Origin of the sequence: Pseudomonas mandelii (assembly GCF_900106065.1) — a bacterium.
Taxonomy (GTDB): domain Bacteria; phylum Pseudomonadota; class Gammaproteobacteria; order Pseudomonadales; family Pseudomonadaceae; genus Aquipseudomonas; species Aquipseudomonas mandelii.
Genome location: NZ_LT629796.1, coordinates 3,292,278 through 3,753,650, shown reverse-complemented (window position 1 = coordinate 3,753,650; position 461,373 = coordinate 3,292,278). Strand labels below are relative to the sequence as shown.

Here is a 461,373-nt window from a genome sequence, read left to right as displayed (position 1 = left end):
ATCGCCAAATCGGTGATCCTGCCAACGTACACCCGCTGGGTTGAAGCCGACCGCCAATTGGCCGTCAGCGCCCTCGCCTACTGCGAAGGCAAGGAAAACCTCGACACCGCCCGCGCCGACTTCCTGCACGCGCAGAAAGCCTGGGCCGAGCTGCAACCGCTGCTGATCGGGCCGCTGGCCGAAGGCAATCGCGCCTGGCAGGTGCAGTTCTGGCCGGACAAGAAAAACCTGGTCGGCCGTCAGGTCGAGCAATTGGTCACCGCGCAGCCGCAGATCGATGCCGCCGCCCTGGCCAAATCCAGCGTCGTGGTTCAAGGCCTCTCGGCCTATGAATACATCCTGTTCGACAGCAAGCCGGACGTGGCCAACGACGCGCAAAAAGCCAAGTACTGCCCACTGTTGAAGGCGATTGGCGAGCGTCAGAAACTGCTGGCCGAAGAGATTCTGCAAAGCTGGAATAACACCGACGGCATGCTCGCGCAGATGAGCAAGTTCCCGAACCAGCGCTACGCCGACTCCCACGAAGCCATCGCCGACCTGCTGCGCGTCCAGGTCACCGCCCTCGACACCTTGAAGAAAAAACTCGGTACGCCGATGGGCCGCCAGAGCAAGGGCGTGCCGCAACCGTTCCAAGCCGATGCCTGGCGCAGCCAGTCGTCCCTGGCCGGCCTTGAAGCCAGTCTCGCCGCCGCCAAAACCGTGTGGGAAGGCGTCGACAACAAAGGCCTGCGCGGCCTGTTGCCGAGTGAGCAAAAACCGTTGGCCGACAAGATCGACGCCGCTTACGCCGCGTCCCTGAAACTGTTCGCCAGCAACCAGCGTTCGCTGACCGAGATGCTCAACGACGATGCCGGCCGCCAGCAACTCAACGATCTCTACGACAGCCTCAACGTCGTCCATCGCCTGCACGAAGGCGAACTGGCCAAGGCGCTGGGCATCCAACTGGGCTTCAACGCCAACGACGGTGACTGATGAGGGCAAGTGCCATGCTGCGACGTCAGGCTCTGACTTTAGGTAGTTTGCTGCTGGGAGCAGTGACACTGGGCGGCTGGACGCTGTTCAAACAAAAGGACAAGAGCCCGCTGCTGCTTTCGGCGCGGGACGATGGCGACGGCAAGCATTACGCCGTCGGTTATCGGCTGGACGGCACCCGGGTGTTCGCCACCCAGGTCGGGCAGCGTTGCCACGACATCATCAACCACCCGACGCTGTCGATTGCGCTGTTCGTCGCACGACGTCCGGGCACCGAAAGCTATCTGATCGACCTGCGCGACGGCGCGCTGCTGCAAACCGTGGCCTCGCTGCCCAACCGGCACTTCTACGGGCACGCGGTGATTCACAAGAGCGGCGACTGGCTGTACGCCACCGAAAACGACACCTCCGATCCGGGTCGCGGACTGTTGGGGGTGTATAAGTTCGAAGGTGAACGGCTGGTGCACAGCGGCGAGATTTCCACCCATGGCATCGGCCCCCATCAGGTGTCGTGGATGCCAGACGGCGAGACGCTGGTGGTGGCCAACGGCGGCATTCGCACCGAGGCTGAAAGCCGGGTCGAGATGAACCTCAACGCCATGGAGCCGAGCCTGGTATTGATGCAACGCGACGGCACCCTGCTGAGCAAGGAAACCCTCGCCCAGCAAATGAATAGCGTGCGTCACCTGGGGATCGCCAGCGATGGCACCATCGTCGCCGGCCAGCAATTCATGGGGCCGTCCCACGAGTCCTCAGAGTTGCTGGCGATCAAGCGTCCGGGCCAACCGTTCGTGGCGTTTGCGGTGCCTGAACATCAGTTGCAGGCGATGGGGCATTACACCGCCAGCGTGGCGGTCCACAGTGACTTGCGATTGGTCGCGTTGACTGCGCCGCGCGGCAACCGCTTTTTCATCTGGGACCTGGACAGCGGTGAAGTGCGCCTGGATGCGCCGCTTCCCGATTGCGCCGGGGTTGGCGCCGTGGCCGACGGGTTTGTCGTGACCTCGGGTCAGGGCCGCTGCCGGTATTACGATTGCCGTCAGACAACGCTGGTTGCAAAACCATTGGAGCTTCCGGCGGGGCTTTGGGATAACCACCTTCACCTCATCTGAGCCCGTTTCCTGTGGCGAGGGAGCTTGCTCCCGCTGGGCTGCGAAGCGGCCCCAAAATGGGACTGCTGCGCAGTCCAGCGGGAGCAAGCTCCCTCGCCACAGGTTATTCATCGTTCGTTAGTCCCCTTGAGTGACAGGCGCTCGAAGGCCTCGCCTGTAATTTCTTCCAGTTGGAATCACCCTGCGACTCAGATAATGTGCCCCACTGTCTCACCTGATTTTCTCCAAGGAAGTGGAAATATGCTGCGTCGCCGCATGCTGATCATGTTGGGTGTTGTTCTGCTGATCGTGCTGATCCTGGCCGGTTATAAAGCCTTCTCCATCTACACGATGATTCAAGGCTTTTCCGCGCCGAAACCGCCGATCAGTGTCGCCGCGACCACTGCCGTGGAACGTCCGTGGCAAGCTCGCCTGCCAAGCGTCGGCACCCTCAAGGCGCTGCAAGGCGTGGACCTGAGCCTGGAGACCGACGGCACCGTCATCGATTTGCAGTTCGAGTCAGGCCAGAAGGTCAAGGCCGGCCAACCGCTGCTTCTGCTTGATAGCGTGGTAGAAACCGCCCTGCTCGAAACCGCTCAAGCCGACCTGGGGTTGGCGCAGCTCGATTACGGTCGCGGCAGCCAATTGGTCGGCAGCCAGGCCATTTCCAAAGGCGAGTTTGACCGGCTCTCGGCGATATTGAAAAAGAGCCGGGCCACGGTGAATCAGCTCAAGGCGGCGCTGGCCAAAAAACGGCTGCTCGCGCCGTTCAGCGGGACCATCGGTATTCGTCAGGTGGACATCGGTGACTATCTCGCCAGCGGCACCATGATCGCCACCCTGCAAGATCTCAGCAGCCTATACGTCGACTTTTTCGTGCCCGAGCAGTCGGTGCCGAAGATCGGCGTCGGCCAGTCGGTGCAGATCATTGTCTCGGCCTACCCGACACAGACCTTCCCCGGCATCATCAGCGCGATCAACCCGAAAGTCGAAAACAGCACCCGCAATGTTCAGGTCCGCGCGACGCTGGCCAACCCCGACGGCAATCTGCTGCCGGGCATGTACGCCAGCCTGCAGGTGATGCTGCCCGACCCGCAGCCGCGCATCGTCGTGCCGCAAAGCGCGATCACGTACACGCTGTACGGCAACTCGCTCTACGTCGTCGCGCAGAAAAAAGCCGAAGACGGCAGCCTCGAAAAAGACGACAAGGGCCAGCCGATCCTGATCGCCGAACGGCGTTTCATCGAAACCGGCGAGCGTCGCGACGGGCTGGTGGTGATTACCAAAGGCTTGCAGAACGGCGAAAAAGTGGTCACGGCCGGTCAGATCAAACTGGACAACGGCGCACACATTGCCATCAGCGACGACAAGACCCTGACCGATAAGAACAGTCAGCCACGTACTGACTGATCAAGGAATCCTCATGGCTTTTACCGATCCGTTCATCCGCCGCCCGGTGCTCGCCACCGTGGTCAGCCTGTTGATTGTGCTGCTGGGCTTCCAGGCCTGGAGCAAGCTGCCGCTGCGCCAATACCCGCAAATGGAAAACGCCCTGATCACGGTCACCACGGCGTACCCCGGGGCCAACGCCGAAACCATCCAGGGCTACATCACCCAACCGATGCAGCAAAGCCTGGCCAGCGCCGAGGGCATCGACTACATGACCTCGGTCAGTCGCCAGAACTTCTCGGTGATCTCGATCTACGCGCGCATCGGCTCCAACAGCGACCGCCTGTTCACCGAGCTGCTGGCCAAGGCCAACGAGGTGAAGAACCGGCTGCCCCAGGACGCCGAAGACCCGGTGCTGAGCAAGGAAGCCGCCGACGCCTCGGCCCTCATGTACATCAGTTTCTTCAGCAAGGAGCTGAGCAACCCGCAGATTACCGATTACCTGTCGCGGGTCATCCAGCCAAAACTGGCGACTCTGCCGGGCATGGCCGAAGCCGAGATTCTCGGCAACCAGGTGTTCGCCATGCGCCTGTGGCTGGACCCGGTGAAGCTGGCCGGTTTCGGCCTGGCCGCCAGCGACGTGACCAACGCGGTGCGCCAGTACAACTTCCTCTCTGCGGCCGGTGAAGTGAAAGGCGAGTACGTCGTCACCAGCATCAATGCCAACACCGAACTCAAGTCCGCTGAAGCGTTCGCTGCGATTCCGCTCAAGGTCGAGGGTGACAGCCGGGTGCTGCTCAGCGATGTGGCGCGGGTCGAGATGGGCGCGGAAAACTACGACTCGATCAGTTCGTTCGGTGGCACTCCTTCGGTGTACATCGGCATCAAGGCCACGCCGGGCGCCAACCCGCTGGACGTGATCAAGGAAGTGCGCAAGATCATGCCGGAGCTGGAAGCCCAGTTGCCGCCGAACCTCAAGGGGGAAATCGCCTACGACGCCACGCTGTTCATCCAGGCCTCAATCGATGAAGTGGTGAAAACCCTCTTCGAAGCCGTGCTGATCGTGATCGTGGTGGTGTTTCTGTTTCTCGGGGCGCTGCGTTCGGTGGTGATCCCGGTGGTCACCATTCCGCTGTCGATGATCGGCGTGATGTTCTTCATGCAGATGATGGGCTACTCGATCAACCTGCTGACACTGCTGGCGATGGTGCTGGCGATCGGGTTGGTGGTGGACGATGCCATTGTGGTGGTGGAGAACATTCACCGACACATCGAGGAAGGCAAGAAGCCACTGGATGCGGCCATCGAAGGCGCCCGGGAAATCGCCATGCCGGTGGTCTCGATGACCATCACCCTGGCGGCTGTCTATGCGCCCATCGGTTTTCTGACCGGTCTCACGGGGGCGCTGTTCAAGGAGTTCGCCCTGACGCTGGCCGGTGCGGTGGTGATTTCCGGCGTGGTCGCGTTGACCCTGTCGCCGATGATGTGTGCCTTGCTCCTGCGCCACGACGAAAATCCCAGCGGCCTCGCGCACCGCCTGGACCTGATTTTTGAAGGCCTCAAGCGCCGATACCAAAGCATGCTCCACGGCACCCTCAACACCCGGCCGGTGGTCCTGGTGTTTGCGGTGATTGTGCTGTGCCTGATTCCGGTGCTGCTCAAGTTCACCAAGTCGGAACTGGCGCCCGACGAAGATCAGGGCATCATTTTCATGCTGGCCAACGCCCCGCAACCGGCCAACCTCGATTACCTGAACACTTACACTGACGAATTCATCACGATCTTCAAGGAGTTTCCCGAGTACTACTCTTCGTTCCAGATCAATGGATTCAACGGCGTGCAATCGGGGATTGGCGGTTTCCTGCTCAAACCGTGGAATGAACGCGACCGCACGCAGATGGCCATCCTGCCCGAGGTCCAGCGCAAACTGGAGGGCATTGCCGGACTGCAGGTCTTCGGCTTCAACCTGCCCTCGTTGCCCGGCACGGGTGAAGGGTTGCCGTTTCAGTTCGTCATCAACACGGCCAACGATTACGAAGCGCTGCTGCAAGTGATGGACCGGGTGAAAAAACGGGCGATGGAGTCCGGCAAGTTCGCCTTTGTCGATGTCGACCTGGCCTTCGACAAACCCGAAGTCGTCGTGGACATCGATCGCGCCAAGGCCGCGCAGATGGGCGTGTCCATGCAGGACCTGGGCGGAACACTGGCCACATTGCTGGGACAGGCGGAAATCAACCGCTTCACCATTGAGGGTCGTAGCTACAAGGTCATCGCTCAGGTCGAACGACCGTTCCGCGACAACCCGGACTGGTTGAACAACTACTACGTGAAAAACAACCAAGGCCAACTGCTGGCCCTGTCGACCCTGATCACCGTCAGCGATCGGGCGCGTCCACGGCAGTTGAACCAGTTCCAGCAGCTCAACTCGGCCATCCTGTCAGGTGTGCCGCTGGTCAGCATGGGCGAAGCCATCGATGTCGTGCGCCAGATTACGCTGGAAGAAGCGCCGGCCGGTTTTGCCATGGATTACGCCGGCGCCTCGCGCCAATATGTCCAGGAAGGCAGCGCGCTGTGGGTGACCTTCGCCCTGGCGCTGGCGATCATTTTCCTGGTCCTCGCGGCCCAGTTCGAGAGCTTCCGTGACCCGCTGGTGATTCTGGTGACAGTGCCGCTGTCGATCTGTGGCGCGTTGATTCCACTGTTCCTGGGTTGGTCGAGCATGAACATTTATACCCAAGTGGGCCTGGTGACCTTGATCGGCCTGATCACCAAGCACGGGATCCTGATCGTCGAGTTCGCCAACCAGCTGCGCAGAGAGAAAGGCCTGACACCTCGCGAAGCTGTGGAAGAAGCTGCTGCAATCCGGCTGCGCCCGGTGTTGATGACCACGGCGGCGATGGTATTCGGCATGGTGCCATTGATCATCGCCACGGGCGCGGGCGCGGTCAGCCGGTTTGATATCGGCATGGTGATCGCAACCGGAATGTCGATCGGCACGTTATTTACGCTGTTCGTGTTGCCGTGCATCTACACCCTGCTGGCCAAACCCGACGCAAAAGAACACTGATAATCCATGTGGGAGCGAGCCTGCTCGCGATGGCGGTGTGTCAGGCACCTCAATGTTGACTATGCCGCCGTCATCGCGAGCAGGCTCCATCCCACCTTGGGCCATGCACGGCTTGAAATTCGGCACAAAAAAAGGCCTCGCATTGGCGAGGCCTTTTATTTTGGCTTCAATCTGTTCAACTCTGCGGCCTCATTCCTTGAGAAAGTCCGAACATGAACAGCAATAAATCATGATCGGGTTGAGATGCCACAGATGCCTTGGCAACCCGTGGCAACGGACAGTGCGCGTCACCGTTCACTGAACTGAGAACTTGCGTGCGGGGCTGCTCCCACGCCGCCACCGCCAATGAAGCAACTGCCAAGGCTCCTATCAGAAACACACCTCGTGCAATTTCTAGTTTCATTGCTATAAACCTTTGATAGCGCTGCCAAACGCCGTCTCATAAAAGTAGACGAGTTTGCGCCAGTCCGCCGTGCTGAACGACGAGTGGCGACGCAGCTGCTTCATGTCGTGAGCCGCCGCCCGATAGGCGGTCAAGCGCTGCCGGCATTTCTCCAGGTCGATCAAGGCGATTTCGACCTTGGCCGACTCGCCTTCACCGGTCACCCGTACGAATACGTGCTTGATGTAAATGCAACTGTGCTGCCAACGGCCCTTGTGCATGCGGGCCAGGTTTTCGGCCAGGTCCTTCAAGACTCGGTCATGCACCGCCTCGCCGTGACGCTCGCGACCGCCGCCGGCGTACCAGTGTTCGATTTCCTCGAAGCCGTCCAGCGACTTGGTCACCAGCAATGCGCGCCATTTGTGCACGGGGTCGCGCTGTGCGCCGCAGAAAACGATTTCCGGAACTCCCACCCCAAGCGCGCGCAGGCCAATGAGCGCATCACGCTCGCGCAACACGGTCGGACGACCGAAGGGGTGCAACCAGCTGCGATAGATATGCCCGGTCTGTCGCTTGGCGTAGAGCAGCTGACCATCGTTGCCCATGACCCGCTGCACGCCACTTTCTCCACCGCGACGGACGTTAGGTTCTTCTACCCATTCACCGCGCTGATTCCAGAAATAGTCGAAGCGGTCCTGAGAGGCGACGTCCGTCTCTGCTGCACATTGCACTGCCATCCTGTTACCTCTTGCGTAATACGTAAACTCGCCACATGGCATAGAGCGGTAAAAAGTCCAATCGTTCCTGAATACGGAACCCCGCTTGTTCAAACTCTTTTTCTACCGTGGCCGCCGGTAACACAAACCGGTTTTGGTAACCTTCCTGCCCACGCCGTTTCTCTGAGCGCTTGCGTTTCCAGGCCTTGAAATTGCCGTCCACCCACAACGAAAGGATCACGCTGTCACGCGTGACTCGTTCAAATTCGCGCAGAATGGCCAGTCGATGCTCGGCTTCACCGATGTGATGCAGCAAACGCATGCAGAAAATGCTGTCGACAGCGTTGTCGGGCAAAGCAATGTCGAATGCGGAAGTGTGCAAGGGTTGTACCCGTTTCACCACGTCAGCCGGTTGCGCCTGGGTTGCAATCTTCAACATTGACTCGGAGTTGTCGGCCCCGATGATCGCTCGATTGGCTTTCTCCGCCAGCATTGGCCAAAAACGCCCTGCCCCGCACGGCAAATCGAGGACCAGCCCTGGCTCACCGACCAGCTTCAGCGCCTTTCGCGCCAACTGCACGTCACGCCAGTGGGATAGCTTACGACCAAGACCATCCTGGTGCTTCTGCAAATACCTTTGTGCATGTTGATCGTCGTACTTCTCGGAAAAATCGAGTTTGATCGGGCCGTCCATCATTAAGGTCTCCTGAACTTCTGATGACGCCCACCTTAGGTAGCGTAGTGTCGGTGTCAGGTCATACCTTTGTGAAAAAATTGTTAAGGAAATGTTGAATCATTACAAGATTTTTCAAGTTGACCACCATGGCTCGGAGCCCCGACTGCTCAAGCAACCGCTAGCTTTGGCTCAATTGCACCTGAAAACGACAGCCATTAGGTTCCATATTGGTCAAGCTGACGCTCCAGCCCTGGTTCTCGCAAATCCGCTGCACCAGCGATAACCCCAGTCCCAGGCCTTCGCCGCGCTTTTCACTGCCGCGAACGAAAGGTTCGAACATTGCCTCGCGTTTTTCCTCGGGAATGCCCACACCGCTGTCCTCGACCGTGAAACCTGTGGCCGTGAGGGTCAAACGGATGAACCCGCGCTCGGTGTAATGCAGCGCGTTACGCAACAGGTTGCCCATGACGGCGTGCAAGAGGGTTGCGTTGTAACAGGTGTCCAGTGGATTACCCGGTTCGAAGATCAGGCTCAGCCCCTTGGCTTCAATCGGCTCGCGCCACTGGTTGAGCAGCCCGTCGGCGACCTGGCTCAACGTCTGCTGCGGCGACATGCTCGCGTCTTCTCGCTGGGCCCGGGCCAACATCAGGAACGTTTGCACCAGCTCGCGCATCTCGGCGCACGCGCGGGCAATTCGCTCGACCTGCGCATGACCGCGCTGGTCGATACCGGGGTTTTCCAACAGCAGCTCACAGGAACTGGCAAGTACCATCAAAGGCGTGCGCAGTTCGTGGCTGACGTCACTGGTAAACAATCGCTCACGGGTCAATGCCTGGCGCAGCCGACCAAGGGTGGCGTCGAAGGCAACCGCGAGCTCGCCCACTTCGTCAGCGGCATAATCGGGTGCCAAGGGTGGCGCCAGCCCCAGCAATTGATCGCGATGACGCACCTGGCGGGCGAGTCGCACCACCGGCGCCATCACTTTGCGCGCCAGGACCCAACCGAGAAAGACTGCCAGCGCCAGGCTCAGTACGAAGCCCACCAGCACCACGGCAAACAGCACTCGCTCACGCTCTTCGAAATCGCTTTGATCCTGCAGCAGTACGTAATGCCGGCCATCGACCACTTCAACCATCGCGTGATACGACAGCTGCTCGCGAAAGACCTCGTGGAAACCGGGCTCCAGATGCCGTAAATCCTTGGGCAACTCGAAGTCCCCCGGCCCACCGCTGAAATAGAACAGCTGGTCCGGCTCGGGGCGATGGCTCCAGTCAGAGACGCTGTCCATCAGCAGGAGCCGTTGAAGATCGCCACCCAGCCCGGCTGAAATCAACTTTTCTTCCACCAGGTGCACGGTCGCCACAATGCCCATGGCGAAGGCGCCTGCCACCAATGCACTCATCAGCGCAAAGGCGATGATGATCCGTTGAGCGAGGCTCTGCTTAAACTCCATCGCGACTCTCGGCCAAGCGATAACCCACACCGTGCACGGTTTGCAGCAAGGGCTTGGCGAAGGGCTTGTCGATCACCTGGCGCAGTTGATGGACGTGGCTGCGCAGGCTGTCGCTGTCCGGGCAGTCATCACCCCAGAGGGCTTCTTCGAGAATTTCGCGGCGCAGAACATGCGGGCTTTTCTGCATCAGCACGGCCAGCAACTTGAGGCCGACCGGGTTGAGCTTGAGCAGGCGACCTTCGCGGGTCACCTCCAGGGTATCGAGGTCGTAGCTCAGATCACCCACCTGCAAGGCGCGTCGACCGCCACCCTGGGCACGACGCATGACCGCTTCGATACGCGCCGCCAGTTCGGACAGGGCGAACGGTTTGATCAGGTAGTCATCGGCACCGGACTTGAAGCCTTGCAGCCGGTCATCCAGCTGATCGCGCGCGGTGAGCATGATCACCGGCGTGTCGCGGCGGGCGTCTTCGCGCAGGCGTTTGCACAGCGTATAGCCGTCAATGCCGGGCAGCATGATGTCGAGCACGATCAAGTCATAGTGCTCGGTGGCCGCCAGGTGCAGGCCTGACAAACCGTCCTGCGCGCAATCCACGGTGTAGCCTTTGAGCCCCAGGTAATCGGCCAGATTGGCCAGGATATCGCGGTTGTCTTCAACCAATAGAATTCGCATGGGCACCTCCTCCGCACACAGTAACGGCCGTCATGGCCCGCGCAGCTTAAGGCCAAGTGTGGCTCAGGGCTAGGACTGCGTGCAGTTGTCAATCCGATAGAAAAACCGATGAAGGCTTAACAAGTTTTTCACTATCGATTCACACGCCAATGACAGCGCCGGGCTCAGACTCCGCGCGGATGCGCACTTCATACCCCTTCACCGACCAAGGAACTGCCATGGCTTCGACCGCTGCCCGCCCCGCTTCCAGACCGCTCAACTTTTGGGTGTGTCTGGGTGTGCCCGCTATCACAGCGATCAGTTTGGTGCTGCTTGAGCTGACGTCTCTGGACATGAACCTGGCCAAACTGTTCTACGACCCGGTCGCCGGGGAATTCATCGGACGCCACAGTTACTTCCTTGAAGACATCCTGCATGACCGAGCCAAGCAATTGGTCATCGCCTTTTCGGTGTTTGCGATCATCGGCTTTATCGGCTCGTTTTTCATCGCCAGGCTCAAGCCGTTCAAACGCGAACTGGGTTGCCTGGTGATGTCGCTGGCGCTGGCGACCTCGTTCGTGACCCCAGTGAAAGCGGTGACGGCTGTGCAATGCCCGTGGAGCCTCGAGCAATTCGGCGGCCACGAAACCTACAGCGAACTGCTCAGCCCGCGTCCGCAAACCGACAAGCCTGGGCGTTGCTGGCCTGGGGGTCATGCGGCGACGGGGTTTACCTTGTTCGCGCTGTTTTTTGTGTTGCGTGACCGTCGCCCGCGTCTGGCGCGCCAGGCCTTTGTGTTTGCGTTTGCACTGGGGACGGTGTTTTCGGTGAGCCGGATGATGCAGGGGGCGCACTTCTTTTCGCATAACGTGTGGACGGCGATTTTCTGCTGGCTGATCTGTCTGGGGTCTTACTACTACATCCTGTATCGACCGGCGTCCAAGGCTGAGAAAGCGTCCGAAGCACAACCGGTTAGCGTATGAACTGACGCCTTCGCGGGCAAGCCTCGCTCCTACAGGGATTTCGCTGGACCTGTAGGAGCGAGGCTTGCCCGCGAAGAAGCCCTTAAAAACCACACAACTTTATGCCGGGCAATAAAAAACCCCGCCGGTTCATCACCGGCGGGGTTTTCATGTACGGGGTAAGGCTGGCTTACATCATGCCGCCCATGCCACCCATACCGCCCATGTCTGGCATGCCGCCACCCGCTGGGCCGTCTTCCTTGATCTCGGCGATCATGGCTTCGGTAGTGATCATCAGGCTGGCAATCGACGAAGCCGCTTGCAGAGCCGAACGAGTCACTTTAGCCGGGTCCAGGATACCCATTTCGATCATGTCGCCGTATTCGCCGGTCGCAGCGTTGTAACCGTAGTTACCCGAACCTTGCTTGACCTTGTCGACCACAACGCTTGGCTCGTCGCCGGAGTTGGCAACGATCTGGCGCAGTGGCGCTTCTACAGCGCGACGCAGCAACTGGATGCCAACGTTCTGGTCATCGTTGTCGCCTTTGAGCTCGGAGATTGCCTGCAGAGCGCGAACCAGTGCCACGCCGCCGCCAGGTACCACGCCTTCTTCAACGGCTGCACGGGTAGCGTGCAGGGCGTCTTCAACGCGGGCTTTCTTCTCTTTCATTTCAACTTCGGAACCAGCGCCAACCTTGATCACTGCAACGCCGCCGGACAGCTTGGCCAGACGCTCTTGCAGTTTTTCACGGTCGTAGTCGGACGAAGTGTCAGCCACTTGCTGACGGATCTGCAGAACGCGAGCCTGGATGTCAGCTTCAACGCCGGCGCCGTCGATCACGGTGGTGTTTTCTTTGGACAGGATCACGCGCTTGGCATTACCCAGGTGTTCCAGGGTAGTGCTTTCCAGGCTCAGGCCGATCTCTTCGGAGATAACGGTACCGCCAGTCAGAACAGCGATGTCCTGCAGCATGGCCTTGCGACGGTCGCCGAAGCCTGGAGCCTTGACGGCTGCAACTTTGACAATGCCACGCATGTTGTTCACAACCAGAGTCGCCAGGGCTTCGCCTTCAACGTCTTCGGCCACGATCAGCAGTGGACGGCCGGCTTTGGCAACGGCTTCCAGGACTGGCAGCATTTCGCGGATGTTGGAGATCTTTTTGTCGACCAGCAGGATCAGCGGACCGTCCAGCTCGGCAGTCATGGTCTCTGGCTTGTTGACGAAGTACGGGGACAGGTAGCCACGGTCGAACTGCATGCCTTCAACAACCGACAGTTCGTTTTCCAGGCCCGAGCCTTCTTCAACGGTGATCACGCCTTCTTTACCGACTTTTTCCATGGCTTCGGCAATGATGTCGCCGATGGAGCTGTCGGAGTTGGCCGAGATGGTGCCGACCTGAGCGATGGCCTTGGTGTCAGCGCAAGGCTTGGACAGGGCTTTCAGCTCTTTGACGATAGCGATGGTCGCTTTGTCGATGCCGCGTTTCAGGTCCATCGGGTTCATGCCGGCAGCGACGGCTTTCAGGCCTTCGTTGACGATAGACTGAGCCAGAACGGTAGCGGTGGTGGTGCCGTCGCCTGCGTCATCGTTGGCACGGGAGGCAACGTCTTTGACCAGCTGCGCGCCCATGTTTTCGAAGCGATCTTTCAGCTCGATTTCTTTGGCAACGGACACGCCGTCCTTGGTGATGGTCGGAGCGCCGAAGCTCTTCTCGATGATCACGTTACGGCCTTTAGGGCCCAGGGTCGCTTTTACTGCGTCAGCCAGGACGTTGACACCGGCGAGCATTTTCTTGCGGGCGGAATCGCCGAATTTAACTTCTTTAGCAGCCATGATCGATATTCCTTAAATACTTTGTAGTAACGGGAAAATGAGCGGGGAATCAGCCTTCGACAACAGCGAGGATTTCGCTCTCGCCGATGACCAGCAGGTCTTCGCCGTCAACTTTCACAGTGTTGCTGCCGGAGTAAGGGCCGAACACAACCTTGTCACCCACTTTCACGGACAGCGCACGCACTTCACCGTTGTCCAGGACTTTGCCCGGGCCTACAGCGAGGACTTCGCCCTGGTTTGGCTTTTCAGCAGCCGAACCTGGCAGGACGATACCGCCAGCGGTTTTCTTTTCTTCTTCGCTGCGACGGACGACGACGCGGTCATGCAGAGGACGAAGCTTCATTGTCGATCTCTCCTAATTGTGGTTTTCATCGGCCGGTGTATTCCCGGCGGGTTTAACAAATCCGGCGGTGCCGGGTGCGGTTCGTCAAGCGAACCGCGGAAGTCTGTCTGGCGTGATCGCCAGAAACCTTGCGGTGACCGTTACATAAGGGCGCATAAGCTTATTACAAGGGCGGGGATCGAAATTTTTTTGCATCAATGCCCCGAAAACGAACACGGCACCCGAAGGTGCCGTGCAGCTGAAACGCTTTACTTGGAATCGCGGTGTTCGAACTCGCCTTCGATTACGTTCGGCTCGCGGCCCAGCGGCTGCTGCGGAGCAGGACCGCCACGTGGTTGAAGATCATCGGCAAACGCCCGCTGGCGGATCGCTGCCTCTTCAGCGCGCTGGCGCATTTTATTGGCCAGCAGTCGACGGGAGATCGGCAGCAGCATGATCAGACCCAGCACGTCCGTGACGAAGCCCGGCAGAATCAACAGACCGCCCGCCAGGGCCAGCATCAAGCCTTCAAGCATGGTCTGGGCCGGCAACTCGCCGCGGTTCAGGCTTTCACGCGCACGCAACGCAGTGGCCAGACCGGCGATGCGCAGCACGAACACGCCGAGCATCGAGCCGAGAATGATCAGCAGCAGGGCCGGGAAAAACCCGATGGCCCCGCTGACCTTGACGAATACGAACAGCTCCAACACCGGAAACAGTACAAAGAGCAATAAAAAAGGGCGCATCAAATGGTTCCTCAACGCAAGAATGCCTTGCCAGTCTTCCCTAGATGACGTCGCCGTTTCGTGAATTCAAGCGTCAGCCACTTCATTTTTCGGCCAATGCTCGGCGTGAGCCAGGAAAACCAAGGCTTCGCGCACTTGTGTCGGCGTATTACAAGTTGCCTGGAACGGCAGCCAGTACAGGGCCTGGCCAATGCGTAGGTGCATGCCTTCGCTGTCGATACCCGCCAGTTGCGCCGGCTCGGTTTTCGGCAGCCCCGCCAAATCGACGTAGTGGGCGATGGCTTTGGCGTGATCGGCGTTCATGTGCTCGACCATGCTCAGTTCGGCTTTGCCGGCGAACGGATTGGCCAGGGTCAGTTGGTCGACCCAGTGAATCGCACCGAAACCGCCGATGTAACGGTGACGTACAGGCTTGAGCACCCAGAAATCGAAATCGTGGGCCTTGTGGTAGCTCTGCGACTCCGGGAAATAGCGGTAGTAACGCTCGGCCGCCGCTTCGATCGCGGCCTCGTCTTCGAGCTTTTCTGCTTCGGCGAGATAAGTCAGGCGACCAACGGCTTGCACATCGTCGGCCTCACGTTCGCCCACAAAAAGCGAGCATTTCGGATCTTTCTGCAGGTTATGGGTGTGCTGGGCGATGCGGCTGATAAGGATCAGCGGCCGGCCCTGCTCGTCCAGGCAATACGGAACCACGGAGCCAAACGGGAAACCGGGCATCGACTTGGAGTGCGTCGACAGCACCCCGCGGTATTCCTTGAGAAGCAATTCTCGGGCATTCTTGGCCGCTTCAACGCTCAATTTATGACTCCTTATATAGAATCCGTCGAAAAAACGGACAGGCGCCTGGGGATAAGTTCCAGTACGCCATCGGGGCAGTTCTCATGTGCAACCAGGCCACATCAGGTGCAGATCGAGAGGCCCTCTAGGAAGGAAACCACTCTGAACCTGCTATTGGGGCATGCGAATGCAACTCACTGACAAAGTAATCATTATCACTGGCGGTTGCCAGGGTTTAGGCCGTTCCATGGCCGAGTATTTCGCGGGTAAAGGCGCGAAGCTGGCGCTGGTGGACCTGAACCAGGAAAAGCTCGACGACACCGTCGCGGCGTGCAAAGCCAAGGGCGCAGAAGCTCGGGCATACCTGTGCAACGTTGCCAACGAAGAGCAAGTGACGCACATGGTCGCCCAGGTGGCCGAAGATTTCGGCGCGATTCATGGATTGATCAACAACGCCGGCATCCTGCGCGACGGCCTGCTGCTGAAGGTCAAGGATGGCGAAATGACCAAGATGAGCCTGGCCCAATGGCAGGCGGTCATCGACGTCAACCTGACCGGCGTGTTCCTGTGCACCCGTGAAGTCGCGGCAAAAATGGTCGAGCTGAACAACAGCGGCGCGATCATCAATATCTCCTCGATCTCCCGCGCCGGCAACGTCGGCCAGACCAACTACTCCGCCGCCAAGGCTGGCGTGGCCGCGGCAACTGTGACCTGGGCCAAGGAACTGGCGCGTTATGGCATTCGCGTGGCTGGCATTGCACCGGGCTTTATCGAAACCGAGATGACGTTGGGCATGAAGCCTGAAGCGCTGGAGAAGATGACGGCCGGGATTCCGCTCAAGCGCATGGGCAAACCGGAAGAGATCGCCCATTCGGCGGCGTACATTTTCGAGAACGACTACTACACCGGCCGGATTCTGGAAATGGATGGCGGGCTGCGGATCTAAGGCCTCATAGATCAATGTGGGCGCTAGCCTGCTAGCGATTGAGCGGGTTCAGCCAACTTATTTGTTGAATGTGAATCCGCTATCGCTAGCAGGCTAGCTCCCACAGTTAGTTGTGTTTCAGGCCATCAATCGTCGCTGATGGTGATGTTCGGCATCGCCGGCGACACCGCTTCCTGCAACACAATTCGCGCGCCGACGTGGCGGGCGAGTTCCTGGTACACCAGGGCAATCGGGCTGTCAGGTTCGGCGATCACCGTAGGCTTGCCGCCATCGGCCTGTTCGCGGATAGCCATTGCCAGCGGCAACGACGCCAGCAGTTCGACGCCATACTGGTTGGCCAGCTTCACCCCTCCGCCCTCACCAAACAGATGCTCGGCATGCCCGCAGTTGGAGCAGATGTGCACGGCCATGTTTTCCACCACACCGAGCACCGGGATGTTGACCTTGCGGAACATCTCCACGCCCTTGCGTGCGTCCAGCAATGCCAGATCTTGCGGCGTGGTAACGATCACCGCGCCAGCCACCGGGACTTTCTGCGCCAGAGTCAGCTGGATATCACCGGTGCCTGGTGGCATGTCGATGACCAGGTAATCCAGATCGCCCCAGGCGGTTTGCGTGACCAGTTGCAACAATGCGCCGGAAACCATCGGCCCACGCCAGACCATCGGCGTGTTGTCGTCGGTCAGGAACGCCATCGACATCACTTCAACGCCATGGGATTCAATCGGCACGAACCATTTCTGATCCTTGACCTTCGGTCGGGTGCCTTCGGGGATGCCAAACATGATGCCCTGGCTCGGACCGTAGATGTCCGCGTCGAGAATCCCGACCTTGGCGCCTTCACGGGCCAGGGCCAGCGCGAGGTTGGCGGCGGTGGTGGACTTGCCCACGCCGCCCTTGCCCGACGCCACGGCGACCACGTTCTTGACGTTGGCCAGGCCCGGGATTTGCGCCTGGGCCTTGTGCGCGGCGATCACGCTGGTGATGTCAACGCGCGCGCTCGTCACGCCGTCGAGGCCTTCGATCGCCATTTGCAACATTTGCGACCAGCCACTCTTGAACAGACCGGCGGCGTAGCCCAGTTCCAGTTGCACGCTGACGCGATCGCCCTGGATGTCGATGCTGCGCACACACCCGGCGCTGACCGGGTCCTGGTTCAGATAAGGGTCGGTGTATTGGCGAAGGACGGCTTCCACCGCTGCGCGATTGACGGCGCTCATGGGCAACTCCGATAGCAAGACTGGAAAATCAGGGGGGTATCCTACGCCGGACATACATTTGTGGCGAGGGAGCTTGCTCCCGCTCGGCTGCGAAGCAGTCGCAATCAGGCAGACGCACTCCTTGCGCCGAAAACGGGTTGGAGGGTTTGGGGCGGCTTCGCCAGCCAGCGGGAGCAAGCTCCCTCGCCACAGAAGCATTTTCACGCTCATACTGCCGGTGCAAAGGTTTGGGCATTCGATGCAACCGGAAACAGGCTGACGGGGTGAAAAATATGCGCCAGCGCTTTATAGTGGCCGACCTCCGTTTCATCAAGTAGCCGAGCCCCATGTCCGAGCCACGCAAGATCCTCGTCACCAGCGCCCTGCCCTATGCCAATGGTTCGATCCATCTTGGCCACATGCTGGAATACATCCAGACCGATATGTGGGTGCGCTTCCAGAAGCACCGCGGCAACCAATGCATTTATGTCTGCGCCGACGACGCCCATGGTTCGGCCATCATGCTGCGCGCGGAAAAGGAAGGCATCACCCCGGAACAACTGATCGCCAACGTCCAGGCTGAACACAGCGCCGACTTTGCCGAGTTCCTGGTGGACTTCGACAACTTCCACTCCACTCACGCCGAAGAAAACCGTGAGCTGTCGAGCCAGATCTACCTGAAGCTGCGCGACGCCGGGCACATCGCCCAGCGCTCGATCACTCAGTACTTCGACCCGGAAAAGAAAATGTTCCTGGCCGACCGCTTCATCAAGGGCAGCTGCCCGAAATGCGGCACTGAAGACCAGTACGGCGACAACTGCGAAAAATGCGGTGCAACCTACGCACCCACCGACCTGAAGGATCCGAAGTCGGCGATCTCTGGTGCCACTCCGGTGCTCAAGGATTCCCAGCACTTCTTCTTCAAGCTGCCGGACTTCCAGGAAATGCTGCAAGCCTGGACCCGCAGCGGCACCCTGCAAGAAGCCGTGGCGAACAAGATCGCCGAATGGCTGGATGCCGGCCTGCAACAGTGGGACATCTCCCGCGATGCGCCGTACTTTGGCTTCGAGATCCCCGACGAGCCAGGCAAATACTTCTACGTCTGGCTGGACGCGCCGATCGGCTATATGGCCAGCTTCAAGAACCTGTGCGCCCGCCGTCCGGAACTGGATTTCGACGCGTTCTGGGGCAAGGACTCCACCGCCGAGCTGTACCACTTCATCGGCAAGGACATCGTCAACTTCCACGCCCTGTTCTGGCCAGCGATGCTCGAAGGCGCCGGTTTCCGCAAGCCGACCGGCATCAACGTGCACGGCTACCTGACCGTCAATGGTCAGAAAATGTCCAAGTCCCGCGGCACTTTTATCAAAGCCCGGACTTACCTGGACCACCTGTCGCCGGAATACCTGCGCTACTACTACGCGGCGAAGCTGAGCCGTGGCGTCGATGACCTGGACTTGAACCTCGAAGACTTCGTGCAGAAGGTCAACTCCGATCTGGTCGGCAAAGTCGTCAACATCGCCAGCCGTTGCGCCGGGTTTATCCACAAGGGTAACGGCGGTGTGCTGGTGGCCGGCAACGCCGCACCGGAACTGACCGAAGCGTTCCTGGCCGCAGCGCCAAGCATTGCCGAGGCCTACGAGGCGCGCGACTTCGCCCGTGCCATGCGCGAGATCATGGGCCTGGCCGACCGTGCCAACGCCTGGATCGCCGACAAGGCACCGTGGTCACTGAACAAACAGGAAGGCAAGCAGGACGAAGTCCAGGCCATCTGCGCCCTGGGCGTGAACCTGTTCCGCCAACTGGTGATCTTCCTCAAACCGGTGCTGCCGCTGCTGGCCGCCGACGCCGAGGCGTTCCTCAACGTCGCGCCGCTGACCTGGAATGACCACGCGACCTTGCTCAGCAACCATCAACTGAACGAGTTCAAGCCGTTGATGACCCGTATCGACCCGGTAAAAGTCCAAGCCATGAGCGACGCCTCGAAAGAAGACCTGACCGCCAGCGCAACCGACACCGGCAATGCCGCGCCTGCCGGCAATGGCGAACTGGCCAAGGATCCGCTGTCGCCCGAAATCGATTTCGACGCCTTCGCCGCGATCGACCTGCGCGTTGCCTTGATCGTCAAGGCTGAACACGTGGAAGGTGCCGACAAGCTGCTGCGCCTGACCCTGGACATCGGTGACGAGCAACGCAACGTGTTCTCCGGGATCAAGAGCGCTTACCCGGATCCGTCCAAGCTCAATGGCCGTCTGACCATGATGATCGCCAACCTCAAGCCACGGAAAATGAAGTTCGGCATCTCCGAAGGCATGGTGATGGCAGCCGGCCCTGGTGGAGAAGAAATCTACCTGCTCAGCCCCGATAGCGGCGCCAAGCCGGGTCAGCGCATCAAGTAAGTTTCTGCGCTAAATCGATCCCACAGTCGTGCCTGGCGCGACTGTGGGATTTTCATATCAGGCCCCACCCTCCGTCCTTCCCGGATAATGCCTAAGCTTTTTAGAACGCTCTGTTAAAAAGCCCTCTTTCTACCGGCACAATCATGACCGAGATGCTGCTTACGCTTATCAGCGCCGCCCTGATCAACAACCTCGTGTTGCACTGGCCGCTGGGCGTCGATCCGCTGCTGGGCAGCGAGCGCGATCAGGTTCATGCATTGGGTATTGCGACGACGTGTCTGATGCTGATGGTCGGCATACTGGGCTACCCGGCTTATCACTGGCTGCTGGTGCCGCTGGAACTGACTTCGCTGCGTCTTTTCGTGTTCCTGCCCTTGAGCGTATTGCTGATCGGCCCGCTGCTGAAAGCGCTTTCCCGGTTACTTCCAAAGCTTGCGTTTGATGGCCTCTGGCCGTTGCTGCTGGGCAACGCGGGTGTGCTGGGGCTGGCATTGCTCAACGCTCAGGACGACAAAGGATTCTTCCACGCCACCGCCCTGTGCCTCGGTGCAGGACTGGGGTTCTGGCTGGTGCTCAGCCTGTTCAGCGACTTGCGCCAGCGCACAATCGAAAATGATATTCCCCTGCCCTTTCGCGGCCTGCCGATCGAACTGATCGGCGCCGGACTGATCGCAGTGGCTTTTCTCGGATTCAGCGGGCTGATCAAAACATGAGTCTGATTCAACGCATCGACGCCCTCTTGCCGCAGACCCAATGCGGCAAGTGCGGCCACCCCGGATGCAAGCCTTACGCCGAAGGCATCGCCAGCGGCGAGCCGATCAACAAGTGCCCGCCAGGGGGCAGCGAAACCATCTCGGCGCTGGCCGAGTTGCTGCAAGTGCCGGTGCTGGAACTGGACGTCAGCCGCGGCTCGGCACCGGCGCAGATCGCTTACATCCGCGAAGCCGAATGCATCGGTTGCACCAAATGTATCCAGGCGTGTCCGGTGGATGCCATCGTCGGTGCCGCCAAATTGATGCACACGGTGATCATCGACGAATGCACCGGTTGCGACCTGTGTGTCGCGCCGTGCCCGGTGGATTGCATCGAAATGCGGCCACTGCCTTTGGCCACGGTGCTGCCGATTGTTGGTGGCCTGGCGTTCAGCCTTGAGGAACAACGGGCGCGCACCGCCAAACGCAATCATGCGCGGCGTCGCTTCGAACAGCGCAACGCCCGTTTGCGCCGCGAGGAAGAGCAGAAACTCGCCGAACGTCAGGCCCGCGCTCAACGCGCCACGCCGCAAAACGAAGTGCCGACGCTCGACCCGGTTCAGGCTGCGCTTGAGCGGGTGCGTGCGCAGAAAGCGGCAAACGCCGATGCGGCGTTGAAAAAAGCCAAGATCGACCTGGCGATGAGTCGTGCGCAACTGAACAAGTCGCTCAAGGCATTCGGGCATCCGCCGACCTTCGAGCAGCAGTCGCAATTGATCGTGCTGCAACAGCAATTCGAGATGGCAGAGCAAGCCTTGGCCAAGCTGGAAAGCAGCGCGCCGCCCATCCCCGCACCGGCACCCGCCGCGCCAGCGAAGGATGCCGAGCTGAAACGGGCGAAGATCCAGCTGGCCATGCGCCGCGCCGAACTCAACAAGGCGCGAACCGGCGAAGCCGCAGCTGAACAGATTGCAGCGCTGGAACGCGCTGTAATGGACGCCGAGCGTCAGGTGGATGCCTATGTCGCCCCTTGAATCGGTGGACGAACGCCTTCAGCAGGCCATGAAGCTGGTGTTGCTGGCCACGGTGCCGGGCATGCTGGCGTTGTTCTGGTTGTATGGCTGGGGCGTGTTGATCAACCTGATTTTGACGGCTGTTACCGCATTGGCGGTTGAAGCTGCGGTGCTGCACCTGCGCAAGCAATCGATCAAGCCAACGCTGAGCGACGGCAGCGCGCTCGTCAGCGCGACGTTGCTGGCCTTGGCCTTGCCGCCTTATTGCCCGTGGTGGCTGACGGTCAGTGCGGCGGCATTCGCCCTGCTCGGTAAACACCTTTATGGCGGGGTTGGCAAAAATCCGTTCAACCCGGCGATGCTTGGTTTTGCCCTGGTGCTGGTGACCTTTCCCCAACAGATGACCCTCTGGCCATCGGCCCACGGCATGAGTCTGCTCGGTGGCTTGCAACAGGTCTTCGGCTTCGGTCAGGCGCCAGATGCCTGGGCCCAGGCCACGGCGCTGGACAGCCTGCGAATCAACAAAAGCCTGACCATGGATGAACTCTTCGCGAGCAATCCGGCGTTCGGCCATTTCGGCGGACACGGTGTGGAATGGGTCAACCTGGCCTTTCTCGCTGGCGGCGCGTTTCTTCTGCAACGGCGGGTGTTCACCTGGCATGCACCGGTCGGCATGCTTGCCAGTCTGTTCATCATCAGCCTGCTGTGCTGGAACGGTTCGGGCTCCGACTCCCATGGCTCGCCGCTGTTTCACTTGCTCACCGGCGCGACCATGCTGGGCGCGTTTTTTATTGCCACCGAGCCGGTGTCCGGCGCGAAGAGCCCCGGTGCCCGATTGTTGTTCGGTGCCGGCGTGGGAATACTTACTTACCTGATTCGTACTTGGGGCGGATACCCCGACGGTGTAGCGTTTGCCGTGTTGTTGATGAACCTTGGCGTCCCGGCGCTGGAGCGGTTAGTCGCGTCCAGGCAGGAGCAGATGGCCCCATGAACCGAGCGACGAGCGTTGTGATGCTGGTGCTGCTGGCCGGGTTGGGAATTGGCGTGACGTACGTCGTGCAGCACGCTAGCGAACCGCGCATCAGTGCGCAACAGCGCTTGATCGACAGCCGCAACCTGCTGGACCTGCTACCGCCAGACAGCTACGACAATCAGCCGTTGGACCAGCCACTCGCCCTCGAAAACATCCGGCTGTCCAACAGCACGCTGCTGGGCGGCTATTTGGCGACCAAGGCCAGCCAACCGAGCGCGGTGTTGCTGCGCAGCCAGACCTTGGGCTACGAGGGCTCCATCGAGCTGCTGATCGCCATCGGCGCCAGCGGCAAGTTGCTGGGGGTCAAGACCCTCAAGCAATCGGAAACCCCAGCCCTGGGCGGCAAGATCGCCGACTGGCCCAATACCTGGCTTCAGGTGTTTACTGGCAAGTCGCGAAACGCCCCCGGCGACACCGGCTGGGCCTTGAGAAAAGACCAGGGTCAATTCGATCAGATAGCGGGCGCGACCATTACTTCACGGGCGGTAATCAGCGCCGTTCATGACGCGTTGCGTTTCTTCGACGAACACCCGCAACAGCTAATCGGGAGCAGTGCGCATGAATAAGACATCGACACTGCGCAACTCTCTGATGCTTGCGCCTCTGATCGGAGCTACGCAGGCCTGGCCGACCGCTCTCGGCCTGTGGCTGATGTTCTTCGTAGTGATCAATGCATATGAACTCAGCATGGCCGCCTTGCGATCACGGCTGATCCCGTCCACCCGCTTGCTTGCCAGCATCCTGTTGGCCGCCACGTTGACCAGTTGCGCGGAACTGGCCGGGCAGGTCGGGTCACTTCAATGGCATCAGCACGCGGGGATCTATGCAGGATTGATCGCCTTGCAATGTGTGGTGCTGGAGCACAATGGTTTTTTCCAGGAACCGCGGCTTGATCGCCTGCGTTTGTGTGGCCTGTTTGGCGCGCTATTGGTGGGGCTAGGCCTGCTGCGCGAGGTTATCGGTAACGGCGGTCTGCACCTGGCCACGCTGGTCCCTGGCGGATTCATTCTCTTGGGACTGCTGATCGCCGCCTGGCAGGCCTGGCACCGACCGACTCCCTCACACTGACCGACATCGAGGAAACGCACTGTCCATGAATGCCGCAAAACGTCTGGAAATTTTCCGCAGGTTTCACGAAGACAACCCGGAACCGAAGACCGAACTGGCCTATTCCTCGCCGTTCGAATTGCTGATTGCGGTCATTCTGTCCGCCCAGTCGACCGATGTTGGTGTGAACAAGGCCACCGCCAGACTCTATCCGGTGGCCAACACGCCGGCGGCGATCTATGCCTTGGGCGTCGAAGGGCTGTCGGAATACATCAAGACCATCGGCCTGTTCAACAGCAAAGCGAAAAACGTGATCGAAACCTGTCGTTTGCTGGTTGAGCGCCATGGTGGCGAGGTTCCGCAAACCCGAGAGGAACTGGAGGCGCTGCCTGGCGTCGGCCGCAAGACCGCCAACGTGGTGCTCAATACCGCTTTCCGGCAACTGACTATGGCCGTGGACACCCACATTTTCCGAGTCAGCAACCGCACGGGCATTGCTCCGGGCAAAAACGTGGTCGAGGTGGAGATGAAGCTGATGAAGTTTGTCCCCAAGCAATACCTGCTCGATTCACACCACTGGCTGATCCTTCATGGACGCTACGTTTGCCTGGCCCGCAAGCCTCGTTGCGGGAGCTGCCGGATCGAAGACCTGTGCGAATACAAGCAAAAGACCTCGGACGATTGAGGCAGTATTAGTTTTATTGATCCATCGATTGAAAAAATCTTTTTTACCCGCCGGGAGTTTGTCGATATAAGGAGCGCCAAAGGCAGTCTTAGCCTGGAGTTAACCTTATGAGCACTGGCAAAGAGCAATTGGACGTAGAAGACGACTTCACACCTGTTGAGACCGATGACGCTGAACCGGTGGTTGAAGTGGCGAAGACCAACCTGAGCAAACGCCGCACCATTGACAATCTGCTGGAGGAGCGTCGACTGCAAAAGCAGTTGGCCGATTACGATTTTGACCTTTGACACCTGAAAGCCTCCCGAAACGGAGGCTTTTTACTGGGTGCTGCCCGCCCCCCGATGAACGCCCTTTCATCACGCCTCGTCAATCGCCAGTGCGCTCATACCAGTCCATTACGTTGAGCGAGTTCGATCAGATCAACCAATGAGCGAGCATTGAGCTTCAACAACAGGCGTGTCTTGTAAGTACTGACCGTTTTATTGCTGAGGAACATGCCATCGGCAATCTCCTTGTTTGTCTTTCCTCGAGCCAACTGTTGCAACACCATCATTTCGCGCCCGGACAGGCGATCCACCATATCGGCTTCACTGGCATTCCCGAGACTGGAACGAACGGTATGCAGCGCTTGATTCGGAAAGTAGCTGTAGCCCGAAAGCACGGCCTTTATCGCACTGAGCAATTCAGTGAGATCCTGTTGTTTGCAGACATACCCGGCGGCCCCCGACTGCATGCAACGCATGGAAAAATGTCCGGGGGCCTGAGAGGTCAGGATCAGCACTTTAAGAGGCATCGCTGTTGTGGTCAGACGCGCAATGACTTCCAGCCCGTCCAGCTTCGGTATCCCAATATCCAGAATGACAATATCCGGCATAAGTTCGCGGGCAAGTTGTAACGCATCCACACCGTTATCTGTTTCTGCAATGACTTCGTAGCCATGACGTTCCATCAGCATACGTACCGCAAGACGAATGACGGGGTGATCATCCACGATCAGCACTTTATTCATGGGCAAGTCCAATTTCGCTGTTCGAATTTTTAGAGCCCGCACAATAGCCTAGTCGTTTCATCCGTGGCATGCCGCCCCCCTCGGCCACCCGCAGCGAAAGACATTCCCTACAAACAAGCAGGACATGTCTTACAAAAATCAGACGAATACTGTGTGTCTTAAATTTTATCGCCCCGGCGGCACGGTGCTTTCAAAATTGTTTTTGTATCGATTTACATCAGGAAATCAAAGAAACCAGAGGTTGACCGAAGGATCCGACAGACGCTGACGATTGAGCTACGCTAAAAAACAACCGATATTTTCAGGCGAACATTCACACTCGCTCGTTAAAAATCAAGACGTGACCACTAATCAACTTACAACAACCCTTACACCAGGCAACACTTCAGAAACAGCAATAAACGCCACACTTACCAAAACAACAATAACAAAAATACCCGAGGCGCAAATAATACAGCTACTATGACTCCCGTTAACAAACCCACTAAAAGGACACCCCCAAAACAGCAGACCGCCTTCCCGACTCCGACAACTTACCAACACCCGAAACCTCTCCATAAATTGATCGAGAACAGACAATCTTCCATGAGCAAACAACATGAACAAACTCAAAATAAGAATTTCCAACCCCATGACAATCATTGCAATATTTGCAACACTGTCTGAAACTTCGGCTGCTATCTCTCTTCCATTTCTCGACAATAAGGAACGAGAGATCTATATCTGGTTCCTTATCAGCTTTCCCTTTTATTTGCTCTTCCTATTCTTCGCCACACTCAACTTCAACTATCGATCGCTTTACGCGCCCTCTGATTTTGAGAAAGGCAAGCATTTCATCAAGGCCATGACCGATGCCGATCACGCGCAAGTCAATACACCCGAGCATTTGATTGAGCACCCCTTACGCTCATCGGTGTTGCTAAAGGATCTGCACATCGTCGATGCACGATGGATGAGCAACAAAATGGACTTCAACACTTTGATGGAAAAGATCCAGCAACCACAGGAAAACCCTGCGCGCGTGATCGTGTTCCTAACCTGTACTGATTCAGAGGCGTTACTGAAGGAAGGCGCACACAAGCATTCGAAACAAACAAAGAAACGCAACAGCACTACGTTCTGGGTTGCCTACAATTTGAGCTCACATGGCATGACGACGATGGCTTGAACGCCAATAGCAGAAGACCGATTGCGACGGGCAGTCGGAGAGTAAAGCAGACGAAAGCTTATTTGTAACAACAACAAGAAAGTTGATACATGATACCCGGCAGGAAAAATCCCTCTTTCAGAAATGTGGCCTTGTCACTGACAAGGCCACATTTCCATTACCGTCGTTGCAGCTTCAAAGATCTCAGAAAAGCTTCCGGCCTTTGTTCGCAGCAATGCGCATGCGCAAGGCGTTGAGCTTGATGAAGCCCGCTGCGTCGGCCTGGTTATAGGCGCCGCCGTCTTCTTCGAAGGTCGCGATGTTGGCATCGAACAACGATTCGTCGGACTTGCGACCGGTGACGATCACATTGCCCTTGTACAGCTTCAGGCGCACAACGCCGTTCACGTGTGCCTGGGACGCATCGATCATCTGCTGCAGCATCAGACGCTCAGGGCTCCACCAGTAACCGGTGTAGATCAGGCTGGCGTATTTAGGCATCAGCTCGTCTTTGAGGTGAGCCACTTCGCGGTCCAGAGTGATCGATTCGATCGCACGGTGAGCGCGCAGCATGATGGTGCCGCCAGGAGTTTCGTAGCAACCACGGGACTTCATGCCCACGTAACGGTTCTCGACGATGTCGAGACGGCCGATACCGTGTTCGCCACCGATACGGTTCAGGGTCGCCAGCACGGTGGCCGGGGTCATTTCGACGCCGTCCAGTGCCACGATGTCGCCGTTGCGGTAGGTCAGTTCCAGGTACTGCGCCTTGTCTGGAGCCTTCTCCGGGGAGACGGTCCATTTCCACATGTCTTCTTCGTGCTCGGTCCAGGTGTCTTCCAGCACGCCGCCTTCATAGGAAATGTGCAGCAGGTTGGCATCCATCGAGTACGGGGACTTTTTCTTGCCGTGACGCTCGATCGGGATATTGTGCTTTTCAGCATAATCCATCAGCTTTTCACGGGAGAGCAGGTCCCATTCGCGCCAAGGGGCGATCACTTTCACGCCAGGCTTCAGTGCGTAGGCGCCCAGTTCGAAACGAACCTGGTCGTTACCCTTGCCGGTGGCGCCGTGGGAAATGGCGTCAGCGCCGGTTTCGTTGGCGATTTCGATCAGGCGTTTGGCGATCAACGGGCGAGCGATGGAAGTACCCAGCAGGTACTCGCCTTCGTAAACGGTGTTGGCGCGGAACATCGGGAAAACGAAATCGCGCACGAATTCTTCGCGCAGATCGTCGATGTAGATCTCTTTCACGCCCATGGCCTGAGCCTTGGCGCGTGCAGGTTCAACCTCTTCGCCCTGACCCAGGTCAGCGGTAAAGGTCACCACTTCACAGTTATAAGTATCCTGCAGCCACTTGAGGATCACCGAAGTGTCCAGGCCGCCGGAATACGCCAGAACGACCTTGTTTACGTCCGCCATGCCATCACTCCACGGGGTTCTACGGAAAGCCGTGAAGTCTACCGGTCATACGGAATAATTTACAGAGGCGCGACAGCTTATGACGACGAAGCGACAGATTCTGTCGAGCGAGCGACGAATTCAGCAAACTCAGGATGTCGCCGAAGAGCTTCCCGGCGTCGTGGTTTGAGGCGCGACTTTCTCGGTCGGTGCCACCCGCTCCAGGCGCACCGCGACCCGGCGATTCTTCGCGCGGTTGGCGGCGCTGGTGTTCGGCGCCACAGGGTAGCGCTCACCGTGGAAACGCAGGGTGATCTGCGATTCCTGGATGCCATTGGCCTTGAAATAGTCCATCACCGCCAACGCCCGGCGGCGTGACAGCTCGCGGTTGGTCAGGCGATTGCCGCTGTTGTCGGAGTGCCCGTCGAGTTCGATGTGATTGACCGTCGGATCCGCTTTCATGAACTCCAGCATCACCTGCAACTGCGCCTTGGCTTGCGAATCAAGATCAACGCCTTCACCCGGGAAACCGATCTCGGACTGTTTGACCTGCTCGAAATTCTTCGGCAGCAGTTTCGCCACGCAACCCTGGTATTCGTTGAAGGCCTTGCTGAACTTGACCGGCAACAGGCGCACTTCAGAGACGCGGCCATCACCAGAGGAATGCCGGATGACCGGACTGCGGCCGTCCATCAACCCGCTGATCAGGCGACCGGCCTGAACTTGCGAACTGTTGAACAACACGTTGCCGCTGCCGATTCTCACCGATCCCAGATTGATGTCGCCACGTCCCGGTTGCCACGGCGCAGCCGCCGCCAGCAGGGTTGCTGAACCGCCACCGATCATCGCGTTGTAGGCTTTCAGACGAAACGTCGCCTGCTCGCCGGCGCGGCGCACGAATTCACCCGAACCGAAATCGGTAATCGGTTGAGTCAGGCGGCATTCGAACTTGTCACCTTCGACCGTCCACTCGATGCTCTCCAGACGTGTCTGGAAAGTGAGCGCCATCGCAGGGAGGCTGGCAAACACACTGAGCAAGGCTAAATAACGCTGGCGCACGGGAGGCTCCACTGGCTTCTACAACAAAAAGACCGACACACATATTTACGGCATACCTGTTGGATATCGGAAGCTTCCTGCAAAACTTGATAGCGAGTGCCTGAGAGAGTCTTTTCCGGTAGCATTCCCCAGAGTTTGACCCGCCTGGAATCCCCTCATGTCCGACCGCCTGACCCTGCTGCGTCCCGACGACTGGCATATTCATCTTCGCGATGGTGCTGTGTTGACCAATACCGTTGCGGATGTCGCGCGCACCTTTGGTCGCGCCATCATCATGCCCAACCTGGTACCTCCGGTGCGTAACGCCGCTGAAGCCGACGGCTATCGCCAGCGGATTCTCGCTGCACGTCCGGCCGGCAGTCGTTTCGAACCGTTGATGGTGCTGTACCTGACAGACCGCACCCAGCCCGACGAAATTCGCGAGGCCAAGGCCAGCGGTTTCGTTTACGCCGCCAAGCTGTACCCGGCCGGCGCGACCACCAACTCGGACTCGGGTGTCACCAGTATCGACAAGATCTTCCCTGCACTTGAGGCCATGGCCGACGTCGGGATGCCCTTGCTGATTCACGGTGAAGTCACCCGCGGCGATGTCGATGTGTTCGACCGCGAAAAAATCTTCATCGATGAGCATATGCGTCGTGTGGTCGAGCGTTTCCCGACGCTCAAAGTGGTGTTTGAACACATCACCACCGCGGACGCCGTGCAGTTCGTCAACGAGGCTTCGGCCAACGTTGGCGCGACCATCACCGTGCATCACCTGCTGTACAACCGCAATCACATGCTGGTGGGCGGGATTCGGCCACACTTCTATTGCCTGCCGATCCTCAAGCGCAACACCCACCAGGAAGCCCTGCTCGACGCCGCCACCAGCGGCAGCAACAAGTTCTTCCTCGGCACCGACTCGGCGCCTCACGCCCAGCACGCCAAAGAAGCGGCCTGCGGCTGTGCCGGTTGCTACACCGCTTATGCGGCGATCGAGATGTACGCCGAAGCCTTTGAACAACGCAACGCGCTGGACAAGCTTGAAGCCTTCGCCAGCCTCAACGGCCCGCGCTTCTATGGCCTGCCGGTGAACACCGATCGCATCACCCTGGTCCGCGATGAGTGGACCGCCCCAACCAGCCTGCCATTTGGCGAGCTGACCGTAATCCCGCTGCGCGCCGGTGAAAAACTGCGCTGGCGCCTGCTGGAGGAACACGCGTGAGTGAAGACCATTTCGACGACGAACAGGACGGTCAAGGCGGCGGAGGTGGTTCGCGCCACCCCATGGCTGAGCGCTTCCGTGGATACCTGCCAGTTGTTGTCGACGTTGAAACCGGTGGTTTCAACTCTGCCACTGACGCCCTGCTGGAAATCGCCGCGACCACGATCGCCATGGATGAAAAAGGCTTTGTGTATCCCGATCACACCTATTTCTTCCGCGTCGAACCTTTTGAAGGCGCGAACATTGAAGCCGCGGCGCTGGAATTCACCGGGATCAAACTCGATCACCCGCTGCGTATGGCGGTGAGCGAAGAAACGGCCCTGACCGATATCTTCCGTGGTATCCGCAAGGCCCTGAAAGCCAACGGCTGCAAACGGGCAATTCTGGTTGGGCACAACAGCAGCTTTGACCTGGGTTTCCTCAACGCCGCTGTCGCACGCCTGGACATGAAACGTAACCCGTTTCACCCATTCTCCAGTTTCGATACCGCGACCCTCGCTGGCCTGGCTTACGGTCAAACCGTACTGGCCAAGGCTTGCCAGGCGGCGGACATCGACTTCGACGGTCGTGAGGCTCACTCGGCGCGCTACGACACCGAGAAGACGGCCGAGCTGTTCTGCGGCATCGTCAATCGCTGGAAACAAATGGGCGGCTGGGAAGACTTCAACGACTGATCCCGGTCGCTGAATTTCTCCCAACCATAAAAAAACCGGCCTCAGTGGCCGGTTTTTTTATGCCTCGAACGTGCCTTACAGCGCAGCAGCGTTCTCGGTCAGGTAAGCCGCGACGCCTTCGGTCGAAGCCGTCATGCCTTTGTCGCCTTTTTTCCAGTTGGCAGGGCAGACTTCGCCGTGCTCTTCGTGGAATTGCAGCGCGTCGACCAGACGGATCAGCTCTTCCATGTTACGGCCCAGCGGCAGGTCGTTGATGATCTGCGAACGGACAACGCCTTTGTCGTCGATCAGGAACGCGCCACGGAAAGCCACGCCGCCTTCGGACTCAACGTCGTAGGCCTTGGCGATTTCGTGCTTCATGTCGGCAGCCATGGTGTAACGAACCTGGCCGATACCGCCATTGTTCACCGGGGTGTTGCGCCATGCGTTGTGGGTGAAGTGCGAATCGATCGACACCGCGACCACTTCAACGTTGCGCGCCTTGAAGTCAGCCATGCGGTTGTCCAGAGCGATCAGCTCGGACGGGCAAACGAAGGTGAAGTCCAGTGGGTAGAAGAACACCAGGCCGTATTTGCCTTTGATGGCCGAGGACAAGGTGTAGCTGTCAACGATTTCGCCATTGCCGAGGACGGCAGGTACGGTGAAGTCCGGGGCTTGTTTGCCTACGAGTACGCTCATTGAATATCTCCTGGTCTATATATCGTGAAGAACTGGGTTCGTGTCAGCCTGCCACCCTCAGGCGACAGCCCTGTGACACGCCCCCCTTCGCAAGGACCGACCATCATACACGGCGTTTTTGGGCTGTCCTCAACGGTTTTTCAACCGCGCGTCAAATTGGTCGTCGCGACAGGTGATGGCAGAAGCCCGGATGAAAACCGTTCGTCAGTCATACTCGCTTATAACGCGAAGCTTTCAGAAAGCACTTTGACAATCATTCTCGTTAACATTAAGATCCATCGCAACTGAGTCACCACCAGCGACGGTTCTTAGCTTATGTATGTCTGCCTCTGCACTGGCGTCACCGACGGTCAAATCCGCGATGCAATCTATGAAGGTTGCTGCAGCTACAAAGAAGTCCGCCAGGCCACTGGCGTAGCCAGCCAATGCGGTAAATGCGCCTGCCTTGCCAAGGAAGTGGTGCGTGAAACCCTGACCAAATTGCAATCGGCCCAGGCTGCGATTCCTTTCCCTGTAGAATTTACTGCCGCGTAACTACCCTATTCCAAAGAACCGGACTTGATGTCCGGTTTTTTTATGTCTGAAAATCAACTGCTTACGCTCCAGACGCGGAACACAAACATTCTTATTCCGATTAATTTTCATTTAAGTTTCAATAACTTAGGTTTGACACTCTTAGTTGTGCGGCTCAAACTCCGCCTTATTGACAGCTAATACAGGGCAGGACCCCATCATGAAAGGCGACATTACAGTCATCCAGCATCTCAACAAGATCCTTGCCAATGAGCTGGTCGCGATCAATCAATATTTTCTGCATGCGCGCATGTACGAAGATTGGGGTCTGAACAAGCTCGGCAAGCACGAATACCACGAATCCATCGACGAGATGAAACACGCGGACAAGCTGATCAAGCGCATCCTGTTCCTCGAAGGCCTGCCGAACGTCCAGGACCTGGGCAAGCTGCAGATCGGCGAACACACCCAGGAGATGCTCGAATGCGACCTGCGTATTGAGAAAACTGGTCATGCCGACCTCAAGGTTGCCATCGCTCATTGCGAAACCGTGGGTGACTTCGGTAGCCGTGAATTGCTCGAAGATATCCTTGAGTCCGAAGAAGAACACATCGACTGGCTGGAAACTCAACTGGGCCTGATCGATAAAATCGGTCTTGAGAACTATCTGCAATCGCAGATGGGCGAAGAGTAAGTTAGCGCCCGCTAAACTCGAGACAATAAAAAGCCCCGCACTCTTTTATAGAGGCGGGGCTTTTTAATGCCCTTTGTCTCGTCCTGAACAAGGTTTGCACCTGTTTCAGGACGAAACATCTGCAGGAGCGAAGCTTGCTCGCGAAAGCGGTAGTCCAGTCAACTTATGTGCTGAATGTTGTACCGCTTTCGCGAGCAAGCTTCGCGCCTACAGGTACCGGGTCAGGCTTCGGTCTTGTTCGCAGCAGCCGCTTCAACGGCAGCCTTGATCGTGGCCTGCAGCGAACCATCAGCCGACATTTCAGTCATGATGTCGCTACCGCCGACCAGCTCACCACCGACCCACAGTTGCGGGAAGGTTGGCCAGTTGGCGTATTTTGGCAGGTTGGCGCGGATTTCCGGGTTCTGCAGGATGTCCACGTAAGCAAACTTTTCACCACATGCCATCACGGCCTGCGCGGCTTTCGCGGAGAAGCCACACTGCGGGGCATTCGGCGAACCTTTCATGTAAAGCAGAATGGTGTTGTTAGCAATCTGCTCTTTAATCGTTTCGATGATATCCATGGAGCACCTCGGCTGAACTTTCCGACTCAGAGGTCGGCACGGTGGCGCATTGTAACGGAAACCCGAGCGCCATGCTCGGTCTCCCCGACAGACACAATCAAGCCGCCGCCACCGTCACCGGAACACCGTTCAACGCAGCATTCCCCGACAACTCGTCGAGCTGACATTCATCGGTCAGGTCGTTGGCGCTGGAGCCCGGTTGACTACTGGCGATCGTCATCTGCACGCCGGGCCGTGCATGCCCCCAACCGTGAGGAAGACTGACCACGCCTTTCATCATGTCCAGGCTGGCGAGCACTTCCACTTCGATCACACCGACCCGCGAACTGACCCGCACGCGCTGCCCGTCACCGAGTCCACGACTGGCCAGGTCATCCGGGTGCATCAACAATTGATGGCGCGGCTTGCCCTTCACCAGACGGTGATAGTTGTGCATCCACGAGTTGTTGCTGCGCACATGGCGACGACCAATCATCAGCAATTCGTCGGCAGCCGGTGCTTGCAGCGCGGCGAAACGGGCAAGGTCAGCGAGAATCGCAGCCGGCGCGGCCTGGACTCGCTGGTTGGCGGTTTTCAGGCGTGGCGCCAGGTTCGATTTGAGCGCGCCCAGATCGACGCCGTGCGGGTGATCGAACAGCGTCGCCAACGAAAGCTTGTGCGCCGAGGCATCGCCATAAAGCCCCATCCGCAGCCCACGATCGATCATCTGCGCCGGTGCAATGGTCGGTTTCAGCTCCTTGCCGGTCTTCGCCGCAAAAGCCTGGGCCAGGCCGACAAAGATCTCCCAGTCATGCAATGCACCTTCGGGCTTGCCCAGGATCGCCCGGTTGAAACGGGTGACGTTGCGCACCGCGAACATGTTGAACGTGGTGTCGTAGTGATCGTTTTCCAGTGCGGAAGTCGACGGCAGGATCAGGTCGGCATAGCGCGTGGTTTCATTGATGTACAGGTCGATGCTGACCATGAACTCCAGACCGTCCAGCGCCTGTTCCAGTTGCCGGCCATTGGGTGTGGACAGCACCGGATTGCCGGCCACGGTGATCAGCGCACGAACCTGCCCTTCCCCGCCCGTCAGCATCTCTTCCGCCAGGGCCGACACCGGCAACTCACCACCGTACTCGGGACGCCCGGACACCCGGCTCTGCCACAGATTGAAATGCCCACCCGACGTCGAGGCCACCAGATCCACCGCAGGTTCAGTGCACAAGGCACCGCCGACGCGGTCGAGGTTGCCGGTGACCAGGTTGATCAGTTGCACCAGCCAATGACACAGCGTGCCGAAGGCTTGGGTCGAGACGCCCATCCGGCCATAGCAGACCGCTGTCGGCGCCGCCGCGAAATCCCGGGCCAATTGACGAATCTGTTCTGCCGGCACCGCGCACAAGGGGCTCATCGTGTCGGCAGTGAACGTGCTGATCGCCTGACGGACTTCATCCAGACCGTCGACCGGCAAATGGCTGTCGCGGGTCAGACCTTCTGCGAACAAGGTATTGAGCAACCCGAACAACAGCGCCGCATCGCCACCGGGGCGCACGAACAGATGCTGATCGGCTATCGCTGCCGTTTCGCTGCGGCGCGGATCGACCACCACCACTTTGCCGCCCCTGGCCTGAATCGCCTTCAGGCGCTTCTCCACATCCGGCACGGTCATGATGCTGCCGTTGGAGGCCAGGGGATTGCCCCCGAGGATCAACATGAAATCGGTGTTGTCGATGTCCGGAATCGGCAGCAGCAAGCCGTGGCCGTACATCAAATGGCTGGTCAAGTGATGAGGCAACTGATCGACCGAGGTCGCGGAAAACCGGTTGCGGGTTTTCAGCAGGCCCAGGAAATAATTGCTGTGGGTCATCAAGCCATAGTTGTGCACGCTGGGGTTGCCTTGATAAACCGCCACCGCATTCTGCCCGTGATGCTCCTGAATCGCCGCCAGGCGTTCAGCGACCAGGCTGAAAGCGTCTTGCCACTCGATAGGCTGCCATTCGCTGCCCACTCGCAACATCGGCTGACGCAGGCGATCCGGATCGTTCTGGATGTCTTGCAGGGCAACCGCCTTGGGGCAGATGTGCCCACGACTGAACGTATCCAGCGGGTCACCCTTGATTGAGGTGATCTGCACGCCATTGCCTTCGACCTCGGAGGTCTCGATGGTCAGGCCGCAGATGGCTTCACACAGGTGGCAGGCACGGTGATGGAGAGTCTTGGTCATGGCCAGTCTCTGTTTTGTTCTGGGCGGGCAATATCAGCCGCGGGAACAAAACTATGGCGCGTGACCCGCGACTGCGCCAGCGACGTTCGTCTTGTGAATCGACGACCATCAGGCTAGCCGATGGCCGTGCACGATCAATTCGGCGGCAACCTGGGCGGCGGCGCCTGCAACTGGATCTCCTGAATGGTTTCGATCTGTTCCTGGGCGATATGTACGCCGGTGAGCTCGCCGATCAGTCGCCAGTGTTCGTCGAGCCCGGTACTAATGGTTGCCATGCGATCGATCATGCGTCGACCGGCCGCTTTGGTCACTTCGTCTTCACTGCGCATCAATTCGAAGGACATCGACGTCATGGAAGCGGTGAGGTGGGTCAAGGAGCGGGCCGTGAGGCCGAGTAAATCCATTAAAAGCTGTTCTTTCGATTCCATTCCGAAGGCTTCCTGCGTCACTCGTGAGTTAGTTATAACCCAGCACTTTGTATTAGCAAACGTTTCATCCAGAACACGGTGACAACCGGCGCCTTGAACAACAGACAAGACACGAAACGACCTCGTCAAAACCTGCGTTCGACCACACAGACAGGCTCACTGAGGCTGAGAAATCTTCGACGCCTTCTTTTTGAGCGGTGAGGCCAAGGCCGTCCAGATTCCGCCGACCGCCAGCCAAAGCATCACGCCGGACCCGATCAGGATGATAGCTTTCTGGTTTGCCAGGATGCCCAGCTGATGAGGCTCGGCTTGATAGACCTGCAACGCAATATCAATGACGCTCACCACTGTGAACCACGCGACCACCAGGGCAGCTCCATGCTTCAGGTCCGGCGTCGATCGCGCGAGTAGCGAAGCTCCCAGGTAGATTCCAATTGCGACCAATCCCCCCACTACCAAAAACTGGGTCGAATCAATCTGCAATCGCGTCATCCCTGAAATTCTTCACGCCGATAAAAGCGCCGACGATGGCGCCCACCACTGCGCTCGGAACGCCTGGATAAATCGTGCTTGCGATAATCGCGAAGCCCATGACCGTAGAAATGACAGCCATATCGAAGGCCGGCGAAACACGACGAAGGCGCGTCAGACCAGTGTGTCCGGGTTTATTGATCGCCATACAGCGCTCCCTCCCTGGGAGTGTTTGACTTTACGCAGTCGAGAATCCGCAATGAGGCGGATAATACCTGAGCGCAATCCGAAACCCGGCACCTGAAAACGTAACAGCAAACAACTCCGCGAGCTTGTAAGGGGCCCGGAGGGCGCTGTTCAGCGGGTCTTCCATTCTTCGCCGGATATCGAGCCAGATCACGGCAGTTATTGCAATCGAGCTTCGGCACCGTGTACAAATGCTGCTCACAAACTCGCAACGCGGATCGCGTTGTATCGCTTGAAACATGTTGGAAACCGTAAAAAAAGCCTCCTATTGGAAAAACGCGACATTTAATGTCAATATCGCGCCTCCCCCTATTTCGTCGCCCCGTGCGGCTTACGCCGCAGGTCTCGCCCGTTTTTCAGTTAAACAAGGCTTTGAGTATCTGCGGTCTGTTGCAAAAAGGTAGTCAATGATGAGCGCAAGGCACTTTCTCTCCCTGATGGATTGCACGCCCGAAGAGCTGGTCAGCGTGATCCGTCGAGGCGTTGAGCTCAAAGACCTGCGTAACCGCGGCGTGCTGTTCGAGCCTCTGAAAAACCGCGTGCTCGGGATGATTTTCGAGAAGTCCTCGACCCGTACCCGTATTTCGTTCGAAGCCGGCATGATCCAGCTCGGCGGCCAGGCCATCTTCCTGTCGCCGCGCGACACGCAACTGGGCCGTGGCGAGCCGATCGGCGACTGCGCCATCGTGATGTCGAGCATGCTCGACGCCGTGATGATCCGCACCTTTGCCCACAGCACCCTGACCGAATTCGCCGCCAATTCCCGCGTTCCCGTGATCAACGGCCTGTCCGATGACCTGCATCCGTGCCAGTTGCTGGCCGACATGCAGACGTTCCTCGAACATCGCGGCTCGATTCAGGGTAAGACCGTGGCCTGGATCGGCGACGGCAACAACATGTGCAACAGCTATATAGAAGCGGCGATCCAGTTCGACTTCCAGTTGCGCATCGCCTGCCCTGAAGGGTTTGAACCCAACCCGCAGTTCGTGGCCATGGCCGGCGATCGCGTGACCATTGTCCGCGATCCGAAGGATGCCGTGCGCGGCGCCCATCTGGTGAGCACCGATGTCTGGACCTCCATGGGCCAGGAAGAAGAAACCGCCAAGCGCCTGAAGCTGTTCGCGCCGTTCCAGGTGACTCGCGCCCTGCTCGACCTGGCGGCCGAGGATGTGCTGTTCATGCACTGCCTGCCGGCCCACCGTGGCGAGGAAATCAGCCTCGACGTGCTTGATGACAAGCGCTCGGTCGCCTGGGACCAGGCGGAAAACCGCCTTCACGCACAAAAGGCCCTGCTCGAGTTCCTCGTCGAGCCGGCGTATCACCACGCATGAGCCCTCCATTACTGCTTAACCTGCGCAACCTCGCCTGCGGCTATCAAGACCAGCGCGTCGTGCAGAACCTCAACTTGCATTTGAATGCCGGTGACATCGGTTGCCTGCTGGGCTCCTCGGGCTGCGGCAAGACCACCACGCTACGGGCGATTGCCGGTTTCGAACCGGTGCAGGAAGGTGAAATCACCCTCGCAGGCGAGACCATCTCCCGCGCCGGCTTCACCCTTGCCCCGGAGAAACGCCGGATCGGCATGGTGTTCCAGGACTACGCGCTGTTTCCGCATTTGAGCGTGGCCGAGAACATCGCCTTCGGGATCCGCAAGCACCCGCAAAAGGATCGTGTCACCGAAGAGTTGCTGGAGCTGGTCAACCTGAAAAACCTCGGCAAGCGCTTTCCGCACGAGTTGTCCGGTGGTCAGCAGCAGCGTGTCGCACTGGCCCGCGCACTGGCACCGGAACCGCAATTGCTGTTGCTCGACGAACCATTCTCCAACCTCGATGGCGAACTGCGACGCAAGCTCAGCCATGAGGTGCGCGACATTCTCAAAGCCCGTGGCACCAGCGCGATTCTGGTGACCCACGACCAGGAAGAAGCCTTCGCGGTGAGCGATCATGTCGGGGTGTTCAAGGAAGGTCGGCTGGAACAATGGGACACGCCCTACAACCTGTACCACGAGCCACTGACGCCGTTTGTGGCCAGCTTCATTGGCCAGGGTTATTTCATTCGCGGCCAGCTGAGCAGCCCCGAGTCGGTGCAGACCGAATTGGGTGAGTTGCGCGGCAATCGTGCCTACACCTGGCCCGTGGGCGGTGCGGTGGATGTGTTGCTGCGTCCGGACGATATCGTTTATGCACCCGACAGCGGTTTAAAGGCGCGGATTGTCGGTAAGTCGTTCCAGGGAGCCTCGACGTTGTACCGTTTGCAGCTACCGACCGGGGCGCAACTGGAGTCGATTTTCCCGAGCCATGCCGATCATCAAGTCGGTGCCGAAGTGGGTATTCGAGTCGCGGCTGAACACCTGGTGTTGTTCCAGGCATCGGGCAGCACGGCTGCGCAGATTCCAGTGGTAGAGTCCGGTGTCCGCCGCTACAGCACCGCCAGCTAATACACACGGACAAAAAATGTGGGAGCGTGGCTGCTCACTCCCACATCAAGTTTGGGTTAACCGAGAATGAGTGTTCCGCTCGCAACCAGCGTCGCATTCCCGCCAATCTTCACCCGGTCCCCTTCCAGTCGGCAGAACAACGCCCCGCCTCGCTTCGAGCACTGATAAGCGCTGAGACTCGTCTTGCCCAACCGCTTCGACCAATACGGAATCAAGCTGCAATGGGTCGAACCGGTCACCGGGTCTTCATTGATGCCGATTGCCGGGGCAAAGTACCGGGACACGAAATCATGCTGACTCCCCTTGGCGGTGACGATTGCACCCGGCCACGGCAGCTTGGCCAGGGCGATCATGTCTGGCTGGCAGTTGAGCACGGCCTGCTCGGACTCCAACACCACGAACAACTCGTTGGAACCCAGAACATCGACCACTTCGACGCCCAAGGCGCGCTCGACATCCAGGGTCACGCCCACTTCAGATGGCACGATGGCCGGAAAATCCAGCCACAAGCGCCCGTCCTCGCGGCTTACGCTCAACGGGCCGGACTTGCAGATGAAGTCCAGGCGCTCGACCGGCTCCTTATAAATGTCAAATAACACATGCGCACTGGCCAGGGTCGCATGGCCGCACAATGGCACTTCGGTCGTCGGGGTAAACCAGCGAATGTGCCAACCCTGCCCTTCACGCACCACGAAGGCCGTTTCGGCGAGGTTATGTTCGGCGGCAATCTTCTGCATCAACTCATCGGCTAGCCACGCCTCGAGCCGATACACCATGGCCGGGTTACCACTGAACGGACGATCACTGAACGCATCGACTTGATGAAATTCAAGCTGCATAACCTTCTCCCTGATTCAGGCGCGGCCGATATCGGCAAACTTGGCCTGAGTGTGTTCGGCCAGCACCGCCGGCGCCAATTCAACCTCAAGACCGCGCCGGCCGGCGCTGACGAAAATGGTCGCAAAGGGCTGAGCGGAGTTATCGATAAAAGTGCGCAAGCGCTTCTTCTGCCCTAACGGACTGATCCCGCCCAATAGATAACCCGTCGCGCGTTGCGCTGCGGCAGGATCGGCCATTTCGGCTTTTTTCACGCCCGCCGCGTGAGCCAGATGCTTCAAGTCCAAAGTTCCGACGACCGGCACCACCGCTACCAGCAACTCACCTTTCTCACTGGCTGCCAGCAATGTCTTGAACACCTGCGCCGGGTCGAGTCCCAGCTTCTCCGCGGCCTCCAGCCCATAGGACGCAGCCTTTGGATCATGTTCATAACTGTGCACGCGATGTTCGGCTCGAACTTTTTTCAACAAATCCAATGCGGGGGTCATGGCAGCTCCAGAGTGGGCGGCAGTAGAAAAATCCTGCGCTGGATTCTAGGACATTGGTCGGCAAAAGGCTCTATTGCGCCACTGGTTCAGCGGCTTGACGGCACAGGCTGCCGTTCGTCCGTGCCTGGCCGGACGCGTGAACAATACGATCATTCACATGACTAATAGTTGAATTGTGACCGACAGTTCACTTTCGACCTTTGACAGCAGCGTTTCTTGTCTATATTTTTTCGAATCTGAATACTGTACGAATGTGTCATCGCAGCACCCCAGTAGCAGGCCGAGAACAGGATGGGGATTCTGCCTCGGTGGAAAACGCGCTTTGGTCATGATGAAAGAAGCGCCAGACAACAACAAAAACGAGGTTTTCAATGACAACTGCTTTACAACAACCGTCGCTCTCAAGCCAATGCATGGCCGAGTTTCTGGGCACTGCACTGCTTATCTTTTTCGGCACCGGTTGTGTTGCCGCTCTCAAGGTCGCGGGTGCCAGCTTTGGCCTGTGGGAAATCAGCATCATCTGGGGCGTCGGCGTGAGCATGGCGATCTACCTGACCGCCGGGGTTTCCGGGGCTCACCTCAATCCCGCCGTGAGCATCGCACTGAGCATTTTCGCCGACTTCGAAAAACGCAAACTGCCGTTCTATATCCTCGCTCAAATTGCTGGCGCGTTCTGCGGCGCATTTTTGGTCTACACGCTGTACAGCAATCTATTCTTCGATTTCGAACAAACTCACCATATGGTCCGTGGCACCCAGGCGAGCCTCGAATTGGCGTCGGTGTTCTCCACCTTCCCCAACCCGGCCCTGTCCACCGCCCAGGCTTTCCTGGTGGAAGTCATCATCACCGCCATCCTGATGGGCGTGATCATGTCCCTGACCGATGACAACAATGGCCTGCCAAAAGGGCCGCTGGCACCGCTGCTGATTGGCTTGCTGATCGCCGTGATTGGCAGCTCGATGGGCCCGCTGACCGGTTTCGCGATGAACCCGGCGCGTGATTTCGGTCCGAAGCTGATGACTTTCTTCACCGGCTGGGGTGAAATTTCCCTCACCGGCGGCCGCGATATCCCGTATTTCCTGATTCCGATTTTTGCACCGATTGTCGGTGCCTGCCTCGGCGCTGCCGCGTATCGCGGGCTGATTGCCCGTCATCTGCCCAGCGCCACACCTGCTACACAGGACGTAACACCGGCCATTGACGGCAAACCAAGAACTTCTTGATACCGTAGGCGCGTGATCCTGCCCATAAGATCACGCGCCGGACCTCTCTTCCTTTTTTCGTCCAAGGCAATCGACATGACCGACATTCAGAATAAGAACTACATCATTGCCCTCGATCAGGGTACGACCAGCTCCCGCGCGATCATTTTCGACCGCGACGCGAACGTGGTCTGCACCGCCCAGCGCGAATTCGTCCAGCATTACCCGCAAGCCGGTTGGGTCGAACACGACCCGATGGAAATCTTCGCCACCCAAAGCGCCGTGATGGTCGAAGCCCTGGCTCAAGCCGGCCTGCATCACGACCAGGTCGCGGCCATCGGCATCACCAACCAGCGCGAAACCACCGTGGTCTGGGACAAGACCACCGGCCGCCCGATCTACAACGCGATCGTCTGGCAGTGCCGCCGCAGCACCGAGATTTGCCAGCAGCTCAAACGCGACGGCCACGAGCAATACATCAGCGAGACCACCGGCCTGGTCACCGACCCGTACTTCTCCGGCACCAAGCTCAAGTGGATCCTCGACAACGTCGAAGGCAGCCGCGAGCGTGCGCGCAACGGCGAACTGCTGTTCGGGACCGTCGACAGCTGGCTGATCTGGAAATTTACCGGCGGCAAGGTCCACGTCACCGACTACACCAACGCCTCGCGCACCATGCTCTTCAACATCCACACGCTTGAGTGGGACACGAAGATGCTGGAGATACTGGATATTCCGCGCGAGATGCTGCCGGAAGTTAAATCTTCGTCCGAAATCTACGGCCACACCAAAAGCGGCATCGCCATCGGCGGCATCGCTGGCGACCAGCAGGCCGCCCTGTTCGGCCAGATGTGCGTCGAGCCGGGCCAGGCGAAAAACACCTACGGCACCGGCTGCTTCCTGCTGATGAACACGGGCGACAAAGCCGTGAAGTCCAAGCACGGCATGCTCACCACCATCGCCTGCGGCCCACGTGGCGAAGTGGCTTACGCGCTCGAAGGCGCAGTGTTCAACGGTGGTTCGACCGTTCAGTGGTTGCGTGACGAACTGAAGATCATCAACGACGCCCACGACACCGAATACTTCGCCAACAAGGTCAAGGACAGCAACGGCGTGTACCTGGTGCCAGCCTTCACCGGCCTCGGCGCGCCTTACTGGGACCCGTATGCCCGTGGCGCCCTGTTCGGTCTGACCCGCGGCGTGCGTGTGGATCACATTATTCGTGCAGCCCTGGAGTCGATTGCCTACCAGACCCGCGACGTGCTGGACGCCATGCAACAGGATTCCGGCGAACGTCTGAAATCCCTGCGCGTGGACGGCGGCGCGGTTGCGAACAACTTCCTGATGCAGTTCCAGGCCGACATCCTCGGCACTCAGGTCGAGCGTCCGCAAATGCGCGAAACCACTGCACTGGGCGCCGCTTACCTGGCCGGCCTGGCGTGTGGCTTCTGGGGCAGCCTGGATGAGCTACGCGGCAAGGCGGTGATCGAACGCGAATTCGAACCGACCCTGGACGAAACCGCCAAGGAAAAACTCTACGCTGGCTGGAAAAAAGCCGTCAGCCGCACCCGCGACTGGGAACCACATGAAGGCGCTGAATAAGCCAACCTGAGTACTCGTATCGGTATGTAACTGGTAGGGAGCAGATTCCTGCGGCATCATGGGCAAATTTTGCACGGCAGCCAAAGGAAGCCCCATGAATCTGCCTCCCCGTCAGCAGCAAATCCTCGAACTGGTCCGCGAACGCGGCTATGTCAGCATCGAGGAAATGGCTACGCTGTTCGTCGTTACACCGCAAACCATCCGCCGCGATATCAATCAGCTCGCGGAAGCCAATTTGTTGCGTCGCTACCATGGCGGCGCAGCCTACGATTCCAGTGTCGAGAACACCGCCTACGCCATGCGCGCCGACCAGATGCGCGATGAGAAGCAGCGTATCGGTGAAGCCATTGCGGCTCAGATCCCGGATCACGCCTCGCTGTTCATCAATATCGGTACTACCACCGAATCGATTGCCCGGGCGCTGCTCAACCACAACCACTTGAAAATCATCACCAACAACCTGCACGTGGCCTCGATGCTCAGCGCCAAGGACGACTTCGACGTTCTGCTGACGGGCGGCAATGTGCGGCGCGACGGTGGCGTGGTCGGCCAGGCGAGTGTCGATTTCATCAACCAGTTCAAAGTCGACTTTGCCTTGGTCGGCATCAGCGGTATCGATGAAGACGGCAGCCTGCTGGACTTCGATTATCAGGAAGTGCGGGTATCCCAGGCGATCATCGCCAACGCCCGGAAGGTCATTCTGGCGGCCGACTCCAGCAAATTCGGGCGCAACGCCATGATTCGCCTGGGGCCGATCAGCCTGATTGATTGCCTGGTCACCGACCAACAACCTTCGCCGGCGCTGGCGCAACTGCTGAGTCAGCACAAGATTCGGCTGGAAGTCGTTTAACCCTCTCCAAACAGCGCGCTCCCTTGTGGCGAGGGAGCTTGCTCCCGCTGGGCTGCGAAGCAGCCCTGAAACCGGTAATCGTTGTATTTCAGGAAGAGCGTGTCGACTGATTTGCGTCTGCTGAGCAAGCTCCCTCGCCACAAAAGCCTCCACCCCCCTCATTTAATGTTCGTATATTTTCCTTTTTCGGTCCTTCGATCAGTATTTTCAATCGAAGTTGACTGGCTGTGGGCGGCTTTATGGGCTACCATTTTCGCAAATGAACATTAATGTTCGAATTCCAATACAGAAAATCAAAAGAGCCCGAGGCCAGCCGATGCCCACTTCTACCTTGCCTACGCCCCCTCTCGCTGAGGTCTACGACATCGCCGTCATCGGTGGTGGGATCAATGGCGTTGGGATCGCAGCGGATGCCGCCGGTCGCGGCCTTTCGGTGTTCCTTTGCGAAAAAGATGACCTGGCCAGCCACACTTCGTCGGCCAGCAGCAAGCTGATCCACGGCGGCTTGCGCTACCTCGAACATTACGAATTCCGCCTGGTACGCGAAGCCCTCGCCGAACGCGAGGTGCTGCTGGCCAAGGCGCCGCACATCGTCAAGCAAATGCGCTTCGTGTTGCCGCACCGTCCGCACCTGCGTCCAGCCTGGATGATCCGCGCCGGCCTGTTCCTGTATGACAACCTCGGCAAGCGGGAAAAACTCGAAGGCTCGAAAAGCCTGAAGTTCGGTCCGGACAGCCCGCTGAAAAGCGAAATCACCAAAGGCTTCGAATACTCCGATTGCTGGGTCGACGATGCGCGCCTGGTGGTGCTGAACGCCATGGCCGCCCGCGAGAAAGGCGCCCACGTTCACACCCAGACCCGCTGCGTCAGTGCCCGTCGTACCAAGGGCCTGTGGCATCTGCACCTGGAGCGCGCCGACGGCAGCCTGTTTTCGATCCGCGCCAAAGCGCTGGTGAACGCCGCCGGCCCTTGGGTCGCCAAGTTCATTCGTGATGACCTGAAGATGGAATCGCCCTACGGCATTCGCCTGATTCAGGGCAGCCACCTGATCGTGCCGAAACTGTATGAAGGCGAACACGCGCACATTCTGCAAAACGAAGATCAGCGCATCGTCTTCACCATTCCGTACCTCAATCACTTCACCCTGATCGGCACCACCGACCGCGAGTACACCGGCGATCCGGCCAAAGTGGCGATCACCGAAGGCGAAACCGATTACCTGCTGAAAGTGGTCAACGCCCACTTCAAGAAGCAGATCAGCCGCGACGATATCCTGCACAGCTATTCCGGTGTCCGTCCGCTGTGCAACGACGAATCCGACAACCCGTCAGCCGTCACTCGCGACTACACCTTGGCGCTCTCGGGCACTGGCGAAGAAGCGCCGTTGCTGTCGGTGTTCGGCGGCAAGCTGACCACTTACCGCAAACTGGCCGAATCGGCGCTGGCACAATTGGCGCCGTACTTCACGCACATCAAGCCAAGCTGGACTGCCAGCGCCACCCTGCCGGGCGGCGAAGACATGACCACCCCGCAGGCGCTGAGCTCGCTGATTCGCGACAAGTTCGACTGGGTTCCGACTGAAATCTCACGCCGCTGGGCAACCACCTATGGCAGCCGCACCTGGCGCATGATGGAAGGCGTGCAGAACCTCAACGACCTGGGCGACCACATCGGCGGCGGTCTCTACACCCGCGAAGTCGATTACCTGTGCAGCGAAGAGTGGGCAACCACCGCCCATGACATTCTGTGGCGCCGCAGTAAATTGGGCTTGTTCACTACCCCGGCGGAACAGCAGAAACTGGTGGATTACCTGAGCAAGGTCGAGCAGAACCGCAGCAAGATCGAAGCGGCCTGATCGCCATCCGTTTAAATGAAAGCCCCTGAATCCGACGATTCAGGGGCTTTTTTGCAGGCGCTCATTGCGCCAGATGCAGCAACAGGAAATCAATGAACGCCCTCGTTTTGTGGGGCAAATGCGGGCTGTTGGGAAACACCACGTTGACGGACTGCGAGGGCAGCGAATAGTCGGGCAACAGGCGAATCAGCCGCTCGCTGGCGATGTCGTCCTTGACCACCCAGGCGGGCAGCACCGAGACGCCCAGCGACGACAACGTCATGGAGCGAATGGCCGTGGAAGAGTTGGATTCAAACTGATTGATCCCGTTGATCTCGACAGCCCCTGATTGCGGATGACGCAACGTCCACTGGGTCGGTGCCTGCAGGTTGCTGTTGGCGATCCACGGCACCGAGTTCAGGTCCTGAGGCGTTTGCACCGGGTGACGGGCAAGAAACGTCTGCGTAGCCACCAGGACAATTTCATAATCCGCCAGCTTACGGCTCTTGAAAGCCGAGTCTGCCAAGTTGCCCAGACGAATAACCAGGTCTAACTTTTCCGCCACCAGATCATTGAGTGAAGAATTAAAGTCATAGCAAAGTTTTATTTCCGGATAGCGCTCTATAAATTGCGGTATCAACGGAAGGATATAAGCCTCGCCGTATTCTATGGTGGAACTGAACCGCAACTTGCCGGTGACACGGTTATGACCTTTCAATACATTATCGAAGGCACTATCGATGTCCGCGACAATACCTTTGAACGCTTCATAAAAATCCTGACCTATTTCCGTGAGGGAGATATTTCGGGTATTTCGAATCAACAACGTTGCAGACAGCACATCCTCCAGCGCCTTGACATGCAGGCTGGCCATGGCTTTGCTGATGTTCAGGTAATTGGCGGCCTTGGTGTAAGAACCAAAATCGACCACCGCCAGAAATGTCTGTACCCGATTAAGATGAGTGTGCATAGCAATAGAGCTCACTGTTCAATCCCGTCAAACATTGTTTCAAGGATAGTCGTATCGACAGTTCAAGTCCATCGCCCCTATGCTTTGCGACAAAGGGGAAACAACATGACCTATCGCTACAAAGTTGCACTGATATTTCTCATCGGCTTTTTTATAGACTGCATTAACATCTTTATATCGGCGGTCGCACTACCGACTCTATCGGCGGCGCTGCACGTTAGTACTTCAGACGTTGCCTGGGTGGCTAACGCTTATATTCTGGGGCTGACACTGATCATCCCGGTCAGCACCTGGCTGGCCGGTCGTTTTGGCAGTCGGGAAATCCTCACCGCCTCGATGATCCTGTTCACAGCCTCCGTGTGGATGTGCGGGCTGGCCGACAGTTTCAACGAGCTGGTGATCTGGCGCTTCGTCCAGGGGATGGGCGGCGGTCTGTTGATTCCAGTCGGCCAGGCACTGACATTCAACCTGTTCAAGGGTGAGCAGCGGGCGAAAATATCCACGTTGGTCATGGCTGTTGCCCTGATAGCGCCCGCCATTTCACCGACCATCGGCGGCATCATCGTCGACAGCAGTTCCTGGCGCTGGGTGTTCTACAGCAACATCCCGTTCTCGCTGATCGCGGCTTTGCTGTCCTGGTTCTGGATCAACGAAGCGCGGCCGACAAGTTTGCCCCGGCCCGACATCAAGGGTTTGCTGCTGGTCAGCGCCGCACTCGGCAGCCTGTTGATGGGCATGTCGTTGTATGGCGGCGACGCTCCGGCCTGGGTGGCCGCCCTCTTCGTCACGGCCGGCGTTACGTTTGTCCTCCTGTACGGGCTGCACTACCGCCGCTGCAAAAACCCGATCATTGAACTGAGCCTGCTCAAAAGCAAAAAACTCAGCACCTCCATCTTTATCTATTACGCGATTCCCGGTGTGTTCACGGGGGTCAACCTGATGAGCATCTTCTTCCTGCAAAACACCCTGCACTTCAGCGCCCGACTGACAGGGATGTTCATGATCCTCTACGCCATCGGCGCGTTCATCGCGATGCTGATCTGTGGCCGGACCTACAACCGGATGGGCGCCAAGCGGTTGTTTGCCCTCGGCATGCTGTTGCACAGCGCCGGCATCGCCACCCTGTTATTGGTCAACGATCCCTCGGACCTCTGGGTAATAGTCATCGCCTACAGCTTGATGGGGATTGGCGGTGGCATCGGTGCCAACACCGCACAAACCACATCGCTGATGGACTTCGAGGGCAATGACACGCACAAGGCCAGTGTCATCTGGAACATCAACCGACAGATGTCATTCAGCATCGGTGCCGCCCTGTTCCTGATGGTTTTCAACCTGCTCTTGAAGCACTTCGATACCACCCAGGCCTATCACGCGACCTTCGCCATCGCCTCGCTGGTGGGCCTGTTTCCACTCTTTCAACTGAGTCAGTTGAACACTCAAAAGGACTGTCATGCACAACGAAATAGTTGAACTGGCGCACCACAGCGTTCATCACGTGCACGAGTTGATTCAAACCCTGTTCTCCGATGCAAACGGTCAGGGACAGGCCATGCTCGAGCCGCTGATGTCGGCATTCGCCGAGGACTTCAGCATGGTCACCACCTCGGCCGCCATCGTCAGCCGGGCGACGGTCGAACAGATGTTCAAGGGTGCAATCGGCGCCAAGCCAGGTCTGGAGATCATCATCAGCGACCTGCAAACGGTCTGGCAGGAAGGCCACAGCGTGGCGATCCGCTACAAGGAAACCCATCGCCTCGACCAGCGCGAAAGCTCAAGGGTTTCGGTGGCGATCATTGGCCTGCATCACCACAACGCCCAGTGGATCTACCTGCATGAAACGCCGCTAAGCCAGGAAAGCTGATTTTTCGATGATCAGCTGGCAGCCCCAAACACTATTCGGTTTTCCGAACACGACCTGTCGGTCGATTCGGTTAACCGGATTATCCCCCACAAAAAAAGAACGCCATAAATATTTAATCCCTTTATAAATCAATAACTTGATTTAACTCGCCTGGCCTGGCACGAGTCATGCTCTACACTCTTGGACGAATGTCTCTTGTGCACCCACTTCAGGAGCCGTCAGGCATTCGAAGCACAAAAGGGCCGATGAACTGGCTCCATAAAAAAAACAATGTCGAGGAAAATTTGATGCGCATCGTTCCCCATATCCTGGGCGCAGCCATTGCTGCCGCTCTGATTAGCACTCCAGTTTTCGCTGCCGAACTCACCGGCACACTGAAGAAGATCAAAGAGTCCGGTGTGATCACCCTCGGGCATCGTGACGCTTCCATCCCGTTTTCCTATATCGCTGATGCTTCCGGCAAACCGGTCGGCTACTCCCACGATATCCAGCTGAAAATCGTCGAAGCCATCAAGAAAGACCTGGACATGCCCAACCTCCAGGTCAAATACAACCTCGTGACCTCGCAAACCCGTATCCCGCTGGTGCAGAACGGCACCGTGGACGTCGAGTGCGGTTCCACCACCAATAACGTGGAACGTCAGCAGCAAGTTGCCTTTTCCGTCGGCATTTTCGAAATCGGTACGCGTCTTCTCTCCAAGAAAGACTCCGCGTACAAGGACTTCGGCGACCTGAAAGGCAAAAACGTCGTGACTACCGCGGGCACCACGTCCGAGCGCATCCTCAAGTCGATGAACGCCGACAAGCAGATGGGCATGAACGTCATCTCCGCCAAAGACCATGGCGAATCCTTCCAGATGCTGGAAACCGGCCGCGCCGTGGCTTTCATGATGGACGACGCCTTGCTGGCCGGTGAAGCAGCCAAAGCCAAGAAGGCGGATGACTGGGCCGTGACCGGTACTCCACAGTCCTACGAGATCTACGGCTGCATGGTTCGCAAAGGCGACGAGCCGTTCAAGAAGGCGGTGGATGACGCCATCAAGGCAACCTACGCTTCGGGCGAGATCAACAAGATCTACGAAAAATGGTTCATGCAGCCAATCCCGCCTAAAGGCCTGAACCTGAACTTCCCGATGAGCGACGAGCTCAAGGCCCTGATCGCCAATCCGACCGATAAAGCGGCTGACGACAAGCCTGTAGAAAAAAAGTCCTGAATTCTGACTAACCTTATCTCCTGAGAGGGCCACTGCCCTTTCAGGGGATAGTCACTCCCTGCTGGCATTTTTGGAAACACTCGAACCGGTGGCTGTCGAGCCGCTCGTGTGTGCCTGACCATCAGAGTCGGGCGGGAACGGAGCTTCCCCAGGCGGGCACTTGTACATCGAACGATCTGAGGGGAGACCCTAATGAATTACAACTGGGACTGGAGCGTGTTCTTCAAGTCCACCGGCGTGGGCAGTGAGATTTATCTCGACTGGTACCTCTCCGGTTTGGGCTGGACCATTGCCATCGCCGTCGCCGCCTGGATCATCGCGCTGCTGTTGGGCTCGATTCTGGGTGTCATGCGCACCGTGCCGAATCGCATCGTATCGGGCATCGCGACCTGCTACGTCGAACTCTTCCGTAATGTGCCGCTGCTGGTTCAGCTGTTCATCTGGTACTTCCTGGTGCCCGATCTGCTGCCGCAAAACCTGCAGGACTGGTACAAACAGGACCTGAACCCGACCACCTCGGCTTTCCTCAGCGTCGTCGTTTGCCTGGGCCTGTTCACCGCTGCTCGTGTATGCGAACAAGTGCGTACCGGCATCCAGGCGCTGCCTCGTGGCCAGGAAGCCGCCGCTCGCGCCATGGGTTTCAAACTGCCGCAGATCTACTGGAACGTGCTGCTGCCCCAGGCCTACCGGATCATCATTCCGCCGCTGACCTCGGAATTCCTGAACGTGTTCAAGAACTCCTCCGTGGCGTCGCTGATCGGCCTGATGGAGTTGCTCGCGCAGACCAAACAGACCGCCGAGTTCTCCGCCAACCTGTTCGAAGCGTTCACCCTGGCCACCCTGATCTACTTCACCCTGAACATGAGCCTGATGCTGCTGATGCGTGGGGTCGAGAAGAAAGTCGCCGTACCGGGCCTGATCTCCGTAGGGGGTAAATGATGGAATTCGACTTCTCGGGTATCGTTCCGTCCCTGCCGGGCTTGTGGAACGGCATGGTCATGACCCTGCAACTGATGGCGCTGGGCGTCGTCGGCGGGATCATCCTCGGCACCATCCTTGCGCTGTGCCGTCTGTCCCACAGCAAACTGCTGTCGAACCTGGCTGGCGCCTACGTCAACTATTTCCGTTCGATCCCGCTGCTGCTGGTCATCACCTGGTTCTACCTGGCGGTGCCGTTCGTGCTGCGCTGGATCACCGGCGAAGACACCCCGATCGGCGCGTTCGCCTCCTGCATCGTGGCCTTCATGATGTTCGAAGCGGCGTACTTCTGCGAAATCGTCCGGGCCGGCGTGCAGTCGATTCCCAAGGGCCAGATGGGTGCTGCCCAGGCTTTGGGCATGACGTATGGCCAGATGATGCGTTTGATCATCCTGCCGCAAGCGTTCCGCAAGATGACCCCGCTGCTGCTGCAACAGAGCATCATCCTGTTCCAGGACACTTCGCTGGTCTACGCGGTCGGCCTGGTGGACTTCCTCAATGCTTCCCGTGCCAGTGGCGACATCATCGGTCGCTCCAATGAGTTCCTGATCTTTGCAGGTCTCACGTACTTCACAATCAGCTTTGCCGCCTCGCTGCTGGTCAAGCGTCTGCAAAAAAGGTTTGCCGTATGATCTCTATCAAGCAAGTCAACAAGTGGTATGGCGACTTCCAGGTACTGACTGATTGCAGCACCGAGGTCAAAAAAGGCGAAGTGATCGTGGTGTGCGGGCCGTCCGGTTCCGGCAAATCCACCCTGATCAAATGCGTCAACGCCCTGGAACCGTTCCAGAAAGGCGACGTGGTGGTCGATGGCACGTCCATCGCCGACCCGAAGACCAACCTGCCGAAACTGCGTTCGCGCGTCGGCATGGTGTTCCAGCATTTCGAACTGTTCCCGCACCTGACCATCACCGAAAACCTGACCATTGCGCAGATCAAGGTGTTGGGCCGCAGCAAGGAAGAAGCCACCAAGAAAGGCCTGCAACTGCTTGAGCGCGTTGGCCTCTCGGCTCACGCCCACAAGCACCCGGGCCAGCTCTCCGGTGGCCAGCAACAGCGTGTGGCAATTGCCCGTGCGCTGGCGATGGACCCAATCGTCATGCTGTTCGACGAACCGACCTCGGCGCTGGACCCTGAAATGGTCAACGAAGTGCTCGACGTGATGGTGCAACTGGCCCACGAAGGCATGACCATGATGTGCGTGACCCACGAAATGGGCTTTGCCCGCAAAGTGGCGGATCGCGTGATTTTCATGGACCAGGGCAAAATCATCGAAGACTGCAAGAAAGAGGACTTCTTCGGCGATATCACCCACCGCGCCGAGCGTACACAGCACTTCCTTAACAAGATTCTGCAGCACTAAGTTCTACCACCGCCCCCCTGTGGGAGCGAGCCTGCTCGCGAAGACGGCTTAACAGTCAACATCGACATTGGCTGATCCACCGCCTTCGCGAGCAGGCCCGCTCCCACAAGGGTCCGCGGCGATTTACAAGTAAGTGTTGTGGTTGACCCAAGGCATCTGTGATGAAATGCGACCCCACTCTCTATCGCGCTGCGCCGCCATCACTCGCCGTGAAACCCCGTCTGATTCGCCATCTGTTCCTGCCCCCCCTGGTCATCGCCCTGATGATCGGATTGGGTTACCTCGGCTTCTGGGTCAGTGAGCACTACGGGATTCGCAGCCTCAGCGAGAACGGCCAGCGTCAGCTCGAACTGCACGCCCGCGCCGTCGAGAGCGAGATCAGCAAGTACACCTACCTGCCCAGCCTGCTGGAACTTGAATCCAGTGTTTCAAAACTGCTGGCCGACCCGTCACCGGAACACCGGCAGACGGTCAATGATTACCTCGAAGGCCTGAACCGGCGCAGCCGCAGTCGGGCCATCTACGTGATGGACACCACCGGCCGCGTCATGGCCACCAGCAACTGGCGCGATGTCGACAGTTACCTGGGCGAAGACCTGTCCTTTCGCGCCTATTTCCAGAACGCCGTGCGCGGTCAACCGGGGCGCTTCTACGGGATCGGCAGCACCAACGGCGAACCCGGTTACTACCTGGCCCACGGCCTGGAAGAACACGGCAAGATCATCGGCGTCGCGGTGGTCAAAGTCCGCCTGGAAGCCATGGAAGAACGCTGGCAGCGTGCGCGCCTCGAAGCCTTTGTCAGCGACGAGAACGGCATCATCATTCTGTCCAGCGATCCGGCACGACGGCTCAAATCGGTGGTTCCGTTGAGCGAAGAAACCAAGGAAAAACTGGCCCGCAGCCTGCAGTACTACTGGTTCCCGCTGAACGAATTGCAGCCACTGGCCCGGGAAAAACTGGCCGAAGGTGAAGAAAAACTGACCTTCCCCGCCAACAGTGAAGTGGAGTCAGACGAAGAGGACATCAGCTACCTCTCGCAGACCCGCCCCCTGAGCGACACCCCGTGGAACTTCACCCTGCTCACGCCGCTCCAGGATTTGCGCCGTGAAGCGATCAATCAAGGGATTCTGGTGGCAGTGGCGTTTGCCCTGGTGGCGTTCCTGCTGATTGCCTGGAACGAGCGGCGCAAGGTGATCGCCACCCGCCTCGCCGCCCGTGAAGCCCTGCAGCAAGCCAACAATCAACTGGAGCGTCGGATTACCGAACGCACCACGGATCTGCGCGCCAGCAACGAACGCCTCAAGGGGCAGATCCGCGAACGGCGTCAGGCTGAAGAGACGTTGCGCCGCGCCCAGGATGAGCTGGTGCAGGCCGGAAAACTCGCCGCCATCGGCCAGATGTCGACCAGCATCGCCCACGAACTGAACCAGCCGCTGGCGGCGCTGCGCACCTTGTCCGGCAATACCGTGCGCTTTCTCGAACGCGGTCAACTGGACGTGGCCAGCACCAACCTGAAGACCATCAACGAATTGATCGACCGCATGGGCCGGATCACCGCCAGCCTGCGCTCCTTCGCCCGTCGCGGTGACGACAAGGGCCAGGCGTGCCTTGGCAAAGCGGTAGATGCCGCGTTGCAACTGCTGGGAGGTCGCGTGGAAAGTGTCCATCTGCAACTGCATCGTGACTTCAAAGACGTGCAGGTGCAGATCGACCAGACCCGTCTCGAGCAGATCCTGGTCAACCTGATCGGCAATGCCCTCGATGCCATGCAGGCACAACCGTTGCCCGAGTTGTGGCTGGAAGGCGAAGCATTTGATGGCAAATATCGCCTGCGCGTGCGCGACAACGGCCACGGTATCGACGCCGAAGCACGCAAGCATTTGTTCGAACCGTTCTTCACCACCAAACCCGGCGAACAAGGCCTGGGCCTGGGCCTGACACTTTCCGCCAGTCTGGCCGCCGCCACCGGCGGGCACCTGGGTGTCGAACACCCGGCCAGCGGTGGCACCACCTTCGTCCTCAGTTTACCGTTGGTAAGCCCCACTCACGCCGAGCCAATATGAACAACGACCTTAGTGTGCTGATCGTCGAAGACGACCCCCATGTGCTGCTCGGCTGCCAACAGGCGCTGACCCTGGAAGACATTCCCTGCGTGGGCGTGGGCAGCGCCGAAGAAGCGCTGGAGCGGGTTGGCGACAATTTTGCCGGCATCGTCATCAGCGACATCCGTCTGCCGGGCATCGATGGCCTGGAACTGCTGACCCGGCTCAAGGCCCGCGATCGTAGCTTGCCGGTGGTGCTGATCACCGGCCACGGCGACATCTCCATGGCCGTCGGCGCAATGCAGAAAGGCGCCTATGACTTCATGGAGAAACCTTTCTCCCCGGAACGCCTGGTGGACGTCGCCCGCCGCGCGCTGGAGCAACGCAGCCTGGCCCGGGAAGTGTCTTCGTTGCGCCGGCAACTGGCGGAGCGCGATTCCCTCGAAGGTCGGATCATCGGCCGCTCGCCGGCCATGCAGAACCTGCGCGAACTGATCGCCAACGTCGCCGATACCTCGGCCAACGTGCTGATCGAAGGCGAAACCGGCACCGGCAAGGAATTGGTTGCGCGCTGCCTGCACGACTTCAGTCGCCGCCACACCAAGCAATTCGTCGCGCTGAACTGCGGCGGCCTGCCGGAGAACCTGTTCGAAAGCGAGATCTTCGGCCATGAAGCCAACGCGTTCACCGGCGCCGGTAAACGACGGATCGGCAAGATCGAACACGCCGACGGCGGCACGCTGTTCCTGGATGAAGTCGAAAGCATGCCCCTGCCCTTGCAGATCAAACTGCTGCGGGTGTTGCAGGAGCGCACCCTCGAACGCCTGGGTTCGAACCAGAGCGTGGCCGTGGATTGCCGGGTGATTGCCGCGACCAAGTCCGACCTCGACGAGTCGAGCAAGGCCGGCGAGTTTCGTAGCGACCTGTATTACCGCTTGAACGTGGTGACCCTCGAATTGCCGCCGTTGCGCGAACGTCGCGAAGACATCCTGCAACTGTTCGAACACTTCCTGCAGCAGTCGTCCCTGCGCTTCGACCGCGCCGTGCCGGAACTGGACAACCAGACCCTGTCGAACCTGATGAGCCACGACTGGCCGGGCAACGTGCGCGAACTGCGCAACGTCGCCGAGCGTTTTGCCCTTGGCCTGCCGGCCTTCAAGAAATCCGGCACCAGTGGCAGTAATCAGGGTCTGGCCTTCGCCGAAGCAGTGGAAGCGTTCGAACGCAACCTGCTCAGCGACGCCTTGCAACGCAGCGGCGGCAACCTGACCCAGGCCAGCCTGGAACTGGGAATGGCCAAGACCACGCTGTTCGACAAAGTGAAGAAATACGGGCTGAGCCACTGATGGACCTGATCCTCAAAGCAGCGCTGGGGGCGGCGGTGGTCGTCATCCTCGCCGCACTGGCCAAGACCCGAAACTATTACATCGCAGGCCTGGTGCCGCTGTTTCCGACCTTTGCGCTGATTGCGCATTACATCGTCGGCAAGGGGCGTTCGCTGGAGGATTTAAAGACCACCATCGTGTTCGGGATGTGGTCGATCATTCCGTACTTTGTTTACCTGGCGACGTTGTACGTGATGGTCGACCGGATGCGGCTTGAAGCGTCGCTCGCCATCGCGGCAGTGGCGTGGCTGATGGCGGCCACCGTACTCGTCACCGTCTGGGTCCGCCTCCACGCTTGACCATCCCCCCCTGTGGCGAGGGAGCTTGCTCCCGCTGGGTTGCGAAGCAACCCCATTACCTGCAATCGAGTTTCAGCAGAAAAACCTCCTTGACCGCTTAGGGGCTGCTTCGCAGTCCAGCGGGAGCAAGCTCCTCGCCATAATGAATTTCAGTGCAGCAGACGGCTGGCCCGCCCCTTGCATTTACCCCCAAAAGCCCCCTCGGCCGGCGTTCATGATGGATGAAGCCGGTGTCTGGGAGGGTCTGCCAAGGGTGAATTGCGACCTTGAACATTTTAGATCTCGACCACAGCCTGACGGCCCAGGCGCCCATCTCGCGGCTGCTGGAAAGCGGCCGTGCCAAACGCCTCGACTTGCTCGACCTCGGCCCGAAACTGCGGCTGTGGTCCAGCGAACGGACCTGGCGGCGGTTCGCCGAACGCTTGCAGCAACGGCCCCGGCACAGCGGCCCGCAACCGGAAATCTTCTTCGTCGGTTCCGGTGATTACCACCATCTGACCCCGGCATTTCTGACTGATTTGCCCGAGCCGGCAAGCCTGATTCACTTCGACAACCACCCCGACTGGGTCCGCTTCGCCCCCCGTCGGCATTGCGGTTCGTGGGTCAATCAGGCACTGAAACTGCCGAACATCCAGCGCATCGTCACCCTCGGCCCGTGCAGCGACGACCTGCAGAATCCACAGCTCAAGGGCGGCAATGTCCGGGCGCTCAAACGCGGCGTGTTGCAGCTATTTCCGTGGCAGCGCCCGCCCTCGAAAGTGTGGGGCCGGGTCGGTGACGGCGCTGGCCATCGGCAGCAGGAAAACCTGCTGCACTGGCGCAATCTGGCGGAGCTCGACTGGCCGGTGTTTCTCGAACAGATGATCGCCAGCCTGCCCACCCGCGCAGTGTGGATCACCCTCGACAAAGACGTGTTGGCCTGCGAAGACGCGGCGACCAATTGGGACCAGGGCGGCATGCGCTTGAGCCACTTGCTGCAAGCCATCAGAGCCTTGGCGGCCAGCAAGCGAATCCTCGGCATCGACATCTGCGGCGAGTACGCCCGACCGGCCTTCAGCAACGCCCTCAAGCGCTGGGAAGCCAAGTCGGACCAGCCCCCGGCCGAACGCTGGAGCGAAGCGGATCTGCTGCGCAACGCGACGACCAACCAGGCGTTGATCGATCTGTTCGAGGAGTTGTTTCCATGACCTTCACCGTGATTGTGCTGGTGGCGTTTTCCATTGTGCTGGACGTCATCGGCCAGCTCTGTTTCAAGCTCGGCCTGGATCGTTTACCGGCGCTCGAAGGCGGGTTTCGCCTGAATGCGTTCTGGGGCCAGGTATTCAACGCGCCGCTGCTGTGGTGCGGGATCGGCGCCTACGTAATCGAATTTTTCGTCTGGCTCGAAGCCCTGTCCCGGGCGCCGCTGAGCCTGTTGTTTCCAGCGGCGGCGCTGGCGTACTGCGGCGTGGTGCTGGCCGGCAAACTGATCCTCGGCGAGACCGTCAGCCGGCGGCGCTGGCTCGGCACTTTAGTGATTACGGCGGGCGTGATGCTCGTGTGTGTCACCCATGCATGAGGCTCAAGCGATGATCAGGAACAAGACCGACTGGCTGCATGAACGCCTCGGTACGGTGGTGCTGTGGGCGTTGTTGATCGGGTTTGAAAGCGCCGGCCAGATCGCCACCAAGGTCGGTGGAGATCAGCTGGGGCAGATGGATTTCAACCTGCAATGGCTGCTGGCTGTGGCGGTCAATCCCGGGGTGTGGTTTGCGATTGCCTGCTACATCGGCGCGTTTTTCGTGTGGATGCTGATTTTGCGGCGCAGCAGTCTGTCCCTGGCGTTCCCGCTCAGTTCGCTGGTATTTGTCGGGGTGTTGCTCGGTTCGTGGCTGGGGCTGGGCGAGCAGATCAGCGTGCTGCACTGGGTGGGGGTGGCGGTGATCATGGGCGGGATTGCGTTGCTGGCCGAAGGCGAAGAAACCTGAAAATCACCGCAATTCCTGTGGCGAGGGAGCTTGCTCCCGTTCGGCTGCGCAGCAGTCGTAAAACAGGCTGGCGAGGTATTTCTGGAAGGATGACTTGCCAAGTTTGGGGGCCGCTTCGCGACCCAGCGGGAGCAAGCTCCCTCGCCACAAGTGCTTAGTTGAACTTGTAGGCCAGTGCCGCCTGCACTTCCCCTTGGTTGGTCTCACCGAGCTCTTTGACAAGGCTGCTGTCCGCCGCAGAACCCGTCAGGTGAATCCAGCTCGCGCTGGTCAACAACGACCACTGCGGCGCCAGCGGAAACTCGAAACTCTGAGTCAACGCCACATTCTGCAAACCACCGCCCGCGTTGTACGGCCGAATCCCCGAGGCTTGTGACTCATTGGCACTGACGCCGAAGAAAGTCTGACTCTGCCGCGCATCCGCAAAATGCGCGGTCAGACCGGAGCTCCCAATCACCCCGCCACCCAGTGGATAACCCACCTCCCCGCCAACACGCCCCAACACCCCGCCCTGGCCGCCGCGCCCTCCAACCGCTTGCCCGACCGAGGCAAACACCCGCCAGAAATCAGCCGGCGCGTACTGCACAAAACCGCCCACCTCGCCCATGTCCGGCACATCGCGCAACCCCTGCAGTTCGCCGTTGGACGTGCGCCCCGGCAGGTAATTCACGAACGGTCCGGCGCTGAAACCCTTGGTGTTCAACGCGTCCCAGGTCAGCCCGTCGTCCGTACTGAGGCTGACATTGCCCCAATCCAGATCGAGGTAAGGCACCGGCCGGGTTTCGTAGCGGCTACCGGTCGGATCGTGGGGCTGATAGCTGAGGCCAGCCCCCGCCTCACCGGTGATGCCGTTCGCTGAAACGCTGGCCGAAAGGCACGTCAGCGCGGCAAATAGAACAACAGTAATCCTCGACATGAGGCCATTCCTTGAACTGGATGTGCGCGCATCAATCCCCGAATCGCCCCTCTCGCGCAAGCACTCATGTTGTTTGTAGCGACCTACAAAAATTGTAGCTTCACCGCCATCCACACCCGCCTGAACCCCAGCCCCGCTGGGCCAAACCCGGTTGGCACAGTCCCTGCTCTACCCCCTTGGCAAGCGCAAACAGCGCCTCCTGCCAAGATAGGTACAACAGATGATTGACTGGCATATCGTGTGTGATTTCGACGGGACCATCACCCGCACCGACGTGATCGACAGCATCCTCCAACGGTTCGCCGACCCGAGCTGGGAAGCGATCGAAAACGAGTGGCTGGCGGGTGACATCGGTTCCCGTGAATGCCTCAGCCGCCAGCTCTCGCTGGTCAAGGCCACACCGGGCGAACTGCTCGGGTTCTTCGACACCATCGAGATCGACCCGGACTTCCCTGACTTCGTCGACCACGTCATCGGCCTCGGCGCTTCGCTTGAAGTGGTCAGCGACGGCATCGAGCAAGGCATTGCACGGATCCTGGCGCGCCACTACGTCAGCCTTTTGCCGATCCTCGCCAACCGCCTGCGGCAGCTCGACCACCAGAGCTGGCGCATCGACTTCCCTCACGCAAGCGATGCCTGCCGCGCCGCGTCCGGCAACTGTAAATGCAAATCCACCCCCAGCGCCAAACGGGTGCTGGTGATCGGCGACGGGCAGTCCGACATGTGCGTGGCCGCCACCGCCGATTTCGTATTCGCCAAGGATCGCCTGGCCGAGCACTGCGAGCGCAACGGCATCGCCTACGCCCGCTTCGACAGCTTCGCCGATCTGCCTGCGTTGCTCGCCCTGCTGCCAAGCGCCAGCGCCGCCAACGCCACCTCTTTCAACGTAGAAACACAGGAACGCTTCCACCATGTCTGATATTCGAATCGCCACACCTGAAGACCAGGTCCTTCTGGATAAAGAAGCCAAGTACTGCTCCTACGGCGACACCGTTCACTACATCGATCCGCCGCGCATTTTCAGCCGCTGCGAAGGCTCCTACGTCTGGGACACCGAAGACCAGGCCTACCTCGACCTGCAAATGTGGTACTCGGCGGTCAACTTCGGTTATGCCAACCCGCGCCTGAACAATGCGCTGAAACAGCAGATAGACACCCTGCCGCAGATTGCCAGCCAGTACCTGCACAAGGGCAAGATCGAGCTCTCGGAAATGATCGCCGTGGACGCGAAAAAGAAGTTCGGCCTCGACGGCCGGGTGCACTTCAACGTCGGCGGTTCGCAGTCCATCGAGGACTCGCTGAAAGTCGTGCGTAACGCCACCAATGGCAAAAGCCTGATGTTCGCCTTCGAGGGCGGTTACCACGGTCGCACCCTCGGTGCGTCGTCGATCACCTCCAGCTACCGCTATCGCCGCCGCTACGGCCACTTCGGCGAGCGCGCCAATTTCATCCCGTTCCCGTATCACTTCCGGGGCCCGAAAGGCATGACCAAGGAAGAGTACGGCAGCCATTGCGTGCAGCAATTCGCCCGCCTGTTCGAGACCGAATACAACGGCGTCTGGGACCCGAAAGTCGGCCAGAGCGAATACGCCGCGTTCTACGTCGAGCCGATCCAGGGCACCGGCGGTTACGTGATTCCGCCGATGAATTTCTACAGCGAACTCAAGCATGTGCTGGACCAGCACGGCATTTTAATGGTGGTCGATGAAATCCAGATGGGCTTCTGGCGCACCGGCAAGCTGTGGTCGATTGAGCACTTCGATGTCAAACCGGACGTCATCGTCTTCGGTAAAGCCTTGACCAACGGTCTCAACCCATTGGGCGGCATCTGGGCCAGGGAAGAGCTGATCAACCCGAAAATCTTCCCGCCAGGCTCGACCCACTCGACCTTCGCCTCCAATCCGCTGGGCACGGCGGTCGGCCTGGAAATGTTCAAGATGACCAGCGAAGTCGATTACGGCAAGAGGGTCATGAACAAGGGCAAATACTTCCTCGAAGGCTTGAAAGACTTGCAGAAACGCTACCCGATCATCGGCGACGTCGATGGCCTGGGCCTGGCACTGCGTTGTGAAATCTGCGGGCCGGACGGCTTTACGCCGGACAAGGCAACGCTCGACTTCATGGTCGAAGAAGGCATGAAAGGTGACATCGAAATTGACGGCAAACGCCTGGGCCTGATCCTCGATGTGGGCGGTTACTACAAGAACGTGATCACCCTCGCGCCGTCGCTGGAAATCAGCTACCCGGAGATCGACCTCGGCATCGCGCTGCTCGACCGTCTGCTTGATCGGGCGATGAAACGATGAACCCCTCTTTTTCAAGGGCAGACGAGATCGACATGGGCGAAGGCAGCGCCGGTTTCGTTCTCGGCAACGGCGAGGTCGCGGTGTTGTTGATCCACGGCCTCACCGGCACGCCGACCGAATTGCGACGGGTCGCGATGGGCCTGGCCAAGGCCGGCTGCACGGTCTATGTGCCGACCCTGGCCGGCCACTGCGGGGACAACGCCGACCTGCAAGCCACCGGTTGGCACGACTGGTACGAGAGCGCGCGCAACACCTTCGTTGGTGTGCGACGCAAGCATGAGCATGTGTTCGTCGGTGGCTTGTCGATGGGCGCGGTGCTGGCGATGTACCTGGCGGCCGAGCATCCGGGGCAGATCAAAGGCTTGCTGCTGTATTCGACCACCCTGCGCTACGACGGCTGGAACATGCCTTGGGTCGCCAAACTGAGCAGCCTGGTGATGTCGATTCCGTTTGGCGTGCACCTGTGCCGCTTCAACGAAAAATCACCGTTCGGCATCAAGGACGAACGCTTGCGCGCCATTGTCGAACGGCAGATGAAGGCCGGTGAAAGCGCCAATGCCGGATTGCTGACCATGTCCGGCGTGAGTGTCCGGGAACTGCATCGATTGGTGGCCGCGGTGAAAAAGCGCATGCCGCAGATCACCACCCAGGCGCTGGTGCTGCACTCACGGGAAGACGACATCACCAGCCGCTGGAACGCCGACTATGTCGAACGCAAACTCGGCGGCCCGGTAGTGAAAGTCCTGCTCGACGATTGCTATCACATGATCACCGTCGACCTGCAATACCGCCGGGTCGTGGAGCTGAGTGCGGACTTCATCCAGCACCGGTTCATGCAACAAGTCACCGCCCCGCAACCCATGCGCCAGGACTATCGGCAACTGGCCTGAACACATTTGAAGAAGCTACGCATGCCCACCCTGTTACCCACCATGGCAGCCGTCCCCCAACCCCTGTAGGAGCGAGCCTGCTCGCGATGCACTCAAGAGCGCCGCGTTTCTTCTGTAACCCCACGTTATCGTTAACGACCATCGCGAGCAGGCTCGCTCCTACAAGGAAACGATGTGATCACTGCCCTTGCCTATTCAACCATCGAAGCCATCGACCGCAGTGCCTGGAATGCCTGTTTCCCCGGCGAACTGGAGGACTGGGATTATTACCGGGCCGTTGAACAGGCAGGCATTGCGGATTTCCGGTGGCGCTATCTGGCGCTGTACGAAGACGAGGTGTTGGTCGCGGCGGCAGTGGCATTCACCACCGCGTATTCGCTGGACACCACGGTTCAGGGACCGGGTAAACGCGTCACCGAGCAGTTGCGCCGCTGGTGGCCGGGGCTGTTGGACGTCCGCTTGTACGCCCTCGGTTCGCCGGTGGCCGAGCAATGCCATGTGGGGACCGCACGCCAGATCGACCCCGCACGGCGTCCGGCCTTGCTTGAGCAATTGTTAATCCTGGCGCGCAACGACGCCGACCAGGCCGGAATCGGTCTGCTGGCGGTCAAGGACGCGTCCCATCGCGATCCACAGTGGTTGCAGGTGTGCCAGGCGGCCGGTCTGCAAAGCATGCCCGGCCTGCCCAGCGCCGAACTGCCGATCCGTTTTGGCTCCGTGGACGCTTACCTCGGCACGCTCGGCAAATCCACCCGTAAAGACCTGCGCCGCACGTTGCGCGCGCAAGGTCCGCGCATCGAATGGCGGCGCGCTGTGGAAGACCTGCTCCCACACATGATGGCGCTTTACGAAGCCACCCTTTCACGCAGCGACCTGACCTTTGAACGCTTGCCATCGGACTACTTCCGCCAAGTCCTCGAATACCTCGATGAACGCGCCGCGTGCGTGCTGTACTGGGTCGGCGATGAGCTGGTAGCGTTCAACCTCGTGCTGCTGGACGAGCAACGCCTGGTCGACAAATTCTTCGCCCATGACCTGACCCGGACCCGCGAGCACAATCTGTACGTGCGCAGCTGGCTGGCCAATGTCGACTACTGTATTGAACACGGCATCCCGATCTATGCGTGCGGTCAGGCCGGCTATGCCAGTAAGCTGCGCCTGGGTTGCTCGTTCACCGGCAACACCGTGTTTTTCCGCCATCGCAACCGAGTGCTCGACGGTCTGTTGCGACTGGTGAAAATGTTCATTCGACCGGACCGCTCCGACCCTGCCATGGCTGCTGCATTAAGCGAAACTTCATGATCAAAAACCGCCCCGCCACCGCCCGACCTTTCGCCCTCTCCGGATGGAGCCTGCAGCGCAAACTGGTGTTGGCGTTCTGGCTGGTCAGCGTGATTCCGACCATGATCGCCGCAGAACTGGCGGCCACCACCCTGTCGCAGATTTTCGACAGCAACGTGCGGATCTGGCTGCAGGAATCGACCCAGATCGTCGAGGACGAGATCACCGAGATCCGCCGGGATAACGCCCGGGCCGCGCAGTTGTTCCTGCGCTACACCCGCCCGCCGACGGACCGGTTATCGAGCAAACACGACAAACTGACCACCGACATCGCCGATTCCATGGGTATCGACGTGGTGGCGCTGGTGCGCAACAGCGATCACAAAGTGGTGTTCAGCACCGCCGCCGATGACATCGTCCGGCAGATCAGCACCGAGTCCAAGGCGTTGTTGCAGACCCTGCAAGTCGGCGGCATCCCCACCGGCACGGTGGTCTCGACCTTCGAGACCGATCAGGACGGCGTCGACTACAAACTGTTGATCGCCACCTACCTGGACAGCAGTTTCCTCACCAGCGTCGCCGATGTGCACTCCCTCGACCTGCGCCTGTACCTGGCCAAGGCCGATGACTTCTCGGAGATCTTTTCCACCCAGCGCTTCGAAGATCACCCGGCGGCGGTACCGGAAAAAATCGAACAGACCCTGCGCAGCACCAAGCAGCCGATCGAACAATTCACCAATCGCTACAGCGGCATCTACCGGCCGATCCTCAATGAAAGCGGTGAGCTGCAAGGCGTGATTTTCAGCGGTCTGCTGCGCCACACCAGCCTGGTCGGGCTGGTGAACCAGAGCAACCTGTTCATCCTGATTTTCCTGCTCAGCTCGGCGGCGTCCCTGGCGGTCGGCTGGATTGTTTCGCAACGCCTGACCAAGCCGTTGCGCGGGTTGTCCAAAGGCGTGCAAGCGGTGATTGCCGGGGATTACCGCCAACGCCTGGCGGTCACCGGCGGCGACGAACTGGCGGAATTGAGCAGCACCTTCAACCACATGAGCGAACGCCTCGGCGAGTTGCAGCACCTGGAATCGCAACTGCGCCGCCGCGACCGTCTGCATGCCCTGGGTGAAGTCGCCATGGGCCTGGCCCATGAAATCCGCAACCCGCTGGGCATCATCAAGACAGCCACGCAACTGCTGCACCGGCGCGCCGATTTGCCCGAGACCGACAAGCGTCACCTGGAATACGTGGTCAGCGAAGTCAGCCGCATCAACGACCTGATCACCGATTTCCTCGACTTCGCCAAGCCCAGCGCGCCGATGCGTTCGACCCAGGCGGCGCGGCCGCTGGTGGATGACCTGGTCGGCTTCTGCGCCCCGGAGCTGGCCAGCCATAACATCGATGTGCACATCGACGATCAGGCCCCCGGCGCGCCCCTTCATGTCGACGCGCGGCAACTCAAGCAGGCCGGCCTGAACCTGATCGTCAACGCCATCGACGCCATGCCCGACGGTGGACGGCTGACCGTGGCGATCAGCAGCGAATCGCCGTACACCGTAATCAGCATCAGCGACACCGGCCAGGGCATCGAACCGGATATGCTCGAACGGATCTTCACGCCGTTCGTCACCACCAAGGCTTCGGGTACCGGCCTGGGGCTGGCGAAGGTGTTCTCGATCATGGAAGGTCATGACGGGCGCATCGAATGCGTCAGTGAAAAAGATGCCGGGACCACCTTCACGCTGTACATTCCGGCCAACGGTGAAGACTTCGACGAGGGCAGCGATGACACATAACGTACTGGTGGTGGACGACGAGCCCAAGCTCTGCGACTTGCTGGCATCGGCCCTGGGTCAGAACAGCATCCAGGTGTTCACCGCCGGCAACGGCTTGCACGCGCTCAAGGTGCTGGAGTGCGAGGACATTGACCTGGTGATCAGCGACTGGCGCATGCCCGGCATGGACGGCCCGCAGTTGCTGGCGGAAATCAAAAGCCGTTTTCCGCAGCTGCCGGTGATCGTCATGACCGCCTACAGCACGGTGAAAAACGCCGTGCAGTCGATGCGCAACGGCGCCTTCGACTACATCGCCAAGCCGTTCGACATCGACGAACTGGACATCACCGTCAGCAAGGCCCTGCAATTTCGCGACATCCTCAAAGACAACCAGCGCATGCGTGCCGAGCTCGATGAGCATCAGCAGATTGACAGCCTGATCGGCGACAGCCCGAGTTTTCGCCGGGTGCTGCACGCCATCGATTCCGTGCGCGAAAGCAACGCGACGATTCTGCTGACCGGCGAAAGCGGCACCGGCAAGGAAATGGTCGCCCGGGCGATACACAAACACGGTAACCGCGCTGACAAACCGTTTGTGGCGGTGAACTGTGCGGCGATCCCGGAAGGGTTGCTGGAAAGCGAAATGTTCGGTCACCGCAAAGGCGCGTTTACCGGCGCCGTGGCGGATCGCGTCGGGCGCTTCATGCAGGCTGACAAAGGCACGTTGTTCCTTGATGAAATCGGCGAAATGCCGCTGGCCTTGCAGGCGAAAATCCTCCGGGCCTTGCAGGAACGGGTGATCGAGCCGGTGGGCGATCCGCGCGAGCGCAAGGTCGATGTGCGGGTGATTGCCGCGACCAACAAGAACCTGCTGGACGCGGTGGCCAACAGGGAGTTTCGCGAGGACCTTTATTACCGCCTCAATGTGTTCCCGATTCCCTTGCCGGCCCTGCGCGAACGTGTGGAAGACATCGCGCCGCTGGCCAGGCATTTTGCCCACACCCTGGGCGCCACGGCAGGCAAGCGTTTTACCGGATTCAGCGCGGAAGCCTTGCAGGCCATGGCCCATTATTCGTGGCCAGGGAATATTCGTGAGCTGCAGAACTGCGTGGAACGAGCGACGATTGTCGCGTCGGGGGCGGTGATTGAAGAGGAAGATTTGCCGGCGTATCTGTTTGCCTCAAATGCCGGCACCAGCGGTGCGCTGGTCACCGAAGGCAGCGTGCCGGCGGATCTGGAAGCGGCGTTGGCGGAGGTCGAGAAGGCTTACATTCTGGCGGCGCTGGCGCAGAGCAATGGTGTACAGGCTGCGGCGGCGCAGTTGATCGGGATCTCCGAGCGCAGCTTCTGGTATCGCCTGAAGAAACTGGGCATCCACGTCGACAAAATCGTCAGGTAACCGCTCCCCCCTGTGGCGAGGGAGCTTGCTCCCGCTCGGCTGCGCAGCAGTCGTAAATCCAGCGAATGCGGTCAGCCTGGCTACAACGGTGCTGACATTGGGGCCGCTTCGCAGCCCAGCGGGAGCAAGCTCCCTCGCCACAGAAGCACTCCCGGTAATTAGCTCACGGTCCCGCCCTTCGATTCACTCATGATCTGCCGAATCGCCCCGACAAAGGTCTCGACCGGCTGCCCGCCCGTCACCGCGTACTGCCCGTTGAACACCACCGTCGGCACCGAACTCACCCCGCGCGCCAGCCACAACTTCTCTTCTTTGAGCACCTCTGTGGCGAATTCATCGGACGCCAGAATCGCCTCCGCCCGCTGCCGATCCAGCCCCACGCTTTCAGCCATCAGCGCCAACTGCTTGTGATCCGACGGATTGCCGCCCTCAGTGAAATAAGCCTTGAACAGCGCTTCCTTCAGATTGAACTGCAACCCTTCCAACCCCGCCCAAAACAACAACCGATGCGCATCAAAGGTGTTGTAGATGCGGCTGTTGCCATCAGTGCGAAACGCGAACCCGACCTCGGCCCCACGGGCGCGGATCATCTCGCGATTCTTCTGCGACTGCTCCGGGGTCGAGCCGTACTTTTCAGTGATGTGTTCGGTGATGTTCTGCCCTTCCGGCCCCATTTTCGGGTTCAGTTCGAACGGCTGGAAACGGATCTCGGCCTGGACCTCATCGCCCAGCAAATCCAGGGCCCGGGTCAGGCCATACAGACCGACCACGCACCATGGGCAGGACACGTCGCTGACGAAATCGATTTTCAGGGGGGTACTCATCATTCACCTCGCAGGCTTGGATCGCGCGGAAAGCTGGAACAATACACCCGAAGACTGGCGCGCGCAGGTCCCTTGTAGGAGCGAGCCTGCTCGCGATTGCGGTCTGACATTCAACATTGATGTTGACTGATACACCGCCATCGCGAGCAGGCTCACTCCTACAGGGATCGGGGGTGTTTGGGAGGGGGTGTTTAGTTCTGTTTAAGGTTACTTCCTGAAAGCTACAGCGCCTTGCGCCGTCGCCTACAACAACGTCAGAATCCGCTGGCTTGTGCGCCTGGGTGGCCGTCGGTAACTTGGTTCGTGTCACTGATTCCCAGTGATCGGGTTTAGTAGCCCGGCCTTTCCAATCCGGACGTACATGCGACATATAGTCAGGCATTCGCCTGCACTTAATGGTAGCTGTGCGCATGGCGTCCTCGGACGCGCCGGTTTTGGATTGGTGGCCGGTCTACTAACTTGCGCACAGCTGCCACCCTTCCGTTTAGTAGCGAGACAGGTTGCGGCTCTATTAACAGGAGTACCAATCCAATGTTCAAGATCACACCAAATCCCCCGGAATCCGACGACGTTTCCCCCTACGAAACCCCGGACTCCAAAAAACTCAACGAAGCCGCCGACCGCGCCCTCGATTTCTACCTCAAACCGGTCATTCCCAAAGACACCCCACGCAAACCCAGCACCATCTACATCATCGCCCCCGACATCGATCAAGAAACCCTGCTGGCCAACGCCTGCGAATCCCTGGCGTCAGCGAGCGTGATGCTGAGTGATTTCGCCGGGTTGCTGGAAGGCCCGCAGCGCAACACTGTGCTCGGCATTCAGCAGTCCGTCATGCTGGGTGAACTGGCGGTGAACCGGATGCTGGATAACTTCGTTCCACCAAGCGCCGCGACCTGATTGGCTGACAAGGTTCCACTAACGAAGAAGATCCAACTGTGGGAGCGAGCCTGCTCGCGATGGCGGTGTGACATTCAGCATTGATGTTGACTGACACACAGCCATCGCGAGCAGGCTCGCTCCCACATTGGTACTGGGTACTACAGGAGGTTCGGAGTGGGCACCGGATCGATCTGTGCCCAATGCGAAGTGTCTTCGCGGTGGGCCTGCAAATACGGCAAAACCGCCGCCAGCAACGGCGCCTTGAACGCCTCCTGGAACCGATGCGCCAACCCCGGAATCAGCTTCAACTGACTGCCACGAATGTGCGCCGCCAAGTGCACGCCATGCATCACCGGCAACAGCGGATCGGCTGTGCCGTGAACCACCAGCGTCGGCACGCGCAACTGGTTAAGCAGCGCCACACGACTGCGCTCGGCGAGGATCGCCATGATCTGGCGCTTCACGCCCTCCGGGTTGAACGCCCGGTCATAGGACAACGCCGCCTGATGCAGCAACGCTTGCCGATCATCACTGACGGTCGGGCTGCCCAGCGCTGCCAGCAAATCGGCCTGCTGTTCCAGCGCCACTTCGCGATTCGGCGCGCTGCGCCGCGACAACAACTGCACCAACGCCGCACTCGGCGCCGGCAAGCCTTCGGCCCCGGAACTGGTCATGATCAGGGTCAGGCTCTCGACCCGTTGCGGCGCCATCGCCGCCATGTGCTGGGCAATCATCCCGCCCATGCTCGCGCCCAGGACGTGAAACTGCTCAACCTTCAACGCATCCATCAGGCCAAAGGCGTCGTCCGCCATGTCGGTCAAGGTGTACGGCGCCGCCACCGGCAGACCGAGTTTGTAGCGCAGCACTTCGAAGGTCAGGTTGGCGTCGGCGGGCGTTTGCCGCCAGGTCGAGAGGCCGACGTCGCGATTGTCATAACGAATCACCCTAAAACCCTGCTGACACAGCGCGACCACCACCTCGTCAGGCCAGTGAATCAACTGCCCGCCCAGGCCCATCACCAGCAACAACGCCGGGTCGGACGCACGGCCGATGCTCTGGTACGCCAGGCTCACCTGCGCCAGATCGGCCTGTTGGGTGGGAACATTGACATCGCAACGAGACGCCGCCAAAGACGGCAGGCCAAACAACAGCAAGGCCAGAAAAATGAATGCACGCATGAAAAAACACCGAAACGCAGAACCCCAGTAGAGCGCGAGTCTGATGAAGTTTGATCAAGCGCGCTGCCACAGTTACGTGACAGTTTGATGAAGATTGCCGAGCGGTCATTTTCGGGACCGCGTTATCGTTCATCGCGAGCAGGCTCACTCCCACAGGATCGATGTCGTACACAATATTTGTGATCGACCTAGATCCAATGTGGGAGCGAGCCTGCTCGCGATGGCGTCCGAACAGACGCTACATCGGCTAAGCCAACTGACTGCGCAACTGCCTTGCCGCCGCCACCATATTGACCAACGCCGCCTCGGTCTCCGGCCACGCCCGGGTCTTCAGCCCGCAATCCGGGTTCACCCACAACCGCTCGGCCGGAATGCGCTTCACGGCTTTGCTCATCAACTTGACCATCTCGGCCGTGTCCGGCACCCGTGGCGAGTGGATGTCGTAGACGCCCGGCCCGATGTCGTTCGGGTAGTCGAACGCTTCGAAGGCTTCCAGCAATTCCATGTCCGAACGCGAGGTCTCGATGGTGATCACGTCGGCATCCATCGCCGCGATGGACTCGATCACGTCGTTGAATTCGCTGTAGCACATGTGGGTGTGGATCTGGGTTTCGTCCCGCACGCCGGAAGCGCTCAAGCGGAAGGCTTCCACCGCCCAGTCCAGGTATTCCTGCCATTGCGCCCGACGCAGCGGCAAGCCTTCGCGGAACGCGGCTTCGTCGATCTGCACGATCTTGATGCCGGCACTTTCCAGATCGACCACTTCATCACGCAGGGCCAACGCCAACTGCTGCGCCTGGATTTTGCGCGAGACGTCTTCGCGCGGGAACGACCACATCAGCATGGTCACGGGACCGGTGAGCATGCCTTTCATGACCTTGTCGGTCAGGCTTTGCGCATAGGTGATCCAGTCGACGGTCATGGCGTTCGGACGGCTCAGGTCGCCGTAGATGATCGCCGGTTTGACGCAGCGCGAACCGTAGCTCTGCACCCAGCCGAAACGGGTGAACAGGTAGCCGTCCAGTTGCTCGGCGAAGTACTCGACCATGTCGTTGCGCTCGGCTTCACCGTGCACCAGCACGTCCAGGCCCAGGCGTTCCTGGACTTGCACGGCGTGACGGATTTCGCTGTGCATGGCGTCGGTGTAATCGTTGGCCGACAGCTTGCCTTGCTTGAACGCCTGGCGGGCCAGACGGATCGAACCGGTCTGCGGAAACGAGCCGATGGTGGTGGTCGGGAATGCCGGCAGTTTCAGCCGAGCGCGTTGCTGCTCGATGCGCTTGGCGAACGGCGAGTGACGTTGGCTGTCCGCTGCGCTGATCGCATTGATGCGTGCCTGCACGTGGGCTTTATGGATACGCGGCGACTCGGCGCGGCTCGTCTGAATCACTCGGCTCTGGGCCAGAGCCGCTTGTACTTTGGGCGATTGCGGGTCGTTCAGGGCATCGCGCAGTACGGCGATTTCACCGCACTTCTGCACGGCGAAGGCCAGCCAGCTTTTCAGTTCAGGATCGAGTTTGTCTTCCCGTTCCAGGTCCACCGGGCTGTGCAGCAGCGAGCAGGAACTGCTGACCCATAGGTTGTCGCCAAAGCGCTCTTGCGCCGGTTGCAGTTGCGCGAGCACTTGCTCCAGTTCGCAACGCCAGACGTTGCGACCGTTGACCAGGCCCACCGAAAGAATCTTGTAGGTCGGCAGACGGTCCAGCACCTGACCGAGTTGATCCGGCGCCCGCACCGCGTCGATGTGCAGGCCTTGCACCGGCAGGCCGACTGCCAGGCCGAGGTTGTCTTCCAGGCCACTGAAGTAGGTCGCCACGAGCTTTTTCAGCGGCGAGTATTGAAGGATGTGGTAAGCGCGCTCGAAGGCGTTTTTCCAGGCTTGTGGCAGGTCGAGGGTCAGGATCGGTTCGTCGATCTGCACCCATTCCACGCCTTGGGCGGCGAGGCGGCCGAGGATTTCACCGTAGATCGGCAGCAGGCGTTCGAGCAGGTCGAGCTTGTCGAAGTCGTTGCCTTTGGCCTTGCCCAGCCACAGGTACGTCAGCGGGCCGATGATGACGGGTTTGACGTTGTGGCCGAGGGCCTTGGCTTCGTCGACCTCGTCGAACAACTGTTCCCAGCTCAGTTTGAACTGTTGGTCAGCTGTGAATTCCGGGACCAGGTAGTGGTAGTTGGTGTCGAACCACTTGGTCAGCTCCTGGGCATATTGGGCCTGGGTGTGTTCGCCACCGCAGCAGGCCGCCGTGGCGCCTCGGGCCATGGCGAACAGGGTGTCGAGGGTCGGCAGGCCGCGCGCATCCTTGGCGCTGTCGAAACGCTCGGGGATCACGCCGAAGGTCAGGGAATGGGTCAGCACCTGGTCGTACCAGGCGAAGTCGCCGACGGGCAGCAGGTCGATGCCGGCGTCTTTCTGCAACTGCCAGTGGGTGGCGCGCAGTTGGCGGCCGACGCTTTTCAGCGCGTCCTGATCGAGGTCGCCCTTCCAGTAGGATTCGAGGGCTTTTTTCAGTTCGCGGTCAGCACCGATGCGCGGAAAACCAAGTGTGTGGGCCAGAGCCATGGTGAATTTCTCCCTGTAAAAGATGGCGCTATTGTCGACAGCCAACCCAACATGAGACAAACTCAACCTTTTCGTGTTGATCACAAGTTTTCCTCATGGAGCCCCCGGTGCTTGAAATCCGCCACCTGAAGACCCTGCACGCCTTGCGCGAAGCCGACAGCCTGGTCGATGCCGCCGACCGTCTGCACCTGACCCAATCGGCCCTGTCCCACCAGTTCAAGGAACTGGAGGAGCGCATGGGCATGCCGTTGTTCGTGCGCAAGACCAAACCGGTGCGGTTCACCAGCGCCGGGTTGCGCCTGCTGCAACTGGCCGACGCCACCCTGCCGCTGCTGCGCGGTGCCGAACGCGATATCGCGCGGTTGGCGGGCGGCACCGCAGGCCGTTTGCACATGGCAATCGAGTGCCACAGTTGCTTCCAGTGGCTGATGCCGACCATCGATCAGTTCCGCGATGCCTGGCCGGAAGTCGAGCTGGACCTGGCTTCGGGCTTCTCCTTCGCGCCGCTGCCGGCCCTGGCCCGTGGCGATCTGGATTTGGTGGTGACCTCCGATCCGCTGGAACTGGCCGGGATCACCTACGTGCCGCTGTTCACCTATGAAGCGATGCTCGCGGTGGCCAATCAGCACCGTTTGGCGAACAAGGCCTACATCGTGCCGGAAGACCTGCTCACGGAAACGCTGATCACCTACCCGGTGGAACGCGACCGGCTGGACATCTTCACCCGTTTCCTGGAACCGGCCGACATCGAACCGGCGCAGGTCCGCACCTCGGAACTGACGGTGATGATGATGCAGTTGGTCGCCAGCGGACGCGGCGTCTGCGGCATGCCCCATTGGGCGCTGCATGAATACAGCTCGCGGGGTTACGTGAAGGCCAAGCGGCTGGGCGAGAAAGGATTGTTTGCGACGCTGTATGCGGGGATTCGTGCGGACATGCTGGATGCGCCGTACATGCGCGACTTCTTGCTGACGGCCAAGGACACATCGTTCTCGACACTCGACGGCGTCAGCGCAGTCCGCTGACACACCGCAACCGCTGTAGGAGCGAGGCTTGCCCGCGAAAGCGGTGTATCAGCCAAGTAGATATCGACTGTCACGACGCCTTCGCGGGCAAGCCTCGCTCCTACAGGGGTCTGTGGTGGGTTTAGAGCTCGCGCCACATGTGGATTTTGTCGAAGTAGTCTTCGCCGACGCGCACCGCCATGGGTTCGAGGCCGAACTGTACGAAGCCGCAACGCTGGTACAGGTTGAACGCCGCCTCATTGCCGGCGGTGACGGTCAGCTGGATCAGCCGCAGGCCTTTATGGTTCTGCGCTTCATCCAGCGCGGCTTGCACCAGTTGCTGACCCAACCCGCGCTGCCGGACTTTGCCGGACACATACATGCCAAACAGCGTCGCCTTGTGCCGGGCCTTTTCCCGGGGTTCGAAGGCCAGGCCGACGATGCCTGACAACGCGCCGTCCTCGAACGCCCCGAACACCACATCCAGCTTGCTGGTCAGGCGCGACTCCCACCAACTCAGCGGCATTGTTGCGCGTTCGCGCACACTCGAAGTGAAGGCCTGCGGGTGCAGGTCGTAGGCTTCCAGCATCAGCGCCCGATAGTCCAGCGCATGGCTGGCATCCAGTCGTTCAATCCACATGGTCAAGCCGTCCGTCGTTGCTCAAGCATCAGCCGTACCGCCAGCGCGGACAGGACAAACCCCATGAAATAACGCTGCAGCGCCAGCCAGGTCGGGTTGTTGACGAACCACGACGCGATGCCTGCCGCGAAGATCGCGATCAGCAGGTTGACGCAGAAACTGACGCTGATCTGGGTCAGGCCCAGCACGATGCTCTGGGTGAACACCGAGCCATGCTCAGGCGTGATGAACTGTGGAAACACCGACAGGTAAAACACCGCGATCTTCGGGTTCAGCGCGCTGGTGAGAAACCCCATGGTGATCAGTTTTCGCGACGAGTCCGGCGGCAACTGCTGCGCTTCGAAGGGTGAACGTGCGCCGGGTTTGACCGCCTGCCAGGCCAGCCACAACAGATACAGCGCGCCGGCCCATTTCAACACTTCGTAGGCCATCGGCACGGCCAGAAAGACCGCGGTCAAACCGGCCGCAGCGGCGAACAAGTGCACGAAGAATCCCGCCACCACGCCGAGCAACGAAGTCACGCCGGCCTTGCGCCCCTGGCAGATCGAACGGGAGATCAGGTAGATCATGTTCGGCCCCGGCGTCAGCACCATCAGCAACGCGGCAGCGGCGAAAATCAGCAAGTCTTGAAGTGGGATCATGGGGCAGTCCTAGTCCGTGGATGATCAGGCGATTGCAGTCAGCGAAGCTCGATAAAACGGCAGGATCACGTCCCGTGTCAATGGCGCCAACGAGAGATCGCCGTCGGTGGCCGGATCGATCCAGCGCACCTCTTCAATCTCCGCGGCGGGCGAGACGTCTGAATCGATGGTCAGCAGAAAGAGTTCAGCCTGGACGACAAAACCCGGCTCGTTGGCCGCCGGTGCCGAAAAGGGCCCCAGGTAGGTGGCGTGCGCGGGGTCGATGACCAGTCCAAGCTCTTCTTCCAGCTCACGGGCCAGGGCGTGAACCGGTTGTTCATGGGCCTCGATCTTGCCGCCGGGTTGCATGAAGGCTTCGGTGCCGCGTTTGCGGACCAACAGCGTGCGACCGTCAGGGCCGATCAGCAGGGCGGCGGCGATGCGGATGGTGCGGGGGGAAGGGGCGGATGAAAGTGTCATGGATCTGAGTGTGCCTTGAGTGAAAGGCGCAAAGGATCACATGGGTGTCGCGCCGGCGTCACGGGGGAAAATAGCGGTCTAGCCCTTTGTGGGAGCGAGCCTGCTCGCGATAGCGGTCTTTCAGTCGACATCCAGGGTGAATGTCAGGCCGTCTTCGCGAGCAGGCTCGCTCCCACAGGGGTCAGTGTTGAGTCTTCCAAAGGGGGATCAGGGCTGAGCTTGAACCACCAGCGGCGCTTCGAGGATTGCGGCTTCCACTTCCTCCGGCACTTTCACAAAAACGCTGTATTTCGCCCCTTCCATCGCTTCGAACGCGATCAGTTTCTCCACCAGCGGCCCGCTCAGCACCTTCCCCGCATTGAGCAACAGCATGCCGTTATCGGCATTGAGGTTGCGCGCCAGAATCATGCCGGTCGCCAGGTCCCGGGTCGTCAGTACCTTGACCGTCGGATCGGCCAGTGACACATCGCTCTGGTAGGCGGCGCAGACCTGAATGAAGTCCTCCACCAGATCAGGGTCGTAGAGACGACCGGCGTACTGGCGGATATAGACCAGGGCTTCATCGCTGTTCATCTGGCGCTCAAGGATCAGCCCACGCTGCAACTCGATGAAATCCACCGCCAGTTTCAGCCACCGCGCCCCGAGCGGAATCGCCTCGCCCTTGAGCCGGTCGGGGAAACCGGTGCCATCCCAGCGCTCCTGGTGGTGAAGGATCAGGCGCGCCGCATCCTTCATCGGATCGAGGGTCATCAGCAACGATTCGCTCTGCTTCGGATAACCGCGATAGCGTTCCTGATCGTTGTGGTGCAGCAAATCCGCAGGCGCGGTCATCATGCTGTCGGTCCAGCTCAGCTTGCCGATGTTGTAAAGCGCCGCGGCCATGGTCAGGTCGCGGGTACTGCCCTCGTCCACGCCATGGAGTTTGCAGTACACCCGCACCAGTTCGATGATCTGCCGGTTCGTCTGCTTGGCCGGTGGCAAACGCAGGTTGGCCAGCAGCGAGAACACCTCGGTGCCGGTGACATAGCTGTGTTTGAGCTCTTCGTAGGCCAGGTCGAGCATGTCGGCCGTCTGCTGCAGCTCGGCGGTGCGGGACGCGACGTGTTTCTCCAGGGTCGCGTTGAGCAACCTCAATTCTTCGTTTTGCTCCCAGGTCTCCTGCACCAGATGCAGGCGTTCGCGCTCGGAACGCTGGTAGGCGAGGGATTGTCGCAACGTCAGCAGCAATTCCTCATCGTGCCAGGGTTTGCTGATGTATCGGTCAATCTGCCCGTCGTTGATTGCTTTGACGATCATCGTCAGGTCGGCATAACCGGTCAGCAAAATGCGCAGCGTGTCGGGATGGCGCTGGTGAATGTGCGCCAGCAGCGTGGCGCCGTCCATGTTAGGCATGCGCGCATCGCTCATCACCAGGTCGACGGGCTGTTTCGCCATGATATCCAGGGCTTGCTCCCCGCTGGTGGCCAGCAATACTTCGTAGGGCTGGCCGCGCAAGAGCCGGCGCAGACTGTTGAGGATAGACTCCTCGTCGTCGACCAGCAGAATCGTGGGTTTATCGGCAAAAGTAGTGGGGAGTTGCTCTTCCATGGCATTACCTCAAGCAAAACGGGCGTCGTCGCGTCAATCATCAGCCAGAACATTCCGTTTCTGGCGCTGCCTGAGCTACAGGCTAGATGATTTCCAGCAACGCCCCTGGAAATGATTCGTTTCAGGCGACCGGGCGAAGTGCTGCACAGGCGACTATGCTCAGTTCACTCGGATCCACTTTCTGCGCTTGGCCACGTGATCAGGGAAAGGATGCCCCTATGAGCACACCGCACCACCACATTGCCACCGCTCCCGGCGTATGCCTATGAATACGCTGCTGGCACGAACCAACCGTCGGATACTTATCGTCGACGACACCGCGTCTATTCATGCGGACTTCATCAAGATCCTCAGCCCGCCATCGCCCGAAGACGACGACCTGATCAGCGCCGAAAAAGCCCTGTTCGGGACGCAAGCGACGGCAACCCTGCAAAGTTTCATGCTCGATTCGGCGTTTCAGGGGCTGGAAGCACTGGACAAGGTTGAACGAGCGCTGGCCAACGACCTGCCCTATGCGATGGCTTTCATCGACATGCGCATGCCGCCGGGCTGGGACGGCCTGGAAACCATCGAACGGCTGTGGCAGGTCGATCCCAAGCTGCAAGTGGCGCTGTGCACCGCTTATTCCGACTATTCCTGGGAAGACATCGATGAACGCCTGGAACTGGGCGATCGCCTGCTGATCCTGAAAAAACCATTCGATGCCATCGAAATCCGTCAGCTGGCCAGCGCCCTGACCGCCAAATGGCAAATGACCGAAGACGCCGAACTGAAGATGTCGTTGCTGGAACAGGCCGTGGAAGAACGCACCCGGGAGCTGTCCGACGCCAACATCATCGTGCAGAACAGCCCGACCATTCTGTATCGCCTGCGGGGCGAACCGTCGTTTCCGCTGATGTACATCTCCCACAACATCACCAAGTACGGTCATGTCGCGGCGAATCTGGTCGCCTCGGCCAACTGGGCCCGGGAGTTGATCCATCCCGACGACCAGCCGAAAGTCGACACGGCCATGGCCCGAGTGCTGGATCGCCATGCGGGCGGCGCGTCCATCGAGTTTCGGATGCGCACCGGCGACGGTGCCTGGCGCTGGGTCGAAAACCGCTATATTCCGGTGCGAGACGCCGAAGGACGTTTACTGGAAGTCGAAGGCATCATCATCGACGTCACTGAACGCAAGGTCGCCGAGGAGAAAATCGCCCTGCTGGCCCGCACCGACGGGCTGACGGGGCTGGCCAACCGTGCCACCTTGATCGAACGCCTGCATCAGGCCTTCGCCGCTGCGCGCCGGGGTGCAACACCGTTCGCGATGTTCTACCTGGACCTTGACCACTTCAAACGCATCAACGATACCCTCGGTCATCCGGTGGGCGATCTGTTGCTGCAGGAAGTGGCCCGGCGCATCAAAGCCTGTGTGCGCGAAAACGACGTGGTCGCCCGCCTCGGCGGCGACGAGTTCGCCATCCTGCAACTGGACGTCAGCGACCCGACCCAGTCCGCGTCCCTGGCGGCCAAGGTCCGCGATGCACTGGTGCTGCCCTACTCCCTGGACGGCAATGACGTGCGGGTGTCGGTCAGCATCGGCATCAGCAGCTATTCGCCGCGCATCACCAGCGCCGACGGCTTGCTCAGCCAGGCTGACATGGCGCTGTATCGCTCCAAGGAAAAGGGCCGCAATCAGTATCACTTCCACTCCGAGGAGATCAATCAGGAGGTGGTCGAGCGCATGACCATCGCCAGCGAACTGCGCACGGCCATCGACCATGAAGAACTCGAACTCAGATACTGGCCGGAAGTCGACCTGAGCAGCGGCAAGATCCTCGGCATGGAAGCTCAGGTCTGCTGGAACCACCCCGAGCGAGGCCTGCTGGAAGCGTCGGCGTTCCTGCCGGCCGCGGAAAAAACCGGCGCCATCATCCCCCTCGGGCACTGGGTGCTGGATCGCGCCTGCCAGCAAATGCGTCTGTGGCGCGACGAAGGCATGGCGCCCCCGGTGATTGCCATCAAACTGTCCCTGGCCCAACTGAAAAGCGGGCCCGAACTGATCTATGACGTACTGCGCACCACCGCGCGCTGGGAATTGTGCGCCTGGGACCTGCGCTTCGATGTCACCGAAGCCACCCTGGCCCAGACCAAATGGACCCACAACGACGTGCTGCCACGCCTGCGCGAGCTGGGGGTGAAGATCGCCATCGACGACTTCGGCACGGAATACTCCTCGTTCGACTACCTCAAGACCTACCAGGTCAATCACCTGAAACTCGCCCAGGCTTTCATCGACACCGCTGCCCGCGATCCGGCAAGTGCCAACACGTTGCGCGCAATCATCAATTTCGCTCGAGAAGTAGGGATCGGAATCATCGCCGAAGGTGTCGAAACCCAGGAACAGCGTAGTTCGCTGATGGCCACAGGCTCGCCAATGAACGCACAGGGTTACTTTTTCAGTAAAGCGGTCAGCAGCCAACAAGCCGCCCAGTTGCTCAAAGCCGGCAGCATCGTGCCCGCAAGCCACGGACCGATCCTGGACAACCCGCACGCCACGGAGGACAAGTGATGAAAACGTCGTCCGTCCGGACCAACCGGCGCATCCTGATCATCGACGACACGCCTTCGATTCATGAGGATTTTCGCAAGATCCTCGGCCCTGACTCTGAAGATGAGCAGACCCTGGCCGGAACGGAAGAGGCGCTGTTCGGCACGCAACAGCCGGCTCGGCTGACCTTCCAGCTCGATTCCGCCTACCAGGGCCAGGAAGCCCTTGAGCTGGTCCAGCGGGCCCAGGCCGAAGGTCGCCCCTACGCCATGGCGTTCACCGACATGCGCATGCCGCCGGGTTGGGACGGGCTGGAAACCATCGAACAGCTCTGGAAGATCGACCCGCACCTGCAAATCGCGCTGTGCACCGCCTATTCGGATTACAGCTGGGAGGACATGGCTGAACGGCTGGAGTTCGGCGACCAGTTACTGGTGTTGAAAAAACCCTTCGACAGTCTGGAAATCCGCCAGATGGCCAGCGCCCTGACCTGGAAATGGCAGATGACCCAGGACGCGGAGACAAAAGTGCAAAGCCTGGAGCAAACCATCGAGGCGCGGGTCCACGAACTGCTCAAGGTGTCCCACCTGTTGCAATACGACGTACTGACCGAGCTGCCCAACAGCACGTTGCTCGGAGATCGACTGAACCAGTCCCTGGCGTTGTCGCGCCGCCATGACAAGCAGCTGGCGGTGATGTTCCTGGGCCTTGATCGCTTCAAGCGCATCAACAATGCCCTGGGCCATCCGGCCGGTGACGAGATGCTCAAACGGGTCGGGCAAAACCTGGTGTCCACGGTGCGCGAATCCGATTCGGTGTTTCGCTACGGCGCTGATGAGTTCGTGGTGATCCTCGCTGACATCCGCCATCCCCAGCAGACCAAAGGCATCGCCGAAAAACTCTTGAACGCCATTGGCACGACCCAGCACATCGCCGGCCATGACCTGAGCGTAACCGCCAGCCTGGGCATCAGCATCTACCCCGATGATGGCTTCGATGCGATCGCGCTGATCAAGAAAGCCGAAACCGCGATGCGTCACGTCAAGGAAAGCGGCCCCAACGACTTCCGCTTCTTCATTGAAGAAATGAACCAGCGCGCCCGGGACCAGCAGACCATCGAGTCGGGCATTCGCCTGGCATTGGAGCGGGACGAATTTGTCCTGCATTACCAGCCCAAGCTCGACCTGGGCACCGGTGAGGTAGTCGGCGCAGAGGCCTTGATTCGCTGGCAGAAACCGGGACATGGCTGGGTCTACCCGTCGGACTTCATTGGCGTGGCCGAAGACAGCGGCTTGATCGTACCGTTGAGCAAATGGGTGCTGGCCCAGGCCTGTCGGCAAGCCTGCGCCTGGCAGGCGGCGGGGCTGCCGAGGCTGTGCATGTCGGTGAATGTGTCGGCCATCGACTTTCGCCAACGAGGCTTTGTCGAAGGCATTGAACAGGTTCTGAAACAAACCGGTCTGGACCCGTCATTGCTGGAGCTGGAAATCACCGAAGGCGTGCTGATGCAGAACGTCGATGCCACGGTCACCGCCCTGAACCGGATCAAGGCCATGGGGGTGCGGCTGGCCATCGACGACTTCGGCACCGGTTATTCCAGCCTGAGTTACCTGCGGCGTTTTCCCATCGACGTGCTGAAAATCGATCAGTCGTTCATTCGTGGCCTGAGCCGTGACATCAACGACGCAGCGCTGGTCAGCGCCATCATCAGCCTGGGCAAGAGCCTGAAACTGACCATCATCGCCGAAGGGGTGGAAACCCTCGAACAACTGGATTTCCTCAAGGCCCATCAGTGCGAGGAAGGCCAGGGCTACTACTTCAGCAAAGCCGTGGCGCCGGATGACTTCGTGCACTACCTGACGTCGGTGAAATCCCCTCCCCCTGCCGCCACATGACCGATAAGCAGCGACACACGGGCTATCCGCCAAGGAATTACAGGATGTCGCCATTTCTCTACCGCTTGCTCTTGATGCCTCTGCTCGGAGTCTGTCTGACGGCCAGCGGCGCGCCACTGGACGAACCGCTCAAACCGCTGCCGGCCGTGCCGCAGCAAAACCCTCTGCGTGTCGAACTCGGTCGCCAGTTGTTCAACGAGCCACGTTTATCGGTCAACGGCAGCCTCTCGTGTGCCAGTTGCCATCGCCTGGAAAGCGGTGGCGCCGATAACAAGGCGTTTTCCATCGGTTTCAACGGCCAGCCAGTGGCAGTCAATACTCCGAGCGTGTTTAACGCCAGCCTGAACTTCCGGCAATTCTGGAACGGCCGCGCCGACACCCTGGAAACCCAGGTCCACGCCGTGGTGCAAAGCCCCAGTGAGATGGGCAGCAACTGGGAATACGTGGTGCAGACGCTGTCCGCCGACGCCGCTTATCGAACCGCGTTCGGCAACGCCTACCCGGATGGCGTGACCATGATCAATGTGCAAAACGCCCTGGCAACCTACGAGCGCACGTTGATCAGTGCCAACTCGCGTTTCGACCAATACCTGCTGGGCGACACCGACATTCTCACCCGCGAGGAGAAATACGGTTACCAACGCTTCAAGGATTACGGCTGTATCGCCTGCCATCAGGGAATCAATATCGGCGGCAACATGTTCCAGAAATTCGGGGTAATGGGCGATTACTTCAAGACACGAGGCAACCCGACCGACACCGACCTGGGCCGCTACCTGCTGACCAAGGACGAAGAGGACCGCTACGTGTTCAAGGTCCCGAGCCTGAGGAACGTCGCCGTGACCGCGCCGTACTTTCACGACGGCTCGGCCAAAACCCTAGAAGACGCCGTGGAGGTGATGTTCTCATTTCAACTGGGACGCATCCCCTCTGTCGAGGACAAGGTGCTGATCATCAAATTCCTCAAGACCCTGACCGGTGAATGGGAGGGCAAACCATTATGAAAATATCCCGCCGACGCAGTGTGGCACTCCTCGGTATCATGGCCCTGATACTGGCCTCGACACTGCTGTTTCTGTACCTCAAATCCAACTCCAATCAGACGTCGACCTACACCGAATCCCGGGATCTGATTTCCCGGATGAAACAGCTGAATGCGCAGTGGGAAACGGAAATCCTCAAGGCCAGGATTGCGATCAACCACAACTACGATCCGCTGGTCACACCGCTGACCGAGATGACGCTCCTGTGGGAACGGTTCGACACAATGTCGTCGAATCACAGCCGCAACACCTCGCCCGTCTGGTTGACCAGCCATGATGCGTACCTGAGCGCCTTCGAGGAAAAGATCCGGCTGGTTGAGCAGTTCAAGTCTCACAATGCTGTGTTGCGCAACTCACTGGCGTTTCTGCCGACCGCCGAAGACGACATTCAGGAACCCCTCGCCCAGTTGCAGGACGGCGACAAACTGCAACTGCAGAACATCGCCAACGACACCTATGACCTGGTACTCAGCACCATGGAGTTCGCCATGGTTACCTCTGACGACAAGGCCGCCGAAATCCTGGTGGGATTGAGCAAACTGAAAGTGAACAAACTGCGACTGCCGGAGGAGTTCCACAGTCCGCTGGATGTGCTCAATAACCATATTGAGCTCATTCTGCGTGAGCAACCGGTGGTCAACCGCTTGCTGGAAAACATCGAGGCGATTCCCGTGGCCGAGCGGCTGGACGGCATCACCGATCTGCTGAACAACGATCAGCAGCGCACCGATGCGGTCGACCAGCGTTATCACTTTTACATGCTGGTGTTTTCGGTGCTGCTGGTGCTGTTGCTGGTGTACCTGGCGATTCACTTGATGCGCAGTTTCACCGTGATCAATCGCGTCAACAAGGCCCTGAAAACCGCCAATGATGACCTCGAAAAACGGGTCGAAGAACGCACCCGCGAACTCAAGGATACCCAGAGCGAACTGCTGGACACCGCGCGCCAGGCCGGCATGGCGGAAATCGCCACCAATGTGTTGCACAACGTCGGCAACGTACTCAACAGCGTGAACATCTCCGCCGACCTGGTCAGCCGCAAACTGCGCAGCAGCAAGGCCCAGGGGCTGGGCAAAGCGATGCAGCTGATTAACGAGCATCAAGGCGACCTCGGGGCCTTTCTGACCCAGGACGCGAAAGGCAAATTGCTGCCCGGCTATCTGAATCAACTGGTCGACGCCATCGCGCTCGAACAACAAAGCATGACCGACGAACTCGCCCAACTGACCAAAAGCGTCGACCACATCAAGGACATCGTTGCCACCCAGCAGTCCTACGCCGGCGCCAACAGCCTGATGGAACCGCTGCACATCAGTGAACTGCTGGAAGACGCCCTGCGCATGAACTCCGGTGCCCTGACCCGGCACCACGTCACCGTGGTCAAGGAGTACAACGAGGTGCCGCAGGTCATGGGCGACAAACACCGGTTGCTGCTGATCCTGATCAACCTCATCAGCAATGCCAAATACGCCATGTCCGACCTCAGCAATCGTCCGCGACAAATGACCCTGGGGGTGAAAATCGTCGAAGACTCCACCCTGCAAATCAGCGTCAAGGATGATGGCGAAGGCATCGCGCCGGAGAACATGACGCGCATCTTTGCCCACGGTTTTACCACCCGCAAGGAAGGCCACGGTTTTGGTCTGCACAGCTGCGCACTCGCGGCGATAGAAATGAACGGCCATCTCAGCGCCCACAGTGACGGGCCCGGCAAGGGCGCGCAGTTCACCTTGCAGATTCCGCTGAAAACCGTCCCGGAGGAGGCATGAGTGAGCATTCGAACCGACGCATTCTGTTGATCGACGACACACCGTCGATTCATGACGGCTTTCGCAAGATCCTCACCCCGGTTCCGGTGGAGCACCTGGAACTGGACGAGATGGAAGCCACGCTGTTTGGCCGTGAAATCAAAACCACCACGGCCCTGTTCGAACTGGATTCGGCGTATGGCGGCCAGGAAGGCCTGGGCAAACTCACTCAGGCCTTGCAGGAAAGCCGGCCCTACGCCCTCGCGTTCGTCGACATGCGCATGCCTGAAGGCTGGGACGGCGCGCAAACCATCGAACATCTGTGGCAGGAAGATCCGCACCTGCAAGTGGTGGTGTGTACCGCGTATTCCGACTATTCCTGGGATGAGCTGTTGGACCGACTGCAAGCCCATGATCGGTTGCTGATCCTGAAAAAACCGTTCGACAACATCGAAGTCCAGCAGATGGCCAACACCCTGCTGACCAAATGGGAGATGACCGAACGCGCCTCCGTGCAGATGAGCCATCTGGAGCATCTGGTGGACCAGCGCACCACGCAGTTCAAACAGGCCAGCGAGGCGTTGCAGCGGGAAATCGACGAGCGCAAACAGCTTGAATCGCAACTGGTGCAATCGGAAAAACTCGCGTCCCTGGGGCAATTGGCGGCCGGCGTTGCCCATGAAATCAACAACCCCATCGGCTTCATTTCTTCCAACCTTGGCAGTCTTGATGGCTACTTCAAGCAACTGCAAGACATGCTCGACGCCTATCGCGAGGCCGAAGAGGCGATTGCTTCAAATGAGGTGATCGAGCGGCTTGGGCAGTTACGGGAACGCATCGAGCTGGAATTTCTGCGCGAGGACATTCCGTTGCTGATCAAGGAATCCAAGGAGGGCATCAACCGAGTGGGGCAGATCGTCAAGGACCTGAAGGACTTCTCCCGGGTGGATTCCAATCAGGAATGGCAGTGGACCAATCTGCAACAGGGCATCGAATCGACCTTGAACATCGTCGCCAATGAACTCAAGTACAAGGCCGACGTGCTGAAGGAGTATCAGCCATTGCCCGACATCGAGTGCCTGCCATCGCAAATCAACCAAGTGATCATGAACCTGATCGTCAACGCGTCCCAGGCGATGGGCCCACAGCGGGGCACCATCACCCTGCGCACCGGGTTTGAGGGTGAACGGGTGTGGATTGAGGTGGCCGACACCGGCTCCGGTATTGCGCCGGACAGCCTGCAGAAAATCTTTGATCCGTTCTTCACCACCAAACCGGTGGGCCAGGGGACAGGGCTTGGGTTGTCCTTGTCCTATGGCATCGTCAAGAAGCACCGGGGGGATATTTCGGTGCGCAGTGAAGTGGGCGTGGGCAGCACGTTCCGAGTCGAACTGCCCGTGCACCAGACACACTCAGCCACCTGAACACCGTAATAAATGCAGGAGTGAGCCTGCTCGCAATGGCGGTATGTCAGTCGCCCTTGATGTTGACTGACATGGCCCTATCGCGAGCAGGCTCACTCCTACAGGGGGGGGTGCAGCGTCCGAGGTCAGGTGGCTTCCTGGAAATCCATCTCCGGTGGCTGGCGGCGGAAGCCACCGGTCAGCACCGCCAGGTACACCACGCCAATCGCCAGCCAGCTCAGGCCCAGGTAGATCGCCAGGTGATCGAGGCTGACCATCAGCCACAAATCTGCCGCCAGGCCAATGAACGGGAATAACAGGAACAGCACGAACTCGCGCAGCCCTTTCTTTTCCCCTCCTATCCAGTAATGAAAGATCACCGACAAATTCACCAGACTGAACGCCAGGAACGCGCCGAAGTTGATGAACGAAGTCGAGGTGGTGACGTCCAGTTTCAGCGCCAGCAACGCGACCACGGCGCACAACAGGATGCTGTTGACCGGTGTGCCAAAGCGCTCATGCAAGCTGCCGAAAAATGATTTAGGCAGCACGCCGTCGCGGCCCATGGCGAACAACAGACGCGAACCACTGGCCTGAGCCGACAGGCCCGAGGCGAACTGGCCGACGATCAGGCCGATCAGGAAGATCGTCACGAACAGGTCGCCACCGATGTTGCGGGCGATTTCATAAGCGGCCGAGTCGACGCTGTCGAACTGGAACGAGGGATGGGCGATCTGCACGAAGTACGAGACGCTGACGAAGATCAGGCCGCCGATCAGGGTAATCAACATGATCGCCCGCGGGATGGTGCGGCGTGGGTCGCGGGTTTCTTCGGTCAGGGTGCTGACCGCGTCGAACCCGAGGAACGAGTAACAAGCGATGGCCGCGCCACTCATGATCAGCGGCATCTGCATGTCGCCGTTGAAGAACGGCTTGATCGACCACAACGGCGTGCTCGCATCGCCCCCGACGTAGTGGATGCACAGCGCGACGAAGGCGATCAGCACCAGGAACTGCACCAGCATCAGCAAGGCATTGATGCCGTTGGCCAGTTTCAGGCCGACGATGTTGATCGCGCTGGTGATGCCGATGAATGCCAGCACCCAGATCCACTGCGGCACGGCCGGGAACGCGGAATTGAGGTAGGCCGCACCGATCAGCCAGATCGCCATCGGCAGGAACAGATAGTCGAGCAGCACCGCCCAACCGGCGATGAACCCCAGCTTCGGGCTGATGGCCTTGCGTACATAACTGTAGGCGGAACCGGCGACGGGGAATGCCGAGGCCATTCGGCCGTAGCTCATCGCGGTGAAAAACATCGCCACCAACGCCGCCAGATACGCGGCCGGGACCATGCCGGCGGTGGATTGAGCGAGGATGCCAAAGGTGCCGAGCACAATGATCGGCGTCATGTAGGCGATGCCGAACAGCACCACCGAACCCAATGACAGGGTGCGTTGCAAACGAGCCATGAGCGACTACTCCGAATTTATTAGATTTATGGCAGAGCCGAGTTCGGCGCTAAATTTCGGGTGTTTCGTTGTTGTTTTGGGTGATCGGTCAAACAGGTGTGTTGTCTGTCAGGACCTCTTCGCGAGCAGGCTCGCTCCCACAGGGGATCTGCAGTGGACACAAACTCAATGTGGGAGCGAGCCTGCTCGCGAAAGGGCCACTCGGAGCAATGCAACATCCGGATCAGCGCGAAGGAATCAGCAACTCCCGCACACCAGAAGCCTGCTCGACAATCTCACCCGGCAACTTCAGCCGCTGGTCATCCAGATACCGGTAATCCTTGCGTGCCGCCTCCAGCCGGCTGAAATCCAGCTCAACCGCAAACTGCCCTTCATCGCGTCCGGCCTCGAACAACAAGGTGCCGAGCGGATCCACCAGCGCACTGCCACCGGCAAACACCAATCCGTCATCACTCTCTTTGACCCGATTGACCATCAGCGCAAAGGCCTGGTTTTCCTGGGCCCGGGCCATGATCGCGGTGCGATGAGTGGGGCCGTAAGGGTCCATGTTGCCGTTGGTGACGATCAGTAATTCGGCGCCCAGTTGTGCCAGGGCGCGGGCAGTTTCCGGGAATTCGATGTCGTAGCAGATCAGCAGACCGACCCGCACGCCGTTCCACTCGCAAGTGGCGTAACGGTCGCCCGCCTCGAACACGCCGCGATCCGACGCCCACAGGTGCGTCTTGCGGTATTTCAGGGCGATGCCTTCGGGGGTAATCAGCAGCGTGGTGTTGTAGAAGCGGCCGTTGTCGTTCTCGGCCATGCCGATCACCACGGCGATGTTGCGTTCGCGGGCAGCCGCCACGACGGCGCTGACCGTCGGCCCGTCCAGCGGTTCGGCGGTCTGGGCCACGGTGTCGGCAGTCGGAAAGCCCATCAGGTGGGTTTCCGGGAAGACGATCAGTTGCGTATCCGCGTGGCAGGCAGCGATGGCCGCCAAGGCGCGTTCGAGGTTGTACGCTGTGCCGTTGTCACGGCCCGCCAACTGGGCGAGTTCGACTTTCATGGGTATTCCTTGTTTTGGGCCGAGCGGCAGAAAGATTGCCCGGTCTGTGTCTGTGCGCCAGTATGCGCAGCAAGCCACCGGGCGGGGAATCACGCCGCTGGGGTAACCCGATAGGGGTAGAGGCATGACACTTTCGTTAGACGACATCGCGTGGCACCGCTCGGTCGGGCAACTGATCGACGCCCTCGACAAGCCCAACTTCTGGACGCAGCTGGTGCGCCTGCTGGATCAGTACGTGACCTTCGACAGCTGGGTGGCGCTGCTTTTCAGCGCGGACCAGCACCCGCAGGTGTTCGCCGAATGCCCGGGCGAGGACGGCAGCCCTGATCAGCTGTTTCAGGATTACCTGCGCGGGCTCTATCTGCTTGATCCGTTCTACATCGCCTGCCGCGAGCAATCGCGCACCGGCCTCTATCGCCTGTCGGAAGTGGCGCCGGAGCACTTCGAGCTGACCGAGTATTACCAACGATACTTTCGTCTGAATGTGGTGGCCGACGAAATCCAGTTCAATTGCCAACTCGAAGGGGACCGCACGCTGTGCCTGTCATTGGGCAGCAAGCAGCGTTTCAGCGGCCAGCAGATTGCCTTGCTGTCGCTGATCCAGCCTTGGGTGCTCGGCCTGTTGCGCCAGCGCCTGCCCTACGAAATCAACGAGGCCGTGGCCCTCGCGCCAGCACCGATCCAGGGCGATTGGCGCGTGCAGCTGGAAGCCTCGGTGCAACAACTCAAGGGCGCGCAACTGACCGCCCGGGAACTGGATGTCGGGCGCTTGATGCTCAGCGGTTGCTCCAGTAAAGAAATCGCCCGTAAGCTGGAAATCTCTGTTGAAACCGTGAAAGTCCACAAGAAACACATGTACAGCAAGCTGGGGATCAAATCCCAGTCCGAGCTGTTTTCGATATTTCTCCAGGCGCAAAATGCCTGATTGCAACGCGGAGTGCTTTTTACTGTGGGAGCGAGCCTGCTCGCGATTGCGGTCTTTCATTCAGCATTGATGTCGACTGAACCACCGTAATCGCGAGCAGGCTCACTCCCACAGGGATCTGTGTGTATCCATGCACCTGCTGCGTTGAAATTATTGAGTCCGAACCAAGGAACCCGTATGAGCCTGTCACTCCTGAGCCGCTACGCCTTCTTTGCTGCCTGTGTGATTTTCACCCTCGCCAGCTTGCCCTTCCTGGAACACGACTGGCTCTGGCCAATCACCGCCGTGACGGGCGTCCTGAGTCTGGTGGGCCTGTTCGATCTGCTGCAAAGCCCTCACGCGGTGCGGCGCAACTACCCGATCCTGGGCAATATTCGCTATCTGGTGGAGGGCATTCGCCCGGAGATCCGCCAGTACCTGCTCGAATCCGACAGCGACGCCCTGCCCTTCTCCCGGGCCCAGCGCTCGCTGGTCTATTCCCGGGCCAAGAATGAAAGCGCTGACAAACCCTTCGGCACGCTGATCGATGTGTACCAATCGGGTTTCGAATTCATCGGCCACTCGATGCGCCCTGCGCCGTTGAGCGATCCGAGCAATTTCCGCGTCATCGTCGGTGGCCCACAGTGCACCCAGCCGTACTCGGCCTCGGTGTTCAACATCTCGGCCATGAGTTTCGGCTCGCTCAGTGCCAACGCCATTCGCGCGTTGAATCAGGGCGCCAAACTCGGCAACTTCGCCCATGACACCGGCGAAGGCAGCATCAGTGCGTATCACCGGGAAAACGGCGGCGACCTGACCTGGGAACTGGGCAGCGGCTACTTCGGCTGTCGCACTGCCGATGGCCGCTTCGACCCGGAACGCTTCGCCGCCCAGGCGCAAACGCCGCAAGTGCGGATGATCGAAATCAAGATGTCGCAAGGGGCCAAACCCGGGCATGGCGGCATCCTGCCCAAGCACAAAGTCACCAAGGAAATCGCCGAAACCCGCGGCATCCTGATGGGCGAAGATTGCATCTCGCCGTCGCGGCACAGTGCGTTTTCCACGCCGATCGAACTGATGCACTTCATCCAGCAGTTGCGTGAATTGTCCGGCGGCAAACCGGTGGGCTTCAAGTTCTGCCTCGGTCACCCGTGGGAATTCATGGGCATCGCCAAGGCCATGCTGGAAACCGGCATCCTTCCGGACTTCATCGTGGTCGACGGCAAAGAAGGCGGCACCGGCGCCGCGCCCGTAGAGTTCACAGACCACATCGGCGTGCCGATGCGCGAAGGCCTGCTGTTCGTGCACAACACGCTGGTGGGCCTGAACCTGCGGGACAAAATCAAACTCGGTGCCAGCGGCAAGATCGTCAGTGCCTTCGACATCGCCAGCGTCCTGGCCATCGGTGCCGACTGGGCCAACTCGGCGCGTGGCTTCATGTTCGCCATCGGCTGCATCCAGTCGCAAAGCTGCCACACCAACAAATGCCCGACCGGCGTCGCCACTCAAGACACCCTGCGCCAGCGTGCGCTGGTGGTTCCGGACAAAGCCCAGCGGGTCTACAACTTCCACCGCAACACACTCAAGGCCCTGGCGGAAATGCTCGCGGCGGCCGGCCTCGATCATCCGTCACAACTGTCGGCCAAGCATCTGGTACGGCGCATGTCGGCGACCGAGATCAAGTTGTTCTCGCAGTTGCATGTGTTCTTGAAGCCGGGGGAATTGCTCACCGGTGAGGTGAATGGCGAGTTTTACTCGCGGATGTGGCAGATGGCGCGGGCGGACAGTTTTGAGCCTAATGAGGTGGTTGCTGCGTAAATCACACGCTGTCAGCCGCGTCGCTAAAGCGGCTGTCAGCTTCTCCCTACTTTTTCATAGACAAGGAGGATTGGACCGAAATTCAAGTATGACCGAATCACCTTTTTTTGTTTCCTTCAGTAAATCAACGCAGTATTCCTTCATAAACCTTTCGCCAGGAAGTTGTACCTCACGCGTTCCGAGAAAATAAAACACGGCCGGACGATCTGGCGACAGCAAGTCGCTTTCCAGCTGCTTGAAACTTCTGACTGTTGTTGACGAGCCTAATAATCTGAAGTACTGATCAAACTCTATAAACTGGCTTGCATAGAGTGGCTCACGGATCTGCTGTTCGATCACATCCTTAACCAGATCACGCATTTGACTGACGGGCTTTAACTGATTTTCAAGCGTAAATATGGGTCTCTCATGGGTATACAACGGCGTCATCGAAAAACATAACACGACAACTCCAACTGCCACCTGAGCCCATTGATCTTTAAAAAGACTGATGGCAAACGCGAGCACTATCAATAGCGCCGGCAGCAAGATTATCAAGCTTCGCATGGTCAAAACAGGTTGAACATAAAGGGAACGCACATAAGGAATGACGGTACACGTCACGAGCCAGAAAATAATTAGTCGAAGTACTTCACGGTGTCGTTCTGCCTTCATCAGGCACACACTGCCTATCATTAACAGCGCGGCACACATCACAGACAAAGGTAAACTTCCAAAATACAGGTTGAAGAGATCGATAAAAAACCGGTTATTGGGTGGTGGGACCCAAAATCCCTGACGGTGAAAATTTAAATAAACATACGAAACATGCGGTGCGATGCTCAGCAATATAAACAAACCTGCCAAGCCAAAGCGATACAAAAGCCTTTTATCGAATGACGTCTCAACCCATCTTGACAACACCAATAACGCTTGGGCGGTCACCACCAAAAATCCGAAATAGTGCGTATTGACAAGCAGTGCCGCCGATAGCGCATAAATAGCGACGTGACGTCCATCAAGGCCTCCAATCGCCTTGATGAAAGTGACGAACGAAACTGTGGTCAATAAAGCCAACAATTCGTAAGAGCGTGTCTCTTGAGAATACGTAATCAAATAGAAATTAACTGCCACAAGCCAGGCAGCAATCAACCCTACTCGACAATTGAACATTTGCCTTCCAAGAAGGAATGCAACCGGGATCAACAGGATCCCGAAAATAACCGACAGGTACCTTCCAACCATCTCGCCAAAACCAAACAACTTGTAAAAAAACCATAAAAACAACTGATAAAAAGGTGGATGCACGTCCACCAGTGATCGTTGATAGACCTCAAGAAAACTGTTATCGGGATGACTGGTGGCAACACTGAAAACCTCATCAAGCCACAGAGCATCAACCGTAATATTACGCAATCGTAAGTAACCACCAAAAATAATGGCCACTACCAAAATCATGTAAACCGTCAAACTTTCCCTGTTCAATCTAAGCTTCATCCGATAGGCGCCTATTGTTATTGTTGATATTGATTAACACCACACTCCCCAACCCCACCGCAAACCACAACGTCGCCAACCGCAGCAAAACAGTCGCCGCAATCGCATCAGCCACCGCGACATCACTGGACACCAACAACGTCACCATCACCGCTTCGGCACTGCCAAGCCCGCCCGGCATAAAACTCAAGGCGCCAGCCAGCATCGAAACCGCATAAACGAACATCGCGAACGTCAGCGGAACATCGACGCCCATCGCATTCAATATCCAGTAAAACGCCAGCGCTTCGAGGCTCCAGGCCGACAGGCTCAACACCACTGTGCCAATCAAACGCTGAGGGCTGTGGCAACGTTGGGATTGGCGCAGCACGTAAATAACGTTGTGCAACAGCCGAAACATCCATCCGCGTCCCCGGGAAATACGCCGTTCAACAGCGTCAATCAGTTGTTGTCGAGAGACGAGCAACAAACCGCAGGTCACCATCACCAGACAGGCGACAATCATCGAAAGCCACTCGGGATAGCGGCTAAGACCCAGCAAGGCCAATAACACCATGGCCATCAGGTCCGAAAGACGCTCACTGACAAACGCGGCGAAACTGCTGCCGTAAGGAACGTCCCAGCGCTTGAGCAACACCCCGCGCAGAGCTTCGCCGGCTTTGCCCGGTGTGGTCGTCAAGGCAAACCCCGCGAGGTAGATTTTCAGGCCAGGTCGCCACGGCAAAGGATGCCCCAGAGCATTCAGGTAAACCTGCCAACGCAAGAAGCGCAGGCCATAGCTGATCAGGATGAGTGCGGCAATCTGCGCCCCACCGAGCCACCCGACTCGGCTCACGGCACCGCCCACCGCCTGCCATCCGCCCCAAAGGGAAATGCCCAGGTAAGCCAGTGCCGAAAAGGCCACCGAACCGATCAAGACCCGATAGCGCCACCCGGAGAGGAACAGCACCTGGCTCACAGGTTCAACCTCTTAAACAATGGCTGTGGCAATCGGCAAATCAGCCACATGACCCAGGCCCAGAACCCCGGCACATACAGAACCGACACCCGACGCTCGATGCCCCCGACAATGCGCTGTGCGACCACCTCTGGTTGCGCAACCAGCAATGTCGGCAACGCCAGCCCCTGGGTCATCGGTGTATCGACAAAGCCGGGCTTGATGGTCATCACGTGCACACCCAACTTGAACATCTGTGCACGCAAGCCTTCGCAAAAGGTCGAGACGGCCGCCTTGGCTGAACCATACAAGTAGTTGGAAGGACGCCCTCGATCACCCGCGACGGAAGAAATAACTGCCAGAGTACCGCTGCGCTGAACGGCCATTTGCCTGGCCAACACCGTCAATAGCGCAATCACCGAAGTGCCGTTGTTGGCAAACTCCGTCAGTGCCAGTTCGACGTTTTGTTCGCAAGCGGATTGATCCGGCAAGGTACCGTGAGCGATCAGGCAGATGTCGATCGATTGCAAGGCATCCAGACAGCATTCCAGCATGACGGCATGCGCGGCAGTGTCGGTGGCGTCCAACAAATAGGACGTCACCCCCCTCGCGCCTCGAGTCAACAGGTCGGCGCTGGTATGCTGCAGTTTTTGCGGATCGCGCGCGACCAGAAAAAACTCGCCGTGGTCTGCCGCCCAAAGTCGCGCGCAAGCGGTCGCGATGGCTGAAGTAGCCCCCACAATCAGTATTTTTTTCATCGGGTGACTCGCTCCCAAAAGCGAGAAATGAGGGCTGGATCGCGCATCGTCTCCAACTGCTCCCAAGCCGGATAGGCCCGGCGAAAATCGCTGCCGCTCATGTGCGCATCCTTGGCCGGATAGAGCCGGCCACCCGCCTCCCGAACGATGGCATCAAGACGAGGCAGCAGTGTGTTCGTCAGCACGCTGTTCTGTGGAAAATCCAGCGCCAGCGACGTCCCCGGCATCGGAAATGAAAGCAGCCCCGGCGAAACAAAATCGCCACAGCGCTTGAGTACCGCGAGAAAAGATCCCGTGCCGCTGGCGGCAATGGATTTGAGCAACTGAGCCAAGGCGACTTCGGCAACTGATTCAGGCAATACGCACTGAAACTGCTGAAAACCTTTGCGCCCGTAGACTCGATTCCAGCGCTCGATACGATCCAGCGGATAGAAAAACGAACTATACGGAGTGGTTTGGCGTTCTCGCCCCGCCGGCTGCAGATGCCAATAACTGCGATTGAAGATATTCAGAGAAAGCGGGTTGACCAGGGACAATGGCGGCCTGATCGGGATTCGCAACGAGCGGGACGACTCGACTTGGAGCGGCCCCTGTTCGCTATGCGTGCCAACGGTAAAGACACCACGCCCTTGTTCGCGTCCCTTTGCCAGGCAATCGATCCAGGCCACGCTGTACTCGTGCACAGGATCCAGTTCAGCGGACAGCGCGAAAAACTCGCCCAAATGATCAAACCGCATCCGAATCGTATCGATAAGACTGGATTCGATTTTGCGCAGACGGATGCTCACCCAACTGATGATGCCCGTCAGGCCCAATCCGCCGATCGTGGCGGCAAACCACTGCGGGTTTTCCACGGGTGAGCACACCATGGGCGGTTGCGCGGAACGATGCAGGCCAAAGCTCAGCACCGAGGAGGCAAACGTTCCGCGCCTGTGATGATTCTTGCCATGAACGTCATTGGCCAGAGCGCCTCCGAGCGTGACATGGCGCGTCCCCGGCGTGACGTCCAGAAACCACCCACGGGGGATCGACAGTTGCAAAATTTCACCGAGCGTGACCCCCGCTTCGGCACAAATCTCTCCTGTTTGCCAGTCCGCTTCGACAAAACGGTTCAAGGAGCGCAGGTGCAGCACGTGATCGCTGCTGGCCAGGCAGCTGTCACCGTAACTGCGACCATTACCAAACGGCAACGTCGTGCCGTAGGTATCGTTCAACCGTTGCAGGTGTTGTTCCAGATCACTTCGCCATGCGCATGAATGGCCTGTTTGCGGTGCCGAAGGGTAATGCCCCCACGAGGTCAATTGATCATTCATCGTTCGAACCGGCATCGGTAAAAATGGAAACCGCCGCCGAGCAAGCGCGCATACGCCCAAAGCAGCGCTTCATGCCGCTAACCAGAAAATCAGGCCAAACATCGCGCCCATCGCCAGACTCAGGCGATCCCTAAGCGCAAAGATCACAGGGTCGTCGTTCATCCTGCCGCGATGAGTCAGCATCCAGATACGGGTGATCCAGAACAGCAACAATGGACAGGCGAACCAGATCATCCGCGGAAAGGCATAGAGCGCGATTGTGGCGTTGTCATGGATGTACAACGCAAGAACCATCACCGACAGGTATCCCGACGCGGCCCCTAATGAGGAAAGCATCGCCAGGTCGGCAGGATAGTAATCACGGCCACCGGTTTTCCCGGTAATGCCATTACGCAGTGCCGCCTGGAGTTCGGCATAACGCTTGACCAGTGCCAGGCTCAAAAACATGAACATCGAAAACGCCAGCATCCAGACCGTCAGCTCCAGTTCGAGCGCCGCACCGCCGGCAATGATCCGCAGGGTATAAAGCAAGGCCAGAGCAATCACATCCAACGCCATGATCCGTTTCAACACCAGCGAATAGATCAGCGTCAACACGTAGTAAGTGGCCAGTACGGCGGCAAACTGCCGGGGCAGCCACCACCAGGCGCCAGCAAAAGAGATAAACAATAAACAGGGGAATGCGGCCAGGCCGGACTTGATCGACAACCGTCCACTGGCAAAGGGTCGATTGCGTTTGCTCGGATGTCTTCGATCATCCTCCAGGTCCAGCAGGTCATTCAGAACATACACCCCGGAGGCGCATAACCCGAAAAATACGAAAGCCAACAAACTGTGCAAGAGCAGGAGCGGATTGCTGATCTGATGCGCGGCCAGCAGCGGTACAAATATCAGGGCATTTTTCGCCCATTGATGAATGCGAATCGCCTTGTACCAATCCCTGAAATTCGTCGCGCCTGAACGAACCACTTCAACGACGTTGTCCAGACTCTCGATGGCCAGCCCGACGCCTGGCAGAGGATTGACGACATAGGCCCGTTCTGCCGAACGCCATATCGGCAGATCATCAAGAGCATTGCCAACGTAATCAAAACCGCTCTCACCGTACAACGCGACCAGCAAATCACGCTTGTGCGTGCCCGATAGATTGCACTCCAGGCTCGTAGCCAGGACGTCATCAAACACCTTCAAGTGCTCGGCGATACGCATCGCCAGTAAATGATGACTGGCTGTGGCCAACACAATTATCCGCCCTTGCTTGCGCTGCTCCTCGATCATGGCCAGCACTTCAGGATCGAAGGGCAGCAAGGTGACGTCGATATCCGTCGCCTCGGCCAACTGTTCTTTCAAAAACGCTTTGCCGCGACATAGCCAAACCAGAGGTTTCAAGCAGTGCCAGGGATTGCTACGAACAAAAGCCATGGCGCTTTCGAACAGAAGATCGGACCTTAGGAGTGTTCCATCCAGATCGACAACAAACGGTCGGGGCGGCACGGTGAGTCGATTCATTGGGTGCGCCGCGCGCTGAAAACCGTTCACGCTTCGCGCTCGCCATACAGGACAAATCTCGAAAAAAAGAGCCCGCAGATCAGACTCAACAGCGAGAACGACCCTACGGTCACCAGCCCGTGGATTTTCCAGACATCAGCGTAATGTCCGACGACGAAACTCATGCCCCCCATGAAAAACACATACAGCAGATAACGAAGTACCGACGCCCCGGCCTCAAACGTGTAGAGCGCATGCACATAGAATGAGAACGTCGCGGCCACACAAAACGCCGAAAAATTACTGGCAGCCTGACTCAGATCGGCCGCGATGGTGAGTACGTAAAATATCTGCCAATGGATCAACGTATTGGCTACGCCAACAACCGCATACGTGGAGAACTCTTTCCATAAGGCTTTCATGTTCGGTCCTTGAACTGTCGTTGTTTCAGGTGCGGTTCAAACCTAAAGTCGAGTACGGGTGCGCGTCTACTGTAAGAACTAACAGGTAGCGCGGCATTCCAGACCAATGGTCACGGGGTTCACCACTGGAGAGAGCGGACCCGGGCGGGTTCTTTCATGACAATAAAGCCGTAGTCCCCCAGCAGATAAATCCGATAAAACAGACTGTCCACCAGCGGTGGATACCCCTGATAACCCACCAGCGTCGCGTTACGCCGTTCCTTTTCCCTGACCACATTAGTGATACCTGTTTTCGGCAGATTTTCCGCGAGCATGTAGAAATCGATGTTCAACAAGTAATGCAAAACCGGCATCTGCTTGAACGACCCGGCGGCCCCCACCAGCCAGTGATCGGAGTACGTCACCGACATATAAATGCGCTTGGCTTCGCGCAACGCCGGGCGCGAAGCAATGTCGGCACTCAAGGCGTACAGCGCATTCGTCGCGAAGGTTTTTTGTAACGTCAGCCCCCGTCCATACGCGAAGGAAAGCGAAAGCATCGCCAACAATGGAACCAGCAACAGCAGCGGCAGCTTTCCGTGCACCGACGCCAGCGCCAGATGGCTCAGGTAGAACAGCAATACGAGCACGACAGCAAAGCCCATCAAGGTGCGGGCGCCTTCATTGAAGTCGCGGAAAAACAATGAGACGCCCGGCACCAGCACCATCAGGACGGGCAAGATCAACAGGCACAGCAGGCCGATCACGGTTTTGTTCAGCCCAGTACCGGCACGCTCCAGCACGCGCTGTCCCACGCGCACGGCACCGAACAGGGCGCACAGCAACAGCGCGGCGAATACCCAGGCAAAGCCGCCATGGAACAGCAGCACGATTTTTTCCAGCACCCAGCCCGCGCTGGTTTCTATTTGCTGCAACGGCGCCGCTGCCCCGTTCAACAATGAGGTGCGCTTCTGAGTCATGAAGGAAAAGGCGGTGGCGTAATAGATCAACCCTGCCAGACCCACCTGTACAACTTTGCAGCCGATCAATCGCCACCAAGCAGGCCATGCCAATGGGTCGTCCGTGCGCCGCAGCAACTCCATACAACACAGACCGAGAAACACATTAAAGCTGACCTGATAAAGCCCGATGGCCAAGGCGATCAGCGCGGCCGGTATCAGCAGGTGCTGAACGCGAGAAGGGCTTTGGAAGGTAATCGCGTAGATCACCGCCACCAGGCTGAGCGCCATGCTCGGTCCGTCGTATTGGTACGACAGGTTTTGCAGGAAGAACGGGTTGTACCAAAGCGGCAGCACCACCAGGCAATGGGCGAACGTCGGTTCGGGGAAATAGTGAAACGTCAGCCGGGTCAGGGCCCAGCTCATCGCCAGCGTGGCGATCAACAGCGGCAGCGGGAAGATGTTCGGCGCGGCGCCGCTGAAGGTCAGCAGGTTGTAGAACCACTGCGCGAACAGCCGGCCGTCCTCCGCCCAGCCGGTACCCGCGGCCAGGGCACGCCAGTTGTCATCGATGTAGGGATAATCCGCGAGGATCAGCGGCAGGATGTACACCAGCGTCGCGAAAAGAAACAACAACCAGACTTGGCGGCCGGTGAGTTCTTTGTCGAGCCATTCGCTGATCTGCATGCCGGCGCCTCAAGGGAATTCCGCCTTCAATCAATAAAGCTTTGAACCTCGACGGTCGTCAGAGATCGCCGACCTGCGTGTCTTTTAGACAGGCGGTTGTCGCCTCGGCAGTGCACAGAGACACTCCGTAATATCCGCACTTTGCAATTGCCGCCGAATCCCTGCACCCTGCGCGCCGCCAATGTACAGCGCGCAACCTTTTGTGTCGCCGGCGCTCCTACTTCAACCCCCGTTCCAGAGCCCGCAGCCATGACGACTGAACGCGATCACCGGATCGACTTTTTCCGAGGCCTGGCGCTGATCTTCATTTTCTGGGATCACGTGCCCCACAACCCGCTGGGTCAAATCACTCTGCGTAACGTCGGCTTCAGCGATGCCGCCGAAGTCTTCGTATTTCTCGCCGGTTACGCGGCGGTCCTGGCCTACGGCAAGATCCTGGCCCGCGACGGTTACCTGATTGCCTGCGTGAAAATCCTGCGCCGCGCCTGGGTGCTGTATGTGGTGCATATTTTCCTGCTGGCGATGCTGATGGGCATCGTGTTCTTCGCCAACAGCCATGTGGAGACCCGAGATCTGGTGGAGGAGATGGGCATGCACCACTTCATCAGCAATCCGCAGCAAGCCTTGATCGATGAGTTGCTGTTGCGCTTCAAACCGAACCTGATGGACCCATTGCCGCTCTACATCGTGCTACTGGCCGGTTTGCCGCTGGTGCTGCCGATATTTGTGCGCAAACCATGGGTGGTGGTGGCGATGTCGTTTGCGGTGTACCTGACGGTGCCGTTGTTCGGCTGGAATCTGGCGGCCATCAAGGACGGCGTGTGGTACTTCAACCCCGTCGCCTGGCAGCTGTTGTTCGTACTCGGCGGTGCCGCTGCGATTCACACGCAGCGCCCACGCTTGCCCGACAGGCGCCCGTTGCTGCGCCAGCCATTGTTTGTGAGTGCGGCGTTATACGCAGGCGTCGCCGGTGTACTGACCGTATTGTGGCGGTGGCCGCAACTGCATGATGCGATGGTACCGACCAGCCTGAGCAATCTGTTGTACCCGATCAGCAAGACCGACCTGTCGCCGGTGCGACTGCTGCACTTCCTGGCGCTGGCGTATGTCACGGCGAAACTGTTGCCGGACACTGGCTGGACGCAGAACTGGCTGGCCCGGCAATGCAGTCGCATGGGCCGTTATTCGCTGGAAGTGTTCTGCCTCGGGGTGCTGCTCGCGCCGCTGGCAGACATGATCAATGCCCTGACCGACGATGCGTTTGCCATGCAAATCTTCACCGCGCTGGTGGGTGCAGGATTGATGGGGTTGTTGGGGGTTTGGCTGGATTTCAACAAGCGCCTGACCGCACCGATTCAACCGGTCGCCGTCCATTAAGAAACTCCGCGCCTTTGTGGCGAGCCAGCTCGCTCGCCACCGGAGATTTCGTCAGCCAATAAAAAGGCCCCGGCCAATGGACCGGGGCTTTTGCGTTTCAGGCGTTACGACTTACGCAGCCGAACGCACCGCACCTTGCGACACATTGGTCGGTTGCAGCTTGAACACGTAGAACAACACCGTCAGCAGCACCAGGAACGCCGGGCCGACGTACAGCGCCACGCGGGTTTCCGGGAAGTAAGCCATCAGGCCGACCACCAACACCAGGAACGCCAGCGCCAGGTACGAGCTGACCGGGTACAGCCACATCTTGTATTTCAGACCGGCACGTTCGCTGGCACTCAGGCCTTTGCGGAACTTGAGCTGGGCCAGCAGGATCATCACCCAGGTCCAGATCGCGCCGAAAGTGGCAATCGCCGTCACCCAGACGAAGACTTTTTCCGGGACCATGTAGTTGAGCAGCACGCCCAGCAACAGCACGAAGATCGACAACAGCAACGCGCGACGGGGCACGCCGTTGCTCGATGTGGTGGCAAAACCGGCCGGGGCCTGGCCATTCTGCGCCAGGCTGTAAAGCATGCGCCCGGTGCTGAAGATGCCACCATTGCAGGACGACAGCGCCGCGGTGATCACCACGAAGTTGATGATGCCGGCCGCGGTCTTGATCCCCAGGCGTTCGAACGTCATCACGAACGGACTGCCCTGCGTGCCGATTTCGTTCCACGGGTAGATCGACAGGATCACGAACAACGCGCCGACGTAGAACAGCAGAATCCGCCAGAACACCGAGCCGATCGCGTTGGGAATGGTCTTCTGCGGGTTCTTCGCTTCACCGGCGGTCAGGCCGATCATCTCGACACCGAGGTAGGCGAACATCACCATCTGCAGCGACATCAATACGCCTTGCACGCCGTTGGGCATGAAGCCGCCGTGGGCCCAGAGATTGGAAATCCCCAGCGCCACGCCGTCATTGCCGAAACCGAACGCGATCACGCCGATACCGCCGATCACCATCGCAATGATGGTGACGATCTTGATCAGGGCGAACCAGAACTCGAATTCACCGAAGGCTTTCACCGCGATCAGGTTGATCGAACCCATGCTGATCAACGCGGCGAGTGCCCAGATCCAGCGCGGCACATCGGGGAACCAGACGCCCATGTACACCGCCACGGCGGTGATTTCCGCGACACAGGTTACCAGCCACAGGAACCAGTAATTCCAGCCTGTCAGGAAGCCCGCCAAGGGGCCGAGGTAGTCTTGAGCGTAACGGCTGAAGGAGCCGGCGACCGGGTTATGCACGGCCATCTCACCGAGGGCGCGCATGATCACCAGGATCGCCAGACCGCCGATGATGTAGGACAGCATGATGGCGGGGCCGGCCATTTCGATGGCCTTGGCCGAACCGAGGAACAGACCGACGCCGATACACGCTCCGAGCGCCATCAAGCGGATATGCCGTTCGCCGAGTTCGCGTTTAAGCGGGCCGCCCTGAGCGGTCTCGCCATGGGGCAGATGATTGCCGACTGGCATAGGGGTACAACCTCGTCTTGTTATTGGATATGACCACCGAGTAACAAAGCGCTGACCGGTAAGCCATTGCTTCTGAGAAACCGGGCCTGCTTCGTGAGCAAACCCGTCTTGCAGGACAACACCGGCAAGATCAGCGGGGCGTGCAGTATAAAAAGCTTCGTACAGGGTTTTTCACTCTATAAACCACAACATTCAGCCAGAACTCTCGGGAAAAGCCCGGTTAACGGAGGGGCATTACCTGACTTTTGTAGGATCTTTCACCAACTGAAACGCCGCCGAGTATTGCACAGCATTGGTGCATCGTCATGCCCCTGGCCGGGCCTTATTTGCTATTCGACGTGTCTAGGAAGGGCATTTCAGGCAGGCACTAGCCTGTGGAGAGGGAGCTTGCTCCCGCTCGGCTGCGCAGCAGTCGCAAAACCTGTGATCGCGGTTCTGCTGAAAGACCGAGATGGCAAATTCGGGTCTGCTTCGCAGCCCAGCGGGAGCAAGCTCCCTCGCCACAGGGAATGGGGAATATTTGAGATCTGTGCGTCCACAATTTCTTCACCATCGCCAACCACCGACTAAGCTTCAGACAAGTCAGATCAATCTGCGTGAATGGATCAGTCGACTATGGGCGCGTTATGGCAAACCGATACGAGTAAAACTGTGGTCCCGACTGAACGTGTGGATGAAGCGCCTATTCCTGAAAAACCCCCTGGCAGTCGCACAAAGCATGGCTGGGGGGCGTTTTGGTTGTTGCTGGTTATTATCCTGATTGTCCTGGGGCTTGCCGCTGCCAAGGAAATGCGTACCTCGAAGTTTCAATCCCGCGAGGTCAGCAAATTCGCCGCCTCCCTGAGTTACGAAATGAAACCCGGCCCCAGCGACGCTATTCGTTATCCAGGCGCAGGCCCTTTCGACTTGCGTCTGGGCTACAGCTCGCTGGGTGAGTTTCTGCCGCGATTGCTCAAGCGTGACTACGTCATTGCGTCGCAAACCCGCTTCTCTGAAAAGCTGATGAACTACACCGACAAGGGCTTTTTCGTGCCTTACGCGGAGAAAATACAGGCTGGACTGTCGATCACCGATTGCCGTGCGGCGCCGCTGTACCAGTACAAATACCCCCAACAACTGTATTCAAGCTTTGAGTCGATTCCGCCCGTGGTGGTCAGCAGCCTGCTGTTTATTGAAAACCGCTTTTTGCTCGATCCTCGTCAGCCCCTGGCCAACCCCGCCGTGGACTGGCCACGGTTCGGCATGGCGATCTGGTCCCAGGTTGCCAAGCTGCTGCATATACCAGGGCAGTCGGCGGGCGGCAGTACGCTGGCGACGCAACTGGAGAAATACCGGCACTCGCCCGATGGCCTGACGGTGTCAGGCGCGGAAAAGATCCGACAGATGATTTCCGCCACCGTGCGTGCTTATCAAGCGGGGCCGGAAACCTTGCAGGTCCGGCAAAATGTGGTGCGCGATTACCTCAATAGCGTGCCGCTGTCGGCGGTACCGGGACACGGTGAAGTGCATGGCATGGCCGAAGGGTTGCGCGTCTGGTACGGCGCCGACTTCAACAAGGCCAACGAACGGCTGGCCAGCACCGACACGGACCCCAAGAGCATGGCCGAAAAAGGCCTGGCGCTGCGTGAAATGCTCTCGCTGATGATCGCCCAGCGCCGCCCTTCTCATTACCTGACCAAGGGTCATGATGAACTGGCCGACCTCACCGACAGCCACATCCGCCTGCTGGCGGCGAATGGCGTGATCGACGCACCCTTCGCCGCCGCCGCCCTGGCCAGCCAGGTGACCTACCGCGACTGGCAGACCCAGCCGACCATCCAGCCGATTGAAACCAACAAAGGCATCAGCGTGGCGCGCAGCCGTCTGGGCGGGTTGCTCAATCGTCCGCTGTACGATCTCGACCGCCTCGACCTTTCCGCCACCAGCACCCTGCAAGGTGAATTGCAAAGCCAGGCTACCGAGTATCTCAAGCGCCTGGCCGACCCGGCGTTCGCCACACAAATCGGACTGATGGGCGAACGCTTGCTCACCCCCACCAGCACCACTCAGGTGCGCTACAGCTTCACATTGTTTGAGCTGACACCGGACGGCGCGCGTGTGCGGGTACAGACCGACAGCACCGACCAGCCGTTCGACATCAATGAAGGCAGCAAGCTGGAACTGGGCTCTACCGCGAAAATGCGTGTGCTCACCACCTACCTGCAAATCATGGCCGAGCTGCACGATAAATATGCCGAAATGACCGTCCCGGAACTGAAGAAAGTCGACATCCCGGATCAGGATCGCCTGAGTCGCTGGGCCATCGACTACCTGATTGAGAACAAGGACCGCAACCTGCCGGCCATGCTCGGTGCCGCGCTGGATCGTAAATATTCGGCCAGCCCCGGCGAAGCGTTTTTCACCGGCGGCGGGCTGCACACCTTCGTCAACTTCCGCAAGGAAGACAACGGTCGCATTCCGACCCTGCGTGATGCGTTGCGTGAGTCGATCAACCTGCCGTTCATTCGCCTGATGCGTGACCTGGTGCGCTACACCACGTACTCCGGCCCCAACAACAGCGCCGAATTGCTCAAGGACGATCGCGACCCGCGGCGTCAGGAATACCTGGCCAGTTTCGCCGACCGCGAAGGGACTTCGTTCCTGCTCAAGTTCTGGAAGAAATACAAAAACAAGGACACCCAGGCGCGGCTCGACACCTTCCTGGACAGCATGCGTCCGACGCCGATTCGTCTGGCGGCGGTGCACCGCTATTTGCTGCCCCAGGCCAGCCAGGAAAGCTTCAATGCCTTCGTGCGCGCGCACCTCAAAGGCGCCAAGCTCACCGAAAAACTCACCGACGAACGCCTGCAACGGCTCTACGAAAATTACAGCCCCGGCGCCTACGACTTGCCGGATCAGGGTTTCATCGCCAAGGTTCACCCGCTGGACCTGTGGCTCATGGGCTACCTGCTGAACAACCCGGATGCCAAGTGGAGCCAGATCGTCAAAGCCAGCCAGTTCGAGCGTCAGGAAGTCTACAGTTGGCTGTTCAAGAGTCGTCACAAGGGCGCCCGCGACAGCCGTATTCGCACCATGCTGGAAATCGAAGCGTTCCTGGACATTCATCAGCGCTGGCAGAAAGTCGGTTACCCGTTCGATCACCTGGTACCGTCGCTGGCCACCGCCATCGGCAGTTCCGGCGATCGCCCGGCCGCCTTGGGCGAGTTGATCGGCACCATCCTCAACGATGGTGTGCGCATGCCGACATTGCGCATCGACACCCTGCACTTCGCGGCGAACACCCCGTATGAAACCAAACTGATCAATGACCCAGACGCCGGCAAACGAGTGATGCCGTCCGAAGTGGCCACGGCCATGCGTGAGGCGTTGTCGCAGGTTGTGGATGCCGGTACGGCCAAACGGGTGTCCGGCAGTTTCATCACCCCCGATGGCAAACCCCTGGCGATGGGCGGCAAGACCGGGACCGGGGACAACCGCATCGAAGCCATTGGTTCCGGCGGGCGGATCCTGAGTTCGAAGTCGATCAACCGCACCGCCACTTTCGTGTTCTATATCGGTGACAGCCACTTCGGTACGTTGACCGCCTTCGTGCCCGGGCGCACCGCCGAGGCCTTCAAGTTCACCTCGGCGCTGCCCGTGCAAGTGCTCAAAGGCATGGCACCGATTCTCACGCCCTATCTGCAACCGGGTGCGCATACACAATGCCTGCCGGTGGAGGTCGCACGGCGCTGAAAAAAGGCGGTAATTACCTATTTTCGGCATTGGTAATTCCAATGTTTATGGGCGGCTGACACTGATTAAGCAGCGGTAATTCAGGCTTTTACTTTGAGCCTCGGGCGTTAGGCTGGTCATTCCACTTAACGCTCAAGGTTTATTAAAAGCATGACTGACTTACACGGACGTATATCAGCGCGACCGACACGGGGGGCGGATGACAATAAAGGTCGCCACTACGATTTCATCAAAAGCCGTATCCACCCCACGTTCAAGGACGCGTCACTGCGACGGATCCGGGAACTGAGCCTCACGCAAACGGCTTCAGGGTATTGGGTACAGAGCACCAAGGGTTTCGATCACTCCCCGCTACAACACGCCAACCTCGAACTCTGGTCCGCTCAAAACACTGTCGACCGGGTCATGGACAAGGTCCAAGGCGTTTACGAATTCGCCGAACCGTTGCTGACCAGGGCGTTGCTGGAACAATTCGGTGTCGACGTCGATGTAAAGACCACTTACCTGCACCTTTATCTACCCAAACAGCTCCCCTGGTATGCCAGCAATCTCAACGGCGTGGTGACCCGCACCGTTTCGCTGCTGGACGCGGCCTTGCATAACTTCGCGAGCCGCGAAACCTGCGAGGCGGACTCGAACTTCATCAGCCAGCCCGATGCCCGCGGGCATTTCGACACCCTGGCGATCAAACGCAAAATGTCCATCGCCCAGTTCCAGACCCTGTGTCGCACGCTGGACATTGGCGCGCGCTACACGAAATACCTCGAAGAACAATTGCGGCCCAGGGATGGCCTCGCCCAAGTGGTTTTGAAACACAAGATCATCGAGAACGAGAAAGCCGCGTTTAAAGCCGCCGCCAGGCTGGCCGTCCTGAAGGGCGACATCGACGCCGATGCCGGTGACCTGATCCTGATGATGCTCGATGGCCAGCGCAACCTCACCCGCAAAGGCCGAATCATGCAGTTCGCCAAACTGTCCATGCTCGACAGCCTGCTGACCGGCATCGTCTTGATTACGCCGGATCTGAACCGGGTCCATAAGGTAGTGCCGATCTTCGCGTATGTCCCACAAGACCCCGAGCACCCGCTGAAAGAGTACCCCTCGACCCTCGCGCTGATGAAAGAACTGACGCGTCAGCTGCGCGACAACGCTGTCATCTCCTCCACCGGCATGACCTACCAGCAATTCTTCAGCCGGTTCGTCGATCAATCCGATCGGGGGCATTTTTTCGGCGGGCTGCAACAACGCCTGTTCCAAGTGAAATGGCATCGCAAAGAGCCGCTTGACCCGAGGCCGAGCTGGCGCGAAGAGGCTATCACTGCCCCTCGTCTGCAGTTCAACACCGCACCGATCAGCGGCGAACTCTGGCAGTACCTGTTCGAGCAAAAGCTCAACAAGGTCCTCAATGACGCCCGTCACATCGCCGTGTCCACCGCCGATGCCGATACCCATGCACGATGGGCCTGGTGGGAGAACTTCAAGAAAATCGTCTCGGACATCTTCAACATCGCCCTGATGGTCGTCACGCCGTTCGTGCCCGGACTGGGTCAGCTGATGATGGGCTACATGGCTTATCAGATGGCCAGCGACGCCATCGAAGGCCTCGTCGACATGACCCTGGGACTGTGGACTGAAGCCACCGAACACATTGTCGGCCTGGTCACCGATGTTCTTCAGCTGGAAGCGTTCGCCGCCGGTGCGCAGATCGGTGCGCTGGCACGCCTGAAACTGTCGCCGCTGATCGAAGGCATGAAACCGGTCACCCTGCCCAATGGCGAACCCCGGCTGTGGCACCCCGACCTCAAACCTTATGAATGGCCGGATGTGCAGTTATCGCCGGACTCCAGACCTGACGCGCTGGGGCTGCACGCTCACGAGGGCGAGGCGGTTCTGCCGCTGGATGACAAGCACTACGCCGTGCAAAAGGATCCGCAAACCGGCAACTACCGGGTCAAACACCCGCATCGCGACAATGCTTACCTGCCCGAGTTGAAACACAACGGCCTCGGCGCCTGGACCCATGAAGCCGAGCACCCGCGAGCCTGGGATCGTCCGACGTTGATGCGCCGTCTCGGCCACACCGTGGAGGGCTTCAGCGACGCGGAACTCGAAGCCGTTCGCATCGCCAGCGGTACCGACGACGGTGCGCTGCGCCGGATGTACGTCGACAACACGGCCCCGCCACCGTTACTCGATGACAGCCTCACCCGCTTGAACATCCAGCGCCAGACCCGCCAGGCCATCGAGAGGATTCGTTCAGGCCAGCCTCTGGATCCCTCCTCCTACTGGTTTGAACCGCTGGCGACTTACCTGGACGGCTGGCCCGCGGACAAAGCCCTGAAGGTCTACGAAAACGCCGACATGAGCGGCCGGTTCCGCCAGTACGGCAATGCCGATGCGACGGCCGAACAGACCCTGTCCACCAGTTTGTCCAACCTCATGAGCGAGCAATTTGCGCCAGACCTCGTCGAATTTCTCAACGAAGAAGAACTGCACGCCGTGGTCGGTCAGTCCACCGCCCAACGTGAACGGGTGCAAGCCTTGCGCGATCGCCTGGCGGACGAAGCCGATCGGCTGACCCCAGATATCATCAATCAGCTTTACCAAGGAGCCCAGGCTTTCGACGATCCGCCGCTGCGACTCATGCGCCACACCTTTCCCGAGTTACCGTCCCGTGCCGCCGCGACGCTGCTGAACACCACAGACGCTGCCGACCTCAAGCGCATGACCCAAACGCAACGACTGCCCTTGAGCCTCAAGAGCCGCGCCCGTGAGGCGGCCTTCGAAGCCCGGACCAACCACGCCTATGAAGGCTTCCAGGACGGCGCGCAGTGGGTGGCGCAAACCGAAAGCCTGGTGCTGAACGCCTTGAGGATTCATACCGACACGTTCGCGCAATTGCGCATCGAGGTTCGTGAAGGCAACGATGCCGGTCCCTTGCGCAGCCGTGTGGGGGCCGAGGACGCGTCGATGGTCCGGGTGCTGGTCAAGGACGATGGCAACCGGTTCGAAGTCTGGGACGGTGACAACCGAAAACTGCACGACGCCACTGACTTTTACGAAGCCGTTCTCAACGCCCTGCCGAAAAACAAACTGGCGCAGTTGGGTTATCGGCCAGGCCAGGGGGACTTCTTCAAGCAATGGGTGATGGCCAAGACCGAGACACCGGCGCAGCGCCGCACGGCGCTCGCCGCCCCGCCGATCCGTCCGCTGGCTGACCATGAAGACATGATCCTGTTGCGCGGTCCCGGCTTCTCCACCGTCGCCCCCACGCTCACCCAACGGGTGCAGGACATTTACCCTCACTTCAACGACCGCGAGGTCAATACCTTCGTTCGATCCCTCGGTTCGCAGGAGCAAGGGCACCAGACACTGACCCGACTGGACCGCGAACTGGACGACCTGCGAGTGCTGTTGAATCGCTGGCGCTACCAGCAGCCGGATAACTGGGGGCCGGATCAGCGCGGGTTCGTCAACAGTGGCGGGTTGCACATTGCCGACCGCTTTATCGACTGTTTCAAACGCAAGCCCACGGTTTTTGGTGAACGCAGCATCACGGCCGACGGCGGGTATGCGCTGGACCTGTCCACAGAGTTTCAGGTGCTCGACCTCGAACGCTGGTGGAAGGAACTGCCGGATATCAAACACTACCTCGATCAGATCAGCACCTTGAATCTGGACCGCACGACCTTTTCCGAAACCACCTCCGGCCTCTTGGGCGCCTTCCCTCATCTGCGACAACTGAGCGCCCGTAGCTGCGGCCTGACGCGACTTCCCGACACCATCGGCAAGATGCACCACCTGCGCACGTTGCGACTGATGAACAACGACATCACGTTGACCCCCTCCGCTGTCGAGCAACTGCGAAATCTGACCCGCCTGGAAACCCTCAGACTCGATGACAACGCGAAGCTGGGCCTGCTCCCGGACGTCGGACGCATGCCCAGGCTGAGAATCCTGAGCTTGAGCAACACGGGCGCCACCACCTGGCCCGACGGCCTGTTCGGGCCCTCCAACAAACGTCGACCGCGCGGCTTCTTTCTGGATTTGCAGGAGAACCCGATCAAGGTCATTCCGAAAGTCGTGCCCGGCTCGGAAGATGCCTTCCTCCTGGCCCGGACCCGCTTGTACGAAGAGCAGCTCTCGGACGCCAACCTGATCACCTTCAAGGCGTATCGACGGTCAGTCGGCCTCGCGCCCGAGCAGGTCTACATCGACGCGGCGCGTGACGCGATAGAACTGTGGCCGATGCAAGACGATTCGGTCTGGTGGAGTGCCGAGGTCTCAGGGCTGGGGACCTTCCGCGAGGAAGCCTGGCACGAATTGATGACCGAGCCCGGCGCCAAGGATTTCTTTGCATTGATCCAGAAGCAGACCCGTTCGGCCGATTACAAGGCCGGTGGTGAATTGCGCCAACAACTCAGCAGCCGGGTATGGCGCATGATTGAAGCCATCGACCTGGACACCGAGCTGCGCAAGGATCTGTTCGAAATGGCCAGGGCGCCTACCACCTGTGCCGATGCCGGGGCCCAGGTGTTCAACCACATGGGTATCAAGGTGCTCGCCTCCGAAGCCTATGCCTTGTCGACGTCCAACGCCGTGCTTGAAAGCAAACTGGTGAACCTGGCCAGAGGTGCCGCTCGCCTCGCGCGCGTGGATGACATTGCCCGTGCCGATTTCGGCAGCCGCCCGGGCAATCCGGATGAGGTCGAGGTGTACCTTGCCTACGAAACCGGCCTGGCTCAACGCCTCGGTTTACCGTGGCAATCGGAGACGATGCTGTTTCGCACCATCGCCGGTGTGAACACCAAAACCATCGACACCGCCTTCGAGACGGTGATGTCGATGGAGGCCGGCGATGGGTTGGTCAACGACATGATCGAACAGCCGTTCTGGCAGAAATACCTGCAGGACACCTATCCGAACGAGTTCCGGCGCAATACCCGGTTTTACGAAACCAAGAGCGACTTGCTCGATGAGTTACGCGAAGTCCAACACACCTGGGCCAGTTCCAAGGGCCAGCAAATTGCACAACGACGCGCCCTCAAACAGCGTCTGCAAGACCTCGCCCGGCGCCTGAATATCGATGACAGTGTGGTGTTGACGGACCAGGACATGACCGATGAGGTCTACGGCCAATTGCTGCACGACATGGGTTACGAAGAAAAAGAGCTGAGCAGAAAACTCACCCGCGCAGCGCTGCAAAAAGACGCACAGCCGTAATCGGCAACCCCTGATGCATCGGGTGATGTATCAGGGGTCACGCTTAACCCACTTCCGAATCCCAAACCACCGTGACAGTGCCCGAGTACGTTCTGGCGACACCGGGCTTGATCATTTCCTCGACCTCATCCTGCGCAATCTCGAAGTGCAACGTGCCCGGTTTGCGATCGACATAAAAGCGCGGCTGGAACAGCTCGGTACCACTGCCGTCGCGCCGTAACAGCCGACGGCTGACCGGTTGATCGGTGGCATCCACCAAGCCATTGGGCAGGGTCACGCTGACGTCGAGCGGCACGACATGGCCTGAAGCCGGGTCGCGCACCGAGCAGCGGTTGCCATCGGTGCTGTACTGGCAGTCCAGGCTCATCTTGAAGCGACTCGATGAAGACACATTGAACGTCTGATCACGAAACAGCCGTGTGGGCTTGCGCCCTTGGGTCAGCCAAGCTTGCCAGCCGCCCTGCGGCACCAGTTCAACGCGATTGCCACCGGGTGGAATCTCGACCTTGAGAGTGTGCCGAACATCCAGAGAGAAGTTGAGGGTCAGTTGGTTGTCACTGGGGATCATGACATCGCCCATGTCGAAGTCCTGACGCGGACCGACGGTGTACGGCATGGTGCCGGTGTATTTGCCCGTCTTCATGGTCAGGGGGTTAGGCGTGCGCAGCTCATAAGCGAACACGAAGTACAGGTAGCGAAAGGAAAGCGGAATATCGAACTTCGCCGTCTTGCTGCACACGCCCACTCCTCTGGCGACTCGCCAGAAACTGTTGTAGCCCGAGGGCCCTGCCGAGTGCCAACCCACACTTGAACAGGGTATAGGCGCATAGGCCCAACCGCCACCTACCCACAAGTCATCCCACCAACCTCCTCCGGTCAGTTCAGTGACAGGGCGGGGAGTTGCGGCTTCGTGCCCGATCCCGCCGATACGAATGGAAAGCACCTCGGTATCACCCGACTCGTGGGTGACCACCACCTCTCTCCAGTCCGAGGGAACGCGGGCCATTCCTCCTTGCCGCGGGTCCGCATGGTTGGCCAGGATTGGCGCATTCGCCGTGAAGGAAATAGGCGCAATAAGGCTGAACAGCTTATAGGGCGCACAGGCCTGTGGTATCTGCCGGCAAAAACCTTCGGACGGGGTCATGTTGACGAACACGTTATTATTCGGCTTCGAGGAATCCGGCTCGAATACCGCTTCGATGTCCATCACAGCGGCCTGTATGGGCAGGGCAAACACCCCACACAACAGGCTGGCCGATGCAGCCCCCTTCAACGTCCGGGCTGATCGCTTATTCAATAAATTCATCATTTGGGCAACACCGCGTTGAAGACCATGTTGACGCTTCCAAAATAGTTGCCGGGTTTGTAAACCCCATCGGCGGGTGGCACAGGCAGCACTTCCAGTAAAACCCGCTTGCCCTGCGCGGCGTCGACCAGCGAAACCACCTCGCGGCTTTCCCCCTCGCTCAACAACTTTTCGTTGAACAGCACGCGCAATCCAATGTCATGGGCCTGCGTCCCGTTAGACAAGTAAGGCCGGCCCTCAAGGCGGGCTTCGATGGAACCGGCTTCGCTCTTCACATCGAAATACTTGCGCAAGCCGCCCAGGGTCGAGGTCGTCAGATTCCATGGCAATGACTGTTCGCGGTGAATCCAGCCGGGGTCTGCGGGAATGACGTAGAACGCCTGGCTCGGGATCGTCACGAATACTTCAAAGTGCTGCACTTCGCGGGCCGCGAACGCACCATGGCAGGCCATCGCCGACACCATCAGGACCGTCAGTTGTCTGAACATAGTCATCAGCCCTTCACATCGAGTTTCTTGCGGCTCTCGCCTTCAACCAGGGTGAAGCGGTACTCGCGGCCAGCCTGTTTCTCGAACTCGAAATGGCGGCCGGCCAGAACATGATGCTTGGTGGTCGGCTGGCAGTCCTGGTCGTTCTTGACCGAGCAATCCTTGAACTCATCGATCACCACCACGGTGTTGCCGGTATTGCGAATCCGGTACCTGGCCGCCTCGTTTTCGATCACGCTGGCGTAACGCGGGTCCTTGGGGCGAACGAAAAACACCGCGCCATACCCGGCCAGCACCGTGACCCCGGCGGACAGGGCTTTCCTGTACTGCTCACGCTCCTCGCCGGAGACGGCGAATTCGTCTTCCTTCTCGGGCACCACCGGTATGAAACGCACACGGAAATAGCGCTCTTTATCGCGCTCGCCCATGTACAGCAACCGCGTGCCCTGCATGCCACTGGCGGGCACGATCAGTCGCGCCGGGCTGGCCATCAAGCCATCCCGGGAATTGCCCTCGGCATTGGATTTGAGCGGCACCTCCCGCGACTTGCCATCGGCGTCGTAGAGAATTTCAAGGATGTTGACCTTGACGAAGGCGGTGCTGTCGCCGCCGTTATAGACGCGTTTCAAAAAGGTACTTTTGTCGCCGTCCAGGTAGTCGTAGACCGTGCCGATATTGATGTTCGGCCCGGCGTGTGCCGTCTGGGTGAACAAACAAAAACCAATCAGTGCCAACCGACGTTTCATCGTCATTTACCTCATAAAAAAATGCGGGGTGCCGGGCATCAGCCTGCCGTCGGCGTCTCAAGCGTCAGGTCCGCCAGCGTGTCCGGCGTGCAACGCAAATCACCAATCATCAGCACGTTGTTTTCCGTGTGGCCACGGCTCGGGTCGAGGCGGAACTGGCACAGCAACTGGTTGCCGTGGCGCACTTCCAGGGTCGGTGAACCGGCGTTCATTTCCATGGAGAAGAAGCCGTCCACCTCACTGACCCCGCGACTGGCGTGGTTGATGATGTGATGGCCCTTGAGCGGGTTGCCCTGGGGGTCGATCAGGCGACCGAGGACAGTGAGGGTTCGCATCACGCGAATCTGGCGATAATCCACGCCGCCCTTGTTCAGGTGATAACTGGAACGGGCCGGCTGGATGGTCGCGGCAGGCACGTGATTGCCTTCGAAATCGAAACTGACGGAGCTGCTATTGTAAGCCGTGATCGGCACAAAATTGCGTCCGGGCTTGAGGACTGCGCTGCCGCCGCTCAGATCGTCGGCGCGTAAAGTGATGTCGTCGATGTCCGACTCGACATCGATGATCATGCCCGCGCCATTGCGGTGGTATTGGCTGGTCACGATTATCTTTTGCCCGCCGACCGCCACGGTGCTGTCGAGGTTGAGGCCGCCGGTGAGGTCGTTGTTGTAGGACGAGCGCTGGATAAATCCGTCGCCGTTGACCCGGTCCGATTGCATCGTTGCCAGCGCATTCAAACCGAGGCCATAGGTGTCCGTGATGGCCGTGGCGGAAACGCTTTGCAGCAGGTGGTCCTGCAAGTCTTTGCGGTAAGTGATCGAGGCATTGTTATCACGCCCGCCATCGCGATCGGTGCGGGTGCCGATGCTGCCGGAGAGCTGCTCTCCCGGGCCACCCAGCGCCACGCTCACGCTCAGGTCAAGGCCGCGATTTCGATCATTGCCCGAACTGAAGCTGCCCGGCCTGTCGAACAGCGACAGGCGCCAATTGGCGTCGCTGCCGAACAGTTGCGTGCGTTGAGTCCAGCCCAGATCCACGCCGACCCCTTCGGTGTTGCCTTCGCTGTGGGACACCCGGGCATTGACCGAACTTTTGCTGGTGAGGCGATGATTGAGTGACAAGGACGAGTTGCTGGTCTGGCCGATAAATACATTGCGCTGCCGCACGCGCGTGCCGTCGGGCAAGGTGTCGTAGAGCCGGGTGGTGTCGAGCCAGCTGCGGTTATGGCTGGCGACGAGGCTGCCGCTGCCGTAGGAATAAAGCCCCTGCACGTCGAAACCGGTGCCGTAGTCCTGAGTCTTGTAGACGTTGGCGAAGACGCTGGCGTTGTTGACGATGGCCCAATCGACCGACGTGCCGTATTGCAGGGTGTCTTTCACTTGCCGACCCGACAGGCCGAGAATCACCCGCGGGTGCAGCAGGAAGTTGAAGGCGGCGCCAGCGGTCATGTCGCCATCGGCCTGCTCATCCCAGTTGCTGAGCATTTTCGATTCACGCCCGGCAAACAGGTTGTAGCGCCAGCGCTCGTCATGATTGCGCCAGTTGTTGGGTTTGTAGACCAGCTCCTGCGTGCTGGAGGTGATCTGGCCGTCTTCGATCAGCCGCACTTCCACTTCATAGATGCCGCCGGGCAATGGCCGCGTATCGAGGGTCTGCAAACCAGCCGGTATCGCCTGGGTATTGATCAGCAATCCGTCGCGATAGATTTCCACCGAGCCCTGGCGATTGGCCGTGACGTAGATCGGGTAGACCGCCGGTTTCGGGTTATTGATGGCCAGGCTGTCGGAGCTGCCGTACATGACGCCGAGCGCGGTGTCAGGGCTGGCGCCGAAGGAGCGCGGCTGGCGCGTCAGGCCTTCCGAGGTGGGCGTGAACAAGCCCAGGCGCAGGAAGTTGCCTTCCAGTTCGCGCTGGGTAAAGAGCTCATGCACGGCGTGATAGAGCTGATTGTCCACACCGCCCAGGCGGGACAACTGCATGTTCACCGCCTGGGTCCAGTTGCCCAGGCTGCTGCTCGCTTCCAGACCGTATCGACCACCGAGGTCCTGGTTCTGGCCGCCATTGAGGTTCAGCTGGTTGCGCACGATCAACCCGGTGCTGCCGTCTTCGGGCTGGTTGTAATAGCGCTGCACCTGATCATCGTGCTCGGCGTTTTCCGTGAGGATCGACACCAGCGAGTTTTCCAGGCTGTAGTGCACGGCCAGCAGTTGTTCGGGGCAATTGGCCTGGCAGGCGCCCAGCACCACGCCATGTTTGAGGTAGTTGGCCCAGATGTCGCGCTCGCTGGCTTTGATCGTGCTATCGCTGACATCGGTGAATTCAACGAGGGTGATGCGATCGTCGCGGGTCAGCACAACCATCGCCTCACCGAGAAACTGCTGATCAAGTTCCACGCGCACCGCCAGCGGCACATCAAAGAAGTGCTCTTCGAACTCGCTCGGTAATCCCTTGGCTTGCGCAAGCAGACTTCGGGGTGTGTGGCCGTTGTCCGCTGGCGCAGCCAGGGCAGTCGCACAAAAACATAGGGCAAGCGCCGTCGCGATGGGAGTCATCGGGAACATGAACGAAATACTCTGAAGATAAATTCGTTGAAACCCGATCGACAGGCACAACCTCCCTGGCGATCGGTGAACGTTGCCAAGTAAGACAGAACTTACTTACAGCACGCGTTTGCTTCAGATGCGCGGAATGGCATCAAAGATGACGACCGGGTTGGCGGTGTAGATCCCCACCTGGCTGTTGCCCGGCTTCTCTGCGGTAATCACCAGGTCGGCGCGCATGCCGCCGTTGGACTCGGTGTCGCCGACCACTTCCTGAGAATCAGCGGTCAACTCCGTGCCATTGAAGGTATAGGTCAGAGGAATGTTCAAGGCTGGATTACCGTTGAACAGCGGAGTAGGACCGCCCACGACATAAGCGCCGACCGAGCCGTTGGTGTGTTGAATATCATAGGTGCCACGGACTTCCGTCAGGGTGCCGGAGCCGACGAGATACTGCATTTTCTCGTCTTTCCCGAAGTCTTTGTCTACAGGCTGAGCGTGGAAGACCTTGCTCGGAATATCAGCGGTAATGTTGATGGAGGTGCGCGATTCTTCCGCCGCGAACGCCATCGAAGTGCTCAGGGCCAGGAGGGTCATGGGAACGGCGATTGCAAACGTCTTGAACATTATTGAGTACCTGTATTTTTTCAAAGGATTGGGCCGAGGAAAGTCTGGAAAGCCGACATCTCTCCATACGGTGATGGCGATTTCACTTAACTTTCGACGCCGAAGAATGATCGTTCAATCCCTTGAAAAAGTAAGTACGCAACTTCCCAAGAACATGTAGTAACAATGGCGTTCGAACAATAGGAAAAACATTGAAAAAACGCCAACTCGATTGTTTTACCCTCAGAGAAAGACTACACACAGTTCTAATTGAAAAAGCACACAGATACGAACTAGTTGAATTCCGTCAGACGAAGACTACTTATCTTGCGACAGTGGAATAATTATCAATCGATGAACTTTCATGATTAGTTCAATTGCTCTAAAAGAGCAACCGATACCGCATTCCTCATCGCTGATCGCTGATCGCTTCTGGACCTCCAGCGGTGGCCGAGAACGACCGTTGGTCCAGAACGCTTGCGTCTGTCTAAAGATATATCTTAAGTTGTATCTAAACACGACGAGAGAAGACGCAGAAATGAGAGACCATCATTCCCATCGCGACCATAGCGACAGCCGAGACGGCTTCGAGAAACGCCCAGGCCCCGGCCGTGAACGCGGCGGCCGCAGCCCCCGGGTGTTCGCCCCCGGCGACCTGAAACTGCTGCTGTTGGCGTTGATCGCGGAGCAGCCCTGCCACGGCTATGACCTGATCCGCCAGATCGAAAGCATGTTCGACGGCGCCTACTGCCCCAGCCCCGGTGTGATCTACCCGACCCTGACCTTTCTCGAAGAAAGCGCAATGATCCTGGGCGATGCCGAGGGCGGCAAAAAACGCTACACCATCACCGACGCCGGACGTCTGTCATTGACCGAACAGGCTATTGCGCTGGACGGCGTGCGAATGCGCATCGAGGTCAGCAAGCGCTCATTGCGCGGCCATGATCGCCCCGCCGAGATCCACGAGGCGGTGCACAACTTGCGTCACGCCCTGCAAATGCATCACGGCCGCTGGAGCCCGGAAGAAATCCTGCGGGTTCGCGACCTGCTCAACAACACCGCCAAAGCCATCGTCGATGGCCCTGCCGTTCAACCCGTCCAGGAGAAAGCCGAATGACTGAAGTTGTGCACACCATTCACCGTGTCATGCACGAGATCAAACGCCGTCGTCTGCAAGTGCTGCGGGTGGTTGACCTGACCCCGCGGATGCGCCGGATCACCCTGGGCGGCCCGGAGTTGGCCGGCTTCGTCAGCCTGGGCACGGACGACCACGTCAAACTGCTGTTCCCGCAAAACGCGGCCGAACACGCCGCACTGGAAACCCTGGTGCTCGGCGCCGGCAAAGACAACGGGCCGATGCCGGCGATGCGCGACTACACGCCGCGTCGCTACGACCTCGATACCCTGGAACTGGACATCGATTTTGTCCTGCATGGCGACGGCCCCGCCTCGACCTGGGCCGAGCAGGCCACGCCCGGCCAGTTCCTGCACATCGGCGGGCCGCGTGGCTCGATGATCGTGCCGGACATGTTCGACAGCTATTTGCTGATCGGTGACGAAACCGCCCTGCCCGCCATCGCCCGCCGGCTCGAAGGTCTGGCGGCCAATCGTCGTGCGCTGGTAATTGTGGAAGTGGAGAACGGCGCCGAGCAGCAACGCCTGGAAAGCGCCGCGCAGGTCAGTGTGATCTGGGTCTTGCGCGAGGGTGGCAAAGACAACTTGCTGACCACCGTGAAGCAGCTGCAAGTGCCGAGCGGCAACCTGTATGCGTGGGTGGCGACCGAGACCAAGGTGTCACGGCAGATTCGTCGTGTGCTGCTTGATGAGCACGGTTTGAATGAACAATTCGTCAAGGCCGTGGGGTACTGGCGGGCGGAGGGCAGCGACGAGGAATAACTGCAACTCGATAGTGTGGCGAGGGAGCTTGCTCCCGTTCGGCTGCGAAGCAGTCGTAAAATCAGCCTGCGTGGTGACTCAGTTAAAACCCGGTTGCAGGTTTAAGCACTGCTGCGCAGCGCAGCGGGAGCAAGCTCCCTCGCCACAAAAGCCCTTCACATCACCCTCAGTATTCACCGACCGCGCCACCGGTCCAATGCGATCATTATTAGAGCAATCACCACAAACCCCGCCAACAATCCACCCGCATTCAAAAACACCTGTGGATAACCCAAGGTGCCGACGTCAATGAACGGATAGGGATAAACCGCCAACTCATGCCCCCTCAGCAATGAATAGGCGAAATACACCAGCGGATAGATCACCCACAACCCGAGATGCCGCAAGCGCAACGTGCCCTTGGGCACGCACCACCACCAATACGCCAGGAACAGCAGCGGCATGACGTCGTGCATCAACTCATCGGCCAGCAACTGCCAGCCTTCGGGATGCCACAAATGGCGCAACAACAGGCTGTACGCCAGACCGACGACCACGATGCTCACGGCAATGGCGCTACTGACCCACGGCTGCAAAAACCAGCGTCGCGCCGCCGACTCGCGAGAGGTCCACTCACACGTCAGCACCACCGCCACCAACGTATTGGTCAACACCGTGAAATAGCTGAAAAAGCTCAGCAGCCCACCGATCAAGCTCGCTTCCAGTGTCCAGCGCGAGTACAGAATCAGGTACAGCTGAATGGCCAGTCCGGCCCAGCCCAGCACAGCGGCCACCGCCACAAAACGACGCCTCGCGGCAGAACCTGGCGTCGACAGAAAGCCCATGTTCAGAGCGGGCGCTTGGTGCGCATCAGCTTCACGTACAAGCGTTCGACCTTCTCCCGCGCCCATGGGGTTTTACGCAGGAAGGTCAGGCTCGACTTGATGCTCGGGTCACTCTTGAAACAGCGGATATCAATGCGCTCGGCCAGCCCCGACCATTCGTAATGTTCCACCAGGGCGTTGAGGATTTGCTCCAGCGTCACGCCGTGCAGCGGGTTGTTGTTCTGTTCGGTCATGCCGGGCCTTTGAGCGATGAAGGGGATTGGAAGCCGCGCACCTTAGCCGAGGGTGTCGCCGGGTGGAAGCGCTCTGTGCGCTCTCTGGTAAATGTAGGTGAACTTGAACCGATCGCTGTCCGGCACTGTTACCGAATACGAAATAATTCATGTCACGAAAAGCGCTTTCTCTATTTGTAACAGAACATTATCCTTGCGCCCGTCAAGCTGAAACGCTTCATCCAGGCGCGACATAGTGCCGCTTTCAGTTCACCCCCCAGAAAAGATCAAGAATTCCTTCTCTATGCCTGATTTCCCAACTCCGCGAGACAGCGCTGTCTGCATCGCTATTGCCAGTCGAAAAGCCCTGAACCTGATCGGTGGTTTCACTGCTTTTGGCCTGGCTACCTGCACCCAGGCCGCGCCCGCCTTCGATAGCGAATCGCCCTGGATGCTCGGCGACTGGAATGGCACGCGCACCGAACTTTCGGAAAAAGGCTACGACTTCAAAGTCGATTACACCGGCGAAATGGGCAGCAATCTGCACGGCGGCTACGACCACGATCGCACCGCACGCTACAGCGACCAGTTCGGTTTCGGCACGCACCTGGACTTGCAGAAAATCCTCGGCTGGGACGACGCTGAATTTCAGCTGACGATCACCGAGCGCAATGGCAACAACATCAGCAACGACCGGATCAACGATCCGCGTGTCGGCGGTTTCACTTCGGCGCAGGAAGTCTGGGGCCGTGGGCAAACCTGGCGCCTGACGCAGATGTGGTACCAGCAGAAATTTTTCGACCAGAAACTCGACATCAAAGTCGGCCGTTTCGGCGAAGGCGAAGACTTCAACAGCTTCCCGTGCGACTTCCAGAACCTGGCGTTTTGCGGCTCGCAGGTCGGTAACTGGGTCGGCGGCATCTGGTACAACTGGCCCGTCAGCCAGTGGGCAATGCGGGTGAAATATCACCTGACGCCGGAGCTCTACGCGCAAATCGGCGCGTATGAGCAAAACCCGTCGAACCTTGATCGCGGCAACGGCTTCAAGCTCAGCGGCAGCGGCACCCAGGGCGCGATTCTGCCGGTCGAACTGGTGTGGTCACCAACACTCAACGGCCTGCCGGGCGAATACCGCGCCGGTTATTACTACAGCAACGCCAAGGCCACGGATGCCTACAAGGACAGCAATGGTCAGCCGGCAGCCCTGAGCGGCGAGGCTTACCGCAGCGCATCGAGCAAGCACGGCGTGTGGCTGGGTGTGCAGCAGCAGATCACCAGCCGCGCCAGCGACAATTCGCGCGGCCTGAGCGTGTTCGCCAACGGCACGATGCACGACAAGAAGACCAACGCCATCGACAACTATGTCCAGGCCGGCGTCGTCTACAAAGGCCTGTTCGATGCGCGCGCCAAGGACGACATCGGCTTTGCCCTCGCCCGGGTTCACGTCAACCCGGCCTATCGCAAGAACGCCGAAGCGACCAACCAGGCCCGCGTCGTCTATGACTACGACGATCCCTCGTTCCTGCCGCCTCAGGACACCGAATACAGCGCCGAACTCTATTACGGCGTGCACGTCACGAACTGGCTGACCGTGCGCCCGAACCTGCAATACATCCGCCACCCCGGTGGCGTGGACAAGGTCGATGACGCGCTGATTGGCGGGATAAAAATCACCTCGTCCTTTTAAGACACACACAAAACCTGTGGGAGCGAGCCTGCTCGCGAAGGGCCGTCAGCCTGAACATCAATGCCGACTGTCCCATCGCTTTCGCGAGCAGGCTCGCTCCTGCAGGGAACGCACCAACCGAACCTTTTTTATCTGAACCATGCCCGCACAGGATCGTCATCTACAGTGAACTTGCGCGGGACTACTTGAAACGTCACGGAGAACCACACTATGAGCACTGATGGTGCTTTGAGTCGAAGCCGTCTACTGCCGACCCTGCTCGGCATTCTGCTTCTGCTAATGGGCCTGGCCATGCTGGCCGGCGGGATCAAGCTGAGCCTGCTCGGCGGCTCGTTGTATTACCTGCTGGCCGGTATCGGCCTGACGCTGACCGGCGTGCTGCTGATCCTGGCCCGCCGCGCTGCACTGGGCCTCTACGCACTGGTGCTGTTTGCCAGTACCGTGTGGGCCTTGTGGGAAGTCGGCCTCGATTGGTGGCAACTGGTGCCGCGTCTGGCGATGCTGTTTGCGCTGGGCCTCGTCATGTTGCTGCCGTGGTTCCGCCGTCCGTTGCTGATCACCGGCCCTGCGCCGATGGGCACTGGCGCACTGAGCGTGGCAGTGGTACTCGCGGGCGTTGCCGCACTGGCCAGCCAGTTCACCAACCCGGGTGAAATCAAAGGCGAACTGGACCGCGACAGCGTGCCCGGCATGACCAACACCGCCCCGGCCATGCCCGACGGTGACTGGAATTCCTACGGTCGCAGCGCTCATGGTGATCGTTACTCTCCACTGGCGCAGATCACCCCGCAGAACGTGAACAAGCTCGTTCCCGCCTGGACCTATCGCACTGGCGACCTGCCAGGGCCGAACGATCCGGGTGAAACCACCGCCGAAAACACCCCGCTGAAAGTCAACGGCATGCTCTACGTGTGCACGCCGCACAGCCAGGTGATCGCGCTGGATCCCGACACCGGCAAGGAAATCTGGCGTTTCGATCCGAAGCTCTCCACGCAAAACGCGGCGAACTTCAAGGGTTGGGCGCACATGACATGCCGTGGCGTGACCTATCACGATGACGCCGTCTACGCGTCCGAGCAAAGCCCGACCGGCACCGCCAGCCCTGCGCCGGTCAGCACCGTCTGCCCACGCCGGATCTTCCTGCCGACCGCCGACACCCGCCTGATCGCCCTCGACGCCGACACCGGCAAGATGTGCGAAGACTTCGGCGACAAAGGCCAGGTCGACTTGACTGCCAACATCGGCGGCTTCAATGCCGGCGGTTACTACTCCACCTCGCCTCCAGCGGTCACTAAAGACCTGGTGGTGATCGGCGGCCACGTCACCGACAACGTTTCCACCGACGAGCCCAGCGGCGTCATCCGCGCGTTCGACGTGCACACCGGCAAACTGGTGTGGAACTGGGACAGCGGCAACCCGGACGACACCACGCCGATTGCCGAAGGCCAGGTCTACACCCGCAACTCGCCGAACATGTGGTCCATGTTCGCCGTCGACGAAAAACTCGGCATGCTTTACCTGCCGATGGGCAACCAGACCCCGGACCAGTTCGGTGGCGATCGCACCCCTGAGTCGGAACTGCACGCCGCCGGCCTGACCGCCCTCGACATCGCGACCGGCCAGGTGCGCTGGCACATGCAGTTCACCCACCATGACCTGTGGGACATGGACGTCGGTGGCCAGCCTACCCTGATGGACCTGAAAACCGCTGACGGCGTGAAGCCAGCGGTACTCGCTTCGACCAAGCAAGGCAGCATTTACGTGCTGGACCGCAGCACCGGCAAGCCGATTGTGCCGATCAACGAAGTACCGGTGCCCCAAGGCGCTGTCGCTGGTGATCACACCTCGCCGACCCAACCCAAATCCGACCTCAACCTGATGCCGCCGCCGCTGCAAGAGCGCGACATGTGGGGCGTGACCCCGTTCGACCAACTGATCTGCCGGATCGACTTCAAATCCATGCGCTACGACGGCCCGTTCACGCCGCCATCGCTGCAGGGTTCGATCGTTTATCCCGGCAACTTCGGCGTGTTCGACTGGGGCGGCATCGCGGTTGACCCGGTGCGTCAGATCGCTTTCGTGAACCCGAGCTACATGGCGTTCAAATCGAAAATGATCCCGGCTGCCGAAATCGCCGCCCAAGGCCCGCGTAAAAGCGAAACCGAAGGCGTGCAGCCGAACAAAGGCGCGCCTTACGGCGTCGTCCTCGAAGCCCTGCTCTCGCCAATGGGCCTGCCGTGCCAGGCGCCGGCCTGGGGTTATGTGGCCGCGGTCGACCTGACCACCCAAAAAACCATCTGGAAACACAAAAACGGCACCGTGCGCGACAGCTCACCGGTTCCGATCCCGCTGAGCATGGGCGTGCCTAGCCTGGGCGGCACCTTCACCACCGCTGGCGGCGTCGGCTTCCTGAGCGGCACCCTCGACCAGTACCTGCGCGCCTACGACGTGAAAAACGGCAAGCAACTGTGGGAAGGCCGCCTGCCTGCCGGCGCTCAAACCACGCCAATGACCTACACCGGCAAGGACGGTAAGCAATACGTGCTTGTCGTTGCGGGCGGTCATGGGTCGCTGGGCACCAAGCAAGGTGACTATGTGATTGCGTACAAACTGTCCGAATAAGGTTTAGCGGCGGTTAAAGGAAAGGCGACTCCTGCGAGGGGTCGCCTTTTTTTGCATCGCTGCACATCAAAATGTAGGAGTGAGCCTGCTCGCGATAGCGGACTGTCAGCCACCCAGGATGTTGAATGTTAAACAGCTATCGCGAGCAGGCTCGCTCCCACATTGGGTCGTGTCTGGCCTGAATATTTTTTCCAGCGTCCTACAGCCGTTGCTGTTCTGGCGGAGAATTCCGACAAGTTCTGGCGGTTGTTGTGTCAGAAGCCCGTTCGATAGGCTTTCGGGGTCGCTGCAAATTCAGCGGCCGGGTTTGGTCGCCCGGGTTTAGAATGGCGCACTTTTCGTGCTTGCTTCATGGCGAGCTGTGCGTGGGAGGGCTCCGGCCCTGCCGGGTTCCATTCCCTGGTCGACCAACCTGCGTATGGTTCGCCACCCAACTGCTTGGTCGCAGTCGTGGCGAACTTCCAGTCCCCGAATGGAGCTTCACCATGTTCAAAGAAACCCCGAATCCCCCGCAAACCGACGACGTTTCCCCCTACGAATCCCTCGACTCCAAAAAACTCCACGATGCCGCCGAGCGCGCATTGGATCACTACCTCAACCCAGCAGCCCTCAAATCCCCTGCCATCCGCAAACCCAGCACGATGTTTTTGATTGCTCCGGATATCAAGGACGAAGACCTGCTGGCCCACACCTGCGAGTCATTGGCCCAGGCCAGCGTGATGGCGAGCGACTTCGCGGACTATCTGGAAGGCCCGCACCGGCACAAGGCAATGGCGATTCAGCAGATCGTGATGCTGGCCGAACTGGCGGCGAACCGGATGCTCGATAACGTCGCCGTACCCAAACCTGCGCCACACTGCTGATCCCCCGGTGTGAACTGTTTCCCTGTGGGAGCGAGCCTGCTCGCGAAAGCGGTGAGTCAGACGACTTCAATGTCGAATGTTAAACAGCCTTCGCGAGCAGGCTCGCTCCCACATTGGGTCGTGTCGGGCCTGAATTTATTTGCCAGCGTCCTACAGCCGTGACTTTTATGGAGGAGGATTCCGACAAGTTCTGGCGGTTGTCTTGTCGGAAGCCAGGGGGATAGGCTTTCGGAGTCGCTGCACATCAGCGACCGGGCGTCGCGGCCTGAATCAGCTTACTTGGTGCATAATCACCCGCCTCAACCGACCAGCCTTCTGTGCGTGTCGTTTGGTCTTATGGTGGCTGTGCGCGGGATACCCTCGGGTATGCCGGGTTTCCAAGTAGCTCGGTCCGCGAACCTGCGTACAGCTGCCACCTACCATCGCGTCGCGGCGATCAGTGGCGGCTCCATTACTTACTTGGAGCTTCACCATGTTCAAAGAAACCCCGAATCCCCCGCAAAACGACGACGTTTCCCCCTACGAATCCCTCGACTCCAAAAAACTCCACGATGCCGCCGAGCGCGCATTGGATCACTACCTCAACCCAGCAGCCCTCAAATCCCCTGCCATCCGCAAACCCAGCACGATGTTTTTGATTGCTCCGGATATCAAGGACGAAGACCTGCTGGCCCACACCTGCGAGTCATTGGCCCAGGCCAGCGTGATGGCGAGCGACTTCGCGGACTATCTGGAAGGCCCGCACCGGCACAAGGCAATGGCGATTCAGCAGATCGTGATGCTGGCCGAACTGGCGGCGAACCGGATGCTCGATAACGTCGCCGTACCCAAACCTGCGCCACACTGCTGATCCCCCGGTGTGAACTGTTTCCCTGTGGGAGCGAGCCTGCTCGCGAAAGCGGTGAGTCAGACGACTTCAATGTCGAATGTTAAACAGCCTTCGCGAGCAGGCTCGCTCCCACATTGGGTCGTGTCGGGCCTGAATTTATTTGCCAGCGTCCTACAGCCGTGACTTTTATGGAGGATGATTCCGACAAGTTCTGGCGGTTGTCTTGTCGGAAGCCAGGGGGATAGGCTTTCGGAGTCGCTGCACATCAGCGACCAGGCGTCGCGGCCTGAATCAGCTTACTTGGTGCATAATCACCCGCCTCAACCGACCAGCCTTCTGTGCGTGTCGTTTGGTCTTATGGTGGCTGTGCGCGGGATACCCTCGGGTATGCCGGGTTTCCAAGTAGCTCGGTCCGCGAACCTGCGTACAGCTGCCACCTACCATCGCGTCGCGGCGATCAGTGGCGAACCCCGAATCCCCCGCAAAACGACGACGTTTCCCCCTACGAATCCCTCGACTCCAAAAAACTCCACGATGCCGCCGAGCGCGCATTGGATCACTACCTCAACCCAGCAGCCTTCAAATCCCCTGCTACCCGCAAACCCAGCACGATGTTTTTGATTGCCCCGGATATCAAGGACGAAGACCTGCTGGCCCACACCTGCGAGTCATTGGCCCAGGCCAGCGTGATGGCGAGCGACTTCGCGGACTATCTGGAAGGCCCGCACCGGCACAAGGCAATGGCGATTCAGCAGATCGTGATGCTGGCCGAACTGGCGGCGAACCGGATGCTCGATAACGTCGCCATCACAAAACCTGCGCCACACTGCTGATCCCCTGTAGGAGCGAGGCTTGCCCGCGATGGCGGTGTGTCATTCAACATCAATGTCGTCTGACACTCCGCCATCGCGAGCAGGCTCACTCCTACAATGGAATGTGTGTACCTGCAAGAGATTGGTCGGCTGTCAGGCCGCCTTCGCGAGCAGGCTCGCTCCCACATTTGGATTGCGTACATCTGTCAGAGACTGGTCGGCTGTCAGGCCGCCTTCGCGGGCAAGCCTCGCTCCTACAAGAATTCAGCGTACAGCTTTTGATTCTCACCACTCATCAGGCCGAGCGTTAGCTCGCCTGCAGCTCTTGATCTTGATCCACCCGCCCCTTTCGGGAGGCTGAGTGGAGGTGTTCATCCGGGGAGTGGCGCGCAGCGCCGTTCGACGCAGTCGAACACGCTGCATGTAGGTCGTCGCGAAGCAGACCGGAGGGCAGTGTCCCCGGATGGATACCGGAGCGAAGGTACGCCGAGCCTTAGCGAGGGGCCGGACGCTTGGGGCGAGACTTTTTGGTTCCTTTTGTGGCGTTTGACAAAAGGGACTCGCCGTAAGGGCGAAACCATAAGTGGCCGTTGCCGCAGAAACGGATATGTACCCAACCCCCAAGAACATGGTCGGCCCAAAGGCCGCCAAGTCAAAAGCACCTGTCCAAACCCTGAACACACACCCAGAAATATCCTGCCCCATTGAAACCACCCCCCACCTGCCCCATCTAAGACCCATACCCCATTGCGCAGGTGCCCCATGAGCGACCAGCAAGAATTCCCTGAAGACCCGAGCGAATACGCCGACCCAGAGAACGCCGAACACCATTCCACCGGCAAAGGCCTCGCCCTGCCCGGCCAGAACCTGCCGGACAAGGTCTACATCATCCCGATCCACAACCGCCCGTTCTTCCCGGCCCAAGTGCTGCCGGTCATCGTCAATGAAGAACCGTGGGCTGAAACACTGGATCTTGTGAGTAAATCCGATCACCACTCCCTGGCCCTGTTCTACATGGACACGCCCCAGGAAGATCCGCGCCATTTCGACACCTCGGCCCTGCCGCTGTACGGCACTCTGGTCAAGGTGCACCACGCCAGTCGCGAAAACGGCAAACTGCAATTCGTCGCCCAAGGCCTGACCCGCGTGCGCATCCGCACCTGGCTCAAACACCATCGCCCGCCGTATCTGGTGGAAGTCGAATACCCGCACCAGCCCACCGAGCCGACCGACGAGGTCAAGGCCTACGGCATGGCGCTGATCAATGCGATCAAGGAACTGCTGCCACTCAACCCGCTGTACAGCGAAGAGCTGAAAAACTACCTCAACCGCTTCAGCCCCAACGATCCGTCGCCGCTGACCGACTTCGCCGCCGCCCTGACCTCGGCCACCGGCAGCGAGCTGCAAGAAGTGCTCGACTGCGTGCCTATGCTCAAGCGCATGGAAAAAGTCCTGCCGATGCTGCGCAAGGAAGTCGAAGTTGCGCGGCTGCAGAAAGAGATTTCCGCCGAAGTTAACCGCAAGATCGGCGAGCATCAGCGCGAATTCTTCCTCAAGGAACAACTCAAGGTCATCCAGCAAGAGCTGGGGCTGACCAAGGACGACCGCAGCGCCGACATCGAACAGTTCGAGCAGCGTCTGGAAGGCAAGGTGCTGTCGAGCCAAGCGCAGAAACGCATCGAAGAGGAAATGAACAAGCTGTCGATCCTCGAGACCGGTTCGCCGGAATACGCCGTCACCCGCAACTACCTCGACTGGGCGACTTCGGTGCCGTGGGGCGTGTACGGCGAGGACAAACTCGACCTCAAGCACGCGCGCAAGGTGCTGGACAAACACCACGCCGGCCTCGACGACATCAAGGACCGCATCCTCGAATTCCTTGCGGTCGGTGCTTATAAAGGCGAGATCAGCGGTTCCATCGTCTTGCTGGTCGGCCCGCCGGGCGTGGGTAAAACCAGTGTCGGCAAATCCATCGCCGAATCCCTCGGCCGGCCGTTCTACCGCTTCAGCCTCGGCGGCATGCGCGACGAAGCCGAGATCAAGGGCCACCGACGCACCTACATCGGCGCACAACCGGGCAAACTCGTGCAAGCGTTGAAAGACGTCGAAGTGATGAACCCGGTGATCATGCTCGACGAAATCGACAAGATGGGCCAAAGCTACCAGGGCGACCCGGCCTCGGCGCTGCTGGAAACGCTGGACCCGGAACAGAACGTCGAATTTCTCGACCACTATCTCGACCTGCGGATGGACCTGTCGAAAGTGCTGTTCATCTGCACCGCCAACACCCTGGATTCGATTCCCGGCCCATTGCTGGACCGGATGGAAGTGATTCGCCTGTCGGGTTACATCACCGAAGAAAAAATCGCCATCGCCAAGCGTCACCTGTGGCCCAAGCAGCTGGAAAAGGCCGGCGTGTCCAAAGGCAGCTTGAGCATCAGCGACAGCGCGCTCAAAGCCCTGATCGACGGTTATGCCCGTGAAGCCGGGGTGCGCCACTTGGAAAAACAGCTGGGCAAACTGGTGCGCAAAGCCGTGGTGAAGTTGATCGACGAGCCGAAAGCGGTGATCAAAATCGGGCCGAAAGACCTGGAAGCCTCGCTCGGCCATCCGGTGTTCCGCAACGAGCAAGTGCTGTCCGGCACCGGTGTGATCACCGGGCTGGCCTGGACCAGCATGGGCGGCGCAACGTTGCCGATCGAAGCCACGCGCATCCACACGCTCAACCGTGGCTTCAAACTCACCGGGCAACTGGGCGACGTGATGAAAGAGTCGGCGGAAATCGCCTACAGCTATGTCAGCTCGAATCTGAAGTCGTTTGGCGGTGATCCGAAATTCTTCGACGAAGCCTTCGTCCACCTGCACGTCCCGGAAGGCGCCACCCCGAAAGACGGCCCGAGCGCCGGCGTGACCATGGCCAGCGCCCTGCTCTCGCTCGCCCGAAACCAGGCGCCGAAAAAAGGCATCGCCATGACCGGCGAACTCACGCTGACCGGGCATGTACTGCCGATTGGCGGGGTGCGTGAGAAGGTGATTGCGGCGCGGCGCCAGAAAATCTTCGAATTGATCCTGCCGGAGCCGAACCGTGGCAGCTTTGACGAACTGCCGGACTACCTGAAGGAAGGGATTACCGTGCACTTTGCCAAGCGCTTTGCGGATGTGGCGAAGATTTTGTTCTGAATGAATGTTCGCCATCATGCCTGCACTGCAGGTGTGCTGGCGAACCACTCTTATTCCTAATAAAGCTAAGTAACTGTCAGACATGACAGTTACCTCCTATTGAATTGCTCGCCAAACTTCCCACTCGAGAATGGCTCATCATCAAAAGGAATTAGCACATGACAGATAAAATCAGCCCCTCTACCGAAGAACTGTTCGCCTTGGATGGCAACATGAGGTTCATGGGGCCCGGTCGGCTTGAGTTCAGATCGAATGATCTGGAGATTCGACTTTTAATCCTGAACGAAACGACGATTGGTTTTTATCAGAACCGGAACCGTCCTGCCGAAAAGCACCTGTCGTTTACTTTCAGCAAAGACATTAAAAGTGGCACTCACGAACTTGCGCAAGCGGGCCCCTTCCTCGCGGCGAATTTCCATGAAGTGCTTAACAATCAACTGGGCATGCAATCCCCCGAGCATTACAAAGCAACCAAAGGCACGGTAAACCTGGTTCTTTTGGACAGCTCGCCTGATCAAACCAGTCATATTGTCACTGGTTTCAATCTAACTCTGGAATCGTCGACTACCGGTAAAAGCATTGATCTTTCCGGAGAATTTCAAAGCCACATGACTTACACCACGGCGAAATAGGCCTGACTGCACCTCTACGGGCGCTGAACAGGTACCAGAAGATCGCGCCCGTAGTCCCTTCCGTCACAATTTGTCTCATCTTCAGTTATGCTCGCCGTTCGTCGTGAATGCCGGAGCCACTGAACTTATGTCCCCCACTCGCCTGTTTGTCCCCCTCGCCCTCACCTTGCTGGCCGCTTGCGCCACGCAACCGAAACAGAACGTGACCGTGGAAAAACAAGGCGAATGCCCGGTGCAAATGCGCAATGGACAAAACCTCATCCTGACCCTGCCAAGCAACCCGACCACGGGTTATCGCTGGTCGATCCAGGATTCGGCTGGTGGCGTGCTGCATGCGCTCAGCCCCGAGGTGTACAGCAACCCTGAAGACGCCGGGATCGTCGGCAGCGCCGGGATTTCGACCTGGCGCTTCCAGGCATTTGCCACCGGTACAGGCCGCTTGCGCCTGACCTATTCACAGCCATGGGCCCCGGAAGTGCCGGCCGTGAAAACCTTCGATTGCGCGATTGCGGTCAACTGATCGTGGGCTGGCTGATTCTGGCGCTGATGGGCGCAGTGACCTTTCTGTATGGCTTGAGCGTGCACGCTGCGCTGCTGTGCCTGCTGGTCAAACCGTTGCCGGTCTTGGCGCTGCTCGGCTGGCTGCACGACGCACCGCCCACTGAGTATCGGCGCTGGATCAGCCTTGGATTGATTTTGTCCCTGCTCGGCGATGTGTTGCTGGCGTGGCCGGGGGATTTGTTTGTGTTTGGCCTTGGGGCATTTCTGGTCGCCCACCTGGCGTATCTGAAAGCTTACTTGAGCGATTGCCGGCGGTTGGCGTTGTTGCCCTTGGTGATTGCCTTGGGGGTTGGCGCGGTGCTGCTGGGGATTTTGATTTCCCACGGGCTGGGCCCACTGTTGATTCCGGTGATCGTCTACGGTTTGGCCATCAGTGCGATGCTCTGGCGGGCGCTGGCCCGGCTCGGGACCGACGTGCCAAAACGCTCGGCGCTGCTGGCGGCGGGTGGCGCGGTGGCGTTTGTGTTTTCCGATAGCGTGATTGGCATCAGTCGCTTTGCTGTGCCATTCAATGCGGCGCCCTACGTGATCATTCTCAGTTACTGGCTGGGGCAATGGGGGATTGCGGCGTCTGCGTTTGGACCGAAACCGCGTTGAATTCGTCAGACAACCCGCGCATCCCCCCGTCAATTTGGCTAAAATGCCGGCCTTTTCCACCTACGCCGCTGGAACCGCCGTGAGCAAAGAACCCGATCGCCTTTTCGCCCAGCCTTTGGCCCAGGTGCCCGACTTCGCCTTTAACGAGGACGTGGTGCGGGTGTTCCCGGACATGATCAAGCGCTCGGTGCCGGGTTATCCGACCATCGTCGAGAACCTCGGCGTGCTCGCCGCGCAATTCGCCCAGCCCAATAGCGTGCTCTACGACCTCGGCTCGTCCCTGGGCGCCGTGACTCAAGCATTGCGCCGCCACGTGCGCACCGACGGTTGCCGCGTGATCGCTGTGGATAACTCCGCCGCGATGGTCGAGCGCTGCCGTGAATACCTCAACGGTCAAGACTCGATGTTCCAGGAGTTGCTGCCCGTGGAAGTGATCGAAGGTGACATCCTCGCCCTCGAATTCCAGCCCGCCTCGGTGGTGGCACTGAACTTCACCCTGCAATTCATCGCCCCGGACCAGCGCACCGCGTTGCTTTCGCGCATCCGCCAATCGCTGCTGCCTGGCGGTGCGTTGATCCTGTCGGAGAAGCTGCGCTTCAACGACCTCGAAGAACATGCGTTGCTCACTGATTTGCACGTCGCGTTCAAACGCGCCAACGGCTACAGCGAACTGGAAATCGCCCAGAAGCGCAGCGCCATCGAAAACGTCATGAAGCCCGACAGCCTCGAAGAACACCGCGAGCGCCTGTTGGCGGCCGGGTTCTCGAAAGTCGTGCCGTGGTTCCAGTGTCTTAACTTTGCTTCGTTGATTGCCTTGCCATGATTGATCTGTCCCCCCTCGCCCGCCGTCTGGCCGGCACGCCGCTGGCCGAATGGGCCAACACCCTGCAAGCGCAACTCGACAAGAAAATGGAAAAGGGCCACGGCGACCTGGAGCGCTGGCAAAGTGCGCTGGATGCGTTGCCGAAGATTCAGCCGAGTGAAGTCGACTTGTTGAACGGTCTGACACTGGACACCGATTGCGACCCTGAGACCCGCGCGCAAATGCGCACCGCGTTGATGGGGTTGTCGCCATGGCGCAAAGGCCCGTTTGATCTGTTTGGTGTGCACGTCGACACGGAATGGCGTTCGGACTGGAAATGGTCGCGGGTCGCGCCGCACCTGGACCTCAAGGGCAAACGCATCCTCGATGTGGGTTGCGGCAATGGTTATTACATGTGGCGCATGCTCGGTGCTGGCGCCGACAGCGTGATCGGCGTCGACCCGAACTGGCTGTTCTTCTGCCAGTTCCAGGCGGTGCAGCGTTACTTGTCAGAACCCAATGCCTGGCACCTGCCGTTCCCTTTCGAAGACCTGCCACCGAACATGGAAGGCTTCGACACGGTGTTTTCCATGGGCGTGTTCTACCACCGTCGTTCGCCGATCGAGCATTTGCTGGCGCTGAAGGATTGCCTGGTCAAGGGCGGTGAACTGGTGCTGGAGACGTTGGTGATCGAAGGCGATCAACAGCAGGTGCTGGTGCCGGAAGACCGATATGCGCAGATGCGCAACGTGTGGTTCCTGCCGTCGGTGCCGGCGCTGGAGTTGTGGTTGCGACGTGCCGGGTTTACGGATGTTCGCTGCGTTGACGTCAGCGTGACCACGGTCGAGGAACAGCGCGGGACGGAGTGGATGAAGTATCAGTCGCTGAGTGACTTCCTGGATCCGGACGATCACAGCAAAACGATTGAAGGACTGCCGGCGCCGATGCGTGCCGTCATCGTGGCCCGTAAGTAAATCTATCAAACACCGCATAACCCTGTAGGAGTGAGCCTGCTCGCGATGGCGGTCTGACAGTCACATCAATATTGACTGTCAGACCGCCATCGCGAGCAGGCTCACTCCTACATTGGGCTTTGTGTTTATTCAGTAGGCTTTACGCGTCTAGCCTTGAAAAACTCGCTGAGTACCGCCCCGCATTCCTCCGCCAACACCCCGCCTTCAAACAATACCCGGTGGTTCAAGAAGCCCTGGGTAAAAAACTGCCCCTGACTCTGCACAATCCCGGCCTTGGGCTCCAGCGCGCCATACACCACCCGCGCAATCCGTGAATGCACGATCAGCCCTGCGCACATGCTGCACGGTTCAAGGGTTACGTACAGCGTGCTGCCCGGCAGACGATAGTTGCTGGCGGCCAAGGCTGCGGCGCGGATTGCGACCATTTCGGCGTGGGCACTCGGGTCGTTGCCGCTGATCGGGCAATTGAATCCGCGACCGATGATCTCGCCGTTCTGCACCAACACGGCGCCCACGGGCACCTCACCCAGCGCCGCGCCTTGTGCGGCCAAGGCCAGGGCTTCGCGCATGAAGTCGCGGTCACGGCTGCGGTCGATGATCGCGGCGGGACGTATCTGACGCATCAAGCCACCTCGATAGCGGCCATCAGGCCGGTTTCCATGTGATCGATCACATGGCAATGGAACATCCACACGCCGGGGTTATCCGCCACCAGCGCCACTCGTGCGCGCTCGTTCTTGCCCAACAGGTAGGTGTCGGTGAAGTACGGGATCACCTTGTGCCGGTTCGAGGCGATGACTTTGAAGCTCATGCCGTGCAGGTGAATCGGGTGCTGATACTGAGTCATGTTCTTCAATTCGAAAATGTAGCTCTTGCCCTTTTCGAGCTTGGCAATCGGGCGGTCGGCGCAGGTCTTGTCCGTGATGTCCCAGGCCTTGCCGTTAATCTGCCACAGGCTCGGCGGCTTGCCGTTGTCGACGTTGACCGACACCGAGCCCACCCATTCGAAATTGAAGTTGAGTTTCTCGGCATTGGCCAGGTCGGGCTCGGCCACCGGGTTGGCCGGCAGGGCAGCGGGCCATTCGGTGGGTGCATCGGTGTTGGCCACCGAGCGCAACGTGCCCAGGCGAACCGGGCCGTTGCGCAGGGACAGTTCTTCACCGGCGGGCGGCGCCTTGATCGCCAGGCAGATACGCATGCCCGGGCCGAGCCAGTATTCCTTGCCCAGCGGGCGCGGCTCCACCGGATTGCCATCCAGCGCGTAGATCTGCGCTTCGACGCCAGGAATATTGAGGCGATAGGTCAGGGTGTTATCGAGGTTGAGCAGGCGCACGCGGGTGATTTGCCCGGCGGGCAAGTCGATCACCGCTTGCGAGACACCGTTGATGGTCGACAGCCGTCCCGCCGTGCCACCCCGGGCGGCTTCGCGAGGAATGCTGAAGGCCACGAAAGCCCCCTCTTCATCGACGTGCCAGCTCTTGAGGCTCAGGGTTTTTTCGTATTTGAAACCGGTGGGCTCACGCTCTTCGACGATCAGCGGGCCGACGAGGCCGCGGCCGAGCTCTTCGCTGCTGTTCACGTGCGGGTGATACCAGTAACTGCCCGCGTCTGGCACACGGAATTTGTAGTCGAAGTATTCCCCAGGCAGCACCGGCAATTGCGAAACGTACGGGACACCGTCCATTTCCAGCGGCAGGCGGATGCCGTGCCAGTGAATGGTGGTCGCCACCGGCAGATGGTTGATGAAACGCACCCGCAACCATTCACCCTGACGAACCCGCAACTCGGTGCCCGGTGCCGAAGGGCCGAACGCCCAGGCTTCGGTCTTGTGCCCGGCGACCAGTTCGACGTCCAGCGGTGCGGCGATCAGCTCATAGTCATGACCGGCGTCAGCATCAGCCATCTTGCCCAGCCAGTACCGCGACGCGCCCCCCGCTCCGACACCAACGACAACAAGACCGGCCAGGCCACCGAGGATTTGGCGACGGGTAAAGGACATGAACTCAACTACCTCACGTATCAGCGACAGGCCCGAGGGCCTGTAAAAGGCGAATACGATACACCTGCGGATGAGAAACAGTAAGGGCGACCGAGGGCCGCACATCCCCCTGAAGGGAATCGGTTATGGCTGCAGGCCGGTAATCAGATGCACCACCCCGTCATCCAGCATCATGACGCCCGGCACACCTGCCACACTCAATGCCTGCCGATCCATCCGCGCCACATCCCGCAACGCCACCCGGACCCGGGTCAACGCTACAGGCTGCTGAGACTTGAGGTTATCCACGCCACCCAGTGCGTCCACGACATTCGCTGGCAACCCGGACACCGGCTGAACAACTGCCTTCGACTCCTCCGCCACCAGATCCGGCGTCAACGCTTTCCAGAACGCCCGCTGCATTTTCTCGAACATGTTCAGTTCTCCAGAACCAGTGAAGTATCGACCGTGGCCTCGTGATACAGGCGTAATGCCTCGCGTACCTGTCCGGCACTTTCCAGGCCCAGCACTTGCTGGGCGATGGCCTGACAGTCCATCAGGTCCAGCTCACGAACCGCTGCCTTGATCGACGGAATCAACGGCACACTCACCGACAGTTCATCCACCCCCAGCCCCAGCAACAGCGGAACGGCCAGCGTCTCGGAGGCCATCGCGCCACACACACCGACCCATTTGCCGTGGGCGTGCGCGGCCTTTACGGTGCTGGCAATCAAGCGCAGCACCGCAGGATGAAAGCTGTCGGCCTGACTGGCCAGCCGCGGGTGATCGCGGTCCATGGCCAGGGTGTATTGCGTGAGGTCGTTGGTGCCAATGGAAAAGAAATCCACCTCGGGTGCAAACAGGTCCGCCATCAGTGCCGCCGCCGGCACTTCGATCATGATGCCCAGCCTGGGCAGTTCCGTGAGGCCCAAAACCAGCGCCTCTTCTTCGAGCAGTTGCCGAGCGAGGCGCAACTCCGCCAGCTGCGTAACCATCGGCAGCATGATGTGCAGGCGAGCGAGCCCGACACTGCCAAGGATGGCCTTGAACTGATCACGCAACAGCTGCGGGCGCTCCAGGCACAAACGAATCCCGCGCATGCCGAGGAAGGGGTTGGTTTCGCTGTCCATCGGCACGTAGGCCAGCGGTTTGTCACCGCCGACGTCCAGGGTGCGCACCACCAGATTGCGCGTCGGCCCGAGTACTTGGGCGATGGCGTTGTAGGTAGACGCCTGCTCGTCATGGCTCGGCGCATGGTTGCGATCCAGATAGAGAAACTCCGAACGGAGCAAACCGACGCCCTCGCCTCCCAGTGCAACGGCCTGCTCGGCTTCGACCAGCGAAGCGATGTTGGCCGTCACTTCAAAATGGTGACCGTCGCGGGTGCAGGCGGCCAGTGTTGCGTGCGCCAACTCATGCTGCCGGCGTTGCTGTTGAAGCTGGCGCTTGGCTTGCAGCTGTTCGATGGCCTGCAGATCCGGATCCAGCTGCAATTCGCCCTTGTCGGCATCGAGCAACACCTGGGTTCCATTGACCAGCGCCAGCACTTGTACCGACAGTCCGCAGATCGCCGGCAAACCGAACGCCCGGGCGAGGATCGCGACGTGGCTGGTGGCACCGCCACCCACCGTGGCGAAACCCAGTACCTTGCGGGTATCGAGCCCGGCGGTCTGCGACGGCGTCAGTTGTTCGGCGATCAGGATCGCCCCTTCAGGCAGCTCCATCACCTGATCCCGTACGCCGAGGATCTGCTTGAGCACCCGCTGGCTCACATCGGCGAGGTCCGCAGCCCGCTCCGCGAGCAGGGCGTTACCCAGGCTCTTGAACAAGGTGGCTGCTGACTCGGTGGCCGAGCGCCACGCAAACCCGGCGCTTTTGCCTTCATCGATCAGCACGTGAGCCACTTCCAGCAGACCAGGATCTTCGAGCAGCTCCTGATGCGCCTTGAAAATGTCGGCCTGCGCGTCGCTCTTGGCGTTGTCACGCATCTGTTGCAGGGCCACCAGTGCTTCGGCCAGGGCGCGGGACAGATGATCGCGTTCCACCTGCGGCGTTGAGCCGAGTTCATTCACTTCCAGGTTTTGTTCGGCGATCTGTACCACTTGGCCAAACGCCGACCCGGGTGATGCACAAACCCCGCGCAGTACCGTCAGCGATGAAGCCTCGACCGCATTTACCTCAACCTGCACCGGACCCGCGACCACTTCACCGCATCCAGTCAGCAGCAGTTCGGCCAGCGTCTTGATCGCCGCTTCCGCATCCGGACCGGCCGCGCTGACTTGCATGACATCACCGTGCGCCGTCTGCAACGCCATGATCGCCACCAGGGATTTCGCGTTCGCAGTCTCCTGCTTTTTATGCAGGTAGATGCTCGCCGAAAAAGCTTTTGCCGCCTGGGCGAATACCGCGGCTGGACGGGCGTGCAAGCCGTTGAGGTTGGCCAGCGTCACCGGTTTTGAAAACAGCGCTTCTTCCGCTTCGGTTAGCGGCGTATCGCTTGTCTGCTCGACAAGGTTCAGGCTCAGCAGCGGCTGGCCACTGTCTACCAGACCCGTTTCCGGCGCCAGCCAGGTGAACGGTTCTCCACTGACCACCAGCATCAACGTCAGCAGGCTGCGGGCATTCAATGCAACAAAATCGGCATCGAACTCGATCAGCGCCTGCCCAACGTCAACCTGCTGGCCTTCCTCCACCAGCCGCGTAAACCCGTTTCCGGCCAGGTTCACCGTGTCGAGGCCGATGTGCATCAACACCTGCACACCCTTTTCGTCAGTGATGCTGACGGCATGCCCACTGGCCTGCACATTGCTGACAACCCCGGCCAGCGGCGCGCACAAGGTCGTTGAAGTCGGGTCGATGCACAGCCCGTCGCCGATGACCCGGCTGGAAAACACCGGGTCGGGCACGAGGTCCAGCGGCACCAATACGCCTGACAGGGGGGCGTGCAGTTGCAATTGTTGGGGTGTGGCCATGACGTCACCTGCTGTTTTGTTCTTTGAAGTGCCGATGGAGCGCGAGGCTCCGACAGCATCGCTTATTTCCACCAATACTCGACCTGCAATCCGACATTCGCACCGTGCCGCGCCGTGCCGAAGGCGCCGGTATCGGACAACGCCGAGCCCGCCGCCAGTTCATTGGCTGCCCGTTTGGCCGCCTCGTTCCAGCTGGCATAGGTGTAATACAGACGCACTTCGGGCCGCGCCCAGAATTCCGGACCTTTGGGCGACCATGTCGGGGCGAAGGTGAACTTGCTCAGCTTGCGCGCTCCGCCCGCAGCTTCGACCTGATCGTGGCCCAGTTCGGTCACCAGTTTGAACTGCTCGGTGATCGCGTACGCCGGACGAATTCCCAGGGAAATCCAGTTCTGATCGGCCCCGTCCGGGCGAATGTCCTTCTGGTAAACCGCCTCGACTTGTCCGCCAAACCGTGGCGTCACTTGCCAGTCGAAGAACTCCACCACCCGGTAGCTTTTGTTGCTGTCGTCCAGCTTTACGTTGCCGGTATAGCCCAGCCCGGTGCCGGGGCCTTCGCCGTACTGGAAGGCCAGTTTGTTCTTGCCGCCCAGAAAACCTTTTTGCACATGCTGTGCGGTGATTGCCCAGCCGCGGTGTGCGTCGCGGCTGTCGGGTTTGTCGATGTAGCTCAGTCCGAGTTCCAGTTCACCACCGGGGTTGGTGCGGAAACCGGCGACGTTGAAATCGTGACGGTTGACGTAGTCCTTCTGATACAGGTTGTCCTTGCGCGAGAAGGCATAGCTGTATTTCAGATCGCCGATCAGCACATCCTCGATACCACCGCCCGTGGCGCTCTGGTTCCAGTAGTAGAAGTCGGAGATGTGGATGTCGTTTCGCTTGTAGTAACGCCGACCGGCCCAAAGCGAACCGCCGTTGAGGCTCGGCATGTTCGACCACTGCGCGTACAACTGCGGCATGCGCACCGAGCCATTGTCGCCATTGAACGTCAGGTCCTTGTCGTACTGGTTATACAGAGAAGCCATGCCGTCGACGCTCAGCACCGAACCATCGTCCAGGGTGTACAGGTCCTGGCGAAGTTCAAGCTCACCGTACTGCTCACACTCGTTGCCCAAGCGGTATTTGGTCTGCGCGCCGGGCAGTTGGAAACACTGTTGTTTTCCACTGTTGACCGATGTCCCGACGCCGCTGCGCACGTAGCCGCCGAACTCCAGGGCCTGCGCTGACAACGGCAACGCCAGGCATAAGCTCGCGGCAGCAAGGCTGCAATTTAGTGTTGTTTTCAAGAACCACCCCATTATTTTTATTGTGTTGTTCCGCAAATTCGGCGCGCAAAACTCCCCCGCGCAGCGCTCTGCGTGTTTTTTAAAGTCGGTGTTTTTAGTGGTCGATCAGTCGGTCAGGTGCAAAACGAACGACTCATAGGGCCTTAAAAAAATCTGCCGGTTTCGCGGCGGACAGTTCGGGTAATTGCTGATGACCAGGCGTTGAGTCATGGCTTCGCTGATCACGTCATCGGGCAGCTCGACGTCGCACGGCGTGCCATAGAAGTTGTTCAGTACCAGCAAACGCTCGCCTTGACCTTCACGCACATACGCCCAGATTTGCGGGTGCTCCGGCAACAATTGCCGATAGACGCCATCGGAAATCAGCGCTTCGCTACGGCGCAGGGCAATCAACTGACGGTAGTGATGCAGCACGGAGTCCGGGTCGTCGAGCTGGGTGGCGACGTTGATCTGCGTCGCGTTGGCCGGCACGCCAATCCAGGGTTCTGCGGCGCTGAATCCTGCGTTCGGCTCGGTGTTCCAGTGCATCGGCGTACGGCCATTGTCCCGGGATTTCTGCATGATCGCCGCCATGTTGTCGGCATCACTTGCACCAGCCTCCCGCTTGAGGCGAAAGATGTTGAGCGTCTCGACATCGCGGTACTGATCGATGTGATCAAACCCCGGATTGGTCATGCCCAGTTCTTCGCCCTGATACACAAATGGTGTGCCCTGAAGGAAGTGCAGCGCGGTGCCGAGCATCTTCGCCGAGATCACCCGAAACTCGCCGTCGTTGCCGAAACGCGACACCACCCGTGGCTGGTCGTGGTTACACCAGAACAACGCGTTCCAGCCACCGCCGGCCTGCATGCCGGTCTGCCAGTCCGAGAGAATGCGCTTGAGTTCGAGGAAGTCGAAGTCGGCGCGAATCCACTTCTGCAGGTTCGGGTAATCGACCTTCAGGTGATGAAAGTTGAACGTCATCGACAGTTCTTTCGACTCTGGCTTCGAGTAGCGAATGCAGTGTTCCAGGCTGGTGGACGACATCTCGCCGACGTTGATCAGGTCGTGACCTTCGAAGACTTCGCGGTGCATTTGCTGCAAGTATTCATGCACGTTCGGGCCGTCGGTGTAGAAGCGTCGGCCGTCGGTGTTGTCTTCTGGAAAGTCCGAAGGTTTGGAGATCAGGTTGATCACATCCAGACGGAAACCGCCCACGCCTTTATCGCGCCAGAAACGCATCATCTTGAAGACTTCGGCGCGCACCTTCGGGTTGTCCCAATTCAGGTCGGCCTGGGTGTGATCGAACAGGTGCAGGAAGTACTGACCGGTCTGCGCTTCGTATTCCCAGGCCGAACCACCGAACTTGGATTCCCAGTTGTTCGGCTGATCGCGCCAGATGTAAAAGTCGCGGTACGGGTTGTCGAGGCTGCTACGGGCCTGCTGGAACCAGGCGTGTTCGATCGAGGTGTGGTTGACCACGATATCGAGCATCAGCTTGATCCCGCGCTTGCCCGCCTCGGCAATCAGCAACTCACAATCGGCCATGGTCCCGTAGCTCGGGTCGATGGCGTAGTAATCGCTGATGTCGTAACCGTTGTCGCGCTGGGGCGAACGCAGGAACGGCGTGATCCACAGGCAGTCGACACCCAGCCAGTGCAGGTAATCGAGCTTGGCCACGACGCCGAGCAAATCCCCCGTGGGGTTGCCGGCGTGGCTGTGAAAACTCTTCGGGTAGATCTGATAGATCACCGAACGTTGCCAGTCTTGCATGGCGCTATTCCTTCAATAATTTTGTCCAGGCCTTGCTCGGGAATCCGGTCTGTCAGGCAACCCGATACCCTGGCCGGATAATCTTCATGCTCAACCCACAGGTCAGAACAAACGGCACGACCATCGCAATCACCATTCCAATCACAAACATCGGAATGAACTGCGGAATGATCGAGATGAAACCGGGCAAGCCACCCACACCGATGGCCGAGGCCTGGACCTTGTTCAGCGACAGGAAGATGCAACCCAGGGCCGAGCCGCAAAGGGCCGCATAGAACGGAAACTTGTAGCGCAGGTTGACCCCGAACATGGCCGGTTCGGTGATGCCGAAATAGGCGGAAATCGCCGAGGTCGAGGCCATGCTTTTGTCGCGGACACTGCGGGTCATGTAGAACACCGCCAGTGCCGCGCTGCCCTGGGCGAGGTTGGACATGACGATCATCGGCCAGATGAACGTGCCGCCCTGGGTGGAGATCAGTTGCAAGTCGACCGCGAGGAACATGTGGTGCATGCCGGTGATCACCAGCGGCGCGTAGAGCAGCCCGAAAATCGCCCCGCCGACCATCGGCGCGAGGTCAAACAGCATGACCACGCCTTCGGTGATGAGAATCCCAAGATGCCGGGTCACCGGGCCGATCACGGCCAGTGCCAATACACCGGTGACCACGATGGTGGTAATCGGCACCACCAGCAATTGCACGGCGTTCGGCACCCGCGCCCGCAGCCATTTTTCGATGACGCTCATGACATAGGCCGCCAGCAGGATCGGCAGGATTTGGCCCTGGTAACCGACCTTCTCGATCTGGAACAGCCCGAGGATGTCGAAGTACGGCAGGCTTTGCCCGTCCAGCCCGGCCACCGCTTTGCCGTAGTTCCAGGCGTTGAGCAGGTCCGGGTGAACCAGCATCAGGCCGAGCACGATGCCGAGAATTTCGCTGCCACCAAACCGCTTGGCCGCCGACCAGCCCACCAGTGCCGGCAAGAACACAAACGAGGTGTTGGCCATCAGGTTGATCAGGCTCCAGAGCCCGTCGAGTTTCGGGTAGGCATCCAGCAGGGTCTGGCCTTCGAGGAACATCCCCTTGGCGCCGATCAGGTTGTTGATGCCCATCAACAGCCCCGCAATGATCAACGCCGGCAGGATCGGCATGAACACGTCGGAAAACACCCGCACAAGACGCTGCATCGCGTTTATCTTGTCGGCGCTTTTTTGTTTAACGTCGGCGATGGTTGAGGCGGCGAGACCGGTTTGACGGCGCAGTTCGGCGTACACCTTTTCAACCTCGCCGGGGCCGATGACCACCTGGAACAGGCCGCCGGTGAAGAATGAGCCTTTCACCAGGTCAATCTGATTCAGCGTGGCGCTGTCGACCAGGCTCGGGTCCTTGAGGGCCAGGCGCAGGCGTGTGACGCAGTGCGCGGCCTGCTCGAGGTTGTCGCTGCCGCCGAGGCTTTGCAGCAGCTCGCTGGCGATGTTCGGATAGTCGTGGCTCATGCTTTTCTTCCGCTGTAGTTTTTTGTTTTTGGCAGCACGCCGAAGCGAAAAGTACTCGTCTGTACGAGTTAAAGCAACAACTCGTACAGACGAGTTTGATTTTGTTTACTACGACCCCGTCAATCGGCGACTTTTCCTACCTCCCGAAACGATGGAACCCAAAGCCGCATGGACAAACCCCTACCCTGCCCTTAAGGTTCGAAACCTTGAGTACATCGCGGCACAGAGCCATCCCCATGAGTAAATACAACCAGATCTACAGCGATCTGCTTGCCAGCATCACGACCGAACGTCTGGAACGCGGCGCCCGGTTGCCTTCCGAAACCGAATTGATGGACACCTATCAGGCCAGCCGCGGCACCGTGCGCAAGGCCATCGAGCAATTGCAGGAGCGCGGTTTCGCCCAGAAAGTCCACGGTAAAGGCACTTTCGTGTTGTCGACCAACCCGATCGAATTCCAGTTGGGCGGCATCGTCAGCTTCCAGGAGACCTATCCGCGACTGGGCAATGACGTCAGCACCGAGGTGGTCGAATTCACCCAAATCCCCCTCGAAGGCCCGCTGCTCGACCACATCAAGGCTGAAGAAGGCAGCCTGATCACGCGGATCAAGCGCGTGCGGCGGATTGACGGCAAACGCGTGATCCTCGACATCAACCATTTCGTCAGCGACGTGATTCCCGGCCTGAACCGCGACATCGCCGAGCAGTCGATCTACGCCTTCATCGAACAGACCCTGCAGCTGCAAATCGCCTACGCCCAGCGCACCATCGAAGCGGTCCCTCGAAGCAAGGACGACCAACACCACCTGGACCTCGACGGCCAGAGTCATGTGATCGTGGTCAGCAACCAGACGTTCCTGCAGGACGGTCGCCAATTCGAATACACCGAATCACGGCATACCCTCGACAAGTTCTACTTTTCGGATGTGGCACGGCGCTGACCCTACACGGTCACGAAAGGCATGTGGGCATAACTATGTAGTGCACTTGCCTTGAGCAAACGGGTCATCCTCACGGCCCATTTCTCAAGGAGCGAGATCATGCCTGCCGATCAAAGTACTGAAGCGTTACCCAATGCTGCCGACAGGGAGCAGCTGAAAACGATTGCCCCCGTCGTTGTCACAGCCTGTCCGGGGTTGAAGGAAGAAGCCCACGCGGTCGCCAGTGAAATCCTGAAAAAACACGGCATCACCGACAAGGACCCTGACCAGGTCTGGTGGCATCGGTTCGATAACGTCTCGGCCAGCAGCACCAAGGCCTTTCTGAGTTGGGAACACGCCCCCAAACCCTGTGAATCACTGACCCTGACGCAACTGGTGATCCAGGGATATCGCGTGACCGATCAAGACGACGCCCTCGAACTGAACAGTAACGGCGGGTTTTACACTGAAGACGCAAACGCCAGCATTTTCAATGAAACCAACGAGGTGCGGATGTACCCCAGCAAGGTCCTCACAGACCTGTGGGAGATGAACCTCAGTGAACGCTACCTCAATAAGCTGAACGCTTTCTGGACCACGCATTTCGATGACTTCCGGAGCCTGGCCAAATCCAGCTACCTCAGCAAAGCGGTCGAGGCGCGGCAAAACGGTCAGCTGGAAGAGGACGATTTCCAGACCGTCGTAAGGGCCGTTGTCGCTGACGCAGCCTGGCCGATTACCCTGGCGACGCTGCAATCCCAAACCACGGCGCCTGCGGATCTTCGTGTCTGCGCCCTGGATGTCGCAGGGCACGTCGCCACCGATATTCTGCGCATCGTTGACCGCAACGGCCGACAGATCACTTATGTTCCCGGCGCCGCACAGGCCTTCCACGTGCATCCCACACAAACGGACATGCACTGGTGGATGTTGCTGCAAATGAATGAGGCGCAGCCGCGCACCGAGTTCATGACCCATTTCCCGCTGTCGGTTCGCAAAGCAGTCCATGACAACATCACTCCGCTGATGAACCAGCTGGTCGGTACCTGGGGAAAATACGACCATCACTTGATCAATCAGAAAAACATCACCATCAGTGGCGATGCCTTCACCTGGCAGAGCCGGGCAGTCCAGAGCACGATGCTGGAAGAGGCCGACCTGACGCTGGTGACCCACGGACAAATGCGCAAACAGCTCTGGCTGGGTTACCTGAGTGCCGGTCTGCATGTTTTCGGGCCCTTGGCGGTGATGGGCTGGCCAATCGCGCTGCCGGTGATCGGTGCCAGCCTCGCCGCGATGGGCTTGAACATCGACAAGGCGGTGAATGGCAAAACGGCGGCGCAGCGCAAGGCCGGCGTCATTGGCGCGGTGCTCGATGGCATCAATGCGCTGTTCAACATTCCGCTGCTCAAGGAAGTCAACGTATTGGAAGACGTCGGGGCTGCGGCCGAGGCGGCTGAAGCGACCGAGATGGCGGATTTGAACAAGACCCTCAATCCGGAAGAAAGCGTCGTCACGCAAGACCCTCTGGCGCCCGGAGAGTCAGAGGAAGGGCCTGTGCAACCGGGTGTGTTGCCGACCCTGCCCGAGGAAACCGCCGAAGCTTTTGAAGTGCCGGAGCACTACCAAAGCAATGAAATCCTCGAAAACTCCCCGATGGCCACGAGCGGAAAATTCCAGGGTATCTATACGCTGGACTCAAACCCTTCCACCGCCATCATGATGAACGATCAGGCTTATTACGTGCGCTACGAAGCCGACATCAACGGTGGCGGTACGTGGGCGATCATCGACCCCAGTCATCCGCAGGCGTCCACGGGATCGATTCCCGTACGCCTGAATGACGAGGGCGAATGGGAGCTGGCACCCACAGCCGGATTAAAAGGCGGCGGCAAAGGCCTCAGCAAGCCTGCGCCCGTACCCGGTCCTTCCAGGCCGACGACTCACGCCCGGCCAAGGTCTGATTTTTCCAGTCATTTGACGCGATACGATGCACCGAATGGACGTTCGCTGAACTTCCTGGCCCTGGGAAAGCCGGAAACCCATATAAAAGTCGTGGCCATGCCTAACGGGTTCATCAGAGGAGTCTCCCCCTACGAAGAGTATGTCGCTGGCCGTCGAGCGGTGCTGATCAGGGATGCAATCGTATTCCAGACCCCGGAGGACTTTTTTGCCTCGTTGCCCGCCCGGCCGGTGCAGCCCGTGATCACACCCTCCACCACCGTGACGGAACTCATCGAGAACATTTTCAACACTGCGCCCGGCCTTGTCGTCGGTGAAAGTCAGGATCGCATTGCCAGCATGCGGTTCCTGATCGAGAACATGCAGACCCTGGCGAAACAGGGCGTCAAGACGATCTACATGCATCGCCTGCTCAACGACTTCAATCAGGTCGACCTGAACGAGTTCGCCGAAACCGGGGACATGCATGGGATGCTGGAGAAGTACCTGCAGAAACTGCCAGGTGATCCTGCCGGACAGTACACCCCCCTTGAAGTCGTCAAAGCGGCCCAGCAGAACGGCATTCGAATCCAGGCCACCGATTGCCTGGCGAGTTATCGCTACACAGATTCAAACTTCCGTGCCATCTCACGACAATCCGTCAAGACCTACCTCACCCATACCATCATGCAGGCCACTCAAGCCCGCAATGGCGGCGGAAAATGGCTGGCGCTCACCGACCAGGAGAGTACAAACACATTCAGGGGCATGGCCGGCATCAGCGAAACGGAGGGAGGTATCGGTCTACGCATCGAAGAAGTGGGCCCAGACCAGCCTATGCACCTGGGCATCGACCATGGCATCGAGGTCGGCCGTGATGTTTCGGAGGCCGGCGCTCAAATGCGCGGTGATTTCGACACCCTGTATGCCGACATCAGCTTGCAGATGCCGACTCCGGTCATTCAACGATCGTCTGAGCAAATCAATCAGCTGCTGTTCCGCCAGGGCATGTTCACCATTGAAAGGTCGGACGACGCGTTGACGCTGATCCATCGCAGCCGGTCGAATCAGATTGTGCGAACGATGATTGAGCGAACGGCGAATGGGGGCTTTCTGATCAACCGCCCTGCCTGGGCCGCCGTGCATCAGGTCACTTACGCGAATCTGATCAGCCTTGTCCACGCGCTCAATCGCATGGGCCTGATGCTTGAAGGGCGCCTGCCCACTGTAGCGGCCTGATCGCAAAAAGGCCCCGTGAACTCATGCTCACGGGGCCTTTCAGGTGTTACGGGCGATCAGTCAGACCGGGATCATTCCCACTCGATCGTCGCTGGCGGCTTGCTCGACACGTCGTAAGTCACGCGGGAGATGCCTTCGATTTCGTTGATGATCCGGCCGCTGACGGTTTCCAGCAGTTCGTAAGGCAGGTGAGCCCAACGCGCGGTCATGAAGTCGATGGTTTCCACTGCACGCAGGGCCACGACCCAGGCGTAACGACGGCCATCACCAACCACGCCAACCGATTTCACCGGCTGGAACACCACGAAGGCCTGGCTGACTTTGTGGTACCAGTCAGCTTTGCGCAGTTCTTCGATGAAGATGTGGTCGGCGCGACGCAACAGGTCGGCGTATTCCTTCTTCACTTCACCGAGAATGCGCACGCCCAGTCCCGGGCCCGGGAACGGGTGACGGTAGACCATGTCGTACGGCAGGCCGAGTTCCAGGCCCAGACGACGGACTTCGTCCTTGAACAGCTCGCGCAGGGGTTCAACCAGCTTGAGGTTCATTTCTTCCGGCAAGCCACCCACGTTGTGGTGCGACTTGATCACGTGGGCCTTGCCGCTTTTGGCGCCAGCCGACTCGATCACGTCCGGGTAGATGGTGCCTTGAGCGAGGTACTTGATGTTGTCCAGTTTGTTGGACTGGGCATCGAAGACGTCGATGAAGGTACGGCCGATGATCTTGCGCTTCTTCTCCGGGTCGGACTCGCCGGCCAGGTTGTTCAGGAACTGGTCTTCAGCGTTGGCGCGGATCACCTTGACGCCCATGTTCTCGGCGAACATGGCCATCACTTGCTCACCTTCGTGCAGACGCAGCAGGCCGTTGTCGACGAAGACGCAGGTCAGCTGGTCGCCGATGGCTTTGTGCAGCAGCGCGGCAACCACCGAAGAGTCAACGCCGCCGGACAGGCCGAGCAGCACGTTGTCAGTGCCGACCTGGGCGCGGATATTGGCGATGGCGTCTTCCGCAATCTTCGATGGCGTCCACAGGGCTTCACAGCCGCAGATGTCGAGGATGAAGCGCGACAGGATGCGACCGCCCTGCTTGGTGTGGGTCACTTCCGGGTGGAACTGCACGCCGTAGTAGCCACGAGCATCGTCGAACATGCCGGCAATCGGGCAGCTCGGGGTGCTGGCCAGGATGTGGAATTCCTGCGGCATCTTGGTGACCTTGTCACCATGGCTCATCCACACGTCGAGACCGAACAGGCCGTCAGCGTCGATGTGGTCTTCGATGCCGTCGAGCAGGCGGCTCTTGCCGACCACGTCGACACGGGCATAACCGAACTCACGCAGTTCGGAACCTTCAACCTTGCCACCCAGCTGTTCGGCCATGGTCTGCATGCCGTAGCAGATACCGAAGACCGGAACGCCCAGGTCGAACACCGCCTGCGGGCAGCGAGGGCTGTCGGCTTCGTGCACGGACTCGGGGCCGCCGGCGAGAATGACGCCTTTTGGAGCGAATTCGCGAATCGCGTCTTCATCCATATCGAACGGATGCAGTTCGCAGTACACGCCGATTTCGCGCACGCGGCGGGCAATCAGCTGGGTGTACTGGGAACCGAAATCGAGGATCAGGATGCGGTGAGCGTGAATGTCGAGGGCCATGATTCAGTCTCGTCTAGTAATTCAGAAACAGTCGTGATTCAGAAACAACTCGGGGCTGAATAAAACAGCCCCGGTTACTTAACGTTTTGCTTGAAGCCTCAACCTACGCGGTAGTTTGGCGCTTCTTTGGTGATCTGTACGTCGTGGACGTGGGACTCGGCCATGCCAGCGCCGGTGATCCGCACGAACTCAGGCTTGGTGCGCATTTCTTCGATGTCGGCACTGCCGGTGTAACCCATCGAGGAACGCAGGCCGCCCATCAGTTGATGGATGATGGCGCTCAGGCTGCCCTTGTAAGGAACACGCCCTTCGATGCCTTCCGGAACCAGCTTCTCGGCACCCGCAGAGGAGTCCTGGAAGTAACGGTCGGAGGAACCCTGGGCCTGGGACATGGCGCCCAGCGAACCCATGCCACGGTAAGCCTTGTACGAACGACCCTGGAACAGTTCGATCTCGCCCGGGGCTTCTTCAGTACCGGCGAACATCGAGCCCATCATCACGCAGGAAGCACCGGCTACGATGGCCTTGGACAGGTCACCGGAGAAGCGGATGCCGCCGTCGGCGATCAACGGAACGCCAGTGCCTTCAAGGGCAGCGGCGACGTTGGCGATGGCACTGATTTGCGGGACGCCGACACCGGCGACGATACGGGTGGTGCAGATCGAGCCAGGGCCGATACCGACCTTGACCGCATCAGCGCCGGCTTCGGCCAGGGCCTTGGCAGCAGCGCCGGTGGCGATGTTGCCGCCGATGACCTGCACTTCAGGGAAATTCTGTTTGACCCAGCGAACGCGGTCGATCACGCCTTTGGAGTGACCGTGTGCGGTGTCGACCACCACCACGTCAACGCCGGCATTGACCAGGGCAGCGACGCGGTCACCGGTGTCTTTACCGGTACCAACTGCTGCGCCAACACGCAGACGACCTTGATCGTCCTTGCTGGCCAGCGGGTACGCCTTGGCTTTTTCGATGTCGTTGACGGTCATCATGCCTTTGAGGGCAAATTTGTCGTCGACGATCAGCACGCGTTCGATGCGGTGTTTGTGCAACAGCTCACGAACGTCGTTCTTGTCGGCGCCTTCCTTGACCGTGACCAGACGCTCTTTGGGCGTCATCACTTCGCGGACCGTGGCTTCCAGACGATTTTCGAAACGCACGTCACGGGAAGTGACGATGCCGACCAGGTCGCCATTGTGCAAAACCGGAACGCCGGAGATGTTGTGCAGACGGGTCAGTTCGAACAGTTCACGCACCGTGGCTTCAGCCTCGATGGTGATCGGGTCCTTGACCACGCCGGCCTCGTAACGCTTGACCTTGCGCACTTCGGCAGCTTGCTGCTCGATGGTCATGTTCTTGTGGATGATACCGATGCCACCTTCCTGAGCCATGGCGATTGCCAGACGGGCTTCAGTGACGGTGTCCATGGCGGCAGAAACCAGAGGAATATTCAGCTCGATGCCACGGGTAAGGCGGGTCTTGAGACTGACTTCGTTAGGAAGCACCTCGGAATAACCGGGCACTAGGAGAATGTCGTCGAATGTCAGAGCTTCTTGGCTGATACGCAGCATCGCGGGGGCTCCCGAGCGGGAAAATGGAAGCGCGCCATTATAGTCAGACACCCCCTCGTGTTCAATGTAAAACTCTTTCTATTATTAGCATTACTGATATACGGGGATTGTCGCTTCCTACAACTCGACTTTCACCCAACTGACGGGCTGATCCAGCCAATCGGCAAACTCATCGATAAAGCTCTGCTTGAACCCGGCCTCGGCCCAATTGTTAAAGATGAACCCCAGGTTGGAAAAGCCGCATTCCTGCAGGAAAAGAAAGCCGTTGATGTCGTCTTCATGCCCGCACTCCGGGCAGGTGAAGTTATCGGTGCGCCCTGGCATCCACTCCTCCAGGCTTTCGAACAGCGCTTCGCCGACTTCCTTGCGGCACTCGGCGCAACCCGCCTCTTCCAGGAACCCCTTGGCCGGCGTGTAGATGCAGCGCTTGGTGATGATCTCCAGGCCATTGATCGGCTCGCCGAACGGCAGCGCTTGTGGGTGCAACACCACGGCGCGGGCACCGTCGGCGATGGCGTGGCCCATGCGGTTACCGGTACGGCCACACGTGGTCAGCTCTTCCTTGATGATGTTCTTGCGTACCAGCCAGCGCACGACCGCCCGGGCCCGGGGTTCGTGTACCGGCAGTGTGGAGATTTTCGGGACGATGATGCTTTGCGAATTCATGGTGCAAGCCTACTGCGTCAATTGGATGTTTCTGCGGTGTTCTTACTGACGCCTTCGCGGGCAAGCCTCGCTCCTACCGGAAAAGTTTGCGAACGACTGTAGGAGCGAGGCTTGCCCGCGAAGGCATCGGAACGGCCGGCAGCTTAATCCCTGACGAAATCCGGTCAAGTACTCAAATAACGCCCGATCAAGGCAATCCCGCTCGCCAGCACCAACCAGGTCACCAGCCGCACGAACCCCTCGCGGGACAATCTCAGGGTCAATCGCCGCCCGACCCACAGCCCCACGGCCATGGCCGGCAATAGACACAGGGCCAATATTAATAAGGGTAGCTCGGCATAGACACCTGCGACGGCAAACAGGCTCAAGCGCACCACGGTGCTGCAACTGATCAGCGCACTCTGGGTCGCCCGTGCCGCCTCTTTCGGCAACCGGCTGTTCAAATAGATCGCATATAAGAAGCCGCCACTGCCAAACAGCGCCCCGAACAGCCCACCCACAGTGCCCATCGGTACGGCCCAACCGGCGGACAATTGCGTCGGCCGGGTTTTGACCCACAGGCTGTAAATCGCATAGGCGCTGATGAACAGACCCATCAACAGCAATAACACCTCGGATTTGAGGTTCAGCAGAAAGATCACCCCCAACGTGCAGCCCACCGCCATGCAGGGCAGCAGCCGTAGCAACTCGGGCTTTGCCACATCCCGCCGCGAAGGCAGCAGATTGCCAAACGCTGCGACAAAATCCAGCAGCACCAGCAACGGCACGATCTTCGACAGCGGCATGAACAGAATAAGAATCGGCCCCGCCACCAGCGCAGTGCCAAATCCGGCGATACCAAACACGATATAGGCCAGGGCAATGCCCAGCCCGATCACCAGCCAATCCGTGGCGCCGAATGGCCATGGGTTCAACAACTCAAGCACACTCATTCCCTCGTCTTCCCTGAATCCCGGGGCTGACTTTACTCCTTATGGGAGCGCGCAGGCCCGCTCTCACAAGGGATTTGTGCGCACTCATGGAGATTGTTCGACGAATGCCTTTATCATGCGCCCCATGATTAAAGATCCCTTTGCAAGACTCGGCCTGGACCGTGAAGTCCTGACTGTCAGCCAGCTCAACGGCCGCGCGCGGGTGTTGCTCGAAGACGTGTTCAGCAACATCTGGGTCGAAGGCGAAATCTCCAACCTCGCCCGTCCGGCGTCCGGCCACGTGTATTTCACCCTCAAGGACAGCGGCGCCCAGGTTCGTTGCGCGCTGTTTCGGCAGAACGCGGCGCGGGTTCGCCAGGCGCTGAAGGACGGCCTGGCGGTCAAGGTGCGCGGCAAGGTTTCGCTGTTCGAGGGGCGTGGCGACTATCAGCTGATCCTCGACACCGTGGAGCCGGCCGGTGACGGTGCGCTGCGTCTGGCGTTCGATGCACTGAAGGAAAAACTCAGCGCCGAAGGCCTGTTCAGCGCCGAGCGCAAAGTGCCGTTGCCGGCGCATCCGCAGCGCATCGGCATTATCAGTTCGCCGACTGGCGCGGTGATTCGCGACATCATCAGCGTCTTTCGCCGCCGCGCACCGCAGGTTCAACTGACTCTGATCCCGACCGCCGTACAGGGCCGCGAAGCGACTGCGCAAATCGTCCGCGCCCTGAAACTGGCGGACGCTCGCGGTTTTGATGCGCTGATCCTCGCCCGTGGCGGCGGTTCGCTGGAAGACCTCTGGTGTTTCAACGAAGAAGCCGTGGCCCGCGCCGTGGATGCGTGCGTGACGCCGATTGTCAGCGCCGTCGGCCATGAAACCGATGTCTCGATCAGTGACTTCGTCGCCGACGTCCGCGCCCCGACGCCCTCCGCCGCCGCCGAATTGCTCGCGCCGGATTCCAGCGACCTGGTGCGCCGGGTCGAAAGCCTGCACCGGCGCCTGGTGATGCGCATCCGCGACCGCTTGATGCGTGACCGTCTGCGCCTGGAAGGCATGTCTCGCCGCTTGCGCCATCCCGGCGAACGTCTGCGCCAGCAAGCGCAGCGCCTGGACGATCTGGACATGCGCATGCGCCGCGCGTTCGAACGCAGCCTCAATACCCGTCGCGAACGCTTGATTCGTCTGGAAACCCGCCTCGCCGGGCAACACCCGGGACGGCAATTGGCAATGCTTCGTCAGCGCCTCGACAGCTTCGCCGAGCGCCTGCCGCGAGCCATGCGTGAAGGGCTCAAGTCCCGTCGCCTGCAACTGCAAAGTCAGGTGCAGACGCTGCAAGTGGTCAGCCCGCTGGCGACCCTGGCCCGTGGCTACAGCATTCTGCTGGATGAACGCGGCAACGCGATTCGCAGCGCCGAGCAAACCCATACCGGTCAGCGCCTGAAAGCCAAACTGGGCGAAGGCGAGCTGCACGTCCGGGTCGAAGACAATCACCTGACGCCTGTCACCCTTTCTTTACTGGATTGATCCATGCCGCGTTTTTTAGCTCCGCTGCTGTTGCTATGCCTGACCTTCAATGCCCACGCCGACAGCTACATCACCCGCCTGTTGAATAAACCGGTGCCGGGGGGCGTGGCCGTGGTGGACCTGGGTGCTTCTGCACAGGTGCCAAAAGCCAGCTACCAAGGCAAGTCGGTGCTGGTGGTCAAGGAACAGAACAATTGGCTGGCGATTGTCGGCGTGCCATTGACGGTTAAACCGGGCACGCAGCAGGTCAGCAGCGGCGGTCGCACGCTGAGTTTCACGGTCGGCAACAAGAAGTATCCGGAACAGCACATCACCCTGAAGAACACGCAGCAGGTCAATCCGAACCCGGAGAACCTTAAGCGCATCGAAGGTGAACTGGCCGAGCAAATCGCCGCCTACCGCACGTTCAGTCCGAACACCCCGAGCAACCTGCTACTGGACAAACCAGTCAACGGGCCGCTGTCGAGCAAGTTCGGTGTGCGCCGGTTCTTTAATGGCGAAGAGCGCAATCCCCACTCGGGCCTGGATTTCGCCGTGGGCGCAGGCACACCGATCAAGACCCCGGCGGCGGGCAAGGTGATCCTGATCGGCAACTACTTCTTTAATGGCAATACGGTGTTCGTCGACCATGGGCAGGGCTTTATCAGCATGTTCTGCCATATGTCGAAGATTGACGTGAAGGTGGGGCAGCAACTGGCGCGCGGCGGTGTAGTCGGGAAAGTCGGCGCCACCGGGCGGGCGACCGGGCCGCACATGCACTGGAATGTCAGCCTGAATGATGCGCGGGTGGATCCGGCGATTTTTATTGGTGCTTTCCAGCCCTGAATCTTCTTTGAGGCGACTGGCCCATTCGCAATCAGGCTCGCGATAGGGCCATCACTGCCGCCGCTTATTCAGCGTCCAGATCCTCAATACCATGGACCTCCCGGTTCGCCAGACAATTGCTGATCCATGTTTGAGTGTCTTGTGAGAAGCCAGCCAATTCTTCAGCCGTGATCAACTCGCGGGCACACAACGCCAGCAAGTGAGAACTGGCGTCATCGCGTGAGAACCTGAAAGCGCCAAATGCCCAATACAGCTCCTTTTGCCCGGCTTTGAGCAGCTCTTCGCTCGCTTCAATTCGATCATAAGGCGCTTGGCTTCTATCCAGCACCGTGCGCTCGACTTCATCCATGATCCGGATACACATCCGCTCATGGGCCAACGGGCGCAACGCACTGTAAAGCTTCCAATCCGACTCGTTCATCGCTGACTCCTGCATTCCAGTCGTCTGGTTGAGGCTTTAAGAATAGCTGCCGTCGCCAAGACAAGGCTGCCAACTTTCAATTGCGCCCTCTTCAAACCTCGCGCAAACATCAACACAATCACCCGGCCGAACCGCAATAAAATCGCGATAATCTCGACTATTCGAGTATTCCTCTCAATTTTTTTCGACTGCTTGCCATCCTCAATCACGGCGGTTAGGGTTGAAGGCATGAAAACCTCTCACACCCTCATTCAGCTTCGTCAGCACCGCAGCCTGTGCCTCGTCAGTGCACGACTGCCAGGCTGAATCGCGGTGCCTCGCCCCACGCTTTTCCCCAAGAACATTGATCCACCGGCAGGCCGCCTTTTTTCGGCCCACACAATAAGGATTTCCCGATGAGCATGCTCAAAGACCCGTCATCGAAATACCGCGCGTTCCCGACCATCGACATCCCGGACCGTACCTGGCCATCGAAGACCATCACCGCAGCGCCGATCTGGTGCAGTTCCGACCTTCGTGACGGCAACCAGTCGCTGATCGAGCCAATGGACGCGGTCAAGAAGCTGCGTTTCTGGAAGACGTTGGTGCAAGTCGGTGTGAAAGAGATCGAAGCGTCGTTCCCGGCCGCGTCGCAAACCGACTTCGACTTCGTGCGTACCCTGATCGAAGGTAACCACATCCCGGACGACACCACCATCCAGGTGCTGACCCAGGGCCGTGAAGACCTGATCGAGCGTACTTTCGAATCCCTGCGCGGGGCGAAGAAAGCCATCGTTCACTTGTACAACGCGACCTCCCCGTCCTTCCGCCGCATTGTCTTCAACCAGGACAAGGAAGGTGTCAAGGCCATCGCCGTGAACGCCGCCAAGCTGTTCGTCAAATATGCCGCCCAGCAACCGGACACCCAGTGGACCTTCGAATACTCGCCGGAAACCTTCAGCGCGACCGAATTGGAGTTCGCCAAGGAAGTCTGCGACGCGGTCATCGACGTCTGGAACCCGACGCCTGAGCACAAGGTGATCCTCAACCTGCCGGCCACCGTCGAATGCGCGACCCCGAACATCTATGCCGACCAGATCGAATGGTTTGGCCGTCACATCAACCGTCGTGACAGCGTGATCATCAGCCTGCACACCCACAACGACCGTGGTACGGGCGTTGCGGCCACCGAACTGGGCCTTATGGCCGGTGCTGACCGTGTCGAAGGCTGCCTGTTCGGTAACGGCGAGCGTACCGGTAACGTCGACCTCGTGACCGTCGCGTTGAACCTCTACACCCAGGGCATTCACCCTGAGCTGGACTTCTCCGACATCGACGGCGTGCGCAAAGTCGTTGAAGAATGCAACCAGATCCAGGTGCACCCACGTCACCCCTACGTCGGCGACCTGGTTCACACCGCGTTCTCCGGCTCCCACCAGGATGCGATCCGCAAGGGCTTTGCCCAGCAGAAACCGGACGCCTTGTGGGAAGTGCCGTACTTGCCGATCGACCCGGCCGACATCGGCCGCAGCTACGAGGCGGTGATCCGCGTCAACAGCCAGTCGGGCAAGGGCGGTATCGCCTACTTGCTGGAACAGGAATACGGCATCAGCTTGCCGCGTCGCATGCAGATCGAGTTCAGCCAGGTGGTACAGCGTGAAACCGATCGCCTCGGCCTGGAGATGACCGCCCAACAGATCCACGCATTGCTGCACAGCGAGTATTTGCAGGCCAACACCCCGTATGCGCTGGTCAGCCATCGCCTGCAGGAAGAAAACGGTCACAGTGCCGTGGAAGTGGAAGTCTCGGGCAAAGGCCAGGGCGAAACCAACCTGCACTGGCGCGGCAAGGGCAACGGCGCGCTGGAAGCCTTGGTGGCCGGCCTGCCGATCCCGGTGGAAATCATGGACTACAACGAACACGCAATCGGCGCGGGCACCAATGCCAAGGCAGCGGCCTACATTGAACTGCGTGTGAACGGTGAACGTGCGGTGCATGGCGTCGGTATCGATGAAAACATCACCACCGCGAGCTTCAAGGCCCTGTTCAGCGCGCTGAACCGCTCCCTGAGCCAGCCGGAAGCGAAAGCGGCGTAAGCGTTCGCGGCAATGCAAAAGGCCCCGAGGTGAAAACCTCGGGGCCTTTTTGTTTGCCTGGCATTTTTAGGGTGCCTGTCATGGCCTCTTCGCGAGCAGGCTCACTCCCACAGGAGGCTTCGGGTGCACACAAAATCTCTATTCACGCGATCCACTGTGGGATTGAGCCTGCTCGCGATGAGGCCGGCTCAGGCTGCCGAGATATCAGGTGAACTCGAACGTATCAGCATCGAGATTCGCCGGAAACCGTGTGCGATAGGCTTGCAGATCCGCCGCATTCAGCACGACCTGGAACACGCCATCGGCTTCGCCGGCACTGAGCAATGTCTCACCCTGGAAATCCAGCACCTGGCTATCACCGGTGTAAGCAAAGCCTTTGCCGTCGGTACCGATGCGATTGACCGCCGCCACGTAACACAGGTTTTCAATCGCCCGCGCTGGCAGCAAACGGTTCCAATGCTGACGACGCGCGCCGGGCCAGTTGGCGGTGTAGAGCAGCAAGTCAGTGTCTTGTGCATCGCGGCTCCAGACCGGGAAACGCAAGTCATAGCAAATCAGCGGCCGTACACGCCAGCCCTTGAGCTCGAACTGCACCTGGCGCTCACCCGGTGTGTAGTGGTTGTGCTCACCGGCCATGCGGAACAGGTGACGCTTGTCGTAGTGCCAGACCTCCCCGTCCGGCCGCGCCCACAACAATCGATTGCGGTGGCTGCCATCAGCGGCCTGGACGATGACGCTGCCGGTGATCACCGCATCAAGTTTCGCCGCCTGGACACGTAGCCATTTGCTGGTCGGACCGTTTTCCGCTTCGGCGAGGGTCTGCGATTCCATGGAAAAACCGGTGGTGAACATCTCCGGCAGAATGATCAGATCCGCCCCGCGAGCCTGCTCAAGCAATGGCTCGAAATGCTCCAGGTTGGCCTGACGGTCGTGCCAGGCCAGGGTGGTCTGGATCAGCGCGACGTTCAGATTGGGCAGTGCACTCAGATCACGCATAGTTTTGCCGCTGCTTCACGCAACGTCTCCTCGCGTTTGGCGAAGCACAAGCGCACCAGGCGCTGGCCTTCAGGTGGTGTCTGGTAGAACACCGAGATCGGGATGCTCGCCACGCCATGTTCACGGGTCATCCACAGCGCCATTTCGACGTCATTGAGGTCCGGGCGGATCTGCGAATAATCGACCAACTGAAAATACGTGCCGGTCACGCGCTTGAAGCTGAAACGCGACGATGCCAGCAGATCGCAGAACAGATCGCGCTTGGCCTGGTAGAAACCCGGCAGTTCTTCGACGTGTTCAGGATGTTCGGCCATGAAGTCGGCCAAGGCGTATTGCAGCGGGGTCACGCCGCAGAAACTGACGTACTGGTGAACCTTGCGCAGCTCGGCGGTGAGCGCCGGCGGTGCGACCACGTAGCCGGTTTTCCACCCGGTGACGTGATAGGTCTTGCCGAAAGAACTGACCACGAAGGCGCGCTGATACAGCTCTTCGTGATTCAGCACGCTGACGTGAGGCACGCCGTCGAAGACCAGGTGTTCGTAGACTTCGTCACTGACGATGTAGATGTCGCGATCCCGAATCAACGCTGCCAACTGGTCCAGCTCGGCACGGCTGATCAGCGCGCCACTCGGGTTATGCGGAGCGTTCAGCACGATCATCCGCGTGCGCGGCGTAATCGCTTCGGCGAGTTTCTCGAAGTCGATGGAAAAATCATTCAGACCCAGTTGCACATGCACGCATCGCCCACCGGCCAGCTCCACCGACGGCTCGTAGCTGTCGTAGCACGGATCGAACACGATCACTTCATCGCCGCTGTGGATAACCGCTTGAATCGCACAGAAGATCGCTTGAGTGGCACCGGGAGTGACCGTCACTTCATGGTCGGCATCCACGCTGACGCCGTAGGTGCGGGCGATCTTCGCCGAAATCTGCTGACGCAGCGCCGGCAGGCCGGTCATCGGTGAATATTGGTTGTGGCCATTGGCAATGTGCCGACCGACCGCATCGCACAGGGCTTGCGGTGCATCGAAATCAGGAAACCCCTGGGACAGGTTGATCGCCCCGGTTTGCGCCGCGAGCTGAGACATCTGAGTGAAGATAGTGATGCCGACATTCGGCAGCTTACTGGTGATCATCGGTAGCCCCTTGCAGGTGAGCTGCAAGTTTCAAGCTGCAAGCTGCAAGTGGTCAAGCAACAAACCATCAGACACAAAAAAGGGCTCTGACTTGAGCCCTTTTCTGCAGTGACTTGAAGCGTGCAGCTTGATACTTAAAGCTGCTTCTATTTCTTATCGCGGCGCTTTTTGTCGGCCTTTTTGTGGTGCGACATCATGCGACGCTTCTTGTTGACCTGACGGTCGGTCAGCGTGGTCTTTTTGCCTTCGAACGGGTTCTCGCCGCCCTTGAACTCGATGCGGATCGGCGTACCGACCAGCTTCAAGACACGACGGTAAGTGTTTTCCAGATAACGGACGTAAGACTTCGGCACCTTCTCGATCTGGTTACCGTGGATCACGATGATCGGCGGGTTCGCACCACCCAAGTGGGCATAACGCAGCTTGATCCGGCGGTTGTTGACCATCGGCGGCGCGTGCTCGCTGACCGCATCTTCCAGGATCGTGGTCAGGCGGTTGGTTGGCCAGCGGGTAACCGCGGACTTGAACGAGTTCTGTACGGAGGCATAGAGGTTGCCCACGCCCGTACCGTGCAGGGCCGAGATGAAGTGGATGTCGGCGTAGTCGACGAAGAACAGTCGACGTTGCAGCTCGACCTTCACGAAGTCACGCTCGCTCGGCGTCATGCCGTCCCACTTGTTGATCGCGATCACCAGCGCACGACCCGACTCAATGGCGAAGCCCAGCAGGTTGAGATCGTGATCGACCACGCCCTCGCGGGCGTCCATCACAAAGATCACCACGTTGGCGTCTTTGATCGCTTGCAGGGTTTTGACCACGGAGAACTTTTCGACTTCTTCGTGGATCTTGCCGCGCTTGCGCACACCGGCGGTGTCGATCAGCGTGTACTTCTCGTCGTTACGCTCGAACGGGATGTAGATGCTGTCGCGAGTGGTGCCAGGCTCGTCATAGACGATAACCCGGTCTTCACCGAGCATGCGATTGACCAGGGTCGACTTGCCGACGTTCGGGCGGCCGATGATGGCGATCTTGATCCCGTCTTTTTCGCTAGGGCCAGGAATGCGCTTGGCTTCCTCGCCTTCGGCAACGATCTCTTCCTCGCCTTCTTCCTGTTCGTCATCGTCTTTCGGGAAGTCGCTCAGGGCGATTTCCAGCATCTGGGTGATGCCACGACCGTGGGCGCCGGCGATCGGAATCGCGTGGCCCATGCCCAACGGGGCGAACTCGGCGCGGGCCATTTCAGGGTCGATGTTGTCGACCTTGTTGGCAACCACGTAGGAACGCTTGTTACGTTTGCGCAAATGCTCGGCGATCATCTGGTCGGCGGCGGTAAAACCGGCCTTGGCATCTACCAGGAACAGAACGACATCCGCTTCTTCAATGGCCAGCAACGACTGCTCGGCCATTTTTTCGTCCATACCGTGCTCGTCACCGGAGATACCGCCGGTGTCGACCAGAATGTAGGAACGCCCTTGCCACTTGGCCTCACCGTATTGGCGATCACGGGTCAGACCGGACAAGTCGCCGACGATGGCGTCGCGAGTCCTGGTCAGGCGGTTGAACAAGGTGGACTTGCCGACGTTCGGTCGGCCCACCAGGGCGATTACGGGAACCATGCGGCTCTCCACTTCGTTATTTCAGAAAATACAAAAGCCGCTGCGAGGCAGCGGCTGGTGCTCGGGGCAGCGCTTGAAGGCGCTGCGAACCCCGTGGTTACGGGGCTGCCTGGGGTTTAACCCCAAGCATAGTCAAACCTTTACTTAATGGTCAGGGCTTCCAGTTTGCCACTGTTGCCATACACATAAATCGTGTCACCCACCACCAGCGGACGGGCACGCAGGCCGTCGCTGTCGATGCGCTCGCGGCCGACGAAACGACCGTCCACCTGGCTCAGCAGGTGCAGGTAGCCTTCCATATCGCCGACTGCAACGTAGCTGGAGAACACTTCCGGAGCCGACAGTTGACGACGAGCCAGCGAATCGTTGCTCCACAAGGCTGTGGTGGAACGTTCGTCGACGCCTTCAACAGTGCCCGAAGACAGGCTCACGTAAACGCTGCCAAAACCCTGCGCGACGCCGGCATAGCTGGAAGCATCACGCTGCCAGAGCTGACGACCGCTTTGCAGGTCCAGTGCCGCAACGCGACCCTGGTAGCTGGCGACGTACAGCGTTTCGCCGGACAGCAGCAGGCCACCGTCGATATCGACCACACGCTCCAGTTCCGAACGACCTTGTGGAATCGCGACCCGTTGTTCCCACACCGGCACGCCGTTGGAAATATCGAGAGCGACCACTTTACCGGTCGACAGGCCAGCCACCGCGAGGCGGTTGGTGACGATCGGTGCGCTGGTGCCGCGCAAGGTCAGGACCGCAGGCGTGCTGTCATACAGCCAGCGCTGGGTGCCGGTGGCGGCATCCAGACCAATCAGACGGTCGTCCTGAGTCTGAACCACAACCACGTCACCGTTGTTGGCCGGCGGTGCGAGTACTTCGCTGGACACGCGAGCGCGCCATTTCTCTTCACCATTGATCGCATCCAGAGCAACGATTTCGCCCTTGATGGTGCCGAACATGACCAGACCGTAACCCACGCCAACGGCGCCGGAAACAGGCAGTTCAAGGTCCTTCTTCCATTTGACGTCGCCGTTGCTGCGATCCAGCGCCATCACCACACCGGTGACGTCGGCAGCATAGATGGTATCGCCTTCGATCGCCGGAACCAGCATGTTGTAGGTTTCGCCCTGACCGTCACCGATCGAACGACTCCACTGCTTCTGCAGAACCACTTCTTCTTTGAAGTCGGTCAACTCGGCCGGTGGCAATTCTTTTTTGCTGTTGCTGCTGCAACCCGCGGCCAAAATGGCCAGAGCCAGCAATGCTGCATGTTTCCAACGGATCACGTCACGCATCCCCTTTGGCCAGGTCGTCCAGCTTGATTTGTAGGCCACCGACCGCCGCTTCATCCGACAGTGCCGCCTTGGCTTTTTGATACGCCGTGTTTGCTTCGTCGGTACGACCCAACTGCACCAGCAGGTCGCCTTTGAGTTCTTCGCGCGTGGCCAGGAATGCCTTGTCAGCATCGCCTTCGAGCAGCTTCAGGGCCTCATCGACCTTGTTCTGCGCCGCCAGTACCTGCGCCAGACGCTGACGGGCGATTTCGCCCAGCGCCGGGTTGGCCGGTTTTGCCACGATGGCTTTCAGCTCGGTGGCCGCGTCGTCCAGCTTGCCGCTGTCGACCGCGACTTTCGCCACGAACAAGCTGCCGTACTGTGCATAGGCGCTACCGCCGAACTCGCTGTTGAGCTTGCCGGCCAGGTCCGAAACACGGGCGGCATCAGGCTTGCCGTCAGGCGTCAGCGTGGTTTCGAGCAATTGCTGATAGAGAATCGAGGCGCCTTGCGACTGATTGCTCTGATACTTCTGAAAGGCCTGCCAGCCGAACACGATGACCAGCGCCAACAGGCCGCCAGTGACCAGGGGCTTGCCGTTGCGTGTCCACCAGTCCTTCAAATCTGCCAGGTTTTCGTCTTCGGTACTCGACACCCCAATACTCCTTAATCGCTAAATCGGCTGTTTATGACAGCTTCAACCCTGCACGACGCAGGTGGCCAGGTGTGCAGCAAGCGCATCCCAGGCAATGCTTTGTTGTTCGCCCTGGCCACGCAGGGGTTTGAAACCTACCACTTGCTGGGCCATTTCGTCGTCACCGAGGATCAGCGCATACAGCGCACCGCTCTTGTCGGCCTTCTTGAACTGGCTTTTGAAGCTGCCCGCGCCGGCATTGACTTGCAGGCGCAGGTTGGGCAATTGATCACGTACACGTTCACTCAGGGCCAGACCGGCCAGCTCGGCGGCTTCTCCGAAGGCGCAGAGGTAAACGTCGACCTGACGGGAGATCTCTTCCGGAATCTGTTCCAGGGTTTCAAGCAACAGCACCAGGCGCTCGATACCCATGGCGAAACCGACGCCCGGGGTTGGCTTGCCACCCATCTGCTCCACCAGACCGTCGTAACGACCACCGGCACACACGGTGCCCTGGGCGCCCAACTTGTCGGTGACCCATTCGAAAACGGTCTTGCTGTAGTAATCCAGCCCGCGAACCAGCTTCGGGTTGATCACGTAAGGAATGCCGGCGGTGTCCAGGCGAGCCTTCAGGCCCTCGAAGTGCACACGGGATTCTTCGTCCAGGTAGTCGGCCATTTTCGGCGCATCGACCAGCACGGCTTGCGTGTCGGCGTTCTTGGTATCGAGCACCCGCAAAGGGTTGGTTTTCAGACGGCGCTGGCTGTCTTCGTCCAGCTTGTCCAGGCGGGACGAGAGGAACTCGACCAGCGCTTCGCGATAACGAGCACGGGACTCGGCGGTGCCCAGGCTGTTGAGCTCAAGCTTGACCGCATCACGGATGCCCAGCTCGCCCCACAGGCGCCAGGTCAGCACGATCAGCTCGGCGTCGATGTCCGGACCGTCGAGGTTGAAGACCTCGCAACCGATCTGATGGAACTGGCGATAACGGCCTTTTTGAGGACGTTCGTGACGGAACATCGGGCCGATGTACCAAAGTTTCTGCACCTGACCACCGCCGGTGATGCCGTGCTCGAGCACAGCACGCACGCAGGCCGCCGTGCCTTCAGGGCGCAGGGTCAGGGAATCGCCGTTGCGGTCGTCGAAGGTGTACATCTCTTTTTCGACGATGTCGGTCACTTCACCAATGGAGCGCTTGAACAGCTCGGTGAACTCGACGATCGGCATGCGGATCTGCTTGTAACCGTAGTTATCCAGCAGACGCGAGACGGTGCCCTCGAAATGACGCCACAGCGGGGTCTGTTCGGGCAGGATGTCGTTCATGCCACGTATGGCTTGCAGAGACTTGCTCACTATAAATCCTTAAATTCGTTCGATCAGCCGCGGGCGATGACTGCCGCGTCGGCTTCGACCTTTTCGGCCGCTTTCTGGCGGATCAAGCGTTCAAGCTCATCCACCAGATTGTCATTCGTCAGTTTCTGCGACGGCTTGCCGTCGATGTAAATCAGGTTCGGCGTGCCGCCGGTCAAGCCGATATGGGCTTCCTTGGCTTCACCCGGCCCGTTGACCACGCAACCGATGACCGCGACATCCAGCGGCACCAGCAGATCTTCGAGGCGCCCTTCCAGCTCGTTCATGGTTTTGACCACATCGAAATTCTGCCGCGAGCAGCTCGGGCAGGCGATGAAGTTGATGCCACGGGAACGCAGGTGCAGGGACTTGAGAATGTCGTAGCCGACTTTCACTTCCTCGACCGGGTCGGCCGCCAACGAGATGCGAATAGTATCGCCAATCCCTTCGGCGAGCAGCATACCGAGGCCCACGGCGGATTTCACCGTGCCTGAGCGCAAACCACCGGCTTCGGTGATGCCCAGGTGCAGCGGCTGGACGATTTCCTTGGCCAGCAGGCGGTAGGCGGCGACGGCCATGAACACGTCGGAGGCCTTCACGCTGACCTTGAAGTCCTGGAAATTCAGGCGTTCAAGGTGCTCGACGTGACGCAGGGCAGACTCGACCAGCGCCGCCGGGGTCGGCTCGCCGTATTTCTTTTGCAGGTCTTTTTCCAGGGAACCGGCGTTGACGCCGATGCGGATCGGGATCCCGCGATCACGGGCGGCATCGACCACCGCGCGCACGCGGTCTTCACGACCGATGTTGCCCGGATTGATCCGCAGGCAATCAACGCCCAGTTCGGCGACGCGCAGCGCAATCTTGTAGTCGAAGTGGATGTCGGCAACCAACGGCACCTTGACCAATTGCTTGATCTTGCCGAAGGCTTCGGCGGCGTCCATGTCCGGCACGGAAATCCGCACGATATCGACACCAGCGGCTTCCAGACGATTGATCTGGGCCACGGTGGCGGCCACGTCATTGGTGTCGCTGTTCGTCATGCTCTGAACAGCGATGGGCGCATCGCCGCCCACGGGCACGTTACCGACCCAGATCTTGCGGGATTCGCGACGTTTGATTGGAGATTCGCCGTGCATGACTTATTGACCCAACTTCAGGCGAGCAGTCTCGCCACTGGTGAACGGAGCGACATCAACCGCCTGCCCGTTGTAGCTGACCTGCGCGCCACGGGCGAAGCCCAGACGCACGGCAAACGGCGGCTTGCCGCTGACGGAAACACTTTCGCCTTTACGCTTCAGACCGCTCAACAGCACTTTGCCGGTGCCATCGGTCACTTGCGTCCAGCAATCGGCGGTGAACTGCAGTTGAACCTGACCTTGGCCGGCAACCGGAGCTGCCGGTGCTGGAGCGGGGATGGTCGGCGTCACCGAAGCGCTTGCAGGCGGAGTTGATACAACAGGAGCCGTCGGAGCCGGCGCTACGGGAGTCGCGACAACCGGAGCGGTGCTGTGCGCCGGTGCAGCAGGCGCTGGGACAGCGGGTGCAGTCGGCGCGGCGGCAGGCGCAGTGGCTTCAGTCCCGGCCGGTGCTTCAGTGGCGTTTTCGGCTTGCGGCAACGCCAGCGCGGTTGCCCCGTCAACCTGACTTTCCGCGACGGCCTGGTCTTCCGGCTCGTCCAGCGGATGGATCTGGGTGGTGCCATCAGCACCTTCGACTTCGACGTGTTCCGGGCTCGGGGTGATCAGGTCCTTGGTGCGCTGGGAGGTTTGATCCTGCCACCAGACAAAACCACCGCCAATCACTGCGATCAGCAACAGCAGGCTGACAATGCGCAAAATAGTGTGGGAAACCCGAACCGGTTCTTCGATACGCCCCAGGCTGTGGACGTTGCTGCCCTGGGAGTCGGTGCCGGTGGATTGGTCGAACTGCTGGACCAGAACGGTCTGGTCCATGCCCAACAATTTGGCATACGCGCGAATATAACCGCGAGCAAAGGTGTGCCCCGGCAGCTTGTCGAAAGCGCCGGCTTCCAGATTACTCAAGGAATTAACGGTGAGGTTGAGCTTGAGGGCCACTTCAGCCAGCGACCAGCCATTGCTTTCGCGGGCCTGGCGCAAAGTCTCACCGGGGTTAACGCGATTCGCTGCTACAACTTCGGGATGCGCCGCTTTCATCATTGCTCCGACAGGTATTGCTGATATTCCGGCGTACCGGGATAGAGTCGTTTTAGTTGCAGGCCAAAACTGGCGGCCTTGTCGCGATCTTCAAACACTTTTGCCAGCCGAACGCCGAGCAATAGACTACGTGCATTTTGCTCGGTGAGCAGGCTAAAACGATCGTAATAGTCACGCGCGGGCACATAATGCCTGTCTTCGAAGGACAACTCAGCCATTTCCAGCAATGCACGCGGTTGTTGGCGGTTCAAACGCAGGGCTTTTTCCAGTTGCTGCTGGGCCAGATCACGCTGACCCAGCTTCGAAGCGGTCATGCCCAGGTTCTCGAACACCCGCGAACGCTCAGGATACAGGGTATCGGCGGCGGCCTGTTCAAAGCGCTCGTAAGCCTCTTTGTAACGTTTTTCTTCGAAAAGAAAGCTGCCGTAGTTGTTCAGGATTCGAGCATCGTCGGGGCGGGAAGACAGCGCCTTGCGAAAGTGCTGGTCTGCCAGTTCAGGTTCCATTTCAGCCTGAAACACCAACCCAAGCGCCGCATTGGCATCCGGGTCCGAGTCATCCAGATCCAAGGCTTTCTTCAACGGCACTTTCGCCCGTTCGGTCATGCCTTGCTGCAAGTACCCCAAGCCCAGTTGCACATAGGCAGCACGCGCTTCATCGCGACCTTTGCTGGTTTTCATCGGGTTGAAATCGCCCGACAGGACGCAACCAGCACACAGGCTGGCCAACAGCAAAAGCAGCGCAAAGCGCAGGGACATAGAGATCCTCTCTTGATTTATTCCGCAGCGTTTTGAGCCATATCGTTCTCGGCGTTCAACTCACGCACGGCGATATAACGTTCGCTGCGACGGGTGCGATCCAGCACCTGCCCTACCAATTGGCCACACGCGGCATCGATGTCTTCACCGCGGGTGGTGCGCACGGTGACATTGAAGCCGGCATGGTGAAGCTGATCCTGGAAACGGCGAATCGCGTTGTTGCTCGGGCGCTCGTAACCGGAATGCGGGAACGGGTTAAACGGAATCAGGTTGATCTTGCACGGGATATTCTTGAGCAACTCGATCATCTCAACGGCATGTTCAACCTTGTCGTTGATGTCCTTGAGCAAAGTGTACTCGATGGTCAGCACGCGCTTTTCGCCCAGGGACGACATGTAGCGCTGGCACGACTCGAGCAGCATCTTAAGCGGATATTTCTTGTTGATCGGCACCAATTGGTTACGCAATGCGTCGTTTGGTGCGTGCAGCGACAACGCCAGGGAGACGTCAATGTGCTTGGACAGCTCATCGATCATCGGCACCACGCCCGAAGTGGACAGGGTCACGCGGCGCTTGGAGATCCCGTAGCCCAGGTCATCCATCATCAGATGCATGGCGGCCACGACGTTGTCGAAGTTCAGCAGCGGCTCACCCATGCCCATCATCACCACGTTGGTGATGGCACGGTCGGCGGTCGCCGGGATGCTGCCGAACGATTTATTGGCAATCCACACCTGGCCGATGACTTCAGCGGCGGTGAGGTTGCTGTTGAAACCTTGCTTGCCGGTGGAGCAGAAACTGCAATCCAGGGCACAGCCTGCCTGGGACGAAACGCACAAAGTGCCGCGCTTGCCCTGGGGAATGTAAACGGTCTCGACGCAGCTGCCGGACGCCACGCGCACTACCCATTTACGGGTACCGTCGGTGGAGATGTCCTCGCTGACGACTTCAGGACCGCGAACTTCGGCAATAGCCTTGAGCTTGTCGCGCAAGGCCTTGCTGACGTTCGTCATGGCGTCGAAATCATCGACGCCAAGGTGGTGAATCCATTTCATTACCTGACCGGCACGGAAACGCTTCTCCCCGATTGAGTCGAAGAATTTTTCCATTTCCAGCTGAGTCAGACCCAGCAGGTTGGTTTTTACAGTCGATGTAGTCATGGATTCACCTTCACTCATAAGCCAATGCTTAGCGAGTGGTTACTTCAGTAGCTGCGAAGAAGTACGAGATTTCGCGAGCAGCAGCGGCTTCGGAGTCCGAACCGTGTACAGCGTTGGCATCGATGGAGTCAGCGAAGTCAGCACGGATGGTGCCGGCAGCAGCTTCTTTAGGGTTGGTAGCGCCCATCAGCTCACGGTTCAGAGCGATAGCGTTTTCGCCTTCCAGAACCTGAACGACAACTGGACCGGAGATCATGAAAGCAACCAGGTCGCCGAAGAAACCACGAGCGCTGTGCTCAGCGTAGAAGCCTTCAGCTTCGGCTTTGGACAGTTGCTTCATTTTCGAAGCTACAACCTTCAGGCCGGCTTTTTCGAAACGAGTGGTGATCTCGCCGATGACGTTTTTTGCAACAGCGTCAGGCTTGATGATGGAGAAAGTACGTTGAACAGCCATGGTGTAACTCCAGAAACGGTAATTTGCGAAAAATTAAACCCGCGAATTATACGCGGGTTCTTTGGTATTGCCTAACTGCATACGGCGCAGACTCAGTCTGCTTCTTCGATCCAGGCGGCCTGAATGGCTTCAAGTACCTTCTCGCCACCGCGGGTCGGATCATCACGGAACTCCGGCAATGCCAGCACCCATTTGTGCAGATCGACGAAGTTCACATAACGCGGATCCACTTCCGGCCGGGATTCAGCCAGCTGGATCGCGATTTCCAGCACATCAACCCATTTCAGACTCATGACGTTTCCTTGAATCAGTGCGGCGCTTCGGCCGCATGGTTGAGCGAGTACTTCGGAATTTCGACGGTCAGGTCTTCAGTCCCGACTTTTGCCTGACAGGCCAAGCGTGAGTGGGGCTCCAGCCCCCAAGCCTTATCAAGATAGTCTTCTTCCAGCTCATCGGCCTCTTCCAGCGAGTCAAAGCCCTCGCGAATCAGGCAATGGCAGGTGGTGCAGGCGCAGACGCCGCCGCAAGCGCTTTCCATCTCGATATGGTGTTCGTGAGCCAGTTCGAGGATGGAGATGCCGGGTTCAGCCTCCACAACCATGCCGTCCGGGCAAAACTTCTCGTGTGGCAGAAAAATGACCTGCGGCATCGTTATTCCTCAATCTCATTCAAGTTGCGCCCCGCCAGCGCGGCTTTCACCGTTGAGTCCAGGCGGCGGGCAGCAAAAGCGTCGGTCACTTGCGACAGACGCTTGGTCTGCTGCTCGATGGCGAAACCATCGGTACCTTTCATCAGTTCGGTCAGTTCCTGCATCTGCAACTCGATGACCATGCGCTCTTCGGCGTCGAGCAAGCGCTCACCGTCGACATCAAGGGCAGCCTGCACCGCTTCGATCAGGCGCTGGGCGTCGACCTGCTGCTCACGCAACACACGGGCGACCTTGTCGTCGTTGGCGTGCTGGAACGATTCCTTGAGCATTTTGGCGATTTCGCCGTCGGTCAGACCGTAGGAGGGCTTGACCTGAATGCTGGCCTCGACGCCTGAACCCAACTCGCGAGCGGAGACACTGAGCAGACCGTCGGCATCGACCTGGAACGTCACGCGGATTTTCGCGGCACCGGCGACCATGGCCGGAATGCCGCGCAATTCGAAGCGTGCCAGGGAACGGCAGTCGCTGATCAGCTCACGCTCGCCTTGCAGCACGTGAATCGCCATGGCCGACTGGCCGTCTTTGTAAGTCGTGAAGTCCTGGGCGCGGGCAACGGGGATGGTGGTGTTGCGTGGAATCACCTTCTCCATCAGGCCGCCCATGGTTTCCAGCCCCAGGGACAACGGAATGACGTCGAGCAAGAGCAATTCGCCGCCATCGCGCTTGTTGCCAGCCAACGTATCGGCCTGGATCGCAGCCCCAATGGCCACCACTTGATCCGGATCGATTTCAGTCAGCGGCTGGCGACCAAAGGCTTCAGCGACGGCTTCACGAACGCGAGGCACGCGCGTCGAGCCGCCGACCATGACCACAGCGTGCACTTCGTCCAGCTCGATGCCGGAATCACGCACCGCGCGGCGGCAGGCTTTCAGGCTGCGGGCGACCATTGGCTCGATCAGCGCATCGAAGGCTTCGCGGGTCAGTTGCGCTTTCCAGTCGCCGTAAGCGACTTCAACCGTCGAGGCATTGGTCAGGGCTTCTTTGGCCGCACAAGCGGTTTGCAGCAGATGGCGCTGAGCACCCGGGTCGAGGTCGGCGGACAAGCCGGCGCTCTCGATGATCCAGCCAGCGATGGCGTGGTCAAAGTCATCGCCACCCAAGGCGCTATCGCCACCGGTAGCGAGGACTTCGAATACACCGCCCGTCAGGCGCAGGATCGAAATATCAAACGTACCGCCACCCAGGTCGTAAATCGCGACCAGGCCTTCGGCATGCTGATCCAGACCGTAAGCCACAGCGGCTGCGGTCGGTTCATTGAGCAAACGCAGCACGTTCAGACCGGCCAGCTTGGCCGCATCCTTGGTCGCTTGACGCTGAGCATCATCGAAATAGGCCGGAACGGTGATAACCGCGCCCACCAACTCGCCGCCCAATGCCGCTTCAGCACGCTGACGCAGCACCTTGAGGATATCGGCGGAGACTTCGACCGGGCTTTTCGGCCCCTGAATCGTGTCGATGAACGGCATGTGCGACTCGCCACCGACAAAGCGGTATGGCAGTTGGTCGCCCAATTGCTTGACGTCGGACAGACCACGACCCATCAAGCGCTTGACCGACAGCACGGTGTTCAAAGGATCGGTAGCGGCCGCCAGCTTGGCGGACTCGCCGACTTCGACGCGATCGGCGTGGTAGCGCACGGCGGACGGCAGGATGACCTGCCCTTCGGCGTCGGCCAGAGGCTCGGAAAGACCACTGCGCAACGCAGCGACCAGCGAATTGGTAGTGCCCAAGTCGATCCCCACAGCCAGACGACGCTGGTGCGGTTGAGGACTTTGGCCGGGTTCGGCGATCTGCAGTAGGGCCATCGTTATCAGGACTTATCTGTATATCAGGCGTGCGACCGGAGCGGCACTGGGTTAATCGTCGAGGCGCTCTTCTAACTGGCGCACTTCGTAGGTGAGCTTGTCGAGGAACTGCATGCGCCGCATCAGGCGTTCGGCCTGTTCACGTTGCGCTGCATCATCCCAACAGGCTGCGAAGCTTTCGTTCAGTTCATCCTGAGCCGTCTTCAGGCGACGCTTGAACACTGCAACACCCGCCAGGTCGGCGCTGTCTTGCAGGTCTTCGAGCTCTTCACGCAATTCCATCTGCTGCAGAAGGAATTCCGGATCATGCACCGTGACCTCCAGCGGCAGCTCGCCTCCATTCAAAGCGAGCAGGTATCGCGCGCGCTTTGGGGGACTTTTGAGCGTCTGATAGGCCTCGTTGAGGCTCGCGGATTGCTCCAGCGCCAGCCGCTGCTCGCGCTCGGAAGCGTCTGCAAAGCGGTCCGGATGAACACCGCGCGCCAACTCACGATAGCGCGTGGCCAACTGATCGAGATCCAGACGGAAGCTCGGCTGCAGTTCAAATAAAGCGAAATGACAAGGAGTACCCACGAGCAGCCTCAGATGTTGAAGCTTTCGCCGCAGCCACATTCACCGCGCACGTTGGGGTTGTTGAACTTGAAGCCTTCGTTCAACCCTTCCTTGACGAAATCGAGTTCGGTGCCGTCCAGGTAGGCCAGGCTTTTCGGGTCGATGATCACTTTCTCGCCGTGACTTTCGAACACCTGATCCTCTGCAACCACCTCGTCGACAAACTCCAGCACGTAGGCAAGGCCGGAACAACCTGTGGTGCGAACACCCAGGCGAATCCCCTCACCTTTGCCGCGCCCGTTAAGGGAGCGTCGCACGTGTTGAGCAGCCGCTTCTGTCATGCTGATAGCCATCGTTGACTCCTTACTCGTCGCTTAATGCTTAGATCAAGCCTTTCTTCTGCTTGTAGTCGCGAACGGCCGCTTTGATAGCGTCTTCAGCGAGTACGGAGCAGTGAATTTTTACCGGCGGCAGTGCCAGTTCTTCGGCCAGCTGAGTGTTCTTGATGGTCTCTGCTTCATCCAGAGTCTTGCCTTTCATCCACTCGGTCGCCAGGGAGCTGGAGGCGATCGCCGAACCGCAACCATAGGTCTTGAACTTGGCGTCTTCGATGATGCCTTGCTCGTTGACCTTGATCTGCAGACGCATCACATCGCCGCACGCCGGAGCGCCGACCATGCCGGTGCCGACATCAGGGTCTTCCGCGTCCATCTTGCCGACGTTGCGCGGGTTTTCGTAGTGGTCGATGACCTTTTCGCTGTAAGCCATGATTCTTAATCCTCACTCATCAGAGAGTCGCTCTTGAGCCCTGAAAACCTTGGTTTTGCAGGGCCGGTTTGCGGCGACTTGAAATCAGTGTGCCGCCCACTCGATTTTCGAAATGTCGACACCGTCTTTGTACATGTCCCACAGCGGCGACAGGGTGCGCAGCTTGGTAACGGCCTCGCAGACTTTCTGCGCGGCGTAGTCGATTTCTTCTTCGGTGGTGAAACGGCCGAAGGTGAAACGGATCGAGCTATGGGCCAGTTCGTCGTTGCGGCCCAGGGCGCGCAGTACATACGAAGGCTCAAGCGATGCCGAGGTGCAGGCCGAACCGGACGAAACCGCCAGATCCTTGAGCGCCATGATCAGCGACTCGCCTTCAACGTAGTTGAAGCTCAGGTTCAGGTTGTGCGGTACGCGGGCGGTCATGCTGCCGTTGATGTACAGCTCTTCCAGGCCTTCGACCTGCTTGAAGAAACGGTCGCTCAGGGCTTTGATACGGATGTTCTCGGCCGCCATGTCTTCCTTGGCTACGCGGAACGCTTCACCCATGCCGACGATCTGGTGGGTCGCCAGGGTGCCGGAACGCATGCCACGCTCGTGACCGCCGCCGTGCATGGTCGCTTCGATGCGAACACGCGGCTTGCGGCTGACGTACAGCGCGCCGATACCTTTAGGGCCGTAGGTTTTGTGGGCAGAGAACGACATCAGGTCGACTTTCAGCTTCTGCAAGTCAATCTCGACCTTGCCAGTGGACTGAGCGGCGTCGACGTGGAACAGAATTCCCTTGGAGCGGGTCAGTTCGCCGATGGCTGCGATGTCGTTGATGGTGCCGATTTCGTTGTTCACGTGCATGACCGAGACCAGGATGGTGTCGTCGCGCAGGGCGGCTTCGATCATCGCTGGCGTAACCAGGCCGTCAGTCTGAGGCTCGAGGTAGGTCACTTCGAAACCTTCACGCTCCAGTTGGCGCATGGTGTCGAGGACAGCCTTGTGCTCAATCTTGGTGGTGATCAGGTGTTTGCCTTTGGTCGCATAGAAATGCGCCGCACCCTTGATTGCCAGGTTGTCGGACTCGGTGGCACCGGAGGTCCAGACGATTTCACGCGGGTCGGCGTTAACCAGGTCAGCGACCTGACGACGAGCGTTTTCGACGGACTCTTCAGCTTTCCAGCCGAACACGTGGGAACGGGACGCCGGGTTACCGAAGTTTCCGTCGACCAGCAGGCATTCACTCATCTTTTGCGCAACACGCGGATCAACCGGGGTGGTCGCAGAGTAATCAAGGTAAATCGGCAATTTCATGGACTATCTCCTAATCAGGCTGGCTGGCGTACCGCTTTGCTCTCTGGCTGTCATTCGACGGCGGACGCTTCAATCTTGTCCAGGCGTGGCGCCTTGCTGTTGCAACGGCGCTGGTCCTGACGCTGGGCTACTTCTTGCACCTCACGGCGAGTTACAAGGTCAGCCAAGCTGATACCGCTCAGAAATTCGTGAATCTGCAGGCTCAGATCGCACCACAAGTGGTGGGTCAGGCAGGTGTCGCCTTGATGGCAATCACCCTGGCCCTGGCATTTGGTTGCATCGACCGATTCGTTCACCGCATCGATCACCTGGGCGACCTGGATGCCCTGCATGTCGCGGGACAGTTGGTAGCCACCGCCCGGGCCACGAACGCTGGAGACCAGATTGCTGCGGCGCAATTTGGCGAAAAGCTGTTCGAGGTAGGACAGGGAGATGCCTTGGCGCTCGGAGATATCGGCCAGGGACACCGGCCCGTGCTGCGCGTGCAACGCCAGGTCGAGCATGGCGGTTACGGCGTATCGGCCTTTTGTAGTCAGTCGCATGGACAATTACCACGGAGTTCGGAATGGGGCGAGTATGCAATTCCCGAGTATTTAAGTCAACTATAAGACCTAGTACTTTAGTCAGGATTACCCGCAAAAGAGCGCGCGCATCATAGCAAAGGCTGGCCGCGTACAGCCAGCAGTACCGCGATATCGTTCTTCGCGGGCAAGCCTCGCTCCTACAGGGGTCGCGCCAAGGCTTGCCCGCGAAGGGTCGGCGCGATTTAACTGGCCTGGCTCTGATCCTTGTCCTTCACACAGGCAAAGTCTTCTTCGCGCAGCTCAGGCAGATCTTTCGCACAGTAATTACTGCCCAGGTCCTTCAACGCTCCGCACATCCCCTCCAGACGGCCATCGACTGCCTGCAGGTGATCGAGCAATTGGTTAATAGCCCGCGCCACCGGGTCAGGCATGTCTTCGCCAACACCGTAGGCATCGAAACCGATCTTCTCGGCCATGGCCTTGCGCTTGGCGTCCTGCTCTTCATCGGACTTGACGATGATCCGCCCCGGAATCCCGACCACCGTGGCCCCGGCCGGAACCGCCTTGGTCACGACGGCGTTGGAACCGACCTTGGCACCCGCGCCCACCGTGAACGGACCGAGCACCTTGGCGCCCGCCCCGACCACCACGCCATCTTCCAGCGTCGGGTGACGCTTGCCCTTGTTCCAGCTGGTGCCACCCAACGTCACGCCCTGATAAAGGGTGACATCGTTGCCGATCTCGGCGGTCTCGCCAATGACGATGCCCATGCCATGGTCAATAAAGAAGCGACGACCGACCTTGGCGCCGGGATGAATCTCGATCCCGGTCAGCCAGCGACCGAAGTTAGAGACAACCCGCGCCAACCACTTCCAGCCCATACCCCACAGGGCCGATGACAGGCGATGGATCCAGATGGCGTGCATGCCGGGGTAGCAGGTCAGGACTTCAAAGGCGTTGCGCGCTGCCGGGTCACGATGGAAAACACTCTGGATATCTTCACGCAAACGCTCGAACATTTTTAATCCTTCCGCTTTAGAAGCTCGCCACGGGCCGCTTTCTGGGTTTCCGTGAGGATGCCACGCAATATATTCATTTCCGCCCGGCTGACCGAGCTGCGACCGTACAACCGGCGCAGGCGCGCCATCAAGTGCCGTGGTTTTTCCGGATCGAGGAATTCGATGGCCACCAGGGTTTGCTCCAGGTGCTCATAGAATCGCTCCAGCTCATCCATGGTCGCCAGCTCACCACTTTTGGTGGACGCCACCTCATCCTTCTCGACCTTGCTCGGCTGGCCTTGGGCCGCGAGCCAGGACATGCGCACTTCATAACTCAACACCTGCACCGCTGCCCCAAGGTTCAGCGAACTGAACTCAGGGTCTGATGGAATGTGCACGTGATAATGACATCGCTGCAGCTCTTCATTGGTCAGGCCGGAATCTTCACGACCAAAGACCAAGGCAATCTCGGCACCCGATGCCGCTTCCTCGACCACCTTCACACCGCATTCGCGGGGATCGAGCAACGGCCAGGGGATGCGACGGTCACGGGCGCTGGTGCCAAGCACCAGATTGCAGCCGACCAAGGCATCTTCCAAGGTGGCGACGACTTGCGCGTTTTCAAGGATGTCCCCGGCGCCGGAAGCACGGGCATCGGCCTCGTGGTGCGGGAACAACCGCGGTTCGACCAGCACCAGCCGCGACAGGCCCATGTTCTTCATGGCACGCGCAGCCCCGCCGATGTTGCCGGGGTGGCTGGTATTGACCAGGACGACACGAATGTTATGCAGCACGGGAGGCGTTCTCGAACACAAATTTGGGAGCAGAATCTTACAGTTGATCCTACCGTTAAGCTATGAAAGCGAACACCAACCTTCACCTGTAGAAAAGTTCTGATAGAATGCCCGGCTTTCTTTAACAACCTTAGGTGACACATCCATGCAGCCCATGCTGAATATCGCGCTGCGCGCCGCCCGCAGCGCCAGTGAATTGATCTTCCGCTCCATCGAGCGCCTGGATACCATCAAGGTCGACGAAAAAGACGCCAAGGATTATGTATCCGAGGTGGATCGCGCCGCCGAACAGAAAATCATCGACGCGCTGCGCAAGGCCTACCCGAATCACTCGATCCTGGGTGAAGAAACCGGCATGCACGCCGGCACCGGGATCGAAGGCGAAGAATACCTGTGGATCATCGATCCGCTGGACGGCACCACCAACTTCCTGCGCGGCATTCCTCACTTCGCTGTCAGCATCGCCTGCAAATACCGCGGTCGCCTGGAGCACGCTGTTGTTCTGGACCCGGTTCGCCAGGAAGAATTCACCGCCAGCCGTGGTCGCGGCGCTCAACTGAACGGTCGTCGCCTGCGCGTCAGCGGCCGCACCAGCCTGGACGGCGCCCTGCTGGGTACCGGCTTCCCGTTCCGTGACGACCAGATGGACAACCTCGACAACTACCTGGGCATGTTCCGCGCCCTGGTAGGCCAGACCGCCGGCATCCGCCGCGCAGGTTCGGCGAGCCTGGACCTGGCCTACGTGGCTGCCGGTCGTTTTGACGCCTTCTGGGAGTCGGGCCTGTCCGAGTGGGACATGGCGGCAGGCGCCCTGCTGATCCAGGAAGCCGGCGGCTTGGTGAGCGACTTCACCGGTGGCCACGACTTCCTTGAGAAAGGCCATGTCGTTGCAGGCAACACCAAGTGCTTCAAGGCAGTATTGACGGCGATCCAGCCGCACCTGCCGGCCTCGCTGAAACGCTAAGCGAACGCCCACAAAAAAGCACCCTTCGGGGTGCTTTTTTTATGCCCGGGATTTTTACCTGCCGCACCACGGACCCCATGTAGGAGTGAGCCTGCTCGCGATAGCGATGTATCAGTCTCCGCCTGTTTTGACTGATAGATTGCAATCGCGAGCAGGCTCACTCCTACAGGGGATTTGCTGTGTCGCTAAAATCGTGGGCACAAAAAAAGCACCCATCCGGGTGCTTCTTTTTGAATCTGAATTGCAGTTTTTTAGTGAGCCTGTTCGTTCTGCGACAGGACCAGCTTGCCTTCCTTGTCGACCGGAATCTGGTTACCCGGATCACGATCCATCCGCACCTTGCCTTCCTTGCCATCCAGCGAATAACGAACATCGTAGCCTACAACCTTGTCGCTGATGTCATTCACTGTGTTACAGCGAGTCTGAGTCGTGGTGTAGGTGTCACGCTCTTGCATGCCTTCCTGAACCTTGTTGCCCGCATAACCACCACCGACAGCGCCTGCGACCGTGGCAATCTTCTTGCCCGTGCCGCCGCCGATCTGGTTACCCAGCAAACCACCGGCTAATGCACCGACCACCGTACCGGCGATCTGGTGTTGATCTTTCACCGGAGCTTGCCGGGTTACTGCTACATCCTTGCACACTTCACGTGGCGTCTTGATTTGTGTCTTGACCGGTTCAACGGCTAGCACTTGCGCATACTCAGGGCCGCTTTTAACCAGGCTGTAGGTGGCAACAGCACCCCCGGCTGTTACACCGACAGCACCCAATACCGCACCAACCAGCAACGACTTGTTCACATGAACCTCCTGACCATCACATGCGGGCAAAGCCCGCGCTTCTCCCAGCCTTGGAGCATAAAAAAAGGCGCGAGTTCAACTCGCGCCTTTTTGGGCTGACAGCTGGAGGAGCGATGGCCGTTATGGACGGTCGTCGACTTCCTTGTCAGTGGCCGCAGGAGGAATCAGGTCCTCGCTGCTCAGGTTCAGCCAGATCAGCACCACGTTCGCGATGTAGATCGACGAGTAAGTACCCGCCAGAACACCGATAAACAGGGCAATGGAGAAGCCGAACAGGTTGTCGCCACCGAAGAACAGCAGGGCCGCGATCGCCAGCAAGGTGGAGATCGACGTTGCCATGGTGCGCAGCAGGGTTTGCGTGGTCGAGATGTTGATGTTCTCGATCAGGCTGGCCTTGCGCAGTACACGGAAGTTCTCACGAACCCGGTCGAATACCACGATGGTGTCGTTGAGCGAGTAACCAATGATCGCCAGTACCGCCGCCAGCACCGTCAGGTCGAAGGTGATCTGGAAGAACGACAGGATACCGATGGTCACGATCACGTCGTGGATCAGCGAAACGATAGCACCGACCGCGAACTTCCACTGAAAGCGGAAAGCCAGGTAGATCAGGATACCGCCCAGCGCCATCAGCATGCCGAGGCCGCCCTGGTCGCGCAGTTCTTCACCCACCTGCGGGCCGACGAACTCGACGCGCTTGACCGTCGCCGGGTTGTCGCCGCCGACTTTCAGCAGCGCTTCTGCCACTTGATGGCCCAGCTGCGGGTCTTCACCCGGCATACGCACCAGCAAATCGGTAGTCGCACCGAAGCTCTGCACGATTGCCTCGTGATAACCCGAAGTGACCAGCTGCTCACGCACCTTGGTGACATCGGCCGGACGCTCGTAGGTCAGCTCGATGAGCGTACCGCCGGTGAAGTCCAGGCCCCAGTTCATGCCCTTGGTGGCGACGCTGAACAAAGCCAGCACGGTAAGGAACAATGTGACGCCGAACGCAACGTTGCGAACGCCCATGAAGTTGATTGTACGTAACATGGCAGCCCCTTAAATCCACAACTTCTTGAAGTCACGACCGCCGAAGATCAGGTTGACCATCGCGCGGGTCACCATGATGGCCGTGAACATCGAGGTAAAGATCCCGAGGGACATGGTCACTGCGAAGCCTTTGACTGGACCTGTGCCCATCGCAAAGAGAATCCCGCCGACCAGCAACGTTGTCAGGTTGGCGTCGAGAATCGCAGTAAATGCCCGGCCGAAGCCTTCGTTGATTGCCCGTTGTACGGTCATGCCCGCCGCGATCTCTTCACGAATCCGCGAGAAGATCAGAACGTTGGCGTCGACCGCCATACCCATGGTCAATACGATACCGGCGATACCCGGCAGGGTCAGCGTTGCACCCAGCAGCGACATCAAGGCCAGCAGCAGCACCATGTTCACCGACAGTGCGACGGTGGCGATGATGCCGAAGAAGCGGTAGATGGCGATGATGAACAGCGAGACAAACAGCATGCCCCACAGCGATGCATCGATACCTTTGGTGATGTTGTCGGCACCCAGGCTCGGGCCAATGGTGCGTTCTTCAGCGAAGTACATCGGTGCAGCCAGACCACCGGCACGCAACAGCAGCGCCAGTTCGGACGACTCGCCCTGACCGTTCAGGCCAGTGATGCGGAATTGAGCACCCAGCGGCGACTGGATGGTCGCCAGGCTGATGATCTTCTTCTCTTCTTTAAACGTCTGGACCGCAACGTCTTTCTCGACGCCGTTGACCATTTGCTTGGTGTACGTGGTGACCGGGCGCTGTTCGATGAAGATCACCGCCATGCTGCGACCGACGTTGCTGCGAGTCGCACGACTCATCAGCTCGCCACCGTGGCCATCCAGACGGATGTTCACTTCTGGCGTGCCGTGCTCGCCGAAGCCTGCCTTGGCGTCAGTCACCTGGTCACCGGTGATGATCAGGCCACGCTCGATCTGTGCCGGTGGACGATTGCCTTCACGGAACTCGAAGCTTTCGGAAGTGGCTTTCGAAGCGCCCGGCTCAGCCGCCAGACGGAACTCAAGGTTGGCCGTCTTGCCGAGGATACGCTTGGCTTCTGCGGTGTCCTGCACGCCCGGCAGCTCAACCACGATGCGGTTGGCGCCCTGACGTTGAACGATCGGTTCGGCAACACCCAGCTCGTTGACGCGGTTACGTACCGTGGTCAAGTTCTGCTTGATGGAGTATTCACGGATTTCCGCCAGCTTGGCCGGGGTCATCGCCAGACGCAGCACCGCCTGACCATTGAGGTCGGCCGGAACAATGTCGAAATCGTTGAAGTTCTTGCGGATCAGTGCGCGGGCCTGTTCGCGGGAAGCTTCATCAGCGAAGCCCAGCTGAATGGCACCGTTGAGTTGCGGCAGGCTGCGATAGCGCAGTTTCTCTTTACGCAACAGGCTCTTTACATCGCCTTCGTACACTTTCAAGCGTGCGTCGAGGGCTTTGTCCATGTCCACTTCCAGCAGGAAGTGCACACCACCGGACAAGTCCAGACCCAGCTTCATCGGGTGCGCGCCCAGGCTGCGCAGCCATTGCGGGGTGGTTTGTGCCAGGTTCAGCGCGACGACGTAGTCATCACCCAGTGCCTTGCGCACGACGTCTTTGGCCGGCAGCTGGTCTTCAGCCTTGGTCAGACGAATCAGACCGCCCTTGCCATTGGCCGCCAGCGTGGCTGCCTTGACGTTGATCCCGGATTCCTTGAGCGCAACGCTCACACGATCCAGATCAGCCTGAGTGACTTGCAGCGCAGTGCTTGCACCGCTGACCTGAATGGCCGGGTCATCAGGATATAAATTGGGAGCGGAATAAATCAGACCGACCGCCAGCACCGCCAGGATCAGAATGTATTTCCACAGAGGGTATTTGTTCAGCATCACGCCGCCCGCTTATGACGCGGGGCGCCTTGCGCGCCCCGTCGATTGAGTAGAAGTTGAAACTTAGATCGCTTTTAGCGTGCCTTTTGGCAGCGTGGCGGCAATGGCGCCTTTCTGGAACTTCATTTCGACGGTGTCGGAAACTTCCAGAACCACGAAATCATCAGCCACTTTAGTGATCTTGCCGGCGATGCCGCCGGTGGTCACAACTTCGTCGCCTTTCTGCAGGCTGCTCAGCAGGTTCTTCTGCTCTTTGGCGCGCTTGGCCTGTGGACGCCAGATCATCAGGTAGAAGATGACCAGGAAACCGACCAGGAAAATCCACTCAAAGCCGCCGCCCATTGGGCCTGCAGCAGGTGCAGCAGCGTCAGCCATGGCATTAGAGATAAAAAAGCTCATTTAGCACTCCAGTTGCAAATGTTGAATCTTGGGGTCAGAAAACTCAGTCCAAAGGCGGAACAGGTAACCCGCGTTTGGCGTAGAAGGCATCGACAAAGGCGGCCAATGTACCCTGTTGAATAGCCTCGCGCAAACCAGCCATAAGCACTTGATAATGACGCAAGTTATGGATGGTATTGAGCATGCTCCCCAGCATTTCGCCGCACTTGTCCAGGTGATGCAGATAAGCGCGGGAGAAGTTCTGGCAGGTATAGCAATCGCAGGTCGGATCGAGCGGCGAATCATCATGGCGATGGAACGCGTTTCGGATCTTCAGCACGCCTGTATCAATGAACAGATGCCCATTGCGGGCATTACGGGTTGGCATCACGCAATCGAACATGTCCACACCGCGGCGCACACCCTCAACCAGATCTTCCGGTTTGCCAACGCCCATAAGGTAACGAGGTTTGTCAGCCGGCATTTGCCCCGGCAGGTAATCCAGCACCTTGATCATCTCGTGCTTGGGCTCGCCCACCGACAGACCGCCAATGGCCAGGCCATCGAAGCCGATCTTGTCGAGGCCTTCCAGGGAGCGCATGCGCAGATCCTGGTGCATGCCGCCCTGAACGATACCGAACAGCGCCGCCGTGTTGTCGCCATGGGCTTCTTTCGAACGCTTGGCCCAACGCAACGACAGCTCCATGGAAATCCGTGCGACGTCTTCGTCGGCCGGGTACGGCGTGCATTCGTCGAAAATCATCACGATGTCCGAGCCCAGGTCACGCTGAACCTGCATCGACTCTTCCGGGCCCATGAATACTTTGGCGCCGTCGACCGGAGAAGCGAAGGTCACGCCCTCCTCCTTGATCTTGCGCATCGCGCCGAGGCTGAACACCTGGAAACCGCCGGAGTCGGTCAGAATCGGGCCTTTCCACTGCATGAAATCGTGCAGGTCGCCGTGCTTCTTGATCACTTCGGTGCCAGGACGCAGCCACAAGTGGAAGGTGTTGCCCAGAATGATCTCCGCGCCAGTCGCGACGATATCCCGCGGCAGCATGCCCTTGACGGTGCCATACGTGCCCACCGGCATGAACGCCGGGGTCTCGACGGTACCGCGCGGGAAGGTCAAACGACCGCGACGAGCCTTGCCGTCGGTAGCAAGCAACTCAAACGACATACGACTTTGGCGACTCATTCTTTGTCCTCAGGGCCACGTGGTGCGGGGTTACGGGTGATAAACATCGCATCACCGTAGCTGAAAAAGCGGTATTCATGCTCGACAGCCGCTTTATAAGCGGCCATCGCTTCGGGATAACCGGCGAACGCCGAAACCAGCATCAACAGCGTGGATTCGGGCAAATGAAAGTTGGTGACCAGGGCATCGACCACATGAAACGGCCGGCCCGGGTAGATAAAGATATCGGTGTCACCACTGAACGGCTTGAGCACACCATCGCGCGCGGCGCTTTCCAGGGAACGCACGCTGGTGGTCCCCACCGCCACCACACGACCACCGCGAGCGCGGCATGCAGCGACGGCATCGACCACGTCCTGGCCGACTTCCAGCCATTCGCTGTGCATGTGGTGATCTTCGATCTTCTCGACGCGCACCGGCTGGAACGTGCCAGCGCCGACGTGCAAGGTCACGAACGCCGTCTCGACGCCCTTGGCGGCAATCGCCTCCATCAGCGGCTGATCGAAATGCAGCCCCGCCGTCGGCGCCGCCACCGCGCCCAGACGCTCGGCGTACACCGTCTGATAACGCTCGCGGTCCGAACCTTCATCCGGGCGGTCTATATAAGGAGGCAGCGGCATATGCCCGACGCGATCCAGCAGCGGCAACACCTCTTCGGCAAACCCCAGCTCGAACAACGCATCGTGCCGCGCCAGCATCTCGGCCTCGCCACCGCCATCGATCAGGATCTTCGAACCCGGCTTCGGCGACTTGCTGGACCGCACATGCGCCAGCACGCGATGGCTGTCGAGCACACGCTCCACCAGAATTTCCAGCTTGCCGCCGGAAGCCTTCTGGCCAAACAGCCGCGCCGGAATCACCCGGGTATTGTTGAACACCATCAAATCGCCCGGGCGCAAATGCTCGAGCAAATCGGTGAATTGACGGTGTGCCAGGGCGCCGCTGACCCCATCAAGGGTCAACAGGCGACTGTTGCGACGCTCGGCCAAAGGGTGGCGAGCAATCAGCGAATCTGGGAGTTCGAAAGTAAAGTCAGCAACGCGCATGATGGGGTTCGTCTAGCAGGGGCCGGAAGTCTAGCCGAAATAGTGAAAATTCTCTATGTACCTGATTGACCGACGGTAATCTCATCTCTATACTTCGCCGCCATTGAGCCCTGATGGCGGAATTGGTAGACGCGGCGGATTCAAAATCCGTTTTCGAAAGGAGTGGGAGTTCGAGTCTCCCTCGGGGCACCAAAATTAAGAAAGGTCTTGCTTTGCAAGGCCTTTTTTTTCGTCTGTAGAAAAGTGAGCTTGCTTACCGCTGTCGTGTAGTAGCTGCCGAAGGCTGCGAGCTTTTGATCTTCGTATTCTTGGCCGGTACGCCCCCTCTCAAGGATTCACCCCATGGAACTGCTGCTGGAAACCGTCGCCCTGTTCTGCCTCAAGCTTGCTTATGAGCGAGAGGGTGAAAGCCCGATTCTGCGGGATGATCCAATCATGAGTGATTATGAGCGCGAGGTTTTTGGGTTGTTGGTGCGTCGGGGAGATATTGAGGGGATTCAGTTTCGGGTGGCGCGCTGCGTCAGTTTGGCGATGGACGCTATAGGTGGTGTTGATACGCCGCTTGGGCGTGAGCTATATCGGTTGTCTGCTGATTTCAGGAATGCGCGGACGATGGAGCAGTTTGAGGCGCCGGTCATTGGGCTTAGGGATTATTTGAAAGACATTCAGTGAATTACCTGACAAACGTAAACTGGCTTACATCTCTGCACGCGAGTCTGGAGTCTAGCCTCCTCGAAAACTGACGCGTGCGCTTTCTCCACCGATGCCTACCAGAAAAGTGTTGCCTTCCATCACTACATCCCATTTTGATTAGGCCTTTGCTATCATCAAATAAATATGATGAGGAAGTGGGAATTCAAATGCCGACAATAAAATCAGAAAATGTCAAAGCAGCTTGGAAGTACATTTGCCAACTTCGATCACAGACTGAAAAAAATCGAGCCAGCCTAATATTAGGAGCCGGAATCAGCAGAGACTTAAATCTACCGCTTTGGGATAAATTGCTTGACGCAATAAAAACAGAAATAATAATAAAAAACCCCGAAGCGTCTGCGGTTACTGATCAGCCAGGAAAGGCAGCTTTAATACTGTTTGAAATGTTCTCATCTTATCGAAAACTGGAAATCGAGCAGATCCCAGAATATAACAACACCTATCTGATAGAGAAAAAGGTTCTTTCCGACTGGCGCGAAATCATTCACAAATCCCTCTATGCCAATATAACCGAAATTGAAAGAAGAGCAATTATAGAGCAACATCCCTATTTTCGAGAAATGATAGAATTCATAAAAAAATCGGAAATAACAGTAAACTATAACTTCGACGACTTTATAGAATATGGATTAGCCCAACCTGACTGGAACCCTTCTCATCACGAGCGTCCGTATCAAACTATTTGGTCCCATCACTCTCAGTTCACAAAAAACAAATCAGTCATATATCATCCAAATGGTTTTTTGCCTTTTGACAGTAAAAAATTTCAAAGCGAAAATTTGGTTTTTTCCGATGGTTCTTTTGCAGACCAGTTATTAGAAGGACTAACAGGCAACCTTTCAACCCTTCTGCATGTACTTACAAAAAAAACCAGCATTCTAATCAGACACTCCCTCACTGACTCAACACTACTTCACTTACTGCGTAAAGCTACAACCATCAGCCCCGGAAACTACAATTATTTTATTAGATTTACTGCACCGGGGGAACGCATCACAAATAAAAGCTCTATATTCGAAGCCAATTTCAACAACTACAATCTAATCACACTGTTTTTAAACAGTTCTGAAATAAAAGAATTTTTATACGCAATAAATCTCGAAGAGCGCGATTTTATCGAGATGTCTGAAAACCTTGGACTTCCCACCAAGTACATCTACTATTTAGTAGGTTCCATTGGTATAGGTAAATCTACCGCACTAAGCCAATTTGGAAGTTTAACAACGTTGGACGAGTGGTTTGACGAAAGGCCTTCAGACATGGCACTATCACCGCAAGAACTTTCAACGTGCATCACGATCACTATCGACGATTGGACTAACGAGCAGTTCGGAAAGAAAAACAATTATTTGAGAAGCAAACCCGTAGGTGTTTTTTTAGTTGACCGATCTCCATTAGACCCTCTCTCATTCGTTGTAAAAGTAGATGAAAAGGAACGAGCGCGCTCAATGATCGCTAATGGTATCAGCCCTGGACACTCGCAAAGAAGAGTCGAAAAAGGGGAGATAATACACATGCTCGGAGAACCCAAAGAAATCTGGTCAAGATTAATAAATAAACGCAAAGAATATAGCTGGCCCGTAAACAGGGTTGAAGAATTGCAAGAAAAAAGCAAACAGCTATACACCTCCCTCAACCCTAAGTTCATTTACTCAACCCAACGAAAAGAATTTGATGTCATAAGAGATGTTGCCAGAATAATTTTCTCGCAATCATATGAACCCGCCGACCTCGACGCTAAACTGAGTGAGATTGCAGCAAATGAATAGTAAAAAACGTGTATATCTGGCAGCACCACTATTCAATGAAATGGAACTAAACTACAACAAATCGATGGCAAAAAAACTAAGCCAATACTTCGACGTTTTCCTCCCACAAGAGGATGGTTTACTTTTACGCAACCTGATTAAGGCAGGCCTACCACACGAAAGGGCCGAGAGAATGGTATTTGATGCTGACATACAAGCGATGAAAGAGTCAGACATGCTAATTGCGATTCTCAATGGAGCTCATATTGACGAGGGAGTCGCATTTGAGCTTGGATTTTCTCACGCAACAGGTAAACGTTGTATTGGTTTTAAAACAGATATACGTCAAGCCTTACCCACGGGCAACAACCCGATGATACAACAGAGCTGCGAAAGAATCTTTGACTCTGAAGAGACACTTTTCAAATGGCTTACTAAAAACTTTAAACAAGCAGAAATATTTTCTACCGACACCACTGACTAAATCTACATAGAGGAGCGATTCAAATACATTTGAAACATAGACTGCTAACTGCCAAGTATGCGAATTCGCTTTTTTCACATCGAATATCAAATAATAGAAAAAACAAGAAAACGGGATGGAGTTATTTAATATTGACGGAATCTGGACGGAAAATAATAAATCTGAGAATCCTCTACCTGGCTTCCCCATCCCAAGGAAATGCGCTCACGAGGTTCCAACCTCCATACTTGCGATCGCTTTGGGATCGCAGAAAGGGGCGATTTCATAGAAGCTCAACCATATCCTCTGCTCTCCTTCTGCATAGCAAGCAATCCTGTACTCTGGAAAAGTAAACGTGAGGCCGTGTTGCTCTATGTTGAATAGAGAAAAGTTTTCCAAAGTCGGTTCGGTTCCCGTGATTAGCCAGTCTGCCTTGTAGCGACCAGTGTCTACCAGTTTTTGGCGAATGTGGTCAGCTAGATTTGGTAGGCGGGTGATGTCACCAAGCAAATACTCCAAGGTAATTGGGTTGAAGGGCTTCAACAAATAGTTGAGTACTCGTGTACTCCGCCCTCCATGTGCTGCACCTGAGTAATAGTAGTCAATGGTGTACCGGATGCTGATGATCCGATCATCTCGGCGAATAACTTGATAATGACCATCCAACTGGTTTTTTAAATGGGATAGCGGATATTCAGCAGCTTTCGCGTCGGAGTCATTACTCTCCTGGGCTTCTTGGAAGGAAGCGAGAAGCTCACACCCCCAAGCTTCAATGTTTCTTGAGACTATGCGCTCTACCACAGACGGAAAGTCAGGAAAGTCAAATTGAAAAGAAAAACCAGGAGTACCGTGGTTCTCCTCCTTCATTCGACGCCGGAGTTCGATTACATCTGCTTGGAAAGTACCGTTGTCGTGTATGCCGAACTCCTTAGCAAGATTTTCCTTGTAAATCATTAGAGATTTGCGATCAATGTCCCCATTGTGAGCTCGACGATGGCAAATAGGGCAAAGTGCAATGAGATTCAAGTATTCGTGGATTTGGCAGGTTTCCCAAGGCACGATGTGGTGTATATCGAGTTCAGTCTGGTTGCATCGGGGTATAGCACAACGGTGGCCACATTCGACTAAAACCGCGCGCCGGATCTCTGCAGGTATGGCGGGTCTAGCCAAGGGATGCCTCTCTGAAAAAAGCAACGAAACATTGAATTATGGGGAATCGAAGAAAAATACGCCTTCCCTCGGCTGCTGTCGAGATCGGGCGATAGCTATTTAAAAAAGGAGGCAGACTAAGTTTTCTGATGGTACAGATGATGAAAAGGAAAAGAGAGGTCGAGCGATTCCGAAATAGCGGTGGAGTTATTTTCTGCGATACCCGAAGTAGGCGCAGCCGCAGAACTTGAAGGTAGGGCTGCGAAGGTTGCAAGAAGCGGATCTGCACGATACCCTCCCATCGTCGCTGCCAATTCAGCGACCGGGTGTGGAAACCCGTGTAATTCAAGGCGCAACAGCGCCCCAGACACGTCATCAGGCGCTTTTTTTATGCCTGCGGCGTGAGTTATGGCGGCTGTGCGTGGGACGTCTTCGGGCGTGCCGGTTTCCTTGATTCCCGGTTTTCCACCCTGCGCACAGCTGTCACCCATTCGTGTGGAAACGAATGCGGCAGCTTCACATATCAAGGAGTCTGATAATGCGCAGCATCAATCCGTACAAAATTTGGCTTTTCCCTCTACGTGACTCCCAGTTGCGTAACGCTCCACCATCCACCCTCTCCCACCGCCTCTCCATCACCGGAGGTGGCAAATGACCGATCAACCCGAACTCAAAACCATCGGCCTAACCCCCGCCATTTACTGCGCTGATCAACCACTGTTCCACGTCACTCGCGGCGTCCCCCTGGGCGATGCATTAGCCATGGCTTCTGACTTTCTCTTCCTCGCCAAGAAGCTGAACGAAGATGCCGCCTACGCCACAGACACCGACCGCCACTCTTGGGCTGCGCATTATTTGACGGCGATGAGTAAGGCGGTGGTTGATGATGCGGTGAAGGTGCTGACGCGGGATCGGAAGGTTGCGCCGATGTCGAAGCAGGCGGCGGAGGCTGAAGAGTAGCTTCTGGTTTTTAGACGTCAGGCGTAACGCATGTAGGGGCGGGTTTGGTCGCGGGCTGGGGCATTCAGCGGGAATGGTGGTTGCCTTGAGTTTTTCGCGAGCAGGCTCGCTCCCACAAGGGGCGGTTAAGCCAATTTCCATGTTCCAGAAACAAGAAGGCCCGAACGTAATGCCGGACTGAGCCAGCATCAGAGGATCGGGCGCGATTAGGATTGATGCTGTCGACGCCTGATCATCATGTCTACGCCGACGCCACATAAAACACTGGTTTTTTGCCGACACCTAAGCGGGTGGGGGCTGAGGCTGGGAAGTAGTGGCTAGCTTTAAGCGTTGATGGTGGATGGTGGCTGGTCTGGCGCTTTCGCGAGCAGGCTCGCTCCCACTTTGGATGTGTGTTTAGTCAGTTGGGGCCCCGAGTTTTCGGGGCTTTTTCGTGTTGAGGTCAGAGCAAGTGCTGGGAGATCAGTTTTGAGATTTCGACCATGGATGTCCTGCCGGTGAATTCGAATTTCACTTTTCCCAGCGACGAGAAATAAACCTCCAGTTCGGAGTCCAGGTCGAACGTGCCAGAGGTTTCCACCGAGTACGCCACGATGTTTTTGTAGGGTAATGAGGTGAAGTCTTTTTTGCTGCCGGTGAGGCCCTGGACGTTGACGGCGATGATGCGTTTGTTGGTGAACACCACGCCGTCGCGCATGGATTTATAAGCGTCGATGACGTGTTCGCCGTCGATCAAAAGGTCGGAAACGCGTGCGGCGTATTCGTCGTTTTGCTTGAGCTTGAAGAATCCTTTGTTGTTGAAATCAATCATCAGTCTTTCCCTGTTTTCAAATGAACATCGCGAGCAGGGCTTCATAGCGCATTTCCCACTACGCCGCCACGTCCCCTACTCCAGGTGGTCTGTCGCCCGCACCGCATTTTCAATCGCCCGAATGCTGATCGCCGCAAATATTGCCGTCATCAGCACCCCGTTAAACCCCAGCAAAATCGCCAGCACCCGTGAGACGGCCAGTTTCGGGACGAGATCGCCATAACCGATGGTCAGGCCGGTCACGAACGCGAAGTAGATACCGTCAAAAGGACCCCATCCTTCCAGATAGCTGATGATCAGACCGAACAGCACGATCAAAAACAGCAGGATGGAAAAAATCGGCCAGACAACGTGAAAGTAGAACCTGACGGCTTTATAGAATTCTCGACGGACGTGTGCTGCATGAGCGATGTTCATGTTATGGGCCCTTTGGGGGTTTGCCTGACCGGCAATCGAATGCTCGGCGCTTCAACACCCTTCAGCTTGGCACAAGCGAGGTGGATCGCCCGCTCATCGTACTCAAGGCGTATCTGAAAGATATTCGGTAAGCAAACGCTTGGCTTTGTGCTCTTCTAGACTTACTGGAGAGTCGTAGGCAGAACCGAACACGTCGCTTTGGTGCAGTTCGATCAATAGCAGCGTGGCAAGCTGCCCTTTATGCCCAATAGAGGTGCGGCGAAGACCGTATCGGGCACAACAAGATGCCCGCTCAGGGTGCCCTGGCCAACGGCCTGACAATGCCACGATACCGTGACGTGGTGTGAATGCCGCAGCCGACACTTTCGGACGACCGACAACCACCTGGTTTGTCCGTGACCGTGAGGAATGCTGTATGCCTGATGAGATGTTGCAATTGCCTATGGTCAACAGCGTGCTGGAGCGCCACAAAGGCTCTGCGGGTGCACTGTTGCCCATCCTTCATGAGATTCAGGCCGGTATCGGTTACATCCCCGATGCCGCCATCCCCGAGATTGCCCACGCGCTCAACCAGAGTCAGGCCGAGGTTCGCGGGGTGATCAGCTTTTACCATGACTTCCGTACCGCGCCGCCGGCCCGGCATATCCTGCGGTTGTGCCGGGCTGAGTCGTGCAAGAGTCGTGGCGCCGAGCAGCTCGCCGCGCAGTTGCGTGATCGCCTGCAACTGGATGATCACGGCAGCAGCGCCGACGGCAGCATCAGTTTGCGTCCGGTGTATTGCCTCGGTGCCTGCGCCTGTTCGCCGGCGCTGGAGCTGGATGGTCAGGTGCATGCGCGGCTCAGTGCCGAGCGTCTCGATGCTTTGCTCGACGCTTGCCGGGAGGACGCATGAGCCTCTATCTACCCTGTGATTCTCTTGCCCGTGCCGTGGGTGCCGATGCGGTGGCGTCTGCCCTTGCCGGTCAGGACCTGCAACGCACCAGCTCTCGCGGCCTGTATTGGCTGGAACCCTTGCTGGAAGTGGACACCCCGCAAGGCCGAATCGGCTTCGGCCCGCTGACCGCTAGCGATGTGCCGTCGGTGCTCGATGCGCTGCAAGGTGAGCCGTCCTCGCACCCACTGGCCTTGGGCCTGGTGGAAGAATTGCCCTATCTGAAGTCTCAACAACGTTTGCTGTTCGCCCGCGCCGGTATCACTCGGCCGTTGTCGCTGGATGATTACCGGGCCCATGGCGGTTTCGAAGGTTTAACGAGAGCCGTGACCGTTGGCGGTGATCAAACTGCAACGGAAGTGTTCGATTCAGGCCTGCGTGGCCGTGGCGGCGCAGCGTTCCCCGCCGGGATCAAATGGCGCACGGTGCGTGCCACCCAGGCTGTGCAGAAATACATTGTGTGCAACGCCGACGAAGGCGACTCCGGCACTTTCGCCGACCGCATGTTGATGGAAGGCGACCCCTTCCTGCTGATCGAAGGCATGGCCATTGCCGGCATCACCGTCGGCGCCAGCTACGGCTACATCTATGTGCGCTCGGAATACCCACAGGCCATCGCCACGCTGAACGAGGCGCTGGAGATTGCCCGGTCCAACGGTTACCTCGGGGCCAATGTCGGCGGCAGCGGCTTGGCTTTTGATATGGAAGTGCGCGTCGGGGCCGGCGCTTACATCTGCGGTGAGGAAACCGCGTTGCTGGATTCGCTCGAAGGCAAGCGCGGGGTCGTTCGCGCCAAGCCGCCGATTCCCGCGTTGAAGGGCCTGTTCGGCCTGCCGACGCTGGTGCACAACGTGCTGACCCTGGCCTCGGTGCCGCTGATTCTGGCCAAGGGTGCGCAGTTCTATCGCGATTACGGCATGGGCCGTTCCCTAGGCACGATGCCCTTCCAGTTGGCGGGCAATATTCTTCACGGTGGCCTGGTAGAACGGGCCTTTGGCCTGACCCTGCGCGAACTGGTGGAAGACTACGGCGGCGGCACCGCCAGTGGCCGGCCGTTGAAAGCAGCTCAGGTCGGTGGCCCGCTCGGCGCCTGGGTGCCGCCGTCGCAATTCGACACGCCGCTGGATTACGAAGCGTTCGCCGGGATCGGCGCGATGCTCGGTCACGGCGGCGTGGTGGTCGCGGACGACAGCCTGGACATGGCGCAAATGGCGCGTTTCGCCTTGCAGTTCTGCGCTGAGGAATCCTGCGGCAAATGCACGCCGTGCCGTATCGGCTCGACCCGGGGCGTGGAGGTGATCGACCGTCTGTTGGCCGCGCCGGACCAGAGTGGTCGCGATGAGCAGGTCATCATCCTCAAGGACCTGTGCGACACGATGCAATACGGTTCGCTGTGCGCCTTGGGCGGCATGGCCCCCTTTCCGGTGGTCAGCGCCCTCAAGTACTTCCCCGCCGACTTCGGTCTGCAATCTTCGGAGGCCGACCAATGATTACCCTCTTCGACCCGAAAACCGATATTGATCTGGGCACCCCGGCCCGCGACAGCGACGTGCAGATAACCCTGAGCATCGACGGTCGCAGCATCAGCGTGCCCGAAGGCACTTCGGTGATGCGCGCCGCCGCGTTGATGGGCACGACCATTCCGAAACTGTGTGCCACCGACAGCCTGGAAGCCTTCGGCTCTTGCCGCATGTGCCTGGTGGAGATCGACGGCATGCGCGGCTATCCCGCGTCTTGCACCACGCCGGTCACCGAAGGCATGACCGTGCACACCCAGACGCCGAAGCTCGCGACCCTGCGTCGCAATGTCATGGAGTTGTACATCTCCGATCACCCGCTGGACTGCCTGACCTGCTCGGCCAACGGCAACTGCGAGCTGCAAACCGTCGCCGGTCAGGTCGGCCTGCGGGAAGTGCGTTACGGCTATGAAGGCGAGAACCATCTGGCCGACGTGAAGGACACCTCCAACCCCTATTTCGACTACGACCCGAGCAAGTGCATCGTCTGCAACCGCTGCGTGCGTGCCTGCGAAGAAACCCAGGGCACCTTTGCCCTGACGATTACCGGACGCGGTTTTGAATCACGGGTGGCGGCGGCCGGTGGCGATAACTTCCTCGACTCCGAATGCGTGTCCTGCGGCGCCTGTGTGCAGGCCTGCCCTACGGCGACGCTGATGGAAAAAAGCGTGGTCGAACTGGGTCAGCCGGAGCACAGCGTGATCACCACCTGCGCCTATTGCGGCGTGGGCTGCTCGTTCCGCGCCGAGATGAAAGGCGACCAGTTGGTGCGCATGGTTCCGGACAAGAACGGCCAGGCCAACCATGGCCACTCGTGCGTCAAAGGGCGCTTCGCCTGGGGCTACGCCACCCACCCGGATCGCATCACCAAACCGATGATCCGCAAACACATCAACGACCCGTGGCAGGAAGTCAGCTGGGATGAAGCGGTGACTTACGCCGCCAGCGAATTCCGTCGGTTGCAGCAAAAATACGGCCGCGACTCCATTGGTGGCATCACCTCCAGCCGTTGCACCAACGAAGAAACTTACTTGGTGCAAAAACTGGTGCGCGCTGCGTTCGGCAATAACAACGTCGACACCTGTGCGCGGGTCTGCCACTCGCCGACCGGTTATGGGCTGAAACAAACCTTGGGCGAATCCGCCGGGACCCAGAGTTTCGACTCGGTGATGCAGGCCGACGTGATTCTGGTGATGGGCGCCAACCCCAGCGACGCCCACCCGGTGTTCGCCTCCCAACTCAAACGCCGCCTGCGTGAAGGCGCACGGCTGATCGTCATCGACCCACGGCGCATTGATCTGGTGGACGCGGTGCATGCCCGCGCCGAACTGCACTTGGCCCTGCGCCCGGGCACTAACGTCGCCATGCTCAATGCGTTGGCCCACGTCATCGTCACCGAAGGCTTGCTCGATCAGGCCTTTATCGACGCCCGTTGCGAGGGTAGCGATTTCGCTCGCTGGAGCGAGTTCGTCAGCCGCGCGGAACACTCGCCGGAAGTCCTCGGCCCGGTCTGCGGCGTCGCCGCTGCCGATATCCGCGCCGCCGCTCGCCTGTATGCCGGTGCCGGCAATGCGGCGATCTACTACGGCCTGGGCATCACCGAACACAGCCAGGGCAGCACTGCGGTCATGGGCATCGCCAACCTCGCCATGGCCACCGGCAACATCGGCCGCGAAGGCGTGGGCGTGAACCCGCTGCGTGGGCAGAACAACGTTCAGGGCTCCTGCGACATGGGTTCGTTCCCCCACGAATTGCCCGGTTACCGGCACATCTCCAACGAAGTGGTACGGGCGCAGTTCGAACAGGCCTGGAACGTCACTTTGCAACCCGACCCGGGGCTGCGTATCCCGAATATGTTCGAGTCGGCGCTGGCCGGCAGTTTCAAAGGCCTGTATTGCCAAGGCGAAGACATCGCCCAGAGCGACCCGAACACCCAGCACGTCACCGCAGCCTTGTCGGCCATGGAATGCATCGTGGTGCAGGACATTTTCCTCAACGAAACCGCCAGGTTCGCTCATGTATTCCTGCCGGGCAGCTCGTTCCTGGAAAAGGACGGCACCTTCACCAACGCCGAGCGGCGTATCTCGCGGGTGCGCAAGGTCATGGAACCGCTGGGCGGCAAGGCTGACTGGGAAGGCACAGTGGCGCTGGCCAACGCCCTGGGCTACCCGATGAGCTACACGCATCCGTCGCAAATCATGGATGAAATCGCCAGCCTGACGCCGACGTTCACCAACGTCAGTTACGCCGCACTCGACAGCCACGGCAGCCTGCAATGGCCGTGCAACGCCGCGGCGCCAGACGGCACGCCGACCATGCACATCGATCAGTTCGTGCGCGGCAAAGGGCGCTTCATGCTCACCGGGTACGTGCCCACCGAGGAGAAGGTCAACAATCGCTATCCCCTGCTGCTGACCACCGGGCGCATCCTCAGTCAGTACAACGTCGGCGCTCAGACACGGCGAACCGAAAACGTCGCCTGGCACGATGAAGACCGCCTGGAAATCCACCCGACCGACGCCGAGAGCCGAGGCATCAACGAAGGCGACTGGGTCGGCATCGGCAGCCGCGCCGGTCAGACCGTACTGCGTGCGCGGGTCACCGAGCGGGTCGCGCCGGGCGTGGTGTACACGACGTTCCACTTCCCGGAATCGGGGGCCAACGTCATCACCACCGACAACTCCGACTGGGCTACCAACTGTCCGGAGTACAAGGTCACGGCCGTGGAAGTCAGCCGCGTCTACCACCCTTCCGAGTGGCAAAAACGCTATCAGGCCTTCAGTGATGAACAGGACCGTCTGCTCAAGGAACGCCGGCATGCCCGTGGCGCCAAAGCGGAGGTGCGCCGATGAGTACGGAGAACCTGATCAAGATGGTCAACCAGATCGCCCTGTATTTCGCCACCGAACCGGACCAGCAAGCGGCCGTGCTCGGTGTGCGTAATCACCTGCAGATGTACTGGACGCCGGGCATGCGCAAGGAATTGCTGGCCTGGCAGACAGAACATCACGGGGCGGATTTGCACCCGTTGGCGCAGGCGGCGGTCAGTGGCGCGGGGTGGGAGGCTTAGGTTCACACAAGCTCAAGATCGACCGAAAAACCTGTAGGAGTGAGCCTGCTCGCGATGGCGTCAGATCAGTCAGCAACAATGCTGAATGTACTGACGCCATCGCGAGCAGGCTCGCTCCTACAGGGGTTTTGTGAACTGACTGACATCCGGGATGAACCACGGGTTTTTCGGCGCCTTCGATCACTCAGCTCACAGCAAATGATTGGAAATCAAAGTCGATTACTCGAGCGTGGCGCGCTTCACCCAAGTACAGCGTCGAACGCCCTGGATATTCAGTGAGTGACGAAATGTGGGTTAAGCCGTTTTTCCTGCGTGGGCCGTCGTGGTCACCAGAATCCGCGCCCGCTTCGGACGTAATGGCCATAGGACATTATTTCAATTGCGCCCTCCGTACTGCCTCTGCTAGATTTCTCGACAGGCACGAATCTCAAAATAGTCGCCACTGATCCACGCACTTCGTTAAAAAACCACATAAAGGACTAACAATGGCTCGCAACAAAGCAAGGGACGACAAATTTTTCAATTGCGTACAAGAGTTTGAGGACGACTACGTTTCCAGCCACTACGGCACGAACAAGGGAACAGTAAAATCCTTCCTCAAAGACTCATGCAAAACAGGTGTTATCAATTACAGCACCCATGAGTCAGTCTACAAACTGATTGAGGAAAAACTGGGATACCCGGTTCCATCCTCACCAAAATAAACTTGTAGACATTTTAAAAATCGCACCTATAAAAAACCAAACTGCCAGTTTCAGTTCAATCACGTCAAGGATGAAAACAATGAAAAAGTATCTTCTGCTCGCCGGTGTACTTCTCGCAAGCCAAGCGCATAGCGCGCCAAGCTATGTTGTTGACCTTAAACTCATCACACCGAAGCGAACAACTTCAGACCGGATTGACTCTAACGCTCCGTACTATTCAAAAGAAGGTCAGACGCGTAATTACGTAGAACTTGTTTGCGAAGGGAATAAAAAAATCCTGCGTTCCACACCTGTATTTGATGGAACTACCATAGATGGACTATCAAAAGAAAACGAGCTTTCCATTATCATTGAAAGTTCGACCGTGATCGACAAAAGCGAAGAAATCGGCAAAATTAGCAAGTCCCAATGCATCACTATTCGCCCCGACATAAAAACAAATAAGCTCACCGCAAAAATCCCTTTGACGGCTACTGCAGAGTCTAAAAAGATCGATTTAGGCGACGGCTACAGCATCCAGTATGAAGTACATCAAAAACACTAACCCGGGTTGAATAAGCCCCGAGCTTTCGGGGCTTTCAATGCTCAGTGCTTGGCGGGCGAACAACGCGGCAGCCACTGCATCCCCCTCCAACACAGTGGATCGTTTCCGGGGCAGGTCACCAAGGGATGGAATAAATAATGCTGTTCGACTGGCTGGTTATTTACGCTGCGTGGGCGGGAATGTGGGTTTGGGTGGTGCGCGCTCGCGGCACCATGAATGTGTGGCTTGCCAATCTCGCGGGCTTCGTAGGTGGCTGTATCGTCGCAATGATCGTGGAGTACCTGACTCGCGTCGCCAACGGGGATGCCCCACCGAACGCTCCCTATATGTTGTTCTCGATCATGGCCGCGCTTGGCACATTAGTCGGAACATGGATGTGGCTCATCGCAAGGCTTCAACAGCCGGAAAACCTGTTCCTGCGCCATCTGTTCGCTGGGGCAGTCAGTCTCGTCACCGGCTCGATTGCGCTCAATTTGGCGTGGACGCATTTGGTTTCCGGATGATGAAGGCGCTGAAAAAGAAAACGGTATGTACAGCGATCATGCGAGCCAGTGCTGATCGACATTTGATGTTGGCTGATCTGCGCTATCGCGAGCAGGCTCGCTCCTACAGGGGGGGTGTGTAACTGACTGACATCCGGGATGAGCCCCGAGTTTTTCGGGGCCTTCGATCACTCAGCTCAGAGCAAATGCTTGGAAATCAGTTTCGAAATTTCCACCATCGATGTCTTCCCGGTGAACTCGAACTTCACCTTCCCCAGCGACGAAAAATAAATCTCCAACTCCGAATCCAGGTCAAACGTCCCCGACGTTTCCACCGAATACGCCACGATGTTTTTGTACGGCAACGAGGTGAAGTCTTTCTTGCTGCCGGTAAGGCCCTGGACGTTGACCGCGATGATCCGCTTGTTGGTAAACACCACGCCATCGCGCATGGATTTGTAGGAGTCGATCACCTGTTCCCCGTCCAGTAGCAGCGCGGTGACGCGTTCGGCGTATTCGTCGTTTTGCTTGAGTTTGAAGAAGCCTTTGTTGTTGAAATCAATCATCTGTCATTCCCTGTTTTTCAAATGGACACCTGGGCCGGTTACACGGGCAACACCACCAACGCTTCCAACCCGCCCTTCGACCGATTTCGCAGTTTCAATTCCCCGCCATGCTCCAACACTATCGCCCGCGCCGCCGATAATCCCAAGCCCACACCGCCGGTGCTCTTGTTGCGCGATCCTTCCATGCGAAAGAACGGCACAAACACTTGTTCAAGGCTGGCCTGCGGAATACCCGGCCCGCGATCCAGTACTTTGATCCGCACTTCCCCAGCATCAGCAATCAACTCAATTGCCGGCTCACTGCCGTACTTGATCGCGTTATCCAGCAGATTGGTCATCACCCGCTTAAGCCCCAGCGGCCGCCCGAAATACACCCACCGCGTCGGCCCGACGTAGGCGATCTCAACCCCCTGATCCCGGTAATCATCCAGCAACGTTTGCAGCAACTCGGCCAGATCGAACTGGGTCGCCGGTTCAAGCCGCGCATCATCCCGGAAGAATTCCAGCGCCGAGTTGATCATCGCCTGCATTTCATCCACATCACGAAACAGCCGCTGCTGTTGCTCGCTGTCTTCGATGAATTCCCCGCGCAAACGCATCCGCGTCAGGGGCGCGCGCAGGTCGTGGGAGATGGCGGCGAGCATTTGGGTGCGGTCGCGAATGAAGTGTTGCAGTTGGGCCTGCATGGCGTTGAACGCGAGGATCGCCTGGCGGATTTCCTGAGGGCCTAGCGGTTCGATCGGCGGGGCGCGGAAGTCCACGCCGAAACGTCGGGCGCCTTCGGCGAAGTGTTGCAAAGGTGTGGCGAGGCGGCGGGTGGCGATCAGCGCGACCAGGGTGGTGGAGATCAGCACCAGCAGGATGACGATCAGGTAACGCGGCGCTTCGTCCAGGCCCCAGCTGCGCGAAGGGGCGGAGAACATGACCCAGGTCGCGTCCGGCAGCTGGATCAGCAGCGCGTAACGGGCGTCCGCCGAGGGTTCCGTCCAGTCGGCCGGCTCGTAGGTCTGGATTCGCGCGGCGAACTTAAGCAACGGATGCAGGATGGTCGAGCCGATTTCGGAATCCAGGTCCTCCACCGTCGGCAGATTGAGCTCACGTCGATCAAGGTGCCAACTGACGATGAAGCCCTCATCGCTGACGGCGTGCGCCAGTTGGCTGCGCAGCGGCGCCGGGGCGGCCTGGATGATGCGGGTGATGGCGGCCATTTTGTCCAGCAACCCGGTTTCGGTCAGCGGTGGGCGCGCCCACACACCCGCCAGTTGGATAAACAGCCCGTTGAGCGCCAATGAAATCAGCATCGCCAGAATGATGGTCAAGGCGATCCAGCGCGCCACCGTGTCCCGGCGAATCCGCTTCAACCAGCTCATCGCCGGGTCACGCTGGGGGTGAACAGATAACCGCCATTGCGCACCGTGCGAATCATCGCCGGGCGTTTGGTGTCGGATTCGAGCTTGCGTCGCAGGCGGCTGACTTGCACATCGATGCTGCGATCAAACGCGTCATGGCAATGCCCCCGCGCCAGGTCCAGCAACTGCTCGCGGGTGAGGATGCGTTGAGGGTGTTCGACGAAGACCAGCAGCAAGTCGAACTCACCGGCCGACAGCGGGATCATCACGTTGTCCGGCGAGCGCAGTTCACGGCGGGTGACGTCGAGGTGCCAGTCGGCGAAGTCGATCAGCGGCCGTGGGCGCTCCGTCACGACCGGCCGGCGTTCGTCCACGCGCCGCAGCACGGCGCGCACCCGGGCCAGCAGCTCGCGGGCGTCGAAAGGTTTGGTCAGGTAATCATCGGCGCCGAGTTCGAGGCCGACGACCCGGTCGCTGAGTTCGCCCATGGCGGTCAGCATGATCACCGGCATGGCGTAGCGAATCCGCAGTTGCTGACACAGGATCAATCCGCTGTCCCCCGGCAACATCACGTCAAGAATGATCAGGTCCGGTGGCTGGCGCTCGATGGCCGCCCACAGCGACGCGCCGTCGGTGGCGACCTCGACGCTGTAGCCGTGCTGCACGAAGAATTTTTTCAGCAGATCGAGGACTTCAAGGTCGTCGTCCACAATTAAAAGGCTGTTCACCGAAGGTCACTTAAGGGGCGAATGGAGCCGCCATCTAAAACCATTCCCGCCAGCGCGTCATATATTTCAATCCTGCAATAAAGCGTCAGCACCGCAATAAACCAGACATCTTTGTGCAAGGCCTGGGGCTCAGCATCTCGGCGAATTCCTCCCGAGACTTGCGTCCATGTTGCCTTTCAAATGTGCTCCCTGGTTGGTCCGCAACACATCGATGGCCGTGCTGGCCGCCGGGCTGGCGGGTTGCAGCAGCCAACCGCCGGCGTCCGCCACCGTGACGTGTGCCGAAATCAGCTTTTCGGTGTACGACCCGGCGGAACCGTTCAACCGCGGTGTCTTTGCCTTCAATCGGGTGGCCGATGACTATGCCCTGGCGCCGGTCGCCCGTGGCTATCGGTACTTGCCGGACTTTTTCCAGACCGGTGTGCACAACTTTGTCGCGAACTTTGGCGAGCCCAAGGTCTTTATCAACGACCTGCTGCAAGGCAACCCGATGCGCTCGGTCAATACGTTGGGACGTTTCGCGCTCAATACCACCGTGGGCGTGGTGGGCTTGATCGATGTGTCCGGCATGGCCGGCATCCCGCGTCACAAAGCAGATTTCGGCCAGACCTTCGGCGTGTGGGGCATCGGCAACGGTCCGATCGTCGAGCTGCCCTTGTTCGGCACCTCGAACAGCCGCGATGCAGCCGGGCGAGTGCTGAGTTTTGTGGTCGATCCGTTCGGCAGCAACAGCGATACCGTGGACACGCTGTCCACGATCAACACGGTCGGCGGCATCGTCGATGGTCGAGCCGAAGCATTACCGCTGACCGACAGCCTGCAAAAATTGCCGGATTACTACAGCGCCTTGCGCAACGTGGTCGCCGAGCATCGAGCCGCTTATGTGGAGGATGGCAAACAAGGCTCAGCGCAAACAACCCAACCTCAATGCGAAGGAGTACCGACCGATGGTTTCTGAAAGCAATCATTTGACGCTGCAACAGCGAGTGACCCGGCACGACGCGGTTAATGTGCACTGCCGGGAAATCACCCTACGCCTGTCACCGGACTGCCGCCAACTGGTGCTCAGCCGCTACACCGAACACTACGGTCCGGCGGTGGTGCGCTGGATCGAGCGCAGTCATACGGTGTCGCTGAGCGAGCTGTTTCGCTGGCTGGTGGCCAATGGGGAAACCAGTGTCATGAGGGGGGACAGCCTTTCGCTGCCTTGATGAATCGCCCGTCTCACTTCAACACCACGCCACTGATTTGCTATCGTGCACGCCATCGCCCCACCTCAAAGAACAATGGACGCCATTGTTACCAAGGAAGAATGAATGGTTCTCGTCGCAATATTGGTGTTCTTGGCTGCGTCAGCGGGGATCTGGTTCTGGATAGTGAGGAACCGTGGCAGCTTGTATCTGTGGTTCGCCAACCTGGCAGGTGCTCTGGCCAGTTTGATTGTCGCGACGATCGTGCTGATGTTCATGAGCCCCGATGAGACAAAAACACGACCTGCTTACTTTCTCTATACGATCATGGCGACCTTTGGCGTCTTCTTCGGGACATGGCTCTTCACAGTCGCCAGGTTCAAGCAGGATGAGTATCCGGTCGGGCGCCATTTGATAGCCGGAGCTTGCAGCCTGGTGACGGCATTCCTGACGTTTGTAATATGCGCAGTGATCATTGATGGCAAATGAGCACTGCCCGGCTCGGCTTTACAATTTCAGCAGCAAGCCAGTAGCCATCAGATAATCCCGGGCGCTGCCTGCGCTATCATCGCGCGCTCTGTGCACCAAGAGTCTTGAACCTGCATGTCCATGTCTTCGCCATTCCCCGACAGCCATCGCTCTCTGCCACCGGTCCTCGCCGGCCCGCTGTTGCGGCGTCTGGAGCCCACGCGTCTGGTGCTCTGGCTGGTGGGAACCCGAGCCTTGTCGCTGACCTTGCGCCTGCAAGGTGTCGGTGACATTCGCCTCGATGCCGGGCAATGCACGGTCATTCCGGTGGGCAAGCATGCCTTCGTCCACCTGATCGATGTACCACTGGCGACCGCCCTGCCCTGCGACACCCTGATCGACTATGACCTGCTGATAGATGACGCGGCGACCGGTATTGCCGACTGGGCGCCTCATCTGCTGTACGGCGAAGCCCGTTGCCCGAATTTTGTTTTGCGTTCGCGCATTGATCAGTTGATGCACGGTTCCTGCCGTAAACCTCACCACCCGGCAGCCGACGGTTTGCTGTGCGTCGATCGTTTTCTGGCGACAGAACATGCCGCGACGGAGCGCCCGGCCCTGCTGATGATGAGCGGCGATCAGGTGTACGCCGACGATGTCGCCGGTCCGATGTTGCGGGCGATCCATGCGCTGATCACTCAACTGGGGCTGTTCGAAGAACGCCTCGAAGGTGCGGTGGTCAGCGACAGCGCCAAACTCTACGAACACCCTGCCAGTTATTACCATCGTGCGGATTTGTTGCCGGCGCTTGAGAGCAACAAAACCTTGCGCGAGCGATTTTTCGGCGGAGCGCGCAAGCCGATTTTCACCAGCAGCAGCGCCGACAATCACCTGGTGACATTCGCTGAAGTCATGGCCATGTACCTGCTGGTCTGGTCGCCGACTCCCTGGACGCTGATCGCGCCACAACCGCCAGCGCTGACGCCCGAAAGACGCAAGCGTTATGCCCTTGAACAGACGCGTATCGATGACTTCAAGGGGGGCCTGGGGGATGTCGCGCGGGCCATGGCGCATCTGCCGTGCCTGATGATTTTCGACGACCATGACATTACCGATGACTGGAATCTGTCCGCGCAATGGGAGGAAACGGCCTACGGCCATCCGTTCTCCAAGCGCATCATCGGCAACGCGCTGCTCGCCTACATGCTGTGCCAGGGCTGGGGCAACAACCCGGATGCGTTCGGCGACGTGCTGGAAAAAGCCCGATTATTGAGTGCCACGGGGCACGACGATTATCTCGACAGCGACGTCCAGGACGCTCTGATCGATGATCTGCTCGGCTTTCAACACTGGCATTACGTGCTGCCGACCACTCCGGCGCTGGTTGTCATCGACACCCGCACCCGACGCTGGCGCAGCGAGATGAATCTCAAGCAACCCTCGGGTCTGCTGGACTGGGAAGCGCTCAGCGAACTGCAACAGGAACTGCTCGATCACCCGTCGGCGATCATTGTTTCGCCAGCGCCGATCTTCGGCGTCAAACTGATCGAAACCGTGCAACGCGTCTTCAGCTGGTGCGGTTATCCGCTACTGGTCGACGCGGAAAACTGGATGGCCCATCGGGGCGCGGCCCAGGTGATCCTGAACATTTTCCGACACTCGCGCACACCGGGTAACTACGTGGTGCTGTCGGGCGATGTGCATTATTCCTTCGTCTACGAAGTCCTGATCCGACACCGCCAGGCCGGTCCGAGGATCTGGCAGATCACCAGCAGCGGCATCAAAAACGAATTCCCGCCCACGCTGCTCGAATGGTTCGACCGCCTCAACCGCTGGCTCTACTCGCCGCGCTCGCCGCTCAATTGGCTGACCAAACGCCGTCGCATGCGCATCATCCCGCACATCCCTGAACATGCCGAAGCGGGTGAACGGCTGTGGAATTCGGCAGGGATCGGCCAAGTGTTCTTCAATGAAAAGGGACAGCCGCAGGAAATCTTTCAGCACAATTCAAACGGTGCACCGAAGACGCGGATGATTGCGCCTGACAATGACGACTGAACGTGTGAGCCACCATGAACCTCACCCGAACCCTGATCATCGGCAACTCTGGCGCGGGCAAAAGCTGGCTGGCTAAACAACTGGCCGAACACCTGCATGCGCCGTGGACTGATCTTGACCGCGTCCACTGGCTGTCGGATGAAAGCAGCATCGCCCGCCCTCGCTCCGAAGCATTGGGCATGGCGCGCGTGCTGGCCGATGAAGAGCGCTGGGTGATTGAGGGTGTTTACGGCTGGATCGTCAGCGAACTGATCAACCGTGCAACAGCGCTGGTCTGGCTGTGTGTTGACGACGAAAGCTGCGTCGCCAATATTCGTCAGCGAGAAAACCGGCCGGACAACGACGAATTGCTGATCGCGTTGCTGGAATGGGCCGGCAGTTATCGTGTTCGCAAAGACGCCAGCGGGTTTTCCGCACACCGGCAGCTGTTCGAAGGGTTCAGCGGTTCAAAAATCAGACTCAGGGATCGAGGTGAAATCGCGGCCTTCGTGAACACTCTTTCCGACTCGTCACACAGCGTTTGAAAAAGGATTGGTATGTTTGCACGGAGCAAGTTAGTCCCCGAACTGATGGTCACCGACATCAAGAAAAGCCTGCATTTCTGGACCTCGCTAATCGGTTTCAAGATTGCCTACGAGCGCCCTGAAGCGGGTTTCGCCTACCTCGATAACAACGGCGTGCAAATCATGCTGGAGCAATACGCTCCAGACGAAGGCCAGTGGATGACCGGAGCATTGGAAGCGCCGTTTGGCCGGGGCATCAACTTTCAGATCACTGTTGATCTCGTCGAGCCGATACTCCAACGATTGGCCGAAGTTGAATGGCCGCTGTTTCGTCCCTGCGCCGATGTCTGGTATCGCGCTGATGCGGTGGAGGTCGGGCAACGTGAATTTCTGGTTCAGGACCCGGATGGGTATCTGGTTCGGTTGGTGGAGAGTTTGGGGGAGCGGGTGTGTTTGTCCGTAGATCGGATCGCGGGCAAATCGGATTAGGATTACATCGGTCTCGGAAACGTCTTGAAGAAGCTTCGGCGATACTCAGTGCAAGCGTAGACACATCGTCTGCGTAACGACCACTCGGAGGTATCGCCTTGTCAACCTGTACTCATTTCTGTACGTTCTTTGCATCGAGCGAGGACTACAACATGCAAACTATCAACTACACCACCGCACGGGCCCATCTGGCCGAAACCATGGATAGGGTCAATGAAGACCGTGCGCCGTTGCTGGTTACTCGCCAGAAAGGCGAACCCGTAGTGATGATGTCTCTGGCGGAGTACAACGCTCTCGAAGAGACCGCCTATCTGCTGCGCTCCCCCGCCAATGCTGAGCGCCTGATCAAATCGATCAGCAACTTGCGTGCAGGGAAGACCCAATCCAGGCAACTCATCGAAGAATGAATATTGAGTTCACTCCCGAAGGTTGGGACGACTATTTATGGTTCCAACAAAATGACAAGGCCGGACTCAAACGAATCAACCTGCTCATCACAGCTATCCAGCGTGAACCATTCGACGGGCTCGGAAAGCCTGAGCCGCTCAAACACAATTTGAGCGGCTTTTGGTCACGTCGAATTACTGCTGAGCATCGTTTGGTCTACGAGGTCGATGAAGGTGAGATTCGCGTCGTGATGTGTAGATATCACTACTGAACACGATCTCAGGATGTTCTCATCGCCCGACAAACCCCTCTGACAATCATCTCCACTTCCCGCTCATCAATCGTCAGCGGTGGTAGCAGGCGGATGGTCTTGCCCCGTGTCACGTTGATCAGCAAGCCGTGGTCGCGTGCGGCGATCAGGGTCAGGTCGCGGATCGGTTGCTTGAGCTCGATGCCGATCATCAAGCCTTGGCCACGAATCGCCAGGACGTTCGGGTCGTCGGCCAGTTCGGCGCGCAGTCTTGCCAGCAGGCGTTCCCCCTGAAGCCTGGCGTTTTCCAGCAGACCTTGTTCTTCGATGATGTCCAACACCGTGCAGCCGACCCGACACGCCAGCGGATTACCGCCGAAGGTGCTGCCATGGCTGCCGGGGGTGAACAGCTCGGCGGCTTTGCCCCGGGCCAGGCAGGCGCCAATGGGGATACCGTTGCCGAGGCCCTTGGCCAGGGTCATGACGTCCGGGACGATGCCTTCGTGTTGGAAGGCAAACCACTGACCGGTACGACCGATGCCGGTCTGGATTTCGTCGAGCATCATCAGCCAGCCGCGCCGGTTGCACAGTTCGCGCACGGCTTTCAGGTAACCGGCAGGCGCCAGCTGGACGCCGCTTTCACCTTGAATCGGTTCCATCAGAATCGCCACGATGCGCGGGCCATGGGCTTGCCGCACTTTTTCCAGCGCGTTGAGGTCGCCGAAGGGCACTTTGACGAAGTCGCCGGGCAACTCGTTGAACCCCAGGCGCACGGCCGGGCCGTCGCTGGCGGATAAGGTGCCCAGCGTCCGGCCATGGAAGGCGTTTTCCATCACAACCACCAGCGGCTGCTCGACGCCTTTATGCCAGCCATAAAGCCGTGCGAGCTTCAGCGCGGTTTCATTGGCTTCGGCCCCGGAGTTGTTGAAGAACGCCCGCTCCATGCCCGACAACTGCGTCAGTTTCTGCGCCAACCGCTGCTGCCAGTCGATGCTGTAGAGGTTGGAGGTATGCAACAGCAGCCCGGCCTGCTCGCTGATCGCCGACACGATTTTGGGATGAGAGTGGCCGACATTGGTCACCGCCACACCCGCCACCGCATCCAGATACTCACGTCCCGCCTGATCCCAAAGTCGAGTGCCCAGGCCTTTGCTGAAACTCAGGGCCAGGGGTTGGTAAGTGGTCATCAGGCAAGCGGCGGTCATGACATCAAGCTCCATCAATTGTCGGTGTTTTTGCAGTATGGTTAGCCACCTGAGCTGGATAAACGCTGCAACACTTCAATCATCTTAAAGCTGAGCTTGATAATGGATTTATTCCAGGCAATGACGGTTTACGTCAAAGTGGTCGAAGCCGGGAGCATGACGGCCGCCGCACAGCAGTGCGAAATGTCCACCACCATGGTCGGCAATCACCTCCGCGCGCTGGAGCAACGCCTGGGTGTGCGTTTGTTGAACCGGACGACGCGGCGCCAGCGTTTGACGGAGTTCGGCTCCGCCTATTACCAGCGCTGTCTGGAGGTGTTGGGATTGGTGGAGGATTCCGAGCGGCTGGCCGAACAAAGTCAGGACACCCCGAGCGGGACATTGCGCATCACCGCCCCGCTGACCTTCGGCACTGAAAAGCTTGCGCCGGCACTCAGCGAGTTCACCCTGCGTTACCCGCAAGTCAAACTGGACGTGGTGCTCACCAACGGGCGGCCCGACCTTCTCGAAAACGGCCTCGACGTGGCGTTTCGCCTGGGCGCAATCGAACCGTCCAACCTGATCGCCCGCCCGCTCATCGACTACACGCTGACCATGTGCGCCTCGAAGTCTTATCTGGCACGCCGGGGCACACCGGAAAAACCCGAAGACTTGCAACAGCACGACTGCTTGTCCTTTGCCTACCCGGTCGGCGATGACTGGCAATCCGTGGAAAAGCAATGGCGGCTGAGCGGGCCGGAAGGCGAAGTCATGGTGGCCGTCAGAGGACCGATGCTGATCAACAGCTCGGCCGGGCTGCACCAGGCTGCTCGAACCGGGATGGGCATCGTGATGTTGCCCGATGCGCTGGTCGAGCAGGATCTGCTGAGCGGAAACCTGGTAGCACTGATGCAAGACTATCGACTGCCCAGCCGGCCGATGCACCTGGTGTACGCCCAGGATCGCTACCGCTTGCCGAAATTGCGTCGCTTCGTCGACTTCGCCATGCTGATGTGGGCCAAACACTAGCCGGGGCAATACACCATGCACTAATCTCCCGACTGACGGGTCACTTTGATATCAGTGCAAGGAGAGCGGTGATGGGTGAGGCATCAAATATCGAGCCGTTGAAATTCAATGTGTCGGATTTGAACGAGGACATGCTGCACACCATTCTGGAACTGGTCAGTGACGGCATTTGGGACTGGAATGCCAACACCGGGTTCGTCTACCGCAATCCCGGGTGGTACGTGATGCTCGGCTATGCTCCGCACTCCCTGGACAACACCGTGTTTACCTGGGAAAACGTGATGCACCCCGACGATTACCCGCGGGTGATGGCGTTGTTTGATGCGTACCTGAATCAACACACGGCGGGCTATCAAGCCGAGTATCGCTGCCGCAAGCAGGACGGCAGTTATATCTGGATCGAAGATCGCGGCTACGTGCTGGCACGCAATGCCGACGGATCGGTCGCGCGGATGGTCGGTGCGCACCGCAGCATCGAAGACAAGAAACGCCTCTTCGAGGAGATGGAACGGCGCAATCAATCCCTTGAAGCCATCGTCGAAGAACGCACCCGGGAGTTGTCGCGGGTCAATCAGCAGCTGCAAATTCAACTGGAAGAAAATCGCAAACTGGCGGAAACCGATGCGCTGACATCGATCGCCAATCGCTATCGCCTGGAAAAAACCCTGCCTCAGGAATGCGAGCGTGCCCAGCGCTTTCGCCAGCCGCTGTCATTGATCGCCATGGACATTGATGACTTCAAGAACATCAACGATCACTACGGCCATGCCCTGGGAGACGCGGCATTGGTGCAGGTCGTCGAGACCGTGAAACGCTGCGTGCGCTACGGCGATCTACTGGCACGCTGGGGCGGTGACGAGTTCATCCTCATCCTGCCCAATACCTCGCTGGCCGACGCCCGATCCTTCGCCGAAAAAATCCGCCATGGCCTCTCAAGCATGCCGCCTGTGGGCGAGTTCCAGGTGACCATGAGTTTCGGGGTGGTCCAGCGCTTTGAAGAAGAGCAACAGACCGGCCTTCTGGCCAGGGCCGATCAGGCGCTGTATCGGTCGAAAGTGGCGGGCAAGAATGTGATTTCCGGGTGAGCGCCGTCCTGCATGTCCGCGATGTACTGCCCTCGGAAGCGGAATCCGTGCGGCTGTTTCTTGAGCAGAACGGATGGGCCCACCGCTTGGGATCAACTGAACGTTTTGCGCAGTTGATCGCCAGCTCCCAACGTACCGCGCTTGCCGTGAAAGATGCCCAGATCGTCGGGTTTGACCGTGGCATCACCGACAGCCTATCCAATGGTTATCTGTCTATGGTTGTCGTGTCCGGGCAGCATCGACGTGAAGGCGTTGGCCGGGCGCTGGTCGAGCATGTCATGGGCGAGAACACCGACATCACCTGGGTTCTGCGCGCAGGCCGTGAAGGCGCTTCGGAATTTTGCTCGCGCCTGGGTTTTGAACCGTCGAGCATCGCGATGGAGCGCCCGCGCAGTCGATAGCCAAAACGCCCTTCACATCCCCGCCTTCACCAGCACCGGTTTCTCCTGATACCGATCCGGGTACAGCTGCTTCAGCTGCGCGACTTTCGGCAGGTCGTTGATCACGATGTATGGATACGTCGGGTGCTCGGTCAGAAAGTCCTGATGTTCCTCTTCCGCCGGGTAGAAACCGTTGTAGGTTTCCAGCTTGGTGACAATGGGTTTGGTGAACGAATGGGCGGCGTCGAGCTGGGCAATGTAGGCCTGGGCGACGCGCTGCTGTTCCGTGTTCGCCGGGAAAATTGCCGACCGATACTGCGTGCCGCTGTCGGGGCCCTGGCGGTTCAACTCGGTGGGGTTGTGCGCCACTGAGAAATAGATTTGCAGCAAGGTGCCGTAGCTGACCTGCGACGGATCGAAAGTGACTTCGACCGATTCCGCATGACCGGTATCGCCGTCGCTGACACGCTCATACCGGGCGGTGTTGGCTTCACCGCCAGCGTAACCGGAGACGGCTTTTTTCACGCCTTTGACGTGCTGGAACACCCCTTGGACGCCCCAGAAGCAACCGCCGGCGAAGACTGCGGTTTCGCTGTGGGCCTGGGTGGTTTCATCCAGGGCAGGCGGCGGGATAATGACTGCCTCTTCCGCAGCGCCGAAAGAAAACGCCGAGCATTGGCCAATGACGCCTGCAGCCGCCAAACCCAACAAGGTACGGCGCCAGGTAACCGGGATTTTCATGAGTCTGACTCCTGAACAAATGATAGGGCGATCAACCGAACGTAAACGCATACGCCGACACACCCGGATCGAGAAACTCGATGCTGAAAGTGCGGTCCGTCACGCCGCCGTTCTGGCGCACCAATTGATACAACCGTTGCTCGGTAACGCTGCCGCTGCCATCGGGGGCGACGTCAGTACCGTGGGCATCGCCGGGGGCTTTTCCGTCGATCAGCACTTTGAAGCGCACCGGTTTTCCGTCTGCGCCGGGGCCCAGTACCAGGTGCAAATCGCGCGCGTGGAAGCGGTAGACGATTCGGCTGGCCGGCGCGCTTGAAATCGCCCGTTCCGAACCGACGTTCCATTGACCGTCCAGGCCCCAATCGTTGAGTGCCAATTGCGCCGGCGTGCTGTACGCCGACACCTTGTCCGGCACCAGACCGGTTTGCGGTACGAAGTGCTCAGCACGCTGGTAGCCGACATAGGTTTCCGGCGACTGGACTTCATTCATGTCCGGGGCCAGTTGAACCCCGGTGGCATCGGCTGTGATCAGCCCATCGGCAACTTTTGAGGCGCCCGCTTCACGCAGCAACTGCTGGATGACGCGTTCCGATTCGGCGTATTCGCCTTCACCGAAGTGGTGATAACGAATGCGCCCCTGCGCGTCGGCAAAATAGTGAGCCGGCCAGTATTCGTTGTTGAAGGCACGCCAGATCTTGTAGTCATTGTCGATCGCCACCGGGTAGTTGATGCCCAGGTCTTTCATGGCTTTGGTGACATTGCCCACATCCCGCTCGAACGCGAATTCGGGCGCATGAACACCGATCACCACCAGCCCCTGATCGCGGTACTTCTCGGCCCAGGCTTTGACATACGGCAAGGTGCGCAGGCAGTTGATGCAGGAGTAAGTCCAGAAATCCACCAGCACGACCTTGCCCTTCAATGCCTGTGCGGTCAGTGGAGGCGAATTGAGCCATTGCACGGCGCCATCCAGCGGCGGGAGGTTGCCTTCAATCGGCAATGCGCCTGGCGCTTTTGCTGACATTTTCATCGCCCCGCCAGCGGCCATCATCGCCCCGCTGTTGTTCGGTGATTTGCCGGCCAAACGGCCCACCAACGCCTGCTCGAGGCCGCCGGTGGAAGCCGTCGAAACCCGCGCCAGGATGCCAGTGTCCAGCCCTAGGGCAATCGCCGCCACACCGGCCAACATCGCCGCGCCCAAACCTCGACGGACCCATTCACCCGCGCCGATCGAGCGCTTCATCGCCGCGAAGACTTTACCGCCCAGCAACAACGCCACGGCGAGGGAAGTGGCGGCACCCGCGGCGTAAGCCAGCAACAGCAACGTGGTGGCGATGCTTGCCCCTTGCAGCGCCGCCCCGGTCAGCAACAGGCCGAGAATCGGCCCGGCACACGGTGCCCAGAGCAGGCCCGTGGCGACGCCGATCAGGAACGAAGCGCCGGGACGCGGACGAGCATCGGCGCCCGCGGCTTCCGACAGTCGGCTGCCGGCCGCCACCAGTGGGCGCGTCAGGCGCTCGGCCAATCGAGGCAGCAGCAGCGTCAGCCCGAACAGTGCCACGAACAGCAACGCGAGCCAGCGACCGTACTGATTGACTTGCACCACCCAGCCGCCGCCCACCGCCGCCAATGAGGCGACGAGCGCGAAGGTCACCGCCATCCCCGCCAACAGTGGCAAGCCACTTTTCATAAACGGCTGCCCGGTGCGAGCGAAGACAAAGGGCAATACCGGCAGAATGCACGGGCTGACAATCGTCAGCACACCACCGAGATACGCGAGAACCAGAAGCCACATAGCATCGACCTGCAATAAATGAGTGAAAGGAAGTGCCCATGGGTCACGCCGCCCCGGGCTCGAAGGTCATCGCCAGACCGTTCATGCAGTAACGCAGGCCGGTCGGCTTGGGCCCATCGTCGAAGACGTGGCCCAGATGCCCCCCGCAACGCCGGCAGTGGACTTCTTCGCGCAGCACGCCGAAGGAACGGTCCTGACGGGTCGCCACCGCCTTGTCCAGTGGCGCCCAGAAGCTGGGCCAACCGGTGCGGCTGTCAAACTTCGTGTCGGATGAGAACAGCGGCAAATCACACCCGGCACAGGCGAAAATTCCCTCGCGATGCTCGTTGTTCAACGGGCTGCTGTAGGCCCGTTCGGTGCCCTCTTCCCGCAGGATTTCGTACTGCTCGGCACTGAGCATCGCGCGCCATTCGCTGTCACTGTGAGTCACCTCGAACACCTCCGACGCACTGGCCTCGCTGACCAGCGCCGAATGGGCGGCAAATTTTGGCAACACACCGATCACCAGGGCTGCAGCGCCCAGCCCGCCGCTCGCTACAAGAAACTGTCGCCGTGAAAACATGGCCATCTCCAAAATTCCAGGTGCCTGATAGGGAACACAGCCTAGGCTTGGGTTGATCGCCAAATCCTCACGGACAGTTAAACAATTCGTGATAACTCGCCCCGGGGAAAACCCGCACAATGTGCCCATTGCGCTACAAAGGATTGAGCTTTATGGAACAGACCAAACGTGTCCTGGTGGTCGAGGACGACCTGCACATCGCCGACCTTATCTGCCTGCATCTGCGCGATGAGCAGTTCGAGGTGGTGCACTGCGCCGACGGTGATGAGGGTATGCGACTGCTGCAGCAAGGAAGCTGGGATGCACTGATCCTCGACCTGATGTTGCCCGGCGTCGACGGCCTGGAAATCTGCCGTCGGGCGCGGGCCATGGCCCGCTACACACCGATCATCATCACCAGCGCCCGCTCCAGTGAAATGCACCGGATCCTGGGGCTGGAACTCGGGGCCGACGATTACCTGGCCAAGCCTTTTTCAATGCTTGAGCTGGTCGCCCGGGTCAAAGCCCTGCTGCGCCGTGTCGACGCCATGGCCCGCAACCTGAAAATGGACGCCGGCAGCCTGATCACCAACGGCCTGTCCATCGACCCGATCACCCGCGACGTGTCCCTCGACGGTCGTCGCCTGGACCTGACCCCGCGAGAGTTCGACCTGCTGTATTTCTTCGTCCGCCAGCCTGGCAAGGTGTTCTCGAGGATGGACCTGCTCAACGCAGTCTGGGGCTACAGCCACGAAGGCTACGAACACACGGTCAACACCCACATCAATCGTCTGCGGGCCAAGATCGAAGCCGATCCGGCACAACCTGCGCGCATCCTCACGGTATGGGGTCGAGGCTATAAATTCGCGGCCAAGGAGGAGCAGCCATGAGGCTGACCCTGACACAGCGCCTGTCCCTGGTGTTCGCCATTCTGTTGCTGGTGTGCTGTGGCACCTCGGCCTGGATGCAAGTGCGCTCCAACAAAATGCACGAACTGGAGGTGGTTCAAGGGCTGTCGCGTGATCTCGCCCAGCACATCGCCCGCGACACTGTGCTGATGGACACCAATGGCCTGATGCCCAATGCCGTGCGCGAATTGTTCAGCAAACTCATGCTGGTCAATCCGAGTGTCGAGGTCTATCTGCTTGATAACGAGGGGCTCATTGTCGGCAGCGCCGCCCCCGAAGGCCGGATGCGTCGGGATCGGGTCGATCTGGCACCAATCCAGCGCTTGCTCAAGGGCGAGGCGCTGCCGATTCTCGGCGACGACCCGCGCAGCGTCGACGGACGCAAGGTGTTCAGCGCAGCGCCGTTGCAGGTCAACGGCAAGCCGGAAGGTTACCTCTATGTGGTGTTGCTCAGTGAAGAACACGACCGCTTCGCCGAACGCGGTGCCACCAGCGCCGCGCTCAATACGGCGCTGCTGTCTATCGGTCTGGTGGCGTCGTTGTGCCTGATCGCCGGCCTTGCCGCATTTGCCCTGATCACCCGACCGTTGCGTCGATTGACCGATCGAGTCAGCCAGTTCGACATCGACGGAGTCCCCTCCACACCGCCCGCATCGGACCCGGTAGAAAAAGCATCGAGCCACGATGAAATAGCCGTGCTCGACGCCGCTTTCCGCCAGATGCAAACCCGTCTCGGCGAACAATGGCGCTCGCTGACTCGCCAGGATCAGGAACGCCGCGAATTGGTAGCGAACATCTCCCACGACCTGCGCACACCGCTGGCCTCGCTGCACGGTTATCTGGAAACCCTGTCGCTCAAGGACGCCACGCTGTCCCCCGCCGACCGCCGTCGCTATCTGGGCATCGCCCTGGATCAAAGCCGCAAGGTTGGCGGCCTGGCGCAATCGCTGCTGGAACTGGTGCGGCTGGAACACGGTTTCGTGCAACCGGTGCTGGAGCGTTTCTCCCTGACCGATCTTGTGCAGGACATCTTCCAGAAGTTCGAACTCACCGCCGAAGCGCGCCAGATTGAACTCAAGGCCAACTTCGCGCCCAACGTCTCGGCCGTCTGCGCCGACCTGGGGCTGATCGAACGTGTGCTGACCAACCTGTTCGACAATGCCCTGCGCGATACCCCGCAAGGTGGAGAAATCGAACTGAGCCTGCGACCTCAAGGGCCCTTTATCGAAGTCACCGTCAGCGACACCGGCCCCGGCATCGCGCCCGAATTGCGCGAAGGTTTGTTTCTGCGTCCGTTCAACATTGGCGGTGCCCGGCGCGATGGCGGGCTGGGGCTGCGCATCGTGCATCGGATCCTGCAACTGCACGGTCGCGAGATTCAGTTGATCGACGTTCCGGGACGGGGGGCGACTTTCCGTTTCTCCTTGCCAGTGGATGAACAAACAGCCGAAAAATGGGCCGTTCGCTCGATGAACCTGAATTCGCTGGGGAAATAGCCCGGTTTCAGCGGTCACAGCTTTGAACCCGATACCCGATGCTGAGGCGAGAAAACGTTGATGACGGCCACGACGCCCTTGTATATCGGCTGCGCCGGATGGAGCCTGCCCCGTGAGCAATGGAGTGCTTTTCCCGACGAAGGCACTCACCTGCAACGGTACGCGGCACAGCTGATGTGCGCGGAAATCAACAGCTCGTTTTATCGACCACACCGCCCGGCAACCTATGCGCGATGGGCTGAAAGCGTGCCGGAGAATTTCAGGTTTTCAGTCAAAGTCCCCAAGCAGATCACCCACGAGGCTCGCTTGGTGAATGGTGAACAGTTGATCGATGACTTTATTGAGCAATGCATCCACCTGGGCCAGAAGCTTGGCTGCCTGCTGATCCAGCTTCCGCCCTCCTTGCCCTTTGACGTCAACACGGCCGAAACTTTTTTCGCCACCTTTCGTTCGCGCTACACAGGCTTCGCCGTGTTTGAACCCAGGCACGTCAGCTGGCAAACAGCCGAGGCGCAGGCGCTGCTGATGGAGCATCGAATAGGCCAAGTGGCAGCCGATCCTTCGCCACTGCCCAATGGCGATGTACCCGGTGCCTGGCCGGGCATCCGCTACTACCGATTGCACGGGTCGCCGCGAATCTACTATTCAAACTACGAGAAACCATGGCTTGAAGACCTGGCTCGAACGCTACACCCCCAAGCCGACGGCGTTCCCACCTGGTGCATCTTCGACAACACCGCCAGTGGTGCGGCGACCGCCAATGCGCTGGAGCTTCAGCGAATGACATCCCAGCGCCAAAAATGATGACCAACCGCCTGTTCATCCGTGACAACTCGGGTCAGGTCCAATAGATTAGGCGGCCTGAAAAAGCCCTGTGCTTTCTCGCCTAAACCCAAGTTAAAAGAAGTAGTGAAATTTCAATGTCCGATTCCAATACCGCTGAATCCGTAGTCACCTTGTCGTCCAAAGCGGAATACGAAAACTCCATCAATCTTTCACAGCATGTGCCACAGGCCAAGACCATCAGCGAGATGGTCCTGGACGCTTTTCAATCCACCCGGGAAAGCGACCAGATCCGCGAGCTGCGCGCCGCGATTCGCCAGGCGCACGACAGCTTCGACGACGATAAAGCCTATGAACTGATGGGCGAACTCAAACAACTGAAAGACGCTGAAGCGTCCGACATTGCCGCGCTGGAAGACCTGAGCAGCAAATTCCCGATCAGCCGTATTCTTTCCAGCTTCAAGGAAGACCCGGCGTTTCAGGAAATCGTCTATGGCCTGGCGTTGAAGGTGCTGAACCAGACTCACCAGGCCATCAGCAACCCAAGCACGGGCAAGAGCAAAGTGGCTCGCGCCAAGAAAGACCTCGAAGTGTTCACCATCAGCAAGGATGGCGTGAGCGTTACGCTGCCGCTGCGCACTCCACGTGCGAGCCTGAACGTTGATCGCAAAGCGCTGGAGTTCCTCGGTTTCACTTTCGTCGGCGAAGGTGAAGACGCGGCCATTGAAAACGAAACGTTCCTGGACAATACCGGGGCCGAACAAGCGGTCAACCGCAAGAACATCATCACTGCTATTCAACAACAAACCGCGTTCGACGGTTACAGCATCGCTGCGCAGTAACCGATCAACCTGAAAGCTTTCAGTCAGCAAGGAACCTGTGGCGAGGGAGCTTGTCCCGCCGGGCTGCGTAGCGGCCCCAAAAAATGTGGCAACAATGCCGACTCTTGTGAGTGCTACCCACTCAAGCGGGAGCAAGCTCCCTCGCCACAAAAGCAGGTATGCCCGAAAGAATTATCGCGCTGACGGATGCAGGGCCGCGATCATGTCCACTTCAATCGGCGCATTTTTCGGCAGCTGGTAAACACCGACGGTCGTTCGGGTGTGTTTACCGGCCTCACCCAATACATGCGTGAAGACGTCAGACGCTCCATTGGCAACCTCACTGAGGTCCACAAAATCGAACGTGGATTTCACGTAAACCGTGATGCGCAGCAATGCCTTGAGGTTATCCAGTGAGCCGATGGCCTCACGGATCAGGGCAAGCCCGCGTATCGCGCTAATACCCGCAGCCTCTTGGGCATCGGCCAGGTTGAGTTCCAGTCCCACTCGGCCGGGGTATTGAATTTTGCCGTTCATTCGCGGCACCAGCCCGCTGACGTACAGTTCGTCATCGTGCCGGACCACCGGGGCGTAATGCCCGCCCGCAGAATTCTCGTCGTAGATATCAAAGCCAAGTTCTTTCGCCATCGCGAGGAAGCGTTCGTCGCGACTCATTTGATTACTCATTAACCGACCCCCTCTTAATCAATCATGCATACGCGCAGATGATGGTAGAGAGAGATGCGTGTCTTGATCAGGGCAACTTCGTATAAGATCCAACAAACTTTACTGCCAGGGAGACCAGTAAAATGCAGCGCGCCGTCATCGCCGCCATCGAGTTCCAGCCCGGAGTGCCGCTGGTGCAGCAGATCGTCGATCAGCTGTCTTTGGCCATCAACCAGGGTGGCCTGCCGAACGGGGCCAAGTTGCCACCGATTCGCGAGCTGTCCGAGTTGATGAAGGTGGGCAAATCTACCGTGGTCGATGCTCTCGACCGGTTGCGGGCCAAGGGGTTGGTGGTTTCACGCCAGGGTTCGGGGCATTACATTCACCGCCCAAGCATCCAATCCCAGCATGCAACTGGCCCGGACCTGCATCCCCAAGACACACTCAGCCGGGTCCGCCGCGCCTTGCTGCTGAACAACGGCGCGCTGCGCCCCGGCTGCGGATTTCTGCCCGCCTCGTGGCTGCCCGCCGACGAATTGCTCAAAGCCGTGCGCAGCACCCTTCGTGCGACCGCGCTGCGCATGGGCGAGTACGGTGAGGTCGGTGGTTACCTCCCGTTGCGCGAGGCGTTGCGCGTGAAGCTGTCGACCGTCGGCATCGAGGTGCCGGTGGAGCAGATCATCACCACCGCCAATACCGTGCAGGCCATCGACCTGCTGATGCGCCTGTTGATAAAACCCGGCGACACCGTGCTGCTCGACGATCCGTGCTACTTCAACATGCACACCAACCTGGCGCTGCACGGCGCCAAGGTCATCACCATCGCCCGCGATTGCGACGGGCTGGACCTGGAAGCGTTCGAGCAATTACTGATCGCCCATCGCCCAGTGCTGTATATGACCAACAGCACGCTGCACAACCCGACCGGACACTCGTTCTCCGCCGCCCAGGTTTATCGCTTGCTGGAGCTGAGTCACCGTTACGGCGTCCACATCCTCGAAGATGACTTGTATGGCGACATCCAGCAAAGACGCACCCCGCGCCTGGCCGCGAGCGGTCTGGACAATGTCAGTTACGTGTCCGGTTTCTCCAAGACCCTGACCGCCAACAGCCGGGTCAGCTACACCGCGCTATCGCCGCAACTGGCCGCACGCATAATCACCTTGAAAATGGCCTGCGGCGGCGTGACCTCGGAACTGGCGGAGCAGATCACCTGCACCATGCTCAGTAACGGCAGCTACGCCAAACACACCCGGCGCACGGTGGATCGCCTGTATGAATCGAGCAGTCGCGTGACGAGATGGCTGGTAGAGGCGGGATGTTCGGTGTCATCGATAGCGGGTGAAGGGCTGTTCATCTGGACTCGGTTGCCCGAAGGACTGCACGCCGAAACCCTGGCCGGCAAAGGCCTCGAACACGACCTGGTGCTGGCGCCCGGCACCCTGTTGAGCAAGGCCGCCGATGCCAGCAGCTTCCTGCGTTTCAATGTTGCGCATAGCGATAGCCTGCAGGTGCGCGAGCAGTTTTTCCGGCTGCTCGATCGCTGAGTTTTTCTGATGCACCGAGTTGCGGCCATCGCGAGCAGGCTCACTGGGCCCAGCGTCGTGCTCGAAAAAGGCGGCAACGCCGATCCAGTGTGGGAGCGAGCCTGCTCGCGATTGGGGCAACACGGTTCAACAGAAAGCAACCCAACAAAAAGCCCCGCTCTTCTCTCGAAGACGGGGCTTTTCTTTACAGCAGCCGGCGCTTAAGGCGCGTAAGTCAGCAACAACTCACTCGGCACTTTGAAGTCCAGCGACATCATCACGCTCAACGCGGTGATGGTGAAGATCGAGAACACGAACAGCTTGCGTGCCCAGACCGTGTCATCGACTGCCTTGTAGCCGGTCCAGGCCATGTACAACCAGTACATGCCCATGGCCGCGGCGACGGCGAGGTAGCTCATGCCGGCGTAGCCGCTGAAGGTCAGCATCAAGGTCGCCACGAGGAACGCCAGGATGTAGAGCAGGATGTGCCGCTTGGCCACTTGAATCCCGCGCTTCACGGGCAACACCGGAATCGATGCGGCCCGGTAATCGTTGAAGCGGAAGATCGCGATGGCGTAGGAATGCGGCATCTGCCACAGGCTGAACATCACCAGCAACGTCAGTGCGGCCATGTCGAAGTTGTTGGTCACGGCTACGTAGCCAATCACCGGCGGCATCGCACCCGACAGACTGCCCACCAGCGTGCCGTGAACCGACTTGCGCTTGAGGTACAGGCTGTAGAAGCCGACGTAGATGACGAAACCGATCACCGCGAACAGCGCGGCCAACGGGTTCGCCACCTTGTACAACAATGCAACGCCGGCCACACCGAGGACGGTCGCGAAGATCAGCGCCAGTTTCAGGGAGATCAGGCCCTGGACCAGTACGCGGTTCTTGGTGCGCTCCATCTTCAGGTCGATGTCGCGGTCGATGCAGTTGTTGAACACGCAACCGGAAGCCACCACCAGGGAGGTGCCGATCATTGCCGCCAGGAAGATGGCCAGATCGACATGCCCTTGAGAGGCCAGGAAAAATCCGCCTGCCACTGAAAGCACGTTACCGAAAATGATCCCCGGTTTGGTGATTTGGATAAAGTGCTTAAAGGACATCCGGACTTACCTCACTTCGCCATCATGAACGTGTGGATGCTGAACATGATCCACAGCGACAGGCCCACCAGCAGGACAATCACGATCGCGGCGAAAACAAATGCAATCACGTTGTTACGCTGCGCGGCCGAACGGTCCAGGTGCAGGAAGTACACCAGGTGCACCAGCACCTGGATCACGGCGAATGCCAGGACGATCATCAGGGTGATCGACTTCGGCAGCGTCGGGTACATCACCAGCGCAAACGGGATGACGGTCAGGATCACCGACAGGATGAAGCCGATCGCGTAGGACTTGACGCTGCCGTGGCCGGCGTCGTGGCTGTCATGGGAGTGTGTGTTAGCCATTTACATAGTCCCCATCAGGTAAACAACGGTGAATACGCAGATCCACACGACGTCCAGGAAGTGCCAGAACAGGCTCAGGCAGCTCAGGCGGGTCTTGTTGGTCGACGTCAGGCCATGCTTGTTGACCTGATACATCATGATCGCCATCCAGATCAGACCGCTGGTCACGTGCAGACCGTGGGTACCGACCAGGGTGAAGAACCCGGACAGGAAGCCGCTGCGGCTAGGGCCGTAGCCTTCGGCGATCAACACGTGGAACTCGTTGATCTCCATGCCGATGAAGCCGGCACCGAACAGGAAGGTCATGGCCAACCAGCCCAGGACCTGCTTCTTGTTGCCCCGGTAGAACGCCAGCATGGCGAAGCCGTAGGTGATCGAACTGAACAACAGCAGAGCGGTTTCGCCCAGCACGTACGGCAGTTCGAAGATGTCGTGGCCCGACGGGCCACCGGCGACGTTGTTAACCAGTACCGCGTACACCGCGAAGATCGACGCAAACAGAATGCAGTCGGTCATCAGGTAGAGCCAGAAACCGTATACGGTCATCTCGCCCGAGTCGTGGTGATGGTCATCGTGCCCATGTCCATCGACATGGGTGTGTCCAGCATTGGTCACTAAGTTCGACATGGTTTAAGCCTGTTCCAACGAGGTTTCAACACGGGTGGCGGTGGCCGGGATTTTCCCTGCCGCGACCAGACGCTTGTGCTGCTCGGCTTCGATGCGTTCGATCACATCGACCGGCACCATGTAGCCTTGATCGTCACGTGCAGCGTGGATCACGAAGTAGATGACAGTGCCAGCCAGGCTCGCGATTGCCAGCCACCAGATGTGCCAGATCATCGCGAAACCGAACACGGTCAACAACGCGCCCATCACCACGCCAGTGGCGGTGTTGTTCGGCATGTGGATCGGCTCGTACTTGGCCGGAGCGCGGTACGCAGTACCGTTTTCCTTGGCTTCGGTGAACGGGTCGATGCAGTCGGCTTTCGGCAGCACGGCAAAGTTGTAGAACGGTGGTGGCGACGAGGTCGACCATTCCAGAGTGTGGGCATTCCACGGATCACCGTGTTCGCACATGTTCTCTGGCTTGTTGCGGTCACGCACACTGACGTACAGCTGGATCAGTTGGCAGGCGATGCCGACAGCGATCATCACCGCACCGAACATGGCGACATACAGGTACGGCACCCACTCAGGGTTGGTGGTGGCGTTCAGGCGACGGGTCATGCCCATGAAGCCCAGTGCATAGAGCGGCATGAACGCGACGAAGAAGCCGCTGATCCAGAACCAGAACGCTGCCTTGCCCCAGCCTTCGTGCAGCTTGAAGCCGAACGCTTTCGGGAAGTAGAAGGCGAAACCGGCGATGTAGCCGAATACCGCGCCGCCGATGATCACGTTATGGAAGTGCGCGATCACGAACAGGCTGTTGTGCAGTACGAAGTCAGCACCCGGGATGGCCAGCAATACGCCGGTCATGCCGCCGATGGCGAAGGTCACCATGAAGCCCAGGGTCCACAGAACCTGGCTGGTGAAACGCAGACGGCCCTGGTAAATGGTGAACAGCCAGTTGAATAGCTTCACCCCCGTCGGGATCGAAATCAGCATCGTCGCCAGGCCGAAGAAGGCGTTGACGTTGGCACCCGAACCCATGGTGAAGAAGTGGTGCAGCCAAACCATGAAGCCCAGTACCGAGATCGCGCCGGAAGCGTAGATCATCGAGTGGTGGCCAAACAGTTTCTTGCCGGTGAAGGCCGAGATGACTTCCGAGAAAATGCCGAATGCCGGCAGGATCAGGATGTACACCTCAGGGTGACCCCACGCCCAGAACAGGTTGACGTACATCATTGGATTGCCACCAAGTTCATTGGTGAAAATGTGGAAATCCATGTAACGGTCAAGCGTCAGCAGTGCCAGGGTAGCGGTCAGGATCGGGAACGAAGCCACGATCAGGACGTTGGCCCAGGTGCAGGTCCAGGTGAAGATCGGCATGTCCATCAGTTTCATGCCAGGGGTACGCATTTTCAGCACGGTGGCCAGGAAGTTGACCCCCGTCAGCGTTGTCCCCAGACCCGATAGCTGTAGCGCCCAGATGTAGTAATCCATCCCCACGCCCGGACTGTATTGCAGGCCCGACAGCGGCGGATAGGCAACCCAACCGGTCTTGGCGAATTCGCCGACGCCCAGGGACAGGTTGATCAGCACCACGCCGGACACCAGCAGCCAGAAGCTCAGGGAGTTCAGGAACGGGAAGGCAACGTCACGCGCACCGATCTGCAGCGGCACTGCAAGGTTCATCAGGCCGGTGAAGAATGGCATCGCCATGAAGATGATCATGATCACACCGTGGGCGGTGAAGATCTGGTCATAGTGTTCAGGCGGCAGGTAGCCAGGCGAACCCTCGGTGGCCATGGCCAGTTGGGTACGCATCATGATGGCGTCGGCAAAACCGCGCAGCAGCATGACCATGGCGACGATGATGTACATCACGCCGATTTTCTTGTGGTCGACCGACGTCAGCCACTCGGTCCACAAGTAGGTCCACTTCTTGAAGTAGGTGATTGCAGCGAACAGTGCCAGACCACCGAGCGCGATCATGGCGATGGTTATCATCACGATCGGTTCGTGGAACGGGACCGCTTCCCAACTTAATTTACCAAACATCGTTTACTCCTCTGCCCCGGCAGCTGAATGCGAGTTCATGTCCATTCCTTGCGTAGCGGCCACTTCTTTCTCTTTCTTCTCGTGCTTCACCTTAGGACCCGGTTTCATGCCTTCGTACTTGTCGACGATGGTCTGGAACAGGTTCGGCGTCACCGAGGAGTAGAGCTCGACTGGGTTGTTCTGGCTCTGCTTGGCAAGGGCTGCGTACTCAACTTGTTCAAGCTGCTTGGGTGACTTTTTGACTTCACTTACCCAGGCGTCGAAATCTTCCTGGGAAGTTGCGATCGCTTTGAATTTCATACCGGTGAAACCCGCGCCGCTGTAGTTGGCGGAGATACCGTCCATTTCAGCGTTACGGTCAGCGATCAAGTGCAGCTTGGTCTGCATGCCCGCCATCGCGTAGATCTGGCCGCCCAGGCCCGGGATGAAGAACGAGTTCATCACGGCGTCGGAGGTGATCTTGAAGTTGATTGGCGTGTGCGCCGGGAACACGATCTTGTTGACCGTGGCAATGCCTTGTTCCGGGTAGATGAACAGCCACTTCCAGTCCAGCGCGACCACTTCGATGGTCACAGGCTTGACGTCGGATTGAATCGGACGGTACGGGTCCAATTCGTGGGTCGAAATGTAGGTGATGTAACCCAGGGCAACGATGATCAGGACCGGGATGGTCCAGACGGCCACTTCGATTTTGGTCGAGTGAGACCATTTCGGGGTGTAAATGGCGTCCTTGTTAGAGGCACGGTACTTCCAGGCGAACAGGAAGGTCATGACGATAACCGGCACCACGACCAACAGCATCAGCAGCGTGGCGGTGATGATCAGGTTTCGCTGTTCCAGGCCGACCTGGCCCGTGGGATTGAGCAAGGTCATGTTGCAGCCTGACAGCAACAACGTGCCGAGCAGCGGCAATAAGCCTAGTAGTCTGGGGTACCTGTTTTTACTCATCTCACGACCTCTAAAGCAGCTTGCGCAATGCAGTTGGGTTTTGATCGCCAACACTTCACCCTGCCAAGGGTTGGCATTTTTCTTGGATTGAATAAGGGCTGCCCGTCGCGCGTCAGACGCTGTTCGACAAATCCTGGGCTAGCGGTAAGTTCTTATTCGAATTCGTGGTCAAAGGCCTTGTTACAGACCAATTCCATTTGGTGCGGATAGTTGGAAGGCTCCGACACCTGGGAGTCGCACGAAGCGTTCAAGCCCCTCGACGCCCTGTTTTCCTGCTCAAGGTGAGCAGTGCCGGAATTCAGTGCGGGCGATTGTAGATACGTAGCGACTCATAAACCATGTCTCATCCCGAAATAATTTTTATCCATTCCAGCAACAATCATTAACGGATTTTGCAAAAGTGCGGCATCTTATCGAAATTAATTCTCAACAAAAACACCAAAATTTGTAGGTCTACAGGGCGCAGTTCAGACAGCTATCGGGGCTGACGCAGACACTTCGACGGTGCCCTAGCCCCTACAAGACAAGGGCTCTGGCGATTTGCCAGCCGCTGTTAAAACTGTCTGTTTGCGTGCGATGGCCAATAAATCGGCAGACGCCTGAGTAGGCCAATTTTGTTGCCAAGCCATACACCGACTCTGCCCGTTGAAATGCCTTGCGACAGTCACGCTGTGACAACATGTCGCACACGTGTCGCACCCTTTCTTGTCGCACATCACGGACTTTTTATTTGTCCCTTGAAATGCAAAACGCCCCGGCCCTCTTGATGAGGACCGGGGCGTTTTTTCACGTTATCCGCACGAGTGGCGGATGACCTCAGCGCAGTGCTTTGCGGTTACGCGAAGTGAGCAGCGGCACCAGCACCACGATCAGCACGAACGCCACCAGCGCCCACTGCGCCAGCGACAAACCGAGGATCGGCGGGTATGGCGTGGAGCAGAAACCGTCGACCTGAAAGCCCAGCGGGAAAATCTTCGCCAGCGGCAGGCCATCGACAATCGGTTGCAGCACATCGATGCCACAGCTGACCGCCGGGTAGAACTGGGTGTAGACGTGATGCCCGGCCACCGCGACACCGGCCAGTGCGAAAATCACCACCAGGGTTTCAAACACCGTGATGCTACGGCGGGTGCGCATCGCCGCGCCAATGAAGGCAAACAGCGCAATCAGCAACAGCGCGTAACGTTGCAGGATGCACAGCGGGCACGGCGCCTCGCCCAGCACAACTTGCATGTACAGCGCGCCACCGATCAGCGCCAGGCAGATGATGCCCAGCAACACCAGGTAGCGCCGTTCACGTCCCAACCGCATTGTTTCCTCGCTCATCGCGTTTCCCTTTTATGCTCGTGGATCAGCTCGCCGGCGGCTGCGCTTGCAGCTGCTGCATCAGGCTGATGTTGTCTTCGATATGCCAATTGGCCGCGATGCGACCGCTTTTGATCTGATAGATATCGGTTGCCCGGAAGTCTACACGCTGACCCTGACCTTTGAGAGCCTTGAACGGACCAGTGAAGTGACCGCGAAAGTGCAAATGCACTACCACCCGGTCGCCAGCAATGATCATTTGCTCGATCTCGCAGCTCAGGTCCGGCACCGCCGTGCGGAAAAACTTCGACGCCAGCAGCGGCCCGGTCGGCCCCTGGACCCGGCCTTCAGGCGGGGTCATGTCGATGAACTGCTCCGACAAGGCCGCCTTGGCCAACGCCTCCTCCCCGCTGTTCCAGAAACTACCGTAACGACGAGCTGCCAATTCCATCGCATCACGTTGCGCCTTGGGCAGGCTCTGATCGACGATCAAGGTCTGCGGCTGGAGCAAGGCGGATTCGGCGAACGCGAAAGGGCTGGCCAGTAACGCAGCCGATAGAACGAGATGGGAGAAGGTGAAGTGAGTCATGGGGCGATCCTGATCATGTAAACGAACGAGCGCCTATCATCAGCATCGGGGAATAAACGATAAACCGGTTAAGAACGGATTAACTTTTAAGGGATTTTTACGAATCGGGACCGCGGCGCGTCTATCGCGGGCAAGCCCCGCTCCTGCAGGTTTTGTGTTGTTCGCGCGATTGCGCAACGATACAAAACCTGTAGGAGCGGGGCTTGCCCGCGAAGCAGGCGACTCGGTCTCCCGAGTCGCCGCAAACAGTTACTCCAATGCCGAAGCCGGCCCAAAGAACTCGTAACGGCTCTGCTTCTCCGGCACACCCAACGCCTTGAGGTGACGCTTGATTGCCGCCATGAACCCTTTCGGCCCCAGGAAGTAAGCATCCAGATCGCGCTGCTCCGGCAGCCACTCGCCCAGTTGCTCGCGGCTCAACAGCCCGACCGTGTCGGCCGCCGGGCTCACGCCATCATCTTCGGCGTAGCAATAGAAGCGTTTGAGTTGCGGGTGACGCTCGGCCAAGCCATCGATCCAGTCGCGGAATGCATGAACGCTGCCGTTACGCGCGCAGTGGATAAAGTGCACCGGCCGTTCGGTGGCCAGCGCCGCTTCCAGCATCGCCAGCGTTGGGGTGATGCCGACACCACCGCTGATCAGCACCAGCGGTTTGTCACTGGCGGTCAGGGTGAACTCGCCCGATGGCGGGAACAGCTGGATGCTCGAACCAACGTGCAACTGATCGTGCAAGTGGTTGGAGGCGCGGCCACCGGTTTCACGCTTGACGCTGATGCGGTACTGGCCCTTGTTGGCCAACGCCGACAGCGAGTAGTTACGACGGATCTCTTCGCCATCGAGGATCAGTTTCATGCCGATGTACTGGCCCGGTTCCGCTGCCAGAATCGCGCCTTTGTCGGCAGGTTCGAAGTAGAACGAGGTGATTTCCGCGCTTTCCTCGACCTTGGCCGCCACGATGAATTCCCGCGCCCCGCGCCAGCCACCGGGGGCCTGTTCCTTCTGATCGTAAATGCTGGTTTCGGCGCCGATCAGGATGTCGGCCAACTGACCGTAGGCCGCGCCCCAGGCACTCATCACCTCAGGGGTGGCAATTTCTTCGCCCAGCACTTCGGAGATCGCACGCAGCAGGCAAGTGCCGACAATCGGGTAGTGCTCCGGCAGGATTTGCAGGGCCACGTGCTTGTTGATGATCTTGGCGACGAGGTCGCCCAACTGATCGAGCTGGTCGATGTGGCGCGCGTACATCAGAACACCGTTGGCCAGGGCGCGCGGCTGATCACCGCTGGCCTGGTGGGCCTGGTTGAACAGCGGGCGCACTTCCGGGTATTCCGAGAGCATCATGCGGTAGAAGTGAGTGATCAGCGCTTCGCCACCGCTTTCCAGCAACGGCACGGTGGATTTGACGATGGCACGGTCTTGAACGCTAAGCATAAAGTGACTCCTGGGCTACTTTGGATTGCTAACTGATGACCCTAGGGTTATCACTTTCCATGCCAACTATTTAACCCTTTAAAAACAATAACTTATAAACACAGTAGTCATATCGACACACGCTGGCTTATAGTCATCCCGACTACACGGAGTCACTATGACTGCAAAATCCTTGCTTACCGCCCTGCTACCGCTGGTCTCCGACCTGTCCCGCGAACTGCCCGAAGGCGAGCGTTATCGACGCCTGCTCGAAGCCATGCGCGCCCTGCTCCCCTGCGATGCCGCCGCCCTGCTGCGCCTGGATGGCGAGTGGCTGGTGCCGCTGGCCGTCGACGGGTTGAGCACCGACACCCTGGGCCGCCGTTTCAAAGTCAGCGAGCACCCGCGTTTCGAAGCGTTGCTCAGCAGCCACGGCCCGACGCGGTTCGCCGCCGACAGCGACTTGCCGGACCCTTACGACGGTCTGGTCGACGGCCTCGACGAGCATCTGGAAGTTCACGATTGCATGGGCTGCCCGTTATTCATCGACGAGCGTCCCTGGGGCTTGCTGACCCTCGACGCCCTCGACCCGGAAAAATTTGAACCCATCGAACTGGACGCCCTGCAAGCCTTCGCCAGCCTCGCGGCGGCCACCGTCAACGCCGCCGAACGCATCGAACGCCTGGCCAATCGCGCCGAAGACGAGCATCAGCGCGCCGAGGTCTACCGCCAGGCCAGCGGCCAGCAAAACCGCGAGATGATCGGGCAGAGCAAGACGCATAAACGCCTGGTGGAAGAGATCAGCCTGGTGGGCGGCAGCGACCTGACCGTGCTGATCACCGGGGAAACCGGGGTCGGCAAGGAATTGGTCGCGCAGGCGATTCACGCCGCTTCGCCAAGGGCGGACAAACCGATCATCAGCCTCAACTGCGCCGCCCTGCCAGACACCCTGGTGGAGAGCGAATTGTTCGGCCATGTGCGCGGCGCCTTCACCGGCGCCACCAGCGATCGACGCGGCAAGTTCGAACTGGCCAATGGCGGCACGCTGTTTCTTGATGAAGTCGGTGAACTGTCCCTGACCGTGCAGGCCAAGTTGTTGCGGGTGCTGCAAAGCGGTCAATTGCAGCGCCTGGGGTCGGATAAAGAACATCAGGTGGACGTGCGCCTGATCGCAGCGACTAACCGCGACCTGGCCGAAGAAGTGCGCAGCGGCCGCTACCGTGCCGACTTCTATCACCGCTTGAGCGTATACCCGCTGCTGGTACCGGCCCTGCGCGATCGCGGGCGCGATGTGTTGCTGCTCAGCGGTTATTTCCTGGAACAGAACCGCTCGCGGATGGGCCTTAACAGCCTGCGCCTGAACAGCGACGCGCAAGTGGCATTGCTGGCATACGACTGGCCGGGGAATGTGCGGGAGCTGGAGCACTTGATTGGTCGCAGTGCCTTGAAAGCGCTGGGTAACTGCAAGGTACGGCCGAAGATTCTGAGTTTGAGTGCGGCGGATCTGGATTTGCCCAATGGCAGCATCGAAGTGGTCGCCGAGCAACCGGCGGCGGCCCCGATGGCATTGGTGTCGGGGGATTTGCGAGAGGCTACCGAAAATTATCAGCGCCAATTGATCAGCGCTTGCCTGGAACGGCACCACGACAACTGGGCAAGCGCGGCGCGCGAGTTGGGCCTGGATCGGGCGAACCTCGGGCGGATGGCCAAGCGCCTAGGGATGAAATAACCCCCCCACTGTGGCGAGGGAGCTTGCTCCCGCTCGGCTGCGAAGCAGCCGCAAAACCTGAAAATGCGGATATTCTGATAACACACATCACCTGATCGGGAGTGCTTCGCACTCCAGCGGGAGCAAGCTCCCTCGCCACAGGGTTCGCCGTTGGGCCGGGAATGGGTATTTAGCCTAAAGCCTGCCCCCAACAAGTCGATAACCCGGCATCAATAGTTTTTGGCGACTTTTTACTCGCCCATCACCTTTTTCCACAGAAGGTTTTTATGTCCACCACCAAAGCCCGCGCAGACTCACTTTCGCTTCTGCTGTTTACCTTGCGCAGCGGCAAGCTGATGGCAATCAACCTGCTGAAAGTCAGCGAAATCATCCCCTGCCCGCCGCTGACCAAGCTGCCGGAGTCGCACCCACACGTCAAAGGCATTGCCACCCTGCGCGGCGCCTCGTTGTCGGTGATCGACCTCAGCCGCGCCATCGGCGAGCGGCCACTGGAAGACCCGAATGGTGGCTGCCTGATCGTCACCGACGTCAGCCGCTCCAAACAGGGCCTGCACGTTCAGGCCGTGAGCAAGATCGTCCACTGCCTGACCACCGACATCCGCCCGCCGCCCTTCGGCTCCGGCGGTGTGCGCTCATACATCACCGGCGTGACCTCGGTCGACGGCACCCTGGTGCAAGTGCTGGACATCGAAAAGGTCATCCACGGCATCGCCCCGGCGCAGATCGAAATGGCCCCGACCGAACTGAGCATGGAAGACGCCGAAGTGCTGGGTAACGCTCGGATCCTGGTGGTCGACGACAGCCAGGTCGCGCTGCAGCAATCGGTTCACACCTTGCGCAACCTCGGCCTGCAATGCCACACCGCCCGCAGCGCCAAGGAAGCCATCGACTGCCTGCTGGACCTGCAAGGCACGGCGCAGCAGATCAACCTGATCGTCTCGGACATCGAAATGTCGGAGATGGACGGCTACGCCTTCACCCGCACCCTGCGCGAGACGCCGGACTTCTCGCACCTTTATGTGTTGCTGCACACATCGCTGGACAGCGCGATGAACAGTGAGAAAGCGCGTCTGGCCGGGGCCAACGCGGTGCTGACCAAGTTTTCCTCACCAGAACTGACCCGGTGCCTGATCGAAGCGGCGAAGGCCGTCGCCGAACAAGGTCACTGAGTCATGACCGAACGCTTTTGCTTGCTGATGCGGCGCAACCTTGCCGAGACGGTGCCCGCAATCACGTGGCCGGTCGGCATTGAATTGATCGAGTACCGTCCCGAAGTCGCCCAAGCCGTCCATCACGTGATGGAACTGGGTCACCTGGAAGGCGGTGGTCGTGTGCCGGAATTGGCGATCTGGCAGCGACGTTTTGAAACCGATCCTGAATACGACCCCACGCTCTGCTTCATCGCTCAAGATGCCGAAGGGATCGTCGGCGTGGCGCAGTGCTGGACCAGCGCCTACATCAAGAAGTTGATGGTGCACCCACGGGCACAGCGACGCGGGCTTGGCCGCGCATTACTGCTCCACGCGTTCCAGGTGTTTCAGGCCCGCCGGGAAGGTTATGTGGATTTGAAAGTACTGGAAGACAACCTTCGGGCGCAGCGGCTGTATGAAAGCGCCGGAATGTATGTAGTCCGCCGAGAATTGGTCCCAGTCTGATACACCGCCATCGCGAGCAAGCTCGCTCCCACAATGTTTTTTGTCGTACACAACATCGGTGTCTGGTGAAGATCTACTGTGGGAGCGAGCCTGCTCGCGATGGGGCCGACACATTCAACCCAATACCATCAGGCATACTCCCCCCCTCGGCCAACTCAATGCCCAAGGATGCCTGACCCATGAAAACCGCCACCCTGACCTTGCTCTGCCTTACCGCCCTCGCCCCCCAAGCCCACGCCTCCAGTCCCGACGCCTGGGCCGCCTACGACAAAGCCGTGCTCGCCAGCTGCACCAAAGCCAGCGGCCTGAAAAACGCCAAACCCGTCGGCACCGCCGCGCAGTTCGACGACCGGGTCGACTACACCGCGCTCCTGATGCAAGGCCAATACCCGCAAAAACACATGAAAGGCCAGCAAGGCACCGAACTGTGCCTCTACAACAAAAAGAGCAAAACCGCCTACGTGACCGAATGGGACTCCATCCGCCCCACCGCCAAAACCCAGTGACTGGCGCATAACTTGCTTCGACCCGAGCCTTCGCGGTGTCTTTCTGGCGCCGTTCCATGCCCTCGGAAGCGACCGGCCGCTCAATGAATACGACATTTTCCTGCGTAGGTTGCGGCAAATGCTGCAACGACCACCACGTGCCCCTGACCCTGGCCGAAGCCCGCATGTGGGCGGCCGACGGCGGTCAGGTGATCGTGTTGGTGGAAGGTTTCCTCGGCAACGGCCTGGGCCTTCCCGTGCAGCAACGCGAACACGCCGAACGTCGCTCAGCAGTGGTTCGAAGCGGCACGTCCGAGGCTTACGTGGCGATCACTTTTGCCGCCTACAACGTCGGTCCCTGCCGGAATCTTGACGAAGACAACCTCTGCCGAATCTACGAACGCCGCCCGCTGGTGTGCCGCATCTACCCGATGGAAATCAATCCGCACATTGCGCTGAACACCGCAGTGAAAGAATGCCCGCCCGAATCGTGGGAACAGGGGCCGGACTTGATCATCGGGGGTAAGTTGGTGGATCAGGAACTCGCGGGATTGATCCAGCGTTCGCGTCAGGCGGATCGCGATGACATTCAGACCAAGGATGCGATTTGCGGGCTGCTGGGGATTCGGACGACAGCGTTGAAGGGGGATGGATTTACGGCTTATCTGCCGGATATGAAGGCGTTTGCCGCGGTCATCGACCAGGTTGCCGCGCAGCCGCTGGCGGGCTCAGGCAGTGATTGGCAGTTTCATGTGTCAGGGGAAGATATCGCCGTGCAAGTGCAGGCGGCCGGGGCGATGGTGGCGACGGAAGTGCCGGTGAACTATGCGTTTATTTCGTTGCGGGTGGCTTGATTCCAGGGCTGTTCAACCTGTTATGGCCCCTTCGCGAGCAGGCTCGCTCCCACCATTGATCTGCGTCGTACACAAAATCTGTGTCCTGTTGAGATCTACTGTGGGAGCGAGCCTGCTCGCGAAGGCGATTGATCAGGCACTGCAGCGTTTGAAACTCAGCGCTTACCCATCGACCGACGAGTCCCTGGAGGCGCAGCCCCTGGCGTCTTGGTATGGCCATTCTTCGCGCCATTCTTGTACCAAGGCTGGCTGGCATTCTTCGCAGCGGCCAAATCACCCGGTTTGAACGGGAACTTGAACGCCGGGATCGCGGCTTTGGTTTCGCTGTCTGCGCTGGAGTCGACGCTGTCTGGCAGGTCTGCCGGGTCGTCGCTCAAAGCGTCGGCAACCGGCGGTTGTGTCGGGGAAGTCATGAAAGCTCCGGGGTGATGCAAAAAGTCGGGCCCGGTCAGCGAGCCGCGAAAGAGCGGCAGTATACCTGTGTCCAGAGCCGCAAGCTTCACGCCGCAAGCGAGTCCGTCGGGTTTTGTGCCAATCGCGAGCAACCCCCGCACCTGTGGGAGCGAGGCTTGCCCGCGAAGAACGATCACGCGGTCAATCAGACCGAACGCTATCTACCGGGGAACCTCAACCCTATCCAACACCCGATTCACCGCCAACTCCGCCAGCATGATGACCTGCTGAATCGCCATCAGCGTATGCCGCTGCGGCCCCTCCAAACTCGTCGCAAAATCACTGCTCATCACACTCGCTGATGCCAAAGATTCACAGGCATGGGCCAACAGACTTTCAGAATCAACATCAGGATCGACCACAAACATCGTGCTCGGCCGGCGCGGTTTTTCGATGTAGCGCTCGGGGGGATCAAGGTAGTAATCGAGCGCGCGCTTCATGGCTTCGTGGTCTTTGATGAGCGATTCGGCCTGGGTGGTTTCGTCGCGGGGTGTGGTGGTGTTGATGGGTGGATCGGGGATTAACTTATCCATGCAAATTTCCTTTTGATGTTGGAGCCATCAATTTCCGATCTCACTCGGAGCAGAGGTGGCAGCTATGTGCGGTGTGAGATTACCGGCAAAAGGAACCCGGCCAGACCGAAGTCTGCCCGCACACAGCCGCCATAAAAAACTTGCAGGCAGCGGATAAGCTGGCGGCAATTATGGGGGGCCTTGCGCTGGTTTCCAATTGTTCAGCCGGAATCTCACTCCCGGTCGCTGAGTTTTCAGCGACAGCCAAAGGTTAGAGAACACGCTTCCTACCCGGCAACCTGAAAAATGCGTGGGAAAACGCTGTGTTTTTTACACATCTTTCAACACACAAAAATGGATCGCGGACCGTCCCGGGCGGCATTCCCACGCGGGGCGTAGGGAACGATCAATCGGGGGCAGTAGAGAGAAAATGGTCGGCTGGCAGACCGCTATCGCGAGCAGGCTCACTCCTACAGTGGAACGATGCACGTCTGCAAGAAATTGGTCGGCTGGCAGGTCGCCTTCGCGGGCAAGCCTCGCTCCTACAGTGGAACGATGCACGTCTGCAAGAAATTGGTCGGCTGGCAGGCCGCCTTCGCGGGCAAGCCTCGCTCCTACAGTGGAACGATGCACGTCCGCAAGAAATTGGTCGGCTGGCAGGCCGCCTTCGCTGGCAGGCCAGCTCCCACAGGGAATGATCTACATCTGCAAGTGATTGGTCGGCTGTTAGGCCGCCTTCGCGGGCAAGCCTCGCTCCTACAGTGGAATGGGAGTACCTGCAAAATATTGGTCGGCTGGCAGGCCGCCTTCGCGGGCAAGCCTCGCTCCTACAGTGGAACGATGCACGTCTGCAAGAAATTGGTCGGCTGGCAGGCCGCCTTCGCGGGCAAGCCTCGCTCCTACAAGGGGTTCGGTGTACACGCTTCGCTTTTCACCACTCATTAGGCCGAGCGTTAGCTCGCCTGCTTTTGATCTTGATCTGCCCGCCCCTTCGGGAGGCTGAGTGGAGGCGTTCATCTGGGGGTGGGCGCGTAGCGCCGTGCGGCGAAGCCGCACACATCGAGAGGAGGTCGAAGCGAAGCCGACCGGAGGCGATGCCCCCAGATGAATGCCGGAGCGAAGGAACGCCGAGCCCAGGCGAGGGGCCGGACGCTGGGGCGAAGCGTTTTGGTTCCTTTTGGGCGTTTGCAAAAGGGACTCGCTGTAAGAGCGAAACCGCCAGCAGCCGTTACCGCAGGAATGGATATGTACACCATCAACAGGAGCATGGTCGGCTACCAGGCCGCCAAGCCCAAACTGACAGCGCCGTCAGTTAGCAGTCACCTTCCTGACCGCCGAACAGGTTTATAAAGGAAGGTATAAACCCGACCCGACTCCCGACCACCTAGCCCGGCGCCCCCACTCGCATGCGAACCCAGAAAAAAACCGCCTTGATCGCAGGCCTGCTGATCGCCCTGGCAGCGAGTGGCGCGTGGTACGCCACCAAACCCGCCACCGCCAAACTCGCCGCGCCCACAGCGATCCCGGTTCGAGTCATCAGCGTCACCGAAAAAGACGTCCCCCGCTACGTCACCGGCATCGGCTCGGTCCTGTCCCTGCACAGCGTCGTAGTCCGCCCGCAAATCGACGGCATCCTCACCAAAATCCTGGTCAAAGAAGGCCAATTGGTGAAACAAGGCGACCTGCTCGCCACCATCGACGACCGCTCGATCCGCGCCAGCCTCGACCAGGCTCGGGCACAACTCGGCGAAAGCCAGGCGCAACTGCAAGTCGCGCTGGTCAACCTCAAGCGCTACAAACTGCTCAGCGTCGATGACGGCGTATCCAAGCAGACCTACGACCAGCAACAAGCCCTGGTCAACCAGCTCAAAGCCACCGCCCAAGGCAATCAAGCGTCAATCGACGCCGCTCAGGTGCAGCTTTCCTACACCCAGATTCGCTCCCCGGTCACCGGCCGCGTCGGTATTCGCACGGTGGACGAAGGCAACTTCCTGCGCATGACCGACACCCTGGGCCTGTTCACCGTGACCCAGATTGACCCGATCGCCGTCGAGTTTTCCCTGCCGCAACAAATGCTGCCTACCCTGCAAGGCCTGATCGGCGACCCCGAGCGCGCACAAGTGAAGGCCTATATCGGCGCCGACACCGACGGCGAAACCGGCAACCTGCTGGGCGAAGGCCACCTGACCCTGATCGACAACCAGATCAACGCCAACACCGGGACCATCCGCGCCAAGGCGGAATTCACCAATCCCGGGCAGAAGCTCTGGCCTGGCCTGCTGGTGACGGTAAAAATTCAGACAGCCCTGGATAAAGATGCGCTGGTGGTCCCGCCCACTGTCGTACAGCGTGGCCTCGATCAACATTTCGTGTACCGCGTCAACGGCGACAAGGTCGAAACCGTCACCGTACAAATGGTCTACCAAGGCAGCGGCCAGGACATCATCAAAGGCGTAAAACCGGGTGACGTGCTGGTCAGCGACGGCCAGTCGCGGCTCAAACCCGGCTCGACCGTGCAGGTAATGACCGAGCCGCCGCAAGTGGTGCAATCGGAGTCGAAGCCATGAAGGGCCACGGTTCTGTCTCAGCCTGGTGCATCGATCATCCGGTGGCGACGATCCTGCTGACCTTTGCCCTGGTGTTGCTCGGCGTCATCGCCTTCCCGCGCCTGCCGATTGCGCCGCTGCCGGAAGCCGAATTCCCGACCATTCAAGTCGCCGCACAATTGCCCGGCGCCAGCCCCGAAACCATGGCGTCGTCGGTGGCCACGCCGCTTGAAGTGCAGTTCAGCGCCATCCCCGGCGTGACCCAGATGACCTCGAGCAGCGCCTTGGGCTCGACCAACCTGACCCTGCAATTCACCCTCGACAAAAGCATCGACACCGCCGCCCAGGAAGTGCAGGCCGCAATCAACACCGCCGCCGGCAAGCTGCCCAAGGACATGCCGAACCTGCCGACGTGGCGCAAGGTCAACCCGGCCGACAGCCCGGTGCTGATTCTCAGCATCAACTCAACCTTGATGCCCGGCACCGAACTCAGTGACTTGGTGGAAACCCTGCTCTCGCGTCAGATCAGTCAGATCGACGGCGTAGGCCAAATCAACATCACCGGCCAGCAACGTCCGGCAATCCGTGTTCAAGTCTCGGCCGACAAACTCGCGGCCATCGGCCTGACCCTGGCGGACATTCGGCTGGCGATCCAGCAAACCAGCCTCAACCTGGCCAAAGGTGCGTTGTACGGTGAGTCGAGTATCTCGACACTGTCGACCAACGACCAATTGTTCCACCCCGAGGAATACAACCAGCTCATCGTTTCCTACAAGGACGGTGCCCCGGTTCACCTCAAGGATGTCGCTAAAGTCGTCAACGGTTCGGAAAATGCCTACGTTCAGGCGTGGGCCGGTGATCAACCCGGGGTGAACCTGGTGATTTCCCGGCAGCCGGGCGCCAACATCGTCGAAACCGTTGATCGCATCCAGGCCGCCCTGCCCGGCCTCGAAGCCATGCTGCCGGCCTCGGTGCAGGTCAAGGTGCTGGTCGACCGCACCCAGACCATCCGCGCCTCCCTGCATGAAGTGGAAATTACCCTGCTGATCGCGATCATGCTGGTGGTGGCGGTGATGGCGCTGTTCCTGCGCCAATGGTCGGCGACCCTGATTGTGTCCGCCGTACTGGGCGTGTCGCTGGTCGCCAGTTTCGCCCTGATGTACATCATGGGTTTCAGCCTGAACAACCTGACGCTGGTGGCAATCGTGGTGGCCGTGGGGTTTGTGGTCGACGATGCGATTGTGGTGGTGGAGAACATTCACCGCCACCTGGAAGCCGGCGACGGCATGCGCGAGGCGGCGATCAAGGGTGCCGGCGAGATCGGTTTTACCGTGGTTTCGATCAGCTTCTCGCTGGTGGCGGCGTTCATTCCGTTGCTGTTCATGGGTGGCGTGGTCGGGCGGCTGTTCAAGGAATTCGCCCTGACCGCGACTTCGACCATCATGATTTCGGTGGTGGTGTCGCTGACGCTGGCGCCGACCCTGGCCGCGCTGTTCATGCGCGCCCCGGTGCATCACGCCCACAGCAAACCCACGTTTGGCGAACGCTTGCTGACAGGTTATGAAAAACTGCTGCGCCGTGCCCTCGCCCACCAGAGACTGATGATCGGGGTTTTCTTTCTGTCACTGGGCCTGGCGGTGGCCGGTTACATCTTTATTCCCAAGGGGTTCTTCCCGGTGCAGGACACCGGTTTTGTCCTCGGCACCACCGAAGCCGCCGCCGATATTTCCTACGGCGACATGGTGAAAAAACACCTGGCGATGGCCGAAATCGTCGCCGCAGACCCAGCGGTTGCGGCGTTTTCCCACTCGGTCGGGGTCTCGGGCAGTAACCAGACCATCGCCAATGGCCGCTTCTGGATTTCCCTGAAAAAACGCGGCGACCGCGACGTCTCGGCCAGCCAGTTCATCGACCGGATCCGTCCGAAACTGATGAAAGTCCCGGGCATCGTGCTCTATCTGCGCGCCGGCCAGGACATCAACCTCAGCTCCGGCCCGAGTCGCGCCCAGTATCAATACGTGCTCAAGAGCAACGACGGCGCAACGCTCAGCACCTGGACCCAACGCCTGACCGAAAAACTGCGCGCCAACCCGGCGTTCCGCGACATTTCCAACGACCTGCAACTGGGCGGCAGCATCACCCACATCAGCATTGACCGCAGCGCCGCCGCGCGTTTCGGCCTGACCGCCAGTGATGTCGATGAAGCGCTGTACGATGCGTTCGGCCAACGGCAGATCAATGAATTCCAGACCCAGATCAACCAGTACAACGTGATCCTGGAACTGGACACCCAGCAACGCGGCAAGGCCGCAAGCCTCAATTATTTCTACCTGCGCTCGCCGCTGAGCGGGGAAATGGTGCCGTTGTCGGCCCTGGCGACATTCGATGCGCCAACGGTTGGCCCGTTGTCTATTGCTCACGACGGCATGTTCCCGGCCGCCAACTTGTCGTTCAACCTGGCGCCCGGCGTGGCGTTGGGCGATGCGGTGATCATGCTCAATCAGGCCAAGGCCGACATCGGCATGCCGGCCGCCATGAGCGGCAACTTCCAGGGCGCGGCGCAAGCGTTCCAGAGTTCGCTGGCCAGCCAGCCGTGGTTGATCCTGGCGGCGCTGGTGGCGGTGTATATCATTCTCGGCGTGCTCTACGAGAGCTTCGTCCATCCGTTGACCATTATTTCAACGCTGCCATCGGCGGGGCTTGGCGCCGTGATAATGCTGTGGATCTGCGGCCAGGACTTTTCGATCATGGCGCTGATCGGGCTGGTGTTGCTGATCGGCATCGTCAAGAAAAACGGCATCCTGATGATCGACTTCGCTCTCGATGCCCAGCGCAATCGTGGCTTGCCGCCGGAAGAGGCGATTTACCAGGCCTGTATCACGCGGTTCCGGCCGATCATCATGACCACCCTCGCCGCCCTGCTCGGCGCCCTGCCGTTGATGCTCGGCTACGGCACCGGCGCCGAACTGCGCCAGCCATTGGGCATCGCGGTGGTCGGCGGCTTGCTGGTGAGCCAGGCGCTGACGCTGTTTACCACTCCGGTCATATACTTGTGGCTTGAGCGGCTTTTCCATAAGCCCAAACCCGCACCGATGCCGGCGCTGGCAACCACAGACTGAGGCGGGGTCATGCGCGTTCTGATTATCGAAGACGAAGAAAAAACCGCGGACTATCTGCACCGCGGCCTGACGGAACAGGGTTACACCGTGGACTTGGCGCGCGACGGCGTCGAAGGCCTGCACCTGGCGCTGGAAAGCGACTACGCGGTGATCGTCCTCGACGTCATGCTGCCGGGCCTCGACGGCTTCGGCGTATTGCGCGCGCTGCGTGCGCGCAAGCAAACCCCGGTGATCATGCTCACCGCCCGCGAGCGGGTCGAAGACCGCATCAAAGGCTTGCGCGACGGGGCCGACGATTACCTCGGCAAGCCGTTTTCCTTCCTCGAACTGGTGGCGCGCCTGCAAGCGCTGACCCGGCGCAGCGGCGGCCACGAACCCGTGCAAGTGAGCATCGCCGACCTGTGGATCGATTTGATCAGCCGCAAGGCCACCCGCGCCGGCACCCGCCTGGACCTGACCGCCAAGGAGTTCTCGCTGCTCAGCGTTTTGGCCCGTCGGCAAGGTGAAATCCTCTCGAAAACGGCGATTGCCGAGATGGTCTGGGACATCAATTTCGACAGCGACGCGAACGTCGTAGAAGTCGCGATCAAACGCCTGCGGGCCAAGCTCGACGGGCCGTTCGACGAAAAACTGCTGCACACGATCCGGGGCATGGGTTATGTGCTGGAGAGCCGCGGTGTCCAGTAATTCGATTGCCCTGCGCCTGAGCGGGATGTTCACGCTGGTGGCGCTGCTGGTGTTCCTGTTGATCGGCTGGGCCTTGTACCAGCAGGTCGACAAAGGCCTGGGTTTGCTGCCCGAGGCGGAGCTGGACGCGCGTTACAGCGTGCTCGAATCCACCGTCGGGCGATATGGCACGCCGGAGCATTGGGTGAAGATCAACAACAAGCTCAAGTTGCTCGGCGAAGAAGACAAGCGCATCAGTTTCTGGATCATCAGCGGCGACCCTCATTACGAATACGGCAACCTGACACCGCAGATCCGCGCCTTTGCCGAAGGGCCCCTGGGGATGCGCGACATGACGTTGCCGGACCAGCCTTATCCGCTGAAAGTGCTGGTCAGCCAGTTCCCGGCCAAGGATCAACGGCCGCCGCTGCGTTTCATGATCGGTATCGACACCGAGACGTTTTTCCAGACCCAGCATCATCTGCTGATCGCGCTGATCAGCCTGGCAATTATTGGCGTGTTGCTGGCCTCGGCGCTGGGTTATTGGGTGGCGCGAATTGGCCTCAAACCCTTGATCAAGTTGTCGCAGGAAGCCCAACGCCTGGCACCGCCGTTGCGTTCCGGGCGTTTGCGCTTATCGCCGCTGCCGCCGGAGCTCAATCAGTTCGTCAATTCGTTCAACTCCACACTGGAGCGGGTCGAGCAGGCCTATTCGCGGCTTGAGTCGTTCAACGCCGACGTCGCCCACGAACTGCGCTCGCCGCTGACCAACCTGATCGGCCAGACCCAGGTCGCGCTGACCCGTGGACGCTCGGCGGAACACTACTTCGAAGTGCTGCAATCGAACCTCGAAGAGCTGGAACGGCTGCGTTCGATCATCAATGACATGCTATTTCTTGCCAGCGCGGATCAGGGCAGCAAGGCGACCAAACTGACTTCCACCTCGCTGGCCGACGAAGTGGCCACGACTCTGGAATACCTGGATTTCATTCTTGAGGATGCGCAGGTTCAGGTGCAGGTCAGTGGAGATGCGCAGGTGCGGATCGAGATTGCGCATCTGCGCCGGGCGCTGATCAATTTGCTGAGTAACGCGGTGCAACACACCGGGCCCGGGCAGGTGATTGAGGTGCGGATCGAGGTCGAGGAGCACCAGGTGAGCATCGGCGTGGCCAACCCCGGGTCGCCGATTGCCAGCGAGCATTTGCCTCGATTGTTCGAGCGTTTTTATCGCGTCGACGCATCGCGCAGCAACAGCGGGAATAACCATGGGCTGGGGTTGGCGATCGTCAAGGCGATTGCGCTGATGCATGGCGGTGATGTGTTTGTGCGCAGTGATCACGGCATGAACACCTTCGGCATCCACCTCCCGGTCTAGACCCTTCCCTGTGGCGAGCGAGCTTGCTCGCGCTGGGCTGCGTAGCAGCCCCAAATCAGCCACTCAGGTTCCTCAGGAAAATCGGGGGGGTGTTTGCGACTGCTGCGCAGTCGAGCGCGAGCAAGCTCCCTCACCACAAAAGCCATTTCCCGCTGCCGGCTACTGTTGCTTTTAGCGCAACAGTCCTTTCATGAATCCGCTCTTTTTCCCCTGTCCAATCCCCCTTATCTTTGCCGCACCAAACAGCACTTGCCAAGCAAGAAGGTTTTAAAGATGTCCAACACTATGGGTATTGCCAGCGCTTTCGTTTTGTCCTCTTTGTTCCTGTCTCCGTTCGCCGTGGCTGAAGAATCGCCGGCCTTCGTCGCGCACAATGCCGCACGCGCCGCTTCGTATGAAGAGCATCAGGGCGAAATGACAGCCAAGGCTAAAGAGGCTGCGCAAACCCCTCAAGCATCAATGTCTTCAAGCCAACCACGGGTTGAGAAAGACAGCTGATCCGACTCATTTGCTCCTTTTCCCTCGACACTTTTCATCGGCTCTTCCCTTTGAAAAGTTGTCTTCAAAGCCGCTGCTATCAGCGGCTTTTTTTCGTTGTGGTTTAAACGCCGTCCAGTTCGTCTTCACTGACAAGAAACATTTTTCACTTCAAGAGCATGAAGTGTTTAGTTGACCAAGGAGCTTTACCGCAAGTGCGTTTCCCTCTCCGTTTCAACCCGCTGTTCATTGCAATCGCTGCAACGATGACCCCCGCCGCCTACGCCGCCGACGAATCCAGTCAGGAAGGTTTTGTCGAAGGTTCGAGCCTCAACCTTAATGTCCGTAACTACTACATGAACCGCAACCGCCTGCAGCAGACGGACGACAACATCGAGTGGGGTCAGGGTTTCCTCGGTCTCTTTGAATCGGGCTTCACCCAGGGCACCGTCGGGTTCGGCGTTGATGCCCACGCCATGCTGGGGCTCAAGCTCGACGGCGGTGGCGGCACGGATGGCTCGAGCATCCTGCCGATCAGCGATGGCAACGGCAAAGCGCCTGGGTCGTTCTCAACGGCGGGTGGCACGCTCAAAATGCGTGCTTTTGATACCGAGTTGAAGGCCGGCGACCTGTTCCTCGCCAACCCGGTGATTGCCGGCGGCGAAACCCGCATGTTGCCGCAGACCTTTCGTGGGGTCAGCCTGACCAACCACAGCTTCGACGGCTTCCTGATCGAAGGTGGCCAGGCGAGCTTCACCAAGCCGTACAACCAGAGCGGTCACACCCGCATCGGCACCTCCTACGGCAGCCTGGCAGACGGTGACGACAGTCAGCACCTGAACTGGGCCGGTGTGGCGTGGAGCGGTCTGCCGGGGTTGACCAGCAGCCTGTACGCCTCCGAACTCAAGGACATCTGGAACCAGTACTACTACGACCTGGATTACACCTACGCGCTGAACGACCTGGTCAGCCTCAACCCGGGCCTGCATTTCTATCACACGCAAGACACCGGCGATGCGCTGCTGGGTCACATCGACAACAACGCCTACAGCCTGCATTTCACCGTCGGCGTGGGCTTTCACAGCGTTACGGCGGCGTATCAGCGAGTCAACGGCAACACGCCGTTCGACTACATCAGCCAGGGCGACAGCGTCTTCCTCGACAACTCCCAGCAGTATTCTGACTTCAACGGCCCGAACGAGCGCTCGTGGAAACTCAAGTACGCCTACGACTTTGCCGGTCTCGGCCTGCCCGGCCTGACCTCGGCGCTGTCCTACTCCCGAGGCGAACTGGACCTGACCAAAGTCGATCCGGACAGCCGCGGCTACGCCTCGTGGTACAGCGCCGACGGCAAAAACGCCAGGCACTGGGAGCGCGACATCGATCTCAAGTACGTGATCCAGGGCGGCAAGGCCAAGGATCTGGCGGTGCGCATGCAATGGGCCACCAACCGCGGTGGCAATGGCTATGGCGCGCTGGATCAGGACACCGATGAATACCGGGTGATCGTCGACTACCCGCTCAATGTCTTCTAAGCTTCACTAAGCAAAAGGCCAGCATTTTTTTGCTGGCCTTTTTTTTATCCGGCATTTATACAAGCGCTCTGGACGCGACCGGTTTCTGGAACTCTGCCCGATTCTTGTAAAAAACTTTTATAACGCCTTATTTGCAGAAGTCAGAACCATGAGTGTGAGCAATGAGAAATCTCAACATCCGATCAGCTCGACACGATCGGAGCAACTTCTGACTCTCGGCAGTGTGCTGTTGGTGATTGCGATATTCAGCATTGTGACCTTCCTGCTGATCCGTGAACGCGCCAACGCCGAGTTGTCCGCCGCTCGCGCCGCCAACAACATCGTGCAATTGATCGACGCCGATGTGCTGCGCAATGTCGAACTCTATGATATTTCCCTGCTGGGTTTGATCGCCGCCTCCCGGCGAGAAGATCTCAAGAGCGTTTCTCCCACCATTCGCCATCTGGCCTATTTCGACCGCGCCACCGCCGCGCCGTACAAGGGCGACATTTTGTTGCTCGACAACAAGGGCGACGTGATCGCCGACTCGGCGTCGGTGGAACCCAGGCAAGGCAACTACGCTGATCGCGAATACTTCCAGTCGCACGTGAACAACCCGGCCCCGGGCATGTTCATCAGCCCGCCCTTCCGGGCCAGGTCGGCCGAACACGATTGGCGTATCAGTTTCAGTCGACGGGTGAGCGGCTCCCAGGGTGAGTTTCTGGGGGTTGCCGAAGCCGCCATGCGCTTGAGTTACTTCGATCAGTTGTTCAACAGTTTGAGCATCGGCCGCGACAGCACGGTCAATCTGATCAGCAAGAACGGGATTCTCCTGGCCCAGCAACCACGCCTGGCCGAAGAGCTGATCGGCAAGGATTTCAGTAACCGCCCCAATTTCCAGCGCATCGTCAAAGAAGGCAACGGCAGCTTCACCAGCATGTCCGATCTATACCGTGACAAACGCCTGTACACCTTTTCCAAGGTCGGAAATTTGCCGTTGATCGTCATCGTTGCACTGTCCAGTGATGAAGTCTTTTCGGCCTGGAAACGCACTGCAGTGGTGGTCAGCTCTGCAACCGCTGCCTTGTGCGTGAGCCTGCTGTGGCTGACGTGGGTGCTGCGCCGGGAATTGCGCCGGCGTCACAATGCCGAACACGAACTGGCGCAACTGGCCGCCACCGATGCGTTGACGGGGCTGGCCAACCGCCGAACGCTGGATCAGGCCCTGCGCCATGAATGGTTTCGCGCTCAACGTTCCGGCATGCCTTTGTCACTGATGATGATTGATGCCGACCATTTCAAAGCGTTCAACGACCGCCATGGCCATCAGGCCGGCGACGAAGCGCTGCGCTCGCTGGCCAACGTTATCAGCGCCCACGTGCGACGACCGGCGGACCTGGCTGCCCGTTATGGCGGCGAGGAGTTTTCGGTGATCCTGGCGGAAACCGATAGCGCCGGTGCGCGGCAGATTGCCGAAAATATCCGCAAGGCCGTTGAGCAGTTGCCGCTGGTTGAGGGAGCTGATGGGCCGATGACTGTCAGTATCGGGATCAGCACCTGGACGACAGCGACGGATATCAGCCTGGAGAGTTTGCTGTTTGCGGCGGACAAGGCGTTGTATCAGGCCAAGGAAAACGGACGGAATCGGGTGGTCGACACGGCTTGAAATCTGCGGTGTCGCTACTGGCCTCTTTGCGGGCACGTCGGATCGCCGCACCGCCCGCGCCTACAATGGCGCTCGGTCTACCTCTTTCCCGCGGGCATAAAAAAAGGCCACCCGAAGGCAGCCTTTAAAAACTAGAGAGGTTTTTGACTTACACGGCCGCTACGGGACGCATGTAAGAGATCGGTGCAGTGCTGGCGTCTTCGAAAGTCACGACTTCCCAAGCATCTGTCTGCTCAATCAACTTGCGCAGCAGCTGGTTGTTCAATGCATGTCCGGACTTGAAGCCCTTGAACTCACCAATCAGGCTATTGCCCAGCAGGTAGAGGTCACCAATTGCATCGAGGATCTTGTGCTTCACGAATTCGTCTTCATAGCGAAGGCCGTCTTCGTTCAGTACACCATCCGCGTCGACCACAATAGCGTTTTCAACGCTGCCGCCGAGTGCGAGGTTGTGCTTGCGCAAGTACTCAATGTCACTCATGAAACCAAAGGTACGGGCGCGGCTGACTTCTTTTACGAACGAAGTGCTGGAAAAATCCACGCTTGCACTTTGTGTGCGGTTACGGAAAACCGGGTGATCGAAATCGATCTCGAAACTCACCTTGAAGCCTTCGAAAGGGACGAAAGTGGCGCGCTTGTCGCCGTCTTCCACTGTCACTTCCCGCAGGATCCGGATGAACTTCTTCGGTGCGTCCTGTTCTTCCAGGCCGGCCGATTGAATCAGGAATACGAAAGGTCCAGCGCTACCATCCATGATCGGGACTTCGGACGCGGAGAGCTCGACGTAGGCGTTATCGATGCCCAGGCCAGCCATGGCCGAGAGCAAGTGCTCCACCGTATCCACTTTGGTGTCGCCACTGACCAATGTGGTCGACATCGTGGTTTCACCAACGTTTTCCGCGCGGGCAGGAATCTGCACCACAGGGTCGAGGTCGGCACGAACAAACACAATGCCGGTGTCGATAGGTGCAGGCTTGAGGGTCAGGTAAACCTTCTCCCCGGAGTGCAGGCCTACACCTGTAGCACGGATAATATTTTTCAGTGTGCGTTGTTTAATCATGGCTTGGGCCGCTTCAGCGCAAATTGCGAACTGGTATCAACAAAGGCTGGCGATAATAGCAGACCAGACCTTTGCTGAACACCAATCACCTTCATAGCCCTGATACATTCCATCAATCAGCCTGACGACGCAGGAAAGCCGGGATGTCCAGGTAATCCAGATCATCTTGCGGATTCATCTTCGCGGCAGTCGCAGCACCGGCCTGAGCCTGGTTGCGCATGACGGTCGGACGGTCCAGGTCACGGTAATTTACCGCCGGTTGTTCCTGACGAGCGGGCGCCGATTGTTGCGGCTGGGAGGCCATGGAGGTGTGAACGGTGTTGTCGATGACCTTCACAGGCTTCTCGATCTTTGCGCCCAGACCGGTGGCAACCACAGTCACGTGCAGTTCGTCGCGCATGTCCGGATCGATAACGGTACCGACCTTGACCATCGCGTGCTCGGAAGCGAAGGCTTCGATGATGCTACCCACGTCGGAGTACTCACCCAGGGACAGGTCAGGACCGGCGGTGATGTTCACCAGGATGCCGCGTGCACCTTGCAGGTTCACGTCTTCGAGCAACGGGTTGCGAATGGCCGCTTCAGTGGCCTCACGTGCACGGTTCGGACCGCTGGCACAGCCAGTGCCCATCATCGCCATGCCCATTTCGCTCATTACAGTCCGTACGTCGGCAAAGTCGACGTTGATCATGCCCGGACGCTTGATGATGTCGGAGATACCGCGAACGGCACCGGCCAGTACATCGTCGGCCTTGGCGAAAGCCGACAGCAGGCTGGCGTCTTTACCGAGGATGGTCAGCAGCTTCTCGTTGGGAATGGTGATCAACGAGTCGACGCTTTCAGACAGCAGACGAATACCTTCGTCGGCGATCTGCATACGCTTGCGGCCTTCGAACGGGAACGGACGAGTCACCACCGCAACGGTGAGAATCCCCATTTCCTTGGCCACTTCAGCAATGATCGGCGCAGCACCGGTACCGGTACCACCGCCCATGCCGGTGGTGATGAACACCATATTGGTGCCCTGCAGGACTTCGGCAATGCGCTCACGGTCTTCGAGAGCGGCCTGACGACCTACTTCAGGGTTGGCACCGGCGCCCAGACCTTTGGTAACGCCCGTACCCAATTGCAGGATGGTCCGCGCGCCGATGGATTTCAGCGCCTGGGCATCAGTGTTGGCGCAGATGAATTCAACGCCTTCAATGTTGCTCTTGACCATGTGGTTGACGGCGTTGCCGCCGCCTCCGCCAACACCGATAACTTTAATAACCGGGCTTGCGGGGATGTTGTCTACGAGTTCGAACATTTTCCCTCTCCTTTACGTTCTCTAGTTTTTTCGCCTACTGCTTTTACTGCTTGTCGCTTTTACTGCTTGCTCTTGCGGCTTGTAGCTTGCCGCTTGAATCTGCTTCGTCAGAAGTTGCCTTGTACCCAGCTCTTGATGCGATCGAGCAAGGCGGCTTTCGGTTCTTCATTGCTGTAGCTGTCGCGGCTGCTGATGCCCGAGAACGAAATCCCGTCGGACTGCTTCTGCAGGCCGTACATCAACAGGCCTACGCCGGTGGAATAAATCGGGTTGCGGACCACGTCGTCCAGGCCCTTAACGCCGTGGGGCACGCCCAGGCGGACCGGCATGTGGAAGATCTCTTCGGCCAGTTCGACCGCGCCTTCCATTTTCGAGGTACCGCCGGTCAGCACGATGCCGGCCGGGATCAGGTCTTCGTAGCCACTGCGGCGCAGTTCGGCCTGGATCAGCGTGAACAGTTCGTCGTAACGCGGCTCGACCACTTCGGCCAGGGCCTGGCGGGACAGCTCGCGCGGTGGACGGTCGCCAACACTTGGCACCTTGATGGTTTCACCGGCACCGGCCAGCTTGGCCAGGGCGCAGGCGTAGCGAATCTTGATTTCTTCGGCGTACTGGGTCGGGGTGCGCAACGCCATGGCGATGTCGTTGGTCACCTGGTCGCCCGCAATCGGGATCACCGCGGTGTGACGGATCGCGCCTTCGGTGAAGATCGCGATGTCGGTGGTGCCGCCGCCGATGTCCACCAGGCACACGCCCAGCTCTTTCTCGTCGTCGGTCAGGACCGAATAGGCCGACGCCAGTTGCTCGAGAATGATGTCGTCGATTTCCAGACCGCAGCGACGCACGCATTTTTCAATGTTCTGTGCGGCGTTGACGGCGCAGGTCACCACATGGACCTTGGCTTCCAGACGCACGCCCGACATGCCCAGCGGCTCACGAACGCCTTCCTGGTTATCGATCACGTAATCCTGCGGCAAGGTGTGCAGTACGCGCTGGTCAGCCGGGATCGCCACGGCCTGGGCGGCGTCGAGGACACGCTCAAGGTCGGCGGAGCTGACTTCGCGATCACGAATCGCCACGATGCCGTGGGAGTTCAGGCTGCGGATGTGATTGCCGGCCACGCCGACGAACGCCGAGTGAATCCGGCAACCGGCCATCAGCTGCGCTTCTTCGATCGCGCGCTGGATCGATTGCACGGTGGACTCGATGTTCACCACCACGCCTTTCTTCAGGCCACGGGACGGATGAGTGCCGATCCCGACGATTTCGAGCGTGCCGTCGTCCGAGACCTCGCCGACCAGCGCCACCACCTTGGAGGTGCCGATATCGAGACCGACGATCATTTTGCCGCTTTGCACGTTTGCCATGGGTCCTGCCTCTTCTTAATTCTTCGCGACAGCGGGTTGGGCTGTCGTGGGCGCTACAGGTTCCCGCCAGCCAACAGCAAGGCCGTTGGCGTAGCGCAGATCGATGCGCGCAATGTTCGTAATCTGTTCTTTAAGCGTCTTGTCGTAGATGGCAATGAAGCGGCGCATCTTTTCCACCAGCTTGCCGCGTCCCAGCAGCAGTTCGATCCCCGGGCCCGCGCTGCCGGCGCCGGTGGTCAGGAACCAGCTGCCTCGTTCACGCAACTCCAGGCGTGCAATCGAGAAGCCCATCGGCCTGAGCATCTGGCTCAGCACCTGGTATTGCTGCATCACTTGCTGTTGCGCCCGTTGTGGGCCGAACAGCTGTGGCAAATGTTCGTAATTGGCCAGCTCACGCGGGGTGAACGCCTGGCCCTGGTTGTTCAACAGCGATTCATCGCCCCAACGGGCTATCGGCAGTTGTTCTTCCAGGCGGATCACTACTTGATCCGGCCACACCCGACGCACTTCGGCGTGGGCAATCCATGGCATCGTTTCAAGTTCGGTGCGCATGCTCGCAAGATCGATGGTGAAGAAGCTCGACGCCACATAAGGGGCGATTCGCTGCTGCACCGCCTGCTGGCTGATGTAACTCAAGTCACCCTGCACAGCGACTTTGGTGATCGGCCGGTCGGCGTAGGGCAGCAAACGCTGCGCGCCTTCGTAAGTGCCGAACCCCAGCGCAACCAACATCACCGGCCAGAACAGGCTTTTCAGAAAACCAAAATTGGCTTTCGGCAGGCGCGCAGACATCGGCTCTTTGGCCACCATTCGGCTCGCACCCCGTGGCACCGGCTTGCGGCCGGGTGCTGGAGGGGGCTGATGTCTCAGCTGTGCGCCTTGCATGGTCTTAACCCCGCGCCTCGATACTTGCGGCCAGAATCGCCAGAACCAGTTGCTGGAAATCCAGACCGGCGGCACGGGCCGCCATCGGCACCAGGCTGTGATCGGTCATGCCCGGTGCGGTGTTGACTTCGAGGAACCAGAACTGACCGTCGGCGTCCTGCATCACGTCTGCCCTGCCCCAACCGGCGATACCCAGCGCCTCACAGGCTTTCGCCGTGAGGTCCATCAATTCTTTTTCCTTGGTGCTGTCCAGGCCACACGGGATCCGGTACTGAGTATCGGAAGCCACGTACTTGGCGTCGTAGTCGTAGAAGCTGTGCGTGGTGCCCAGGGCAATCGGTGGCAACACCTGGTCACGCAGGGTGGCGATGGTGAACTCCGGACCTTGAATCCATTGCTCGACCAACACTTGCGAATCGTAGGTACTGGCCGCTTTCCAGGCGTCGATCAATTCCGACGCGGACGTCACTTTGGCCATCCCGATACTTGAACCTTCATGGGCCGGTTTGACGATCAAAGGGAAGCCCAGTTCCGTCGCTGCCGAAATACAATCAGCCTCTGAGCTCAGTACCGCGTGACGTGGCGTCGGGATGCCGAGGCTGTGCCAGACCTGTTTGGTCCGCAGCTTGTCCATGGCCAGTGCCGAAGCCAAAATGCCGCTGCCGGTGTAGGGAATACCCAGGCATTCGAGCAGGCCCTGCATGCTGCCGTCTTCACCGCCACGACCGTGGAGGATGACGAAGGCGCGGTCGATCTTTTCGTTCAGCAAACGCTGCAGCAGGTCATCGCCCACATCGAGGCCGAACGCATCCACACCGGCGCTCAGCAGCGCGTCGAGTACCGCGTTGCCCGACTTCAGGGACACCTCACGCTCGGCACTCTTGCCGCCGAACAGCACGGCGACGCGGCCGAAGTCTTTCGGCGCGACCGTGGAGACGAGGTTGGCGTAGGCAGCAGTCATTTCAACTTCCCCACAGTCGGCGCGGCAACAGCACCCGCAAATAGCGGACTGGCCAACAGTTTCGGGGCGAGACCACCGATATCACCGGCGCCCTGGCACAGCAGTATGTCGCCGGCACGCAGCAGCGGCTTGACCAGTGGCGCGAGGTCGACTCCGCGCTCGATGTAGATCGGGTCGAGCTGACCGCGCTGACGAATGCTGTTGCACAGCTTGCGGCTGTCGGCGCCCGGAATCGGTTCTTCACCGGCCGGGTAGACTTCCATCAGCAGCAAGACGTTGGCATCGGCCAGTACATTGACGAAATCGTCGTACAGGTCGCGTGTACGACTGTAACGGTGCGGCTGGTAAACCATCACCAGACGGCGCTCCGGCCAGCCACCGCGGACGGCCTGGATCACGGCCGCGACTTCGGTCGGGTGGTGACCGTAATCATCGACCAGCATGACGTTGCCGCCATCGACCGGCAGTTCGCCGTAGACCTGGAAGCGTCGACCGACACCCTGGAAGCCGGACAGGCCCTGGACGATGGCTTCATCGCTGACGCCCTCGTCGGTGGCGATGCAGATGGTGGCCAGCGCGTTCAGCACGTTGTGGTTACCCGGCATGTTCACCGAGACATCCAGCGGCTCGCGATCAGGGCGCAGTACGGTAAAGAAAGTCTGCATGCCTTGCTGGCGCACATTGATGGCGCGCACGTCGCAGTCATCGCCGAAGCCATAGGTAACCGTCGGGCGTTTCACCAGCGGCAGGATTTCACGCACCACCGGATCGTCCAGGCACACCACCGCCAGACCGTAGAACGGCAGGTTGTGGAGGAACTCGACGAAGGTTTTCTTCAGTTTGTTGAAGTCACCGTCATAGGTCGCCATGTGGTCGGCGTCGATGTTGGTGACCACGGCCACCAGCGGCTGCAAGTGCAGGAAACTGGCGTCGCTTTCGTCGGCTTCGGCGATCAGGTAGCGGCTGGTGCCAAGCTGGGCATTGGTGCCCGCGGCATTCAGGCGGCCACCGATGACGAACGTGGGGTCCAGGCCACCGGCCGCGAACACCGAAGCGATCAGGCTGGTGGTGGTGGTTTTGCCGTGCGTACCGGCGACGGCGATGCCGTGGCGATAGCGCATCAGCTCGGCCAGCATTTCTGCGCGTGGCACCACAGGGATGCGACGTTCCAGCGCGGTGGCGACTTCCGGGTTGGACGTGTTCACGGCGCTGGATACCACCAGCACGTCAGCGGCAGCGGCGTTTTCAGCACGGTGACCGATAAAGATGTGCGCGCCAAAAGACTCGAGACGCTCGGTGACGGGCGAAGCTTTCAGGTCGGAACCGGACACTTCATAGCCCAGGTTCAACAACACTTCGGCGATGCCGCACATGCCCACGCCGCCGATGCCGACGAAGTGGATGCGACGGATGCGGCGCATTTCCGGTTGCGGCATGGCTTTCTGTTTCTCAACCATGGGCCACCTCCAGGCAGGTATCGACCACGTTACGGGTGGCATCGGGTTTGGCCAGGCGGCGTGCCGCAGTGGCCATGTCGTTGAGTCGTTGTGGTTGCATCAGGACCTCTGTCAGGCGTGCGGCAAGATCCGCTGCGCCAGTCGTTCTTTGCGGCATCAGGAAGGCAGCGCCTTCACGGGCCAAATAATCGGCGTTGCGGGTCTGGTGATCGTCGATCGCGTGGGGCAATGGCACCAGCATCGAGGGCAGACCGGCGGCAGCCAGCTCACTGATGGTCAATGCGCCTGCGCGGCACACCACCAGGTCGGCCCAGCCATAGGCTTGGGCCATGTCTTTGATGAAAGGCTGCACTTGCGCCTCGACGCCAGCCGCGCGATAGCGCTCTGCAGTCACTTCATCGTGGTTTTTGCCGGCCTGATGAAACACTTCCGGGCGCAGGTCGGGGGCGACTTGCGACAGGGCTTCAGGCAGCAACTTGTTCAACGGCTCTGCGCCCAGGCTTCCGCCCAGAATCAGCAAACGCGCCTTGCGACCCGCCAGGGCGGGGCGCTGTGTTTCGAGGAACAGCTCGGTGCGCACCGGGTTACCGGTGGTCCGACGGCTGTCCGACAGGGTAAAGGTGTCGGGGAACGCTTCACAGACTCGGGCGGCCAACGGCACCAGCAACCGATTGGCGGTACCGGCCACGGCGTTCTGTTCATGAACGATCACCGGCACGCCGGCCAGTTTGGCTGCAACGCCACCGGGGCCGGTCACATAACCACCGAAGCCGACCACACACACTGGCCGCAGCTGACGAATGATCGCCCGCGCCTGCCAGACGGATTTGAGCACCATGAACGGCGCCTTGAGCAGGGACAACTTGCCCTTGCCGCGCAGACCAGTGGCGTTGATCCGATGCAGCTCGATACCGGCCATCGGCACCAGGTCGTTCTCGATCCCGCGCGGGGTTCCGAGCCAGTGCACGGTGTAACCGCGGGCCTGGAATTCGCGGGCGCACGCCAGCGCCGGGAACACGTGGCCACCGGTACCGCCCGCCATGATCAAGACGTTAGCGCCCATGGGTCGGCTCCTCGGCGAAGTCGCTCTCATGGAACTCCATCTCTTCGCTGCCCAAGTGGGTTCGACTCTCCCACTCGATGCGCAACAACAAGCCGAGACAGGCACCGCAAATCACCAACGAACTGCCGCCATAACTGAGGAACGGCAGGGTCAGGCCTTTGGTCGGCAACAGGCCAACGTTCACCCCGATGTTGATCAGGAACTGGCCGATCCACAGGAACGACAGGCCATAAGCGATGTAGGCGGCGAAGAATTGCTTGGCCTTCTCGGCCCAATAGCCGATGTACATGCCACGCACGCAAACAAAGACGAACAACGCCACCGTGCACAAGGAACCCACGGCACCCAGCTCTTCGGCAAGGACTGAGAACACGAAGTCGGTGTGGGCTTCCGGCAGGTAGAACTGTTTCTGCACGCTGTTGCCCAGGCCAACGCCCAGCCATTCGCCGCGACCAAACGCGATCAACGCCTGCGACAACTGATAGCCGGCACCGAACTGGTCGGCCCATGGATCGGCAAAGTTGGTCAGACGCGCCATTCGATACGGCTGAACTTGAATCAACAGCACCACTGCCCCGACCGCCAGGACCACCATCAAGGAGAAACGGAACAGTCCGACCCCGCCGAGGAACAGCATCGCCGCCGCCGCGCCCATCATCACGACGGTGGCGCCGAAGTCCGGTTCCATCAGCAACAGACCGGCCATGGGCAGCAGCACGATGAACGGCTTGAAGAAGCCCATCCAGCTTTCCCGCACTTCTTTCTGGCGACGCACCAGATAACCGGCGAGGTAGATCACCACGAACACCTTGGCGATCTCGGATGGCTGGACGTTGAAGAAACTGAAACCGATCCAGCGCATGGAACCGTTCACTTCACGGCCGATCCCCGGGATGATCACCATCACCAGCAAACCGAATGCGCCGAGCAGCATCAGCCAGCCCAGGCGCTGCCAGGTGGCGATCGGAATCATCATGGTGACGACGCAGGCACCCAGGCCCAGCACGATGTAGATCAAGTGGCGAATCATGTAGTACAGGGCACTGCCCGACTGCACGGCCGCCACTTCGGTCGACGCCGAGGCAATCATCACCAGCCCGAGACCGATCAAGGCCAGGCAACCGGCGAGCATCGGGAAGTCGAGGTCGATCCCGCGTCCGGTGATGATCGGCGACGGATAAGGCTTGATGATGTTCATCAGGCTCATACCAGATCCTCCACGGCGCGGACGAACTGGTGACCACGGTCTTCGTAATTCTTGAACATGTCGAAACTGGCGCAGGCGGGCGACAGCAGCACGGCGTCACCCGGTTCGGCGATGGCGCGGCATTGGGCAACCGCTTCATCCAGCGAACCGACGCGAATCAGCGGCACGGCATCGCCGATGGCCTGGCCGATCAAGTCGGAGTCTCGGCCCATCAGCACCACGGCGCGGCAATTGGCTGCCACCGGGTCACGCAAATCCTTGAACTCGGCACCCTTGCCATCGCCACCGGCGATCAGCACGAGTTTGCCGTCGATGTCCGCACCCAGGCCTTCGATGGCCGCCAGTGCGGCGCCGACGTTGGTGGCTTTGGAATCGTTGTAATAGCTCACGCCGTCCAGCTCACGAACCCACTGGCAACGATGTTCCAGCCCGGCGAAGGTGCGCAGGCTCGAGAGCATGGCGTCGAACGGCAGGCCGACGGCATGGCCCAGGGCCAATGCTGCCAACGCGTTGGACTGGTTGTGGGCGCCACGAATTTTCAACTCGCGCACCGGCATCAGGTTCTGGAATTCGAAGGCCAGGTACTTCTCGCCGTCTTCTTCGCGGATACCGAAAGCCTTGAAATCGGGCTTGCTCAAACCGAAGGTCCAGCAAGGCTGGCCCTCGCCCATCAGCGGACGGCTCAGGGCGTCCTGACGGTTGACCACAAACTGTTTCGCGCCACGGAAGATCCGGTGCTTGGCCAGGTGATAGGCCGGCAGACCGCTGTAGCGGTCCATGTGGTCTTCACTGACGTTGAGCACGGTCGCCACTTCGGCGTTGAGTTGATCGGTGGTTTCGAGCTGGAAGCTCGACAACTCCATCACGTACAACTCGACGTCGTCGCTGAGCAAATCCAGCGCCGGCGTACCGAGGTTGCCACCGACAGCGACACGCTTGCCCGCCGCCACCGCCATCTCGCCGACCAGGGTGGTGACAGTGCTTTTCGCGTTGGAGCCGCTGATGGCGACAATCGGCGCCTTCGCGTTACGCGCGAACAGCTCGATATCACCGGACAATTTCACGCCACGGGCGGCGGCAGCCTGCAGGGCCGGAGTCGCCAGCGCCAGGCCGGGGCTCACGTAGAGTTCGTCGGCACGGCACAGGAACTCGACGTCCAGCTCGCCACAACGCACTTCCACGTGCGGATAGTCACGCTTGAGCGTGGCCAGTTCCGGTGGATTTTCCCGCGTATCGGCCACAGCAAACGACGTGCCCCGGTTCGCCAGGAAGCGAACCAGGGACATGCCGCTCTTGCCGAGGCCGACAACGATGCGGAAGTGGTCAGAAGCGATCAGAGACACTCGTTCTACCTCAGCTTCAGGGTGGCAAGGCCGACCAGTACGAGAATCACGGTGATGATCCAGAAACGGACGATCACACGCGGCTCGGGCCAGCCCTTGAGTTCAAAATGGTGGTGAATGGGTGCCATGCGAAACACACGGCGACCGGTCAGCTTGAAAGAAGCAACCTGGATAACCACGGACAGGGTTTCCATCACGAACACGCCGCCCATGATGAACAGGACGATTTCCTGACGGACGATCACCGCGATGGTGCCCAGGGCCGCGCCCAGCGCCAGCGCGCCGACGTCGCCCATGAAGACCTGCGCCGGATAGGTGTTGAACCAGAGGAAACCGAGGCCCGCACCGATCAAGGCACCGCAGAACACGATCAACTCACCGGCGCCCGGCACATACGGAATCAGCAGGTATTCAGCGAATTTCACGTTACCGGACAGGTAGCAGAAGATGCCAAGACCGCCGCCGACCATCACCGTCGGCATGATCGCCAGACCGTCGAGGCCGTCGGTCAGGTTGACCGCGTTGCTCGAGCCGACAATCACGAAATAGGTCAGAACGACGAAGCCTATGCCCAGCGGAATGCTGTAGTCCTTGAGCATCGGCAGGATCAGGGTCGTTTCCACCGGAGTCGCAGCGGTCATATAAAGGAAGATCGCCGCGCCCAGGCCGAACACCGACTGCCAGAAATATTTCCAGCGGCTTGGAAGGCCTTTGGAGTTTTTCTCGATCACTTTGCGATAGTCGTCGACCCAGCCGATAGCGCCGAACAGCAACGTCACCAGCAACACGGTCCAGACATAACGGTTGCTCAGGTCAGCCCAGAGCAAGGTGCTGACGCCGATGGACGACAGGATCAGTGCACCGCCCATCGTCGGGGTGCCCGACTTGGACAAGTGCGATTGTGGACCGTCGTGGCGAACGGATTGACCGATCTGACGGTTCTGCAAAGTGCGGATCATCCACGGGCCATAGCACAGGGACAAAACCAGCGCGGTCAGCACACCGAGGATCCCGCGCAGGGTCAGGTACTGAAAGACCGCGAAGCCTTTGTAGAACTGTTGCAGATACTCCGCTAGCAGCAGCAGCATTAATGTTTCTCCAGACTGGACCCGCACAAAGCGGCGACGATGTTTTCCATCGCAGCGCTGCGCGAGCCCTTGATCAAAATGGTGGTGTTTGTGTCTTGCTCGGCGCCCAGGGCCTTGATCAGCTCAGCCTGAGTGCTGAAGTGAAAGGCCTGTGGACCGAAAGCGTTCACGGCGTGAGCCATCAGTGGCCCAACGGCGTAAAGCGCGGAAACCTTGCCGCGGGCGTACTCACCCACATCGCGGTGCCCCTGCTCTGCCCAATCGCCCAGTTCGCCGATATCTCCGAGCACCAGAACGGTGCGGCCGGAAAAGCCGGCGAGTATATCAACGGCGGCGCACATGGAGGTGGGGTTCGCGTTGTACGTGTCATCGATCACGCGCATGCCATTGCTGGCCAGTTGCGCGACGGTGCGGCCCTTGACCGGTTGCACCGCGCCGAGGCCGGTGGCGATGCCGAACAGCGACACGCCCAAGGCGTGTGCGGCAGCGGCGGCGGCCATGGCATTGGTAACGTTATGTGTGCCGAGCAGGTTCAGCTGAACGCGCTCCACACCTTCAGGACTGTGCAGGTTGAAGGCCGGGCAACCGCGCGCATCGCGATCCAGGTCGCTGGCATAGAAGTCGGCGCTTGGGTTGTTCAGGGCGAACGTCAGGACTTTGCGACCGCCCGCACGGGCCTTCCAGATGCCGAACGCCTTGTCGTCAAGATTGAGCACAGCGACGCCATCGGCCTCCAGCCCTTCAATGATCTCGCCCTTGGCTTCAACGATTTTTTCCGGCCCGCCAAACTCGCCGACGTGGGCGGTCCCGGCGTTGTTGAGCACGGCCACGTGCGGCTTGGTCATGCCGACGGTGTAGGCAATTTCGCCGAGACGCGACGCACCAAGTTCAATAACGGCGGAGGTATGTTCCGGCGCGAGTTCGAGCAGGGTCAGCGGGACGCCGAGGTCGTTGTTCAGGTTGCCACGGGTCGCCAGGACCGGACCGCGCGTGCGCAGGATGCTGGCGAGCATTTCCTTGACCGTGGTTTTGCCGCTGGAACCGGTGATCGCCGCGACCGGGTTGGTAAACGCGGCACGGTTCATCGCGCCCAGTTGGCCCAACGCCTGGCGGGTGTCCTTGACCAGCAATTGCGGCAGCGCGCTATCGGCGACTTCGCGCTCGACCAGAGCGGCAACCGCGCCTTTGCTGGCAACGTCGTTCAAATAGTCATGACCGTCGAAGCGCGGACCAGTCAGGGCAATAAACAGTTGGCCCGGTTTGATCGCGCGGCTGTCGATGCTGACGCCATCGAACGTGGCATCGGCTGCGATCAATCGTGCATTCAGTGCGCCAGTCAGCTCACTCAGTTTCAACGCTTTAAGCATGGGCCACCTCCCATGCGGTCAAGGCGTGATCGGCCTCGACCAGATCGGAGAAAGCGTGACGCTCGCCGTTGATTTCCTGATAGTCCTCGTGACCTTTACCGGCCAGGACAATCACGTCATCCGCCGAAGCACTGGCGATCAACTGGGCGATCGCCTGCCCACGGCCAGCGACAAAGGTGACTTTATCCACAGCGGTGAAACCGGCGCGGATGTCATCGAAAATCAACGAAGGATCTTCGGTGCGAGGGTTGTCATCGGTGACCAGCACACCGTCGGCCAGACGTTCGACCACTTCGGCCATCAGCGGACGCTTGCCGCGATCGCGATCGCCGCCACAGCCAAACAGGCACAACAAACGGCCTTTGGCGTGTGGACGCAGGGCCATCAAGACTTTTTCCAGCGCGTCCGGGGTGTGGGCGTAATCGACGACCACCAGCGGCTGAGTGCCGCCGCCCAAGCGTTGCATGCGACCGGCCGGGCCTTCGAGTTTCGGCAGGACCTTGAGGATTTCGTCCAGCGCGTAGTCCAGGCCGAGCAAAGCGCCGACGGCGGCCAGCACGTTGCTCAGGTTGAAACGACCGAGCAAGGTGCTGCGCAAATGGTGTTCGCCCTGCGGCGTGACCAGCGTGGCGCGCACGCCTTCGTCATCGAACTGCGCTTCACGGCAATACAGGTAAGCGCTGGCATCTTCCAGGCTGTAGGTAATCAGGCGCGACTCACGTTTGTCCGCAGCCAGTTGGCGGCCGAACTCGTCGTCGAGATTGATCACCCGGCACTTCAAATCGTTCCAGGCAAACAGCTTGGCCTTGGCTTCGCCGTAGGCTTGCATGGTGCCGTGGTAATCGAGGTGATCGCGGGACAGGTTGGTCATCACCGCCACATCGAATGCCAGCGCGGTCACGCGGCCTTGGTCCAGGCCGTGGGAAGACACTTCCATGGCGACGGCTTTGGCGCCGGCCTTTTTCAGGTCAGCCATGGTCGCTTGCACGGCGATCGGGTTCGGCGTGGTGTGCAGGCCACTTTCCAGTGCACCGTAGAAGCCGGTACCCAGGGTGCCGACAATGCCGCAATGCTGGCCGAGCAAATCCAGTGCTTGTGCAACCAATTGCGTGACGCTGGTCTTGCCGTTGGTGCCGGTCACGCCAACCAGGTTCAGGTGCCGGCTCGGGTCGCCATAAAAGCGACCGGCGATGTCCGACAGCTGCGCCGCCAGGCCTTTGACCGGAATCAGCGGCACGTCGGTGATCGGTAAAACGGTAGCGCCTTCGACTTCGTAAGCCACGGCAGCAGCACCGCGTTGCAAGGCATCGGCGATGTGCGCGCGCCCGTCGAGCTTGCCGCCAGGAACGGCGAGAAACAGATCGCCAGCCCGCACGTTACGGCTGTCCAGGGTCAGCTCGCGGATCAACAGATCGCGGCCGGCGTGGGCGAAAATCTTGTTCAGGCTCAAAGACATTAGCCGCGCCCTCCATTGGCTTTCAGTGGAACGACCGGTGTGGCGTTAGCGGTTTGCGTCGGTGGCAGGTTGTCCGGGGTGATGTTCATCAGGCGCAGCGTCCCGGACATCACTTTGCTGAACACCGGGGCCGATACCAGACCACCGTAGTAACCGGCTTTGGTCGGTTCATCGATCACCACCACGATTGCGTAGCGCGGATCGCTCATCGGGCCGAAGCCGGCGAACAGCGAGCGGTAGGAATTCTCGGCATAGCCTTTGGTGCCCACCGACGTCTTGCGCGCAGTACCCGACTTGCCGCCCACGTGATACGCCGGCACTTGCGCACGGAATACACCGCGCGGGGCTTCGATCACCTGGGTCAGCATGGTCTGCATGGTTTTCGCGACGGCTTCCGGCAGCACTTGCGTGGTTTGCGCTGGTTTGTCGGTTTTGATCAGGGTCAGCGGTGCGAGACGACCGTTGTTGGCCAGGGCCGAGAAGGCGTGGACCAGCTGGATCGCGGTCACGGAAATACCGTAGCCGTAGGACAGCGTGGCGGTTTCAGCCTTGCGCCATTCGCGGTAGTTCGGCAGGTTGCCGACGCGTTCGCCCGGGAAGCCGAGACCGGTGTCCTGGCCGAGGCCGACTTTCTGCGCGAGGCGGAAGATGGTTTCGCCGCCGATATCAAACGCGACCTTACTCATGCCGACGTTACTGGAATTGATCAGGATGCCGGTCAGGTCAAGCACCGGGCCTTCGGACTTGGAGACGTCCTTGATGGTGTATTTACCAATCTGCAAAGTGCCCGGGTACACCTCGACGGTGTCGCTCGGTTTCCAGCGCCCGGTTTCGATCGCGGCACTCATGGAAATGGCTTTCATGGTCGAACCCGGCTCGAACACGTCGATCATGGCGCGGTTGCGCATCATCGCCGGTTGCAGGTTGCGACGGTTGTTCGGGTTGTAGGTCGGCTGGTTGACCATGGCGAGGATCTCACCGGTCTTCACGTCCATGATCACCAGGCTGCCGGCCTTGGCACCGTTCTCGATGATCGCGTTACGCAGCTCGCGGTTGGCCAGGTATTGCAGACGCAGGTCAATGGACAACGCCAAGGGCTTGCCGGCCTTGGCGTTTTTGGTGACCTGGACATCCTTGATAAGTCGGCCACGCCGATCCTTGATGACCTGTCGCTTGCCGGGGACGCCGGCCAGCCATTCGTCGTAGGCCAGTTCGACCCCTTCACGACCGTGGTCATCGATGTCGGTAAAGCCGACCATGTGTGCGGTGACTTCACCGGCCGGGTAGAAACGCCGGAACTCTTCGATGCCGTAGACACCCGGCACTTTCAGGTCGAGCACGGACTGGCCTTGCTCGGGAGTCAGCCCGCGCACCAGGTAGATGAATTCTTTGTTGGCCTGGGCTTCGAGACGTTCGGCCAGGGCTTTAGGGTCTTGGCCCAGCGCGGCCGCCAGGGCTGGCCATTTCTCTTTGGCCAGCTGCATTTCCTTGGCGTTCGCCCACAGTGTGGTGACCGGGGTACTCACGGCCAATGGCTCGCCGTTACGGTCGGTGATCAGACCACGGTGAGCCGGAATCGGAATGTGACGAACGCTGCGCGCATCGCCCTGACCTTTAAGGAAGGCACGGTCGACGACTTGCAGGTCGATGATGCGCCAGCAAATCGCCGCGACCATGATGCCGAGCAAGCCCAGCACCAGGCGGAAACGCCATGGGAACAGTGCGCCTTCGAGTTTCATCATGGCGCCACCATCTGCACTTCAGCGGCGCCGGGAATGCGCATCTTCAGTTGCTCGGTGGCCAGCACTTCGATACGGCTGTGCGCAGTCCAGGTGCTCTGCTCGAGAATCAACCGGCCCCACTCCGCCTGCGCCTTGTCGCGCACGCTCAACTCGGCGTACAGCGAGTTCAGCAACTGACGGTTCCAGTGGGCGCTGTACGACACGCCGATGGCCGACACGAGCACGCCAATAAACAGCAGCAGCATGAAAAAGCTTCCGCCGGGAAGAGGCTTGGCGAAAAGCTTGCTCACCGCAGCTTCTCCGCGACGCGCATGACGGCGCTCCGGGAACGTGGGTTGGCTTTGAGTTCGGCCTCGGAGGCGGACTGCGCTTTGCCATGGATTTTGATGATCGGTTCGAACGCGACGTGACGGACCGGCAGGTTGCGCGGCAGGTTGTCGGCTTCGCCTTTTACCAGCTTGCGCATGAACAGTTTGACGATGCGGTCTTCCAGCGAGTGGAAGCTGATGACGACCAGACGGCCGCCGATCTCCAGGCAGTCCAGGGCTGCTTCGAGGCCGGCTTCCAGGTCGCCCAGTTCGTTGTTGACGTGGATACGCAGGCCCTGGAACGCACGGGTGGCAGGGTTCTTGCCCTTTTCCCATGCCGGGTTGGCGACTTTCAGGACTTCAGCCAGGTCGGCCGTGCGCTCGAACGGCTTGATGTCGCGACGCTCGGCCACGGCACGGGCCATGCGGCCGGAGAAACGCTCTTCGCCGTATTCCTTGAATACGCGGGCGATCTCTTCCACCGGTGCGGTGTTGACGAATTCGGCAGCGCTGATCCCGCGGGACGGGTCCATACGCATGTCCAGCGGGCCATCATTGAGGAAACTGAAGCCGCGCTCAGGGTCGTCGAGCTGCGGCGAAGACACGCCCAGGTCGAGCAACACGCCGCTGACCTTGCCGTGCAGGCCACGTTCGGCCACTTCCGAACCCAGCTCGGCAAAGCTGCGTTGCACAACGACAAAGCGGCCGTCTTCGGCCGCTAGCGTTTGCCCGGTGGCAATCGCTTGAGGATCTTTGTCGAATCCGAGGACCCGACCATCGGGGCCGAGCTGGCTGAGGATCAACCGACTGTGCCCGCCGCGCCCGAACGTACCGTCCAGATAGCAGCCATCAGGACGTACGGCGAGAGCCTCCACGGCTTCGTCAAGCAGTACGGTGATGTGGTTAAAGCCGCTATCAATAGTCACAGGATCAAATCACGCAGTTCATCAGGCATGGCGCCCGGTTGTTGAATAGCAGCCAGGTCAGCGGCAGAAACCGCATCCCAGGCATCCTCGTCCCACAATTGGAACTTGTTCAGTTGGCCTACCAACATCGCGCGCTTATCCAACCTGGCATATTCACGAAGACGCGGCGGAACCAGAAAACGACCACTGCCATCGAGCTCGAGGTCGACGGCATTACCAATCAGCAAACGTTGCAGGCGGCGGTTCTCTTCGCGAAGCGAAGGCAGTGCGCGCAGTTTGGTTTCGATAATTTCCCACTCATCGAGGGGGTAAACACACAAACACGGATCAACGGCATCAATTGTGACGATCAGTTGACCGGAACTACGCGAAACGAGCTCGTCACGGTACCGGCTCGGCATAGCGAGACGGCCCTTTGCGTCGAGACTGATAGCGTTAGCTCCGCGAAACACGTCAGCGTTTCTCCAAATATTAGCGTTTTACGCTCAAAAAACCCACTTCATGCCACTTTCCGCCACTTGCGCACACTATAGGAATGCGGCCACCGCACCGTCAAGGCGCGGTTTAAAGGAAAAGCCTTACAGAACTGAGATTTAGGAGGGTAAACGGAGGGGTAACGACAATCTGACGGCTGAATTTGCCCAATAACTTGAATCAGCACAGAAGGCTGCGTTCGAAAGTTAAAGTAGTTTGTTAAGAGTAAGATTTTTTCGGTATTACGAAAGTGTTCTGGCAACGATTCTGGAAGGAGGGAAAATGCTACTACCAGCGCCCTGCTTAAATGATTAAAGCAGGGAGGAGAAAAAGGTGGAGAGTCGATCTGTAAGCCGGGTTCTGTCTTGAACAGTCATTCGTCTACGATGGCCATCACTGGACATCTTTAGCAACCTACCCGGTCCCAGCGCGGGCCACGCCTTGGGACCCTATTTGGTCTTGCTCCAAGTGGGGTTTACCTAGCCACGAACTGTTGCCAGACGTGCGGTGCGCTCTTACCGCACCTTTTCACCCTTACCGGCGCCGAAGCGCTTAGGCGGTTATTTTCTGTGGCACTTTCCGTAGGCTCACGCCTCCCAGGCATTACCTGGCACTTCGCCCTATGGAGCCCGGACTTTCCTCCCCCCCCTAATTTTCATAGAGGGCAGCGACTGTCCAATCGACTCTCCGCCGCGAAGGTTAACGGCAGAGCGGCCGAAGAACAAGCGCTAAACGCCTTTGGCTGCTCCTGTGCGTCGGGTTTTTACTCGCCCTTCTGTTTATCCAGCGCCACCTGATAGAGCACATTCTTGCGCTCACCGGTAATTTGCGCCGCCAATGCCGCCGCACGCTTGAGCGGCATCTCTTCAAGCAACAGATTGAGGATGCGCATGGCCTCACTGCTGACCGCGTCCTCGGTCTCGGGTACAGACCAGCCCGCCACCAACACCACACACTCGCCACGCTGCTGATTGCTGTCCGACTCGACGAACTCACGCAGCTCGGCCAGCGGCAGGCCTTTGAGGGTTTCGAAGGTTTTGGTGATTTCACGGGCCAACAACGCCGGACGTTCGGGACCGAACACCAGCTCCATGTCTTGCAGGCACTCAAGGATGCGATGCGGCGCCTCATAGAAAATCAGTGTGCGCGGCTCTTCCTTGACCAGTTCAAGACGAGCACGACGACCGACCGCCTTGGCCGGCAGGAAGCCTTCGAAAATGAAACGGTCCGACGGCAGCCCCGCCGCCGACAATGCCGCGATCAATGCACAGGCACCCGGAACCGGCACCACATTGATCCCGGCGGCACGAGCCTGACGCACCAGGTGATAACCCGGATCGGAAATCAGCGGCGTGCCAGCATCGGAGATCAGCGCCACATCATCCCCCGCCAGCAATCGCGTGATAAAGCGGCTACCCTCGTCGCGCTCGTTGTGCTCATGGCACGCGGCCAGCGGCGTGGGAATGCCGAAATGCTGCATCAGGCGCTGTGAGTGACGAGTGTCTTCGGCGGCAATCAACGCGACGTCGCGCAGGATCTTCAGCGCACGTGCACTGATGTCGTCCAGGTTGCCGATGGGCGTCGCCACCACATAAAGCGAGCCAGCAGCGGAATTCAAAGCACCTGGAGCAGTCAAAGCGCACACCTCATGATCGGTAAAAGGCGACATTGTAGCGCGTAGCGGCGCTTGCGATCGCCCCGCCCTCCTCGGGTTTTTCAGGCGTTTGTGCAGCGCTGCAACATTTGTACGAGCTAAATTGATCGATTCACGCCAGTAACATCGCGCCCCGGCCAGTGCTTGGGTACAATTCCACGCTAATTTGATCGAGTATCAGGAACACTACATGATCGCTTGCCTGCGGCTGTTCACTGCCCTCTGCCTCGCTGCCTTGCTGGCGGCTTGCGCCAGCTCGCCCTCCTCCAGCCTTGGCGAACTTCCACGGACCCCTGACGCCAGTATCGAGCAGCTGCTCGAACAGGCCGCTCAAAGCAAGGACCCGGAAAAAGCTGCGTTGCTGCGCCTGAGCGCGGCCGACCTGGCCTATCGTCAGGGCAATGCCGGCCAGTCCGCGCAAATCCTGCAACAGGTTCCGGTGGAACAACTCAAGCCAGGCCAACAGGTCTTCGCCAGCACCCTGGCGGCTGAACTGGCCATGGCGCGCAATCAGCCCAAGGCAGCGTTGACTGCCTTGAGCCATCCGAGCCTGCAACGCCTGAGCGAATTGCCGGTCGAGCAACAGGTTCGCACCGGCACTGTCCATGCTCGCGCCCTTGAGGCCGACGGACAGACGCTGGCCGCCGCACGGGAGCGCATTTTCATCGCACCCATGCTCGAAGGTGAAGCCGCCGCCAAAAACCACGAAGCGATCTGGACCCTGATCGCCTCGCTGCCAACCGATCAACTGCAGCCCACCACCAATGATGACCTCGGCGGCTGGATGGGCCTGGCACTGGCGGTGAAAACCGCCGGAACCCTGGAACAGCAGCAAGCCGCGATTGACAACTGGCGCGCCCAGAACCCTAAGCACCCGGCTGCCATTCAGTTGCCTCTGCCACTGACCAAGCTCAAGGAACTGGCCAGCCAGCCCCTGAGCAAGATCGCCCTGCTGCTGCCGCAAGACGGCCCGCTGGCGTCGGTCGGCAAAGCACTGCGCGAAGGTTTCATGGCTGCTCACTACCAGGCTCAACAAGCCGGGCAGAAGCCGCCTGCCATTGAGTTCTATGACAGCTCGAAACTGACTTCGATGGACGAGTTCTATCGCAAGGCCCAGGCCGATGGCGTGCAACTGGTGGTCGGTCCGCTGGAAAAACCACTGGTCAAACAGCTCAGTGCTCGCCCGCAGCTGCCGATCACCACCCTGGCGCTGAACTACAGCGAAGGTGAACAAGGTCCGGCCCAGCTGTTCCAGTTTGGTCTGGCCGCTGAAGACGAAGCCCGTGAAGTGTCTCGTCGTGCTCGCGCCGACGGCCTGCATCGCGCCGCCATCATGGTGCCGAAAGGCGAATGGGGCGATCGCGTGTTGCGCGCATTCAGCCAGGACTGGCAAGCCAACGGTGGCAGCATTGTCGCGACCGAGCGCGTTGACCAACCGGTTCAACTGGCCCAGCAGATTGCCGACATGTTCCAGCTGCGCCAGAGCGAAGGTCGCGCCAAGAGCCTGCAAAGCACCGTCGGCTCGCAGATAGCAGCCCAGCCTTCACGCCGTCAGGACATCGAGTTCATCTTCCTGGCTGCCACTCCGCAACAGGCCCAGCAGATCAAACCGACCTTGAACTTCCAGTACGCGGGCGATGTGCCGGTTTACGCCACCTCCCACGTGTTCAGTGCCAGCGGCGACGTGAACCAGTACAACGACATGAACGGCATCCGCTTCTGCGAAACCCCGTGGTTGCTGGACGCCAATGATCCGCTGCGCAAACAGGTCACCGCACAATGGCCGCAAGCCGCCGGCAGCCTCGGCCGCCTCTACGCAATGGGCGTTGACGCCTATCGCCTGGCACCGCGACTGGGGCAACTCAAGGCACTGCCGGACAGCCGTATTGAAGGTCAGTCGGGCAGCCTGGGCATGACTCAAAACCAGCGCGTGGTGCGCCAGTTGCCTTGGGCACAGTTCGTCAGCGGTCAGGTTCAACGCCTGCCGGATACCTCACGCTGATGCCTGACAGGTCACGCCAGCAAAGCGGTAAAGATGCCGAGCGCCATGCGCTCGAGCATCTTCAACAGCAAGGTCTGCGCCTGCTGGCGCAGAACTGGTTGTGTAAACGCGGCGAGCTTGATCTGGTCATGCTTGATGGCGATACAGTAGTATTCGTTGAAGTCCGCTATAGAAAAAACACCCAGTGGGGTGGAGCGCTCGACAGCATCGATGGGCGCAAACGGCAGAAACTGATTTTCGCCGCGCAGTATTTTCTTCAGCGCGAGTCGCGTTGGGCCAATTCCCCCTGCCGCTTCGACGTGGTTGCCATCGACAGCAACCTCGATCAGTTGAACTGGTTGCAGAATGCCTTCGATAGCTGATCGCCTGCACCCCGAAGCGGACACCTTTACCCAACACTTTTGCTCTTTGCTTTGCGGGCTGCACATTCATGTGCCGAGTAGCCGCGCTAATTAAGGTCACACAGATGGACATGCAATCCCGAATTCGCCAGCTTTTTCAGGCCAGTATCGACACCAAGCAAATGGCGATGGACGTACTTGCACCGCACATCGAGCAAGCCAGCCAGGTAATGGTCAACGCCCTGCTCAATGAGGGCAAAATGCTTTCCTGCGGCAACGGCGGCTCCGCCGGTGATGCCCAGCACTTTTCGTCCGAGCTGCTCAACCGCTTCGAGCGCGAACGTCCGAGCCTGCCCGCCATTGCGCTGACCACCGACAGCTCGACGATCACCTCGATCGCCAATGACTACAGCTACAACGAAATTTTCTCCAAACAGATCCGCGCGCTGGGCCAACCGGGTGACGTATTGCTGGCGATTTCCACCAGCGGTAACTCGGCGAACATTATTCAAGCGATCCAGGCCGCACATGATCGCGAAATGATTGTCGTAGCATTGACTGGTCGCGATGGCGGCGGCATGGCGTCGTTGCTATTACCCGAGGACGTCGAGATTCGCGTACCGGCCAACGTCACCGCACGTATTCAGGAAGTCCACCTGCTGGCGATCCATTGCCTTTGCGATTTGATCGACAGCCAACTGTTCGGGAGTGAAGAATGACCCCTAATCGCCTAGGCCTTCTGGCCTTGACCCTGTGCCTCGGCATCAGCGGCTGCACTTCGGTGGTTAAAGCCAGCCGTGAAGCACCCATTGAAGATGACCGCGGTACGCGCACCTTCGGCAGCAAGATCGATGACTCCCTGATCGACACCAAGGTCGGCGTCAACGTCGCCAAGGCCGATCCTGCCCTGGACAACGATTCGCACATCGTCGTCACCAGCTTCAACGGCGTCGTGCTGCTCGCCGGGCAAACACCGACTGCCGAGCTCAAGGCCAAGGCCGAACAGGCTGCCGCCGCGGTCCAGCGCGTGAAGAAGGTGCATAACGAACTGCAGGTCCTGCCGCCCTCCGGTTTCCTTGCCCGTCAGAACGACACCTGGCTGACCTCCAAGATCAAAACCCAGATGCTCACCGACCCGAACATCCCGGGTTCGCGCATCAAGGTCGTCACCGAGAACGGCATCGTTTATCTGCTGGGCCTGCTGACCAAGCAGGAAGCGGCGCAGGCTACCAATCTGGTGCAAAGCGTTTCTGGCGTGCAGAAGATTGTGAAGTTGTTTGAGTACATTGACTGATATGGCTTATCGGCGATGGTGCTCTTAAAGACGCCTTCGCCGGCAAGCCTGGCGCCTACATGAAATAAAAAAGGGTGATCCTTGCGGATCACCCTTTTTTTATTTCACCACTTTCAAACTGGGTCGACCGCTGGGACGCGGTGGTTCGCTGTCGGGCGGCGGAATGTCATCATCCGGCTCGATATCTTCCACGTCTTCCATAGGCGATTCCAGATCGAACACCATGCCCTGACCATTCTCCCTGGCGTAAATACCCAGGATCGATGCGATAGGCACGTACAGAGTGTGCGGCACGCCACCGAAGCGCCCTTCGAAGCTGACCGCTTCGTTGTCCATGTGCAGATGACGCACGGCAGCCGGCGATACGTTCAGGACAATCTGTCCGTCACTGGCAAAACCCTGAGGCACCTGCACCGATGGATACTCGGAATTGACCAGCATGTGCGGGGTGCAATCGTTGTCCACAATCCACTCATAGAGCGCGCGGACCAGATAAGGTCGACTGGAGTTCATAGCGGCTCCTTAAGCCTTAGCGCATATCGCGTTCGACACCAGACAGACTCGCCTGGAAAGCCTCACGCGCAAACGAGCGCTCCATGTAATCAAGCAACGGCTTGGCAGGCCGCGGCAGTTCAATACCCAGAATCGGCAAACGCCAGAGTATTGGCAATAGGCAGCAATCCACCAGACTTTGTTCCTCGCTGAGGAAAAACGGCTTGTCGGCAAACAACGGCGACACGCCAGTCAGGCTTTCACGCAACTCTTTACGAGCCACGACGCGGGCGGCTTCCTTGGTCCGCGAATCCAGGATCAGATCCACCAGACCACACCAGTCACGCTGAATACGATGGATCAGCAGACGGCTGTTGGCACGCGCCACAGGATAAACCGGCAGCAAGGGCGGGTGCGGGTAACGCTCATCCAGATATTCCATCACCACGGTCGACTCCCACAACGCCAGGTCACGATCGACCAGGGTGGGCAGACTTCCGTAAGGGTTCACTTCAATCAGTTTAGGCGGCTGGCGACCAGCTTCCACGTAAATGATCTCTGCGCTGACACCCTTCTCTGCAAGTACGATGCGCACTCGGTGGGAATAGTGGTCGGCGGGGTCGGAGTAACAGGCCAACCGATTGGTCACGCCCATGGCGGTCCTCCTCGCTTGTTGAAATTATCGGAAGCGGAAAAACGCACGCGCCCAGAGGACGCCTCCCGTAACGTCTGGCTTGCCAGACTCGTTACACCTTCAGAGACGCCCCTGGGCGCGTGCGATTAACAGCAATTGCTTACAGCTTTATCAATGGACGTCTTTCCAGTATTCACGCTTGAGCAAGTAAGCGAATACGAAGAAGAACGCCAGGTACAGCAACACATAGGTACCGATGCGCTGATGCTCCAGCTTAACCGGGTTAGCCGAGTAAGCGAGGAAGGTTACCAGATTCTTGACCTTCTCATCGAACTGCTGTTCGGTCAGAGCACCGCTCTTCGGCACGATGGTCAGCTGATCGCACGCTTCATGTGTCAGCGCGTTACCGGTCAGCGGATCATATTGCTTCTTGCCGTCTTCGACGATCGGAACCTGCTTGCAACCGACAACCTGACGACCTTGCAGGCCAACCAGGACGTTAGGCATACCCACGTTCGGGAAAACCTTGTTGTTCACACCCCAAGGACGCGACGGATCTTCGTAGAAGGACTTCAGGTAACCATAAAGCCAGTCCGTACCACGAACACGCGCTACCAGAGTCAGGTCAGGCGGTGCGGCGCCAAACCAGGTCTTGGCGTCAGCCGGCTGCATGCCGATGCTCATGTGGTCGCCGATCTTGGCGCCGGTGAACACCAGCTTCGAGAGCATCAGGTCATGCGGGATGCCCAGGTCATCGGCAACACGCTCGTAGCGCTGGAACTTGGCGCTGTGGCAACCCATGCAGTAGTTGGCGAACGTACGCGCGCCGTCCTGCATGGCCGCTTTGTCAGAAACGTCGATGTCGACCTTTTCCAGTTCAGGAGCACCGGCCGTCGACGCGAAGGACAACACAGGCATGGCAGCAAGAATCAGTACAGCAAATAGCTTTTTCATCAGCCAGTCACCCTTTCCGGAACCGGTTTGGTCTTCTCGAGCCTGGTGTAGAAAGGCATCAGAATGAAGTAGGCGAAGTACAGGAAGGTACATACCTGCGACAGCAGCGTACGACCCGGCGTCGGAGCCAGAACACCCAGAATGCCGAGGATCACGAACGAGACACAGAACACCACCAGCCAGATTTTGCTCAGCCAGCCTTTGTAGCGCATCGACTTGACGGGGCTGCGATCCAGCCACGGCAGGACGAACAGCACAGCGATGGCCGCGCCCATGGCGATAACGCCCAGGAGCTTGTCCGGAACCGCCCGCAGAATCGCGTAGAACGGTGTGAAGTACCAGACCGGAGCGATGTGCTCAGGGGTCTTGAAGGCGTTCGCCACTTCAAAGTTCGGCTTCTCGAGGAAGTAGCCGCCCATTTCAGGGAAGAAGAACACGATCGAGCAGAAGATAAACAGGAACACCACCACGCCGACGATATCTTTCACGGTGTAGTACGGGTGAAAGGCAATGCCGTCCAGCGGTACGCCGTTTTCGTCTTTGTGTTTCTTGATGTCCACACCGTCCGGGTTGTTCGAACCGACTTCGTGCAACGCCAGAACGTGCAGCACCACCAGACCGAGAATCACGATCGGCAGGGCCACGACGTGCAGGGCGAAGAAGCGGTTCAGGGTGATACCGGAAATCAGGTAGTCACCACGGATCCACTGGGTCAGGTCGTTACCGATGACCGGGATCGCACCGAACAGCGAGATAATCACCTGGGCGCCCCAGTAGGACATCTGGCCCCACGGCAGCAGGTAACCCATGAAGGCCTCAGCCATCAGCGCCAGGTAAATCAGCATGCCGAAGACCCACACCAGCTCACGCGGCTTCTGGTACGAACCGTAGAGCAAGCCACGGAACATGTGCAGATAAACCACGATAAAGAACATCGAAGCGCCGACGGCATGCAACATACGCAGGATCGAGCCGTACTCGACGTCGCGCATGATGTATTCAACGGAAGCAAACGCTTCTTCCGCCGATGGCGTGTAGCTCATGGTCAACCAGACACCGGTAACGATCTGGTTGACCAGAACGAGCAGCGCCAGGGAGCCAAAGAAATAGAAGAAGTTGAAGTTCTTCGGGGCGTAGTACTTGCTGAGATGGTCTTCCCACATTTTGGTCGCGGGAAAGCGTGCATCAACCCAATCCATGAACTTGCTCATCACGCTTTCTCCGTATCGACGCCAATGACAATGATGTCATCGGTCTCATAGGAATGCGGGGGAACTGGCAGGTTCAAAGGCGCAGGTTGCGACTTGTAGACGCGGCCAGCCAGATCGTAGTGGGAACCGTGGCAAGGGCAGAAATAACCACCTACCCAGTCCTTGCCCAGATCCGCAGGTGCCACTTCTGGACGGAAGGTCGGCGAGCAACCCAGGTGCGTGCAGATACCGATCAGCAGCAGAACTTCTGGCTTGATCGAACGCGTTTCCGGGTCGACATAGGTCGGTTGTGTCGAGTTCTTGGAGGTCGGGTCAGACAGCTGGCCCTCGATCTTTTTCAGATTCCCCAGGATTTCCTCGGTACGGCGGACAATGAACACCGGCTGACCGCGCCACTCAGCAATCATCTGCTGACCTGGTTCGATTTTGCTGACATTCACTTTCACCGGTGCACCTGCGGCTTTCGCCTTGGCACTGGGAAACCATGACCCCACGAACGGGACCGCAGCCCCCACCGCTCCTGCAGCACCCACCACGGATGTGGCTGCTACCAAGAAGCGACGCCGGCCTGCATTCACGCCGTCATTGCTCATTCAGTCCTCTCCCATCAGCTTTGTGGCCTGTTAAATCAGGCGTCTACTAAGTAAAAATCTGAACTTATAAAAATTTTGCCGAATGGTAATGAAAAGCCCCAATTCTGACAAGGTAATTACCGAGGGGCTTCACTGCCAAGCCTTGCAGTATAGGGCTTCTACGGCTGTGGCAAGTTGTCACAGCGCAATTCTTTGATAAATCGCGCCCATAAAAAAACGCCCAGCTTCGCGAGGAAACTGGGCGTTCTTTTTGAACGCGAAAGCGAATTAACGCTTCGAGTACTGCGGACGCTTACGCGCTTTACGCAGACCAACTTTCTTACGTTCAACTTCACGAGCATCGCGAGTAACGAAGCCAGCTTTGCGCAGAGCGCCACGCAGGGTTTCGTCGTACTGCATCAGAGCGCGAGTGATACCGTGGCGGATTGCGCCAGCTTGACCACTTACACCGCCACCGATAACGGTGACGTAGATGTCGAACTTTTCAACTGTCTCGGTCAATTCCAGCGGCTGACGAACTACCATGCGGGCAGTTTCGCGACCGAAGAAATTATCCAGGGAGCGGTTGTTGATCGAGATGTTACCAGTACCCGGACGCAGGAAAACGCGTGCGGTTGCGGTCTTGCGACGGCCAGTGCCGTAATTTTGAGTCGCCGACATAATGAACTATTCCGTTAAAACTTCAGTTCTTGGGGCTGCTGAGCAGTATGAGGGTGTACAGCGCCCGCATAGACTTTCAGCTTACGATACATGTCGCGACCCAGCGGGTTCTTAGGCAGCATGCCTTTGACCGCGGTCTCGATCACGCGCTCAGGGGCTTTGGCGATCAGCTTTTCAAAGTTGATCGACTTGATGCCGCCCGGGAAACCGGAGTGGGAGTAGTAGATCTTGTCGGTGGTTTTAGCACCGGTTACACGAATCTGCTCGGCATTGATAACAACGATGTAATCGCCGGTGTCAACGTGAGGAGTGTACTCAGCTTTATGCTTGCCACGCAGACGGCTCGCGATTTCGGTGGCCAGACGACCCAGGGTCTGACCTGCAGCGTCGACGACAAACCAGTCGCGCTGTACTGTTTCCGGTTTAGCAGTAAAAGTTTTCATTCTTTATAGCCTCAGGGGCCGCCCTGTAAATTAGACGGCGGATCTTACTGAATAGTGCGTACTTTGACAAGTCAAAGGCAGCCGGATACAGACGCTTTCGGGGGCTCGGGTCGGCGCGTCCGTTCAACGGCAAGATTCTTCGGCGGCGGCGCATCACTTCCACTGCAGAAAGAGGTGCGCAATTATGCAGATTGCGAAAAATAATTCAACCTGCTTTTATGATTGTTTTGCCCAAGGAGCACCCGATGGACTATCGCCAGCTAGGCCGAACCAATCTGAACGTGAGTGCCATCTGCCTCGGAACCATGACCTGGGGCGAGCAAAACACTGAAGCTGAAGCCTTCGCCCAGATCGAACGGGCCAAGAACGCCGGGATCAATTTCATCGACACCGCCGAAATGTACCCGGTGCCGCCGAAGGCCGAAACCTACGCCACTACCGAACGCTACATCGGCAATTACTTCAAAAGTCGCGGCGATCGCTCCGACTGGATCCTCGCCAGCAAAATTGCCGGCCCCGGCAACACCATCGATTACATCCGCGATAAAAACCTGCGACACAACCGCCAGCACATCACTGAAGCCGTGGACGCCAGCCTCAAGCGCCTGCAAACCGACTACATCGACCTCTATCAGCTGCACTGGCCGGAACGCAGCACCAACTTCTTCGGCCAGCTCGGTTACAAACACCAGACCGAAGCCAACCTCACGCCGCTGGAGGACACCCTCGAAGCGCTGGACGAGCAGGTCAAGGCCGGCAAAATCCGCCACATCGGCCTGTCCAACGAAACGCCATGGGGCACCATGCGCTTCCTCGCCCTGGCCGAAGCCCGTGGCTGGCCGCGCGCGGTGTCTATCCAGAACCCGTACAACCTGCTCAACCGCAGCTTCGAAGTCGGCCTGGCGGAAATCGCCATCCGCGAACAGTGCGGCCTGCTCGCCTATTCGCCGCTGGCGTTCGGTTTCCTGTCGGGCAAGTACGAAGGTGGCGCACGCCCACCAAAAGGCCGCCTGAGCCTCTACAGCCGCTTCAGCCGCTATTTCAACCCGCAATCGGAAGCAGCGTGCAGCCGTTATGTCGCGCTGGCCCGGGAACACGGCCTGGACCCGGCGCAAATGGCGTTGGCGTTTGTCAATCAGCAGCCGTTTGTGACCAGCAACATCATCGGCGCCACAACCCTGGAGCAACTGGAGAGCAACATCGCCAGTTTCGAGCTGAAACTTTCCGATGAAGTGCTGGCGGGGATTGAGGCGATTCACAAGGATCACCCGAACCCGGCGCCTTGATCGACTCATAGTCCCCATCGCGAAAAGCTCGCTCCCACAGGTTTTGCACAATCCCTGCAGGAGTGAGCCTGATCGCGATGAGGGCCTGACAGTCACCGCAAAATCAAAGCGACCGCGCAATAATCTCCTTCATGATTTCATTGGTCCCCGCATAAATCCGTTGCACCCGCGCATCGGCCCACGCTCGGGCGATCGGATATTCCCACATGAATCCGTAACCGCCATGCAACTGCACGCATTCGTCGAGCACCTTGCATTGCAGGTCAGTCCCCCAATACTTGGCCATCGCGGCGGTAGGCACATCCAGCTTGCCTTGCAGGTGCAACTCGAGGCAGCGATCAACGAAGACCCGGCCGATCTGGATTTCAGTCGCCATCTCCGCCAGCTTGAAGCGCGTGTTCTGGAAATCGGCAATCGCCTTGCCGAACGCCTTGCGTTCACGGGTGTAATCGAGCGTCCATTTCAACGCAGCTTCGGCCGACGCCAACCCGCCAATGGCGACGGTGAGGCGCTCCTGCGGCAACTCCTGCATCAGGTAAGCGAAGCCCATGCCCGCCTGCCCCAATAGATTCTCCTTGGGGACCCGCACGTCCTGGAAGAACAACTCCGACGTGTCCTGAGCCTTCATGCCGACCTTTTCCAGGCGCTTGCCCTTGTCGAAGCCCGGGGTGTTGGCCTCGACCAGAAACAGACTGGTGCCCTTCGCGCCAGCCTTCGGATCGGTCTTGGCCACGACAATCACCAAGTCGGCCAGAAAGCCGTTGGTGATAAAGGTCTTGGAGCCGTTGATCACGTACTCGTCGCCATCCAGCACGGCGGTGGTTTTCACCCCTTGCAAGTCGGAACCGGCGCCCGGCTCGGTCATGGCAATCGCGGTGACCATTTCGCCGGACACCAGTTTCGGCAGGTATTTGTGCTTCAGCGCTTCACTGCCGTAATGCAGGATGTACGGCGCCACAATGTCCGAATGCAGAGAAAAACCGATGCCAGTCAGGCCGAGACGACCGACCTCTTCGATCACGACAGTGCTGTAGAGAAAGTCCGCCCCCAGCCCACCGTATTCCTCCGGCAGGTGCGAACAAAGCATCCCCGCCTCCCCCGCCTTGTTCCAGAGTTTACGGTCGATGTAGCCTTGTTTTTCCCATTGCCCGTGGAACGGCACGGCCTCTTTTTCGAGGAACGTTCGCACGCTGTCGCGAAACAATTCGTGCTCGGAACTGAACAAGGTTCTGGGGATCATGCGGCACCTGTCATTAATTGTTGGAAGAAGTTGACCTTCAGAGACTAAGCCCCGCATCCGATACAGGACACTGGACACATCAGACAAAAAATAAGACGATCCAGCCGTCTGGTGACCACTTTCCCCTATAAGAATAAAGTTGAATTATGTCTAACCAAGTCTCCACGCCCTTGCGGCGCGTCAGCATCCTGGCTATCGACCGGGTTTTCGCTTCCACCCTCATGCAAGCCAAGGATTTCTTTCATCTGGCCAGCCTGCGATACGGCAAACAACTGGGCCAGGGCCTGACACCGGCGTTCGAAACCCGGCTGGTCAGCCCCGACGGCAAACCGGTGAACAGCTTCAGCGATGTGATCATGCCGGTGGACGGCGGCCTGGAAAATGCCGACGTCATTATCCTCCCGGCCTTCTGGGACGATTTCGATACCCTTTGCCAACGTTATCCACAGGTCCTGCCCTGGTTGCGTCAGCAACACGCTCGCGGCGCCGTGCTTTGCGGTGAGGCCACCGGGGTGTTCTGGCTTGCCGAGGCCGGCCTGCTCAACGGCAAGGAGGCGACCACCTATTGGCGCTTCTTCAACGCCTTCGCCGAGCGTTTCCCACAGGTTTATCTCAATCAGGACAAGCACCTGACGGACGCCGACAACCTGTATTGCGCAGGCGGCACCACCTCGGCATGCGACCTCTACATCTACCTGATCGAACGCTTCTGCGGCGCCAACGTCTCCCAGGCCGTGGCCCGGGACATTCTCTACGAAGTGCAGCGCAGCTATTCACCAGGACGCATCGGCTTCGGCGGACAGAAATTGCACCAGGACGTGATCATCCTGCAGATCCAGCACTGGCTCGAAGAACACTTCGCCGACAAATTCCGCTTCGAAGACGTCGCCCGCGAACACGGCATGAGCATCCGCAATTTCATGCGGCGCTTCCAGACCGCCACCGGCGACAAGCCTCTGCATTACCTGCAACGCCTGCGCATCGAAACCGCCAAGGGATTGCTGTCGGGCAGCCGCAAGAGCATCAAGACCATCAGCTATGAAGTCGGCTATGACGATGCGAGCTTCTTTGCGCGGCTGTTCCGCCAGCACACCGAGTTGTCGCCAAATCAGTATCGGCAGCAGTTTCAGCAAGCCGCCTAAGCGTCAACCCCACCACAAAATCCACTGTGGGAGCGAGCCTGCTCGCGAAAGCGGTATCACATCAAACATCTATGTGACTGACACTCCGCCTTCGCGAGCAGGCTCGCTCCCACAGGAAATCTGCGGTGAACAAAAAAGGGCCTGCATGTGCAGGCCCTTTTTTTATTCTCCGAATCGTCCTACGGCTTGTGCGCCCGGGACAGGAATTCGTGCGACTGCATTTCCAGCAGACGGCTGAGCGTGCGCTGGAACTCGAAGTTCAGGCGACCGCCGGTGTAGAGGTCCTTGAGCTCGACTTCAGCCGAGATGATCAGCTTGACGTTACGGTCATAGAACTCGTCGACCATGTTGATAAAGCGTCGGGCGATGTCGTCGGTGGTGACGCTCATCTGCTCGACACCGCTGAGCAACACGGCGTGGAAGATCTTGCCCAGCTCGATGTAATCGTTCTGGCTGCGCGGGCCGTCGCACAGTTCGCGGAAGTCGAACCAGGCCACGTCATCGCAGGTGCGCACGGCGCGAATTTCGCGGTTCTCGATCATCAGCACGTCATTCTCGATGGCGGCCGTGCATTCCGGAGTCAGGGCGCGGAAGCTTTTGCGCAGGCTTTCCTGAGCGGCTTCGTCCAGCGGGAAGTGGAACAGCTCGGCTTGCTCGAGGTGGCGCAGACGATAGTCGACGCCGCTATCGACGTTGACGATGTCGGTGTTCTGTTTGATCAGCGCGATGGCCGGCAGGAAGCGCGCACGTTGCAGGCCATCCTTGTACAGACCGTCCGGCACGATGTTCGAGGTCGCAACCAGGGTCACGCCATTCTTGAACAGCTCTTCCATCAGCGTGCCGAGGATCATCGCGTCGGTGATGTCGGACACGAAGAATTCATCGAAACAGATCACCCGGGCTTCATCAGAGAAGCGCTTGGCGATGATGGTCAGCGGGTTCTTCTCGCCGCCGAGGGTCTTCATCTCTTCGTGCACGCGCTTCATGAAGCGGTGGAAGTGAGTGCGGACCTTTTCCTTGAACGGCAACGCTTCGAAGAAGGTGTCGACCAGGTAAGTCTTGCCGCGACCCACGCCACCCCAGAAATACAGGCCCTTGACCGGTGCCTGATCTTTCTTGCCAAACAGTTTGCCGAGCAGGCCCGGCTTGGTGTTCGACGCAGCGACCAGATCGTCGTACAGGCGCTGCAAATGACGCACGGCGGTTTCCTGCGCGGCGTCATGGAAGAATTCCGGGCGTTTCAGATCAGCTTGATATCGTTCTAGGGGCGTCATAATTCGTTAGCAAGGCAACAAAAACGGGCCGTCACTGTAGCGACGGCCCGTGGGAATGGCAATCGGCCCTTGGTCGGGTCGAGCCGTTGATTTATTCCTGAACCGGTGTCAGCGCAACCCGCAGGGCGTCGATGGCGACGTCGCGAGCGGCGTTGTCAGCAAAGGTCGGGCTGTCGGCCACGCACTCGCCTTCCAGCCAGACGCTGAAGCTCTGCTCTTCACTGCGCACATCCAACGGCTGGCCCGATTGCAGCTGCTTGGTCACTTGACCAGCGGTTTTGCCGTCGGCGAAGTTGCGCGACAACAGCAGTTGCTCGCCATCGGCCGCCAGCAGACGGAAGCGGAAACTGCTGTCTTCTTCGCGGAAGCTGACAAAACGCGCGGCTTTCGCAGCTTTCTTCTTGGTGGTGGCAGCGACCTGAGTCTGGGCGACGAAAGAGCGCAGGCCGACCGCTTCGCGCAGTTCGTGGAGGAACGGTGTAGCCACCGAACGCGCTTTTTTCGCGCCGAGTTGCAGCATGTCTTCCAGGTCCGCCGGGCGTTCGATCAGTTGGTGATAACGCTCGCGGGACTCGCCCAGCTCGCTATCGAGTAGTTGGAACAGGCGATTCTTCGCCTCGCCCCAACCCAGGCCCTGCAACAGTTCGCTGCGGAATTCATCGGACTGTGCCGGCGTGGCAAACGCCTGGAACAGAGTGAACAGGTGCGAGTTGTCCGGATCCTTGGCTTCGCCCGGCGCGCGGGAGTCGGTGACGATCCGCGAGATCGCGTCCTTCATTTCCTTGGCGCTGCTGAACAACGGAATGGTGTTGTCGTAGCTCTTCGACATCTTGCGACCGTCGAGGCCTGGCAGCGTGGCGACGCTTTCTTCGATCAGCGCCTCCGGCATGGTGAAGAATTCTTTGCCCTGGCCGAACAGGTGGTTGAAGCGCTGGCCGATGTCGCGGGCCATTTCCACGTGCTGGATCTGGTCACGACCGACCGGCACCTTGTGGGCGTTGAACATCAGGATGTCCGCGGCCATCAGCACCGGGTAGCTGTACAAGCCCATGGTGATGCCGGCATCCGGGTCTTCGCCGGCCTCGACATTCTTGTCCACCGAGGCCTTATAGGCATGGGCGCGGTTGAGCAGGCCTTTGGCGGCAACGCAAGTCAGCAGCCAGGTCAGCTCGGGGATTTCCGGGATGTCGGACTGGCGATAGAACGTCACACGATCCACATCCAGGCCACCGGCCAGCCAGGTCGCGGCGATTTCCAGACGCGAGCGCTGGATGCGCAGCGGGTCGTCGCATTTGATCAGGGCGTGGTAGTCGGCCAGGAAGTAGAACGAATCGGCATTGCTGTCACGGCTGGCCAGGATCGCCGGGCGGATGGCGCCGGCGTAGTTGCCCAGGTGCGGCGTGCCGGTAGTGGTGATGCCGGTGAGGATACGGGTACGAGTCGTCATGGGTAATCGCTTGTCAGACTGCAATCAATTCGAAAGGCGCGGCAGGATCAGATCCTTGAGATCGGTCAGCTTGCCATGAAAAAAGTGTCCGCATTCTGCCACTTTCAGCAGCTCATGGGGGCGTTCGAGCTTGTCGGACCATTCGTAAACAAGTGGCGGATCGATCACTTCGTCGGTTTCCGGCTGGATCAGGGTCAGTTCACCCTGCTGCGGCAGTTGATCCTGATCGCCCAGGCGCATGACAGCCGGCGCGACCATGAACAGATGCTTGAGCTGTTCGCCCTTGGCTTCCAGGCGTCCGCCGAGACTTGCTGCAACAAAACCACCAAAGGAGAAACCGAACAGGGTCAGCGGCAACTCGGGGTGTTTGGCCCGCAGCCATTCGGCAACGGCTTGAGCGTCGTCGACTTCGCCGGTGCCCATGTCGTGGGTGCCTTCGCTGGCACCGACGCCACGGTAGTTGAAGCGCAAAGTAATCAAACCGGCGTCGCGCGCGGTGCGCTGCAGGGTCGAGACGACTTTATTGAGCATGGTGCCGCCCTGCACCGGGTTCGGGTGGCAGATCAGCGCGATGCCGCGCGGCTGCTCATTATCAAGATAAAGGGCTTCCAGTTGGCCGACCGGGCCATCAATCACTACAGGGGTTTCGCGCATAAGCAAGGAAGGAACTCCGTGACCTCGAATCGGGTCGACTCGTCTAGCAAATTGTCTGTGCCAATCTATTGCGAGTGAATCGCGGTATACAGCGCAGGTTCGAGCCGTTAACGTAAAGCAAAGCCGTTTATAGAGGAAGGACTCGTGGAACACTCGCTCTTAGTTTGGTTGTTGCCGACTCTTGCCCTGGTTGTGGGTGTCGCCATTGGTTTCCTGATCGCTCGTTTGGTGCCGAATGCCGCGCCTAGCAGCACCCAACGTCAGCTGGATGACATTCAGGAACGTTTCGACAGTTATCAGAACGAGGTGGTCACCCACTTCAACAGCACTGCAAACCTGGTCAAGAAGCTGACGGCGAGCTATCAGGAAGTGCAGGATCACCTCGCCGAGGGTGCCAACCGCCTGGCCCTGGACGAGCAGACTCGTCAACGCTTGCTGGCCGCCCTGCACGCCGATTCGGCACAGGCTCCACGGGAACGCCTGACGCCACCGCGCAATCAGGAGCCGCCTCGCGACTACGCCCCCAAAGCCCCGAACGCGCCGGGCATGCTCGATGAGCATTACGGCCTGAAGAAGTAATCAGGTCTCGCGCGACACAAAAAAACCTCGGACGAGTGATTGTCCGAGGTTTTTTTGTTTCTGATCGAGGATTTTTGGTGCCTGTCCTGACCTCTTCGCGGGCCTGAACAGGCGACGCAAAAAAGCCCGCCCGATCTGAGAATCGGACGGGCCCTGTTCAACCAGGCTGGGGATCAGCCAAGCACTTCGCTGGCCACCTGATCCACCGCGCCCTTGGTGATGTCGACGATCAGGTCGGCTTCTTCCTCGGTCAAAATCAACGGCGGCGCAAAGCCGAGAATGTCGCCGTGAGGCATCGCCCGGGCAATCATGCCGCGCTCGAGACAGGCCGCCGAAACTTTCGGGCCGACCTTCAAGGCGGCGTCGAACGGCGTGCGCTGCTCGCGATCGGCCATGAACTCGACGGCGGCAAGCATGCCGTCACCGCGCACCTCACCCACCAGCGGATGGCCTTCCAGGGTTTCGCGCAACCGGCGGTTCAGGTAGCTGCCTACTTTCTCGGCGTTGGCGGTGAGGTTTTCCCGCTCCAGAATATCGAGGTTGGCCAAAGCCGCGGCGGCGCAGATCGGGTGACCGGAGTACGTCCAGCCATGGCCCATCGCACCTTGTGATTCAGAGGCTTTTTCGATTACGTCCCATACTTTTTCGCCGACGATCACTGCCGACAATGGTGCATAGGCGCTCGTCAGCCCCTTGGCGGTGGTGATCAAGTCCGGCTGCATGCCGTAACGCTGGCTGCCCATCTTCGAACCCAGCCGACCGAACGCGCACACCACTTCATCGGCGATCAGCAATACGTCGTATTTGTTGAGCACCGCTTGAATCGCCGCCCAATAACCCGCCGGAGGAACGATGATGCCGCCGGTGCCCATCAACGGCTCGCCGATGAACGCGGCCACGGTGTCCGGCCCTTCGGCGAGGATCATTTTCTCCAGTTCGTCGGCGCAATAGCGCACGAACGCCGCTTCATCCATGCCGGCCGGCGCCTTGCGATACCAGTGCGGGCAAACGGTGTGTTTGACGCCTTCGGCCGGCAGGTCGAAGTGCTGATGAAAAGTCGGCAGGCCGGTGAGGCTGCCGGTCATGATGCCCGAGCCGTGATAACCGCGATCGCGGGAGATGATTTTCTTCTTCTGCGGGCGACCCAATACGTTGTTGTAGTAACGCACCAGTTTGATCTGGGTTTCGTTGGCGTCAGACCCGGACAGACCGTAATAGACCTTTTTCATGCCCTGCGGCGCCCAGTCCATGATGCGGCTGGACAATTCGATGATCGCCTCGGTCGAATGCCCCACATAGGTGTGGTAATACGCCAGCTCCTTGGCCTGCTTGTAGATCGCATCGGCGACTTCGGTACGGCCGTAGCCGATGTTCACGCAGTACAGGCCGGCGAAGGCATCGATGAAGTCGCGGCCCTCGTGGTCGCGGATGCGAATGCCCGACGCACTCTTGATGATGCGTCCCTTGAGCGCGCCGCTGGCGTGGTCATGGGCGTGGGTCGAGGGATGCATGAAGTGCGCGCGGTCTTGTTCGAACAGGGTATCGAGTTCTTGGTTCATGACATGTCTCCTTAGAACTGGCCTTGATGGTGCAGGCAAAAGTATTTGGTTTCGACAAAGGCTTCGAAGCCCTCGGTGCCGCCTTCGCGGCCCAGACCCGAGGCTTTCATGCCACCGAACGGAATTGGATGGCCGGTAAACTTGACGCCGTTGACCGCGACCATGGCGTGGTCGAGTCGGCGAATCAGCGGGTAGATCAGGTCCAGGCGATTGGAGCAAATGTAGGCGGCCAAACCGTATTCGGTGTCGTTGGCCATTTCGATGGCGTGCTCAAGGGTGTCAAAAGGCATCACCCCCGCAATCGGCGCGAAATTCTCTTCGCGGTAGATGCGCATCTGCGGGGTGACATCCGCGAGCACCGTCGGCTGGTAGAACAATCCCCCCAGGGCGTGAGCCTCGCCGCCGACCAAGCGTTGTGCACCGAGTTGAAGGGCGTCAGCCACACGCTCGGCCGTCACCTCGAAAGCGGCCCGGTGCATCAACGGGCCGATGTCGACAGGTTGTTCTTGATCGCCCACCAGGGCCGGACCGACCCGCAGCTCGCGAACCGCAGCGGCAAAGCGCTGGAGGAATTCCGGGTAAATCGAGCGCTGCACCATGATCCGGTTGGCCGCGCAGCAATCCTGACCCGAGGTCTGGAATTTGGCTTCTACGGCGACTTTCACCGCCAGCGCCAGATCGGCATCGGCGCAGACGATGAACGGCGCATTGCCGCCCAGTTCCAGCGAGACTTTCTTCACGTCCTGCGCTGCCGCTTGCAGCACCAACTTGCCGACGCGGGTCGAGCCGGTGAAGCTGACCGAACGCACGCGGCTGTCCTGCACCAGGGTTTGCATGGTCATCTGCGGCTCGCCCAGCACCACGTTGAACACGCCCGCCGGGAAGCCCGCCTCCTCCGCCAGTTGCGCCAGCGCCAATGCTGAAAAAGGCGTTTCATGGGCCGGTTTGATCACCACGGTGCAGCCAGCGGCCAGGGCGGCGGCCGCTTTGCGGGTGATCATGGCCGACGGGAAATTCCACGGTGTCAGCAGTGCACAGACGCCGACCGGCTCCTTGAGAGTGCCCAGATGTGCACCAGGAATGTGGCTGGGAATGTTTTGCCCATAAAGACGCCGTGCTTCCTCGGCGAACCAGGGAATGAAACTCGCGGCGTAAGCGATTTCCCCACGAGACTCGGCCAGCGGCTTGCCTTGTTCCTGACTGAGGATGCGCGCCAGGTCTTCCTGATGCTCAAGGATCAACGCCGCCCAGCGCCGCAAAATCGTCCCACGCGCATCGAGGCTTTGTTCGCGCCAGCCGGCAAAAGCCCGGTGCGCGGCATCGACAGCCGCGACAATCTGCGGCTGATCGAGCATCGGCACGTGGCCGATCAATTTCAGGTCGGCAGGGTTATGCACGGCGACACTGTGACCACTGTCGCTGTGGACCCAATGCCCATCGACGTAACACAGTGCCTTGAACAGCAGCGGATGTTTGTATGTCATGGCGGTTACTCCAAACCGTGTGCGTGGAACCATGCTAGGGCAGCTCGGCTCGGGTTATTGGGTGTTTGGCGGGGCTTGGCAGGCGGTTTTTTCTGATTGAACAGCGCAAAACCGAAGATTTTGCGGTGACCCTTAACGAACACTGTTCTTTCAGTCAGACAAGCAGTCATGTGGGAGCGAGCCAGCTCGCGAAAGCGGCGTGTCAGTCAACGTGAGCAAGCCCTCTCCCACACGGATCTGTCGTGTTCAGGGCTCTTGTGCCAGCTCCGCTGGCAAGGCGCCGGCGGTCTTGATGGTCTTGGTCACGATGTAGGTGAAGTAACGCTCGATGCCCAGATCGTCGAGCAGCAGCTGGTCGATAAACCGCTGGTAGTGATCGATGTCCGGCGCCTGGATCATCGCCATGTAATCCACCCCGCCACCGGTGGCGTAACAGAACGCCACTTCAGCCGCCTCGCACATGCGTTGCTCGAACCGGCGCATATCCTGTGCGGTGTGTCGGGCCAGGGTGATTTCGACCAGGACCTGCTGACTTTTGAATACCGCGTTCCAGTCAATCTGCGCCCGGTAGCCCTTGATCAACCCAAGCGCTTCCAGTTTGCGCACGCGCTCCCAGGCCGGGGTCACCGATAGATTGATCGCGTCGGCCAGGCTCGACTTGGTGATCCGCCCGTCTTCGGCAAGGATTCGCAGGATTTTCAGGTCGTAGCGATCAAGCTTGTGCATGGGCCGAGGAACTCCTGTGCCATTGGGACCTTGTGGGAGCTGACGTGACCGCTCCCACAAGGATTGTGTTACGCCAATACTTCGGCGATGACTGCCACGGTGTCACCGCACTGCACCAACCCGGGGAAATGCCGCGCCGCCAGTAAACCGCTGCGGGCCGCACGATATTCCACCGGGGCAACACCGCTGCGGGTGGCGTCATAAACCCGGGCAATCACCTCGCCCTTGCTCACGTTGTCACCCAGATCGCGACACATTTCCAGCAAGCCGTCATGTTCGCTGGCAATGAAGCAATCAGCATCCGGCATGTCGAGCATGATCGACGCAGCGGTCTGGACCTCGCCTTCGAGAATCCCGGCATGCACCAGCAGATTGCGCACCCCGCGCTCGGCGATCGCCACACTGCGTGCGCTGGACGAACCACCGCCACCCAGTTCGGTGGTGACGAAAACTTTGCCCTGTCGCTCGGCGGCTGTGTCGTACATCGCCCCCGCATCCAGCTCCAGCATGCGCATGCTGTAGGGGGCATTGAACGCGCGCATGCCGGCTTCGCATCGGGCTTGCTGGTGTTTATCGGGCAGCACATGACTCGCGGCGAACGGCAGGAAATCCAGGGTGCGGCCGCCGGAATGAATGTCCAGCACGATATCGGCCAAAGGCAACAAGGTCCGGTTGAAGTAATCGGCGATTTTCTCGGTCACCGTGCCGTCCGGCTTGCCGGGAAAACTGCGATTCAGGTTGCCCTTGTCGATGGGCGACGTGCGCCGTCCGGCGTGGAACGCCGGGGTATTCATGAACGGGACGATGATCACCCGCCCGCTCACTTCACCAGCCGTCAACCCCTGCGCCAGTTTGCTCAGCGCAACCGGGCCTTCGTATTCGTCGCCGTGGTTACCGCCGGTCAGCAGCGCCGTCGGTCCCTGACCACGCTGAATCACCGTCAGCGGAATCATCACCGCGCCCCAGGCCGAGTCGTCCCGCGAATACGGAAGTTTGAGAAACCCGTGCTGCACGCCTTCGCGGGCGAAATCCACCGTGGCGCTGATCGGGTTATCAGGCAATTCGCTCATGGCTCAATCCTTCACGAACAGTTGGCGTGGCACGTTGCATAACGTTTCGACACCGGTCTCGGTGATCAAAATGCTCTCGGTGATTTCCAGCCCCCAATCGTCCATCCACAGGCCCGGCATGAAGTGGAAGGTCATGCCCGGTTGCAACACGCTGGTGTCGCCGGGACGCAAGCTCATGGTGCGCTCGCCCCAATCCGGCGGATAACTGATCCCGATCGGATAACCGCAACGGCTGTCCTTGTGGATGCCGAACTTCTCCAGCACTTTGAAAAACGCGACGGCAATGTCACCCGTGGTGTTCCCTGGCTTGGCCGCTTCGAGCCCGGCGGCGATGCCTTCGACCACGGCTTTTTCGCCGTCGAGGAAATGCTGCGGCGGTTTGCCCAGGTAAATGGTGCGCGACAACGGGCAGTGATATCGCTTGTAGCAACCGGCAATTTCGAAGAACGTGCCGGCGCCCTTTTCGAATGGCGTGTCGTCCCAGGTCAGGTGCGGCGCGCTGGCATCGGCGCCGGTCGGCAACAGCGGCACGATGGCCGGGTAATCACCGCCATGACCGTCGGCGCCGAGAATGCCGCTGCTGTAGATCTCGGCCACCAGTTCGTTTTTGCGCATGCCCGGCTCAATGCGTTCAAGGATCCGCGCGTGCATGTTTTCAACGATGCGCGCGGCGATGCGCATGTAGGCGATTTCCTGGGGCGACTTGATCGCCCGCTGCCAGTTCACCAGCCCGACCGCGTCGATCAGCGTGGCCTTTGGCAGGTGTTTCTTCAGCGACAGATAGGCGGCGGCGCTGAAGTAATAGTTGTCCATTTCCACGCCAATGGTCAGCGCGTCCCAGCCGCGAGCGCTGATGACTTCGCGCGACAGGTAATCCATTGGATGGCGTTCCCGGGACTGCACATAAATGTCCGGGTACCCGATGATGTTTTCATGCTGCATGAACACGGTGCGCTTGGCGCCGTTGGCATCTTGCCCGCGCCCGAACCAGACCGGCTCGCCGTCGAGCGCCAGCAACACACATTGATGGACGTAAAACGACCAACCGTCATAGCCGGTCAGCCAGGCCATGTTCGATGGATCAGTGACCAGCAGCAACTCGATGCCCTGAACCTGCATGGCCGCTCGAACCCTGGCCAGACGCTGGGCGTATTCCTCCCGTTCGAACGGGAGATTGACGACTATCTGAGACATGCACATGCCCTCTGATAAATGACGCACGGATGAAAAAACGGCTTAGCTGCCGAACTGGAAACCCTTGCCGGCCGAGCGCGCACGCTCGAAGGCCAGATTGGCGATGGCGGTGTCTTGAGCGCCGGTACCGGTGAGGTCACACACGGTGATCTGTGCCGCATCGGTGCGGCCGGGACGTTGCCCGGCCAGCACCTGACCCAACTCGACCAGGCGCGATTCATCGGCCATGACGCCGGCCGCCAAGGCGTGATGCAATTCACCGAGGAGGCGGGTCTGGCTCAAGCGATCAGCCACGTAGAGGTCGGCCTGCGCCAACGCCCGGGGCGAAATTTCGTTTTTGTGTTCGGCGTCGGAGCCCATGGCAGTGATGTGCAGGCCGGGATGCAAATGGCGCGCTTCAATCAAGGGTTCACGACTGGGCGTGCAAGTGATCGCAATGTCCGCGTCGGCCATGGCCTCTTCGATACTCGCGCAAGGCGTCACCGCCAGACCGCTGCTGCGCGCCAGTTCTGCACTGAAGCTGTTTGCCTTGGCGCTGTCACGCGCCCAGACGCGCACCGATTCAATCGGACGCACCAGGCGCAAGGCCTGCAACTGCAGCGCGGCCTGCTCGCCGGCCCCGATCAGCGCAACGTTGCGACTGTCGGGCCGCGACAGGGCCCGCGCCGCCACCGCACCCGCCGCCGCAGTGCGCACGGCCGTCAGGTAACCGTTATCCAGCAACAAGGCCTCCAGCAAACCGGTGCGCGCCGACAACAGCATCATCATGCCGTTGAGGCTCGGCAGGCCGAGTGCCGGGTTATCGAAAAAGCCCGGACTGACCTTGATCGCAAAACGCTCCAGACCCGGCAGATACGCGGTCTTCACGTCCACTTCGCCGTTGTGCTCCGGGATGTCCAGACGCAGGATCGGCGGCATTGCCACGGCGGCCGTGGCCAGCAGCACAAAGGCTTGCTCGATGGCTTCGATACTCGGCAAATCCAGCGCCACACAGGCGCGCAAATCCGCTTCGCTCAATAAAGTAATGTCACTCATCAACGCAGCGCTCCAATCGGATGGTTATTGTTGTGGGGTTCACGCATCGGCTCCGGCGAGCACGCGTAAATGCTGATCGACATCGACGTTACGGCCGCTGACCACCACCACGATCGGCCCGCGCGGCTCAATCAAGCCGTCGAGCAACGCGGCAATGCCGACCGCCGCCGCGCCTTCGAGCACCAGACGCTCTTCGCGGTAGGCATGGCGGATGGCATTGGCGATAGAGGCTTCGCTGAGCAAATGCAGGTGGTCGCACAGGTTGCGGGTCATGTTGAAGGTGTAACGATTGTCCAGACCGATGCCGCCGCCGAGCGAATCGGCCAGGGTCGGCAACTCTTCGACTTCGACCGGATGCCCGGCTTCAAGGCTGGCGTGCATTGCCGCGCCGCGCTGCATGCTGATGCCGTGAGTGACGATGTGTGGATTGGCGCTTTTGATCGCCAGTACCACGCCGGCAAACAGACCGCCGCCGGATAACGGCACCAGCACTTGCGCCACCTCTGGCTGCTGCTCGAGGATTTCCAGCCCGAGGGTGCCTTGCCCCGCGATGATCGCCGGGTGGTCGAAGGGCGGCAGCAATGTCGCGCCCTGCTCGCTGGCAATCCGTTCGGCTTCGCGCTGGGCATCGTCCTGAGAGTGACCGACGATGCACACCTCGGCCCCCAGATCCCGAATGGCCTGCACCTTGTTCGCCGGCACCAGGCGCGACAGGCAAATGGTCGCCCTCACACCTTGCCGGGACGCGGCATACGCCAGCGCCCGACCGTGATTGCCGGTCGAGGCGGCCACCACGCCACGGGCCTTTTGCTCGACATCAAGCTGCGCCACGGCATTGCTGGCGCCACGCAACTTGAAGCTGCCGGTCAGTTGCAGGGATTCGAGCTTGAGAAACACCGCCACACCCAAGCGCTGCGAGAGGCTGGGTGAATACTCCATGGGCGTTCGCCGAACCAACGATTCGATCCGCTGGCGAGCGAGGTAAATATCGTTCAATTGCAGTGCTGACATGACCGCATCCCAACCGAGGTGTTGGGCGCAGTCTAAGAGGGCTGGATTGTCGCGATGAATGTACTAGGGCAATTTAGCCGACAAACTTTTCGCGAACTTTTTCTCGCTCAAAAGTCATGGATCTGCGGGTACTGGCCGAAGATCTCGCGCATGCCGATCAGCGCAACACGCATTTCTTCATCACTGCATTCGGCGCCCACACAGACCCGCACCGCTCGCGGCCGAGGCGTGCCGCGCACGGTGAACGGGTCAGGTGAAGTGACGGCAATGTGTTTGTGGCGCAATGCCCGGACCAGGCTGTCGATTTCCCAATGGGGCGGAATTCCGATCCAGGCGTTCAAGGCATAGGGGTGCTGGGCGATCAGGTATTCGTCCAGATACTCAGTGACCAGCGCCTGGCGGCCCGCCAGGAGTTTGCGCTGCAGGCCCACCAGGGTGTCGGCGCGACCATCACGAATCCAGCGCGCCGCGATCTCGGACACCATGGGCGTGGCCATCCAGCTGTTGACCCGCAAGATACTCTCGGTGCGCAGCGCCAGCCGCTTGGGCACGACCAGATAACCGATGCGCAAACCGGTGAGCACCGACTTGGTCATGCTGGTGCAATAGAATGACAGCTCCGGCAGGTAATGACTGATCGGCGGCGCGCGTCGCTCATCGAGCAACGGGCCGTACACATCGTCTTCAATGATGTGCACCCCGAAGCGCCGGGCGATCTCGGCGATTTCACGCCGGCGGCTATCCGGCATCAGGCTGGTGGTGGGGTTGTTCAGGTTCGGTGTACAGACCAGCGCGGTGATGCGCTCGTTACTGCACATGTCTTCAAAATGCTCGGGGTCAATGCCGTAACGGTCCATCTCCAGGCCTTTGAGGGTAAACCCCAGCACCTGGGAATTGCCGATCACACCGTGGTCGGTGACGCCCTCGCACAGCACCACATCGTCCGGGCCGGCCAAGGAAGCCAGCGCGAGAAAGATGCCGTGGGCCGCGCCGTTGGTGATCAGGATGTCGTCACGCTCGACCCGTAACCCTTGTCGCCCGATCCAGTGCATGGCCGCTTCCCGGTGCGATTCGAACCCGGCAATCGGACGAAATGCATGAATCCACGGCTGATCCTCTTCGGTGCTGAGTTCGCGGCAGGTCTCGCGCCAGAACTGGTCATGCTCACGGGTGTGCATGATCCGGGTGATGGAAAAATCCACCAGGGCCCGCTCGGGGCTGTCGAGAATATAGGTGGCGACCCGATCGCTCATGCGTCGCGACACAAAGCTGCCGCGCCCGACTTCGCAACGCACCAGGCCCTGGCGCTCCAGCTCCTTATAGGCGTTGGTGACCGTCTGCACGCTGATGCCCATCGCATCGGCGACGTGCCGTTGCGGCGGCAGGCGCTGATCGTTGGCCAACACGCCTTGCTCGATGTCGTCGGCGATGGCCTGCACCAGGATCTTGTATTTGGACTCACCGCTACGGGCGACGTCCAATGCTGCTTTCCACTTATCCATCGGCGCTAAAACCCGCGTAGGTGCCAGTGCGCACAGCATCCCGCGAGAATACATGCAAAGCAATTGTCCTAGTGCAATGCCACGATGCCTGAGGCTTTTGTATGCTCGGTTCAAGGTCGATGCCCGGGCACGTTTCAAGCCCCTACAACAAAACCAATCGACCTGTATCGGAACTGCGTCACGCGTCATGGATCAGTCCTTATACGTTTTGCTCTTGTCACACTGCCTCCTACCACAGAGCCGTCACAGACGGGTCCACAAGAAACAGGAGATTTTATCGATGAGCAATTTCCCCACCCGCACCCCCCATGTTTTGCGTCGTCTGTTCGTGGCGTGTGCCTTGTTCGGCCTGGCCGCCAGCGCCCACGCCGCCAATACGCTGGAAACCGTCAAACAGAACAGCAGCATTCGCATCGGTTACGCCAACGAAACCCCTTTCGCCTATACCGAAACCGACGGCAAGGTTACCGGCGAATCGCCGGAAATCGCCAAAGCGATCTTCGAGAAGATGGGCATCAAGAAAGTCGACGGCGTGTTGACCGAATGGGGCTCCTTGATCCCGGGACTGCGCGCGGGGCGATTCGACGTGATTGCCGCCGGCATGTACATCACCCCGGCTCGTTGCAAGCAGGTGCTGTTTACTGATCCGCAGTACCAGCTGCCGGACGCCCTGCTCACGGCCAAAGGCAACCCGAAGAACCTGCACAGCTATGAAGACATCGCCAAGAACCCTGATGTGAAGCTGGCGATCATGGCCGGCACGGTGAACCTGGCCTATGCGCGTGACTCCGGCGTGAAGGATGCGCAAATCCTTCAGGTGCCGGACACCACCGCGCAGCTGCAAGCCGTGCGCGCCGGCCGTGCCGACGCGGCAGTGGGCACGCAACTGACCATGAAAGGCCTGGCCGCCAAGGGCGGCGAGAAAGTCGAAGCCGTCACTGAGTTCAAGGACGATCCGTCGCACATCGGCTACGGCGCCCTCGCTTTCCGCCCGGAAGACAAGGACCTGCGTGATGCGGTCAACGCCGAGATGAAAAAGTGGCTGGGCTCCGAAGAGCACCTCAAGGCGGTCGCCCCTTTCGGCTTCGACAAATCCAACGTGACAAGCAAAACGGCTGCCGAGCTCTGCGCTCAATAGTCGAAACAGGCATGGCGCCACGGCGCGATGCCTATTTCCCCTGCTTACTCCGGATGGCCAGGTTGAATCATGGGTGAATTACTTCCGCTGTTGATACAAGGCGCCTGGGTAACCCTCCAGGTGACATTCTTCGGCTCGCTGCTGGCGATTGTCGCCGCCATTCTGGCGGCACTCGGGCGCATGTCGCCATGGCGGGCACTGCGCTGGTTTTCGATTGCTTACATTGAAGTGTTCCGCGGCACGTCGTTGCTGGTGCAATTGTTCTGGCTGTTTTTTGTGCTGCCGTTGCCGCCGTTCAATATTGAGCTGAGCCCCTACAGCGTGGCCATTGTCGGCCTCGGCCTGCACATCGGCGCTTACGGCGCCGAGGTGATGCGCGGCGCGATCAGCTCGGTCGCCAAAGGTCAGTACGAAGCGTCCACGGCGCTGAACTTCAGCGGCTACAAACGCTTTCGGCGGATCATCCTGCCGCAGGCCTTACTTGCGGCCATCCCACCCGGCACCAACCTGCTGATCGAATTGCTGAAAAACACCTCGCTGGTGTCGCTGATCACGTTGTCGGACCTGAGCTTTCGTGCCCGGCAACTCGATCAGGCAACCTTCCAGACCCTGGAAATCTTCAGCCTGGCGCTGGTGATCTACTTCGTCCTGGCGCAAGCCATCAATATCGGCATGCGCCAGATAGAGCGGCGTCTGGCTCGCGGGCGGATGCGTGGAGGTCTGTCATGACACTGTTCGACTGGACCTACGCCTGGCAAATCCTCCCCGATTTGCTGCGCGCTTCGCTCAACACCGTGGGGATTACCCTGATCGGTTTCCTGATCGCCATTGTCCTGGGGCTGTTCCTGGCGATTGGCCGACGCAGCCGCAGAGTCTGGTTGTCGTGGCCGGCGACCGGGGTGATCGAGTTCATCCGCAGCACGCCGCTGCTGATCCAGGTGTATTTCCTCTACTACGTGCTGCCCAATTACGGCGTCAGCATGACGGCCATGCAAGTCGGGATTCTCGGCATCGGCCTGCATTACGCCTGCTACATCGCCGAGGTGTATCGCGGTGGCCTCGACGCCGTGCCGCGAGCGCAATGGGAAGCGGTCACGGCGCTGAACATCGCGCCCTATAGCGCCTACCGCAACATCATCTTGCCCCAGGCCCTGCGGCCGATCCTGCCGCCATTGGGCAACTACCTGGTGGCGATGCTCAAGGACACACCGGTGCTGTCGGCGATTACCGTGGTGGAAATCATGCAACAGGCCAAAAACATCGGCTCCGAGAACTTCCGCTACCTGGAGCCGATCACCATGGTCGGTCTGTTTTTCCTCGCCCTGAGCATCGCCTTGGCTTATCTGGTACGGCGCCTTGAAGTGCGCCTGGAGCTACGCTAATGACTTCTCCACTCTCGACACCTACCGACCTTTCCCGGCGCAGCCATCCGTCACCGCTGCATCCGCAGGAGGCCACGGCCATGCATGAACCCAATCCGGTCAAGCCGATTGTCAGCTTCCAGGACGTCACCAAGAGTTACGGCAATTTCACCGTACTCGACCACCTGAACCTGGACGTTACGCCAGGGGAGAAAGTCGCGATCATCGGCCCCAGTGGCTCCGGCAAATCCACGCTGCTGCGGGTGTTGATGACGCTTGAGGGCATCGATGACGGACTGATCCGCATCGAGGATGACCTGCTGACCCACATGCCTAACCGCAATGGCGTGCTGGTACCGGCCAATGATCGGCATATCCGTCGCGTTCGCGGCAAGATCGGCATGGTGTTCCAGAGCTTCAACCTGTTCCCGCACATGACGGCGCTGCAAAACGTCATCGAAGCGCCGGTGCAGGTGCTCGGCATGAAACCGGCCGAAGCGCGGGAACGGGCGGCAGATTTGCTGGAACTGGTCGGGCTGGGCAGCAAACTGGGGCACTACCCTTCGCAACTGTCGGGCGGGCAGCAACAACGGGTCGCGATTGCCCGGGCATTGGCGATGCGGCCCAAGGTCATGCTGTTTGACGAAGTCACCTCGGCGCTCGACCCGGAATTGTGCGGCGAAGTGCTCAACGTGATCCGCAAACTCGGTGCCGAGCACAACCTGACCATGCTGATGGTCACACACCAGATGGGGTTTGCCCGGGAGTTCGCTGATCGCGTGTGCTTCTTCTACAAGGGCCAGATCCATGAACAAGGCACGCCGCAGCAGATCTTCGAGCACCCGCAACAGGAACGTACTTGCGCGTTTCTCAGCGCGGTAAAAGAAGCCAACTAGGAAAGTCGCGACAGGCCAAAACCAAATGTGGGAGCGAGCCTGCTCGCGAAAGGCGGCGTGTCAGCCCAACCTGATTGTTGTCTGACACGCCGCCTTCGCGAGCAGGCTCGCTCCCACAGTTTTTTATTGCGCAGATGTTACGGGTATTGCTGAACCGTACCTGGCTGTTGCTGACCACCGTACTGCTGACCCGGAATCGCCTTCAGGTTGACTTCAACGCGGCGGTTCTGCGCCCGGCCATTGACGTCGCCGTTGCTGGCAATCGGGTTATCCGGCCCGGCACCGCGCGCCGACAGGTTGGCGCCGCTGACACCTTGCGAGGTCAGGTAGGTCGCCACGCTCTGCGCACGACGTTGCGACAGGTCCATGTTGTGCTGGCGGCTGCCGGTGCTATCGGTGTAGCCGACGATTTCGATCTGGTTCTGGCTGAACTCCTTCAGCGAGCCGGCCAGATTGTTCAGCGGCTGATAGAAGCTGGAGGCGATATTTGCCGAATCGGTGGCAAACGTGATGTTGCCCGGCATGATCAGTTTGATCTGGTCACCCTGACGCTGCACCTCGACACCGGTGTTGGCCATGCTGGCCCGCAGCTTTTTCTCTTGCTGGTCAGCGTAGTAACCGTAACCGGCAGCGGAAGCACCCACGACGGCAGCGCCAATCAGCGCGCCCTTGCCCCGGTTATCATGACCGATGGCGGCACCAGCCAAGGCGCCAGCCAGAGCGCCGAGGCCACCGTATTTAGCGGTTTTGCTCATGCCCGTGGAGCCACTGTCAGCCTGGCCCTGGTTGTCATAAGGGTTAGGTGAGGCGCAGCCAGACAGCAAGGCCACAGCCGTAGCGACAATAATCAAACGCTGCTTGGTGAACATGAAGAGCTCCTACTTTTTGCATTCTGGGGTGCAACGTACAAAGGCAATGGACCTTTGCGGGTGTTGGATCGTTTTGGCCGACGAAAATTCCGTCGATTGCCTTCAAGCCCGCACAAACGGGTTCTCGCGCATTTCATCGCCCAAGCGCGTGTCCGGACCATGCCCGGTCACGACCGTTGCTTCTTCGTCGAGCGTATAGAGTCGCTGCTTGATCGACCGCACGATGGTCGCTTGATCGCCGCCCCACAAATCCGTACGCCCTACCCCGCGACGAAACAACGTGTCACCGGCAATCAGCAGCTTGGCCTCGGAAAACCAAAAGCTCATGGAACCCGGGGTATGACCCGGCGTATGCAACGCCACGCCGCAACCGCAAGCCAGCTCTTCATCATCGGCCAACCAGCGATCCGGCGACGGCACCGGCGTGTAAGGCACACCGAACATCTGGCATTGCATCTCCAGATTGTCCCAGAGGAACTGATCTTCTTTGTGCAGGTGCAGGGTCGCGCCGGTTTTCTCCTTGAGCTGACCGGAGGCCAGAAAGTGATCCAGGTGCGCATGGGTGTGGATGATGCTCACCACCTTCAGGCCCAAGGCATCGAGGCGCGCGAGGATCAGTTCGTGGTTGCCGCCCGGGTCGACGACGATGGCTTTTTTGGTGATCGGGTCGCCGATGATCGTGCAGTTGCACTGCAAAGGGCCGACAGGGAAGGTTTCGCGGATCAGGGTGGGCTGCTGGGACATCGGGGCATGCTCGGAAAACAGGGATGGGCAATTTTGGCACAAAACCGTATTCCGTCATTTAGCGGACCCGGTAGATCTTGAAAATGCGCTACTCCAGCACCCTTAACTCTTTAGCCCGCGCCACCGCCTGCGTCCTTCGCTCAACCCCAAGTTTGCTGTTGATGTGACTGGCGTGGGTCTTGACCGTGTGCAGCGAGATGAACAGCTGATCGCTGATTTCCTGGTTCGAGCACCCTTGGGCGATCAGGCGCAGGACGGCCAGTTCACGCGCGCTGAGCTGTTCTGTTGCGGGGGATACTTCCAGTGTGGGGCGAGCGGCCATGGCTGGTAGTTTTTCGGTCAGTTCCTGCGAAACGACTGTAGGAGCGCATAGTTGCAGTTGCCCGCGCAGCCAGTCCGGGTGTTCGGCCAGCAATCGGTCGAACGGTTGCAGGACGCCACCAGCTGCCGCTTCCAGTGCCTGGGCAAACGCCTTGCGCGCCTCGGGCTCACGCCCGACCGAAAGCAACAGGGTGATTTTCTGCGTCAGCGCCATCACGCTGAGCATTTGCCGTCCCGATTTCTGCCCATGCTCAAGCAGCGCGTTCAAACGCCCCTCGGCCAGCATCGGCTGCCCCTGGATCACTTCCAGCAAGGCTTGCTGCAATTCGATATGCAGCGGCAGCTGTGGATGGAATTCCGGCGGCGCTGCCGCGTGCTCGCCGTTGTAGGTCTGTCCCAATCGCGCCAGCCAGGCTTCGGCCAGATCGGTACGGCCCTGGGCCAGCCAGAGCTCGCATTTGACCAGGGTAATCATCGCCAGGTAGTAGATCGGCGGCACGTCCCAGATGTGCATCAGGCGTTCGGCTTCGGCGAGTTCGGCGAAGGCTTTGGCGAACTCGCCGCTGCTGCCCTCGAGCCGGGCGATCACGCAGTGGCCGATCAACACGCTGATATCGCGACAGGCTCGGGCTTCATTCAAACCGGCTTGTAGACGCACCCGCGCGGCTTGCGGCTGCAAGCGCACGGCCAGCAAAAAGCCCTCGTACAAGGTCAGGCGTGCACGCACGGCGTAAAGCCGTTGCGGGGATAACCCTTGCAGGCGTTGCAGCCCCTGACGGACCTCCTGCAACGAGCGCAGGATTTCCCCGCGCGCTTGCAGCACACGTGCGCGGTCGTAATGGGCCAGCGCTTCGAACAGTGGGTTGCCGACCCGTTGCGCCAATTCCAGCGATTCGCGGTTCAAGCTGCGTGCACGCCATAGGTCGCCGTCGGCGATCGCCAGGTTGGACAGCGTCGACAGACACATCAGCCGTTGCCCGTAGCGCTTGGCCGGCAGACTATCCAGCGCTTCGGTGCAGTAAAGTTGCGTGAGCGCGCGATTGCCGCGCCCCCGGGCGATGATGCCACTCAGGGCCAACCATTGCGCCAGCATGGACTTCTGCGCAGTGGCCGACGGGGCTGGCAGGAAACGACTCAAGTGCGCCGCCAGCTCCTCGGCAGCGTCCAGCTGACAGGCCAGTCCCAACGCCCAGCTGTAGAGCACAATCAGGCGCGGCGTGCTGATCAGCAGGCTGTCGGGCAAGTCCATCTTCCAGCGCAGCAGCATGCCGACATTCTGTTCGGCGAGCAGTTGTTCTTCAGAGAGGTTTTGCACCAGGTTCGCTGCAACGTCCAGGTGTCCGGCGCGCAGTGCCTGCTCCACCGCTTCGTCGAGCAACCCCTGCGCATTGAACCAGCGACAGGCGCGCAGATGCAGGCTGGCGGCCGGCACGATTGACTGGGCGGCGGGCCGGGTACGCAGCAGGTCGGAAAACAAATGGTGATAGCGATACCAGTGACCGTGCTCGTCCAGCGGCACCAGAAACACTTGGTGCGCCTGAAGGAAACGCAGGATTTCGGCACTGTCATGGGCCTCGCGGACCGCGTCGCAGAGCTCGCTGCAAAAACGTTCCTGAGGCGCGGTGTCGTACAGGAACGACTGCACTTCGGCGGGCAGGCAATCGATGACTTCTTCGAGCAGGTAATCGCGAATCAGCCCTTCTCCGCCGTGCAACGACTGCGGCAACGCACCGTCGGTACCGGCTTCGGACGCCGCCAGCAACCAGAAACGCAGGCCGGCGACCCAGCCTTCACTGCGCTGGATCAGGTTTTCCAGTGCCTCGCCACGCAATGAACTGCTGTGCCGATCGAGCAACGTGAGGGCTTCATCGTGGGTCAGTCGTAGGTCCTGCTCATGCAACTCAAGCAATTGCCGCGACAAGCGCAAACGCGCCAGATGCCAGTCCGGACGCTGTCGGCTGGTCACCATGACCAGCAAGCCATCGGGCAAATGATTGAGGAAAAACTGCAAACAACGATCCAGCACAGGACCCTGCGCCAGGTGATAGTCATCCAGCACCAGCAGCAAAGGTGTCATCGGCGAAAGGTGGATGGCCAGTTCATCGAGCAACCCGTCCAGCCATTCTTCGAAGGCGAAGGGCTGATGGCGCTGGCGCATTTTCAACAGACCCAGGGCCTGGCTGCCGAGCTTCGGAAAGTAATCCTGAAGACCTTCGAGCAACCGCTCTAGGAAACGCCCCGGATCGCTGTCTCGAGGACTCAACCCCAACCACAGACTGTGCCAATGGGCCGGCAGCCCCTGGCAGAACTCCACCGCCAGTGAGCTCTTGCCAAACCCGGCGGGTGCACTGACCAGCAACAGCCTGCCACCGAGGCCAGCACTCAGGCGCTCGCACAGGCGAGGCCGCAGCACATGGCCGTCGGGCAACGGGGGCCGAAAAAAGCGCCCGTCCAGTGCCGCGACGGCAACGCTTGCAGGGCCCGGGAGTGGGGACAGATCAGTCATGGCCGGCTCTTGTTTGAATTGCGGGTGGCGGCGTTGCAGATGTCCGCAGACTATCGGTAAACGAAGAGGGAATGAAGGTTATTGCTACAAATGGCTACAAAAAGAATACAAGCAGAAGTTGCGGGGCTTGAGATGGCGTTTTCCTGACAGCCCGTGTCGCGTCCATCGCGAGCAGGCTCGCTTCCACAGTTGACGGCGTTCTCATGGAAGAGCGCGTTACCTGTGGGAGTGAGCTTGCTCGCGATAGGCCGTCATCGACACTGAAGATTCACAGTGAGAAATCCGGGCAAAAAAAAAACGCCCCGAACCAGTCGGGGCGTTTTTCGAGGATGCGGCCTCTGTTCAGTGCAGGTTAACGAACCCCGTCCTGACGCAGCGCAGCGGGGGTGAAATCGCTGGTGGTCGCGGTGAAGCCGAAGTCATACGCCGACTTCTCTTCGTTCTTCATGCCCAGTGCCAGGTAACGGCCCGATTGCAGGTCGTACAAGGTTTCCAGGGCGTACCACGGCACTTGCTTGTCGTAGTAGTTCTCGGCGTGAGCTTCCGCCACTCGCCACAGTTGATTACGGCCGTCGTAGTGGTCGATCACCGCGGCTTGCCAGGTGTCTTCGTCGATGTAGAAGTCGCGCTTGGCGTAGATGTGACGCTGACCTTCCTTCAAGGTAGCCACCACATGCCAGACCCGGCGCAGCTCGTAGCGAGCCAGGTCCTGGTTGATGTGACCGGCCTTGATGATGTCGTCGTACTTCAGTTGCGGCGAATCGAGCTTGTAGCTGTCGGAGGCAATGTACATCTCTTTCTTGCCTTCGAGTTTCCAGTCGTAGCGATCCGGCGCACCGTTGTACATGTCCAGGTTGTCGGAGGTCCGCAGGCCGTCAGCCGCAGTACCCGGCCCGTCATAGGACACTTGTGGCGCACGACGCACGCGACGTTGACCGGCGTTGTAGACCCACGCCGAACGTGGCTCTTTAACCTGATCGAGGGTTTCGTGCACCAGCAGCACACCACCGGCCAGACGTGCCGGCGCGGTCACTTTCTGCTTGAAGTAGAACAGGATGTTGCCCGGATTCGCCGGATCGTAGTCCTTCATCTTGTCGCGGAACACGAACTGATCCTGGAAGTACACCAGGCTGTACGAACCGTTAGGTTGCGGCGTCGCCTGGGTCACCAGGCGGGTCACGCTGCCTCCGCGATAACGGGTGATGTGGTTCCAGATGACTTCAACGCCGGTCTTTGGAATCGGGAACGGTACGGCGGTTTCGAAGTTTTCCAGGCCGTTGCCGCCAGACACGAGGTTGGTGTTGGTGGCGTTTTTCTTGATGGAGGCGAACACGGCATCCGGCACGGTCGCGCCACGATGGGACGGGTAAACCGGCATTTTGAAGGTTTCCGGGTAGCGCTTGAACATCGCGTACTGGCCCGGAGCGAGCTTGTCTTTGTATTGGTCGACGTTCTGCGCAGTGATGGTGAACAGCGGTTTTTCACTGGCGAACGGGTCAGACAGGAAGCCTTTGCCGTCGACGGTGCCGGCGTTTTTCGCCATCGGTTTCCAGGCCGGGATCGAACCGTCAGCGTTGCCCGCCATCTCGGCGCCCATCGGCGTCAGGCTCTTGCCCAGTTTGTCCGCTTCGGCAGCAGGCACTGCCGCCATGACGCTGGTCGCCAGCAGCGAAAGCCCCAGAACTCCAGCGTGGAACAGACTCTTTGTTATTTTCATATGTGTGTTCGTCCTGAAAAAACAGTGCTTAGAAGTTCACGCCGAAGCTGAGCGCAACGAAGTCGCGGTCATCGACGGTGGTGTACTTGCCATCAAAGAAGTTGGTGTAGGCCAGGCTCGCGGTGTAGGTGTTCTGGTACTCGGCGTCGACGCCCAGGCTCACGGCTTTGCGACCTTCTTCGAAGTTGCCGCCAGGGCCAGGCGAGTAACCATCCACGTCGTGGGACCAGGCCACGTTCGGCTTGAGGTTCACACCGGCGAACACGTCGTTGTATTCCCAGATGGCGCGACCACGGTAGCCCCACGAAGTCGACGTGGTGAAGCCGTCACTGTTGCAGTTGCGGCTGCGGTTGTTGGTTGGAGTGCCTGGGCCGGCACCGTTGATGGTGCTGGTGTTGAGGGCCACACACGTATTCGCCCCGCCAGTGGCTGGCAATGCACCCGGACCGTAGACCGGATCGCGGCCATAACGGAGGTCGGAAGTGCTTTCCAGGCCGCCGACGTGAGTCACGCCCACTTCGCCCACCAGGGTCAGACGGCTTGCGCCCATGACCTGGTCAAAGAAGTGCGTCAGGGTGGTCTGGAATTGGGTGATTTCTTTACGACGATAGCCGTGCAGGTCTTGACCCGGGCCGGCAGAGAGCAGCGAAGCGTTACCCAGAGCACCGCCCAGAGGTCGTACACCGGCGAACAGAATGTCGGTGGAGTTGAGCTGCACCGGTGCGTTCGGACGGTAGCTCAGTTCACCGCTCCACGCCGTACCGGTAGGCAGGGTGGTAGAGAAGCTCAGGCCGTAGAGGCGAATGTCTTCAGGGTATTCGATGAAGTATTTCGAGTTACCTGCCACCAGCAGCGGCGCGAGTGCGGCGAACGGTCCTGGCAGAGAAGCCGCGGTGTTATAGACCGACTGCGGCGCACCCGTGGCGCTGAAGATCGGCGCACGGCTGTGGTAGTTCATGAAGTAGGCACCGAACTCGGTGTCCAGCGGCTCGAACATGTACTTGAGGGACGCGCCCCATTGGCCGCTGTCGCGAGCATCACGATCGCCGCCACGCTGGACCAGCACACCTTCCTCGTTGACATTGACGCCGTTGGCGGCCAATGGACCCAACGCCACGGCTGGAATCTGCGAACGCTTGTTCAGCACGCGAAGGTTGTCGGTGCAACCATCGGCAACGATGTCCGGCTGCGAGAAGAACGTGCCGCAGTTATCGACAACGGTCTGGTCCCATTCCAACTGGTAGAAGGCTTCTGCCGACAGGTTTTCGGTCAGGCTCTGGGACACATAGAACATGTTGACCGGGATCAGGCCTTCCTTGATCTCGGCACCCGGACGACGGAACGCAGACACGTCGATCGGGTTGATCGAGTTGATGCCGCCGCCGATGAAGGTACTTTCACCCCAGCTCACTACCTGCTTGCCCAGACGCACGGAACCCGGCTGATCGGCAACGGAGTAGTTGTGGTAGACGAAGGCGTCGAGGATTTGCCCGCCGGAGGACTTGGCGCCTTCCTTGCGGTTGTTGTCGCTGATGTCCTTGAACGGACGGCTTTCGTCCTTCAGTTCAAAGTCGTACCAGTATTTGCCACGGACGAAAACGCCAGTGTCGCCATATTTCAATTCAAGGTCATGGATGCCCTTGAAGATCTTCGAGAAGGTTTTCCCGCTTTCGAAGTTCAGGTGACCGTCATCAGAGGTCTGGGACAGGCCGCTGCCACCGTTGTTCACGCCAATGAGGTTCTTGTTGGCACTCTCGGTAGACCAGCTGGAACCGATCGAGAGGGAAGAATCGAACTGACCTTCGATTTCACCAACGTTGAAACTGACGCCGAATGCAGGCCCGGCGAGCGAAGAGGCGAGACTGACCGCCAGGGGCAATTTCGCCCGGCGCCAGAACGTGTTTACTGATGTCATCGACGCTACTCCATGTGCATTATTGTTATGGCAGTTAGCACTTCTAAAAACGTTGTGGATGACGGGGAGCCAAGGCGTCCCGAAGTCACTCCAAATTGCATCGCCCCGTTTTGTGCGTGCGCTCCGTTCTTAAAAATCCTTGAGCGGACTATAGCCAGCAGGTAGTAGAGCTTGATCCCTCTAAAGTGTGATTTGCAGCTGCCGGCCACTCTGGAACAGTCCTTTCGCCAGTCCGACACATGTCGGCATGCCAAGGATGGCTGAAAATTCGGATTTCACAAGCCAAGCGCTTGCTTGGTGGGGCTGGCGTGCCCTTTCGGGCACACCAGAAGGCGCTTAAAGCGTCGAGAGGAAGGTGCTGTTGTTGGCCTGCCATTCAGTGATGTCTAGGCGGATGCGCTTCTTGTCGAGTTTGCCGACACTGGTCTTGGGAATTTCAGTAACAAGGGCGATCTGGCTCGGGATCGCCCACTTGCTCAGGTGGCCCAACTCTACGAATGGCTTGAGGTGTTCCTTGAGCTCTTTAGCCCCGACCTCATGCCCTTCGCGGATCACCAGCAGCGCAAACGGGCGCTCGCCCCACTGTGGATCGGCGATGCCTACCACTGCTACTTCGCGTACCGCCACGTGACGGCTGATCAGATCTTCGAGGTCCAGGGACGAGATCCACTCGCCGCCGGTCTTGATCACGTCTTTGATGCGATCACGAATGTCGATCACGCCCATGCTGTCCAGCGTTGCCACGTCGCCGGTGTGCAGCCAGCCCCCGGCCCAGAGCTCGGCGCCCTTTTGCGGTTCGTTGAAGTAGCCCTCGGTGAGCCACGGCGCACGCAGCACCAGTTCGCCCTGAGTCTCGCCATCGGCGGGCAGGAAGTTGCCGTCGGTGTCGACGATCGCCGCCTCCACCAGTGGCCCCGGCACGCCGGCCTTGATGCGATACGTGGTGCGTTCGTCTTCGGTGCCGGCCATCAGCTCATCGTTGAGGTGGGCACAGGACACCAACGGCCCGGTTTCCGACATGCCATAAGCGGCGGTCAGCTGAATGCCCTTGGCCTTGGCCGCTTCGTACAGTGCACGGTTCAGCGCACTGCCGCCGATGACAATTTTCCAGCCGCCGAAATCGGTGCTCTGCGCCGCCTTGGAATTGAGGACCATCTGCAGGATGGTCGGCACGCAGTGGGAAAAGGTGACCTTCTCCTTGCGCCACAGCTCCACCAGGTACTCCGGGTCGTAACGGCCGGGATAAACCTGCTTGAGCCCGAGCATGGTCGCCACATACGGCAAGCCCCAGGCATGCACGTGGAACATCGGCGTGATCGGCATGTACACGTCGTTGGTGCCCAGCAGCCGCACGCTGTCGATGGCGCCCATGATGGTCGACACGCCCATGGTGTGCAGCACCAGTTGCCGGTGGGTGAAGTACACGCCTTTAGGGTTGCCGGTGGTACCGGTGGTGTAGAACGTGGTCGCGACCGAGTTTTCGTCGAAATCCTGGAAGTCGTACTGCGTGCTCGCGGCCGCCAGCAACTGCTCGTACTCGCCTACCAGGTTCGGCAAATCGGCGGTTTTTTCCGGCAGGTCTGTCAGAAGCAGGGTTTTCTCGACCGTGGTCAGGTGCCCGGCAATCGCCTGGTACAGCCCGACGAATTCGCTGTTGACCAGCACGAAGCGGTCCTCGGCGTGGTTCATGGTGTAGAGGATCTGTTCCGGTGACAGGCGCACGTTGATGGTGTGAATCACCGCGCCGATCATCGGGATGGCAAACATGCATTCCAGATACCGATGGCTATCCCAGTCCATCACCGCCACGGTATCGCCGGCCTTGACCCCGGCCGCCGTGAGCACGTTGGCCAGTCGCGCGACCCGCTCGATCAGGGTCGGATAGCTGTAGCGCAACTGGTCGCGGTAAATGATCTCGCGGGTTTTCTCGTAACGAGCGCCGGACATCAGCAGCCGTTTGATCAGCAACGGATACTGGTAAGCGCCTTCGGCTGGGGGGATAACGCGAGTCTGCAACATAAGAATCCCTTTTCTGACTGCACGGTGTTGGCTTCAAGAGGCAAACACTCTAGAACCCTTATACGCCGGCCAAATCAGCCAAAGGAATGATTTGCAGAGCCGTACAAATGCTAGCTTTGCGCCAGCATTTGCGGGAATTCGTTATCCAGGGCGCTGCGCGATCAATGCATCTCGGTAAAAGCGAGTTTGACGCCGATGGCGATCAGCACCACACCCATGGTCCGGTCGAACCAATGGCCCATCCGCGCAAAACCGGCGCGCACGCGCTGCTGGCTGAACAGCCGCGCCACCAGGCAGAACCACACGGCCGTCGCCGCCGCGAGATAGAGCCCGTAGCCTGCCTGTACCGCCAACGGCGTGTGCGGGTTGATCACCACGGTGAACAGCGACAAAAAGAACAGCGTGGCTTTGGGGTTCAGGCCGTTGGTCACGAAACCTGAGGTGAAGGCACCGCGCGGTGTGCGCTCGCCGGCTTCCTTGTGCAAGTCGTCGGTGACGGCTTTAGCCGGTTGCGCGCGCAAGGCCTTGTAGCCGATGTACAGCAGATACGCGGCAGCCGCCCATTTCAAGGCGTTGAACAGCACGATCGACTGCGACACGATCAGGCCGATGCCGAGCAATGAATAGCCGACGTGCAGGAAAATCGCCGTACCGACGCCCAGCGCGGTCCAGGTCCCGGCGCGACGGCCATGAGTCACGCTTTCACGCACCACCACGGCGAAATCCGGGCCGGGGCTGGCGACGGCGAGCAAGTGAATCAGGGCAACGGTCAAGAACTCTGTCCAGTACATGGGGGCTCCTTTGGGGTAGATCGATCAAAATGAAATTCACAGGTCAACGCCAACCCTTGTGGGAGCGAGCCTGCTCGCGATGCGATCTGACATTCAACAAAGGTGTTGAATGTTAATGCCCCATCGCGAGCAGGCTCGCTCCCACAGGTTTCGCACCTGGCCTGCAATGCGTAACTATATGTTTCATCTGGTAGGCTCGGCAGATTACGCCTTCAGTTCACCGCACAAAAGGTACAGTTGATGACGAACTCTCGCCGCGCCGTTTTCCTCGACCACCCTTCCCTGGACCTGGGCGACCTCGATCTCAGCCCGTTGCGCGACTGCTTTGACGACTTGCAGCTGTTCGCACAGACCACGCCGGAGCAGGTGATCGAACGCCTCAAGGGCGCCACCGTGGCCATCAGCAACAAGATTCTGATCGACGCCAACGCCATCGCCGCCAGCCCTGATCTGAAGCTGATCCTGATCACCGCTACCGGCACCAACAACGTCGACCTCGCGGCCGCTCGTGCCCACGACATCACGGTCTGCAACTGCCAGGGCTACGGCACACCGTCGGTGGCGCAGCACACGATCATGTTGCTGCTCAACCTGGCCACGCGCCTGGCGGACTATCAGAAAGCCGTGGGTGAAGGCCGCTGGCAGCAAGCGAAACAGTTCTGCCTGCTGGATTACCCGATTGTCGAACTCGAGGGCAAAACCCTCGGCCTGCTCGGCCATGGCGAACTGGGCGGCGCCGTCGCACGGCTGGCCGAAGCCTTCGGCATGCGTGTGTTGCTGGGACAGATTCCGGGGCGTCCTGCCCGGCCGGATCGCTTGCCGCTGGATGAACTGCTGCCGCAAATCGATGCGCTGACCCTGCACTGCCCACTCAACGAACACACCCGCCACTTCATTGGTGCCCGCGAACTGGCCTCGATGAAACCCGGCGCGTTCGTGGTCAACACCGCACGCGGTGGCTTGATCGATGAACAGGCACTGGCCGATGCCTTGCGCAACGGTCATCTGGGCGGCGCGGCGACCGATGTGCTGAGCGTCGAACCACCAACCGCCGGCAATCCGTTGCTGGCCCACGATATTCCACGGCTGATCGTCACGCCGCACAACGCCTGGGGCAGTCGCGAGGCGCGGCAAAGGATCGTCGGTCAGTTGACCGAAAACGCGCAGGGATACTTCAGCGGTAAAGCGCTGCGGGTCGTCAGTTGATAGACTGCGGCACTTTTTTTCACAGGAGCAGTTATGGATCCGCGCAGTGAAGTACTGCTTCGTCAGGCCGACTTATTTCAGGGTTCGGTGCTGCTGGCCGGTTTGCCCGCCGACGACTTGCTCGGCCGTCTACCCGACGCCCATGGCTGGTGCTGGCATGCCGGTGATCAAGCGGCGCTGGAGGCGCGTTTTGCCGAGCGCAGCCATTTTGGTGTGACCGCACCCGAGCGTGAGTTCGAGACGGCGGTGGTGTTTTTACCCAAGTCCAAGGACCTGACCGATTACATTCTCAACGCCCTCGCCTCTCGCCTGGCCGGTCGCGAGTTGTACCTGGTGGGTGAAAAACGCAGCGGCATCGAAGGCGCGGCCAAGCAACTGAACCCGTTCGGCAAGCCACGCAAGCTCGACAGCGCGCGGCATTGCCAGCTCTGGCTGGTTACTGTGGCCAACGCGCCAGAAGCCAAGTCGCTGGAAAGCCTGGCCCAGACCTATGAACTGCCGCTGGCCGAAGGTCCGCTGAAAGTCATCAGCCTGCCGGGCGTGTTCAGCCACGGCCGGCTGGATCGCGGCAGCGCATTGCTGCTGGAACACTTGGACAAGTTGCCGAGCGGCCACTTGCTCGACTTCGGTTGCGGTGCCGGTGTACTGGGCGCGGCGGTGAAACGTCGTTATCCGCACAATCAGGTGACGTTGCTTGACGTGGACGCCTTCGCTGCCGCCAGCAGCCGTATGACGCTGGCTGCCAATGGCCTGGAAGCGGACGTGATTACCGGTGACGGCATTGACGCGGCACCGATGGGTTTAAGTGCAATTCTGAGCAATCCACCGTTCCATGTCGGCGTTCACACCGACTACTTCGCCACCGAGAACTTGCTGCGAAAAGCAGCCAAACATCTGAAAAACGGCGGCGAACTGCGCTTGGTTGCGAACAGCTTCCTGAAGTATCAGCCGCTGATCGAAGAGCACTTGGGCGTGTGCGCGATCAAGGCCGAAGGACAGGGTTTCAGAATTTATCGGGCCAAACGAGGCTGAAAAATAAGTGCTTGCCTAACGGGTTTTGCCTAGGCAGAATCCGCTCCGTCCTAGGGGAGTAGTCTCCCACGAGCGCCATGCTCGTCCGGCATACGTCAACATACTTGGTCAACAGACCATGGCGTATGCGACCCAAGCGTCCGCATCAGACGGATCGCAGGGTTTGACAAGACCTATGACACGAACACCTTACCCGGGGCGGGAAGGCTGTACGTGTCATAGCCGTGTCGACCCGCCCCTTAGGAAAATCCCTGATGCTGGACTCTCTGCTCGTTCCCACCGCAATCGTTGCCTTGGCCGAAATCGGCGACAAGACGCAACTGCTCGCGCTCATTCTCGCTGCCCGCTTTCGCAAACCCTGGCCGATCATCGCCGGCATCGTCGCCGCGACCCTGGCCAACCATGCGGCGGCCGGTGCGGTCGGTGCCTGGTTCGGCAGTTTCTTCTCGAATGCGGTGTTGCACTGGATCCTGGCGGCGAGCTTCGCCGCGACCGCACTGTGGACCCTGGTGCCGGACAAGATGGACGACGATGAAGCCAGCACCGCCCGCAAGTTCGGGCCGTTCCTGACCACGCTGATCGCGTTTTTCCTGGCAGAAATGGGCGACAAAACCCAGGTCGCCACGGTGATGCTCGCCGCGCAATACCCGGATTTGTGGCTGGTGATCATCGGCACCACCGCCGGGATGTTGATTGCCAACGTGCCGGTGGTATTGGCGGGTAACTTTGCGGCGGATAAATTGCCGCTCACCCTGATCCGTCGCCTGGCGGCGTCGGCGTTCTTTGTCCTGGCGATTGTGGCGGTGTACAAGGCGATGCAGAGCAGCGGGTGGGTTTGACGCCGTAGGTTGATAGACCGCGTTATCGTTCCTCGCGGGCAAGTCTCGCGCCTACAGATTCTGTGTCGTAATCGACCGAAAACCTGTAGGAGCGAGGCTAGCCCGCGAAGGCGTCAACGGCATCACCGCCTGACCATCAGGATTTCGGCGCTTTCTCGTACAACGGCATCACCTTCGGAATCGCCGCCTGCAACGAAGCAATCCGGCTGGACGAAGCCGGGTGCGTACTCAAGAACTCAGGTGGGGCGCCTTCCGAGGCTTTGCTCATTTTGTTCCACAACGTGATCGCCGCATTCGGGTTGTAACCGGCGCGGGCCGCCAGCTCGAGGCCGATCAGGTCCGCCTCGTTTTCATTGCCACGGCTGTTGGGCAAGGTCATGCCGTATTTCGCCACGGTGTCCGCCAGGGCCAGGCTGTCCTGACCCAGACCGAGCAACGCACCTGCGCCTTGCTTGGCCATTTCGACGCCGTATGCCTTGGACATCGCTTCACGACCATGCTCGCGCAGGGCATGGGCGATTTCATGGCCCATGATCGCGGCGATTTCATCGTCGGTGAGTTGCAGTTTGTCGATCAGCCCCGTGTAGAAAAAGATCTTGCCGCCAGGCCCGCAGTTGGCATTGAGCTCGTCGCTCTTGATCAGGTTGACTTCCCATTTCCACTGGGCCGAATCTGGACGAAACACCGGCGCCTGGGCAATCAGCCGATCGGCAATCAGCTGGACGCGCTTGGCGTCGTTACTGGTCTTGTCCAGCACACCCTTGGTGCTCGCCTCTCCGACAGTCTTCTGATAAGACTGCGCGTACATCTGGTTGACTTCGTCGGTGGACAACATGCTGAACATGTACTGCTTACGCTCTACGCCAACAGCCCCACCGCTGGTGGTATTGACCGACTGACAACCGGCAAGCAACAAACCTGCGCTCAGCGCACACACAACCAATGTCTTGTTCATCAAAAAACTCCCTGAAAACATGCCGGGTATCCTAGGCGGGTAACTGTATCCGCACCAGATACAACTGACGTGTAGACGCTCATTTCAGATAAAGCTCTCATTGCCGTAGGAAAAAATTCACATAACGGCGCTCGCCACGGTCGCCAACGCCCGGCAATGATTCATTTACGACATCAACCACTCCAAAACAGCCATTTCGCGCTGCCTCGCTCATGGCCCTCCAGCTCCCTGCCGATACACCACCGCAGACGTCCTCTTGCGTGCGGAGCACCCATGAAATTCAAGTCGATCCAGTTTTCCGTGGCCGCCCTCGCCGGCGCCATCGTCCTTAGCGTAGTCGCCGCGCTGGTGCTGTACGCACTGTTTTCCGGCGCCCGGACGCAAGACATGGTCCAGGAGCGGACCCAGGCGCAATTCGAGCAAGTCATCGAGCAGCGCCTGACCTCTCTGGCGCAAACCCAGGTCAGCCAGATCCAGCGCGAACTCGAAGCGCCGCTGCTGATCGCTGGCGGCCTGGTGCGGGTCAACGCGCTGATCGGTACGCCGGGGGCCGATGGCCAGCCGACATTGAGTCTGAGCCGGGAGCAGTTGATCAGCCTGATCAAGGAAAACGTGGCCAAGAACCCGAAAATTCTCGGCACCTATATAGGTTGGGAAAAAGACGCGCTCGATCACAACGATGCGGCCTACGTCGACACCAAGGTGGTCGGCATCGACGCCAGCAACGGGCGCTTCCTGCCGTGGTGGTTTCGCAACGAGGACGGCACCCTGGGCCTGGACAAACTGGTGGACGTCGATGACCAGAAAACCCTGTCCACCGGCGTGCGTGCCAGCGAGTACTACCTGTGCTCGAAAGAAACCAAGAAGTCCTGCGTGATCGATCCGGCGCCCTACAAGGTCGGGGACAAGATCGTCATGCTCGCCTCCTTTATTGAACCGATCATGCTCAACGGCGCCTTCCAGGGCATCGTCGGTGCCGACCTGTCGGTGAACTTCATCCAGGAAATGTTGCTGGGGGCGAATCAGAAACTGTACAGCGGCGCAGGGGAAATGGCGCTGATCGGCGGTAATGGCCGGATCGTTGCCTACACCAAGGACCCGAGCAAATTCGGCGAAAAGGTCAGCGACATTCTCGACAGCAAGCAGATCGCCAACATGGCCCACCTCAAGGGCGGCGAAGTGACTTACACCGTCGACAAGGCCCAGGGCCGGATCGAGTTGTACCTGCCCTTCGGCATCGGCCAGACCGATGCGCGCTGGACCTTGATGCTGCAATTGCCGCTGAACGCCGTGATGGCTGACCTGCAAAAACTCCAGGGCGACCTGGACGCTCAGCGCAAATCCGACACCTTCGGCATGGCCATGGTCGGTTTGTTGATCGCCGGTATCGGTCTGTTGGTGATCTGGCTGGTGGGCCACGGCATCGCCCGTCCGCTCAAGCAAATGGTGGCGATGCTCGACGATATCGCCAAAGGCGAAGGCGACCTGACGCGCCGCCTGACCAGCGACCGCGCCGACGAACTGGGCTCGATTGCCAAAGGCTTCAACACGTTCCTCGCCAAGCTACAGGCGATGATCACCCAGGTCGTGACCTCGGTGCAGAGCGTCAGCGATTCATCGGAACACACCGCCGACATTGCCATCCGCACCAACATCGGTGTGCAGAAGCAAATGGCCGAGATCGATCAAGTGGCGACGGCGGTGCATGAAATGACGGCCACCGCCCAAGACGTGGCACGCAACGCCACCCAGGCCGCGCAAGCCGCCAGCCATGCCGATCAGGCAGCGGCCCAGGGCATGCAAATTGTCCGGGATACGTCGAATTCGATTGGCGTCCTGGCAATTGAAATCGGCAAGGCTGTGGGCGTGGTGCAAACCCTGGCCAAGGACAGCGAGAACATCAACGCGATCCTGACCGCCATTCGCGGGATCGCTGAACAAACCAATCTGCTGGCCTTGAATGCCGCCATTGAAGCGGCACGCGCGGGCGAACAGGGCCGCGGTTTTGCGGTGGTGGCCGATGAAGTGCGCAACCTGGCGCAGAAGACTCAGAAAGCCACTGAAGAAATCCAGACCATGATCCAGCAACTGCAACAAGGCACCCGCGATGTAGTGCGGGTCATGGAGGACAGCCAGAACCGCACAGACGAAAGCGTGCAACATGCGGCGAAAGCGGCCGAGGCCCTGGAGACCATTACTCAGGCGGTGTCGGTGATCAATGACATGAACACCCAGATTGCCAGTGCGGCCGAAGAGCAGAGCGCGGTGGCGGATGACATCAACCGTAACGTGATCAACATCGGGCAAGTGGCCAATGAAGTGGCCGGCGGGGCGGATGAGTCCAGTGCGGCGAGTGCGGATCTGACCAAGTTGGCTGAGCAGCAGCGGCGGTTGATCAATCAGTTCAAGGTTTAAAGATTACAGGAAGGTCCTGCGGACCTTATCGCGAGCAGGCTCGCTCCCACAGGGGGATTTCTGTGAACACATTATTTGTGAACACTAGAGATCCACTGTGGGAGCGAGGCTTGCCCGCGAAGGCGTCAGCACAGGCAACCTTTAACCAGGGGTCAGACACTCCGGCCCATTCAGCTTCGGATCATTCACCAGATTTGCCAATACCCGCTCGCGCAACGCCGCGGGTTCACTGGCCAGCAACCCTTGCAATACATGCAGCGGCGTCTCTGGATCAAGCCACGCCGCCTGCCCTGCCTCATCCAGAATCAACGGCCGACGCTGACTCGCGGCCGGCTGGGTGATCACCGCCGTGCTCAGCCACACTTGCTCCTGCACCGGATACGCTTCCCAGATCGCCGCAAAAAACAAGGTCGAGCCTTCTCCCGGCGTCAGCCAATACGGGCGCTTGCGGGTCGTGCCACGCCATTCGTAGAAACCGTTGGCCGGCAGCAGGCAACGGCGTTCGCGCAAGGCCTGGCGAAACATCGGTTGTTCAGCGACGGTTTCGGCCCGGGCATGGGCCGGGGTGCGGGAAAGATCGGTCAGCCACGGCGGCGTCAGCCCCCAACGCGCCCGCGCCAACTCACGCTGAGCGTCTGCGCCGGCACGCAGCATCAGCACCGAATCATTGGGGGAAATATTCCACTGGGCCTGCTGATCGGCAGGGAAGCCAGGCAGGGCCGCGAAGGCGGGGTTCCAGCGAAACAGGGCATAACGTCCACACATGGGGCAACACGACTCTCAATAAAACGAACGCCAGCCTAACAGACCAGCGTGCCGGGAAAGCTGTCCGGTTCATCACCGGGCAGTGGCAGCGCGGCATTGTACGCGGTGATCAGCTCGCGGGCGTATTCGGCCTGGTCGTTGTCCACCGACAAACCCAGCAGGCCGTAGATCGGCAGTTCACCGGTCCCGCCGATCAAATCGCGGCCCACCAGATGCGCCTCAATGCCCTCGCTGGCCAGCATGCCTTGCAGCAACTCACCTTCCATCAGGTTTTCCGGCTCGTAGATTCGCTGCATAGACGCCCTTACTCGTTTTCGCTGAACACTTCGAGATGCCATTCCTCTCCGTCTACCTGCAACACAAACGTTATCGGCCGACAGCACACCTGACAGTCCTCGATATAGGTCTGATCGCCACCGGACAGGTCCACCGTCGTCTCGACCTCTTCACCACAATACGGACATTCGTACAACGCAGGTTCCAGCATCGCGGTCTCCCAAGTGACTTGTGCGTATAATCGCCGGTCTATTTGCAGGGCTATTTTTGTCTGGCTAACTTTTCAGACCGTGCCCCGTTGGTTTTCGATCAAAACCTTTACTTACCCTAGCCGTTTCTAACAAGAGAGCATGATGGGCGAATTCGATGCCATCCGACCTTACAATGACAGCGAAGTCCCTGCGGTGCTGGACCGACTGCTCGGCGACAAGGCGTTTCTAGATATCCTCATCCATTTCCGCTTCCCGCGTTTTGCCGGTGCCTTTGGCTGGGCGCTCAAACCTCTTATAGCTCATCGGCTGCGCCGTGAGTTCGCCAGCGTCACCTCGGTGGCGACGTTGCAGGATAAAGTCGAGATGTATGTCGACCACACCATCGAACGAGCCACGGACGGTGTGACGTACACCGGCGTCGAGCAGTTCAAGTCCGGCAGCGCCTACCTGTTCATCGCCAACCACCGTGACATCGTGATGGACCCGGCCTTCGTCAACTACGCCGTGTACCACGCCGGCCTGCCGACACCGCGCATCGCGATCGGCGACAACTTGCTGCAAAAGCCCTTTGTCAGCGATTTGATGCGCCTGAACAAGAGCTTCATCGTGCACCGTTCGATCACCGGGCGTCGCGAGAAGATGGCGGCGTATCAGCTGCTGTCCGCCTACATCAACCACTCGATCCGCAACGATTGCGCCTCCATCTGGATCGCCCAGGCCGAGGGCCGGGCCAAGGACGGTGATGACCGCACCGAGTCGGCGATCTTGAAGATGTTCCACATGAGCCGCAAGGACGAGCCGTTCGGCGAAGTCATCCGCTCGCTCAACGTCAGCCCGGTGTCGATCAGCTACGAATACGACCCGTGCGACCAGGCCAAGGCCCGCGAGTTGTTCATCCGCGCCACCACCGGCAGCTACACCAAAGTCCCGGGCGAGGACGACGTCAGCATCGCCAAGGGCATCACCGGCTACAAGGGCCGGGTGCACGTGAACTTCGCCGCGCCGATCACCGAACTGTTCGACGACACCAAGCAATTGGCGATCGAAATAGACCGGCAGATTCTCGGCGGCTACCGGTTATTCCCGGTGCATTACCTGGCTTACGCGCAGTGGAAAGACGCTGACCCGCAATTGCAGGTGCCAAAAGCTGCCGAGGTGTTTGCGGCCGACGAACTGGCCAAGGCCCAGGAAGAATGGCAACGCCGACTGGAAGCCTGCCCTGAGGAACATCGGCCGTATCTGGTGCTGCAATATGCGACGCCGGTGCGTAATCAGTATCGGGTCAAGGCTGGTTTGCCGCTGTAATTGACTGGATACAACAACGGCGCCTTCGAGGCGCCGTTTTTATTTGCCTCGACGCGGTAGGTGGGCAAGGCTCTGTACCTGTGGCGAGGGAGCTTGCTCCCGCCCGACTCAGCAGCAGTCGAAACATCGGTGCTCGCGGTTTGCCTGACGCTACAAGGATGGCTGGTTGTGGGGCCGCTTCGCAGTCCAGCGGGAGCAAGCTCCCTCGCCACAAGGTTCTGCGTCAAAGATTCAGAACCAGGTGCTGATCCAAGACACCAGCAACGCCAACCCCAGGCACGCGAAGCCGAAGCGGTAGAAAAACCGGTTCATGCGCAATGTCGCCCAATCCAGGGTGGGCTCTTCGTTCGGGCGGCTCTGGCGTTGGGCGACAAGGCTCGCCATGGCGCGTTGTTCACGGCGACGCGTGGCATGCAGCAGCCAACTACCCGGGAAGGCCAACAGCAAGGCCAGCAGGTTGATCAACTTGGCGGGATGGTGGGTGAACAGCGAAATCAAATGCAACGACATCACGGACCTCGGCAAAACAGGTGTGGCAGACGCCGAACCGACGACCGCGGCGCGAATTCTACCGAAAGCCTGTCCCCCTGCCCTGCCTTTCCGACAAATAACGAACCATCTGACCAAATGCTGCCCTGTGTCACGGCTCCGTCATCTGAATACGCCAGTCTGGCGGCCCTCGAAACCGACACGGATACCGTCATGCTGCACGCCGAAAACCAGGACCGCCTCTACCTCATCGCCCAGAGTGACGAACAACAAAACCTCGTAGGAAGCCTCGCCTTTAACGTTCAGGACCGCCATTGGCTGGTTTATTGCGCACTGGGCGGGCATCAGCATGCGGATTTGCCAGAAACGGATTTGCTGACCGGCGTGAGCGTGCTGGATTTCTATTCACAAGCGGCCTGACCCCACCAGCCTCGCGCCTGCTGGTGATCGGTAATCAGCAGGCATGAAAAAGCCCGGAGCCATTACTGGCACCGGGCTTTTTTGAATCTCGCGAAAGTTACTCGCCGAGAATCTGACCAATCGTCGGGTCCTTGAACAGACGCGTCAACGCATCGCTCAACACGTCGCTGACCAGCTTGGTGTTGGTTTCCTGATTCGGCGCCATACCGAAACGCTGGTCCAGGGATGCGCCGTAACGGCCGCTGTAGCGACGGTTGGCGTTCTGCACATCCGAGCGGAAAGTTGCGCCGATGGTCGCTTCAGTCACGTACATGCCTTCTTTAGGCGACTGATACTTCAACTCGGCCAGGGTAACGGTCAATTGCGGGGCATTCAGCGCATTCGAGGTCGGGGTGAAGCCCAGCAACCGCACGGCCGCCTCGGCCTGTGCCTGCAACTTCGGCAGGATCTGCGCGCCCTGCACGGTGATCGCGCTGGTCTCGGGGTACAAGCCACCACGGGTGCCCAGGGTTGGCGACGGACGACCATCCACCACACGCACCACCACCGGCTGACCGCGGCCGACCGGCGCCAGCTGAGCTGTCAGCTTGGGTTCAGGGTTCAGTTGTTGCGGGCTGTGGGCGCAGCCGACGAGGGTCAAACTGGTCACAGTGATCAAACCGAACAACAGGCGTTGCAACATGCTCTTCTCTCCAGAATCAGGCACAAACAGGCCCGCAGTATAGCCGTGCGCCACTGCAGCGAACTAGGGCGCTGCAATGATTGAAGTAATTTCCTACAAACCCATCAGAAACCCCCTCGTGTCACAGATCTGTCATCGCCCATACACTTTCACGTCACGGCTTGCTGGCAACCTTCTCGGCAGGTCACCCACAAGGTACTTTGTCATGCGTTATCTCATCTCGCTGTTCGCGCCACGCCCCTTGCACCGCAGTTTTGCCCTGCTCGACCGCAATGGCCATTGCCAGGCGTTCAAGCAGTGCAGCCTCCAGCCGATGGGCGATGGCTGGGTCGAAATCGAAGAAATCCGCCTCAACTGGTTGCACCATCCCCTGCCCCCGAGCGCCCGTGTCAGCCAGCGCCGGCCACGTGCACGGGTGCAACATCTGTTGACCACCTGACCAGACGCCTAATAAAAGTCATTAAACACGTCCATTTCCCTGCGTTTCTTAGATACAATCTCCCCCCGATTATAAGGACGTCTCCTGATCGGGCCTCGCAGCATCGTCAATGCTTCGGTATTGGCACCCCGCACCGCCCACAGAGAGCCGCCCACACAGATCGAGTGAAGCTGGCGCGCTTGCTGTTCCTTGAGCAAAAACCCCACTTTTCGCGAATCTGCAGAGCTGTCATTACGCTCGGTCACTGAGCTGTTTGCCCGTTTTGCCTGTCATGTACCCCATGACGGCAATCCATCCGGGCACGGTGCCAGGCTGGGACAGCCCTTTTTTGAGGTTCACGTCTTCAAAAGAGCGTGAAAAAAACGGGTTTTCACAACTTCACAAGAGTGTGGCGAGCAAATGAATAGTTTTGCGTCTGAACATGCACCATTAGCGTCTGAAACAGCCCAACGACACAGGACCGAGTACTCCTCGAACACCGGAGCCTGAAGCCTGTCCGCTACGGATTTGGTTGCACAAACGGATGTCTCGACCATAAGTCGAATTGCCAGCCGCGCGCTGAGATGAGTTCATGTAACTCTTTAGGCCCGGCCGCATGCATCCGTCGAAGTTGCGAAAAATTGCGAAGATTCGGACATGGCAACACTGACCACGGGTACCTGGGCATCACTGACACGCCCCGGAACGCCTGGCAGCCATGCCGACAATTTGGTGCTGCAGATTTTGGAGACGCGTTAAATGGCGCATAACGAAGCAGTCGACGTAGTACTGGTTGGGGCCGGCATCATGAGTGCCACCCTTGCCGTACTGCTCAAAGAACTCGACCCCGCGATCAAGCTGGAAGTCGTCGAGCTGATGGATTCCGGTGCTGCGGAGAGTTCCAACCCATGGAACAACGCCGGTACCGGTCACGCCGGGCTGTGTGAGCTCAATTACACGCCGCAAGCGGCCGACGGCAGCGTCGACATCAAGAAAGCCGTGCACATCAACACTCAGTTTGAAGTGTCGAAGCAGTTCTGGTCCTACCTGACCAAAAAAGGCACGTTCGGCTCCTGCAAGACGTTCATCAGCCCGGTGCCGCACCTCAGCTTCGTGCAGGGCAATGATGGCGTTTCCTTCCTCAAGGAACGCTTCAAGACCCTGAGTAAGCACCACGCCTTCTCGGACATGGAATACACCGAAGACAAGGCCACCATGGCCGACTGGATGCCGTTGATGATGCCGGGCCGGCCAGCCGACGAAGTCGTCGCAGCCACCCGCGTAATGAACGGCACCGACGTCAACTTCGGCGCCCTGACCAATCAATTGCTCAAGCACCTGACCAGCGCACCCGATGCCCAGGTCAAGTACTGCAAGCGCGTGACGGGCCTCAAGCGTAACGGCAGCGGCTGGACCGTCAGCATCAAGGACGTCAACAGCGGCAACACCCGTGAAGTCGACGCCAAATTCGTCTTCCTCGGTGCGGGCGGCGCGGCACTGCCGCTGTTGCAGGCCTCGGGCATCGAAGAAAGCAAAGGCTTCGGCGGCTTCCCGATCAGTGGCCAGTGGCTGCGTTGCGACAATCCGGAAGTGGTCAAGCATCACCAGGCCAAGGTCTACAGCCAGGCTGCGGTGGGTTCTCCACCGATGTCGGTGCCGCACCTGGATACCCGCGTGGTCGATGGCAAGAAGTCCCTGCTGTTCGGACCTTATGCCGGTTTCACCACCAAGTTCCTCAAGCATGGCTCCTTCATGGACCTGCCGATGTCGGTTCGCGCCGGCAACATCGGCCCGATGCTGGCCGTGGCGAAAAACAACATGGACCTGACCAAGTACCTGGTCAGCGAAGTGATGCAGTCGATGGAGCAGCGTCTGGACTCCCTGCGTCGCTTTTACCCTGAGGCGAAAGCCGAAGACTGGCGCCTGGAAGTGGCCGGCCAACGGGTGCAGATCATCAAGAAGGATCCGAAAAAAGGCGGCGTTCTGCAGTTCGGTACCGAACTGGTCGCGGCCAAGGACGGTTCCCTTGCCGCCCTGCTCGGCGCCTCCCCAGGCGCTTCGGTGACTGTTTCGATCATGCTTGAGCTGATTGAAAAATGCTTCCCGAACAAGGCATCCGGCGAATGGGCTGCCAAACTGGCGGAAATCTTCCCGGCCCGGGAAAAAGTTCTGGAAACCGACGCTGCGCTGTATCGCAAGATCAATGCGCACAACAACGTCGCCCTGGAACTGGTTGAAGCCAGTAACGAGACCGAAAGCTACGCTTGATTCGGCCGCATGAAAAACGCCCCGTTCTCAGTGAGAGCGGGGCGTTTTTTTTAGGACGCTGAAATTATCTTTGTGGCGAGGGAGCTTGCTCCCGCTGGGCTGCGAAGCGGCCCCAAAGCTCTGCGAACGGCATAGATTTTGTGAGCGCTGCGCACTCAAGCGGGAGCAAGCTCCCTCGCCACATATTCCGGTGTGTCCGGGATCAGCCGCGCGCCTTGGCAATCAACTCGATGTACTCGGCGGCATTGCGCTGATCCTTGATCAGGGCGACGAAGTCATTGCCGTGCTCATCCTTGCCATCCAGGTCCAGGCCGGCTGCGACGAAGAATGTCAGAAAACGCTCGAAGTCATCGATGCGCAGGCCACGGTAGGCCTTGATCAGCTTATGCAGGGACGGCGAAGTGGCGTCGACCGGTTCGAAATCGAGAAACAACTTGATCTGCTCATCGCCGATCTCGTCACCAATCACTTGTTTCTTATCTTTACGCATTGCCGACTCCAGCTCGCAGACATTTCACGGGGCGGGCAGTTTACCCCTGCCCGGGCACAAGGCTCAACGCGGACGAACAGCGCCCGTGTGCAGATCGGCCCAGACATGGCCGTTGGCGTAGCTGAGGAACTGGCAATAGACCGTGCCATTGCGCAACAAATCGATCACCACCCGGTACTGCGCCATCGGGTAAAACAGCGTCAGGGTTTTGCTTTTTTCGTCATAGATCGGCTTTTTCAGGCTTTTGCTTTCGCCGTCGAAATTGACCAGCACCTGGTTGATGGTCGCGCCCTTGTTCAAGGATTTGCCCTTGAGGCGGATCATCATCGGAGACGTGACCGGAATCGGTTGTTGATTGGACTGACGCTGGCTGCCAACCACCACCGAATATTCGGTGACCTGCAACAACTGTTGCTGCTCGGGCTCCGCGTCACGCAGGGTCAGGTCATCAGGTGGCAGAAACTGCGCGTGCATCGGCGCCGGGGCGGCCGCCAGAGGCAGGCTGAGGGTCAGCAACAGGACGGCGCAGCTGCGGATCAAAAGGCTCATGACGGGCTCCGAAGACGAGGCCAAGCACTCTAGCATGAGGATCAACCGCGCGAATTGGCGATATAGGTCAATACTTCGCAGTACGAGGCTGGCCATGCTGGACGAGCTTTCAGCCGTCGTTCAACAGTGCATCGTCTTCTAGGGAGTGTGCATGACGTTCTCCGTCCCCCCGTTGTTTGCGGCCTGGCGTCAGACCTGGCGCGCCGGCTACACCCTCAGGCGCTTACGCGGCGACATCAGTGCCGGGGTGACGGTAGGGATTATCGCCATCCCGTTGGCCATGGCCCTGGCGATTGCCGTAGGTGTACCGCCCCAGCAAGGGTTGTATACGGTACTGATCGCTGCGCCCCTGATCGCCCTGACGGGAGGTTCACGTTTCAATGTCAGTGGGCCGACCGCCGCGTTCGTGGTCATTCTGTTGCCCATCACCCAACAATATGGCCTGGGCGGCCTGCTGCTTTGCACCATGCTTGCCGGCGTCATTCTCATTGCCTTGGGGCTGATTCGAGCCGGGCGGTTGATTCAGTACATTCCGTACCCGGTCACCCTGGGCTTTACCGCCGGGATCGGCATTGTCATTGCCACCCTGCAATTGAAGGATTTGCTGGGCCTGACCACCGCCGGCCAGGCAGAACACTACATCGAACAACTGGGCGTATTGATTCTGGCGTTGCCCAGCGCCCGACTAGGGGACGGGATCATCGGCCTCACATGCCTGGCCGTTCTGATTGTCTGGCCACGGTGGGTGCCGAGGATTCCGGGGCATCTGGTGGCGCTGACAATCGGCGCGCTCCTGGGGGTGGCGCTGGAGCACGGCGGGCTGGCGGTGGCGACATTGGGTGAGCGATTCAGCTATATGGTCGACGGCGTCAGCCATCCCGGCATTCCGCCGTTCCTGCCAAGCTTCGATTGGCCTTGGAATCTACCCGGCCCCGACGGCCAGCCGCTGCACCTGTCTTACGATTTGATCCGTCAGTTACTGGCGCCCGCGTTCGCCATTGCCATGCTCGGCGCCATCGAATCCTTGTTGTGTGCGGTGGTGGCGGATGGCATGACCGGCAGCAAACACGACCCCAACGCAGAACTGCTGGGCCAGGGCCTGGGCAACCTGATCGCACCGTTGTTCGGTGGCATTACCGCCACGGCGGCCATTGCCCGAAGTGCCACCAACGTGCGCAGCGGCGCCTTTTCGCCACTGGCCGCCATTATTCATAGCGCCGTGGTGCTGATGGCAATTCTCGTCCTGGCACCGCTTTTCAGCTACTTGCCGATGGCGGCACTGGCCGCGTTGCTGGTCATGGTGGCGTGGAACATGAGCGAGGCCCGACACGTGCTCCATACCTTGCGTATCGCGCCTCGCAGCGATGTGCTGGTCTTGCTGACCTGCCTGAGCCTGACAGTGTTGTTCGACATGGTGATGGCCGTCGCCGTCGGCCTGCTGCTGGCCGCCGGGTTATTTATCAAGCGCATGAGCGATCTCACCGACACCGCCGAACTGCCTCGCGGCTTCCATCAAGCCTTGCAGGACATGCCGGAGCACGTTCGCTGCTACGCGATACGCGGGCCGCTGTTCTTCGGCGCAGCTGAAAAAGCGCTGGGGGTGCTACGTAAATTCAACCCGGAGGTCAAAGTGGTGATCGTCGAGATGAGCGCCGTGCCGATGCTGGACATGACGGCGCTGGCCGCCTTCGACAATATCCTGAGGGATTACCGCAAGGACGGCATCGGCCTGATTCTGGTGGCGACCGCTCCACGGGTGCGCCTGAAGCTCAGGCGCGCGGGCATCCATCGGGAACAGCGTCAGCTGGCCTACGTGAACAACCTGGAACAGGCCCGTCGCAAAAGCGAACGCTGGCTGGCCGAGGAAAATTGAGCGCACGGCTCAATCAAACTGTGCGCGCATCCACGCCTGATACTCGGCCACACCCGGCTCGCCTTCACGTGGCGCCCAGTGCGCCAGCTCACCCTCACCGACCGGCCGATAAGGCCCGGCCTTGCATTCGAACATCAGGCTATCGGCTTCCAGCACGACCAGGCCATGGAACACGCCTGTTGGCAGGTCCACGCCGACACAATCACCACCGGCGACGAGGACTTGCTTCGTCACGACCACGCCAGACTCATCAAAGATCAGCAAACCGAGCCGCCCTTTGAGGACCAGCAATGTTTCTGCCTTGTTGTCGCCCAAGTGTCGGTGAGGCGGGATATACGTGTTTGGCTGTAACCCCACCGCCATGCGATGGCAAGCCTCTTCCATCTGATGGAAGTTGTGATGCTGACGCCCGCGAGGACTCGCGGCCGCTTTCTCGGCCAATCCGGCGAACAACGTTTGATCAAGAAAGCTGGGCACGGTCATGTTCTTACATTCCTTTAACAGCAAAAATCCCGTTGGCGTTACGCCAGTAACCTTTGTAGTCCATGCCGTAACCGAAGATGTAACGGTCGATGCACGGCAGGCCGACGAAATCGGCTTTCAGGTCCGGGCGAGCCTTGCGGTCGTGGTCCTTGTCGATCAGCACGGCGGTGTGCACTTTGCGCGCGCCAGCGTGTTTGCAGTAATCGATGATCGCGCCCAGGGTGTGACCTTCATCGAGGATGTCGTCGATGATCAGCACGTCGCGGTCGAGGAACGAAACTTCCGGCTTGGCTTTCCAGAACAGGTCGCCGCCGCTGGTTTCGTTGCGATAACGGGTGGCGTGCAGGTAGGACGCTTCCAGCGGGAAGTGCAGATGGGTGAGCAGCTTGCCGGCGAAAATCAGGCCGCCGTTCATCACGCAGAACACCACCGGGTTAGTGTCAGCCAGCTGTTCATTGATGTGTGCACCGACGCGGGCGATGGCCGCCTCGACTTCAGCTTCGGTGTACAGGCAGTCAGCCTCTCGCATGATTTGACGGATATGCTCGAGATCAGCGGACATGGCGCTCTCCAGGGGGGGACGGATTCGGGAAAAGCGGGCAAAGGTACGCATCCCGCACGGCCAGATCAAGCGTTTGTGGACTAACGTACTGTATGTCTATAGGACAACACCCTCGGATAGATTAATCTAGGCCGGTTTTTTTGCCCGCCGCCGGAGCCTTTCCCATGCCCATCCTCGAGATCCGCCATCCGCTGATCCGTCATAAACTCGGCCTCATGCGCCGCGCCGACATTAGCACGAAGAATTTCCGTGAGCTCGCTCAGGAAGTCGGTGCCCTGCTGACCTATGAAGCCACCAAAGACCTGCCGCTGGAAACCTACGACATCGAAGGTTGGTGCGGCACCGTGTCGGTGGAGAAAATCGCCGGCAAGAAAATCACCGTAGTGCCAATCCTGCGCGCCGGCATCGGCATGCTCGAAGGCGTGCTGAGCCTGATCCCGGGTGCCAAGGTCAGCGCCGTCGGCGTGGCCCGCAACGAACAAACCCTGCAGGCCCACACCTACCTGGAAAAACTGGTTCCGGAAATCAACGAGCGCCTGGCAATGATCATCGACCCGATGCTCGCCACCGGCAGCTCCATGGTCGCCACCATCGACCTGCTGAAAAAGGCCGGTTGCCGCGACATCCGCGCCATGGTGCTGGTTGCCGCGCCGGAAGGCATCGCCGCTGTAGGCAAAGCGCACCCGGACGTGATGATCTACACCGCCTCCATTGATGAAAAACTCAACGAACACGGTTACATCATCCCAGGCTTGGGCGATGCCGGTGACAAGATCTTCGGTACCAAGCAGAAGGACGCTTGAGCATGCAGCAAGAGTTCAACGATCCGCTCTGGCGCACGGTTCTGTCTGGCGCACAGATGCTGTTCGTGGCCTTCGGCGCCCTGGTGTTGATGCCGCTGATTACCGGCCTTGACCCTAACGTGGCGCTGTTTACCGCAGGCCTGGGGACGATTCTGTTCCAGATCGTCACCGGGCGCCAGGTGCCGGTATTCCTCGCATCGAGCTTCGCCTTCATCACCCCGATCATTCTCGCCAAGGGCCAGTTCGGCCTCGCGGCGACCATGGGCGGCGTGATGGCGGCGGGTTTCGTCTACACCTTTCTCGGCCTTGCGGTGAAGATCAAAGGCACCGGTTTCATCGACCGTCTGCTGCCACCGGTAGTGATTGGTCCGGTGATCATCTCGATCGGCCTGGCCATGGCGCCGATTGCCGCCAACATGGCGATGGGCAAGGCTGGCGACGGCACCGAGCTGATTCCCTATCAGACTGCCATGCTGATCTCGATGCCGGCGCTGCTCACCACGCTGATCGTCGCCGTGTTCGGTAAAGGCATTTTCCGCCTGGTGCCGATCATTTCCGGCGTGCTGGTCGGTTTTGCCATGGCGTTCTATTTCGGCGTCGTCGACACCGCGAAGATTGCCGCCGCACCGTGGTTTGCGATTCCGCACTTCACCGCGCCGGAGTTCAACTGGCAGGCGATTCTGTTCATCGTTCCGGTAGCCCTGGCGCCAGCCATCGAGCATATCGGCGGGGTAATTGCCGTCGGCAGCGTGACCGGTCGCGATTACCTGAAGAAACCCGGCCTGCACCGCACCCTGCTCGGCGATGGCATTGCCACCACCGCTGCCGGTCTGTTCGGCGGCCCGCCCAACACCACCTACGCCGAAGTGACGGGCGCGGTGATGCTGACCAAGAACTACAACCCGAAAATCATGACCTGGGCGGCGATCTTTGCCATCAGCCTGGCGTTCGTCGGCAAGTTCGGCGCACTGCTGCAAAGCATCCCGGTGCCGGTAATGGGCGGGATTCTGTGCCTGTTGTTTGGCTCGATCGCTGCGGTGGGGATGAACACGCTGATTCGCCACAAGATCGACCTGGGTGAAGCGCGCAATCTGGTGATTGTGTCGGTGACGTTGGTGTTCGGGATTGGCGGTGTGCTGGTCGGCACTGGCACCGGCCCCGATGACTTCGGCCTCAAAGGCATTGCGTTGTGCGCGGTGGTGGCGATCGGGCTGAATCTGTTGCTGCCGGGCAATGACAGCTGGAAGCACAAGAAGGCGGATGAGCCGTTGTTGTAGTCAGCCTTGAGAATGCCTTCGCGGGCAAGCCTCGCTCCTACAAGTTGTGTGTCGCTCGACACAACGACGCAATTCTGTAGGAGCGAGGCTTGCCCGCGAAGCTTTTAAAGCGCCAACGGCGCCCTGTCACACAAGGCACTCAACGCCCGCGCCCACTGCGGATCATCGTTGAGGCAAGGTACCAGCACCAATTCCTCGCCCCCCGCCTCGCGGAACAATTCCTTCCCGCGATCACCGATTTCCTCAAGCGTCTCGATGCAATCAGCAACGAACGCCGGGCACATCACTAGCACCTTCTTCACGCCCATTCCCGCCAGCTCATCGAGGCGCGCTTCGGTGTAGGGTTCGATCCATTTCGCCCGGCCCAAACGCGACTGGAACGACACCGACCACTTGCCATCCGCCAGCCCCATGCGCTTGGCAAACTCCGACGCCGTGCGCAGGCATTGGGCGCGGTAGCAGGTCGCCAATACTTCTGGCGAAGCGTTCTGGCAGCAATTATCGCTTTGGAAGCAATGGTGACCGGTAGGGTCGATCTTCTTCAGGTGCCGCTCCGGCAAACCATGGAAGCTCAGCAACAGGTGATCGTAATCCTGCTGCAAATAAGGTTTCGCGCTGGCGACCAATGCGTCGAGGTATTCCGGCTGATCGTAGAACGGCTGGAGAATCGAAAACTGCACATCGAGCCGCTTCTCACGCACCACCCGCTTGGCTTCTTCAATCACCGTGGTCACGGTGCTGTCGGCGAATTGTGGATAAAGCGGTGCGAGGGTGATTTTTTTGTGGCCCTGAGCCGCCAGCTCAACCAGTTTCGTCTCAATCGACGGCTCGCCGTAGCGCATCGCCAGCTCAACCGGCCCATGGTGCCATTGCGCAACCATGGCCTCGCGCAGGCGACGGCTGAGCACCACCAGCGGCGAGCCCTCCTCCCACCAGATCGACGCGTAGGCGTGGGCGGACTGCTCCGGACGCTTGATCAGGATCAGCGACACCAGCAAGCGTCGCACCGGCCATGGCAGGTCGATCACGTAGGGGTCCATCAGAAATTGATTGAGGTAACTGCGCACATCCGCCACCGATGTAGAGGCAGGTGAACCCAGGTTAACCAGAAGCAATGCGTGATCGGTCATGCAACGTCCTATTTCAAAGGCGGCTGGACAGGTCGTCCAGGGCCGCGCGCAAATCGGTGAACTGGAACGTGAAACCCGCTTCCAGCAAGCGCGCCGGTACGGCCTTCTGGCCGCCCAGCAACAGCAGTGACAACTCACCCAGGCAAACTTTCAAGGCCAAGGCCGGCATCGGCATGAACGCCGGTCGGTGCAGCACGGCGCCCAATGTTTTGGCGAACTCGCGGTTGCGCACCGGTTTTGGCGCGCAGGCATTATATGGACCGCTCGCGTCAATGCGATGCAGAAGAAAATCAATCAGGGCGATTTGATCGTTGATATGAATCCAGGGCATCCACTGCCGACCACTGCCCAAAGGCCCGCCCAGCCCCAGTTTGAACGGCAGCAACAGCCGCGACAAAAAGCCGCCCTCGGCAGACAGCACCAAACCGGTTCGAATCAGGATCACCCGAATACCCATGGCCTCGGCGCGCTGGGCGGTTTCTTCCCAGGCAATGCACAACTGACTGGCGAAATCATCGATGGACGGCGGAGACGCTTCGGTCAGTTCGCGCTCGCCACTGTCGCCGTACCAGCCGATGGCAGAACCCGAGATCAACACCTGCGGTTTCTGCGCGCGGGTCTCGAGCCAGGCCAGCAAGGTTTCGGTCAGGGTGATGCGACTCGCCCAGAGCAAGGCTTTGCGCCTGGACGTCCATGGCCGATCGGCAATGGGCGCGCCCGCCAAATTGATAATTGCGTCCACCGGTTCTTGCCCGAGGTCTTCGAACAACGCGACGCCGCGAACCTGGGCACCGCAGATTTTCGCGACTTTTTCCGGCGTGCGGCTCAAGACTGTCAGGCGATGTCCCTGACTCAACCAGTGTCGGCAGAGTTGACGTCCTATCAAACCAGTACCGCCGGTCAGCAATATGTGCATGACTTCTTCCTCGCGTGGCGTTTTACCCTGATCACTAGTCTATTTTTATAAGCAGGGATCTTTGGTATCGGGCAGTGTCTGTGTTTAACAATAGGCCAAGCTGTCAGATCGAGAACGCTAAAAGTTATACCAAAAAACAATATTGTACAGGTTTAAACCACGGCGTAGTCTGTACAGAAAGGTAAACGAGGCCCCTATGACTGTACCTATCGCAATCATCGGCACCGGCATCGCCGGGCTCTCAGCCGCTCAGGCCCTGACAGAAGTCGGGCACAGTGTTCAACTTTTCGATAAAAGCCGCGGCAGTGGCGGACGCATGTCGAGCAAGCGCAGTGATGCGGGTGCCTTGGACATGGGCGCGCAGTATTTCACTGCCCGCGACCGGCGCTTCGTCACCGAGGTCCAGCGTTGGCAATCCAACGGCTGGGTCGCCGAGTGGACGCCGCAGCTCTACACCTTCCACGGCGGCCAGCTCAACCTGTCGCCGGACGAACAGACACGCTGGGTCGGGACACCGCGCATGAGCGCCATCACCCGCGGCCTGCTCGGCGACCTGGAAGTGCATTTCGCCTGCCGGATCACCGAGGTCTATCGCGGTGAAGAACACTGGCACCTGCAAGACGCCGAAGGCTTCACCCATGGTCCGTTCAGTCATGTGGTGATCGCGACGCCGGCGCCTCAAGCCACGGCACTGCTGGCCTCCGCGCCGAAACTCGCCGGGGCCGCCGCCGGGGTGAAAATGGAGCCAACGTGGGCGGTGGCGCTGGCATTCGATACGCCGCTGGATACCCCCATGGAAGGTTGCTTCGTGCAGGACAGCCCGCTCGACTGGCTGGCGCGCAACCGCAGCAAACCCGGGCGCGATAACACCCTCGACACGTGGGTACTGCATGCGACGAGCGCCTGGAGCCGGCAACATATCGACCTGCCCAAGGAGGCGGTGATCGAGCAACTGCACGGTGCATTTGCCGAGCTGTTGCACAGCGCCATGCCCGCCCCGACCTTTAGCCTCGCGCACCGCTGGCTTTACGCGCGTCCCGCCAGCAGTCACGAATGGGGTGCCTTGGCCGATGCCGACCTGGGACTGTATGTATGCGGCGACTGGTGCCTGTCCGGGCGTGTCGAAGGCGCCTGGCTCAGCGGCCAGGAAGCTGCACGACGGTTACACGAGCACTTGCAGTGAATAGAATCAATCCGAGTAAATTGCTGCTGTCGAAATGGACAGCAGCCCACCCGCGAAACCGCGAGAAACATTTTTTGGTGACCGAACTGTTCCGCGATGAGGAAGGCACAGTGCTGGACGTCGAATTGCAGGCGGTGCTGACCCAACGCAGTGAGCGTCTCCCATGGCAATCGCTGAAAGCCAGCGACGACTGGATACTCGGCTGGAAATAGATCCTGCCCGCGGATGCGGTGTGTCAGCTACCCATGTGTCGCCTGATCCACCGCTATCGCGAGCAAGCCCTCTCCCACAAGGGAATGCACTCCCCTCCCGAAAACCTATACAAATAATTTGACTTGTACACCTTTGAATCTATGATGAAGACAAAGTTGTACAGAGTTACCGCTCTGTACAGGTCTGGATTCGAGGTGTTCCGATGCATGTACAGCCAGCGACTCTACCGAAAATCGCCATCAGCGCCTGCTTGATGGGAGCGGAGGTGCGTTTCAACGGTGGGCACAAGGAATCGCGCCTGTGCAGCCGAACCCTCACCGACTATTTCGAGTTCGTACCGGTGTGCCCGGAAGTCGCCATTGGCCTGGGTATCCCTCGCGAACCGATCCGCCTGATCGGCGACCCCGAACATCCCGAAGCCGTTGGCACCGTCAACCCTGAGACCAACGTCACCCGGCCGCTCGCCGAGTACGGTCAGAAAATGGCTGCGGAGCTGGACGATATCTGCGGCTACATCTTTATGCAGAAATCCCCTTCCTGCGGCCTCGAGCGGGTCAAGGTCTACCAGGCCAACGGGTCGCCGGTGGACGGAGGTGGACGCGGTATCTACGCCCAGGCGTTCTGCGCCCTGCACCCCGACTTACCGGTGGAAGAAGATGGCCGCCTCAACGACCCGGTATTGCGCGAAAACTTCCTGACCCGCGTGTTCGCCTACAGCGCCTGGCAGCAGCTATTGCGAGAAGGAGTGACACGACGCGGCCTCATAGAATTTCACTCGCGCTACAAATACTTGCTGATGGCCCATAACCCGGTGCAATACAAAACCCTGGGCAACCTGCTGGGCAACATGGGCCAGACCGATCCTGCGGAACTCGGCCCGCGCTATTTCAGCGAACTGATGGCGGCATTGAAAAAATGCGCGACGCGGCGCACCCACACCAATGTCCTGCAGCACATCAGCGGTTATCTCAAGCAATTCATCAGCCCTGAAGACAAGCAGGAAATGCAGCACGTCATCGGCCAGTACCGGCACGGCATCGTGCCGTTGGTGGTTCCTCTGACGCTGCTCAAACACTATTTCCGTCAACACCCGGATCCGTATATCGCGCAGCAGGTTTACCTTCAGCCGCACCCGGAAAACCTCAGCCTGCGAAACGCCATCTAATGAAAAGCCCAATCGACACCAGCGCCAGCGAAGACCTTGGCGCCGACTTCAAGAAAGCCCTGGACGAAGGCTGGTTGCCGATTCGCGAAGTGGCGCGCCAGACCGGCGTGAACGCCGTGACCCTGCGTGCCTGGGAGCGACGCTACGGGCTGATCGTGCCCCAGCGCACGCCCAAGGGGCATCGCCTGTTCTCTGCCGAACACGTGCAACGGATTTTGACCATCCTCACCTGGCTCAATCGCGGCGTGGCCGTCAGTCAGGTCAAGCAGCTGCTCGACACGCCCCAGGCCTTTACCGAAACCGTCGAAAACGATTGGCAAGTGCTGGGCCAGACATTGCTGCAAGCGGTGACCCAGCTCAATGAACGCACGCTGGATGACACCGTCAATCAAGCCATGGCGCTGTATCCGCCTCGTACCTTGTGCGAACAACTGCTGATGCCGTTGCTGGCGGAGCTGGAGCAACGCTGGCAGGGCCAGTTCGGCGCGCAGATGGAGCGGGTGTTTTTCTTTTCCTGGCTGCGTAGCAAATTCGGCGCACGCATCTACCATAACAACCGTCAGTTACGCACCGCGCCGTTGCTATTGATCAATCACTCGGACCAGCCACTGGAACCTTGCCTGTGGCTGACCGCGTGGCTGATCAGCAGCGCCGATTGCCCGGTGGAAGTCTTCGACTGGCCGCTGCCGCCAGGCGAACTCGCGCTGGCGGTCGATCACCTGCAAGCCCGCGGCGTACTGCTGTATTCCAGCAAAGCCATGAACATTTCGCAGCTGCCGAAACTTTTGAATGGCGTCAGTTGCCCAAAAATGATTGCCGGACCAACGGTATGCATCCACCACGCCGAGCTGTCCGCAAAAACGTCCGAGAGTGTTGATTTGTTCCTGGCTGAAGACCCGCTATCGGCTCACCAGGAACTGGTCAATCGTGGGCTTATTTAATGGACACTTCCATGCATTTGATCTGGTTGCGTAGCGACTTGCGCCTGCACGACAACACCGCCCTGTCGGCTGCTGCCGCTCGCGGCCCGACGGTGGCCGTGTACCTGTTGAGCCCGGCGCAATGGCTGGAACACGATGACGCGCCGTGCAAAGTGGATTTCTGGCTGCGCAATCTGGGTGAACTGAGCGACGCGCTGGGCGAACTGAACATCCCCCTTCTGATTCGCCACGCCCCTCGCTGGGATGAAGCGCCGCAGGTTTTGCTCAAGCTGTGTCAGCAATTAAACGCGGAGGCGGTGCACGTCAACGAGGAATACGGGGTTCATGAAAGCCGCCGCGATACGGCAGTCGCCGAAACGCTCAAGGCCCATGGCATCGACTTCTTCAGCTACCTCGATCAGTTGTTGTTCAAACCGGGAACCGTGTTGACCAAGACTGGCACCTACTTCCAGGTCTTCAGCCAGTTCCGCAAAGTTTGTTACGAACGTCTGCACCGGTCGCTTCCGGGACGGGTGGCCAAACCGGCCGTACAGGATCCGTTGCCCATCAGCAGTGACGACATTCCGTCGAGCGTCGAAGGGTTCGAAACGCCCAGTGACAGCCTGCGCCAGCTCTGGCCCGCCGGCGAAGCCGAAGCTCAACGCCGTCTCGACACCTTCGCCGACGCACAAATCGATTACTACAAAAGCGAGCGCGACTTCCCGGCCAAACCCGGCACCAGCCAGCTCTCGGCTTACCTCGCTGCCGGGGTGATTTCCCCGCGCCAGTGTTTGCACGCCGCCCTGCACAGTAATCAAGGCGAGTTCGAAAGCGGCAAGGTGGGCGCGGTCACCTGGATCAACGAGCTGCTGTGGCGCGAGTTCTACAAACACATTCTGGTGGGCTACCCACGGGTCTCGCGTCACCGTGCCTTCCGCCCGGAAACCGAAGCCCTGGCCTGGCGCGACGCCCCGGAAGAACTGCTGGCCTGGCAGCAAGCCCGTACCGGCCTGCCGATCATCGACGCAGCGATGCGTCAATTGCTCGAAACCGGCTGGATGCACAACCGCTTGCGCATGGTGGTGGCGATGTTCCTGACCAAGAACCTGCTGATCGACTGGCGCGAAGGCGAACGCTTTTTCATGCGCCACTTGATCGACGGCGACCTGGCGGCGAACAACGGTGGCTGGCAGTGGAGTTCGTCCACGGGCACTGACTCGGCCCCTTATTTCCGTATTTTCAATCCGCTGAGCCAATCGGAGAAATTCGACGCCGAAGGCGTGTTCATCAAGCACTGGCTGCCGGAACTGGCCGGGCTGAACAAAAAAGACGTGCACAACCCGGCGAACGTCAGCGGTCTGTTCGGCGTGGCGGATTATCCGTCGCCGATCGTCAACCTGAGCACTTCGCGCCAGCGAGCCTTGGCCGCGTTCAAGAACTTGCCCTCGCGACACGATGCCGGAGGCGCTCATGAGTGATTTCCTGCGGCAGTTTGCCCGGCAATTCGCGCAGCTGGATAAAAACAGTTTGCAACGCCTCGGCGAGCTGTACACCGAAGACGTGCACTTCACCGATCCGCTGCATGAAGTGCAAGGGCTCGGACAGTTGCGCAGCTACTTCACGGAGCTCTACGCCAACGTCACCGAACTGCGTTTCGATTTTCACGGTTTCGACCAGACCGGCGAAGGTCAAGGTTATCTGCGCTGGGTCATGAGTTACCGCCATCCGCGCCTGAGTGGCGGCCAGTTGATTCGTGTCGACGGCTGCTCGTACCTGCTCTGGCGCGACAAGGTTTATCGTCACCGGGATTACTTCGATGCCGGGGCACTGCTTTACGAACATTTACCCGTATTGGGTCGGGCGATTGCCTGGCTGAAAAGGAGAATGGGATGAGTCTTACACCTCCACGGCGATACTGGCTGACGGGTGCCAGCAGCGGCATCGGCGCCTCGCTGGCTGAAGAAATCCTCAAAACCGGTGCCCATCTGGCCGTGAGCTCGCGCTCTACAGCGGTGCTGAAAGTCTTGTCCCTGCGTTATCCGGGGCAAGTGCTGGTCGTGCCCGGCGATTTGACGAGCAGTCAGGCGGTGCGCGAAATCGGCGAACAGATCGCCCATGAATGGGGCTCGCTGGACACGGTGATCCTCAACGCCGGCACGTGCGAATACGTCGACGTCAAGCAGTTCGATTCCTCGATCGTCGAACACGTGGTGCGCACCAACCTGCTCGCGAGCGCCTATTGCATCGAGGCCGCGTTGCCCTTGTTGCGCAAGGGCAACGCGCCGCATCTGGTGGGCGTCGCCAGTTCGGTGACCTACCTGCCGCTGCCACGGGCCGAAGCCTATGGCGCGTCGAAGGCCGGGCTGCGTTATCTGTTCGAATCCCTGCGCATCGATCTTGCGCCGGAAGGCATCGAAGTCACGGTGGTCAGCCCGGGGTTTGTCGAGACCCCACTGACGGCGAAAAACGACTTCCCGATGCCGCTCAGTTGGCCAGTGGCGAAAGCCGCCCGGCACATCTTCGCCAAACTCAAGAACCGTCCCCTGGAGATCGCTTTTCCGGGGCTGTTCATGGCGGCTCTCTGGCCCCTGTCGAAAATGCCCAATTGCGTGAAACTGGCCATCGGCAAACGCATGGTGCGCAGCAGCCCACCGATCAGGGACGTGCCGTGAACATTGCGATCATTGGCAGCGGAATCTCGGGGCTCACCAGCGCCTACCTGCTCAATCGCAGGCATGAGATCACCCTGTTCGAGGCCAGCGACTGGATCGGCGGGCACACCCATACCGTGGACGTGACCGTGGATGACCAGCGCTACGCCGTGGACACCGGTTTCATTGTGTTCAACGACTGGACCTACCCGAATTTCATTCGCCTGCTCGGCCAGATCGGCGTGGTGTCGAAACCGACTGAAATGAGTTTTTCAGTGAAGGATCCGGACTCGGGCCTGGAATACAACGGCAATAACCTCAACAGCTTGTTTGCCCAACGGCGAAATCTGTTGTCACCCGGCTTCTGGGGCATGTTGCGCGACATCCAGCGCTTCAACAAAGAGGCGCAGCGTGACCTGGCCGAGGGTCGGATCGCCGCCGACACCACGCTGGACGACTATCTGAAAAACGGCCGCTATGGCGAACGCTTCATCCTGCATTACATCGTGCCGATGGGCGCAGCAATCTGGTCGATGTCCATGGCTGACATGCTCGGTTTCCCGCTGCAATCCTTCGTCAGGTTTTTCAAGAATCACGGCCTGCTGTCCGTCAGCAATCGTCCGCAGTGGCGGGTGATCGAAGGTGGCTCGAGCGCTTACATCGAGCCACTGACGGCGACGTTCAAACAGAACATCCGACTCAACTGCCCCGTCACCCGGGTCGAGCGTGATGAACAAGGCGTCATTATCCACAGCGCCGCCGGCAGCGAACGATTCGACAAAGTGGTGTTCGCCTGCCACAGCGATCAGGCCCTGAAACTGCTGGCCAAGCCGAGCGATGCCGAACAATCGATCCTCAGCGCCCTGCCCTACGCCGACAACGAAGTGGTGCTGCACACCGACACACGCCTGCTGCCTACTCGAAAACTTGCGTGGGCCAGCTGGAATTACCGCCTCGGTGGCCCGGGCCACACACGGGCCACTGTCACCTACGACATGAACATCCTGCAAGGCATCCAGAGCGATACCACGTTCTGCGTCAGCCTGAACCAGAGCGCCGGCATCAGCCCGTTCAAAGTGCTCGCCAAATACACTTACGCCCATCCGCAATTCAGCCTGGCGGCGGTCGAAGCACAAAGCCGTTGGGAGGAGCTGGACGGCGCGCAACACACTTATTATTGCGGCGCCTATTGGGCCAACGGTTTCCATGAAGACGGCGTGGTCAGCGCGTTGCGCGTTGCTCGCTCGTTTGGTGAAGTGTTGTGAACAGCGCCCTCTACAGCGGCTGGATCGCCCATCGGCGGTTCGCCCCAAAGCCTCATGCCTTCCGTTACCGGATCGGTCTGTTGTACCTGGACCTCGACGAACAGGAGGCCGTGCTCGGCCTGTCGCCGTTCTCGGGCAACAGTCGCTTTGCACCGTTCTCGTTTCGCGAGAGCGATTACCTCAAAACCTATACCGGCAGCGGCATGCGCCTGATTGACGCGGTGCGCCAGCTCGTCGGCCAGGCCATCGGTCATGCGCCCCAAGGTTCGATCTGCCTGCTGACCCAGCCGCGCAGTTGGGGTTTGTCGTTCAACCCGGTGAGTTTTTTCTACTGCCATGAGGCGGACGGGCAACTGGCGGCGATTCTTTGCGAAGTCACCAACACCCCGTGGCGCGAGCGTTATCACTATGTATTGCCGGCCAAGGCCCCGGAGAATCTCGGCGATTTCCATCAACATTTTGCCGTGGCGAAGGCGTTTCACGTTTCGCCGTTTCTACCGCCAGACCTGGAATACCGCATGAGTTTTAGCCCCGCCGCGAAAAGGCTCGGCGTGCACATGGCGGACTGGCAGGGCGAGCTGAAGTTGTTCGACGCCACGCTCAGCTTGAAACGCCAGGCACTGGACCGTGCCAGCCTGCATCGTTACTTGCGGCGCTTTCCATGGATGACGGCGAAAACCTGCCTGGCGATCTATTGGCAGGCCCTGCGCCTGCTGCTCAAGCGCGCACCGATATTTGCTCATCAGGCTGCCGTTGGCAGCGTTCAAACCGCCATCGTTCCTCCCAAGGATCACCGTCATGAAATCCTCTAGCGCCTCGGCTAAAGTCAATCTGCTCAGCACCAACGGCCTGACCGGATCGTTGCTGCGCCGTGGTGTATTGCGGCAACTCACGCAGCTCAAACATGGACAACTGGTGGTCATCGAAAACGGCGAACGGCAAGTTTTCGGGACCGCAGGCAGCCCATTGATCGGGGAGATCCATATCCTCGACGCGGCGGCGTGGGGGCTGGTGGCGGGTAACGGCTCGATCGGCGCTGGCGAAGCGTTTATCCACGGTTATTGGAGTTCGCCGGACTTGACCGCGGTGGTTCGCGTGTTCGTCAGTAACCTTGAGGTACTGGATGCGCTGGAAGGTGGTCTGGCGAAACTCGGCCGCCCTTTCGTTCAAGCGCTGCACTGGCTCAATCGCAACACGCGCAAGGGTTCGCAGAAAAACATCGCCGCCCACTACGATCTGGGCAACGACCTGTTCGAACAGTTTCTCGATCCCACGATGATGTACTCCGCCGCACAGTTCCTGACGGACGAAGACAGCCTGGAACAGGCGCAGTTGAACAAGCTGGAACGGATCTGCCAGAAACTCGCGCTCAAACCCAGTGATCACTTGCTGGAAATCGGCACCGGCTGGGGCAGCATGGCGCTTTACGCGGCGCAGCATTACGGCTGCAAGGTCACCACCACCACGCTTTCAAAAGAACAGTACGCCTTCACTGCCCAACGCATTGAAGCCCTCGGCCTGCAAGACCAGGTCACGCTGCTGCTCAAGGATTACCGCGACCTCACCGGGCAGTACGACAAATTGGTGTCGATCGAGATGATCGAAGCCGTCGGCCATCGCTTCCTGCCGGTCTATTTCAAGCAATGCGCGCAGTTGCTCAAAAGCAACGGCTTGATGCTGTTGCAGGCCATCACCATCCGCGAACAGCGCTACGAACAGGCCAAGGGCAGCGTCGATTTCATTCAGCGTTACATTTTTCCTGGCGGTGCCCTACCCTGTGTGCAGAAGATGCTGGAAGTCATCAGCCGCGACACCGACATGAATTTGCTGCACATGGAGGATTTCGGCCTGCACTACGCCCGAACCCTGCGCCTGTGGCATGAGAATTTTCGCCGAGCCCAGGGCCGCTTGAGCGAGTTGGGCTACGACGATTATTTCCTGCGGTTGTGGGAATTTTATCTGTGCTACTGCGAAGGGGGGTTTCTGGAGCGCACCATCGGCACCGCGCAAATGGTGCTGGCCAAACCCTCGGCAATGCCCGCGCCGCTGCTGGGGCGCTTCGATGCGTGAGCGCTTGGCCAATGCCGCACTGTTTCAGCTCGGCTGGTTTGCCTGTGTGATGGGCGGCGACAGTTTATGGTTGCTGGTGGCGTTGGCGGTACTGGTGATTCATCTGCTGTGGATAAGTCGCTGGGCGGATGAAGGCCGACTGATTCTCAGCGTTGTGCTGCTGGGCACCACCGTCGACAGTTCGTTGCGCTGGCTTGGTGTGTTCGATTTCGCCGACGTCGCGCCCTTGATCCCGCTGTGGCTGATGCTGTTGTGGGCGTTACTGGCAACCACGTTGCGCCACTGCCTGCAATGGACCGCCAAACCTTGGTGGCTCGGCAGCCTGCTGGGCGCCGTGGGTGGGCCATTGTCGTATTACGCCGGTGGACAACTGGCCGGCGTGCAGTTTCCTTACGGTCAGGTGCCCACGCTGCTGGGTATCGGCCTGCTCTGGGCGATGCTGTTCCCAACGCTGCATTTCATGGCGCAACGACTGGCGGCGGACACCCGCAGCTAAGCGTCCGTCAGGCCTTTAACACAGCCAGGGCGCACTGCCTTACACTGCCCGCCATGAAAACCATTCCCCACACGCAAATCACCGAACAGGCCGTCACGTGCTCGACTTGCGCAGCCTGTTGCTGCCAGCTCGAAGTCATGCTGATCACCGACACGGGCGTGCCTGAACGTTTTATCGATACCGATGATTGGGGCGGGGAAGTCATGCTGCGTCTGGATGACGGCTGGTGCGCTGCGCTGGATCGCGACAGCATGATGTGCACCATCTACGAAAAGCGCCCGCTGATCTGCCGGGAGTTCGAGATGGGCGCACCGGAGTGCCTCGAAGAGCGCCAGGGGATTACCACGGCGTATCGCTGAATTTGAAGTCGACGCACATCCAGTGTGGGAGCGAACCTGCTCGCGATGGCTTCCTGTCAGTCAACACTGTTGCTGAATGGCAGACCGCAATTGCGAGCAGGCTCGCTCCCACACTTAAAGGAGCGAGTCTCAGAGCGGCATCGTGTAGTGCAGCGCGTAACTTTCTACACCGTTGTTCGGGCTACTGAGCCCGGCATTGGAATAGTGCGTCGCACGAATGCCGACTTCATGTCCGCCGGTAAAGCGCAGGCCAAAACCGAACCGGTCTTCAAACTGAAAAGCACTGCCGAGTTGATTGTTTTCGACTTCGGTATTGGCGAATACCGCGACGCCGACCCCCAACTCCACATAAGGCTTGACGGTCTGGCCAGCAAATTCGTAAACCAACACCGGCGCGAACGACAGGCTGTGGTTGCTGGAAGTCTTGTCGCCGTCCCAATAGGTGTAGGCACCGCTCCAGTACCCCGTCAAGCGACCGATATCACTCTGCAACCAGCTCTTGTCCCAATCGAATTGCATGCCCAATCGATAGGTCATGGTCGACTCGCTGGTCTGTCCGACCGCGAATTCCACGCCTGCCGCCTGCGCGGTAAAACTGTGCCCCATCAGTGCGGCCGCAATCGCGGCCAAGCAGAATAGTCGCTTCACTAGAAACATCCTTTTCCGAACGATTTCATATGGTTTTTTTGTTGCTTACCGCTATAGAAGTCGACGATTAATCAGAAGTTCAGCCCAATTATTCGTTTTCGCCCACTTTTTTTTTAGTTATCTATCGAAGCTTTGCACAACACCGCCGCTGTTCCACAGCGTCGGCAAAATAGTCCTGAAATGCTCCGGATCGGCACTCGTCCAGAACTGCGCAGCACGTGCCGGCCCCTCGGCAAGTAACTCACGCTCGGCCAACAAACGCTGGAGTTGCCGCGCAACAGCGGCACCGGTGTCGATCAAGCTGATGTCTTCAGGGATCATCTGCTTAAGCAATGGCTTTAGGAAGGGATAATGCGTGCAGCCCAGAATTATCGTGTCGCACCCGGCGCCGAGCAGCGGCCCGACGTACCCGGCCAGCAACTGACGCAATGCCTCGCTGTGCAGATCGCCGTTTTCAATCAGCTCCACCAGGCCGGGGCACGGCTGAGTGATAACGCGTACATCAGTGGCGAAACGATCGAGCAACGCCGCGAACTTGGCGCTCTGCAACGTGCCAGTGGTGGCAAGTACGCCGACCACACCACTGCGGGTGGCGGCAGCGGCAGGTTTGACGGCGGGCTCCATGCCGACGATGGGCCACGCAGGGAAATCGCGCCGCAAGTCCGCAACACCGGCGACGGTCGCCGTGTTGCAGGCCAGCACCAAGGCCTTCGCGCCCTGCTGCTGAAAGAATTCGGCCATCACGCTGCAACGCTGCTGGATGAATTCAGGGGTTTTTTCGCCGTAGGGAACATTGCCGCAATCGGCGACGTACAGCAGCGACTCGTTGGGCAGCAAACGCTGGATCTCGGCCAATACCGAAAGCCCACCGACGCCGGAGTCGAATACGCCGATTGGCGCTTCACGCATGTGTCGAACCACAGACGCTGCAGCCCGGATCGCGCTTGACCCGCAATTCACGGAAGCGCGAGCCCAAGGCATCGATCAGCAACAGGCGCCCCACCAGCGGCTCGCCGAAACCCACCAGCAGCTTCAGGGCTTCCAGCGCCTGGAGGCTGCCCACCAGCCCAACCAGTGGACCGACAACGCCGGCTTCACTGCAGGTCAATTCGGCTTCGCTACCGTGACCGTATAGACAGTGGTAGCACGGGCTTTCCGGGCGTCGCGGGTCAAACACCGACAACTGCCCTTCGAGGCGAATTGCCGCGCCGCTGACCAGCGGTTTGCCGGCAGTAACGCAGGCCGCGTTGACCGCTTCTCGGGTCGAAAAATTATCGGAACAGTCCAGCACCAGATCCACCGCCGCCACGGCGGCCGCCAGAGAATCTTCGTCCAGTGCGGTGCGATGGGCGATCAGTTGGATCTCGGGATTGATCGCGCTCAGTCGGCGGATCGCTGAATCGACCTTGCTCAAGCCGACGCTGTCAGTGTCGTGAACGATCTGGCGTTGCAGATTGGTCAGGTCGACCGTATCGAAATCCGCCAGGTGCAGCTCGCCGACACCGGCCGCGGCCAGATACAGCGCCACCGGTGAGCCGAGACCACCGAGGCCGACGATCAACACGCGGCTTTCTTTCAGCCGCAACTGGCCGTCGATATCGACGTGTTGCAACAGAATCTGCCGGCTATAGCGCAACAATTCCTGATCATTCAGCACGGCAGGCGCCCCAGGCTGATACGTTCGTGACCGCCCAGATCGGTGCGGCTGTGGACTGCTTCAAAGCCGCGGCTCAACAGCAAGTCGCGCACGGCTTCGGCTTGATCGTAACCGTGTTCGAGCATCAGCCAGCCACCGGCCTCCAGATAATCCGGCGCCTGGGCGACGATCAGGCGCAAATCATCGAGTCCGTCGACGCCAGCCACCAGAGCGCTGGCCGGTTCGAAGCGCACATCGCCTTCTACCAGATGCGGGTCGGCGGAGGCGATGTACGGCGGGTTGCTGATGATCAGATGAAAACGCTGACCTTCCAGGGCGCTGAACCAATGGCTGCTCAGTACCGTGGCATTGTTCAAGTGCAGGCGCTGACGATTGCGTTCGGCCAGCGCCACGGCCTCGAGTATGCGATCCACCGCAGTGACTTTCCACGCCGGACGCTCGCTGGCCAAAGCCAGGGCAATGGCGCCGCTGCCGGTGCCAAGATCGAGCACTTGGGCCGGTGTGGCTGGCAGCAATTCCAGCGCCGCTTCCACCAGCAGTTCGGTATCCGGGCGCGGGATCAGCGTGTGCGGCGCGACTTCCAGATCAAGCTTCCAGAACCCTTGCTGCCCCAGAATGTAGGCCACCGGCTCACCGCCGCGACGACGTTGCAGGTACTCGGCAAACTTCAGCGCGGCTTCGCTCGGCACAATGCGTTCCGGCCAGGTGTGCAGAAAGCTGCGGGACTTGCCCAAGGCCGCGGCCAGCAATAATTCGGCATCCAGACGCGCCGTGGGCGAGTCGGGCAAATCGGCGGCGCGCAACAAACTGGCAATGATCGTCATTTACTCACCTATCGCTGCCAATTGATCGGCCTGGAACTCGGCCAGTAACGGTTCAATCACGGCCTCGACGCCGCCCGCTAGGACTTCGTCGAGGGAATACAGCGTCAGGTTGACCCGGTGGTCGGTCACCCGGCCCTGGGCAAAGTTGTAGGTGCGGATGCGCTCGGAGCGATCGCCCGAACCGACCAGCAGCTTACGCTCGCTGGCGATGGCATTGGCGGCGGCGCTGGTTTGTTGATCGTTGAGCTTGGCCGACAGCCAGGACATCGCCCGGGCACGGTTCTTGTGTTGCGAGCGTTCTTCCTGGCATTCGACGACGATACCGGACGGCAAGTGCGTGATGCGGATCGCCGAGTCGGTCTTGTTGACGTGCTGGCCGCCGGCCCCGGAGGAACGATAGGTATCGACCCGCAGGTCCGCCGGGTTGATCTCGATCGTTTCCTGCTCATCCGGCTCAGGCAACACCGCCACGGTGCAGGCCGAGGTGTGGATGCGACCCTGGGATTCGGTGGCCGGAACCCGTTGCACGCGGTGCACGCCGGATTCGAACTTCAGTTTGCCGTAGACGTTTTCGCCTTCAACACGGGCGATGACTTCTTTATAGCCGCCGTGCTCACCGATGTTCTCCGAGAGAATTTCCACCCGCCAGCCACGCCGCTCGGCATAACGCGAATACATACGGAACAGGTCGCCGGAAAAAATCGCCGCTTCGTCACCGCCGGTGCCGGCACGAATTTCGAGGAACACGTTACGCCCGTCATTCGGGTCCTTGGGTAGCAGCATGCGTTGCAGGCTGGCTTCGATGTCGATCAGTTGCTCTTTGGCTTCGCGAACTTCTTCCACGGCCATTTCGCGCATGTCCGGGTCGCTGTCCTTGAGCAGTGCCTGGGCACCTTCGAGGTCGCCTTGCACTTTGAGCAGCTGTTTATAGGTGGCGACAATCGGTTCGACTTCCGCGTATTCCTTGGAATAGGTGCGGAATTTGTTTTGATCGGAAATGACTTCGCCATCGCCAAGCAGGGCGGTCAATTCCTCGAAACGGTCCTGGAGGATGTCCAGCTTATTGAGCAGTGACGCTTTCATTGCGGTTTCTTATCCGAAAAGCTATCCGATGAGCCCTCATTCAGGGCAAAGAGTTCCTGGGCCATGGCCAGCGCATCGAGGCGGCCTTCGGCAGAAAGCTTTTTCAACTGCACACTCGGGGCGTGCAAGAGTTTGTTGGTCAGGCCACGCGCCAATTGCACCAGCACCTCTTCGGCGCTGCTGCCATTGGCCAGCATGCGCTGGGCCTTCTGCAATTCTTCGTCGCGCATGCGCTCGCTTTGTTGGCGATAGGCCTTGAGCACATCCACCGCCGCCAGTTCACGCAGGCGGACCATGAAATCTTCGGCACCGACCAAGACCATATCTTCCGCCGCCTGGGCAGCGCCCTGCCGGCTCTTGAGGTTCTCGGCGACCACTTCGTGGAGATCGTCGACGCTATAGAGGTAAACGTCGTCCAACTCGCCGACTTCCGGCTCGATATCCCGAGGAACAGCGATGTCTACCATGAAGATCGGTTTGTGCTTGCGCAGTTTCAACGCGCTTTCCACGGCGCCTTTGCCAAGGATCGGCAACTGGCTGGCAGTGGAACTGATCACGATGTCGCTGCGCACCAGCTCTGCCGGGATGTCCGAGAGCAAAACGGCATGGGCACCAAACTGCTCGGCAAGGATGCTCGCGCGTTCCAGGGTTCGGTTGGCGACCACAATGCGCTTTACACCCAGTTCATGCAGGTGGCGGGCGACCAGGGTGATGGTCTCTCCGGCGCCGATCAGCAAGGCCTGGCTGCGCTGTAAATCGCTGAAAATCTGTTTCGCCAGGCTGACCGCGGCAAACGCCACGGACACCGGGTTCTCGCCGATGGCGGTGTCGGTGCGCACTTGCTTGGCGGCGTTGAACGTCGCTTGAAACAAGCGCCCGAGCAGCGGACCGATGGTGCCGGCCTCACGCGCCACGGCGTAGGCCGATTTCATCTGGCCGAGGATCTGCGGTTCGCCCAACACCAGCGAATCGAGCCCGGAAGCCACCCGCATCATGTGACGAACTGCCGCATCATCTTCGTGCACATAAGCGCTCGCACGCAGCTCTTCGAGGCTCAAATGATGATAATCGGCCAGCCAGCGCAAGATGATGTCAGCCGAAAGGTGATCCTGTTCTATATAGAGTTCACTGCGATTGCAGGTGGAGAGGATCGCAGCTTCGCGGCTGTCGGTAAGTCGGCAGAGCTGCTGCAAGGCCTCCACCAGCTGCTCAGGGGTAAAGGCCACGCGCTCGCGGACGTCTACTGAAGCAGTCTTGTGGTTGATACCGAGTGCAAGGAAGGCCATTCAAGGTCGCTGATGGTGACGTGAAGCCGGCAATTGTCCTACTTCGACAGAGCCAGAACAACTACCGCTGACTATTGTCCCAATGACCTGCCTCTATAAAGGCATCCATCGAGACTCGGTTATGTTTGGCCGAAGGCTTGTGTCATGATGATCCGACCGCAGGTTAGTCGTCCTCTTCCTATATGAATAGATCTTCCGCGTTGCTCCTCGCTTTTGTCTTCCTCAGCGGCTGCCAGGTCTTGGCACCCGTTTCGTCGGACGGTACGCCGCCGGTCGAAGACAGCACTCCGGCCCCTGAAAAGCCCAAGGTTTATAGCTCATTCAGTGAAGAAACCGTCTTCAGCCTGTTGAGCGCCGAACTGGCTGGCCAGCGCAATCGTTTCGACATTGCCCTGGACAACTACGTCACCCAGGCCATCAACACTCAGGATCCGGGCATCTCCGAGCGAGCCTTCCGCATTGCCGAATACCTTGGCGCCGATCAGGCTGCCCTGGATACCGCGTTGATCTGGGCAAAAAACGCCCCGGACGATCTCGAGGCGCAACGCGCGGCTGCCGTGCAGCTGGCGCGCGCCGGGCGTTATGACGACTCCATGGTGTATATGGAGAAAGTCCTGCTCGGCAAAGGCGACACGCATTTCGACTTTCTTGCCCTGTCCGCGGCCGATACCGACCAGGACACGCGCAACGGCCTGATGAAAAGTTTTGACCGCTTATTGCAGCGCCACCCGAACAACAACCAGTTGATTTTCGGCAAGGCTTTGCTGTTGCAACAGGACGGTGACGCCAAAGGCGCGCTGACCTTGCTTGAAGACAATCCGCCGGACGACGGCGAAATTGCCCCGATCCTGCTGCGCGCGCGCCTGTTGCAAGTGCTCAACCGTGGCGATGAAGCCTTGCCACTGCTGCAAAAAAGCATCAAGAAATACCCGGACGACAAGCGTCTGCGCCTGACGTATGCACGCATGCTGGTTGAACAGGACCGCATGGACGACGCCAAGGTCGAGTTCTCAAGCCTGGTCCAGCAATACCCGGAAGACGACGAACTGCGTTATTCCCTGGCGCTGGTGTGCCTGGAAGCCAAGGCCTGGGACGAGGCCAAGGGTTATCTGGAAGACTTGGTCGCCCGGGAAAGCCACGTCGATTCGGCGCACCTGAACCTCGGTCGTATAGCTGAAGAGCGCAACGACCCACAAGGCGCACTGATCGAGTACGCCCAGGTCGGCCCCGGCAATGACTATCTGCCTGCGCAACTGCGCCAGACCGACATTCTGATCAACAACGGCAAGACCGCCGAAGCGCAAAGCCGTCTGGCTACGGAACGCGACGAGCAACCTGATTACGCGATCCAGTTGTACCTGATCGAAGCCGAGACCTTGTCTGCCAACAATCAGCCCGACAAGGCGTGGAAGGTTCTGCAAACCGCGCTGCAGAAGTACCCGGACGATTTGAACCTGCTTTACACCCGCGCCATGCAGGCGGAAAAACGCAATGACCTGGCGCAGATGGAAAAAGACCTGCGCCTGATCATCAAGCGCGACCCGGACAATGCGATGGCGTTGAACGCCCTCGGCTACACCTTGTCGGACCGCACGACGCGTTACGCCGAAGCCAAGGCCCTGATCGAACAAGCGCACCAGATCAACCCGGAAGACCCGGCGGTACTCGACAGCCTCGGCTGGGTACACTTCCGCCTGGGCAATCTCGATGAAGCCGAGCGCTATCTGCGTCAGGCCCTGGATCGCTTTCCCGATCAGGAAGTTGCCGCTCACCTGGGCGAAGTCCTGTGGGCCAATGGCAAACAGCGGGAAGCCAGGCAAATCTGGAGCAAGTTCCTCAAGGAACAACCCGACAGCCCCATCCTGCGCAGCACCATCAAGCGCCTGACCGGATCAGAGACTCTTTAAGATTATGTTTTTGCGCCACCTTGTTGTTTTCAGTTTCATCGCCCTGCTCGCCGGTTGCGCGGGCTTCGGCGCCCGCGAATCGGTCCAGGGCCAAGGCAACACGGCCCAATGGCGCGATTACAAACAGCAACTGACCAGCCTTGATGGCTGGCAGATCAACGGCAAGATCGGTATTCGTGCGCCAAAAGACTCGGGCAGCGGCACGTTGTTCTGGCTGCAGCGACAGGATTACTACGACATTCGCCTCTCCGGCCCGCTGGGTCGCGGCGCGGCTCGTTTGACCGGCCGCCCGGGCAAAGTCTCGCTGGAAGTGGCCAATCAGGGCCGATATGACGCCACGACCCCCGAAGCGCTGGTTGAAGAACAGCTCGGCTGGAAGCTGCCGGTGTCCAATCTGGCGTGGTGGGTTCGCGGGCTTCCGGCCCCGGACAGCAAAAGTCGCCTGACCCTGGACGCCGACAGTCGGCTGGCCAATCTCGAGCAGGACGGCTGGCAAGTCGAATACCTCAGTTACGCCGAGCAAAACGGCTACTGGCTGCCCGAGCGGATCAAACTGCACGGCACCGACCTTGATGTCACGCTGGTGATCAAGGAATGGCAACCACGCAAACTGGGGCAGTGAACATGACCGTTGCGCGCTTGACGCTGCCCTCCCCGGCCAAACTCAATCTGATGCTGCACATTCTCGGCCGCCGTGAAGACGGTTATCACGAGTTGCAGACGATTTTTCAGTTTCTCGATTACGGCGACGAAATCACGTTTGCCGTTCGTGACGACGGTGTGATTCGGTTGCACACCGAATTCGATGGCGTTCCTCACGACAGCAACCTGATCGTCAAAGCCGCGAAAAAACTTCAGGAACAATCCGGTTGTTCGCTCGGCATCGATATCTGGATCGAAAAAATCCTGCCCATGGGCGGTGGAATCGGTGGCGGCAGTTCAAATGCCGCGACGACTTTGCTCGGCCTCAATCATCTCTGGCAACTGGGTTGGGATGAGGATCGACTGGCCGTGCTGGGCCTGACACTGGGCGCCGACGTCCCGGTTTTCGTGCGTGGGCACGCGGCTTTCGCCGAGGGCGTAGGGGAGAAACTCACCCCTGTAGACCCCGAAGAACCGTGGTATCTCGTGCTTGTGCCGCAAGTATCTGTAAGTACAGCAGAAATTTTTTCAGATCCGTTGTTGACACGTAACTCTTCTCCCATTAAAGTGCGCCCCGTTCCCAAGGGAAACAGTCGAAATGACTGCTTACCGGTGGTAGCAAGGCGTTATCCAGATGTACGTAACGCATTGAATTTGTTAGGTAAATTTACCGAAGCAAAACTCACCGGAACTGGAAGTTGTGTGTTTGGGGGCTTCCCAAGCAAAGCTGAAGCTGATAAAGTCTCGGCCCTTCTTACAGAGACCCTTACAGGGTTTGTAGCAAAAGGAAGCAACGTTTCGATGTTGCATCGCAAGCTGCAAAATCTGCTCTAAAGGAATCGATTACTGGGTAATCGTTGCAACAGATACAGGGGCGTCGCCAAGCGGTAAGGCAGCAGGTTTTGATCCTGCCATGCGTTGGTTCGAATCCAGCCGCCCCTGCCATTTTCCTATACTCATCCAGGTTACCCTCAGCCTTCAGGTACTGCGCGTGTCCAAGATGATGGTCTTTACGGGGAACGCTAACCCCGATCTGGCTCGGCGTGTTGTACGTCAGCTGCATATCCCTCTCGGTGACATCTCTGTCGGTAAGTTCTCCGACGGCGAAATTACTGCCGAGATCAATGAAAACGTCCGCGGTAAAGATGTTTTCATTATTCAGCCGACTTGCGCTCCGACCAACGATAACCTGATGGAACTGGTAGTGATGGCTGATGCCTTCCGCCGCTCCTCGGCTACTCGTATCACTGCTGTTATTCCTTACTTTGGTTATGCCCGTCAGGATCGCCGTCCGCGTTCCGCACGTGTGGCTATCAGCGCGAAAGTCGTTGCTGACATGCTTACCGTAGTCGGCATCGACCGTGTTCTCACGGTTGATCTGCATGCTGACCAAATCCAGGGTTTCTTCGATATTCCGGTAGATAACATCTACGGCTCCCCGGTTCTGGTGGATGACATTGAAGATCAGCGCTTCGAAAACCTGATGATCGTGTCCCCGGACATTGGCGGCGTCGTGCGTGCACGTGCTGTTGCCAAATCCCTGGGCGTGGATCTCGGGATCATCGACAAACGCCGTGAGAAAGCCAATCACTCTGAAGTGATGCATATCATCGGTGATGTCGAAGGGCGTACCTGTATTCTGGTCGATGACATGGTCGATACCGCCGGCACTCTGTGCCACGCGGCCAAGGCCCTGAAAGAGCATGGCGCCGCCAAGGTTTTCGCCTACTGCACACACCCTGTGCTGTCCGGTCGGGCGATCGAAAACATTGAAAATTCCATGCTGGACGAACTGGTGGTGACTAACACCATCCCGTTGTCCGCTGCTGCTCAAGCCTGCACGCGTATCCGTCAACTGGATATCGCGCCGGTCGTTGCCGAGGCGGTCCGCCGCATCAGCAATGAAGAATCGATCAGCGCGATGTTCCGTTAAGGGCCCTGCCCTTCTCGACTGTCTCGCTGACGAAAAGCGCCCCGCCCCGGCATTCCTGCCGGGGCGGGGCTTTTTTGCCCATATCGCCTTTAGCGCTGGTCGCAACCGCTGGGGCGAATGTGGTTATTTTGGAGATACAAAATGAACGAATTTACTCTGAATGCTGAAGTGCGTTCCGACCTGGGGAAAGGTGCGAGCCGCCGCCTGCGTCGTCTCGCAAGCCTGGTTCCAGCTGTAGTTTACGGTGGCGAAAAAGCCCCTGAATCCATCAGCATGCTGGCTAAAGAAGTTGCCAAACTGCTCGAAAACGAAGCGGCTTACAGCCACATCATCGAGCTGAACGTTGGCGGCACCAAGCAAAACGTAATCATCAAGGCTCTGCAGCGTCACCCGGCCAAAGGCCACGTACTGCACGCTGACTTCGTGCGCGTTGTAGCTGGCCAGAAACTGACCGCTATCGTGCCTGTACACTTTGTTGGCGAAGAAGCCCCGATCAAGAAAGGCGGCGAAGTTTCGCACGTTGTTTCGGAAATCGAAGTGACCTGCCTGCCAAAAGACCTGCCTGAATTCATCGAAGTCGACCTGGCTAACGCCGAAATCGGTTCGATCATTCACCTGTCCGACCTCAAAGCCCCTAAAGGCGTTGAGTTTGTTGCTCTGGCACACGGCGATGACAAGGCTGTTGCCAACGTCCACGCTCCACGTGTTGCTCCAGAAGCTACTGAAGAAGGCGCAGCAGAGTAATTCACTCTGTCATGCCGGAGTGATCAAGTAACATCGCGGACTGGAACGTAGCGAGAAAGCGGGCGAGAACGCGGAGTTTACATAATGGTAAATGAGCACTTTTCGTCCACTTTCGCCGCACACACTGATTGCGGCGATGTTATCCACCACTCCAAAGAAGGGCCCCTATCGTGACTGCCATCAAACTGATCGTTGGCCTGGGAAATCCAGGCGCTGAATACGAACAGACCCGGCATAACGCAGGGGCCCTTTTTGTTGAGCGCATCGCGAACGCGCAAGGCGTCAACCTTGTGGCCGATCGCAAATATTTCGGCCTGACCGGGCGCTATTCGCATCAGGGTCAGGATGTTCGTCTGCTGATTCCCACCACCTACATGAACCGCAGCGGCCAGGCCGTCGCGGCACTTGCCGGCTTCTTCCGCATTACGCCTGAAGAAATCCTGGTGGCGCATGACGAACTCGACCTGCCACCCGGCGTTGCCAAGCTCAAACAGGGCGGCGGCCATGGCGGTCACAACGGGTTGCGCGACATCATCGCGCAACTGGGCAATCAGAATACCTTTTACCGCTTGCGGCTTGGCATTGGCCACCCGGGCGTTGCCAGTATGGTTTCAAATTTCGTCCTGGGTCGTGCGCCACGCGCCGAACAGGAAAAACTCGATGCCAGCATCGACTTTGCCCTCGGCGTGCTGCCGGATATCCTCGCCGGTGAATGGAACCGCGCGATGAAAAACCTGCACAGCCAGAAGGCCTGACTCACTCCTCGGGGAAAACACCATGGGATTCAATTGCGGCATCGTCGGCCTGCCTAACGTCGGCAAGTCCACCCTATTCAACGCCCTGACCAAATCCGGGATCGCGGCCGAGAACTTCCCCTTCTGCACCATCGAGCCGAACACCGGTATCGTGCCGATGCCGGATCCACGCCTGGAAGCCCTGGCGGCCATTGTCAATCCAAAGCGCATCTTGCCAACCACCATGGAATTCGTCGACATCGCGGGCCTGGTGGCCGGTGCCTCGAAAGGTGAAGGCCTGGGCAACAAGTTCCTCGCCAACATCCGCGAGACCGATGCTATCGCTCACGTGGTCCGCTGCTTCGAAGACGAGAACGTGATTCACGTCTCCAACAGCGTCGACCCGAAACGCGACATCGAAATCATCGACCTGGAACTGATCTTCGCCGACCTCGACAGCTGCGAGAAGCAACTGCAGAAAGTTGCCCGTAACGCCAAGGGTGGTGACAAGGACGCCGTGGTCCAGAAAGGTCTGCTGGAGCAACTGATCGCTCACTTCACCCTCGGCAAGCCAGCGCGCACGCTGATGAAGAACATGGGCGCCGACGATAAAGCGGTGATTCGTGGCTTCCACCTGCTGACCACCAAGCCGGTCATGTACATCGCCAACGTCGCTGAAGACGGTTTCGAGAACAACCCGCTGCTGGACATCGTCAAGGCCATCGCCGAAGAAGAAGGTGCCATGGTGGTTCCGGTCTGCAACAAGATCGAAGCCGAAATCGCCGAACTCGAAGACGGCGAAGAGAAAGACATGTTCCTCGAAGCCCTGGGCCTCGAAGAGCCTGGCCTGAACCGCGTGATCCGCGCCGGCTACGAAATGCTGCACCTGCAGACCTACTTCACCGCCGGTGTCGAAGAAGTCCGCGCCTGGACCGTCCGCGTAGGTGCTACCGCGCCACAAGCCGCTGGCGTGATCCACACCGACTTCGAAAAAGGCTTCATCCGCGCCGAAGTCATCGCCTACGACGACTTCATCCAGTACAAAGGCGAAGCCGGCGCTAAAGAAGCCGGTAAATGGCGCCTGGAAGGCAAGGACTACATCGTTAAAGACGGCGACGTGATGCACTTCCGTTTCAACGTGTAAAAGCAGCCGCACAAGAAAAAGCCGCGTTTAATACGCGGCTTTTTTGTGCCTGAAATCCGGGCGAGACCTAATCCTGCAGGAGCGAGGCTTGCCCGCGAAGAACGATGACGCGGTGTTCCTGGCAAACGGTGTAATGGCCTTCGCGGGCAAGTCACGCTCCTACAGGTGGAGCGGTGCTACGCCTTTTTGGTTCTTGGCAGCAAGATCGCCAGTACGCCAAACAATGGCAGGAACGAGCACAGAAAGTACACGTATTCGATGCCGTGGACATCCGCCAGATGCCCGAGCAACGCCGCGCCAATCCCGCCAAAACCGAACATCAATCCGAAGAACACCCCGGCAATCATGCCGACATTGCCCGGCACCAGTTCCTGTGCGTACACCACGATGGCCGAAAAGGCTGACGCGAGGATAAAGCCGATCAGCACGCTCAGAATGCTGGTCCAGAACAGATCAACGTGAGGCAGGATCAGCGTGAATGGCGCCACGCCAAGGATCGAGAACCAGATCACCGCCTTACGCCCGATCTTGTCGCCAATCGGCCCACCGAAGAACGTCCCCGCCGCCACGGCGCCCAGGAACAGGAACAGATGCAGCTGCGAACTGGCCACCGACAGGTCGAACTTCTCGATCAGGTAGAAGGTGAAGTAGCTGGTGAAACTGGCCATGTAGAAATACTTGGAGAACACCAGCAGCCCGAGCACCACCAGCGCGCTGATCACCCGGCGTTTCGACAGGCCGTGCGTCGCCGCCTGACCTTGTTTGAGCTTGAACAGGTTTAAGTGGTTGGCGTACCAGCGGCTGATCCGATAGAGCACGAACAACGCAAACACGGCGAACAATCCAAACCACGCCACATGGCCCTGGCCGAAGGGAATGATGATCGCCGCTGCCAGCAACGGGCCGAAGGCCGAGCCGGCATTGCCTCCGACCTGAAAGGTCGATTGCGCCAGACCGAATCGCCCGCCCGAGGCCAGTCGAGCCACGCGAGAAGCTTCCGGGTGAAAGGTCGATGAGCCGATGCCAATCAACCCCGCCGCCAGCAGAATCAGCGGAAAAGTATCGACCACCGACATCATCAAAATACCGATCAGCGTGCAGACGGTTCCCGCCGGTAGCAGCCAGGGCTTGGGATGGCGATCGGTGTGGTAACCGACCCATGGCTGCAACAGCGAAGCCGTCAGCTGGAACGTCAAAGTGATCAATCCAACCTGGGTAAATGTCAGGCCATAGTTGGCCTTCAACATCGGATAAATCGACGGTAGAACCGACTGGATCAGGTCATTGATCAAATGCGCCAGCGCCACCGCGCCAATGATGCGCATGACCAGAGGGCTGCTTTGTGAAGTCGCGGGTGCCGACGTCGTGCCGGTCTGAACATTGCTGATAGCCATGAGAATTTCCGTACAGCAGATGGGTGCACGCAGGCAGGTGCGTCAATGTGCCATTTTTCAGTGCGGCAGCGCCATCCCCTTAGCCTGCTAACGACCTCGACACTCATCGCCAAGAAGGTGATAGCGCAACGCCATGGTCTGAATCTTGCCTTGTTAATCCGCTTCAACGCGGCCCCTTACAAAGGGGACCGAGAATGGGAAGTTTCGCTACAGAGTCGGCCTACAGAGCTGACAAGGGTGAACTTTCGAGGCCTTTTAAAAGGGCACAAGTCGCGGTCGCAACGACCCCGACGCACGCCATTGGTGCGTGGTGTTCAGAGGAGTCATGGGGCATGCAGGCTTTTTTATCACCGGGGATCGGATTGCTGGGGCGTTTTGGCTTCGCACGCAAATTTCAGTTGTTGTTTCTGCTGTTTATCCTGCCGCTGGCAGGCAGCCTGGTGATGATTGGTCAGGACTATCGCGCCAAACTTAACTTGATCTCCGGCGAACGTGCCGGTGTTCGGCAACTGCTCGCCCTGGATGCGCTCGATAACCTGCTCGCCGCCCAACGTGACCGCGCCGCACGCTGGCGTGCGACGGAAACCAATCGCCAGCCAACGCCTGCAACCCTTGCCGCGATGGCCGGGTTCGATGCGGTTCAACCCGCCGTCGCCCAAGCCACCTCGGACCTCGGTGATGCGCTGAAAACCGAAGGCGCCGAGGGCGAAACCCTGACCCGTTATCAGGCGCTGCAAACCGCCCTCAACGGCCTCGACTCGAAAAGCCTGAGCAGCGTTGGTTGGTGGCCGGATGGCTACGATCGTTTCACCAATGCCTTGAGTGCGCTGCAAGCCCTGCGCGAACAGATCGCCATGGACAATCGCCTGACGCTCGCGCCGTGGCTGGAAACCTACCTGCTGACGCAAATCTCGACACAGCATGCACCGGACCTGATTGAGCGGGTTGGCCGCCTGGCCAGCGTCGGTCAGGCATCGGTGGTGTCCGGGCAGTTCACCCTGCAAAGCCGTCTGCAATTGCGCGATTTGCGCAGTCGTATCGGCGATGCCCGGGAACAGCTGGCGAAAACCGCCAGCCTGCTGGAAGCACGCCTGCCCAGCGCGTTGCAAAGCTGGGCCGGGCAATACCACGACAGCCTCAAGCATCTCGATGCTGAACTGAAAGTCCTCGATGACGGCGTCTTCGGCGGCAGCATCAAGCTCAAGCCGGAAGAATTCGAGCGCAGCCTCGACAGCCTGCTCACCGACCTCGCCTCGCTGCGCCAGCAGTCATTGGTTTCGCTGGATCAACGCCTGGATTACTACCATGGCTCGGCGATCCGCCAGTTTATTCTGGTGGCGACGATCTTTGGCTGCCTGCTGCTGGCCGCGCTGTACCTGTTCATCTGCTTGCAGGCCTCGATCCGGCGCAGCGCCAGCGGCATCACCCTGCTGGCTGAAGCATTGCGCGACGGCAACTTAAGCCTGCAAGTGCCGGTGCAGGGGCGCGACGAACTGGCGGCCATCAGCACCGCCCTGAATGTCGCCGTGGTGCAGCTGCGCAACAGTTTGCTGGGGGTCGATCACGAAACCTTGCAGGTGAGCAACGCGGTGCGCACCCTCAACCATCACTCCAGCGGCGCCTTGGGCGAAGTTGAAGCGCAGCAATTGCAGATCAGCCAGATCGCCGCTGCGGCCACGCAGTTGGCCGCGACCTCTCAGGGTGTCGCCCAGAGTTGCGAACAGGCGTCCGGCAGCGCTCAACACACCCAACGCATTGCGGCCGACAGCAGCCGCGACAGCCAACGCACCACGGCGAGTATTCAGCAGCTCAACCAGCGCTTGAACGACACGGCGGCGGCACTCGGCCGGGTCAGCGAACAAGGCCAGCAGATTCAATTGGTGGTCGACACCATTCGCGGCGTGGCCGAGCAGACTAATCTGCTGGCGCTCAACGCGGCGATCGAGGCGGCTCGCGCGGGCGAACAGGGTCGCGGCTTTGCGGTGGTGGCGGATGAAGTGCGCAGCCTCTCGCAACGCACTCAGTCCTCCACCGCGCAGATCGCCGGCACTGTCGACAGTCTGCGCAGCACGGTGAATGAGGCGGTCAGCCTGATGGAAGCGGCCTGTAGCCAAGCGCAAAGTGATGCCCTGTCGGTCACCGGCCTGGGCGAACGCCTCGGGGAAATTGCCCACGCGGTGCAAGGCGTTACCGACACCCTGGCGCAGATCGCCACGGCGGTTGAGGAACAGGCCAGCACCGCCGATGAAGTCAGCGGCAACATCCAGCAGGTCGATCAGGCCGCGGTAAGGTTGCTCGAAGGCGCGCGGGCGGTGAACCTGGCGGCGGACACCTTGAGCCAGGGCAGCAAGGCCTTGAGTGCCAATACCGGGAGATTTCAGCTCAGTTGACGCCCTCACCCGGCCCGAATATTCGGCTCAGGTGGATAAGCGGTTGAAAGCGTAGAGAAATATTTTGGATTTACGCTTGACGCATCTGCATTACCGGTGAATAATGCGCGCCACTTGGCTACATAGCTCAGTTGGTTAGAGCATAGCATTCATAATGCTGGGGTCCGGGGTTCAAGTCCCTGTGTAGCCACCAAGTACTAAAAACGGCTTACCGAAAGGTAGGCCGTTTTTTTATGCCTCGCGAAAAGTGCCCCGAACAGCACTTCAAGAACGAACCGTCGGCAACGCCGATAACGCGCGCTCCCAAATCTGCCACGTCCGCAGCCAGACCATCGCCTGCCAGTCGCTGTCGGCAGGATAGAACTGCTCAAGCAGATTCAGTTTGATCTCGCGCCCCACCGCATTACTTGGATTGCCGTGCAGATGCAGCCAGTGGTCATCGCGCAAATGACGATGAACGTCCGGCCCCGGATACGTCCCGCACTCGATCACGAACGGCATCAGTTTGACCTGCGGCAGCGCATTGATCAGTGCCTGCGAGGTGTAGCCCGTCGCGGTGGCCGCCACGCCGGTTTCACTCAAGGTGTCGGCACCGGTCAGCAACGTGTAGAGCCAGGGACCATAAATGGCCTGCGCATCGGGTAGCGCCGGATAAGCCGCCTCGGTGATGGTCAGCAACATCGGATGACCGTACTCGCCAGCGCCGGTGTGCAAATCGAAACACATCGCGACCTCGGCGTGGGCAACATGCGTTTGCAGGATTTCGTGCAGCGTGCGGTTCGACCAGCTCGGCGCCAGGCCGCCATAAAACAGGCCATCGGGATGACTGTGCTGGCCGCCCTCGACGATCGACATCACCGCTGGCCAGCCGTGTTCGCGAATCTGTCCGTCGAGCAAGGCGTCGGCGCGCTCACGTTCGGGCCCCCGCAACTCAGTGAACGCATAGATGTCATGCAGCGCTGCGTAAGCCTGATTGTCCGGCAGCGGACGTTCGAAGTTCAGGTGATTGCGGTTCAGATCGATGTTGTCTTCGTTGACCCGACGCAGCCATGCGGTGCCCCAGGGATTGATCAGGTGGATCATCACCACCGCGACATCGGCCGGCAGTGAACGCTTGCCCAACTCCTGCATCCACTTGATCTGGCATCCCGAGCCATAGAAACCTTCCACACCATGGGTGCCGCTCAACGCAATCAGCAATCGCTTGGCACCTGGATCACCCAACACCGCCACATCGGTGCTCAAGGGTTCACCGAAAGGTCCTTTGAGGGGATGCGGATATTCAGTCAACGTCGCTCCGGCCGCAGTCGCTGCGGCGAGGAATTGCTCACGCTGAGTGCGATAACTCGGCTGGGTGGGAAACTCGGTCTGCATGGCTGCCTCTTGTTGATTTTCTGACCCGTCTGATGCCCTCGACCCTACAGAAAATCCGTCAACTCATGAAGTGTAAAAGCGTCTTGGCTCTCATCCGTGGTTTGCACCACGCCCTGTCGGCCGATAAAGTCCCCTGATCTTTTCCCACGGACGGAGTGCCCAACGTGTTCTCAGCCTTCCGCTTGAGCCGCTATCGCCTGTCAGCCTTTTCGCTGATCGCCACCGCGCTGACCCTTGCAGCGTGCAACGCCCCGCCCACGTCGACATTGCCGATCGCGCCGGAAGTCGCCTCGGGTTATCGCACCGACCTGCAAACCCGGCACGCCTCGAAACACATGGCGGCGGCAGCCAACCCTCTGGCGGCCGAGGCCGGGCGCGAGATGCTGCGTCAGGGCGGCTCGGCGGTGGATGCCGCGATTGCCATGCAAGCGGTGTTGACGCTGGTGGAACCTCAATCCTCGGGCATCGGCGGCGGCGCGTTCATTGTGTTGTGGGATGGCAAGAACGTGCGCACTTACGACGGTCGCGAAACCGCACCGGCCGGCGCCACGGAGAAGCTTTTCCTACAAGCCGACGGCAAACCGATGGCCTTCACCCAGGCGCAGATTGGGGGGCGCTCAGTGGGCACGCCCGGTGTGTTGCGAGCGCTTGAGCTGGCACATCAGAAACACGGTCGTCTGCCGTGGGCGCAACTGTTCGAACCGGCCATCCGACTCGCGGAGCAAGGTTTCGCCATCTCGCCGCGCTTGCATCAACTGATCGCTTCAGATTCCTCCATGCGTCGCTCGCCTGACATGATGGCGTACTTCCTGAATGCCGATGGCAGCCCGAAAGCCGCCGGCACTCAGCTGAAAAACCCGGCACTGGCCGCCGTACTCAAACGCATCGCCACAGAAGGTCCCGATGCGTTGTACAAAGGGCCGGTTGCGCAAGAAATCGTCGCCAAGGTTCAGGGCCACGCCAACCCTGGCAGTCTGTCGCTGAACGATCTCCAAGGCTATACGGCCAAGGAACGCGCGCCGCTATGCACCGACTACAAACGCTGGCAGGTCTGCGGCATGCCGCCGCCGTCGTCGGGCGGGATCGCCGTGGCGCAGATCCTCGGCACACTCCAGGCGTTGGAAGTACGCGACCAGCGTTTTGCCTTGGCCTCAATGAAACCGGTCAAGACCGGCAAACCCGCCGGCACCGAGCCGACGCCAGAAGCCGTGCACCTGATTGCCGAAGCCGAGCGCCTGGCCTACGCCGACCGCGCGCTCTATCTGGCCGACGCCGACTTCGTTCCCGTCCCTGTCAAAGGCCTGGTGGACCCGAGCTATCTGGCCAGCCGCGCCGCCCTGATCGGTGACCGCAGCATGGGCACGGCCAAACCCGGCACCCCGCCGGGCATCAAGATCGCCTACGCACCGGACCGTTCACCGCTGCGCATCTCGACCTCGCAAGTGGTCGCGGTCGATGACGAAGGTGGCGCGGTGTCCATGACCACCACCGTCGAATCCGCGTTCGGTTCGCACGTGATGGTGCAGGGCTTCCTGCTCAACAACCAGATGACCGACTTCTCGTTCATCCCGGAAGAAAACGGGCAGAAAGTCGCCAACCGCGTCGAACCCGGCAAACGCCCCCGCTCGTCCATGGCCCCGACGCTGATCTTCGATCGCCAGAGCGGTGAATTCCTCGCCACCATCGGCTCGCCGGGCGGTTCGCAAATCATCGAATACGTCGCCAAATCCACCATCGGCCTGCTCGACTGGAACCTCGACCCGCAAGCCGCCATCAGCCTGCCCAACTTCGGCAGCCGCAACGGCCCGACGGAACTGGAAGAGGGGCAGTTCAGCGCCGGGCTGATGCAGGCGCTGAAGGACAAAGGGCACAGCGTGAGCGAGATTGACATGACCAGCGGCACCCAGGCGATTGTCCGGGTGAAGGATGCGCAGGGGAAGGCTTCGTTGGCGGGCGGGGCCGATCCTCGGCGTGAGGGGGCTGCGTTGGGGGATTGATTCCTACAGAGGGTGGAAAAGGCTTACCGGGAGGTAGGCCTTTTTTGTATGTAATGAGTCCTGTTCGGCTACCTCGCGCCGACTTTTCCTACCTGCACACCACTGCTTCTTCGATAGAGTTCAAAGATCATTTTTCGCATCAGTTCAGCCACCCGAAGCACCTAGGTACAAAGTCGAATCCGCACCTCCCATCGGCCACACCTTCACAGACTTGCATCAGTCCCATCACGGGACTAGGATCGCGCCATGAGAATTATCGCCATTAGCCAGCTTAAAAGTTTTTGGGAGCGCTACCCGGACGCAGAACAATCCTTACTAGCTTGGATTGACGAGGCAAGAAATGCCGAGTGGAAAACACCTGCGAACATAAAAGCGCACTTTGCTACCGCCAGCATTCTCAAGAGCCATAGAGTCGTGTTCAACATCAAGGGTAATGACTTTCGGCTGGTAGTCGCTGTGGCTTATCGCTTCGGCGCTGTTTACATAAAATTTGTCGGCACTCACAAGCAGTACGACGCAATCGACGCCGATACCGTCGAGATGGAGTAACCAATGAACATTCGTCCGATTCACACCGACGAGGACTACCGCGCAGCCCTCAAGACTGTATCTGCCCTTTTCGACAATGAGCCAGAGCCTGGCACGCCTGAAGGGGATTATTTCGACATCATGATCACACTGATCGAAGCTTATGAATCGAAGCAGTTTCCAGTTGATCTGCCCAATCCAATCGATGCGATAAAATTTCGCATGGAACAATCAGGTCTGTCCGCAGCGGACCTTGCGCCTGCCATTGGCCGGACAAACCGGGTTTACGAAGTGCTTAATGGCAAGCGTGCGTTGACGCTCCCGATGATATGGAAACTACATGATCTGTTCGGAATACCAGCAGAGAGCCTGATTAAACCTATGAAACAAGCTTGATCAAACGTCGGTCGAAGCGTACTGGCCGACGCTGAAAATCTCCCCTCCCCGGCTCATCGGATATCACGCAGGCACACTACACGCTCACGTACACCCACGCTTCAATCCCGGATTGAAGGACTACGCTGACACGCTTGTAATCCGATACCTCATAACTGTCGGCGGCGGCTAGTTCCTCGGGTGTGATCTGGAACACCATGCCGGGAATCGGGACGCTGCTATCGCTTCCCGGACGAAGAATCGGATGGTGAGTCTTGCCGCTGGTGGCCAACACCTCTGGGTCGGTGATTTCGACCCAGGACTGCTCGTACCCCAGCATCGCATCGGCACTGCCGCTGAGCTCGCGCCCGAAGTTGGCCAGTTGCACGACTTTGTCCTGCAAGGTGCCGTAGGAAAACAGGTACTCCGTTTTATCGCTCATCCATAAATCCTTGTTTGAATAGTCCCGAGTAGCTTATCGGGTGATCTTCAACGCTTGCCGTGCCTTGTGCTTCTCCAGCGCCAGATCGATCAAGCGGCTGACCAGCTCGCTGTAAGTCATGCCGGTGGCTTGCCAGAGCTTGGGGTACATGCTGATTCGGGTGAAGCCGGGCAGTGAGTTGATTTCGTTGATCAGCACTTCGCCGCTGTCGGTCAGGAACACATCGACCCGCGCCAGCCCGGAACAGCCCAGCACCTGAAACGCCTCGACAGCCAAGGCGCGGATGCGCTCACTGGCCTCGCTGCTGATGTTGGCCGGCACCACGATCTCTGCCGCTTGAGCGTCGATGTATTTGCTGTCGTAGGAATAGAAGCCGCTGCGCACCACGATCTCGCCACAACCGCTGGCGATGGCATCCTCGTTGCCCAGCACCGCGCACTCGATCTCGCGACCGTTGACGGCGGATTCGATCAATACTTTTTCATCGAAACCCAGGGCCAGTTCCACTGCCGCCGTGTACTCGGCTTCGTCACTGACCTTGCTGACGCCCACGGACGACCCCTGGTTCGCCGGCTTCACGAACAGCGGCAGACCGAGTTTGGCCTGGACCTCGGCGAACCCGGTGCGCGCGGCGCTGGCACGAGTCAGGGTCACGAAGGGCGTGACTGCAATCCCGGCGTCACGCAACAGCCGCTTGCTGATGTCCTTGTCCATGCACACCGCCGAGCCGAGCACATCGGAGCCGACAAAGGGTAAATCCGCCATGCGCAACAGGCCTTGCAGGCAACCGTCTTCACCCAGCGTGCCGTGCACGATCGGGAAGATCACATCGACGTGGCCCAGCATTTCCTGACTCGAGGTTTCGACCAATTGCTGACTGGCCTTGCCCGGCACCACGGCCAGTTCCCGGTTGGACTGGTTGAGGGCGATCAGGGCCGGATTTTCCTGGTTGAGCAGGAAGTTCGATGGATCATTGAGGTGCCAATGGCCTTGCTTGTCGATACCGATCAGCACCGGTTCGAAGCGCGACCGATCCAGCGCATCGACGATGTTTTTCGCCGATTGCAGCGACACTTCGTGCTCCGCCGAACGACCACCAAAAATAATCCCTACCCGCAGTTTGCTCATACCAGACACCTCGACGAACGATCAAACGCACCCGCGCCTCGATGGCTTACAGGGTGCAGAGAATGCTCGATACCTTGCTACATTTGTATGCGGTTTTCTACCAGCCCCATGGGTTTTGTCGGCCAGCAGACAGGTGGCCGGTCCCTGGGTTACCGTGATCGACATTGCGCTCAAGACAACGACACCATGGCCAAGCACACGCCTCCCATCGACTGGTTCCATCGCGCCCCCGACGTGGGCGGGGTTCAGCGTTTCGAGGCATTTTTTGCCGGCCACGGCTACGACCTTCACCGCCATGACACCTACGCAATCGGCCGGACTCTGGCCGGCGTGCAGAGTTTTCAATACCGCGGCGGCTGGCGCCACAGCCTGCCCGGCGGGACCCTGGTGCTGCACCCGGACGAAGTCCACGATGGCGAGGCTGGCACCGAGGCCGGCTTCAAGTACCGGATGATGTACATCGAGCCGGCGCTGATCCAGCAGATACTCGGCGGGCAACCGCTGCCGTTCATCAAGACCGGATTGTCGACCGACCCACGCCTGTTCGCCGCCACCGACGTGCTGCTGCGAAGCCTGGATTGCCCCCTCGATCCACTGGAAGAGCAGGACGCGCTGTTCGATCTGGCGCAGGCATTGAGCACTGTCTCCGGCGCGCCCGGTAAACGCCAACGCTTCGACTACGTGGCGGCGGAGCGCGCGCGGGAGTTCATCCACAGCGCCCTGGATCGCACGGTGACACTGGAGGAACTGGCGCAGCATAGCGGTCGGGATCGCTGGAGTCTGTCGAGGGATTTCCGCCTGTTGTTCGGCACCAGCCCTTATCGATACCTGACCATGCGTCGCCTGGACCTGGTCCGCGCCCTGCTGATCCAGGGCCAGTCTCTGGTCAGTGCCGCACTGATCGCCGGTTTCACCGACCAGAGCCACATGACCCGGCAATTCAGCAAGGCATACGGCCTGTCACCGGCCCGCTGGATGAAAATGCACCGCCGCTGAGCGCGCACAATCGTACAAGAAGCCCGCTGCCGTGCTGACTATCGTGGCTTCACGATCAACCACGAGAGCATTCTTCATGAACGCCTACCAAAGCCTGAACTTCGCTGAAAAAATCGCCCGGATCGACTCGCACTGGAGCCCTCGGGTCATCGCCGAGATGAACGACTACCAGTTCAAAGTGGTGAAACTGCTGGGGGATTTCATCTGGCACGATCACCTGGACACCGACGAGACCTTCATCGTGCTCGAGGGGCAGCTGCGCATCGACTTTCGCGATGGCCACGTCCTGCTGAACGCGGGCGAAATGTACGTGGTGCCAAAGGGTGTCGAGCACAAACCCTCTGCCGCGCAGGAAGTGAAACTGCTGCTGATCGAGCCCAAGGGTGTGCTGAATACAGGCAGCGAAGGCGGCGAACGCACGGCGCAGAATGACGTCTGGGTGTAAAAGGCAGCCGGTTTACGGCTGCAGAGTCTTGCCGTCCACCGGCTCGCCGATCGTCAGGAAATGCCCGCCCGCCACATGATGCAGGGTGCGTAGCGCATCGTGTCCCGCGAAGTGCCAACGGCCTTCACTGAACACGCGCTCATCGGCCTGGGCGGCAATCACCTCGGCCAGGAACAGGTCGTATTGCTGATGGTTGTTGGGCTCCGGCAGCAGTCGGCACTCCAGCCAGGCGACGCAACCTTCAAGCATCGGCGCATCGATCAGCTCGCCACTGAACGTCTGCAGGCCGTAGACCTGAAACTTGTCCAGGCCCTGGCCCTGAGTCAGCTCCAGGCCCGACGTCGAGCCCACAGTCTGGGCGATATCGGCCTGGGCCGCGCAGGGAACGTTCAGCACGAAGGTGCCCGACGCTTCCAGCAGTTGGCGGGTCCAGGTGGACTTGTCCAGCACCACGGCGATTTTCGGCGGTTCGAAGTCCAAAGGCATGGCCCAGGCCGCGGCCATGATGTTGCGCTTGCCTTCATGCGCCGCGCTGACCAGCACGGTCGGCCCGTGATTGAGCAAGCGATAAGCCTTGGACAAGGGAACCGGACGGCGGTGAGAAACGCTCATGAGGGCTGCTCCTGGGAAAACGCCGATTGTAGCGATTTCCACCAGGAGGTCAGTTATCAAGTCGCCAGTTGATTGGCAAACTGCCCGACCGCGTTCACCACTTTCTGTGCGCCGTCCTGAATCTCGACGATCACCGTGCCCGCTTCCGCCGCCAGCGCCAGGCCTTGTTCAGCCTGAAGTTTGCCGTCGGTCATCAGGGCCACGGCATTGCGCGCCATGTCCTGGTTCTGGCGTACCACGCCAACGATTTCATCGGTGGCCTGGCTGGTACGGGACGCCAACTGCCGGACTTCATCCGCCACCACCGCAAAACCTCGCCCCTGTTCACCGGCGCGCGCCGCTTCGATGGCCGCGTTAAGCGCCAGCAGGTTGGTCTGTTCGGCAATGCCGCTGATGGTTTTGACGATGGTGCCAATCACCAGCGACTGCTCGTTCAACGCTTCGATGCCTTCGCCGGCGGTTTGCATGTGCCGGGCCAGGTCACGCATTACGTCCACCGCCTGAGTCACCACGGCGGTTCCACGCTGAGCGCTTTGATCGGTTTGCTGGGAGGTGCTGTAGGCGATGTTGGCCGCTTCGGCGACCGCCTGCTCCTGATTGACCTGATCGGTAATCACCGTGGCGAATTTCACCACTTTGTAGAGCGTGTTGTTGGCATCCACCACCGGGTTGTAGGACGCCTCCAGCCAGACCACACGACCGTGGTTGTCCACACGCTTGAAGCGGCCTGCCACGAATTCGCCGGCGTTCAGGCGGCGCCAGAAGTTCTGGTATTCCGCGCTGTTGTACTCTTCAGGCTCGCAGAACGTACGGTGATGTTTGCCCTTGATTTGCGCCAGGCTGTAACCCATGCCGCTGAGGAACCGCTCGTTGGCCGCCAACACGTTGCCATTGAGATCGAACTCGATGACCGCCGTCGAACGCACCAGCGCGCCGATCAGGTTCTCATGCTCGCGGGACGCCTCGATGGTGCGGGTCAGGTCGCTGGAATAAATCGAGAAGTGCTTGATCCGCCCCTCCGAGGACAACACGGGCTGCACAATCGAACGCAACCAGGCTTCCTTGCCATTGCCCCGCAGCAAACGCACGGCGCCGGCAAAGTGCTCACGGCGGGTCAGCGCAGCCTTGAAGCGGAGGTGGAATTCGTCCGATTTCACATGGGGCGGGACGATGTCTTCAATGTGCCGGCCGATCAGGTCGCTGCTTTTGTAGAGCATCTCGCCGAGGAAGTTCTGGTTGACCAATTGAATCCGTCCATCAGGATCCAGGGTCAGGACCAGCATCTCGCTTTCCAGACTGTCCTTCACTTGCTGAAGGCTGGAGAGTTCTTCGCGAAGAGCCGACAGCTCCTGCTTCAAGCGTTTGTTGAACATGGAAAGCACCGATGGACAGGAATGGAAAGCGGCATGCAGCCTAGCCATCGGCCTTGCGGATATTTTCTGAAGAGTGTTTCAGGGTTGTCCTACAAAAATAGTTGCGGCACGCCTGCGTGACCTTGCGTTCATGCCGTGCCAGCGGCCGGGCAATGCTCAACCCGGGGCATCCGTGTGCCGAAATAAGCAGCGCTGCTCACGCCCACCGCGCCCATCACCGCGCTGAAGATCACGCAAATCCACGGACTCCACGGCATCAGACCGATCAGCAACAACGGTGTGACACTCGCCCACGCTGCGTAGGCAATGTTGTAGGTGAAGGAAATCCCCGAGACGCGAATTCGCGCGGGAAACAGGCTGATCATCACCGACGGCACCGCGCCGACGACCCCACAACTGAGTCCGGCAATCGCGTAGGCCAAGCCGATCCATTGGCCCCCGGTGATCAGGCACGTATAAAGCACGCCGATGCCCAGCGGCAGCAGCAGGCTATAGAGCATGACCGTGCGCCAGGCGCCGATGCGATCGACGAGCAGCCCGGCGAGTACACAGCCGATGTTCAGGAACACAATGCCCAAGGCACTCAAGGCGAACGTGTGGCTGGCGGTCATGCCGAAGGTTTTCTGCATCATGGTCGGGGTGATGACCACGAACACCACCACCGCCGACGTCAGTACGCAGGTGAGGAGCATCGCTGGCAATATCGCCAGGCGATGTTCGCGCAAGACCGTGCGCAGCGGCAGTTCGACAGCGGCCTCGCGCTTGGCCTGCATGGCCATGAACACCGGGGTTTCGCTGAGCCAGCGGCGTAGCCAGACGCCAATCACCCCAAACACGCCGCCCAGCAGGAACGGGTAACGCCAGGCGTAATCGAGGATTTCCGTCGGGGTGAACGCCTGCGCCAGAAAGGTCGCGGTCAGGGCGCCGATCAGGTAGCCAAAGGTCAGCCCGGCTTGCAAGAAGCCCAGGGCATAACCGCGATGCCCGGCCGGCGCGTGCTCGGCGACGAACACCCAGGCGCTCGGCACTTCACCGCCGACCGCAGCGCCCTGCAGGACCCGCAGGACCAACAGCAGCAGCGGTGCGAAATAGCCGATCTGGGCGTAGGTCGGCATGATGCCGATCAGCAGGCACGGCAGCGCCATCATCAGGATGCTCAGGCTGAAGACCTTCTTGCGCCCCAGCCGGTCGGCGAAATGCGCCATCAGAATGCCGCCCAATGGGCGCGCCAGATAACCCGTCACGAAAATCCCGAAGCTTTGCAGCAAGCGCAGCCACTCGGGCATTTCCGGTGGGAAAAACAGCTGGCTGAGGGTCAGCGCGAAAAAGACGAAAATGATGAAATCGTAGATTTCCAGGGCGCCGCCAAGGGCCGCCAGGCCAAGGGTCTTGTAGTCCGAGCGGCTGAACGGCGTCGGGCGCGAATCGGTATTGGCAGTCATGAAAAGAACTCTGGCACGGGCAAAAAACCAAGGCGCCCATGGTCTACGCAAACGCGTCCACCGACAACCCGTTAGACCAAAGTCTCAGACGGGTTAATCTTCGTCACAAAAAAATGACCGATTGAATTACTGTTGGCACCTGTCCAGACGGGCCTTTGCCGCCCCAAAGACCACAATAAACTTAAAATTTGAGGTACTCCCGTGGCCGCTGATATCGAAGATACCCGCTCCGCCCGCTTTGCCCTGCGCTGTTCAAGTTTTGCCGAACGCTGGTTCCCCGACTCGTGGGTGTTTGCCGCGCTGGCGGTGATCATCGTGGCCGTGGCGACCCTGTTCATGGGCGCCAAACCCACTGACGCGGCCATGGCTTTCGGTGATGGGTTCTGGAGCCTGATCCCGTTCACCATGCAGATGGCGTTCGTGGTCATCGGCGGTTATGTGGTCGCCAGCTCCCCGCCCGCAGTAAAACTCATCGACCGCCTGGCCCGGATCCCGAAAAACGGCCGCTCGGCCGTGGCCTGGGTCGCGTTGATTTCCATGGTGGCGTCGCTGCTGAACTGGGGCCTGTCGCTGGTGTTCGGCGGTCTGCTGGTGCGCGCCCTCGCTCGCCGCACCGACCTGAAAATGGATTACCGCGCCGCCGGTGCTGCCGCGTATCTGGGCCTTGGCGCCGTGTGGGCCTTGGGCCTGTCGTCGTCCGCCGCGCAATTACAGGCCAACCCGGCCAGCCTGCCACCCTCGATTCTGTCGATCACCGGCGTCATTCCGTTCACCCAGACCATTTTTCTCTGGCAGTCCGGCGTCATGCTGCTGGCACTGATCGTGATTTCGCTGATCATCGCCTACGCCACCGCGCCGGGGCCGAAAACAGCCCGCGACGCCGAAGCCTGCGGCATCGACCCGAGCTTCAACCTGCCACCGCTGCAACCGCGCACCCGCCCCGGCGAATGGCTGGAGCACAGCCCGTTGCTGACGATTTTGCTGGTGCTGCTGGCAGCGGGGTGGTTGTTCCACGAGTTTTCGACTAAACCGGCGATCAGCGCGATCTCGGGCCTGAACACTTACAACTTCCTGTTCATCATGCTCGGCGCGCTGCTGCACTGGCGCCCGCGCAGCTTCCTCGATGCCGTATCCCGAGCGGTGCCGACCACCACCGGCGTGCTAATCCAGTTTCCGCTCTACGGCTCGATCGCTGCGCTGATGACCACGGTCAAAGGTACTGACGCGCAGACCCTGGCCCACCACATCTCGACCTTCTTCGTCAGCATTGCGTCCCACGACACTTATGCGCTGCTGATGGGCGTTTACTCGGCGATTCTCGGTTTCTTCATTCCATCCGGCGGCGGCAAATGGATCATCGAAGCGCCTTATGTCATGCAGGTGGCCACCGACCTGAATTACCACCTGGGTTGGGCCGTGCAAATCTACAACGCGGCTGAAGCCCTGCCGAACCTGATCAACCCGTTCTACATGCTGCCGCTGCTGGGCGTGCTTGGGTTGAAGGCGCGGGACTTGATTGGCTTCTCGTTCGTGCAATTGCTGGTGCACACGCCGCTGGTGCTGTTTTTGCTGTGGGCGCTGGGGACGACGCTGACGTATACGCCGCCGGTGATGCCGTAAACGAAGTTGATTGCACCTGTGCAAAGCAGGTGCAATCAGATTTGATCGGAGGGTAAAACCTTCAACAACTCAGGCAAGGCCGTCTGAACGGTATCCCACACCACTTCGAGATTGATATCGAAATAGCCGTGAGCAATGCGGTTGCGCATACCTCGCATGCTGCGCCATGGCACTTGTGAATTTTCGCTCGCAAAATCCGCATAGCCATCCATTACTTTGGTGGCTGCTTCACCAATAATGATGAGGCTCATGATCACAGCTTGCTGGGTACGTTTGTCTTCGGAAAACTCTTCTTTACTCAAGCCTTCGACAAAAATCAGCGCATCGCTTGCGGCTTGCCGCATATGGTCAAGGTAATCTGCGAGACGGTTAACAGTCATACGGGACGAGCCTGTTCGAGTACCTGCTGACGAAACTTCAACGGAAGATCTCCCGGCGTCAGCAGATCAACACTGACCCCCAGCAAATCTTCGAGCTCGACTTGAAGCCCTCCGAGATCGAAAAGCGTGGCCCCTGGGAGAGCGTCCACCAGTAAATCAAGGTCACTCCCTTCTTTATCTGTCCCGAGTAACGCGGAACCAAATACACGAGGGTTGGACGTACGAAATCGACCGACGACCTCGCGGACGGCTGCTCGTTTTAGATCCAGTGCAGTAGAAGGTTTCATGGGTGACCTTTGCCAAGTCCAATACTGCGCCAGTCTAGCAGTGCTCGAGAACGGTAGACACTGCACCTCTTGTAACCCTCTGTCACATCCCACGCTTTCGGACCAAACCACGTCCCGCCGCAAATAATAGCTCAGTGCCACTACTTTCCTTTACCGTCCCGCTGCTCCGGTAATATCCTTGCGCGAATATTATCTGTATCAACTTTTTGCAGGCCGGAAAGGGAGTTCATCGCCATGATCGTAGGGATTGACCTGGGAACCACCAACAGCCTCGTTGCCGTCTGGCGCGGGGAGTCCAGCGAGTTGGTGCCCAATGCACTCGGCCAGTTCCTCACTCCCAGCGTGGTGGGTCTCGATGATCAGGGCCGGGTTCTGGTCGGCCAGGCTGCCCGCGAGCGTTTGCACACTCACCCGCGCCAGACCGCTTCGCTGTTCAAGCGGCACATGGGCAGCGCTACGGAAGTGCGTCTGGGAGACCGGTCATTCCGTCCCGAGGAGCTTTCGGCGCTGGTGCTCAAGAGCCTGAAGGAAGACGTCGAGCGGGCCTTCGGCGAAACCGTGCATGAAGCGGTGATCAGCGTGCCGGCCTACTTCAGCGATGCCCAGCGCAAGGCCACGCGCATTGCCGGTGAGCTGGCGGGTCTGAAGGTTGAAAAACTGATCAACGAGCCAACCGCTGCGGCGCTGGCGTATGGGCTGCATCAACGGGACAAGGAAACTTCGTTCCTGGTGTTCGACCTCGGCGGCGGCACCTTCGACGTGTCGATCCTGGAGCTCTTCGACGGGGTCATGGAAGTGCGCGCCAGCGCGGGCGACAACTTCCTGGGTGGTGAAGATTTCGACAGCGTGCTGCTTGAGCATTTCCTTGAGCACCATCGCAACACCGACAACTTTCCTGACCGCAACAGCATCATCCAGCCTTTGCGTCGCGAGGCCGAGCGCGTGCGCAAAGCCCTGGGCCAGGACAGCAGCGCCGAATTCAGCCTGCGGGTCGACGGCCAGCAATGGACGCAAACCATCACCCAAGCGCAATTGGCCACGCTCTACACGCCGCTGCTCGAACGCCTGCGCACACCGATCGAGCGGGCCCTGAGAGACGCGCGGATTCGGGTCAGTGATCTCGACGAAATCCTGCTGGTAGGCGGTACGACGCGCATGCCGCTGGTGCGCAAACTGGCGGCCGGCCTGTTTGGGCGTTTCCCTTCGATCAGTCTCGATCCGGACGAAGTCGTGGCCCACGGTGCGGCGATCCAGGCTGCCTTGAAAGCACGCTCCGCCGCGCTGGAAGAAGTGGTGCTGACCGACGTCTGTTCTTACACATTGGGCATCGAGACTTCGACCCAAATCGGCCAGCAGTACGAAAGCGGGCATTACTTGCCGATCATCGAGCGCAACAGCATCGTGCCGGTGAGCCGGGTCAAGACGGTGTACACATTGCAAGATAACCAAGAGCACGTGCTGCTGAAGATCTTTCAGGGCGAAAGCCGTCTGGTCAAAGACAACGTGGCATTGGGCGAACTGGACATCAAAGTGCCGAAACGCAAGGCCGGCGAAGTCGCCCTCGACGTGCGTTTCACCTACGACAACAACGGTTTGCTCGAAGCCCAGGTGGTCATCCCCCTGACGGGCGACAAGCATTCGCTGGTCATCGAAAACAACCCCGGCGTGCTCACACCCGAAGAGATTCAGCAACGCCTGGAGGGCCTGGCGCTGTTGAAGATTCATCCGCGCGATCAGCAGGTCAATACGGTGTTGACCGCACGTCTTGAGCGTCTCTATCAGGAAAGTCTGGGGCAGACGCGTGAACAGATTGCTCATTGGGCCAAACAGTTTCAGCACGTGCTTGATTCGCAGGATGAACGGCGGATCCGTGAAGCGCGCAGTGAACTGACCCAGCAACTGGGCACGCTGGACAACGGTCTCTGGCACTAAGGAGCAGCAATATGGATTGCTGGTCTGTGCTGGAACTGCCCGAAGACGCTGATGCGCGCACCCTCAAGCGAAGCTATGCAAGGCTGCTGAAAACCTTCCGGCCCGATGAAGATCCCGAAGGCTTTCAGCGCTTGCGTGAAGCCTATGAGCAGGCGCTGGGTGTTGCGCAATGGCGAGCCGAATACGCCGCCGAAGAACATGAAGTCGCAACGGTCGACATTGTCGAGAAGCCCAATCACACCGACCTCCAGGCAGGGTCCGATGTGCTCGGCGTGCGTCCGTTGAGCCTTCAAAATCCGCCTCCACTTCGGCCCTTGAGCCTTGAAAGTCCGCCCCCTCTGCGCTCGCTGAACCTTGCACCGTCCACCCCCCAGCCCCTTCACGAACCGGTTGCAGCGCCGGACGAACTCGCGGCGCGCGCCTTGCTCGACGGACTCTCCGAGCAGAATCTGTCCGAGCGCTGGGCCCAAGCGCAACAACAGCACTGCGCCAAGGCGTTTGAGCAGCGATTGCTGGCGTTGTGCTTCGATCATCCGGGCTTGCGCAATTCGATTGCCGCCTGGGCGGTCCAGCACCTCGATTGGCTCGCGCCCTGGCAAAACGTCGAAATGACCGATTGGCAGCGAGACGCTCTCGCCAGCGGCTTGCTGCAGGATTATCGGCAGGCATTGCAGGAGTTGCTCGAAACCGGCAAGGAGCGGGAATTCCTGACACAGCTCAAAAGTTACACCGTGCAACCCTGGCTGCAGGTGTTCGATCGACGTCAGGAGTGGCAGCGGATCCTCCTGCAATTGTTCAACGACACCGAATGGAGCCTGCCACTGTTCGATCGCGTCGGTCAGGTGTTTGGCTGGGACGATAAAAAAGGCATTCATCCTGAACCGACGTCGCTCTGGCAGGCACTGATTGAGCGCTGCAATCAGGAAAGCTTCTACGCAAGCCTGCAGGCCAAGGCCCAAGACAACCGGACCTGGGCCGCTGACGTTCAAGCCGCGCACTTGCTGATGAATCCGATGCAGCCTGGCCAACAGAAGAAAATGATCGACGGCTTTGGCCAAAACGAATGGCAGGCCTGTCATGACCTTGCGCAAACCCTCAAGTGGCGTTACCCGCAATTGCGCTTACGGTTGCCCCACGCCGATGTTTTTCACTGGCGACGTTTCCTGCCGCGCCCCATCGCCGACGAAACCTGGGTGCGTGTCTGGGCGGGCATCGCACTGGCGCTGTTTTTGTTTTATTTCCCGACCGAATACAAATCCAAAGGCTTCAGCATCAGCATCCCAATGATATTTATCCCGTTGGCATTCGCCTGCGTGCCGGTCTGGTTCTTCCGTTTCGCCATGAGTTGGTGGGTGCCGATCATCTCGCATGTCGTTGTCCAGGACCTGTGGCTGACCGAAGGCCTGGTCCCCCGCCACTGGAACCCGGATACCCGTTGGTTGGTGATGCGACACGGTGTTCCGCAAGCCGTCCTCACGTTGCTGTTCGGGCTTCTGTTGGGTTGGCCGGGCATGGCGACTTATGTCGGTTTCATGCTGATCGGTCTCTTGCACAAACGCCGTATCGGTCAGCTCGATCCTGAACTGGCCGCTCGGCGTCCCTGGCTGACGGCGCTGCATTGGGCGCACTTCAGTCCGTTGCAGTTGGTGTTTTTGCTGGTGATGGTCGGCGTCATCTTCGTGTGTCGGATGTATTTCCCGGAATATCACCTGACTCATTTGATGTTCAGGTGAGCGATTGCCGGCCGATCTGCTTAAGTAACTATCGCCCGCGATCAACGCGGCCCACGCTGAAAAGGATCTGAGCATGTTCAAACTGACAGGACTTACCCTCGCGGCCCTTACCCTGAGCGCCGCCGCCCACGCCAATGTCGATCTGAAACTGGGCAGCACCGAACGCGTCACGCGGCTGTTCGCCTACCCCAACAACTGCAACGTCGTCTGCTTCCGCAACTGGACGCTTGAGCAAACCGTCGAGCACTACCTGACCCAAAGCGTACAGCGCGATGGCTACAGCACTGCGAAAGTGCGGGTCAAAACCGATAACGGTCAGCTCTACGCCGACATCAGCGGCGTGCCGAAGGGTTACGAAAAACCGTTGTCCGCGCTGCTCAATGCCGGTGATCTGGCCTACACGGGCGCCAAAAAGCTCAACGTTGATGGCAAGTGGGCTTACAGCTGGTATCTGTTCCTGCCACTGGGCATGGCCCTGGAAAACCGCAAGAGCGTCGAGCTGCTGCATTTCCCGCCGGATTACTCCCTGACACAGGCCCAGGATTACCTGCGCTCCGCCACCACGGATCGCTGGGCCACGCTGCTGACCGACAACGGTATCCCCGCCGATCAGACGCCGGGTTACCAGACCATCATTGATATCGCGCCGATTGCGGCGCCGGCCAGTGCAGGCAAGGATCTGGAAGGTGTCTACGACTACTTCAAGGACTACCAGACCACCATGGTCAAGGAAGTCAGCCAGAACGCCAGCGGTGCCACGTTGCCGATGGTCGCGTTTGGCGCACCGGTGCGTAACTGGATCAAGCAGCAATACGGGCCGACCGTGAATGTGCTGGGTCTGGCCACGATCAGCCCGAGCGCCGGGGTGAAGGTGCCGGTGCTGGGCTCCAACCACCCGAGCTACATCTGGTACGCCGCCAACCCAGAGAGCTACACCGGCGACGATGCTCAGGCCAAGGCCGATGCCGCGGGCCTGAAAGTCATGGGCCAGGATTTGAGCGCCGCCTGCTGGCAGGCCGGTATGGGCAGCAAACCCGGGACCGACCCGACCGCTCAGCTGAAAGGCTGCACACAGACGTGGCAAGTGACCCAGAAAGAAAAAACCTGCGAGCTGTTCTACACCTCGATCCGTAACCTGACGCCTGAACAAGCCGTGGCCAAATGCGCGACGACGCCGATCCAGTCCGAGCTCAAACAGCTGCAAGCCCCGGCACCTGTGACTGCGGCTCCGGCGCCTGCGCTGTAAACGCCCTTGCACGTTTGCGTGTGAGCGAAGGCTTACGCGCAAAAGCGCACTTTCCTTCTGTCAGTTCTGACAGTAGACCCGTCGTTCATTTGCGAGATCTTGAGGTAACCCCCTGTGTTGCAGGGCTGACAGGACGTCAGTTGGGAAGTCGCAACGCGCTGCCGACAAGGATCGTTATGAAACCTAATTCCCTGCACGGGCCCCTGGCGCAAGCTCCCGATGGATTCTATCCATTCCCGGAGCTACCGCCAGGCCTTGTATTTCCTTCCCGGGTCGATTTCGAGATTATCTACAACGCGAGTGGGTTGGCCGCGGCCATCGTAGCCCTGCGCGAATTCCCACAGATCAGCCGAATCTGCCGCGTGTCGGGGCATCTCTTGCCTTTTCGCCATCGACATACCCGGCAACTGGCGCCTGGTATCCACGTCTACGACCCACACTTCAGCGGGCTGCTGAGGCACTCCTGCGACCCCAATGTCTTTCTCGACATGAGCGAAATGTGGTTGTGGGCACTGACGGATATTAATAAAGGCGACAAACTGACGATGGATTACGCCACGACCGAAGACAAACTGCTGCGCCAGTTCGCCTGTCAGTGCGGGTCCCCGGAGTGTCGAGGCTGGATCTGCGGCTACGATGAACAGCCGAACGCCGACGGCCAGTTGTATTTCCACCACTGGCGTCGGCGCAGTCTCTGTTGAACCGTTTTACAGCGTTTCGACCGGACGCAGTCGGTACTGCGGCGGCAATTGCTCAAAACCGCTGATGGTCGTGTTCAGGCTTTTCCAGCGGCCATCCTTGATGCCGTAGATGCAACCATGGATCGACAGGTTCTGCCCACGATGCCAGGCGTTTTGCACAATGCTGGTATGGCCGACGTTGGCCACTTGCTGGATCACGTTGAGCTCGCAGAGACGGTCGACCCGCTCTTCTTCGGTCGGCAACCCGGCCAGTTCTTCGCGCTTCTCGTAATAGAGATCACGGATCGAGCGCAGCCAGCCGTCGATCAGGCCCAGCTGGCGATCCTGCATCGAAGCGCGCACACCGCCGCAGCCGTAGTGGCCCGTGACGAGGATGTGTTTGACCTTGAGCACGTCGACCGCGTACTGAATCACCGACAGGCAGTTGAGGTCAGTGTGCAGCACCACGTTGGCCACGTTGCGGTGGACGAACAGGTCGCCGGGCAGCATGCCGACGATCTCGTTGGCAGGCACCCGGGCGTCGGAACAGCCAATCCACAAGTATTCCGGCGTCTGTTGGCGAGCCAGCTTGGAGAAGAAGTCCGGATCTTCCTGTTTGATCGCCTCGGCCCAGCGTTCGTTGTTATCAATCAGATCTTGTAATTCGTTCATGCTGTAAAGCCTCAAGAATGATGCGCTGGTTTGACAGACAACCGCCCGTCGGGGTCACGCGCTTGATGCAAGTAATGCCGGGTGGAATTCTCAGGAGTTCAGCGGGTCCACCCTAGTAAGGCCCACAGTATGAGGAATTGCCATGACTGATTCACGACGTCCGTACGATGCGGTGCAGCCCGAGCCCATCGACGACAACGAAGACCGCATGGGTTCGATGCATGAACTGGATTTCGACGAGGAAGAACCCAGCGCGAAAATAGGCGACGAACTGCCGGAAACCGAGCGCGAACGGCTGATGCCTCGGGAACGTGTGCGTGAAGCGGGCATGACGGGGGCCTCGACCGATGACCATGAGTCTACAGATGATGACATGAGCCCGGAAACGTTGATCCGTGAAGACGGTGCGCGGGATGCCCATGAGGCCGGTGAGGGCAATCAGGCGGATTGGGATTTGAGTATTGTCGATGAAGACGATATTGGCGGGGGCAATGGGCTGGATGAGGCGGAGATGGCGCGGCGGGATCCGATGGACGGTAATCGTTGATCGTAGATGTCAGTCAGGACGCCTTCGCGGGCAAGCCTCGCTCCTACGGGATGGGTAAGACACCAGTCCTGTAGGAGCGAGGCTTGCCCGCGAAGCTTCAAAAAGGCTCAGTCGACCAAAGTGCAGGCCATGACCACGGCATCTTCCCGCCCTCCCACCGCGGGGTAGTAATCCCGCCGCCGCCCAATCTCGTTAAACCCATAACGCTCATACAACTTGAACGCGCCACGGTTGCTGTCGCGCACTTCCAGAAAACATTCCCGCGCCTTGGCGTTATACGCCCGGGACATCAAATGCTCCAGCAGCGTCAAACCCAGCCCACGGCCCTGATTCTCGGGCTTGACGGTGATGTTGAGCAGATGCGCTTCATCCAGAATGATCTGCACCACGCCGTGACCGACCTGTTGCTGCCCTTCGAACATCAGCCAGATCTGGTACTTGCCCAGCCCATCCAGAAAAATCCCGCGGGTCCAGGGATGGCTGTACGCCGCGTATTCGATTTTCAGTACAGCGTCCAGGTCCGCCTCGGTCATCGGGCGGAACGATACAGCGTCACTCATTTGATTCTTTCCAGCGCGCCATCAGCCGACGCATGGCTTGCCAGACATCAGCCTTACGCTGTGGCTCTTCCATTAATAATTCCAGGCCCGGCAGGGCCCAGACCGAGCCCAGGCCTTCGACCTGGAGTTCACGGTTGAAGGATTCGGCGTTCGCCTCACCGGCAAAACGCACCGCTGGCAGGCCGATCAGCCACACGCAAACGCACGGAGCGTCTTCCAGCCGGGCCGAGAGAAAACCTTGCACGAAGTCCCGAGCGGCTTCCGGCCCCTGATCCATGGTGCCCCGGGCCAACAGCGGCCAGCGCACCGGCTCGCCGATGATCTGCGGGCTGTCCGGCAGACCGGCGGCGCGCAGCATGTCTTTGAGCAGCAGATAGGCTGGATCGCGGGTCTGGAACGTTTCGCCTGTGGGTAACTCGACCAATAGCAGGCACCGACCAGCGCGCAGCAATTGCAGGGAAAAACGCGGTGGCGGCACTGGCACAGACTTGGCGACGACCGGCGCGGCGTCTTCTTCGACCTTGGCGTTCGTGCGGGTGCTGGCCAGCGATGGCCGCGGCACCTCGATCTTGACGCGCTCCGTCGGTGCCACCACTGGCGCAGCGGCAGGTGCTGGCACAGAGGCAGGCACCACCGGCGCGACGACCAACGGCTCCGGCATCTCCATCAGCTCGGGACGCGATGGCGCGGCAAAGGGCAATTCAGTGCGCGGCAGCCAGTTGACCACCTGCATGGCAGTCAAATAGGCGCGGCGACGGGACTCGATTAGCAAAGGTCGGCCACTTGTGGATAACTAAAGTGCGCTGATTCTACCGCCCTTCGCTCAAGATCGCCCGCGCTTGATCGATACTCTTTCCCTTAGAAACAGCGACAGCCCGTCCCGAGAGTGAATCGCATCGGTCCCGATGCAGTACAATCGCGGCTTTTAATCGCCAACCAGCCGGCCATTCCGATGATCGAACCCAAGCGCGTCTTGCGCGCCCTCGCTGAACACTGGGCACTTCTGGAGCCACTGTGCGAGCACTTCGACCAAGGCACATTGAGCCTCAACGAACTGCGTTCACAGTTGGCCGCCCAGCAACTCGACAGTACGCCGCAGGACATCACCAGCCTGCTGGACGTGTGGATCCGCCTCGACATTCTGGTTCCCGTGGCAAAAAGCCCGAACCGTTTCGAGCTCAATGCGCAGATCCACGACTTCCTCGCTTACCTGCGCCGTGAGCACCGTCTGGGCCTGTGCCTGGAAATCGAAGCGTATCTTCGCCACCTCGAACGTCTGGCCGGTTATATCCAGGACGCTTTCGACATTCGCGATGGCCACGATCTGGCGCGCCAATTGCGTTTGCTCGACATGCGCGTACGCGATGTATTGAAGAAACTCGCCAACGACGAACAGGCCCTGGTGGCCGTCGCCGAACGCGCCAAGACCAGCGACCGGCAGATCCCGCTGCGTCAGCGTTACGCCGAAGTACTGGCGACCTGGGACGAATACGTCGAGCCGATGATTCAGTTGGTGAACGCCGACGGCGCCTTCGAGCAAGGCGTGCGCAAGGTCGAGAACGTCCTGCTGCGCATGCTCACCGAACAACAGCGCCTCGGTCACCTGGTCGACGACGACATGCTGCTGCGTACTCACGCACGCATCCTCGAAATGCAGACCAGCGCCCAACTGACCCTGCGCCACGCCCGCGAATTGCTGCTGCCGTTGCGTGAAGAAGCCCGTCGACACAACGCCGTGACCCGAGGCGCTGCGCTGGCCTTGTCGGCCATTCGTCGCAAAGGCATCGATGCGGTGCCGCAAGCGGCGATGCCGATGTTCACCCGCCCGCAAAGCACCTTCCTCGGCAGCGCCAGTCAGGTCGAAGCCTACGTTTATGCGCTGGCCCGATTCGAGCCGAAACCGGCGCGCTTCCCCAAGGCCCACAAAACGCAGAAAGGCGAAGCGCCGCGCGCGCCACGCACGGTTCGGGAAATGCTCGAACGCTGCGAAAACGCCCTGCCGATGCCGGACCTGATGACCTGGCTGCTGGAGCAGGAGCCGGACGGCGCCACCGACGAATTGCTTTACTGGTTCTCGCGCCTGTCGCGGGAAAAACGCTTCACACGCGAGCGTCTGGAACGCCGCGATTACCACACTCACGAGCATCAGGTCAGCCTGCGCTCCTTCGCCCTGCTCTCGGCCCGCGACACCGCCGCCGAGGATTCTGCGAGCACCCCACATGCATCTTGATCTATCCGAACTGTCCCAACTGGCGCCGATCTTTCGCGAGCTGTTCAAGGGCTACCACGTCAGCCGCCGCGACCCGGAGTTGTACGCGCAACTGTCGAACTTCCAGGACCAGTACCGCACGCTGTTCAGGGCGCTGGGCTATGAGTTGGTCTGCGACACCCGTGGTTTCTATTACTTCGTGCCGGACCTTGCGGCGGCAGCGGTGAACAAGACTGCGCAACGTCTGGCGTTGTTCACCTTCATCCTCGTCGAGCACTTGGCGGATCAGGGCCGTGACCCGGTCGCCGTGCTCGACGGTGGCAGCCTCGGCCGCGATGAATTGCCGTCCTTGCTGGAAAAATACCGCGACCTGTTCATCCAGGCCGAAGTGCAGACCGTGGAAGAACTCGAAGAAAAAATCATGCGCCGCATGACCCAGCTCGGTTTTGCCGGCGAAGAAAACGGCATCTACCGCTTCCTGCCGCCGATGCATCGTTTCCTCGACGTTTGCCTGTCGGTTCAACAAGACCGCGATCTGGCGGCCAGCCTGCACAGCGTCTTACCGCTGCCGGTTCCGGTGCTGATCGATGACGACAGCGACGAAAAACTGCTGCAAACCGATGATCCGCTCGATCTGAGTGACTTCGAAGAAGAAAGTGAAGAAGACGCCATGGCCCGCGCCATTGCAGAAGAACAGGAGACCGACGCATGAGCAAGGAACGCTACGGAATTCGCCGCTTTGCCCTTTTGAACACCGCCGGTTACAGCCTCGGCCTGTTCCCGCTGGAAGAACCGTTGTCGGTCTACGGCGCGAACAACCTCGGTAAATCCGCCTCGATCAACGCGTTGCAGTTTCCGATTCTGGCGCGCATGTCGGACATGAGTTTCGGCAAGTACAGCCTGGAACAATCCCGTCGTTTCTACTTCGCCTCGGACACCAGTTACATCCTGGTCGAAGTCTCGCTGCCCCACGGCCCGCACGTAATCGGCGTGGTCGGGCGCGGCCCGGGCGGTGGTTTCGGTCACCAGTTCTTTGCCTACGCCGGCAAACTGGACCTGGCGCATTACCAGAAGAACGACACCTGCCTGCGCCAGAAAGAGCTGTTCACCAACCTTGAGCGTGAGGGCCTGAAAGCTTATGAACTCAAGCCGGATGAGCTGCGTCGCTTGCTGGTCGGCGGTCACACCTCAATCCCGCTGGACCTGACCCTGATCCCGCTGCGCTCCACCAGCGAGCAGAGCCTGAAGACGTTCCGCGCACTGTTCATCAACTTGCTGCACATGCGCGAAATCACCGCGGCCAAGCTCAAGCAACTGTTCCTCGATGCGTTTGAACACAGCTTGCGTTCCGGCAGCGTCGATTACATTGCCGCGTGCGAAGAAGCGTTCCGCGATGTACGCCGCATGGAGCAGGACTACAACTCGCTGGTCACCGCCGGCCCGTTGGTTGAAGCCCTTGCCGCTGGCGTGACCCAGCGCAATATTCTGCGCGGCAAGTTGCACCGGATCTCGCCGTTGCTCGACTCGCTGCTCGGCACTTGGTCGGATTACGCCAGTGCGCGCAAGGAAGAGCTGACGATTCAGGCCGAGCACTACCGCAACGAACAGGACGCGCTGCAAAACGATCAGCGTGGCGGCACTCAGGAGTTGATGCGCCTGGAGCGGGAAATCACCGGCATACAGCGTTGGCTCGGCGAACTCTCGGCGTTGAAGAATCGCTTCGCGTTGGTCGATGACGTCAAAGTGCTGGAGCAGCAACTGCTCGCGGCCAAGGACGCGCACGATGAACTGGCCGGTGCGCTGGCCCAGTCGCGGCAGTTCTCTGCCGAAGACCTCGAAGAACGTCTGCGGGACCTGGAAAAACGCCTGAAATCGGTGAAACAGCAACTCGATCACGCCGACAACAACAGCTACGCCCGTCTGCGCGAAGAGTTCTCGCAGCAGGACGTTGAGCGTTTGATGCGTCTGTTCAACAGCGCGCTGTTCAGCCTGCCGCTGGGTGAGCATGGCATTACGCTGGATGAGGACGGTCAGTGGGTCAAATCCCTGGAGCTGATCCTCGACGGCTTCAAAGGCGAGCGTTTCGAAGTACCAGGCCTGACCATCGACATCTCGCACATTGAGCCGCCAGCCCTGCAAGCCCTGGCCGACCGCGCGGCATTGCGCGATCAGAAAGACCGCCTGGAGAAAGAACTCAAGCAACTGAAAACCCAGGCTGCCGTGGTCGCCGACCGCGCAGCGAGCAAGACCCAGACCGAAGCGCTGTACCAGCAAGTGCTGGATGCGCAAAAAGCCCTGGAAGATTTCCGCCGTGCACAAACCCTGAGCGCCGAAGAAGGCGACAAGCTGGAGCAACTGGCGCAGATGGAAGCGGCGCAGGACGAATTGAAGCGTTCCAGCGATGCCTTCACCGAGCGCGTCCAGCAACTGTCCGCCAAGCTGCAACTGGTCGGCCGGCAGATCGGCGACATGGAAGCCAAGCAACGCACCCTAGACGACGCTCTGCGCCGCCGTCAGCTGTTGCCCGCAGACCTGCCGTTCGGTACGCCGTTCATGGACCCGATCGATGATTCCATGGACAACCTGCTGCCGCTGCTCAACGACTATCAGGACAGCTGGCAGGGTTTGCAGCGCAGCGACGGCCAGATCGAGGCGCTTTATGCGCAGGTTCGCCTCAAGGGCGTGGCCAAGTTCGACAGCGAAGACGATATGGAGCGTCGCCTGCAACTGCTGATCAACGCTTACGCGCACCGCACCGACGAAGCGCTGACCCTCGCCAAAGCGCGCCGTGCGGCGGTGACCGACATCGCCCGGACCCTGCGCAACATCCGCAGCGACTACGACAGCCTTGAGCATCAACTGGCGCTGTTCAACCGCGAGATCAACAAACGTCAGGTCTCCAACCTGCAGAGCTTCCGCATCGTGCTCGCGCCGAACAAGGAAGCCCTCAAGCACATCGACCAGATCATCCACAGCGCCGGTCAGTACGAGGAAGGCGAAACCCTTTCGGTCTTCGACCTGAGCCAAAGCGCCGATCAGGACAACAAGAACGAAGAAGCCAAGGAATACCTGGCCCGTCTGGTGGCGGCTAACCACAACCAGCTGGGCCTCAAGGACTTGTTCGAACTGGCGTTCGAGATCACCAAGGTTAACGGCCAGCCGGTTATCCACACTGACATCGATGGCGCGGCCTCCAACGGCACCACGATGACCATCAAGGCGCTGACCAACATGTACTTGTTGCTGCACTTGATGGACCGTGATCAAGCCGGTCGCGTGCGCCTGCCGTACTACCTCGACGAGGCGGCGGACATCGACGAGAAGAACCAGGCAGCGTTGCTGGAAACCAGCCTGCAACTGGGCTTTGTGCCGATCCTGGCGAGTGTGAAACCGCAGGTTTGCGCCAGTGTGGCGATCGACCTGGAAGGTGGCAGTGGGCCAAACGGGATCTACATCGATGAGGCGGACTGGAAGTACATCCGTCGTCATGATGAGGTGAAGGCTGTGGTCAGCGTTGAAGCAGATGAGCCGGAGCTGGACGCGGTTTGATTTGCGTTAATCGAAGGCATTAAAAAGGCCGCGATCCAATGGATCGCGGCCTTTTTTTGGGCATATCTTTTTAGTGATTCAGTGTACTTGAGGGCCTCTTCGCGAGCAGGCTCGCTCCCACAGGGGGTTGGTGTCGATCACAAATTCCGTGGTCACAGCAAATACCTTGTGGGAGCGAGCCTGATCGCGATGGCGGCAGCAGGGACACCAATAGTCTATTTACCGAGTGAAATCTTCGGCGCCCAGGTCAGCCATTCATCTTCAAACTTGTCGAACAGCGGGAACGTCTGCTCTGGCCGCGCCGGATTGCCCATGCGATCACCCTCCGGTGTGGCGAAGGCGATACCGCCCTGAATCAGCGTTTCCAACGATTCGGTACGGACCGTCGCGCCTTTGAACAAGCCGTAGTCGAACCCGAAACCGCTGGTGTTCCAGAAACGCGTGCCGCTGCGCACCAATGGCGCGTATTTCGGCTCGATCAGAATGTGCACCAACACACGGTCAGCGGTCTGACCCAATTCATAGCCCGTCACCTTGCCCACGGTGACCTCGCGGTACGTTACCGGCACACCGGTTTTCAGTGAACCACGGCGAGCGGCGCTCAACACCAGACTCAAACCGGCTTCTTGCTTGGCCGATTCCGGTGGAGTGGCCAGGGCGACGAAGTTCTTCTGCGGCCCCAGATTCTTCGCTGCTGGCTGCACTTCGATGTATTGGCCAGTTACCAGCGTTTCCAGGTTGGAGGTCTTGATCAGGCCCAACTCAGGCTTGACCACCCAGAACTGACTGCCGACCCGGGCAATGCGCTCCGGCACTTCGGTGATTCGTGCGGTGAGCATCACCGATTGCAGGTCATCACTGAGGTCGACATCTTCGATCTTGCCGACATCGAGGCCTTTGAATCTCACGGGAGTGCCACTGCGCAAGCCATCGGCGCGATCGACCTTGATCGTAACCACGGCGCCTTTCTGGTTGGCTTCCTCATGGCTGGCGAACAGGCGGAAACGCGGAATGCGTTTTTGCAACGGAGCCTTGGCTTCGGGGGTTTCGAAAGCGATGCCGCCGGCCATCAGGCTTTGCAACGACTCACTTTTGACCTGGATTCCGCCGGTCAGGCCGCCTGTGAGCGTGATGCCGCTGGCATTCCAGAAGCGTGTCGAGGCATTGACCAGTCCTTCGTATTCCTTCTCGATGTGGACACCGATCACCAGTTGCTTCTTCTTTTTGGAGAACTGATAGCTCTGCACCGAACCAACCTTGACCTGCTTATAGAGAATCGGACTGCCGACTTCCAGCGAACCCAGGTTTTCGGTGAACAACACCAGGTGCAGACCAGGCGAACGCAGGTCCAACGGCGGCGCCTTGGGTCTGGCCACAAATTCACGTTGCGGCGCGGCCCCTTTGTCGCCCGGTCGCACAGCGATGTAGTTACCTTTGACCAAGGCCTCCAGCCCGGTGATGCCCGCAAGGGAAATCGACGGTTTGACCACCCAGAACTGAGTGCCTTCGACCAGGTAATCCTCGGCCAGTGGATCAAGTGTCAATTCGGCAGTGGCGGCATTCAGATCCGGATCGACCTTCAGTGCTTTCAGGTTGCCGACCTGGATGCCTTTGTACATGACCGGAGTACGGCCGGCCTGCAGGCCTTCGAAATCGCTGAGTTTGACCTTGACCCGAATGCCGGCAGCGGCGGCATCGAAGTCCTCGTAGAGGCGAAACGGCAGACTTGGATCGGTGGGCGGGCTGTCCTTGCGATTCTCCGGTGTGGCGAAGGCGATACCGCCGGCGACGATGCTGGCGAGCGATTCGCTGCGCACTTTTACACCAGACAGGTTGGCGTCGATGCTGATGCCGCTGGCGTTCCAGAAACGGGTGTGTTTGCGCACCAGATTGGCGTAGGTGGGCTCAATGAACACTTTGAGCTCGACTGTGCTTTGATCTTCCGACAGCAAGTAGCTTTTGACTTGGCCGACCTTGATCTGCTTGTAGAACACGGGGCTGCCGCGATTCAGTGAACCGAGACGATCAGCCTTGATGGTGAGGTGCAGGCCGGGCTGAGAGTCTGACAGCGGGGGCTCTTCAGCCAGGGCCTTGAACTTGCGGGTAGGCTCGCCCTCGCCGGGGCTGATGGCCACGTAGTTGCCGGACACCAGCGTTTCCAGCCCGGTGATACCAGCCAGGGTCACGCTCGGTTTGACCAGCCAGAAACGGGTGCTGGTCTTGAGGTATTGCTCCACGTCCTTGTTCATCTCGACGGTGGCGATCACACCTTTGGAACTGCCTTCGTCATCGAGCTTAAGGGTTTTCACCTTGCCGACTGGCATGCCCTTATAGACGACTTCAGTCTTGTTGGCCTGAATGCCTTCACCGCTTTCGAAACGCACCTGTATCTCGATGCCAGTTTCGCTATAGGCACGCCAGCCGAGCCAGCCGCCGATGATCAGGGCGATCAGGGGCAGCACCCAGATGGCAGACCAGTTCGAAGCCGGTCGGGTTTTAGCTGTAGGCAAATCAGTCATGGTCGTCGTCCGACTCCGTGTTATCCCAAATCAGTCGGGGATCGAAAGTAACTGCGGCAAGCATCGTCAAAATCACCACACTGGCGAAAGCGATGGCGCCAAGATTGGCTTCGACGCTGGCAAGCCGTCCGAAATTCACGACCGCCACCAGGATGGCGATCACGAAGATGTCCAGCATCGACCAGCGGCCGATGAACTCGATAAAGCGGTACATCCAGATTCGTTGGCGTGCCGAGAGGGGCTGGCGACGTTGTACTGAAAACAGCAGCAGCGCGATGCCCACCAGCTTGAACGTCGGCACCAGAATACTGGCGATAAAAACCACGGCGGCGATGGGAATCATGCCGTGCTGAACCAGCTGGATAACGCCCGACATGATGGTGCTGGGATCGCCCTGCCCTAATGAGCTGACAGTCATGATCGGCAGCACGTTGGCCGGAATGTAGAGAATCGCTGCGGTGACCAGCAGTGCCCAGGTCCGCATGACACTGTTCGGGCGACGGGCGTGCACCAGCGCACCGCAACGGGTGCAGGTTTGCTCGTCGGTGTCGGCTTCCTGCTTGTTCAATTCATGGCATTCGGTGCAAATCAGAATGCCTGCATCAATCGCCCGCATGGGCATCCTCTCCTGACAAAGCCTGCCAGATCTGATGAGGCGACATCACGACCTCCAACCAGACCTGGACCAACAACAAACTGATAAAGCAGGCCAAACCGAGACCTACTGTAATGGCTGCCATATCTGCCAGTTTTACGATCGCCACCAGTACGCCCATGAGGTAAACCTCGAGCATCCCCCAGTCCCTTAGATGGTGATAAATACGGTAGAGCAGCAAACCGTAGCTGCGTCCGATATCAAACCGGATGCTCAACAGCACGGCCAATTGGCAGAGCAACTTGAGCAACGGGATTCCCATGCTGCACAGGAATACAATCACCGAGACGCCTTGCATGCCGGTATCGAACAGACCGACAACGCCGGTCCAGACGGTGTCTTGCGACGATTGCCCGAGTAGATTGAGCTGCATGATGGGTAAAAAGTTCGCCGGGATGTACAACAACAGCGCGGCGATGACCAACGCGAGACTGCGCTGCACTACGTTGTGCCGATGGGCGTAGAGTTCGTAACCGCAGCGCGGGCACAGGGCTTTCTCGCCATGGGCAAGCTCAGGCTTGCGCATCAGCAAGTCACACTCATGGCACGCCACCAAGTCGTCCAGCGGTAATTCTGACAGCCCGGGGGCGTCAACCGGATCTGGCATAAGGGCTCTGGCTCCGAAAAAAGTTGGACCTATTCTAGTGTCATGAGTCGAAAATAACTGTGCAAATTTGTGTTGTAGCTTGAGGAGAACTTTCCTGCGGACAAAACAAAACCCCTACCTGCATACGCAGATAGGGGTTTCGGAATTTAATCTTGACGATGACCTACTCTCACATGGGGAAACCCCACACTACCATCGGCGATGCATCGTTTCACTGCTGAGTTCGGGATGGGATCAGGTGGTTCCAATGCTCTATGGTCGTCAAGAAATTCGGTAGCCAGGTCGCTTGCCTTACGGCGCACGCTCCAGCGAATGGGTATGTGATAGATCTCGGTGTTTGTGAACAATCGAACTTTCGGTTCATTTCGTCTTCACACACCGCAATCTGGTGCCTTTTCAGGTCAGCAAATTGCTTGGGTGTTATATGGTCAAGCCTCACGGGCAATTAGTATTGGTTAGCTCAACGCCTCACAGCGCTTACACACCCAACCTATCAACGTCGTAGTCTTCGACGGCCCTTCAGGGGACTCAAGGTCCCAGTGAGATCTCATCTTGAGGCTAGTTTCCCGCTTAGATGCTTTCAGCGGTTATCTATTCCGAACATAGCTACCCGGCAATGCCACTGGCGTGACAACCGGAACACCAGAGGTTCGTCCACTCCGGTCCTCTCGTACTAGGAGCAGCCCCTCTCAAATCTCAAACGTCCACGGCAGATAGGGACCGAACTGTCTCACGACGTTCTAAACCCAGCTCGCGTACCACTTTAAATGGCGAACAGCCATACCCTTGGGACCGGCTTCAGCCCCAGGATGTGATGAGCCGACATCGAGGTGCCAAACACCGCCGTCGATATGAACTCTTGGGCGGTATCAGCCTGTTATCCCCGGAGTACCTTTTATCCGTTGAGCGATGGCCCTTCCATACAGAACCACCGGATCACTAAGACCTACTTTCGTACCTGCTCGACGTGTCTGTCTCGCAGTCAAGCGCGCTTTTGCCTTTATACTCTACGACCGATTTCCGACCGGTCTGAGCGCACCTTCGTACTCCTCCGTTACTCTTTAGGAGGAGACCGCCCCAGTCAAACTACCCACCATACACTGTCCTCGATCCGGATAACGGACCTGAGTTAGAACCTCAAAGTTGCCAGGGTGGTATTTCAAGGTTGGCTCCACGCGAACTGGCGTCCACGCTTCAAAGCCTCCCACCTATCCTACACAAGCAAATTCAAAGTCCAGTGCAAAGCTATAGTAAAGGTTCACGGGGTCTTTCCGTCTAGCCGCGGATACACTGCATCTTCACAGCGATTTCAATTTCACTGAGTCTCGGGTGGAGACAGCGCCGCCATCGTTACGCCATTCGTGCAGGTCGGAACTTACCCGACAAGGAATTTCGCTACCTTAGGACCGTTATAGTTACGGCCGCCGTTTACCGGGGCTTCGATCAAGAGCTTCGCGTTAGCTAACCCCATCAATTAACCTTCCGGCACCGGGCAGGCGTCACACCCTATACGTCCACTTTCGTGTTTGCAGAGTGCTGTGTTTTTAATAAACAGTCGCAGCGGCCTGGTATCTTCGACCGGCATGGGCTTACGCAGTAAATGCTTCACCCTCACCGGCGCACCTTCTCCCGAAGTTACGGTGCCATTTTGCCTAGTTCCTTCACCCGAGTTCTCTCAAGCGCCTTGGTATTCTCTACCCAACCACCTGTGTCGGTTTGGGGTACGGTTCCTGGTTACCTGAAGCTTAGAAGCTTTTCTTGGAAGCATGGCATCAACCACTTCGTGTTCTAAAAGAACACTCGTCATCAGCTCTCGGCCTTAGAATCCCGGATTTACCTAAGATTCCAGCCTACCACCTTAAACTTGGACAACCAACGCCAAGCTGGCCTAGCCTTCTCCGTCCCTCCATCGCAATAACCAGAAGTACAGGAATATTAACCTGTTTTCCATCGACTACGCTTTTCAGCCTCGCCTTAGGGACCGACTAACCCTGCGTCGATTAACGTTGCGCAGGAAACCTTGGTCTTTCGGCGTGGGTGTTTTTCACACCCATTGTCGTTACTCATGTCAGCATTCGCACTTCTGATACCTCCAGCAAGCTTCTCAACTCACCTTCACAGGCTTACAGAACGCTCCTCTACCGCATCACCTAAGTGATACCCGTAGCTTCGGTGTATGGTTTGAGCCCCGTTACATCTTCCGCGCAGGCCGACTCGACTAGTGAGCTATTACGCTTTCTTTAAAGGGTGGCTGCTTCTAAGCCAACCTCCTAGCTGTCTAAGCCTTCCCACATCGTTTCCCACTTAACCATAACTTTGGGACCTTAGCTGACGGTCTGGGTTGTTTCCCTTTTCACGACGGACGTTAGCACCCGCCGTGTGTCTCCCATGCTCGGCACTTGTAGGTATTCGGAGTTTGCATCGGTTTGGTAAGTCGGGATGACCCCCTAGCCGAAACAGTGCTCTACCCCCTACAGTGATACATGAGGCGCTACCTAAATAGCTTTCGAGGAGAACCAGCTATCTCCGAGCTTGATTAGCCTTTCACTCCGATCCACAGGTCATCCGCTAACTTTTCAACGGTAGTCGGTTCGGTCCTCCAGTTAGTGTTACCCAACCTTCAACCTGCCCATGGATAGATCGCCCGGTTTCGGGTCTATTCCCAGCGACTAGACGCCCTATTAAGACTCGCTTTCGCTACGCCTCCCCTATTCGGTTAAGCTCGCCACTGAAAATAAGTCGCTGACCCATTATACAAAAGGTACGCAGTCACCCAACAAAGTGGGCTCCCACTGCTTGTACGCATACGGTTTCAGGATCTATTTCACTCCCCTCTCCGGGGTTCTTTTCGCCTTTCCCTCACGGTACTAGTTCACTATCGGTCAGTCAGTAGTATTTAGCCTTGGAGGATGGTCCCCCCATATTCAGACAAAGTTTCTCGTGCTCCGTCCTACTCGATTTCATGACTAAGAGATTTTCGCGTACAGGGCTATCACCCACTATGGCCGCACTTTCCAGAGCGTTCCGCTAATCTCAAAGCCACTTAAGGGCTAGTCCCCGTTCGCTCGCCACTACTAAGGGAATCTCGGTTGATTTCTTTTCCTCAGGGTACTTAGATGTTTCAGTTCCCCTGGTTCGCCTCTTAAGCCTATGTATTCAGCTTAAGATAACCATCTTATGATGGCTGGGTTCCCCCATTCAGACATCTCCGGATCAAAGTCTGTTTGCCGACTCCCCGAAGCTTTTCGCAGGCTACCACGTCTTTCATCGCCTCTGACTGCCAAGGCATCCACCGTATGCGCTTCTTCACTTGACCATATAACCCCAAGCAATCTGGTTATACTGTGAAGACGACATTCGCCGAAAATTCGATAATACTCAATTAAGAGCAACTCACAAATTTTACCTTAGCCTGATCCGTTACCAGTGAAAGTAACGTTCAGTCTATCTTTCTATCACATACCCAAATTTTTAAAGAACGATCTAATCAAAGACTAGAAATCAATATTCACACCGGAATATTCATTTCTAAACTCTAACAGCAGAAGCAGTTATATGGTGGAGCCAAACGGGATCGAACCGTTGACCTCCTGCGTGCAAGGCAGGCGCTCTCCCAGCTGAGCTATGGCCCCATAACAAAATTGGTGGGTCTGGGCAGATTCGAACTGCCGACCTCACCCTTATCAGGGGTGCGCTCTAACCAACTGAGCTACAGACCCAATTTCGAGCGCGCAACTGTTAGCTTGGAGCTATCAGCTTGGAGCTTAAAGCTGCTTCTATCGTCTTCTTCAATGAATCAAGCAATTCGTGTGGGAACTTATGGAGCAGCTGATGTCGTCGATTAAGGAGGTGATCCAGCCGCAGGTTCCCCTACGGCTACCTTGTTACGACTTCACCCCAGTCATGAATCACACCGTGGTAACCGTCCCCCCGAAGGTTAGACTAGCTACTTCTGGTGCAACCCACTCCCATGGTGTGACGGGCGGTGTGTACAAGGCCCGGGAACGTATTCACCGCGACATTCTGATTCGCGATTACTAGCGATTCCGACTTCACGCAGTCGAGTTGCAGACTGCGATCCGGACTACGATCGGTTTTCTGGGATTAGCTCCACCTCGCGGCTTGGCAACCCTCTGTACCGACCATTGTAGCACGTGTGTAGCCCAGGCCGTAAGGGCCATGATGACTTGACGTCATCCCCACCTTCCTCCGGTTTGTCACCGGCAGTCTCCTTAGAGTGCCCACCATTACGTGCTGGTAACTAAGGACAAGGGTTGCGCTCGTTACGGGACTTAACCCAACATCTCACGACACGAGCTGACGACAGCCATGCAGCACCTGTCTCAATGTTCCCGAAGGCACCAATCCATCTCTGGAAAGTTCATTGGATGTCAAGGCCTGGTAAGGTTCTTCGCGTTGCTTCGAATTAAACCACATGCTCCACCGCTTGTGCGGGCCCCCGTCAATTCATTTGAGTTTTAACCTTGCGGCCGTACTCCCCAGGCGGTCAACTTAATGCGTTAGCTGCGCCACTAAGAGCTCAAGGCTCCCAACGGCTAGTTGACATCGTTTACGGCGTGGACTACCAGGGTATCTAATCCTGTTTGCTCCCCACGCTTTCGCACCTCAGTGTCAGTATCAGTCCAGGTGGTCGCCTTCGCCACTGGTGTTCCTTCCTATATCTACGCATTTCACCGCTACACAGGAAATTCCACCACCCTCTACCATACTCTAGCTTGTCAGTTTTGAATGCAGTTCCCAGGTTGAGCCCGGGGATTTCACATCCAACTTAACAAACCACCTACGCGCGCTTTACGCCCAGTAATTCCGATTAACGCTTGCACCCTCTGTATTACCGCGGCTGCTGGCACAGAGTTAGCCGGTGCTTATTCTGTCGGTAACGTCAAAACAGATACGTATTAGGTAACTGCCCTTCCTCCCAACTTAAAGTGCTTTACAATCCGAAGACCTTCTTCACACACGCGGCATGGCTGGATCAGGCTTTCGCCCATTGTCCAATATTCCCCACTGCTGCCTCCCGTAGGAGTCTGGACCGTGTCTCAGTTCCAGTGTGACTGATCATCCTCTCAGACCAGTTACGGATCGTCGCCTTGGTGAGCCATTACCTCACCAACTAGCTAATCCGACCTAGGCTCATCTGATAGCGCAAGGCCCGAAGGTCCCCTGCTTTCTCCCGTAGGACGTATGCGGTATTAGCGTCCGTTTCCGAGCGTTATCCCCCACTACCAGGCAGATTCCTAGGCATTACTCACCCGTCCGCCGCTCGCCACCAGGTACAAGTACCCGTGCTGCCGCTCGACTTGCATGTGTTAGGCCTGCCGCCAGCGTTCAATCTGAGCCATGATCAAACTCTTCAGTTCAAACATCTTTGGGTTTTTAAGAAACCCTAAACTTGGCTCAGCAATCGTTGGTTACATCTTTGATTTCTCGCGGAGTAACTTGTGATGCTGATAATCTTGTTGACTATCAGTCTGACTCCACAAGCACCCACACGAATTGCTTGATTCAGTTGTTAAAGAGCGGTTGGTTAAGATCTTTCGTCTCAACCGAGGCGCGCATTCTACAGCAGCCTCTGTTGCTGTCAAGCGGTTATTTTCAGAAGTTTTCAAAGTTTCCTTTGCAACTTCAACCACTTGCGCTTCCGATCTCTCGTTAGCGGGAGGCGAATTCTACAGCGTTACTCGCTGCTGTCAACACCTCTTTTTCTCCGCTTTCGACCGAGAAGATCGAACCGTCAATCAAGCCAAACAACCCCGCTTGATCAACTCCTTCTGGGCTTCGATGACCTGAAGCAACTCGCTGTCGAAAACTGCGTAACTCTTTGTTTACCAAGGAGTTTTCCGTTTCGACTGCGCCGGAAGTGGGGCGAATTATAGACTTCCAGAATCTGCCGTCAACACCTATTTATGCTTTTCTTGCAGAAGGCGCTTTTTTGGCTATTAAACGCGGGATTCGACGGGCCACAGGCGGAATGCGCAACACTAATAGCAGCGCACCTATAGAAGCATAGATCGCCCATTCCTTGAGATCGGCACGAACGATCCACAACATATGCAGCAATCCAAGCCCGAGAATGACATACACCAGCCGATGCAGCTTCTTCCAACGAACACCCAGCCGGCGCTGACTGTAACGATTAGAAGTCATCGCCAATGCCAATAAACAGAGAAACCCCAACGTCCCGACAATGATGTACGGCCGTTTGCGCAACTCGACACCCAGCTGCGACCAATCAAATCCAAGAATAAACGCCGTGTAGCCGCTCAGATGCAGAACCACATAAGCGAAACACCACAACCCCAGCTGCCGGCGCACAGCGATCCACCCCGCCCAACCGGTGATTTTCTGCAGAGGCGTCATGCTTAACGTTATTAGCAGCAGGATAAGCGTCCCCAGCCCCAGCCGATCAACCAGGACCTTGCCCGGATCGGGCCCCAACACATCCTGCCAGGCCTGATACAACCAAAGCAGCGGCCAGACCGCCGCCGCTATAAAGACGCCAATTCGCCAAAACGGATAACGCATCAGTAGTTCTTCCGCAGATCGAGCCCTGTATAGAGAGAAGCGACTTCATCCGAGTAGCCGTTGAACATCTGTGTGTCCCGAACATTGGGCTTGAACAGGCCGCTCGGCAAACGACGCTCACGAGCCTGAGTCCAACGCGGGTGATCAACTGTAGGGTTCACGTTGGCGTAGAAGCCGTATTCATCCGCGGCAATGCTCTGCCAGGTGGTTTTCGGCTGTTCGCTGACCAGACTGATCCGCACGATGGATTTGACGCTCTTGAAGCCATACTTCCAGGGCACCACCAAACGCAGAGGCGCCCCGTTCTGATTCGGCAGTTCACGCCCATACATGCCCACCGCAAGAATGGCCAACGGATTCATCGCCTCATCCAGGCGCAAACCCTCTACATAGGGCCACTCGATCAAGGCAAAACCAGAGCGCTGCCCAGGCATGCTCTTGGGATCTTGCAGCGTTTCAAAGCGGATGAACTTGGCCTTCGATGTCGGCTCGACTTGCTTCAGCAACGCCGAAAGAGGAAAACCAATCCAGGGAATAACCATCGACCAGGCCTCAACACAGCGAAGACGATAAATACGCTCCTCCAGTTGATAGGGCTTCATGAAGTCTTCCAGCGCATACCGCCCCGGCTTACCTACCTCTCCATCCACCACCACGGTCCAAGGCTCAGTCTTCAGCGAACCGGCATTGGCGGCAGGGTCGCCTTTATCAGTGCCGAATTCGTAGAAGTTGTTGTAGTGGGTCGCATCCTTGAATGGCGTGATCGCCTCATCCTTGACGTTGACTGCCCCCCATTTAGTGGCAGGAAGCTTTTCGGCAAACCAGGAAGGCGCCTTGCCTGGCTCGACATCTGCGTAACGAGCGGCTTCGTCAGCACTGGCCCAGCGCGGCAGACTGCTCACGGCCAGACCGGCAACGGCTGCACCCAGTAGATTGCGTCGAGAAAAATAGAAGGATTCAGGCGTGACGTCCGACTCGTGACAGTCAGACGCTTTGGGGACTTTGATCAGCATGGCAACTCCGCAGCATTGGAGGACAGATGCACCAATAGACTGCGGAGTATGAGGGAAATTACATCACTCGGCGTTTTTGTGCCGACGAAGATGCAACAGGTATTGCACCGGACCAGACGCCGCGTAAGCGAGGAAAACCAGCAGCAGAATGCGCGGCGGATCACTGAAGACCACGGCAAACACCAGGACTACCGCGAGGATCGCGACAAAGGGCACTCGCCCCTTCAAGTCCAGCTCCTTGAAGCTGTTGTACTTGATGTTGCTGACCATCAGCATGCCGGCGGCGGCCACCATCAGCGCAACCAGGAACGACATCTTGGAACCCTGAATGCCGTAGTCACTGAACGCCCAGACAATCCCCGCGACAACACCCGCCGCAGCCGGACTGGCCAGACCGATGAAGTAGCGTTTATCCGCGGTGCCGACTTGCGTATTGAAGCGTGCCAGGCGCAACGCTGCACCCGCGACATAGATGAAGGCAACCATCCAGCCGACCTTGCCCATGTCGCCCAACGCCCAGCCAAACGCCAGCAACGCCGGCGCGACACCAAAGGCGACCATGTCCGACAGCGAATCGTACTCGGCGCCGAAGGCACTCTGGGTATTGGTCATGCGGGCAACGCGACCATCAAGGCCGTCGAGCACCATGGCGACGAAAATCGCAATCGCGGCAAACGCAAAATACTTGCTCGCGCCAATCGAATCACCGGCACTCAACGCACTCTGGGCGCTCATCGAGCTGATGATGGAATAAAACCCTGCGAACAGGTTCGCGGTGGTGAACAGATTCGGCAGAAGATAGATACCACGATGCCGGACTTTACGACCTTCAGCGTCATGCCCTTCCTCGATGTGTTCATCGATGGGCAGCAGGCTTTCGGCGTCAGAAGCCTTGTTTGGCTCTTCGGGACGTTCGCTCATGGACATTACCTTGCAACGGGGTGGAAAGTTTCGACAGGTGTCTGGGACGACGGTTCGGCCGCAAACGATGCAGCTTTATACCAGAACCTTTCAGCCCAAACGAAAAAACGCGGCCTAAGCCGCGTTTTTCGTACAAGTGCGCGACTTAGTTTTTAGCTTTGTCGACGATCTTGTTGGCACCGATCCACGGCATCATGGAGCGCAGTTGCTCGCCGATGATTTCGATACCGTGAGCGGCGTTGTTACGACGCTTGGCGGTCATCGAAGGATAGCCGGTCGCGCCTTCGCTGATGAACATCTTGGCGTATTCGCCGTCCTGAATACGTTTCAGGGCGTTGCGCATAGCCTGACGGGACTCGGCGTTGATCACTTCCGGACCCGTCACGTACTCGCCGTATTCAGCGTTGTTGGAGATCGAGTAGTTCATGTTGGCGATACCGCCTTCGTACATGAGGTCAACGATCAGCTTCAGTTCGTGCAGGCATTCGAAGTAGGCCATTTCCGGCGCGTAGCCAGCTTCAACCAGGGTTTCGAAACCGGCTTTGACCAGCTCAACGGTACCGCCGCACAGAACGGCTTGTTCGCCGAACAGGTCGGTTTCGGTCTCGTCCTTGAAGGTGGTTTCGATGATGCCGGTACGACCGCCACCGACGCCTGCGGCGTAGGACAGTGCAACGTTTTTGGCGTTGCCCGAAGCATCCTGATAGATAGCGATCAGGTCAGGGATACCGCCGCCTTTGACGAACTCGGAACGCACGGTGTGGCCCGGTGCTTTCGGCGCGATCATGATCACGTCGAGGTCAGCACGCGGAACAACCTGGTTGTAGTGGATCGCGAAGCCGTGGGAGAAGGCCAGGGTGGCGCCTTTCTTGATGTTCGGCTCGATTTCGTTCTTGTACAGGGCAGACTGGAACTCGTCCGGGGTCAGGATCATGACCAGGTCGGCAGCTGCAACAGCGGAAGCAACGTCGGTCACTTTCAGGCCGTGAGCTTCGGCTTTGGCAACAGTGGCCGAACCTTTGCGCAGACCGACAGTCACGTCAACGCCGGAGTCTTTCAGGTTGCACGCCTGAGCGTGGCCCTGGGAACCGTAACCGATGATGGCAACTTTCTTGCCCTGGATGATCGACAGGTCGCAATCTTTTTCGTAATAAACTTTCATGAAATTCCCCTATATATCCAGGCCGTTCAGGCCGTTCGCTAATTTGGTTTAGATGCTGAGTACTTTGTCGCCGCGAGCGATACCGGTTACGCCGCTACGGACGGTTTCCAGGATCGAGGCGGTGCCAATGGACTGAATGAAGCTGTCGAGCTTGTCGCTGGTACCGGTCAATTGAACGGTATAAACGCTGGCGCTGACATCGACGATCTGTCCACGGTAAATATCGGTGGTGCGCTTGATCTCGGCGCGCTGGGCGCCGGTAGCCTTGACCTTGACCAGCATCAGTTCGCGCTCGATGTGAGCACTCTCCGACAGGTCGACCAGTTTGACCACTTCGATCAGCTTGTTCAGGTTTTTGGTGATCTGCTCGATGATTTCATCGTGGCCGACAGTGGTCAGCGTCAGACGCGACAAGGTCGGGTCTTCGGTAGGGGCCACGGTCAGGCTTTCGATGTTGTAGTTGCGCTGCGAGAACAGGCCGACTACACGAGACAGAGCGCCGGGTTCGTTTTCCAGAAGCAGGGAAATAATATGTCGCATGATTAAGTACGCTCCGTCTTGCTCAGCCACATATCGCGCATGGAGCCGTCTTTGATCTGCATCGGGTAGACGTGTTCAGCTGCGTCGACCTTGATGTCGATGAACACCAGACGATCCTTCATCGCGAAGGCTTGCTCCATCATCGGCTTCAAATCCTTCAAGTCCGTGATGCGCATGCCGACGTGACCGTAGGCTTCAGCCAACTTGACGAAGTCCGGCAACGATTCCATGTAGGAGTGCGAGTGACGCGCGCCGTAGCTCATGTCCTGCCACTGACGGACCATGCCGAGCACGCCGTTGTTGAGCAGGATGATCTTCACCGGCAGGTCATGTTGCAGGCAAGTGGACAACTCCTGGATGTTCATCTGGATGCTGCCTTCACCGGTCACGCAAGCCACATCGGCTTCCGGGAAGCTCAGTTTGACGCCCATTGCTGCCGGGAAACCGAAGCCCATCGTGCCCAGGCCGCCGGAGTTGATCCAGCGATTAGGCTTGTTGAAGCGGTAGTATTGCGCCGCGAACATCTGGTGCTGACCCACGTCGGACGCAATGTAGGCATCGCCTTTGGTCACTTCGTGCAGGGTTTCGATAACGGTTTGCGGCTTGATGATGCTGCCGTCCCCTTTGTTGTAAGGGAACATGTCGCGATCACCGCGCCACTCTTCAACCTGCTTCCACCAGGCAGCCACCGAGTCCTTGTTCGGGGTCTCGCCGATTTCCTTGAAGGTAGCGACCATCTCGGTCAGTACGCTTTCCACCGGGCCTACGATTGGAACGTCGGCCTTGATGGTTTTGGAGATCGAAGCCGGGTCGATGTCGATGTGGATGATCTTGGCGCTTGGGCAGAACTTCGATGCACCATTGATAACACGGTCATCGAAACGCGCGCCCACGGCCATGATCACGTCCGCATGGTGCATCGCCAGGTTGGCGGTGTAGCTGCCGTGCATACCGAGCATGCCGAGGAACTGACGGTCGCTGCCCGGATAGGCGCCGAGGCCCATCAAGGTATTGGTGACCGGCACGTTCAGCAGTTGCGCCAGTTCGGTCAATGGCGCGGAGCCGTTGCCCAGAATGACGCCGCCGCCGGCATAGATGATCGGCCGCTTGGCCGCCAACAGCATTTCCACCGCTTTGCGGATCTGGCCCGAATGGCCACGAACCGCTGGGCTGTAGGAGCGCAGCTTGGCTTTTTTCGGGAAGATATATTCGAACTTCTCGGCCGGGTTGGTCATGTCTTTCGGAATGTCGACAACGACAGGACCAGGACGACCCGATTGCGCGAGGTAGAAAGCCTTTTTCATGATCTCCGGGATTTCCGAAGCATGCTTGATCATGAAACTGTGTTTCACGATCGGCCGGGAGATACCGATCATATCGGTTTCCTGGAAGGCATCGGTCCCGACCATGGTGCTAGGCACCTGGGCGGTCAGGATCACCATCGGAATCGAGTCCATGTACGCGGTAGCAATGCCGGTAATGACGTTGGTCGCACCGGGACCGGAGGTCACCAGTACAACGCCTGCCTTGCCGGTGGCGCGCGCATAGCCGTCAGCCATGTGAGTGGCAGCCTGCTCATGACGAACGAGAATATGTTGAACGGCTGGTTCTTTGAACAGCGCGTCGTAGATATGCAATGCGGCACCACCTGGGTACCCATAGATATATTTAACGCCTTCGTCACGCAAAAAGCGGACGAGCATCTCACCGCCAGATAAAAGCTCCACGTTGCTCACCTCTAAAACGCCAGAATACCGCCCACATAAACGGGGACGGGTCTTAATAGGTTTACTTCTCAGCAGAGCATGAGCGACGGTGGTCGCCGACTACGTCAGCACTGACTGAGCAAGTATTGGGATCGTCCCAAGTGTTGCGGGCCTTTCCCACCCAGCGCGAGGTAACGCGTTGCGGGTGTAACAGGTCGGCGCGGATGTGCGCCTCATGATCTGCTGAGTGGGTCTGCTTCTGGCAGTCCCTCTACAGCGGACTTTGGATTCTTCTGTTTCGTCCTCTGCAAGTCAAGCCGTCTATGTGCTTTATTGAAGTAAGCACATGAGAAAGCAAGAAAAAACCGCTAAACCGCAACTGTGTTAGCTTCAATTGCGCAACTCTGGCAAGGAAATGGCATGCGAACGTTCTTAATGATCACTTTGCTGATCAGCCCTTTGTGTATGGCCGCTCAGATCTATAAATGGGTCGACGCCCAAGGCGTTACCCACTTCGACGCGCAACCGCCTCAAGGCCAGGAGGCCACCACCGTGGTGACGCCCTCCCCGCCTGCCGGCAAACCCGCCGCACCAACGCGCAGCACGGCGATTGGCGATCAACAGGCCATCGACAACACAGTGAAAAAGCAGGTTGCCGAGCAGCAAGCCCAGCTAAAGGTATTCTGCGAGCAGGCGCGAACGAACCTGGCCCAGCTGCAGAACAATCCGCGATTGCGTGAGGACGTGGACGGTGAGAGGCGCCGCCTGACCGATGAACAACGTCAGGAGCGCACTACCGAAGCACAGAAACAGATTGCGGATAACTGCCAGTAGGCACTGGCAGTATCCGATTCAGCGAGAGGCGGTGATCAGCAGATCGAACTCTTTGAGCAAGACCTGCAACTGCCGGTCCCTGCCTTGGACATTGCGGGCGGCGAAGACCATTTCGGCCATCTCCTGAATTCCTGACGCGTTGGGCAGCGGCAGATCCTGTTCGAGGATGACCTTCATCTTCGGCAGGAAGATCCATTGCAGCCACTGCTCGAAATCGAGCGTATCGACCGAAAACGGTTCAACGCTGGATAACGCTTCAGCGGATGGTGAAACGTCATCCCACCAACCCTGAACCCGTAGCTCACGTTCGATCAACAGCAGTTGCTCGGCAATCTTGGGGAAGCGTGCGTCCATCACGACACAACCTTGGCCTTCTGACGGGCCAGTGCCGCACCTGCGGAATCACCCTGTTTCTCACGCGCTTGGGCGATCAGTTCCCACAGGCTGGCCTGAAGCGCCGGACGACCATTGGCGAACGTCAGGCCACGGCGGGCGAACTGTTCAGCCTGTGGCGCATCGCCTTGGGCCATGCGCACCTGAGCCAGACGATAAAGCACTTGCGGCTCACGCGGTGCAACTCGCTGGGCGCGCTCGAGGCTGGAGGACGCACCGTTGAGATCGCCGCCGGCCTGTTGCTGCTGAGCAGTGGTCAACAGCGCCAGCACCGGACCGTCCAGTTGCTCATCGGCAGACAATCCACCGGAGCTCGCCGAAGGAATCCCGCTCGGCGTCGACGGCATGCTGTAGCTGCCCTGATTGATCGGTGCCGACTGTACCGGCGAGGTGTCAATCGGCCCTGGGGTAATCGGGCCAGGCGTAATCGGACCGGTGCTGATCGGGGCCGACGCCACTGCGCCGCCACCTGGCACCATCACGACGACACCCGTGTCACCTTGCGGAATCGCTTGAGTCTGGGCTTGCACAGGACGTTTAGTCGTCGTCTTGCGGAAACCGCCATTTGCCGACACTCGCTCACTGTTGGAGACAGCACTGCCAGAGTCCACAACCGGAATCGAACCGCGTTGTACGGAGGAACAACCGCTGAGCAAAGCCACGGCGGTAACCGCTGGAATCAACCACTTGTTCACTTGAAACCCTCTTTGCTTAATTCATCCAGCCCTTGACCCAATCCATCACCGTTTCGCCGGATGCGGGACTGTCGCCACCGCAAGCCGCGCCGGGAGGCGGTTCGCTGCCGCGAATATACGGCATCTGCACGGCACCTGGGCAGCTGCCTTCGGAACCTTGCCCGGTCCGCGAATCGACCCAGGCCTGAACAACATTGTCAGGTTGCGGCATGTCCAGCGGCAATGGATCGGCCTTGCGCATGAAACTGGTCCAGACCTGCAATGCACCGGTGGCACCGGTGAACGGGGTCTTGCCGTTGTCATCGCGTCCCAGCCACACCACCGCCAGCAAGTCCTGGCTGAAACCGGCGAACCAGCTGTCTCGCGAGTCGTTACTGGTACCGGTTTTACCCGCCAAGGTCAGGGTTTTCGGCAGCACGTTGTAAACCGAACTGCCGGTACCTTCACGCATGACTCGCTGCATGGCGCTCTGGATCAGGTAAATGGAGGCCGGATCGAAACGCTGCTCAATCTGGAACGGATAACGCTTGAGCGGCTCGCCTTCGGCGGTCAATACGCTACGAATCCCGCGCATCGGCGTATTGAAGCCGCCGTTGGCCAGCGTCTGGTACATGGTCGCCACTTCGATCGGCGTCAGACCACCAGCCCCCAGCAACATCGAAGGGAACGCCGGGAACTCGCGACTGACACCCAGGCGCGCCAATGTTTTCAGGACATTCGGCACGCCAACCGCCAACCCGAGGCGCGCCGTTGACAGGTTGTAGGAATGGGCCAGGCCTTGGTACAGGAAAACCGTACCGTGGGAACGGCGATCGTAATTCTGGGGTTTCCAGACCTGACCGTCCGCGCCTTTGACCGAGAAGGATTCGTCCGACAGCCAACTGGTCAGCGTGTACTGGCTCGGCTTCTCAAGGGCTGTCAGATAAACCGCAGGCTTGATCAACGAACCGATTGGTCGCACTGCATCCAGCGCCCGGTTGAAGCCGGCGAAACTTGCCTGACGGCTGCCGATCATGGCCTGGACTTCACCGGTTTCCGGGTTGGTCACGACCATCGCCGCCTCAACCTCATCGGAACCCTTGCGTCCGGACAAGCGTTTAAAGGTGTCGTTGACCGACGCTTCGGCTTTCATCTGCAGGATCGGGTCGAAACTGGTGAAGATCCGCAGGCCTTCTTCGGTCAAGTCTTCGTCGCGATAGTCTTCACGCAGCTGACGTTTAACCAGGTCGAGGAAGCCCGGGAATGAACTGTCCGCCAGCTTGCCGCGCGTCGTCACGCCCAGTGGCATATTCTTCGCCGCTGCGACCTGCTCGGCAGTGGCGACGCCTTGTTGCTCAAGCACATCGAGCACCAGATTGCGCCGCTCCAGCGCCCGTTCCGGGTTGCGACGCGGATTGTAATAGGACGGCCCCTTGACCATCCCCACCAGCATGGCGACTTGATGCAGTTTCAGCTCAGACAATGGCTGCCCGAAGAAGAACTGGCTGGCCAGGCCGAAACCGTGCACCGCGCGCTGCCCATCCTGACCGACGAACACTTCATTGAGGTACGCCTCAAGAATTTCCCGTTTGTCGTAATGCAGCTCAAGCAGCATCGCCATCATGGCTTCGGTGAGTTTGCGGGTCAGGCTGCGTTCGCTGGTCAGGTAGAAATTCTTCACCAACTGCTGGGTCAGCGTACTGCCGCCCTGGGTCATCTTGCCGCCGGAGGTGTTGACCCACACGGCGCGGGCAATCGACTTGGGCGACACGCCCCAGTGGCTATAGAAATCCCGGTCTTCCACGGCGACCAGGGTTTCCAGCAGGTACGGTGGGACCTGATCGATTTTGATCAGAATGCGGTCTTCAAGATTTTTCGGGTAAATGCCGCCGATCAGCAGAGGCTCCAGACGCACGACTGAAAGCTTCGAACCGTTGGTCGCCGAAAGGTCAGCCACGTAATCGCCGGAGAAACGCACGCGCACCGGCTGAGCTTTTTCCAGGCCTTCATAGAACTGGAAGCCACGGGTATTCAAGTCGACGGTGTTGCCGTTGACCGCCGCTGCGCCGGGGCCGTTGCTCACGGCTTCGCGGCGATAGCCCAAGGCGTCGAGCTCGGTGAGGAAGTCTTCCTTGCTCAGCTTCTGGCCGGTAAACAACTCCAGCGGGCGCGCATACACCTTGGCCGGGATGGTCCAGCGCTTGCCGGAGAACTTCTCCTGGACCACGGCGTCGAGGTAAACCGCGAACCCGGCGAGCACCACGAGGCCGACCAGACTGAGTTTAAGGGCCCAGCCCAGCCAGGGGCTCAAGCCCCGGGAAGGTGGTTTTTTGGGGGTACGGGGGGATCGAGTACGAGTCATGGCGGCGGATTATACGCACTTTATTCATACTCAACAGGAGCCCTCCGAGGTTTGCGTCAGACGGACTTGCAGCCATAATGGCGGCCGTGAATTTTCCCCAGACTCTGAAGGATCGCCTGTGAGCCAGTCCCTGATCGCCGCCCTGCAAAACCCGGCCCTCTACCCGCATCCTGTCGACGGGTTCCAGGTCATCGAGACCCATATCTCCTGGGTCATCCTCACCGGTCCCTTTGCTTATAAAGTGAAGAAGCCCGTGAATTTCGGCTTCCTCGACTTCACCAGCCTCGACGCTCGCGAACATTTCTGCGGCGAAGAGCTGCGCCTCAACCAGCGCCTGACCCACGATTTGTACCTGGAAGTGTTGCCGATCACCGGCAGCGAAGCTGCGCCACAACTGGGCGGCGAAGGTCCGGTTGTCGATTTCGCACTGAAAATGCGTCAATTCCCACAAAGCCAGTTGCTCAGCACCCTGCAAGCCAATGGTGAGTTGACCACCGCGCACATCGACGAGATGGCCGCACAGATCGCCCAATTCCACCTCACTGCACCGAAAGTGCCTGGCGAACACGAAGCCGGCACCCCGGACAGCGTGATGGCACCGGTACGCCAGAACTTCGAACAGATCCGCCCGTTCCTCAGCGACAAGGCCGATCTGCTGCAACTTGATGCGTTGCAAGCCTGGGCCGAAAGCAGCTTCGAACGCCTGAAGCCGCTGTTCGCCCAGCGCAAGGCTGAAGGCTTCATCCGCGAATGCCACGGCGACATCCACCTGGGCAACGCCACCGTGATCGATGGCAAGGTCGTGATCTTCGACTGCATCGAGTTCAACGAACCGTTCCGCTTCACCGACGTTTATGCCGACACCGGTTTCCTGGCCATGGACCTGGAAGATCGCGGCCTGAAAAGCCTGGCGCGTCGTTTCATCAGCCAGTACCTGGAACTGACCGGCGACTATCAGGGCCTTGAGCTACTGAACTTCTACAAAGCGTACCGCGCACTGGTTCGCGCCAAGGTCAGCCTGTTCAGCATGCCGGCCGAAGCCGACCCGGTGCAACGCGCCACCACCCTGCGTCAGTACCGCAACTACGCCAACCTGGCAGAAAGCTACAGCACCATTCCTTCGCGGTTCATGGCGATTACCCACGGCGTTTCCGCTGTCGGCAAAAGCCACGTCGCCATGCGCCTGGTGGAAGCGCTGGGCGCCATTCGCCTGCGTTCGGATGTTGAACGCAAGCGTTTGTTCGGCGAGCAAACCGTACCGAATGACCCGCAGGCCGGCATTTATAGTGCCGACGCGAGCGCCGCCACTTACAGCCGCCTGCATGAAATTGCCGCGGTCATCCTGCGCGCCGGTTTCCCGGTGGTCATCGATGCGACATACCTCAAGCGCGCTCAGCGTGACGGCGCGGCGAAAATCGCCGAAGCCACCGGGGCACCGTTCCTGATCCTCGATTGCAATGCACCACAAGCAGTCATCGAGAGCTGGCTGGCCTTGCGTCAGGCAGACCAGAAGGATCCGTCCGACGCCAACCTCGCCGTTATCGCCGCCCAGCAAGCCAGCCGCGAAGCGCTGACGCCTGCCGAGATTCTTTGCAGCAAACGCGTCCAGACCAATGAAAGCGGGACGCTCGACACCGTTGTTGCACAGATTCGCCAGCGCATGCCGGGCCTGTAAAAACTATTTCAGCCGTGAAGCCATCGCCGGCTTCACGGCTGCCAAATAGTGGCACTATACTGGCGTCATAAAACCATCAGGTGATGCGACATGAGCCAGCCGAAACTTCTCGACACCCCGCTTTATGCCTTGCTGCACAAAGACGACATCGCAGGCTTCAATGCCGAGCGCGCCAGTCATGCCTCTGTCGACATGGTCGGCGGCGATTTTCGTGGTCTGGACCTGCGTGAGCTGAACGCCGATGGCGTCGATTTCACCGATGCCTATTTCCGCTCCGCCGATTTGCGTGGTATCGACTTCCGCAACTCCTGCCTGGAAGGCGCAAGCCTGGCTCACGCACAGATCTCCGGCGCCTACTTTCCGCCAGAACTGAGTGCTGACGAGATCCTGATGTCGATGAATTTCGGTACTCGCCTGCGTTATCGCACCCGCTAAAAACGACGTTCTACCTGACAAGTCCAGCGCCCCCGCTTCGCGCTGGGCGCTGGATTTTTTGTCGGGAAAGTTGATTCCTCCGCGCTTCCTCCGACTGCTCCCGCAGACCTTCACGCAGCTATCTGAGTCTTCCTCTTAGAAGCTTTTGCGTCGAAACCGACCAAACAATCACGCTTTTCCTACTGATGGCTACACTCCTGAGAGGCTCGCCCACGCACCGTTCGGCCGTCGCAAGGAGGCTTGATGAATGATGAACTGCAACACCTGAAGAATCTTGGCAAGACGTCGGCACAGTGGCTGCATGCCGTGGGCATCCACAGCGCGTCGGACTTGCGCCGCCTGGGAGCGGTGGATGCTTATCGGGCCGTGCGTACGCGCGGGTTCCGGGCGTCCAAGGTGTTGTTGTATGCGATCGAAGGCGCGCTGATGGACGTGCACTGGAACGACATTCCAGCTGATCGCAAAGAAGCCTTGAACAAACAACTGGAAGCCATCTCGTCCCGTCACAAGAACTGAACAGGCAGATTCGCCTCAGGATTACCGACTCAGGCGCAATGATTACGGGCTTTCGCGCAAGGAAAAAGGGGAATGCAAAGAAATCAAAAAAACAGCGGTTGACTTGGTAATGAGAATCGCTATGATTATCACAACTGGTCGCGAGACTGGTCGATATTTGAAAAGCCCTTGGTTCGGACTCTCAGATATCTCCTCATCAGGCTAATCACGGTTATTTGACCCGGCTCTTGCCGGGTCTTTTTTTGCCTGTGGAAAAGTCGTCTGTTTACTTGCCGAACTGCTTACGCATTTGGGCGCAGTAATCCTGAGCCGGCTTGGCAGGCGTGTACCAGACGTAATCAGCCATGGCCGACGTGACCTCACCCCCCTCCTCCGCCAGCATCAACACCGTCGGTGCTTCAGGCTCGCCAAGATCAAGGACGTGGATCGGCACGCCAACATCCTTGCGTGCGTGGTAAGCGCCGGCAAACAGCAGCGAAGGCGTCGGTGCCGATAGCAAGCGCTCGGCCATCCGACGATCACGTTGTTGCTGGACCGCCAGCATCGCGGGCATCTGCGAGGTGGGCAGCAAGCCGCAATGGGAGTCGTTGATTTGCGCCAGCAACTCATCCTTGACCGACGGAGCATTGGAAAGCCGACCGTTTAATGTCGGGGGCTTGGCATAAACGGTACGGACTTCAAGAGTGTCCAGATTGGCCGCCAACAGCGGGTAGGGTTGAGTCAGCACAAAGCGCACGATCGGCCCGTACAGATTCCAGTCCCACCCCGACTGCCAGTTCAACGCGCCGGGAAGATCTGCGGGTAGCGTCGAGGCACGGCGAATGTCATCGACGCGCGATTGTTGATCCGGCGTGAGCATTTCCAGCAACAGACTGCCTTGGGGTCGACGTTCGCCCAACGCCTGTAGCAACCACAATTGCAGTTGATGGTGATCAGAATTGTCGTGCTGCTCACCGACGATCAGCCGCGACGGCACGGCCAACCGTTCGACCAATTCCGCGGGTGTCAGGATCTGGCCACTGCGCAGGTCCTGAATATCACCGACGACCGGAGGCGGTGCCGAAACGTGCTGGCAGGCACTCAACAACACAACCGCCAGTAGCAAAATTCCTCGCATGCTCACCTCGATGTCATTCTCAGCGGGCGATGATCAGCGGATGACCACGCTCCGGATGCCGCTGCACCAGGACTTCCAGCCCGAACACCGCTTTGAGTGGTTCCGGGCGCAAGACGTGCTCAGGGGTGTCCAGCGCCACCGGCCGCCCACCTTCGAGCAGTAGAAGGCGATCACAATAGCGCGCCGCGAGATTCAGATCATGCAGGATCACCAGCACCGCAGCGCCATGATCGGCGAATTCGCGCACTGCTTGCAGGGTGGTGTGCTGGTGCAGCGGGTCGAGCATCGAAGTCGGTTCATCGAGCAACAGCGTCTGCCCCACCTCCCCCGGCCAGAGCTGCGCCAGTACCCGTGCCAGGTGTACCCGCTGCCTCTCGCCGCCGGATAGCGCCAGATAGCTGCGGCCACTCAGGTGTCCCGCATCGGCAGCGTGCAAGGCGGCGGCGACGATCTCGTCATCCCGGACCCGCCCGCTTTGATAAGGCAAACGCCCCATGCCGACCACTTCTTCCACACGGAAGGCGAAGTCCAGGGTCGACACCTGCGGCAAGACCGCCAGTCGCTGGGCTCGCTGCGCGCCGGTCCAATGGCTCAATTCGCGCTCATCGAGCCAGACGCTGCCGTGGTCAGCCTTCAACTCGCCGCACAAGGCGCCGAGCAAGGTGCTTTTGCCCGCGCCGTTGGGGCCCAACACGCCAAGCACTTCACCCGGCCTGAGCTCAAGCGTGATGTCCGTCAGTACGATTTTTGCGCCTCGACGGATTTGCAGGCTCTGGGTTCGCAACATCAGGCACGCCCTCTGAGCAGTAAATACAGAAAGAACGGCGCACCGATGAAGGCCGTGACAATTCCGATCGGCAACTCTGCTGGCGCCAGGGCCAGCCGTGCGACCAGGTCGGCAAACAGCAGGAGACTGGCACCCGCCAGCACCGAGGCCGGCAACAACACCCGATGATCAGGACCGGCCAGCAGGCGCACCAGATGCGGCACCACCAGACCGACAAACCCGATCATCCCCGCCGCCGCCACGGCCGCGCCAACCCCCAGCGCGGTGCAAAACACCAATTCGCGCTTGAGCCCTTCGACGTCAATGCCCAGGTGACCGGCCTCCGACTCGCCGAGCAGCAACGCATTCAAGGCCTTGGCCCGGCGCGGCAACCAGAGCGCCACACCGGCGCTCACCAGCAGCAACGGCCAGAGCCGTGAATAGCTGGCGCCGTTCAGGCTGCCCAGGTTCCAGAACGTGAGTGTGCGCAAGGTCGCGTCGTCGGCCAGATAGGTGAACAAACCGACCGCCGACCCCGCCAGCGCCGTTAACGCAATACCGGCCAGGAGCATGGTCGCGACGTTCGTCTGCCCGTTGCGCCGCCCCAGCCGATACACCAACGCCGTCACACCCAACCCGCCGAGAAATGCGCACACCGACAACAGATAAGGCCCGAACGATTCAGGCAGACCACCAAACACCGAACCACCGACAATCGCGATAGCGGCTCCCAGCGCAGCACCGCTGGACACCCCGACCAACCCCGGGTCAGCCAGCGGGTTACGAAACAATCCCTGCATCGCCACGCCGGACAACGCCAGTACGCCGCCCACTGCCAGGCCCAACAAGGTTCGAGGCAAGCGTATTTGCCCGAGGATCAGCTCGGCCTGCTCCAGCCCATCAGGGGTAATGGGCAGGCCGATCATGCGCAACGCCGCACGTAGGGTATCGAATAAAGGCAGGCTGACCGGCCCCAGCGCCAAGGACAGCCAGATCGCCACTAAACACAGCAGGCTCAGGCCAATGAACAACGCACGGGGTTTAACCAAAACGGTCATTGGGCCGCATTGCCTGGGAAGAAACCATCAGACAGCGTTTTCAACGCATCGGGCAAACGAGGCCCCAATCCACCTACCAACAAGGTCGGATCGAGTTCCATGACGCGCCCGTCCCTGGCCGCACGGGTCGAGGACAGAATCGGGTTTTCCTTGAACAACGCCGCGCGCGCGGCATCGCCGGTCATCGCTCGGTCAGCAAACACCAGCACGTCGGGGTCAAGACTGACCAGCGACTCAACGGAAAAGGGTTTGTAGCCAGTGTGCGTGGCCAGATTGTGCCCGCCGGCCTTTTGGATGAGCCAATCGGCGGCGGTGTCTTTGCCGGCGATAAGCGGCTTGCCGCCCGCATGGCCCAGCAGCAACAGCACGCCCGGCGATTTTTCCTTCAACTGCGCGCGAGTGACCCGGACCTTCTGCTGTTCGAGTTGCTGCTGGTAGGTCTGGAGCAATTGCGCAGCCCGGTCTTCAGCACCGAGCAACTTGCCCAGATGCGCAAGATTGCCCTGCAACGTCGGCATATCGGGCTGGGCCGAGAACAGTTCGACCTGCACGCCCGCGCTACGAACCTGCGACAGCACCGGCGGCGGCCCCATTTCTTCGGTGCCGACCAGAATCTGCGGGCGTAAGCTCAAGATGCCCTCCGCCGACAGTTGCCGCTGATAACCGATGCTCGGCAGCGCCTTCAACGAGGCCGGATGCTGACTGGTGGTATCGACGCCGACCAGTTTTGACTCACCGCCCAGCGCGCTCACCCACTCCGACAAGGCGCCACCGGCACTGACCCAACGCTGTGGCAACTCGGCCGCTGCGGCGTGGTGGCTGACGAGGAGTCCGACACACAGCGCAACAACGCGGGTACTCAGGCGCATAAACAGCTTCCTTTTAAGTTTTCCCAGGCATCGAGATGACAGGCCAAGTATCCTCGGCATCCGGCACCTGCACCCGACGGGGCGAAGCGGCCATTTGATAATTGTTTGCATTTGAACGTCAAGCTCGGACATATCCGGTCACGAGCCGCCGAAACAGAGGATAGACATGAAGTTGATTTGTACAGGTGCCGAACTGGCTGACAACAGTAGTCGCGGATTCGACATCGACAGTCAGAAACTTTTTGCTGTGCGCCGGGGCGGCCAAGTGTACGTCTACATCAATCGCTGCCCGCACCGGGGTGTCGGGCTGGAATGGAAACCCGATCAGTTTCTCGACCCCAGCAACAGCCTGATCCAGTGTGCGACCCACGGCGCACTGTTCCTGATCGAAGACGGCGAATGCGTCGCCGGCCCGTGCGCCGGGCAATCCCTCACCCCCGTTGCCTGCCGCGAAGACGAACAAGGTATCTGGATCGACCCTTAACTGTTCAGCAGCACCTCCAGGCGTCGATCGACCACCATCTCTTCATGGGTCAATCGCACGCCATAGGCCATTACCTCGACGCCGCATGCCACCGCCTCTCGCAATGCCACTGCGTAGGCCGAATCGATCTCTTCTGCCGGACGCACCGCTTCAATGCCGGTCAGGTTGACGCAATACAACTGCACCGCGCGAATCCCGTCCCGAGCCAAGTGAGCCAGTTCCCGCAAATGCTTGGCGCCCCGTTGCGTCACTGCATCGGGAAATGCCGCCACCGATGAACCGTCGAAGCCCAGGGTCACGCTTTTGACCTCTACATACGCCGGCCCGCCCGGGTAATCGAGACGGAAATCGATGCGGCTGCTTTCCTGCCCGTAGGCCACTTCGCGTTTCAACTCGGTAAAGCCGTTCAGTTCGGTAATCACGCCCGCCCGCAACGCCTCTTCGATCAACCCGTTGGCGCGCCCGGTGTTCACGCAAAACAACCGGCCTTGCGGGGTTTCACCGACTTCCCAAGTGCCGGGCAATTTGCGTTTCGGGTCGTCGGAGCGGCTGAACCAGACCTGCCCACCTTCCACCTGGCAATTGAGCATCGAGCCGGTGTTGGGGCAGTGAATCGTCAGCAACTCACCGCCAACGGTTTCGATATCGGCGAGAAAACGCTTGTAACGACGGATCAGGCGACCTTCTTCGAGGGGAGGATGAAAACGCATCAGCCTTGCCAGCTCCGCAATCCACGTGCGATCCGCTCGACCGCTTCTTCCAGGCGCGGCAGGCTTTGGGTGTAGGCAAAACGCACATGGTGCCCAGCCTGATAACGTCCAAAGTCCAAGCCCGGGGTAATTGCAACATGCTCGGTTTCGAGGAAATGTCGGCAGAATGCGAAGGCATCGCCGCCGAACTTGCTGATATCGGCGTACAAGTAAAACGCGCCTTCCGGCTCGACGGCGATCCCGAAGCCCAGCTCTCTCAGAGCCGGCAACAGGAAATCCCGTCGACGACCGAATTCGGCCCGACGCTCTTCCAGAATGCTGATCGTGGCCGGCTCGAAGCAGGCCAGTGCGGCGTGCTGGGCCATGCTCGGGGCGCTGATGTAGAGATTTTGCGCAAGTTTTTCCAGCTCGCCGACTGCCGCTTCAGGGGCGACCAGCCATCCCAGCCGCCATCCGGTCATGCCGAAATACTTGGAAAAACTATTAAGGACAAAGGCGCTGTCATCGACTTCCAGCACACTGGCGGCATCGGTGCCATACGTCAGGCCATGGTAGATCTCGTCCACCACCAGATGACCGTGTCGCTCCTTGATCGCAACCGACAAGCCCGCCAGTTCGTCACGGGTCAGGATGGTCCCGGTCGGGTTGGCGGGTGAGGCCACCAAGGCGCCGACGCTGTCTTGATCCCAATGGCGCGCCACCAGGTCCGGCGTCAGCTGATAGCGAACGTCCGGGCCGACCGGCACCAGTTGCGCGGCGCCTTCGACCAACCGCAGGAAATGCCGGTTGCAGGGATAACCCGGGTCCGCCAGCAGCCAATGTTTGCCCGGATCGACGAGCAAGGCGCTGGCCAGTAACAAGGCGCCGGAACCGCCAGGCGTGATGAGGATTCGCTGCGGGTCGATGTTCAACCCGTAACGCTGCTGATAAAAGCCCGAAATGGCCTCACGCAACTCGGGGATACCGCGCGCAGCGGTGTAACGGGTCTTCCCCGCCGTCAGTGCTGCCTGGCCGGCCTGGATGATCGGCTCGGCGGTGGTGAAGTCCGGCTCGCCGATTTCCAGGTGGATCACATCGTGACCCTCGGCTTGCAGTTCATTGGCCCGCGCCAGCAGCGCCATGACATGGAAAGGTTCGATCGCGCGACTGCGGGCACTGTAGGACTGAGCCATTAGCCTTCCTTACAACGGAGAAAAAAATCGATTCTACCCAAGCGTTGGAACGAGCGAGAACCTAAAGCGGTCAGACGCGTTATAACTTGGCCGTAAACGACTCAAGCGTGTACCTCAGGTTTGACTAAAATCAATAATTGATCAGGTCTCCATCGCCGCCAGACAAGGCTTTGCGATCATTTGCAAGCCCTTTGGGCCACTACCTCGACATCCGGGAGTAGCGCGGCCCGATTTGATCTGGTAAGTTCGCCCGCTTGCAGCCGCAGGGCCGGCAGGTGTCGGTGATGGAGCAATCCTGCGCAATGGATTACAAGAGTAGAGGCGGTCCATTTCATGCCCACCCAAGCAAAGCAGCAAAACCAGTCGATCAGCGGCTTCGAACCCTACAAAGAAGTTAAGGGCGAGGAGTACATGGGCAAGCCCATGCGCGCTCACTTCACCAAGATCCTGAATAAGTGGAAACAGGACTTGATGCAGGAAGTCGACCGCACGGTTGATCACATGAAAGACGAAGCGGCCAACTTCCCTGACCCGGCCGACCGTGCCAGCCAGGAAGAAGAGTTCAGCCTTGAACTGCGTGCCCGCGACCGCGAGCGCAAGTTGATCAAGAAGATCGACAAGACGCTGCAGCTGATCGAAGACGAAGAATATGGCTGGTGCGAGTCCTGCGGCGTCGAGATCGGCGTCAAGCGACTGGAAGCCCGCCCTACCGCCGACATGTGCGTTGACTGCAAGACCCTGGCGGAAATCAAGGAAAAGCAAGTCGGCAAGTAATGTCGACTTGAACGAAGAACGGAGCGTGCGAACGCTCCGTTTTTGTTTCTGATATTTATTGCGTCTTCGCCATTGCCTTCGCGAGCAAGCTTCGCGCCTACAAAGGCTGGCACGATCTTCTGTAGGAACGAAGCTTGCTCGCGACGGCGGCTTCAAGCCATGCTCGAAACGATTGGACAGCCTGACACCGCCTTATGACCGCCATCGCCTCCCCCACCTACATCGGCCGCTTCGCCCCCACGCCCAGCGGCCACCTGCATTTCGGTTCGCTGGTCGCGGCGCTGGCTTCGTACCTCGACGCGCGTGCGGTGGGCGGGCGCTGGTTGATGCGCATGGAAGACCTCGATCCGCCACGGGAAGAACCCGGCGCCCAGGCAGCCATCTTGAAAGCCCTGGAAAGCTACGGTTTCGAGTGGGACGGGGAAGTGGTCCGCCAGAGCGATCGGCATGACGCCTACGCCTTAGTCCTCAATCGCCTGTTCAATCAAGGCCTCGCTTACGCCTGCACCTGCTCGCGCAAGCAATTGGAGCCGTATCACGGCATTTACCCGGGCTTGTGCCGCAACGCCGGCCATGGCACCGAAGATGCCGCGATTCGATTGCGCGTCCCCGAACTGGAATACCACTTCATCGACAGGGTGCAAGGCGAATATCGCCAGCACCTGGGCCGGGACGTCGGCGATTTCGTGATCCGGCGCCGCGACGGGCTCTACGCCTATCAACTGGCGGTAGTGCTGGACGACGCCTGGCAAGGCATCACCGATATCGTCCGTGGCGCTGACCTGCTCGACTCCACGCCGCGCCAGCTTTACCTGCAAGAACTGCTCGGCCTGCCTCAACCGCGTTATCTGCACATCCCGCTGATTACCCAGCCCGATGGCAACAAGCTCGGCAAGTCCTACCGCTCGCCGCCATTGACCGAAGATCAGGCAACCCCTCTGTTGCTGCGTGCGTTGCGCGCATTGGGGCAAAACCCCGGTGCTGAACTGGCTTACGCCACCCCCCGGGAAGTGCTGGATTGGGGCATCGCCCACTGGGATGCGTTATTAATCCCGCGCACACTGACCCTGCCCGAAGCGCAACTACAGTGATCACACTTGCAGTGGCGCGCCCATCCGTTACCATCGCCGCACGTTTTCGGGCACGCGCATAAAAAAGAGAGGCCGGGATGTACATCTATCGCTTGGTCCTGCTCCTGGTAGTGGGGATTTACCTGTTCTCCCCGGCCATCATGGATTGGTGGATCGACGCCACTGGCGCCTGGTATCGCCCTTATCTGCTCTGGCTGATTCTGATCGTCGTGACCTTCATCCTGCAGAGCCAAAAAGATGCCGATGAGCTTTAGCCTGACCCAGATGATCCTGATCAGCGCCGCGTACCTGGCGGTGCTGTTCGGCGTCGCCTGGATCAGCGAACGGGGCATGATCCCCCGGGCGATCATTCGCCACCCGCTGACCTACACCCTGTCGCTGGGGGTGTACGCCAGTGCCTGGGCGTTTTACGGCACGGTGGGCCTGGCCTATCAGTACGGCTACGGTTTTCTGTCCAGTTACCTCGGGGTCTCCGGGGCGTTTTTGCTGGCGCCGGTGTTGCTGTACCCGATCCTGAAAATCACCCGCACCTATCAACTGTCGTCGCTGGCCGACTTGTTCGCATTCCGTTTCCGCAGCACGTGGGCCGGAGCGCTGACCACGATTTTCATGTTGATCGGCGTGCTGCCATTGCTGGCGTTGCAGATCCAGGCGGTGGCCGACTCCATCGGCATCCTGACCCGCGAGCCGGTGCAGCATCGCGTGGCCTTGAGCTTTTGCGCGCTGATTACCCTGTTCACGATCTTCTTCGGCTCGCGCCACATCGCCACCCGCGAGAAACATGAAGGCCTGGTGTTCGCGATTGCCTTCGAGTCGGTGATCAAGCTGATCGCCATTGGCGGTGTCGGCCTCTATGCCCTTTATGGCGTGTTCGACGGCCCGCAACAACTGGAACTGTGGCTACTGCAAAACCAGACAGCCCTCGCCGCCTTGCACACGCCCTTGCAGGAAGGCCCGTGGCGAACGCTGCTGCTGGTGTTCTTCGCCTCGGCGATTGTGATGCCGCACATGTACCACATGACCTTTACCGAGAATCTCAACCCGCGCTCGCTGGTCAGCGCCAGCTGGGGTCTGCCGCTGTTCCTGCTGTTGATGAGCCTGGCGGTGCCGCTGATTCTCTGGGCCGGACTGAAACTCGGCGCCACTACCAACCCGGAATATTTCACCCTGGGCATCGGCATCGCCGCCAACAGCAAAGCCTTGGCGTTGTTGGCGTATGTCGGCGGGTTGTCGGCAGCGAGCGGACTGATCATCGTCACCACCCTGGCGCTGTCCGGGATGGCGCTGAACCATCTGGTGCTGCCGCTCTACCAACCGCCGGCCGAAGGCAACATCTATCGCTGGTTGAAGTGGACCCGCCGGGCGCTGATCGTTGCGATTATCATGGCCGGCTACGGCTTCTACCTGTTGCTGGGCGCCGAACAGGACCTGGCCAACCTCGGCATCGTCGCGTTTGTGGCCACGTTGCAATTTCTTCCGGGGGTCCTGTCGGTCCTGTATTGGCCGACCGCCAACCGCCGCGGCTTCATCGCCGGTTTGCTGGCGGGGATCCTGGTGTGGCTGGTGACCATGTTGTTGCCGCTGGTCGGCAATCTGCAGGGCTTCTACATTCCGCTGTTGAACATGATCTACGTGCTGGACGACACCAGTTGGCACATGGCCGCGATCGCGTCCCTGGCCGCCAACGTGCTGATGTTCACCCTGATCTCGCTGTTCACCAACGCCAGCCCCGAAGAGGCCAGCGCCGCCGAAGCCTGCGCCGTGGACAACGTGCGTCGCCCGCAGCGCCGGGAACTGCACGCCGCCTCGCCTCAGGAATTCGCCACGCAACTGGCTAAGCCTCTGGGCGCCAAGGCCGCACAGAAAGAAGTCGAGCAGGCCCTGCGTGATCTCTATCTGCCATTTGACGAGCGCCGGCCTTATGCCTTGCGCCGTTTGCGCGACCGGATCGAAGCCAACCTCTCCGGCCTGATGGGCCCGAGCGTGGCGCAGGACATGGTCGAGACCTTCCTGCCGTACAAGGCTGGCGGCGAAAACTACGTCACCGAAGACATCCACTTCATCGAAAGCCGTCTCGAGGACTACCACTCCCGCCTCACCGGCCTTGCCGCCGAACTCGATGCCCTGCGCCGCTATCACCGCCAGACCTTGCAGGAATTGCCGATGGGCGTTTGCTCGCTGGCCAAGGATCAGGAAATCCTCATGTGGAACAAAGCCATGGAGGAGCTGACCGGGATTGCAGCGCAGCGTGTGGTCGGTTCGCGCCTGAGCACCATCGCCGATCCGTGGAAAGAACTGCTGCAAGGCTTCATCAATCTGCCGGACGAGCATTTGCACAAACAGCACCTGGCCCTTGATGGCCAGACCCGCTGGCTGAACCTGCACAAAGCGGCCATTGATGAACCGCTCGCACCGGGTAACAGTGGCCTGGTGTTGCTGGTGGAAGATCTGACCGAAACCCAGATGCTCGAAGACAAACTGGTGCACTCCGAGCGCCTGGCCAGCATCGGGCGACTCGCGGCGGGTGTGGCTCATGAAATCGGCAACCCGATCACCGGCATCGCGTGCCTGGCGCAGAACCTGCGCGAAGAACGCGAAGACGATGGCGAACTGAAGGAAATCAGCGGTCAGATCCTCGAGCAGACCAAACGCGTTTCGCGCATCGTTCAGTCGCTGATGAGCTTCGCCCACGCCGGCAGTCACCAGCACAGCGACGAGCCCGTCTGTCTGGCTGAAGTGGCTCAGGATGCCATCGGTTTGCTGGCCCTGAACCGACGCAATTTCGAAGTGCAGTTCTATAACCTGTGCGACCCCGATCATTGGGTCGAAGGCGATCCGCAACGCCTCGCCCAGGTATTGATCAACCTGCTCTCAAACGCCCGTGACGCCTCGCCTCCCGGCAGTGCGGTGCGGGTCAAGAGCGAAGCCGGCGAACACACGGTCGATCTGATCGTGGAAGACGAAGGCAGCGGTATTCCGAAGAACATCATGGACCGATTGTTCGAACCTTTCTTCACCACCAAGGATCCTGGCGAAGGCACCGGTCTGGGCCTTGCACTGGTCTATTCCATCGTTGAAGAGCATTATGGACAAATCACCATCGACAGCCCGGCTGATGTACAAAGCCAACGCGGCACCCGTATTCGGGTGACCTTGCCGCGTCATGTCGAAGCGACGTCCGCTGTGAACTGAGACCGTCGAGAGTATCGAATCAATGCCGCACATTTTGATCGTCGAAGACGAAACAATTATCCGCTCCGCCTTGCGCCGCCTGCTGGAACGTAACCAGTACCAGGTCAGCGAAGCCGGTTCAGTGCAGGAAGCACAAGAACGCTTCACCATTCCCACGTTCGACCTGATCGTCAGCGACTTGCGTCTGCCGGGCGCTCCGGGCACCGAGTTGATCAAACTCGGCCAGGGCACTCCGGTGCTGATCATGACCAGCTACGCCAGCCTGCGTTCGGCCGTCGACTCGATGAAGATGGGCGCGGTGGATTACATCGCCAAGCCTTTCGATCACGACGAAATGCTCCAGGCTGTCGCCCGTATCCTGCGTGACCGCCAATCGCTGCCGGCCGGCGGTGAACCTGCCACCGGCAAAGCGGCCAATGGCGCGGCGAAACCGGGTGTTGATAACAGCAACGGCGAAATCGGCATCATCGGTTCGTGCCCGCCGATGCAGGACCTGTACAGCAAGATCCGCAAAGTCGCGCCGACCGATTCCAATGTCCTGATCCAGGGTGAATCCGGTACCGGTAAAGAACTGGTGGCCCGCGCCCTGCACAACCTGTCCAAACGCGCCAAGGCACCGATGATTTCGGTGAACTGTGCAGCCATCCCGGAAAGCCTGATCGAGTCCGAACTGTTCGGCCACGAAAAAGGCGCGTTCACTGGCGCCAGCGCCGGGCGTGCCGGTCTGGTGGAAGCGGCGGACGGCGGCACCTTGTTCCTCGACGAAATCGGCGAACTGCCACTGGAAGCCCAGGCCCGCTTGCTGCGCGTGTTGCAGGAAGGCGAAATTCGCCGGGTCGGTTCGGTCCAGTCACAGAAAGTCGATGTGCGCCTGATCGCCGCGACTCACCGGGACCTCAAGAGCCTGGCGAAGATCGGTCAGTTCCGTGAAGACTTGTATTACCGCCTCCATGTGATCGCCCTGAAATTGCCGGCACTGCGCGAGCGCGGTGCCGACGTCAACGAGATCGCCAATGCCTTCCTGGCGCGACAGAGCGCGCGGGTCAACCGCACCGACCTGAAATTCGCGGCGGATGCCGAACAGGCGATCCGTCATTACTCCTGGCCGGGTAACGTTCGTGAACTGGAAAACGCGGTAGAGCGCGCCGTCATCCTGTGCGAGAGCCCGGAGATTTCCGCCGAGCTGCTGGGGATCGACATCGAACTGAGCGACCTGGAAGACGATGACTTCATTGGTCTGCCGCCGCAACAGGGCAACGGCGCCAGCAACAACAATCATGAGCCGACCGAAGACCTGTCGCTGGAAGACTACTTCCAGCACTTCGTGCTTGAGCATCAGGACCACATGACGGAAACCGAGCTGGCCCGCAAACTCGGGGTGAGTCGCAAGTGCCTGTGGGAACGTCGTCAGCGCCTGGGTATCCCACGGCGCAAGACCGGGGTTGCCAGCGAGAGCTGAACCGCGCCTGTCTGATGTGCGGGTAACACATGACTTTGTGAAAAAACTGTTACCTCAGTCGTTTCACGTAACAGAAGCCGGGGCTTACGGTAACGAAGTCCCGGCTTTTTTTCGGCCTCGAAAACCCTGCCAGCCCGCCTAACCCCTTGTTTTGCTGGACCTCACAAAAGTTGGCACGCACCCTGCTATATGTTTAGTACAAGAACAATAACAAGCAATGCACAAGACAATAAAAATAAGACGAATCGACTCACGCACAATAAAAACAAGACGGCGAGAGGCGCAGCTAACTGATTCTTTTGGAGAGGCGTTGTATTTGGGGCTTGCCCCACGACCAGGCCGAGAATAATAAAAAACTGTCCCAAGACAGTGCCTGAACTGGTTGGATCGAAAGATCACTGCAGCACAGCGACCAAAGCAATCCGTTTGCTCTTGGCTCCCGATTGGGAGGGCCATGAAGGAAACACTTCATGGCGAGGGCACTTAATAAAAACAAAAAGCCCGACTCAAAAATAAAAATAGAGCATGCAACTACTTTCTTGGGGAGCTTCGGCTCCCCTTGTAGTTTCTACGATTCGAAAAACCTACCCAAATCTGCTTTGTTTTCCGCTTGAAGCCTGCGGCTTACAGCTCATATCTGCTGTGTCCTACACCATCCCCTGACTAAATGCTAGAATCCCCGCCCATCATGCGGTCATTCTTCGTTATGGCCGAACATTCCTTCAAACAGTGCATCCCATGCTGAAGAAGTTGTTCCAGTCATTCCGTTCTCCCAAGCGTCATACGCAACACATTCGCAGTACGCCTGAAGTGCTCAACAGCGGCCAACATTCGCTGCAAAAGGCCCAATTCAGCCGTTATGCGGTGAACATCGTCGAACGCCTGCAGAACGCCGGTTACCAGGCCTACCTGGTCGGCGGCTGTGTGCGTGACATGCTCCTTGGCATCACGCCAAAAGATTTCGACGTCGCCACCAGTGCCACGCCTGAGCAGGTGCGGGCCGAATTCCGCAACGCGCGGATCATCGGTCGCCGCTTCAAGCTGGTGCATATCCACTTTGGCCGCGAAATCATCGAAGTCGCGACCTTCCGCGCCAATCACCCGCAAAACGACGAGGAAGAAGACAGCAACCAGTCTTCCCGTAACGAGAGCGGGCGCATCCTGCGCGACAACGTCTACGGCACGCTGGAGGAAGACGCGCAACGCCGCGACTTCACCATCAACGCCTTGTATTACGACCCGGTCAGCGAGCGCATTCTCGATTACGCCAATGGCGTTCACGACATCCGCAATCACCTGATCCGCCTGATCGGCGACCCGAAGCAACGCTACCAGGAAGACCCGGTACGGATGCTGCGGGCCGTGCGTTTCGCCGCCAAGCTGAATTTCGGCATCGAAAAACACAGCGCCCTGCCGATCCGCGACCTGGCGCCGATGCTGCGCGAGATCCCGTCAGCCCGTCTGTTCGAAGAAGTGCTCAAGCTGTTCCTCTCCGGCCATGCCGCGGACACCTTCGAGATGCTGGTCGACCTGCAGTTGTTCGATCCGCTGTTCCCGGCCAGTGCCGAGGCGCTGGAATACAACCCGACGTACACCCACACCTTGATCAGCGAAGCGTTGATCAACACCGACCTGCGGATCAAACAGAACAAACCGGTGACCCCGGCGTTCCTGTTTGCAGCCCTGCTGTGGCCTGCCCTGCCGGCCCGCGTCCTGCGCCTGCAAGAACGGGGCATGCCACCGATTCCGGCGATGCAGGAAGCCGCTCACGAGCTGATTGCCGAGCAGTGCCAGCGGATCGCGATTCCGAAACGCTTCACCATGCCGATCCGCGAGATCTGGGACATGCAGGAGCGTCTTCCGCGCCGCAGCGGCAAGCGTGCCGACCTGTTGCTGGACAACCCGCGGTTCCGTGCCGGTTACGACTTCCTGCTGCTGCGAGAAAGCGCTGGCGAGCAGACCGATGGCCTGGGCGAATGGTGGACCGACTATCAGGACGCCAATGACAGTGAGCGTCGGGACATGATCCGCGACCTCAGCGGCAAGGATGAAGGCACCGGCGCACCCCGCAAACGGCGTCGCAGCGGTGGTGCCAAGCGCAAACGCGCGGCCGGCGCACCGAGTGCTACGGGCGAGTAATCCATGGAACGCATCTACATCGGCATGGGCAGCAATCTGGCTGACCCCGCCGAACAATTGCGCAGCGCCGTCGAGGCGCTGGCGCAGTTGCCGCAAACCCAACTGGTCGGGGTGTCCGGGTTTTATCAAAGCGACTCGCTTCTGCCCGGCCAGCCGCGTTACACCAACGCGGTCGCCGCCCTCGACAGCACGCTCCCCCCACTGGACCTGCTTGATGCGCTGCAAGCCATCGAGAACGGACAAGGCCGCGAGCGTCTTGAGCGTTGGGGTCCACGAACGCTGGACCTCGACATCGTGCTGTTTGGCGACCGGCTGATCGACGAACCGCGCCTCAAGGTGCCGCACTACCATATGCAGGAGCGGGCCTTCGTTCTGTATCCGCTGGCCGAACTGGCGCCTGCGGATTTGCGTCTGGCCGATGGCCGCAGCCTGAAGGCATTACTCGCAGCCTGTCCGTTCGTCGGCCTGGAACGCCTCCCTCCGAATTAATGCAAATCCCCTGTGGGAGTGAGCCTGCTCGCGATAGCGACTTAACATTCACCGAAGATGTTGACTGTCAGGACGCAATCGCGAGCAGGCTCACTCCCACATTGGTTTTTGTGTTGAACATAGAATCCGCTGCTGAATCGCATCAGTTACCCCGGTAACACCCCCCGCGTAACAACGCGGTAACACATGCAATTGACTTCCCGAGTTCTCCTCACGACTATAGGCGTCCCGCTGCCGCCAACACGGCGTTGAAGGGCGCAATCCAGGCCTTAAAAGCACGACATCAGAGCGTGCGCCTGTATTTAACGAAGAATCACGCGCGTTACTCGCAGTAGTTTCCAAGCGCCTGAATGAGGAACTTTTCATGCCAGCCATCACCCTGACCACTCTGCAAGGTTTGAAGCAAAAAGGTGAAAAAATCACCATGCTGACCTGCTATGACGCGACCTTCGCCCACGCCTGCAATCAGGCTGGCGTCGAAGTGCTGCTGGTGGGCGACTCCCTCGGCATGGTTTTGCAAGGTCACGACAGCACCCTGCCGGTGACCACCGCGGAAATGGCTTACCACGTGGCAGCCGTCAAACGCGGCAACGCCGATGCGCTGATCCTCGCCGACCTGCCGTTCATGGCCTACGCCACCACCGAACAAGCCATGAGCAACAGCGCCCTGTTGATGCAGGCCGGTGCGCACATGGTCAAGGTTGAAGGCGCATTGTGGCTCGCCGACTCGATCCGCCTGCTGGCCGAACGAGGCATCCCTGTGTGCGCGCACATGGGCCTGACACCGCAATCGGTGAACATGCTGGGCGGTTACAAAGTCCAGGGCCGCAGCGAGAACCAGGCGCGACAGATGCGCGCCGACGCCATCGCGCTGGAACAGGCCGGTGCCGCCATGCTGTTGCTTGAGTGCGTACCGAGCGAATTGGCCCAGGAAATTACCCAGGCAGTGGGCATTCCGGTGATCGGCATCGGTGCCGGCAGTGACACCGATGGCCAGGTCCTGGTCCTGCACGACATGCTCGGCCTGTCCATTACCGGTCGCGTACCTAAATTCGTAAAGAACTTCATGAACGGCCAGACCAGCATTCACGCAGCTCTGAGCGCCTACGTCAGTGAAGTCAAAGCCGCCTCTTTCCCTGGGATCGAACACGGATTCTCTGCATGAACACCGTAAAAACAGTACGCGAACTCCGGGCCGCCGTGGCCCGTGCCCGCAGCGAAGGCAAGCGCATCGGCTTCGTGCCGACCATGGGCAACCTGCACAGCGGTCATGTCGCGCTGATTACCAAAGCGACCCAACGGGCGGATTTCGTAGTCGCCAGCATTTTCGTCAACCCGCTGCAATTCGGCGCCGGCGAAGACCTCGACAAGTACCCGCGGACCCTGGCGGCTGACCAGGAGAAACTGCTCCAGGCCGGTTGCCACTTGCTGTTCGCGCCCACCGTCGAAGAAATGTACCCCGACGGCATGGCCGGCCAGACCCGCGTCAGCGTCCCGCAACTCTCCGAAGGCCTGTGCGGCGCCAGCCGTCCCGGGCATTTCGAAGGTGTCGCGACGGTCGTCAGCAAGCTGTTCAACATGGTCCAGCCGGACCTGGCGGTCTTCGGCCAGAAAGATTTCCAGCAACTGGCGGTGATCAAATCCCTGGTCCATGACCTGAACATGCCAGTGCAGATCATTGGCGAACCGACCGTTCGGGCAGCCGATGGCCTGGCGCTGTCGTCGCGCAATGGTTTCCTCAGCGAAGAGCAGCGCGCCATTGCGCCGGTGGTGTATCGCGGCCTGTGCCAGATTGCCGAGGCGATCAAACAGGGCGAGCGGGATTTCCCGGCGCTGATCGACGCACAGATCAAGCAGCTTGAAGCAGCCGGGTTGCGCCCCGATTACCTGGAGATTCGTCACGCGCAAACCTTGCGCCCAGCGACTCCGGAAGATCGGGACCTGGTGATATTGGTTGCGGCGTTCCTGGGCACCACACGGTTGATCGACAACCTGCACCTGAACCTCGACGCCCCCGCCTAAGCACCGCCCCCCCTGTAGGAGCGAAGCTTGCTCGCGAAGAGGCTGTCACACTCGACATTTGTGTCGACTGATACGCCGCGTTCGCGAGCAAGCTTCGCTCCGACAGAAAATTGCGTGGCTTCGCTCCCTTATTGCTGCCTTTTATGCCTTCGGGCAAACTGCCCGCCGTTCGATTCCGACCTGGGAAAACACTCATGCACGCCATCATGCTCAAAGCCAAGCTGCATCGCGCCGAAGTCACTCACGCCGTACTCGATTACGAAGGTTCCTGCGCCATCGACGGCGAATGGCTGGACTTGTCCGGCATCCGTGAGTACGAACAGATCCAGATTTATAACGTCGACAACGGCGAACGCTTCACCACCTACGCGATTCGTGGCGAAGAAGGCTCGCGGATGATCTCGGTCAACGGTGCTGCCGCGCACAAGGCCAAGGTCGGTGACCGTGTGATCATCTGCGCCTACGCCCATTACAGCGAAGCCGAGCTGCTCAACTTCAAACCGCGCATGCTTTACATGGCGCCGGGCAATGAACTGAGCCACACCAGCAATGCCATTCCGGTTCAGGTCGCCTGATCGAACCGACGCCCCTCCCGTTTGTCGAACCGTTCCCTGCTTTGTGTATAAAAAAGTACCGGGAACGTGTTAGACAAAGTCAAGACAGATCGCAGCGCGAGGTTTACTGTATTCGCCCTGTGTCATTGAAATCGTGTCGACGCAGTTGACCGGACGCCTGCCTACGGCGCGCCGGGATTTTCAGTGTTCAAAAAAGCCGTTCAAGTAAAAAGGAAACCCGCAGCGATGGCGTACTACCGCACTCCTCACGACGTGACCGCTCTGCCCGCCTGGCAAGCGTTGAATGACCACCGCCAAGCCATGCAGGATTTCAGCATGCGCGAGGCCTTCAATGCCGATCCGCAGCGTTTTACTCAATTCACCCTCAGCAGCTGCGGCCTGTTTCTCGATTACTCGAAGAATCTGATCAACGCCGAGACCCGCAATCTGCTGGTGGGCCTGGCCAATGAAGTCGACCTCAAGGGCGCGATCAAATCGCTGTTCGACGGCGAAATCGTCAACTCGTCGGAAGGTCGTCCAGCCCTGCACACCGCACTGCGTCGCCCGGTTGGCGACAAGCTGTCGGTGAATGGCGTCAACGTGATGCCAGAAGTGCACAAAGTGCTGAACCAGATCACCGACCTCGTCGGCCGCATCCATGACGGTCTGTGGCGTGGCTACACCGAGAAGCCGATCACTGACGTGGTGAACATCGGCATCGGTGGCTCGTTCCTCGGCCCTGAGCTGGTGTCTGAAGCGCTGCTGTCCTACGCCCAGAAAGGCGTGCGTTGCCATTACCTGGCGAACATCGATGGCAGTGAGTTCCACGAACTGACCATGAAGCTGCGCGCTGAAACCACGCTGTTCATCGTGTCGTCGAAATCCTTCAACACCCTCGAAACCCTGAAAAATGCCCAGGCCGCTCGCGCCTGGTACCTGGCTCAGGGCGGTTCGGAAGCCGAGCTGTATCGTCACTTCATCGCCGTATCCAGCAACAACGCGGCGGCCGTGGCGTTCGGTATCCGCGAAGAAAACATCTTCCCGATGTGGGACTGGGTCGGCGGCCGTTACTCGCTGTGGTCGGCCATCGGTTTGCCAATCGCACTGGCCATCGGCATGTCGAACTTCAAGGAACTGCTGTCCGGTGCCTACACCATGGACCAGCATTTCCAGAGCGCGCCATTCGAACAGAACATGCCGGTGCTGCTGGCGTTGCTCGGCGTGTGGTACGGCAACTTCTGGGGTGCGCAAAGCCACGCGATCCTGCCTTACGACCACTACCTGCGCAACATCACCAAGCACTTGCAACAGCTGGACATGGAATCCAACGGCAAGAGCGTGCGCCAAGACGGTACGCCAGTGTCCACCGATACCGGCCCGGTGATCTGGGGTGGCGTGGGTTGCAACGGTCAGCACGCGTATCACCAGTTGCTGCACCAAGGCACCCAACTGATTCCGGCCGACTTCATCGTGCCGATTGTCAGCTTCAACCCGGTCTCCGACCACCACCAGTGGCTGTACGCCAACTGCCTGTCGCAAAGCCAGGCTCTGATGCTCGGCAAGACCCTTGTCGAAGCCGAAGCCGAACTGCGTGACAAAGGCATGAGCGAAGAAGACGTGCATAAAATCGCGCCGCACAAGGTGATCCCGGGCAACCGTCCGAGCAACACCCTCGTGGTCGAGCGCATCAGCCCCCGTCGTCTCGGTGCGCTGGTGGCGATGTACGAACACAAAGTCTTCGTGCAAAGCGTGGTCTGGGGCATCAATGCCTTCGACCAGTGGGGCGTGGAGCTGGGCAAGGAGCTGGGCAAAGGCGTCTACAACCGCCTGGTCGGCAGCGAAGAATCCCCGGCTGACGATGCTTCCACCCAAGGCCTGATCAACTACTTCCGCGGTCGTCACCGCGGTTGATCTGACGCCTGCCCACAGGGTTTGTGCCAAACACAAATGCTGTGGGCAACACCAATCCCTGTAGGAGTGAGCCTGCTCGCGATAGCGGTTTTTCAGTCAACATCGATGTTGACTGATCCACCGCTATCGCGAGCAGGCTCACTCCTACCGTTGTTTTGTGTCTGGCTTGAACCCTTTCGCTACTCGGCGCATCTTTATTACTTGTCGCAAAACAAGAATAAGGAACCGTCATGTTCGATATCAGCACGTTCCCCAAAGCCGATGCCGTCCGCCGGGCTGCACACTTGAGTCAAGACGACTACCACCGCCTCTACCGTCAATCCATCGAGCACCCCAGTGAGTTCTGGGCCGAGCAGGCCACCCGCTTTCTCGACTGGAGCACGCCGTGGGACACCGTCCAGCGCTATAACCTGAAGACCGGCGAGGCCAGCTGGTTTGCCGGTGGCAAGTTGAACGTCAGTTACAACTGCATCGACCGTCACCTGGAAAAACGCGGCGATCAGATCGCCATCCTCTGGGAAGGCGACGACCCCGCCGAATCCGCGCAGATCACCTACAAGAAACTCCATCACAACGTCTGTCGCCTGGCCAACGTGCTCAAAAGCCGTGGCGTGAAAAAGGGTGACCGCGTGTGCATCTACATGCCGATGATTCCCGAAGCGGCCTACGCCATGCTCGCCTGTACGCGGATTGGCGCGGTGCATTCGGTGGTGTTCGGCGGCTTCTCTCCAGACTCTGTGCGCGACCGGATTCTCGACGCCGATTGCCGCACGGTGATCACCGCCGATGAAGGCGTGCGCGGCGGCAAATTCGTGCCGCTCAAGCAGAAGGTCGACGAGGCACTGCAAAGTTGCCCGAACGTCAGCACCGTCATCGTCGTCGAGCGCACCCAAGGCAAAGTGGACTGGGTTGAAGGTCGCGATCTCTGGTATCACCAGGCGCTACGCGACGTCAGCGACGATTGCCCGCCAGAGCCCATGGACGCCGAAGACCCGCTGTTCATCCTCTACACCTCCGGCAGCACCGGCAAACCCAAAGGCGTACTGCACACCACCGGCGGCTATCTGCTGCAAGCGGCGATGACCTTCAAGTACGTACTCGACTACCGCGATGGTGAAGTCTTCTGGTGCACCGCCGACGTCGGCTGGGTCACCGGCCACAGTTACATCGTCTATGGCCCGCTGGCCAACGGCGCGACCACGCTGATCTTCGAAGGCGTGCCAAGTTACCCGAACAGTTCGCGCTTCTGGCAGGTGATCGACAAACACCACGTCAACATTTTCTACACCGCCCCGACTGCGCTGCGCTCGCTGATGCGTGAAGGCCCCGAGCCGTTGAAGGACACTTCTCGCCAGAGCCTCAGATTACTCGGCAGCGTCGGTGAGCCGATCAACCCGGAGGCGTGGGACTGGTACTTCAACGTCGTCGGCGAACAGCGTTGTCCGATCGTCGACACCTGGTGGCAGACCGAAACCGGCGGCATCATGCTCAGCCCGCTGGTCAGCGCGCAACGGATCAAGCCCGGCTGCGCCACCCAACCGATGTTCGGCGTGCAACCGGTGCTGCTGGATGAAACGGGCAAGGAAATCAAAGGCGCCGGCAGCGGCGTGCTGGCGATCAAATCCAGCTGGCCGGCGCAGATCCGCAGCGTCTATGGCGACCCGCAACGGATGGTCGACACCTACTTCAAGCCCTACCCCGGCTACTACTTCACCGGCGACGGCGCGCGGCGTGATGAGGATGGCGATTACTGGATCACCGGGCGCATCGACGACGTGATCAACGTCTCCGGGCACCGCATCGGCACTGCCGAGGTAGAAAGCGCGCTGGTGCTGCACGACAGCATCGCCGAGGCCGCCGTGGTCGGTTATCCCCACGACCTCAAGGGCCAGGGCATCTATGCCTTCGTCACGCCCATGAACGGCACCGAGGCCAATGACGAACTGAAGAAGGAATTGCTGGCTCACGTCAGCAAGGAGATTGGCAGTTTCGCCAAACCGGACTTGATCCAATGGGCCCCGGCCTTGCCGAAAACCCGTTCGGGCAAGATCATGCGGCGCATCCTGCGCAAGATCGCGTGCAACGAACTGGACAGTCTGGGGGACACCTCGACACTGGCCGATCCAAGCGTGGTGCAGGGGCTGATCGACAAACGTCTGAACCAGTAACGCACCTGACAGCATCGCGAGCAGGCTCGCTCCCACATTGGCTTTGTGCGAAACGCAAAACGCTCAGCCAACAATTAGCTCTGTGGGAGCGAGCCTGCTCGCGATGGCAACACCTCGACTTCCCGCCAATGCTGTTAAACTCCCGCGCCAAATTCCCTCCTGCAAGGCGCACAGCATGTCTTCCTTGAATCAGGCGCTGCGCGCCGCCCTCGATCATCGCCAGGACCTGCTCGCCGAGCTGCATCAGCAAGGCACCGATTGCTATCGCCTGTTCCACGGCAGCCAGGAAGGCGCCGGCGGCCTGACCATCGACCGCTACGGCCCGCAACTGCTGGTACAAAGCTTCCACCAGGCGCTGGAACGTGACGCACTGCTGCAACTGCACGAGACCGTCAATCAACACCTGGGCCTCGATACGCTGCTGGTCTACAACGACCGTTCCAGGGGCAACTCGCGTATCGACCGCGAAGACACCGTCTACCGCGCCGACGAGGCAGCCCTGCAAGACTTGATCGGCCACGAATGGGGCCTGAACTACCGGGTTCGCGGCCGTCATGCCGGCCAGGATCCACTGCTGTTTCTCGACCTGCGCAACACGCGCGGCTGGGTCAAGGAGCACAGCAAAAACAAAAGCGTGCTCAACCTGTTCGCCTACACCTGTGGTGTCGGCCTGAGTGCTGCGGCCGGCGGGGCAAGTGAGGTGTGCAACCTGGATTTCGCCGAGGGCAATCTGGCGGTCGGCCGCGAGAACGGTCTGCTCAATCCGCAATTGCCGGCCATGGAATTCATCCAGTCCGATTACTTCCCGGCCATCCGCCAACTGGCGGGGCTGCCGATCAGTCAGCGACGCGGGCAGAAACTGCCGAGTTACACGCGTCTCGACCAGCGTCAGTACGACCTGGTGCTGCTCGATCCACCCGCCTGGGCCAAGAGCGCGTTCGGCACGGTCGACCTGCTGCGCGACTACCAGAGCCTGCTCAAACCCGCGCTGCTGACCACCGCCGAGAACGGCGTGCTGATCTGCTGCAACAACCTGGCAAAGGTCAGCATGGACGATTGGCGCGAGCAGGTTTTACGTTGCGCAGAGAAGGCCGGGCGGCCTGTGCGTGAGTGGACGGTGATGAAACCGGGCGGTGATTTCCCGTCGATGGATCAACAGCCGCCGCTGAAGACGTTGATTCTGCAACTCTGATCACGCAGGAAATTTCCTACGCAAATTTCTGAAAAACCAGAAGAGTGCGTTCACTTCGGAACCGGAATCGCGTGCCATACTCCAACGCACTCCGATTCAGACAGATGAAGCCACACATGCCCAAAGGATTGATTCGCGCTATTGGCGCATTGTTGACTGCTCTGGCCCTTTATAGCCTGCTGGGGTTTCTGATTTTGCCGGGCATCGCGTTGCGGGTCGCCAACCAGCAATTGGCCAATTACGCCACGATGCCCGCGACGATTTCCCGGATCGAGCTCAACCCCTTCAGCCTGGAAGTGACCCTCTGGGGCCTGGTCATCGGCGAGCCGGGCAAAGAACAGGTCGGTTTCGAACGCCTGTACGCCAACCTGCAGATCGACAGCCTGTGGACCAAGGCGCTGCACCTGTCCGATATCGAAATGGACAAACCCAAGACCGAAATCCTTTTCGGCAAGGACGGCAAGCTCAATCTGCTGGGCCTGTTCAAGATCCCCGCCAGCGAACCGACCCCGGCCGACCCGGATGCCAAGCCGTTCCCGTTGCGTATCGAGCGGATCAAACTGGCGGGCGGCAATGTGCACTTTCAGGATTTGCGCCCCAGCGAACCCATCGAATTCCTCTACGACAAACTCGACTTCGAGCTGAAGAACCTCAGCACCCTGCCCGAAGACAGTGCCGACATGACGTTGGTAGCCATCGGCCCGGGCGGTGGGCAGCTCGACTGGACCGGTAACTTCAGCCTGATCCCGATTGCCTCCGAAGGTAAGCTCAAGATCACCGACGGCAAGATGAAAGCCTTCTGGCCCTATGTGCGTGACGCGTTGCCCCTGGTGCTCGAAGACGGTGTCGTCAACCTGAGCACTGACTACAAGCTCAACTTGTCCAAGGAAACCGAGCTTCTGCTGAGCAACGTCGCCGTCAGCGTCGCGCCATTTGCCATCAAGGCCCCGGACGGTCGACCACTGGCCAAACTCGAGCGCCTGGACATCAGTGAAACCACGGTGGACCTGGCCAAACAGCAAGTGGTGGTCGGAAAGATCCGTAGCAATAAACTGGAAACCTGGGCCGCCCTGGAAGCCGACGGACAACTCGACTGGCAGAAACTGTTCGCCAGCCAACCATCCAAAGCAGCGGTAAAAGCCAACGCCGAACCGGCGAAAACGCCGGCGGCAGCCGATTCGCCTGAAGCCGAACCCGCGCCACCGAGCAAGCCGTGGCAAGTGCTGCTCAAAGACGTGCAACTGCGCAATTACCAGGTTCATCTGGCCGACCGCAAGGCACAACCGGCCGTGGCCCTGGATGTCGGTCCGCTGAACCTCGATTTGCAGAATTTCGACAGCCTCAACGACTCGCCTTTCAACCTCAAGCTCGACACCGGCGTGGGCAAACAGGGCAAGCTTATGGCCGACGGCGTGGTCAATCTGGCACCGGTCAGCGCCAAACTGAATGTGCAAACCAAAGACATCGACCTGCGTGTCGCCCAGTCCTACATCAACCCGTTCATTCGCCTGGAGCTGCGCAGCGGCATGCTCGGCAGTGATCTGGCAGTCGATCTGAAAAGCACTGAGCCATTGGCATTCAGCGTCACCGGTAAAGCGCAGGTCGATCAACTGCACACCCTCGACACCCTCAAGACCCGCGACTTCCTCAAGTGGCAGCAGCTGGTGCTCGAAGGTCTGAACTATCAGCATGGCGACAGCCTGTCGATCGACAAGGTCAACCTGTTCCAGCCTTACGTGCGTTTCATGATCAACGATGACCGCACCACCAACATCGATGACCTGCTGATCCCGCAACCGGCCGACACCGCAGCTGCCAAGACAGCCGCCAGCAAACCCGCCAGCAAGGACAAACCGCTGGGCATCCACATTGGCGGCATTGCCATCAATGACGGTTCGGCGAACTTCGCCGACTTCAGCCTGACCCCGAACTTCGCCACGGCGGTGCAACAACTCAACGGTCAGATCGGCACCATCGACAGCCGTCAGGCGAAACCGGCCAGCGTCGATATCAAAGGCAAGGTCGACCGTTACGCGCCCGTGACCATCAAGGGTTCGGTCAACCCGTTCGACCCGATGGCCAGCCTCGACATCGCCACCAGTTTCAAACGTGTGGAACTGACCACGCTGACGCCCTACTCCGGCAAGTTCGCCGGGTACCGCATCCGCAAGGGCCGGCTCAATCTCGACCTGCACTACATCATCGTCAAGGGCCAGCTCAAGGCCGAAAACAAAGTGGTGGTCGAGCAACTGCAATTGGGTGAAAAAGTCGACAGTCCGGACGCTGTGAGCCTGCCGCTGAAACTGGCGATCGCGTTGCTCAAAGACGTCGACGGCAAGATTTCAATTGAGCTGCCGGTGACCGGCGACCTGAACAACCCGCAGTTCAGCGTCATGCCGATTGTCTGGCAGACCCTGCGCAACCTGATCGTCAAGGCGGCTGCCGCACCATTCAAAATGATAGGCGGGCTGGTCAGTGGCGGGGGTTCAGAAGATTTGGGCACTGTCTCGTTTGCGCCGGGCTCCAGTGAGCTGAGCAAGGACGCCGAGGGTTCGTTGATCAAACTGTCCCAGGCCCTCAAGGAACGCCCTGCCCTGCGCCTGGAAATCGAAGGCACCGCAGCCGCCAGCAGCGACGGTCCGCTGATTGCCGAGCAACGGCTTGAGCGCGAATACCAGTACAACTACTACAAAATGCTCCAGCGACGCGGTGACAAGGTTCCGGCCCAGGCTTCATTGCTGCAAGTGCCGGACGGCGAGAAAGGTCCGTTGCTGGAAGGGATCTACCGCACGCGCCTGAAGACCCAGCCACCGGCTGAGTGGAAGGATCTGGGCAAGGAAGAACGCACCGCAAAAATGCGCGCAGACGTGATCAAATTCTGGAGCACCAGCGACGTGTTGCTGCGCCAACTGGGTCAGGAACGCGCCAGCAGCATCAAGGATTACCTGGTGGACAAGGCCCAGATGGCCGATGACCGTGTCTACTTCATCGACGCCCAACTGGGCGAGGCGGAAAGTGACGGTCGGGTGGTAACGCCGATGCACCTGGATGCCGAGTGATGATCAGACAAGTGTTGATCAGCCTGACCCTGGCGCTGGCGGCCAGTCAGGCCTCGGCGGCCGATACCCTGCGCTGTGGCAGTCAGTTGGTCAGCGTCGGGGACAGGTCCAGCGAAGTGCTGCAGAAGTGCGGTGAACCGGTCAGCCGCGATCTGCTGGGCTACAAGCGCAGCGCCAACCGACGGGAAGAGTTTCAGGTCGAGGAATGGACCTACGGGCCCAATGGCGGGATGTATCAATACCTGCGGTTTGAAGGTAATCGACTGAAACAGATCACCAGCAAGCGCGGTAACTGAACCTCCGATCCGGAGTGGTTACATCACAAAATGTGGGAGCGAGCCTGCTCGCGATAGCGGTGTGTCATACAGCATTGATGTTGGCTGACACACCGCTATCGCGAGCAGGCTCACTCCCACATTGGTTTGTGCGACGCCCACAATAGAACAGGCCCCCGACACGAATGTCGGAGGCCTGTAATGGCCACATCCTTGTGGCCTTTCGCATGAACTCTCCAGATGCGGCTGGCGTATTGCTCGGCCCGCCTGCCGCGCCTTCTCCCAGTCCAGGCGAGAAGTCTTGCCTTACTCGGCTTTCAGGCCGTCAGCGGAGACCGCCTGGACGCCTTTGATTTTCTTGGCGATGGCCACGGCGGTGGTTTTCTGTGCTTCAGTCACTGCAACAGTGGACGACAGGGAAACAACACCTTTGTTGGTCTCAACCTTGATGTCGGTACCAGGAATGCCTTTTTCGGTTACCAGGTCTGCTTTGACTTTGGTGGTGATCCAGGTATCGGAGGTAGCTTCTTTGGCTTGGGTCACTTCACCGGCGGCCAGGACCATTGGAGCCTGAGTCGCTTGGGTTTGAGCGAATGCAGCGTTGGCCATGGTCAGGGTCAGCGCGGTAGCAGTAGCGGCAGCGATAGCGAACTTCTTCATACGAGTAACTCCTGTTTTTCTAGAAAGTCTGCTGCGTGTCTTGTCAGCAGGGTTACTGGGTATATTGCGAACGCTGTGCCAACTTTGAGACAGCCAATAAATCCTTATAAAACAATAACTTATGAAAACACCTGATTTTCGGAATCATGCAAAATGCATGACTTTGTGATTCTCTACATGCAAGTTGCGGGTTTTGACGTGGGCCTAAGGCCATGAATTGTCGAGAATTTCTTTCTTTAACGCGTTTTTCCCTTCAATAGACAAAAAAATGCCCCGCCTCGTGAAAGGCGGGGCATTTGTTAACCGCGAGTATCAGACGCCTGTGCAGCCTTTAGGTGCGTACTCCTGAGCCACTGTGGTGGCGCAAGTCCAGCCAGTCAGAGAGCGCGTCAGGGTAATGGTTTTGCTCAAGACCGGACCTGGAGCGTTAAGGATCGTGCAACCGATGGTGCCGGTACCATCAGTCGCGACACCCGCTGCCGTGGTTGTGCAATTGGAAGTCGTGGCGGTTCCGCCCACTTTTGTCAGATCCGGATTGGTACCAGAGTTCATGAGGTCCTCAAACGGGACTTTCAACGCCGTGATCTCTGCCAGACCGGCCGTCACCTTGGCACGCGCTTGATACTTCGAATAAGCCGGCAACGCAAACGTCGCCAGAATCCCGATGATCGCCACCACGATCAGCAGTTCGATCAGGGTAAAACCTTTTTGAGTATTCATAGACAGGCTCCATGCATGAGTCGAAATCTCATGATCTGAATGAACTTCAGCACAGCCCGTGCCAAGCGCTGCGCCCCCAGTTGGCGGGGCGTGAAGCCAGGTCAGGGACCTTTCCTACCCCCAGGATCCGCACTATCTGACACTATTTGTCACCTGACGGCCGCTGGTTTGGCTCAGCGCCTTGACTAGGCTATAAGTCATGAACTGTCTGCGTCCGGTATCCCCATGAATGACATCGCCCTAAGCGGTCTGGCCAAGCAACTGGTCATGGCCGAACTGCTCACTGAGCAAAGCGCGCAACAGGCGTATCTGCATGCCCAACGCAGCAAAATCTCCCTGGTCAGTTACCTGGTGCAGAACAAGCTGGTGAAGAGCCGGCAGGTTGCCGAGATTGCCTCGGAGCATTTCGGCATGGCGCTGCTCGACCTCAATTGCCTGGACAAGGAAGCCCAGCCTCGAGGGTTGGTCAGCGAGAAACTGATCCGTCAGCACCACGCCCTGCCCCTCTGGCGCCGTGGCAACAAACTGTTCGTGGGGGTTTCCGACCCGACCAATCATCAAGCCATCAATGACATCCAGTTCAGCACCGGTCTGAACACCGAAGCCATTCTGGTAGAGGACGATAAGCTCGGCGATGCCATCGAGAAGTTCTTCGACAACCAAGCAACCGGCCTGGAAGACATGGCCGATGTTGACCTTGACGGGCTGGACATCGAGTCGGTCGACGACAACAAAAAAGACGCCATCGCCGGCCAGGATGCCGATGACGCGCCGGTGGTGCGCTTCGTCCACAAGATGTTGCTCGATGCGATCAAGAGTGGCTCTTCCGACCTGCATTTCGAGCCCTACGAAAAAACCTACCGGGTGCGGATGCGCACCGACGGCATGCTGCGAGAAGTCGCCAAGCCGCCGAGCCAACTGGCCAACCGCATTGCGGCGCGGCTGAAAGTCATGGCCAGCCTCGACATCTCCGAGCGGCGCAAACCCCAGGACGGACGGATCAAGATGCGCCTGTCCAAGACCAAGTCCATCGACTTCCGGGTCAACACCCTGCCGACCCTGTGGGGCGAGAAAGTGGTGATCCGGATCCTCGACCCGTCCAGCGCACAAATGGGTATCGACGCCCTCGGCTACGAGCCTGAACAGAAAGCCTTGTACATGGCTGCGCTGAAGCAGCCACAGGGCATGATCCTGGTCACCGGGCCGACCGGTTCGGGCAAGACCGTGTCGCTCTACACCGGGTTGAATATCCTCAACACCGTGGACATCAACATCTCCACCGCCGAAGACCCGGTGGAGATCAACATGGAAGGCATCAATCAGGTCAACGTCAATCCCAAGCAAGGGCTGGATTTCGCCCAGGCTCTGCGCTCGTTCCTGCGTCAGGACCCGGACGTGATCATGGTCGGTGAGATCCGCGACCTCGAAACCGCCGAAATCGCCATCAAGGCCGCCCAGACCGGGCACATGGTGCTTTCCACCCTGCACACCAACAGCGCCGCGGAAACCCTGACCCGCCTGCACAACATGGGCATTCAGGGCTTCAACATCGCCACCTCGGTCACCCTGATCATCGCTCAGCGGCTGGCGCGCAAACTGTGCAGCCATTGCAAGAAACCCATCGAGATTCCCCGCGAGGCGTTGCTCAAGGAAGGCTTCCCCGAGGAACGCATCGGCTCGTTCACGATCTATGAGCCGGTCGGTTGCGATCAGTGCAATGGCGGTTACAAGGGGCGAGTGGGGATTTATGAAGTGGTGAAAAACACACCGGACCTGCAACGGCTGATCATGGCCGAAGGCAATTCCCTGGAAATCGACATTCAGATGCGCAAGGACGGTTTTAATGACTTGCGCACCTCGGGCTTGATCAAGGCCATGCAAGGCGTCACCAGCCTTGAAGAAATCAACCGGGTCACCAAGGACTGAACATGGCGGTCAAAGCAGCAAAAATCAGCGTCTACGCCTGGGAAGGCACGGACAGGAAAGGATCAAAGATGACCGGCGAGTTGAGCGGTCTCAACCCGGCCTTGATCAAGGCTCAGTTGCGCAAGCAGGGGATCAACCCCGGCAAGGTGCGCAAGAAATCCGCCTCGATTTTCAGTTTCGGCAATCGGATCAAGGCTCAGGAAATCGCCTTGTTTACCCGGCAAATGGCAACGATGATGAAAGCCGGCGTGCCGCTGCTGCAATCGTTCGACATCATCGGTGAAGGCTTCGACAACCCGGCCATGCGCAAACTGGTGGACGAGGTGAAGCAGGAAGTCGCGGCGGGTAACAGCTTCGCCGCGTCCTTGCGTAAAAAACCGCAGTATTTCGACGAGCTGTATTGCAACCTCGTCGACGCAGGTGAGCAGGCTGGCGCTCTGGATACCCTGCTGGAACGGGTGGCGACCTATAAGGAAAAGAGCGAAAGCCTCAAGGCCAAGATCAAGAAAGCCATGACCTACCCGCTGGCCGTGGTCTTTGTGGCGATCATTGTCACCGGGATTCTGCTGGTCAAGGTGGTGCCGCAGTTCGAGTCGGTGTTCAAGGGCTTTGGCGCCGAGTTGCCGGCCTTCACCGTGATGGTCATCGGCTTGTCGGAGTTCTTGCAGGCCTGGTGGTGGATGATGCTTGGCGCGTTGATCGCCGCGATCTTCGGTGTGCGCCACGCCTTTAAAACATCCGAGGCCTTTCGGGACCGCACGGACACCTGGCTGCTGAAGCTGCCGCTGATCGGCACCTTGATGTACAAGTCCGCCGTGGCCCGTTACGCCCGCACCCTGTCGACCACATTCGCCGCCGGCGTGCCGTTGGTCGAAGCCCTGGATTCAGTGGCGGGCGCGACCGGCAACATCGTGTTCAAGCGGGCGGTGCTGCGCATCAAGCAGGACGTGTCGACCGGCATGCAGCTGAATTTCTCGATGCGCACCTCAGGCATCTTTCCCAGTATGGCGATCCAGTTGACCGCCATTGGCGAAGAATCCGGCGCTCTGGACGACATGCTCGATAAGGTCGCGAGCTTCTACGAGGACGAAGTGGACAATATGGTCGATAACCTCACCAGCCTGATGGAGCCGTTCATCATGGTGGTGCTGGGTGTTATTGTCGGTGGCCTGGTGGTTGCGATGTACCTGCCCATCTTCCAACTCGGCTCAGCGATCTGACATGCCCTTGAACGAAGTCCTGATCCTCTATCCGCTGGTGTTCGTGGTCATCGCCTTGGCAGTCGGCCTGCTGGTAGGCAGCTTCCTCAACGTGGTGGTCTGGCGCCTGCCGAAAATGCTCCAACGCGAATGGCGGCTGCAAGCCCATGACGTGTTGGGTTTTCCGCCCGAGGCACCGGGCACCGCCTACAACTTGATGCTGCCTCATTCCCACTGCCCGCAGTGCGACCATCGAATCCGCGCCTGGGAAAACATCCCGCTGCTCAGTTATCTGTTTTTACGGGGGCGATGCTCGAACTGCGCCGCGCCAATCAGCAAACGTTATCCGCTGACTGAACTGGCCTGCGGTCTGCTCTCGGGGTTTATCGCCTGGCATTTCGGCTTCGGCTGGCAGGCCTGCATGGTGCTGGTGCTGACCTGGGGCCTGCTGGCGATGAGTCTAATCGACGCCGAGCACCAACTGCTGCCGGATGTATTGGTGCTGCCGCTGCTGTGGCTGGGGTTGATCGTCAACAGCTTCGGGCTGTTCGTGTCACTACATGAGGCATTGTGGGGCGCAGTGGCCGGTTATATGACGTTGTGGTCGGTGTTCTGGCTGTTCAAGCTGCTCACCGGCAAGGACGGCATCGGCCATGGCGATTTCAAGTTACTGGCCCTGCTCGGGGCCTGGGGCGGTTGGCAGATATTGCCGTTGACCATTCTGCTGTCATCGTTCGTGGGGGCCATCATCGGGGTGATTTTGCTGCGACTGCGCAACGCGCAAACCTCGACTCCGATCCCCTTCGGACCCTTTCTGGCAATTGCCGGCTGGATTGCCTTGCTCTGGGGTGGTCAAATAACCGGCTTCTATTGGCAGTTTGTCGGTTTGAAATGAATACCCCTGTGGAAAAACCCTGGATTCTCGGCCTGACCGGCGGCATCGGCAGCGGCAAAAGCGCGGCTGCCCAGCACTTCATCGACCTGGGCGTGCACGTGGTGGACGCCGATCACGCAGCCCGTTGGGTGGTGGAGCCGGGGCGCCCGGCGCTGGCGAAAATCGCTGAACATTTCGGCCCCGGCGTATTGCAAGCCGACGGACAACTGGATCGCGCGGCGTTGCGCAAACTGATCTTTGAGGTGCCGGAGGAACGCCGCTGGCTCGAAGCGTTGCTGCATCCGCTGATCGCCAAGGAAATCACCGATCACCTGGCCAAGGCACAATCGCCTTACGCGATTCTGGTTTCGCCGTTGCTGATCGAGTCCGGGCAGTACGCCATGACCCAACGGGTCCTGGTGATCGATGCCCCGGAACAGCTACAGATCGAACGCACCTTGCAGCGTGACCAGACCAGCGAGCAACAGGTCCAGGCGATCCTCAAGGCGCAGTCCAGCCGCCAGGACCGCTTGAGCCACGCCGACGATGTGGTGGTCAACGACCGCGACCTCGCCTGGCTGCACAGCGAGGTCGAACGCCTGCATCACTTTTACCTTACTTTGCGTGGAGGCCAGTCATGAGCCAAACCCCAACCGTCGATTGCCCAACCTGTGGCGCCCCTGTCGAATGGAGCGCCGACAGCACGTTCCGGCCATTCTGTTCGGACCGTTGCAAACTGATCGACCTGGGCGCCTGGGCGTCGGAAGAACACAAGATTCCGGTCAGCCCGGACGCCGAAGACGAGATGTTCAGCGAAGACTTCGACCCGCGTCACTGACACTCAAGGCCGCATAAAGCCGTAGTCCTGGTCTTCATCGAGGTTTTCCGCCAGAAAGCGCAACTCGTCGGCCAGGTCTTCGGCACTGCGCACCGCTTTGCTCTGCTGCACCACCGCGCTGAGCAAGGCGCGCAGGCTCAATCCCGGATCAAACCCCACTTCCTGTGCGTTATCCAGACTCTGACGCAACTCCTGCCTTGCCCATTCGTACACACTCATTTCGATGCTCCTGTAGGTTTTGTGGAGCATGAAAGCGTCAGCGTTTTATCGATTTGATGTGGATCAAGATTTGGGATCGTCGTCTTTCCAGGGCGCCGAAAGGTAGCGCGTGCGGTTGAAGGTCTCCAGCCATTCCGGGCTGAACACCACCAGCGCGCTGACAATCATGCCGTTGATGAAGGCTTCGGGAAAAATCAGCAGCCACAGATAACCGACAAAATCCTCAAGCCAGTACGGCATCTCGAAACGTTCGTTGAACCACAACAGCCACAGCGCCAGCAATAGACACAGCAACGCTGACAACGCCGCGGCGAAGAAGCCGGAAACGAAGATATACACAAAGGGATTACGTGGCTGCGCGCGTTCGACCAGGATCGCACAGCATTCGGTCACCAGCACCGGCAGCACAATCAGCAGCGCACCGTTGACCCCGACGGCCGCCAGGTCCTGACGCCCGAGCAGCACCAGCCCGCATTGCGCCACCAAGGCACCGACGATCGCCAGTGGCCAATCCAGCAGCAACGTCACAGCCGTCATGCCAATGAAGTGATACGACACGCCTGTATCGAAATCACGTCGCACCAGCCACAGCATGAACAGCGCGAACACTGTGCCGAACAGCAAATGCTGACGGCGGCTGTCGGTGAACAGCTCAACCCAAGGCGCACGCCAGAGGGCCCAGAGCAGCACGGACACATAAATCAGCCAGCCGACTGTCAGCGTTTGCTGGGACAGCAGCTCGGCACCGATCATGGTCCAGCCTTCTCCAGTGCCTCATGCAACTGCGCGGCCGTGGCATATTCGTGTTGCGCAACCAATTGGCCATCTTTGAGTTGCAGCCACAGCACTTTATCCACAGCCCCGGGATAACGCGGCGCCACACGCCCCTCGCGGTCCAGCATGACCCGATAGGAATAATCACGCATGGCCGGAACGGCAAACATCTTCGCGATCAGCCGTGGCATGCGCTGGATGTCCGCTAAAAACACAACGTGGCGCGCCTCCAGATAACCCTTGGGCTCGCCTTTCAGCGCAGCGTCAACCAGTTTGGCGGCGTCCATGCTTCGCGCCACCAGCAACGTCTGAGTCTGATGATCGAGCGTATAGGCCTGGTCGAATTGATCGAGCAAGGTCCAGGGCGCGAGTCGCTCGCCCACCTCCACCGCCTGGGCCCATAAGGGCAGAAGCCCCAGTAGCAACACCGGCCAATATTTCACATTCACCCCCTTGTCGGATCAATTACACACAGTGGCCATCAGTCTACACCGCCCGATCCGACTGCCCAGTGACGTCCTTTACCGGTAAACGCTTTCTGCTTGTCGCATTTGAACGCTAAGCTTGGGCCTATGGATGACTCAGATTATTTACGCCTGCTGACCATCGCGGCCGAGCAAGCCAACGCCTTTCTGTCCAATGCCCGCAAATGGGAGCGTGAGCGTTGGGTTTGTCAGCGCCTGTTGCAAGGCCTGAACATTCCCTATCGCGCCGACGAGTTCGCGCCTGCCGGGGAGCCGCCGGACGTGCTGTTCCGCGACGCCAGTTTCGAGGTGTTCTTCGTCCTCGACGAGGGACGGCGTCTCAACGACGAATGGCGCGATGAACTGCAACGCCGGCGCAGCGCGTTTTCCCTGAGCCAACTGGTGCGTCGCGAGGCCAAGCCCCGGCGCATTCCCGCCAATGAATTCCTGCTGAGACTGGCGCCGACCTTGCGTAAAAAAGCCCACAACTACAAAGAACGCGGCATGGACCTGGGGGAACTGGACATCATTGCGTTCGCCAGCCTCAAGCGTGAAGTACTGGACCTCAACAGCCATTTTCCGCCGCCGACCGAATACTTGCGCCAGGGCTGGCGCTCGCTGTCGTTGGTCGGTCCGACCTTCGCCCGAGTGCTGTTTGCACATCCGGACGCTCCGGACTTCCTGCGCAGTAACCTTGGCCGCAGCATCGTCTTCGACGTCGGGATCAGCCTGTGAGCCCATTGCAGGCATTAATCGCCGAAGTCCCGCAAGCCGGCCGCGTGCGCTGGATCGGCGTGCGCCCGGAACCTCACGTGCCGATGATCGAACTGGATGCCGTTGAGGCGCGACTTGAAGCCGGCCTGACCGGCGATCGAGCCCGCCCGGGAGTCCGTAACGCACGGCAAGTGACGTTGATTCAGTGGGAGCATCTGGCGGTGATCAGTTCGCTGATGGGCCGCCCGCACGACAAACCGGTCTTGCCTGAAGATTTGCGGCGCAACCTCGTTATCAGTGGTATCAACCTGTTCAGCCTCAAGGGTCGTCGCTTCCGTATCGGCCAGGCAATTTTCGAAACCACCGGCTGGTGCCAGCCTTGCGCGCGCCTGCAAAACAACCTCGGCCCCGGGACGTTTCAGGCTGTGCGCGGACATGGCGGAATCACGGCCCGAGTGCTACAAGGTGGAATCATTCGCCTGGACGACAGGGTGAGCGTCGAGCCCATTCCCGACAGCGGCTATGCTCCGTTCAACGTTCGTTAATCAACCTGTAGCTTCTACACCTTCAGCAACGTCTACCTGACGAGGCCCAATATGACCAGCCGCCTGAACCCCGACGACCAGAAGCATGTCGAAGAGTACCTGCACCTGTCCCAGCACCGAGTCGAGCGCCGACCTTTCCGGCCGTGGATGCTCCTGGTGGTGGTGTTGGCAGTGACCATTGGTTTAGGCCTGTTGAGCCGATTTATCAGTTACCTGACGCTATGAGCTGCCTCGCGCTCGCTCGGTTGACTGCACCGATTTCTTTTAGCCTTGCGAGATATCCCTATGACTCATCGTATTGTCATCGTTGGCGGCGGCGCCGGCGGTCTGGAGTTGGCTACCCGTCTGGGTAAGACTCTGGGCAAACGTGGCACTGCCAGCGTGATGCTGGTCGACGCGAACCTGACCCACATCTGGAAGCCGTTGTTGCACGAAGTGGCGGCCGGGTCGCTGAACTCTTCCGAAGACGAACTCAACTATGTTGCCCAGGCGAAATGGAACCACTTCGAGTTCCAGCTGGGGCGCATGAGTGGCCTCGACCGCGAGCAGAAGAAAATCCAGCTGGCCGCCACTTACGACGAAGCCGGCCTGGAACTGGTACCGGCGCGTGAAGTGGCTTACGACTCGCTGGTGATTGCCGTCGGCAGTACCACCAACGATTTCGGCACGCAGGGCGCGGCGCAGCATTGCCTGTTTCTCGACACCCGCAAACAGGCCGAGCGTTTCCACCAGCAACTGCTCAATCACTACCTGCGCGCCCATGCCGGGCAGACCGACAAGGTCGAGCAGATCAGCGTCGCCATCGTTGGCGCGGGTGCCACCGGTGTCGAACTGGCAGCAGAACTGCACAACGCCGCCCACGAGCTGGCGGCCTATGGCCTGGACCGGATCAAACCGGAAAACATGCACATCACCCTGATCGAAGCCGGCCCACGAGTGCTGCCAGCCCTGCCGGAACGCATCGGCGGGCCTGTGCATAAAACCCTGGAGAAACTCGGGGTCAATGTGATGACCAACGCCGCCGTCAGCGAAGTGACCGCTGATAGCTTGATCACTGCCGATGGCAACGTGATCAACGCCAGCCTGAAAGTCTGGGCCGCCGGCATTCGTGCACCGGGTTTCCTCAAGGATATCGATGGCCTGGAAACCAACCGCATCAACCAGCTGCAAGTGCTGCCGACCCTGCAAACCACCCGCGACGAAAACATCTTCGCCTTCGGTGACTGCGCGGCCTGCCCTCAACCGGGCACCGATCGCAACGTACCGCCGCGCGCCCAGGCTGCTCACCAGCAAGCTTCGTTGCTGGCCAAATCGCTGAAACTGCGGATCGAAGGCAAGGCGTTGCCGGAGTACAAATACACCGACTACGGCTCGCTGATCTCACTGTCACGTTTTTCGGCTGTGGGTAACTTGATGGGCAACCTGACCGGAAGCGTGATGCTCGAAGGCTGGCTGGCGCGGATGTTTTACGTGTCGCTGTATCGCATGCACCAGATGGCGCTGTATGGCGCGTTTCGCACGGCGATGTTGATGCTCGGCAGCAAGATTGGGCGCGGGACTGAGCCGCGGCTGAAGCTGCACTAGTACGTAAGTGCGTTACTAATGAAAACGCCCGGTTGTTTTACAACCGGGCGTTTTATTTGCTGATGCAGCACGTCATCAGATCACTTCAACACAGTGCGTAGGACTACGTGCCAACGCATTACCATCCTTCCATAACAAAATTTGAAAGCAAAACTGACCGTTCGATAACGGTTTATTGATCTGCAAATTGAAATGACCGTTTCCTTCCATAAGCTGCTCAGCACTCAAAGCATCTTCCTTTCCCGGGGTTACCACTCGCACACGGTGACGAGCGTGCCCCCCCCTTGAACGCGAAAGTTCTGACCCACTTTGGTGTTTTCGGCTGGCGATGTGACGTAGGGCGGAGATACTGGTTTTGGAGGAGGATTAGGACCACCGGGGAATTCGTTGGACATGATTAATTTCCTTATTCAAATAAGTAAGAGAGGCCAACTGCAATATGTTTTTAGTCTGATTGCGAGCTCATTACACCTGTCATAAATGACAGTACCGACTAACGGTGCAGAAAGATTAGATAGTTGCCCCTACTGTATTTCCCGCACAACTTCATCCCTTCACTCCCCCCTACGGCACATCAGTAGCACCCAGGCTGCGCACCAGCAGGCGTCGTTGCTGGCCAAATCGCTGAAACTGCGGATCGAAGGCAAGGCGTTGCCGGAGTACAAATACACCGACTACGGCTCGCTGATCTCACTGTCGCGTTTTTCGGCTGTGGGTAACTTGATGGGCAACCTGACCGGAAGCGTGATGCTCGAAGGCTGGCTGGCGCGGATGTTTTACGTGTCGCTGTATCGCATGCACCAGATGGCGCTGTATGGCGCGTTTCGCACGGCGATGTTGATGCTCGGCAGCAAGATTGGGCGCGGGACTGAGCCGCGACTCAAACTGCATTAACATCTTCAGCGTCCATTAGGGCCTCTTCGCGGGCACGCTTCGCTCCTACAAGTTAACCACCGATCTGTAGGAGCGAGGCTTGCCCGCGAATGAGGCACCTCGGTCCACTTGTGTGTCCCACTGTATCTCCCCCCACGATTCCTCCCCTTCGCTTACAAACTCCCCCTTGCGCGACACAGTAGCGATACACCCCGCCCTTTAAATGGCCACATCCGAGCAAGGCAACTCGCCCGCTACGGTTATCGCCGCACTCACGTGGCGTCCTTTATCGAACGGTTGTGTCGTGCAACCCAGGAGTATTGAAATGTCCCGTACTACCAAAAACACTATTGGCCTGCTCGGCGCTGTTTTAGCCGGCGGCATGATGTTGTCCGGTTCCGTATTCGCTGCGCAGCCGTTGACCCAAGGCTATTTGCTGGCCTCGGCCGAACAGGTGGTGAAAACCCCTGAAGGCAAATGTGGCGAAGGCAAGTGTGGCGATGCGTCGATGGCGAAGACCGATACCGATGGCGACGGCAAGGTCTCCCGCGCCGAATTCCAGAAAGTCGCGCCGAAGTCCAATTTCGACAAGATCGACACCAACCATGACGGCTTCATCGACGAGCAAGAGGCTTACGACAACGTAAAAGCCAACTTCGAAGCCAATGGCAAGAAAATGCCAAAAGGTCTGTTCGAACACCTGAAAGACCAAGACGGCGCCTAAGCCTTCAGGAATCAAACCGCGTTTTTCCTTCGAGAAACGCGGTTTTTTTTCGGCTGGCGATTTACACCTGGAAGCGCTGTTTTTTGCAGACAAAAAAAATCCCCGTATCTTTCGATACGAGGATTTTTAATATGGTCGGGGTAAGGGGATTCGAACTCCTGACATCCTGCTCCCAAAGCAGGCGCGCTACCGGACTGCGCTATACCCCGGTAAAAAAAAGGCACCTTTTAAAGGCGCCTTCTGCGAACAGAGCTTTTGGCGTCTGATCTTAAGATCTGATCCCAGCGTTAACTGGTTTCAAAAATGGTGGGTCGTGTGGGATTCGAACCTACGACCAATTGGTTAAAAGCCAACTGCTCTACCAACTGAGCTAACGACCCAAAAATGGTCGGGGTAAGGGGATTCGAACTCCTGACATCCTGCTCCCAAAGCAGGCGCGCTACCGGACTGCGCTATACCCCGGTTTGAAATTGGCTCCGTGACCAGGACTCGAACCTGGGACCCAATGATTAACAGTCATTTGCTCTACCGACTGAGCTATCACGGAACTACATATTTCAATTACAACGTTTGACGCTTTGTTGCACTCTCTTCGACCCGTTCGCATCGCTGCGTTCGTGTGTCTGAGGCGCGCTATTCTACAATCTTAAGCACCTCTGTCAACCCCTTAAATTGCATTCAAGTTAATGATTTGCAACTTATTTCAGATTTCTGCTTGGGGAGCAGAAACCCTTACGGGCGACTTACTGCGGGGCGCACTTTACAAGCCTTTTCCTTTCAGTTCAACAACCTGACGAAAAAAAGGCCTCGCAATGCGAGGCCTTGTTTATTTCACCGCCGTGACGGGTCAGGCAAATACGATCTCGTCGTTCTCCACCTTGCCGACAGCCGTGTCGCCAGGCATGAATCGACCGGACAGAATCAGCTGTGCCAGCGGGTTCTCGATCCAGCGCTGAATCGCTCGTTTGAGCGGTCGTGCGCCGTACACCGGGTCGTAACCCACCGCGATCAGCTTGTCCATGGCCTCTGGACTCAGCTCCAGTTTCAACTCGCGCTCAGTCAGGCGACTGCGCAGACGACCCAACTGGATCTCGGTAATGCCCGCGATCTGATCCCGCGCCAACGGCTCGAAGATCACCACTTCGTCGACCCGGTTGATGAACTCCGGCCGGAAGTGCGTGGAAATCGCATCCATCACCGCCGCACGTTGCGCCTCCCGATCACCGACCAGTTCCTGGATCTGCACCGAGCCCAGGTTGGAGGTCATGACGATCACGGTGTTCTTGAAATCTACCGTGCGGCCATGGCTGTCGGTCAAGCGGCCATCTTCCAGCACTTGCAGCAAGATGTTGAACACATCCGGGTGGGCCTTCTCGACCTCGTCCAGGAGGATCACCGAGTAAGGCTTGCGACGCACCGCCTCAGTCAGGTAACCGCCCTCTTCATAGCCCACGTAGCCCGGTGGCGCACCGATCAGCCGGGCCACGGAATGTTTCTCCATGAACTCGGACATGTCGATCCGCACCATCGCCTCTTCCGTATCAAAGAGGAACTCGGCCAGCGCCTTGCACAGCTCGGTTTTACCGACACCGGTCGGGCCGAGGAACATGAACGAACCGCTCGGACGATTCGGGTCGGACAACCCGGCCCGGGAACGCCGCACCGCGTTGGAAACGGCGATCACCGCTTCGTCCTGACCAATCACACGCTGGTGCAACAGGCTTTCCATCTTCATCAGCTTGTCGCGCTCGCCTTCGAGCATTTTCGACACCGGAATGCCGGTCCACTTCGAGACGACTTCAGCGATTTCTTCTTCAGTCACCTTGCTGCGAAGCAACTGGTTTTCGCTTTTGCCATGCTGGTCGACCATTTGCAGGCTGCGCTCCAGGTCCGGGATCACCCCGTATTGCAGCTCGGCCATGCGGTTCAGATCACCTTTACGGCGCGCGGCTTCCAGTTCCTGACGGGACTGTTCGATTTTCTGCTGGATCTGCGCAGAACCCTGTACCTCGGCTTTTTCCGAGTTCCAGATTTCTTCGAGGTCCGAATACTCACGTTCGAGTCGAACGATTTCTTCCTGCAACTTCTCCAGACGTTTCTTCGCCGCGTCGTCGCTTTCTTTCTTCAGCGCCTGGGATTCCACCTTCAGCTGAATCAGACGGCGCTCCAGACGGTCGAGGACCTCCGGCTTGGAGTCGATCTCCATGCGGATACGGCTGGCCGCTTCGTCGATCAGGTCGATGGCCTTGTCCGGCAATTGACGGTCGGTAATGTAGCGATGGCTGAGCTTGGCCGCGGCAATGATGGCACCGTCGGTGATCGCGACTTTGTGGTGAACCTCATAACGCTCTTTGAGGCCCCGCAGAATCGCGATGGTGTCCTCTTCGCTCGGCTCGTCCACCAGGACTTTCTGGAAGCGTCGTTCGAGTGCCGCATCCTTCTCTATATATTGGCGGTACTCGTTCAGCGTGGTCGCACCAACGCAATGCAATTCGCCGCGTGCCAACGCAGGCTTGAGCATGTTGCCCGCGTCCATCGAGCCTTCGCCCTTACCGGCGCCGACCATGGTGTGCAGTTCGTCGATGAACAGAATGATCTGCCCTTCCTGCTTCGACAGCTCGTTGAGCAGCGATTTCAGGCGTTCTTCGAACTCGCCGCGGTACTTGGCACCGGCAATCAGCGACCCCATGTCCAGGGACAGCAGGCGCTTGCCCTTGAGACCGTCCGGCACTTCACCGTTGATGATGCGCTGGGCCAGGCCTTCGGCAATGGCGGTTTTACCCACGCCAGGCTCACCGATCAGCACCGGGTTGTTCTTGGTGCGACGTTGCAGGACCTGGATCGTCCGGCGAATTTCGTCGTCACGGCCGATCACCGGGTCGAGCTTGCCTTCTTCGGCACGCTTGGTCAGGTCGACGGTGTATTTATCCAGCGCCTGGCGCGACTCTTCGTGATTGGCGTCATTGACCGCTTCGCCACCACGCAGGTTAGTGATCGCGTTTTCGAGGGCTTTTTTGCTGACGCCCTGACCGAGCAGCAATTTGCCGAGCTTGCTGTTCTCGTCCATCGCGGCGAGCAACACCAGTTCACTGGAGATGAACTGATCGCCCTTCTGCTGGGCCAGGCGATCGGCCTGGTTAAGCAGGCGCGCCAGATCCTGCGACATGTTCACGTCGCCGGTCGGGTTCTGGATTTTCGGGAGCTGGTCGAGCTCTTTGGTCAGCTCTTTACGCAAGCTGTTGACGTCAAAACCGACCTGCATCAGCAGGGGCTTGATCGAACCACCCTGCTGTTCAAGCATGGCCTGTATCAAGTGCGCCGGCTCGATGCCGGGATGGTCAAGGCCGACGGCCAGCGATTGGGCGTCGGATAGAGCTAACTGCAATTTGCTGGTTAAACGATCTATGCGCATGGGTCACCTTCCTTTTGAGCAGGCCGGACCTATAAAACATCCTGAATGAAGAAACCTGCCAGATACCTCATTAGATGTGGTCGATTCTGGGAGATTCAAGCGTCTTGGAATTGATGTAGATCAGAGAAGTCTAGCGTTCGTACCCCAGACAGGGCACTACAGCCAGATAAGAGAGGCAAACCGACCCGTGCGTGGATTGCGGCGGTAAGAAAAGAAGCGAGGATCGGTCACGGTGCAGAAACCGCCACCATAAACAGCGGTGACACCGCGCACAGCAAGGCGCAAACGCGCCAGTTCGTAGATGTCGGCCATGAACTTGCCAGCGTTTTGGCTGGGCACAAAGGCTTTGGCCGCTTCGGGCAGTTGCTGGACGAAGGTCTCGCGCACTTCCGGGCCGACTTCAAAGGCTTGCGGGCCAATGGCCGGGCCCAGCCAGACCAGCACGTCTTCTGGAGGCACCGCCAGGCTGTCGAGCGTCGCTTCGAGCACACCTGCCGCCAATCCACGCCAACCGGCATGGGCCGCCGCGACGCGAGTACCGGCACGGTCACAAAATAGCGCTGGCAGGCAATCGGCGGTCATTGCCGCGCAGGCAATGCCGGGGGTTGTCGTCCAACTGGCATCAGCGGTTGCCGTGATATTGGGGTCGGCATGGGCCACGGCAATGCCGTGAACCTGCTTTAACCAGGCCGGCTGAATAGAGAAATGATCGGTGAGGCGTCGGCGATTTTCGGCAACCGCTTCCGGGTTGTCGCCGACGTGATCGCCAAGGTTGAGGCTGTCGAACGGCGCCAGACTGACGCCGCCCGCACGGGTGGTAACGCAGGCTTTCACCCCGGCAGGCGCAGGCCAGTCGGGAATCAGCCAGTCACTCATCCGATGAACGCCTCGCGGTCTTGCTTGAGCAGCGTGAGCAACCAGACGAAATCATCCGGCAATGGCGATTCCCAGCTCATGCGTTTACCGGTGGTCGGGTGATCCAGCTCCAGGAACCGCGCATGCAGTGCCTGACGCGGGAACGCCTTCAACGATTCGACCATGGTCACACTGGCGGCCGGTGGAATGCGGAAGCGACCGCCGTAGGCAGGATCTCCGACCAACGGGTAGTTGATGTGGGCCATGTGCACGCGAATCTGGTGTGTACGACCGGTTTCCAGCTTCACCCGCACGTGCGTGTGAGAGCGGAAACGCTCAAGTACGCGGTAATGGCTGACGGCTTGCTTGCCCCCTTCCATCACGGCCATGCGCTGGCGTTGCTGGCCGTGACGACCGATCGGCGCATTGATCTTGCCGCCGGCCGTCACCACACCGATCACGATGCATTCGTAGATCCGGCTTACGCTACGGCTCTGCAATTGCGTGACAAGCTGTGTCTGCGCCTGAATGGTCTTGGCCACCACCATCAGACCGGTGGTGTCCTTGTCCAGGCGATGCACGATACCGGCGCGGGGCACATTGATAATGTCCGGCACGTGGTGCAGCAAGGCGTTGAGCAAGGTGCCATCCGCGTGACCGGCGGCAGGATGCACCACCAGGCCCGCAGGTTTGTTGATCACCAGGATGTCATCGTCTTCATAGACGATGTCCAGCTCGATGTCTTGAGCGATCCATTCGCCCTGAGCTTCCTGCTCGGCAGTCAGTTCAAGAATGGCGCCACCATGAACGATGTCTCGCGGGCGGATAACCGCCCCATCCACAGTCAGGCGGCCGTCTTTGATCCAGGCGGAAAGGCGCGAGCGCGAGTGCTCAGCGAATAATTGTGCGGCGACTTGATCGAGGCGTTGGCCGCCCAATTCGGACGGCACCTCTGCGCGAAGTTCAATTTTATCGGACATGCTCAGACTAGGCGTCGGCACAGCCTTTGGTTTCGGCTGCGCGCTTGTGGTTAAATACGGCGTCTTTTGCCCCGAGGCTATTCAACGGGGCGCTCATCATAACAGGACGGCCCCGCCCAAGACAGCGGCCGTCATAGGGACGCAAGCCGCCATGCAAGTGAAACACCTGCTGCTGATCGCCATCCTCGCATTGACCGCTGCTTGCTCATCGAAGGAAGTCGTAGACGAAAACCTTAGCGAAGTCGAGCTGTACCAGCAGGCTCAGACCGACCTGGACAACAATAGCTACACTGCCGCCACAGCCAAGCTGAAGGCACTGGAGTCGCGTTATCCGTTCGGGCGCTACGCCGATCAGGCTCAACTCGAGCTGATCTACGCCAACTACAAGAACGCCGAGCCTGAGGCTGCGAAGTCTGCTGCCGAGCGTTTCATTCGTTTGCACCCACAGCATCCGAACGTGGATTACGCGTATTACCTCAAGGGCCTGACCTCCTTCGACCAGGACGTCGGCCTGTTGTCGCGCTTCCTGCCGCTGGACATGACCAAGCGTGACCCGGGTGCGGCCCGCGACTCGTACAACGAGTTCGCCCAGCTGACCAGCCGTTTCCCGAACAGCCGCTACTCGCCGGACGCCAAGCAGCGCATGATCTACCTGCGCAACCTGCTGGCGGCCTACGAGATTCACGTTGCCGACTACTACCTGACCCGTCAGGCCTATGTCGCCGCTGCGAACCGTGGCCGTTACGTAGTGGAAAACTTCCAGGAAACCCCTTCGGTCGGTGACGGCCTGGCGGTGATGACTGAAGCCTACCAACGTCTGCACCTGGACGACCTGGCAGCCACCAGCCTTGAAACCCTGAAGCTCAACTACCCGAACCACCCAAGCCTGGTAGACGGTCAGTTCAAGCCTTCGGTCGACGAAGCCGACAACCGTTCGTGGCTGAGCAAGGCCACCTTGGGCCTGATCGAATCCCGTCCTCCTCTGCCGCCGGGCGAAACCCGCGCCAACCAGGACGTGCAGAAGCAGTTCCAGGATGCCAAGGACGCGATTCCGAACGATCTGAAGCCTAAAGATGCAGATGGCGACGTGATCGAAGAAGAGGAACACGAGTCCGAAGCCAACAGCGAAGACCGCTCGTGGTTCAGCTACATGACCTTCGGCGTGTTCGACTGACACATCGGGTTATGCAAAAAGGGAGACTCTTGAGTCTCCCTTTTTTATTGCGCTGTGCGCAGGTCAGGTCCTTGGCTAAACTGCCTGCTCATTAGCCAATAAAGCAGCTCACCATGCTTCGTTTACTGTTCTGGATCGCCCTGATTGCCGCTGCGGTATGGTTCTGGCGCAAGTTCAAGGCTTCGAATTCCGCGCCCAGGTCCTCCGCCGAGCTGGATGCCGCACCGATGGTCCGCTGCGCGCATTGCGGCGTACACCTGCCCCGCGATCGCGCGCTGAGCCTTCAACAACAGTGGTATTGCAGCCAGGCTCACCTTGAGCAAGGCCCGGGCCCAAGTGGTCGCTGAGACGTCCACTCCCGGCGGCAAACAGGCACAGCGACTGCTGCGTCTTTACCATCTCTACCGTTTAAGCGTCGGCATCACTCTCGTACTGTTGATTTCCAGCAACATGGACAACCAGCTGCTGGCCTTCGCCCAGGATGACCTGCTGCGCAGTGGCAGTTGGTTGTACCTGGTGCTGAACATCCTGCTGGTGGTCTTTTGGCAGAACACCCGACGGCCGGCACAGCTTTTCAGCCTTGCATTGGTCGATGTCCTGCTGCTGTGCGGCCTGTTCTATGCCGCGGGCGGTGTGGCCAGCGCCATCGGCAACCTGCTCATTGTCTCGGTGGCCATCAGCAACACCCTGTTGCGCGGACGTATCGGCTTGTTGATCGCGGCGGTCGCCGCCCTTGGCATCGTCGGCCTTGGCTTCCTCCTGAGTTTCAGTCACCCGATCAGTCCCGGCGAGTACCTGCAAGTCGGCACTCTCGGCGCGCTGTGTTTTGCCGCGGCGTTGCTGGTGCAAGGTCTGATCAGGCGACTGGAAGTCAGCGAAAACCTCGCCGAACAGCGAGCCAGTGAAGTGCTTGGCCTGGAAGCGCTCAATGCGCTGATCCTGCACCGCATGCGCACGGGCATTCTGGTGCTGGACGACCAGCGGCGGGTGCGACTGGCCAATCAAAGCGCCTTGACCTTACTGGGGCAGAACGACCTCGATGGTCAGCTGATCGACGACTATTCGCCGGCCTTGGTCGAACGCCTTCAGCTGTGGTTCAACAATCCATCGCTGCGACCGCAAAGCCTGAAAATCGCCAGCAATGGCATAGAACTGCAACCCAGCTTCATTGCGTTGGACCAAAGCCCGAACCACCACACCCTGGTATTTCTGGAGGACCTCGCCCAGATCGCTCAACAAGCGCAGCAACTGAAGCTCGCCGCACTCGGGCGCCTGACGGCGGGTATCGCCCATGAAATCCGCAATCCACTGGGCGCCGTTAGTCATGCCGCGCAGCTATTGCAGGAATCCGAGGAACTGAACGGCGCGGATCGGCGTCTGACGCAGATTATTCAAGACCACTCTCAGCGAATGAATCGGGTTATCGAAAACGTCCTGCAACTGTCCCGCCGCCAGCAAACCGTACCGCAACGGCTCGATCTGAAGCCGTGGCTGGAGCATTTCGTCGCCGAAACCCGTGAAGGCGCGACCGATCGCCAGTTGATTCACCTGCACATCGGCCCGGGCGACTTCAAAACCCTGATGGACCCGAATCAGCTGACTCAGATTCTCGACAATCTGTTGCGCAATGCCTGGCGCCATAGCGCCCTGAATCACGACCTGGCGCAGGCCTGGCTCGAGTTGTTTGTCGAGCCCGACAGCCAGTTGCCGACGCTCGAAGTCCGGGACAACGGCCCCGGCGTGGCGCCGGACCAACAGACGCATTTGTTCGAACCGTTCTTCACCACCAGTAGCCAGGGCACAGGCCTGGGGCTTTATCTGTCCCGTGAGCTGTGCGAAAGCAACCAGGCCCGCCTAGACTTCAAACCACGCCAAGGTGGCGGCTGCTTTCGCATCACTTTTGCTCACGGACGGAAACAAAGTTGAACATGAGCCCACGGCCAAAAGTCCTGATCGTCGACGACGAACCCGATATCCGCGAACTACTGGAAATCACCCTGGGACGGATGAAACTCGATACCTACAGTGCCCGCAACCTTGGCGAAGCCCAAGCCTTGTTGATGCGCGAGACATTCGAGCTGTGCCTGACCGACATGCGCCTGCCCGACGGCACCGGCCTTGAGTTGGTGCAGTACATCCAGCAACGTTACCCACACGTGCCGGTGGCGATGATCACCGCTTACGGCAGCCTCGAAACAGCGATCAACGCCCTCAAGGCAGGGGCTTTCGACTTCCTGACCAAGCCGGTTGACCTGACGCGCCTGCGCGAACTGGTCACCAGCGCCCTGCGCTTGCCGGCACCGGGTGGCGCCAGTACCGCCATCGATCGCCGGTTGCTGGGCGATTCACTGCCCATGCGCAACCTGCGCAAACAAATCGACAAACTCGCACGCAGTCAGGCCCCGGTGTACATCAGCGGCGAATCCGGCAGTGGCAAGGAATTGGTCGCCCGACTGATCCACGAGCAGGGCCCGCGGGCTAATCAACCGTTCGTCCCGGTCAATTGCGGGGCAATTCCGTCAGAGTTGATGGAGAGTGAATTCTTCGGCCATCGCAAAGGCAGTTTCAGCGGCGCCATCGAAGACAAACCAGGGCTGTTCCAAGCCGCCCACGGCGGCACACTGTTTCTCGACGAAGTGGCCGATCTGCCCTTGGCGATGCAGGTCAAACTGCTCCGAGCCATTCAGGAGAAAGCCATTCGCAGTGTCGGCGGTCAGCAAGAAATGGTGGTTGATGTCCGCATCCTTTGTGCCACCCACAAAGACCTCGATGCCGAAGTCACCGCCGAACGCTTTCGCCAGGATTTGTACTACCGGTTGAACGTGATCGAACTGCGCGTCCCCCCTTTGCGCGAGCGCCGCGACGACATCGAACCGCTGGCCAGCCATGTGCTCAAGCGCCTGGCGGCCGGCAGCGGTCAACCCGCCGCAAAACTCCATCCACTCGCCCTGGATGCGCTGAAAAGTTACCGTTTTCCGGGCAACGTACGGGAGCTGGAGAACGTGCTGGAGAGGGCTTACACCCTGTGCGAGGACAAACAGATTGAAGCCAGCGACCTGCGACTGGCCGAAGGTAACTGCACGGCAGAGAGCGGCGTGCCGGACCTGACGCAAATCGATAACCTGGAAGATTATCTGGAAAACGTCGAACGCAAACTCATCCTCCAGGCACTGGAGGAAACCCGCTGGAACCGCACGGCGGCGGCCCAGCGGTTGAATCTTTCATTCAGATCGATGCGATATCGGCTCAAGAAATTGGGTCTGGATTGAGGGCTCCTTCGCGGGCAAGCCTCGCTCCTACAGGGGGTGTGTCGTTCGCAAGTGTATTGAACGACTCAAACTTGTAGGAGCGAGGCTTGCCCGCGAAAGCGATCTGGCAGGCGATAAAGAATCTTGCTGTCAGATCCGCCCGGTCGGCGCATACGGCGCAGGATCAATAATCGGCGCCCTGCCCAACATCACATCCGCAAACAACTGACACGACGCCGGCGCCAGTACCAGCCCGTTACGGTAATGCCCGCAGTTGAGCCAAAGTCCATCGAACCCCGGCACTCGGCCAATGTAGGGAATGCCTTCCGGCGAACCCGGGCGCAATCCGGCCCAATGCCCCACCACTTCGGCCTCTGCCAGCGCAGGAATCAACTCTACCGCTGATGCCTTCAGACTCTCCAGCGCCGAGTCGGTCGGCGTCTTGTCGTAGCCTTCATGCTCCAGCGTACTGCCTATCAGAATGTGTCCGTCGCGCCTGGGAATCGCATAACGCCCCTTGGCCAGCACCATGCTCGGCAGGAAGTCCGCCGCGCACTTGTACAGAATCATCTGCCCTTTGACCGGCTCGACCGGCAACTCAAGGTCCAGACTCTTGAGCAAGTCACCACTCCAGGCGCCAGCCGTCAGGACCACCTGATCACCGTGTATGGGGCCCACCGAAGTCTGCACGCCGACAACCCTGTCGCCTTCGCGAATAAACCCGCTGACTTCGCACTGCTCACGAATCGTCACGTTCGGCAGCGCCAACAATGCAGCCTTCAGGGACTTTACCAGCCGTGGATTACGCACGTTGGCCACATCAGCCATATAGATCGCCCGGGAAAACCCGGGGCCCAGCACTGGTACGGCATCGTGTGCCGCCGAGATATCCACAGCCCGCAACGGACGGTTTTCCCGCTCGGCCCAGGCCAACGCCTCGGCCTCGTCATCCAGATCCAGCCAGTACAGGCCGGTGGTATGCACTTCGGGATCAACCCCGGTTGCGGCGAACAGTCGCTCACCGAGCTGCGGATAAAAATCCTGGGACCAATGCGCCAGCGCGGTGACTGCCGGACTGTAGCGCCATGGATAGAGCGGGGAAACAATCCCGCCACCGGCCCATGACGATTCCTGCCCCACGCTCGAACGATCCAGCAACACAACACTTTGCACTTCGGATGCGAGATTGAACGCCGTCAGCAGCCCAATCACGCCGCCGCCGACAATCACCACTTGCTGTTGCCTGCTCATGTTCTGATCCAACCGGTAAATAGACAGAGGGCGCAAAAAAGGCGCCCGAAAAGGGAACTCAGCGACCCCAGCAATCTTTGGTCACCAACCCGGACGTCGCATTGACCATGCTTCTGACGCCGGTGTTGGTGAGGGTGAAATCCCCGCACTTGTCAGTCGCCATTGCAGCGCCGGTCTTGCGCGTTGCCGTCAGCAAAAAGGTTTGATCGGTCAGGGTCGGGGTGATGGTGTAAAAATCGTTGCCGGCGCTCAGTCCGGTGGCAGCGGTATAGACATTGTTCTTCGAGTAGAACCGCTCAAGGATCTGTGCCTGCTCGGAGAGCAGCCCGGCCACTTCGGTGCGGCGGCCCTTTTTCACGTACTCGGTGAGGCTCGGGGCACCAATGGTGATGACGATCCCGATGATCGCAATCACGATCATGATTTCGATCAGGGTGAAACCTCGGTTGGATCTACGCATTCCTTCACTCTCACTTACTGTATTTGTCGCCACATGATGCGACGGCTGCCGCCGCCGGATTTTTCCACCAGGGTGCTGATGCCGCCACTGGAATCGTTCACAACCTTGCGGGTCGCGCCGTTGACGATGGCGTTCAGGGTCGGGATGCCACCGGTAAAAATCACTCCGCTGGACACCGTGTCCGTGCTGTCGACCGTCCCGTCGTTATTGGTGTCGAGCACCGCATAATTGAGCATCTTACCGCTGAACGCATCCAGTTCGACCAGTTTGCCGGTACCAAAGCTGGCACACGGGTCAGTGGTGTCCACACTCGCCGTGGTAAAGACGATCCGTCCCAGCACCAGGCTGGCCTGATTGATCACCCGCTCCCCCGTCAACACGCTGTTGTACACCAGCGGCAAGTACCAGCCCTTCTCCCCCGGATAGGTCACGTCGTTCTGGCTGGTGGTGATGAACTGTCCGGTGCTGCCCGAGAACACACCGGTCACCGCTTGTGCCTGCAAACTGGACACGGTGATCTGACCCGCGCCGCCTTCCGCATCCCACACCGCGTAGAACGCCTGCAAATCCTTGTTGGTCTTGTCGGCAGTCTCGTTGAATTTGCCGGTGCCGAAAAACACTTCCTTGCCGCCCAATGAATTGTCCGCCAGTAACGGCTGCACAGTAATGGGCTGAGTGGCACCGCCCGCCGTGGTAAACAGCGGCTTGCCGGAGAATGCCACGCCCCAGGAGTCGGGGGCGGTAGCGCTCAAATCGAACTTCCATAACCGCCCTTTCAGGTCGCCACCATAGGCGGCCTGCACCACATTCTGCGAGTTGACCCTGAGCTTCACCGACGATAGGCCATTGTTGGTGTCGGCGCTGTCGACCACGATTTTCTTGATCAACGAGCCGTCACGAACGTCAACCACGTACAACGCCGCCACTCCGGAGTTACTGCCATAGCCGTTGGAAATGAACGCGGCCCAGCGACCGTCGGCCAAGCGTGCCACTTCCGGCCGTGCATAGGCATAACCCAGATCATTGAAAGCGTTCGCAGTACTGGCCGTGGCCGGCGCACTGATTTCCCACAGCGCCTTGAACACGTTGCCCGCTGACGCATCGAACAGCTGCAACGCATAAAAAGTCCTGCCGCCAGCCCCGGTTCCGCCAATGGCCAGGGTTTTCCAGACGCTGCTGAACTGGGCATCGAACACCCCGACCTGACCGTCGACCAGAAACTTGTGGCTCACACCGTTGATGTAGGTCGGGTCGGCGATGTAGCGCAGTGATGGCAACACGCTGGACGGCATGTAGGCATAACGCCGGGTGCCATTGGCCGAGTTGATGACATTCACAAACCCGTCGTTGGCATTCACCACCAGGCTGGGACTCATGGTGGCGGCTTTGGTGGTCAGGTAGGTGCTGTAAGTGGTGTCCCCCACCAGATCAGAGGCGGTCTTGTCCGTGGGTGACGCCAGTACGAGGGGTGAATTGATGATGTCGCCGAGCAGCACGCTACGCACCTTGAGCCCGGTTTTGTTGGTGCCCTTGCTCCACTCCACCAGATCGCTGCCGGTAATGCCGGTGGGCAGGCTTTGGCTGAGGGAGGTCTGTTGTGCCGGGGAAAAACTGGCATACGCCAAGGTGACTGCGGCGTTGGTCAGGGTGTTCCAGGACTGGTAAGTCGGCGCTGTGGCACCCGGGACGATCGTGGTGTCGGTGGTCCAGAGTGCCGCAGAGGTATTCACGATACCCGCCGAGGTGAAGCCAAAGGACTTGATCGTGCCGCGCCAGTCCTTGGGGTCATAAATGGTCTGAAAGTAACTCGAATTGCTGGCCAGGGTGGTGCCGCTGGTGACGCCGCTGCCACCGGAACCGGCCTTGGAGGTGATGTCGCTCAGCGCCGAGGACAGCGCACTGCTGAGTCCTGCGCTGTCGGTCGCCTGGTAGTACTTGCCCTGTCCGTAGTTGGCGGCGTCCGACAGCATTTGGTTCGCGGCGGTGAAGCCCACGGTATAGGTGTTGATGTTCTGCTTGGGAAAATCCCCAGCGTTCCAGCTTTTGCCTGCCAGATCGGTTCCCGTGGAACGCATGTCGATGTCGAAGCCAAACTTGGCGATGTCGTCCAGATACAGCGTGTCGCCTTCTCCATCACCATTGAGGTTGTCGCCATCGTTATTCACGCCATCCCAGTTTGGAAGGCGAGCGCCCGCCAGTGGGTCGGTGCCCGGAAAAGTCCGGTCAAAGGTCGGCAAGCCATCGGTGATCACCACGCCATAGTTTTTCTGGCAGCGATACTGGATCGGGCTGCTGTAAGTCGCCGGTGTCGAGTTGTAGACCGGCGCCAGGCCTCGAAAATAACGGTTTATTTCATAGTAGGTTTCCGCCAGCGGTGTATTGGCCACGGCACTCAAGCCGTTGATGGCAGAGATCAGGTTGTTGTAGTTGGTATCCGCCTGGGATTGGGTGACGCTGCCGCTCACCGCAGAGAGATCGCTGATCGATCGGGCGATGAAGCCACCACCACCGGAGTTGCTGGTTGTAGGCGGATTGAACGTCGCAAGACCGATACGCAGCGAGCGATTGCTGGAGACCAGGCTTGTGGAGACATCCTGGGCCACGCTGATCCGGTATTCATTGGGGATCGCGCTGGCGCCCGTGGTGAAATCCTTGCTCGAACCGTTGGCCACCCCCAGCAGATAAGCCAGGTAGTCGGCGGTGTAGCGCGTATTTTCATTACCCACCGGGTCCGGCAGCTTCAGGCAGATGGGCGTCAAGCCGAGAAAGCCGCGATAAAAACCGTACCAGTTGCCGTTGGTCGAGCAACCGCCGCGATTGAGGCTCGACAGCAAAATATTGGTATCACTCATGTTCAGGTTCTGACCGCTTAAACAGGAGGTGTTGGAACTGCAAATCGCGATCTGCCCATAGTTGGCCGCCGGATTGAACCCCGACGCCCAAATGATGTTGTTCATGCTCCCCGAGTCGTCGATCAGCAGCATGACGTTCGGAGGGACGGCTGCGCCGCTCAACAGCGGTGAATCCGACGGCGTGAAGGCATACGCCGGTGCGGACAGGTAAAGGCCCAATACAACGCCGCAAAACAGCTGCCACACGCCACGGCGCCCTTCAGTACTTCGCATAAATACTCTCCACGACGCTGCGCGAGTTGCCCGCGATGCCGACGGCGGTCACCCGGTAAAGCGTCGCCGAGGTGTTGCTCGGCACATTCACGGCGTTGACCGTAGTGCCGATATTCTGCACCCCGTAAAAGCCCTTTCCCGAGGCGATCCAGGTCACGCCGGGGGTCGAACCGGGGCCGGCGGCAGTGACCGTCAACGCGTCCGACGGTGGCGCGCACTGGCTGCAGACCGGCAATGAATAGCTGTCCAGCTGCACCGCGCTTTCTCCCACGCGTAATGCAGCTTCGGCGCCCTGGAACGACTGGTTGCGCAAGCTCACGCTGCCGGCCATTTTTTCCTGCAGCGTGGCGTTCTGCATCGATGAAAGACCGATCAAGGTCAGCAACAGCAGAAACACCAGGCTGACCAGCAGCGCCATACCCCGCTGGGCATGAAACGTCATGGAGGCCTCCCTCATGGCAACCTGTTGCGCAAGGCGGCAACCACGGTGAAGGTTTGATTTTTAACCCGACTGTTCGGGTCGTAGAGTGTCATCGTCAGGCGCACGCTGCGAATTCGCGCGGGGTCGGACGGGTTGGCGCTGTAGCTGGAAGCGGCTACATCGGTGGCCGAATTGGCGAGGCCGAAGAGCACGCTGAAGGCACTGACGTTATCGACCAGTACGAACTGGGCCGGCGTGCCGGGACCGGAGCCCATCATGATTTTGTTATTGCTGAAGCTGTAGATCAGCCGCCGTATCGGAAACGCCAACTGCCCCGATGTCAGAGCCGGTGGATTCGTATACGCCGTCGCCGTATTTCGACAGTCGGAAACCACTGTCCAGGCTGGCGCCCCGCCACCCGTTCCCACATCGGCGGCCACCAGGGTCAATTTCTGGTTGGCATTATCCCAGCTGATCGGCGTTATCTGACTGGCAGCGAAGCTCCCCCCTGTACTTGAATCGGTGATCGTCCCCAGGCAGCCAAACATGCCGACCATGCGGATTTCCTGAATCATCTTGCTGAGCACAAAACGCGCATCTTCCTGCATGGCGGCGGCGGCGTTCTGGCTGATGTAGGTGTTCTTGGCGGCGATGAAGATCTGCGCCACGCCCAGCACCACAATCAAACTCAATGCGAGGGCAATCAACAACTCGATCAGCCCGAAACCTCTGCTGGACCGCCTCATGGGGTTGCCACCGGGTCGACCGTGGCGCGACTGGTCAAGACAAAGCTGCGGCGCGAGTTGGCGATATTGGCGGCGCGCGAGTCATCCCAGGTGATGGTGATGGTGTACACGCGCTGATTCAGCGTAACGGTGCCAGTGGCCGTCGCACCGCCGAAATTGACGATATTGGTGGTGAAGTCGTAGAGGTCCTGATCGCGGGCGACGTTCAGGTTGCCCGACGTCGGAGGCGTCACAGTGTAGTCGGCGCCGGAATTGGCGCGGATACGGTCCATCATGTCGTAGGCGATAAAACTCGCCTGGCTGGTCATCCGCGAGCTGTCGGTGTATTTCAGCGCATTGAGCTGAATCGCCGCTGCGCCCAGCAGCCCCACGGTCAGAATCACCAACGCGACCAGCACTTCGATCAGCGTCATGCCCTCCTGTGCATGTTTACCCCGCTCCCTCATCCGCAACTTCCACCCAATAGAATTCGTCCGTTCAAACACACATTCAGCGTCCTGGTTTGCGCCCCCAATACATAGCTGATCACCACGGGTGTGGCTGGCGCTGACAAACCACCCAGATTGTTGAAATCGATGGCGGTCACTCCTGAGGGTAGCGTCAGACTCGCGCCGCTGCTCAGTGCTGGAACAACCCGCAATACATTGGCCGGGGTGTTCGTACTGTCATATACCGCCAAGTCACCGGTCCAGGCGCCACCAACAGCGATCGGACGAACCCGAATGGAGACGCCCCGGTCGATGGCCTCGAGTCGTGCGAAATTGAGTCCGCGTTGCAGGTCGCCGATTTCGGTGTCTGCCTTGGTGCCTTGCACCGACCGGGTGAACGCCGGTACGGCCAGGGTGATCAGGATCAAAAAGACCGCGAGCGAGACCAGCAGCTCGATCAGCGTGAAACCTTTTGTACGATGATCCATCGGTGCCCTCCGTTGCCGTCGGCTATACCTGCTTCTACACGCTAGAACATTCGACCGCCCGGCGTGCGGTTGATTTGCCATTACTCGCGCACGGAATGCGCGGGCCGCAGCACTCCACGGAGGGAGATGACATGCATCAGCGAGGTTTCAGCCTGATCGAACTGCTCATGGGACTGACAATTGCCGGGATTGTTCTGCTGTTGGTCAGTCCGGCGTTCGCGGCCCTTACAGAATCGAATCATCGCGAGGCGGCGGCAAAGTCTCTTGCCAGTGGTATTCGCAGCGCCAGAAGCGAAGCTCTCGCGCGAAATCAGACCATCGTCATTCATGGCATCAACGACGACTGGGGTCAGGGCTGGCGCATCATTCTGGATATCAGCGGCAAAGGGCCGGAGGACAGCAGCAATCCGCTGCTGATTGAGCGCGTGAGTGGCGCTCGGGTGCCGATTGTTGGCAATTGGCCGGTCAGACGATACATCCGTTTCAGCCGTATCGGCGAGCCACAGATGCCTGGCCGGGCGTTTCAAGCGGGGACGCTGCACGTTTGCACAGTCCGCGAACCGGTTAGCCAGCTTCAGGTGGTGCTGGCCGCGACCGGTCGCGTCAGCCTGCGCAGCGATAAGGCTGAGCAGGCGCTATGTCCGGGAGGAAAAAAAGTTAAAGCAGGGAGCGCACGCGCAACTCTTTAGGCATGGAGAACGTGATGTTCTCCTCGCGACCCGCCAATTCATCGGCCCCGGTAGCACCCCATGCCTGCAACTGCTGGATCACGCCACGCACCAGCACTTCCGGTGCGGAGGCGCCAGCGGTGATGCCGATACGCTCGACACCGTCGAACCAGCTTTTTTGCAGGTCTTCGGCGCCATCGATCAGATAAGCCGGGGTGGCCATGCGCTCGGCGAGTTCACGCAAGCGGTTGGAGTTGGAGCTGTTCGGGCTGCCCACCACCAAGACCACGTCGCATTCGTCGGCCAGTTGTTTGACGGCGTCCTGACGGTTTTGCGTGGCGTAGCAGATGTCGTCCTTGCGCGGACCACCGATCGCCGGGAAGCGTGCACGCAGAGCGTCGATCACGCGGCTGGTGTCGTCCATGGACAGCGTGGTCTGGGTCACGAACGCCAGTTTGTCGGGATTGACCACCTGCAGCGCGGCGACGTCTTTCTCGTCTTCAACCAGATAGATGGCACCACCGTTGCTGCCATCGTACTGGCCCATGGTGCCTTCGACTTCCGGGTGACCGGCGTGGCCGATGAGAATGCATTCACGGCCGTCACGGCTGTAACGCGCGACTTCGATGTGCACCTTGGTCACCAGCGGGCAGGTCGCGTCGAACACTTTCAGGCCACGGCCAGCGGCTTCGGTCCGCACAGCCTGGGAAACCCCGTGGGCACTGAAGATCACGATGACATCGTCCGGCACCTGATCCAGTTCTTCGACGAAGATCGCCCCGCGAGCACGCAGGTCCTCGACGACGAATTTGTTGTGGACCACTTCGTGGCGCACATAGATAGGCGGCCCGAAGACTTCCAGGGCGCGGTTGACGATTTCGATCGCCCGGTCCACGCCGGCGCAGAAGCCACGGGGGTTGGCGAGTTTGATTTGCATGCTGTGCCTCGTGTCTTGCGCGCAAGAAATTAGAACATTACATCCCTGTAGCAGCGAAGCTTGCTCGCGAAAGCGGTGTGTCAGTCGACATTAATGGTGAATGTGATGACGCCTTCGCGAGCAAGCTCTGCCCCTACATTGGACCGCATTCGGTCAGTTACAGCGATTTGACGCTGATGATTTCTACGTCAAAGGTCAATGTCTTGCCGGCCAGCGGGTGGTTGAAGTCGATGGTCACTTGCTCGTCATCGAATTCCTTCACCACGCCAGGCAGCTCAGTATTGGCCGCATCGTTGAAGATCACCAGCAAACCCGGCGACAGTTCCATGTCCTTGAACTGCGAACGCGGGATGATCTGCACGTTTTGCGGGTTCGGCTGGCCAAACGCGTTTTCCGGCTGAATCGTCAGCGTGCGCTTGTCGCCTGCCTTGAAGCCGAACAGCGCTGCTTCGAAACCTGGCAACAGGTTGCCATCGCCGACCTGGAAGGTCGCCGGGGCTTTGTCGAAGGTGCTGTCGACGGTGTCGCCGTTCTCCAGGCGCAGTGCAAAGTGCAAAGTGACTTCCGTGTTCTGGCGGATTCGTTGCTCAGCCAATACCTGTTCAGTCATGAACGGCTTCTCCGGTCTTTTTACTTTTGAACATGTCCAGCGCGAGCATCACGGCCCCGACGCTGATGGCGCTGTCGGCAAAGTTGAACGCCGGGAAATACCAGCGGTTCTGCCAATGCACCAGAATGAAGTCGATCACATGGCCCAGGGCGATGCGGTCGTACAGATTGCCCAGCGCCCCGCCCAGCACCAGCGCCAAAGCGACGGCCAGCCAGGTTTCGTTGCGCCCCAGACGCTTGAGCCACACCACCAGCACCGCACTGACCACCACGGCGATCAGGGCAAACAACCAGCGCTGCCAGCCGGAGCTGTCGGCCAGGAAGCTGAATGCCGCGCCAGTGTTGTAGGCCAGGGTCCAGCTGAAATAATCGGGAATCACCACGATTTGCTGGTACATCTTCAACGAGCCTTCGAAGTAGAACTTGCTGGCCTGGTCGATGACCAGGACCAGCAAGCTCAACCAGAGCCAGCTCAGCCGTCCGAAACGGCCAGCAGCGTTAGGCATAATGACGAACCTCGCCCGCACCGCTGATGTTGTCGACGCAACGACCGCAGATTTCCGGATGCTCCGGGTTCACGCCGACGTCTTCACGGCAGTGCCAGCAACGGGCGCACTTGGCGAAGGCCGACTTGACGATTTTCAGCTTCAGGCCGCTGACTTCGGTGACTACCGCGTCCGCAGGTGCCTGAACAAAAGGCGCCACGCTGGCGGTCGAGGTGATCAGCACGAAGCGCAGTTCGTTGCTCAGCTTGGCCAGGTCGGCGCTCAGCGTTTCTTCGGCGAACAGCGTCACCTCGGCTTGCAGGTTGCCACCGACGGCCTTGGCCGCGCGCTGGATTTCCATTTCCTTGTTGACCGCGACCTTCACCGCCATGATCCGCTCCCAGTAGGCGCGGCCCAGTTCGACGTTGTCCGGCAGTTCGGTCAGGCCTTCGTACCAGGTGTTGAGCATCACCGATTCGTTGCGCTCGCCCGGCAGGTATTCCCACAGCTCGTCGGCGGTGAAGGCGAGGATCGGCGCGATCCAGCGCACCAGCGCTTCGGAGATGTGGTACAGCGCGGTTTGCGCCGAACGGCGCGCCTTGCTGTTGGCGCCAGTGGTGTACTGACGGTCCTTGATGATGTCGAGATAGAAACCACCCAGCTCTTGCACGCAGAAGTTGTGGATCTTGGAGTAGACGTTCCAGAAGCGGTATTCGCCGTAGTGCTCTTGCAACTCGCGTTGCAGCAGCAGGGTGCGGTCCACGGCCCAACGGTCCAGGGCGAGCATTTCCTCGGCCGGCAGGATGTCGGTGGCCGGATTGAACCCGGTCAGGTTGGAGAGCAGGAAGCGCGCGGTGTTACGGATACGCCGGTAGGCGTCCGCACTGCGTTGCAGAATCTGCTCGGAAACCGCCATTTCACCCGAGTAATCGGTGGAAGCCACCCACAGCCGCATGATGTCGGCGCCCAGGGTGTCGTTGACCTTTTGCGGCGCGATCACGTTGCCCAGCGACTTGGACATCTTGCGACCGGACTCATCGACGGTGAAACCGTGGGTCAGCAGCTCGCGGTATGGCGCATGGTTGTCGATGGCGCAACCAGTCAGCAAGGACGAGTGGAACCAGCCACGGTGTTGGTCCGAACCTTCCAGGTACAAGTCGGCGCGCGGGCCGGTCTCGTGGCCCATCGGGTGCGAACCGCGCAGGACGTGCCAGTGCGTGGTGCCCGAATCGAACCAGACGTCCAAGGTGTCGCTGATCTTGTCGTACAGCGGCGCCTCGTCACCCAGCAGTTCGGCAGCGTCCATCTTGAACCACGCTTCGATGCCTTCGACTTCAACACGCTTGGCGACTTCTTCCATCAGCTCGGCAGTGCGCGGGTGCAGCTCGCCGCTTTCCTTGTTCAGGAAGAACGGGATCGGTACGCCCCAGTTGCGCTGACGGGAGATGCACCAGTCTGGACGGTTGGCGATCATCGAGTGCAGACGTGCCTGGCCCCAGGCCGGGACGAACTGAGTCTCTTCGATGGCTTTCAGTGCGCGCTTGCGCAGGGTGTCGCCGCTGACAGGCTCTTTATCCATGCCGATGAACCACTGCGCGGTGGCGCGGTAGATCAGCGGGGTCTTGTGACGCCAGCAGTGCATGTAGCTGTGTTCGATGATGGTGGTGTGCAGCAGCGCACCGACTTCGGTCAGTTTGTCGACGATGGCCGGGTTGGCTTTCCAGATGAACTGGCCGCCGAAGAACTCCAGCGATGTCACGTAAACACCGTTGCTCTGTACCGGGTTGAGGATGTCGTCGTTGACCATGCCGTACTTCTTGCAGGTCACGAAGTCGTCCACGCCATAGGCCGGGGCGGAGTGAACCACGCCGGTGCCAGCGCCCAGCTCAACGTAATCGGCCAGGTAAACCGGCGACAGGCGATCGTAGAACGGGTGACGGAAGTTGATCAGTTCCAGTTCTTTACCGGTGGTGGTCGCGATGACCGAGCCTTCCAGGCTGTAGCGGGCCAGGCACGACTCGACCAGCTCTTCCGCCAGCACCAGCAGTTTGTCGCCAACGTCGACCAGGGCGTAGTTGAATTCCGGGTGAACGTTCAGCGCCTGGTTGGCCGGGATGGTCCACGGGGTGGTGGTCCAGATCACGATCGAGGCAGGTTTGGCCAGGGACGCCAGACCGAAAGCGGCAGCCAGCTTGGCTTCGTCGGCAATCGGGAAGGCCACGTCGATGGTCGAGGACTTTTTGTTTTCGTACTCGACTTCCGCTTCAGCCAGGGCTGAACCGCAGTCAAAGCACCAGTTCACGGGCTTCAGGCCCTTGAACACGAAACCGCCCTTGACGATTTCGGCGAGCGCGCGGATTTCACCGGCCTCGTTCTTGAAGTCCATGGTCTTGTACGGGTTGGCGAAGTCGCCCAACACGCCCAGACGGATGAATTCGGATTTCTGGCCTTCGATCTGCTCGGTGGCGTAGGCGCGGCACAGTTCGCGGGTTTTGTCCGCGCCCAGGTTTTTGCCGTGGGTCACTTCGACTTTGTGTTCGATCGGCAGACCGTGGCAATCCCAGCCCGGAACATAAGGCGCGTCGAAACCCGACAGGGTTTTCGAGCGGATGATCATGTCCTTGAGAATCTTGTTCAGCGCATGACCGATGTGAATCGTGCCGTTGGCGTAAGGAGGACCATCATGAAGTACGAACTTCGGACGATCCTTGCCAATCTCGCGCAACTTACCGTACAGGCCAATGCTGTCCCAGCGCTGCAGAATCTGCGGTTCGCGCTGAGGCAGGCCGGCCTTCATTGGGAAGGCGGTGTCCGGAAGGTTTAGCGTGGCTTTATAGTCGGTCATTTAAGGCTCTTCATTAGCGATTGGCGCTAGGTGCGACAGGGCACGGGCGGCGGCAACATCCGCATTGATCGCCGTCTTAAGCGCCTCCAGAGAGGCGAAACGCTGCTCTTCACGCAGCTTGTGGTGGAAAACCACCGTCAAACGCCGGTCATACAGATCGCCGGCAAAATCTAAAAGGTGCACTTCGAGGTGGGCTTTGCCATCACCTTGTACCGTGGGCCGCACGCCAATGTTGGCGACGCCGGGCCAGGTCTTGCCGTCGATATCGACGTTGACCAGGTACACCCCGGTCAAGGGCACGCGACGACGCTTGAGTTGAATGTTGGCGGTGGGCGTACCCAGTTGGCGCGCCAGCTTCTGGCCATGCAGGACCCGCCCGGTGATCTGGAACGGACGCCCGAGCAGCCGCTCGGCCAAGGCAAAATCGGCAGCGGCCAAGGCATTGCGGACCTGCGTGCTGCTGACGCGAATGCCGTCCAGCTCGACGGTTTGCGCCGCTTCAACGGTAAAGCCCTGAACGATGCCAGCCTGCTGCAGGAAATCGAAATCCCCTACCCGGTCACAGCCGAACCGGAAGTCGTCACCGACCTCCAGGTGCTGGACGCCGAGACCGTCGACCAGAATGGCATCGACGAATTCACTGGCACTGAGCTTGCTCAGCCGGTGGTTGAAGGCCAGGCACAGGACCCGGTCGACACCTTCGTCGGCCAGCAGCTGCAGTTTGTCCCGCAGCCGGGCCAGACGGGCCGGGGCCGTGTCCGGGGCGAAGAACTCTCGCGGCTGTGGTTCGAAAATCACCACGCAGCTGGGCACGCCCAACTCGATAGCGCGCTCACGCAGCCTCGCCAGGATAGCCTGGTGGCCACGGTGAACACCGTCAAAGTTGCCAATAGTGGCGACACAGCCCCGATGCTGGGGGCGCAGGTTGTGGAGGCCTCGAACCAGCTGCATAACGCGCTTCTTGCTCATAAAGTGGTCGATTATAACCACACCCGGCGGCCGACGACAGGCAACACCGTAACCCAAAGTAATCGAGCCGACAAAACTGCCGGTTCGCCCATGTTTATCGAGGCCCAAGCCTCAGCTCAGCGCCTTGCGATTGAAGTCGCGCAAACGAAAGCCCATCAACAGCAGCATGCCGAAATAACTGATCACCCCGGCAGCGACCAACGCGCCCAGGCGCAGGAACCGCTCCAGCATATGCCCCTGATCCCAGGCCGGCATGAAGTGCATCCCGGCCAGCAGCACAGCAGACATCACCAACACCGCAATCACAAGCTTCAGACCGAATTTGGCCCAACCCGGTTGCGGTTGATACATCTGCTGCTTGCGCAGCTGATAGAACAATAGCCCGGCGTTGATGCAGGCACCGATGCTGATTGCCAGGGCCAGACCGGCGTGAGCCAGCGGGCCGATGAGCACGAGGTTGAACAGCTGAGTAACGATCAGGGTGAAAATCGCTATTTTTACCGGAGTGCGGATGTTTTGTTGCGCATAAAAGCCCGGCGCCAGCACTTTGATCACGATAATTCCGAGTAAACCGACTGAATAAGCGATCAACGCCCGCTGTGTCATGGAGGCATCAAACGCGCTGAATTGGCCGTACTGGAACAGCGAAACGGTCAGCGGCTCGGCCAGAATCCCCAGTGCCAGAGAACACGGCAACACCAGCACGAAGCACAGACGCAGGCCCCAATCGAGGATTCGCGAATATTCGTGGCGATCTTTGCTGGCGTAGGTCTTGGCCAGGGTCGGCAGCAGAATGGTGCCCAACGCTACGCCCAGTACGCCGGACGGCAACTCCATCAAACGGTCGGCGTAATACATCCACGACACGGAGCCGGCGACCAGGAACGAGGCGAAGATGGTGTTGATGATCAGGGAAATCTGGCTCACTGACACGCCGAGAATCGCCGGTAACATCTGCTTCATCACCCGCCAGACACCGCTGTCACGCAGATTCAGGCGTGGCAGCACGAGCATGCCGATCTTTTTCAGGTGGGGCAGCTGATAAAGCAACTGCGCCAGGCCACCCACCAGTACCGCCCAACCCAAGGCCATGACGGGGGGGTCGAAGTATGGCGTGAGGAATACCGAAAAGACGATCATGCTGACGTTGAGCAACGTCGGCACGAAAGCCGGCACCGAGAATCGGTTGTACGTATTGAGGACCGCACCGGCCAATGAAGACAGGGAGATCAGCAATATATAAGGAAAAGTCACCCGCAACAGATCGGTAGTCAGCTCGAATTTTTCCGGGGTATCGGTAAAACCCGGCGCGGTGGCCCAGATGACCCACGGCGCGGCGAGTATGCCTAGCGCGGTAACCAGGGCAAGCACCAGCGTCAGCAAGCCAGACACGTAAGCGATGAACGTTCGCGTCGCCTCCTCGCCCTTCTGGCTCTTGTATTCAGCAAGAATCGGCACGAATGCCTGGGAAAAGGCACCCTCGGCGAAGATTCTTCGCAGCAGATTGGGCAGTTTGAAGGCGATAAAGAAGGCGTCCGTCGCCATCCCGGCGCCAAATGTGCGTGCGATGAGGGTGTCACGAACGAACCCCAGAATCCGGGAAAGCATCGTGATAGAGCTGACGGCGGCCAACGATTTGAGCAGATTCATTGAAAGAGTTTGTGCCTGTCGATAAACAGCAGGCGAACAAAGCGCCTACTTATGCGATACTCCGCGCCGCAGCAGCACAGAGCCAAAGCTCGCGAGTTTACAGGTCAAGCGCCGGAAATAAATATCCCGCCTCTTTATACCTACCACTTAGC

421 protein-coding genes, 9 tRNA genes, 3 rRNA genes, 1 other RNA gene, 6 pseudogenes and 1 riboswitch (1 of these 441 cut by a window edge) are annotated in these 461,373 nt (G+C 59.3%); of the genes and pseudogenes, 209 read left to right on the top strand and 231 right to left on the bottom strand.

Annotation, left to right across the window (positions count from 1 at the left end):
* The 4 genes from BLU63_RS17310 to BLU63_RS17295 all read left to right on the top strand — a co-directional run.
* Positions 1-972, top strand: the 3' portion of a protein-coding gene (locus BLU63_RS17310; protein WP_010457623.1) for an imelysin family protein. The gene continues 93 nt to the left of window position 1, outside the view; 972 of the gene's 1,065 nt are visible here — the last part of the coding sequence; its start codon lies beyond the left edge, outside the window; its stop codon occupies positions 970-972.
* Positions 973-986: 14 nt separating this feature from the next.
* Positions 987-2,084, top strand: a complete 1,098-nt coding sequence (locus BLU63_RS17305) for a DUF1513 domain-containing protein (RefSeq protein ID WP_083375861.1) — start codon at positions 987-989, stop codon at positions 2,082-2,084.
* A 240-nt stretch (positions 2,085-2,324) separates the two neighbouring features.
* The gene (locus tag BLU63_RS17300) at positions 2,325-3,473 is read left to right on the top strand and encodes an efflux RND transporter periplasmic adaptor subunit (protein WP_083375860.1); all 1,149 of its coding nucleotides are present in this window, start codon (positions 2,325-2,327) and stop codon (positions 3,471-3,473) included.
* Between the two features lie 13 nt (positions 3,474-3,486).
* Entirely contained in the window at positions 3,487-6,519 is a 3,033-nt protein-coding gene (locus BLU63_RS17295; RefSeq protein ID WP_083375859.1) for a multidrug efflux RND transporter permease subunit, read from the top strand.
* A 175-nt stretch (positions 6,520-6,694) separates the two neighbouring features.
* Here the strand turns inward: BLU63_RS17295 and BLU63_RS17290 are convergent, their stop codons facing one another.
* From BLU63_RS17290 to colR, 5 genes are all read right to left on the bottom strand, one after another.
* On the bottom strand, positions 6,695-6,922 hold the full coding sequence (locus tag BLU63_RS17290; RefSeq protein ID WP_077749882.1) for a hypothetical protein: 228 nt from the start codon (positions 6,920-6,922) through the stop codon (positions 6,695-6,697).
* Positions 6,923-6,924: 2 nt separating this feature from the next.
* Positions 6,925-7,638, bottom strand: a complete 714-nt coding sequence (locus tag BLU63_RS17285; RefSeq protein ID WP_077749883.1) for a lipopolysaccharide kinase InaA family protein — start codon at positions 7,636-7,638, stop codon at positions 6,925-6,927.
* A gap of 4 nt (positions 7,639-7,642) precedes the next feature.
* Positions 7,643-8,311 (bottom strand): class I SAM-dependent methyltransferase, encoded by a 669-nt coding sequence (locus BLU63_RS17280; RefSeq protein WP_077749907.1) that lies wholly within the window; start codon positions 8,309-8,311, stop codon positions 7,643-7,645.
* Positions 8,312-8,471: 160 nt separating this feature from the next.
* Positions 8,472-9,746: a sensor histidine kinase gene (locus BLU63_RS17275; RefSeq protein WP_083375858.1), complete on the bottom strand. Its 1,275-nt coding sequence runs from the start codon at positions 9,744-9,746 to the stop codon at positions 8,472-8,474.
* A complete protein-coding gene (colR, locus tag BLU63_RS17270; RefSeq protein ID WP_010457636.1) occupies positions 9,736-10,419 on the bottom strand; it encodes a two-component system response regulator ColR in 684 nt (227 codons plus the stop codon). The genes BLU63_RS17275 and colR overlap by 11 nt, the downstream gene beginning before the upstream one ends.
* A 218-nt stretch (positions 10,420-10,637) precedes the next feature.
* On the opposite strand from colR, the gene BLU63_RS17265 reads away from it, so the two are divergent.
* Positions 10,638-11,381 carry a phosphatase PAP2 family protein gene (locus tag BLU63_RS17265; RefSeq protein WP_083375857.1) on the top strand — a complete coding sequence of 248 codons (744 nt, stop codon included), beginning with the start codon at positions 10,638-10,640 and terminating at the stop codon, positions 11,379-11,381.
* Between the two features lie 169 nt (positions 11,382-11,550).
* On the opposite strand, the gene groL is transcribed toward BLU63_RS17265, so the two are convergent.
* The 4 genes from groL to BLU63_RS17245 all read right to left on the bottom strand — a co-directional run bounded on the left by groL (position 11,551) and on the right by BLU63_RS17245 (position 15,060).
* On the bottom strand, positions 11,551-13,194 hold the full coding sequence (gene groL, locus BLU63_RS17260) for a chaperonin GroEL (RefSeq protein WP_008155543.1): 1,644 nt from the start codon (positions 13,192-13,194) through the stop codon (positions 11,551-11,553).
* A gap of 49 nt (positions 13,195-13,243) precedes the next feature.
* Positions 13,244-13,537 carry a co-chaperone GroES gene (locus BLU63_RS17255; protein WP_007948593.1) on the bottom strand — a complete coding sequence of 98 codons (294 nt, stop codon included), beginning with the start codon at positions 13,535-13,537 and terminating at the stop codon, positions 13,244-13,246.
* Between the two features lie 248 nt (positions 13,538-13,785).
* The gene (locus tag BLU63_RS17250) at positions 13,786-14,262 is read right to left on the bottom strand and encodes an FxsA family protein (RefSeq protein ID WP_010457646.1); all 477 of its coding nucleotides are present in this window, start codon (positions 14,260-14,262) and stop codon (positions 13,786-13,788) included.
* 66 nt (positions 14,263-14,328) lie between these two features.
* On the bottom strand, positions 14,329-15,060 hold the full coding sequence (locus BLU63_RS17245) for a HugZ family pyridoxamine 5'-phosphate oxidase (RefSeq protein ID WP_010457648.1): 732 nt from the start codon (positions 15,058-15,060) through the stop codon (positions 14,329-14,331).
* A gap of 166 nt (positions 15,061-15,226) precedes the next feature.
* Here BLU63_RS17245 and BLU63_RS17240 point away from each other — a divergent pair, with 166 nt between their 5' ends.
* Positions 15,227-15,985, top strand: a complete 759-nt coding sequence (locus tag BLU63_RS17240; RefSeq protein WP_083375856.1) for an SDR family oxidoreductase — start codon at positions 15,227-15,229, stop codon at positions 15,983-15,985.
* A gap of 125 nt (positions 15,986-16,110) precedes the next feature.
* On the opposite strand, the gene apbC is transcribed toward BLU63_RS17240, so the two are convergent.
* A complete protein-coding gene (apbC, locus tag BLU63_RS17235; protein ID WP_010457651.1) occupies positions 16,111-17,205 on the bottom strand; it encodes an iron-sulfur cluster carrier protein ApbC in 1,095 nt (364 codons plus the stop codon).
* A 326-nt stretch (positions 17,206-17,531) separates the two neighbouring features.
* Here apbC and metG point away from each other — a divergent pair, with 326 nt between their 5' ends.
* The 8 genes from metG (at position 17,532) to BLU63_RS17195 (ending at position 24,340) form a co-directional block, all read left to right on the top strand.
* A complete protein-coding gene (metG, locus tag BLU63_RS17230; RefSeq protein ID WP_083375855.1) occupies positions 17,532-19,583 on the top strand; it encodes a methionine--tRNA ligase in 2,052 nt (683 codons plus the stop codon).
* Positions 19,584-19,726: 143 nt separating this feature from the next.
* Positions 19,727-20,296, top strand: coding sequence for an electron transport complex protein RnfA (locus BLU63_RS17225; RefSeq protein WP_010457655.1), 570 nt, complete (start codon positions 19,727-19,729; stop codon positions 20,294-20,296).
* Complete coding sequence (gene rsxB, locus BLU63_RS17220) at positions 20,293-21,309, top strand: electron transport complex subunit RsxB (protein ID WP_083375854.1); 1,017 nt, start codon at positions 20,293-20,295, stop codon at positions 21,307-21,309. The genes BLU63_RS17225 and rsxB overlap by 4 nt, the downstream gene beginning before the upstream one ends.
* Positions 21,296-22,279: an RnfABCDGE type electron transport complex subunit D gene (locus BLU63_RS17215; RefSeq protein WP_083375853.1), complete on the top strand. Its 984-nt coding sequence runs from the start codon at positions 21,296-21,298 to the stop codon at positions 22,277-22,279. Before rsxB ends, BLU63_RS17215 begins: the two co-directional genes overlap by 14 nt.
* Positions 22,276-22,887 (top strand): RnfABCDGE type electron transport complex subunit G, encoded by a 612-nt coding sequence (locus tag BLU63_RS17210; RefSeq protein ID WP_083375852.1) that lies wholly within the window; start codon positions 22,276-22,278, stop codon positions 22,885-22,887. Before BLU63_RS17215 ends, BLU63_RS17210 begins: the two co-directional genes overlap by 4 nt.
* Complete coding sequence (locus BLU63_RS17205; RefSeq protein ID WP_083375851.1) at positions 22,880-23,389, top strand: Rnf-Nqr domain containing protein; 510 nt, start codon at positions 22,880-22,882, stop codon at positions 23,387-23,389. The genes BLU63_RS17210 and BLU63_RS17205 overlap by 8 nt, the downstream gene beginning before the upstream one ends.
* Before the next feature lie 25 nt (positions 23,390-23,414).
* Positions 23,415-24,053: an endonuclease III gene (nth, locus tag BLU63_RS17200; protein WP_083375850.1), complete on the top strand. Its 639-nt coding sequence runs from the start codon at positions 23,415-23,417 to the stop codon at positions 24,051-24,053.
* A gap of 107 nt (positions 24,054-24,160) precedes the next feature.
* Positions 24,161-24,340, top strand: coding sequence for a PA3496 family putative envelope integrity protein (locus tag BLU63_RS17195; protein WP_010457665.1), 180 nt, complete (start codon positions 24,161-24,163; stop codon positions 24,338-24,340).
* 95 nt (positions 24,341-24,435) lie between these two features.
* Here BLU63_RS17195 and BLU63_RS17190 read toward each other — a convergent pair whose 3' ends face one another.
* Positions 24,436-25,062 carry a response regulator transcription factor gene (locus BLU63_RS17190; RefSeq protein ID WP_010457667.1) on the bottom strand — a complete coding sequence of 209 codons (627 nt, stop codon included), beginning with the start codon at positions 25,060-25,062 and terminating at the stop codon, positions 24,436-24,438.
* 598 nt (positions 25,063-25,660) lie between these two features.
* Between BLU63_RS17190 and BLU63_RS17185 the strand changes: the two genes are divergently transcribed.
* On the top strand, positions 25,661-26,230 hold the full coding sequence (locus tag BLU63_RS17185; protein WP_010457670.1) for a hypothetical protein: 570 nt from the start codon (positions 25,661-25,663) through the stop codon (positions 26,228-26,230).
* A 183-nt stretch (positions 26,231-26,413) separates the two neighbouring features.
* On the opposite strand, the gene BLU63_RS17180 is transcribed toward BLU63_RS17185, so the two are convergent.
* Both BLU63_RS17180 and BLU63_RS17175 read right to left on the bottom strand, forming a co-directional pair.
* Positions 26,414-27,631: an argininosuccinate synthase gene (locus tag BLU63_RS17180; RefSeq protein ID WP_007898502.1), complete on the bottom strand. Its 1,218-nt coding sequence runs from the start codon at positions 27,629-27,631 to the stop codon at positions 26,414-26,416.
* 129 nt (positions 27,632-27,760) lie between these two features.
* Positions 27,761-28,669 carry a flagellar protein MotY gene (locus tag BLU63_RS17175; protein ID WP_077749895.1) on the bottom strand — a complete coding sequence of 303 codons (909 nt, stop codon included), beginning with the start codon at positions 28,667-28,669 and terminating at the stop codon, positions 27,761-27,763.
* A 157-nt stretch (positions 28,670-28,826) separates the two neighbouring features.
* Here BLU63_RS17175 and pyrC point away from each other — a divergent pair, with 157 nt between their 5' ends.
* The gene (gene pyrC / locus BLU63_RS17170; RefSeq protein WP_010457678.1) at positions 28,827-29,873 is read left to right on the top strand and encodes a dihydroorotase; all 1,047 of its coding nucleotides are present in this window, start codon (positions 28,827-28,829) and stop codon (positions 29,871-29,873) included.
* Complete coding sequence (rnt, locus tag BLU63_RS17165) at positions 29,870-30,547, top strand: ribonuclease T (RefSeq protein WP_008155580.1); 678 nt, start codon at positions 29,870-29,872, stop codon at positions 30,545-30,547. The genes pyrC and rnt overlap by 4 nt, the downstream gene beginning before the upstream one ends.
* A 75-nt stretch (positions 30,548-30,622) precedes the next feature.
* Here rnt and BLU63_RS17160 read toward each other — a convergent pair whose 3' ends face one another.
* Positions 30,623-31,225: a peroxiredoxin gene (locus BLU63_RS17160; RefSeq protein ID WP_010457682.1), complete on the bottom strand. Its 603-nt coding sequence runs from the start codon at positions 31,223-31,225 to the stop codon at positions 30,623-30,625.
* Positions 31,226-31,540: 315 nt separating this feature from the next.
* Between BLU63_RS17160 and BLU63_RS17155 the strand changes: the two genes are divergently transcribed.
* Positions 31,541-31,759, top strand: a complete 219-nt coding sequence (locus tag BLU63_RS17155; RefSeq protein ID WP_007943567.1) for a bacterioferritin-associated ferredoxin — start codon at positions 31,541-31,543, stop codon at positions 31,757-31,759.
* Between the two features lie 199 nt (positions 31,760-31,958).
* Positions 31,959-32,432, top strand: a complete 474-nt coding sequence (bfr, locus tag BLU63_RS17150) for a bacterioferritin (RefSeq protein ID WP_010457685.1) — start codon at positions 31,959-31,961, stop codon at positions 32,430-32,432.
* A 221-nt stretch (positions 32,433-32,653) separates the two neighbouring features.
* Here bfr and grxD read toward each other — a convergent pair whose 3' ends face one another.
* From grxD to BLU63_RS17125, 5 genes are all read right to left on the bottom strand, one after another.
* Positions 32,654-32,995 (bottom strand): Grx4 family monothiol glutaredoxin, encoded by a 342-nt coding sequence (gene grxD / locus BLU63_RS17145; protein WP_010457686.1) that lies wholly within the window; start codon positions 32,993-32,995, stop codon positions 32,654-32,656.
* 97 nt (positions 32,996-33,092) lie between these two features.
* On the bottom strand, positions 33,093-35,201 hold the full coding sequence (locus BLU63_RS17140) for a molybdopterin oxidoreductase family protein (protein WP_083375849.1): 2,109 nt from the start codon (positions 35,199-35,201) through the stop codon (positions 33,093-33,095).
* Between the two features lie 134 nt (positions 35,202-35,335).
* Positions 35,336-35,629: a hypothetical protein gene (locus BLU63_RS17135; RefSeq protein WP_077749897.1), complete on the bottom strand. Its 294-nt coding sequence runs from the start codon at positions 35,627-35,629 to the stop codon at positions 35,336-35,338.
* A gap of 156 nt (positions 35,630-35,785) precedes the next feature.
* On the bottom strand, positions 35,786-36,121 hold the full coding sequence (locus BLU63_RS32785) for a hypothetical protein (protein WP_138739082.1): 336 nt from the start codon (positions 36,119-36,121) through the stop codon (positions 35,786-35,788).
* Complete coding sequence (locus tag BLU63_RS17125; RefSeq protein ID WP_010457690.1) at positions 36,102-36,308, bottom strand: hypothetical protein; 207 nt, start codon at positions 36,306-36,308, stop codon at positions 36,102-36,104. Before BLU63_RS17125 ends, BLU63_RS32785 begins: the two co-directional genes overlap by 20 nt.
* A 448-nt stretch (positions 36,309-36,756) precedes the next feature.
* On the opposite strand from BLU63_RS17125, the gene argF reads away from it, so the two are divergent.
* Both argF and BLU63_RS17115 read left to right on the top strand, forming a co-directional pair.
* Positions 36,757-37,677: an ornithine carbamoyltransferase gene (argF, locus tag BLU63_RS17120; RefSeq protein ID WP_010457691.1), complete on the top strand. Its 921-nt coding sequence runs from the start codon at positions 36,757-36,759 to the stop codon at positions 37,675-37,677.
* Positions 37,674-38,783: an ABC transporter ATP-binding protein gene (locus tag BLU63_RS17115; protein ID WP_010457692.1), complete on the top strand. Its 1,110-nt coding sequence runs from the start codon at positions 37,674-37,676 to the stop codon at positions 38,781-38,783. Before argF ends, BLU63_RS17115 begins: the two co-directional genes overlap by 4 nt.
* 56 nt (positions 38,784-38,839) lie before the next feature.
* On the opposite strand, the gene BLU63_RS17110 is transcribed toward BLU63_RS17115, so the two are convergent.
* Both BLU63_RS17110 and ybaK read right to left on the bottom strand, forming a co-directional pair.
* A complete protein-coding gene (locus BLU63_RS17110) occupies positions 38,840-39,622 on the bottom strand; it encodes a PhzF family phenazine biosynthesis protein (RefSeq protein WP_083375848.1) in 783 nt (260 codons plus the stop codon).
* A 15-nt stretch (positions 39,623-39,637) separates the two neighbouring features.
* The gene (ybaK, locus tag BLU63_RS17105; protein WP_010457694.1) at positions 39,638-40,108 is read right to left on the bottom strand and encodes a Cys-tRNA(Pro) deacylase; all 471 of its coding nucleotides are present in this window, start codon (positions 40,106-40,108) and stop codon (positions 39,638-39,640) included.
* Positions 40,109-40,479: 371 nt separating this feature from the next.
* Here ybaK and BLU63_RS17100 point away from each other — a divergent pair, with 371 nt between their 5' ends.
* The 4 genes from BLU63_RS17100 (at position 40,480) to glpD (ending at position 45,617) form a co-directional block, all read left to right on the top strand.
* Positions 40,480-41,331 carry an MIP/aquaporin family protein gene (locus tag BLU63_RS17100; protein WP_010457695.1) on the top strand — a complete coding sequence of 284 codons (852 nt, stop codon included), beginning with the start codon at positions 40,480-40,482 and terminating at the stop codon, positions 41,329-41,331.
* A gap of 75 nt (positions 41,332-41,406) precedes the next feature.
* On the top strand, positions 41,407-42,912 hold the full coding sequence (glpK, locus tag BLU63_RS17095) for a glycerol kinase GlpK (protein ID WP_077749900.1): 1,506 nt from the start codon (positions 41,407-41,409) through the stop codon (positions 42,910-42,912).
* 94 nt (positions 42,913-43,006) lie between these two features.
* Positions 43,007-43,762, top strand: coding sequence for a DeoR/GlpR family transcriptional regulator (locus BLU63_RS17090; protein WP_010457697.1), 756 nt, complete (start codon positions 43,007-43,009; stop codon positions 43,760-43,762).
* 316 nt (positions 43,763-44,078) lie between these two features.
* Positions 44,079-45,617 carry a glycerol-3-phosphate dehydrogenase gene (glpD, locus tag BLU63_RS17085; RefSeq protein WP_010457698.1) on the top strand — a complete coding sequence of 513 codons (1,539 nt, stop codon included), beginning with the start codon at positions 44,079-44,081 and terminating at the stop codon, positions 45,615-45,617.
* Between the two features lie 61 nt (positions 45,618-45,678).
* Here glpD and BLU63_RS17080 read toward each other — a convergent pair whose 3' ends face one another.
* Positions 45,679-46,566 carry a LysR family transcriptional regulator gene (locus BLU63_RS17080; RefSeq protein WP_083375847.1) on the bottom strand — a complete coding sequence of 296 codons (888 nt, stop codon included), beginning with the start codon at positions 46,564-46,566 and terminating at the stop codon, positions 45,679-45,681.
* Between the two features lie 105 nt (positions 46,567-46,671).
* Here BLU63_RS17080 and BLU63_RS17075 point away from each other — a divergent pair, with 105 nt between their 5' ends.
* From BLU63_RS17075 to BLU63_RS17020, 12 genes are all read left to right on the top strand, one after another.
* Positions 46,672-48,039, top strand: a complete 1,368-nt coding sequence (locus BLU63_RS17075) for an MFS transporter (RefSeq protein WP_083375846.1) — start codon at positions 46,672-46,674, stop codon at positions 48,037-48,039.
* Positions 48,020-48,430: a DUF4440 domain-containing protein gene (locus tag BLU63_RS17070; protein WP_083375845.1), complete on the top strand. Its 411-nt coding sequence runs from the start codon at positions 48,020-48,022 to the stop codon at positions 48,428-48,430. The genes BLU63_RS17075 and BLU63_RS17070 overlap by 20 nt, the downstream gene beginning before the upstream one ends.
* A gap of 287 nt (positions 48,431-48,717) precedes the next feature.
* On the top strand, positions 48,718-49,644 hold the full coding sequence (locus BLU63_RS17065; RefSeq protein ID WP_042933025.1) for a glutamate/aspartate ABC transporter substrate-binding protein: 927 nt from the start codon (positions 48,718-48,720) through the stop codon (positions 49,642-49,644).
* Positions 49,645-49,836: 192 nt separating this feature from the next.
* Complete coding sequence (locus BLU63_RS17060; RefSeq protein WP_010457703.1) at positions 49,837-50,583, top strand: amino acid ABC transporter permease; 747 nt, start codon at positions 49,837-49,839, stop codon at positions 50,581-50,583.
* On the top strand, positions 50,583-51,254 hold the full coding sequence (locus BLU63_RS17055; protein ID WP_010457704.1) for an amino acid ABC transporter permease: 672 nt from the start codon (positions 50,583-50,585) through the stop codon (positions 51,252-51,254). Before BLU63_RS17060 ends, BLU63_RS17055 begins: the two co-directional genes overlap by 1 nt.
* On the top strand, positions 51,251-51,985 hold the full coding sequence (locus BLU63_RS17050; protein ID WP_010457705.1) for an amino acid ABC transporter ATP-binding protein: 735 nt from the start codon (positions 51,251-51,253) through the stop codon (positions 51,983-51,985). Before BLU63_RS17055 ends, BLU63_RS17050 begins: the two co-directional genes overlap by 4 nt.
* A gap of 161 nt (positions 51,986-52,146) precedes the next feature.
* Positions 52,147-54,048, top strand: coding sequence for a two-component sensor histidine kinase AauS (gene aauS, locus BLU63_RS17045; RefSeq protein ID WP_077749905.1), 1,902 nt, complete (start codon positions 52,147-52,149; stop codon positions 54,046-54,048).
* Complete coding sequence (aauR, locus tag BLU63_RS17040; RefSeq protein WP_010457707.1) at positions 54,045-55,373, top strand: two-component response regulator AauR; 1,329 nt, start codon at positions 54,045-54,047, stop codon at positions 55,371-55,373. The genes aauS and aauR overlap by 4 nt, the downstream gene beginning before the upstream one ends.
* 8 nt (positions 55,374-55,381) lie before the next feature.
* On the top strand, positions 55,382-55,711 hold the full coding sequence (locus BLU63_RS17035; protein WP_169857921.1) for a GlpM family protein: 330 nt from the start codon (positions 55,382-55,384) through the stop codon (positions 55,709-55,711).
* A 266-nt stretch (positions 55,712-55,977) separates the two neighbouring features.
* Positions 55,978-56,898: an arginase family protein gene (locus BLU63_RS17030; RefSeq protein ID WP_083375844.1), complete on the top strand. Its 921-nt coding sequence runs from the start codon at positions 55,978-55,980 to the stop codon at positions 56,896-56,898.
* A complete protein-coding gene (locus BLU63_RS17025; protein WP_083375843.1) occupies positions 56,895-57,269 on the top strand; it encodes a DMT family transporter in 375 nt (124 codons plus the stop codon). Before BLU63_RS17030 ends, BLU63_RS17025 begins: the two co-directional genes overlap by 4 nt.
* Positions 57,270-57,279: 10 nt before the next feature.
* A complete protein-coding gene (locus BLU63_RS17020) occupies positions 57,280-57,678 on the top strand; it encodes a DMT family transporter (protein WP_010457712.1) in 399 nt (132 codons plus the stop codon).
* A 154-nt stretch (positions 57,679-57,832) separates the two neighbouring features.
* On the opposite strand, the gene BLU63_RS17015 is transcribed toward BLU63_RS17020, so the two are convergent.
* A complete protein-coding gene (locus BLU63_RS17015; protein WP_083375842.1) occupies positions 57,833-58,594 on the bottom strand; it encodes a MipA/OmpV family protein in 762 nt (253 codons plus the stop codon).
* Between the two features lie 220 nt (positions 58,595-58,814).
* Between BLU63_RS17015 and BLU63_RS17010 the strand changes: the two genes are divergently transcribed.
* From BLU63_RS17010 to BLU63_RS16985, 6 genes are all read left to right on the top strand, one after another.
* A complete protein-coding gene (locus tag BLU63_RS17010) occupies positions 58,815-59,513 on the top strand; it encodes an MtnX-like HAD-IB family phosphatase (protein WP_010457714.1) in 699 nt (232 codons plus the stop codon).
* Positions 59,506-60,900, top strand: coding sequence for an aspartate aminotransferase family protein (locus tag BLU63_RS17005; RefSeq protein WP_010457715.1), 1,395 nt, complete (start codon positions 59,506-59,508; stop codon positions 60,898-60,900). The genes BLU63_RS17010 and BLU63_RS17005 overlap by 8 nt, the downstream gene beginning before the upstream one ends.
* Positions 60,897-61,790 (top strand): alpha/beta hydrolase, encoded by an 894-nt coding sequence (locus BLU63_RS17000; protein ID WP_042932618.1) that lies wholly within the window; start codon positions 60,897-60,899, stop codon positions 61,788-61,790. The genes BLU63_RS17005 and BLU63_RS17000 overlap by 4 nt, the downstream gene beginning before the upstream one ends.
* Positions 61,791-61,964: 174 nt before the next feature.
* Complete coding sequence (locus BLU63_RS16995; RefSeq protein WP_083375841.1) at positions 61,965-63,092, top strand: GNAT family N-acetyltransferase; 1,128 nt, start codon at positions 61,965-61,967, stop codon at positions 63,090-63,092.
* Positions 63,089-64,861, top strand: a complete 1,773-nt coding sequence (locus tag BLU63_RS16990) for a sensor histidine kinase (RefSeq protein WP_083375840.1) — start codon at positions 63,089-63,091, stop codon at positions 64,859-64,861. Before BLU63_RS16995 ends, BLU63_RS16990 begins: the two co-directional genes overlap by 4 nt.
* Positions 64,851-66,239 (top strand): sigma-54-dependent transcriptional regulator, encoded by a 1,389-nt coding sequence (locus BLU63_RS16985; protein ID WP_083375839.1) that lies wholly within the window; start codon positions 64,851-64,853, stop codon positions 66,237-66,239. The genes BLU63_RS16990 and BLU63_RS16985 overlap by 11 nt, the downstream gene beginning before the upstream one ends.
* 158 nt (positions 66,240-66,397) lie before the next feature.
* Here the strand turns inward: BLU63_RS16985 and BLU63_RS16980 are convergent, their stop codons facing one another.
* Positions 66,398-67,063: a DsbA family oxidoreductase gene (locus BLU63_RS16980; protein WP_083377272.1), complete on the bottom strand. Its 666-nt coding sequence runs from the start codon at positions 67,061-67,063 to the stop codon at positions 66,398-66,400.
* 531 nt (positions 67,064-67,594) lie between these two features.
* Here BLU63_RS16980 and BLU63_RS16975 point away from each other — a divergent pair.
* Positions 67,595-67,963, top strand: coding sequence for a DUF6124 family protein (locus tag BLU63_RS16975; RefSeq protein ID WP_083375838.1), 369 nt, complete (start codon positions 67,595-67,597; stop codon positions 67,961-67,963).
* Between the two features lie 140 nt (positions 67,964-68,103).
* Here BLU63_RS16975 and BLU63_RS16970 read toward each other — a convergent pair whose 3' ends face one another.
* Positions 68,104-69,123, bottom strand: coding sequence for an alpha/beta fold hydrolase (locus BLU63_RS16970; RefSeq protein WP_010457723.1), 1,020 nt, complete (start codon positions 69,121-69,123; stop codon positions 68,104-68,106).
* Between the two features lie 247 nt (positions 69,124-69,370).
* Entirely contained in the window at positions 69,371-71,683 is a 2,313-nt protein-coding gene (gene metE, locus BLU63_RS16965; protein WP_010457724.1) for a 5-methyltetrahydropteroyltriglutamate--homocysteine S-methyltransferase, read from the bottom strand.
* 107 nt (positions 71,684-71,790) lie between these two features.
* Between metE and metR the strand changes: the two genes are divergently transcribed.
* Complete coding sequence (gene metR / locus BLU63_RS16960; RefSeq protein ID WP_010457725.1) at positions 71,791-72,708, top strand: transcriptional regulator MetR; 918 nt, start codon at positions 71,791-71,793, stop codon at positions 72,706-72,708.
* A 121-nt stretch (positions 72,709-72,829) separates the two neighbouring features.
* Here metR and BLU63_RS16955 read toward each other — a convergent pair whose 3' ends face one another.
* The 4 genes from BLU63_RS16955 to BLU63_RS16940 form a co-directional block, all read right to left on the bottom strand.
* Positions 72,830-73,327, bottom strand: coding sequence for a GNAT family N-acetyltransferase (locus BLU63_RS16955; RefSeq protein WP_010457726.1), 498 nt, complete (start codon positions 73,325-73,327; stop codon positions 72,830-72,832).
* Between the two features lie 2 nt (positions 73,328-73,329).
* Entirely contained in the window at positions 73,330-73,968 is a 639-nt protein-coding gene (locus tag BLU63_RS16950; RefSeq protein ID WP_010457727.1) for a LysE family translocator, read from the bottom strand.
* 24 nt (positions 73,969-73,992) lie between these two features.
* Positions 73,993-74,427 carry an NUDIX hydrolase gene (locus tag BLU63_RS16945; RefSeq protein ID WP_077749828.1) on the bottom strand — a complete coding sequence of 145 codons (435 nt, stop codon included), beginning with the start codon at positions 74,425-74,427 and terminating at the stop codon, positions 73,993-73,995.
* 207 nt (positions 74,428-74,634) lie between these two features.
* Positions 74,635-76,014: an HD domain-containing phosphohydrolase gene (locus tag BLU63_RS16940; RefSeq protein WP_083375837.1), complete on the bottom strand. Its 1,380-nt coding sequence runs from the start codon at positions 76,012-76,014 to the stop codon at positions 74,635-74,637.
* A 259-nt stretch (positions 76,015-76,273) separates the two neighbouring features.
* On the opposite strand from BLU63_RS16940, the gene BLU63_RS16935 reads away from it, so the two are divergent.
* From BLU63_RS16935 to BLU63_RS16915, 5 genes are read left to right on the top strand one after another with little or no spacing between them, the layout of a single operon-like run.
* Positions 76,274-78,568: a putative bifunctional diguanylate cyclase/phosphodiesterase gene (locus BLU63_RS16935; RefSeq protein WP_042932615.1), complete on the top strand. Its 2,295-nt coding sequence runs from the start codon at positions 76,274-76,276 to the stop codon at positions 78,566-78,568.
* Entirely contained in the window at positions 78,568-80,442 is a 1,875-nt protein-coding gene (locus BLU63_RS16930; RefSeq protein ID WP_083375836.1) for a putative bifunctional diguanylate cyclase/phosphodiesterase, read from the top strand. The genes BLU63_RS16935 and BLU63_RS16930 overlap by 1 nt, the downstream gene beginning before the upstream one ends.
* Positions 80,443-80,486: 44 nt before the next feature.
* Positions 80,487-81,446 carry a cytochrome-c peroxidase gene (locus tag BLU63_RS16925; RefSeq protein WP_010457733.1) on the top strand — a complete coding sequence of 320 codons (960 nt, stop codon included), beginning with the start codon at positions 80,487-80,489 and terminating at the stop codon, positions 81,444-81,446.
* Positions 81,443-83,254, top strand: a complete 1,812-nt coding sequence (locus BLU63_RS16920; protein WP_010457736.1) for a DAHL domain-containing protein — start codon at positions 81,443-81,445, stop codon at positions 83,252-83,254. Before BLU63_RS16925 ends, BLU63_RS16920 begins: the two co-directional genes overlap by 4 nt.
* The gene (locus BLU63_RS16915; RefSeq protein ID WP_083375835.1) at positions 83,251-84,657 is read left to right on the top strand and encodes an ATP-binding protein; all 1,407 of its coding nucleotides are present in this window, start codon (positions 83,251-83,253) and stop codon (positions 84,655-84,657) included. The genes BLU63_RS16920 and BLU63_RS16915 overlap by 4 nt, the downstream gene beginning before the upstream one ends.
* A gap of 125 nt (positions 84,658-84,782) precedes the next feature.
* On the opposite strand, the gene BLU63_RS16910 is transcribed toward BLU63_RS16915, so the two are convergent.
* Entirely contained in the window at positions 84,783-86,108 is a 1,326-nt protein-coding gene (locus BLU63_RS16910) for an APC family permease (protein ID WP_077749822.1), read from the bottom strand.
* Between the two features lie 223 nt (positions 86,109-86,331).
* Entirely contained in the window at positions 86,332-87,153 is an 822-nt protein-coding gene (locus tag BLU63_RS16905) for a carbon-nitrogen hydrolase family protein (protein ID WP_077749821.1), read from the bottom strand.
* Between the two features lie 124 nt (positions 87,154-87,277).
* Between BLU63_RS16905 and BLU63_RS16900 the strand changes: the two genes are divergently transcribed.
* Positions 87,278-88,078 (top strand): helix-turn-helix transcriptional regulator, encoded by an 801-nt coding sequence (locus tag BLU63_RS16900; RefSeq protein WP_010457744.1) that lies wholly within the window; start codon positions 87,278-87,280, stop codon positions 88,076-88,078.
* Positions 88,079-88,255: 177 nt separating this feature from the next.
* Positions 88,256-89,875 carry an FMN-binding glutamate synthase family protein gene (locus BLU63_RS16895; protein ID WP_083375834.1) on the top strand — a complete coding sequence of 540 codons (1,620 nt, stop codon included), beginning with the start codon at positions 88,256-88,258 and terminating at the stop codon, positions 89,873-89,875.
* Positions 89,876-89,929: 54 nt separating this feature from the next.
* On the opposite strand, the gene BLU63_RS16890 is transcribed toward BLU63_RS16895, so the two are convergent.
* The 7 genes from BLU63_RS16890 to BLU63_RS16860 form a co-directional block, all read right to left on the bottom strand.
* Entirely contained in the window at positions 89,930-91,351 is a 1,422-nt protein-coding gene (locus BLU63_RS16890; protein WP_077749819.1) for a glycosyltransferase family 39 protein, read from the bottom strand.
* Positions 91,341-92,309, bottom strand: a complete 969-nt coding sequence (locus BLU63_RS16885) for a lysylphosphatidylglycerol synthase transmembrane domain-containing protein (protein ID WP_077749818.1) — start codon at positions 92,307-92,309, stop codon at positions 91,341-91,343. Before BLU63_RS16885 ends, BLU63_RS16890 begins: the two co-directional genes overlap by 11 nt.
* The gene (locus tag BLU63_RS16880) at positions 92,306-93,046 is read right to left on the bottom strand and encodes an SDR family oxidoreductase (RefSeq protein WP_083375833.1); all 741 of its coding nucleotides are present in this window, start codon (positions 93,044-93,046) and stop codon (positions 92,306-92,308) included. The genes BLU63_RS16885 and BLU63_RS16880 overlap by 4 nt, the downstream gene beginning before the upstream one ends.
* Complete coding sequence (locus BLU63_RS16875; RefSeq protein ID WP_077749816.1) at positions 93,043-94,359, bottom strand: FAD-binding oxidoreductase; 1,317 nt, start codon at positions 94,357-94,359, stop codon at positions 93,043-93,045. Before BLU63_RS16875 ends, BLU63_RS16880 begins: the two co-directional genes overlap by 4 nt.
* Positions 94,360-94,428: 69 nt before the next feature.
* A complete protein-coding gene (locus tag BLU63_RS16870; protein WP_083377271.1) occupies positions 94,429-95,868 on the bottom strand; it encodes a UbiA family prenyltransferase in 1,440 nt (479 codons plus the stop codon).
* A 26-nt stretch (positions 95,869-95,894) separates the two neighbouring features.
* On the bottom strand, positions 95,895-96,269 hold the full coding sequence (locus BLU63_RS16865) for a GtrA family protein (protein WP_083375832.1): 375 nt from the start codon (positions 96,267-96,269) through the stop codon (positions 95,895-95,897).
* A gap of 119 nt (positions 96,270-96,388) precedes the next feature.
* A complete protein-coding gene (locus BLU63_RS16860) occupies positions 96,389-97,894 on the bottom strand; it encodes a glucosyltransferase domain-containing protein (RefSeq protein WP_083375831.1) in 1,506 nt (501 codons plus the stop codon).
* A gap of 249 nt (positions 97,895-98,143) precedes the next feature.
* On the opposite strand from BLU63_RS16860, the gene BLU63_RS16855 reads away from it, so the two are divergent.
* The gene (locus tag BLU63_RS16855) at positions 98,144-99,271 is read left to right on the top strand and encodes an OpgC family protein (protein ID WP_010457751.1); all 1,128 of its coding nucleotides are present in this window, start codon (positions 98,144-98,146) and stop codon (positions 99,269-99,271) included.
* Between the two features lie 111 nt (positions 99,272-99,382).
* On the opposite strand, the gene BLU63_RS16850 is transcribed toward BLU63_RS16855, so the two are convergent.
* Positions 99,383-100,804 carry an amino acid permease gene (locus BLU63_RS16850; protein WP_010457753.1) on the bottom strand — a complete coding sequence of 474 codons (1,422 nt, stop codon included), beginning with the start codon at positions 100,802-100,804 and terminating at the stop codon, positions 99,383-99,385.
* Between the two features lie 615 nt (positions 100,805-101,419).
* Here BLU63_RS16850 and BLU63_RS16840 point away from each other — a divergent pair.
* On the top strand, positions 101,420-104,536 hold the full coding sequence (locus tag BLU63_RS16840) for a transglycosylase domain-containing protein (RefSeq protein ID WP_083375830.1): 3,117 nt from the start codon (positions 101,420-101,422) through the stop codon (positions 104,534-104,536).
* Between the two features lie 150 nt (positions 104,537-104,686).
* A complete protein-coding gene (locus BLU63_RS16835) occupies positions 104,687-109,759 on the top strand; it encodes an NEL-type E3 ubiquitin ligase domain-containing protein (protein WP_083375829.1) in 5,073 nt (1,690 codons plus the stop codon).
* 43 nt (positions 109,760-109,802) lie between these two features.
* Here BLU63_RS16835 and BLU63_RS16830 read toward each other — a convergent pair whose 3' ends face one another.
* The 5 genes from BLU63_RS16830 to BLU63_RS16810 all read right to left on the bottom strand — a co-directional run bounded on the left by BLU63_RS16830 (position 109,803) and on the right by BLU63_RS16810 (position 115,466).
* Positions 109,803-111,068: a hypothetical protein gene (locus BLU63_RS16830; protein ID WP_083375828.1), complete on the bottom strand. Its 1,266-nt coding sequence runs from the start codon at positions 111,066-111,068 to the stop codon at positions 109,803-109,805.
* A complete protein-coding gene (locus tag BLU63_RS16825; protein ID WP_042933024.1) occupies positions 111,065-111,553 on the bottom strand; it encodes a CS1 type fimbrial major subunit in 489 nt (162 codons plus the stop codon). Before BLU63_RS16825 ends, BLU63_RS16830 begins: the two co-directional genes overlap by 4 nt.
* A 5-nt stretch (positions 111,554-111,558) precedes the next feature.
* Complete coding sequence (locus BLU63_RS16820) at positions 111,559-112,299, bottom strand: hypothetical protein (RefSeq protein ID WP_010457763.1); 741 nt, start codon at positions 112,297-112,299, stop codon at positions 111,559-111,561.
* Between the two features lie 38 nt (positions 112,300-112,337).
* Entirely contained in the window at positions 112,338-114,860 is a 2,523-nt protein-coding gene (locus tag BLU63_RS16815) for a TcfC E-set like domain-containing protein (protein WP_083375827.1), read from the bottom strand.
* A gap of 114 nt (positions 114,861-114,974) precedes the next feature.
* Positions 114,975-115,466, bottom strand: coding sequence for a CS1 type fimbrial major subunit (locus BLU63_RS16810; protein ID WP_010457768.1), 492 nt, complete (start codon positions 115,464-115,466; stop codon positions 114,975-114,977).
* 517 nt (positions 115,467-115,983) lie between these two features.
* Between BLU63_RS16810 and BLU63_RS16805 the strand changes: the two genes are divergently transcribed.
* Positions 115,984-116,562 (top strand): PadR family transcriptional regulator, encoded by a 579-nt coding sequence (locus tag BLU63_RS16805; protein WP_083375826.1) that lies wholly within the window; start codon positions 115,984-115,986, stop codon positions 116,560-116,562.
* Positions 116,559-117,341, top strand: coding sequence for a siderophore-interacting protein (locus BLU63_RS16800; protein WP_083375825.1), 783 nt, complete (start codon positions 116,559-116,561; stop codon positions 117,339-117,341). The genes BLU63_RS16805 and BLU63_RS16800 overlap by 4 nt, the downstream gene beginning before the upstream one ends.
* 173 nt (positions 117,342-117,514) lie before the next feature.
* Here the strand turns inward: BLU63_RS16800 and BLU63_RS16795 are convergent, their stop codons facing one another.
* Together BLU63_RS16795 and BLU63_RS16790 are read right to left on the bottom strand one after the other, a co-directional pair.
* Positions 117,515-118,165 (bottom strand): Pr6Pr family membrane protein, encoded by a 651-nt coding sequence (locus BLU63_RS16795; protein WP_083375824.1) that lies wholly within the window; start codon positions 118,163-118,165, stop codon positions 117,515-117,517.
* Between the two features lie 2 nt (positions 118,166-118,167).
* Positions 118,168-118,398 carry a VF530 family protein gene (locus tag BLU63_RS16790; RefSeq protein WP_007903672.1) on the bottom strand — a complete coding sequence of 77 codons (231 nt, stop codon included), beginning with the start codon at positions 118,396-118,398 and terminating at the stop codon, positions 118,168-118,170.
* A gap of 283 nt (positions 118,399-118,681) precedes the next feature.
* On the opposite strand from BLU63_RS16790, the gene BLU63_RS16785 reads away from it, so the two are divergent.
* The 11 genes and pseudogenes from BLU63_RS16785 (at position 118,682) to cmoB (ending at position 131,936) form a co-directional block, all read left to right on the top strand.
* Positions 118,682-120,064 carry a carbohydrate porin gene (locus BLU63_RS16785; protein WP_083375823.1) on the top strand — a complete coding sequence of 461 codons (1,383 nt, stop codon included), beginning with the start codon at positions 118,682-118,684 and terminating at the stop codon, positions 120,062-120,064.
* 210 nt (positions 120,065-120,274) lie between these two features.
* A complete protein-coding gene (locus BLU63_RS16780) occupies positions 120,275-122,686 on the top strand; it encodes a glucose/quinate/shikimate family membrane-bound PQQ-dependent dehydrogenase (RefSeq protein WP_083375822.1) in 2,412 nt (803 codons plus the stop codon).
* A gap of 485 nt (positions 122,687-123,171) precedes the next feature.
* Complete coding sequence (locus tag BLU63_RS16775) at positions 123,172-123,549, top strand: DUF6124 family protein (protein ID WP_083375821.1); 378 nt, start codon at positions 123,172-123,174, stop codon at positions 123,547-123,549.
* Positions 123,550-124,021: 472 nt separating this feature from the next.
* Positions 124,022-124,399, top strand: coding sequence for a DUF6124 family protein (locus BLU63_RS33030; protein WP_083375820.1), 378 nt, complete (start codon positions 124,022-124,024; stop codon positions 124,397-124,399).
* A 446-nt stretch (positions 124,400-124,845) separates the two neighbouring features.
* A pseudogene (locus BLU63_RS16765) lies at positions 124,846-125,211 on the top strand (DUF6124 family protein); the annotation flags it as partial.
* A gap of 741 nt (positions 125,212-125,952) precedes the next feature.
* A complete protein-coding gene (lon, locus tag BLU63_RS16755; protein ID WP_010457788.1) occupies positions 125,953-128,370 on the top strand; it encodes an endopeptidase La in 2,418 nt (805 codons plus the stop codon).
* A 158-nt stretch (positions 128,371-128,528) separates the two neighbouring features.
* On the top strand, positions 128,529-129,002 hold the full coding sequence (locus BLU63_RS16750; protein ID WP_077749324.1) for a hypothetical protein: 474 nt from the start codon (positions 128,529-128,531) through the stop codon (positions 129,000-129,002).
* 127 nt (positions 129,003-129,129) lie between these two features.
* Complete coding sequence (locus tag BLU63_RS16745; protein ID WP_077749325.1) at positions 129,130-129,522, top strand: protease inhibitor I42 family protein; 393 nt, start codon at positions 129,130-129,132, stop codon at positions 129,520-129,522.
* A 2-nt stretch (positions 129,523-129,524) separates the two neighbouring features.
* Complete coding sequence (locus BLU63_RS16740; RefSeq protein WP_083377270.1) at positions 129,525-130,160, top strand: lysoplasmalogenase; 636 nt, start codon at positions 129,525-129,527, stop codon at positions 130,158-130,160.
* A gap of 43 nt (positions 130,161-130,203) precedes the next feature.
* On the top strand, positions 130,204-130,983 hold the full coding sequence (gene cmoA / locus BLU63_RS16735) for a carboxy-S-adenosyl-L-methionine synthase CmoA (RefSeq protein ID WP_154501569.1): 780 nt from the start codon (positions 130,204-130,206) through the stop codon (positions 130,981-130,983).
* Positions 130,980-131,936 (top strand): tRNA 5-methoxyuridine(34)/uridine 5-oxyacetic acid(34) synthase CmoB, encoded by a 957-nt coding sequence (cmoB, locus tag BLU63_RS16730; protein WP_010457799.1) that lies wholly within the window; start codon positions 130,980-130,982, stop codon positions 131,934-131,936. The genes cmoA and cmoB overlap by 4 nt, the downstream gene beginning before the upstream one ends.
* A 125-nt stretch (positions 131,937-132,061) precedes the next feature.
* On the opposite strand, the gene tadA is transcribed toward cmoB, so the two are convergent.
* The 7 genes from tadA to treP form a co-directional block, all read right to left on the bottom strand.
* On the bottom strand, positions 132,062-132,559 hold the full coding sequence (tadA, locus tag BLU63_RS16725) for a tRNA adenosine(34) deaminase TadA (RefSeq protein ID WP_010457801.1): 498 nt from the start codon (positions 132,557-132,559) through the stop codon (positions 132,062-132,064).
* On the bottom strand, positions 132,559-133,935 hold the full coding sequence (locus BLU63_RS16720) for a multicopper oxidase family protein (RefSeq protein WP_083375818.1): 1,377 nt from the start codon (positions 133,933-133,935) through the stop codon (positions 132,559-132,561). The genes tadA and BLU63_RS16720 overlap by 1 nt, the downstream gene beginning before the upstream one ends.
* Before the next feature lie 123 nt (positions 133,936-134,058).
* Complete coding sequence (locus BLU63_RS16715; protein ID WP_083375817.1) at positions 134,059-134,349, bottom strand: PTS transporter subunit EIIB; 291 nt, start codon at positions 134,347-134,349, stop codon at positions 134,059-134,061.
* Positions 134,350-134,351: 2 nt separating this feature from the next.
* Positions 134,352-136,886: a phosphoenolpyruvate--protein phosphotransferase gene (gene ptsP / locus BLU63_RS16710; protein ID WP_083375816.1), complete on the bottom strand. Its 2,535-nt coding sequence runs from the start codon at positions 136,884-136,886 to the stop codon at positions 134,352-134,354.
* A gap of 62 nt (positions 136,887-136,948) precedes the next feature.
* Positions 136,949-138,172, bottom strand: coding sequence for a maltoporin (locus BLU63_RS16705; protein WP_083377269.1), 1,224 nt, complete (start codon positions 138,170-138,172; stop codon positions 136,949-136,951).
* Between the two features lie 105 nt (positions 138,173-138,277).
* Complete coding sequence (treC, locus tag BLU63_RS16700) at positions 138,278-139,924, bottom strand: alpha,alpha-phosphotrehalase (protein WP_083375815.1); 1,647 nt, start codon at positions 139,922-139,924, stop codon at positions 138,278-138,280.
* 52 nt (positions 139,925-139,976) lie between these two features.
* A complete protein-coding gene (gene treP, locus BLU63_RS16695; protein ID WP_010457812.1) occupies positions 139,977-141,419 on the bottom strand; it encodes a PTS system trehalose-specific EIIBC component in 1,443 nt (480 codons plus the stop codon).
* Positions 141,420-141,655: 236 nt separating this feature from the next.
* Between treP and treR the strand changes: the two genes are divergently transcribed.
* Positions 141,656-142,360 carry a trehalose operon repressor gene (gene treR, locus BLU63_RS16690; RefSeq protein ID WP_010457814.1) on the top strand — a complete coding sequence of 235 codons (705 nt, stop codon included), beginning with the start codon at positions 141,656-141,658 and terminating at the stop codon, positions 142,358-142,360.
* 99 nt (positions 142,361-142,459) lie between these two features.
* Positions 142,460-145,519: a membrane-targeted effector domain-containing toxin gene (locus BLU63_RS16685; protein WP_083375814.1), complete on the top strand. Its 3,060-nt coding sequence runs from the start codon at positions 142,460-142,462 to the stop codon at positions 145,517-145,519.
* Positions 145,520-145,590: 71 nt separating this feature from the next.
* On the opposite strand, the gene guaA is transcribed toward BLU63_RS16685, so the two are convergent.
* The 4 genes from guaA to BLU63_RS16665 all read right to left on the bottom strand — a co-directional run bounded on the left by guaA (position 145,591) and on the right by BLU63_RS16665 (position 150,334).
* Complete coding sequence (guaA, locus tag BLU63_RS16680; RefSeq protein WP_010457818.1) at positions 145,591-147,168, bottom strand: glutamine-hydrolyzing GMP synthase; 1,578 nt, start codon at positions 147,166-147,168, stop codon at positions 145,591-145,593.
* A 98-nt stretch (positions 147,169-147,266) separates the two neighbouring features.
* On the bottom strand, positions 147,267-148,736 hold the full coding sequence (guaB, locus tag BLU63_RS16675) for an IMP dehydrogenase (RefSeq protein WP_010457821.1): 1,470 nt from the start codon (positions 148,734-148,736) through the stop codon (positions 147,267-147,269).
* Between the two features lie 117 nt (positions 148,737-148,853).
* A complete protein-coding gene (locus BLU63_RS16670; RefSeq protein ID WP_010457822.1) occupies positions 148,854-149,402 on the bottom strand; it encodes a hypothetical protein in 549 nt (182 codons plus the stop codon).
* Positions 149,403-149,566: 164 nt separating this feature from the next.
* Complete coding sequence (locus tag BLU63_RS16665; protein ID WP_083375813.1) at positions 149,567-150,334, bottom strand: sulfite exporter TauE/SafE family protein; 768 nt, start codon at positions 150,332-150,334, stop codon at positions 149,567-149,569.
* Positions 150,335-150,458: 124 nt separating this feature from the next.
* Between BLU63_RS16665 and xseA the strand changes: the two genes are divergently transcribed.
* Both xseA and BLU63_RS16655 read left to right on the top strand, forming a co-directional pair.
* Positions 150,459-151,838 (top strand): exodeoxyribonuclease VII large subunit, encoded by a 1,380-nt coding sequence (xseA, locus tag BLU63_RS16660; protein WP_010457826.1) that lies wholly within the window; start codon positions 150,459-150,461, stop codon positions 151,836-151,838.
* Between the two features lie 3 nt (positions 151,839-151,841).
* Positions 151,842-152,663 (top strand): peptidoglycan DD-metalloendopeptidase family protein, encoded by an 822-nt coding sequence (locus BLU63_RS16655; RefSeq protein WP_083375812.1) that lies wholly within the window; start codon positions 151,842-151,844, stop codon positions 152,661-152,663.
* Positions 152,664-152,727: 64 nt separating this feature from the next.
* Here the strand turns inward: BLU63_RS16655 and BLU63_RS16650 are convergent, their stop codons facing one another.
* A complete protein-coding gene (locus BLU63_RS16650) occupies positions 152,728-153,084 on the bottom strand; it encodes a hypothetical protein (protein ID WP_083375811.1) in 357 nt (118 codons plus the stop codon).
* Positions 153,085-153,479: 395 nt separating this feature from the next.
* Between BLU63_RS16650 and leuA the strand changes: the two genes are divergently transcribed.
* Positions 153,480-155,159 (top strand): 2-isopropylmalate synthase, encoded by a 1,680-nt coding sequence (gene leuA / locus BLU63_RS16640; protein WP_010457834.1) that lies wholly within the window; start codon positions 153,480-153,482, stop codon positions 155,157-155,159.
* 204 nt (positions 155,160-155,363) lie between these two features.
* Here leuA and BLU63_RS16635 read toward each other — a convergent pair whose 3' ends face one another.
* The 21 genes from BLU63_RS16635 to trmJ all read right to left on the bottom strand — a co-directional run bounded on the left by BLU63_RS16635 (position 155,364) and on the right by trmJ (position 174,157).
* Complete coding sequence (locus BLU63_RS16635; RefSeq protein ID WP_010457836.1) at positions 155,364-156,155, bottom strand: amidohydrolase; 792 nt, start codon at positions 156,153-156,155, stop codon at positions 155,364-155,366.
* Positions 156,143-157,291 carry a pyridoxal phosphate-dependent aminotransferase gene (locus BLU63_RS16630; protein ID WP_077749337.1) on the bottom strand — a complete coding sequence of 383 codons (1,149 nt, stop codon included), beginning with the start codon at positions 157,289-157,291 and terminating at the stop codon, positions 156,143-156,145. Before BLU63_RS16630 ends, BLU63_RS16635 begins: the two co-directional genes overlap by 13 nt.
* Before the next feature lie 146 nt (positions 157,292-157,437).
* Positions 157,438-158,907, bottom strand: a complete 1,470-nt coding sequence (gene der / locus BLU63_RS16625) for a ribosome biogenesis GTPase Der (RefSeq protein ID WP_010457840.1) — start codon at positions 158,905-158,907, stop codon at positions 157,438-157,440.
* Positions 158,908-159,047: 140 nt separating this feature from the next.
* A complete protein-coding gene (gene bamB / locus BLU63_RS16620) occupies positions 159,048-160,199 on the bottom strand; it encodes an outer membrane protein assembly factor BamB (RefSeq protein ID WP_042932605.1) in 1,152 nt (383 codons plus the stop codon).
* Complete coding sequence (locus BLU63_RS16615; RefSeq protein ID WP_010457845.1) at positions 160,192-160,833, bottom strand: tetratricopeptide repeat protein; 642 nt, start codon at positions 160,831-160,833, stop codon at positions 160,192-160,194. Before BLU63_RS16615 ends, bamB begins: the two co-directional genes overlap by 8 nt.
* Before the next feature lie 42 nt (positions 160,834-160,875).
* Positions 160,876-162,165, bottom strand: coding sequence for a histidine--tRNA ligase (gene hisS, locus BLU63_RS16610; RefSeq protein WP_010457847.1), 1,290 nt, complete (start codon positions 162,163-162,165; stop codon positions 160,876-160,878).
* Between the two features lie 23 nt (positions 162,166-162,188).
* On the bottom strand, positions 162,189-163,298 hold the full coding sequence (gene ispG, locus BLU63_RS16605) for a flavodoxin-dependent (E)-4-hydroxy-3-methylbut-2-enyl-diphosphate synthase (RefSeq protein WP_010457850.1): 1,110 nt from the start codon (positions 163,296-163,298) through the stop codon (positions 162,189-162,191).
* Positions 163,299-163,301: 3 nt separating this feature from the next.
* Entirely contained in the window at positions 163,302-164,336 is a 1,035-nt protein-coding gene (locus BLU63_RS16600) for a RodZ domain-containing protein (RefSeq protein WP_083375809.1), read from the bottom strand.
* The gene (gene pilW, locus BLU63_RS16595) at positions 164,336-165,094 is read right to left on the bottom strand and encodes a type IV pilus biogenesis/stability protein PilW (RefSeq protein ID WP_010457854.1); all 759 of its coding nucleotides are present in this window, start codon (positions 165,092-165,094) and stop codon (positions 164,336-164,338) included. The genes BLU63_RS16600 and pilW overlap by 1 nt, the downstream gene beginning before the upstream one ends.
* Positions 165,095-165,111: 17 nt before the next feature.
* Positions 165,112-166,254 (bottom strand): 23S rRNA (adenine(2503)-C(2))-methyltransferase RlmN, encoded by a 1,143-nt coding sequence (rlmN, locus tag BLU63_RS16590; protein ID WP_010457857.1) that lies wholly within the window; start codon positions 166,252-166,254, stop codon positions 165,112-165,114.
* 28 nt (positions 166,255-166,282) lie between these two features.
* On the bottom strand, positions 166,283-166,708 hold the full coding sequence (gene ndk / locus BLU63_RS16585) for a nucleoside-diphosphate kinase (RefSeq protein ID WP_010457859.1): 426 nt from the start codon (positions 166,706-166,708) through the stop codon (positions 166,283-166,285).
* A 92-nt stretch (positions 166,709-166,800) separates the two neighbouring features.
* Positions 166,801-167,001, bottom strand: a complete 201-nt coding sequence (gene iscX, locus BLU63_RS16580) for a Fe-S cluster assembly protein IscX (RefSeq protein ID WP_010457861.1) — start codon at positions 166,999-167,001, stop codon at positions 166,801-166,803.
* Between the two features lie 14 nt (positions 167,002-167,015).
* Positions 167,016-167,357: an ISC system 2Fe-2S type ferredoxin gene (gene fdx / locus BLU63_RS16575; protein ID WP_010457863.1), complete on the bottom strand. Its 342-nt coding sequence runs from the start codon at positions 167,355-167,357 to the stop codon at positions 167,016-167,018.
* Positions 167,358-167,359: 2 nt separating this feature from the next.
* Entirely contained in the window at positions 167,360-169,222 is a 1,863-nt protein-coding gene (gene hscA / locus BLU63_RS16570) for a Fe-S protein assembly chaperone HscA (RefSeq protein WP_083375808.1), read from the bottom strand.
* Positions 169,223-169,273: 51 nt separating this feature from the next.
* Positions 169,274-169,795, bottom strand: coding sequence for a co-chaperone HscB (gene hscB / locus BLU63_RS16565; RefSeq protein WP_010457866.1), 522 nt, complete (start codon positions 169,793-169,795; stop codon positions 169,274-169,276).
* Positions 169,796-169,803: 8 nt separating this feature from the next.
* Positions 169,804-170,127 (bottom strand): iron-sulfur cluster assembly protein IscA, encoded by a 324-nt coding sequence (iscA, locus tag BLU63_RS16560; RefSeq protein WP_007903589.1) that lies wholly within the window; start codon positions 170,125-170,127, stop codon positions 169,804-169,806.
* A 28-nt stretch (positions 170,128-170,155) separates the two neighbouring features.
* Positions 170,156-170,542: a Fe-S cluster assembly scaffold IscU gene (gene iscU / locus BLU63_RS16555; RefSeq protein WP_003443374.1), complete on the bottom strand. Its 387-nt coding sequence runs from the start codon at positions 170,540-170,542 to the stop codon at positions 170,156-170,158.
* Between the two features lie 84 nt (positions 170,543-170,626).
* On the bottom strand, positions 170,627-171,841 hold the full coding sequence (locus tag BLU63_RS16550; protein ID WP_010457878.1) for an IscS subfamily cysteine desulfurase: 1,215 nt from the start codon (positions 171,839-171,841) through the stop codon (positions 170,627-170,629).
* A 50-nt stretch (positions 171,842-171,891) separates the two neighbouring features.
* Positions 171,892-172,383: a Fe-S cluster assembly transcriptional regulator IscR gene (gene iscR / locus BLU63_RS16545; RefSeq protein ID WP_007903581.1), complete on the bottom strand. Its 492-nt coding sequence runs from the start codon at positions 172,381-172,383 to the stop codon at positions 171,892-171,894.
* A 224-nt stretch (positions 172,384-172,607) separates the two neighbouring features.
* A complete protein-coding gene (cysE, locus tag BLU63_RS16540; protein WP_010457882.1) occupies positions 172,608-173,384 on the bottom strand; it encodes a serine O-acetyltransferase in 777 nt (258 codons plus the stop codon).
* 2 nt (positions 173,385-173,386) lie between these two features.
* Positions 173,387-174,157: a tRNA (cytosine(32)/uridine(32)-2'-O)-methyltransferase TrmJ gene (trmJ, locus tag BLU63_RS16535; protein WP_010457884.1), complete on the bottom strand. Its 771-nt coding sequence runs from the start codon at positions 174,155-174,157 to the stop codon at positions 173,387-173,389.
* 145 nt (positions 174,158-174,302) lie between these two features.
* Between trmJ and suhB the strand changes: the two genes are divergently transcribed.
* Positions 174,303-175,121, top strand: coding sequence for a type III secretion system regulator SuhB (suhB, locus tag BLU63_RS16530; RefSeq protein WP_008053258.1), 819 nt, complete (start codon positions 174,303-174,305; stop codon positions 175,119-175,121).
* Positions 175,122-175,372: 251 nt separating this feature from the next.
* Here suhB and BLU63_RS16525 read toward each other — a convergent pair whose 3' ends face one another.
* The 6 genes from BLU63_RS16525 to queA all read right to left on the bottom strand — a co-directional run bounded on the left by BLU63_RS16525 (position 175,373) and on the right by queA (position 181,456).
* Complete coding sequence (locus tag BLU63_RS16525; RefSeq protein WP_010457893.1) at positions 175,373-175,921, bottom strand: glycine zipper 2TM domain-containing protein; 549 nt, start codon at positions 175,919-175,921, stop codon at positions 175,373-175,375.
* Positions 175,922-176,041: 120 nt separating this feature from the next.
* Positions 176,042-176,956 (bottom strand): protein translocase subunit SecF, encoded by a 915-nt coding sequence (secF, locus tag BLU63_RS16520; protein ID WP_010457895.1) that lies wholly within the window; start codon positions 176,954-176,956, stop codon positions 176,042-176,044.
* 9 nt (positions 176,957-176,965) lie between these two features.
* Entirely contained in the window at positions 176,966-178,834 is a 1,869-nt protein-coding gene (gene secD / locus BLU63_RS16515; RefSeq protein ID WP_083375807.1) for a protein translocase subunit SecD, read from the bottom strand.
* Positions 178,835-178,897: 63 nt separating this feature from the next.
* Entirely contained in the window at positions 178,898-179,233 is a 336-nt protein-coding gene (gene yajC, locus BLU63_RS16510; protein WP_007982729.1) for a preprotein translocase subunit YajC, read from the bottom strand.
* 43 nt (positions 179,234-179,276) lie between these two features.
* Entirely contained in the window at positions 179,277-180,392 is a 1,116-nt protein-coding gene (gene tgt / locus BLU63_RS16505; protein ID WP_010457900.1) for a tRNA guanosine(34) transglycosylase Tgt, read from the bottom strand.
* Positions 180,393-180,406: 14 nt separating this feature from the next.
* Positions 180,407-181,456 (bottom strand): tRNA preQ1(34) S-adenosylmethionine ribosyltransferase-isomerase QueA, encoded by a 1,050-nt coding sequence (gene queA, locus BLU63_RS16500; protein ID WP_008025479.1) that lies wholly within the window; start codon positions 181,454-181,456, stop codon positions 180,407-180,409.
* A 107-nt stretch (positions 181,457-181,563) separates the two neighbouring features.
* Here queA and BLU63_RS16495 point away from each other — a divergent pair.
* From BLU63_RS16495 to BLU63_RS16480, 4 genes are all read left to right on the top strand, one after another.
* Positions 181,564-181,648: transfer RNA gene (locus BLU63_RS16495), tRNA-Leu, on the top strand.
* A gap of 150 nt (positions 181,649-181,798) precedes the next feature.
* Positions 181,799-182,128: a hypothetical protein gene (locus BLU63_RS16490; protein ID WP_083375806.1), complete on the top strand. Its 330-nt coding sequence runs from the start codon at positions 181,799-181,801 to the stop codon at positions 182,126-182,128.
* Between the two features lie 188 nt (positions 182,129-182,316).
* Entirely contained in the window at positions 182,317-183,939 is a 1,623-nt protein-coding gene (locus tag BLU63_RS16485; protein WP_083375805.1) for an SIR2 family protein, read from the top strand.
* Positions 183,932-184,402 carry a nucleoside 2-deoxyribosyltransferase gene (locus BLU63_RS16480; protein WP_083375804.1) on the top strand — a complete coding sequence of 157 codons (471 nt, stop codon included), beginning with the start codon at positions 183,932-183,934 and terminating at the stop codon, positions 184,400-184,402. Before BLU63_RS16485 ends, BLU63_RS16480 begins: the two co-directional genes overlap by 8 nt.
* A 204-nt stretch (positions 184,403-184,606) precedes the next feature.
* On the opposite strand, the gene BLU63_RS16475 is transcribed toward BLU63_RS16480, so the two are convergent.
* A complete protein-coding gene (locus BLU63_RS16475; RefSeq protein WP_231990895.1) occupies positions 184,607-185,335 on the bottom strand; it encodes a DUF3298 and DUF4163 domain-containing protein in 729 nt (242 codons plus the stop codon).
* A gap of 36 nt (positions 185,336-185,371) precedes the next feature.
* Positions 185,372-185,551 (bottom strand): annotated as a pseudogene (locus BLU63_RS33810) (HNH endonuclease); the annotation flags it as partial.
* A 630-nt stretch (positions 185,552-186,181) separates the two neighbouring features.
* On the opposite strand from BLU63_RS33810, the gene BLU63_RS16465 reads away from it, so the two are divergent.
* Positions 186,182-186,490, top strand: coding sequence for a DUF3077 domain-containing protein (locus tag BLU63_RS16465; protein ID WP_083375802.1), 309 nt, complete (start codon positions 186,182-186,184; stop codon positions 186,488-186,490).
* A gap of 442 nt (positions 186,491-186,932) precedes the next feature.
* Here the strand turns inward: BLU63_RS16465 and BLU63_RS16460 are convergent, their stop codons facing one another.
* Together BLU63_RS16460 and BLU63_RS16455 are read right to left on the bottom strand one after the other, a co-directional pair.
* Positions 186,933-187,301: a PH domain-containing protein gene (locus tag BLU63_RS16460; RefSeq protein ID WP_010457986.1), complete on the bottom strand. Its 369-nt coding sequence runs from the start codon at positions 187,299-187,301 to the stop codon at positions 186,933-186,935.
* 75 nt (positions 187,302-187,376) lie between these two features.
* Positions 187,377-187,718, bottom strand: a complete 342-nt coding sequence (locus tag BLU63_RS16455) for a potassium channel family protein (protein ID WP_083375801.1) — start codon at positions 187,716-187,718, stop codon at positions 187,377-187,379.
* Positions 187,719-188,133: 415 nt separating this feature from the next.
* Here BLU63_RS16455 and BLU63_RS16450 point away from each other — a divergent pair, with 415 nt between their 5' ends.
* The 6 genes from BLU63_RS16450 (at position 188,134) to BLU63_RS16420 (ending at position 194,987) form a co-directional block, all read left to right on the top strand.
* Positions 188,134-188,610 carry a formate dehydrogenase subunit gamma gene (locus BLU63_RS16450; RefSeq protein ID WP_010457990.1) on the top strand — a complete coding sequence of 159 codons (477 nt, stop codon included), beginning with the start codon at positions 188,134-188,136 and terminating at the stop codon, positions 188,608-188,610.
* On the top strand, positions 188,607-190,139 hold the full coding sequence (locus tag BLU63_RS16445; RefSeq protein WP_083375800.1) for a formate dehydrogenase beta subunit: 1,533 nt from the start codon (positions 188,607-188,609) through the stop codon (positions 190,137-190,139). The genes BLU63_RS16450 and BLU63_RS16445 overlap by 4 nt, the downstream gene beginning before the upstream one ends.
* Positions 190,136-193,018, top strand: a complete 2,883-nt coding sequence (gene fdhF, locus BLU63_RS16440; protein WP_083375799.1) for a formate dehydrogenase subunit alpha — start codon at positions 190,136-190,138, stop codon at positions 193,016-193,018. Before BLU63_RS16445 ends, fdhF begins: the two co-directional genes overlap by 4 nt.
* Positions 193,015-193,236 carry a formate dehydrogenase subunit delta gene (locus tag BLU63_RS16435; protein WP_010457997.1) on the top strand — a complete coding sequence of 74 codons (222 nt, stop codon included), beginning with the start codon at positions 193,015-193,017 and terminating at the stop codon, positions 193,234-193,236. The genes fdhF and BLU63_RS16435 overlap by 4 nt, the downstream gene beginning before the upstream one ends.
* Positions 193,237-194,019: 783 nt before the next feature.
* On the top strand, positions 194,020-194,484 hold the full coding sequence (locus BLU63_RS16425; protein ID WP_010458001.1) for a hypothetical protein: 465 nt from the start codon (positions 194,020-194,022) through the stop codon (positions 194,482-194,484).
* A gap of 137 nt (positions 194,485-194,621) precedes the next feature.
* Complete coding sequence (locus tag BLU63_RS16420) at positions 194,622-194,987, top strand: hypothetical protein (RefSeq protein WP_010458003.1); 366 nt, start codon at positions 194,622-194,624, stop codon at positions 194,985-194,987.
* 176 nt (positions 194,988-195,163) lie between these two features.
* Here the strand turns inward: BLU63_RS16420 and BLU63_RS16415 are convergent, their stop codons facing one another.
* From BLU63_RS16415 to BLU63_RS16405, 3 genes are read right to left on the bottom strand one after another with little or no spacing between them, the layout of a single operon-like run.
* Complete coding sequence (locus BLU63_RS16415; RefSeq protein ID WP_083375797.1) at positions 195,164-195,532, bottom strand: PH domain-containing protein; 369 nt, start codon at positions 195,530-195,532, stop codon at positions 195,164-195,166.
* A 38-nt stretch (positions 195,533-195,570) separates the two neighbouring features.
* Positions 195,571-196,902, bottom strand: a complete 1,332-nt coding sequence (locus BLU63_RS16410) for an ATP-binding protein (RefSeq protein ID WP_083375796.1) — start codon at positions 196,900-196,902, stop codon at positions 195,571-195,573.
* Complete coding sequence (locus BLU63_RS16405; RefSeq protein WP_077749357.1) at positions 196,899-197,609, bottom strand: response regulator; 711 nt, start codon at positions 197,607-197,609, stop codon at positions 196,899-196,901. The genes BLU63_RS16410 and BLU63_RS16405 overlap by 4 nt, the downstream gene beginning before the upstream one ends.
* Before the next feature lie 166 nt (positions 197,610-197,775).
* Between BLU63_RS16405 and BLU63_RS16400 the strand changes: the two genes are divergently transcribed.
* From BLU63_RS16400 to BLU63_RS16365, 8 genes are all read left to right on the top strand, one after another.
* On the top strand, positions 197,776-198,567 hold the full coding sequence (locus BLU63_RS16400) for an MlaA family lipoprotein (RefSeq protein ID WP_083375795.1): 792 nt from the start codon (positions 197,776-197,778) through the stop codon (positions 198,565-198,567).
* On the top strand, positions 198,557-198,820 hold the full coding sequence (locus tag BLU63_RS16395; RefSeq protein ID WP_077749358.1) for a hypothetical protein: 264 nt from the start codon (positions 198,557-198,559) through the stop codon (positions 198,818-198,820). The genes BLU63_RS16400 and BLU63_RS16395 overlap by 11 nt, the downstream gene beginning before the upstream one ends.
* A 105-nt stretch (positions 198,821-198,925) precedes the next feature.
* Positions 198,926-199,288 carry a hypothetical protein gene (locus BLU63_RS16390; RefSeq protein WP_010458015.1) on the top strand — a complete coding sequence of 121 codons (363 nt, stop codon included), beginning with the start codon at positions 198,926-198,928 and terminating at the stop codon, positions 199,286-199,288.
* A gap of 114 nt (positions 199,289-199,402) precedes the next feature.
* Entirely contained in the window at positions 199,403-201,325 is a 1,923-nt protein-coding gene (locus BLU63_RS16385; protein WP_083375794.1) for an alkaline phosphatase D family protein, read from the top strand.
* 14 nt (positions 201,326-201,339) lie between these two features.
* Positions 201,340-201,849, top strand: a complete 510-nt coding sequence (locus BLU63_RS16380) for a P-loop NTPase family protein (protein ID WP_083375793.1) — start codon at positions 201,340-201,342, stop codon at positions 201,847-201,849.
* Between the two features lie 12 nt (positions 201,850-201,861).
* A complete protein-coding gene (locus BLU63_RS16375; RefSeq protein ID WP_083375792.1) occupies positions 201,862-202,317 on the top strand; it encodes a bleomycin resistance protein in 456 nt (151 codons plus the stop codon).
* Between the two features lie 152 nt (positions 202,318-202,469).
* A complete protein-coding gene (locus BLU63_RS16370; protein WP_010458023.1) occupies positions 202,470-202,724 on the top strand; it encodes a type II toxin-antitoxin system prevent-host-death family antitoxin in 255 nt (84 codons plus the stop codon).
* Positions 202,721-202,975: a Txe/YoeB family addiction module toxin gene (locus BLU63_RS16365; protein ID WP_077749362.1), complete on the top strand. Its 255-nt coding sequence runs from the start codon at positions 202,721-202,723 to the stop codon at positions 202,973-202,975. Before BLU63_RS16370 ends, BLU63_RS16365 begins: the two co-directional genes overlap by 4 nt.
* Before the next feature lie 8 nt (positions 202,976-202,983).
* Here the strand turns inward: BLU63_RS16365 and BLU63_RS16360 are convergent, their stop codons facing one another.
* Positions 202,984-204,159, bottom strand: coding sequence for an aspartate aminotransferase family protein (locus tag BLU63_RS16360; RefSeq protein ID WP_083375791.1), 1,176 nt, complete (start codon positions 204,157-204,159; stop codon positions 202,984-202,986).
* Positions 204,160-204,261: 102 nt separating this feature from the next.
* Here BLU63_RS16360 and BLU63_RS16355 point away from each other — a divergent pair, with 102 nt between their 5' ends.
* The 3 genes from BLU63_RS16355 to BLU63_RS16345 all read left to right on the top strand — a co-directional run bounded on the left by BLU63_RS16355 (position 204,262) and on the right by BLU63_RS16345 (position 206,653).
* Positions 204,262-205,167, top strand: a complete 906-nt coding sequence (locus BLU63_RS16355) for a LysR family transcriptional regulator (protein WP_083375790.1) — start codon at positions 204,262-204,264, stop codon at positions 205,165-205,167.
* Positions 205,168-205,238: 71 nt separating this feature from the next.
* Entirely contained in the window at positions 205,239-206,252 is a 1,014-nt protein-coding gene (locus tag BLU63_RS16350) for a sensor domain-containing diguanylate cyclase (protein ID WP_083375789.1), read from the top strand.
* Positions 206,249-206,653, top strand: coding sequence for a GNAT family N-acetyltransferase (locus tag BLU63_RS16345; RefSeq protein ID WP_083375788.1), 405 nt, complete (start codon positions 206,249-206,251; stop codon positions 206,651-206,653). Before BLU63_RS16350 ends, BLU63_RS16345 begins: the two co-directional genes overlap by 4 nt.
* Before the next feature lie 12 nt (positions 206,654-206,665).
* Here BLU63_RS16345 and msrA read toward each other — a convergent pair whose 3' ends face one another.
* Genes msrA through msrB form a run of 3 tightly spaced genes read right to left on the bottom strand, consistent with a single transcriptional unit; the run spans position 206,666 to position 209,730 of the window.
* Positions 206,666-207,373 carry a peptide-methionine (S)-S-oxide reductase MsrA gene (msrA, locus tag BLU63_RS16340; protein ID WP_083375787.1) on the bottom strand — a complete coding sequence of 236 codons (708 nt, stop codon included), beginning with the start codon at positions 207,371-207,373 and terminating at the stop codon, positions 206,666-206,668.
* Between the two features lie 31 nt (positions 207,374-207,404).
* The gene (locus BLU63_RS16335; protein ID WP_010458037.1) at positions 207,405-209,168 is read right to left on the bottom strand and encodes a cytochrome c biogenesis protein DipZ; all 1,764 of its coding nucleotides are present in this window, start codon (positions 209,166-209,168) and stop codon (positions 207,405-207,407) included.
* A 43-nt stretch (positions 209,169-209,211) separates the two neighbouring features.
* The gene (gene msrB / locus BLU63_RS16330) at positions 209,212-209,730 is read right to left on the bottom strand and encodes a peptide-methionine (R)-S-oxide reductase MsrB (protein ID WP_042933007.1); all 519 of its coding nucleotides are present in this window, start codon (positions 209,728-209,730) and stop codon (positions 209,212-209,214) included.
* Between the two features lie 152 nt (positions 209,731-209,882).
* Here msrB and BLU63_RS16325 point away from each other — a divergent pair, with 152 nt between their 5' ends.
* The 4 genes from BLU63_RS16325 (at position 209,883) to BLU63_RS16310 (ending at position 213,738) form a co-directional block, all read left to right on the top strand.
* Positions 209,883-210,599 (top strand): response regulator transcription factor, encoded by a 717-nt coding sequence (locus BLU63_RS16325; RefSeq protein ID WP_010458041.1) that lies wholly within the window; start codon positions 209,883-209,885, stop codon positions 210,597-210,599.
* Positions 210,596-212,113, top strand: coding sequence for a sensor histidine kinase (locus tag BLU63_RS16320; RefSeq protein WP_083375786.1), 1,518 nt, complete (start codon positions 210,596-210,598; stop codon positions 212,111-212,113). The genes BLU63_RS16325 and BLU63_RS16320 overlap by 4 nt, the downstream gene beginning before the upstream one ends.
* A 60-nt stretch (positions 212,114-212,173) precedes the next feature.
* Positions 212,174-212,917 carry a DUF72 domain-containing protein gene (locus BLU63_RS16315; protein WP_077749370.1) on the top strand — a complete coding sequence of 248 codons (744 nt, stop codon included), beginning with the start codon at positions 212,174-212,176 and terminating at the stop codon, positions 212,915-212,917.
* A gap of 116 nt (positions 212,918-213,033) precedes the next feature.
* Positions 213,034-213,738: a hypothetical protein gene (locus tag BLU63_RS16310; protein ID WP_010458047.1), complete on the top strand. Its 705-nt coding sequence runs from the start codon at positions 213,034-213,036 to the stop codon at positions 213,736-213,738.
* A 171-nt stretch (positions 213,739-213,909) separates the two neighbouring features.
* On the opposite strand, the gene BLU63_RS16305 is transcribed toward BLU63_RS16310, so the two are convergent.
* Positions 213,910-214,404: a RidA family protein gene (locus BLU63_RS16305; RefSeq protein WP_042932582.1), complete on the bottom strand. Its 495-nt coding sequence runs from the start codon at positions 214,402-214,404 to the stop codon at positions 213,910-213,912.
* A gap of 122 nt (positions 214,405-214,526) precedes the next feature.
* Between BLU63_RS16305 and BLU63_RS16300 the strand changes: the two genes are divergently transcribed.
* Complete coding sequence (locus BLU63_RS16300; RefSeq protein WP_083375785.1) at positions 214,527-215,930, top strand: aminotransferase-like domain-containing protein; 1,404 nt, start codon at positions 214,527-214,529, stop codon at positions 215,928-215,930.
* Between the two features lie 200 nt (positions 215,931-216,130).
* Here BLU63_RS16300 and cyoE read toward each other — a convergent pair whose 3' ends face one another.
* The 8 genes from cyoE to hmpA form a co-directional block, all read right to left on the bottom strand.
* Positions 216,131-217,018 carry a heme o synthase gene (gene cyoE / locus BLU63_RS16295; RefSeq protein ID WP_010458052.1) on the bottom strand — a complete coding sequence of 296 codons (888 nt, stop codon included), beginning with the start codon at positions 217,016-217,018 and terminating at the stop codon, positions 216,131-216,133.
* A gap of 11 nt (positions 217,019-217,029) precedes the next feature.
* Positions 217,030-217,365, bottom strand: a complete 336-nt coding sequence (cyoD, locus tag BLU63_RS16290; RefSeq protein WP_010458054.1) for a cytochrome o ubiquinol oxidase subunit IV — start codon at positions 217,363-217,365, stop codon at positions 217,030-217,032.
* A complete protein-coding gene (locus BLU63_RS16285) occupies positions 217,366-217,992 on the bottom strand; it encodes a cytochrome o ubiquinol oxidase subunit III (protein WP_010458056.1) in 627 nt (208 codons plus the stop codon). It lies immediately after the preceding gene.
* 3 nt (positions 217,993-217,995) lie between these two features.
* The gene (gene cyoB / locus BLU63_RS16280; protein ID WP_010458058.1) at positions 217,996-220,026 is read right to left on the bottom strand and encodes a cytochrome o ubiquinol oxidase subunit I; all 2,031 of its coding nucleotides are present in this window, start codon (positions 220,024-220,026) and stop codon (positions 217,996-217,998) included.
* A 3-nt stretch (positions 220,027-220,029) separates the two neighbouring features.
* Positions 220,030-220,974: a ubiquinol oxidase subunit II gene (gene cyoA / locus BLU63_RS16275; protein ID WP_010458061.1), complete on the bottom strand. Its 945-nt coding sequence runs from the start codon at positions 220,972-220,974 to the stop codon at positions 220,030-220,032.
* 816 nt (positions 220,975-221,790) lie between these two features.
* Positions 221,791-222,300 (bottom strand): disulfide bond formation protein B, encoded by a 510-nt coding sequence (locus BLU63_RS16265; RefSeq protein WP_042932579.1) that lies wholly within the window; start codon positions 222,298-222,300, stop codon positions 221,791-221,793.
* A gap of 25 nt (positions 222,301-222,325) precedes the next feature.
* Positions 222,326-222,868, bottom strand: coding sequence for an ester cyclase (locus BLU63_RS16260; protein WP_083375784.1), 543 nt, complete (start codon positions 222,866-222,868; stop codon positions 222,326-222,328).
* Between the two features lie 249 nt (positions 222,869-223,117).
* Positions 223,118-224,299 (bottom strand): NO-inducible flavohemoprotein, encoded by a 1,182-nt coding sequence (hmpA, locus tag BLU63_RS16255; RefSeq protein ID WP_010458067.1) that lies wholly within the window; start codon positions 224,297-224,299, stop codon positions 223,118-223,120.
* A gap of 157 nt (positions 224,300-224,456) precedes the next feature.
* Between hmpA and norR the strand changes: the two genes are divergently transcribed.
* The 5 genes from norR to BLU63_RS16230 all read left to right on the top strand — a co-directional run bounded on the left by norR (position 224,457) and on the right by BLU63_RS16230 (position 229,001).
* Positions 224,457-226,007 carry a nitric oxide reductase transcriptional regulator NorR gene (gene norR, locus BLU63_RS16250; RefSeq protein WP_083375783.1) on the top strand — a complete coding sequence of 517 codons (1,551 nt, stop codon included), beginning with the start codon at positions 224,457-224,459 and terminating at the stop codon, positions 226,005-226,007.
* Positions 226,008-226,273: 266 nt separating this feature from the next.
* The gene (locus BLU63_RS16245; RefSeq protein WP_010458072.1) at positions 226,274-227,176 is read left to right on the top strand and encodes a chemotaxis protein CheV; all 903 of its coding nucleotides are present in this window, start codon (positions 226,274-226,276) and stop codon (positions 227,174-227,176) included.
* 27 nt (positions 227,177-227,203) lie between these two features.
* Positions 227,204-227,662: a GNAT family N-acetyltransferase gene (locus BLU63_RS16240; protein WP_083377268.1), complete on the top strand. Its 459-nt coding sequence runs from the start codon at positions 227,204-227,206 to the stop codon at positions 227,660-227,662.
* Positions 227,663-227,841: 179 nt separating this feature from the next.
* Complete coding sequence (locus BLU63_RS16235; protein WP_077749378.1) at positions 227,842-228,168, top strand: hypothetical protein; 327 nt, start codon at positions 227,842-227,844, stop codon at positions 228,166-228,168.
* Positions 228,169-228,251: 83 nt separating this feature from the next.
* Entirely contained in the window at positions 228,252-229,001 is a 750-nt protein-coding gene (locus tag BLU63_RS16230) for a YkgJ family cysteine cluster protein (RefSeq protein WP_083377267.1), read from the top strand.
* A gap of 155 nt (positions 229,002-229,156) precedes the next feature.
* Here the strand turns inward: BLU63_RS16230 and BLU63_RS16225 are convergent, their stop codons facing one another.
* Together BLU63_RS16225 and BLU63_RS16220 are read right to left on the bottom strand one after the other, a co-directional pair.
* Entirely contained in the window at positions 229,157-229,414 is a 258-nt protein-coding gene (locus BLU63_RS16225; RefSeq protein ID WP_083375782.1) for a hypothetical protein, read from the bottom strand.
* Between the two features lie 201 nt (positions 229,415-229,615).
* Positions 229,616-229,987, bottom strand: coding sequence for a DUF6124 family protein (locus BLU63_RS16220; RefSeq protein ID WP_083375781.1), 372 nt, complete (start codon positions 229,985-229,987; stop codon positions 229,616-229,618).
* Positions 229,988-230,449: 462 nt separating this feature from the next.
* On the opposite strand from BLU63_RS16220, the gene BLU63_RS16215 reads away from it, so the two are divergent.
* The 8 genes from BLU63_RS16215 (at position 230,450) to BLU63_RS16175 (ending at position 241,329) form a co-directional block, all read left to right on the top strand.
* Positions 230,450-230,911: a hypothetical protein gene (locus BLU63_RS16215; RefSeq protein WP_083375780.1), complete on the top strand. Its 462-nt coding sequence runs from the start codon at positions 230,450-230,452 to the stop codon at positions 230,909-230,911.
* A gap of 461 nt (positions 230,912-231,372) precedes the next feature.
* Complete coding sequence (locus BLU63_RS16205; RefSeq protein WP_083375778.1) at positions 231,373-232,533, top strand: efflux RND transporter periplasmic adaptor subunit; 1,161 nt, start codon at positions 231,373-231,375, stop codon at positions 232,531-232,533.
* A complete protein-coding gene (locus BLU63_RS16200) occupies positions 232,530-235,631 on the top strand; it encodes a multidrug efflux RND transporter permease subunit (protein WP_083375777.1) in 3,102 nt (1,033 codons plus the stop codon). The genes BLU63_RS16205 and BLU63_RS16200 overlap by 4 nt, the downstream gene beginning before the upstream one ends.
* A gap of 9 nt (positions 235,632-235,640) precedes the next feature.
* Entirely contained in the window at positions 235,641-236,318 is a 678-nt protein-coding gene (locus BLU63_RS16195) for a heavy metal response regulator transcription factor (protein ID WP_007916978.1), read from the top strand.
* Positions 236,308-237,672 (top strand): heavy metal sensor histidine kinase, encoded by a 1,365-nt coding sequence (locus tag BLU63_RS16190; protein ID WP_077748987.1) that lies wholly within the window; start codon positions 236,308-236,310, stop codon positions 237,670-237,672. The genes BLU63_RS16195 and BLU63_RS16190 overlap by 11 nt, the downstream gene beginning before the upstream one ends.
* A 273-nt stretch (positions 237,673-237,945) precedes the next feature.
* Complete coding sequence (locus BLU63_RS33620) at positions 237,946-238,170, top strand: hypothetical protein (protein ID WP_010458093.1); 225 nt, start codon at positions 237,946-237,948, stop codon at positions 238,168-238,170.
* 194 nt (positions 238,171-238,364) lie between these two features.
* A complete protein-coding gene (locus BLU63_RS16180) occupies positions 238,365-239,684 on the top strand; it encodes an OprD family porin (protein WP_083375776.1) in 1,320 nt (439 codons plus the stop codon).
* A gap of 148 nt (positions 239,685-239,832) precedes the next feature.
* Positions 239,833-241,329 (top strand): sensor domain-containing diguanylate cyclase, encoded by a 1,497-nt coding sequence (locus BLU63_RS16175; protein WP_077748989.1) that lies wholly within the window; start codon positions 239,833-239,835, stop codon positions 241,327-241,329.
* A 148-nt stretch (positions 241,330-241,477) separates the two neighbouring features.
* Here BLU63_RS16175 and lpxC read toward each other — a convergent pair whose 3' ends face one another.
* The 18 genes from lpxC to rsmI all read right to left on the bottom strand — a co-directional run bounded on the left by lpxC (position 241,478) and on the right by rsmI (position 261,008).
* Positions 241,478-242,389, bottom strand: a complete 912-nt coding sequence (lpxC, locus tag BLU63_RS16170) for a UDP-3-O-acyl-N-acetylglucosamine deacetylase (RefSeq protein WP_008147525.1) — start codon at positions 242,387-242,389, stop codon at positions 241,478-241,480.
* 112 nt (positions 242,390-242,501) lie between these two features.
* Complete coding sequence (ftsZ, locus tag BLU63_RS16165; protein ID WP_007943486.1) at positions 242,502-243,695, bottom strand: cell division protein FtsZ; 1,194 nt, start codon at positions 243,693-243,695, stop codon at positions 242,502-242,504.
* 107 nt (positions 243,696-243,802) lie between these two features.
* The gene (gene ftsA, locus BLU63_RS16160) at positions 243,803-245,062 is read right to left on the bottom strand and encodes a cell division protein FtsA (protein WP_008147519.1); all 1,260 of its coding nucleotides are present in this window, start codon (positions 245,060-245,062) and stop codon (positions 243,803-243,805) included.
* A 15-nt stretch (positions 245,063-245,077) separates the two neighbouring features.
* Complete coding sequence (locus BLU63_RS16155) at positions 245,078-245,947, bottom strand: cell division protein FtsQ/DivIB (RefSeq protein ID WP_010458113.1); 870 nt, start codon at positions 245,945-245,947, stop codon at positions 245,078-245,080.
* 4 nt (positions 245,948-245,951) lie between these two features.
* The gene (locus tag BLU63_RS16150) at positions 245,952-246,908 is read right to left on the bottom strand and encodes a D-alanine--D-alanine ligase (protein WP_010458115.1); all 957 of its coding nucleotides are present in this window, start codon (positions 246,906-246,908) and stop codon (positions 245,952-245,954) included.
* Positions 246,905-248,365 carry a UDP-N-acetylmuramate--L-alanine ligase gene (gene murC, locus BLU63_RS16145; protein ID WP_077748991.1) on the bottom strand — a complete coding sequence of 487 codons (1,461 nt, stop codon included), beginning with the start codon at positions 248,363-248,365 and terminating at the stop codon, positions 246,905-246,907. The genes BLU63_RS16150 and murC overlap by 4 nt, the downstream gene beginning before the upstream one ends.
* Positions 248,358-249,428, bottom strand: coding sequence for an undecaprenyldiphospho-muramoylpentapeptide beta-N-acetylglucosaminyltransferase (gene murG / locus BLU63_RS16140; RefSeq protein ID WP_010458119.1), 1,071 nt, complete (start codon positions 249,426-249,428; stop codon positions 248,358-248,360). Before murG ends, murC begins: the two co-directional genes overlap by 8 nt.
* Positions 249,418-250,635, bottom strand: a complete 1,218-nt coding sequence (ftsW, locus tag BLU63_RS16135) for a putative lipid II flippase FtsW (RefSeq protein ID WP_010458121.1) — start codon at positions 250,633-250,635, stop codon at positions 249,418-249,420. The genes murG and ftsW overlap by 11 nt, the downstream gene beginning before the upstream one ends.
* Entirely contained in the window at positions 250,632-251,978 is a 1,347-nt protein-coding gene (gene murD, locus BLU63_RS16130) for a UDP-N-acetylmuramoyl-L-alanine--D-glutamate ligase (RefSeq protein ID WP_083375775.1), read from the bottom strand. The genes ftsW and murD overlap by 4 nt, the downstream gene beginning before the upstream one ends.
* Before the next feature lie 5 nt (positions 251,979-251,983).
* On the bottom strand, positions 251,984-253,066 hold the full coding sequence (mraY, locus tag BLU63_RS16125) for a phospho-N-acetylmuramoyl-pentapeptide-transferase (protein WP_010458126.1): 1,083 nt from the start codon (positions 253,064-253,066) through the stop codon (positions 251,984-251,986).
* Positions 253,066-254,433, bottom strand: a complete 1,368-nt coding sequence (locus tag BLU63_RS16120) for a UDP-N-acetylmuramoyl-tripeptide--D-alanyl-D-alanine ligase (protein ID WP_083375774.1) — start codon at positions 254,431-254,433, stop codon at positions 253,066-253,068. The genes mraY and BLU63_RS16120 overlap by 1 nt, the downstream gene beginning before the upstream one ends.
* Positions 254,426-255,889, bottom strand: a complete 1,464-nt coding sequence (locus BLU63_RS16115; protein WP_010458130.1) for a UDP-N-acetylmuramoyl-L-alanyl-D-glutamate--2,6-diaminopimelate ligase — start codon at positions 255,887-255,889, stop codon at positions 254,426-254,428. Before BLU63_RS16115 ends, BLU63_RS16120 begins: the two co-directional genes overlap by 8 nt.
* Positions 255,889-257,628: a peptidoglycan D,D-transpeptidase FtsI family protein gene (locus BLU63_RS16110; protein WP_169857918.1), complete on the bottom strand. Its 1,740-nt coding sequence runs from the start codon at positions 257,626-257,628 to the stop codon at positions 255,889-255,891. The genes BLU63_RS16115 and BLU63_RS16110 overlap by 1 nt, the downstream gene beginning before the upstream one ends.
* Positions 257,628-257,921, bottom strand: coding sequence for a cell division protein FtsL (gene ftsL, locus BLU63_RS16105; RefSeq protein ID WP_010458132.1), 294 nt, complete (start codon positions 257,919-257,921; stop codon positions 257,628-257,630). Before ftsL ends, BLU63_RS16110 begins: the two co-directional genes overlap by 1 nt.
* Complete coding sequence (gene rsmH / locus BLU63_RS16100; protein WP_010458133.1) at positions 257,918-258,865, bottom strand: 16S rRNA (cytosine(1402)-N(4))-methyltransferase RsmH; 948 nt, start codon at positions 258,863-258,865, stop codon at positions 257,918-257,920. Before rsmH ends, ftsL begins: the two co-directional genes overlap by 4 nt.
* The gene (gene mraZ / locus BLU63_RS16095) at positions 258,862-259,317 is read right to left on the bottom strand and encodes a division/cell wall cluster transcriptional repressor MraZ (RefSeq protein WP_008025967.1); all 456 of its coding nucleotides are present in this window, start codon (positions 259,315-259,317) and stop codon (positions 258,862-258,864) included. The genes rsmH and mraZ overlap by 4 nt, the downstream gene beginning before the upstream one ends.
* Positions 259,318-259,672: 355 nt before the next feature.
* Positions 259,673-260,026: RNase P RNA component class A (rnpB, locus tag BLU63_RS16090), an RNA gene on the bottom strand.
* 76 nt (positions 260,027-260,102) lie between these two features.
* Complete coding sequence (gene rsmI, locus BLU63_RS16085; protein WP_167362276.1) at positions 260,103-261,008, bottom strand: 16S rRNA (cytidine(1402)-2'-O)-methyltransferase; 906 nt, start codon at positions 261,006-261,008, stop codon at positions 260,103-260,105.
* Between the two features lie 175 nt (positions 261,009-261,183).
* Here rsmI and BLU63_RS16080 point away from each other — a divergent pair, with 175 nt between their 5' ends.
* The 4 genes from BLU63_RS16080 to BLU63_RS16065 all read left to right on the top strand — a co-directional run bounded on the left by BLU63_RS16080 (position 261,184) and on the right by BLU63_RS16065 (position 264,630).
* A complete protein-coding gene (locus BLU63_RS16080) occupies positions 261,184-262,995 on the top strand; it encodes a penicillin-binding protein activator (protein WP_077748995.1) in 1,812 nt (603 codons plus the stop codon).
* On the top strand, positions 262,995-263,357 hold the full coding sequence (locus tag BLU63_RS16075) for a YraN family protein (RefSeq protein ID WP_007904371.1): 363 nt from the start codon (positions 262,995-262,997) through the stop codon (positions 263,355-263,357). The genes BLU63_RS16080 and BLU63_RS16075 overlap by 1 nt, the downstream gene beginning before the upstream one ends.
* Before the next feature lie 104 nt (positions 263,358-263,461).
* The gene (locus tag BLU63_RS16070) at positions 263,462-264,055 is read left to right on the top strand and encodes a phosphoheptose isomerase (protein ID WP_008025961.1); all 594 of its coding nucleotides are present in this window, start codon (positions 263,462-263,464) and stop codon (positions 264,053-264,055) included.
* A complete protein-coding gene (locus BLU63_RS16065; RefSeq protein WP_010458144.1) occupies positions 264,052-264,630 on the top strand; it encodes a BON domain-containing protein in 579 nt (192 codons plus the stop codon). Before BLU63_RS16070 ends, BLU63_RS16065 begins: the two co-directional genes overlap by 4 nt.
* Before the next feature lie 99 nt (positions 264,631-264,729).
* On the opposite strand, the gene BLU63_RS16060 is transcribed toward BLU63_RS16065, so the two are convergent.
* The 7 genes from BLU63_RS16060 to rplM form a co-directional block, all read right to left on the bottom strand.
* On the bottom strand, positions 264,730-265,143 hold the full coding sequence (locus tag BLU63_RS16060) for a ClpXP protease specificity-enhancing factor (RefSeq protein ID WP_010458147.1): 414 nt from the start codon (positions 265,141-265,143) through the stop codon (positions 264,730-264,732).
* A 16-nt stretch (positions 265,144-265,159) separates the two neighbouring features.
* Positions 265,160-265,777, bottom strand: coding sequence for a glutathione S-transferase N-terminal domain-containing protein (locus tag BLU63_RS16055; protein ID WP_007905304.1), 618 nt, complete (start codon positions 265,775-265,777; stop codon positions 265,160-265,162).
* A gap of 150 nt (positions 265,778-265,927) precedes the next feature.
* On the bottom strand, positions 265,928-266,710 hold the full coding sequence (locus tag BLU63_RS16050) for a cytochrome c1 (RefSeq protein ID WP_010458152.1): 783 nt from the start codon (positions 266,708-266,710) through the stop codon (positions 265,928-265,930).
* Complete coding sequence (locus BLU63_RS16045; protein ID WP_083375773.1) at positions 266,710-267,921, bottom strand: cytochrome b; 1,212 nt, start codon at positions 267,919-267,921, stop codon at positions 266,710-266,712. Before BLU63_RS16045 ends, BLU63_RS16050 begins: the two co-directional genes overlap by 1 nt.
* Positions 267,921-268,514 carry a ubiquinol-cytochrome c reductase iron-sulfur subunit gene (gene petA / locus BLU63_RS16040; protein ID WP_007905300.1) on the bottom strand — a complete coding sequence of 198 codons (594 nt, stop codon included), beginning with the start codon at positions 268,512-268,514 and terminating at the stop codon, positions 267,921-267,923. The genes BLU63_RS16045 and petA overlap by 1 nt, the downstream gene beginning before the upstream one ends.
* A 267-nt stretch (positions 268,515-268,781) precedes the next feature.
* Positions 268,782-269,174: a 30S ribosomal protein S9 gene (rpsI, locus tag BLU63_RS16035; protein ID WP_002555064.1), complete on the bottom strand. Its 393-nt coding sequence runs from the start codon at positions 269,172-269,174 to the stop codon at positions 268,782-268,784.
* Positions 269,175-269,188: 14 nt separating this feature from the next.
* Positions 269,189-269,617, bottom strand: coding sequence for a 50S ribosomal protein L13 (gene rplM, locus BLU63_RS16030; protein WP_007905295.1), 429 nt, complete (start codon positions 269,615-269,617; stop codon positions 269,189-269,191).
* A gap of 245 nt (positions 269,618-269,862) precedes the next feature.
* On the opposite strand from rplM, the gene BLU63_RS16025 reads away from it, so the two are divergent.
* A complete protein-coding gene (locus BLU63_RS16025; RefSeq protein WP_010458157.1) occupies positions 269,863-270,903 on the top strand; it encodes an NADP(H)-dependent aldo-keto reductase in 1,041 nt (346 codons plus the stop codon).
* Positions 270,904-271,006: 103 nt separating this feature from the next.
* Here the strand turns inward: BLU63_RS16025 and BLU63_RS16020 are convergent, their stop codons facing one another.
* On the bottom strand, positions 271,007-272,143 hold the full coding sequence (locus BLU63_RS16020; RefSeq protein ID WP_010458159.1) for an acyl-CoA dehydrogenase family protein: 1,137 nt from the start codon (positions 272,141-272,143) through the stop codon (positions 271,007-271,009).
* Between the two features lie 245 nt (positions 272,144-272,388).
* Here BLU63_RS16020 and BLU63_RS16015 point away from each other — a divergent pair, with 245 nt between their 5' ends.
* Positions 272,389-273,285 (top strand): GlxA family transcriptional regulator, encoded by an 897-nt coding sequence (locus tag BLU63_RS16015; RefSeq protein ID WP_169857917.1) that lies wholly within the window; start codon positions 272,389-272,391, stop codon positions 273,283-273,285.
* Between the two features lie 179 nt (positions 273,286-273,464).
* Here the strand turns inward: BLU63_RS16015 and zapE are convergent, their stop codons facing one another.
* The 3 genes from zapE to BLU63_RS16000 all read right to left on the bottom strand — a co-directional run bounded on the left by zapE (position 273,465) and on the right by BLU63_RS16000 (position 276,660).
* On the bottom strand, positions 273,465-274,559 hold the full coding sequence (gene zapE, locus BLU63_RS16010) for a cell division protein ZapE (protein WP_010458163.1): 1,095 nt from the start codon (positions 274,557-274,559) through the stop codon (positions 273,465-273,467).
* A 91-nt stretch (positions 274,560-274,650) separates the two neighbouring features.
* A complete protein-coding gene (locus BLU63_RS16005) occupies positions 274,651-276,006 on the bottom strand; it encodes a tryptophan--tRNA ligase (RefSeq protein ID WP_010458165.1) in 1,356 nt (451 codons plus the stop codon).
* Positions 276,007-276,030: 24 nt separating this feature from the next.
* On the bottom strand, positions 276,031-276,660 hold the full coding sequence (locus tag BLU63_RS16000; RefSeq protein ID WP_042932570.1) for an alpha/beta hydrolase: 630 nt from the start codon (positions 276,658-276,660) through the stop codon (positions 276,031-276,033).
* Positions 276,661-276,804: 144 nt separating this feature from the next.
* Between BLU63_RS16000 and BLU63_RS15995 the strand changes: the two genes are divergently transcribed.
* Entirely contained in the window at positions 276,805-277,239 is a 435-nt protein-coding gene (locus BLU63_RS15995; protein WP_010458168.1) for a YhcB family protein, read from the top strand.
* A gap of 173 nt (positions 277,240-277,412) precedes the next feature.
* Here the strand turns inward: BLU63_RS15995 and BLU63_RS15990 are convergent, their stop codons facing one another.
* The 8 genes from BLU63_RS15990 to ehuR form a co-directional block, all read right to left on the bottom strand.
* On the bottom strand, positions 277,413-278,798 hold the full coding sequence (locus BLU63_RS15990) for an aspartate aminotransferase family protein (RefSeq protein ID WP_083375772.1): 1,386 nt from the start codon (positions 278,796-278,798) through the stop codon (positions 277,413-277,415).
* Between the two features lie 11 nt (positions 278,799-278,809).
* Positions 278,810-280,282 carry an NAD-dependent succinate-semialdehyde dehydrogenase gene (locus tag BLU63_RS15985; protein WP_010458172.1) on the bottom strand — a complete coding sequence of 491 codons (1,473 nt, stop codon included), beginning with the start codon at positions 280,280-280,282 and terminating at the stop codon, positions 278,810-278,812.
* Between the two features lie 246 nt (positions 280,283-280,528).
* Positions 280,529-281,008: an Lrp/AsnC family transcriptional regulator gene (locus BLU63_RS15980; protein ID WP_083375771.1), complete on the bottom strand. Its 480-nt coding sequence runs from the start codon at positions 281,006-281,008 to the stop codon at positions 280,529-280,531.
* 68 nt (positions 281,009-281,076) lie between these two features.
* Complete coding sequence (gene doeB, locus BLU63_RS15975) at positions 281,077-282,078, bottom strand: N(2)-acetyl-L-2,4-diaminobutanoate deacetylase DoeB (protein ID WP_083375770.1); 1,002 nt, start codon at positions 282,076-282,078, stop codon at positions 281,077-281,079.
* A 3-nt stretch (positions 282,079-282,081) separates the two neighbouring features.
* The gene (gene doeA / locus BLU63_RS15970) at positions 282,082-283,272 is read right to left on the bottom strand and encodes an ectoine hydrolase DoeA (protein ID WP_083375769.1); all 1,191 of its coding nucleotides are present in this window, start codon (positions 283,270-283,272) and stop codon (positions 282,082-282,084) included.
* Between the two features lie 42 nt (positions 283,273-283,314).
* The gene (locus tag BLU63_RS15965) at positions 283,315-284,307 is read right to left on the bottom strand and encodes a cyclodeaminase (RefSeq protein WP_083375768.1); all 993 of its coding nucleotides are present in this window, start codon (positions 284,305-284,307) and stop codon (positions 283,315-283,317) included.
* A 39-nt stretch (positions 284,308-284,346) separates the two neighbouring features.
* Entirely contained in the window at positions 284,347-285,318 is a 972-nt protein-coding gene (gene eutB, locus BLU63_RS15960) for a hydroxyectoine utilization dehydratase EutB (RefSeq protein ID WP_083375767.1), read from the bottom strand.
* Positions 285,319-285,425: 107 nt separating this feature from the next.
* On the bottom strand, positions 285,426-286,820 hold the full coding sequence (gene ehuR, locus BLU63_RS15955; protein ID WP_042932568.1) for a MocR-like ectoine utilization transcription factor EhuR: 1,395 nt from the start codon (positions 286,818-286,820) through the stop codon (positions 285,426-285,428).
* Between the two features lie 280 nt (positions 286,821-287,100).
* Between ehuR and ehuB the strand changes: the two genes are divergently transcribed.
* From ehuB to ehuA, 4 genes are all read left to right on the top strand, one after another.
* The gene (gene ehuB / locus BLU63_RS15950; protein WP_010458186.1) at positions 287,101-287,958 is read left to right on the top strand and encodes an ectoine/hydroxyectoine ABC transporter substrate-binding protein EhuB; all 858 of its coding nucleotides are present in this window, start codon (positions 287,101-287,103) and stop codon (positions 287,956-287,958) included.
* 69 nt (positions 287,959-288,027) lie between these two features.
* A complete protein-coding gene (gene ehuC / locus BLU63_RS15945) occupies positions 288,028-288,687 on the top strand; it encodes an ectoine/hydroxyectoine ABC transporter permease subunit EhuC (protein ID WP_010458187.1) in 660 nt (219 codons plus the stop codon).
* Positions 288,684-289,340: an ectoine/hydroxyectoine ABC transporter permease subunit EhuD gene (gene ehuD / locus BLU63_RS15940; RefSeq protein ID WP_010458188.1), complete on the top strand. Its 657-nt coding sequence runs from the start codon at positions 288,684-288,686 to the stop codon at positions 289,338-289,340. Before ehuC ends, ehuD begins: the two co-directional genes overlap by 4 nt.
* Positions 289,341-289,420: 80 nt before the next feature.
* Entirely contained in the window at positions 289,421-290,215 is a 795-nt protein-coding gene (gene ehuA / locus BLU63_RS15935; RefSeq protein ID WP_010458189.1) for an ectoine/hydroxyectoine ABC transporter ATP-binding protein EhuA, read from the top strand.
* A gap of 137 nt (positions 290,216-290,352) precedes the next feature.
* Here ehuA and BLU63_RS15930 read toward each other — a convergent pair whose 3' ends face one another.
* From BLU63_RS15930 to BLU63_RS15900, 7 genes are all read right to left on the bottom strand, one after another.
* The gene (locus tag BLU63_RS15930) at positions 290,353-291,084 is read right to left on the bottom strand and encodes an OmpA family protein (RefSeq protein WP_010458190.1); all 732 of its coding nucleotides are present in this window, start codon (positions 291,082-291,084) and stop codon (positions 290,353-290,355) included.
* Positions 291,085-291,186: 102 nt separating this feature from the next.
* Entirely contained in the window at positions 291,187-291,828 is a 642-nt protein-coding gene (locus tag BLU63_RS15925; RefSeq protein ID WP_010458191.1) for an MBL fold metallo-hydrolase, read from the bottom strand.
* A gap of 88 nt (positions 291,829-291,916) precedes the next feature.
* A complete protein-coding gene (locus tag BLU63_RS15920) occupies positions 291,917-294,655 on the bottom strand; it encodes a LuxR C-terminal-related transcriptional regulator (RefSeq protein ID WP_083375766.1) in 2,739 nt (912 codons plus the stop codon).
* A gap of 352 nt (positions 294,656-295,007) precedes the next feature.
* Positions 295,008-296,372, bottom strand: a complete 1,365-nt coding sequence (locus BLU63_RS15915; protein WP_010458193.1) for a DUF1329 domain-containing protein — start codon at positions 296,370-296,372, stop codon at positions 295,008-295,010.
* Positions 296,373-296,400: 28 nt separating this feature from the next.
* On the bottom strand, positions 296,401-298,287 hold the full coding sequence (locus BLU63_RS15910; RefSeq protein ID WP_010458194.1) for a DUF1302 domain-containing protein: 1,887 nt from the start codon (positions 298,285-298,287) through the stop codon (positions 296,401-296,403).
* Between the two features lie 336 nt (positions 298,288-298,623).
* On the bottom strand, positions 298,624-300,306 hold the full coding sequence (locus tag BLU63_RS15905) for a fatty acid--CoA ligase (protein WP_083375765.1): 1,683 nt from the start codon (positions 300,304-300,306) through the stop codon (positions 298,624-298,626).
* A gap of 161 nt (positions 300,307-300,467) precedes the next feature.
* Positions 300,468-301,097: a LysE family translocator gene (locus BLU63_RS15900; RefSeq protein WP_083375764.1), complete on the bottom strand. Its 630-nt coding sequence runs from the start codon at positions 301,095-301,097 to the stop codon at positions 300,468-300,470.
* Between the two features lie 240 nt (positions 301,098-301,337).
* Here BLU63_RS15900 and BLU63_RS15895 point away from each other — a divergent pair, with 240 nt between their 5' ends.
* The 3 genes from BLU63_RS15895 (at position 301,338) to BLU63_RS15885 (ending at position 304,174) form a co-directional block, all read left to right on the top strand.
* Positions 301,338-302,303 (top strand): 2-hydroxyacid dehydrogenase, encoded by a 966-nt coding sequence (locus BLU63_RS15895; RefSeq protein WP_083375763.1) that lies wholly within the window; start codon positions 301,338-301,340, stop codon positions 302,301-302,303.
* Positions 302,304-302,336: 33 nt separating this feature from the next.
* Positions 302,337-303,335 carry a class I SAM-dependent methyltransferase gene (locus BLU63_RS15890; protein ID WP_010458199.1) on the top strand — a complete coding sequence of 333 codons (999 nt, stop codon included), beginning with the start codon at positions 302,337-302,339 and terminating at the stop codon, positions 303,333-303,335.
* Between the two features lie 40 nt (positions 303,336-303,375).
* Positions 303,376-303,500, top strand: a riboswitch (yybP-ykoY riboswitch).
* Between the two features lie 89 nt (positions 303,501-303,589).
* Positions 303,590-304,174 carry a TMEM165/GDT1 family protein gene (locus tag BLU63_RS15885; RefSeq protein WP_010458201.1) on the top strand — a complete coding sequence of 195 codons (585 nt, stop codon included), beginning with the start codon at positions 303,590-303,592 and terminating at the stop codon, positions 304,172-304,174.
* A gap of 136 nt (positions 304,175-304,310) precedes the next feature.
* Here BLU63_RS15885 and BLU63_RS15880 read toward each other — a convergent pair whose 3' ends face one another.
* Positions 304,311-305,129: a M48 family metallopeptidase gene (locus BLU63_RS15880; protein WP_010458203.1), complete on the bottom strand. Its 819-nt coding sequence runs from the start codon at positions 305,127-305,129 to the stop codon at positions 304,311-304,313.
* Positions 305,130-305,285: 156 nt separating this feature from the next.
* On the opposite strand from BLU63_RS15880, the pseudogene BLU63_RS33805 reads away from it, so the two are divergent.
* Together BLU63_RS33805 and BLU63_RS33800 are read left to right on the top strand one after the other, a co-directional pair.
* A pseudogene (locus tag BLU63_RS33805) lies at positions 305,286-306,689 on the top strand (HAMP domain-containing protein); the annotation flags it as partial.
* A 12-nt stretch (positions 306,690-306,701) separates the two neighbouring features.
* Positions 306,702-307,544, top strand: a complete 843-nt coding sequence (locus BLU63_RS33800) for a methyl-accepting chemotaxis protein (RefSeq protein WP_370654477.1) — start codon at positions 306,702-306,704, stop codon at positions 307,542-307,544.
* Between the two features lie 141 nt (positions 307,545-307,685).
* Here BLU63_RS33800 and BLU63_RS15870 read toward each other — a convergent pair whose 3' ends face one another.
* Genes BLU63_RS15870 through BLU63_RS15860 form a run of 3 tightly spaced genes read right to left on the bottom strand, consistent with a single transcriptional unit; the run spans position 307,686 to position 308,796 of the window.
* A complete protein-coding gene (locus BLU63_RS15870; RefSeq protein ID WP_010458207.1) occupies positions 307,686-308,309 on the bottom strand; it encodes an SOS response-associated peptidase in 624 nt (207 codons plus the stop codon).
* Between the two features lie 35 nt (positions 308,310-308,344).
* Entirely contained in the window at positions 308,345-308,605 is a 261-nt protein-coding gene (locus BLU63_RS15865) for a putative signal transducing protein (protein WP_010458208.1), read from the bottom strand.
* A gap of 8 nt (positions 308,606-308,613) precedes the next feature.
* Entirely contained in the window at positions 308,614-308,796 is a 183-nt protein-coding gene (locus BLU63_RS15860; protein ID WP_010458210.1) for a CPXCG motif-containing cysteine-rich protein, read from the bottom strand.
* A 139-nt stretch (positions 308,797-308,935) separates the two neighbouring features.
* Here BLU63_RS15860 and BLU63_RS15855 point away from each other — a divergent pair, with 139 nt between their 5' ends.
* Positions 308,936-310,102, top strand: a complete 1,167-nt coding sequence (locus BLU63_RS15855; RefSeq protein ID WP_077749002.1) for a 1-acyl-sn-glycerol-3-phosphate acyltransferase — start codon at positions 308,936-308,938, stop codon at positions 310,100-310,102.
* Positions 310,103-310,333: 231 nt separating this feature from the next.
* Here BLU63_RS15855 and BLU63_RS15850 read toward each other — a convergent pair whose 3' ends face one another.
* Positions 310,334-310,612, bottom strand: a complete 279-nt coding sequence (locus tag BLU63_RS15850; RefSeq protein WP_010458213.1) for a hypothetical protein — start codon at positions 310,610-310,612, stop codon at positions 310,334-310,336.
* Positions 310,613-310,804: 192 nt separating this feature from the next.
* On the opposite strand from BLU63_RS15850, the gene BLU63_RS15845 reads away from it, so the two are divergent.
* Positions 310,805-311,011 (top strand): hypothetical protein, encoded by a 207-nt coding sequence (locus tag BLU63_RS15845; protein ID WP_010458215.1) that lies wholly within the window; start codon positions 310,805-310,807, stop codon positions 311,009-311,011.
* Between the two features lie 97 nt (positions 311,012-311,108).
* On the opposite strand, the gene BLU63_RS15840 is transcribed toward BLU63_RS15845, so the two are convergent.
* The gene (locus BLU63_RS15840; RefSeq protein WP_010458217.1) at positions 311,109-311,693 is read right to left on the bottom strand and encodes a YajG family lipoprotein; all 585 of its coding nucleotides are present in this window, start codon (positions 311,691-311,693) and stop codon (positions 311,109-311,111) included.
* 205 nt (positions 311,694-311,898) lie between these two features.
* On the opposite strand from BLU63_RS15840, the gene BLU63_RS15835 reads away from it, so the two are divergent.
* Positions 311,899-312,132 carry a hypothetical protein gene (locus BLU63_RS15835; RefSeq protein WP_010458219.1) on the top strand — a complete coding sequence of 78 codons (234 nt, stop codon included), beginning with the start codon at positions 311,899-311,901 and terminating at the stop codon, positions 312,130-312,132.
* Positions 312,133-312,870: 738 nt separating this feature from the next.
* Positions 312,871-314,379 (top strand): malate dehydrogenase (quinone), encoded by a 1,509-nt coding sequence (gene mqo / locus BLU63_RS15830; protein ID WP_077749003.1) that lies wholly within the window; start codon positions 312,871-312,873, stop codon positions 314,377-314,379.
* A gap of 202 nt (positions 314,380-314,581) precedes the next feature.
* Here mqo and BLU63_RS15825 read toward each other — a convergent pair whose 3' ends face one another.
* Together BLU63_RS15825 and BLU63_RS15820 are read right to left on the bottom strand one after the other, a co-directional pair.
* Positions 314,582-314,869, bottom strand: a complete 288-nt coding sequence (locus BLU63_RS15825) for a PA4642 family protein (RefSeq protein WP_010458223.1) — start codon at positions 314,867-314,869, stop codon at positions 314,582-314,584.
* Between the two features lie 63 nt (positions 314,870-314,932).
* Positions 314,933-315,418 (bottom strand): hypothetical protein, encoded by a 486-nt coding sequence (locus BLU63_RS15820; RefSeq protein ID WP_010458225.1) that lies wholly within the window; start codon positions 315,416-315,418, stop codon positions 314,933-314,935.
* A gap of 151 nt (positions 315,419-315,569) precedes the next feature.
* Between BLU63_RS15820 and dauA the strand changes: the two genes are divergently transcribed.
* A complete protein-coding gene (gene dauA, locus BLU63_RS15815; RefSeq protein ID WP_010458228.1) occupies positions 315,570-317,291 on the top strand; it encodes a C4-dicarboxylic acid transporter DauA in 1,722 nt (573 codons plus the stop codon).
* Between the two features lie 9 nt (positions 317,292-317,300).
* On the opposite strand, the gene BLU63_RS15810 is transcribed toward dauA, so the two are convergent.
* Both BLU63_RS15810 and BLU63_RS15805 read right to left on the bottom strand, forming a co-directional pair.
* Positions 317,301-317,774, bottom strand: a complete 474-nt coding sequence (locus BLU63_RS15810; RefSeq protein WP_010458230.1) for a WbuC family cupin fold metalloprotein — start codon at positions 317,772-317,774, stop codon at positions 317,301-317,303.
* A gap of 4 nt (positions 317,775-317,778) precedes the next feature.
* Complete coding sequence (locus BLU63_RS15805) at positions 317,779-318,336, bottom strand: hypoxanthine-guanine phosphoribosyltransferase (RefSeq protein ID WP_010458232.1); 558 nt, start codon at positions 318,334-318,336, stop codon at positions 317,779-317,781.
* Positions 318,337-318,500: 164 nt separating this feature from the next.
* On the opposite strand from BLU63_RS15805, the gene upp reads away from it, so the two are divergent.
* A complete protein-coding gene (gene upp, locus BLU63_RS15800) occupies positions 318,501-319,139 on the top strand; it encodes a uracil phosphoribosyltransferase (protein ID WP_010458234.1) in 639 nt (212 codons plus the stop codon).
* Positions 319,140-319,141: 2 nt separating this feature from the next.
* Positions 319,142-320,416, top strand: a complete 1,275-nt coding sequence (locus tag BLU63_RS15795; RefSeq protein ID WP_010458235.1) for a uracil-xanthine permease family protein — start codon at positions 319,142-319,144, stop codon at positions 320,414-320,416.
* 104 nt (positions 320,417-320,520) lie between these two features.
* Here BLU63_RS15795 and hemH read toward each other — a convergent pair whose 3' ends face one another.
* Positions 320,521-321,546 carry a ferrochelatase gene (gene hemH, locus BLU63_RS15790; protein WP_083375762.1) on the bottom strand — a complete coding sequence of 342 codons (1,026 nt, stop codon included), beginning with the start codon at positions 321,544-321,546 and terminating at the stop codon, positions 320,521-320,523.
* A 13-nt stretch (positions 321,547-321,559) separates the two neighbouring features.
* The gene (locus BLU63_RS15785; protein WP_083375761.1) at positions 321,560-322,462 is read right to left on the bottom strand and encodes a TIGR01777 family oxidoreductase; all 903 of its coding nucleotides are present in this window, start codon (positions 322,460-322,462) and stop codon (positions 321,560-321,562) included.
* A gap of 196 nt (positions 322,463-322,658) precedes the next feature.
* Here BLU63_RS15785 and BLU63_RS15780 point away from each other — a divergent pair, with 196 nt between their 5' ends.
* The 12 genes from BLU63_RS15780 (at position 322,659) to BLU63_RS15725 (ending at position 332,784) form a co-directional block, all read left to right on the top strand.
* Positions 322,659-323,645 (top strand): NAD(P)/FAD-dependent oxidoreductase, encoded by a 987-nt coding sequence (locus BLU63_RS15780; RefSeq protein ID WP_010458243.1) that lies wholly within the window; start codon positions 322,659-322,661, stop codon positions 323,643-323,645.
* Positions 323,642-323,857, top strand: a complete 216-nt coding sequence (locus tag BLU63_RS15775; RefSeq protein WP_010458245.1) for a TIGR02450 family Trp-rich protein — start codon at positions 323,642-323,644, stop codon at positions 323,855-323,857. Before BLU63_RS15780 ends, BLU63_RS15775 begins: the two co-directional genes overlap by 4 nt.
* A gap of 203 nt (positions 323,858-324,060) precedes the next feature.
* Positions 324,061-325,023: a YbgA family protein gene (locus tag BLU63_RS15770; protein ID WP_083375760.1), complete on the top strand. Its 963-nt coding sequence runs from the start codon at positions 324,061-324,063 to the stop codon at positions 325,021-325,023.
* Positions 325,023-325,964, top strand: coding sequence for a MerR family transcriptional regulator (locus BLU63_RS15765; RefSeq protein ID WP_077749008.1), 942 nt, complete (start codon positions 325,023-325,025; stop codon positions 325,962-325,964). The genes BLU63_RS15770 and BLU63_RS15765 overlap by 1 nt, the downstream gene beginning before the upstream one ends.
* 11 nt (positions 325,965-325,975) lie before the next feature.
* Positions 325,976-327,421, top strand: coding sequence for a deoxyribodipyrimidine photo-lyase (gene phrB / locus BLU63_RS15760; protein ID WP_083377266.1), 1,446 nt, complete (start codon positions 325,976-325,978; stop codon positions 327,419-327,421).
* Positions 327,414-327,836: a nuclear transport factor 2 family protein gene (locus BLU63_RS15755; protein WP_077749009.1), complete on the top strand. Its 423-nt coding sequence runs from the start codon at positions 327,414-327,416 to the stop codon at positions 327,834-327,836. The genes phrB and BLU63_RS15755 overlap by 8 nt, the downstream gene beginning before the upstream one ends.
* Positions 327,833-328,615, top strand: coding sequence for an SDR family NAD(P)-dependent oxidoreductase (locus BLU63_RS15750; RefSeq protein WP_077749010.1), 783 nt, complete (start codon positions 327,833-327,835; stop codon positions 328,613-328,615). The genes BLU63_RS15755 and BLU63_RS15750 overlap by 4 nt, the downstream gene beginning before the upstream one ends.
* A complete protein-coding gene (locus tag BLU63_RS15745) occupies positions 328,612-329,859 on the top strand; it encodes an NAD(P)/FAD-dependent oxidoreductase (protein WP_083375759.1) in 1,248 nt (415 codons plus the stop codon). The genes BLU63_RS15750 and BLU63_RS15745 overlap by 4 nt, the downstream gene beginning before the upstream one ends.
* Complete coding sequence (locus BLU63_RS15740) at positions 329,856-330,671, top strand: DUF1365 domain-containing protein (RefSeq protein ID WP_077749012.1); 816 nt, start codon at positions 329,856-329,858, stop codon at positions 330,669-330,671. The genes BLU63_RS15745 and BLU63_RS15740 overlap by 4 nt, the downstream gene beginning before the upstream one ends.
* Positions 330,658-331,929 carry an SAM-dependent methyltransferase gene (locus BLU63_RS15735; RefSeq protein WP_077749013.1) on the top strand — a complete coding sequence of 424 codons (1,272 nt, stop codon included), beginning with the start codon at positions 330,658-330,660 and terminating at the stop codon, positions 331,927-331,929. The genes BLU63_RS15740 and BLU63_RS15735 overlap by 14 nt, the downstream gene beginning before the upstream one ends.
* Entirely contained in the window at positions 331,922-332,425 is a 504-nt protein-coding gene (locus BLU63_RS15730) for a DUF2878 domain-containing protein (RefSeq protein ID WP_010458261.1), read from the top strand. The genes BLU63_RS15735 and BLU63_RS15730 overlap by 8 nt, the downstream gene beginning before the upstream one ends.
* Before the next feature lie 53 nt (positions 332,426-332,478).
* Entirely contained in the window at positions 332,479-332,784 is a 306-nt protein-coding gene (locus BLU63_RS15725) for a YkgJ family cysteine cluster protein (RefSeq protein ID WP_083375758.1), read from the top strand.
* 129 nt (positions 332,785-332,913) lie between these two features.
* Here BLU63_RS15725 and BLU63_RS15720 read toward each other — a convergent pair whose 3' ends face one another.
* From BLU63_RS15720 to hemA, 6 genes are all read right to left on the bottom strand, one after another.
* Positions 332,914-333,432, bottom strand: a complete 519-nt coding sequence (locus tag BLU63_RS15720) for an acyloxyacyl hydrolase (protein ID WP_010458265.1) — start codon at positions 333,430-333,432, stop codon at positions 332,914-332,916.
* A 117-nt stretch (positions 333,433-333,549) separates the two neighbouring features.
* Complete coding sequence (gene murI / locus BLU63_RS15715; RefSeq protein WP_083375757.1) at positions 333,550-334,341, bottom strand: glutamate racemase; 792 nt, start codon at positions 334,339-334,341, stop codon at positions 333,550-333,552.
* The gene (locus BLU63_RS15710) at positions 334,334-335,089 is read right to left on the bottom strand and encodes a molybdopterin-synthase adenylyltransferase MoeB (protein ID WP_077749017.1); all 756 of its coding nucleotides are present in this window, start codon (positions 335,087-335,089) and stop codon (positions 334,334-334,336) included. Before BLU63_RS15710 ends, murI begins: the two co-directional genes overlap by 8 nt.
* Entirely contained in the window at positions 335,083-335,913 is an 831-nt protein-coding gene (prmC, locus tag BLU63_RS15705; protein ID WP_010458270.1) for a peptide chain release factor N(5)-glutamine methyltransferase, read from the bottom strand. The genes BLU63_RS15710 and prmC overlap by 7 nt, the downstream gene beginning before the upstream one ends.
* Complete coding sequence (gene prfA, locus BLU63_RS15700; RefSeq protein ID WP_010458272.1) at positions 335,914-336,996, bottom strand: peptide chain release factor 1; 1,083 nt, start codon at positions 336,994-336,996, stop codon at positions 335,914-335,916.
* Positions 336,993-338,282, bottom strand: coding sequence for a glutamyl-tRNA reductase (gene hemA / locus BLU63_RS15695; protein ID WP_083375756.1), 1,290 nt, complete (start codon positions 338,280-338,282; stop codon positions 336,993-336,995). The genes prfA and hemA overlap by 4 nt, the downstream gene beginning before the upstream one ends.
* Positions 338,283-338,464: 182 nt before the next feature.
* On the opposite strand from hemA, the gene BLU63_RS15690 reads away from it, so the two are divergent.
* From BLU63_RS15690 to ychF, 8 genes are all read left to right on the top strand, one after another.
* Positions 338,465-340,189, top strand: a complete 1,725-nt coding sequence (locus BLU63_RS15690; protein WP_077749018.1) for a tetratricopeptide repeat protein — start codon at positions 338,465-338,467, stop codon at positions 340,187-340,189.
* Between the two features lie 4 nt (positions 340,190-340,193).
* Positions 340,194-340,811 (top strand): lipoprotein insertase outer membrane protein LolB, encoded by a 618-nt coding sequence (lolB, locus tag BLU63_RS15685; RefSeq protein ID WP_010458278.1) that lies wholly within the window; start codon positions 340,194-340,196, stop codon positions 340,809-340,811.
* A 2-nt stretch (positions 340,812-340,813) separates the two neighbouring features.
* Positions 340,814-341,665 carry a 4-(cytidine 5'-diphospho)-2-C-methyl-D-erythritol kinase gene (gene ispE / locus BLU63_RS15680; protein ID WP_010458280.1) on the top strand — a complete coding sequence of 284 codons (852 nt, stop codon included), beginning with the start codon at positions 340,814-340,816 and terminating at the stop codon, positions 341,663-341,665.
* A 36-nt stretch (positions 341,666-341,701) separates the two neighbouring features.
* Positions 341,702-341,776: transfer RNA gene (locus BLU63_RS15675), tRNA-Gln, on the top strand.
* 46 nt (positions 341,777-341,822) lie between these two features.
* Positions 341,823-342,764, top strand: a complete 942-nt coding sequence (locus BLU63_RS15670) for a ribose-phosphate pyrophosphokinase (RefSeq protein ID WP_010458281.1) — start codon at positions 341,823-341,825, stop codon at positions 342,762-342,764.
* Positions 342,765-342,905: 141 nt separating this feature from the next.
* The gene (locus tag BLU63_RS15665; RefSeq protein ID WP_074880258.1) at positions 342,906-343,508 is read left to right on the top strand and encodes a 50S ribosomal protein L25/general stress protein Ctc; all 603 of its coding nucleotides are present in this window, start codon (positions 342,906-342,908) and stop codon (positions 343,506-343,508) included.
* 170 nt (positions 343,509-343,678) lie between these two features.
* On the top strand, positions 343,679-344,263 hold the full coding sequence (pth, locus tag BLU63_RS15660) for an aminoacyl-tRNA hydrolase (RefSeq protein WP_010458286.1): 585 nt from the start codon (positions 343,679-343,681) through the stop codon (positions 344,261-344,263).
* Positions 344,264-344,285: 22 nt separating this feature from the next.
* Entirely contained in the window at positions 344,286-345,386 is a 1,101-nt protein-coding gene (gene ychF / locus BLU63_RS15655) for a redox-regulated ATPase YchF (RefSeq protein WP_010458288.1), read from the top strand.
* A gap of 176 nt (positions 345,387-345,562) precedes the next feature.
* Here ychF and BLU63_RS15650 read toward each other — a convergent pair whose 3' ends face one another.
* On the bottom strand, positions 345,563-346,780 hold the full coding sequence (locus BLU63_RS15650; RefSeq protein WP_083375755.1) for an MFS transporter: 1,218 nt from the start codon (positions 346,778-346,780) through the stop codon (positions 345,563-345,565).
* A gap of 332 nt (positions 346,781-347,112) precedes the next feature.
* On the opposite strand from BLU63_RS15650, the gene BLU63_RS15645 reads away from it, so the two are divergent.
* Both BLU63_RS15645 and BLU63_RS15640 read left to right on the top strand, forming a co-directional pair.
* Positions 347,113-349,170, top strand: a complete 2,058-nt coding sequence (locus BLU63_RS15645; protein ID WP_083375754.1) for a methyl-accepting chemotaxis protein — start codon at positions 347,113-347,115, stop codon at positions 349,168-349,170.
* A gap of 116 nt (positions 349,171-349,286) precedes the next feature.
* Positions 349,287-349,363 (top strand) — tRNA-Met (locus tag BLU63_RS15640).
* Positions 349,364-349,434: 71 nt separating this feature from the next.
* On the opposite strand, the gene BLU63_RS15635 is transcribed toward BLU63_RS15640, so the two are convergent.
* Positions 349,435-350,544: a DUF2817 domain-containing protein gene (locus BLU63_RS15635; protein WP_083375753.1), complete on the bottom strand. Its 1,110-nt coding sequence runs from the start codon at positions 350,542-350,544 to the stop codon at positions 349,435-349,437.
* A 164-nt stretch (positions 350,545-350,708) separates the two neighbouring features.
* Between BLU63_RS15635 and ggt the strand changes: the two genes are divergently transcribed.
* The 3 genes from ggt (at position 350,709) to BLU63_RS15620 (ending at position 353,465) form a co-directional block, all read left to right on the top strand.
* Positions 350,709-352,541, top strand: coding sequence for a gamma-glutamyltransferase (ggt, locus tag BLU63_RS15630; protein ID WP_083375752.1), 1,833 nt, complete (start codon positions 350,709-350,711; stop codon positions 352,539-352,541).
* A gap of 246 nt (positions 352,542-352,787) precedes the next feature.
* Entirely contained in the window at positions 352,788-353,090 is a 303-nt protein-coding gene (locus tag BLU63_RS15625; RefSeq protein WP_010458295.1) for a type II toxin-antitoxin system HigB family toxin, read from the top strand.
* Between the two features lie 3 nt (positions 353,091-353,093).
* Positions 353,094-353,465 carry a helix-turn-helix domain-containing protein gene (locus BLU63_RS15620; protein WP_077749022.1) on the top strand — a complete coding sequence of 124 codons (372 nt, stop codon included), beginning with the start codon at positions 353,094-353,096 and terminating at the stop codon, positions 353,463-353,465.
* 76 nt (positions 353,466-353,541) lie between these two features.
* Here BLU63_RS15620 and BLU63_RS15615 read toward each other — a convergent pair whose 3' ends face one another.
* Positions 353,542-353,886 carry a gamma-glutamylcyclotransferase family protein gene (locus BLU63_RS15615; protein ID WP_010458309.1) on the bottom strand — a complete coding sequence of 115 codons (345 nt, stop codon included), beginning with the start codon at positions 353,884-353,886 and terminating at the stop codon, positions 353,542-353,544.
* A gap of 33 nt (positions 353,887-353,919) precedes the next feature.
* Positions 353,920-355,014 carry a D-alanine--D-alanine ligase gene (gene ddlA / locus BLU63_RS15610; protein ID WP_083375751.1) on the bottom strand — a complete coding sequence of 365 codons (1,095 nt, stop codon included), beginning with the start codon at positions 355,012-355,014 and terminating at the stop codon, positions 353,920-353,922.
* Positions 355,015-355,200: 186 nt separating this feature from the next.
* Between ddlA and BLU63_RS15605 the strand changes: the two genes are divergently transcribed.
* Positions 355,201-356,010, top strand: a complete 810-nt coding sequence (locus BLU63_RS15605; protein WP_077749037.1) for an AraC family transcriptional regulator — start codon at positions 355,201-355,203, stop codon at positions 356,008-356,010.
* Positions 356,011-356,086: 76 nt separating this feature from the next.
* Positions 356,087-356,455: a cupin domain-containing protein gene (locus BLU63_RS15600; RefSeq protein ID WP_077749023.1), complete on the top strand. Its 369-nt coding sequence runs from the start codon at positions 356,087-356,089 to the stop codon at positions 356,453-356,455.
* A 12-nt stretch (positions 356,456-356,467) separates the two neighbouring features.
* Here BLU63_RS15600 and BLU63_RS15595 read toward each other — a convergent pair whose 3' ends face one another.
* The 4 genes and pseudogenes from BLU63_RS15595 to BLU63_RS15585 all read right to left on the bottom strand — a co-directional run bounded on the left by BLU63_RS15595 (position 356,468) and on the right by BLU63_RS15585 (position 359,882).
* Entirely contained in the window at positions 356,468-357,067 is a 600-nt protein-coding gene (locus BLU63_RS15595; RefSeq protein ID WP_077749024.1) for a flavin reductase family protein, read from the bottom strand.
* A gap of 56 nt (positions 357,068-357,123) precedes the next feature.
* A pseudogene (locus BLU63_RS33795) lies at positions 357,124-357,561 on the bottom strand (methyl-accepting chemotaxis protein); the annotation flags it as partial.
* Positions 357,562-357,663: 102 nt separating this feature from the next.
* Positions 357,664-358,350: pseudogene (locus tag BLU63_RS33790) on the bottom strand (PAS domain-containing protein); the annotation flags it as partial.
* A 218-nt stretch (positions 358,351-358,568) separates the two neighbouring features.
* A complete protein-coding gene (locus tag BLU63_RS15585; protein ID WP_083375750.1) occupies positions 358,569-359,882 on the bottom strand; it encodes an MFS transporter in 1,314 nt (437 codons plus the stop codon).
* Positions 359,883-360,083: 201 nt separating this feature from the next.
* On the opposite strand from BLU63_RS15585, the gene BLU63_RS15580 reads away from it, so the two are divergent.
* On the top strand, positions 360,084-361,502 hold the full coding sequence (locus BLU63_RS15580; protein WP_010458328.1) for a short-chain fatty acid transporter: 1,419 nt from the start codon (positions 360,084-360,086) through the stop codon (positions 361,500-361,502).
* A 35-nt stretch (positions 361,503-361,537) separates the two neighbouring features.
* Here BLU63_RS15580 and BLU63_RS15575 read toward each other — a convergent pair whose 3' ends face one another.
* Both BLU63_RS15575 and BLU63_RS15570 read right to left on the bottom strand, forming a co-directional pair.
* Positions 361,538-361,882 (bottom strand): HepT-like ribonuclease domain-containing protein, encoded by a 345-nt coding sequence (locus BLU63_RS15575; protein ID WP_010458329.1) that lies wholly within the window; start codon positions 361,880-361,882, stop codon positions 361,538-361,540.
* Positions 361,879-362,169, bottom strand: a complete 291-nt coding sequence (locus BLU63_RS15570; protein ID WP_010458330.1) for a nucleotidyltransferase family protein — start codon at positions 362,167-362,169, stop codon at positions 361,879-361,881. The genes BLU63_RS15575 and BLU63_RS15570 overlap by 4 nt, the downstream gene beginning before the upstream one ends.
* Before the next feature lie 234 nt (positions 362,170-362,403).
* Between BLU63_RS15570 and BLU63_RS15565 the strand changes: the two genes are divergently transcribed.
* The 4 genes from BLU63_RS15565 to BLU63_RS15550 all read left to right on the top strand — a co-directional run bounded on the left by BLU63_RS15565 (position 362,404) and on the right by BLU63_RS15550 (position 367,781).
* The gene (locus BLU63_RS15565; RefSeq protein ID WP_083375749.1) at positions 362,404-364,101 is read left to right on the top strand and encodes a molecular chaperone HscC; all 1,698 of its coding nucleotides are present in this window, start codon (positions 362,404-362,406) and stop codon (positions 364,099-364,101) included.
* Between the two features lie 11 nt (positions 364,102-364,112).
* Entirely contained in the window at positions 364,113-365,834 is a 1,722-nt protein-coding gene (locus BLU63_RS15560) for a J domain-containing protein (RefSeq protein ID WP_083375748.1), read from the top strand.
* Positions 365,835-365,907: 73 nt separating this feature from the next.
* A complete protein-coding gene (locus BLU63_RS15555) occupies positions 365,908-367,080 on the top strand; it encodes a hypothetical protein (RefSeq protein WP_077749027.1) in 1,173 nt (390 codons plus the stop codon).
* Between the two features lie 176 nt (positions 367,081-367,256).
* Positions 367,257-367,781 (top strand): SET domain-containing protein-lysine N-methyltransferase, encoded by a 525-nt coding sequence (locus BLU63_RS15550; RefSeq protein ID WP_083375747.1) that lies wholly within the window; start codon positions 367,257-367,259, stop codon positions 367,779-367,781.
* Between the two features lie 6 nt (positions 367,782-367,787).
* Here the strand turns inward: BLU63_RS15550 and can are convergent, their stop codons facing one another.
* Positions 367,788-368,432, bottom strand: a complete 645-nt coding sequence (gene can, locus BLU63_RS15545; protein ID WP_010458342.1) for a carbonate dehydratase — start codon at positions 368,430-368,432, stop codon at positions 367,788-367,790.
* 142 nt (positions 368,433-368,574) lie between these two features.
* Between can and BLU63_RS15540 the strand changes: the two genes are divergently transcribed.
* A complete protein-coding gene (locus BLU63_RS15540) occupies positions 368,575-368,979 on the top strand; it encodes a hypothetical protein (protein WP_010458344.1) in 405 nt (134 codons plus the stop codon).
* Between the two features lie 107 nt (positions 368,980-369,086).
* On the opposite strand, the gene rimI is transcribed toward BLU63_RS15540, so the two are convergent.
* Together rimI and BLU63_RS15530 are read right to left on the bottom strand one after the other, a co-directional pair.
* Complete coding sequence (rimI, locus tag BLU63_RS15535; RefSeq protein WP_077749029.1) at positions 369,087-369,539, bottom strand: ribosomal protein S18-alanine N-acetyltransferase; 453 nt, start codon at positions 369,537-369,539, stop codon at positions 369,087-369,089.
* Positions 369,532-370,272, bottom strand: a complete 741-nt coding sequence (locus BLU63_RS15530) for an energy transducer TonB (RefSeq protein ID WP_077749030.1) — start codon at positions 370,270-370,272, stop codon at positions 369,532-369,534. Before BLU63_RS15530 ends, rimI begins: the two co-directional genes overlap by 8 nt.
* Positions 370,273-370,491: 219 nt before the next feature.
* Here BLU63_RS15530 and mksB point away from each other — a divergent pair, with 219 nt between their 5' ends.
* From mksB to mksF, 3 genes are read left to right on the top strand one after another with little or no spacing between them, the layout of a single operon-like run.
* Positions 370,492-371,769, top strand: a complete 1,278-nt coding sequence (gene mksB, locus BLU63_RS15525; RefSeq protein WP_167362275.1) for an Mks condensin complex protein MksB — start codon at positions 370,492-370,494, stop codon at positions 371,767-371,769.
* Positions 371,759-372,460 (top strand): Mks condensin complex protein MksE, encoded by a 702-nt coding sequence (gene mksE / locus BLU63_RS15520; RefSeq protein ID WP_077749032.1) that lies wholly within the window; start codon positions 371,759-371,761, stop codon positions 372,458-372,460. The genes mksB and mksE overlap by 11 nt, the downstream gene beginning before the upstream one ends.
* Entirely contained in the window at positions 372,457-375,297 is a 2,841-nt protein-coding gene (mksF, locus tag BLU63_RS15515; protein WP_083375745.1) for an Mks condensin complex protein MksF, read from the top strand. The genes mksE and mksF overlap by 4 nt, the downstream gene beginning before the upstream one ends.
* Before the next feature lie 215 nt (positions 375,298-375,512).
* On the opposite strand, the gene BLU63_RS15510 is transcribed toward mksF, so the two are convergent.
* The 14 genes from BLU63_RS15510 to BLU63_RS15440 form a co-directional block, all read right to left on the bottom strand.
* Positions 375,513-377,816, bottom strand: coding sequence for a PqiB family protein (locus tag BLU63_RS15510; RefSeq protein ID WP_010458354.1), 2,304 nt, complete (start codon positions 377,814-377,816; stop codon positions 375,513-375,515).
* Positions 377,809-378,432, bottom strand: coding sequence for a paraquat-inducible protein A (locus BLU63_RS15505; RefSeq protein ID WP_010458355.1), 624 nt, complete (start codon positions 378,430-378,432; stop codon positions 377,809-377,811). The genes BLU63_RS15510 and BLU63_RS15505 overlap by 8 nt, the downstream gene beginning before the upstream one ends.
* Positions 378,419-379,078: a paraquat-inducible protein A gene (locus tag BLU63_RS15500; protein WP_077749035.1), complete on the bottom strand. Its 660-nt coding sequence runs from the start codon at positions 379,076-379,078 to the stop codon at positions 378,419-378,421. The genes BLU63_RS15505 and BLU63_RS15500 overlap by 14 nt, the downstream gene beginning before the upstream one ends.
* A gap of 150 nt (positions 379,079-379,228) precedes the next feature.
* Positions 379,229-379,344, bottom strand: a 5S ribosomal RNA gene (gene rrf, locus BLU63_RS15495).
* Positions 379,345-379,502: 158 nt separating this feature from the next.
* A 23S ribosomal RNA gene (locus BLU63_RS15490) occupies positions 379,503-382,394 on the bottom strand.
* A 240-nt stretch (positions 382,395-382,634) separates the two neighbouring features.
* Positions 382,635-382,710: transfer RNA gene (locus tag BLU63_RS15485), tRNA-Ala, on the bottom strand.
* 10 nt (positions 382,711-382,720) lie between these two features.
* Positions 382,721-382,797, bottom strand: a tRNA-Ile gene (locus tag BLU63_RS15480).
* A gap of 123 nt (positions 382,798-382,920) precedes the next feature.
* A 16S ribosomal RNA gene (locus tag BLU63_RS15475) occupies positions 382,921-384,459 on the bottom strand.
* Together the 16S, 23S and 5S rRNA genes with 2 tRNA genes alongside form the textbook arrangement of a ribosomal RNA operon.
* 544 nt (positions 384,460-385,003) lie before the next feature.
* A complete protein-coding gene (gene msrQ, locus BLU63_RS15465) occupies positions 385,004-385,624 on the bottom strand; it encodes a protein-methionine-sulfoxide reductase heme-binding subunit MsrQ (RefSeq protein ID WP_083375744.1) in 621 nt (206 codons plus the stop codon).
* Positions 385,624-386,637, bottom strand: coding sequence for a protein-methionine-sulfoxide reductase catalytic subunit MsrP (msrP, locus tag BLU63_RS15460; protein ID WP_083375743.1), 1,014 nt, complete (start codon positions 386,635-386,637; stop codon positions 385,624-385,626). The genes msrQ and msrP overlap by 1 nt, the downstream gene beginning before the upstream one ends.
* 63 nt (positions 386,638-386,700) lie before the next feature.
* Entirely contained in the window at positions 386,701-387,558 is an 858-nt protein-coding gene (pssA, locus tag BLU63_RS15455) for a CDP-diacylglycerol--serine O-phosphatidyltransferase (protein WP_010467638.1), read from the bottom strand.
* A 145-nt stretch (positions 387,559-387,703) separates the two neighbouring features.
* Positions 387,704-388,720, bottom strand: a complete 1,017-nt coding sequence (gene ilvC / locus BLU63_RS15450) for a ketol-acid reductoisomerase (RefSeq protein ID WP_007948647.1) — start codon at positions 388,718-388,720, stop codon at positions 387,704-387,706.
* Between the two features lie 48 nt (positions 388,721-388,768).
* Positions 388,769-389,260 carry an acetolactate synthase small subunit gene (gene ilvN, locus BLU63_RS15445; protein ID WP_003205610.1) on the bottom strand — a complete coding sequence of 164 codons (492 nt, stop codon included), beginning with the start codon at positions 389,258-389,260 and terminating at the stop codon, positions 388,769-388,771.
* Between the two features lie 2 nt (positions 389,261-389,262).
* A complete protein-coding gene (locus BLU63_RS15440) occupies positions 389,263-390,987 on the bottom strand; it encodes an acetolactate synthase 3 large subunit (protein ID WP_010467631.1) in 1,725 nt (574 codons plus the stop codon).
* A gap of 399 nt (positions 390,988-391,386) precedes the next feature.
* On the opposite strand from BLU63_RS15440, the gene BLU63_RS15435 reads away from it, so the two are divergent.
* On the top strand, positions 391,387-391,800 hold the full coding sequence (locus tag BLU63_RS15435; protein WP_083375742.1) for a DUF4124 domain-containing protein: 414 nt from the start codon (positions 391,387-391,389) through the stop codon (positions 391,798-391,800).
* Positions 391,801-391,818: 18 nt separating this feature from the next.
* On the opposite strand, the gene BLU63_RS15430 is transcribed toward BLU63_RS15435, so the two are convergent.
* Genes BLU63_RS15430 through mrcB form a run of 3 tightly spaced genes read right to left on the bottom strand, consistent with a single transcriptional unit; the run spans position 391,819 to position 395,229 of the window.
* Positions 391,819-392,154 (bottom strand): YqcC family protein, encoded by a 336-nt coding sequence (locus tag BLU63_RS15430; protein WP_010467628.1) that lies wholly within the window; start codon positions 392,152-392,154, stop codon positions 391,819-391,821.
* Entirely contained in the window at positions 392,154-392,888 is a 735-nt protein-coding gene (locus BLU63_RS15425) for a hypothetical protein (RefSeq protein WP_010467627.1), read from the bottom strand. The genes BLU63_RS15430 and BLU63_RS15425 overlap by 1 nt, the downstream gene beginning before the upstream one ends.
* A 16-nt stretch (positions 392,889-392,904) precedes the next feature.
* Complete coding sequence (gene mrcB / locus BLU63_RS15420; protein ID WP_010467626.1) at positions 392,905-395,229, bottom strand: penicillin-binding protein 1B; 2,325 nt, start codon at positions 395,227-395,229, stop codon at positions 392,905-392,907.
* A 118-nt stretch (positions 395,230-395,347) separates the two neighbouring features.
* Between mrcB and BLU63_RS15415 the strand changes: the two genes are divergently transcribed.
* The 3 genes from BLU63_RS15415 (at position 395,348) to BLU63_RS15405 (ending at position 397,855) form a co-directional block, all read left to right on the top strand.
* Positions 395,348-396,904, top strand: a complete 1,557-nt coding sequence (locus BLU63_RS15415) for a bifunctional aminoglycoside phosphotransferase/ATP-binding protein (protein WP_083375741.1) — start codon at positions 395,348-395,350, stop codon at positions 396,902-396,904.
* A 90-nt stretch (positions 396,905-396,994) separates the two neighbouring features.
* Positions 396,995-397,339, top strand: a complete 345-nt coding sequence (locus BLU63_RS15410; protein ID WP_010467624.1) for a pentapeptide repeat-containing protein — start codon at positions 396,995-396,997, stop codon at positions 397,337-397,339.
* A 243-nt stretch (positions 397,340-397,582) separates the two neighbouring features.
* The gene (locus BLU63_RS15405) at positions 397,583-397,855 is read left to right on the top strand and encodes a TfoX/Sxy family protein (RefSeq protein WP_010467623.1); all 273 of its coding nucleotides are present in this window, start codon (positions 397,583-397,585) and stop codon (positions 397,853-397,855) included.
* A gap of 265 nt (positions 397,856-398,120) precedes the next feature.
* Here BLU63_RS15405 and BLU63_RS15400 read toward each other — a convergent pair whose 3' ends face one another.
* From BLU63_RS15400 to BLU63_RS15385, 4 genes are read right to left on the bottom strand one after another with little or no spacing between them, the layout of a single operon-like run.
* Entirely contained in the window at positions 398,121-398,972 is an 852-nt protein-coding gene (locus BLU63_RS15400; protein WP_083375740.1) for a ChaN family lipoprotein, read from the bottom strand.
* 19 nt (positions 398,973-398,991) lie between these two features.
* Positions 398,992-399,759, bottom strand: coding sequence for a heme ABC transporter ATP-binding protein (locus BLU63_RS15395; RefSeq protein WP_010467621.1), 768 nt, complete (start codon positions 399,757-399,759; stop codon positions 398,992-398,994).
* Complete coding sequence (locus BLU63_RS15390) at positions 399,759-400,796, bottom strand: FecCD family ABC transporter permease (RefSeq protein WP_077750436.1); 1,038 nt, start codon at positions 400,794-400,796, stop codon at positions 399,759-399,761. The genes BLU63_RS15395 and BLU63_RS15390 overlap by 1 nt, the downstream gene beginning before the upstream one ends.
* Positions 400,793-401,665: a heme/hemin ABC transporter substrate-binding protein gene (locus tag BLU63_RS15385; protein ID WP_083375739.1), complete on the bottom strand. Its 873-nt coding sequence runs from the start codon at positions 401,663-401,665 to the stop codon at positions 400,793-400,795. The genes BLU63_RS15390 and BLU63_RS15385 overlap by 4 nt, the downstream gene beginning before the upstream one ends.
* 166 nt (positions 401,666-401,831) lie before the next feature.
* On the opposite strand from BLU63_RS15385, the gene BLU63_RS15380 reads away from it, so the two are divergent.
* A complete protein-coding gene (locus BLU63_RS15380) occupies positions 401,832-402,149 on the top strand; it encodes a Rieske (2Fe-2S) protein (protein WP_077750277.1) in 318 nt (105 codons plus the stop codon).
* Here BLU63_RS15380 and sfsA read toward each other — a convergent pair.
* Both sfsA and BLU63_RS15370 read right to left on the bottom strand, forming a co-directional pair.
* Positions 402,146-402,859 (bottom strand): DNA/RNA nuclease SfsA, encoded by a 714-nt coding sequence (gene sfsA, locus BLU63_RS15375; RefSeq protein ID WP_010467613.1) that lies wholly within the window; start codon positions 402,857-402,859, stop codon positions 402,146-402,148. The two genes, BLU63_RS15380 and sfsA, sit on opposite strands and share 4 nt — an antisense overlap.
* On the bottom strand, positions 402,859-404,031 hold the full coding sequence (locus BLU63_RS15370) for a pyridoxal phosphate-dependent aminotransferase (protein ID WP_010467611.1): 1,173 nt from the start codon (positions 404,029-404,031) through the stop codon (positions 402,859-402,861). The genes sfsA and BLU63_RS15370 overlap by 1 nt, the downstream gene beginning before the upstream one ends.
* A 333-nt stretch (positions 404,032-404,364) precedes the next feature.
* Between BLU63_RS15370 and dksA the strand changes: the two genes are divergently transcribed.
* From dksA to BLU63_RS15300, 15 genes are all read left to right on the top strand, one after another.
* Complete coding sequence (gene dksA / locus BLU63_RS15365; RefSeq protein ID WP_007902025.1) at positions 404,365-404,805, top strand: RNA polymerase-binding protein DksA; 441 nt, start codon at positions 404,365-404,367, stop codon at positions 404,803-404,805.
* Positions 404,806-404,999: 194 nt separating this feature from the next.
* Positions 405,000-405,896 (top strand): tRNA glutamyl-Q(34) synthetase GluQRS, encoded by an 897-nt coding sequence (gene gluQRS / locus BLU63_RS15360; protein ID WP_077750276.1) that lies wholly within the window; start codon positions 405,000-405,002, stop codon positions 405,894-405,896.
* Positions 405,897-405,973: 77 nt separating this feature from the next.
* On the top strand, positions 405,974-406,150 hold the full coding sequence (locus BLU63_RS32770) for a hypothetical protein (protein WP_003176118.1): 177 nt from the start codon (positions 405,974-405,976) through the stop codon (positions 406,148-406,150).
* Positions 406,134-409,088 carry a sensor histidine kinase gene (locus BLU63_RS15355; RefSeq protein ID WP_031319123.1) on the top strand — a complete coding sequence of 985 codons (2,955 nt, stop codon included), beginning with the start codon at positions 406,134-406,136 and terminating at the stop codon, positions 409,086-409,088. The genes BLU63_RS32770 and BLU63_RS15355 overlap by 17 nt, the downstream gene beginning before the upstream one ends.
* 22 nt (positions 409,089-409,110) lie before the next feature.
* Entirely contained in the window at positions 409,111-410,547 is a 1,437-nt protein-coding gene (locus BLU63_RS15350) for a sigma-54-dependent transcriptional regulator (protein WP_010467604.1), read from the top strand.
* Between the two features lie 738 nt (positions 410,548-411,285).
* Positions 411,286-412,686 (top strand): polynucleotide adenylyltransferase PcnB, encoded by a 1,401-nt coding sequence (locus BLU63_RS15345; protein ID WP_010467601.1) that lies wholly within the window; start codon positions 411,286-411,288, stop codon positions 412,684-412,686.
* A gap of 3 nt (positions 412,687-412,689) precedes the next feature.
* The gene (folK, locus tag BLU63_RS15340; protein ID WP_083375738.1) at positions 412,690-413,175 is read left to right on the top strand and encodes a 2-amino-4-hydroxy-6-hydroxymethyldihydropteridine diphosphokinase; all 486 of its coding nucleotides are present in this window, start codon (positions 412,690-412,692) and stop codon (positions 413,173-413,175) included.
* 364 nt (positions 413,176-413,539) lie between these two features.
* Positions 413,540-414,340, top strand: a complete 801-nt coding sequence (gene panB / locus BLU63_RS15335) for a 3-methyl-2-oxobutanoate hydroxymethyltransferase (RefSeq protein ID WP_010467597.1) — start codon at positions 413,540-413,542, stop codon at positions 414,338-414,340.
* A complete protein-coding gene (gene panC, locus BLU63_RS15330) occupies positions 414,337-415,197 on the top strand; it encodes a pantoate--beta-alanine ligase (protein WP_083375737.1) in 861 nt (286 codons plus the stop codon). Before panB ends, panC begins: the two co-directional genes overlap by 4 nt.
* Positions 415,198-415,391: 194 nt before the next feature.
* A complete protein-coding gene (gene panD, locus BLU63_RS15325) occupies positions 415,392-415,772 on the top strand; it encodes an aspartate 1-decarboxylase (RefSeq protein ID WP_003228271.1) in 381 nt (126 codons plus the stop codon).
* Positions 415,773-415,997: 225 nt separating this feature from the next.
* Complete coding sequence (gene pgi / locus BLU63_RS15320) at positions 415,998-417,662, top strand: glucose-6-phosphate isomerase (protein ID WP_010467595.1); 1,665 nt, start codon at positions 415,998-416,000, stop codon at positions 417,660-417,662.
* A gap of 230 nt (positions 417,663-417,892) precedes the next feature.
* A complete protein-coding gene (acs, locus tag BLU63_RS15315; protein WP_010467593.1) occupies positions 417,893-419,830 on the top strand; it encodes an acetate--CoA ligase in 1,938 nt (645 codons plus the stop codon).
* Between the two features lie 175 nt (positions 419,831-420,005).
* Positions 420,006-421,022, top strand: a complete 1,017-nt coding sequence (locus BLU63_RS15310; protein ID WP_010467591.1) for a class I SAM-dependent rRNA methyltransferase — start codon at positions 420,006-420,008, stop codon at positions 421,020-421,022.
* A 104-nt stretch (positions 421,023-421,126) separates the two neighbouring features.
* On the top strand, positions 421,127-424,081 hold the full coding sequence (locus tag BLU63_RS15305) for a DUF748 domain-containing protein (RefSeq protein ID WP_083375736.1): 2,955 nt from the start codon (positions 421,127-421,129) through the stop codon (positions 424,079-424,081).
* Positions 424,081-424,377 carry a DUF2845 domain-containing protein gene (locus BLU63_RS15300; protein ID WP_083375735.1) on the top strand — a complete coding sequence of 99 codons (297 nt, stop codon included), beginning with the start codon at positions 424,081-424,083 and terminating at the stop codon, positions 424,375-424,377. The genes BLU63_RS15305 and BLU63_RS15300 overlap by 1 nt, the downstream gene beginning before the upstream one ends.
* 285 nt (positions 424,378-424,662) lie before the next feature.
* On the opposite strand, the gene BLU63_RS15295 is transcribed toward BLU63_RS15300, so the two are convergent.
* On the bottom strand, positions 424,663-425,016 hold the full coding sequence (locus BLU63_RS15295; RefSeq protein ID WP_010467586.1) for a BON domain-containing protein: 354 nt from the start codon (positions 425,014-425,016) through the stop codon (positions 424,663-424,665).
* 312 nt (positions 425,017-425,328) lie between these two features.
* A complete protein-coding gene (locus tag BLU63_RS15290; protein WP_010467585.1) occupies positions 425,329-425,736 on the bottom strand; it encodes a pilin in 408 nt (135 codons plus the stop codon).
* A 225-nt stretch (positions 425,737-425,961) separates the two neighbouring features.
* On the opposite strand from BLU63_RS15290, the gene pilB reads away from it, so the two are divergent.
* Genes pilB through yacG form a run of 5 tightly spaced genes read left to right on the top strand, consistent with a single transcriptional unit; the run spans position 425,962 to position 430,573 of the window.
* Positions 425,962-427,662, top strand: coding sequence for a type IV-A pilus assembly ATPase PilB (pilB, locus tag BLU63_RS15285; protein ID WP_083375734.1), 1,701 nt, complete (start codon positions 425,962-425,964; stop codon positions 427,660-427,662).
* Between the two features lie 2 nt (positions 427,663-427,664).
* On the top strand, positions 427,665-428,882 hold the full coding sequence (locus tag BLU63_RS15280) for a type II secretion system F family protein (protein ID WP_083375733.1): 1,218 nt from the start codon (positions 427,665-427,667) through the stop codon (positions 428,880-428,882).
* Position 428,883: 1 nt separating this feature from the next.
* Positions 428,884-429,756, top strand: a complete 873-nt coding sequence (locus tag BLU63_RS15275) for a prepilin peptidase (RefSeq protein ID WP_083375732.1) — start codon at positions 428,884-428,886, stop codon at positions 429,754-429,756.
* Positions 429,753-430,376 (top strand): dephospho-CoA kinase, encoded by a 624-nt coding sequence (gene coaE, locus BLU63_RS15270; RefSeq protein WP_042932554.1) that lies wholly within the window; start codon positions 429,753-429,755, stop codon positions 430,374-430,376. The genes BLU63_RS15275 and coaE overlap by 4 nt, the downstream gene beginning before the upstream one ends.
* Positions 430,373-430,573: a DNA gyrase inhibitor YacG gene (gene yacG, locus BLU63_RS15265; RefSeq protein WP_083375731.1), complete on the top strand. Its 201-nt coding sequence runs from the start codon at positions 430,373-430,375 to the stop codon at positions 430,571-430,573. Before coaE ends, yacG begins: the two co-directional genes overlap by 4 nt.
* Before the next feature lie 3 nt (positions 430,574-430,576).
* On the opposite strand, the gene BLU63_RS15260 is transcribed toward yacG, so the two are convergent.
* From BLU63_RS15260 to BLU63_RS15250, 3 genes are all read right to left on the bottom strand, one after another.
* Positions 430,577-430,792 carry a hypothetical protein gene (locus BLU63_RS15260; protein WP_010467577.1) on the bottom strand — a complete coding sequence of 72 codons (216 nt, stop codon included), beginning with the start codon at positions 430,790-430,792 and terminating at the stop codon, positions 430,577-430,579.
* A gap of 63 nt (positions 430,793-430,855) precedes the next feature.
* Positions 430,856-431,545 carry an energy-coupling factor ABC transporter permease gene (locus tag BLU63_RS15255; RefSeq protein ID WP_083375730.1) on the bottom strand — a complete coding sequence of 230 codons (690 nt, stop codon included), beginning with the start codon at positions 431,543-431,545 and terminating at the stop codon, positions 430,856-430,858.
* On the bottom strand, positions 431,542-432,009 hold the full coding sequence (locus BLU63_RS15250) for a hypothetical protein (protein ID WP_010467572.1): 468 nt from the start codon (positions 432,007-432,009) through the stop codon (positions 431,542-431,544). The genes BLU63_RS15255 and BLU63_RS15250 overlap by 4 nt, the downstream gene beginning before the upstream one ends.
* A 129-nt stretch (positions 432,010-432,138) precedes the next feature.
* Here BLU63_RS15250 and BLU63_RS15245 point away from each other — a divergent pair, with 129 nt between their 5' ends.
* From BLU63_RS15245 to BLU63_RS15220, 6 genes and pseudogenes are all read left to right on the top strand, one after another.
* Positions 432,139-432,765, top strand: coding sequence for a DUF1780 domain-containing protein (locus BLU63_RS15245; protein ID WP_007970534.1), 627 nt, complete (start codon positions 432,139-432,141; stop codon positions 432,763-432,765).
* Complete coding sequence (locus BLU63_RS15240; protein ID WP_010467568.1) at positions 432,762-433,289, top strand: MOSC domain-containing protein; 528 nt, start codon at positions 432,762-432,764, stop codon at positions 433,287-433,289. The genes BLU63_RS15245 and BLU63_RS15240 overlap by 4 nt, the downstream gene beginning before the upstream one ends.
* Before the next feature lie 51 nt (positions 433,290-433,340).
* Entirely contained in the window at positions 433,341-433,514 is a 174-nt protein-coding gene (locus tag BLU63_RS15235) for a DUF3094 domain-containing protein (RefSeq protein WP_008028730.1), read from the top strand.
* A gap of 60 nt (positions 433,515-433,574) precedes the next feature.
* Entirely contained in the window at positions 433,575-434,873 is a 1,299-nt protein-coding gene (locus BLU63_RS15230) for an NAD(P)/FAD-dependent oxidoreductase (RefSeq protein WP_010467566.1), read from the top strand.
* 585 nt (positions 434,874-435,458) lie between these two features.
* A pseudogene (locus BLU63_RS15225) lies at positions 435,459-435,767 on the top strand (FAD-dependent oxidoreductase); the annotation flags it as partial.
* A gap of 304 nt (positions 435,768-436,071) precedes the next feature.
* Entirely contained in the window at positions 436,072-436,470 is a 399-nt protein-coding gene (locus BLU63_RS15220) for an HvfA family oxazolone/thioamide-modified RiPP metallophore (RefSeq protein WP_010467563.1), read from the top strand.
* A gap of 132 nt (positions 436,471-436,602) precedes the next feature.
* Here the strand turns inward: BLU63_RS15220 and BLU63_RS15215 are convergent.
* The 7 genes from BLU63_RS15215 to rluD all read right to left on the bottom strand — a co-directional run bounded on the left by BLU63_RS15215 (position 436,603) and on the right by rluD (position 441,717).
* Positions 436,603-436,679 (bottom strand) — tRNA-Pro (locus BLU63_RS15215).
* Between the two features lie 95 nt (positions 436,680-436,774).
* Positions 436,775-436,850, bottom strand: a tRNA-Lys gene (locus tag BLU63_RS15210).
* Positions 436,851-436,855: 5 nt separating this feature from the next.
* A tRNA-Pro gene (locus BLU63_RS15205) sits at positions 436,856-436,932 on the bottom strand.
* A 9-nt stretch (positions 436,933-436,941) separates the two neighbouring features.
* Positions 436,942-437,017, bottom strand: a tRNA-Asn gene (locus BLU63_RS15200).
* A gap of 300 nt (positions 437,018-437,317) precedes the next feature.
* Positions 437,318-439,882, bottom strand: coding sequence for an ATP-dependent chaperone ClpB (clpB, locus tag BLU63_RS15195; protein ID WP_083375729.1), 2,565 nt, complete (start codon positions 439,880-439,882; stop codon positions 437,318-437,320).
* A 156-nt stretch (positions 439,883-440,038) separates the two neighbouring features.
* Entirely contained in the window at positions 440,039-440,758 is a 720-nt protein-coding gene (gene pgeF / locus BLU63_RS15190) for a peptidoglycan editing factor PgeF (RefSeq protein WP_077749385.1), read from the bottom strand.
* Positions 440,755-441,717 (bottom strand): 23S rRNA pseudouridine(1911/1915/1917) synthase RluD, encoded by a 963-nt coding sequence (gene rluD, locus BLU63_RS15185; protein ID WP_007942311.1) that lies wholly within the window; start codon positions 441,715-441,717, stop codon positions 440,755-440,757. The genes pgeF and rluD overlap by 4 nt, the downstream gene beginning before the upstream one ends.
* Positions 441,718-441,868: 151 nt before the next feature.
* On the opposite strand from rluD, the gene BLU63_RS15180 reads away from it, so the two are divergent.
* From BLU63_RS15180 to BLU63_RS15165, 4 genes are all read left to right on the top strand, one after another.
* The gene (locus BLU63_RS15180; protein WP_010467556.1) at positions 441,869-442,891 is read left to right on the top strand and encodes an outer membrane protein assembly factor BamD; all 1,023 of its coding nucleotides are present in this window, start codon (positions 441,869-441,871) and stop codon (positions 442,889-442,891) included.
* 113 nt (positions 442,892-443,004) lie between these two features.
* On the top strand, positions 443,005-443,238 hold the full coding sequence (locus tag BLU63_RS15175) for a PP0621 family protein (RefSeq protein WP_010467554.1): 234 nt from the start codon (positions 443,005-443,007) through the stop codon (positions 443,236-443,238).
* Complete coding sequence (locus BLU63_RS15170) at positions 443,228-444,817, top strand: sensor histidine kinase (protein ID WP_083375728.1); 1,590 nt, start codon at positions 443,228-443,230, stop codon at positions 444,815-444,817. Before BLU63_RS15175 ends, BLU63_RS15170 begins: the two co-directional genes overlap by 11 nt.
* A gap of 2 nt (positions 444,818-444,819) precedes the next feature.
* The gene (locus BLU63_RS15165; RefSeq protein WP_083375727.1) at positions 444,820-446,160 is read left to right on the top strand and encodes a sigma-54-dependent transcriptional regulator; all 1,341 of its coding nucleotides are present in this window, start codon (positions 444,820-444,822) and stop codon (positions 446,158-446,160) included.
* Positions 446,161-446,289: 129 nt separating this feature from the next.
* On the opposite strand, the gene thiO is transcribed toward BLU63_RS15165, so the two are convergent.
* Genes thiO through BLU63_RS15130 form a run of 7 tightly spaced genes read right to left on the bottom strand, consistent with a single transcriptional unit; the run spans position 446,290 to position 453,058 of the window.
* Positions 446,290-447,390, bottom strand: coding sequence for a glycine oxidase ThiO (thiO, locus tag BLU63_RS15160; protein WP_010467551.1), 1,101 nt, complete (start codon positions 447,388-447,390; stop codon positions 446,290-446,292).
* A 58-nt stretch (positions 447,391-447,448) separates the two neighbouring features.
* The gene (locus tag BLU63_RS15155) at positions 447,449-447,850 is read right to left on the bottom strand and encodes a type IV pilin protein (protein WP_083375726.1); all 402 of its coding nucleotides are present in this window, start codon (positions 447,848-447,850) and stop codon (positions 447,449-447,451) included.
* A gap of 14 nt (positions 447,851-447,864) precedes the next feature.
* Positions 447,865-450,975: a pilus assembly protein gene (locus BLU63_RS15150; protein WP_083375725.1), complete on the bottom strand. Its 3,111-nt coding sequence runs from the start codon at positions 450,973-450,975 to the stop codon at positions 447,865-447,867.
* Complete coding sequence (locus BLU63_RS15145; protein ID WP_042932549.1) at positions 450,962-451,432, bottom strand: pilus assembly PilX family protein; 471 nt, start codon at positions 451,430-451,432, stop codon at positions 450,962-450,964. Before BLU63_RS15145 ends, BLU63_RS15150 begins: the two co-directional genes overlap by 14 nt.
* Entirely contained in the window at positions 451,429-452,142 is a 714-nt protein-coding gene (locus BLU63_RS15140) for a PilW family protein (protein WP_083375724.1), read from the bottom strand. Before BLU63_RS15140 ends, BLU63_RS15145 begins: the two co-directional genes overlap by 4 nt.
* Positions 452,139-452,588 carry a type IV pilus modification protein PilV gene (gene pilV / locus BLU63_RS15135; protein ID WP_042932547.1) on the bottom strand — a complete coding sequence of 150 codons (450 nt, stop codon included), beginning with the start codon at positions 452,586-452,588 and terminating at the stop codon, positions 452,139-452,141. Before pilV ends, BLU63_RS15140 begins: the two co-directional genes overlap by 4 nt.
* Complete coding sequence (locus BLU63_RS15130) at positions 452,585-453,058, bottom strand: GspH/FimT family pseudopilin (RefSeq protein ID WP_077749393.1); 474 nt, start codon at positions 453,056-453,058, stop codon at positions 452,585-452,587. Before BLU63_RS15130 ends, pilV begins: the two co-directional genes overlap by 4 nt.
* Before the next feature lie 131 nt (positions 453,059-453,189).
* On the opposite strand from BLU63_RS15130, the gene BLU63_RS15125 reads away from it, so the two are divergent.
* The gene (locus BLU63_RS15125; RefSeq protein ID WP_077749394.1) at positions 453,190-453,747 is read left to right on the top strand and encodes a GspH/FimT family pseudopilin; all 558 of its coding nucleotides are present in this window, start codon (positions 453,190-453,192) and stop codon (positions 453,745-453,747) included.
* Here the strand turns inward: BLU63_RS15125 and ispH are convergent.
* The 6 genes from ispH to murJ all read right to left on the bottom strand — a co-directional run bounded on the left by ispH (position 453,716) and on the right by murJ (position 461,221).
* On the bottom strand, positions 453,716-454,663 hold the full coding sequence (ispH, locus tag BLU63_RS15120; protein WP_010467539.1) for a 4-hydroxy-3-methylbut-2-enyl diphosphate reductase: 948 nt from the start codon (positions 454,661-454,663) through the stop codon (positions 453,716-453,718). The two genes, BLU63_RS15125 and ispH, sit on opposite strands and share 32 nt — an antisense overlap.
* 157 nt (positions 454,664-454,820) lie before the next feature.
* Positions 454,821-455,258 (bottom strand): FKBP-type peptidyl-prolyl cis-trans isomerase, encoded by a 438-nt coding sequence (fkpB, locus tag BLU63_RS15115; protein ID WP_010467538.1) that lies wholly within the window; start codon positions 455,256-455,258, stop codon positions 454,821-454,823.
* Between the two features lie 7 nt (positions 455,259-455,265).
* Entirely contained in the window at positions 455,266-455,778 is a 513-nt protein-coding gene (lspA, locus tag BLU63_RS15110) for a signal peptidase II (RefSeq protein ID WP_010467537.1), read from the bottom strand.
* Positions 455,771-458,602 carry an isoleucine--tRNA ligase gene (ileS, locus tag BLU63_RS15105; protein WP_083375723.1) on the bottom strand — a complete coding sequence of 944 codons (2,832 nt, stop codon included), beginning with the start codon at positions 458,600-458,602 and terminating at the stop codon, positions 455,771-455,773. Before ileS ends, lspA begins: the two co-directional genes overlap by 8 nt.
* Positions 458,603-459,553: a bifunctional riboflavin kinase/FAD synthetase gene (gene ribF, locus BLU63_RS15100; protein ID WP_010467535.1), complete on the bottom strand. Its 951-nt coding sequence runs from the start codon at positions 459,551-459,553 to the stop codon at positions 458,603-458,605. It lies immediately after the preceding gene.
* 129 nt (positions 459,554-459,682) lie between these two features.
* Entirely contained in the window at positions 459,683-461,221 is a 1,539-nt protein-coding gene (murJ, locus tag BLU63_RS15095; protein ID WP_010467534.1) for a murein biosynthesis integral membrane protein MurJ, read from the bottom strand.
* Between the last annotated feature and the right edge of the window lie 152 nt (positions 461,222-461,373).

Coding starts and splice junctions, on each gene's coding strand:
- BLU63_RS17305 (WP_083375861.1), top strand. CDS start 987: ATGCTGCGACGTCAGGCTCTGACTTTAGGTAGTTTGCTGCTGGGAGCA.
- BLU63_RS17300 (WP_083375860.1), top strand. CDS start 2,325: ATGCTGCGTCGCCGCATGCTGATCATGTTGGGTGTTGTTCTGCTGATC.
- BLU63_RS17295 (WP_083375859.1), top strand. CDS start 3,487: ATGGCTTTTACCGATCCGTTCATCCGCCGCCCGGTGCTCGCCACCGTG.
- BLU63_RS17290 (WP_077749882.1), bottom strand. CDS start 6,922: ATGAAACTAGAAATTGCACGAGGTGTGTTTCTGATAGGAGCCTTGGCA.
- BLU63_RS17285 (WP_077749883.1), bottom strand. CDS start 7,638: ATGGCAGTGCAATGTGCAGCAGAGACGGACGTCGCCTCTCAGGACCGC.
- BLU63_RS17280 (WP_077749907.1), bottom strand. CDS start 8,311: ATGGACGGCCCGATCAAACTCGATTTTTCCGAGAAGTACGACGATCAA.
- BLU63_RS17275 (WP_083375858.1), bottom strand. CDS start 9,746: ATGGAGTTTAAGCAGAGCCTCGCTCAACGGATCATCATCGCCTTTGCG.
- colR (WP_010457636.1), bottom strand. CDS start 10,419: ATGCGAATTCTATTGGTTGAAGACAACCGCGATATCCTGGCCAATCTG.
- BLU63_RS17265 (WP_083375857.1), top strand. CDS start 10,638: ATGGCTTCGACCGCTGCCCGCCCCGCTTCCAGACCGCTCAACTTTTGG.
- groL (WP_008155543.1), bottom strand. CDS start 13,194: ATGGCTGCTAAAGAAGTTAAATTCGGCGATTCCGCCCGCAAGAAAATG.
- BLU63_RS17255 (WP_007948593.1), bottom strand. CDS start 13,537: ATGAAGCTTCGTCCTCTGCATGACCGCGTCGTCGTCCGTCGCAGCGAA.
- BLU63_RS17250 (WP_010457646.1), bottom strand. CDS start 14,262: ATGCGCCCTTTTTTATTGCTCTTTGTACTGTTTCCGGTGTTGGAGCTG.
- BLU63_RS17240 (WP_083375856.1), top strand. CDS start 15,227: ATGCAACTCACTGACAAAGTAATCATTATCACTGGCGGTTGCCAGGGT.
- apbC (WP_010457651.1), bottom strand. CDS start 17,205: ATGAGCGCCGTCAATCGCGCAGCGGTGGAAGCCGTCCTTCGCCAATAC.
- metG (WP_083375855.1), top strand. CDS start 17,532: ATGTCCGAGCCACGCAAGATCCTCGTCACCAGCGCCCTGCCCTATGCC.
- BLU63_RS17225 (WP_010457655.1), top strand. CDS start 19,727: ATGACCGAGATGCTGCTTACGCTTATCAGCGCCGCCCTGATCAACAAC.
- rsxB (WP_083375854.1), top strand. CDS start 20,293: ATGAGTCTGATTCAACGCATCGACGCCCTCTTGCCGCAGACCCAATGC.
- BLU63_RS17215 (WP_083375853.1), top strand. CDS start 21,296: ATGTCGCCCCTTGAATCGGTGGACGAACGCCTTCAGCAGGCCATGAAG.
- BLU63_RS17210 (WP_083375852.1), top strand. CDS start 22,276: ATGAACCGAGCGACGAGCGTTGTGATGCTGGTGCTGCTGGCCGGGTTG.
- BLU63_RS17205 (WP_083375851.1), top strand. CDS start 22,880: ATGAATAAGACATCGACACTGCGCAACTCTCTGATGCTTGCGCCTCTG.
- nth (WP_083375850.1), top strand. CDS start 23,415: ATGAATGCCGCAAAACGTCTGGAAATTTTCCGCAGGTTTCACGAAGAC.
- BLU63_RS17195 (WP_010457665.1), top strand. CDS start 24,161: ATGAGCACTGGCAAAGAGCAATTGGACGTAGAAGACGACTTCACACCT.
- BLU63_RS17190 (WP_010457667.1), bottom strand. CDS start 25,062: ATGAATAAAGTGCTGATCGTGGATGATCACCCCGTCATTCGTCTTGCG.
- BLU63_RS17185 (WP_010457670.1), top strand. CDS start 25,661: ATGAACAAACTCAAAATAAGAATTTCCAACCCCATGACAATCATTGCA.
- BLU63_RS17180 (WP_007898502.1), bottom strand. CDS start 27,631: ATGGCGGACGTAAACAAGGTCGTTCTGGCGTATTCCGGCGGCCTGGAC.
- pyrC (WP_010457678.1), top strand. CDS start 28,827: ATGTCCGACCGCCTGACCCTGCTGCGTCCCGACGACTGGCATATTCAT.
- BLU63_RS17160 (WP_010457682.1), bottom strand. CDS start 31,225: ATGAGCGTACTCGTAGGCAAACAAGCCCCGGACTTCACCGTACCTGCC.
- BLU63_RS17155 (WP_007943567.1), top strand. CDS start 31,541: ATGTATGTCTGCCTCTGCACTGGCGTCACCGACGGTCAAATCCGCGAT.
- bfr (WP_010457685.1), top strand. CDS start 31,959: ATGAAAGGCGACATTACAGTCATCCAGCATCTCAACAAGATCCTTGCC.
- grxD (WP_010457686.1), bottom strand. CDS start 32,995: ATGGATATCATCGAAACGATTAAAGAGCAGATTGCTAACAACACCATT.
- BLU63_RS17140 (WP_083375849.1), bottom strand. CDS start 35,201: ATGACCAAGACTCTCCATCACCGTGCCTGCCACCTGTGTGAAGCCATC.
- BLU63_RS17135 (WP_077749897.1), bottom strand. CDS start 35,629: ATGGAATCGAAAGAACAGCTTTTAATGGATTTACTCGGCCTCACGGCC.
- BLU63_RS32785 (WP_138739082.1), bottom strand. CDS start 36,121: ATGACGCGATTGCAGATTGATTCGACCCAGTTTTTGGTAGTGGGGGGA.
- BLU63_RS17125 (WP_010457690.1), bottom strand. CDS start 36,308: ATGGCGATCAATAAACCCGGACACACTGGTCTGACGCGCCTTCGTCGT.
- argF (WP_010457691.1), top strand. CDS start 36,757: ATGAGCGCAAGGCACTTTCTCTCCCTGATGGATTGCACGCCCGAAGAG.
- BLU63_RS17115 (WP_010457692.1), top strand. CDS start 37,674: ATGAGCCCTCCATTACTGCTTAACCTGCGCAACCTCGCCTGCGGCTAT.
- BLU63_RS17110 (WP_083375848.1), bottom strand. CDS start 39,622: ATGCAGCTTGAATTTCATCAAGTCGATGCGTTCAGTGATCGTCCGTTC.
- ybaK (WP_010457694.1), bottom strand. CDS start 40,108: ATGACCCCCGCATTGGATTTGTTGAAAAAAGTTCGAGCCGAACATCGC.
- BLU63_RS17100 (WP_010457695.1), top strand. CDS start 40,480: ATGACAACTGCTTTACAACAACCGTCGCTCTCAAGCCAATGCATGGCC.
- glpK (WP_077749900.1), top strand. CDS start 41,407: ATGACCGACATTCAGAATAAGAACTACATCATTGCCCTCGATCAGGGT.
- BLU63_RS17090 (WP_010457697.1), top strand. CDS start 43,007: ATGAATCTGCCTCCCCGTCAGCAGCAAATCCTCGAACTGGTCCGCGAA.
- glpD (WP_010457698.1), top strand. CDS start 44,079: ATGCCCACTTCTACCTTGCCTACGCCCCCTCTCGCTGAGGTCTACGAC.
- BLU63_RS17080 (WP_083375847.1), bottom strand. CDS start 46,566: ATGCACACTCATCTTAATCGGGTACAGACATTTCTGGCGGTGGTCGAT.
- BLU63_RS17075 (WP_083375846.1), top strand. CDS start 46,672: ATGACCTATCGCTACAAAGTTGCACTGATATTTCTCATCGGCTTTTTT.
- BLU63_RS17070 (WP_083375845.1), top strand. CDS start 48,020: ATGCACAACGAAATAGTTGAACTGGCGCACCACAGCGTTCATCACGTG.
- BLU63_RS17065 (WP_042933025.1), top strand. CDS start 48,718: ATGCGCATCGTTCCCCATATCCTGGGCGCAGCCATTGCTGCCGCTCTG.
- BLU63_RS17060 (WP_010457703.1), top strand. CDS start 49,837: ATGAATTACAACTGGGACTGGAGCGTGTTCTTCAAGTCCACCGGCGTG.
- BLU63_RS17055 (WP_010457704.1), top strand. CDS start 50,583: ATGGAATTCGACTTCTCGGGTATCGTTCCGTCCCTGCCGGGCTTGTGG.
- BLU63_RS17050 (WP_010457705.1), top strand. CDS start 51,251: ATGATCTCTATCAAGCAAGTCAACAAGTGGTATGGCGACTTCCAGGTA.
- aauS (WP_077749905.1), top strand. CDS start 52,147: ATGAAATGCGACCCCACTCTCTATCGCGCTGCGCCGCCATCACTCGCC.
- aauR (WP_010457707.1), top strand. CDS start 54,045: ATGAACAACGACCTTAGTGTGCTGATCGTCGAAGACGACCCCCATGTG.
- BLU63_RS17025 (WP_083375843.1), top strand. CDS start 56,895: ATGACCTTCACCGTGATTGTGCTGGTGGCGTTTTCCATTGTGCTGGAC.
- BLU63_RS17020 (WP_010457712.1), top strand. CDS start 57,280: ATGATCAGGAACAAGACCGACTGGCTGCATGAACGCCTCGGTACGGTG.
- BLU63_RS17015 (WP_083375842.1), bottom strand. CDS start 58,594: ATGTCGAGGATTACTGTTGTTCTATTTGCCGCGCTGACGTGCCTTTCG.
- BLU63_RS17010 (WP_010457714.1), top strand. CDS start 58,815: ATGATTGACTGGCATATCGTGTGTGATTTCGACGGGACCATCACCCGC.
- BLU63_RS17005 (WP_010457715.1), top strand. CDS start 59,506: ATGTCTGATATTCGAATCGCCACACCTGAAGACCAGGTCCTTCTGGAT.
- BLU63_RS17000 (WP_042932618.1), top strand. CDS start 60,897: ATGAACCCCTCTTTTTCAAGGGCAGACGAGATCGACATGGGCGAAGGC.
- BLU63_RS16990 (WP_083375840.1), top strand. CDS start 63,089: ATGATCAAAAACCGCCCCGCCACCGCCCGACCTTTCGCCCTCTCCGGA.
- BLU63_RS16985 (WP_083375839.1), top strand. CDS start 64,851: ATGACACATAACGTACTGGTGGTGGACGACGAGCCCAAGCTCTGCGAC.
- BLU63_RS16980 (WP_083377272.1), bottom strand. CDS start 67,063: ATGAGTACCCCCCTGAAAATCGATTTCGTCAGCGACGTGTCCTGCCCA.
- BLU63_RS16975 (WP_083375838.1), top strand. CDS start 67,595: ATGTTCAAGATCACACCAAATCCCCCGGAATCCGACGACGTTTCCCCC.
- BLU63_RS16970 (WP_010457723.1), bottom strand. CDS start 69,123: ATGCGTGCATTCATTTTTCTGGCCTTGCTGTTGTTTGGCCTGCCGTCT.
- metE (WP_010457724.1), bottom strand. CDS start 71,683: ATGGCTCTGGCCCACACACTTGGTTTTCCGCGCATCGGTGCTGACCGC.
- BLU63_RS16955 (WP_010457726.1), bottom strand. CDS start 73,327: ATGTGGATTGAACGACTGGATGCCAGCCATGCGCTGGACTATCGGGCG.
- BLU63_RS16950 (WP_010457727.1), bottom strand. CDS start 73,968: ATGATCCCACTTCAAGACTTGCTGATTTTCGCCGCTGCCGCGTTGCTG.
- BLU63_RS16945 (WP_077749828.1), bottom strand. CDS start 74,427: ATGACACTTTCATCCGCCCCTTCCCCCCGCACCATCCGCATCGCCGCC.
- BLU63_RS16940 (WP_083375837.1), bottom strand. CDS start 76,014: ATGGAAGAGCAACTCCCCACTACTTTTGCCGATAAACCCACGATTCTG.
- BLU63_RS16935 (WP_042932615.1), top strand. CDS start 76,274: ATGCCTATGAATACGCTGCTGGCACGAACCAACCGTCGGATACTTATC.
- BLU63_RS16930 (WP_083375836.1), top strand. CDS start 78,568: ATGAAAACGTCGTCCGTCCGGACCAACCGGCGCATCCTGATCATCGAC.
- BLU63_RS16925 (WP_010457733.1), top strand. CDS start 80,487: ATGTCGCCATTTCTCTACCGCTTGCTCTTGATGCCTCTGCTCGGAGTC.
- BLU63_RS16920 (WP_010457736.1), top strand. CDS start 81,443: ATGAAAATATCCCGCCGACGCAGTGTGGCACTCCTCGGTATCATGGCC.
- BLU63_RS16915 (WP_083375835.1), top strand. CDS start 83,251: ATGAGTGAGCATTCGAACCGACGCATTCTGTTGATCGACGACACACCG.
- BLU63_RS16910 (WP_077749822.1), bottom strand. CDS start 86,108: ATGGCTCGTTTGCAACGCACCCTGTCATTGGGTTCGGTGGTGCTGTTC.
- BLU63_RS16905 (WP_077749821.1), bottom strand. CDS start 87,153: ATGAAAGTCGAACTCGCCCAGTTGGCGGGCCGTGACAACGGCACAGCG.
- BLU63_RS16900 (WP_010457744.1), top strand. CDS start 87,278: ATGACACTTTCGTTAGACGACATCGCGTGGCACCGCTCGGTCGGGCAA.
- BLU63_RS16895 (WP_083375834.1), top strand. CDS start 88,256: ATGAGCCTGTCACTCCTGAGCCGCTACGCCTTCTTTGCTGCCTGTGTG.
- BLU63_RS16890 (WP_077749819.1), bottom strand. CDS start 91,351: ATGAAGCTTAGATTGAACAGGGAAAGTTTGACGGTTTACATGATTTTG.
- BLU63_RS16880 (WP_083375833.1), bottom strand. CDS start 93,046: ATGAAAAAAATACTGATTGTGGGGGCTACTTCAGCCATCGCGACCGCT.
- BLU63_RS16875 (WP_077749816.1), bottom strand. CDS start 94,359: ATGAATGATCAATTGACCTCGTGGGGGCATTACCCTTCGGCACCGCAA.
- BLU63_RS16870 (WP_083377271.1), bottom strand. CDS start 95,868: ATGAATCGACTCACCGTGCCGCCCCGACCGTTTGTTGTCGATCTGGAT.
- BLU63_RS16865 (WP_083375832.1), bottom strand. CDS start 96,269: ATGAAAGCCTTATGGAAAGAGTTCTCCACGTATGCGGTTGTTGGCGTA.
- BLU63_RS16860 (WP_083375831.1), bottom strand. CDS start 97,894: ATGCAGATCAGCGAATGGCTCGACAAAGAACTCACCGGCCGCCAAGTC.
- BLU63_RS16855 (WP_010457751.1), top strand. CDS start 98,144: ATGACGACTGAACGCGATCACCGGATCGACTTTTTCCGAGGCCTGGCG.
- BLU63_RS16850 (WP_010457753.1), bottom strand. CDS start 100,804: ATGCCAGTCGGCAATCATCTGCCCCATGGCGAGACCGCTCAGGGCGGC.
- BLU63_RS16840 (WP_083375830.1), top strand. CDS start 101,420: ATGGGCGCGTTATGGCAAACCGATACGAGTAAAACTGTGGTCCCGACT.
- BLU63_RS16835 (WP_083375829.1), top strand. CDS start 104,687: ATGACTGACTTACACGGACGTATATCAGCGCGACCGACACGGGGGGCG.
- BLU63_RS16830 (WP_083375828.1), bottom strand. CDS start 111,068: ATGATGAATTTATTGAATAAGCGATCAGCCCGGACGTTGAAGGGGGCT.
- BLU63_RS16825 (WP_042933024.1), bottom strand. CDS start 111,553: ATGTTCAGACAACTGACGGTCCTGATGGTGTCGGCGATGGCCTGCCAT.
- BLU63_RS16820 (WP_010457763.1), bottom strand. CDS start 112,299: ATGAAACGTCGGTTGGCACTGATTGGTTTTTGTTTGTTCACCCAGACG.
- BLU63_RS16815 (WP_083375827.1), bottom strand. CDS start 114,860: ATGTTCCCGATGACTCCCATCGCGACGGCGCTTGCCCTATGTTTTTGT.
- BLU63_RS16810 (WP_010457768.1), bottom strand. CDS start 115,466: ATGTTCAAGACGTTTGCAATCGCCGTTCCCATGACCCTCCTGGCCCTG.
- BLU63_RS16805 (WP_083375826.1), top strand. CDS start 115,984: ATGAGAGACCATCATTCCCATCGCGACCATAGCGACAGCCGAGACGGC.
- BLU63_RS16800 (WP_083375825.1), top strand. CDS start 116,559: ATGACTGAAGTTGTGCACACCATTCACCGTGTCATGCACGAGATCAAA.
- BLU63_RS16795 (WP_083375824.1), bottom strand. CDS start 118,165: ATGGGCTTTCTGTCGACGCCAGGTTCTGCCGCGAGGCGTCGTTTTGTG.
- BLU63_RS16790 (WP_007903672.1), bottom strand. CDS start 118,398: ATGACCGAACAGAACAACAACCCGCTGCACGGCGTGACGCTGGAGCAA.
- BLU63_RS16785 (WP_083375823.1), top strand. CDS start 118,682: ATGCCTGATTTCCCAACTCCGCGAGACAGCGCTGTCTGCATCGCTATT.
- BLU63_RS16780 (WP_083375822.1), top strand. CDS start 120,275: ATGAGCACTGATGGTGCTTTGAGTCGAAGCCGTCTACTGCCGACCCTG.
- BLU63_RS16775 (WP_083375821.1), top strand. CDS start 123,172: ATGTTCAAAGAAACCCCGAATCCCCCGCAAACCGACGACGTTTCCCCC.
- BLU63_RS33030 (WP_083375820.1), top strand. CDS start 124,022: ATGTTCAAAGAAACCCCGAATCCCCCGCAAAACGACGACGTTTCCCCC.
- lon (WP_010457788.1), top strand. CDS start 125,953: ATGAGCGACCAGCAAGAATTCCCTGAAGACCCGAGCGAATACGCCGAC.
- BLU63_RS16750 (WP_077749324.1), top strand. CDS start 128,529: ATGACAGATAAAATCAGCCCCTCTACCGAAGAACTGTTCGCCTTGGAT.
- BLU63_RS16745 (WP_077749325.1), top strand. CDS start 129,130: ATGTCCCCCACTCGCCTGTTTGTCCCCCTCGCCCTCACCTTGCTGGCC.
- cmoA (WP_154501569.1), top strand. CDS start 130,204: ATGCCGGCCTTTTCCACCTACGCCGCTGGAACCGCCGTGAGCAAAGAA.
- cmoB (WP_010457799.1), top strand. CDS start 130,980: ATGATTGATCTGTCCCCCCTCGCCCGCCGTCTGGCCGGCACGCCGCTG.
- tadA (WP_010457801.1), bottom strand. CDS start 132,559: ATGCGTCAGATACGTCCCGCCGCGATCATCGACCGCAGCCGTGACCGC.
- BLU63_RS16720 (WP_083375818.1), bottom strand. CDS start 133,935: ATGTCCTTTACCCGTCGCCAAATCCTCGGTGGCCTGGCCGGTCTTGTT.
- BLU63_RS16715 (WP_083375817.1), bottom strand. CDS start 134,349: ATGTTCGAGAAAATGCAGCGGGCGTTCTGGAAAGCGTTGACGCCGGAT.
- ptsP (WP_083375816.1), bottom strand. CDS start 136,886: ATGGCCACACCCCAACAATTGCAACTGCACGCCCCCCTGTCAGGCGTA.
- treC (WP_083375815.1), bottom strand. CDS start 139,924: ATGCAAGACTGGCAACGTTCGGTGATCTATCAGATCTACCCGAAGAGT.
- treP (WP_010457812.1), bottom strand. CDS start 141,419: ATGAGCCACGACTATCCGAACATCGCCAGCGAGCTGCTGCAAAGCCTC.
- treR (WP_010457814.1), top strand. CDS start 141,656: ATGAGTAAATACAACCAGATCTACAGCGATCTGCTTGCCAGCATCACG.
- BLU63_RS16685 (WP_083375814.1), top strand. CDS start 142,460: ATGCCTGCCGATCAAAGTACTGAAGCGTTACCCAATGCTGCCGACAGG.
- guaA (WP_010457818.1), bottom strand. CDS start 147,168: ATGGCCCTCGACATTCACGCTCACCGCATCCTGATCCTCGATTTCGGT.
- guaB (WP_010457821.1), bottom strand. CDS start 148,736: ATGCTGCGTATCAGCCAAGAAGCTCTGACATTCGACGACATTCTCCTA.
- BLU63_RS16670 (WP_010457822.1), bottom strand. CDS start 149,402: ATGAATTCGCAAAGCATCATCGTCCCGAAAATCTCCACACTGCCGGTA.
- BLU63_RS16665 (WP_083375813.1), bottom strand. CDS start 150,334: ATGAGTGTGCTTGAGTTGTTGAACCCATGGCCATTCGGCGCCACGGAT.
- xseA (WP_010457826.1), top strand. CDS start 150,459: ATGATTAAAGATCCCTTTGCAAGACTCGGCCTGGACCGTGAAGTCCTG.
- BLU63_RS16655 (WP_083375812.1), top strand. CDS start 151,842: ATGCCGCGTTTTTTAGCTCCGCTGCTGTTGCTATGCCTGACCTTCAAT.
- BLU63_RS16650 (WP_083375811.1), bottom strand. CDS start 153,084: ATGAACGAGTCGGATTGGAAGCTTTACAGTGCGTTGCGCCCGTTGGCC.
- leuA (WP_010457834.1), top strand. CDS start 153,480: ATGAGCATGCTCAAAGACCCGTCATCGAAATACCGCGCGTTCCCGACC.
- BLU63_RS16635 (WP_010457836.1), bottom strand. CDS start 156,155: ATGCGTGATCTGAGTGCACTGCCCAATCTGAACGTCGCGCTGATCCAG.
- BLU63_RS16630 (WP_077749337.1), bottom strand. CDS start 157,291: ATGATCACCAGTAAGCTGCCGAATGTCGGCATCACTATCTTCACTCAG.
- der (WP_010457840.1), bottom strand. CDS start 158,907: ATGGTTCCCGTAATCGCCCTGGTGGGCCGACCGAACGTCGGCAAGTCC.
- bamB (WP_042932605.1), bottom strand. CDS start 160,199: ATGCGTGACGTGATCCGTTGGAAACATGCAGCATTGCTGGCTCTGGCC.
- ispG (WP_010457850.1), bottom strand. CDS start 163,298: ATGCACGGCGAATCTCCAATCAAACGTCGCGAATCCCGCAAGATCTGG.
- BLU63_RS16600 (WP_083375809.1), bottom strand. CDS start 164,336: ATGAAAGCGGCGCATCCCGAAGTTGTAGCAGCGAATCGCGTTAACCCC.
- pilW (WP_010457854.1), bottom strand. CDS start 165,094: ATGTCCCTGCGCTTTGCGCTGCTTTTGCTGTTGGCCAGCCTGTGTGCT.
- rlmN (WP_010457857.1), bottom strand. CDS start 166,254: ATGACTACATCGACTGTAAAAACCAACCTGCTGGGTCTGACTCAGCTG.
- ndk (WP_010457859.1), bottom strand. CDS start 166,708: ATGGCTGTTCAACGTACTTTCTCCATCATCAAGCCTGACGCTGTTGCA.
- iscX (WP_010457861.1), bottom strand. CDS start 167,001: ATGAGTCTGAAATGGGTTGATGTGCTGGAAATCGCGATCCAGCTGGCT.
- fdx (WP_010457863.1), bottom strand. CDS start 167,357: ATGCCGCAGGTCATTTTTCTGCCACACGAGAAGTTTTGCCCGGACGGC.
- hscA (WP_083375808.1), bottom strand. CDS start 169,222: ATGGCCCTACTGCAGATCGCCGAACCCGGCCAAAGTCCTCAACCGCAC.
- iscA (WP_007903589.1), bottom strand. CDS start 170,127: ATGGCTATCAGCATGACAGAAGCGGCTGCTCAACACGTGCGACGCTCC.
- iscU (WP_003443374.1), bottom strand. CDS start 170,542: ATGGCTTACAGCGAAAAGGTCATCGACCACTACGAAAACCCGCGCAAC.
- BLU63_RS16550 (WP_010457878.1), bottom strand. CDS start 171,841: ATGAAATTGCCGATTTACCTTGATTACTCTGCGACCACCCCGGTTGAT.
- iscR (WP_007903581.1), bottom strand. CDS start 172,383: ATGCGACTGACTACAAAAGGCCGATACGCCGTAACCGCCATGCTCGAC.
- cysE (WP_010457882.1), bottom strand. CDS start 173,384: ATGTTCGAGCGTTTGCGTGAAGATATCCAGAGTGTTTTCCATCGTGAC.
- suhB (WP_008053258.1), top strand. CDS start 174,303: ATGCAGCCCATGCTGAATATCGCGCTGCGCGCCGCCCGCAGCGCCAGT.
- secF (WP_010457895.1), bottom strand. CDS start 176,956: ATGTTACGTACAATCAACTTCATGGGCGTTCGCAACGTTGCGTTCGGC.
- secD (WP_083375807.1), bottom strand. CDS start 178,834: ATGCTGAACAAATACCCTCTGTGGAAATACATTCTGATCCTGGCGGTG.
- yajC (WP_007982729.1), bottom strand. CDS start 179,233: ATGAGCTTTTTTATCTCTAATGCCATGGCTGACGCTGCTGCACCTGCT.
- tgt (WP_010457900.1), bottom strand. CDS start 180,392: ATGTCGTTTGAGTTGCTTGCTACCGACGGCAAGGCTCGTCGCGGTCGT.
- queA (WP_008025479.1), bottom strand. CDS start 181,456: ATGCGCGTTGCTGACTTTACTTTCGAACTCCCAGATTCGCTGATTGCT.
- BLU63_RS16490 (WP_083375806.1), top strand. CDS start 181,799: ATGGAACTGCTGCTGGAAACCGTCGCCCTGTTCTGCCTCAAGCTTGCT.
- BLU63_RS16485 (WP_083375805.1), top strand. CDS start 182,317: ATGCCGACAATAAAATCAGAAAATGTCAAAGCAGCTTGGAAGTACATT.
- BLU63_RS16480 (WP_083375804.1), top strand. CDS start 183,932: ATGAATAGTAAAAAACGTGTATATCTGGCAGCACCACTATTCAATGAA.
- BLU63_RS16475 (WP_231990895.1), bottom strand. CDS start 185,335: ATGATTTACAAGGAAAATCTTGCTAAGGAGTTCGGCATACACGACAAC.
- BLU63_RS16465 (WP_083375802.1), top strand. CDS start 186,182: ATGACCGATCAACCCGAACTCAAAACCATCGGCCTAACCCCCGCCATT.
- BLU63_RS16460 (WP_010457986.1), bottom strand. CDS start 187,301: ATGATTGATTTCAACAACAAAGGATTCTTCAAGCTCAAGCAAAACGAC.
- BLU63_RS16455 (WP_083375801.1), bottom strand. CDS start 187,718: ATGAACATCGCTCATGCAGCACACGTCCGTCGAGAATTCTATAAAGCC.
- BLU63_RS16450 (WP_010457990.1), top strand. CDS start 188,134: ATGCCTGATGAGATGTTGCAATTGCCTATGGTCAACAGCGTGCTGGAG.
- BLU63_RS16445 (WP_083375800.1), top strand. CDS start 188,607: ATGAGCCTCTATCTACCCTGTGATTCTCTTGCCCGTGCCGTGGGTGCC.
- fdhF (WP_083375799.1), top strand. CDS start 190,136: ATGATTACCCTCTTCGACCCGAAAACCGATATTGATCTGGGCACCCCG.
- BLU63_RS16435 (WP_010457997.1), top strand. CDS start 193,015: ATGAGTACGGAGAACCTGATCAAGATGGTCAACCAGATCGCCCTGTAT.
- BLU63_RS16425 (WP_010458001.1), top strand. CDS start 194,020: ATGAAAAAGTATCTTCTGCTCGCCGGTGTACTTCTCGCAAGCCAAGCG.
- BLU63_RS16420 (WP_010458003.1), top strand. CDS start 194,622: ATGCTGTTCGACTGGCTGGTTATTTACGCTGCGTGGGCGGGAATGTGG.
- BLU63_RS16415 (WP_083375797.1), bottom strand. CDS start 195,532: ATGATTGATTTCAACAACAAAGGCTTCTTCAAACTCAAGCAAAACGAC.
- BLU63_RS16410 (WP_083375796.1), bottom strand. CDS start 196,902: ATGAGCTGGTTGAAGCGGATTCGCCGGGACACGGTGGCGCGCTGGATC.
- BLU63_RS16400 (WP_083375795.1), top strand. CDS start 197,776: ATGTTGCCTTTCAAATGTGCTCCCTGGTTGGTCCGCAACACATCGATG.
- BLU63_RS16395 (WP_077749358.1), top strand. CDS start 198,557: ATGGTTTCTGAAAGCAATCATTTGACGCTGCAACAGCGAGTGACCCGG.
- BLU63_RS16390 (WP_010458015.1), top strand. CDS start 198,926: ATGGTTCTCGTCGCAATATTGGTGTTCTTGGCTGCGTCAGCGGGGATC.
- BLU63_RS16385 (WP_083375794.1), top strand. CDS start 199,403: ATGTCCATGTCTTCGCCATTCCCCGACAGCCATCGCTCTCTGCCACCG.
- BLU63_RS16380 (WP_083375793.1), top strand. CDS start 201,340: ATGAACCTCACCCGAACCCTGATCATCGGCAACTCTGGCGCGGGCAAA.
- BLU63_RS16375 (WP_083375792.1), top strand. CDS start 201,862: ATGTTTGCACGGAGCAAGTTAGTCCCCGAACTGATGGTCACCGACATC.
- BLU63_RS16370 (WP_010458023.1), top strand. CDS start 202,470: ATGCAAACTATCAACTACACCACCGCACGGGCCCATCTGGCCGAAACC.
- BLU63_RS16365 (WP_077749362.1), top strand. CDS start 202,721: ATGAATATTGAGTTCACTCCCGAAGGTTGGGACGACTATTTATGGTTC.
- BLU63_RS16360 (WP_083375791.1), bottom strand. CDS start 204,159: ATGACCGCCGCTTGCCTGATGACCACTTACCAACCCCTGGCCCTGAGT.
- BLU63_RS16355 (WP_083375790.1), top strand. CDS start 204,262: ATGGATTTATTCCAGGCAATGACGGTTTACGTCAAAGTGGTCGAAGCC.
- BLU63_RS16350 (WP_083375789.1), top strand. CDS start 205,239: ATGGGTGAGGCATCAAATATCGAGCCGTTGAAATTCAATGTGTCGGAT.
- msrA (WP_083375787.1), bottom strand. CDS start 207,373: ATGAAAATCCCGGTTACCTGGCGCCGTACCTTGTTGGGTTTGGCGGCT.
- BLU63_RS16335 (WP_010458037.1), bottom strand. CDS start 209,168: ATGTGGCTTCTGGTTCTCGCGTATCTCGGTGGTGTGCTGACGATTGTC.
- msrB (WP_042933007.1), bottom strand. CDS start 209,730: ATGTTTTCACGGCGACAGTTTCTTGTAGCGAGCGGCGGGCTGGGCGCT.
- BLU63_RS16325 (WP_010458041.1), top strand. CDS start 209,883: ATGGAACAGACCAAACGTGTCCTGGTGGTCGAGGACGACCTGCACATC.
- BLU63_RS16320 (WP_083375786.1), top strand. CDS start 210,596: ATGAGGCTGACCCTGACACAGCGCCTGTCCCTGGTGTTCGCCATTCTG.
- BLU63_RS16315 (WP_077749370.1), top strand. CDS start 212,174: ATGACGGCCACGACGCCCTTGTATATCGGCTGCGCCGGATGGAGCCTG.
- BLU63_RS16310 (WP_010458047.1), top strand. CDS start 213,034: ATGTCCGATTCCAATACCGCTGAATCCGTAGTCACCTTGTCGTCCAAA.
- BLU63_RS16305 (WP_042932582.1), bottom strand. CDS start 214,404: ATGAGTAATCAAATGAGTCGCGACGAACGCTTCCTCGCGATGGCGAAA.
- BLU63_RS16300 (WP_083375785.1), top strand. CDS start 214,527: ATGCAGCGCGCCGTCATCGCCGCCATCGAGTTCCAGCCCGGAGTGCCG.
- cyoE (WP_010458052.1), bottom strand. CDS start 217,018: ATGTCCTTTAAGCACTTTATCCAAATCACCAAACCGGGGATCATTTTC.
- cyoD (WP_010458054.1), bottom strand. CDS start 217,365: ATGGCTAACACACACTCCCATGACAGCCACGACGCCGGCCACGGCAGC.
- BLU63_RS16285 (WP_010458056.1), bottom strand. CDS start 217,992: ATGTCGAACTTAGTGACCAATGCTGGACACACCCATGTCGATGGACAT.
- cyoB (WP_010458058.1), bottom strand. CDS start 220,026: ATGTTTGGTAAATTAAGTTGGGAAGCGGTCCCGTTCCACGAACCGATC.
- cyoA (WP_010458061.1), bottom strand. CDS start 220,974: ATGAGTAAAAACAGGTACCCCAGACTACTAGGCTTATTGCCGCTGCTC.
- BLU63_RS16265 (WP_042932579.1), bottom strand. CDS start 222,300: ATGAGCGAGGAAACAATGCGGTTGGGACGTGAACGGCGCTACCTGGTG.
- BLU63_RS16260 (WP_083375784.1), bottom strand. CDS start 222,868: ATGACTCACTTCACCTTCTCCCATCTCGTTCTATCGGCTGCGTTACTG.
- hmpA (WP_010458067.1), bottom strand. CDS start 224,299: ATGCTTAGCGTTCAAGACCGTGCCATCGTCAAATCCACCGTGCCGTTG.
- norR (WP_083375783.1), top strand. CDS start 224,457: ATGACTGCAAAATCCTTGCTTACCGCCCTGCTACCGCTGGTCTCCGAC.
- BLU63_RS16245 (WP_010458072.1), top strand. CDS start 226,274: ATGTCCACCACCAAAGCCCGCGCAGACTCACTTTCGCTTCTGCTGTTT.
- BLU63_RS16240 (WP_083377268.1), top strand. CDS start 227,204: ATGCGGCGCAACCTTGCCGAGACGGTGCCCGCAATCACGTGGCCGGTC.
- BLU63_RS16235 (WP_077749378.1), top strand. CDS start 227,842: ATGAAAACCGCCACCCTGACCTTGCTCTGCCTTACCGCCCTCGCCCCC.
- BLU63_RS16230 (WP_083377267.1), top strand. CDS start 228,252: ATGAATACGACATTTTCCTGCGTAGGTTGCGGCAAATGCTGCAACGAC.
- BLU63_RS16225 (WP_083375782.1), bottom strand. CDS start 229,414: ATGACTTCCCCGACACAACCGCCGGTTGCCGACGCTTTGAGCGACGAC.
- BLU63_RS16220 (WP_083375781.1), bottom strand. CDS start 229,987: ATGGATAAGTTAATCCCCGATCCACCCATCAACACCACCACACCCCGC.
- BLU63_RS16215 (WP_083375780.1), top strand. CDS start 230,450: ATGCACGTCTGCAAGAAATTGGTCGGCTGGCAGGTCGCCTTCGCGGGC.
- BLU63_RS16205 (WP_083375778.1), top strand. CDS start 231,373: ATGCGAACCCAGAAAAAAACCGCCTTGATCGCAGGCCTGCTGATCGCC.
- BLU63_RS16200 (WP_083375777.1), top strand. CDS start 232,530: ATGAAGGGCCACGGTTCTGTCTCAGCCTGGTGCATCGATCATCCGGTG.
- BLU63_RS16195 (WP_007916978.1), top strand. CDS start 235,641: ATGCGCGTTCTGATTATCGAAGACGAAGAAAAAACCGCGGACTATCTG.
- BLU63_RS33620 (WP_010458093.1), top strand. CDS start 237,946: ATGTCCAACACTATGGGTATTGCCAGCGCTTTCGTTTTGTCCTCTTTG.
- BLU63_RS16175 (WP_077748989.1), top strand. CDS start 239,833: ATGAGTGTGAGCAATGAGAAATCTCAACATCCGATCAGCTCGACACGA.
- lpxC (WP_008147525.1), bottom strand. CDS start 242,389: ATGATTAAACAACGCACACTGAAAAATATTATCCGTGCTACAGGTGTA.
- ftsZ (WP_007943486.1), bottom strand. CDS start 243,695: ATGTTCGAACTCGTAGACAACATCCCCGCAAGCCCGGTTATTAAAGTT.
- ftsA (WP_008147519.1), bottom strand. CDS start 245,062: ATGGCAAACGTGCAAAGCGGCAAAATGATCGTCGGTCTCGATATCGGC.
- BLU63_RS16155 (WP_010458113.1), bottom strand. CDS start 245,947: ATGCAAGGCGCACAGCTGAGACATCAGCCCCCTCCAGCACCCGGCCGC.
- BLU63_RS16150 (WP_010458115.1), bottom strand. CDS start 246,908: ATGACTGCTGCCTACGCCAACCTCGTCTCCACGGTCGCGCCGAAAGAC.
- murC (WP_077748991.1), bottom strand. CDS start 248,365: ATGGTTGAGAAACAGAAAGCCATGCCGCAACCGGAAATGCGCCGCATC.
- murG (WP_010458119.1), bottom strand. CDS start 249,428: ATGGGCGCTAACGTCTTGATCATGGCGGGCGGTACCGGTGGCCACGTG.
- ftsW (WP_010458121.1), bottom strand. CDS start 250,635: ATGAGCCTGATGAACATCATCAAGCCTTATCCGTCGCCGATCATCACC.
- mraY (WP_010458126.1), bottom strand. CDS start 253,066: ATGCTGCTGCTGCTAGCGGAGTATCTGCAACAGTTCTACAAAGGCTTC.
- BLU63_RS16120 (WP_083375774.1), bottom strand. CDS start 254,433: ATGCTTAAAGCGTTGAAACTGAGTGAGCTGACTGGCGCACTGAATGCA.
- BLU63_RS16115 (WP_010458130.1), bottom strand. CDS start 255,889: ATGTCTTTGAGCCTGAACAAGATTTTCGCCCACGCCGGCCGCGATCTG.
- BLU63_RS16110 (WP_169857918.1), bottom strand. CDS start 257,628: ATGAAACTCGAAGGCGCACTGTTCCCATGGCGTTTCCGCCTGGTGCTG.
- rsmI (WP_167362276.1), bottom strand. CDS start 261,008: ATGTCGCCTTTTACCGATCATGAGGTGTGCGCTTTGACTGCTCCAGGT.
- BLU63_RS16080 (WP_077748995.1), top strand. CDS start 261,184: ATGATCGCTTGCCTGCGGCTGTTCACTGCCCTCTGCCTCGCTGCCTTG.
- BLU63_RS16075 (WP_007904371.1), top strand. CDS start 262,995: ATGCCTGACAGGTCACGCCAGCAAAGCGGTAAAGATGCCGAGCGCCAT.
- BLU63_RS16070 (WP_008025961.1), top strand. CDS start 263,462: ATGGACATGCAATCCCGAATTCGCCAGCTTTTTCAGGCCAGTATCGAC.
- BLU63_RS16065 (WP_010458144.1), top strand. CDS start 264,052: ATGACCCCTAATCGCCTAGGCCTTCTGGCCTTGACCCTGTGCCTCGGC.
- BLU63_RS16060 (WP_010458147.1), bottom strand. CDS start 265,143: ATGAACTCCAGTCGACCTTATCTGGTCCGCGCGCTCTATGAGTGGATT.
- BLU63_RS16055 (WP_007905304.1), bottom strand. CDS start 265,777: ATGGGCGTGACCAATCGGTTGGCCTGTTACTCCGACCCCGCCGACCAC.
- BLU63_RS16050 (WP_010458152.1), bottom strand. CDS start 266,710: ATGAAAAAGCTATTTGCTGTACTGATTCTTGCTGCCATGCCTGTGTTG.
- BLU63_RS16045 (WP_083375773.1), bottom strand. CDS start 267,921: ATGAGCAAGTTCATGGATTGGGTTGATGCACGCTTTCCCGCGACCAAA.
- petA (WP_007905300.1), bottom strand. CDS start 268,514: ATGAGCAATGACGGCGTGAATGCAGGCCGGCGTCGCTTCTTGGTAGCA.
- rpsI (WP_002555064.1), bottom strand. CDS start 269,174: ATGTCGGCGACTCAAAATTACGGCACTGGCCGTCGCAAGACCGCAACC.
- rplM (WP_007905295.1), bottom strand. CDS start 269,617: ATGAAAACTTTTACTGCTAAACCGGAAACAGTACAGCGCGACTGGTTT.
- BLU63_RS16025 (WP_010458157.1), top strand. CDS start 269,863: ATGGACTATCGCCAGCTAGGCCGAACCAATCTGAACGTGAGTGCCATC.
- BLU63_RS16020 (WP_010458159.1), bottom strand. CDS start 272,143: ATGATCCCCAGAACCTTGTTCAGTTCCGAGCACGAATTGTTTCGCGAC.
- zapE (WP_010458163.1), bottom strand. CDS start 274,559: ATGACGCCCCTAGAACGATATCAAGCTGATCTGAAACGCCCGGAATTC.
- BLU63_RS16005 (WP_010458165.1), bottom strand. CDS start 276,006: ATGACGACTCGTACCCGTATCCTCACCGGCATCACCACTACCGGCACG.
- BLU63_RS16000 (WP_042932570.1), bottom strand. CDS start 276,660: ATGCGCGAAACCCCTGTAGTGATTGATGGCCCGGTCGGCCAACTGGAA.
- BLU63_RS15990 (WP_083375772.1), bottom strand. CDS start 278,798: ATGAACCAAGAACTCGATACCCTGTTCGAACAAGACCGCGCGCACTTC.
- BLU63_RS15985 (WP_010458172.1), bottom strand. CDS start 280,282: ATGACATACAAACATCCGCTGCTGTTCAAGGCACTGTGTTACGTCGAT.
- BLU63_RS15980 (WP_083375771.1), bottom strand. CDS start 281,008: ATGCACAAGCTTGATCGCTACGACCTGAAAATCCTGCGAATCCTTGCC.
- doeB (WP_083375770.1), bottom strand. CDS start 282,078: ATGAGCGAATTGCCTGATAACCCGATCAGCGCCACGGTGGATTTCGCC.
- doeA (WP_083375769.1), bottom strand. CDS start 283,272: ATGTCTCAGATAGTCGTCAATCTCCCGTTCGAACGGGAGGAATACGCC.
- BLU63_RS15965 (WP_083375768.1), bottom strand. CDS start 284,307: ATGAGTGACATTACTTTATTGAGCGAAGCGGATTTGCGCGCCTGTGTG.
- eutB (WP_083375767.1), bottom strand. CDS start 285,318: ATGTCAGCACTGCAATTGAACGATATTTACCTCGCTCGCCAGCGGATC.
- ehuR (WP_042932568.1), bottom strand. CDS start 286,820: ATGGATAAGTGGAAAGCAGCATTGGACGTCGCCCGTAGCGGTGAGTCC.
- ehuB (WP_010458186.1), top strand. CDS start 287,101: ATGAGCAATTTCCCCACCCGCACCCCCCATGTTTTGCGTCGTCTGTTC.
- ehuC (WP_010458187.1), top strand. CDS start 288,028: ATGGGTGAATTACTTCCGCTGTTGATACAAGGCGCCTGGGTAACCCTC.
- ehuD (WP_010458188.1), top strand. CDS start 288,684: ATGACACTGTTCGACTGGACCTACGCCTGGCAAATCCTCCCCGATTTG.
- ehuA (WP_010458189.1), top strand. CDS start 289,421: ATGCATGAACCCAATCCGGTCAAGCCGATTGTCAGCTTCCAGGACGTC.
- BLU63_RS15930 (WP_010458190.1), bottom strand. CDS start 291,084: ATGTTCACCAAGCAGCGTTTGATTATTGTCGCTACGGCTGTGGCCTTG.
- BLU63_RS15925 (WP_010458191.1), bottom strand. CDS start 291,828: ATGTCCCAGCAGCCCACCCTGATCCGCGAAACCTTCCCTGTCGGCCCT.
- BLU63_RS15920 (WP_083375766.1), bottom strand. CDS start 294,655: ATGACTGATCTGTCCCCACTCCCGGGCCCTGCAAGCGTTGCCGTCGCG.
- BLU63_RS15915 (WP_010458193.1), bottom strand. CDS start 296,372: ATGAAAATAACAAAGAGTCTGTTCCACGCTGGAGTTCTGGGGCTTTCG.
- BLU63_RS15910 (WP_010458194.1), bottom strand. CDS start 298,287: ATGACATCAGTAAACACGTTCTGGCGCCGGGCGAAATTGCCCCTGGCG.
- BLU63_RS15905 (WP_083375765.1), bottom strand. CDS start 300,306: ATGTTGCAGACTCGCGTTATCCCCCCAGCCGAAGGCGCTTACCAGTAT.
- BLU63_RS15900 (WP_083375764.1), bottom strand. CDS start 301,097: ATGTACTGGACAGAGTTCTTGACCGTTGCCCTGATTCACTTGCTCGCC.
- BLU63_RS15895 (WP_083375763.1), top strand. CDS start 301,338: ATGACGAACTCTCGCCGCGCCGTTTTCCTCGACCACCCTTCCCTGGAC.
- BLU63_RS15890 (WP_010458199.1), top strand. CDS start 302,337: ATGGATCCGCGCAGTGAAGTACTGCTTCGTCAGGCCGACTTATTTCAG.
- BLU63_RS15885 (WP_010458201.1), top strand. CDS start 303,590: ATGCTGGACTCTCTGCTCGTTCCCACCGCAATCGTTGCCTTGGCCGAA.
- BLU63_RS15880 (WP_010458203.1), bottom strand. CDS start 305,129: ATGAACAAGACATTGGTTGTGTGTGCGCTGAGCGCAGGTTTGTTGCTT.
- BLU63_RS33800 (WP_370654477.1), top strand. CDS start 306,702: ATGATCACCCAGGTCGTGACCTCGGTGCAGAGCGTCAGCGATTCATCG.
- BLU63_RS15870 (WP_010458207.1), bottom strand. CDS start 308,309: ATGTGTGGACGTTATGCCCTGTTTCGCTGGAACCCCGCCTTCGCGGCC.
- BLU63_RS15865 (WP_010458208.1), bottom strand. CDS start 308,605: ATGCAGCGAATCTACGAGCCGGAAAACCTGATGGAAGGTGAGTTGCTG.
- BLU63_RS15860 (WP_010458210.1), bottom strand. CDS start 308,796: ATGCTGGAACCTGCGTTGTACGAATGTCCGTATTGTGGTGAAGAGGTC.
- BLU63_RS15855 (WP_077749002.1), top strand. CDS start 308,936: ATGATGGGCGAATTCGATGCCATCCGACCTTACAATGACAGCGAAGTC.
- BLU63_RS15850 (WP_010458213.1), bottom strand. CDS start 310,612: ATGTCGTTGCATTTGATTTCGCTGTTCACCCACCATCCCGCCAAGTTG.
- BLU63_RS15845 (WP_010458215.1), top strand. CDS start 310,805: ATGCTGCACGCCGAAAACCAGGACCGCCTCTACCTCATCGCCCAGAGT.
- BLU63_RS15840 (WP_010458217.1), bottom strand. CDS start 311,693: ATGTTGCAACGCCTGTTGTTCGGTTTGATCACTGTGACCAGTTTGACC.
- BLU63_RS15835 (WP_010458219.1), top strand. CDS start 311,899: ATGCGTTATCTCATCTCGCTGTTCGCGCCACGCCCCTTGCACCGCAGT.
- mqo (WP_077749003.1), top strand. CDS start 312,871: ATGGCGCATAACGAAGCAGTCGACGTAGTACTGGTTGGGGCCGGCATC.
- BLU63_RS15825 (WP_010458223.1), bottom strand. CDS start 314,869: ATGCGTAAAGATAAGAAACAAGTGATTGGTGACGAGATCGGCGATGAG.
- BLU63_RS15820 (WP_010458225.1), bottom strand. CDS start 315,418: ATGAGCCTTTTGATCCGCAGCTGCGCCGTCCTGTTGCTGACCCTCAGC.
- dauA (WP_010458228.1), top strand. CDS start 315,570: ATGACGTTCTCCGTCCCCCCGTTGTTTGCGGCCTGGCGTCAGACCTGG.
- BLU63_RS15810 (WP_010458230.1), bottom strand. CDS start 317,774: ATGACCGTGCCCAGCTTTCTTGATCAAACGTTGTTCGCCGGATTGGCC.
- BLU63_RS15805 (WP_010458232.1), bottom strand. CDS start 318,336: ATGTCCGCTGATCTCGAGCATATCCGTCAAATCATGCGAGAGGCTGAC.
- upp (WP_010458234.1), top strand. CDS start 318,501: ATGCCCATCCTCGAGATCCGCCATCCGCTGATCCGTCATAAACTCGGC.
- BLU63_RS15795 (WP_010458235.1), top strand. CDS start 319,142: ATGCAGCAAGAGTTCAACGATCCGCTCTGGCGCACGGTTCTGTCTGGC.
- hemH (WP_083375762.1), bottom strand. CDS start 321,546: ATGACCGATCACGCATTGCTTCTGGTTAACCTGGGTTCACCTGCCTCT.
- BLU63_RS15785 (WP_083375761.1), bottom strand. CDS start 322,462: ATGCACATATTGCTGACCGGCGGTACTGGTTTGATAGGACGTCAACTC.
- BLU63_RS15780 (WP_010458243.1), top strand. CDS start 322,659: ATGACTGTACCTATCGCAATCATCGGCACCGGCATCGCCGGGCTCTCA.
- BLU63_RS15770 (WP_083375760.1), top strand. CDS start 324,061: ATGCATGTACAGCCAGCGACTCTACCGAAAATCGCCATCAGCGCCTGC.
- BLU63_RS15765 (WP_077749008.1), top strand. CDS start 325,023: ATGAAAAGCCCAATCGACACCAGCGCCAGCGAAGACCTTGGCGCCGAC.
- phrB (WP_083377266.1), top strand. CDS start 325,976: ATGCATTTGATCTGGTTGCGTAGCGACTTGCGCCTGCACGACAACACC.
- BLU63_RS15755 (WP_077749009.1), top strand. CDS start 327,414: ATGAGTGATTTCCTGCGGCAGTTTGCCCGGCAATTCGCGCAGCTGGAT.
- BLU63_RS15750 (WP_077749010.1), top strand. CDS start 327,833: ATGAGTCTTACACCTCCACGGCGATACTGGCTGACGGGTGCCAGCAGC.
- BLU63_RS15735 (WP_077749013.1), top strand. CDS start 330,658: ATGAAATCCTCTAGCGCCTCGGCTAAAGTCAATCTGCTCAGCACCAAC.
- BLU63_RS15730 (WP_010458261.1), top strand. CDS start 331,922: ATGCGTGAGCGCTTGGCCAATGCCGCACTGTTTCAGCTCGGCTGGTTT.
- BLU63_RS15725 (WP_083375758.1), top strand. CDS start 332,479: ATGAAAACCATTCCCCACACGCAAATCACCGAACAGGCCGTCACGTGC.
- murI (WP_083375757.1), bottom strand. CDS start 334,341: ATGCGTGAAGCGCCAATCGGCGTATTCGACTCCGGCGTCGGTGGGCTT.
- prmC (WP_010458270.1), bottom strand. CDS start 335,913: ATGACGATCATTGCCAGTTTGTTGCGCGCCGCCGATTTGCCCGACTCG.
- prfA (WP_010458272.1), bottom strand. CDS start 336,996: ATGAAAGCGTCACTGCTCAATAAGCTGGACATCCTCCAGGACCGTTTC.
- hemA (WP_083375756.1), bottom strand. CDS start 338,282: ATGGCCTTCCTTGCACTCGGTATCAACCACAAGACTGCTTCAGTAGAC.
- BLU63_RS15690 (WP_077749018.1), top strand. CDS start 338,465: ATGAATAGATCTTCCGCGTTGCTCCTCGCTTTTGTCTTCCTCAGCGGC.
- lolB (WP_010458278.1), top strand. CDS start 340,194: ATGTTTTTGCGCCACCTTGTTGTTTTCAGTTTCATCGCCCTGCTCGCC.
- ispE (WP_010458280.1), top strand. CDS start 340,814: ATGACCGTTGCGCGCTTGACGCTGCCCTCCCCGGCCAAACTCAATCTG.
- BLU63_RS15665 (WP_074880258.1), top strand. CDS start 342,906: ATGAACGAATTTACTCTGAATGCTGAAGTGCGTTCCGACCTGGGGAAA.
- ychF (WP_010458288.1), top strand. CDS start 344,286: ATGGGATTCAATTGCGGCATCGTCGGCCTGCCTAACGTCGGCAAGTCC.
- BLU63_RS15650 (WP_083375755.1), bottom strand. CDS start 346,780: ATGGCTATCAGCAATGTTCAGACCGGCACGACGTCGGCACCCGCGACT.
- BLU63_RS15645 (WP_083375754.1), top strand. CDS start 347,113: ATGCAGGCTTTTTTATCACCGGGGATCGGATTGCTGGGGCGTTTTGGC.
- BLU63_RS15635 (WP_083375753.1), bottom strand. CDS start 350,544: ATGCAGACCGAGTTTCCCACCCAGCCGAGTTATCGCACTCAGCGTGAG.
- BLU63_RS15625 (WP_010458295.1), top strand. CDS start 352,788: ATGAGAATTATCGCCATTAGCCAGCTTAAAAGTTTTTGGGAGCGCTAC.
- BLU63_RS15620 (WP_077749022.1), top strand. CDS start 353,094: ATGAACATTCGTCCGATTCACACCGACGAGGACTACCGCGCAGCCCTC.
- BLU63_RS15615 (WP_010458309.1), bottom strand. CDS start 353,886: ATGAGCGATAAAACGGAGTACCTGTTTTCCTACGGCACCTTGCAGGAC.
- ddlA (WP_083375751.1), bottom strand. CDS start 355,014: ATGAGCAAACTGCGGGTAGGGATTATTTTTGGTGGTCGTTCGGCGGAG.
- BLU63_RS15605 (WP_077749037.1), top strand. CDS start 355,201: ATGGCCAAGCACACGCCTCCCATCGACTGGTTCCATCGCGCCCCCGAC.
- BLU63_RS15600 (WP_077749023.1), top strand. CDS start 356,087: ATGAACGCCTACCAAAGCCTGAACTTCGCTGAAAAAATCGCCCGGATC.
- BLU63_RS15595 (WP_077749024.1), bottom strand. CDS start 357,067: ATGAGCGTTTCTCACCGCCGTCCGGTTCCCTTGTCCAAGGCTTATCGC.
- BLU63_RS15585 (WP_083375750.1), bottom strand. CDS start 359,882: ATGACTGCCAATACCGATTCGCGCCCGACGCCGTTCAGCCGCTCGGAC.
- BLU63_RS15575 (WP_010458329.1), bottom strand. CDS start 361,882: ATGACTGTTAACCGTCTCGCAGATTACCTTGACCATATGCGGCAAGCC.
- BLU63_RS15570 (WP_010458330.1), bottom strand. CDS start 362,169: ATGAAACCTTCTACTGCACTGGATCTAAAACGAGCAGCCGTCCGCGAG.
- BLU63_RS15565 (WP_083375749.1), top strand. CDS start 362,404: ATGATCGTAGGGATTGACCTGGGAACCACCAACAGCCTCGTTGCCGTC.
- BLU63_RS15560 (WP_083375748.1), top strand. CDS start 364,113: ATGGATTGCTGGTCTGTGCTGGAACTGCCCGAAGACGCTGATGCGCGC.
- BLU63_RS15555 (WP_077749027.1), top strand. CDS start 365,908: ATGTTCAAACTGACAGGACTTACCCTCGCGGCCCTTACCCTGAGCGCC.
- BLU63_RS15550 (WP_083375747.1), top strand. CDS start 367,257: ATGAAACCTAATTCCCTGCACGGGCCCCTGGCGCAAGCTCCCGATGGA.
- can (WP_010458342.1), bottom strand. CDS start 368,432: ATGAACGAATTACAAGATCTGATTGATAACAACGAACGCTGGGCCGAG.
- BLU63_RS15540 (WP_010458344.1), top strand. CDS start 368,575: ATGACTGATTCACGACGTCCGTACGATGCGGTGCAGCCCGAGCCCATC.
- rimI (WP_077749029.1), bottom strand. CDS start 369,539: ATGAGTGACGCTGTATCGTTCCGCCCGATGACCGAGGCGGACCTGGAC.
- BLU63_RS15530 (WP_077749030.1), bottom strand. CDS start 370,272: ATGCAGGTGGTCAACTGGCTGCCGCGCACTGAATTGCCCTTTGCCGCG.
- mksB (WP_167362275.1), top strand. CDS start 370,492: ATGATCGAACCCAAGCGCGTCTTGCGCGCCCTCGCTGAACACTGGGCA.
- mksE (WP_077749032.1), top strand. CDS start 371,759: ATGCATCTTGATCTATCCGAACTGTCCCAACTGGCGCCGATCTTTCGC.
- mksF (WP_083375745.1), top strand. CDS start 372,457: ATGAGCAAGGAACGCTACGGAATTCGCCGCTTTGCCCTTTTGAACACC.
- BLU63_RS15510 (WP_010458354.1), bottom strand. CDS start 377,816: ATGACTGATTTGCCTACAGCTAAAACCCGACCGGCTTCGAACTGGTCT.
- BLU63_RS15505 (WP_010458355.1), bottom strand. CDS start 378,432: ATGCGGGCGATTGATGCAGGCATTCTGATTTGCACCGAATGCCATGAA.
- BLU63_RS15500 (WP_077749035.1), bottom strand. CDS start 379,078: ATGCCAGATCCGGTTGACGCCCCCGGGCTGTCAGAATTACCGCTGGAC.
- msrQ (WP_083375744.1), bottom strand. CDS start 385,624: ATGCGTTATCCGTTTTGGCGAATTGGCGTCTTTATAGCGGCGGCGGTC.
- msrP (WP_083375743.1), bottom strand. CDS start 386,637: ATGCTGATCAAAGTCCCCAAAGCGTCTGACTGTCACGAGTCGGACGTC.
- pssA (WP_010467638.1), bottom strand. CDS start 387,558: ATGAGCGAACGTCCCGAAGAGCCAAACAAGGCTTCTGACGCCGAAAGC.
- ilvC (WP_007948647.1), bottom strand. CDS start 388,720: ATGAAAGTTTATTACGAAAAAGATTGCGACCTGTCGATCATCCAGGGC.
- ilvN (WP_003205610.1), bottom strand. CDS start 389,260: ATGCGACATATTATTTCCCTGCTTCTGGAAAACGAACCCGGCGCTCTG.
- BLU63_RS15435 (WP_083375742.1), top strand. CDS start 391,387: ATGCGAACGTTCTTAATGATCACTTTGCTGATCAGCCCTTTGTGTATG.
- BLU63_RS15430 (WP_010467628.1), bottom strand. CDS start 392,154: ATGGACGCACGCTTCCCCAAGATTGCCGAGCAACTGCTGTTGATCGAA.
- mrcB (WP_010467626.1), bottom strand. CDS start 395,229: ATGACTCGTACTCGATCCCCCCGTACCCCCAAAAAACCACCTTCCCGG.
- BLU63_RS15410 (WP_010467624.1), top strand. CDS start 396,995: ATGAGCCAGCCGAAACTTCTCGACACCCCGCTTTATGCCTTGCTGCAC.
- BLU63_RS15405 (WP_010467623.1), top strand. CDS start 397,583: ATGAATGATGAACTGCAACACCTGAAGAATCTTGGCAAGACGTCGGCA.
- BLU63_RS15400 (WP_083375740.1), bottom strand. CDS start 398,972: ATGCGAGGAATTTTGCTACTGGCGGTTGTGTTGTTGAGTGCCTGCCAG.
- BLU63_RS15395 (WP_010467621.1), bottom strand. CDS start 399,759: ATGTTGCGAACCCAGAGCCTGCAAATCCGTCGAGGCGCAAAAATCGTA.
- BLU63_RS15390 (WP_077750436.1), bottom strand. CDS start 400,796: ATGACCGTTTTGGTTAAACCCCGTGCGTTGTTCATTGGCCTGAGCCTG.
- BLU63_RS15385 (WP_083375739.1), bottom strand. CDS start 401,665: ATGCGCCTGAGTACCCGCGTTGTTGCGCTGTGTGTCGGACTCCTCGTC.
- BLU63_RS15380 (WP_077750277.1), top strand. CDS start 401,832: ATGAAGTTGATTTGTACAGGTGCCGAACTGGCTGACAACAGTAGTCGC.
- sfsA (WP_010467613.1), bottom strand. CDS start 402,859: ATGCGTTTTCATCCTCCCCTCGAAGAAGGTCGCCTGATCCGTCGTTAC.
- BLU63_RS15370 (WP_010467611.1), bottom strand. CDS start 404,031: ATGGCTCAGTCCTACAGTGCCCGCAGTCGCGCGATCGAACCTTTCCAT.
- dksA (WP_007902025.1), top strand. CDS start 404,365: ATGCCCACCCAAGCAAAGCAGCAAAACCAGTCGATCAGCGGCTTCGAA.
- gluQRS (WP_077750276.1), top strand. CDS start 405,000: ATGACCGCCATCGCCTCCCCCACCTACATCGGCCGCTTCGCCCCCACG.
- BLU63_RS32770 (WP_003176118.1), top strand. CDS start 405,974: ATGTACATCTATCGCTTGGTCCTGCTCCTGGTAGTGGGGATTTACCTG.
- BLU63_RS15355 (WP_031319123.1), top strand. CDS start 406,134: ATGCCGATGAGCTTTAGCCTGACCCAGATGATCCTGATCAGCGCCGCG.
- BLU63_RS15350 (WP_010467604.1), top strand. CDS start 409,111: ATGCCGCACATTTTGATCGTCGAAGACGAAACAATTATCCGCTCCGCC.
- BLU63_RS15345 (WP_010467601.1), top strand. CDS start 411,286: ATGCTGAAGAAGTTGTTCCAGTCATTCCGTTCTCCCAAGCGTCATACG.
- folK (WP_083375738.1), top strand. CDS start 412,690: ATGGAACGCATCTACATCGGCATGGGCAGCAATCTGGCTGACCCCGCC.
- panB (WP_010467597.1), top strand. CDS start 413,540: ATGCCAGCCATCACCCTGACCACTCTGCAAGGTTTGAAGCAAAAAGGT.
- panC (WP_083375737.1), top strand. CDS start 414,337: ATGAACACCGTAAAAACAGTACGCGAACTCCGGGCCGCCGTGGCCCGT.
- panD (WP_003228271.1), top strand. CDS start 415,392: ATGCACGCCATCATGCTCAAAGCCAAGCTGCATCGCGCCGAAGTCACT.
- pgi (WP_010467595.1), top strand. CDS start 415,998: ATGGCGTACTACCGCACTCCTCACGACGTGACCGCTCTGCCCGCCTGG.
- acs (WP_010467593.1), top strand. CDS start 417,893: ATGTTCGATATCAGCACGTTCCCCAAAGCCGATGCCGTCCGCCGGGCT.
- BLU63_RS15310 (WP_010467591.1), top strand. CDS start 420,006: ATGTCTTCCTTGAATCAGGCGCTGCGCGCCGCCCTCGATCATCGCCAG.
- BLU63_RS15305 (WP_083375736.1), top strand. CDS start 421,127: ATGAAGCCACACATGCCCAAAGGATTGATTCGCGCTATTGGCGCATTG.
- BLU63_RS15300 (WP_083375735.1), top strand. CDS start 424,081: ATGATCAGACAAGTGTTGATCAGCCTGACCCTGGCGCTGGCGGCCAGT.
- BLU63_RS15295 (WP_010467586.1), bottom strand. CDS start 425,016: ATGAAGAAGTTCGCTATCGCTGCCGCTACTGCTACCGCGCTGACCCTG.
- BLU63_RS15290 (WP_010467585.1), bottom strand. CDS start 425,736: ATGAATACTCAAAAAGGTTTTACCCTGATCGAACTGCTGATCGTGGTG.
- pilB (WP_083375734.1), top strand. CDS start 425,962: ATGAATGACATCGCCCTAAGCGGTCTGGCCAAGCAACTGGTCATGGCC.
- BLU63_RS15280 (WP_083375733.1), top strand. CDS start 427,665: ATGGCGGTCAAAGCAGCAAAAATCAGCGTCTACGCCTGGGAAGGCACG.
- BLU63_RS15275 (WP_083375732.1), top strand. CDS start 428,884: ATGCCCTTGAACGAAGTCCTGATCCTCTATCCGCTGGTGTTCGTGGTC.
- coaE (WP_042932554.1), top strand. CDS start 429,753: ATGAATACCCCTGTGGAAAAACCCTGGATTCTCGGCCTGACCGGCGGC.
- yacG (WP_083375731.1), top strand. CDS start 430,373: ATGAGCCAAACCCCAACCGTCGATTGCCCAACCTGTGGCGCCCCTGTC.
- BLU63_RS15260 (WP_010467577.1), bottom strand. CDS start 430,792: ATGAGTGTGTACGAATGGGCAAGGCAGGAGTTGCGTCAGAGTCTGGAT.
- BLU63_RS15255 (WP_083375730.1), bottom strand. CDS start 431,545: ATGATCGGTGCCGAGCTGCTGTCCCAGCAAACGCTGACAGTCGGCTGG.
- BLU63_RS15245 (WP_007970534.1), top strand. CDS start 432,139: ATGGATGACTCAGATTATTTACGCCTGCTGACCATCGCGGCCGAGCAA.
- BLU63_RS15235 (WP_008028730.1), top strand. CDS start 433,341: ATGACCAGCCGCCTGAACCCCGACGACCAGAAGCATGTCGAAGAGTAC.
- BLU63_RS15230 (WP_010467566.1), top strand. CDS start 433,575: ATGACTCATCGTATTGTCATCGTTGGCGGCGGCGCCGGCGGTCTGGAG.
- BLU63_RS15220 (WP_010467563.1), top strand. CDS start 436,072: ATGTCCCGTACTACCAAAAACACTATTGGCCTGCTCGGCGCTGTTTTA.
- clpB (WP_083375729.1), bottom strand. CDS start 439,882: ATGCGCATAGATCGTTTAACCAGCAAATTGCAGTTAGCTCTATCCGAC.
- pgeF (WP_077749385.1), bottom strand. CDS start 440,758: ATGAGTGACTGGCTGATTCCCGACTGGCCTGCGCCTGCCGGGGTGAAA.
- rluD (WP_007942311.1), bottom strand. CDS start 441,717: ATGTCCGATAAAATTGAACTTCGCGCAGAGGTGCCGTCCGAATTGGGC.
- BLU63_RS15180 (WP_010467556.1), top strand. CDS start 441,869: ATGCAAGTGAAACACCTGCTGCTGATCGCCATCCTCGCATTGACCGCT.
- BLU63_RS15175 (WP_010467554.1), top strand. CDS start 443,005: ATGCTTCGTTTACTGTTCTGGATCGCCCTGATTGCCGCTGCGGTATGG.
- BLU63_RS15165 (WP_083375727.1), top strand. CDS start 444,820: ATGAGCCCACGGCCAAAAGTCCTGATCGTCGACGACGAACCCGATATC.
- thiO (WP_010467551.1), bottom strand. CDS start 447,390: ATGAGCAGGCAACAGCAAGTGGTGATTGTCGGCGGCGGCGTGATTGGG.
- BLU63_RS15155 (WP_083375726.1), bottom strand. CDS start 447,850: ATGCGTAGATCCAACCGAGGTTTCACCCTGATCGAAATCATGATCGTG.
- BLU63_RS15150 (WP_083375725.1), bottom strand. CDS start 450,975: ATGCGAAGTACTGAAGGGCGCCGTGGCGTGTGGCAGCTGTTTTGCGGC.
- BLU63_RS15145 (WP_042932549.1), bottom strand. CDS start 451,432: ATGAGGGAGGCCTCCATGACGTTTCATGCCCAGCGGGGTATGGCGCTG.
- BLU63_RS15140 (WP_083375724.1), bottom strand. CDS start 452,142: ATGAGGCGGTCCAGCAGAGGTTTCGGGCTGATCGAGTTGTTGATTGCC.
- pilV (WP_042932547.1), bottom strand. CDS start 452,588: ATGAGGGAGCGGGGTAAACATGCACAGGAGGGCATGACGCTGATCGAA.
- BLU63_RS15130 (WP_077749393.1), bottom strand. CDS start 453,058: ATGGATCATCGTACAAAAGGTTTCACGCTGATCGAGCTGCTGGTCTCG.
- BLU63_RS15125 (WP_077749394.1), top strand. CDS start 453,190: ATGCATCAGCGAGGTTTCAGCCTGATCGAACTGCTCATGGGACTGACA.
- ispH (WP_010467539.1), bottom strand. CDS start 454,663: ATGCAAATCAAACTCGCCAACCCCCGTGGCTTCTGCGCCGGCGTGGAC.
- lspA (WP_010467537.1), bottom strand. CDS start 455,778: ATGCCTAACGCTGCTGGCCGTTTCGGACGGCTGAGCTGGCTCTGGTTG.
- ileS (WP_083375723.1), bottom strand. CDS start 458,602: ATGACCGACTATAAAGCCACGCTAAACCTTCCGGACACCGCCTTCCCA.
- ribF (WP_010467535.1), bottom strand. CDS start 459,553: ATGCAGCTGGTTCGAGGCCTCCACAACCTGCGCCCCCAGCATCGGGGC.
- murJ (WP_010467534.1), bottom strand. CDS start 461,221: ATGAATCTGCTCAAATCGTTGGCCGCCGTCAGCTCTATCACGATGCTT.